General features: G+C 38.9%; 502 protein-coding genes, 10 tRNA genes and 1 other RNA gene (2 of these 513 only partly in view). 280 read left to right on the top strand and 233 right to left on the bottom strand.

Translation table 11 applies throughout. The features are described 5' to 3' along the window. From K1720_RS09875 to K1720_RS09810, 14 genes are all read left to right on the top strand, one after another. Positions 1–4: the final stretch of a 50S ribosomal protein L37Ae gene (locus K1720_RS09875; RefSeq protein WP_055283929.1), read on the top strand. 254 nt of this gene lie to the left of the window's left edge; only the last 4 of its 258 coding nucleotides appear in the window; the start codon falls outside the window, past its left edge; it ends in the stop codon at positions 2–4. Between the two features lie 26 nt (positions 5–30). After that, positions 31–180: a DNA-directed RNA polymerase subunit P gene (locus K1720_RS09870; protein WP_251949053.1), complete on the top strand. Its 150-nt coding sequence runs from the start codon at positions 31–33 to the stop codon at positions 178–180. A gap of 68 nt (positions 181–248) precedes the next feature. Then, on the top strand, positions 249–881 hold the full coding sequence (locus K1720_RS09865; RefSeq protein ID WP_055283933.1) for a ribosomal biogenesis protein: 633 nt from the start codon (positions 249–251) through the stop codon (positions 879–881). After that, on the top strand, positions 878–1,120 hold the full coding sequence (gene pcc1, locus K1720_RS09860; protein WP_251949052.1) for a KEOPS complex subunit Pcc1: 243 nt from the start codon (positions 878–880) through the stop codon (positions 1,118–1,120). Before K1720_RS09865 ends, pcc1 begins: the two co-directional genes overlap by 4 nt. A 61-nt stretch (positions 1,121–1,181) precedes the next feature. After that, on the top strand, positions 1,182–1,535 hold the full coding sequence (locus tag K1720_RS09855) for a prefoldin subunit beta (protein ID WP_251949051.1): 354 nt from the start codon (positions 1,182–1,184) through the stop codon (positions 1,533–1,535). A 32-nt stretch (positions 1,536–1,567) separates the two neighbouring features. Further along, positions 1,568–1,891 carry a DUF3194 domain-containing protein gene (locus K1720_RS09850; protein WP_251949049.1) on the top strand — a complete coding sequence of 108 codons (324 nt, stop codon included), beginning with the start codon at positions 1,568–1,570 and terminating at the stop codon, positions 1,889–1,891. Continuing rightward, positions 1,854–2,834, top strand: coding sequence for a DHH family phosphoesterase (locus K1720_RS09845; protein WP_251949047.1), 981 nt, complete (start codon positions 1,854–1,856; stop codon positions 2,832–2,834). The genes K1720_RS09850 and K1720_RS09845 overlap by 38 nt, the downstream gene beginning before the upstream one ends. Before the next feature lie 4 nt (positions 2,835–2,838). Further along, positions 2,839–3,171 carry a hypothetical protein gene (locus tag K1720_RS09840; RefSeq protein WP_251949045.1) on the top strand — a complete coding sequence of 111 codons (333 nt, stop codon included), beginning with the start codon at positions 2,839–2,841 and terminating at the stop codon, positions 3,169–3,171. 5 nt (positions 3,172–3,176) lie between these two features. Continuing rightward, on the top strand, positions 3,177–4,247 hold the full coding sequence (locus tag K1720_RS09835; protein WP_251949044.1) for a hypothetical protein: 1,071 nt from the start codon (positions 3,177–3,179) through the stop codon (positions 4,245–4,247). Further along, on the top strand, positions 4,231–4,956 hold the full coding sequence (locus K1720_RS09830; RefSeq protein ID WP_251949042.1) for a tRNA-binding protein: 726 nt from the start codon (positions 4,231–4,233) through the stop codon (positions 4,954–4,956). The genes K1720_RS09835 and K1720_RS09830 overlap by 17 nt, the downstream gene beginning before the upstream one ends. A gap of 117 nt (positions 4,957–5,073) precedes the next feature. Next, complete coding sequence (locus K1720_RS09825; protein WP_251949041.1) at positions 5,074–6,216, top strand: RNA ligase; 1,143 nt, start codon at positions 5,074–5,076, stop codon at positions 6,214–6,216. A gap of 53 nt (positions 6,217–6,269) precedes the next feature. After that, positions 6,270–6,869: a DUF4443 domain-containing protein gene (locus K1720_RS09820; protein WP_251949039.1), complete on the top strand. Its 600-nt coding sequence runs from the start codon at positions 6,270–6,272 to the stop codon at positions 6,867–6,869. A gap of 16 nt (positions 6,870–6,885) precedes the next feature. After that, positions 6,886–7,398 carry an RNA-binding protein gene (locus K1720_RS09815; RefSeq protein WP_251949037.1) on the top strand — a complete coding sequence of 171 codons (513 nt, stop codon included), beginning with the start codon at positions 6,886–6,888 and terminating at the stop codon, positions 7,396–7,398. After that, entirely contained in the window at positions 7,395–7,841 is a 447-nt protein-coding gene (locus K1720_RS09810; protein WP_251949035.1) for an FAD synthase family protein, read from the top strand. The genes K1720_RS09815 and K1720_RS09810 overlap by 4 nt, the downstream gene beginning before the upstream one ends. Before the next feature lie 52 nt (positions 7,842–7,893). On the opposite strand, the gene ftsZ is transcribed toward K1720_RS09810, so the two are convergent. Next, positions 7,894–9,141: a cell division protein FtsZ gene (gene ftsZ / locus K1720_RS09805; protein ID WP_251949033.1), complete on the bottom strand. Its 1,248-nt coding sequence runs from the start codon at positions 9,139–9,141 to the stop codon at positions 7,894–7,896. Between the two features lie 19 nt (positions 9,142–9,160). After that, positions 9,161–9,352 carry a ribbon-helix-helix domain-containing protein gene (locus K1720_RS09800; RefSeq protein ID WP_167888054.1) on the bottom strand — a complete coding sequence of 64 codons (192 nt, stop codon included), beginning with the start codon at positions 9,350–9,352 and terminating at the stop codon, positions 9,161–9,163. Positions 9,353–9,561: 209 nt separating this feature from the next. Between K1720_RS09800 and cgi121 the strand changes: the two genes are divergently transcribed. The 5 genes from cgi121 (at position 9,562) to rlmD (ending at position 13,199) form a co-directional block, all read left to right on the top strand. Next, entirely contained in the window at positions 9,562–9,984 is a 423-nt protein-coding gene (gene cgi121 / locus K1720_RS09795) for a KEOPS complex subunit Cgi121 (protein ID WP_251949031.1), read from the top strand. Between the two features lie 135 nt (positions 9,985–10,119). After that, positions 10,120–11,295 (top strand): aminotransferase class I/II-fold pyridoxal phosphate-dependent enzyme, encoded by a 1,176-nt coding sequence (locus K1720_RS09790; RefSeq protein ID WP_251949029.1) that lies wholly within the window; start codon positions 10,120–10,122, stop codon positions 11,293–11,295. A gap of 33 nt (positions 11,296–11,328) precedes the next feature. After that, positions 11,329–11,592 (top strand): TMEM165/GDT1 family protein, encoded by a 264-nt coding sequence (locus tag K1720_RS09785; protein WP_251949019.1) that lies wholly within the window; start codon positions 11,329–11,331, stop codon positions 11,590–11,592. A gap of 21 nt (positions 11,593–11,613) precedes the next feature. Continuing rightward, positions 11,614–11,943: a hypothetical protein gene (locus K1720_RS09780; protein ID WP_251949017.1), complete on the top strand. Its 330-nt coding sequence runs from the start codon at positions 11,614–11,616 to the stop codon at positions 11,941–11,943. Between the two features lie 11 nt (positions 11,944–11,954). Further along, positions 11,955–13,199, top strand: a complete 1,245-nt coding sequence (gene rlmD / locus K1720_RS09775; RefSeq protein WP_251949015.1) for a 23S rRNA (uracil(1939)-C(5))-methyltransferase RlmD — start codon at positions 11,955–11,957, stop codon at positions 13,197–13,199. Here rlmD and K1720_RS09770 read toward each other — a convergent pair. From K1720_RS09770 to K1720_RS09730, 9 genes are all read right to left on the bottom strand, one after another. Further along, complete coding sequence (locus tag K1720_RS09770; protein ID WP_251949013.1) at positions 13,186–14,229, bottom strand: pyridoxal phosphate-dependent aminotransferase; 1,044 nt, start codon at positions 14,227–14,229, stop codon at positions 13,186–13,188. The genes rlmD and K1720_RS09770 overlap by 14 nt on opposite strands. A gap of 127 nt (positions 14,230–14,356) precedes the next feature. Further along, positions 14,357–15,640 carry a sodium-dependent transporter gene (locus K1720_RS09765; RefSeq protein WP_251949011.1) on the bottom strand — a complete coding sequence of 428 codons (1,284 nt, stop codon included), beginning with the start codon at positions 15,638–15,640 and terminating at the stop codon, positions 14,357–14,359. 480 nt (positions 15,641–16,120) lie between these two features. Next, positions 16,121–17,440 (bottom strand): NAD(P)/FAD-dependent oxidoreductase, encoded by a 1,320-nt coding sequence (locus K1720_RS09760; RefSeq protein ID WP_251949009.1) that lies wholly within the window; start codon positions 17,438–17,440, stop codon positions 16,121–16,123. Between the two features lie 52 nt (positions 17,441–17,492). Then, a complete protein-coding gene (gene pyrH / locus K1720_RS09755) occupies positions 17,493–18,170 on the bottom strand; it encodes a UMP kinase (protein ID WP_251949007.1) in 678 nt (225 codons plus the stop codon). 62 nt (positions 18,171–18,232) lie between these two features. Further along, positions 18,233–20,728, bottom strand: coding sequence for a maltodextrin phosphorylase (gene malP, locus K1720_RS09750; protein WP_251949005.1), 2,496 nt, complete (start codon positions 20,726–20,728; stop codon positions 18,233–18,235). 84 nt (positions 20,729–20,812) lie between these two features. Continuing rightward, the gene (locus K1720_RS09745; protein WP_251949003.1) at positions 20,813–21,598 is read right to left on the bottom strand and encodes an energy-coupling factor ABC transporter ATP-binding protein; all 786 of its coding nucleotides are present in this window, start codon (positions 21,596–21,598) and stop codon (positions 20,813–20,815) included. Next, complete coding sequence (locus K1720_RS09740; RefSeq protein WP_341480967.1) at positions 21,595–22,260, bottom strand: energy-coupling factor transporter transmembrane component T; 666 nt, start codon at positions 22,258–22,260, stop codon at positions 21,595–21,597. Before K1720_RS09740 ends, K1720_RS09745 begins: the two co-directional genes overlap by 4 nt. Continuing rightward, positions 22,253–22,501: a PDGLE domain-containing protein gene (locus tag K1720_RS09735; protein ID WP_251948999.1), complete on the bottom strand. Its 249-nt coding sequence runs from the start codon at positions 22,499–22,501 to the stop codon at positions 22,253–22,255. Before K1720_RS09735 ends, K1720_RS09740 begins: the two co-directional genes overlap by 8 nt. Continuing rightward, entirely contained in the window at positions 22,498–23,112 is a 615-nt protein-coding gene (locus K1720_RS09730; protein WP_251948998.1) for an energy-coupling factor ABC transporter permease, read from the bottom strand. Before K1720_RS09730 ends, K1720_RS09735 begins: the two co-directional genes overlap by 4 nt. A gap of 174 nt (positions 23,113–23,286) precedes the next feature. On the opposite strand from K1720_RS09730, the gene K1720_RS09725 reads away from it, so the two are divergent. The 4 genes from K1720_RS09725 to K1720_RS09715 all read left to right on the top strand — a co-directional run bounded on the left by K1720_RS09725 (position 23,287) and on the right by K1720_RS09715 (position 26,525). After that, complete coding sequence (locus tag K1720_RS09725) at positions 23,287–24,543, top strand: S8 family peptidase (protein ID WP_251948996.1); 1,257 nt, start codon at positions 23,287–23,289, stop codon at positions 24,541–24,543. Positions 24,544–24,632: 89 nt separating this feature from the next. Beyond that, positions 24,633–24,974, top strand: a complete 342-nt coding sequence (locus K1720_RS10685) for a hypothetical protein (RefSeq protein ID WP_341480966.1) — start codon at positions 24,633–24,635, stop codon at positions 24,972–24,974. Positions 24,975–24,985: 11 nt separating this feature from the next. Then, entirely contained in the window at positions 24,986–25,246 is a 261-nt protein-coding gene (locus tag K1720_RS10680) for a hypothetical protein (protein ID WP_341480965.1), read from the top strand. A 106-nt stretch (positions 25,247–25,352) separates the two neighbouring features. Continuing rightward, on the top strand, positions 25,353–26,525 hold the full coding sequence (locus tag K1720_RS09715; RefSeq protein WP_251948994.1) for a CBS domain-containing protein: 1,173 nt from the start codon (positions 25,353–25,355) through the stop codon (positions 26,523–26,525). A 19-nt stretch (positions 26,526–26,544) separates the two neighbouring features. Here the strand turns inward: K1720_RS09715 and K1720_RS09710 are convergent, their stop codons facing one another. From K1720_RS09710 to K1720_RS09695, 4 genes are all read right to left on the bottom strand, one after another. Continuing rightward, positions 26,545–27,654 (bottom strand): DUF835 domain-containing protein, encoded by a 1,110-nt coding sequence (locus K1720_RS09710; protein ID WP_251948992.1) that lies wholly within the window; start codon positions 27,652–27,654, stop codon positions 26,545–26,547. 6 nt (positions 27,655–27,660) lie between these two features. Further along, positions 27,661–28,920, bottom strand: a complete 1,260-nt coding sequence (glmU, locus tag K1720_RS09705) for a bifunctional sugar-1-phosphate nucleotidylyltransferase/acetyltransferase (protein ID WP_251948990.1) — start codon at positions 28,918–28,920, stop codon at positions 27,661–27,663. Beyond that, on the bottom strand, positions 28,917–29,735 hold the full coding sequence (locus K1720_RS09700; protein ID WP_251950703.1) for an undecaprenyl-diphosphate phosphatase: 819 nt from the start codon (positions 29,733–29,735) through the stop codon (positions 28,917–28,919). Before K1720_RS09700 ends, glmU begins: the two co-directional genes overlap by 4 nt. Positions 29,736–29,903: 168 nt before the next feature. Then, positions 29,904–30,119, bottom strand: a complete 216-nt coding sequence (locus K1720_RS09695; protein ID WP_004066496.1) for a TRAM domain-containing RNA chaperone — start codon at positions 30,117–30,119, stop codon at positions 29,904–29,906. Between the two features lie 344 nt (positions 30,120–30,463). Here K1720_RS09695 and K1720_RS09690 point away from each other — a divergent pair, with 344 nt between their 5' ends. The 29 genes from K1720_RS09690 (at position 30,464) to K1720_RS09545 (ending at position 47,768) form a co-directional block, all read left to right on the top strand. Further along, positions 30,464–30,964 carry a monovalent cation/H+ antiporter subunit E gene (locus K1720_RS09690; RefSeq protein ID WP_251948987.1) on the top strand — a complete coding sequence of 167 codons (501 nt, stop codon included), beginning with the start codon at positions 30,464–30,466 and terminating at the stop codon, positions 30,962–30,964. Next, on the top strand, positions 30,961–31,224 hold the full coding sequence (locus K1720_RS09685; protein WP_251948985.1) for a cation:proton antiporter: 264 nt from the start codon (positions 30,961–30,963) through the stop codon (positions 31,222–31,224). The genes K1720_RS09690 and K1720_RS09685 overlap by 4 nt, the downstream gene beginning before the upstream one ends. Beyond that, positions 31,221–31,586 carry a monovalent cation/H(+) antiporter subunit G gene (gene mnhG / locus K1720_RS09680; RefSeq protein WP_423837313.1) on the top strand — a complete coding sequence of 122 codons (366 nt, stop codon included), beginning with the start codon at positions 31,221–31,223 and terminating at the stop codon, positions 31,584–31,586. The genes K1720_RS09685 and mnhG (K1720_RS09680) overlap by 4 nt, the downstream gene beginning before the upstream one ends. After that, positions 31,583–31,849, top strand: coding sequence for a DUF4040 domain-containing protein (locus K1720_RS09675; RefSeq protein ID WP_167888038.1), 267 nt, complete (start codon positions 31,583–31,585; stop codon positions 31,847–31,849). Before mnhG (K1720_RS09680) ends, K1720_RS09675 begins: the two co-directional genes overlap by 4 nt. Next, positions 31,846–32,139, top strand: coding sequence for a hydrogen gas-evolving membrane-bound hydrogenase subunit E (gene mbhE / locus K1720_RS09670; protein ID WP_251948983.1), 294 nt, complete (start codon positions 31,846–31,848; stop codon positions 32,137–32,139). The genes K1720_RS09675 and mbhE (K1720_RS09670) overlap by 4 nt, the downstream gene beginning before the upstream one ends. Then, positions 32,136–32,591 (top strand): Na(+)/H(+) antiporter subunit B, encoded by a 456-nt coding sequence (locus K1720_RS09665; protein ID WP_251948981.1) that lies wholly within the window; start codon positions 32,136–32,138, stop codon positions 32,589–32,591. Before mbhE (K1720_RS09670) ends, K1720_RS09665 begins: the two co-directional genes overlap by 4 nt. Then, complete coding sequence (locus K1720_RS09660) at positions 32,588–32,950, top strand: NADH-quinone oxidoreductase subunit K (protein WP_055281484.1); 363 nt, start codon at positions 32,588–32,590, stop codon at positions 32,948–32,950. Before K1720_RS09665 ends, K1720_RS09660 begins: the two co-directional genes overlap by 4 nt. Next, positions 32,947–34,533 carry a proton-conducting transporter transmembrane domain-containing protein gene (locus K1720_RS09655; RefSeq protein ID WP_251948979.1) on the top strand — a complete coding sequence of 529 codons (1,587 nt, stop codon included), beginning with the start codon at positions 32,947–32,949 and terminating at the stop codon, positions 34,531–34,533. Before K1720_RS09660 ends, K1720_RS09655 begins: the two co-directional genes overlap by 4 nt. A 1-nt stretch (position 34,534) precedes the next feature. After that, positions 34,535–34,882, top strand: coding sequence for a membrane-bound hydrogenase complex subunit MbhI (gene mbhI, locus K1720_RS09650; RefSeq protein WP_251948966.1), 348 nt, complete (start codon positions 34,535–34,537; stop codon positions 34,880–34,882). A 4-nt stretch (positions 34,883–34,886) separates the two neighbouring features. Further along, positions 34,887–35,357, top strand: a complete 471-nt coding sequence (locus K1720_RS09645) for an NADH-quinone oxidoreductase subunit B family protein (RefSeq protein WP_251948964.1) — start codon at positions 34,887–34,889, stop codon at positions 35,355–35,357. Continuing rightward, positions 35,354–35,878 (top strand): NADH-quinone oxidoreductase subunit C, encoded by a 525-nt coding sequence (locus K1720_RS09640; RefSeq protein WP_251948962.1) that lies wholly within the window; start codon positions 35,354–35,356, stop codon positions 35,876–35,878. Before K1720_RS09645 ends, K1720_RS09640 begins: the two co-directional genes overlap by 4 nt. After that, entirely contained in the window at positions 35,875–37,167 is a 1,293-nt protein-coding gene (locus tag K1720_RS09635; RefSeq protein ID WP_251948960.1) for a hydrogenase large subunit, read from the top strand. Before K1720_RS09640 ends, K1720_RS09635 begins: the two co-directional genes overlap by 4 nt. Next, positions 37,164–38,153: a respiratory chain complex I subunit 1 family protein gene (locus tag K1720_RS09630; protein WP_251948958.1), complete on the top strand. Its 990-nt coding sequence runs from the start codon at positions 37,164–37,166 to the stop codon at positions 38,151–38,153. The genes K1720_RS09635 and K1720_RS09630 overlap by 4 nt, the downstream gene beginning before the upstream one ends. After that, positions 38,150–38,719 (top strand): 4Fe-4S binding protein, encoded by a 570-nt coding sequence (locus tag K1720_RS09625; protein WP_256468515.1) that lies wholly within the window; start codon positions 38,150–38,152, stop codon positions 38,717–38,719. The genes K1720_RS09630 and K1720_RS09625 overlap by 4 nt, the downstream gene beginning before the upstream one ends. 283 nt (positions 38,720–39,002) lie before the next feature. Then, a complete protein-coding gene (locus tag K1720_RS09615; protein WP_251948956.1) occupies positions 39,003–39,506 on the top strand; it encodes a Na+/H+ antiporter subunit E in 504 nt (167 codons plus the stop codon). Next, positions 39,503–39,778 (top strand): monovalent cation/H+ antiporter complex subunit F, encoded by a 276-nt coding sequence (locus K1720_RS09610; protein WP_055281499.1) that lies wholly within the window; start codon positions 39,503–39,505, stop codon positions 39,776–39,778. Before K1720_RS09615 ends, K1720_RS09610 begins: the two co-directional genes overlap by 4 nt. Continuing rightward, positions 39,775–40,125, top strand: coding sequence for a monovalent cation/H(+) antiporter subunit G (mnhG, locus tag K1720_RS09605; RefSeq protein ID WP_251948954.1), 351 nt, complete (start codon positions 39,775–39,777; stop codon positions 40,123–40,125). The genes K1720_RS09610 and mnhG (K1720_RS09605) overlap by 4 nt, the downstream gene beginning before the upstream one ends. Continuing rightward, a complete protein-coding gene (locus K1720_RS09600; RefSeq protein WP_055281503.1) occupies positions 40,122–40,385 on the top strand; it encodes a Na(+)/H(+) antiporter subunit B in 264 nt (87 codons plus the stop codon). Before mnhG (K1720_RS09605) ends, K1720_RS09600 begins: the two co-directional genes overlap by 4 nt. Beyond that, the gene (gene mbhE, locus K1720_RS09595; protein ID WP_055281505.1) at positions 40,382–40,657 is read left to right on the top strand and encodes a hydrogen gas-evolving membrane-bound hydrogenase subunit E; all 276 of its coding nucleotides are present in this window, start codon (positions 40,382–40,384) and stop codon (positions 40,655–40,657) included. Before K1720_RS09600 ends, mbhE (K1720_RS09595) begins: the two co-directional genes overlap by 4 nt. Continuing rightward, a complete protein-coding gene (locus tag K1720_RS09590; protein ID WP_055281507.1) occupies positions 40,654–41,121 on the top strand; it encodes an MnhB domain-containing protein in 468 nt (155 codons plus the stop codon). Before mbhE (K1720_RS09595) ends, K1720_RS09590 begins: the two co-directional genes overlap by 4 nt. Beyond that, positions 41,111–41,476, top strand: a complete 366-nt coding sequence (locus K1720_RS09585; protein WP_251948952.1) for a sodium:proton antiporter — start codon at positions 41,111–41,113, stop codon at positions 41,474–41,476. The genes K1720_RS09590 and K1720_RS09585 overlap by 11 nt, the downstream gene beginning before the upstream one ends. Then, a complete protein-coding gene (locus K1720_RS09580) occupies positions 41,473–43,026 on the top strand; it encodes a proton-conducting transporter transmembrane domain-containing protein (protein ID WP_251948950.1) in 1,554 nt (517 codons plus the stop codon). Before K1720_RS09585 ends, K1720_RS09580 begins: the two co-directional genes overlap by 4 nt. Continuing rightward, a complete protein-coding gene (gene mbhI, locus K1720_RS09575; RefSeq protein WP_055281512.1) occupies positions 43,023–43,364 on the top strand; it encodes a membrane-bound hydrogenase complex subunit MbhI in 342 nt (113 codons plus the stop codon). The genes K1720_RS09580 and mbhI (K1720_RS09575) overlap by 4 nt, the downstream gene beginning before the upstream one ends. Position 43,365: 1 nt before the next feature. Next, a complete protein-coding gene (locus K1720_RS09570) occupies positions 43,366–43,812 on the top strand; it encodes an NADH-quinone oxidoreductase subunit B family protein (protein ID WP_251948948.1) in 447 nt (148 codons plus the stop codon). Beyond that, positions 43,809–44,369, top strand: coding sequence for an NADH-quinone oxidoreductase subunit C (locus K1720_RS09565; RefSeq protein ID WP_251948946.1), 561 nt, complete (start codon positions 43,809–43,811; stop codon positions 44,367–44,369). Before K1720_RS09570 ends, K1720_RS09565 begins: the two co-directional genes overlap by 4 nt. Continuing rightward, on the top strand, positions 44,362–45,600 hold the full coding sequence (locus tag K1720_RS09560) for a hydrogenase large subunit (protein WP_251948944.1): 1,239 nt from the start codon (positions 44,362–44,364) through the stop codon (positions 45,598–45,600). The genes K1720_RS09565 and K1720_RS09560 overlap by 8 nt, the downstream gene beginning before the upstream one ends. Further along, on the top strand, positions 45,597–46,565 hold the full coding sequence (locus K1720_RS09555; RefSeq protein ID WP_251948942.1) for a respiratory chain complex I subunit 1 family protein: 969 nt from the start codon (positions 45,597–45,599) through the stop codon (positions 46,563–46,565). The genes K1720_RS09560 and K1720_RS09555 overlap by 4 nt, the downstream gene beginning before the upstream one ends. A 1-nt stretch (position 46,566) precedes the next feature. Further along, a complete protein-coding gene (locus tag K1720_RS09550) occupies positions 46,567–47,025 on the top strand; it encodes a 4Fe-4S dicluster domain-containing protein (protein WP_055281521.1) in 459 nt (152 codons plus the stop codon). Positions 47,026–47,048: 23 nt separating this feature from the next. Then, on the top strand, positions 47,049–47,768 hold the full coding sequence (locus K1720_RS09545) for a DUF72 domain-containing protein (RefSeq protein ID WP_251948940.1): 720 nt from the start codon (positions 47,049–47,051) through the stop codon (positions 47,766–47,768). On the opposite strand, the gene gyaR is transcribed toward K1720_RS09545, so the two are convergent. After that, entirely contained in the window at positions 47,746–48,750 is a 1,005-nt protein-coding gene (gyaR, locus tag K1720_RS09540) for a glyoxylate reductase (protein WP_251948938.1), read from the bottom strand. The genes K1720_RS09545 and gyaR overlap by 23 nt on opposite strands. Before the next feature lie 73 nt (positions 48,751–48,823). Here gyaR and K1720_RS09535 point away from each other — a divergent pair, with 73 nt between their 5' ends. Further along, entirely contained in the window at positions 48,824–50,041 is a 1,218-nt protein-coding gene (locus tag K1720_RS09535) for an aminotransferase-like domain-containing protein (protein WP_251948936.1), read from the top strand. A 61-nt stretch (positions 50,042–50,102) separates the two neighbouring features. On the opposite strand, the gene K1720_RS09530 is transcribed toward K1720_RS09535, so the two are convergent. After that, positions 50,103–50,190: transfer RNA gene (locus tag K1720_RS09530), tRNA-Leu, on the bottom strand. Between the two features lie 102 nt (positions 50,191–50,292). Here K1720_RS09530 and K1720_RS09525 point away from each other — a divergent pair. The 4 genes from K1720_RS09525 (at position 50,293) to K1720_RS09510 (ending at position 52,220) form a co-directional block, all read left to right on the top strand. Then, positions 50,293–50,370, top strand: a tRNA-Lys gene (locus K1720_RS09525). 102 nt (positions 50,371–50,472) lie between these two features. Continuing rightward, positions 50,473–50,838: a BlaI/MecI/CopY family transcriptional regulator gene (locus K1720_RS09520; RefSeq protein WP_251950696.1), complete on the top strand. Its 366-nt coding sequence runs from the start codon at positions 50,473–50,475 to the stop codon at positions 50,836–50,838. Positions 50,839–50,844: 6 nt separating this feature from the next. Further along, entirely contained in the window at positions 50,845–51,627 is a 783-nt protein-coding gene (locus K1720_RS09515) for a M48 family metallopeptidase (RefSeq protein WP_251948934.1), read from the top strand. A 50-nt stretch (positions 51,628–51,677) separates the two neighbouring features. Further along, a complete protein-coding gene (locus K1720_RS09510) occupies positions 51,678–52,220 on the top strand; it encodes a deoxycytidylate deaminase (RefSeq protein ID WP_251948932.1) in 543 nt (180 codons plus the stop codon). Position 52,221: 1 nt separating this feature from the next. On the opposite strand, the gene K1720_RS09505 is transcribed toward K1720_RS09510, so the two are convergent. After that, positions 52,222–52,581 carry a DUF2304 domain-containing protein gene (locus tag K1720_RS09505; protein ID WP_251948930.1) on the bottom strand — a complete coding sequence of 120 codons (360 nt, stop codon included), beginning with the start codon at positions 52,579–52,581 and terminating at the stop codon, positions 52,222–52,224. 5 nt (positions 52,582–52,586) lie between these two features. After that, entirely contained in the window at positions 52,587–53,909 is a 1,323-nt protein-coding gene (locus tag K1720_RS09500) for a glycosyltransferase (protein ID WP_251948928.1), read from the bottom strand. A 75-nt stretch (positions 53,910–53,984) separates the two neighbouring features. Here K1720_RS09500 and K1720_RS09495 point away from each other — a divergent pair, with 75 nt between their 5' ends. Then, entirely contained in the window at positions 53,985–54,881 is an 897-nt protein-coding gene (locus K1720_RS09495; protein ID WP_251948926.1) for an MraY family glycosyltransferase, read from the top strand. On the opposite strand, the gene cas6 is transcribed toward K1720_RS09495, so the two are convergent. After that, positions 54,853–55,587, bottom strand: a complete 735-nt coding sequence (cas6, locus tag K1720_RS09490; RefSeq protein ID WP_251948924.1) for a CRISPR-associated endoribonuclease Cas6 — start codon at positions 55,585–55,587, stop codon at positions 54,853–54,855. The genes K1720_RS09495 and cas6 overlap by 29 nt on opposite strands. A gap of 438 nt (positions 55,588–56,025) precedes the next feature. On the opposite strand from cas6, the gene K1720_RS09485 reads away from it, so the two are divergent. The 7 genes from K1720_RS09485 to K1720_RS09455 all read left to right on the top strand — a co-directional run bounded on the left by K1720_RS09485 (position 56,026) and on the right by K1720_RS09455 (position 61,838). Beyond that, on the top strand, positions 56,026–56,481 hold the full coding sequence (locus K1720_RS09485; RefSeq protein ID WP_251948922.1) for a 30S ribosomal protein S15: 456 nt from the start codon (positions 56,026–56,028) through the stop codon (positions 56,479–56,481). 31 nt (positions 56,482–56,512) lie between these two features. Beyond that, positions 56,513–57,940 (top strand): GINS-associated RecJ family nuclease, encoded by a 1,428-nt coding sequence (gene gan / locus K1720_RS09480; protein ID WP_251948920.1) that lies wholly within the window; start codon positions 56,513–56,515, stop codon positions 57,938–57,940. Beyond that, positions 57,930–58,175 (top strand): KEOPS complex subunit Pcc1, encoded by a 246-nt coding sequence (locus tag K1720_RS09475; protein ID WP_055281544.1) that lies wholly within the window; start codon positions 57,930–57,932, stop codon positions 58,173–58,175. Before gan ends, K1720_RS09475 begins: the two co-directional genes overlap by 11 nt. A 15-nt stretch (positions 58,176–58,190) precedes the next feature. Further along, entirely contained in the window at positions 58,191–58,793 is a 603-nt protein-coding gene (locus K1720_RS09470; protein ID WP_167888006.1) for a 30S ribosomal protein S3ae, read from the top strand. 36 nt (positions 58,794–58,829) lie between these two features. Beyond that, positions 58,830–59,888: an SPOUT family RNA methylase gene (locus K1720_RS09465; protein ID WP_251948918.1), complete on the top strand. Its 1,059-nt coding sequence runs from the start codon at positions 58,830–58,832 to the stop codon at positions 59,886–59,888. A gap of 131 nt (positions 59,889–60,019) precedes the next feature. After that, a complete protein-coding gene (locus tag K1720_RS09460) occupies positions 60,020–60,628 on the top strand; it encodes an IS607 family transposase (RefSeq protein ID WP_251948916.1) in 609 nt (202 codons plus the stop codon). Next, positions 60,603–61,838 carry an RNA-guided endonuclease InsQ/TnpB family protein gene (locus K1720_RS09455; protein ID WP_251948914.1) on the top strand — a complete coding sequence of 412 codons (1,236 nt, stop codon included), beginning with the start codon at positions 60,603–60,605 and terminating at the stop codon, positions 61,836–61,838. Before K1720_RS09460 ends, K1720_RS09455 begins: the two co-directional genes overlap by 26 nt. A 16-nt stretch (positions 61,839–61,854) precedes the next feature. Here the strand turns inward: K1720_RS09455 and K1720_RS09450 are convergent, their stop codons facing one another. From K1720_RS09450 to K1720_RS09425, 6 genes are all read right to left on the bottom strand, one after another. Further along, positions 61,855–62,562 (bottom strand): DUF92 domain-containing protein, encoded by a 708-nt coding sequence (locus K1720_RS09450; protein ID WP_251948912.1) that lies wholly within the window; start codon positions 62,560–62,562, stop codon positions 61,855–61,857. Between the two features lie 92 nt (positions 62,563–62,654). Further along, positions 62,655–63,104, bottom strand: a complete 450-nt coding sequence (locus K1720_RS09445) for an Lrp/AsnC family transcriptional regulator (protein ID WP_055281551.1) — start codon at positions 63,102–63,104, stop codon at positions 62,655–62,657. Between the two features lie 118 nt (positions 63,105–63,222). After that, a complete protein-coding gene (locus tag K1720_RS09440; RefSeq protein WP_423837329.1) occupies positions 63,223–63,522 on the bottom strand; it encodes a MazG nucleotide pyrophosphohydrolase domain-containing protein in 300 nt (99 codons plus the stop codon). Between the two features lie 30 nt (positions 63,523–63,552). Then, complete coding sequence (locus K1720_RS09435) at positions 63,553–63,930, bottom strand: ArsR/SmtB family transcription factor (RefSeq protein ID WP_055281553.1); 378 nt, start codon at positions 63,928–63,930, stop codon at positions 63,553–63,555. Positions 63,931–63,991: 61 nt separating this feature from the next. Further along, positions 63,992–64,360, bottom strand: a complete 369-nt coding sequence (locus tag K1720_RS09430; protein WP_251948908.1) for a Mov34/MPN/PAD-1 family protein — start codon at positions 64,358–64,360, stop codon at positions 63,992–63,994. Next, entirely contained in the window at positions 64,344–64,958 is a 615-nt protein-coding gene (locus tag K1720_RS09425) for a hypothetical protein (protein ID WP_251948906.1), read from the bottom strand. Before K1720_RS09425 ends, K1720_RS09430 begins: the two co-directional genes overlap by 17 nt. An 87-nt stretch (positions 64,959–65,045) precedes the next feature. On the opposite strand from K1720_RS09425, the gene mobA reads away from it, so the two are divergent. Beyond that, positions 65,046–65,639, top strand: coding sequence for a molybdenum cofactor guanylyltransferase (mobA, locus tag K1720_RS09420; protein WP_251948904.1), 594 nt, complete (start codon positions 65,046–65,048; stop codon positions 65,637–65,639). On the opposite strand, the gene K1720_RS09415 is transcribed toward mobA, so the two are convergent. Then, positions 65,636–66,151, bottom strand: coding sequence for a biotin transporter BioY (locus K1720_RS09415; RefSeq protein ID WP_251948902.1), 516 nt, complete (start codon positions 66,149–66,151; stop codon positions 65,636–65,638). The genes mobA and K1720_RS09415 overlap by 4 nt on opposite strands. Before the next feature lie 101 nt (positions 66,152–66,252). Between K1720_RS09415 and K1720_RS09410 the strand changes: the two genes are divergently transcribed. The 11 genes from K1720_RS09410 (at position 66,253) to K1720_RS09360 (ending at position 74,641) form a co-directional block, all read left to right on the top strand. After that, the gene (locus K1720_RS09410; RefSeq protein WP_251948900.1) at positions 66,253–66,993 is read left to right on the top strand and encodes a biotin--[acetyl-CoA-carboxylase] ligase; all 741 of its coding nucleotides are present in this window, start codon (positions 66,253–66,255) and stop codon (positions 66,991–66,993) included. Between the two features lie 23 nt (positions 66,994–67,016). After that, a complete protein-coding gene (locus K1720_RS09405; RefSeq protein ID WP_251948898.1) occupies positions 67,017–67,805 on the top strand; it encodes an energy-coupling factor ABC transporter ATP-binding protein in 789 nt (262 codons plus the stop codon). Next, on the top strand, positions 67,802–68,560 hold the full coding sequence (locus K1720_RS09400; protein WP_251948897.1) for an energy-coupling factor transporter transmembrane component T family protein: 759 nt from the start codon (positions 67,802–67,804) through the stop codon (positions 68,558–68,560). The genes K1720_RS09405 and K1720_RS09400 overlap by 4 nt, the downstream gene beginning before the upstream one ends. A 421-nt stretch (positions 68,561–68,981) precedes the next feature. Next, a complete protein-coding gene (locus tag K1720_RS09395; protein ID WP_251948895.1) occupies positions 68,982–69,206 on the top strand; it encodes a helix-turn-helix domain-containing protein in 225 nt (74 codons plus the stop codon). After that, positions 69,203–69,706 (top strand): DUF7344 domain-containing protein, encoded by a 504-nt coding sequence (locus K1720_RS09390; RefSeq protein ID WP_251948893.1) that lies wholly within the window; start codon positions 69,203–69,205, stop codon positions 69,704–69,706. The genes K1720_RS09395 and K1720_RS09390 overlap by 4 nt, the downstream gene beginning before the upstream one ends. Positions 69,707–69,830: 124 nt before the next feature. Further along, positions 69,831–70,445, top strand: coding sequence for a DUF1102 domain-containing protein (locus tag K1720_RS09385; RefSeq protein ID WP_251948892.1), 615 nt, complete (start codon positions 69,831–69,833; stop codon positions 70,443–70,445). Further along, positions 70,442–70,996, top strand: a complete 555-nt coding sequence (locus K1720_RS09380) for a DUF1102 domain-containing protein (RefSeq protein ID WP_251948890.1) — start codon at positions 70,442–70,444, stop codon at positions 70,994–70,996. The genes K1720_RS09385 and K1720_RS09380 overlap by 4 nt, the downstream gene beginning before the upstream one ends. Before the next feature lie 64 nt (positions 70,997–71,060). After that, the gene (locus K1720_RS09375; RefSeq protein ID WP_251948888.1) at positions 71,061–71,567 is read left to right on the top strand and encodes a DUF1102 domain-containing protein; all 507 of its coding nucleotides are present in this window, start codon (positions 71,061–71,063) and stop codon (positions 71,565–71,567) included. Next, a complete protein-coding gene (locus tag K1720_RS09370; RefSeq protein WP_251948886.1) occupies positions 71,564–72,634 on the top strand; it encodes a signal peptidase I in 1,071 nt (356 codons plus the stop codon). The genes K1720_RS09375 and K1720_RS09370 overlap by 4 nt, the downstream gene beginning before the upstream one ends. Then, positions 72,631–73,590: a DUF4139 domain-containing protein gene (locus tag K1720_RS09365; RefSeq protein ID WP_251948885.1), complete on the top strand. Its 960-nt coding sequence runs from the start codon at positions 72,631–72,633 to the stop codon at positions 73,588–73,590. Before K1720_RS09370 ends, K1720_RS09365 begins: the two co-directional genes overlap by 4 nt. 61 nt (positions 73,591–73,651) lie before the next feature. Next, positions 73,652–74,641 carry a DUF5305 family protein gene (locus K1720_RS09360; RefSeq protein ID WP_251948883.1) on the top strand — a complete coding sequence of 330 codons (990 nt, stop codon included), beginning with the start codon at positions 73,652–73,654 and terminating at the stop codon, positions 74,639–74,641. A gap of 55 nt (positions 74,642–74,696) precedes the next feature. On the opposite strand, the gene K1720_RS09355 is transcribed toward K1720_RS09360, so the two are convergent. Further along, on the bottom strand, positions 74,697–75,065 hold the full coding sequence (locus K1720_RS09355) for a hypothetical protein (RefSeq protein WP_341480964.1): 369 nt from the start codon (positions 75,063–75,065) through the stop codon (positions 74,697–74,699). A 107-nt stretch (positions 75,066–75,172) separates the two neighbouring features. On the opposite strand from K1720_RS09355, the gene K1720_RS09350 reads away from it, so the two are divergent. Then, positions 75,173–75,964, top strand: a complete 792-nt coding sequence (locus tag K1720_RS09350; RefSeq protein ID WP_251948881.1) for a DUF63 family protein — start codon at positions 75,173–75,175, stop codon at positions 75,962–75,964. Here K1720_RS09350 and K1720_RS09345 read toward each other — a convergent pair. From K1720_RS09345 to K1720_RS09310, 8 genes are all read right to left on the bottom strand, one after another. Next, positions 75,961–78,471, bottom strand: coding sequence for a DEAD/DEAH box helicase (locus K1720_RS09345; RefSeq protein ID WP_251948879.1), 2,511 nt, complete (start codon positions 78,469–78,471; stop codon positions 75,961–75,963). The two genes, K1720_RS09350 and K1720_RS09345, sit on opposite strands and share 4 nt — an antisense overlap. Positions 78,472–78,477: 6 nt before the next feature. Further along, a complete protein-coding gene (locus K1720_RS09340; protein ID WP_251948877.1) occupies positions 78,478–78,969 on the bottom strand; it encodes an Lrp/AsnC family transcriptional regulator in 492 nt (163 codons plus the stop codon). A 43-nt stretch (positions 78,970–79,012) separates the two neighbouring features. After that, a complete protein-coding gene (upp, locus tag K1720_RS09335; RefSeq protein WP_251948876.1) occupies positions 79,013–79,711 on the bottom strand; it encodes a uracil phosphoribosyltransferase in 699 nt (232 codons plus the stop codon). A 6-nt stretch (positions 79,712–79,717) separates the two neighbouring features. Next, a complete protein-coding gene (locus tag K1720_RS09330; RefSeq protein WP_251950694.1) occupies positions 79,718–81,001 on the bottom strand; it encodes a uracil-xanthine permease family protein in 1,284 nt (427 codons plus the stop codon). 111 nt (positions 81,002–81,112) lie between these two features. After that, positions 81,113–81,484, bottom strand: a complete 372-nt coding sequence (locus K1720_RS09325; RefSeq protein WP_251948874.1) for a cupin domain-containing protein — start codon at positions 81,482–81,484, stop codon at positions 81,113–81,115. Positions 81,485–81,563: 79 nt separating this feature from the next. Next, on the bottom strand, positions 81,564–81,743 hold the full coding sequence (locus K1720_RS09320) for a hypothetical protein (RefSeq protein ID WP_167887983.1): 180 nt from the start codon (positions 81,741–81,743) through the stop codon (positions 81,564–81,566). 1 nt (position 81,744) lies between these two features. Beyond that, on the bottom strand, positions 81,745–82,443 hold the full coding sequence (locus K1720_RS09315; protein WP_251948872.1) for a SagB/ThcOx family dehydrogenase: 699 nt from the start codon (positions 82,441–82,443) through the stop codon (positions 81,745–81,747). 56 nt (positions 82,444–82,499) lie between these two features. Beyond that, positions 82,500–84,398 carry a S16 family serine protease gene (locus K1720_RS09310; RefSeq protein WP_251948870.1) on the bottom strand — a complete coding sequence of 633 codons (1,899 nt, stop codon included), beginning with the start codon at positions 84,396–84,398 and terminating at the stop codon, positions 82,500–82,502. Between the two features lie 126 nt (positions 84,399–84,524). Here K1720_RS09310 and K1720_RS09305 point away from each other — a divergent pair, with 126 nt between their 5' ends. From K1720_RS09305 to K1720_RS09280, 6 genes are all read left to right on the top strand, one after another. Next, a complete protein-coding gene (locus K1720_RS09305) occupies positions 84,525–85,067 on the top strand; it encodes a universal stress protein (protein WP_251948859.1) in 543 nt (180 codons plus the stop codon). Positions 85,068–85,087: 20 nt separating this feature from the next. Continuing rightward, positions 85,088–86,359, top strand: coding sequence for an ArsB/NhaD family transporter (locus K1720_RS09300; RefSeq protein WP_251950692.1), 1,272 nt, complete (start codon positions 85,088–85,090; stop codon positions 86,357–86,359). A gap of 3 nt (positions 86,360–86,362) precedes the next feature. Next, entirely contained in the window at positions 86,363–86,812 is a 450-nt protein-coding gene (locus K1720_RS09295) for a universal stress protein (RefSeq protein ID WP_055281601.1), read from the top strand. Between the two features lie 244 nt (positions 86,813–87,056). Continuing rightward, positions 87,057–87,133 (top strand) — tRNA-Thr (locus K1720_RS09290). Positions 87,134–87,206: 73 nt separating this feature from the next. Beyond that, positions 87,207–87,722, top strand: a complete 516-nt coding sequence (locus K1720_RS09285; RefSeq protein ID WP_251948857.1) for a winged helix-turn-helix transcriptional regulator — start codon at positions 87,207–87,209, stop codon at positions 87,720–87,722. After that, on the top strand, positions 87,715–87,987 hold the full coding sequence (locus tag K1720_RS09280; RefSeq protein WP_251948855.1) for a DUF7521 family protein: 273 nt from the start codon (positions 87,715–87,717) through the stop codon (positions 87,985–87,987). The genes K1720_RS09285 and K1720_RS09280 overlap by 8 nt, the downstream gene beginning before the upstream one ends. Before the next feature lie 118 nt (positions 87,988–88,105). Here K1720_RS09280 and K1720_RS09275 read toward each other — a convergent pair whose 3' ends face one another. The 7 genes from K1720_RS09275 to K1720_RS09245 all read right to left on the bottom strand — a co-directional run bounded on the left by K1720_RS09275 (position 88,106) and on the right by K1720_RS09245 (position 95,037). Next, the gene (locus K1720_RS09275; protein WP_251948853.1) at positions 88,106–89,131 is read right to left on the bottom strand and encodes a polyprenyl synthetase family protein; all 1,026 of its coding nucleotides are present in this window, start codon (positions 89,129–89,131) and stop codon (positions 88,106–88,108) included. Between the two features lie 4 nt (positions 89,132–89,135). Beyond that, complete coding sequence (locus K1720_RS09270) at positions 89,136–90,458, bottom strand: RNase J family beta-CASP ribonuclease (RefSeq protein WP_251948851.1); 1,323 nt, start codon at positions 90,456–90,458, stop codon at positions 89,136–89,138. A gap of 136 nt (positions 90,459–90,594) precedes the next feature. Next, positions 90,595–91,710 carry a type 2 isopentenyl-diphosphate Delta-isomerase gene (fni, locus tag K1720_RS09265; RefSeq protein ID WP_251948850.1) on the bottom strand — a complete coding sequence of 372 codons (1,116 nt, stop codon included), beginning with the start codon at positions 91,708–91,710 and terminating at the stop codon, positions 90,595–90,597. Position 91,711: 1 nt separating this feature from the next. Further along, positions 91,712–92,494 carry an isopentenyl phosphate kinase gene (locus K1720_RS09260; protein WP_251948848.1) on the bottom strand — a complete coding sequence of 261 codons (783 nt, stop codon included), beginning with the start codon at positions 92,492–92,494 and terminating at the stop codon, positions 91,712–91,714. Then, positions 92,491–93,492 (bottom strand): mevalonate kinase, encoded by a 1,002-nt coding sequence (locus K1720_RS09255; RefSeq protein WP_251948846.1) that lies wholly within the window; start codon positions 93,490–93,492, stop codon positions 92,491–92,493. Before K1720_RS09255 ends, K1720_RS09260 begins: the two co-directional genes overlap by 4 nt. Positions 93,493–93,578: 86 nt before the next feature. Beyond that, positions 93,579–94,001 carry a hypothetical protein gene (locus tag K1720_RS09250; protein WP_251948845.1) on the bottom strand — a complete coding sequence of 141 codons (423 nt, stop codon included), beginning with the start codon at positions 93,999–94,001 and terminating at the stop codon, positions 93,579–93,581. A 160-nt stretch (positions 94,002–94,161) separates the two neighbouring features. Continuing rightward, positions 94,162–95,037, bottom strand: coding sequence for an MEMO1 family protein (locus K1720_RS09245; RefSeq protein WP_251948843.1), 876 nt, complete (start codon positions 95,035–95,037; stop codon positions 94,162–94,164). A 113-nt stretch (positions 95,038–95,150) separates the two neighbouring features. Here K1720_RS09245 and K1720_RS09240 point away from each other — a divergent pair, with 113 nt between their 5' ends. The 6 genes from K1720_RS09240 (at position 95,151) to pfkC (ending at position 100,039) form a co-directional block, all read left to right on the top strand. Further along, positions 95,151–95,855 (top strand): RAD55 family ATPase, encoded by a 705-nt coding sequence (locus tag K1720_RS09240; protein WP_251948841.1) that lies wholly within the window; start codon positions 95,151–95,153, stop codon positions 95,853–95,855. Positions 95,856–95,857: 2 nt separating this feature from the next. Beyond that, positions 95,858–96,460: a hypothetical protein gene (locus tag K1720_RS09235; protein WP_251948831.1), complete on the top strand. Its 603-nt coding sequence runs from the start codon at positions 95,858–95,860 to the stop codon at positions 96,458–96,460. Then, positions 96,453–97,082: a hypothetical protein gene (locus K1720_RS09230; protein ID WP_251948829.1), complete on the top strand. Its 630-nt coding sequence runs from the start codon at positions 96,453–96,455 to the stop codon at positions 97,080–97,082. The genes K1720_RS09235 and K1720_RS09230 overlap by 8 nt, the downstream gene beginning before the upstream one ends. Next, on the top strand, positions 97,082–97,672 hold the full coding sequence (locus tag K1720_RS09225; protein ID WP_251948827.1) for a hypothetical protein: 591 nt from the start codon (positions 97,082–97,084) through the stop codon (positions 97,670–97,672). The genes K1720_RS09230 and K1720_RS09225 overlap by 1 nt, the downstream gene beginning before the upstream one ends. A 176-nt stretch (positions 97,673–97,848) precedes the next feature. Further along, positions 97,849–98,562: a maleate cis-trans isomerase family protein gene (locus K1720_RS09220; protein WP_251948825.1), complete on the top strand. Its 714-nt coding sequence runs from the start codon at positions 97,849–97,851 to the stop codon at positions 98,560–98,562. Positions 98,563–98,653: 91 nt separating this feature from the next. After that, complete coding sequence (gene pfkC, locus K1720_RS09215; protein ID WP_251948823.1) at positions 98,654–100,039, top strand: ADP-specific phosphofructokinase; 1,386 nt, start codon at positions 98,654–98,656, stop codon at positions 100,037–100,039. Positions 100,040–100,184: 145 nt separating this feature from the next. Here the strand turns inward: pfkC and xerA are convergent, their stop codons facing one another. The 3 genes from xerA to sfsA form a co-directional block, all read right to left on the bottom strand. Continuing rightward, complete coding sequence (gene xerA / locus K1720_RS09210) at positions 100,185–101,024, bottom strand: site-specific tyrosine recombinase/integron integrase (protein WP_251948821.1); 840 nt, start codon at positions 101,022–101,024, stop codon at positions 100,185–100,187. 29 nt (positions 101,025–101,053) lie between these two features. Beyond that, a complete protein-coding gene (locus K1720_RS09205) occupies positions 101,054–101,896 on the bottom strand; it encodes a toprim domain-containing protein (protein ID WP_251948820.1) in 843 nt (280 codons plus the stop codon). 66 nt (positions 101,897–101,962) lie between these two features. After that, positions 101,963–102,655 (bottom strand): DNA/RNA nuclease SfsA, encoded by a 693-nt coding sequence (gene sfsA, locus K1720_RS09200; RefSeq protein WP_251948819.1) that lies wholly within the window; start codon positions 102,653–102,655, stop codon positions 101,963–101,965. A 183-nt stretch (positions 102,656–102,838) separates the two neighbouring features. Between sfsA and K1720_RS09195 the strand changes: the two genes are divergently transcribed. After that, complete coding sequence (locus tag K1720_RS09195) at positions 102,839–103,885, top strand: M42 family metallopeptidase (RefSeq protein WP_251948817.1); 1,047 nt, start codon at positions 102,839–102,841, stop codon at positions 103,883–103,885. Position 103,886: 1 nt separating this feature from the next. Here the strand turns inward: K1720_RS09195 and K1720_RS09190 are convergent, their stop codons facing one another. Continuing rightward, positions 103,887–104,150: a hypothetical protein gene (locus K1720_RS09190; RefSeq protein WP_251948815.1), complete on the bottom strand. Its 264-nt coding sequence runs from the start codon at positions 104,148–104,150 to the stop codon at positions 103,887–103,889. Positions 104,151–104,218: 68 nt separating this feature from the next. Here K1720_RS09190 and K1720_RS09185 point away from each other — a divergent pair, with 68 nt between their 5' ends. Then, positions 104,219–106,159 (top strand): helicase C-terminal domain-containing protein, encoded by a 1,941-nt coding sequence (locus K1720_RS09185; RefSeq protein WP_251950689.1) that lies wholly within the window; start codon positions 104,219–104,221, stop codon positions 106,157–106,159. Between the two features lies 1 nt (position 106,160). Here K1720_RS09185 and K1720_RS09180 read toward each other — a convergent pair whose 3' ends face one another. Next, positions 106,161–106,349, bottom strand: a complete 189-nt coding sequence (locus K1720_RS09180) for a PLDc N-terminal domain-containing protein (protein ID WP_251948813.1) — start codon at positions 106,347–106,349, stop codon at positions 106,161–106,163. 176 nt (positions 106,350–106,525) lie between these two features. Between K1720_RS09180 and K1720_RS09175 the strand changes: the two genes are divergently transcribed. From K1720_RS09175 to K1720_RS09165, 3 genes are read left to right on the top strand one after another with little or no spacing between them, the layout of a single operon-like run. Continuing rightward, positions 106,526–107,344 carry a hypothetical protein gene (locus K1720_RS09175; RefSeq protein ID WP_251948812.1) on the top strand — a complete coding sequence of 273 codons (819 nt, stop codon included), beginning with the start codon at positions 106,526–106,528 and terminating at the stop codon, positions 107,342–107,344. Beyond that, positions 107,341–108,120 (top strand): GNAT family protein, encoded by a 780-nt coding sequence (locus K1720_RS09170; protein ID WP_251948810.1) that lies wholly within the window; start codon positions 107,341–107,343, stop codon positions 108,118–108,120. The genes K1720_RS09175 and K1720_RS09170 overlap by 4 nt, the downstream gene beginning before the upstream one ends. 40 nt (positions 108,121–108,160) lie before the next feature. Further along, entirely contained in the window at positions 108,161–108,694 is a 534-nt protein-coding gene (locus K1720_RS09165) for an NUDIX hydrolase (RefSeq protein ID WP_251948808.1), read from the top strand. On the opposite strand, the gene K1720_RS09160 is transcribed toward K1720_RS09165, so the two are convergent. Beyond that, entirely contained in the window at positions 108,680–109,849 is a 1,170-nt protein-coding gene (locus K1720_RS09160) for an aldo/keto reductase (protein ID WP_251948806.1), read from the bottom strand. The genes K1720_RS09165 and K1720_RS09160 overlap by 15 nt on opposite strands. Positions 109,850–109,870: 21 nt before the next feature. Then, entirely contained in the window at positions 109,871–110,467 is a 597-nt protein-coding gene (locus tag K1720_RS09155; protein WP_251948805.1) for a hypothetical protein, read from the bottom strand. A gap of 95 nt (positions 110,468–110,562) precedes the next feature. Here K1720_RS09155 and K1720_RS09150 point away from each other — a divergent pair, with 95 nt between their 5' ends. Continuing rightward, complete coding sequence (locus tag K1720_RS09150; protein ID WP_251948804.1) at positions 110,563–111,318, top strand: MBL fold metallo-hydrolase; 756 nt, start codon at positions 110,563–110,565, stop codon at positions 111,316–111,318. Between the two features lie 266 nt (positions 111,319–111,584). Here the strand turns inward: K1720_RS09150 and K1720_RS09145 are convergent, their stop codons facing one another. From K1720_RS09145 to K1720_RS09125, 5 genes are all read right to left on the bottom strand, one after another. Then, positions 111,585–112,307, bottom strand: a complete 723-nt coding sequence (locus K1720_RS09145) for a hypothetical protein (RefSeq protein ID WP_251948803.1) — start codon at positions 112,305–112,307, stop codon at positions 111,585–111,587. A gap of 55 nt (positions 112,308–112,362) precedes the next feature. Beyond that, on the bottom strand, positions 112,363–113,163 hold the full coding sequence (locus K1720_RS09140; protein WP_251948802.1) for a GNAT family N-acetyltransferase: 801 nt from the start codon (positions 113,161–113,163) through the stop codon (positions 112,363–112,365). A 179-nt stretch (positions 113,164–113,342) separates the two neighbouring features. After that, entirely contained in the window at positions 113,343–114,137 is a 795-nt protein-coding gene (locus tag K1720_RS09135) for a GrpB family protein (RefSeq protein WP_251948801.1), read from the bottom strand. A 92-nt stretch (positions 114,138–114,229) separates the two neighbouring features. Continuing rightward, on the bottom strand, positions 114,230–115,546 hold the full coding sequence (locus K1720_RS09130) for an SDR family NAD(P)-dependent oxidoreductase (RefSeq protein WP_251948799.1): 1,317 nt from the start codon (positions 115,544–115,546) through the stop codon (positions 114,230–114,232). A 211-nt stretch (positions 115,547–115,757) separates the two neighbouring features. Further along, the gene (locus K1720_RS09125) at positions 115,758–116,336 is read right to left on the bottom strand and encodes a GNAT family N-acetyltransferase (RefSeq protein WP_251948798.1); all 579 of its coding nucleotides are present in this window, start codon (positions 116,334–116,336) and stop codon (positions 115,758–115,760) included. 556 nt (positions 116,337–116,892) lie between these two features. On the opposite strand from K1720_RS09125, the gene K1720_RS09120 reads away from it, so the two are divergent. Next, a complete protein-coding gene (locus K1720_RS09120) occupies positions 116,893–117,753 on the top strand; it encodes a GH12 family glycosyl hydrolase domain-containing protein (protein WP_251948796.1) in 861 nt (286 codons plus the stop codon). Positions 117,754–117,761: 8 nt separating this feature from the next. Here K1720_RS09120 and K1720_RS09115 read toward each other — a convergent pair whose 3' ends face one another. From K1720_RS09115 to albA, 9 genes are all read right to left on the bottom strand, one after another. Continuing rightward, on the bottom strand, positions 117,762–118,610 hold the full coding sequence (locus K1720_RS09115) for a DUF6544 family protein (RefSeq protein WP_251948794.1): 849 nt from the start codon (positions 118,608–118,610) through the stop codon (positions 117,762–117,764). Between the two features lie 259 nt (positions 118,611–118,869). Continuing rightward, on the bottom strand, positions 118,870–120,099 hold the full coding sequence (locus tag K1720_RS09110) for an MFS transporter (protein WP_251948793.1): 1,230 nt from the start codon (positions 120,097–120,099) through the stop codon (positions 118,870–118,872). Positions 120,100–120,237: 138 nt separating this feature from the next. Further along, complete coding sequence (locus K1720_RS09105; protein ID WP_251948791.1) at positions 120,238–120,741, bottom strand: magnesium-dependent phosphatase-1; 504 nt, start codon at positions 120,739–120,741, stop codon at positions 120,238–120,240. 55 nt (positions 120,742–120,796) lie between these two features. Continuing rightward, on the bottom strand, positions 120,797–122,140 hold the full coding sequence (locus K1720_RS09100; protein ID WP_055281669.1) for a cyclic 2,3-diphosphoglycerate synthase: 1,344 nt from the start codon (positions 122,138–122,140) through the stop codon (positions 120,797–120,799). Between the two features lie 167 nt (positions 122,141–122,307). Continuing rightward, a complete protein-coding gene (locus tag K1720_RS09095) occupies positions 122,308–123,399 on the bottom strand; it encodes an eCIS core domain-containing protein (protein ID WP_251948789.1) in 1,092 nt (363 codons plus the stop codon). A 28-nt stretch (positions 123,400–123,427) separates the two neighbouring features. Further along, on the bottom strand, positions 123,428–124,027 hold the full coding sequence (gene psmB / locus K1720_RS09090) for an archaeal proteasome endopeptidase complex subunit beta (RefSeq protein ID WP_251948788.1): 600 nt from the start codon (positions 124,025–124,027) through the stop codon (positions 123,428–123,430). A gap of 97 nt (positions 124,028–124,124) precedes the next feature. Continuing rightward, on the bottom strand, positions 124,125–124,658 hold the full coding sequence (locus K1720_RS09085) for a CBS domain-containing protein (protein WP_055281675.1): 534 nt from the start codon (positions 124,656–124,658) through the stop codon (positions 124,125–124,127). A 57-nt stretch (positions 124,659–124,715) separates the two neighbouring features. Continuing rightward, entirely contained in the window at positions 124,716–125,315 is a 600-nt protein-coding gene (locus tag K1720_RS09080) for an ArsR/SmtB family transcription factor (RefSeq protein WP_251948786.1), read from the bottom strand. 113 nt (positions 125,316–125,428) lie between these two features. Beyond that, positions 125,429–125,704, bottom strand: a complete 276-nt coding sequence (albA, locus tag K1720_RS09075) for a DNA-binding protein Alba (protein ID WP_048160373.1) — start codon at positions 125,702–125,704, stop codon at positions 125,429–125,431. Between the two features lie 185 nt (positions 125,705–125,889). Here albA and purB point away from each other — a divergent pair, with 185 nt between their 5' ends. Next, entirely contained in the window at positions 125,890–127,245 is a 1,356-nt protein-coding gene (purB, locus tag K1720_RS09070) for an adenylosuccinate lyase (protein ID WP_251948784.1), read from the top strand. 1 nt (position 127,246) lies between these two features. Here the strand turns inward: purB and tiaS are convergent, their stop codons facing one another. Together tiaS and K1720_RS09060 are read right to left on the bottom strand one after the other, a co-directional pair. Beyond that, positions 127,247–128,533, bottom strand: a complete 1,287-nt coding sequence (tiaS, locus tag K1720_RS09065; protein ID WP_251950687.1) for a tRNA(Ile2) 2-agmatinylcytidine synthetase TiaS — start codon at positions 128,531–128,533, stop codon at positions 127,247–127,249. A 151-nt stretch (positions 128,534–128,684) separates the two neighbouring features. Next, positions 128,685–129,326: a DUF257 family protein gene (locus K1720_RS09060; protein WP_251948783.1), complete on the bottom strand. Its 642-nt coding sequence runs from the start codon at positions 129,324–129,326 to the stop codon at positions 128,685–128,687. A gap of 200 nt (positions 129,327–129,526) precedes the next feature. Here K1720_RS09060 and K1720_RS09055 point away from each other — a divergent pair, with 200 nt between their 5' ends. Next, a complete protein-coding gene (locus tag K1720_RS09055) occupies positions 129,527–130,483 on the top strand; it encodes a transcriptional regulator (protein ID WP_251950685.1) in 957 nt (318 codons plus the stop codon). On the opposite strand, the gene K1720_RS09050 is transcribed toward K1720_RS09055, so the two are convergent. Further along, on the bottom strand, positions 130,476–131,726 hold the full coding sequence (locus K1720_RS09050) for an HD domain-containing protein (protein ID WP_251948781.1): 1,251 nt from the start codon (positions 131,724–131,726) through the stop codon (positions 130,476–130,478). The genes K1720_RS09055 and K1720_RS09050 overlap by 8 nt on opposite strands. Before the next feature lie 133 nt (positions 131,727–131,859). Beyond that, positions 131,860–133,131 (bottom strand): AMP-binding protein, encoded by a 1,272-nt coding sequence (locus tag K1720_RS09045; protein ID WP_251948779.1) that lies wholly within the window; start codon positions 133,129–133,131, stop codon positions 131,860–131,862. Between the two features lie 129 nt (positions 133,132–133,260). Between K1720_RS09045 and K1720_RS09040 the strand changes: the two genes are divergently transcribed. Then, a complete protein-coding gene (locus K1720_RS09040) occupies positions 133,261–134,319 on the top strand; it encodes a hypothetical protein (RefSeq protein WP_251948778.1) in 1,059 nt (352 codons plus the stop codon). Then, a complete protein-coding gene (locus K1720_RS09035; protein WP_251948777.1) occupies positions 134,320–135,438 on the top strand; it encodes a DUF835 domain-containing protein in 1,119 nt (372 codons plus the stop codon). It begins immediately after the preceding gene. Between the two features lie 12 nt (positions 135,439–135,450). On the opposite strand, the gene K1720_RS09030 is transcribed toward K1720_RS09035, so the two are convergent. The 4 genes from K1720_RS09030 to K1720_RS09015 all read right to left on the bottom strand — a co-directional run bounded on the left by K1720_RS09030 (position 135,451) and on the right by K1720_RS09015 (position 138,059). Continuing rightward, positions 135,451–136,092 (bottom strand): Ribonuclease P protein component 3, encoded by a 642-nt coding sequence (locus K1720_RS09030; RefSeq protein WP_251948776.1) that lies wholly within the window; start codon positions 136,090–136,092, stop codon positions 135,451–135,453. After that, positions 136,089–136,544 (bottom strand): RNA-binding protein, encoded by a 456-nt coding sequence (locus tag K1720_RS09025; protein WP_251948775.1) that lies wholly within the window; start codon positions 136,542–136,544, stop codon positions 136,089–136,091. The genes K1720_RS09030 and K1720_RS09025 overlap by 4 nt, the downstream gene beginning before the upstream one ends. A 91-nt stretch (positions 136,545–136,635) precedes the next feature. After that, the gene (locus K1720_RS09020; protein WP_251948774.1) at positions 136,636–137,220 is read right to left on the bottom strand and encodes a 50S ribosomal protein L15e; all 585 of its coding nucleotides are present in this window, start codon (positions 137,218–137,220) and stop codon (positions 136,636–136,638) included. Positions 137,221–137,339: 119 nt separating this feature from the next. Further along, positions 137,340–138,059 (bottom strand): MBL fold metallo-hydrolase, encoded by a 720-nt coding sequence (locus tag K1720_RS09015; protein ID WP_251948773.1) that lies wholly within the window; start codon positions 138,057–138,059, stop codon positions 137,340–137,342. A 220-nt stretch (positions 138,060–138,279) separates the two neighbouring features. On the opposite strand from K1720_RS09015, the gene K1720_RS09010 reads away from it, so the two are divergent. Then, on the top strand, positions 138,280–139,350 hold the full coding sequence (locus K1720_RS09010) for an mRNA surveillance protein pelota (RefSeq protein ID WP_251950682.1): 1,071 nt from the start codon (positions 138,280–138,282) through the stop codon (positions 139,348–139,350). Here the strand turns inward: K1720_RS09010 and K1720_RS09005 are convergent, their stop codons facing one another. The 4 genes from K1720_RS09005 to K1720_RS08990 are packed head-to-tail and all read right to left on the bottom strand — an operon-like array spanning position 139,351 to position 143,306. After that, complete coding sequence (locus tag K1720_RS09005) at positions 139,351–140,337, bottom strand: AIR synthase family protein (RefSeq protein WP_251948772.1); 987 nt, start codon at positions 140,335–140,337, stop codon at positions 139,351–139,353. Between the two features lie 58 nt (positions 140,338–140,395). Then, positions 140,396–141,235 carry a class I SAM-dependent methyltransferase gene (locus tag K1720_RS09000; RefSeq protein ID WP_251950679.1) on the bottom strand — a complete coding sequence of 280 codons (840 nt, stop codon included), beginning with the start codon at positions 141,233–141,235 and terminating at the stop codon, positions 140,396–140,398. 46 nt (positions 141,236–141,281) lie between these two features. Continuing rightward, positions 141,282–142,217, bottom strand: coding sequence for a dipeptidase (locus K1720_RS08995; RefSeq protein WP_251948770.1), 936 nt, complete (start codon positions 142,215–142,217; stop codon positions 141,282–141,284). Positions 142,218–142,235: 18 nt separating this feature from the next. Beyond that, positions 142,236–143,306: a hypothetical protein gene (locus K1720_RS08990; RefSeq protein WP_251950677.1), complete on the bottom strand. Its 1,071-nt coding sequence runs from the start codon at positions 143,304–143,306 to the stop codon at positions 142,236–142,238. Positions 143,307–143,377: 71 nt separating this feature from the next. On the opposite strand from K1720_RS08990, the gene K1720_RS08985 reads away from it, so the two are divergent. From K1720_RS08985 to K1720_RS08965, 5 genes are all read left to right on the top strand, one after another. After that, positions 143,378–143,929, top strand: a complete 552-nt coding sequence (locus K1720_RS08985; protein ID WP_251948769.1) for a DUF531 domain-containing protein — start codon at positions 143,378–143,380, stop codon at positions 143,927–143,929. Continuing rightward, the gene (locus K1720_RS08980) at positions 143,908–144,420 is read left to right on the top strand and encodes a signal peptidase I (protein WP_055281709.1); all 513 of its coding nucleotides are present in this window, start codon (positions 143,908–143,910) and stop codon (positions 144,418–144,420) included. Before K1720_RS08985 ends, K1720_RS08980 begins: the two co-directional genes overlap by 22 nt. A gap of 46 nt (positions 144,421–144,466) precedes the next feature. Next, entirely contained in the window at positions 144,467–145,216 is a 750-nt protein-coding gene (gene lplA / locus K1720_RS08975) for a lipoate-protein ligase large subunit (RefSeq protein WP_251948767.1), read from the top strand. 139 nt (positions 145,217–145,355) lie between these two features. After that, the gene (locus K1720_RS08970; RefSeq protein ID WP_251950675.1) at positions 145,356–146,489 is read left to right on the top strand and encodes a site-2 protease family protein; all 1,134 of its coding nucleotides are present in this window, start codon (positions 145,356–145,358) and stop codon (positions 146,487–146,489) included. Positions 146,490–146,493: 4 nt separating this feature from the next. Further along, positions 146,494–147,006 (top strand): TIGR00725 family protein, encoded by a 513-nt coding sequence (locus tag K1720_RS08965; protein WP_251948766.1) that lies wholly within the window; start codon positions 146,494–146,496, stop codon positions 147,004–147,006. Here K1720_RS08965 and K1720_RS08960 read toward each other — a convergent pair. Then, on the bottom strand, positions 146,999–147,733 hold the full coding sequence (locus tag K1720_RS08960; protein WP_251948764.1) for an RAD55 family ATPase: 735 nt from the start codon (positions 147,731–147,733) through the stop codon (positions 146,999–147,001). The two genes, K1720_RS08965 and K1720_RS08960, sit on opposite strands and share 8 nt — an antisense overlap. Positions 147,734–147,847: 114 nt before the next feature. On the opposite strand from K1720_RS08960, the gene K1720_RS08955 reads away from it, so the two are divergent. Next, positions 147,848–148,810 (top strand): TIGR00269 family protein, encoded by a 963-nt coding sequence (locus K1720_RS08955; protein WP_251948762.1) that lies wholly within the window; start codon positions 147,848–147,850, stop codon positions 148,808–148,810. On the opposite strand, the gene K1720_RS08950 is transcribed toward K1720_RS08955, so the two are convergent. After that, positions 148,797–149,576, bottom strand: coding sequence for a radical SAM protein (locus tag K1720_RS08950; protein ID WP_251950673.1), 780 nt, complete (start codon positions 149,574–149,576; stop codon positions 148,797–148,799). The genes K1720_RS08955 and K1720_RS08950 overlap by 14 nt on opposite strands. An 84-nt stretch (positions 149,577–149,660) precedes the next feature. On the opposite strand from K1720_RS08950, the gene K1720_RS08945 reads away from it, so the two are divergent. Beyond that, the gene (locus K1720_RS08945; protein ID WP_251948761.1) at positions 149,661–150,962 is read left to right on the top strand and encodes an RNA-guided endonuclease InsQ/TnpB family protein; all 1,302 of its coding nucleotides are present in this window, start codon (positions 149,661–149,663) and stop codon (positions 150,960–150,962) included. Here K1720_RS08945 and K1720_RS08940 read toward each other — a convergent pair. Both K1720_RS08940 and K1720_RS08935 read right to left on the bottom strand, forming a co-directional pair. After that, positions 150,959–151,243: a hypothetical protein gene (locus tag K1720_RS08940; RefSeq protein ID WP_251948759.1), complete on the bottom strand. Its 285-nt coding sequence runs from the start codon at positions 151,241–151,243 to the stop codon at positions 150,959–150,961. The genes K1720_RS08945 and K1720_RS08940 overlap by 4 nt on opposite strands. Positions 151,244–151,325: 82 nt before the next feature. Then, positions 151,326–153,314 carry a DUF460 domain-containing protein gene (locus K1720_RS08935; protein WP_251950671.1) on the bottom strand — a complete coding sequence of 663 codons (1,989 nt, stop codon included), beginning with the start codon at positions 153,312–153,314 and terminating at the stop codon, positions 151,326–151,328. 126 nt (positions 153,315–153,440) lie between these two features. Between K1720_RS08935 and K1720_RS08930 the strand changes: the two genes are divergently transcribed. Then, positions 153,441–154,034, top strand: coding sequence for a regulator of amino acid metabolism, contains ACT domain protein (locus K1720_RS08930; RefSeq protein ID WP_251948757.1), 594 nt, complete (start codon positions 153,441–153,443; stop codon positions 154,032–154,034). Here the strand turns inward: K1720_RS08930 and K1720_RS08925 are convergent. Then, a complete protein-coding gene (locus K1720_RS08925) occupies positions 154,031–154,306 on the bottom strand; it encodes an acylphosphatase (RefSeq protein ID WP_251948756.1) in 276 nt (91 codons plus the stop codon). The genes K1720_RS08930 and K1720_RS08925 overlap by 4 nt on opposite strands. An 82-nt stretch (positions 154,307–154,388) precedes the next feature. Here K1720_RS08925 and cutA point away from each other — a divergent pair, with 82 nt between their 5' ends. The 5 genes from cutA (at position 154,389) to queC (ending at position 156,935) form a co-directional block, all read left to right on the top strand. Further along, positions 154,389–154,694, top strand: coding sequence for a divalent-cation tolerance protein CutA (gene cutA, locus K1720_RS08920; RefSeq protein ID WP_251950669.1), 306 nt, complete (start codon positions 154,389–154,391; stop codon positions 154,692–154,694). Then, positions 154,691–155,278 carry an endonuclease dU gene (locus K1720_RS08915; protein WP_251948754.1) on the top strand — a complete coding sequence of 196 codons (588 nt, stop codon included), beginning with the start codon at positions 154,691–154,693 and terminating at the stop codon, positions 155,276–155,278. Before cutA ends, K1720_RS08915 begins: the two co-directional genes overlap by 4 nt. 100 nt (positions 155,279–155,378) lie before the next feature. Further along, positions 155,379–155,691: signal recognition particle sRNA (gene ffs / locus K1720_RS08910), an RNA gene on the top strand. A gap of 72 nt (positions 155,692–155,763) precedes the next feature. Next, on the top strand, positions 155,764–156,180 hold the full coding sequence (locus K1720_RS08905) for a hypothetical protein (protein ID WP_251948753.1): 417 nt from the start codon (positions 155,764–155,766) through the stop codon (positions 156,178–156,180). A gap of 35 nt (positions 156,181–156,215) precedes the next feature. Beyond that, positions 156,216–156,935: a 7-cyano-7-deazaguanine synthase QueC gene (gene queC, locus K1720_RS08900; RefSeq protein WP_251948751.1), complete on the top strand. Its 720-nt coding sequence runs from the start codon at positions 156,216–156,218 to the stop codon at positions 156,933–156,935. A 170-nt stretch (positions 156,936–157,105) separates the two neighbouring features. On the opposite strand, the gene K1720_RS08895 is transcribed toward queC, so the two are convergent. Beyond that, positions 157,106–157,600: a THUMP domain-containing protein gene (locus K1720_RS08895; RefSeq protein WP_251948749.1), complete on the bottom strand. Its 495-nt coding sequence runs from the start codon at positions 157,598–157,600 to the stop codon at positions 157,106–157,108. Positions 157,601–157,664: 64 nt separating this feature from the next. Here K1720_RS08895 and K1720_RS08890 point away from each other — a divergent pair, with 64 nt between their 5' ends. From K1720_RS08890 to K1720_RS08870, 5 genes are all read left to right on the top strand, one after another. Next, on the top strand, positions 157,665–158,870 hold the full coding sequence (locus K1720_RS08890) for an ATP-binding protein (RefSeq protein WP_251948748.1): 1,206 nt from the start codon (positions 157,665–157,667) through the stop codon (positions 158,868–158,870). After that, positions 158,867–159,400 carry a metal-dependent hydrolase gene (locus tag K1720_RS08885; RefSeq protein ID WP_251948746.1) on the top strand — a complete coding sequence of 178 codons (534 nt, stop codon included), beginning with the start codon at positions 158,867–158,869 and terminating at the stop codon, positions 159,398–159,400. The genes K1720_RS08890 and K1720_RS08885 overlap by 4 nt, the downstream gene beginning before the upstream one ends. A gap of 66 nt (positions 159,401–159,466) precedes the next feature. Further along, positions 159,467–160,462, top strand: coding sequence for a thioredoxin-disulfide reductase (gene trxB / locus K1720_RS08880; protein WP_251948744.1), 996 nt, complete (start codon positions 159,467–159,469; stop codon positions 160,460–160,462). A gap of 158 nt (positions 160,463–160,620) precedes the next feature. Then, complete coding sequence (locus K1720_RS08875) at positions 160,621–161,964, top strand: acetyl ornithine aminotransferase family protein (protein WP_251948742.1); 1,344 nt, start codon at positions 160,621–160,623, stop codon at positions 161,962–161,964. A gap of 110 nt (positions 161,965–162,074) precedes the next feature. Continuing rightward, positions 162,075–162,677, top strand: a complete 603-nt coding sequence (locus K1720_RS08870) for an ECF transporter S component (RefSeq protein WP_251948740.1) — start codon at positions 162,075–162,077, stop codon at positions 162,675–162,677. Here K1720_RS08870 and K1720_RS08865 read toward each other — a convergent pair. Both K1720_RS08865 and deoC read right to left on the bottom strand, forming a co-directional pair. Then, a complete protein-coding gene (locus K1720_RS08865) occupies positions 162,674–162,961 on the bottom strand; it encodes a family 4B encapsulin nanocompartment shell protein (protein WP_251948738.1) in 288 nt (95 codons plus the stop codon). The genes K1720_RS08870 and K1720_RS08865 overlap by 4 nt on opposite strands. After that, positions 162,954–163,613: a deoxyribose-phosphate aldolase gene (gene deoC / locus K1720_RS08860; RefSeq protein ID WP_251948736.1), complete on the bottom strand. Its 660-nt coding sequence runs from the start codon at positions 163,611–163,613 to the stop codon at positions 162,954–162,956. The genes K1720_RS08865 and deoC overlap by 8 nt, the downstream gene beginning before the upstream one ends. A 97-nt stretch (positions 163,614–163,710) precedes the next feature. Between deoC and K1720_RS08855 the strand changes: the two genes are divergently transcribed. After that, positions 163,711–164,637 carry a calcium/sodium antiporter gene (locus K1720_RS08855; protein ID WP_251948734.1) on the top strand — a complete coding sequence of 309 codons (927 nt, stop codon included), beginning with the start codon at positions 163,711–163,713 and terminating at the stop codon, positions 164,635–164,637. A 1-nt stretch (position 164,638) separates the two neighbouring features. Here the strand turns inward: K1720_RS08855 and lipS1 are convergent, their stop codons facing one another. Beyond that, positions 164,639–165,466, bottom strand: coding sequence for a LipS1 family lipoyl synthase (gene lipS1, locus K1720_RS08850; RefSeq protein WP_251948732.1), 828 nt, complete (start codon positions 165,464–165,466; stop codon positions 164,639–164,641). 5 nt (positions 165,467–165,471) lie between these two features. Next, positions 165,472–165,837: a hypothetical protein gene (locus K1720_RS08845; RefSeq protein ID WP_251948730.1), complete on the bottom strand. Its 366-nt coding sequence runs from the start codon at positions 165,835–165,837 to the stop codon at positions 165,472–165,474. A gap of 149 nt (positions 165,838–165,986) precedes the next feature. On the opposite strand from K1720_RS08845, the gene K1720_RS08840 reads away from it, so the two are divergent. The 6 genes from K1720_RS08840 to cca all read left to right on the top strand — a co-directional run bounded on the left by K1720_RS08840 (position 165,987) and on the right by cca (position 172,914). Then, positions 165,987–166,847: a cation diffusion facilitator family transporter gene (locus tag K1720_RS08840; RefSeq protein ID WP_251948728.1), complete on the top strand. Its 861-nt coding sequence runs from the start codon at positions 165,987–165,989 to the stop codon at positions 166,845–166,847. A 7-nt stretch (positions 166,848–166,854) separates the two neighbouring features. Then, a complete protein-coding gene (locus K1720_RS08835; RefSeq protein ID WP_251948727.1) occupies positions 166,855–167,289 on the top strand; it encodes a ferritin family protein in 435 nt (144 codons plus the stop codon). Positions 167,290–167,724: 435 nt separating this feature from the next. Next, a complete protein-coding gene (locus tag K1720_RS08830; protein WP_251948726.1) occupies positions 167,725–170,418 on the top strand; it encodes an adenosylcobalamin-dependent ribonucleoside-diphosphate reductase in 2,694 nt (897 codons plus the stop codon). Positions 170,419–170,539: 121 nt separating this feature from the next. Beyond that, positions 170,540–171,001, top strand: coding sequence for a phosphoribosyltransferase (locus K1720_RS08825; RefSeq protein ID WP_251948725.1), 462 nt, complete (start codon positions 170,540–170,542; stop codon positions 170,999–171,001). Beyond that, entirely contained in the window at positions 170,998–171,555 is a 558-nt protein-coding gene (gene thpR / locus K1720_RS08820; protein ID WP_251948724.1) for an RNA 2',3'-cyclic phosphodiesterase, read from the top strand. The genes K1720_RS08825 and thpR overlap by 4 nt, the downstream gene beginning before the upstream one ends. Positions 171,556–171,564: 9 nt before the next feature. Continuing rightward, positions 171,565–172,914 (top strand): CCA tRNA nucleotidyltransferase, encoded by a 1,350-nt coding sequence (gene cca / locus K1720_RS08815; protein WP_251948723.1) that lies wholly within the window; start codon positions 171,565–171,567, stop codon positions 172,912–172,914. On the opposite strand, the gene K1720_RS08810 is transcribed toward cca, so the two are convergent. After that, positions 172,911–174,710, bottom strand: coding sequence for a polysaccharide deacetylase family protein (locus tag K1720_RS08810; RefSeq protein ID WP_251950667.1), 1,800 nt, complete (start codon positions 174,708–174,710; stop codon positions 172,911–172,913). The genes cca and K1720_RS08810 overlap by 4 nt on opposite strands. Before the next feature lie 58 nt (positions 174,711–174,768). Between K1720_RS08810 and K1720_RS08805 the strand changes: the two genes are divergently transcribed. Next, positions 174,769–175,053: a hypothetical protein gene (locus K1720_RS08805; RefSeq protein WP_251950665.1), complete on the top strand. Its 285-nt coding sequence runs from the start codon at positions 174,769–174,771 to the stop codon at positions 175,051–175,053. Here the strand turns inward: K1720_RS08805 and K1720_RS08800 are convergent. From K1720_RS08800 to K1720_RS08780, 5 genes are all read right to left on the bottom strand, one after another. Beyond that, a complete protein-coding gene (locus tag K1720_RS08800) occupies positions 175,050–175,271 on the bottom strand; it encodes a MoaD/ThiS family protein (protein WP_251948722.1) in 222 nt (73 codons plus the stop codon). The genes K1720_RS08805 and K1720_RS08800 overlap by 4 nt on opposite strands. Beyond that, positions 175,255–175,581, bottom strand: coding sequence for a hypothetical protein (locus K1720_RS08795; RefSeq protein ID WP_251950663.1), 327 nt, complete (start codon positions 175,579–175,581; stop codon positions 175,255–175,257). The genes K1720_RS08800 and K1720_RS08795 overlap by 17 nt, the downstream gene beginning before the upstream one ends. Positions 175,582–175,623: 42 nt before the next feature. After that, positions 175,624–176,055, bottom strand: a complete 432-nt coding sequence (locus K1720_RS08790) for an OsmC family protein (RefSeq protein ID WP_251948721.1) — start codon at positions 176,053–176,055, stop codon at positions 175,624–175,626. 72 nt (positions 176,056–176,127) lie between these two features. Further along, on the bottom strand, positions 176,128–178,002 hold the full coding sequence (locus K1720_RS08785) for an aliphatic sulfonate oxidoreductase WOR-like subunit (RefSeq protein ID WP_251948720.1): 1,875 nt from the start codon (positions 178,000–178,002) through the stop codon (positions 176,128–176,130). A gap of 5 nt (positions 178,003–178,007) precedes the next feature. After that, the gene (locus K1720_RS08780; RefSeq protein ID WP_251948719.1) at positions 178,008–178,577 is read right to left on the bottom strand and encodes a 4Fe-4S dicluster domain-containing protein; all 570 of its coding nucleotides are present in this window, start codon (positions 178,575–178,577) and stop codon (positions 178,008–178,010) included. A 99-nt stretch (positions 178,578–178,676) separates the two neighbouring features. Between K1720_RS08780 and K1720_RS08775 the strand changes: the two genes are divergently transcribed. Next, positions 178,677–179,510 (top strand): DMT family transporter, encoded by an 834-nt coding sequence (locus K1720_RS08775; protein ID WP_251948718.1) that lies wholly within the window; start codon positions 178,677–178,679, stop codon positions 179,508–179,510. Here the strand turns inward: K1720_RS08775 and K1720_RS08770 are convergent, their stop codons facing one another. The 3 genes from K1720_RS08770 to K1720_RS08760 form a co-directional block, all read right to left on the bottom strand. After that, a complete protein-coding gene (locus K1720_RS08770; protein ID WP_251948717.1) occupies positions 179,511–180,125 on the bottom strand; it encodes a DUF116 domain-containing protein in 615 nt (204 codons plus the stop codon). Positions 180,126–180,174: 49 nt separating this feature from the next. Further along, positions 180,175–181,230 (bottom strand): DUF835 domain-containing protein, encoded by a 1,056-nt coding sequence (locus tag K1720_RS08765; protein ID WP_251948715.1) that lies wholly within the window; start codon positions 181,228–181,230, stop codon positions 180,175–180,177. Positions 181,231–181,446: 216 nt separating this feature from the next. After that, entirely contained in the window at positions 181,447–182,637 is a 1,191-nt protein-coding gene (locus tag K1720_RS08760; RefSeq protein WP_251948712.1) for a TIGR00529 family membrane protein, read from the bottom strand. 284 nt (positions 182,638–182,921) lie between these two features. Here K1720_RS08760 and ileS point away from each other — a divergent pair, with 284 nt between their 5' ends. Further along, positions 182,922–186,134: an isoleucine--tRNA ligase gene (ileS, locus tag K1720_RS08755; RefSeq protein WP_251948710.1), complete on the top strand. Its 3,213-nt coding sequence runs from the start codon at positions 182,922–182,924 to the stop codon at positions 186,132–186,134. Between the two features lie 68 nt (positions 186,135–186,202). Here ileS and K1720_RS08750 read toward each other — a convergent pair whose 3' ends face one another. The 3 genes from K1720_RS08750 to rqcH are packed head-to-tail and all read right to left on the bottom strand — an operon-like array spanning position 186,203 to position 189,713. Next, complete coding sequence (locus tag K1720_RS08750) at positions 186,203–187,285, bottom strand: radical SAM protein (protein ID WP_251948708.1); 1,083 nt, start codon at positions 187,283–187,285, stop codon at positions 186,203–186,205. A gap of 38 nt (positions 187,286–187,323) precedes the next feature. Beyond that, positions 187,324–187,764: a hypothetical protein gene (locus K1720_RS08745; protein ID WP_055281791.1), complete on the bottom strand. Its 441-nt coding sequence runs from the start codon at positions 187,762–187,764 to the stop codon at positions 187,324–187,326. Then, positions 187,761–189,713 carry a ribosome rescue protein RqcH gene (gene rqcH, locus K1720_RS08740; RefSeq protein WP_251948705.1) on the bottom strand — a complete coding sequence of 651 codons (1,953 nt, stop codon included), beginning with the start codon at positions 189,711–189,713 and terminating at the stop codon, positions 187,761–187,763. The genes K1720_RS08745 and rqcH overlap by 4 nt, the downstream gene beginning before the upstream one ends. 208 nt (positions 189,714–189,921) lie before the next feature. On the opposite strand from rqcH, the gene K1720_RS08735 reads away from it, so the two are divergent. Together K1720_RS08735 and K1720_RS08730 are read left to right on the top strand one after the other, a co-directional pair. Next, positions 189,922–191,607 carry a 1,4-alpha-glucan branching protein gene (locus tag K1720_RS08735; RefSeq protein ID WP_251948702.1) on the top strand — a complete coding sequence of 562 codons (1,686 nt, stop codon included), beginning with the start codon at positions 189,922–189,924 and terminating at the stop codon, positions 191,605–191,607. 87 nt (positions 191,608–191,694) lie between these two features. Further along, a complete protein-coding gene (locus K1720_RS08730) occupies positions 191,695–192,012 on the top strand; it encodes a P-II family nitrogen regulator (protein ID WP_055281797.1) in 318 nt (105 codons plus the stop codon). Here K1720_RS08730 and K1720_RS08725 read toward each other — a convergent pair. Together K1720_RS08725 and K1720_RS08720 are read right to left on the bottom strand one after the other, a co-directional pair. After that, positions 192,009–192,737, bottom strand: a complete 729-nt coding sequence (locus K1720_RS08725) for an alpha-glucosidase (protein WP_251948700.1) — start codon at positions 192,735–192,737, stop codon at positions 192,009–192,011. The genes K1720_RS08730 and K1720_RS08725 overlap by 4 nt on opposite strands. A 157-nt stretch (positions 192,738–192,894) precedes the next feature. Next, on the bottom strand, positions 192,895–194,460 hold the full coding sequence (locus K1720_RS08720) for a sodium:neurotransmitter symporter family protein (RefSeq protein WP_251948698.1): 1,566 nt from the start codon (positions 194,458–194,460) through the stop codon (positions 192,895–192,897). Positions 194,461–195,066: 606 nt separating this feature from the next. Between K1720_RS08720 and gdhA the strand changes: the two genes are divergently transcribed. Beyond that, positions 195,067–196,329: a glutamate dehydrogenase gene (gene gdhA, locus K1720_RS08715; protein ID WP_251948694.1), complete on the top strand. Its 1,263-nt coding sequence runs from the start codon at positions 195,067–195,069 to the stop codon at positions 196,327–196,329. Between the two features lie 125 nt (positions 196,330–196,454). On the opposite strand, the gene K1720_RS08710 is transcribed toward gdhA, so the two are convergent. Further along, positions 196,455–197,618 carry a P-loop NTPase family protein gene (locus tag K1720_RS08710; RefSeq protein WP_251948692.1) on the bottom strand — a complete coding sequence of 388 codons (1,164 nt, stop codon included), beginning with the start codon at positions 197,616–197,618 and terminating at the stop codon, positions 196,455–196,457. Between the two features lie 179 nt (positions 197,619–197,797). Here K1720_RS08710 and eif1A point away from each other — a divergent pair, with 179 nt between their 5' ends. The 9 genes from eif1A to K1720_RS08665 are packed head-to-tail and all read left to right on the top strand — an operon-like array spanning position 197,798 to position 205,664. Continuing rightward, positions 197,798–198,139: a translation initiation factor eIF-1A gene (gene eif1A, locus K1720_RS08705; RefSeq protein WP_251948674.1), complete on the top strand. Its 342-nt coding sequence runs from the start codon at positions 197,798–197,800 to the stop codon at positions 198,137–198,139. Positions 198,140–198,145: 6 nt separating this feature from the next. Next, entirely contained in the window at positions 198,146–198,922 is a 777-nt protein-coding gene (locus K1720_RS08700; protein ID WP_251948671.1) for a serine protein kinase RIO, read from the top strand. A gap of 1 nt (position 198,923) precedes the next feature. Next, entirely contained in the window at positions 198,924–199,586 is a 663-nt protein-coding gene (locus K1720_RS08695) for a KH domain-containing protein (RefSeq protein ID WP_251948669.1), read from the top strand. Continuing rightward, on the top strand, positions 199,573–201,276 hold the full coding sequence (gene top6B, locus K1720_RS08690) for a DNA topoisomerase VI subunit B (protein WP_251948666.1): 1,704 nt from the start codon (positions 199,573–199,575) through the stop codon (positions 201,274–201,276). Before K1720_RS08695 ends, top6B begins: the two co-directional genes overlap by 14 nt. Next, on the top strand, positions 201,269–202,414 hold the full coding sequence (locus K1720_RS08685; RefSeq protein ID WP_251948663.1) for a DNA topoisomerase IV subunit A: 1,146 nt from the start codon (positions 201,269–201,271) through the stop codon (positions 202,412–202,414). Before top6B ends, K1720_RS08685 begins: the two co-directional genes overlap by 8 nt. Next, positions 202,411–203,661, top strand: a complete 1,251-nt coding sequence (locus tag K1720_RS08680) for a DUF530 family protein (RefSeq protein ID WP_251948660.1) — start codon at positions 202,411–202,413, stop codon at positions 203,659–203,661. Before K1720_RS08685 ends, K1720_RS08680 begins: the two co-directional genes overlap by 4 nt. A gap of 5 nt (positions 203,662–203,666) precedes the next feature. Then, positions 203,667–204,056, top strand: a complete 390-nt coding sequence (locus K1720_RS08675) for a DUF1699 family protein (protein WP_251948658.1) — start codon at positions 203,667–203,669, stop codon at positions 204,054–204,056. Positions 204,057–204,059: 3 nt separating this feature from the next. Next, positions 204,060–204,824 (top strand): DUF4129 domain-containing protein, encoded by a 765-nt coding sequence (locus tag K1720_RS08670; protein WP_251948655.1) that lies wholly within the window; start codon positions 204,060–204,062, stop codon positions 204,822–204,824. A 42-nt stretch (positions 204,825–204,866) separates the two neighbouring features. Continuing rightward, positions 204,867–205,664 carry a GTP cyclohydrolase IV gene (locus tag K1720_RS08665; protein WP_251948652.1) on the top strand — a complete coding sequence of 266 codons (798 nt, stop codon included), beginning with the start codon at positions 204,867–204,869 and terminating at the stop codon, positions 205,662–205,664. Between the two features lie 34 nt (positions 205,665–205,698). Here K1720_RS08665 and K1720_RS08660 read toward each other — a convergent pair whose 3' ends face one another. Further along, positions 205,699–206,397 (bottom strand): acetate--CoA ligase family protein, encoded by a 699-nt coding sequence (locus tag K1720_RS08660; RefSeq protein ID WP_055281819.1) that lies wholly within the window; start codon positions 206,395–206,397, stop codon positions 205,699–205,701. Between the two features lie 134 nt (positions 206,398–206,531). Here K1720_RS08660 and K1720_RS08655 point away from each other — a divergent pair, with 134 nt between their 5' ends. After that, the gene (locus K1720_RS08655; RefSeq protein WP_251948650.1) at positions 206,532–207,854 is read left to right on the top strand and encodes a DUF4139 domain-containing protein; all 1,323 of its coding nucleotides are present in this window, start codon (positions 206,532–206,534) and stop codon (positions 207,852–207,854) included. Here the strand turns inward: K1720_RS08655 and K1720_RS08650 are convergent. Together K1720_RS08650 and K1720_RS08645 are read right to left on the bottom strand one after the other, a co-directional pair. After that, entirely contained in the window at positions 207,851–208,087 is a 237-nt protein-coding gene (locus tag K1720_RS08650) for a hypothetical protein (protein ID WP_251948640.1), read from the bottom strand. The genes K1720_RS08655 and K1720_RS08650 overlap by 4 nt on opposite strands. Positions 208,088–208,155: 68 nt before the next feature. Next, positions 208,156–208,233: transfer RNA gene (locus K1720_RS08645), tRNA-Lys, on the bottom strand. 170 nt (positions 208,234–208,403) lie between these two features. Between K1720_RS08645 and K1720_RS08640 the strand changes: the two genes are divergently transcribed. From K1720_RS08640 to K1720_RS08620, 5 genes are read left to right on the top strand one after another with little or no spacing between them, the layout of a single operon-like run. Continuing rightward, positions 208,404–210,290 carry a phosphoadenosine phosphosulfate reductase domain-containing protein gene (locus K1720_RS08640; protein ID WP_251948638.1) on the top strand — a complete coding sequence of 629 codons (1,887 nt, stop codon included), beginning with the start codon at positions 208,404–208,406 and terminating at the stop codon, positions 210,288–210,290. Beyond that, positions 210,242–211,171: a helix-turn-helix transcriptional regulator gene (locus K1720_RS08635; protein ID WP_251948636.1), complete on the top strand. Its 930-nt coding sequence runs from the start codon at positions 210,242–210,244 to the stop codon at positions 211,169–211,171. Before K1720_RS08640 ends, K1720_RS08635 begins: the two co-directional genes overlap by 49 nt. Positions 211,172–211,215: 44 nt before the next feature. Then, a complete protein-coding gene (locus K1720_RS08630; RefSeq protein ID WP_251948634.1) occupies positions 211,216–211,821 on the top strand; it encodes an HVO_0476 family zinc finger protein in 606 nt (201 codons plus the stop codon). Positions 211,822–211,871: 50 nt separating this feature from the next. Then, on the top strand, positions 211,872–212,537 hold the full coding sequence (locus K1720_RS08625; RefSeq protein WP_251950661.1) for a protein-L-isoaspartate(D-aspartate) O-methyltransferase: 666 nt from the start codon (positions 211,872–211,874) through the stop codon (positions 212,535–212,537). Between the two features lies 1 nt (position 212,538). Continuing rightward, positions 212,539–213,168 (top strand): HAD-IB family phosphatase, encoded by a 630-nt coding sequence (locus K1720_RS08620; protein WP_251948632.1) that lies wholly within the window; start codon positions 212,539–212,541, stop codon positions 213,166–213,168. A gap of 114 nt (positions 213,169–213,282) precedes the next feature. On the opposite strand, the gene K1720_RS08615 is transcribed toward K1720_RS08620, so the two are convergent. Together K1720_RS08615 and K1720_RS08610 are read right to left on the bottom strand one after the other, a co-directional pair. After that, positions 213,283–214,410 (bottom strand): A24 family peptidase C-terminal domain-containing protein, encoded by a 1,128-nt coding sequence (locus tag K1720_RS08615; protein ID WP_251948629.1) that lies wholly within the window; start codon positions 214,408–214,410, stop codon positions 213,283–213,285. Positions 214,411–214,419: 9 nt separating this feature from the next. Continuing rightward, a complete protein-coding gene (locus K1720_RS08610) occupies positions 214,420–214,587 on the bottom strand; it encodes a class III signal peptide-containing protein (RefSeq protein WP_167889155.1) in 168 nt (55 codons plus the stop codon). A gap of 99 nt (positions 214,588–214,686) precedes the next feature. Between K1720_RS08610 and K1720_RS08605 the strand changes: the two genes are divergently transcribed. From K1720_RS08605 to K1720_RS08595, 3 genes are all read left to right on the top strand, one after another. Then, the gene (locus tag K1720_RS08605) at positions 214,687–215,028 is read left to right on the top strand and encodes an ASCH domain-containing protein (protein ID WP_251948625.1); all 342 of its coding nucleotides are present in this window, start codon (positions 214,687–214,689) and stop codon (positions 215,026–215,028) included. Position 215,029: 1 nt separating this feature from the next. Further along, complete coding sequence (locus K1720_RS08600) at positions 215,030–215,602, top strand: ASCH domain-containing protein (protein ID WP_251948621.1); 573 nt, start codon at positions 215,030–215,032, stop codon at positions 215,600–215,602. Positions 215,603–216,040: 438 nt separating this feature from the next. After that, positions 216,041–216,799, top strand: coding sequence for a TIGR02253 family HAD-type hydrolase (locus tag K1720_RS08595; protein ID WP_251948618.1), 759 nt, complete (start codon positions 216,041–216,043; stop codon positions 216,797–216,799). A gap of 54 nt (positions 216,800–216,853) precedes the next feature. Here K1720_RS08595 and pgsA read toward each other — a convergent pair whose 3' ends face one another. From pgsA to K1720_RS08580, 3 genes are read right to left on the bottom strand one after another with little or no spacing between them, the layout of a single operon-like run. Continuing rightward, positions 216,854–217,414 carry an archaetidylinositol phosphate synthase gene (gene pgsA / locus K1720_RS08590; protein WP_251948615.1) on the bottom strand — a complete coding sequence of 187 codons (561 nt, stop codon included), beginning with the start codon at positions 217,412–217,414 and terminating at the stop codon, positions 216,854–216,856. Then, positions 217,408–217,950, bottom strand: a complete 543-nt coding sequence (locus K1720_RS08585) for a tRNA (cytidine(56)-2'-O)-methyltransferase (protein WP_251948614.1) — start codon at positions 217,948–217,950, stop codon at positions 217,408–217,410. The genes pgsA and K1720_RS08585 overlap by 7 nt, the downstream gene beginning before the upstream one ends. Beyond that, positions 217,947–219,557, bottom strand: a complete 1,611-nt coding sequence (locus tag K1720_RS08580; protein WP_251948611.1) for a COG1470 family protein — start codon at positions 219,555–219,557, stop codon at positions 217,947–217,949. Before K1720_RS08580 ends, K1720_RS08585 begins: the two co-directional genes overlap by 4 nt. A 55-nt stretch (positions 219,558–219,612) precedes the next feature. Between K1720_RS08580 and K1720_RS08575 the strand changes: the two genes are divergently transcribed. The 3 genes from K1720_RS08575 (at position 219,613) to K1720_RS08565 (ending at position 221,512) form a co-directional block, all read left to right on the top strand. Beyond that, positions 219,613–220,389: a (R)-S-adenosyl-L-methionine hydrolase gene (locus K1720_RS08575; protein ID WP_251948609.1), complete on the top strand. Its 777-nt coding sequence runs from the start codon at positions 219,613–219,615 to the stop codon at positions 220,387–220,389. Next, on the top strand, positions 220,386–220,952 hold the full coding sequence (locus tag K1720_RS08570; RefSeq protein WP_251950659.1) for a nicotinamide-nucleotide adenylyltransferase: 567 nt from the start codon (positions 220,386–220,388) through the stop codon (positions 220,950–220,952). Before K1720_RS08575 ends, K1720_RS08570 begins: the two co-directional genes overlap by 4 nt. An 89-nt stretch (positions 220,953–221,041) precedes the next feature. Further along, on the top strand, positions 221,042–221,512 hold the full coding sequence (locus tag K1720_RS08565; RefSeq protein WP_251948606.1) for a hypothetical protein: 471 nt from the start codon (positions 221,042–221,044) through the stop codon (positions 221,510–221,512). Here the strand turns inward: K1720_RS08565 and K1720_RS08560 are convergent. Further along, on the bottom strand, positions 221,493–222,656 hold the full coding sequence (locus K1720_RS08560) for an MFS transporter (protein ID WP_251948604.1): 1,164 nt from the start codon (positions 222,654–222,656) through the stop codon (positions 221,493–221,495). The two genes, K1720_RS08565 and K1720_RS08560, sit on opposite strands and share 20 nt — an antisense overlap. 65 nt (positions 222,657–222,721) lie before the next feature. Here K1720_RS08560 and K1720_RS08555 point away from each other — a divergent pair, with 65 nt between their 5' ends. From K1720_RS08555 to K1720_RS08540, 4 genes are all read left to right on the top strand, one after another. Next, a complete protein-coding gene (locus K1720_RS08555) occupies positions 222,722–223,420 on the top strand; it encodes a DNA alkylation repair protein (protein ID WP_251948601.1) in 699 nt (232 codons plus the stop codon). Between the two features lie 351 nt (positions 223,421–223,771). Beyond that, complete coding sequence (locus K1720_RS08550) at positions 223,772–224,080, top strand: ArsR/SmtB family transcription factor (protein WP_251948598.1); 309 nt, start codon at positions 223,772–223,774, stop codon at positions 224,078–224,080. Next, positions 224,077–224,367 carry a hypothetical protein gene (locus K1720_RS08545; protein WP_251948595.1) on the top strand — a complete coding sequence of 97 codons (291 nt, stop codon included), beginning with the start codon at positions 224,077–224,079 and terminating at the stop codon, positions 224,365–224,367. Before K1720_RS08550 ends, K1720_RS08545 begins: the two co-directional genes overlap by 4 nt. 187 nt (positions 224,368–224,554) lie before the next feature. Further along, positions 224,555–224,788: a hypothetical protein gene (locus K1720_RS08540; protein WP_251948592.1), complete on the top strand. Its 234-nt coding sequence runs from the start codon at positions 224,555–224,557 to the stop codon at positions 224,786–224,788. A 108-nt stretch (positions 224,789–224,896) separates the two neighbouring features. On the opposite strand, the gene K1720_RS08535 is transcribed toward K1720_RS08540, so the two are convergent. Both K1720_RS08535 and K1720_RS08530 read right to left on the bottom strand, forming a co-directional pair. After that, complete coding sequence (locus tag K1720_RS08535) at positions 224,897–226,084, bottom strand: MFS transporter (protein ID WP_251948590.1); 1,188 nt, start codon at positions 226,082–226,084, stop codon at positions 224,897–224,899. A gap of 55 nt (positions 226,085–226,139) precedes the next feature. Next, the gene (locus K1720_RS08530; RefSeq protein ID WP_251948587.1) at positions 226,140–226,958 is read right to left on the bottom strand and encodes a GNAT family N-acetyltransferase; all 819 of its coding nucleotides are present in this window, start codon (positions 226,956–226,958) and stop codon (positions 226,140–226,142) included. Between the two features lie 56 nt (positions 226,959–227,014). Here K1720_RS08530 and K1720_RS08525 point away from each other — a divergent pair, with 56 nt between their 5' ends. Continuing rightward, positions 227,015–227,497: a nucleotidyltransferase domain-containing protein gene (locus tag K1720_RS08525; RefSeq protein WP_251948584.1), complete on the top strand. Its 483-nt coding sequence runs from the start codon at positions 227,015–227,017 to the stop codon at positions 227,495–227,497. Here the strand turns inward: K1720_RS08525 and K1720_RS08520 are convergent, their stop codons facing one another. Both K1720_RS08520 and K1720_RS08515 read right to left on the bottom strand, forming a co-directional pair. Then, complete coding sequence (locus K1720_RS08520) at positions 227,498–228,418, bottom strand: GNAT family N-acetyltransferase (protein WP_251948581.1); 921 nt, start codon at positions 228,416–228,418, stop codon at positions 227,498–227,500. Positions 228,419–228,488: 70 nt separating this feature from the next. Beyond that, complete coding sequence (locus K1720_RS08515) at positions 228,489–229,241, bottom strand: class I SAM-dependent methyltransferase (RefSeq protein WP_251948578.1); 753 nt, start codon at positions 229,239–229,241, stop codon at positions 228,489–228,491. A 63-nt stretch (positions 229,242–229,304) separates the two neighbouring features. Here K1720_RS08515 and K1720_RS08510 point away from each other — a divergent pair, with 63 nt between their 5' ends. Continuing rightward, on the top strand, positions 229,305–230,294 hold the full coding sequence (locus K1720_RS08510) for a hypothetical protein (RefSeq protein ID WP_251948575.1): 990 nt from the start codon (positions 229,305–229,307) through the stop codon (positions 230,292–230,294). On the opposite strand, the gene K1720_RS08505 is transcribed toward K1720_RS08510, so the two are convergent. The 7 genes from K1720_RS08505 to K1720_RS08475 are packed head-to-tail and all read right to left on the bottom strand — an operon-like array spanning position 230,284 to position 235,727. Then, entirely contained in the window at positions 230,284–230,838 is a 555-nt protein-coding gene (locus K1720_RS08505) for an NAD(P)H-dependent oxidoreductase (RefSeq protein WP_251948572.1), read from the bottom strand. The genes K1720_RS08510 and K1720_RS08505 overlap by 11 nt on opposite strands. A 6-nt stretch (positions 230,839–230,844) precedes the next feature. After that, positions 230,845–231,843, bottom strand: coding sequence for a hypothetical protein (locus tag K1720_RS08500; RefSeq protein ID WP_251948570.1), 999 nt, complete (start codon positions 231,841–231,843; stop codon positions 230,845–230,847). Between the two features lies 1 nt (position 231,844). Beyond that, on the bottom strand, positions 231,845–232,942 hold the full coding sequence (locus tag K1720_RS08495; protein WP_251948567.1) for an AAA family ATPase: 1,098 nt from the start codon (positions 232,940–232,942) through the stop codon (positions 231,845–231,847). A 37-nt stretch (positions 232,943–232,979) separates the two neighbouring features. Next, the gene (locus K1720_RS08490; RefSeq protein ID WP_251948564.1) at positions 232,980–233,711 is read right to left on the bottom strand and encodes a class I SAM-dependent methyltransferase; all 732 of its coding nucleotides are present in this window, start codon (positions 233,709–233,711) and stop codon (positions 232,980–232,982) included. 1 nt (position 233,712) lies between these two features. Next, positions 233,713–234,435 carry a class I SAM-dependent methyltransferase gene (locus K1720_RS08485; protein ID WP_251948561.1) on the bottom strand — a complete coding sequence of 241 codons (723 nt, stop codon included), beginning with the start codon at positions 234,433–234,435 and terminating at the stop codon, positions 233,713–233,715. A gap of 4 nt (positions 234,436–234,439) precedes the next feature. Continuing rightward, a complete protein-coding gene (locus tag K1720_RS08480) occupies positions 234,440–235,153 on the bottom strand; it encodes a class I SAM-dependent methyltransferase (RefSeq protein ID WP_251948559.1) in 714 nt (237 codons plus the stop codon). Next, a complete protein-coding gene (locus tag K1720_RS08475) occupies positions 235,137–235,727 on the bottom strand; it encodes a flavodoxin family protein (RefSeq protein ID WP_251948556.1) in 591 nt (196 codons plus the stop codon). Before K1720_RS08475 ends, K1720_RS08480 begins: the two co-directional genes overlap by 17 nt. Before the next feature lie 57 nt (positions 235,728–235,784). Here K1720_RS08475 and K1720_RS08470 point away from each other — a divergent pair, with 57 nt between their 5' ends. The 13 genes from K1720_RS08470 to thrC all read left to right on the top strand — a co-directional run bounded on the left by K1720_RS08470 (position 235,785) and on the right by thrC (position 245,555). Next, entirely contained in the window at positions 235,785–236,297 is a 513-nt protein-coding gene (locus K1720_RS08470) for a hypothetical protein (RefSeq protein ID WP_251948537.1), read from the top strand. Positions 236,298–236,312: 15 nt separating this feature from the next. Next, positions 236,313–236,867 carry a GNAT family N-acetyltransferase gene (locus K1720_RS08465; protein WP_251948534.1) on the top strand — a complete coding sequence of 185 codons (555 nt, stop codon included), beginning with the start codon at positions 236,313–236,315 and terminating at the stop codon, positions 236,865–236,867. Further along, on the top strand, positions 236,864–237,481 hold the full coding sequence (locus tag K1720_RS08460) for a class I SAM-dependent methyltransferase (RefSeq protein ID WP_251948532.1): 618 nt from the start codon (positions 236,864–236,866) through the stop codon (positions 237,479–237,481). The genes K1720_RS08465 and K1720_RS08460 overlap by 4 nt, the downstream gene beginning before the upstream one ends. 5 nt (positions 237,482–237,486) lie before the next feature. Further along, positions 237,487–237,858, top strand: a complete 372-nt coding sequence (locus tag K1720_RS08455) for a nucleoside 2-deoxyribosyltransferase (RefSeq protein ID WP_251948530.1) — start codon at positions 237,487–237,489, stop codon at positions 237,856–237,858. A gap of 66 nt (positions 237,859–237,924) precedes the next feature. Then, positions 237,925–238,605 (top strand): carotenoid biosynthesis protein, encoded by a 681-nt coding sequence (locus K1720_RS08450; protein WP_251948527.1) that lies wholly within the window; start codon positions 237,925–237,927, stop codon positions 238,603–238,605. Positions 238,606–238,610: 5 nt separating this feature from the next. Beyond that, positions 238,611–239,330, top strand: coding sequence for a carbon-nitrogen hydrolase family protein (locus K1720_RS08445; RefSeq protein ID WP_251948524.1), 720 nt, complete (start codon positions 238,611–238,613; stop codon positions 239,328–239,330). Positions 239,331–239,441: 111 nt separating this feature from the next. Next, positions 239,442–240,473 carry an ABC transporter permease subunit gene (locus K1720_RS08440; protein ID WP_251948521.1) on the top strand — a complete coding sequence of 344 codons (1,032 nt, stop codon included), beginning with the start codon at positions 239,442–239,444 and terminating at the stop codon, positions 240,471–240,473. After that, positions 240,474–241,775 carry an ABC transporter permease gene (locus K1720_RS08435; protein WP_251948518.1) on the top strand — a complete coding sequence of 434 codons (1,302 nt, stop codon included), beginning with the start codon at positions 240,474–240,476 and terminating at the stop codon, positions 241,773–241,775. Between the two features lie 100 nt (positions 241,776–241,875). Continuing rightward, positions 241,876–242,205: a methionine--tRNA ligase subunit beta gene (gene metG / locus K1720_RS08430; protein WP_251950657.1), complete on the top strand. Its 330-nt coding sequence runs from the start codon at positions 241,876–241,878 to the stop codon at positions 242,203–242,205. After that, positions 242,206–243,042 (top strand): agmatinase, encoded by an 837-nt coding sequence (speB, locus tag K1720_RS08425; protein ID WP_251948515.1) that lies wholly within the window; start codon positions 242,206–242,208, stop codon positions 243,040–243,042. 88 nt (positions 243,043–243,130) lie between these two features. Beyond that, positions 243,131–243,325, top strand: a complete 195-nt coding sequence (locus tag K1720_RS08420) for a hypothetical protein (protein WP_251948512.1) — start codon at positions 243,131–243,133, stop codon at positions 243,323–243,325. Beyond that, positions 243,313–244,380 (top strand): ATP-binding protein, encoded by a 1,068-nt coding sequence (locus K1720_RS08415; RefSeq protein ID WP_251948509.1) that lies wholly within the window; start codon positions 243,313–243,315, stop codon positions 244,378–244,380. Before K1720_RS08420 ends, K1720_RS08415 begins: the two co-directional genes overlap by 13 nt. A 5-nt stretch (positions 244,381–244,385) precedes the next feature. Continuing rightward, complete coding sequence (thrC, locus tag K1720_RS08410) at positions 244,386–245,555, top strand: threonine synthase (protein ID WP_251948507.1); 1,170 nt, start codon at positions 244,386–244,388, stop codon at positions 245,553–245,555. A gap of 79 nt (positions 245,556–245,634) precedes the next feature. On the opposite strand, the gene K1720_RS08405 is transcribed toward thrC, so the two are convergent. Continuing rightward, entirely contained in the window at positions 245,635–246,831 is a 1,197-nt protein-coding gene (locus tag K1720_RS08405) for a hypothetical protein (RefSeq protein ID WP_251948450.1), read from the bottom strand. Positions 246,832–246,977: 146 nt separating this feature from the next. Here K1720_RS08405 and K1720_RS08400 point away from each other — a divergent pair, with 146 nt between their 5' ends. Then, the gene (locus K1720_RS08400; RefSeq protein WP_251948448.1) at positions 246,978–247,766 is read left to right on the top strand and encodes a DODA-type extradiol aromatic ring-opening family dioxygenase; all 789 of its coding nucleotides are present in this window, start codon (positions 246,978–246,980) and stop codon (positions 247,764–247,766) included. An 11-nt stretch (positions 247,767–247,777) separates the two neighbouring features. Here the strand turns inward: K1720_RS08400 and K1720_RS08395 are convergent, their stop codons facing one another. Genes K1720_RS08395 through K1720_RS08385 form a run of 3 tightly spaced genes read right to left on the bottom strand, consistent with a single transcriptional unit; the run spans position 247,778 to position 250,373 of the window. Continuing rightward, entirely contained in the window at positions 247,778–248,185 is a 408-nt protein-coding gene (locus tag K1720_RS08395; RefSeq protein WP_251948446.1) for a hypothetical protein, read from the bottom strand. 23 nt (positions 248,186–248,208) lie between these two features. After that, positions 248,209–248,778: a hypothetical protein gene (locus K1720_RS08390; protein ID WP_251948445.1), complete on the bottom strand. Its 570-nt coding sequence runs from the start codon at positions 248,776–248,778 to the stop codon at positions 248,209–248,211. Positions 248,779–248,780: 2 nt separating this feature from the next. After that, complete coding sequence (locus tag K1720_RS08385; protein WP_251948442.1) at positions 248,781–250,373, bottom strand: hypothetical protein; 1,593 nt, start codon at positions 250,371–250,373, stop codon at positions 248,781–248,783. Positions 250,374–250,445: 72 nt separating this feature from the next. Between K1720_RS08385 and K1720_RS08380 the strand changes: the two genes are divergently transcribed. Then, positions 250,446–250,895 (top strand): protein-tyrosine phosphatase family protein, encoded by a 450-nt coding sequence (locus K1720_RS08380; RefSeq protein ID WP_251948440.1) that lies wholly within the window; start codon positions 250,446–250,448, stop codon positions 250,893–250,895. 178 nt (positions 250,896–251,073) lie between these two features. On the opposite strand, the gene K1720_RS08375 is transcribed toward K1720_RS08380, so the two are convergent. Both K1720_RS08375 and K1720_RS08370 read right to left on the bottom strand, forming a co-directional pair. After that, positions 251,074–251,637, bottom strand: a complete 564-nt coding sequence (locus K1720_RS08375; RefSeq protein ID WP_251948438.1) for a nitroreductase family protein — start codon at positions 251,635–251,637, stop codon at positions 251,074–251,076. 9 nt (positions 251,638–251,646) lie between these two features. Continuing rightward, positions 251,647–252,393 carry an MBL fold metallo-hydrolase gene (locus K1720_RS08370; protein ID WP_251948436.1) on the bottom strand — a complete coding sequence of 249 codons (747 nt, stop codon included), beginning with the start codon at positions 252,391–252,393 and terminating at the stop codon, positions 251,647–251,649. Between the two features lie 85 nt (positions 252,394–252,478). On the opposite strand from K1720_RS08370, the gene K1720_RS08365 reads away from it, so the two are divergent. The 3 genes from K1720_RS08365 to K1720_RS08355 all read left to right on the top strand — a co-directional run bounded on the left by K1720_RS08365 (position 252,479) and on the right by K1720_RS08355 (position 254,307). Continuing rightward, on the top strand, positions 252,479–252,964 hold the full coding sequence (locus K1720_RS08365) for a Mut7-C RNAse domain-containing protein (protein WP_251948434.1): 486 nt from the start codon (positions 252,479–252,481) through the stop codon (positions 252,962–252,964). After that, positions 252,951–253,640, top strand: a complete 690-nt coding sequence (locus K1720_RS08360; protein WP_251948432.1) for a 6-hydroxymethylpterin diphosphokinase MptE-like protein — start codon at positions 252,951–252,953, stop codon at positions 253,638–253,640. Before K1720_RS08365 ends, K1720_RS08360 begins: the two co-directional genes overlap by 14 nt. Before the next feature lie 70 nt (positions 253,641–253,710). Then, on the top strand, positions 253,711–254,307 hold the full coding sequence (locus tag K1720_RS08355; RefSeq protein WP_251948429.1) for a hypothetical protein: 597 nt from the start codon (positions 253,711–253,713) through the stop codon (positions 254,305–254,307). 6 nt (positions 254,308–254,313) lie between these two features. On the opposite strand, the gene K1720_RS08350 is transcribed toward K1720_RS08355, so the two are convergent. Continuing rightward, positions 254,314–256,206: a S9 family peptidase gene (locus K1720_RS08350; protein WP_251948427.1), complete on the bottom strand. Its 1,893-nt coding sequence runs from the start codon at positions 256,204–256,206 to the stop codon at positions 254,314–254,316. A 64-nt stretch (positions 256,207–256,270) separates the two neighbouring features. On the opposite strand from K1720_RS08350, the gene K1720_RS08345 reads away from it, so the two are divergent. Next, complete coding sequence (locus K1720_RS08345) at positions 256,271–256,579, top strand: hypothetical protein (protein WP_251948425.1); 309 nt, start codon at positions 256,271–256,273, stop codon at positions 256,577–256,579. Here the strand turns inward: K1720_RS08345 and K1720_RS08340 are convergent. After that, positions 256,565–257,215 carry a serine/threonine protein kinase gene (locus K1720_RS08340; protein WP_251948423.1) on the bottom strand — a complete coding sequence of 217 codons (651 nt, stop codon included), beginning with the start codon at positions 257,213–257,215 and terminating at the stop codon, positions 256,565–256,567. The genes K1720_RS08345 and K1720_RS08340 overlap by 15 nt on opposite strands. 636 nt (positions 257,216–257,851) lie before the next feature. Between K1720_RS08340 and K1720_RS08335 the strand changes: the two genes are divergently transcribed. Next, a complete protein-coding gene (locus K1720_RS08335; protein ID WP_048160338.1) occupies positions 257,852–258,079 on the top strand; it encodes an Lrp/AsnC family transcriptional regulator in 228 nt (75 codons plus the stop codon). A gap of 51 nt (positions 258,080–258,130) precedes the next feature. Here K1720_RS08335 and K1720_RS08330 read toward each other — a convergent pair whose 3' ends face one another. The 3 genes from K1720_RS08330 to K1720_RS08320 all read right to left on the bottom strand — a co-directional run bounded on the left by K1720_RS08330 (position 258,131) and on the right by K1720_RS08320 (position 261,883). Continuing rightward, positions 258,131–258,817: a TIGR00153 family protein gene (locus tag K1720_RS08330; RefSeq protein ID WP_251948421.1), complete on the bottom strand. Its 687-nt coding sequence runs from the start codon at positions 258,815–258,817 to the stop codon at positions 258,131–258,133. Between the two features lie 5 nt (positions 258,818–258,822). Beyond that, positions 258,823–260,049, bottom strand: a complete 1,227-nt coding sequence (locus tag K1720_RS08325) for an inorganic phosphate transporter (protein ID WP_251950655.1) — start codon at positions 260,047–260,049, stop codon at positions 258,823–258,825. A 109-nt stretch (positions 260,050–260,158) separates the two neighbouring features. Next, positions 260,159–261,883, bottom strand: coding sequence for a metallophosphoesterase family protein (locus tag K1720_RS08320; RefSeq protein ID WP_251948420.1), 1,725 nt, complete (start codon positions 261,881–261,883; stop codon positions 260,159–260,161). 290 nt (positions 261,884–262,173) lie between these two features. On the opposite strand from K1720_RS08320, the gene K1720_RS08315 reads away from it, so the two are divergent. Next, positions 262,174–263,349 (top strand): DEAD/DEAH box helicase, encoded by a 1,176-nt coding sequence (locus K1720_RS08315; protein WP_251948418.1) that lies wholly within the window; start codon positions 262,174–262,176, stop codon positions 263,347–263,349. Between the two features lie 112 nt (positions 263,350–263,461). On the opposite strand, the gene K1720_RS08310 is transcribed toward K1720_RS08315, so the two are convergent. Both K1720_RS08310 and K1720_RS08305 read right to left on the bottom strand, forming a co-directional pair. Further along, the gene (locus tag K1720_RS08310) at positions 263,462–263,611 is read right to left on the bottom strand and encodes a hypothetical protein (RefSeq protein WP_251948416.1); all 150 of its coding nucleotides are present in this window, start codon (positions 263,609–263,611) and stop codon (positions 263,462–263,464) included. Positions 263,612–263,854: 243 nt separating this feature from the next. After that, positions 263,855–263,932, bottom strand: a tRNA-Arg gene (locus K1720_RS08305). A 353-nt stretch (positions 263,933–264,285) separates the two neighbouring features. On the opposite strand from K1720_RS08305, the gene K1720_RS08300 reads away from it, so the two are divergent. The 4 genes from K1720_RS08300 (at position 264,286) to K1720_RS08285 (ending at position 266,943) form a co-directional block, all read left to right on the top strand. Beyond that, positions 264,286–264,390, top strand: coding sequence for a DUF835 domain-containing protein (locus K1720_RS08300; protein WP_251948414.1), 105 nt, complete (start codon positions 264,286–264,288; stop codon positions 264,388–264,390). A gap of 87 nt (positions 264,391–264,477) precedes the next feature. Further along, the gene (locus K1720_RS08295) at positions 264,478–265,380 is read left to right on the top strand and encodes an MBL fold metallo-hydrolase (RefSeq protein WP_251948412.1); all 903 of its coding nucleotides are present in this window, start codon (positions 264,478–264,480) and stop codon (positions 265,378–265,380) included. A gap of 10 nt (positions 265,381–265,390) precedes the next feature. Then, entirely contained in the window at positions 265,391–265,582 is a 192-nt protein-coding gene (locus tag K1720_RS08290) for a hypothetical protein (protein ID WP_251948410.1), read from the top strand. Positions 265,583–265,668: 86 nt separating this feature from the next. Next, positions 265,669–266,943: a tRNA (N(6)-L-threonylcarbamoyladenosine(37)-C(2))-methylthiotransferase gene (locus K1720_RS08285; RefSeq protein ID WP_251948408.1), complete on the top strand. Its 1,275-nt coding sequence runs from the start codon at positions 265,669–265,671 to the stop codon at positions 266,941–266,943. 374 nt (positions 266,944–267,317) lie between these two features. Here K1720_RS08285 and pepQ read toward each other — a convergent pair whose 3' ends face one another. Next, a complete protein-coding gene (gene pepQ / locus K1720_RS08280) occupies positions 267,318–268,361 on the bottom strand; it encodes a Xaa-Pro dipeptidase PepQ (RefSeq protein WP_251948406.1) in 1,044 nt (347 codons plus the stop codon). 121 nt (positions 268,362–268,482) lie between these two features. Here pepQ and K1720_RS08275 point away from each other — a divergent pair, with 121 nt between their 5' ends. Then, positions 268,483–268,890, top strand: a complete 408-nt coding sequence (locus K1720_RS08275) for an RNA-binding domain-containing protein (protein WP_251948404.1) — start codon at positions 268,483–268,485, stop codon at positions 268,888–268,890. On the opposite strand, the gene hflX is transcribed toward K1720_RS08275, so the two are convergent. The 5 genes from hflX to K1720_RS08250 form a co-directional block, all read right to left on the bottom strand. Then, on the bottom strand, positions 268,891–270,165 hold the full coding sequence (gene hflX, locus K1720_RS08270; protein WP_251948403.1) for a GTPase HflX: 1,275 nt from the start codon (positions 270,163–270,165) through the stop codon (positions 268,891–268,893). 99 nt (positions 270,166–270,264) lie between these two features. Then, complete coding sequence (locus K1720_RS08265) at positions 270,265–270,597, bottom strand: nascent polypeptide-associated complex protein (protein ID WP_251950652.1); 333 nt, start codon at positions 270,595–270,597, stop codon at positions 270,265–270,267. 70 nt (positions 270,598–270,667) lie between these two features. Continuing rightward, entirely contained in the window at positions 270,668–271,705 is a 1,038-nt protein-coding gene (locus tag K1720_RS08260; RefSeq protein ID WP_251948401.1) for a tetratricopeptide repeat protein, read from the bottom strand. Next, the gene (otg, locus tag K1720_RS08255) at positions 271,693–272,220 is read right to left on the bottom strand and encodes a methylated-DNA--protein-cysteine methyltransferase (RefSeq protein ID WP_251948399.1); all 528 of its coding nucleotides are present in this window, start codon (positions 272,218–272,220) and stop codon (positions 271,693–271,695) included. Before otg ends, K1720_RS08260 begins: the two co-directional genes overlap by 13 nt. Beyond that, a complete protein-coding gene (locus K1720_RS08250; RefSeq protein WP_251948389.1) occupies positions 272,207–272,947 on the bottom strand; it encodes an RNA methyltransferase in 741 nt (246 codons plus the stop codon). The genes otg and K1720_RS08250 overlap by 14 nt, the downstream gene beginning before the upstream one ends. Positions 272,948–273,087: 140 nt before the next feature. On the opposite strand from K1720_RS08250, the gene K1720_RS08245 reads away from it, so the two are divergent. Genes K1720_RS08245 through K1720_RS08235 form a run of 3 tightly spaced genes read left to right on the top strand, consistent with a single transcriptional unit; the run spans position 273,088 to position 275,592 of the window. Next, complete coding sequence (locus tag K1720_RS08245; RefSeq protein ID WP_251948387.1) at positions 273,088–273,990, top strand: 2-dehydropantoate 2-reductase; 903 nt, start codon at positions 273,088–273,090, stop codon at positions 273,988–273,990. Positions 273,991–274,024: 34 nt separating this feature from the next. Further along, on the top strand, positions 274,025–274,672 hold the full coding sequence (locus K1720_RS08240; RefSeq protein ID WP_251948385.1) for a TIGR00153 family protein: 648 nt from the start codon (positions 274,025–274,027) through the stop codon (positions 274,670–274,672). Between the two features lie 2 nt (positions 274,673–274,674). Beyond that, the gene (locus K1720_RS08235; RefSeq protein WP_251948383.1) at positions 274,675–275,592 is read left to right on the top strand and encodes a D-2-hydroxyacid dehydrogenase; all 918 of its coding nucleotides are present in this window, start codon (positions 274,675–274,677) and stop codon (positions 275,590–275,592) included. A gap of 56 nt (positions 275,593–275,648) precedes the next feature. Here K1720_RS08235 and K1720_RS08230 read toward each other — a convergent pair whose 3' ends face one another. After that, positions 275,649–276,650 carry a 2-hydroxyacid dehydrogenase gene (locus K1720_RS08230; RefSeq protein WP_251950650.1) on the bottom strand — a complete coding sequence of 334 codons (1,002 nt, stop codon included), beginning with the start codon at positions 276,648–276,650 and terminating at the stop codon, positions 275,649–275,651. Between the two features lie 108 nt (positions 276,651–276,758). Here K1720_RS08230 and proS point away from each other — a divergent pair, with 108 nt between their 5' ends. Further along, on the top strand, positions 276,759–278,225 hold the full coding sequence (gene proS, locus K1720_RS08225) for a proline--tRNA ligase (RefSeq protein ID WP_251948381.1): 1,467 nt from the start codon (positions 276,759–276,761) through the stop codon (positions 278,223–278,225). Here the strand turns inward: proS and pcp are convergent. Next, positions 278,219–278,824 (bottom strand): pyroglutamyl-peptidase I, encoded by a 606-nt coding sequence (pcp, locus tag K1720_RS08220; RefSeq protein WP_251948379.1) that lies wholly within the window; start codon positions 278,822–278,824, stop codon positions 278,219–278,221. The two genes, proS and pcp, sit on opposite strands and share 7 nt — an antisense overlap. Before the next feature lie 64 nt (positions 278,825–278,888). On the opposite strand from pcp, the gene K1720_RS08215 reads away from it, so the two are divergent. Beyond that, the gene (locus tag K1720_RS08215; RefSeq protein ID WP_251950648.1) at positions 278,889–280,004 is read left to right on the top strand and encodes an NAD(P)/FAD-dependent oxidoreductase; all 1,116 of its coding nucleotides are present in this window, start codon (positions 278,889–278,891) and stop codon (positions 280,002–280,004) included. Between the two features lie 8 nt (positions 280,005–280,012). Further along, the gene (locus tag K1720_RS08210) at positions 280,013–280,342 is read left to right on the top strand and encodes an ASCH domain-containing protein (RefSeq protein ID WP_251948377.1); all 330 of its coding nucleotides are present in this window, start codon (positions 280,013–280,015) and stop codon (positions 280,340–280,342) included. A 12-nt stretch (positions 280,343–280,354) separates the two neighbouring features. Here the strand turns inward: K1720_RS08210 and K1720_RS08205 are convergent, their stop codons facing one another. After that, entirely contained in the window at positions 280,355–281,827 is a 1,473-nt protein-coding gene (locus K1720_RS08205) for a carboxypeptidase M32 (protein WP_251950646.1), read from the bottom strand. Between the two features lie 159 nt (positions 281,828–281,986). Between K1720_RS08205 and K1720_RS08200 the strand changes: the two genes are divergently transcribed. From K1720_RS08200 to K1720_RS08175, 6 genes are all read left to right on the top strand, one after another. Next, positions 281,987–283,270 (top strand): bifunctional L-myo-inositol-1-phosphate cytidylyltransferase/CDP-L-myo-inositol myo-inositolphosphotransferase, encoded by a 1,284-nt coding sequence (locus tag K1720_RS08200; RefSeq protein WP_251950643.1) that lies wholly within the window; start codon positions 281,987–281,989, stop codon positions 283,268–283,270. Positions 283,271–283,448: 178 nt separating this feature from the next. Next, positions 283,449–284,996 carry an alanine/glycine:cation symporter family protein gene (locus tag K1720_RS08195; protein WP_251948375.1) on the top strand — a complete coding sequence of 516 codons (1,548 nt, stop codon included), beginning with the start codon at positions 283,449–283,451 and terminating at the stop codon, positions 284,994–284,996. A gap of 48 nt (positions 284,997–285,044) precedes the next feature. Continuing rightward, positions 285,045–286,421 (top strand): acetyl ornithine aminotransferase family protein, encoded by a 1,377-nt coding sequence (locus tag K1720_RS08190; RefSeq protein WP_251948373.1) that lies wholly within the window; start codon positions 285,045–285,047, stop codon positions 286,419–286,421. An 81-nt stretch (positions 286,422–286,502) separates the two neighbouring features. Continuing rightward, positions 286,503–286,919: a hydrogenase nickel incorporation protein HypA gene (gene hypA / locus K1720_RS08185; RefSeq protein ID WP_251948371.1), complete on the top strand. Its 417-nt coding sequence runs from the start codon at positions 286,503–286,505 to the stop codon at positions 286,917–286,919. After that, positions 286,916–287,641 (top strand): Mrp/NBP35 family ATP-binding protein, encoded by a 726-nt coding sequence (locus K1720_RS08180; RefSeq protein ID WP_251948369.1) that lies wholly within the window; start codon positions 286,916–286,918, stop codon positions 287,639–287,641. Before hypA ends, K1720_RS08180 begins: the two co-directional genes overlap by 4 nt. Before the next feature lie 26 nt (positions 287,642–287,667). Then, positions 287,668–288,141, top strand: coding sequence for a hydrogenase 3 maturation endopeptidase HyCI (locus tag K1720_RS08175; protein WP_251948368.1), 474 nt, complete (start codon positions 287,668–287,670; stop codon positions 288,139–288,141). Positions 288,142–288,156: 15 nt separating this feature from the next. On the opposite strand, the gene K1720_RS08170 is transcribed toward K1720_RS08175, so the two are convergent. Next, positions 288,157–288,233, bottom strand: a tRNA-Arg gene (locus tag K1720_RS08170). A 66-nt stretch (positions 288,234–288,299) separates the two neighbouring features. After that, positions 288,300–289,592, bottom strand: coding sequence for an asparagine--tRNA ligase (gene asnS, locus K1720_RS08165; protein WP_251948366.1), 1,293 nt, complete (start codon positions 289,590–289,592; stop codon positions 288,300–288,302). Between the two features lie 345 nt (positions 289,593–289,937). On the opposite strand from asnS, the gene K1720_RS08160 reads away from it, so the two are divergent. Further along, on the top strand, positions 289,938–291,188 hold the full coding sequence (locus K1720_RS08160) for an amidohydrolase family protein (protein WP_251948364.1): 1,251 nt from the start codon (positions 289,938–289,940) through the stop codon (positions 291,186–291,188). A gap of 67 nt (positions 291,189–291,255) precedes the next feature. Here the strand turns inward: K1720_RS08160 and pdo are convergent, their stop codons facing one another. Next, positions 291,256–291,930, bottom strand: a complete 675-nt coding sequence (gene pdo / locus K1720_RS08155; protein WP_251948362.1) for a protein disulfide oxidoreductase — start codon at positions 291,928–291,930, stop codon at positions 291,256–291,258. A 149-nt stretch (positions 291,931–292,079) separates the two neighbouring features. Between pdo and surR the strand changes: the two genes are divergently transcribed. Genes surR through K1720_RS08140 form a run of 3 tightly spaced genes read left to right on the top strand, consistent with a single transcriptional unit; the run spans position 292,080 to position 294,172 of the window. Further along, on the top strand, positions 292,080–292,754 hold the full coding sequence (gene surR, locus K1720_RS08150; RefSeq protein ID WP_251948360.1) for a sulfur metabolism transcriptional regulator SurR: 675 nt from the start codon (positions 292,080–292,082) through the stop codon (positions 292,752–292,754). A gap of 24 nt (positions 292,755–292,778) precedes the next feature. Further along, positions 292,779–292,976: a DUF362 domain-containing protein gene (locus K1720_RS08145; RefSeq protein ID WP_055281966.1), complete on the top strand. Its 198-nt coding sequence runs from the start codon at positions 292,779–292,781 to the stop codon at positions 292,974–292,976. Between the two features lie 2 nt (positions 292,977–292,978). After that, on the top strand, positions 292,979–294,172 hold the full coding sequence (locus tag K1720_RS08140) for a geranylgeranyl reductase family protein (RefSeq protein ID WP_251948358.1): 1,194 nt from the start codon (positions 292,979–292,981) through the stop codon (positions 294,170–294,172). Positions 294,173–294,201: 29 nt separating this feature from the next. Here the strand turns inward: K1720_RS08140 and topA are convergent, their stop codons facing one another. The 3 genes from topA to K1720_RS08125 form a co-directional block, all read right to left on the bottom strand. Beyond that, positions 294,202–296,364, bottom strand: coding sequence for a DNA topoisomerase I (gene topA / locus K1720_RS08135; protein ID WP_251948356.1), 2,163 nt, complete (start codon positions 296,362–296,364; stop codon positions 294,202–294,204). A 661-nt stretch (positions 296,365–297,025) separates the two neighbouring features. Further along, complete coding sequence (locus K1720_RS08130; RefSeq protein ID WP_251948355.1) at positions 297,026–297,892, bottom strand: DMT family transporter; 867 nt, start codon at positions 297,890–297,892, stop codon at positions 297,026–297,028. Positions 297,893–298,090: 198 nt separating this feature from the next. Further along, positions 298,091–299,797 carry a hypothetical protein gene (locus K1720_RS08125; protein WP_251948353.1) on the bottom strand — a complete coding sequence of 569 codons (1,707 nt, stop codon included), beginning with the start codon at positions 299,795–299,797 and terminating at the stop codon, positions 298,091–298,093. Between the two features lie 112 nt (positions 299,798–299,909). On the opposite strand from K1720_RS08125, the gene K1720_RS08120 reads away from it, so the two are divergent. Beyond that, entirely contained in the window at positions 299,910–301,373 is a 1,464-nt protein-coding gene (locus K1720_RS08120) for a DHH family phosphoesterase (protein ID WP_251948351.1), read from the top strand. Here the strand turns inward: K1720_RS08120 and K1720_RS08115 are convergent. The 5 genes from K1720_RS08115 to K1720_RS08095 are packed head-to-tail and all read right to left on the bottom strand — an operon-like array spanning position 301,370 to position 303,931. After that, on the bottom strand, positions 301,370–301,579 hold the full coding sequence (locus tag K1720_RS08115) for a PRC-barrel domain-containing protein (RefSeq protein ID WP_055281976.1): 210 nt from the start codon (positions 301,577–301,579) through the stop codon (positions 301,370–301,372). The genes K1720_RS08120 and K1720_RS08115 overlap by 4 nt on opposite strands. Before the next feature lie 34 nt (positions 301,580–301,613). Beyond that, entirely contained in the window at positions 301,614–302,138 is a 525-nt protein-coding gene (locus tag K1720_RS08110) for a hypothetical protein (protein WP_251948349.1), read from the bottom strand. After that, the gene (locus K1720_RS08105) at positions 302,135–302,770 is read right to left on the bottom strand and encodes a DUF120 domain-containing protein (RefSeq protein ID WP_251948347.1); all 636 of its coding nucleotides are present in this window, start codon (positions 302,768–302,770) and stop codon (positions 302,135–302,137) included. The genes K1720_RS08110 and K1720_RS08105 overlap by 4 nt, the downstream gene beginning before the upstream one ends. Then, positions 302,746–303,321: an endonuclease V gene (locus tag K1720_RS08100; RefSeq protein ID WP_251948345.1), complete on the bottom strand. Its 576-nt coding sequence runs from the start codon at positions 303,319–303,321 to the stop codon at positions 302,746–302,748. The genes K1720_RS08105 and K1720_RS08100 overlap by 25 nt, the downstream gene beginning before the upstream one ends. After that, positions 303,311–303,931, bottom strand: a complete 621-nt coding sequence (locus K1720_RS08095; protein WP_251948343.1) for a translin family protein — start codon at positions 303,929–303,931, stop codon at positions 303,311–303,313. Before K1720_RS08095 ends, K1720_RS08100 begins: the two co-directional genes overlap by 11 nt. Before the next feature lie 343 nt (positions 303,932–304,274). Here K1720_RS08095 and K1720_RS08090 point away from each other — a divergent pair, with 343 nt between their 5' ends. Continuing rightward, positions 304,275–305,492, top strand: a complete 1,218-nt coding sequence (locus tag K1720_RS08090; protein ID WP_251948341.1) for a methionine adenosyltransferase — start codon at positions 304,275–304,277, stop codon at positions 305,490–305,492. Between the two features lies 1 nt (position 305,493). Here K1720_RS08090 and K1720_RS08085 read toward each other — a convergent pair whose 3' ends face one another. Then, entirely contained in the window at positions 305,494–305,649 is a 156-nt protein-coding gene (locus tag K1720_RS08085) for a hypothetical protein (protein ID WP_251948339.1), read from the bottom strand. Between the two features lie 110 nt (positions 305,650–305,759). Between K1720_RS08085 and K1720_RS08080 the strand changes: the two genes are divergently transcribed. The 6 genes from K1720_RS08080 (at position 305,760) to K1720_RS08055 (ending at position 310,103) form a co-directional block, all read left to right on the top strand. Further along, positions 305,760–306,314: an adenylate kinase family protein gene (locus K1720_RS08080; RefSeq protein ID WP_251948337.1), complete on the top strand. Its 555-nt coding sequence runs from the start codon at positions 305,760–305,762 to the stop codon at positions 306,312–306,314. Next, positions 306,305–307,183, top strand: coding sequence for a zinc metalloprotease HtpX (gene htpX, locus K1720_RS08075; protein WP_251948335.1), 879 nt, complete (start codon positions 306,305–306,307; stop codon positions 307,181–307,183). The genes K1720_RS08080 and htpX overlap by 10 nt, the downstream gene beginning before the upstream one ends. Positions 307,184–307,247: 64 nt before the next feature. Then, a complete protein-coding gene (locus tag K1720_RS08070) occupies positions 307,248–307,781 on the top strand; it encodes a hypothetical protein (protein ID WP_251948333.1) in 534 nt (177 codons plus the stop codon). Beyond that, the gene (locus K1720_RS08065) at positions 307,751–308,218 is read left to right on the top strand and encodes a hypothetical protein (RefSeq protein WP_251948331.1); all 468 of its coding nucleotides are present in this window, start codon (positions 307,751–307,753) and stop codon (positions 308,216–308,218) included. Before K1720_RS08070 ends, K1720_RS08065 begins: the two co-directional genes overlap by 31 nt. 59 nt (positions 308,219–308,277) lie before the next feature. Beyond that, positions 308,278–309,408: a tRNA (guanine(9)-/adenine(9)-N1)-methyltransferase gene (gene trm10 / locus K1720_RS08060; protein WP_251948329.1), complete on the top strand. Its 1,131-nt coding sequence runs from the start codon at positions 308,278–308,280 to the stop codon at positions 309,406–309,408. Positions 309,409–309,752: 344 nt separating this feature from the next. Next, positions 309,753–310,103 carry a DUF3795 domain-containing protein gene (locus tag K1720_RS08055; RefSeq protein ID WP_251948327.1) on the top strand — a complete coding sequence of 117 codons (351 nt, stop codon included), beginning with the start codon at positions 309,753–309,755 and terminating at the stop codon, positions 310,101–310,103. A gap of 7 nt (positions 310,104–310,110) precedes the next feature. Here the strand turns inward: K1720_RS08055 and K1720_RS08050 are convergent, their stop codons facing one another. Continuing rightward, on the bottom strand, positions 310,111–312,771 hold the full coding sequence (locus K1720_RS08050; RefSeq protein WP_251948326.1) for a valine--tRNA ligase: 2,661 nt from the start codon (positions 312,769–312,771) through the stop codon (positions 310,111–310,113). Positions 312,772–312,970: 199 nt separating this feature from the next. After that, positions 312,971–313,723: a class I SAM-dependent methyltransferase gene (locus tag K1720_RS08045; protein ID WP_251948324.1), complete on the bottom strand. Its 753-nt coding sequence runs from the start codon at positions 313,721–313,723 to the stop codon at positions 312,971–312,973. 349 nt (positions 313,724–314,072) lie between these two features. On the opposite strand from K1720_RS08045, the gene K1720_RS08040 reads away from it, so the two are divergent. Together K1720_RS08040 and K1720_RS08035 are read left to right on the top strand one after the other, a co-directional pair. Next, complete coding sequence (locus tag K1720_RS08040; RefSeq protein ID WP_251948322.1) at positions 314,073–314,582, top strand: MogA/MoaB family molybdenum cofactor biosynthesis protein; 510 nt, start codon at positions 314,073–314,075, stop codon at positions 314,580–314,582. 44 nt (positions 314,583–314,626) lie between these two features. Beyond that, on the top strand, positions 314,627–315,817 hold the full coding sequence (locus K1720_RS08035; RefSeq protein WP_251948320.1) for a molybdopterin molybdotransferase MoeA: 1,191 nt from the start codon (positions 314,627–314,629) through the stop codon (positions 315,815–315,817). A 1-nt stretch (position 315,818) separates the two neighbouring features. On the opposite strand, the gene K1720_RS08030 is transcribed toward K1720_RS08035, so the two are convergent. Then, positions 315,819–316,832: a deoxyhypusine synthase gene (locus tag K1720_RS08030; RefSeq protein ID WP_251948318.1), complete on the bottom strand. Its 1,014-nt coding sequence runs from the start codon at positions 316,830–316,832 to the stop codon at positions 315,819–315,821. Between the two features lie 49 nt (positions 316,833–316,881). Then, positions 316,882–317,208, bottom strand: coding sequence for a hypothetical protein (locus K1720_RS08025; RefSeq protein ID WP_251948316.1), 327 nt, complete (start codon positions 317,206–317,208; stop codon positions 316,882–316,884). Positions 317,209–317,292: 84 nt separating this feature from the next. Here K1720_RS08025 and K1720_RS08020 point away from each other — a divergent pair, with 84 nt between their 5' ends. The 5 genes from K1720_RS08020 to K1720_RS08000 all read left to right on the top strand — a co-directional run bounded on the left by K1720_RS08020 (position 317,293) and on the right by K1720_RS08000 (position 322,237). Continuing rightward, positions 317,293–317,949, top strand: coding sequence for a metallophosphoesterase family protein (locus K1720_RS08020; protein ID WP_251948314.1), 657 nt, complete (start codon positions 317,293–317,295; stop codon positions 317,947–317,949). Positions 317,950–317,995: 46 nt separating this feature from the next. After that, a tRNA-Ala gene (locus K1720_RS08015) sits at positions 317,996–318,072 on the top strand. Between the two features lie 127 nt (positions 318,073–318,199). Then, positions 318,200–319,825 (top strand): acyl CoA:acetate/3-ketoacid CoA transferase, encoded by a 1,626-nt coding sequence (locus tag K1720_RS08010; RefSeq protein ID WP_251948312.1) that lies wholly within the window; start codon positions 318,200–318,202, stop codon positions 319,823–319,825. A 124-nt stretch (positions 319,826–319,949) separates the two neighbouring features. Then, entirely contained in the window at positions 319,950–321,653 is a 1,704-nt protein-coding gene (gene glyS / locus K1720_RS08005) for a glycine--tRNA ligase (RefSeq protein ID WP_251948310.1), read from the top strand. Positions 321,654–321,718: 65 nt separating this feature from the next. Further along, positions 321,719–322,237: a ribonuclease FAU-1 family protein gene (locus tag K1720_RS08000; protein WP_251948308.1), complete on the top strand. Its 519-nt coding sequence runs from the start codon at positions 321,719–321,721 to the stop codon at positions 322,235–322,237. Here K1720_RS08000 and K1720_RS07995 read toward each other — a convergent pair. Further along, positions 322,211–323,416 carry a right-handed parallel beta-helix repeat-containing protein gene (locus tag K1720_RS07995; RefSeq protein WP_251948306.1) on the bottom strand — a complete coding sequence of 402 codons (1,206 nt, stop codon included), beginning with the start codon at positions 323,414–323,416 and terminating at the stop codon, positions 322,211–322,213. The genes K1720_RS08000 and K1720_RS07995 overlap by 27 nt on opposite strands. A gap of 55 nt (positions 323,417–323,471) precedes the next feature. Between K1720_RS07995 and K1720_RS07990 the strand changes: the two genes are divergently transcribed. After that, the gene (locus tag K1720_RS07990; protein WP_251948305.1) at positions 323,472–323,756 is read left to right on the top strand and encodes a DUF167 domain-containing protein; all 285 of its coding nucleotides are present in this window, start codon (positions 323,472–323,474) and stop codon (positions 323,754–323,756) included. A 278-nt stretch (positions 323,757–324,034) separates the two neighbouring features. Continuing rightward, a complete protein-coding gene (locus K1720_RS07985) occupies positions 324,035–325,345 on the top strand; it encodes an RNA-guided endonuclease InsQ/TnpB family protein (RefSeq protein ID WP_251948303.1) in 1,311 nt (436 codons plus the stop codon). A 12-nt stretch (positions 325,346–325,357) separates the two neighbouring features. Here the strand turns inward: K1720_RS07985 and K1720_RS07980 are convergent, their stop codons facing one another. The 3 genes from K1720_RS07980 to K1720_RS07970 are packed head-to-tail and all read right to left on the bottom strand — an operon-like array spanning position 325,358 to position 327,464. After that, positions 325,358–325,561: a hypothetical protein gene (locus K1720_RS07980; RefSeq protein WP_251948301.1), complete on the bottom strand. Its 204-nt coding sequence runs from the start codon at positions 325,559–325,561 to the stop codon at positions 325,358–325,360. 33 nt (positions 325,562–325,594) lie between these two features. Next, positions 325,595–326,425, bottom strand: coding sequence for a PhzF family phenazine biosynthesis protein (locus K1720_RS07975; RefSeq protein WP_251948299.1), 831 nt, complete (start codon positions 326,423–326,425; stop codon positions 325,595–325,597). A 34-nt stretch (positions 326,426–326,459) separates the two neighbouring features. Further along, a complete protein-coding gene (locus K1720_RS07970; protein WP_251948297.1) occupies positions 326,460–327,464 on the bottom strand; it encodes a phosphorylating glyceraldehyde-3-phosphate dehydrogenase in 1,005 nt (334 codons plus the stop codon). A gap of 179 nt (positions 327,465–327,643) precedes the next feature. Here K1720_RS07970 and K1720_RS07965 point away from each other — a divergent pair, with 179 nt between their 5' ends. Next, positions 327,644–329,371, top strand: a complete 1,728-nt coding sequence (locus K1720_RS07965) for an endonuclease/exonuclease/phosphatase family protein (protein ID WP_251948295.1) — start codon at positions 327,644–327,646, stop codon at positions 329,369–329,371. A gap of 160 nt (positions 329,372–329,531) precedes the next feature. Here the strand turns inward: K1720_RS07965 and K1720_RS07960 are convergent, their stop codons facing one another. Next, positions 329,532–330,836 (bottom strand): SLC45 family MFS transporter, encoded by a 1,305-nt coding sequence (locus tag K1720_RS07960; RefSeq protein ID WP_251948293.1) that lies wholly within the window; start codon positions 330,834–330,836, stop codon positions 329,532–329,534. 140 nt (positions 330,837–330,976) lie between these two features. Between K1720_RS07960 and K1720_RS07955 the strand changes: the two genes are divergently transcribed. The 8 genes from K1720_RS07955 (at position 330,977) to K1720_RS07920 (ending at position 338,933) form a co-directional block, all read left to right on the top strand. After that, positions 330,977–331,726 carry a ParA family protein gene (locus tag K1720_RS07955; RefSeq protein ID WP_251948291.1) on the top strand — a complete coding sequence of 250 codons (750 nt, stop codon included), beginning with the start codon at positions 330,977–330,979 and terminating at the stop codon, positions 331,724–331,726. After that, positions 331,723–332,031: a hypothetical protein gene (locus K1720_RS07950; RefSeq protein WP_251948289.1), complete on the top strand. Its 309-nt coding sequence runs from the start codon at positions 331,723–331,725 to the stop codon at positions 332,029–332,031. The genes K1720_RS07955 and K1720_RS07950 overlap by 4 nt, the downstream gene beginning before the upstream one ends. Positions 332,032–332,173: 142 nt before the next feature. After that, a complete protein-coding gene (locus K1720_RS07945; protein WP_251950641.1) occupies positions 332,174–333,445 on the top strand; it encodes an RNA-guided endonuclease InsQ/TnpB family protein in 1,272 nt (423 codons plus the stop codon). A gap of 75 nt (positions 333,446–333,520) precedes the next feature. After that, complete coding sequence (locus K1720_RS07940) at positions 333,521–334,285, top strand: glycerophosphodiester phosphodiesterase family protein (protein WP_341480962.1); 765 nt, start codon at positions 333,521–333,523, stop codon at positions 334,283–334,285. 52 nt (positions 334,286–334,337) lie between these two features. After that, the gene (gene glpK, locus K1720_RS07935; protein WP_251948287.1) at positions 334,338–335,822 is read left to right on the top strand and encodes a glycerol kinase GlpK; all 1,485 of its coding nucleotides are present in this window, start codon (positions 334,338–334,340) and stop codon (positions 335,820–335,822) included. A 21-nt stretch (positions 335,823–335,843) separates the two neighbouring features. Beyond that, complete coding sequence (locus K1720_RS07930; protein WP_251948285.1) at positions 335,844–337,346, top strand: NAD(P)/FAD-dependent oxidoreductase; 1,503 nt, start codon at positions 335,844–335,846, stop codon at positions 337,344–337,346. Then, on the top strand, positions 337,330–338,574 hold the full coding sequence (locus tag K1720_RS07925) for an NAD(P)/FAD-dependent oxidoreductase (RefSeq protein WP_251948283.1): 1,245 nt from the start codon (positions 337,330–337,332) through the stop codon (positions 338,572–338,574). The genes K1720_RS07930 and K1720_RS07925 overlap by 17 nt, the downstream gene beginning before the upstream one ends. Next, the gene (locus K1720_RS07920) at positions 338,571–338,933 is read left to right on the top strand and encodes a DUF1667 domain-containing protein (protein WP_251948281.1); all 363 of its coding nucleotides are present in this window, start codon (positions 338,571–338,573) and stop codon (positions 338,931–338,933) included. The genes K1720_RS07925 and K1720_RS07920 overlap by 4 nt, the downstream gene beginning before the upstream one ends. On the opposite strand, the gene K1720_RS07915 is transcribed toward K1720_RS07920, so the two are convergent. From K1720_RS07915 to K1720_RS07875, 9 genes are all read right to left on the bottom strand, one after another. Beyond that, entirely contained in the window at positions 338,925–339,656 is a 732-nt protein-coding gene (locus tag K1720_RS07915; RefSeq protein ID WP_251948279.1) for a hypothetical protein, read from the bottom strand. The genes K1720_RS07920 and K1720_RS07915 overlap by 9 nt on opposite strands. Further along, the gene (locus K1720_RS07910) at positions 339,653–340,453 is read right to left on the bottom strand and encodes a hypothetical protein (RefSeq protein ID WP_251948277.1); all 801 of its coding nucleotides are present in this window, start codon (positions 340,451–340,453) and stop codon (positions 339,653–339,655) included. Before K1720_RS07910 ends, K1720_RS07915 begins: the two co-directional genes overlap by 4 nt. 72 nt (positions 340,454–340,525) lie before the next feature. Beyond that, on the bottom strand, positions 340,526–341,401 hold the full coding sequence (locus K1720_RS07905) for a hypothetical protein (RefSeq protein ID WP_251948275.1): 876 nt from the start codon (positions 341,399–341,401) through the stop codon (positions 340,526–340,528). 74 nt (positions 341,402–341,475) lie between these two features. Further along, positions 341,476–341,994, bottom strand: coding sequence for a cell division protein (locus K1720_RS07900; protein ID WP_251948273.1), 519 nt, complete (start codon positions 341,992–341,994; stop codon positions 341,476–341,478). A gap of 10 nt (positions 341,995–342,004) precedes the next feature. Continuing rightward, positions 342,005–343,744 carry an OPT family oligopeptide transporter gene (locus tag K1720_RS07895; protein ID WP_251948271.1) on the bottom strand — a complete coding sequence of 580 codons (1,740 nt, stop codon included), beginning with the start codon at positions 343,742–343,744 and terminating at the stop codon, positions 342,005–342,007. Between the two features lie 330 nt (positions 343,745–344,074). Beyond that, the gene (locus K1720_RS07890) at positions 344,075–344,281 is read right to left on the bottom strand and encodes a hypothetical protein (RefSeq protein WP_251948270.1); all 207 of its coding nucleotides are present in this window, start codon (positions 344,279–344,281) and stop codon (positions 344,075–344,077) included. Beyond that, positions 344,278–344,985, bottom strand: coding sequence for a PrsW family intramembrane metalloprotease (locus K1720_RS07885; protein ID WP_251948268.1), 708 nt, complete (start codon positions 344,983–344,985; stop codon positions 344,278–344,280). Before K1720_RS07885 ends, K1720_RS07890 begins: the two co-directional genes overlap by 4 nt. Before the next feature lie 52 nt (positions 344,986–345,037). Beyond that, on the bottom strand, positions 345,038–345,718 hold the full coding sequence (locus K1720_RS07880; protein WP_251948266.1) for a metallophosphoesterase: 681 nt from the start codon (positions 345,716–345,718) through the stop codon (positions 345,038–345,040). A 59-nt stretch (positions 345,719–345,777) separates the two neighbouring features. Then, the gene (locus K1720_RS07875; RefSeq protein WP_251948264.1) at positions 345,778–346,449 is read right to left on the bottom strand and encodes an HAD family hydrolase; all 672 of its coding nucleotides are present in this window, start codon (positions 346,447–346,449) and stop codon (positions 345,778–345,780) included. Between the two features lie 133 nt (positions 346,450–346,582). Between K1720_RS07875 and gcvPA the strand changes: the two genes are divergently transcribed. The 3 genes from gcvPA (at position 346,583) to K1720_RS07860 (ending at position 350,887) form a co-directional block, all read left to right on the top strand. After that, positions 346,583–347,938, top strand: a complete 1,356-nt coding sequence (gene gcvPA / locus K1720_RS07870; protein WP_251948262.1) for an aminomethyl-transferring glycine dehydrogenase subunit GcvPA — start codon at positions 346,583–346,585, stop codon at positions 347,936–347,938. Positions 347,939–347,948: 10 nt separating this feature from the next. Next, the gene (gcvPB, locus tag K1720_RS07865) at positions 347,949–349,448 is read left to right on the top strand and encodes an aminomethyl-transferring glycine dehydrogenase subunit GcvPB (RefSeq protein ID WP_251948260.1); all 1,500 of its coding nucleotides are present in this window, start codon (positions 347,949–347,951) and stop codon (positions 349,446–349,448) included. 71 nt (positions 349,449–349,519) lie between these two features. Next, positions 349,520–350,887, top strand: coding sequence for a TldD/PmbA family protein (locus K1720_RS07860; RefSeq protein WP_251948258.1), 1,368 nt, complete (start codon positions 349,520–349,522; stop codon positions 350,885–350,887). Here K1720_RS07860 and K1720_RS07855 read toward each other — a convergent pair. Beyond that, entirely contained in the window at positions 350,867–351,478 is a 612-nt protein-coding gene (locus K1720_RS07855) for a hypothetical protein (RefSeq protein ID WP_251948257.1), read from the bottom strand. The genes K1720_RS07860 and K1720_RS07855 overlap by 21 nt on opposite strands. Positions 351,479–351,571: 93 nt before the next feature. On the opposite strand from K1720_RS07855, the gene K1720_RS07850 reads away from it, so the two are divergent. Beyond that, positions 351,572–352,873: a TldD/PmbA family protein gene (locus K1720_RS07850; RefSeq protein WP_251948255.1), complete on the top strand. Its 1,302-nt coding sequence runs from the start codon at positions 351,572–351,574 to the stop codon at positions 352,871–352,873. 214 nt (positions 352,874–353,087) lie between these two features. On the opposite strand, the gene gltA is transcribed toward K1720_RS07850, so the two are convergent. From gltA to K1720_RS07830, 4 genes are all read right to left on the bottom strand, one after another. Then, complete coding sequence (gltA, locus tag K1720_RS07845; protein ID WP_251950636.1) at positions 353,088–354,518, bottom strand: NADPH-dependent glutamate synthase; 1,431 nt, start codon at positions 354,516–354,518, stop codon at positions 353,088–353,090. Beyond that, complete coding sequence (locus tag K1720_RS07840; RefSeq protein WP_251948253.1) at positions 354,515–355,384, bottom strand: sulfide/dihydroorotate dehydrogenase-like FAD/NAD-binding protein; 870 nt, start codon at positions 355,382–355,384, stop codon at positions 354,515–354,517. The genes gltA and K1720_RS07840 overlap by 4 nt, the downstream gene beginning before the upstream one ends. A gap of 209 nt (positions 355,385–355,593) precedes the next feature. Beyond that, on the bottom strand, positions 355,594–356,355 hold the full coding sequence (locus K1720_RS07835) for a tRNA (adenine-N1)-methyltransferase (protein ID WP_251948251.1): 762 nt from the start codon (positions 356,353–356,355) through the stop codon (positions 355,594–355,596). 13 nt (positions 356,356–356,368) lie between these two features. Further along, positions 356,369–356,986, bottom strand: coding sequence for a DUF257 family protein (locus K1720_RS07830; protein WP_251948249.1), 618 nt, complete (start codon positions 356,984–356,986; stop codon positions 356,369–356,371). 55 nt (positions 356,987–357,041) lie between these two features. On the opposite strand from K1720_RS07830, the gene K1720_RS07825 reads away from it, so the two are divergent. Further along, positions 357,042–357,350 (top strand): signal recognition particle protein Srp19, encoded by a 309-nt coding sequence (locus K1720_RS07825; protein WP_251948247.1) that lies wholly within the window; start codon positions 357,042–357,044, stop codon positions 357,348–357,350. A 6-nt stretch (positions 357,351–357,356) separates the two neighbouring features. Here K1720_RS07825 and K1720_RS07820 read toward each other — a convergent pair whose 3' ends face one another. Continuing rightward, the gene (locus K1720_RS07820; protein ID WP_055283452.1) at positions 357,357–357,593 is read right to left on the bottom strand and encodes an Lrp/AsnC family transcriptional regulator; all 237 of its coding nucleotides are present in this window, start codon (positions 357,591–357,593) and stop codon (positions 357,357–357,359) included. 245 nt (positions 357,594–357,838) lie between these two features. On the opposite strand from K1720_RS07820, the gene K1720_RS07815 reads away from it, so the two are divergent. Genes K1720_RS07815 through K1720_RS07795 form a run of 5 tightly spaced genes read left to right on the top strand, consistent with a single transcriptional unit; the run spans position 357,839 to position 364,103 of the window. Next, positions 357,839–359,926 (top strand): ABC transporter substrate-binding protein, encoded by a 2,088-nt coding sequence (locus K1720_RS07815; RefSeq protein WP_251948245.1) that lies wholly within the window; start codon positions 357,839–357,841, stop codon positions 359,924–359,926. Positions 359,927–359,979: 53 nt separating this feature from the next. Beyond that, positions 359,980–360,981, top strand: coding sequence for an ABC transporter permease (locus tag K1720_RS07810; RefSeq protein WP_251948243.1), 1,002 nt, complete (start codon positions 359,980–359,982; stop codon positions 360,979–360,981). Positions 360,982–360,994: 13 nt separating this feature from the next. Continuing rightward, the gene (locus K1720_RS07805; RefSeq protein WP_251948241.1) at positions 360,995–362,149 is read left to right on the top strand and encodes an ABC transporter permease; all 1,155 of its coding nucleotides are present in this window, start codon (positions 360,995–360,997) and stop codon (positions 362,147–362,149) included. Continuing rightward, entirely contained in the window at positions 362,142–363,119 is a 978-nt protein-coding gene (locus tag K1720_RS07800) for an ABC transporter ATP-binding protein (RefSeq protein WP_251948240.1), read from the top strand. Before K1720_RS07805 ends, K1720_RS07800 begins: the two co-directional genes overlap by 8 nt. Before the next feature lie 9 nt (positions 363,120–363,128). Further along, entirely contained in the window at positions 363,129–364,103 is a 975-nt protein-coding gene (locus K1720_RS07795) for an ABC transporter ATP-binding protein (RefSeq protein ID WP_279347031.1), read from the top strand. Here K1720_RS07795 and K1720_RS07790 read toward each other — a convergent pair. Continuing rightward, positions 364,070–364,657: a hypothetical protein gene (locus K1720_RS07790; protein ID WP_251948238.1), complete on the bottom strand. Its 588-nt coding sequence runs from the start codon at positions 364,655–364,657 to the stop codon at positions 364,070–364,072. The genes K1720_RS07795 and K1720_RS07790 overlap by 34 nt on opposite strands. A 58-nt stretch (positions 364,658–364,715) precedes the next feature. On the opposite strand from K1720_RS07790, the gene K1720_RS07785 reads away from it, so the two are divergent. Next, complete coding sequence (locus K1720_RS07785; RefSeq protein ID WP_251950631.1) at positions 364,716–366,890, top strand: ATP-dependent DNA helicase; 2,175 nt, start codon at positions 364,716–364,718, stop codon at positions 366,888–366,890. Positions 366,891–366,931: 41 nt separating this feature from the next. Continuing rightward, complete coding sequence (locus K1720_RS07780; RefSeq protein ID WP_251948236.1) at positions 366,932–367,516, top strand: dephospho-CoA kinase; 585 nt, start codon at positions 366,932–366,934, stop codon at positions 367,514–367,516. Here K1720_RS07780 and K1720_RS07775 read toward each other — a convergent pair. Then, positions 367,493–369,817 carry a DNA-directed DNA polymerase gene (locus K1720_RS07775; RefSeq protein WP_251948234.1) on the bottom strand — a complete coding sequence of 775 codons (2,325 nt, stop codon included), beginning with the start codon at positions 369,815–369,817 and terminating at the stop codon, positions 367,493–367,495. The two genes, K1720_RS07780 and K1720_RS07775, sit on opposite strands and share 24 nt — an antisense overlap. Before the next feature lie 79 nt (positions 369,818–369,896). Between K1720_RS07775 and K1720_RS07770 the strand changes: the two genes are divergently transcribed. Then, a complete protein-coding gene (locus tag K1720_RS07770; protein ID WP_251948233.1) occupies positions 369,897–371,252 on the top strand; it encodes an RsmB/NOP family class I SAM-dependent RNA methyltransferase in 1,356 nt (451 codons plus the stop codon). A 3-nt stretch (positions 371,253–371,255) separates the two neighbouring features. On the opposite strand, the gene K1720_RS07765 is transcribed toward K1720_RS07770, so the two are convergent. Continuing rightward, positions 371,256–372,266, bottom strand: coding sequence for a pyrolysin (locus K1720_RS07765; protein WP_251948231.1), 1,011 nt, complete (start codon positions 372,264–372,266; stop codon positions 371,256–371,258). A 115-nt stretch (positions 372,267–372,381) separates the two neighbouring features. Continuing rightward, positions 372,382–372,999, bottom strand: coding sequence for a TIGR00296 family protein (locus tag K1720_RS07760; RefSeq protein ID WP_251950630.1), 618 nt, complete (start codon positions 372,997–372,999; stop codon positions 372,382–372,384). 96 nt (positions 373,000–373,095) lie between these two features. Between K1720_RS07760 and K1720_RS07755 the strand changes: the two genes are divergently transcribed. Genes K1720_RS07755 through K1720_RS07740 form a run of 4 tightly spaced genes read left to right on the top strand, consistent with a single transcriptional unit; the run spans position 373,096 to position 376,472 of the window. Beyond that, positions 373,096–373,416, top strand: a complete 321-nt coding sequence (locus K1720_RS07755) for an MTH1187 family thiamine-binding protein (protein WP_251948229.1) — start codon at positions 373,096–373,098, stop codon at positions 373,414–373,416. Further along, positions 373,416–374,537, top strand: a complete 1,122-nt coding sequence (locus K1720_RS07750; RefSeq protein WP_251950628.1) for a DUF373 family protein — start codon at positions 373,416–373,418, stop codon at positions 374,535–374,537. Before K1720_RS07755 ends, K1720_RS07750 begins: the two co-directional genes overlap by 1 nt. Positions 374,538–374,547: 10 nt before the next feature. Further along, positions 374,548–375,579: a hypothetical protein gene (locus K1720_RS07745; protein ID WP_251948227.1), complete on the top strand. Its 1,032-nt coding sequence runs from the start codon at positions 374,548–374,550 to the stop codon at positions 375,577–375,579. Between the two features lie 47 nt (positions 375,580–375,626). Beyond that, positions 375,627–376,472 carry a deoxyribonuclease IV gene (locus K1720_RS07740; protein WP_251950625.1) on the top strand — a complete coding sequence of 282 codons (846 nt, stop codon included), beginning with the start codon at positions 375,627–375,629 and terminating at the stop codon, positions 376,470–376,472. Here K1720_RS07740 and K1720_RS07735 read toward each other — a convergent pair. Together K1720_RS07735 and K1720_RS07730 are read right to left on the bottom strand one after the other, a co-directional pair. Next, positions 376,462–377,670, bottom strand: coding sequence for an aminotransferase class V-fold PLP-dependent enzyme (locus K1720_RS07735; protein ID WP_341480961.1), 1,209 nt, complete (start codon positions 377,668–377,670; stop codon positions 376,462–376,464). The genes K1720_RS07740 and K1720_RS07735 overlap by 11 nt on opposite strands. Positions 377,671–377,701: 31 nt before the next feature. Further along, positions 377,702–378,790: a DmpA family aminopeptidase gene (locus K1720_RS07730; protein ID WP_251948224.1), complete on the bottom strand. Its 1,089-nt coding sequence runs from the start codon at positions 378,788–378,790 to the stop codon at positions 377,702–377,704. A 91-nt stretch (positions 378,791–378,881) separates the two neighbouring features. Between K1720_RS07730 and cobO the strand changes: the two genes are divergently transcribed. Then, positions 378,882–379,412 (top strand): cob(I)yrinic acid a,c-diamide adenosyltransferase, encoded by a 531-nt coding sequence (gene cobO, locus K1720_RS07725; protein WP_251950624.1) that lies wholly within the window; start codon positions 378,882–378,884, stop codon positions 379,410–379,412. A gap of 87 nt (positions 379,413–379,499) precedes the next feature. After that, positions 379,500–379,760: a stationary phase-response protein gene (locus K1720_RS07720; RefSeq protein ID WP_055283486.1), complete on the top strand. Its 261-nt coding sequence runs from the start codon at positions 379,500–379,502 to the stop codon at positions 379,758–379,760. Position 379,761: 1 nt separating this feature from the next. Here K1720_RS07720 and K1720_RS07715 read toward each other — a convergent pair whose 3' ends face one another. From K1720_RS07715 to K1720_RS07690, 6 genes are all read right to left on the bottom strand, one after another. Further along, positions 379,762–380,325, bottom strand: a complete 564-nt coding sequence (locus K1720_RS07715; RefSeq protein WP_251948222.1) for an aldolase — start codon at positions 380,323–380,325, stop codon at positions 379,762–379,764. Beyond that, entirely contained in the window at positions 380,318–380,905 is a 588-nt protein-coding gene (locus tag K1720_RS07710) for a hypothetical protein (RefSeq protein WP_251948220.1), read from the bottom strand. The genes K1720_RS07715 and K1720_RS07710 overlap by 8 nt, the downstream gene beginning before the upstream one ends. 108 nt (positions 380,906–381,013) lie before the next feature. Continuing rightward, positions 381,014–382,327 (bottom strand): TRAP transporter large permease, encoded by a 1,314-nt coding sequence (locus tag K1720_RS07705; protein WP_251948219.1) that lies wholly within the window; start codon positions 382,325–382,327, stop codon positions 381,014–381,016. A 6-nt stretch (positions 382,328–382,333) separates the two neighbouring features. Next, a complete protein-coding gene (locus K1720_RS07700) occupies positions 382,334–382,771 on the bottom strand; it encodes a TRAP transporter small permease subunit (RefSeq protein WP_251948217.1) in 438 nt (145 codons plus the stop codon). A 61-nt stretch (positions 382,772–382,832) separates the two neighbouring features. Beyond that, entirely contained in the window at positions 382,833–383,957 is a 1,125-nt protein-coding gene (locus K1720_RS07695; RefSeq protein ID WP_251948215.1) for a TRAP transporter substrate-binding protein, read from the bottom strand. A gap of 340 nt (positions 383,958–384,297) precedes the next feature. Then, a tRNA-Leu gene (locus K1720_RS07690) sits at positions 384,298–384,385 on the bottom strand. A 273-nt stretch (positions 384,386–384,658) separates the two neighbouring features. On the opposite strand from K1720_RS07690, the gene K1720_RS07685 reads away from it, so the two are divergent. Continuing rightward, complete coding sequence (locus K1720_RS07685) at positions 384,659–385,879, top strand: transglutaminase-like domain-containing protein (protein ID WP_251948213.1); 1,221 nt, start codon at positions 384,659–384,661, stop codon at positions 385,877–385,879. A gap of 30 nt (positions 385,880–385,909) precedes the next feature. Here K1720_RS07685 and rpiA read toward each other — a convergent pair whose 3' ends face one another. The 5 genes from rpiA to psmB (K1720_RS07660) form a co-directional block, all read right to left on the bottom strand. Further along, positions 385,910–386,593, bottom strand: a complete 684-nt coding sequence (gene rpiA / locus K1720_RS07680; RefSeq protein WP_055283497.1) for a ribose-5-phosphate isomerase RpiA — start codon at positions 386,591–386,593, stop codon at positions 385,910–385,912. 3 nt (positions 386,594–386,596) lie between these two features. Further along, positions 386,597–386,902 carry a hypothetical protein gene (locus K1720_RS07675; RefSeq protein ID WP_423837312.1) on the bottom strand — a complete coding sequence of 102 codons (306 nt, stop codon included), beginning with the start codon at positions 386,900–386,902 and terminating at the stop codon, positions 386,597–386,599. 67 nt (positions 386,903–386,969) lie between these two features. Continuing rightward, entirely contained in the window at positions 386,970–388,301 is a 1,332-nt protein-coding gene (locus K1720_RS07670; RefSeq protein ID WP_251948209.1) for a pyridoxal-phosphate dependent enzyme, read from the bottom strand. 28 nt (positions 388,302–388,329) lie between these two features. Next, positions 388,330–390,276, bottom strand: a complete 1,947-nt coding sequence (locus K1720_RS07665) for a beta-CASP ribonuclease aCPSF1 (RefSeq protein ID WP_251948207.1) — start codon at positions 390,274–390,276, stop codon at positions 388,330–388,332. Between the two features lie 18 nt (positions 390,277–390,294). Continuing rightward, positions 390,295–390,918, bottom strand: coding sequence for an archaeal proteasome endopeptidase complex subunit beta (psmB, locus tag K1720_RS07660; RefSeq protein ID WP_251948205.1), 624 nt, complete (start codon positions 390,916–390,918; stop codon positions 390,295–390,297). A 337-nt stretch (positions 390,919–391,255) separates the two neighbouring features. Between psmB (K1720_RS07660) and serK the strand changes: the two genes are divergently transcribed. From serK to K1720_RS07640, 4 genes are all read left to right on the top strand, one after another. Further along, the gene (gene serK / locus K1720_RS07655) at positions 391,256–391,987 is read left to right on the top strand and encodes an L-serine kinase SerK (protein ID WP_055283504.1); all 732 of its coding nucleotides are present in this window, start codon (positions 391,256–391,258) and stop codon (positions 391,985–391,987) included. A 128-nt stretch (positions 391,988–392,115) separates the two neighbouring features. Next, complete coding sequence (locus tag K1720_RS07650) at positions 392,116–393,249, top strand: aminotransferase class I/II-fold pyridoxal phosphate-dependent enzyme (RefSeq protein ID WP_251948204.1); 1,134 nt, start codon at positions 392,116–392,118, stop codon at positions 393,247–393,249. After that, positions 393,246–394,223 (top strand): threonine/serine dehydratase, encoded by a 978-nt coding sequence (locus K1720_RS07645; RefSeq protein ID WP_251948202.1) that lies wholly within the window; start codon positions 393,246–393,248, stop codon positions 394,221–394,223. Before K1720_RS07650 ends, K1720_RS07645 begins: the two co-directional genes overlap by 4 nt. 5 nt (positions 394,224–394,228) lie before the next feature. Further along, complete coding sequence (locus tag K1720_RS07640; RefSeq protein WP_251948200.1) at positions 394,229–394,885, top strand: HAD family hydrolase; 657 nt, start codon at positions 394,229–394,231, stop codon at positions 394,883–394,885. A 249-nt stretch (positions 394,886–395,134) separates the two neighbouring features. Here the strand turns inward: K1720_RS07640 and K1720_RS07635 are convergent, their stop codons facing one another. Beyond that, positions 395,135–395,476: a hypothetical protein gene (locus tag K1720_RS07635; protein WP_251948198.1), complete on the bottom strand. Its 342-nt coding sequence runs from the start codon at positions 395,474–395,476 to the stop codon at positions 395,135–395,137. A gap of 143 nt (positions 395,477–395,619) precedes the next feature. Between K1720_RS07635 and K1720_RS07630 the strand changes: the two genes are divergently transcribed. From K1720_RS07630 to K1720_RS07580, 11 genes are all read left to right on the top strand, one after another. Next, positions 395,620–396,408 carry a coiled-coil domain-containing protein gene (locus K1720_RS07630; protein WP_251948196.1) on the top strand — a complete coding sequence of 263 codons (789 nt, stop codon included), beginning with the start codon at positions 395,620–395,622 and terminating at the stop codon, positions 396,406–396,408. Beyond that, positions 396,399–397,427 carry a hypothetical protein gene (locus tag K1720_RS07625; RefSeq protein WP_251948194.1) on the top strand — a complete coding sequence of 343 codons (1,029 nt, stop codon included), beginning with the start codon at positions 396,399–396,401 and terminating at the stop codon, positions 397,425–397,427. The genes K1720_RS07630 and K1720_RS07625 overlap by 10 nt, the downstream gene beginning before the upstream one ends. Positions 397,428–397,451: 24 nt before the next feature. Continuing rightward, complete coding sequence (locus K1720_RS07620) at positions 397,452–398,006, top strand: Holliday junction resolvase-like protein (protein WP_251948192.1); 555 nt, start codon at positions 397,452–397,454, stop codon at positions 398,004–398,006. Between the two features lie 583 nt (positions 398,007–398,589). Further along, on the top strand, positions 398,590–398,958 hold the full coding sequence (locus K1720_RS07615; RefSeq protein WP_251948190.1) for a hypothetical protein: 369 nt from the start codon (positions 398,590–398,592) through the stop codon (positions 398,956–398,958). Between the two features lie 750 nt (positions 398,959–399,708). Next, complete coding sequence (locus tag K1720_RS07610; protein ID WP_251948188.1) at positions 399,709–401,397, top strand: ATP-binding protein; 1,689 nt, start codon at positions 399,709–399,711, stop codon at positions 401,395–401,397. A 17-nt stretch (positions 401,398–401,414) separates the two neighbouring features. Then, positions 401,415–406,100, top strand: coding sequence for a hypothetical protein (locus K1720_RS07605; protein ID WP_251948186.1), 4,686 nt, complete (start codon positions 401,415–401,417; stop codon positions 406,098–406,100). A gap of 25 nt (positions 406,101–406,125) precedes the next feature. Then, positions 406,126–407,223, top strand: a complete 1,098-nt coding sequence (locus tag K1720_RS07600; protein WP_251948184.1) for a DNA double-strand break repair nuclease NurA — start codon at positions 406,126–406,128, stop codon at positions 407,221–407,223. A gap of 11 nt (positions 407,224–407,234) precedes the next feature. After that, complete coding sequence (locus tag K1720_RS07595) at positions 407,235–408,032, top strand: DUF5591 domain-containing protein (protein ID WP_251948182.1); 798 nt, start codon at positions 407,235–407,237, stop codon at positions 408,030–408,032. Further along, complete coding sequence (locus tag K1720_RS07590) at positions 408,022–409,068, top strand: tRNA-guanine transglycosylase (RefSeq protein ID WP_251948180.1); 1,047 nt, start codon at positions 408,022–408,024, stop codon at positions 409,066–409,068. Before K1720_RS07595 ends, K1720_RS07590 begins: the two co-directional genes overlap by 11 nt. A gap of 6 nt (positions 409,069–409,074) precedes the next feature. Continuing rightward, a complete protein-coding gene (locus tag K1720_RS07585) occupies positions 409,075–409,551 on the top strand; it encodes a DUF6884 domain-containing protein (protein WP_251948178.1) in 477 nt (158 codons plus the stop codon). Beyond that, entirely contained in the window at positions 409,526–409,720 is a 195-nt protein-coding gene (locus K1720_RS07580) for a hypothetical protein (protein ID WP_251948176.1), read from the top strand. Before K1720_RS07585 ends, K1720_RS07580 begins: the two co-directional genes overlap by 26 nt. A 76-nt stretch (positions 409,721–409,796) precedes the next feature. Here the strand turns inward: K1720_RS07580 and K1720_RS07575 are convergent. The 5 genes from K1720_RS07575 to K1720_RS07555 all read right to left on the bottom strand — a co-directional run bounded on the left by K1720_RS07575 (position 409,797) and on the right by K1720_RS07555 (position 413,022). After that, positions 409,797–409,874 (bottom strand) — tRNA-Val (locus K1720_RS07575). 13 nt (positions 409,875–409,887) lie between these two features. Continuing rightward, positions 409,888–409,965 (bottom strand) — tRNA-Ala (locus K1720_RS07570). 183 nt (positions 409,966–410,148) lie between these two features. Continuing rightward, positions 410,149–411,831, bottom strand: a complete 1,683-nt coding sequence (locus tag K1720_RS07565) for an ATP-dependent DNA ligase (RefSeq protein WP_251948174.1) — start codon at positions 411,829–411,831, stop codon at positions 410,149–410,151. Positions 411,832–411,874: 43 nt separating this feature from the next. Then, the gene (locus K1720_RS07560) at positions 411,875–412,108 is read right to left on the bottom strand and encodes a hypothetical protein (RefSeq protein WP_251948173.1); all 234 of its coding nucleotides are present in this window, start codon (positions 412,106–412,108) and stop codon (positions 411,875–411,877) included. Beyond that, positions 412,105–413,022, bottom strand: coding sequence for a pantoate kinase (locus tag K1720_RS07555; protein WP_251948171.1), 918 nt, complete (start codon positions 413,020–413,022; stop codon positions 412,105–412,107). The genes K1720_RS07560 and K1720_RS07555 overlap by 4 nt, the downstream gene beginning before the upstream one ends. Positions 413,023–413,153: 131 nt before the next feature. On the opposite strand from K1720_RS07555, the gene K1720_RS07550 reads away from it, so the two are divergent. Next, a complete protein-coding gene (locus K1720_RS07550; protein WP_251948169.1) occupies positions 413,154–413,945 on the top strand; it encodes a dimethylarginine dimethylaminohydrolase family protein in 792 nt (263 codons plus the stop codon). Here the strand turns inward: K1720_RS07550 and K1720_RS07545 are convergent. The 4 genes from K1720_RS07545 to K1720_RS07530 all read right to left on the bottom strand — a co-directional run bounded on the left by K1720_RS07545 (position 413,930) and on the right by K1720_RS07530 (position 417,912). Then, entirely contained in the window at positions 413,930–414,994 is a 1,065-nt protein-coding gene (locus K1720_RS07545; RefSeq protein WP_251948167.1) for a saccharopine dehydrogenase family protein, read from the bottom strand. The two genes, K1720_RS07550 and K1720_RS07545, sit on opposite strands and share 16 nt — an antisense overlap. Positions 414,995–415,037: 43 nt before the next feature. Next, complete coding sequence (locus K1720_RS07540; RefSeq protein ID WP_251948165.1) at positions 415,038–416,636, bottom strand: Na+/H+ antiporter NhaC family protein; 1,599 nt, start codon at positions 416,634–416,636, stop codon at positions 415,038–415,040. 330 nt (positions 416,637–416,966) lie between these two features. Continuing rightward, positions 416,967–417,536, bottom strand: a complete 570-nt coding sequence (udg, locus tag K1720_RS07535) for a type-4 uracil-DNA glycosylase (RefSeq protein ID WP_251950622.1) — start codon at positions 417,534–417,536, stop codon at positions 416,967–416,969. Positions 417,537–417,540: 4 nt separating this feature from the next. Next, positions 417,541–417,912 carry a hypothetical protein gene (locus K1720_RS07530; protein ID WP_055283523.1) on the bottom strand — a complete coding sequence of 124 codons (372 nt, stop codon included), beginning with the start codon at positions 417,910–417,912 and terminating at the stop codon, positions 417,541–417,543. 199 nt (positions 417,913–418,111) lie between these two features. Between K1720_RS07530 and tes the strand changes: the two genes are divergently transcribed. Continuing rightward, positions 418,112–419,863, top strand: coding sequence for a tetraether lipid synthase Tes (gene tes, locus K1720_RS07525; RefSeq protein WP_251948163.1), 1,752 nt, complete (start codon positions 418,112–418,114; stop codon positions 419,861–419,863). Positions 419,864–419,868: 5 nt separating this feature from the next. Beyond that, complete coding sequence (locus K1720_RS07520; protein ID WP_251948161.1) at positions 419,869–420,141, top strand: DUF3213 domain-containing protein; 273 nt, start codon at positions 419,869–419,871, stop codon at positions 420,139–420,141. A gap of 22 nt (positions 420,142–420,163) precedes the next feature. On the opposite strand, the gene K1720_RS07515 is transcribed toward K1720_RS07520, so the two are convergent. Continuing rightward, on the bottom strand, positions 420,164–421,645 hold the full coding sequence (locus K1720_RS07515; protein ID WP_251948151.1) for a DUF2139 domain-containing protein: 1,482 nt from the start codon (positions 421,643–421,645) through the stop codon (positions 420,164–420,166). A 144-nt stretch (positions 421,646–421,789) separates the two neighbouring features. Between K1720_RS07515 and ppcA the strand changes: the two genes are divergently transcribed. Both ppcA and K1720_RS07505 read left to right on the top strand, forming a co-directional pair. Continuing rightward, a complete protein-coding gene (gene ppcA / locus K1720_RS07510) occupies positions 421,790–423,220 on the top strand; it encodes a phosphoenolpyruvate carboxylase (RefSeq protein ID WP_251950620.1) in 1,431 nt (476 codons plus the stop codon). A gap of 47 nt (positions 423,221–423,267) precedes the next feature. Further along, entirely contained in the window at positions 423,268–423,591 is a 324-nt protein-coding gene (locus K1720_RS07505) for a hypothetical protein (protein ID WP_251948149.1), read from the top strand. Between the two features lie 33 nt (positions 423,592–423,624). Here the strand turns inward: K1720_RS07505 and K1720_RS07500 are convergent, their stop codons facing one another. Beyond that, complete coding sequence (locus tag K1720_RS07500; RefSeq protein WP_251948147.1) at positions 423,625–425,535, bottom strand: dipeptidyl-peptidase 5; 1,911 nt, start codon at positions 425,533–425,535, stop codon at positions 423,625–423,627. Positions 425,536–425,650: 115 nt separating this feature from the next. On the opposite strand from K1720_RS07500, the gene K1720_RS07495 reads away from it, so the two are divergent. Then, positions 425,651–428,092 (top strand): tRNA(Met) cytidine acetyltransferase TmcA, encoded by a 2,442-nt coding sequence (locus K1720_RS07495; protein WP_251948145.1) that lies wholly within the window; start codon positions 425,651–425,653, stop codon positions 428,090–428,092. A gap of 254 nt (positions 428,093–428,346) precedes the next feature. Here K1720_RS07495 and K1720_RS07490 read toward each other — a convergent pair whose 3' ends face one another. The 3 genes from K1720_RS07490 to K1720_RS07480 are packed head-to-tail and all read right to left on the bottom strand — an operon-like array spanning position 428,347 to position 429,871. Further along, positions 428,347–429,102 carry a 7-carboxy-7-deazaguanine synthase QueE gene (locus K1720_RS07490; protein WP_251948143.1) on the bottom strand — a complete coding sequence of 252 codons (756 nt, stop codon included), beginning with the start codon at positions 429,100–429,102 and terminating at the stop codon, positions 428,347–428,349. A 9-nt stretch (positions 429,103–429,111) separates the two neighbouring features. Then, positions 429,112–429,360 (bottom strand): hypothetical protein, encoded by a 249-nt coding sequence (locus K1720_RS07485; protein WP_251948141.1) that lies wholly within the window; start codon positions 429,358–429,360, stop codon positions 429,112–429,114. A gap of 10 nt (positions 429,361–429,370) precedes the next feature. Then, entirely contained in the window at positions 429,371–429,871 is a 501-nt protein-coding gene (locus tag K1720_RS07480) for a hypothetical protein (RefSeq protein ID WP_251948139.1), read from the bottom strand. A gap of 144 nt (positions 429,872–430,015) precedes the next feature. On the opposite strand from K1720_RS07480, the gene K1720_RS07475 reads away from it, so the two are divergent. Beyond that, positions 430,016–430,576: a CBS domain-containing protein gene (locus K1720_RS07475; protein ID WP_251948137.1), complete on the top strand. Its 561-nt coding sequence runs from the start codon at positions 430,016–430,018 to the stop codon at positions 430,574–430,576. A gap of 4 nt (positions 430,577–430,580) precedes the next feature. Here K1720_RS07475 and K1720_RS07470 read toward each other — a convergent pair whose 3' ends face one another. Both K1720_RS07470 and K1720_RS07465 read right to left on the bottom strand, forming a co-directional pair. Continuing rightward, on the bottom strand, positions 430,581–431,135 hold the full coding sequence (locus K1720_RS07470) for a hypothetical protein (RefSeq protein ID WP_251948135.1): 555 nt from the start codon (positions 431,133–431,135) through the stop codon (positions 430,581–430,583). Positions 431,136–431,257: 122 nt separating this feature from the next. Beyond that, complete coding sequence (locus tag K1720_RS07465; RefSeq protein WP_251948134.1) at positions 431,258–432,460, bottom strand: proteasome-activating nucleotidase; 1,203 nt, start codon at positions 432,458–432,460, stop codon at positions 431,258–431,260. 265 nt (positions 432,461–432,725) lie between these two features. Between K1720_RS07465 and K1720_RS07460 the strand changes: the two genes are divergently transcribed. Continuing rightward, on the top strand, positions 432,726–433,403 hold the full coding sequence (locus K1720_RS07460; protein ID WP_251948132.1) for a metal-dependent hydrolase: 678 nt from the start codon (positions 432,726–432,728) through the stop codon (positions 433,401–433,403). A gap of 45 nt (positions 433,404–433,448) precedes the next feature. Further along, positions 433,449–434,465, top strand: a complete 1,017-nt coding sequence (locus K1720_RS07455; protein ID WP_251950617.1) for a cell wall-binding repeat-containing protein — start codon at positions 433,449–433,451, stop codon at positions 434,463–434,465. A gap of 101 nt (positions 434,466–434,566) precedes the next feature. Here K1720_RS07455 and K1720_RS07450 read toward each other — a convergent pair whose 3' ends face one another. The 11 genes from K1720_RS07450 to K1720_RS07400 all read right to left on the bottom strand — a co-directional run bounded on the left by K1720_RS07450 (position 434,567) and on the right by K1720_RS07400 (position 443,403). Continuing rightward, positions 434,567–434,713 (bottom strand): C2H2-type zinc finger protein, encoded by a 147-nt coding sequence (locus K1720_RS07450; RefSeq protein WP_251948130.1) that lies wholly within the window; start codon positions 434,711–434,713, stop codon positions 434,567–434,569. A 215-nt stretch (positions 434,714–434,928) separates the two neighbouring features. Beyond that, positions 434,929–435,741 (bottom strand): hypothetical protein, encoded by an 813-nt coding sequence (locus tag K1720_RS07445; RefSeq protein ID WP_251948128.1) that lies wholly within the window; start codon positions 435,739–435,741, stop codon positions 434,929–434,931. A gap of 90 nt (positions 435,742–435,831) precedes the next feature. Continuing rightward, positions 435,832–436,470 carry a hypothetical protein gene (locus tag K1720_RS07440; protein ID WP_251948126.1) on the bottom strand — a complete coding sequence of 213 codons (639 nt, stop codon included), beginning with the start codon at positions 436,468–436,470 and terminating at the stop codon, positions 435,832–435,834. Beyond that, a complete protein-coding gene (locus K1720_RS07435) occupies positions 436,467–437,192 on the bottom strand; it encodes a creatininase family protein (protein WP_341480959.1) in 726 nt (241 codons plus the stop codon). The genes K1720_RS07440 and K1720_RS07435 overlap by 4 nt, the downstream gene beginning before the upstream one ends. Then, positions 437,192–438,328: a glycosyltransferase family 4 protein gene (locus tag K1720_RS07430; RefSeq protein WP_251948124.1), complete on the bottom strand. Its 1,137-nt coding sequence runs from the start codon at positions 438,326–438,328 to the stop codon at positions 437,192–437,194. The genes K1720_RS07435 and K1720_RS07430 overlap by 1 nt, the downstream gene beginning before the upstream one ends. Next, positions 438,309–439,232, bottom strand: coding sequence for a lysylphosphatidylglycerol synthase transmembrane domain-containing protein (locus tag K1720_RS07425; RefSeq protein WP_055283566.1), 924 nt, complete (start codon positions 439,230–439,232; stop codon positions 438,309–438,311). Before K1720_RS07425 ends, K1720_RS07430 begins: the two co-directional genes overlap by 20 nt. A 1-nt stretch (position 439,233) precedes the next feature. Next, complete coding sequence (locus K1720_RS07420; RefSeq protein ID WP_251948122.1) at positions 439,234–440,037, bottom strand: UbiA family prenyltransferase; 804 nt, start codon at positions 440,035–440,037, stop codon at positions 439,234–439,236. A 133-nt stretch (positions 440,038–440,170) separates the two neighbouring features. Continuing rightward, positions 440,171–441,025, bottom strand: a complete 855-nt coding sequence (speE, locus tag K1720_RS07415; RefSeq protein ID WP_251948120.1) for a polyamine aminopropyltransferase — start codon at positions 441,023–441,025, stop codon at positions 440,171–440,173. A gap of 124 nt (positions 441,026–441,149) precedes the next feature. After that, positions 441,150–441,524: an adenosylmethionine decarboxylase gene (gene speD / locus K1720_RS07410; RefSeq protein ID WP_251948117.1), complete on the bottom strand. Its 375-nt coding sequence runs from the start codon at positions 441,522–441,524 to the stop codon at positions 441,150–441,152. Between the two features lie 61 nt (positions 441,525–441,585). Beyond that, the gene (locus tag K1720_RS07405) at positions 441,586–442,062 is read right to left on the bottom strand and encodes a pyruvoyl-dependent arginine decarboxylase (protein WP_167887816.1); all 477 of its coding nucleotides are present in this window, start codon (positions 442,060–442,062) and stop codon (positions 441,586–441,588) included. A 177-nt stretch (positions 442,063–442,239) separates the two neighbouring features. After that, positions 442,240–443,403 (bottom strand): cation:proton antiporter, encoded by a 1,164-nt coding sequence (locus K1720_RS07400; RefSeq protein ID WP_251948115.1) that lies wholly within the window; start codon positions 443,401–443,403, stop codon positions 442,240–442,242. A 61-nt stretch (positions 443,404–443,464) separates the two neighbouring features. Here K1720_RS07400 and K1720_RS07395 point away from each other — a divergent pair, with 61 nt between their 5' ends. After that, complete coding sequence (locus tag K1720_RS07395; protein WP_423837328.1) at positions 443,465–443,860, top strand: ACT domain-containing protein; 396 nt, start codon at positions 443,465–443,467, stop codon at positions 443,858–443,860. Here K1720_RS07395 and K1720_RS07390 read toward each other — a convergent pair. The 8 genes from K1720_RS07390 to K1720_RS07355 are packed head-to-tail and all read right to left on the bottom strand — an operon-like array spanning position 443,843 to position 447,691. Beyond that, a complete protein-coding gene (locus K1720_RS07390; protein ID WP_251948110.1) occupies positions 443,843–445,369 on the bottom strand; it encodes a proton-conducting transporter transmembrane domain-containing protein in 1,527 nt (508 codons plus the stop codon). The genes K1720_RS07395 and K1720_RS07390 overlap by 18 nt on opposite strands. Further along, entirely contained in the window at positions 445,366–445,659 is a 294-nt protein-coding gene (locus tag K1720_RS07385; protein ID WP_251948108.1) for a cation:proton antiporter subunit C, read from the bottom strand. Before K1720_RS07385 ends, K1720_RS07390 begins: the two co-directional genes overlap by 4 nt. Further along, a complete protein-coding gene (locus K1720_RS07380) occupies positions 445,652–446,074 on the bottom strand; it encodes a Na(+)/H(+) antiporter subunit B (protein ID WP_251948106.1) in 423 nt (140 codons plus the stop codon). Before K1720_RS07380 ends, K1720_RS07385 begins: the two co-directional genes overlap by 8 nt. Continuing rightward, positions 446,071–446,316, bottom strand: coding sequence for a Na(+)/H(+) antiporter subunit B (locus tag K1720_RS07375; protein ID WP_251948105.1), 246 nt, complete (start codon positions 446,314–446,316; stop codon positions 446,071–446,073). The genes K1720_RS07380 and K1720_RS07375 overlap by 4 nt, the downstream gene beginning before the upstream one ends. Then, positions 446,313–446,543, bottom strand: a complete 231-nt coding sequence (locus K1720_RS07370; RefSeq protein ID WP_055283587.1) for a hydrogenase subunit MbhD domain-containing protein — start codon at positions 446,541–446,543, stop codon at positions 446,313–446,315. Before K1720_RS07370 ends, K1720_RS07375 begins: the two co-directional genes overlap by 4 nt. Beyond that, the gene (mnhG, locus tag K1720_RS07365; protein ID WP_055283589.1) at positions 446,524–446,838 is read right to left on the bottom strand and encodes a monovalent cation/H(+) antiporter subunit G; all 315 of its coding nucleotides are present in this window, start codon (positions 446,836–446,838) and stop codon (positions 446,524–446,526) included. Before mnhG (K1720_RS07365) ends, K1720_RS07370 begins: the two co-directional genes overlap by 20 nt. Next, the gene (locus tag K1720_RS07360) at positions 446,835–447,110 is read right to left on the bottom strand and encodes a monovalent cation/H+ antiporter complex subunit F (RefSeq protein ID WP_055283590.1); all 276 of its coding nucleotides are present in this window, start codon (positions 447,108–447,110) and stop codon (positions 446,835–446,837) included. Before K1720_RS07360 ends, mnhG (K1720_RS07365) begins: the two co-directional genes overlap by 4 nt. Further along, complete coding sequence (locus K1720_RS07355) at positions 447,086–447,691, bottom strand: Na+/H+ antiporter subunit E (protein WP_251948103.1); 606 nt, start codon at positions 447,689–447,691, stop codon at positions 447,086–447,088. The genes K1720_RS07360 and K1720_RS07355 overlap by 25 nt, the downstream gene beginning before the upstream one ends. Positions 447,692–447,812: 121 nt before the next feature. Between K1720_RS07355 and K1720_RS07350 the strand changes: the two genes are divergently transcribed. Next, a complete protein-coding gene (locus tag K1720_RS07350; RefSeq protein WP_055283594.1) occupies positions 447,813–448,364 on the top strand; it encodes a TIGR00288 family NYN domain-containing protein in 552 nt (183 codons plus the stop codon). After that, on the top strand, positions 448,315–448,839 hold the full coding sequence (locus tag K1720_RS07345; protein WP_055283596.1) for a TIGR00288 family NYN domain-containing protein: 525 nt from the start codon (positions 448,315–448,317) through the stop codon (positions 448,837–448,839). Before K1720_RS07350 ends, K1720_RS07345 begins: the two co-directional genes overlap by 50 nt. Before the next feature lie 4 nt (positions 448,840–448,843). Here the strand turns inward: K1720_RS07345 and K1720_RS07340 are convergent, their stop codons facing one another. After that, positions 448,844–449,296 (bottom strand): single- stranded DNA-binding family protein, encoded by a 453-nt coding sequence (locus K1720_RS07340; RefSeq protein WP_251948101.1) that lies wholly within the window; start codon positions 449,294–449,296, stop codon positions 448,844–448,846. A 57-nt stretch (positions 449,297–449,353) separates the two neighbouring features. Here K1720_RS07340 and K1720_RS07335 point away from each other — a divergent pair, with 57 nt between their 5' ends. The 5 genes from K1720_RS07335 to K1720_RS07315 all read left to right on the top strand — a co-directional run. After that, positions 449,354–450,028 (top strand): adenylate kinase, encoded by a 675-nt coding sequence (locus tag K1720_RS07335; RefSeq protein ID WP_251948100.1) that lies wholly within the window; start codon positions 449,354–449,356, stop codon positions 450,026–450,028. Between the two features lie 110 nt (positions 450,029–450,138). Beyond that, positions 450,139–450,834: a class I SAM-dependent methyltransferase gene (locus K1720_RS07330; RefSeq protein WP_256468527.1), complete on the top strand. Its 696-nt coding sequence runs from the start codon at positions 450,139–450,141 to the stop codon at positions 450,832–450,834. Further along, positions 450,827–451,225 carry a ParB/RepB/Spo0J family partition protein gene (locus K1720_RS07325; RefSeq protein WP_251948096.1) on the top strand — a complete coding sequence of 133 codons (399 nt, stop codon included), beginning with the start codon at positions 450,827–450,829 and terminating at the stop codon, positions 451,223–451,225. The genes K1720_RS07330 and K1720_RS07325 overlap by 8 nt, the downstream gene beginning before the upstream one ends. Positions 451,226–451,241: 16 nt before the next feature. After that, positions 451,242–452,753 (top strand): potassium channel family protein, encoded by a 1,512-nt coding sequence (locus K1720_RS07320; protein WP_251948085.1) that lies wholly within the window; start codon positions 451,242–451,244, stop codon positions 452,751–452,753. 44 nt (positions 452,754–452,797) lie between these two features. Further along, a protein-coding gene (locus tag K1720_RS07315) for an ATP-NAD kinase family protein (RefSeq protein ID WP_251948083.1) crosses the window boundary here: on the top strand, positions 452,798–453,703 show its 5' portion. It continues 216 nt past the right edge of the window; only the first 906 of its 1,122 coding nucleotides appear in the window; it begins with the start codon at positions 452,798–452,800; its stop codon lies beyond the right edge, outside the window.

Genomic DNA, 453,703 nt, shown 5'->3' with positions numbered 1-453,703 from the left:
ATAACCCCTTAAACCTTTTTGGTGGTTGACATGGTGGAAGCATTATACAGATGTGCAAAATGTGGAAAAGAATTTAAAATGGATTTAGCGGTTGTTCGAGAAATTCGCTGTCCTTATTGTGGGGCCAAGATAATTTACAAGCCCAGACCTAAGGTGGGCAGACGGGTCAAAGCAATTTGAATTGCGCTTTTTTAAAACTATCAAAAACCTTTATAACCTGTTTTTGACAAACCAACAAGTGATCAGAGATGATGCTGATAACAACATCCCATAGGCCTACAAGAAGGACAAGAAGCTTTGGACATGACTTAGAGCGTATTTTTCCAAATTCTACCTATTTGACTAGAGGTAAGAAAACTATCCAAGATCTTCTTGTTGAGGCTTATGATAGAGGGTATGAGAGGCTATTAATTATAAATGTCTGGAAAGGGAATCCTCTTAAAATGACTTTTATTAAGGTTTCTCCCGATGATTGGGGGTATATGGGTTATCTCTACCTTCATGGCATTAAACTTCAAAGAGAAATTGGGTTTAGAAACATTCGTTTGATCAGAGAGGAAATGCCATTTATTGTAACAACGGCCAAACGGGTGGATCTTGATCATATTATTTTTGGTCAAGTATTTGCTGAGCTCACAAATGGCAAGTTTATACCCCGTAATGATAGAAATCTCCAGTACATAGCTGATAAATACAATACTGATGTTCTTGGTGTTATAGAACGTCATCCAAGGGGAATGGCGGTGAACTTTTATCGTTTTGATGTCTCAAAGGATAAACCAGTGGGGCCATTGATAAGTGTTAAAATATGGATAATGGAAGATGGTAGGAGATGGGACTACAAGGAAAAGCTTGGCATCAAGAGGAGCGAGGGCACATGAGCAAAATAAGAGGCTCAATTGAAATAGAATTTCCAAATGAAGAGGTTGCAAGAGTTGTTTATGAGAGTGTTCTTTTTGAACATAAAACTGTTCCTTACAGAAGGAGTAAACTGGACTTTTCTCTAAATGGATCCAAAATAATAATAAATTTTGTGGCAGATGATAATTCTGCTTTAAGGGGTACAATTAATTCCTATCTCCGGTGGATTAAAGTTGCCCTTGAAATCACCGAGCTTTAGTTAACTATTTAAATGTCCCTTGAGAGTATAGCTCGGATATTGCGATTATGGAGGTGTTGCTATGCAGAATATCCCACCACAAGTGCAGGCGTTGTTAGGGCAGTTGGAGAGTTATCAGCAACAGATTCAACTTGTTATTCAACAAAAGCAACGAATTCAAGTTGAACTTAATGATGCTAGAAAAGCTCTTGAGGAAATTGAGAAGAGTGAGGATGAGAGTCCAATATACAAAACAGTCGGTACCCTAATAGTCAGATCAACAAAATCCAAGGCTTTAGGAGAACTCAATGAGAAAATTGAGACTCTTGAAGTGCGTTTAAAGGCCCTAGAAAGACAGGAGCAAAAGCTCAATGAGAAAATTAAAGAACTCACCCAACAGATTCAAAGTGCTCTTAGAGGCGGTATTGCTGGTTGATCTCCTTTTTTAAACTTTTGCACGTGGTCATCATGAAGAGGGTTGTCCATATAGGTCTCCCTGAGCTGACAGAAGAGAAGTTAATAGAAGTCGGAGAACTGGCTCAAGAAGCCGTGATAGATTATATCTTTAAGTATTTGACTAGAAGTGAGGTAAAAGATATTGAAGTAACAGCAAGAATAAACCGTGAAGATACCCTTGATCTGGAGCTTGAAGTCTATTTAGAGGTTCCAATATTTGTGAAAGTAGATGTGGATACTCTAGTAGATGAAGCTATTGAAAATGCGTATAAAAAAGTTGAAAAAAGGTTGATGGAAATTGCAGGGGAAAATAAAGCTCAAAAGATTTCTAAATGAAGCAGAGGAAAGAAATTATACCTTTTTACTCCTGTGTCATCATAATGCCGATCCAGATTCTCTGGGTAGTGCTATTGCTTTCTCAAGATACTTGACCAGTAGAGGACTGAAAAATAAAATTGGGGTTGCTCAAAGTGTTTCATCTTATGCAAAGAGACTTCTCCAATTTGCCGAGGTGGAAAAGGATCCAGAGGTTGGGGAAGATGTTGTAGTGATTTTCGATACTTCCTCTATTGAACAGCTTGAGCCAATTAAAATTCCTGAAGGGAAATATGTAGTGGTTATTGACCATCATGCTGAAAAAGAAAGTCCTATAAATGCGGATATTTGGATTGTAGATTCTTCTAGGACATCTACTGCTGAGATAGTATGGGAGCTTCTTAATTACTTAGGATTTTATGATGAAATTTCGGCAAGAGTCATTTTAGCAGGAATAGTTACAGATACTGCCAACTTTAGATACGCAAATTCAAAGACCTTCAAAACGGTTTTTAGCATTCTTGAAAAGTTTAACATACATATGGGGGAGGTCTATAATCTTGTTCTTCCTGTTACCGATGAAAACATAGATCAGGCAAAGAGAATTGCCATCCTGAAGGCCTGTCAACGAATGGAAATTAGAAAAGTGAAGAATTATATAATTGCGATTTCAAAGATTTCTGCCTATGAATCACTTGCGTGTAAAATCTTCCTTCAGTTGGGGGCTGATGTTGCGATTGTAGGGAGTGAAAAGAAAGGGGTTAGAATCTCAGCTCGTGCTAAAGAACATTTAGTTAAGAAAGGACTTCATCTTGGTAAGCTTATGGAGAGAGTAGGCCCAATTATAGATGGTTCTGGAGGAGGACATTCTGGAGCTGCTGGAGCAAACGGAAAGAAAAATCTTGATGATGCCGTTAAGTTTTTAGTGAAAGAAATCGAAACTTTTCTAAAGAACTTGGGGTGATCCAATGAGTAGGTGCCCCCTTTGTGGTGAAGTGCTTAAGTGGGAAGATCTTATTGAGCAGATGCTCACTTTGAATAACTTTAAGGAATTGCTCAAAAATAGGGATTCTTTTTTATCTACGTTGGACACTTTCATATTTACGTGTCCGAAATGTGGTGAAGAATTCTATGGAAACAGTTTAAGTCAGAATGAAGCGAGCAAGGTCTTTGAGCTTCTTAATGAATTTAAGGGTAGTATAGACTATGAGAATAATAAAGTCAAATTGAAGCTCACTAATTTGTTAACTCTTGACTTAATGTTAGAGGAGTGGGACAGGAGGGTTAAGAATACTCGGTGATGATTATGATGGAAGATATATCTGATTTTGTAGAGAGGGGGGATTTTGGGAGTGCATTGGAGTTGGCCTTAAGGATTAAAGATCCCTTCTCGAAACTTGAAGCCCTTTCATACATTTATCTTTATGTAGAAGAGGTAAAGTACATGGAAGCGCTTCTAGGGAGAATGTTGGAGGTAGTAGACTCTTTAAAAGAAGTACTGGATAAGGCAAGAGCACTAGCATTAATTGGATACACTCTTCTAGCTTCTGGAGATAGCAAAGGTGAATACTTTTTTAAAAAAGCACATCAACTAGTTAGATCTATTGATTATTCTCTTTGGAGAGCTGATGGGTATGCATATCTAGCATATTACATGGCGTTAAGTGGGAAGCATAGTGATGCGTTTTACTATTACAATGTGGCATATGAAACAGCAACAAGATCTTCTGAACCATATTCTAAAGTTCTTTCTTTTCTTTATACTTTGGCGCAACGAATTGTAGAGAGTGCAGATAAGGTACGTTCTCCAGAAGCTAGAGACTTTTATGAACTAGCAGCAGGAATCTATGAAGATATTAGAAGGAATCTTAGTGCTCAAGAGCTAAAGAAAAAAGCTTCTCTTATAGAACTTGCAGTAGAACATGGGAGTAAAGTCGTTTCAGACTTTCTTGAAAAAAGAGATTTAGAAAGTGCAGTTTTCGTTATTAAATACTTGCCAGAAGAAGAAAAGATTTTAGCATTATTGGAGATAGCTTATTGGCTTGTTCTTCATGATAAAAAAGGTTTGGGTAATAGTTTAGTAGAAGAGGCTTTTAGAATGGCTGCTGAAAGAAAGCTTCAACCTGAGGATGAATCCCTTAGAGATATTGCGTTCAAATTTTTGAAAATAGGTCAGCTTAAGGAGGCTCTAACCATAGCAGCCATAATGGATGATAGGGAACTTGCTTCTCAAGTATTTGCTAAGATTGCTCTAGCGTATGCTAAGAGAGGTGATAAGCTTAAAGCTGTTACAGTTGCGGAGGCAATATCAAACGAAAGTGTTAAGAAAGAAGTTTTAAAAGCAATTGAAGGTGGGAATGATGTGGGACACGAGTAAGGATTATCGCTTACTTGTAGCAGAGAAAGCAGTGGAGCTTTTCTTAAAAACAGTTGAAGGAGCGAAATTTAAAGGTAAGTGGGACAAGAAGAAAGCAATACAGCTTGCTAAAGAAATGATTCCTGAACTTCAAGCTATGAGGTACTCCTACTTAGAGCCCTCTGAACTTACTGAGACTCCCCAAATGAAGGAACTTGTAAAAAAAGCACAAGGGATAATTGAAGCACTTGGGGGAGAGGAATGGTACATTAAATTTCTAGAACTGGCTGACAAGCATGAAAAGGAAAAATTGGAAGAATCTATTGCAAAGATAAGATTTTTCTTGAATACTATAATGGGCCTGAATAAAAGGTTGAAATTTGGAAAAATAAATGATCCTGTAATTGCTGTTGATATAAGAGTTGGAGAGGTCATGAGTGCTGGTAAACACCCAAATGCAGATAAGCTTCTTGTATGTAATGTAAATCTAGGTGATAGGGCCATTACAGTAGTAACAAATGATTTAAGCGTAAAAGAAGGTCACAAAGTCGCTGTAGCATTACTCCCTCCTGCAAACTTTAGGGGAATAACAAGTGAGGGAATGTTTTTAGGGGCTGGTGAAGGCGTTTTAAAGGATGTAAAAGGGGACGTTGGAGGACTTCCAAAAGGTGTTCCTTTGGAGGCTTTTAAAGAGACTAGGAATCTCGTTGAAGCATTTTTGAAAGGTTGATTCTATTTTCACACTTTTCTTTGGACATCTACTTTTTGAAAACTCTTTGTTATGAGATAGAAGTATCTTCACAAAAACTATAAACTATAAGAGTGGTATTATTTATTGGTGCTATCAATGGTGAGCTCATACTTTAAGAGGCTCCTTCTTGATCTTGGAATTAGTGAAGAAAGAATCGAGATGCTTGAAGGGAAAGGGGGAATAGTAGAAGATGAGTTTGAGGGCATAAAATATCTCAGATTTAAAGATTCAGCCGGTAATCTAAGAAGAGGTACCGTGGTTTTTGACCATCATAATATCATATTGGGCTTTCCTCACATAAAGAGAGTTGTCCAGCTGGAGAAAGGTATAAAAAGAGTATTTAAAATGAAGCCGTTTTACGTGGAGGAAAAAATAGATGGGTACAATATCAGAGTGGCTCAAATTGAGGGAAGAGTATTTGCTTTTACAAGAGGGGGTTTTATATGTCCCTTCACTACAGAGAGGATTGAAGATTTTGTGAACATGGAATTTTTCAAAGATTACCCTAATTTAGTACTTTGTGGGGAGATGGCAGGGCCTGAAAGCCCCTATCTTGTTGAAGGTCCACCCCATATAAAGGAAGATATTCAGTTCTTTCTCTTTGATATTCAAGAGAAAAAGACTGGCAAATCAATTTCTGTGAAAGATAGGATAAAAATGGCAGAAGAATATGGAATTCCAAGTGTTGAAGTTTTTGGGATGTATAATATTTCAAAGATAGATGAACTTCGACAACTTATAGAAGAGCTCAGCACGCAACGCCGAGAAGGGATAGTAATGAAGAGTCCCGACATGAAGAAGATAATTAAATACGTAACGCCATATGCAAATATAAATGACATACGAATTGGAGCACGGGTATTTTTCGAGCTACCACATGGATATTTTATGCAGAGGATTAAACGTTTGGCCTTTTACTTAGCAGAAGAAAAAATCAGAGATGCAGACTTTGAAAGATATGCAACTGCTCTCGGAAAAGCACTTTTGGAACCATTTGTGGAGAGTATATGGGATGTAGGTGGTGGTGAGGAAATAGCAGAGATGTTTACTGTGAGAGTAAAACATATTGAGACTGCATATAAGATGGTCTCACATTTTGAGCGTCTTGGATTGAAGATTCATATTGAAGATATAGAGGAAACATCTAATGAGTATTGGAAGATAACATTTAAGCGAGTTTATCCAGAAGCTACAAGGGAAATTAGAGAACTCTGGAATGGACACGCATTTGTAGATTGACCGCCTTAAACTTTTTATATCTCTTTAATGCATTCGAAAGTAGAGGTGAAAGAATGGACTGGAAGCGAGGTGCATATCCTGAGTTTAAAATGGAAGATGTTCTCATCACACTCTTTTTGGTGAAGACTCCAAAAGGTCGTAAACAGATTTCTGAGGAATTAAGTCTTGGAGAAGGTACTGTTAGAACCCTTTTAAAGAAACTTGCTGCTTCGGGCTTGATTGAGTCCCAACAAAAAGGTCATTTTCTGAGTGAGAAAGGAATTAAAGTTGTAAACGAGATTTCTACTCTTTTTTCAGAACCTGTTGAGATAGAACCTATAGAAGGCTTCCCTGCATGTGCTCTCATTGTGAAGAACCCTCCTGAGTTTAAGAGTATAGAGTTGAGAGATGAAGCTATTAGATTTTTTGCGAAAGGAGCCATGATTTTACTATGTTCTAAGGGAGAAGTGATATTCCCTGAGGACAGAAGGCCCTTAAAGGACACACTCCCTGAGATAGATAGAGAAGTGAAGAGATTACCTCTCAAAGATGGAGATTTAGTCGTAATAACATGGGCAGAAAGTCGAACAAGTGCTATTAAGAGTGCTATTCATGTAGCGGTGGTTTTAAAAGGAGATTTGTTGCCCAGTGAGATCAGAAAACTGGCGGAATAAATTTGAGGTGTTCAAGATGAAGATAAAGCATCCCTTAAGTAAAAAGGAAGTTAAGAGGATAATAGAAGATATGAGTAAAATTTTTGGAGATGAGGTGGCAAAAAAGCTTATATCTAAGAATGATCAGGTTCTAATAGGAGAATTCGATAAAAAAACTCAGATACTCTTTGTTAACAAAAAACCGCGGTTTATAAAGAGGGAAGACCTTATTTTTCCCTTGGTTATAGCCTTGTATGAAATCTCAAATGTGGAGGATCTGAGAAAATGGAAACGTAGAGTAGTTGTGGACCAGGGAGCAGTACCTTATATTCTAAATGGGGCTGATGTCATGGCTCCAGGTATAGTAGATGCAGATGAAGAAATAAAAGAGGGGGATTTCGTTTTTATTGTAGAGGAACAATATGGGAGACCTTTAGCTATTGGAATAGCTTTATTAGATGGAAAAACTATGAAGGAAAAGAAAAAAGGAAAAGCTGTGAAAGTGATACATCATGCAAAGGATAAAATTTGGGAGTTGACGGTGTTATGATGGAAAAGAAGAAGATTAGAGTGGTTACAGGTGGAGTTTTTGATATCCTACATGTGGGTCATATCCATTTTTTGCAGCACGCAAAAGAACTTGGTGATGAACTTATAGTGATAGTGGCACATGATAAAACTGTTGAGGAAAGAAAAGGTAGGATGCCTATAAATTCTATGTATGAGAGAGCAGAGGTCTTAAAGGCTCTTAAAATGGTAGATGATGTGGTTATTGGGGAACCTGATTGTATAAGTTTTGAGTTAGTTAAAAAGCTAAATCCCGATATTATTGCTTTGGGACCAGATCAGAATTTCGATATTAATGTTCTTAAAGAAGAGCTGAAAAAGAATGGTATTAACGCCGAGGTTATAAGAATTCCCTATTCCTACAAAAGCGACATTGCCAAAACTAGTAAAATAATTCAAAAAATAGTAGAGATATTTTGCGAGTGATTTTAGCACCTCTGATTTTACCAAATTTTGGTGATTATAAAAATGTGAGGATTTAACTTAAATCGTAATCTATAGCTCCGTCTAAGATTCTCTCAACTATTGGATTTGCTCCGACACTTCTTTTCTTTTCACCCGAAACCCTGTCAAAGAGGTTCTCGAGTTCTGAGTCCTTATTTATTCTCCTATCTATTGGATTTGATATTATTATGTTGTCTTCCTCGCTAAGTGCGTGTATATCACTACTGAGGATGTGTGGAGATCTAACTCCTGTCATTATAACCATTGCTCTAACGACCTTTCCAAGCTCTTTGTCGATTCTCGCGCCCCATTTTATTTCGGATTTTGCTCCAAGCTTTTCATAGACTATCTGCATCGCATCGTTTATCTCTCCAAGACTGACATCTGGTCCGACTGTAAAGTGAACTAGTGCAGATTCGCCGCTTCCGAACTCAACTTCAAGCATTTTGTTGTTTAGTGCATTGTTTATTGCGTCAACAGCCCTTCTATTAGAATCACTCTCACCAATTCCAATCAACGCTGCTCCACCATTTTTCATAACACTATAAACGTCGGCAAAATCAATATTAACCATAGAAGGGAGCATTATTGTCTCTGTAATACCTTTGACCATTCTTGCTATTATCTCATCTGCAAATCTGAATGCTGCGGAGATCGGTAATTTTGGTACAAGTTCAAGAAGTTTATCATTTTCTATTATCACTACAGTATCAGAGTATTTAAGCAGGGCTTGTATCCCAGCTTTTGCTTTTTCGATTCTTTTTGTTCCTTCATTCCTGAATGGATATGTCACAACACTTACAATGAGTGGCTCTTGAATTCTCCCACCATTTCTAGCTTCTTCTTTTATTATTTTTGCAACTACCGGCGCTGCTCCAGTTCCAGTACCATTACCCATTCCAGCAGTCAAAAATACGAGATCCACGTCTCTAACAACATCAGCAATTTCATCTCTACTGGCCTCTGCGGCCAAATACCCTATTCTTGGGTTTCCACCAGATCCTTTTCCATGAGTTATATTCTTTCCAAGAAGAATTTTCCTGTGTGCTTTTGTCCTTGCCAAGTGTTGAGCGTCAGTGTTCATTGCTATCAGTTCTGCTCCTTCTACGCCTAATTCGTAAAGTCTTGTGATAGTATTGTTCCCAGAGCCACCAATGCCTATTATTGCTATTTTAATGAAAGCTTTAGAGACATCTAGATCACTGAGGGTTTCTTGGATTTTGTCATCATTGTTATTTATATCTAAATTAATACCGGCTTGTTCTAATATCTTAAACACCATTTATATCACCCCGATAATTTTATTTGACCACGTATTCTGGTATTCTCCTTTCTTCTGACTCAGTGACGTAGAGTTCTTTTTTTACTAGTTCTCTGATAGCCTCTCGAATTGCTTCACTTCTGTTAGGGTAGACTCCTCTCCTAACTAAACTGTCAAGGGCATTTATGAGTCCTTGTGGTAGTTGTACACTGATGATTTTCATTTTGGCCATGGTAGTCTCACCTATACATGAGCGTAGCTAATGAATATGTTGTTTTAATTAGTTAAATACTTTTTGTCTGTGATTTAATACTGTCATATTATTAATTTCAAAAAATTTTTAAAAAATAGGCCATAAAATTAAATTTTTTAAATGACTACACACTTCTGTATAAACAAAAACTTTAATAAATAACGAATAAATCACTTTTGGGGGATGTAATGAAAGTGCTGAGATACGATAACAAGAGGATTGTAATTGCAAAAATTCTGATTGAAAATATTACCTCGATTTTTGAAATACTTCCCAATAATGTTCAAATATTGAATATTAAATGTTGGGAACAAGTAGCATTTGCTACAATATTAGCACTAAGATCCTTTGAAAGAGGCACAAACAAAGCCAAGACAGTTAAGGGGGAGATTCTCCTGAGAGCAAGTGGAACACTTCAGATAAAAGATGCCATATCACAAGTTGGAGCGAAAGAAGGAGAAAATTTCCTTGTGGCTATTGGGGAACATGCAGAAGAGGATTTGAGGGATATAGTTATAAAAACATCTGCAAAGGAACTCCCGATTGTAGATTGTGAGGAAGAAAAAGTAAAAGAGCTTTTCGAGCGCGCTGCTTTGGTGGATGTGCTCTAATATTGTCTAATTATGTGTATTCATAACCATAATTTTGAGAATTTTTGTATTTCTGTGCTCAAAACTGAAGCTTTCTTTTCGATAAATTTATAAGAACTCCTCCTCACTCATAAATGCCATCTGGAGGGATGAATTATGCGTTATAGGAAGCATAAGTATTTTGTAGCAAATCGTATAAATCTAATTCAAAGGTCAAAGATTAGGGAGCTCTTTGAAAGGGCTTCGAAAATGGAAAATGTAATCTCTTTGGGGATAGGTGAACCTGATTTTGATACTCCTCAAAACATAAAAGATGCTGCAAAAAGAGCACTTGATGAAGGATGGACTCATTATACTCCCAATGCAGGAGTCCCAGAATTAAGGAATGCAATCTCAGAGTATTATGCTGATCATCATGGTATCGAGATCCCAGTTCAAAATGTTCTCGTAACTGCTGGGGCTTATGAAGCCACTTATCTGGCATTTGAGAGTCTATTAGAAGACGGAGATGAAGTAATAATTCCTGATCCAGCATTTGTGTGTTATGCTGAAGATGCAAAAGTAGCCGAGGCAAAAGCTATTAGATTGCCATTGAGAGAAGAAAATGATTTCCAACCAGACCCAGATGAGCTCCTCGAGCTGATTACTAAGAAAACAAGAATGATAGTTCTCAACTACCCAAACAACCCTACTGGAGCAACTCTAGATGAAGATATAGCTAAAGCCATTGCAGATATTGCTCAGGACTATAACATTTATATTCTTAGTGATGAACCGTATGAGCATTTCCTTTATGATGGGGCAAAGCATATACCAATGATAAAATATGCTCCAGATAACACAATACTCGCAAACAGCTTTTCAAAAACATTCGCCATGACTGGGTGGCGTTTGGGCTTTACAATTGCTCCTGAAGAGATCATCAGAGACATGATAAAGCTCCATGCTTATATCATTGGAAATGTTGCTTCATTTGTCCAGATTGCTGGTGTTGCTGCACTTAGGGAAGAAGCAAGCTGGAAGGCTGTAGAAAATATGAGAAAAGAATACGCAAAGAGACGGAGGCTTGTTCTAGAGAAGTTGAAAGAGGTTCCATACATAAAGGCGTTTGAGCCAAAGGGAGCATTTTATGTCTTTGCTAACATAAGGGAGACTGGAATGAAAAGTGAGGAGTTTGCGGAGTGGCTTTTAGATAAAGCTGGAGTAGTAGTAATTCCAGGAACAGCATTTGGGCCCAATGGTGAGGGATACATAAGAATAAGCTATGCCACAAAACAAGAAAACCTATTAGAGGCAATATCACGAATGAAAAAAGTTCTTGAAGGTCTTTGATTTTTCAATTCCTTTTATTCGAGGTGATAACAAATGAAAGAAATTCTCTATGTTTTCATTGCGATATTTCTCGCTGAATTAGGTGATAAGACACAGCTTGCTACTATGGCATTTGCTTCCAAATATGGATGGATGAAAGCATTTCTTGGAGCCATATTGGGGCTAGCTTTTGTGAATCTTATAGGTGCCTTTGTTGGAGACAAAATTGGAGATGCCTTGCCATTAGAGGTTATTCATAAGGGAGCAGGATTGCTTTTTATCCTTTTTGGGATTTTAATGATCTTTGGAAAGTTGTGAGATGACTAGGGGGTCATGAAAATGAGAATTAAGTCTATTGTTTCTCTTTTCTTTTTTCTAATGGGAGCATATTTTGTGGGAATGGCCCTTCTAAGTGTGGAAGAAAAATCAGTTGCAATTGGGTTTATGGCCATAGCTTTAGTTCACTTTCTGGTTCTTTTTGGGGTTTTGGGGAGTGTAGAAATCGTTATACAAGTTGGCACGTATATAACCCTTCTTGACTTAATATTTGGTATAATTTGGATTTTGGTAAGTTTTGAACCCGCTTCAGTAAGTCTAACCTTTTTGGCAGCTATTGTTCTTGTTCTGATCACAAGCGAGGAGTTTAAAAATGAGATAGAGTTTGGTTAGTAGTGAGAGAGATGAAAGGGCGAGGATATATAACGCAAATAAGTTTTGATGGATACGGAGTATTGGATCTTCAAAAACCGGTCCATGTACCTTTTACTGTAATTGGTGATTTAGTGGAAGTTAGAAAAACATTCAGACGATTCGGGAGATACATAGCTAGAGAGTTTGAAATCATTGAAGAATCGCATCTAAGACAGAGACCGCGATGTTCTCATTTTGAAAGATGTGGAGGTTGTTTTTGGCAGCATATAAAATATCAAGAGCAACTTAATCTAAAAAATGAGCTTTTTAGGAAGGCCACTGGAATAGAAGCTCCAATAAAAGGATCACCGAAAATCTGGGGTTTTAGAAATATTAGCAACTTTATAGTTTCTACTAGAGGAATTGGATTTAAACAGAGGGAATCCCAGAATGTTGTAGAGGTGAAGGAATGTCCTATTTTCTCGAACAAAACGTCGAAATTCTTGCTTACATTGAAGAAGTTCATGAAAGAGGAAAGACTCATGCCATGGGATTCAAAGCAAAAATTTGGTGAGATACACTATCTTTCCGTTAGAGAAGGGAAATTCACAGGAGACATTATGGTAAATATGATTGCCCACATCAAAGAAGTGCCTTCAAGTTTTATCGATTACTTCGATTTTGCGGGCTCCATTTATTGGAGTTTTAAAGATGATAGTAAGGACGATCCTAGGGGCACCCCGGTCCTTGTAGGTGGCTCTCCCTACATAAGAGAAAAAATTGGGGATGTTATGTATCTAATCCACCCTAATAGCTTTTTCCAGACAAACTCCTATGCTACTCGTCTTCTTTTGAAAGCAGTATGGGATTTCATAGAAGGCGAAAGCGTATTTGATCTCTATGCTGGCGTGGGCACTTTTGGAATCTACCTAGCAAAAAGAGGCCTTAGAGTTGAAGGGATTGAAATAAATTCACTTGCAGTTGAGATAGCAAACAAAAATGCCGAAATTAATGGGGTAGATGCTAGGTTTTCAGTAGGAGATGTGAAGGATGTTGAAATAGGAGATTATGATACTGTCATTGTGGATCCTCCTCGAAAAGGGTTAAAAGAAGCAGTTAAGCTGATAGCAAAAAGCAAAGTAAATAATCTAATTTACATCTCTTGCAATCCACAGGCGTTTGTGAGAGATTATAAACATTTAAGAGAAACTTATGAAATTGAGGATGCGGTCTTGATTGATATGTTCCCTCATACTTCTCATATTGAAGCTGTTATAAAACTTAAGTTGAAGTAACTCTTTTTAAAAACTCTTCAACATCGCTTGGCACTCTTATTCGGATGTAAGAATTGTCTAAGTTGATGAACTCACCTCCAGGCACTGTTACAATGCCTCTTTCTAAAAAGTAGGAGTATGTATCACTTTCTCTCCCACAGAGAAAAATAGGGGTAGCTTTGTGGGTTTTTGCTATACAAAACTCTTTCTTTAGGAACTTTATTAGCCTTGCTTTATTACTTTTCACCCCCTCTATAACTGTTTTTAAGAAGTCCTTATCCTCCAAAGCAAGAACTGCTGCTTTTATTGAGAGCATAGTTGTGGAAAATGGGAGGTGAATTTTTGTTAAAGTTCTCCGTATCTCTCCTCTGGCTATGCAATACCCGATTCTTAGACCAGCAAGTCCAAACCCCTTTGAGAACGACCTTGTAACTATAATATTCTCATTTTCAAGGCTTATTGCAGAGTTCTTTTTTGGCATAAAGTCTCCAAAGGCCTCATCAACTATTACAAGTGCACCTTTTTTCTCTGCTTCTTCTACAATATCTTTGATATCTTTTAAAGATAAAACCTGTCCTGTGGGGTTATGGGGATTGTCAACATAAATGAAGGTTGTTTTCTTAGTTATGTTATTTATTATCTCATTAACATCGATACTAAATTCATCTTCTTCCTTAAGAGGGACGTATTCATAAACTGCACCATTTGCTATTGCATCGTTAATGTAGGGTAAGAATTGCGGAGCGTAGCCTAAAACCACGGACCCTTTGGTTAATAGCTTGTTGATCATTTGTAAGCATCCCATTGACCCGGCTCCAAGAAAGATTTCCTCTTTACTTAGGTTTCCCCAGTATTCTGCGATAGATTCCTTGAGCCTTTCTTCTCCGGAAGGATAAAGATAGATGTCTTGAGGGTTTACTCTTGTGATTCCTTCTAATACTCTAGGAGAACATCCGAATGGGTTATGGCCTAATGCACAATCCAAATAGTTGCCCTTTGGCAGGTCTTTTGCATAATCATCTTCTATTTTGGAAAGCCTTTTTAGTGTCATTTGTGTTCACCAAAAGAAAAATTAAGAGGCAGAGCCTGCCTTCGAGAGCTTATAGAGGGCCCATATGAGAGGTCCGTATATTATGAGGACCACGAAGAGTGCTATTATATAAACCGTGCTCATTCTCTCACCCCAGTATAAACTGTGAAATGTATATCACTACTATCACTATTGGGTACAGGTATTTCACCCAAGGTTTCCAAATTCCTGGAATTTCTATGAGTGCACTTTTTCTGACTTCCTCGTAAGCTTTTTCTACTCCGAGCCTTATCAATGCTAAAGCAGCTATAAGAGCTCCTAATGGCCCTATATAAACGGTTGAGATGTTAATCAGCCATTCAAAGTATGAAGGATTGAGTGCCGAAGGGGCTCCCACTATAAATGTTAAGAGACCTAGAAGAATTGAGGCGTTTCTTCTGTTCAAGTTGAGCTTTGTTATTGCTGAATCCACGTATACCTCAAGCATTGAGACTGTTGATGACAATCCAGCGAATATTAACAACAGGAAGAACAATGCGCCAAAAAGTATTCCTCCTGGCATTTTTTGGAAGACCATGGGAAGTGTGACAAAAATTAGTCCTGGTCCTGCTGTTGGTTCAAGCCCAAATGAAAACACTGCTGGGAATATTAAGAAACCAGCTGTGACAGCCACAGCTGTATCTCCAAAGGCTGTTGCTATTGCCGAGAGAGGTATGTCATCACTTTCCTTTAGGTAGCTTCCATAGACTACCATTGTAGTTCCAAGGACACTCAATGAGAAGAACATTTGTGATAGAGCTATCATCCATGTCTTTCCACTCATAACTTTGCTCCAGTCAGGTAATAGGTAAAATTTAAGCCCTTCATAAGCATTAGGTAGAGTAATACTTCTTATCGTCAGTATAATAAGGAGCACAAACAATGCAGGCATCATTATCTTGTTGGCCCGTTCAATACCTTTCTGAACTCCCATAGCAACTATGCCTACTGTTATCGCTATTACAATAAACTGCCATAATATTGCTTCTTTACTGAAGGCTAAAGTATCAAAGAACGCTCCTGGATTAACCCCCGCTAGCTCTCCAGTAAGTGAGGCTATAAAATACCGGAGTATCCAGCCAAGTACTAGGGAATAGAATGCAAATATCATTATCATTATCACGTTTACTAGCAATCCAAGGTATTTTCCGCCAGGTAATGCTTTTGCGAATGCTTCTATTGGTCCTCCTTTTGTTGCTCTTCCGAGAGTCCACTCTACTGTAAGTCCAACCACTCCAACAGCAAACAATAAAATAAGATACGGTATCAAGAAGGCCGCTCCACCGTAGAGGCCAGTTCGCATGGGAAACATCCAGATGTTTCCTAAGCCTACTGCACTTCCTACAGCTGCTGCAACAAACCCTACTCTACTTCCCCAAGTTTCTCTAACCACAAGGAACACCCCCAAAAGCTTTTGAGACGGTTAAATCAGTGCCAAAAACAATCCCTACCTTTGACTAATAGAAAAGCGTCACCAACTATACTCCCAAAAACACTCACTCCAGCTCATCATGGTGCATCAACGCATTAAAATGGAGTTTATCTATAAAAATTTTTTCCATCTTAATTTGTCATTGTGACAAAATATGAAGTAAGTGAATTTAAAGTCTATTCATAATAATTCTAACATTTTTTCCTACTTTGTATATTTTGTATTCTTTCCTTCATAGCGTCGAGCTCACTGAGGAGAAGGCAAGAGTTACCTTGAAGTACTTGGCTCCTCAATGTTTCTTGCATTTTCTCTTGAAAACATTTCCTCCAGAGCGGGGAAAATATTAGATAAAATATACCATAAGCTTGTTCAGCTTAATTAGTTCCTAGCTTTTGGGAGTTTTCCTTTTATAACTCATTAAGTTAAAAAAATAGGAAAAACTCACTTGAATTTTCTCAATGCTATCTCAGCTGCGATTGTTATGGGATCAATAGTGGGGCTTATTGGTGGGGCATAAGCAGTTTCGCTATATGCTACATCTTCAACACTTGCTCCTTTTTGAGCTACAAGGCTTAGCGCCATGATTCTGCCCCAAACTCTTTCTCCACCTACTATCTGGGCTCCTATTAGTTTTTTATCCTTCTTTCTAAACATGAGTTTCACTGTGATAGGCTTTCCTCCAGGATAGTACTCTGGTTTGGTGGATCCTTTAAATTTGCCAATAACTACATCAATTCCCTCTTTTTTTGCTCTTTCCTGCGTTATTCCAAATGTACCAATCTCTAAATCAAAAAGTTCGGTTATTGCAGTATTGAAGACTGGTTTAAACTTCACATTTCTGCCAAAGATATTTTCAGCAGCCACTTTTGCCATTCTAACTGCTGTTGTTCCGAGCTGACTTAGAATCCGATTTCCGGTTACTGCATCATAAACCTCCGCGCAATCTCCAATGGCGTATATATCTGGGTCACTGGTTCTGAGGTACTCGTCCACTATAATTCCTTTGTTAACCTCTAAATTCGCCTGCTTTGCTAATTCAGTATTTGCCCTGACTCCAGTGGCCACAAGGACTAAATCGGTCTCAATTTTTTCTTCCCCTATTCTTACTGCATTTACAGGGTTTCCTATAATCTCACTCACCGCAGCACCAAATCTAAATTGAATTCCTTTTTCTTCCATATGTGACTGGATAATGGAGGCCATATCCTTGTCGAGCATGGTGGGGAGTAAATGCTCAAGAAGCTCTACTACAATGACATCCATTCCGATTTCTCTAAAAGCAACAGCACCCTCGAGTCCAATTAGGCCTGCTCCTATAACTAAAGCTTTTTTAGGATTCCGTTCTTTTATATAATTTTGAATTTGCTTTACATCGTCCATTGTTTTTAAAGTGAAGACCCCCTCACTTTCAACTCCTTTTATTGGAGGTACAAACGCTTTTGATCCAGTGGCTAGAACCAACTTGTCATATGGTATTTCTCCTTTATCTGTAACTACGACTTTTCTTTCTCTGTCTATAGCTTTTGCTTCAGTCTCAAGCAGTAGCTTTATCTTTTGTTTTTCATAAAATTCGGTGGGAAACACAACAATGTCCTCAAGCTTTGGTATTTTACCACTTAATGTAAAAGGCAAAGCACAGGGAGAATATTGCATTGTCTTTTCTTTTCCAATAACGATTATCTCGGCTTTTCTGTCTATTTTTCTTGCAAAAAGCGCGAAATTGCTACCTGCCGTACCAGAACCGATTACAACAATTTTCATTATAACACCACCATATAGAAAGGAATGCGAGAAGTATAAAAAAATTGTGAAATTAAGGTTCAACTAATGTGCCTTTATGCTTTCCTTTTATTGCATCGAATAAAGTCCTTGCATCTTCTTTGCCAATGATAAGGGTTCTTATCTTTCCTCTCTGGATAAACTTTGCTGCAAGGGCATCAACAACCCCGCTCCCACCAGCTTTAGTCTCACTTTGCATGGCTATTTCTACTAGTTTTTCAGTTGATATCCTTTCTAATTTCTTTGCATTTGGATTTTTCTTGGGGTCGCTGTCGTAAACTCCATCCACATTTGTAATGACCACAAGTAGGTCGGCTTGGAGATACTCTGCCAAAAGTGCTGCTACAGCATCAGTGGTATGCCCAGGATGAGTTCCTCCCATTATCGGGATTTTTTTCAGTTGCATGACTTCCCAGGCTTTTCTGAAGTCACTTACTACGAAAGGATACGCCTTCTCTCTAAGTGCGGCTATTAGAAGCATTGCATTGGCTCTTGTTATATGGATTCCAATATAATCCTTGAAGGTTTCATTCGGAGTAAAAGTCTTTGCTGCCTGAATATATTCTCTTGCGACTTTTCCTCCTCCAACAACAACTGCAATTTCATGATCTTCACTGATTTTTGTTAACTGGTAGGCAATTTCGTCTATAAACTTGACATCTGGCTTATCTGGAACTAGAACAGATCCTCCTATATCAAATACTATTCTCATGGTAACCCTCCTTAAGTTGAGGAAGTTTGATTTATAACGTTTTCCAAAAATGAATTAAAGAATTAGAATTCAAAAAAGCCTTTCCATTTAACAAGACCAAGCAAAAACTTGTGGGGCAATTTGTCATGTGAGGGGTATATTCTCACTGCATAGTGCCAGCATGGATGGCCCAAATTTCTGAGGGCATTCCCTTCGTAGCGATAGAGCCATTTTGTACCTCCAAGATTTTGTGGATGTTTGAGTTCTATCACATATGCTTTCTCTATTGCATAACCTTCTGCTTTGACTCCATAATAGATCTCCACTTTTACGTCTTCTGGATTAAGACCATTTAGGTCGACTACAACTTCAACACCAGTAGCATCATGAGTTATAACCTTTTCTATACTAACGTTCTCCCATGAGCTGAAGATTTTTGCTTTCCAGCTTGCTATCTCTCTAGTTGCTTTAAAGTTGTCTCTATGGAGGAGAATGTAATTTGCTAGTGCCTTTGAGTAGAAGTTGTTCATGTATTCCTTTAACATTCTGTGTGTACTGAACTTGGGGGCAATGCTCTTTATGCTTTCCTTCATCATATATATCCAACGAGTTCTATTTCCATAATATGTGGGAATTACCTCATTTTCAAGGAGCTCATAAAGACTTTCTGCGTCTCTTATATCATCTGCTTCACTCTCTGCTTCAACACTTTCTTCTCCTATAACCCAACCGTTTTTGCCATTGTATCCTTCTACCCACCATCCATCATAAATGCTTAAATTCAATACTCCATTGAGACCAGCCTTCATACCACTTGTCCCACTGGCTTCTAGAGGTCTTCTTGGATTGTTTAACCATACATCAACTCCTGCTACCATTGCTCTAGCAGATCCCATATCATAGTTTTCGAAGATTATTATCTTGTTTTTGAATTCGGGCATTTGTGAGATCTCGTAAACTCTCTTTAGAAATTCTTTACCTGCTTTATCCATTGGATGAGCCTTTCCTCCAAAAATTATGTACACGGGTTTCTCTGGATCATTTAATATCTTTTTAAGTCGTTCTAAGTCACTCAAAATTAAAGTTGCTCGTTTATAAGTCGCAAAACGCCTTGCAAAACCGATTATAAGAGCATTTTCATCTATATCTGGGATGGGTTCATCGATTCCTAGACGTTTATTCCGTTCTTTTATTTTTCTCTTGATAAGCTCTATGAACTCTTTTTTGGCTCTTATATGGGCTTCCCATAGTTCTTCATCGGGAATACTTTCTATGGCATACCACAGGCCTTCAAGTTCTGCATAGTCTCTCCACACTCTACCAATGTAACGATCAATAAGCTTTTTTATTTCATTATGAAGCCATGTCTTTGTGTGGACACCATTTGTGATGCCTTTTACTGGTATCTCATCAAGGGGGACACCTTTCCAAAGATCTTTCCACATCTCTTTAGTAACTTTTGTGTGAAGTTTACTGACGGCGTTTACGTAACTTGACGTTCTTATTGATAAAAGAGTCATGTTGAACTGGTCTCCTTCACGGCCTAGATTAAGGAAATCTTCTTTAGGCAACTGTTCAAAGAACTTGGAAAGTCTCTTTTCTACTTCCTTTATTGGAAATCTATCGTGGCCTGCTGGGACGGGAGTATGAGTTGTGAATATTGTTGTGCTTCTGGTCAGAGTCAAGGCCTCCAAAAAGCTTAGGCCTTCTTCCATGTACCAGGCTATTCTTTGGAAGTTTGCGAATGATGGATGCCCCTCATTAAGGTGAATTACTGCAGGCTTAATCCCTAATGCTTGTAAAAGCCTCATTCCACCGATTCCAAGGAGGATTTCCTGTTTTATTCTCTTGTCAATTTCAGCGTTGTAAAGATAATCACATATTGCTCTATCATCATTCGAGTTCTCAGAAACATCAGTATCCAGAAGATAGAGTTTTACTCTTCCTACATTAACTTCGAATGCTCTTGCATAAACTATTCTGTCTTCAATTGGCACCTCTATAAGAAGAGGTTGTCCTTCTTCATTTGTTATTGGGATAATCGGCATCTCTTTGGGATCGTATTCAGGAAAAACTTCTATTTGATTCCCTTCTTTATCTATTTCTTGTTTAAAATAACCATGTTTGTAAAGAAGGCCAACAGCAATAAAAGGAAGTCCGAGGTCACTGGCCGTTTTCACGTGATCTCCAGCTAGTATTCCAAGTCCACCTGAATAAATGGGAAGACTTTTGCTTATACCGTATTCCATACAGAGATATATTATTGGCTCTTCCCATTTGGGGTAATTTGTTGAGCACCAAGTACTCTCCGGATTCATATAATGTCTGAATTGATCAATAACAAGCTCGTATAGGTTCATAAAGTCATCATCTTTGGAGAGCTCATTTAGTCTTTCTTCAGGGGTGTCAAGGAGAAGTTTGACAGGGTTTTTATGCTCTTTCCAGTGTTCTGGGTTTATTTTTTCCCACATTTTTGTAGCACGTCTGTTCCAGCTCCACCAATAGTTGTACGCAAGTTCTAAAAGCCCTTCAAGATTCTCTGGGAGTTTGGATTTAATTTGATTGATAACGCTCTCCATATTTTTCACCCTCTTCTTACCTACAAGGTTGCTATTACTCATTGAGGGTGATACATTATAAGGATTGTGGAAATATTAAAGTTTCTATAAGAGTTTTTTGAGAATGTTTTTAGCTTCTTCTACTCCTTTGGGTATTCCTAATCCTAACTCTAAGAAAAGCTCGATTAGAGGGGGAATATCTAAGTTGTGGGCCCTTAGGATGTCAATGTTGCTAAAAACTTCTTCTGGAGTCCCAACGGTTACTATCTTCCCTTTGTCTAAAAGGGCTATTCTGTCGCAGAGTGTAAGGTATTCTGCTTCATGAGAAGAGAGAATTATGGTTTTTTCTCCTCTGAACTTTAGAATGAGGTCTCTTAACATTTTCTTTCCTTTGAAATCTAAGTTTGCAAACGGTTCGTCGAAAACAATAATCTCAGGATCCATTGCTAATACAGTGGCTATTGCGACTCTTTTTTTCTCTCCAAAGCTTAATTCCTTGGTTTCTCGATTTATGTAATCCAACATTCCGACTGTCATTAGAGCTTCTATAGCTCTTTCTTCAAGTTCTTTTCCTCGTAGTCCTAGGTTATATGGCCCAAATAAGACATCATCAAACACTTTGGGGGAAAATAGTTGGTCATTGGGGTCTTGGAATATAATTCCTACGAACTTTCTTACCTCTTGGGGTCTTTTACTGGCATCTATGCCCTTTACGAGCACTTTACCTTTTTTAGGTTTTAAGATCCCATTCAGATGGAGTATTAAGGTAGATTTTCCAGCTCCATTGGGTCCTAAGATACCAAACACTTCACCCCTATTTATTTGCAATGAGATGCCATCTAACACTTTTCTACTGTCATATGAAAAGTGGAGATCTATGATCTCTATCAAAGCAACATCACCCCTAGAGCAATGACAGATAGTATTAAAGCTTCTGGTTTTATTCGTTTCTCGACTTTAGGGAACTCCCCAAATCCTCTTGAGAGCATTGCCCAGTAGATTTTTATACTTCTGATGTATGCCCTCACGAATATCTCCCCTATAAGAGCTCCTAGTTTTTTATAGTATTCCCTCTTTTTAATTCCTATTGCTCGTGAATCAAGTGCTCTCTTCATTCTAGTGGCTTCTTCCTTAAAGAGTTCTAAATAGCGATAGGTAAATGCAAGAGTTAACACCAGTATTCGGGGAAAACGAAGTGTTTCCATCTCTCCCAAGAGATATGAGAATCCAAGGGAGTTTGACACTATGATAACCGCAGACGCTGAAAGGAAAGCTTTTCCTACAAGAAAGAGAAATCTATGCATGCCTTCATATGTAATATTTCCCAAAGGGGTTGTGATAAATGCTTTTCCGGGAATAAACAGTGCTAAGAGGAACAAACAACCTTCAAATCCTAAAAGGAATCCTAAATGCTTAAAGATATGTCTTTTAGGTTTGAGGAGCGCTATAAGAAGGCCCAACAGTGGAAGGAAATATACTAACTCGGTCATGCTTTGTCTTGTAGCAATGAGCATGGCATACACAAAAAGAAAAATAAGATACAAGTTAAACACCTTTTACTACTTTTGCAATTCCATATGCCGCTCCAAACACGAGTATTATCCCAAATGTGCCCATTATTAACCCCTGTCCCCAAGTCTCACCATAGTCTAAAGGAGCACTGTAAATGGGAGATTCTTCTAGACCCAATTTTTCCATAGTAGCTTCAAGACCATCGGGATTATCAGAAGCAAGTGGAAGGATAAGTGCTAAGAGTATCAATACTATTAGTAACCCTTTTATTACAAGCCTCATGCTGGAACACCTCCTATTTCTGGAAGCTTAGCTCTTAAGGCTTGAACCACGGAAAGAGTGATGAGTGCTTCTCCAATTCCGATTATTGCGTGATATCCTATCATTAGAGTTAAGAGTTTTCCAAATGGTAGACTGTGACTTATTCCTATTTCTACTGAAGTTAATAATGCTCCTAAAACAACTGCTAACCAAGAGGCTAAGCCTATTGCAAGAGTTTTGTTGGTGCTTTTAAGTTTTGAATAAACCCAATAACCTACAAATGCTCCTAATATTCCCATATTTAGTATGTTAGCTCCAATTGCAGTAATCCCTCCATCTCCGAAAAGCAAAGTTTGAATTAACAACACAGCTGTCATTACAACAACTGCTGCATAAGGTCCTAAGAGTACCGCTACTAGTACTGCTCCAAGTAAATGCCCACTTACTCCGCCTATTATGGGAAAGTTTACCATTTGTGCAGCAAATATTCCAGCTGCGAATAAACCTAAGAGTGGAATTTTATCTTCAGGATAGTCCTTCAGTCTTCTTAAGGAGTAGCCCACACAGGCTATGGTTATGGCGTATGTAATTACTATCACAGGAAAGCTTAGCAGCCCATCTGGTATGTGCACAGATTCCACCTCCCTTCGATACTTCGTAACACTAAATTATCACAAGATGCCACCATATAAAAGTCTTTTTTAAACTTCTTCTTTGCAACCAAAAGTTCGAGATATTATACAAGTTATACTACCCAAACTGTTAAATAATTATAATGCAAAGCATTACAAAAGGGGTGAAAAGTCATGAAATTTTATAAGATTTTTGTTCTATTTTTGGTTTTTGTAATGTTTGGAGCTATGGGAGGTGTAGTATGGGGAGCTCCTGTTGAAAAGGTTCGTGTGATAGTAACAGTAGACAGAGAATTCAATGAGAGTTTTATATTTGCGTTGGGTGGAAATGTTGTTGCAAAAGGAAGAATTTTTCCAATTGTTGTAGTTGACATTCCTTCTAGGGCACTAGAGAGAGTAAAGAATGTTAAGGGTGTGATTAGGGTAGAGTATGATGCAGAAGTTCATATATTAAAGGGGAAACCTCCTGGAGTTGGTAAACCAAAGCCTCCCCAACCTCCTCAGGAAATTCCATGGGGCATTTCTCGTGTTAAAGCTCTAGACGCATGGAGTATAAGTGATGGCGCAAGTGGGGGAGTGATCGAAGTAGCAATACTTGATACGGGCATAGACTATGACCATCCAGATTTAGCTCCCAATTTAGCATGGGGGGTTAGCGTACTTAGGGGAAAAGTATCAACAAAACCTAAGGATTACAGGGATCAGAATGGACATGGTACACATGTAGCTGGCACAGTGGCGGCTTTAAACAATGAGATAGGTGTTGTTGGCGTCGCTCCAAGTGTAGAGATATACGCTATCAGAGTTCTTGGTCCAAGTGGGAGTGGTTCATACAGTGATATAATTCTTGGGATTGAACAGGCCTTATTAGGGCCCGATGGTGTACTTGATAGTGACGGGGATGGAATAATAGTTGGAGACCCAGATGATGATGATGCGGCTGAAGTAATAAGCATGAGTCTTAGGGGGTCAAGTGATGTCGAATCCTTCCATGATGCAATAAATTGGGCATACAGTTGGGGAGTGATTATAGTTGCGGCAAGTGGTAACGATGGTGCCTCAAGTCCGAGTTATCCAGCGGCATATCCTGAAGTTATAGCTGTTGGTGCGACTGACGTTAATGATCAGGTGCCTTGGTGGAGTAATAGAGGAGTAGAGGTCAGCGCTCCTGGTGTTGATATATTAAGCACATATCCAGATGATAGTTACACAACACTGAGTGGAACTTCAATGGCAACACCCCATGTGAGTGGAGTAGTTGCACTTGTTCAAGCAGCTCGCTATAACAAGTATGGAACAGTTCTTTCGGTTGAAGCACTTAGAGAAATTCTCCACACAACTGCAGAAGATCATGGACTGCTTGGTTGGGATCCTTACTATGGATATGGGATAGTGAGGGCAGATTTGGCTGTGCAAGCTGCCATCAATTGATTTTTTAATTTTATCTTCCGAAAAATCCGTCCTTTAGGGCGGCCTAGGTCACCAAAATCATTAAATTAGATAAACTCCTACTTTTTTAGGTGGTGTATATAGAGCCAAAAACAGTGCTAAATGTAAGTAGGTTCATAGTTTTTCTTGGGTTGGTAACTGCCCTTGTTTATTGGAGAATTGATCATATTTATCGCACTACTGTAGCACTAATCGGGCTTTATATTCCTGACCTTGTTGAAAAATATCTTAAGAATCCTCCCTCAAAAATTGCCCTGATATTAAGTCCTATCTATAATGTGGAAAGTATGGCGGTTTTAGGAATATTCATAGCTATTCATGTTTCTCTTGTGAATGTGCCTTTCACTACTATTGATCTTTTTCACAAAGAATGGAGAAATGCTGACATGATAAGCCACTTTTTTGGGGATTAGTGGTTTGGTTGTTGGTGACTGAGATTTTAGTTAATCTTACTAGGAACGGATATATAGGACTTAATAAGAAAAAATTGCTCGTATATTCTTTTGTTATCCTATTCATGCTCAGTATTGGATGGGAAGTAGCTGAAAAACTCAGTGAAAGTGAGATTTCTTTTATACATGAGAGCATTGGAAATAAAGTTAGGGATGTTCTAGTAAACACACTTGGTGCCTTATTTGGAGTTTATCTGGTTTTTAGGAAAAACTATCCATTTAAGCTAAATTGAGATTAACGGTCGGCTAAAAATTTTATTTCCCTCTTTTAAATAAACCTTCTCTTGGAAAGGTTTAAATGGAATAAAAACTAATATAACATTGAAGGAGGTGTCAAGAATGGTCGGGATTTCTGTGCAGGAAGTTATGACAGAAAAATTTGCAAAAATCGACATAAACTCCCCTCTTTCTGAGGCCATTGGAATTTTTGAAAAAGAAGACCCCGATTTAATTGTTGTTTTTGATGGAAAAATGTACAAAGGAGTATTGACTCAAGATTTGATAATTCGGTCCCATTTGAAGTGGGATCCAATAAAAGCCAAAGTTAAGGATGTATATAAGACTGCACCAGTTGTAAAGCTTGAAGAAGACTTAAGTGTTACAGCCAAACTCATGATTGAGGTTGACTTACGTTCACTTCCCGTTGGGAAGGATAAAAATTCAATTATTGGTGTAATAAGCGATATAACCCTTCTTGAAAGAATTGTTAAAGAAGAGTTTGGAAAAAGAAAAGTCGAGGAATTTATGACGAAGGACGTGGTTACTCTTGGTCCCGGAGACACGGTAGCAAAGGCTCTTGCAACTATGAGGGACTATGCAATTTCAAGAATACCCATTGTTACTGAAGAAGGAAAACTCGAAGGGCTCGTAACATTGCATGATCTAATAATTCGGTTCATAAAGCCGAGGTTCAAGGCCCAATTCGGAGAGGTGGCAGGGGAGAAAATACCTCCGTTTTCAATGCAGCTCAGAGACATCATGGTTAAGGGAGTGATTACAATAGACCCTGAAGCATCAGTCAAAGAGGCAGTTGAATTAATGAGAGAGTATGACATAGATGGTCTTGTAATTGTGGATAGGGAGAATGTTGTTAAGGGAGTGTTAACTGTAAAGGATCTATTACTTCCAATCTCAAGAATGGTGGAGAAAAAGACTAAGTTCTATTTACAACTTGGAGGAGATGCTCACTATCTGAGTGATTTCACTAGGGAAAGGATAGTAGCTGATATGAGAAGGTTTGTCGATAGGTACGAAGAAGTACTAGGCAATGAGGGAATAATCTATTTGAACATTAGACGGTTCCCAGAAAAGCTTCGTGGAGTGCATCTATACCAAGCTAGGATGAGAATAGTAACAGATAAAGGACAATATATTGCTACAGGAGAGACATGGGGTGCTATACAAGCTGTGCATGATGCTCTTAGGGCAATAGAAAGACAAATACTTCAAAAAATCGAACTCCAAAGAGATGTAAAACATACTAGGAGATTTATAGAGTATCTCGGATTCTGAACTTTTCTCTACCTTTTATCTATTGAAGTCGAAGTTCTCTTTCAAGAAGTGCCATTTGTCTATCATCTAGTGTTCTTGGGTCTAAAACAACAGCTAGAGCTTTGTCATTACTCATCACCCTGTCTCTAAGCCCGAATAAAAATTTTGCTGCACTTTCGAATCCATTTTCCACCACTAAATATTCGAATCCATCTACATAAATGGCATTGTAGCCGCTTTCAAGGTTTCTAGTTAAAAGGTCTATCAAGATATCTATTTTTGCAGGAGAGATGGGGTAAATCTTCCCATCTTGTTTGATAGTATCACTTTCTATCTTAGTGAGCCAATAAACTAGCACATTATCTAAGTCATCTATTTTTGGTGGATTCCTTGTTATCATTATTACATTCTCACTGAAGAAGGTTGGGAGGTTTCTCTTGAGTTCTTTTTTGCTATTAAATAGAAAAATCCCCTTAATCTCCGTTGGATGTTCTTTTTGTGGTCTTTCAAATACAGCCATTTTTGCAGGAAATATAGCAAATTTCAGAGCTCCAACAGCAGCTATAAATCTGAAAATGGCTGCAAGTAGGAATGCTATGGGGACAAGCCATTCAATATTTCGGGTGACTGGATAGGTTAGGTTTATTGCTCCTAAAAGGGCCAGTCCCCAAGGAAATAGCTCCTCAAGACTCTTTTTTGCCACTACGTAACTTCTTAGTATGTATCCAATGTAGATCAATGAAAACCCAAAGGCGAGGTATGGAAATGAGAGTTTTATTGTAAATGAGTGTGAAAACCTGTCAAAAAAGTCTGTAGCTGATAGAAAGATCCATATGTATGCAGCAACGGCAAAAAATCCTAAATATGCAACATCCTTAAATTCACTTCTTTCCTTTTTGAGTTGTATTCCTCCCCATACTAAAAACGTGGCCATTAGAAAACCTGGGAGCTGGGAAGTTATTTCATATGCCCCTGGTTTTATACCGACCCCTAAAGGCTCTAAGATATAGCTCTCTATATCGAGAGCGTTTATAAAAAGAGCCGTGGCTATTAACCCCCATCTTTTTTCTTTACTTTTCAATGCTTTATATGTTACGGCTAGGAACAACAACCATCTTGAAATAAAGTTAATATAGGGGATGAAATCCATCCCTTTTCACCAGGTAATTATTTCTTTCTCCTGTTTAGCTACAACCAGCACATTTGGAGGAATATTTTTATCAACTATTAATCCCGGGCCAACAAACGAGTTGCTTCCTATCTTTCTGCCAGGGTATATAGTGACATTAATTCCAGTTTTCACGTTATGGCCTATTATTGCCCCAAGCTTTCTTCTACCACTATCTTCAAGTTTACCTTTTATTTCGACCTTTATATTTTTATTGTCATGTCGTAAGTTGGCGGTAATTGTTCCAGCTCCAAGATTTGTGTTTTCTCCAATTATGGAGTCACCCACGTAATTCAGATGAGGAGCGTTGCTGTGATCCATTATTATTGAGTTTTTGATTTCGACTGCATTTCCAACATGACATTTGTTTCCTATACTGGTATAGGGACGGATAAAGCAATTGGGGCCTATTTTTGAGTTTTTCCCAATTTTCACTGGTCCTATAATGTAAGCTCCGCTTCGTACAACAGTTCCTTCTCCGATTTCTACAGGTGGGATGATAGTAGCTCCTTCCTCTACAATGCCTTTTATATTATGTTTAAGATGGTTTTTGAGGAGGTATTCGTTCAGCTCAAGAAGGTTCCATGGTCTACCAATATCATTCCAGTACCCCTCATAAACTGCATAAGTAACTTTCCTGTTTTCCTTAATCATGAGGTTTATTGTGTCTGTAATTTCATATTCTCCACGTTCACTTTCACCGGTTTTTTCGATGAATTCAAAAATTTCTGGCTTGAAGAAATAAATCCCTAAATTTGCATATCCACTTATAGCGCCGGGTTTTTCTTTTATTGCTTTTACAGATTCGTTTTCAATTTCTACCATTCCAAAATGGCTCAAGTCTTTAAATTCTTTTACCAATAAAGCAGCATCAGCATTGTGTTTTCTAAATGCTTGGAGAAGCGTTTTTATGCCTTCTCTCTCAAAGTATATGTCTCCATTAACAGTTAAAAACTCTTCATTTTCTGTATATTTAATTGCAGAGTATATTGCCTTCGCGGTTCCTTCTCCCTGTACTTGTTCAACGTAAGTTATAGGTTTCCCTCCGTATTCGTCTCCAAGATGCTCCATTAACTTCTCTTTATGGTATCTCACAACCACTATAAATTCATCTACAAATGGATAAATGTTTTCCAATACATGTTCTATTATTGGCTTATTAGCAACTTTGAGCATTACCTTGGGTCTGTCATCTGTAAGAGGTCTTAACCTTTCTCCTTTTCCAGCAGCAAGTATCACACCCTTCAAGTTAACACCCCCACTAAAGAAGCTATTAGAGCTATAAATCCAAAGAAGATGCAGAATCTTGAGAAATTAAGACGCTTGGCGAGTTTCATCATAAGCTCGAGCATGAGCAGACTTACAATGAATGCACTAAGTATGGAGGCTAAAGGTAAAGAAAGAGGTTCAGATGTTCTTGAGGCTTCGGGTAATTCTAGAAATAGGGCTCCAATTATAGCTGGGGCTGCCATTAAAAAGCTTAATCTAACAGCTTTTTCTTGCTTTATACCTAAAAGTAACAAACTTCCTATCGTCATCCCTGATCTTGATATACCAGGAATAACTGCTACTCCTTGGGCTATTCCTGCTATTATTGCGTCTACTATTGTGACTTCATCTTTTTCTTTCTTGAGACCTTTTTCAAGTCTCTCTAAAGGCGCTTCTTGGCTTTTCTTTAACATTATCCCCGTGAGAATCAATGCTATACCAATTATACCATTTACAGCTTCTGGGTTAAACGACGAGACAATGGATTTAAATCCTTTGTATAATGGAAGACCTATCAGTCCGGTGAATAATGTGGAATAGAATAGAAACTTTTCTTCCTCCTCCCACCTAAAAAGAAGGAGTTTGAACATAATTTTACCTAGATCATATCTAAATTTAAAAAGCAATGCCATTAGTGTTCCCAAATGCAGAATAAGTGAATATGAGTATGCGTCTTCTGGAGAAATCCTTATGAAATTAATAAGTGAGAGCATAACCTGGCCCGAGCTGCTTATTGGTAGCCATTCTGTAATCCCTTGAAGTATTCCAATAAAAACTGCTTGATAATACTCCATAGCTGCCACTAATAAAACTAACTGGATTTGTAATAAATAAACCTTTCGTAGTAGACACTGACCTTCTCCCTGCTGTGAAGGGCGAGGCTTTTAAAAGAAATAATGTAAAAAGTTAAGAAAAGAAATCAAACTTCGGATCTCTGAGTAATCAAAAAATCTTGAGCGTTATCAAATAACCTCAGCGAAGGCAAATTTTCTTTTTACACTGTTAATGACAATCTCAACTTCATCCCCAACTTTTGTGTTTGGGACGAATACTACAAATCCCTTAATCCTAGCTATGCCGTCTCCACCTTGACCTATACTCTCTATCTTCACTTTATATCTTTCCCCAACCTTCACTGGGGCTTCAAATCTCCTTCCACCAAATCTATCTCCATACATTTCCAACAATCTCCTTTCAAATTCTTAACGCCCCTTAAAAGAGCGCCAAACTTACTTCTTTCTGGAGTTTATAAACTTTTGCATTTTTATTTTAACTTCACATGGAGGTAAACATTAGTGCTAATAAAAGTTGTGCATCGCGTATTTTAGTACATTGTTCATTCTAATCTGCCATCAAAAAACGGGTTTTTACATAACTTTTGGTTGGAAACAAGATCTTATATACCTTTGTTGTTAATTTAGCCCTTTACAAAACCCTTTTAAAAGAAACAATTGAATTTAATATCGATAAATGGAAAAATAGGTGAGGACTGGGATGTAAACCAAAAGTTGAGGTGGGAAAAATGAGTTTCATTGTTGCATTCATATGGTCGTTTGTGCTCTGGCTTGTACTTACGGCAGGTAGCAAAGGCATGCTCTGGAGTACAGAAGAAATTATAGCGGGCATTATTTTTGCGTTCGTAATTGGATTTTCTACTAGGAATATCATAGGAGAAAGAGCAAAGAGGTTCTTAAACCCTATTAAGGTAGTAGGCTTCTTAGTATATGCAATAGGCCCTTTATTCTGGGGCATGGTGAAAGCCAATTTGGATGTAGCTTATAGAGTTATCACGGGTAAAATAAAACCAGGAATTGTTAAGGTCCCTGTTGATTTGGAAAATAAAGCTCAGTATACCATTTTGAGCAATTCTATTACATTGACTCCGGGTACTTTAACAATAGATGCTTGTCCTGAGGAAAATGCCCTTTATGTTCATTGGATACACGTAACAGAAGAGGAACCAGAGAGTTCAGAGCTCGTTGCAGGTTCATTTGAAAAATGGGCAAGGAGGTTAGGGAAATGATTTTCATCGGGTTTTTCTATGGGATACTAGGAGTGATTCTTGCAGGAGTCATAACTTTGGTTCGTGTGATGTTAGGTCCAAGTGTTCCTGATAGAGTTGTGGGGGTTGATACACTAAATACTCTAATAGTTGCAGGAATGATCCTGTTGGGGGCCGCTTATGATAGGGTAATTTACATTGATATCGCAATAGTGTATGCTCTTCTCAGCTATATTGGTACATTAGTGGTTGCCAAATATCTACAGGGGGGATTAGAGTGATCGATTTCATAGTTTATGCTCTCCTCGCTGTAAGTATTATATTTAACATATTAGGAAGTTTCTCTCTTCATAGGTTTCCAGACGTATATACTAGACTTCATGGAGCAACAAAGTGCACCACATTTGGAACAATATTTGCTGTTTTTGCAGTTGTTGTACATTCTATCTGGCAGATAAAGGAGACAAACAATCCAAAGTATCTTCAGATGGCTCTTCACAGCTTAGTGGCACTAATAGCACTGATGTTAACCAATCCTACAGGGGCTCACGCGATAGCAAAAGCAGCCCATCTTAGTGGTTACAAACCTGCAAAAGCTGTCATTGATGCATATGAGACAAAACTCCGAGGTGAGATCCAATGAATGTAGTTAATGTTGATATGGCGATACAAGTGATTCTGTTAATTAGCATATTGATTTCTTCATATTGGATGATAACTACTAGGGATCTGCTCTCAGCAGCTTTAGCATCAACTGCTATGAGTCTTCTTCTTAGTTTGGAATTTTACATGCTTCATGCTCCTGATGTGGCGATAGCGGAGGCTGCAGTGGGAGCAGGCATTGTTACTGCAATAGTTGTTTATGGAATATCAAAAACCGAGAGATGGGAGCGTGAGGCGCCATGAAAACGACTTTTGGGGCATTGTCATTACTTTTCATGTTGGGAGTTCTCTTAGTAGTTGCTAATCCGAACTATGGTTTACAGTTTGGTTTAGGGGGCGAAGAATGGCAAAAATACCGCTATACGGATCAATACTACATAGACCATGGTGTGGAAGAGGTAGGGGGTACAAATATCGTCACCGACATCGTGTTTGACTATAGAGGTTACGACACACTAGGGGAAGCGACAGTATTGTTTACTTCCATAGCAGGTGCAATTGCCTTACTTAGAAAATGGAGGGAAGAGGAATGAACAGCCAAAATAATGACATGGGTCTTATAGTTAAAACAATGGCGAGAGTTACTATACCTCTTATTGGAATATTTGGTGCTTATGTAATTGCTCATGGGCACCTCACACCTGGAGGTGGATTCCAAGGTGGTGCTACTGTAGCGGGTGCAGGGGTTCTTTTCTTAATAGCTTTTGGTCTTAGCGAGACAAAAAACAGGATTAACAAGACGTTATACTCTACTCTGGAAGGTATCGGTGGATTGGTATTTCTAGCAATGGGCATGCTTGGTTTTGGCGTCGTGTTCTTTTATAACACCCTGTGGCATGAAGGACCGATTTTCAATGGAGAACCTGGAAGCCTTCTTTCGGCAGGATATTTGCCCATAATGAACTTAGCTGTGGGTTTAAAAGTATACACAGGGTTAGTTAGTGCGTTATTCGCAATTGCATTGTTCAGGAGGTGGAAAAAGTGATACCCTTACAATTTGTAACTGCATTCCTGATGATATTTATGGGGATCTATGCATTTTTGTACAAGAGGAATCTCATTAAGCTAATTCTGGCGTTAAATTTAGTTGATGCAGGGATTCATTTATTGCTTATAAGTCTAGGTTATCGCTTAGAGAATGGTATTTTGCCGACAGCCCCAATATATACCGGATATGAAACATTAGAAGGGGTCCCAATGGTAGGACCGATTCCCCAAGCTTTGGTGCTTACCAGCATTGTTATTGGAGTTTGTGTTCTTTCTCTTGCAATGGCTTTGACAATTAATGCATATAAGCACTACAGAACTCTTGATGTGAGCAAACTAAGGAGGTTGAGAGGATGAATGCCCTTCCATGGCTTATAATAACTCCGTTATTTGGGGCATTCTCTATGCCAATACTTGGTTTGTTAGGAAGAAAAGTGAGAGAATACTGGGCAGTAATTATCAGTGGGTTTACATTTGCAATTGCTGCAAGGATATTTTACAGTATTTGGAGAAGCAACGAGATACTTCTCTATACGTTGGGCGATGTGAGTCCAATTGGGGAGGGAGTTAAGTTCCCAATTAGGATAATATGGGAAGTTGATCTGTTTGGAGCCTTACTTGCATTAACAGTGGCTTTTGTAAGTTTTCTAGCGATAGTATACTCTTTAGGATACATGAAAGAGGATAGTGGGTTAGATAAATACTACACTTTAGTACTCGTTTTAGAACTCGGAATGCTGGGTATAGTAATCACTGGGGACATTTTCAACTTCTATGTTTTCATCGAAATAATGAGTATAGCAAGCTATGTGTTGGTTGCATTCAGAAATGACACTTGGGAAGGAATCGAAGCGGGAATTAAATACATGTTTGTAGGATCTCTTGCAAGCTCCTTTATCTTGTTGGGAATTGCACTCCTATATGGGCAGTATGGTACACTTACAATGGCATATCTAGCAGTAAAAATAGCAGAAAATCCGACTCTCGTAAGTAGGGTTGCCCTTGCCTTTCTTATTGGTGGACTATTATTTAAGAGTGGTGCAGTTCCAGTCCATATGTGGCTTTCTGATGCTCATCCAGCAGCTCCAAGCTCTATTTCAGCAATGCTCTCTGGCCTTGTTATTAAAGTGGGCGGTGTTTATGCTATAGCTAGAATAATATTCGGAATCTTTAATCCGGGGTTGCATGAATATCTCAAGGTCTTTGGTGCACCTTCTATTGGCGTGAATACACTAGGGTGGGCAATAATATTTTTTGGTTGCTTAACGTTAATTGTTGGAAATGCAATGGCAGTTATTCAAACAGATATGAAAAGGCTTTTTGCTTTCTCAAGTGTCGGTCAAATTGGGTATATTCTTCTTGGAATTGGAATTGGAGTAGTTGCGTACGGAGAGAAGGCTGGGGAAATAGCTTTAACAGGCGCCGTTTATCATATAGTTAATCACGCAGTCATAAAGGCACTCCTCTTTTTTGTGGCTGGTGCAGTAATTCATCAAGTTGGAACAAAAAATCTGAACGAACTTAGTGGATTAGCAAGACGAATGCCATTTACTACTCTCTCCTTTTTAATAGGTGCTGCAGCAATAATAGGGCTCCCTCCACTAAATGGTTTTGCAAGCAAGTGGCTTATCTATGAAAGCTCTGCAATGTATAATCCAATTTTGGCCGTGATTGCAGTGATTGGCACTGTGTTTTCATTAGCAGCTTATACAAGGGTATTATTCACCTTTTTAGGAATTGAGAGTGAACGAGTGAAAACTGCTAGAGAGCCAGGAAAAACAATGCTTATTCCAATGCTACTCTTAATGCTGGTTATAATTTTAATGGGTCTCTTGCCTTGGCAAATAAATGAGAAAGTCATGTTACCAGTGGCAAAAATGCTTGAGCAGCTCAAAGGGGAATACATAATGGCACTTGTTAAGTTCGTGGGAGGGGTGTGAGATGTTTGGTTATTGGGATGCCCTTTACTTTATTTATGCCTTTGTTATTGGTCTGCTGATTAGTTATTTGCTCATGAAATGGGCTGAGAATGTAAGTGCTGGGACTAGAAAGGCAGGAGATGGTACTAAGATCTTTATAAGTGGAGAAGACCAGGATAAGGTTATCCCTCAATTTGAACATTTTAGAGGATATTTTACAGGGAGACATGTTATGTGGGGACTAGTTAGGGGAATAAACAGAATGTTTTTGACTTTTAGAAGGGAACACACTGGTTTGCTCACTGATTATGTTAGTTATTTACTAATTACTGTAGCGATACTGCTTGGTCTCATGGTTATTTGGGGGTGAAATGATGAGTGAGAGAGAAATGCTTGAAAAGAAGATCTCAAAACTTTGTAAATATCTTGGAAGATCACCTTGGGTCTTTCATGTTAATAGTGGTTCATGTAACGGATGTGATATTGAGATAATTGCTGCATTGACTCCTCGTTATGATGCGGAGAGGTTTGGTGTTAAACTAGTAGGGACACCGAGACATGCAGACATTTTACTTGTAACTGGGCCGATTACTGATCAGAGTCTTGAAAGAGTTAAGTTGATCTATGAACAAACTCCAGACCCAAAAGTTGTTATTGCTATTGGTGCTTGTCCGACGGGAGGGAGTGTATTTTTTGAGAGTCCTTTCACGAATGCGCCACTTGATAAGCATATTCCAGTAGATGTGTTTATTCCAGGATGCCCCCCAAGACCTGAGGCAGTTCTTTATGGTGTAGTTTTGGGCTTGGAAAAGCTTCTAAAAAAGATAGAAGGTGAGAAAGAATGACCCCGGAAGAATTAATCAAAAAAATTAAAGAGAGATTTGAGGTTGAAACTCATATCTCACAGACTAAAACACCCTACCCTCGGAAAAGAATTTGGATAGGGGTTGATAGGGAGAATTTCAAAAGCCTCATGAAGTGTCTTCAAGAAATTGACCCTCATGCCCAATTCTCAATAATAATTGGTGAGGATAGAGGAGACTACCTAAGTGCTACATATCACTTGGAGCTTTTCTGTGAAGAGGAACCAAGCCTATCAGTAGCTGTGACAACAACCTGTCCAAAGGAGAGCCCTAAGATACCCTCTCTTGGGGATGTATTTCCCAGCTCGGTACCATATGAAAGAGAGAATCAGGAGTTTCTTGGAATAGTCTTTGAAGGCATACCTGATCCAAGAAGATTATTCCTTCCTGATGACTTCCCAGAGGGGGTTTATCCATTGAGACTTGATGAAACAGGCATAACTCCAGAGATGGTGAAAAATGCTGGACACCCTTACAAAGTCAAAAAGGAGGGGTCACAATGAATGGCAGAATTGAATATTGGGTTAAAATTCCAATTGGTCCAATTCATCCAGCATTAGAGGAGCCAGAGAAGTTTATTATAACCCTTGATGGAGAGCGTATAATAAACGTTGACGTTAAGTTAGGTTATAATTTAAGGGGACTTGAATGGATTGCTATGAGAAGAAACTACATTCAATTGCTTTATTTGGTTGAAAGAATTTGTGGAATATGTTCATTTTCTCATAATCACACATATACTAGAGCCGTTGAGGAAATGGCAGGTATAGAAGTGCCTGAGAGGGCTGAATACATTAGGGCAATCATAGGAGAGCTGGAGAGGATCCATTCTCACCTGCTCAACCTTGGAGTAGTTGGACATGCAATTGGATATGATACTGTTCTTCACTTGAGTTGGCTTGCCAGGGAGAGAGTGATGGATATCTTGGAGGCAATTGGTGGTAACAGAGTGAACTATGCTATGAATACAATTGGTGGTGTTAGAAGGGACATAGAAGAGAAGCATAAAAGGGCGATTCTTGAGATGATAAAGTACTATAGGGAGGAGATAATGCCAAAGATAGAAGAAATCTTTCTTTATGATCCCACAGTAGAGGCACGTTTAAGGGATGCAGGAGTCATCCCAAAAAGAATTGCAATTGAATATAGTGCCCAAGGTCCAACTGCAAGAGGGAGTGGAATTAAGAAAGATATAAGATATAATGAACAACTTGGTGTTTACCCTGATCTAGGAGTTAAACCCATAACTCCAAAGGAGTTCACGGGGGTAATAAAGGGAGATGTTTTTGACAGAATGGTTGTTAGAGTTGGTGAACTTTGGCAAAGTATGGAGATTATAGAGCGAGCTTTTGACCAAATGCCTGAAGGAAAAATAAAAACATTTCCAAAGGACAACGTAGCACTGGTTAAGCTGAAAAAAGCAGATGGTATGGGAATTGGGAGATATGAGGCTCCTAGAGGAGAGACTATCCATTATGTGAGAGCAAATCCTGGGACAGACGGCCCAGCAAAGTGGAAGGCAAGGGAACCCACTTTTCCAAACTTATTTGCAGTTGCAAGGGCATTAGTTGGAGAGCAACTTGCAGACGTGCCGGTGGCGATAGCCTCAATTGATCCGTGTTTAAGCTGTACAGATAGAGTGGCTATAATAGATTCAAATACTGGTATCAAGAGAATATTGACCGAAAGAGACCTGCTTAAGGCTTCAATAGATAAAACAAGAGAGATCAACCCAAACATAAAAGCGAAACCTGAACTAATTGGAAGTACATGTGGGGGTGTAAGACTATGAATATTTTATATGCAACCCTTGGATTAGTGGGAGTTTATATTTATGTTTCATTTGTTTCTCTCCTATGGGAGGGCTTGGATAGGAAGTTAGTCGCTAGAATGCAGAGAAGAATGGGTCCCCCTCTACTCCAGCCCTTTTATGATTTCTTAAAGCTTGTTAGTAAAGAAGCTATAATTCCAAGGGATTCAAATAAGTTATTCGAAATAGCTCCAGTGTTGGCCTTAGCAGCATCAATCTCCCTCTTGGCATATACTCCTGTTGGATTTGGTCCACTCTTTGCCACAAAAGGAGATGTGCTTGTATTTCTTTACTTACTCGCATTAATAGCTTTCATAAGAGTGATAGGAGGGGTGAGTTCAGGCTCTCCTTATGCCCAGATAGGTGCTCAAAGGGAAATTATAATGTTGGCTTCAAGAGAGGTATCTATGATGCTTGGACTTTTTGCAATATTGTGGCGTCTAGCTAAACTTGGCGCAGAAAGACCTTTTAGTCTAGAGACTCTATATCAGTACAATATATGGGAAATTGGGACTCCATTAACAATCGTTGGTACCTTAATTCTTTTAATAGTATTTATCTTTTGGCTTGCAAGTGAGATTGAAGTGGGTTACTTCAATATCCCTGAGGCAGAAACAGAGGTTGCTGAAGGGCCTATGGCAGAATATAGTGGTAGACATCTCGCATTATTTAAATTAAGCAGTGCATTAAAAGAATTCGCAAGTGCTAGCTTAGTGGTGGCAATATTCTTCCCCTGGGGATTAAGCGGATATCTTGGAATGAGCGGTATTGGGGCAATATTCGTAGACTTGGTGTTCCATACAATAAAAGTTTTCATAGTTCTTTTTGTTAGCATGAGTGTGTTTAGAGCGGTTACAGGAAGGCTTAGGATTACACAGGCTGTCAACTTATTCTGGAGTAGAATATTGCCTGCGAGCATTATTGGAGCAATTTTGCTAGCGATGGATATTTTGGGGGTGATTGCATGAAAGTTCCTCCAACACTTTCAGTAGTTCTAAGAAACCTATTTAAAAAACCAGCCACAAATCCTTTCCCTAAAAGCGAGCCTTTACCAACCCCAGAAGGTTTCAGGGGGAAGTTAGTGTATCACGTGGACAAATGTATTGGATGTAAGTTGTGTATAAGTGTATGTCCGGCAGGGGTGTTCGAATATGTTCCAGAAATAAAGAAAGTGACACTTTGGTTGGGCAGATGTGTCTTCTGTCAGCAATGTGTGGATGTATGTCCTGTAAGTGCCTTAGAGATGAGTGATGAGTTTCTATTGGCTACCTACAATAAATATGATGATGCCTTAAGATGGCTTAAAGAGGAGGAAATTGAGGAGATGATTGCTCAACAGGGAGGAAAGACAAAGAAATATCGAATAATCCCTGAAAAATGTAAGGGTTGTACTCTATGTGCTAGAAATTGTCCACAAAATGCCATTGAAGGGGCACCTAGGGTAGTTCACAAAATCGATCCAAATAAGTGTGTTGGATGCGGTGTGTGTGCTACAGTATGTAAGTTTGGTGCCATAGAGGAATACGAAGAGTGACCTTTTTTCTATATTATTATGATTTATTTTTATATATTCTTCTAGAGTTTGTACATTTTTGAGGATCAAAATTATTATTTTTTGCATTATTGAACAATTTAGTATATTCTTGTATCTCAATGTTCTATTTTATGTAAAGCTTTATTACTTTTATGTTTGTCAAATTTCATGTTTTTAACCTTTCGTTTAAGAAACGTATTTAATGGAATTTAGCTAAGCGAGTAATGGAATTAGGTTGAAATATGCTCCCAAAAGGTTTAGAACCTAAAGATGAGGTGAGAAAATGTCCTTTGCAACATCTTTCCTTTGGTCGTTAATTGTATACCTTGTTTTGACTGCAGGTTCGGGCAGTATTTTACTATGGAGTCCAGAAGAACTAGTGGCGGGCATTATAATAGCGGCCATAATAGGCTATGTTACAAGAAATATAATGGATGAAAGACTGGATTACTTCTTTAATCCAAAAAGATGGGTGCTTTTTATTATATATGCACTAGGACCCTTTTTCTACGCCATGGCAAAAGCGAACCTTGATGTTGCTTATAGAGTCATTACAGGTAAGATAAGGCCAGGAATTGTCAAAATCTCTCCGAATTTGACTAGAGATGAAAGCAGAACGCTTCTAGCAAATTCAATAACCCTAACACCAGGAACATTTACACTTGAAATTGACGAAGAAGGTAATTTCTACGTTCACTGGATTAATGTGCCTCCCGGAAAAGAGAAACCAACTCCTGAGGAGCTTTGTGGATATTTACCAAAATGGGCAAGGGGGATTGCGGAATGACGCCTGAGAGTATATTTATGACTGCAATGATACTATTACTCGTTTCGGCTACATTAACCATGATAAGAATGTTAATCGGGCCAACAATACCTGATAGGGCTGTAGCTCTGGATGCCTTAACAACTACAACTGCTGGCGCAATGGTTCTGTATGGCATTATTACCAAACAGGCAGTGATGATTGATGTTGCTCTTGTTTATGCTGTGTTAAGCTATATTGCGACCCTTTACATAGCCAGATATCTAGTGAAGAAAAAGGTGGGAGTGGCATGATTGAGTGGCTATTATTACTCTTGCTTGCCATTGGAGTAGGTTTCAATCTGCTAGCGAGCGTAGGAATCCTTAGATTTCCTGATGTTTATACAAGGATTCACGCTTCTACAAAGTGTACCACGTTCGGGACCATTTTCATAGTACTCAGTGCGATCGTTTATTCAATCTACAACTGGAGACTTAGTCATGATACTGCATGGATTACAATGGGAATCCATTCAGCACTTGTGGTCATATTCTTGGTCTTAACAAATCCAGTAGGAGCTCATGCGTTGGGTAGGGCTGCTAGAAAATCAGGTATACGACCATATGGTGCGGTAATAGATGAATTGGAGGGGAGGCTATGAATCCTGAAACATTTTTCTGGGCAATTCAAGTTCTAATAGCCATAGCTTTAATTGGAAGTTCAATAGCAGCAATTAGGTTCAAGAACTTAATCTCAGCAGTAATTGCAATGGCTGTTTTTAGCTTGGCTCTTTCTGTGGAGTTCTATATTCTACAAGCACCAGATGTAGCAATAGCAGAGGCTGGTGTTGGAGCAGGACTCACAACGGCGATGTATCTTCTTGCTATACGAAACACCACCGATGAGGAGGTGGTAGAATGAGGAGAGCATTGGGACTTTTTGCATTCTTGGCATTTACGCTATTCCTATTTGCAGCGGCCATAAGTATAAGGCCTTTTGGAGAACCTCCTCATATGGAAATGGATGCATACTTTATAGATCATGCTCAAGAAGAAGCGTCAGCTAATAATGTCGTTACAAGCGTTGTGTTTGACTACAGAGGTTTCGATACTCTTGGCGAAGCCACAGTTCTATTTACTGCAGTAGCTGGAGTTTTAATGGCACTGAGGCAGTATGGGGGGAGAGGAAAATGACTACCACGATCATAAGGACAACTACTAGATTTCTGGCTTCATTGATACTTGTATTTGGGGCATATATAATCCTCCATGGACATTTAACTCCAGGAGGTGGTTTTCAGGGAGGAGCAGTTTTTGCAAGTGGTTTGGCGTTGTTGATCGTAGCTAACAGCAAAGACAAAGTCCAAGAACTCTTTGAAAAAACCCCCTTAACTCAACTGGAGAGCATTGGAGCACTTGGATTTTTGGGCATTGGCCTCTTGGGACTAATGGGCTATACCTTCCTGAAAAATGCAATAGCAAACAGTGGATTTCTCTTTGGCGCCCCCACACCAGAGGGGATAAATCCTGGATACTTGAATACTGGAGGAACCCTCTCATACCTTAACATCTTCGTTGGAACAAAAGTCTTGGCTGGTCTTACAAGCATCATACTAATCTTCTTCTTGATTCTAAGGAGGGAGAGAGATGAATGGTAACATCTTTGTGAACTTCCCATTTATTGTAGTTGCAATCCTACTTGCGTTAGGATTTTACACTATTGGCTTCAAGCGGAATCTCATAAAAGTAGTTATCGGAGTCGAAATCTTAGAAGGCGCTGTGAACATGTTCATTGTAGCCGTGGGATACATCAAAGGTGGATATGTCCCAATCTACACTCAAGCACCACAGGAAGCTGTGGGAAGAATGGTTCTTCCGACTCCCCAAGCACTGACTCTTACGAGCATTGTCATAGGTGTTGCAGTAACTGCGTTGATGCTTGCCTTTGCAGTTAACATCTACAAGCACTATGGAACCTTAGATATTACAAGAGTAAGGAGGTTGAGGGGATGATTGAGCACTTACCTGCTTTAATGGTGGCGGTTCCACTCTTCGGAGCGTTTATAGCACCACTCTTCAAGAAGCATTACAAAGGGGTCTCGATGTGGGCCGCCTTGATCACTGGTAGTACTGTGATTCTCTCCCTCTTGCTGGCAAAGGAAGTAGTTACTAATGGGATAATGGTATACGTCTTTGGAGCAGACAAGCCATCTATAGTATTGCCTTCTGGTTACGCGGTTCCGATAAGAATTATGTTTGAAGTAGATGCAATGGGAGCCTTCATGGCAATTTCTGCCACTTTGATGAGCTTTATTGGGGCCATATATTCATATACACATGTTGAAAAAGAGGCAGGATTAGAAAAATACTATGCGTTACTGATGCTCTTAGAAACTGGAATTTTGGGCATGGTGCTCACTGGAGATCTATTTAACCTGTTTGTGTTCTTAGAAATAGCAGGAATAGCGGGTTCGGCCTTAGTAGGCTTTAGAAACTACCGTGGGGAAGCAAGTGAGGCCGGAATAAAGTATCTCATCGTTAGTGCTGTAGCTTCTCTTATGGTACTATTTGCAGTAGCCATACTTTATGGTCAGTATGGAAACTTAAATTTGGCTTACATAGCAAAAAATGTATCCTTTAACATGGTAGACATGATAGCCCTTGGGTTGTTATTTACGTCATTTGCAATGAAGTGCGGTGCAGTTCCAATGCATTACTGGGTACCTGATGCTTATACTGAAGTGCCAGCTGGAATAAACCCACCCTTGTTGGTAGCAACATATGCAAGCCTTTACGCTCTCTTTAGAGTCAGTTTCACGCTCTTTGCAAACGTAGTAATAGATCTTGCTCGGGTAGGTTGGATAATGTCCATCCTTGGAGTGCTCACAATGTTCATTGGAGTTACAATGGCTCTCGTGCAAAAAGACGTTAAGAGATTGATGAGCTATCACGCTATCTCCCAGACAGGTTACATGCTTTTGGGTGTGGGCGTTGGATTAACAGTGTTACATGATCCATCTAAGCTCGCAGAATTTGGAAGGGACGCAATGGCGGGAGGAGTTTTCCATATAATTAACCACATTATTTACAAGAGCTTGCTTCTGATGACAGCAGGAGCACTCTTTTATGTCACTGGAACTAGGAACCTCAATGAAATGGGCGGTCTTGCAAGAAAAATGCCGATAACAACAATAAGCTTCATGGTCGGAGCTGCTGCAATATCTGGTTTACCACCATTTAACGGATTTGCAAGTAAGCTTCTAATTTATGAGACTTCCTATAGGTTAAACCCCCTCCTTACGGTATTCGCTATGGTGACTAGTGTCCTGACACTGGCTTCATTCGTTAAGGTTTTTGCATCAGCCTTCCTTGGACCACCGTTAGAGAAATTCCAAGAGAAACGAGAGGTTCCAAAGCCTATGGTTATAGCAATGGTCATTTTGGCAGTATTGTGTATACTATTCGGTCTCTTCCCGAACATAGTATTGGATAAACTTGTGTATCCAGCAGTTGATGCGTTAATTAACTTTGCACAATATCATAGCTGGGGTGGTTTAGCATGAGCTTTACACTAACAACTCCATCTGGATTTTGGAACCCTCTGCTTTGGCTGATATTCCTAGCACTTTTTGCAATAGTTGCCTACCTCATTTATTCCAGAGGTAACCCCTCATATAAGAAGGAAAGCGATCAGGTGAAACCTTACTTAAGTGGTAACATTGAACCAACAAAGGAAAAAGTCCAAGTAAAAGCAGGTGATATTTATTGGGGATTCATAGAGGCTCTAAAAGGGTATTACACAGTACTTCAAACTATGCATACAGGAGACATAAGGGATTATATCCTATGGTACCTGGGAGTTGGAGCTATAATAACATTCATCTTAATTGGAGGGGTGTGATATGGGAAAACTAACCAATTTTAAGCGCTCTCTTTGGGTCTTTCATGCCTCAGGAGGATCATGTAACGCATGTGATATCGAAATAATTGCAGCATTAACCCCTAGATATGACGCAGAAAGATTTGGAATAAAACTAGTTGGAAGCCCAAGGCACGCTGACGTGCTTTTGGTAACGGGGGCAATTCCTAGAGACTTTGCTGACAAGCTAAGACGTGTCTATGAGCAAATGCCAGATCCAAAAGCAGTGATAGTGATAGGGAATTGTGGGACCAGTGGAGGAGTTTTCTATGACTCATACAATATAGTTGGCCCAATAGACGAAATAATTCCAGTAGATGTCTATGTTCCAGGATGTCCTCCGAGGCCAGAGGCCATAATAGATGCAGTGGTGAAAGCTTGGCTTAAACTTGAGAAGCTTGAAAAGCAATTGGAGGGGAAGGAAGAATGACATTAACTGCTGAAGAGATCTTTGATAGATTAAAAGAGGAGCTTGGAGATGCTATACTAAACTATGAGCTCAAAGAATACAAGATGGGAGTCAAGAAGCCCAGAACCTATAAAGAAGTTTGGATGGAGATAGACAAGAGTGCCTTCAGGAGGGCTATTGAAGCAATATTCAAGATAGACTATCCACATTTACACTTCATAACTGGTGAGGACATTGGAGAAGCTATACGAATGATTTATTCATTTGGACTTTTCCACGAGCATCCTTGGGGTGAGGTGAGCATAGTTATAAAATTTGACCTTCCAAAGAACGAGCTCATCCTACCTACAATAACGGATCTTATGATGGGAGCTGAAACTAACGAGAGAGAAATCAGGGAAATGCTAGGGGTTGAATTTGATGGCCTTAAGAACAAGAGACATCTTTTCTTGCCGGACGACTGGCCTGAAGGAAAGTATCCGTGGAGAAAAGACGAATATGGTGTTGATGACATGATTAAACACACTCACAAAAGCGTTAAAGAAATAAGGAAAGAACGAGGTGAGCAAAGTGGCTAAAACAACTTATTATGTTCCCATTGGTCCAATTCACCCCGCTTTAAAGGAGCCAATTAGGGTTGAAGCAGAAGTTGAGGGAGAAAAGATAGTAAAAGTTGATGTAAAGAGAGGTTTTGCTCACAGGGGAATAGAGTACATGGGTATGAAGAGGAATGCAATACAAACCCTCTATTTATCAGAAAGAATATGTGGAATATGCTCAATTTCTCACCCATATGCATTTGTCATAGGCAGTGAAAAAGCTCTTGGAATTGAAGCTCCTCCTAGGGCCCAGTACATAAGATCTATAATTGCTGAGCTTGAAAGAATACACTCCCACATCCTCTGGCTTGGAGTTATAGCCCACGAAATAGGCTTTGACTCTCTACTCTTCTGGACGTGGAAAGGAAGAGAAAAAGTTCTAGATATCTTGGAAGCTATTACAGGGAACAGAATAAATTACTCCATGTACATGATAGGTGGAGTTAGGAGAGACTTAAAGGAGAGCCACATTAGAGCCCTCAAAGATATGATAACATACTACTGGGAATTCACTGAACACATGAAAGAAGTTTTCCTTTCTGACCCGGTATATGAAGCAAGAACTAGGGGAGTAGCACGGGTCCCAAAGGATGTAGCTCTTAAATTAAATCTTGTAGGCCCAGTAGCAAGAGCCGCTGGCCTGAGGATGGATATCAGACAAGATATTCCTTACGACGCTTATGCAGATATAGATGTGAAGGCAGTGGTGCCGCAGGACATTGTGGGTGAAGCTAGAGGGGATGCTTATGACGTTACTATGGTCAGAATTTATGAAATAGAGCAGAGTCTTGATATAATAGAGTACTGTATTGACAACCTTCCTGAAGGGAGGATACTGACCATACCTAACTATATTGCCCTCTTGAACAAAATCAAAAAAACAGAAGGAGAAGGAATAGGTGCCCATGAAGCCCCTAGAGGTGAGGTTATACATTACTTTAGATATGATGGAACAAGAGACGGTCCCGCAGTGTGGAAGGTGATAGCACCAAGCTACAACAATATCAACAGCTGGGCATATTGTCTCCTAGGCGCTGAAGTGGCAGATATTCCCGTTGTCGTAGGATACATTGACCCTTGTATGTGCTGTAATGATAGAATAGCAGTTGTGAAGGATTCAACAGGCAAAATGCTGGATTACTCTTATATTCACAAGAAGGCCATCGAAAAAACAAGGATGCTAGAAAAAGAACTGGGGGTGAGAAGATGACCCCTGAAACTATCTTTTATGCGGTAGGTATGCCACTTATTGGGGTATTTCTTGGACTAGTTTACAAAGGTATTGATAGGAGAGTCTCTGCGAGAATGACATCAAGGATAGGGCCTCCAATAAGACAGCCCTTCTGGGATGTTGGAAAGTTACTTCTTAAGGAAACTGTAGTTCCAGCAAATGCCGTAAAATGGATCTTCAATGCAATGCCGCTTTTAGCTCTCGCATCCTCAATGACACTCCTCCTCTACATTCCCTTTGGCATTATCAAGGCACCTTTGGAAGGTTATGGTGATTTAGTAGTAATCCTCTACCTTTTAACACTGCAGGCTCTTGCAATGGCAATTGGAGGATTTGCCTCAGGAAGTCCATTTTCCTCAGTTGGTGCGCAGAGAGAAATGGTCTTAATGATGAGTTACGAAATGCCATTTGCAATAGTGATAACGGGTTTTGCCCTGATCTACAAGAGCTTTTCACTAAGCACTATAGCTTCAACACCTGTGTGGACCATTGTAGGTCCACTGGGAGGATTAGGGGTTTTCTTACTTCTAATAGTATTCCTTTGGGTAACTCCTGCAGAGCTTGCAAAGCTTCCATTTGATATAGCTGAAGCAGAAACAGAAATAGCCGAAGGTATGCTTGCTGAGTACAGCGGAAGAAACCTTGCTTTATTCTATCTCTCAGACGCAGTAAGAGGCTTTGCAATGATAGCAATAGAAGTAGTTCTTTTCATACCATTTACGCTCAGTTACCTATTTGGTCTAAACCTCTCAGGGCCGATGCTCTATATCGCTGAGGGCTTGTGGTTCTTATTCAAAGTACTGCTATTCTACGTATCTGCAGTGACCTTAGTTAGGACATCTTTCGCAAGATTCAGAATTGAACAAGCTTCAAAGTTATTCTGGGTTTACGTGAACATAATAGCCTTGCTAGGTCTACTCTTAATATGGGTGGAGGTGATGTGAAATGCCTACCAAAGCAATGTTCCTAATGATAAAACAAGCACTTCAAAAGCCTTTCACCAATCCCTTTCCAGTGAAGCATGCTCCAGTTAATGTTACTGCACTTATTGAGAAAGTTCAAAAGGGAGAAGTAAAGATACATCCTCCAGTTCCAGTTCCAGAAGACTTTAGAGGAAAGATTCATTATGATCCAGAGAGATGCATTGGATGCAGATTCTGTATTACTGTTTGTCCAGCAGATGCCATGGAATGGATACCTGAACTTAGGAAAATAAGGCATTATGTTTCGAGATGTATGTTCTGTGCTTTGTGTGTGGATGTTTGCCCGGGCAAGAAGTTCCCAGGTGAAGAAAAGGCAGTAAAGGCTCTTGCAATAAGCGAAGATTTCTTACTAGCAGATTATGATAAGTATAGTGACAATCTTATAGAAGAACCACCAGAAGCTAAGGAAAAAGGTCTTTAATCTCTTTTACTTTATTTTTTATCATGATAGTTGTAGGAACATGTGGTTTTTGTGAAAGAAGAGAGAAGTATTTCCGAGATTTTGGTACCGTAGAGGTTCAACAAACTTTTTACAAGCTTATCCGAGATAAAACCCTTCAGAAATGGAGACAGGAAGCTCCAAAAGATTTTATATTCTCTATAAAGGCTTTTCAAGGTGTGACTCATCCTTCTACTAGCCCTACGTGGAGACGAAGCAACGTAAAACCCACTTCGGAAGTAGGCCTTTTAAAACCAACTCCAGATGTTTTTAGGTATTGGGAGTTGACTCTTAGAGAAGCTGAGATTTTAGGAGCAAAATTTGTTCTTATCCAGCTTCCCAAGAGTTTTAAGGAAACTGAGGAAAACTTCAATAATGCAGAAAAGTTCTTCTCTAAAATTGAAAAAAGAGAGTTTATTATTGCGATAGAGCTTAGAGGTTGGAGTGAGAAAGGGATAAAGGAGTTTGTAAAGGAGTTTGGGCTTATTGATGTTTCAGATCCTTTTGTTAGAAAACCTGTTCATCGAGGTGACATTAACTATTACCGACTTCATGGGGCTTATGAAAGGGGAAGGATAATTTATAAGCACAAATATGAGGAGGAGGAACTAAAGGAAATTGCAAGCAGGATTAGAAAATGGAATAAAAAAGAAAGCTATCTCTATTTCAATAACGCTTATATGTGTGAAGATGCGAGGAGATTCATTCAAATCCTGGCTTTTTGATATTTATCACATCTTTGTTCACTAGATTTGGAGGAATCTCTCCTTTTGCAAAGGCTATCAAGTTTTTTGCCACCAATTCTGCCATACCCTCCCTTGCTTCATGTGTTGCACTTCCTAAATGAGGGGCCAGAACAACGTTTTTCAGTTTAAAGAGCTCTTCATTGTAATAAGGTTCTTCTTCAAAAACGTCCAATCCTGCTCCAGCAATCCATCCCTCTTGGAGAGCTTTTATTAGTGCCTTTGTATCAACAACTGGCCCTCTTGCAGTGTTGATTAAAATTGCAGTGGGTTTCATTATCTTTAGTTCTTTTTCTCCAATCATGTGATGTGTTTCATCCGTGAAGGGAACATGAAGGCTTATAAAGTCACTTTCTTCTAAAAGCGTCTCAAAGTCAACATATTCTGCTCCGATTTCTTTTTCAGCTTTTAGTTTTCTCCTTCTTGAATAATAAATGATTTTCATTCCGAATCCTTTGGCCCTTCTTGCCACTGCTTGTCCAATTCTTCCGAATCCAATTATCCCGAGTGTCTTTCCCTTAAGACCATATCCTAAAAACATTAACGGATGCCATCCAACAGCGCTTCTCTTCCATTCTCCACTTCTCACAAATTGATCGGCTTCTACTACTCTTCTGGCACTGGTTAAGAGGAGAGCAAATGCCAAATCTGCAGTTGCATCAGTAAGAACCCCTGGAGTGTTGGTGACGTATATTCCTCTTTTGGTAGCTTCTTCTAGGTCTATATTGTCATAGCCGACCGCGTACTGGGTTATTATCCTAAGTTTTGATGCATTATCCAAGAGCTCCTTGTCCACCTTGTCTGTAACTAAAGTTACGATTGCGTCTACGTCCGTGATCTTCTCCAAAAGTACATCTTTTGGAGGCTCTCTTTGATCTTTCCATAAATCTATTTCGTAGTATCTTTCTATCATTTTAATGCCATTTTCTGGGATTTGTCTGGTAATAAAAACCCTTGGTTTCATTGATATCACCCTAGAAGACGTTTATCAAAACGTATAAATATTTTTATGAATATCTTTAATATTGGTGGGCCTCATGGAATACACTAAATACCTCGCTGGAAGGGCCAACTGGATTAAAGGTTCAGCTCTAGCGGAGGTTATGAAAAAGGCTGCTGAGCTTCAAAAAAAGGGGACGAAGTTGATATCGCTTGCTGCAGGAGATCCAGATCCAGATTTAATCCCAAGGAAGGTTCTTGGAGAAATAGCAAAGGAAATTCTTGAAAAAGAAGCGAAGTCAGTCATGTATACTCCAGCCAATGGAATCCCAGAATTGAGAGAAGAGATTGCCTCATTTCTGAAAAAACATGATCAGCTGGAAGTATCTCCTGAGAATATAGTCATTACAATAGGTGGGACAGGAGCTTTAGATTTATTGGGAAGAATTCTCATTGATCCTGGTGATGTAATCCTCACAGAAAATCCATCATACATAAACACTCTTCTGGCCTTTGAGCAATTAGGAGCAAAAATTGAAGGAGTTTCAGTTGATAACGATGGGATGAGAGTAGATCTTCTAGAGGAGAAGATTAAAGAGCTCAAAACTAAAGGACAGAAGATCAAGTTCATTTATACGATCCCAACGGGTCAAAATCCTATGGGGATTACCATGAGCATGGAGAGAAGGAAGGCATTGCTTGAGATAGCTTCGGAATATGATCTTTTGATAATTGAGGACACAGCTTATAATTTCATGAGGTATGAGGGAGAGAACATACTCCCCTTAAAAGCCTTAGATAAAGATGGGAGAGTAATCGTTGCTGGAACCTTAAGCAAAGTTCTTGGAACTGGTTTCAGGATTGGATGGGTAATAGCTGAAGGAGAGATCCTCAAGAAAGTCCTTATGCAAAAACAACCCATTGATTTTTGTGCCCCAGCTATTTCTCAATATATAGCCCTAGAATATTTAAGGAGGGGATATTTCGAAAAATATCACCTTAAAGGGGCTCTTTTGGGCTATAAGGAGAAGAGGGATATTATGCTAACGGCTCTTGAGGAGCATTTACCAAACGCTGAATTTACAAGGCCCATTGCAGGGATGTTTGTAATGCTCTTTTTACCAGAGGAGGCAAATGGAATTGCTTTTGCTAGTGAATTAATGGGGAAGGAAGGTGTTGTAGTGGTTCCAGGAGAACCTTTCTACACTGATGATACTGGAAAGAATGCGATTAGACTCAATTTCTCAAGACCGAGCAAGGAAGATATTTCGATTGGAATTGAGAGAATTGCCAAGCTATACAGAGAAAAATTTTGATAAATAGATCTCCTTTATTTTCTCTTAATTCTAATTTTTATCACCGCAGAAGGGCCATTTTTGGTGCGGGGGCGGGGATTTGAACCCCGGAACCCCTACGGGACGGGACCCTCAATCCCGCGCCTTTGACCAGGCTCGGCAACCCCCGCAAGAGCGCCGTTTATTTGTCTTCTTAGTTTGTTTATAAATTTTTCTGTCTTCTTTAACCGAAAGGTTTATAAGTGGGCTTCAATCCCTATTGGATTGGGTGTGGGCCGGTAGCTTAGCATGGTTAGAGCGGCGGACTCTTAATCCGCAGGTCGGGGGTTCGAATCCCCCCCGGCCCGCCAAAAGGGCTTTTCTAACGTATTATTTATAACCCAAAAATTTATGTATGGGTGCTGATAATAATAGAATGGTTAGCAGAAAATAGACCCGAGAGGAGATGTTCCATGGAACCTCATGAGTTCAAAATAAATGAAGATGGGTTGAAGGCGATTCTTCCTCCTATGGAAGCGGAGATTATGGAGTATATGTGGAAAGTCAAAGTAGCCACTGCTGGGGAGGTCTATGAGTATCTTAAAGAAACTCATAAAACCTTAAGACGTTCCACTGTGAGCATATTAATGAACAGGCTCTGTGAAAGGGGGCTATTAAAAAGAAGCGTGGATACTGGAAGGGGCGGAATGAAGTACGTATACAGCGTTGTAACAAGTAAAGAGGAATTTGAACGGAAAGTAGTTGAGAGTATACTCAATGCACTCATGAACAACTTTAAAGAAGCCACTGTAGCATATTTATCAAAAATAAAGAAGTGATAGTTAATGCTTAAGCTGATATTTTTGGCCCAACTATTGATAACCTTATTATATCTGGGTAGGATTGGCCTAGCTGTTACTCTACTCACAATATTTATTCTTGTGGGCCTTTACTTCTGGACAATTAGACGGTCTCTCCAAAGGGATCAGAGACTCCTTTCTTTTGAGGATATGCCGTGGCTTTATGATGGGATAATGAGAATGGCAAACAAAGCGGGTATAGCACCTCCAGAAATTTATATACTTGATGATTACATCCCGAATGCATACTCCTTTGGAAATTCAATTGTCCTTTCATTAGGCCTTTTTGAAGTGCTTGATGAGGAGGAAATTCTTGCCGTGGCTGCTCATGAGATAGGGCACATCAAGAATAGTGATACTCTTATGTTTCCATTAATTTCCTACCTAAGGTATCTCATGCTTAGTCTGGTTTTGTTGAATACAGTATTTTCCAAGAGTTTATTAGTGAGTGTAGTTTCGATATTGCTCTACATTGCTTATGAAGTTGAGAGGTCACGTCATCTAAGAAAAAGAGAGTTCAAGGCGGATGAGACTGCACTGAGACTAGTTTCAAAACCTTTGGCATTAAAAGAAGCCCTCGAAGAATTGAAATATTATGAAGATCTAAGAACTACTGTTAAGGATCCAGTGTTGCCTTCAATAGAGCCAAGTATTGAAAGAAAGTCACAAAAACCATTTTTCACTACCCATCCTAGTTATGATGAGAGGATTTGGAGAATAATGGCGGAAGTTGATGCAATGACTTTAAGAGAAAGAATCTTCAATTAATTTTGAAAAATTCTTTTAAAGTTTTTACCATTTTTGTATGGGGGGAGATTATGGAAGTAGAGATAATTCTCAACAAGAAAAAAGCAGAACACATAAAGAACGTACGTCCTACAAAGGATGAGTACTTTATGCTTATTGCGAAACTTGTGGGGCTTAGAGCAACCTGTCCAAGACTCAGGGTCGGGGCTGTGGCTGTTAAGGATGGATATATTTTAGCTACTGGATACAATGGAGCACCTAGAAATATGGAGCATTGTATTGATGTGGGGTGTTTATTAGTAGATGGGCATTGTCACAGAGCAGTTCATGCAGAACAAAATGTTATAGCAATGGCCGCTAGGAAGGGAATAAGTTTGGAAGGAGCTACGGTATATGTAACTCACTTTCCCTGTGATACTTGCTTTAAGTTGTTAATTAATGCAGGAGTTAAGGAGATAGTCTATGAAGAGATGTATCCAAATAAAGCTACTGAAATTCTCCTAAAAGAGGCCCAAAAAAAGGGTATTGTAAAAATAAGGCAATTCAAGGTTCCTAAAGAGAGAGTTAAAATATTTTTGGACGAACTCTTTAGGGAGGATCTTTTGACAGAGTAAACTATTTTTCAAGTTTTTTTAGATCTTCTTTGATTTCTTGAAGCTCAATAGCCATTTTTCTAGTGAGTTCCGTTATTTCCCTTTCGGTTTTATCTATTCTCATGTATATCCTGAACATGAGAATATAGTTAAGCCCAATCAATACTACAAACAGGGCATCTAATCCCCTTCCGAGTCCTAATAAGTTTTTTATGAAGATTGATGTCTCAATAGGCTTTAAAGAGATTATTAGCATGATTATCAAGAGGGATTCCCAGAAAATAAATCCTTGCCATGTCATTTCTTTTTTTCCATATTTTCCTAACACATATACCATAATTCCCAAAGATGCGAGGATAGCAATATATTGGATGACGTACATCTTAATCACCTCAACTTCTCTATAATCAAATCGAAGGCGATTTTAATTCCTTCTATGATGTTTGTCCCCTTCTTTTTAGTATATTCTGTGTAAACAGCTTTTATTGGAACTTCACTAATTTTGCACCCATTTTTAGCGGCTTCTATTATTATCTCACTTGAAACAGCGTATCTATCACACGTTATTCTCAATTTTGAGGCACATTTTCTATTTAAGCATCTTAGCCCACTTTGAGAATCAGTGACATACTTTCCTGCGAAAGCTGCAGTTATAAAATCCAATATGGAGTTTCCAAGGCGTTTTACAAAGGGCATTTGAGTGACATCTCCTTTTAGCCTAGATCCAACCGCAAAATCTACTTTCCCCTCAATCACAGGTTTCATGACTTTCAAGGCATCCTCTATCCGATGTTGTCCATCAGCATCGAAAGTTAAGACAACCTCTGCGCCCTTAAGGAGCGCATATTTTATCCCTGTACCGAGGGCACCGCCTAGTCCTCTGTTTACTAAATGACTCAGTACTACAACTCCTTTTCTCTCTGCGATTTCTTTTGTTCTATCTTTGCTTCCATCATTTATTACTATAATCTCACTTTTCTTGAAGTATTCTAGTAACCTTTCTAGGACCATTTCAATGGTCTTCTCTTCGTTATATGCCGGAACAACCACATAAGTGTTAAGCAATCGTTTAAATAAAGGTATTGCCTCTTTTATCGTGGGTATCTCAAAGTTGGCTTTTTCATCTATTTGAAAACTCATTCTGCCACTTTCATTAGATGTTACAAGAACACTTAAAGTTCCTAGGGCTTTTGCAGGAATCAAGTCGTATCCATGATCCCCTACCACCACAGTTTTTGTAGAGGGGATTTTAAAGTGATCTAAAATGGCCTGTAGGTGTCCATTATTTGGTTTTACTTCCTTCCAAGGAACGTCATCTCGTGTTACTATGAGGTCGAAGAGATTCATAATTTCATGTTTTTTCAGAGTGAATTCAGTGGCTTTGCGAGAACTTCTTGTCATTAGGGCTAGTTTTATTCCATTATCTCTTAAAAATTCGAGGAGTTTTCTTGTCCCCTCGAATAAGTAACTCTCTTTAGCCCTTTCGATTTCAAGTTCCACAAGAAATGAATGTAGATATTCAAAATCTATCCCAGTCTTTTGGGAGATACGAATTAGTGTCTCATACATGGGAGTTAAATTGCCTATCAGCTCTTTTGGAATCCCTTCTTCTAGCAATTTATTTCGTAGTCTCTCTTTTATTTCTTTGAAGTCCATTGGGGCACCTATGAGTGTTCCATCGAGATCAAAGACCACCAGTTGGATATCCATCTTCTCCACCGACCTTTATTAGATAGCATCGGAAAAGTTATTAATCTATTCCCCAATTTAGCGTGAGGGATTATAATGATAACGGCGGTTGTTGGAATTTTCCTTTCCTTGATCCTCACACCATATATTGCTTCACTAATGAGAGAAGCGGGCATTTTAGGTAGAGACATTCATAAATTGGATAAACCTGAAATACCAGAGATGGGGGGAATAGTCTTTTTGATTTCACTTCCCCTAAGTTTGCTCATAATTTTAAATGAAACAATAGGTAAGGCCATCTTAATTTTCGTGCTCTTTGGAATTATTGGTATACTTGATGACATAACCCGATTGAAACAATCACATAAAGTTGTGCTTTCGTTATTAGCATCTCTCCTAGTGTTCTCTTTACCCTTAAGCACCAACGTAGATTTGTTATTATTCTCGATCGAACTTGGCGTGCTTTATTACATTTTTTCTGTTCTTTTTATAACTGGAGCCGCAAACTTGGTGAATCTATTAGCAGGTTTTAATGGATTAGAAGTTGGAACTTCAACAATAGCCCTTTTCTTTTTAGGGTTAATGACATCTGGGAGTGCACAGGTTTTGGCTTTTACAGGGGCAGCGGTTGGGTTAGGATTTTTATGGTGGAACAAATATCCAGCAAAGATTTTCCCAGGTGACACAGGTACTTTGTCTCTGGGGGCACTAATAGGAATTGTAGGGATTTTGGGAAAAGTTGAGCTCTTTGTGGCAATTCTTCTCCTTCCACATTTTGTAGACTTTCTCCTTAAGACAAAGATACGATTTAAAGGTAGACCTCTAGGTAAAACAGAGGTTCAGAAAGATGGTACACTTAAAGCTCCTCCCTATCTAACTTTTTTAGGCCTTATAATGAGAATGAAAAAAGTGAAGGAATATCAACTTGTTGCAATAGTATGGACAATAGAAACTTTTCTAGGCATTATTGCTCTTCTTCTTCAATCACTTTGACCATACCAAAACCATAACTGGTTTTATCCCCGAACCCATTTTCGTATCCAAATTTTGCTATCTCCTTTGAACCGTAGTACCTAAAGACCATCAGTGATCCTCTATAGTATGTTTTGCCCACTTTTATTCGTACTGGCTTGAATTTTATGACATCTATGTGAAAATCGGTATCCTCTGGGAGTTTTCCATATATTTCTGAGAATTTTGTGAGCATAATCTTTCTAAGTTTATCCTGAAATCCGGGACTGTTAGGGTATAAATCCCAGATCTTTACTTTATTATCTTCAAATTTGGCAGTTCTAACAACAATGGGGCTTAGTGTCGAGAATAGCGTGCCTTCGGATATCTGTGGCTCTCTGAGTATTTCAATATTGACCATCGAAAAGGTAGCATTACCTACCTTGAGAATAGGATTTGAGACAAACCCTTCTGCAATTGCCTTTATGATTTCGGTAAGTGAGGAGGATATATAGAGAGACACGTCATCTGAGAGGACTTTAATGCCCTCTTCTGGGATAATTTCTCTTTCTCTAATCATTATCCTGGAGAAGGTAAAATAGTCCTTGTACTCTGTTTGCAATATTTCAGCTAAATCTGGCGCTGCAAGGAATATCTTTTCAAGCAATTGGTTATGAATTTCATCATTGTAGTTGAAGGGAACTATAAGATTCTTATTTTCTGGTTTAAGCTTGATTTCAATTCTCATTAATTTCCCCCTCCGCTTCAAATACTATCTTTGCTTTTAGTGTTAATAAGAATTTCGAATGGAAATAGTATCCTTGCTCGTTTTTAACAAATTGAAAAGGGCAGATGAAAAAGGGATTAAGGGCAAACTTTTTAAAGTCCTTTTATCATACTTGGGCGGGAAGACTCCTCCCAAAAGGGTGGGAATGAAAGCCCGAAAGATTTAAATACTTACACCAGCGGGATTATACTTGGAAAGGTAGCCGGCGATTCTCCCGTTGGGGGATAGCCGGTAATGGCCGCGTGAACCGGCCGGTGAGAGTGAGGCTACCGGCAAAGGGGATGTCGAATGAACTCTCACGAAGCCCCGGCTCTCAGGGTGGGGTAGTTCATCATCCACTATTGGCAATCTTATAAGGGACGGCTGGCTAGAGCTGGCCGTCACCGGGAGGTGTTGTAAATGGCACGGTTGCATGCAAGAAAGAGAGGAAAATCTGGATCAAAAAAACCACCGAGGACTGCTCCACCTACTTGGGTGGAATACACTGCTGAAGAGGTTGAGAATCTTGTTATCAAACTTAGAAAAGAAGGTTACAGTGCTGCTATGATTGGTACTATTTTGAGGGACCAGTATGGAATACCCAGTGTTAGGCTTATCACTGGAAAGAAGATAACTCAGATTCTCGATGAAAATGGTCTCGCACCGGAGTTACCAGAAGACTTGATGTTCCTTATCAGGAAAGCAGTTAAGTTAAGGAAGCACCTAGAACAGCACCCTAAGGATCTTCACTCAAGAAGAGGACTTCAACTCACAGAAAGCAAAATCAGGAGACTTGTTAAGTACTACAGAAGAACTGGAAAGTTACCAGCCAAGTGGAGATACGATCCAGAACAGGCAAAGTTGCTTGTCCGCTGATTTTTCACCTTTTTATTATTAAGGTGATATAATGGATAAAAATGCGTTCTTAGATAAGGTTAGAGAAGGGGCAGAATTAATAAAAATGCACATTGAGCTAGGGCATACTATACGTATAATTTCTCATAGAGATGCAGATGGTATTACTGCGGGAGCGATCCTAGCAAAAGCTATAGCAAGGGAAGGCACTAATTTTCACCTCAGCATTGTAAAACAACTCAGTGAAGACATAATTAAAGAGCTGGCTGAAGAGAATCAAAAGATATACGTTTTCAGCGACTTGGGAAGTGGGTCTATAAGTCTAATTGAGAAGTATCTAGCGGATGCCACAGTAGTGATAGCTGATCATCATCCCCCTGAAGATGGAGAGATTGAGCAGGAGAATCATGTTCTCGTGAATCCTACACAATTTGGGGCGGATAGTGTTAGGGATTTGAGTGGCTCGGGCGTTGCTTACTTCATTGCTAAGGCATTAAATGAAAAGAACGGGGACTTGAGCTACTTAGCCTTAGTTGGTGCAGTTGGAGATATGCAAGAAGTGGATGGTCAGTTTCATGGGATGAATATTGAGATAATAGAGGATGCAAAAGAACTCGATCTTATAGAAGTACAGAAGGAGATAAGGCTTTTTGGAAGAGAAACAAGAACATTATCTCAAATGCTCGCTTATGCGTCAAATCCAGAACTTCCGGGGATAACAGGGGATATAAGGAATGCTATAGAGTTCCTCCGAAGCAAGGGATTTGATCCAGATATGAATTACTGGCAACTTAAAGAGGAAGAGAAAAGGAGACTTCATGATGTACTAGTTATCCATCTAATTAAAAACAACGCTTCTAAAGAGGATATCGACAGGCTCATAGGGGATGTAATCCTTATTAAAAAATATCCCGAAGGGGATCCACGGCACGAAGCAAGAGAATTTGCCACACTACTAAATGCAACGGGGAGACTTAACATGGGCACGCTTGGTGTTGCTATATGCTTAGGAGACGAAAAAGCATTCAAAGACGCTTTAAAACTTGTAGATGAGTATAAAAGAGAACAAATAGAGATGAGACGATACCTTATTCAAAATTGGAACAGTGCAATTGAGAAAGATCATGCTTATGTTTTTTACGCTGGAAAGAACATTAAAGACACTATGGTTGGGATAGCAGCCACCATGGCAATAAATGCTCAGTTAGCTAGAGCGGAAAAACCGGTGATAGTTTTAGCAGATAGTGAAGAAGATGGGCTTATTAAGGGATCTGCTAGAACCACAAAGAAGGGCATTGAAAAGGGGTATGATCTTGGAGAAGCCCTAAGAAAAGCTGCAGAAGTGCTTGGAGGAGAAGGCGGAGGCCATGCTATAGCAGCAGGGATAAGGATACCAAAAGATAGACTTGATGAGTTTACGGAGCTTATAGATAAGCTTCTTGGAGAGCAGAATTCACGTGGTGAAAAGAATGAAAATTAGTGCTAGGGCTGAGATAGTATGGGAATACGAAAATGAGAATGTAGCCCGAGCTATAGCTGAGGCAGTTGATGTTGATAATTTGGATTTACCAGAAAACTTTAAATTTAAAACTTACTGGAAAGATGGTAGAGTCATAACAAAAGTTAAATACCTTGGTGAGATTGAAAGCTTGATAGTGGCGCTGGATGATTTGGTATTTTCAATCAAGATCGCTGAGGATGTCATAAAGAAGTGAATTGGAGGTGTTAAGATGCCAAGAATTAATCCAAGAAAGAGAGCTGCTGCCGCAAAGGATAAGTGGAAGCTTAAGGACTGGTATATAGTATACGCTCCAGAATTTTTTGGAAACGTTGAAATAGGACTCACTCCTGCAGCGGATCCTGAAAAGGTTAAAGGTAGGGTTATTGAAACTACATTGAAAGACGTGACAGGAGACTTCACAAAGGGTCATGTTAAGCTTTACTTCCAAATACATGATGTTAAGGGTCAGAATGCATACACCAAGTTCAAGGGACACAAACTTTCTAGAAGCTATATAAGGAGCCTTGTAAGAAGAAGAACTACAAGAATAGATGGAATCTTCAATGTCACCACTAAGGATGGGTACAAACTCAGAGTCATGGGGATGGTCATTGCCATAAGAAGAATTCAAACCAGTCAGGAAAGGGCAATTAGAGACATTATGGAGAGTATAATCCGCAAAAAGGCTGAGGAACTTAACTTTACTGAATTTATCTTAGAAGCAGTTACTGGTAGGATGGGTGCTGAATTGGCAAGAGAAGCAAAGAAAATCTATCCACTTAAAAGAGCTGAGATAAGAAAGATAAAGGTTCTTGCTGAACCAGAAGCATGACTATTTTTCTTTTCTCTTAGCTTTTTGGTGGGATCTATGAAATTTTTGATTAAAACTCAAAAAGACATGGAAGCAGTAGCTGCAAATTATATTAAAGATCTTCTTGATGAGACTGAAATATGGGTAACTCCTCAAGGTTATTCGGGTTTAGTTCTTGTTGATACTAAAGACCCAAAGGCCGAAGAAAAGTTTTTTGAAATTCCTGAGATTGAAAGGGTTATTCCAATTCTTTTTGAAGTTCCAGCAACTCTTGATGCGATAGTAAGTGTAGCTGAAGAAATCGCTAAGCATATACGTGAAGAAGAAACCTTTGCAGTAAAAACAAAAAGAAGAGGAAAACATGAGTTCTCAAGTATAGATGTGAATATTACTCTTGGTGGAAAAATTAGAGAACTTACGAACGCTACGGTTGATCTATCTTTTCCGGACAAGACAGTTCTTGTAGAGATTATAGGTGAGAGAGCTTACATTTCCATTGCTGGAAAAGAAGAGTGGAAGAAATTCACTCCTGAAAAGATTAATGCAAGAAAGCTGTTCAAGAAGGTTACTATAGTGCAAATGCCCTATTGGGGAGACTATAAGGCATGTAAAAACTTTGGTGAAAAAATTGGGAGGGCTGTTCAGGCTTTTGAAGTTAAAGAGCTAATAATTGCACCTAAAGAAAAAATGAATGCCTATGAATTGATGGAATTTATAAAAGGTATTAGAACAGGCCAAGAGTCGAGGTATCAAATTCAGAAGGAAGCTTATCCTTGGAAAGTTGAGAAAGTCCCAATTAGTGTTTGGGATCTTTATCAAGTTATAAGAGATAAAAGAAGGAGCAAACGGCTTCTTATAATAACAGACCCCAAAGGGAATACTATTCCTGAAGTGAAGGAAAATCTTGCGAAGGATTTGTATTATGCTAAGGAAGTTGTTATTTTCATAGGGTCAAGAGAAGGTATTCCAAGAGGCCTTTTTAAGTATGCTGACTATGTGCTTGACTTGGCTCCATACATGACGTTTGCAACAGAACATGGGATCCCTGCAGTTTTAATAGCTCTTTGGACTATTTACGAAGAGGAACTTAGGAAAAAAGGAACTAAAGGGGAGTAGGCTCAGGCCCTAAGGTCTTCATCACGAGTCAGTAATCCGCTGTTTCTAACTGTTCTTCTTTTTATATAATTTCATAGAAAATAATGGAAAAACGTATAAAGGATGGGCGTGTACTCTATATTGGGGATGATATGGAGAGGCATTATACTCTAAAAGAAGCCTCGAAAATCCTTGGAGTTACTGTAAAAACGCTTCAGAATTGGGACAAACAAGGAAAAATTAAAGTTGTCAGAACAGTTGGGGGGCGAAGAAGGATTCCAGAAAGCGAAATCAAGAGGATCCTTGGGATTCAAGAGGAAAGGAAGATAATCGGTTACGCAAGAGTCTCAAGCAGAACCCAAAAAGACGATTTGAACAGACAAGTCCAAACAATAAAAGAATTCGCAAAAGAGAAAGGTTGGGACATTGAAATCCTCAAAGATATCGACTCGGGGCTAAACGAAAAGAGGAAAAACTACCAGAAGCTCCTCAAAATGGTGACAAACAAGGAAGTCTCAAAAGTCATCATTACATATCCCGACAGGTTAACACGATTCGGTTTTAAAACTTTAAAAACGCTCTTTCAAGCCTTTGGAACGGAGATAATAGTAATCAATGGAGAACTTCAAAAAGAGCCGAGAGAAGAACTCATTGAAGACTTGATAACAATAATCTCGCACTTTGCTGGCAAGCTGTACGGCATGCGTTCTCACAAGTATAAAGAGGTTGTGAAGAATGCAAAACAACTCTTCCAAGAATGAAACCGTCGTGAGGGCGTACTCAATTCAACTTCAAGGCGATAGTGTTATTCTGGAGTTTATTGAAGAGTACTACAAAATGGCAAAAACTGCACTCCAAGAAATCCTCAATACCGAAAAATTCACGAAGTTTGAGAGGAAACAACTCCGAGACACGCTTTTAGAGAACTGGAACTATGCTGCCCACTACGTTGACTCTGCAATAAACCAAATGCTCGGTCTCGTGAAATCATACAAGCGAAAACTCAAGAAAGGAAAGAAAGCTCGGGAACCAAAGCTGAAGAAGAAATTCGTTTACGTGAAATCAACACTCTTCAGGCTAAAAGGCACAACCCTCGAAATCACAATAATTCCGAGAGAATACTACCTCGAGATTGACTTGACAGAGTATCACTACTTGCATCCTCTCCTTGAGGGAATCAAAGAGGGAAAAGCAAAGCTTGGTGGCTTGTTTTTATTTCCAGACAAACTCGTCCTAAACTTTGTGAAAACTGTAGAGTACTTCGAGCCGAAGGACTGGATGAGCATTGACATAAATCTGACCAACATCACTGCTCTTGCCGGTTTAACAGTCTACCGCTTCGACACTAGAGAGCTTTATCACGTTCACAGAGTTTACGAGGAGAAGAGGCAGAAAATTCAAAAAATTTCCACATGGAATAGAAGATTGAGCACAGAGCTACTGGAAAAGTACTCCGGAAGGGAGAAAAACCGAGCAAGAGATTTCTTGCACAAGTTATCTAATAAAATTGTTGAAATTGCTAGGGAAAAACAGATGGGTATAATCCTTGAGGACTTGAATGGCATAAAGGAGAGGGTTTTGAACGGTTCAAAGAGTTTGAACAGGAAGCTTTCAAAGTGGAATGCTCGTGAACTGCAAAGATTGATTGAGTATAAAGCGAAGTGGTTTGGGGTTCCAGTTGTTTACATTAATCCGAGAAATTCTTCTCGTGTTTGTCCCGTATGCGGGGGTCGGTTAATACCCCAAGAGGGGCGTTTAATGAAGTGCTCTTGCGGTCTTGTTGAGGATAGGGATTTTATTGCTGTGTTGAACCTTCGGATGTGGGGCTCAGGGGTTACCCCGAAAGGGTTAGAGGTTTCGAGGGCTTTCACCGATGACGGGCCAATGAAGACCAACCCCTACGGGATTATTGCAATAGAAAAACAAAGAATTGGAATAAAATTCCATAAAATCACACTAACTTCCCCGTAGGGAGAACCCCATCTCATCATAGCAAGAGAGAGAAGATCAAAGCTCCAGCAAGTCCTCCAAGGAAGGTTGCTAAAAAGTTTGTATGGTGATTGTTAACCAAGCCTCTTTTTTCTAGTGTGGCCCCAATAATGCTATCTATATTGCATCCCAAGAATCCACCCAAAGTTATCGCAGTAAGCATTTCAATCCACTTATTGCTTAAGGGAATGGCAAAAAGGCCTATGACAAATGCCCCTGCTATTGCAACTGCTTCACCCGGTAAGGATATAGCACCTTCCTCTCCTGGTAGTGCTGGTTTGAGAGTGGTTATAATTCTTGGAGCTTTTCCCCAGATTTTTCCTAGTTCGCTGGCTAGGGTATCTGCATTTGCGGTAGCTATTGCCGAAAATGTTGCAGTCCAAAAAAGGTCTTGCTTTGTGTAATATTCTATAAGCAGAAATATTAATGCAGCTAAACCGTTCCCAAAAACATTTTCCCAGCTTCTAATCCCCTTGCCTTCTTGTGCAATTCCATTTCTGATTTTTTCAGAAAAGTGATACCTGGTAGCTAGAATTCCAAGTATTACAAAGGCTAAGAGAGCAAGAAATGGATATACTCCCCCTAATCCTAAGGTTAGGATCCCCAAGAAAGTGGCAGCTAATGCGCCTTTATTGTCCAATGCTCCCAGTTTATATGCCATAATTCCAAGTGTTCCCACTAGTGTTACACTGAGTATGATGTTCATTGCTGTCACCATTGAAATTTACTGTTTGGGTTCTTGTCTCTTTTTTGTTTTATTAGTCTTTCCTTCACTTATTGCCGAAAAATAGAAAGGGTTTAGACGAGCTCAAATTTAACAATGTCTGTTACAAAACTCATGTCCATACCTTCTAATCCTTCAACTTTTTTAGAGAGTTCATGGATTTTTCTTTCGATTTCTTTCATATTCTTCGGAGCTACTAAATGAACTATCAACTGGTGATATCCAATAGCCCTCTGAATGACTTTTACTTCTTCATCCTCTTTTAAGGTCTCAATTATTTTCTCAATTGGAGCTCCAGGTTTTAAGGAAATACCGATAGCCACGTAAATATAACCTAGCCTGTCAAAATCTGGTATTATAGTGTATTTCTTTATTACTCCTTCCCTTTCGAGCCTCTCTAGTCGTCTAGAAACCCTCTGTCTTGTCGTGTTCAGAAGTTCTGCAAGCTGTCTATAATTAATTCTGGCATTTTTCGCTAATACACTCATAATTTGTAAATCAAATTTGTCAATTTTGTTTTTCATGTACAAGTCACCTTATACTTTTTAGATGGCGATTTATATAAATATTTCGAAAATTACTAACATGATGATCTGTAGTTTCATAACATTATCAGTAAAAGGTTATGTCTTTTGAATAATATTATGTAATTGGAGATTTCCATCTTTCTCTATCTCGAGATGAATACTTAGAAATTGTTTTGTGAAGAGCTTTTTCTGCATCAATATTATAGTAGTTTGCAATGCATAAAAGAGCAAATAAGACGTCTCCAATTTCTTCTACAATTTGTGCTGGTTCTTTTTGACCTTTTACCCCCTCCGCTTTTAATATCTCTCGAGATAGTTCTCCCAGTTCTTCAATAAGTGCAGTTAGCATTGCAAAAGGTTCCCAATACCCCCCAAATTTTTTTATGAGCTCGTCAACTTCCTTTTGGATACTCATCATATTTCATCACCAAAAAATAGAAATTGGCTAAAAGAGTTCTTTTTCCAATACAGAGAGATATTTTTTAAGTTCTTCCATGTTTGTTTTATAGAATCTTAGCTTGCCCTCTCGTCGTTCATGTAAAAGGTTCATGCTCTTTAGAGTTCTTAAATGGTGGCTTATGAGTGTTTGGTCTTGATTCAGCGCCTTTGCTATTAAACAGACACACATCCATCTGTTTTTGAGCATCTTTATTATCCCAGCTCTTATTGGGTTTGACAGAACCTTAATAAATTCCATAAGTTTAGGAGACAACTCTGTCTCTACTTCTTCTTCTAGGTCAAGTATTTCACATGAGGCCAGACACTTCTGAACTGTTTTTCTCTGTTTTTCGTTAAGTCCTTCAAGAAGTTCCCTCACCTTCATTTTAATCACCAGATATTTTAAAGAACTCCCATTTATAAAAATTTTCATATGAATGAAATCCCTAATCAATAATCTCTATTTCTATTTCTACACCCTCACTATTGTAAGCTTTCACACTCCACTCCTTGAAGGGATATGAGATTATCACATGAACTCCGCCAAATTTAGAAAAAAACTTCTTATCAGGTTGTGATGGTTGTGAGGAAGGGCCGGGATGAGAGTGAACGGTCCCTTTTATATTTTCATCATGAGGAAGGAGCCAGGTATCGAAGTAAATTGATTCTTTTCCAAAGTATCCTTTTGGGATTATCAAGACCTCTTCAAAAATGCCGTCTTTTTCTCTTAAAAACCCTCCAAATTCATTGGGATAAAAGTCTCTTGCCAGCTGGAGAAGATATTGGAGAAGATCCCTTCTAATCTTTATTCTCATTTTTCTTTTCCTCCAGCATGTCTAAGGGAGAGTATAAGATGTATCCTTGTTTTCCTCTGACCAACTGGCAAGCTTTATCCACTTCTTTTTTTATCCCTATCCATAACTCAGGATAGTCTCGCTTAAACTCCTCAAAAAGGGCTTTTAATTTTTCTTTATACTTTATTATCTCGCTGTTGTTTCGAAGTTCTTCAGGATCTTTATCTTTAAGCTCTTTTTCAGCAATGTATGTTCCCAAATATGCTGCTGGGAATCTTGAGACGGGAAATACTAAAAAGAGGGCTAAATTGAGAGGGGTTGGTTCATATTCGCTTATTGTATTAAATCCTTTTCCTAGAACTCCGTATCTTTTTGGGATGAGTCTTTTTCTTGAAAAAATGACACTCTTTTTTAGGAATCGTTTTTTCAGCTCTAAGCTTATGTACCCTTCATGCAGAAGTTCTGCTATCGTGGCTCCTACTATGGAGTATGCAACATCATATCCATCGTATCGTTTCTGCCATTTGAAGTACTTGGCCCCTTTTCTAATCGAGGGGTTTTCTTTGGCGAAGTCTTCTAGGAATAATAGCACAGCAATTGCTGGACTCACTTCATCCATTTTTCATCCCATACTTTATCTCTATTTTGCAATTATTAAATATATCTCTTGAGAATCTTTTTAAAGGCCCTTCTTTATAGGTAAAATATGCGTGCCTATGTATTAGCTTTTCCAGAGAGGAGATGGGAGAACTATTTACTTCCAATAAATGAGGAACCAGTAGTAAAAATAGTTGAGAGGAGATTATTAACAGCAAAACGAATTGATGAAGTTATTACAATAGTTAGGAAAGGTCAATTAAAGAAATTCTCCCTTCATATATTGAGGCCAGAAGGCGTAAATGCGAGAAATAAGCTTGAAGCTCTCTATAAGGTTTTGCCTTTCTCAGGAGAGATTTTTCTTATTGAGGGAAACATGCCTCTGGTGATGCCCTTTTTACTAAATTACCTCTCCACTCTCTTCTATGAGTTGGATATTGAGGCTTTAATACCCTCATGGGCCAGTGGGCAGCTCGAAATAACTCATGCTTTTTATGATGCAAGGGCCCTAAAAAAGGCAATTGAGGTTTGTTTGGCTGAGAATGAGAGGCGGTTGAGTTGTATTGCAAAATATCTCGATTATAAGAGAATTAGTATAGAAGAACTTAGCAAAAGGAATCCTAAAGTTACACTAAGCTTTTTCAAAATCAGAAACTCGTTTGACTTGGCATTTGTAGAAGAAAATTTAAAGAGAGGTTTCTAGATTGTGACGGCTTGTTTAACTCTCTTGGCAACTATGGTTGCAATTCCTCCCTTTATCAGGTCTATTATCACAAAGGGGGCTACGCCCACTATAAATGCCTTTCTGAAATCTCCTCCCATAAAAATCCCTAATCTGAACCATCCAAGAAGGTAAATCACTAAAATTCCCAAAAGCATTGCGAGAGTATAGTTCAAAAAGGTCTCTTGCCTTTCACTTAGGAAGCCTACTAGGAATGCTGCTAGGGGAAATGCTATCAAATAACCTCCTGTTGGACCGTAAATGTAAGCAAAGCCACCACTTAGATTTGCGAACACTGGAAGGCCAAGGCTGCCCATGAGGAGGTATATTAGCTGGCTCAAAAATCCTAGGCGGGAACCCAAAATAAAACCACTTAATAAAACAAAAAGAACTTGAAGTGTTATTGGAACAGTTCCTAGTGGAATTGCTATTTGAGCTCCAACTGCAGTTAAAGCAGCAAATAATGATGGGTATGCAATATCCTTCGCCCTCATTTTACCACCTCACTTTTCTCCCTTTGGTTAACTTTAAAATTTTTGCGGTTAACGAATCCCTTAGCAATAAACCTTTAACCTCTCATTTCCAAAGACACATCATGAGAGGAGGGATAAGAGATAGTCCAGTAAAGAGGGAACTATTGAAGCAGCTCCGGAGGAAAGATGTAGTGTCCGGTGATGAAATTGCTCAGAGGATGGGAATCTCTCGTGTAGCTGTTTGGAAACATATAAAAGAACTGAATATGTTAGGCTATGAAATTCTTTCTACTCCTAAAGGATATGCCCTGATCAGGGAAGCTCACAAGCCTTATCCATGGGAACTGGATTTTGAAGTGTATTATTTTAAAGAAGTTTGGTCCACAATGGATATTGCAAAAGAACTTGCAAAAGAAGGAAAAGAAAACGTCTTTATAATAGCAGAAAAACAGAAAGGAGGGAGAGGAAGACTAGGTAGGAATTGGGTTTCTCAGGAGGGGGGATTATACTTTTCTCTTGTTGTGAGGCCTAAAATACCACTGAAAGATGTAGATAAGCTTGTATTCCCTATTTCAAGTGCTATTGTAGAGGTATTGGATGAATATGGTATTTCTGCCAAGATGGCCCCTAATGGAGACATTTTTGTGGGGAATAAAAAACTTGCGGGAATATTAATTGAAGCTGAGGGAGAGATTGATTTAGTTAAATATGCCATAATCGGAGTGGGGGTGAATGTAAACAACCTTGTTCCTGAGGACGCAACCTCTCTAAAAAGAGAGCTTGGTAAAGAGATTAATCTTTTAGAGTTCGCGAGAGTATTATTCCTGAGGATTAATCACCATTTGTTAAAGGCAATCTTTTAAAGTATTGAGCTAAAGTTTGAACGATGATAGAAGTAAGGAATCTCTGGCATATCTACAATGGGAAGAGAGTGGCAGTTAAAGGAGTAGATCTAACTATTGGAAATGAGATAGTTGCATTAGTAGGGCCTAACGGCTCAGGGAAGACCACTTTGGCGAAGCATCTAAACGGTCTTTTAAAGCCAACGAGAGGGAAAGTCATAGTTGATGGAATGGATACAAGAAAACATAGTGTGGCAGAACTTGCTAAAACAGTAGGTTATGTCTTTCAAAATCCTGAGCACATGTTTTTTGAGGAGAGTGTGCTCAAAGAGGTAGCATTTGGGCCAAAAAATCTTGGACTATCAGATGAAGAAATTGAGAAAAGGACTAAATGGGCCCTGAAAGAAGTGAACCTTGAAGGATATGAAGACAGATCCCCCTATGCACTCAGTGGAGGAGAAAAGCAAAGACTAGCTATTGCATGTGTCTTAGCTATGCGACCAAAATATCTTATTCTCGATGAGCCTACTACAGGTCTTGATGAAGAAAATGCTAAAAGTATAAAGAGAATAATTAGAAATCTCTACTCTGAGGGACACGGAGTTCTCTTGATAACACATGAAATGGAGCTTGTTCTTGAGCTCGCTGATAGAGTGGTTCTTTTATATAATGGGGAAAAAATCTTTGATGGGGATGTTAGAGGATTTTTTGAGCTTGAGCTGAGAAAATATGATTTAGATAGGCCCAGATTACTAGATATCAGCCAAAGAGCGGGTATTGGATTTGTAAGGAATATTGAGGATTTTGTGAAGGCCTTGGAGATGAGAACATGATGTATACCCTTTATTTAGAACGAGACTCATTCCTCCATAGTATGGATCCTAGAGTTAAAATAATTGGATCGTTTCTTGGCGTAGTGGCCCTTATATTATTCAACTCTCCATACCTTCTTTTGGCAATATTTTTAGGGCTCATTTTAATCCTTAACTTCTTGGGTAAGATACAGTACAGGGAGATCTTTAAAGCATTGAAACCTCTTATGCCCATAGTACTAATTGCTATGGTGATATGGCCATTTATCCTAAAGCCTTGGTATTTTGGTCTTTTAATAGGAGTTGGTTATGGGATTAGATTGCTCTCAGTGGCCCTTCTTACTTTGGGCCTTATAATGACAACTTCGCAGAAGGATCTTGTACTTGGGTTTATCAAGATGGGAATGCCATATGAAATTGGACTTACACTCACAATAGCCCTTCGTTACATTCCGACCCTTTACATGCTTACCCAGACAATAATGGATGCTCAAAAGTCAAGAGCTTTGGAATTAGAAAAAGGAAACTTTCTTCAAAGAGCTAAGAATACTGTTCCTGTCCTGATTCCCTTAATAGTGGCTTCAATAAAGACTGCTCACGAGCTCAGCATTGCTTTGGAAAGTAGGGCTTTTGGTGCCAGCAAAAGAAGAACCTTTCTTCATAGTATTAAAATGGAAACCAAAGACTACATATCTCTTGGAGTACTTATTTCGCTGTTTTTTATGGCTGTTTATGCGAGGTATTATCTTAAGGTTGGGTATATTAAGTTGTTTTAGTGTTTTTGCTCTTTTATTATATATGAAATTCAAACTTTGAATATTTTCCAATCTTCATATTCCGTTGTCCTTTAGTAACTTGATGTTTCAAAAAATTGTGGGGTTACTCTCCATGTTAAACGACATTTTAATGGAACATTTATAGTTGATTGTAAAAATTCTAAAAAACTGTTCAATATCTGAGAAAGAAGCTCAGGTGTTAAAACCTTTCAAATGCTTTTTTAACATACTCAAAGAATAATATCTCGGTGATGGTTGTTCTGAACTAAAATATATCTTAAAAAGGGAAAATCGAACTTTTCCTAAAGGTTTAAATAATATGGATGTCAATAACTTCCAAAGGATAGTTGTAATTTGAAGGGTAATAACTATTCTTAAAATCAATGGTTATCTAATCTATTGGTATCAAGGAGATGATTATATGGAAAAGTCAGAAATTTCTGTTGAAAAAGAAATTTTGAAGATTCTTAGGGAAAAAGGGGAGTTAACAGTTGCTTTCATTACTCGTTTTTTAAACGAAAGTGGTATTGAGTGTACCCGTCAAAAAGTTGAAAAAACACTTGAAAAGTTGTCAAGAGCAGGAATTGTAGAGTTTTTCTATAGAAATGGGAACCATAGAAGGCACTATCGGTTGGTGGTGCAATGAGAGAAGTACGTGGAGGGGTTCAAATGAGGAGTGAGGCAAATACAATGAGCCCTTCCTCAATGATATTGGGTAATGATAGAAGGATGCTCCTGATTAAATATCTCCAAGAACGCGATGGAAAGGCTGATTTAAGAGATATAGTGGACTTCATAGCCGAAGAAGAAGGGCAAACTGATAGAAGACATAGGAAAAGTGTTTACGTTAGCTTGATCCAAACACATATCCCCAAAATGGAACGAGCAGGAATAATAAAATTTGACCATCACACTGTCACATTATTAGAGATTCCTGAAAATGTTGATGTATACATGGAGATGGTAGGAAAACACGATATAAGTTGGAGTGCTTTTTATGCAGGGGTTTCTATAATATTTGCCATTACTGGTTTATGGCTCAATAATCTTCCTCTTGTCATAGTATCCGGGATCTACCTAGGTCTTTCAATAATTCAGCACTTTAAGACTTATAGGGTTCTTAGCTCGGGAAGTCGTGAAGAGTAATGAGAGATTACCTACAAATAATTCGAGGTAAGTCGGAATTAACTATATACAAGAGAGAGCAAGAAGAAGGTGAGTGCTTCACCGTTGGGGTGAGGCACCCTTCGAAAAATTGGAGGCGAAAGATTTGAAAAAAGTTTTAGCACTTGGAATGTTGGGCCTTTTAGTGGCCTTTGCAATGGCCCTTGGCACTACTGCAACCTTCAGAGACTACAGAGCTCAAAGAAGTGTCCACGTTAGCGTAGTTGCAGATGACGTTGAGCTTATTGATCTGCATCCGGGCCAACCATATGCTTACATAAATGACAGAGGAAAACTCGTTATAGACTTCTCAGTCGACAATCCAAACTGGCCGGGGTATATGGACTCGCCATATTACATCCCCAACTGGACAGGAGGTCTTGGGATAAGCCCGCAATCAAGATACAACTTTGACCATGTTTTCTATGTAAGCAACCACCTTTGGGAACAAATGCCTATAGTGGTCCAGGTTATTTCATCTGACCCAGGTACATTCTCGTTCTATGACCCCACATACAACATGTGGATAACTAACGGCTTTGGACAACCTTACAACTCAGATACTGCAGCTGGAGACGTGTGTTTCATTCTGTTCCCTGGAGAAGAACTCGGTATTGGAATGGAAATAGCAGGCGGACAACTTGGTGACTTCTATGGAAACATAACAATTAAAGCATGGCCATTAGGAGAAGAGCCAATTCAGTGTGGGGTGATAATATGAAGAAGATACTAGGAATTTTCATGTTGATTGCAGGAATTGTCATTGCAGTAACAGCAAGCAGTGCCACTTTTGCATACTTTGAAGCAGATAGAGAAGTTCACATAGAAATGGTTCCAGACGATGATGAACTTGTTGACTTAGTACCCCTTCAGCCTTATGCATACATAAATGATAATGGGATGCTTGTAATAGATTTGAGTATGCAAAATGCGAACTATTGGGAGCTGTTCTTACAAAACTTGACAATAGGTAAAGGTGTTAGTCCAGACTCAATTTACGTCTTTGAGCACGTTTTTGGCGTGAGCAACCACCTTTGGGAAAACGTTACTATTTGTATGCACATTGAGTACAGTGGAAGTGGGGCAATTAGCTTCTTTGAAGGAGAATACACAAACGAGACTGTTGGTGTAGATGAGCTTGAAGTTACTATTCTTCCAGGAGAAACTGTAGAGATCGGAATGATCATTGACAGCGAAGGCTTGGACGATGGCGATGCATTAAGCGGGACTTTAAGTTTTGATGCAGTACTCGGTGAATGTGAAGAGGAGTGATTAATCTTTCTATCTTTTGGGGGCATTTGCTCCTTACATTTAAATTTATTAGGGGGAGAGAAAAGTGAGAAAGATACTCAAGTTTGCTGTTCTACCAGTTATACTAATCATAATGTTTTTTGCGTGGGGGGTTTTTGTTGTGAAGCCAATTCCTGTTGTTCTTGCTGTTGATAACAATGGTTCACCTTCAATCGAGACTCCCCTCCCACCATATGCTTATCTAAGTGAAGGATATTTAAAAATAGATATCAGCAATAAGAGTCCTCTTTATCCTGGTTTTGGGGAAGGTCTCTCGCTGAATTCAATTTACGTCTTCGATAGTGTCTTTGAGATATACAACAATGAAAGTGAGACAGGATTTAGTGAAATATGTATTACTATAAGCTCACCAACTTTAACAATTGGGCTCTTTGTAAGTCCTTACAATAATACTTGGAGTCAGAGCATAGAATTTACTGTTTTGGCGAATCAAACTGTGCAGGTAGGAATGCGCTTTAATACCATAGGTCTAACTTTAGGTAATTACGACCAAAACATTACAATACAGGCTTTTGGAGGTCCTTGTGAATGAAGAAACTCATTGAGTATCTTCTAATTCTCACGATTTCCGTGATTGTCTTGGGGTCTATTTTAGGAGCTCTTCTAGATAGGCCCGTTTTTATTTCTTATGTTTATTCAGATAGCATGACTCCTACTTTGAATAGGGGGGATTTGTTTTTCATAAATCCTCTTTCAAGGAGTGCAGATATTGGCGATATAATAATCTTTAATCTGAGAGGTAGTTGGACTGTCCATAGAGTTGTAGGAATCGTTGAAGGTGGGTATATAACAAAAGGTGACAATAACGTTGCCACGGACCAGCAAGGGAAGAAAACGAATCCAATTTTACCTAAAGACATTGCTGGGAAGGTTATTATGATTGGAGGTTCTCCTCTTAAGCTTCCTCAAGTAGGCACTTATCTTCAACGTGGAGTTTCAGGAAGAACCAAAATTATGCTTGCTGCATTGTTGGTAATTGTAGGGGCTCTTGCATTTACGGGTGAGAGCACGAAACACAGAAAAAAGAGGGCTAAGTTTATTAAAATTAAATTCAAGACATTATACATTCTTGCTTCGGTTTTACTACTTGTCATGCTCTCAATTTCAATGTTTGTTTCCTGGCAAGTTCTTCCAATAGAGTATGCAGTAACTTCTGCTGGTGGACAGAGAGAAGGGTGGTACTTACCAGGATCTACATTTGAGGAGGAAATCACGATCAAAAATGGGAACTTTTATTCTATGGTCTATTATCTTGAACCAGAAAGCCCAAGGATAGTAGAAATATCAGAAACTCACTTTGAATTAAGCCCTCAAGAGGAAAAGACAATCAAAGTTTTAATAAACACTCCGCGAGAAACATCGTTATTTGTGGACAAGATCAAGGTTAATGCTTACATGCCAGTGTTACCTCGGTCTGTAATTGACTGGCTTTATGATATAAGACCTTTTGCCCCGCTTTTTGCAATTCTTGCAGAGACGACAATCTTCTTGGGGTTGCTTTATGCTATCTCAGGAATTGGGAATGAGGACATCCTCAAAATCAGAAATAGAAGATCGAGCTTATTAAGGCAAATCAAAATGGAGGTGTTTGGAAAATGAAAAAAATAATCCCAGTCATACTTATGTTGCTACTATCTTCATTGATAGTCATTGGTTCGAGTGGCACTTTTGTCTACTTTAATACAGAGAGAGAGGTAAAAGTTGCAGTAGTTCCTCACGATGAGGAATATATAAGCTTCATGTGTTACGATGGATATGCAGCGACTGTGGTTGTTGATCAAAATAGTCAAGTTGAATTTGACGCACTAACAATTGGCAACTATCTAAATGAACTTGAAAGAGTATGGATCTGGCTTGATCCGGATTATTCGGACCTTCCCACGGGAGCAGAAATGTGGATCGAGAGTGAAAATGGTGTGGAGAAACCAATAGATTCTCAACAATACTACACGTTCTTGGGAAACATAACAGTAGGTACCGCTGATCCGGGTACTTACATAGTACCGGTTACCATCTATGCCAGATGGAACGGTGGGGATGCTGTTATAGAAGCCTGCTCAATAAGAGTGATAATTCTAAGCGGTCCAACGATTAGAAAGGTTCTTTTAAGTGGAAACACTACGGGAATCCCACTAAAAACGTATCAGGAATGGGTATTCCAGATAATTGTAAACAATTCTGGAATTCCAAGGAACTTGACTATAAAGGATGTTATCCCAGGGGAGTTCAATGTAGATCTAAACAGAACAAGTGCAAGTAAAGGTACTTATGCGTTTACTAGACATGGAAAGTCAGATCACTTGGAATGGAATGTCGAGCTGGGTCCAGGAGAGAGTGCCCATATGAATATAACCATCTCTACAAGATGGGTAGAAACTGGACATGGTGGAAAATGGGAATTTACAACTTGTGGAACTTACCCCTTAAACGAGGGTGCGAAAATTGTAGGATACGATATTACAAGCAACAATATTACTGTTGTAGCTGATGTGAATTGTGAAGACGACGGAAACTGTGAACATGATTGTGGAGGATCTAACAAAAAATGTTGTTGAAGTAGTGGAGGAAATTTAGATGGATATTAAAAGTGTGATTAATGTAGAAAACTTAAAAAAATTGGTAACTAGGAGAGAGGTTCTAGCCATATCACTAGTGCTCTTCCTATTTTTTGCATTTTACTCAGTGAAACTTTTGGGGGTTAGTTCGACAGTAACTACTCAGAGTGTGCTTGGAAAATACACTCAAGAGGGCGAGTTGATTCATGTGGCTATTTTGAAAAATAACACCTTATATGGAGAAAGCCTCAGAAGAGCAGAATATCCAATTCCGCTGGTTGAAAGATTTGTTTTAACTTACAGTTATCGATTTACTCCAATGACGGAAATAAAGGGTACGTATCGGACTTGGGGAATAGTGAAATACAGTGTGAAGCGAGGTAGTGAAGAAATTGTTCTTTGGGAGGACACGCTGTTCGAAGACTCCGGAGAACTAGAAGATGGTAAATTCATTGTCGAGTACAATTTGAACTTAACTAAACTTGATAGGAGAACGGCCGAAATAATGGACCAGCTTGGGTTAAAAAGATTGAATAGGAAGATAGTATTCACAACAAGTGTTCATGTTCAAGGTAAAGCCTTTGGAAAGGAGATAAATGAAAACTTTGAACATATATCTACATTAGTTAAGGATACTGGGATTGGGTTGTACTATTTTACAAATGAAAAAGAGAGTGTTCAAAAATCAATAATAGAGAGACAGACCCAAAGAACAAGAATTAGTAAATATGGTGTAACAATGTATGCTGATACTGCGAAGAAGGTCATGCCATTGTTGGCCCTTTTGTTCTTGACCCCCTTGATAGGAGGCGTGTATACTATTAAAAGCCAAAGGCCAAAGAATGAATTTAAGGATCTAGCTCCCTACATTACAGAAGGAGCTCCTGTTGAAGTAGAGAGGAGAGTTATCTTAGCTACAAAAGATGATCTGAAGAAAACTTTTGATCTTTTAGATAAACCAATTCTCCATTACACAGAAGGTGGAGAGGACATTTATGTCATAATCGACGGCGGCATAGCATACGAATACAGACATAAGAAAAACACCTGACTTTTCTTTTTTTATTTTACTTAGAGTAAAATTAAAGAATCAAAAAACTGCAACGCTAATGCCCAAGAGTATCATAAAAGCAAACATTACTATTATTTCTAACTACTATTGTCATGAGCCAAGCTATTGCTGCTTTTCCCCAATCTGTGTTAAACACTGTTTTTATGACCCAAATATACACTAGTATTCCTAGTATCCACCCTATGATAGGTACCCATACTATAAGCAGGGCTAAAATTCCCCCACCGACTACTGCTATCATGGATTTTCCAAGTGTTACATCCTCTATTCCAGCAAATTTGGCTCCAAGCATCAAGAAGAACCCTGCAATCACGAGAGCGATCAATATCACTATCACTGCCATGAATCCCATTGCAGCAAAAAGTCCCGACATAAAAGGAGCCCTCATGGGTACCCCCATCATTTCACATCACCTCAGAACAGATATTTGCAATACATACCTTATTAGCTTTTTCATTTTGGAGTAGAAAAAAATTTAAGGAATTAGAAAGAGGGCTTTTGGGGAGTAAGATGGAATCAGTTGAAAGATTCATATGGGAATATTTTGTAAGACCAATGTACACGAGAGAGGGATACAATCCATATAACACTCTTGTTTATGCCCTTGTTTTAGGATTCGCAATTATCTATACTTACAAATGGATAATAAGACCACTAAAGATAAGAGTGGATGAAAGACTCTTCTATGCTGTTACCCCGATGGTGATATTTGGTTCTACTGTTAGGGCCCTTGTAGATGGAGGGATTCTAAAACCACATCCTCTTATTTTGACTCCTGGAATATTTTTCACAGCATTTATTTTAATTGTGCCTGCGATCTTTGCTGATTCGAAACTAAAGACATATCCGAAAATAACAATAGGATGGGGTTCTTTGCTGGCCCTTTATGTTAACTATCTTCTTATAATCAATGCTAAAAGTTGGATGCCGTATGAGCTAACGGTATTTTATACAATAGTCTTTTTACTGCCGATTTTGGGGTATTACAGATTCAAACCCTTTGAAAAGATATATCTTTTCCCAGTGTTTGCTCACATCTTTGATATAGGCTCTACAATTGTCGCAATCCACTATTATGGTTATAGAGAAGTACACTGGCTGGAGAATATCTTGGTTCAAAAGTTTGGGGCATTTATTTATTATCCGTGGATAGTGTTCATTCTTGTGGTAGTTTATTATGGTCTGAGATATCTTGTCCCAGATGAAGAGGAGAGGAGGTTTTGGTATTTGGCTGTTTATGTCTTAGGACTTGGACCAGCAATTAGAGATCCGGCCCAGATGATCCTTCAGATCGTGAGTTAGTCTTTTCTTAGTTTTCTTCCTTCTTCAAGCTCTCTTCTCAAGAGAGTTGCCTCAAACTCTGCCTTCTTTGCCCTGAACACCTTTGCTATCCTCTCAATGGCTTCGAGCTTCCTTATTATGCCGTCGAGCCAAGTAAAAACATCTCCAGGGTAAAGTATCAGAGAATATTGCTTTCTGAAGTATTCGGCTATTTGAGTGGGGTGCATTCCCTGTCGGCGGAGTTCTATCACAAGGGAAGAAACTCTTTCCATAGCATACTCTGTACACTCTTCCGCTTCACACATGAAGAAGTCTTGATATATTAGGAATAGTTTATCCTGAACATTGGGACTAACCTCTGGTAAAACTTTTTCAAGTTCTTCCAGTATGGAAGCAAAACTGGGTGAGAAGATGTTGCTACTTAGTCTTCCTCTCACAGCACTTTCGAGCTCTCTCTGGAATGTTCCGCCTAGATAAACGTTCTCAAAGGGCAAGAGCTTGATTGCAATTTCTTTCGGATGCTTTTTAAAGAGATTTCTTCTGATAAACTGGGCTTCTTTTGGAAGGAGGAAGCTCATGCTAACGGCTCTTCCATAAGGAGTTACTTGAACAAGCTTACCTTTCAATCTAACAAATTCAAACTCCTCAAGTTTCTCTAAGACTTTTTCAGCATTTTGGTTTGCTCCCAAGCAAAGAGTTTGCACTTTTTCTATGTCATCTAAATAGGAGAATACGGATGAATGGGCTAAAACCTGATCTTGTTCAAGTTCATCACTCCATTCTACATAGACTGGCTCAATTGGGGCCGTTAAAAGCTTAAAAGCTATTTCATCTTCACTACTCTCCATTTGAGTAGAATACTTCCTTCCAGGTTCAACTATAAGGTAAACCTTGCCCTTTTCATGGTACAAAGGTCTTCCTGCCCTTCCGAGCATCTGGTGGAATTCTCTAACAGAAAGCCATTTGTTGCCCATTGCGAGGCTTTCAAAGATAACCTGCGATGCTGGAAAGTCAACTCCTGCCCCTAATGCTGCTGTAGTTACTACAACATCAAGCATTTGTCCCTGGAATTCCATTTCAGTTAGCTTTCTTTGGTAATAGGGTAGACCACTGTGGTATGGCTTGGCCTTGAGCCCCCTACTGGTTAAAAATGCTGCCAATTCCTGGCACCTCTTTCTTGAATAAGTAAAAACTATGCTCTGTCCTTTAAATCCTTGAGGAGATTTTCTCATACTCTCTGCCTTGCATAACTGGGCTATGTATCTCCATTTTTCGCTCTCGTTTCTTGTTATGATGACGTGTCTCTCTAATGCGACAGGTCTTGCGTCATAAAGCACTAATTTCAGCCCTAGTTCATTTGCGAGTTCATTTGCATTTCCAACAGTAGCACTAAGGCCAATAAATTGGGCATTTGGATATAGTTTCCTGAGCCTTGCAACAAGACCGTCAAGCCGTACTCCTCGTTCTTCATCATCGAGCATGTGGATTTCATCTATTACAATCGTTCCAACATTTCCAATTTTTCTTCCTGCCCTAAGAAGATAATCAACTCCTTCATAAGTTCCAACAATTATGTCTGCCTCTATGCCTGTGTCTACCACTACAAGTTCATCCTTTGTTTTTATTCTGCTCATTCCAACCCTTATAGCTACTTTGAGCCCGAGTTTAGAATATCTTCTTTTAAAGTCTTCATATTTCTGGTTGGCTAGGGCTACAAGTGGAACAAGAAAAAGAAGCTTTTTCCCACTCATTGCTTTTGGAACACCAGCGAGTTCTCCTATTAGAGTTTTTCCACTTGCAGTTGCGGAGACCACTAATAAACTTTCACCATCAAGAAGACCATGTTGCAAAGCTAGTGCTTGGACTGGAAGGAGTTTATCAACTCCTTCTTTCTTTAATATTTGTTTGAATTTGGCTGGAATTGGGAGTTCATCTATAGAGACTTCTCGCACTTTAATCCTCTTTGGTTTTAATTCATCCCACTTTGTAACTTCTGGGTTTTTTGTTGGATCAAACCGAGGGTCAAAAACAACGAGTACCTTATCGAGGTCTTTAAATCTTTCAAGAAGTTTCTTAGCTTGGTCAAACATTCCAATGCTTCTGAATCTATATCTAAGCTCGTTTTTTAATTCTTCTTCAGCACACTGCTGACAAATATATTCCTTATGATATTTTACTCTATTTCCCTCCGTTAGTGTAGTAATTTTCCCATTCAAAAGACAGAGTCTACAAAGGTCAGCTTTTTCTACTTTCTTATTCTGAAGTCTTACTTTGAAGTATTCGTTCCATTTGTCCCAGGCCTCTGAAGTGAGGACTATTCTCGCACTTTTTAGCATTTTTTCGATCTCTTTTGGGTTCTGATACTTACTTCCTTCTAGAACCTTAAAAAGCCGTTTATCTCTCATTATAAGTCTAAAAATACGTTCGGCCTTCAGATTTTGGATTTTGGAAAGTTTTTCAGGTTCATTTTCTATATAGTAGGCTTCAAGCTCGCTTTCTTTTCTACCTTTCTTGACCACGAGAAGCATATTTAATCACCGGTTGTTTTTTCTCTGATTTTCCTTGGAGAGAGATATGCCTCCATCCTTGAGAACTTCCAGTACAATTGTGACTCGCCAACGGCGTAGATTTTTGCGTAGGTATCTTCTAGAAAGGAGGTTCAAAAATTCTTTTAGCTCGTCCATATTCTTAAAATTGGCTCGTATTAGGATTTGAAACTCTCCAGTTTTTTTGTAAATTCCTAAAACATTATCTAACTTTCCAATTTCATGAAGAACTAAGTCTGTTCTAGGGTCTTCCACTAAAAGCTCTAACTCTATTAAAGCCTGCAGGTATTCATCAAGAAACGTAGGTTCAACAAGGGTGGAATATCCCTTTATAGCACCAAGTCTTTCAAGTTTATCTACTCTATTCTTCACACTGGCTACAGAGAGTCCTAATTTTTTGCTCAACTCGGTAAGCGTGGCCCTTCCGTTCTTTCTAAGTTCTATCAGGAGTTTCTTGTCTATCTCATCAATGCCTGCCATGGTGATCGAAAAATATTAAGAAAGGGAAGCTATTAAGTTTTCGCTACTCTATTGTGTGGACTTGAGGTAGGGTAGAAATTTTAATTGGTGCTCCGAATGCCCTATCACCTGCATCTCCAAGACCGGGGAGGATATAACCCTTACTGTTAAGCTCTCTGTCTATTTTTGTTACAAATATCTCGGCCTCTGGAAACTCTTCTTTTATTCTCTCTATTCCTTCAGGTGCAGCAAGAACACCGAGGACTATGAGGCGTTTTGGAGTGCCATACTTTTTGACTTCTTCAATAACTTTTACCAGTGTTGAACCTGTGGCTATCATGGGATCGGCTATTATTACAGTATCTTCTGGGGTTATTTGGGGTATCTTAATGTAATTCATTTCTATCTCAAACTTAGGAGCTTTTCCTCTTGATGCTGAAACAATTCCAATACGGGCATGCTCGAATACCTTTACAAGCCCTTCCATAAGAGGAACTGCGGCCCTTAACACAGTGACGATCACAATATTTCTTCTATCCTTGACGATTATCCCTTCAGTTTCCTCTAAAGGGGTTTCTATTTTTATTTTCTCGATGTCCATTGTTTTTATTATCTCGTATCCCATAAATCTTCCAAGTTTTACAAGGCCTTTTCTAAAGGCTATTGAATCCGTCTCTTTATTCCTTAACTCTGTTAAAATCTCCATCAAATATGGAGAGTCGTCAAATGAGTAAACTTTTTCCCATCTTTCATCCTTTATCATCTTTCCTCACCTCAATATCTGATCAAGGAGTATGGCAGTTAGAGCTCCAATAGCCATTCCCGATTCTAAAATACTACTAACAATTTGAGGGAAATGTTCAAGGAACTCGGGAGGTAGTTGAGGGGCGCCCAATCCGACTATTAGGGCACTTGCAATTATGAGCATGTTTCTATCATTTAACTCAACTTTATCCTTTATTAATCTAAGCCCTGTGACGCTTATCATACCGTAAAGTGCTATTGTAAGACCTCCAAGTACAGGATGAGGCATTGAAGCCAAAATTCCAGAGAATTTGGGAATCATAGCTAGGAGTATTAGTACTACCCCACCTACTTGCACCACTTGTCTGCTTGCAATTTTTGTTAGAGCTACGAGTCCAATATTTTCAGAATAACTTGTAGTACCACAGGCTCCAAGAATTCCAGCTATTGAACATGCCAATCCTTCACTCATAATTCCTCTGCTAATGTTTTTGTTTGTTATTGGGGCTTCTGCTATTGCTGAAATTGCATGATAATCTCCTACACTTTCTATGATGCTCACCATGAAAGCAAAGAGAAGGGTTATTATTGCAGTTGCATTAAATACTGGAGTTCCCCATGGAAGAGGTTTTGGAATATTTATAAGTGGGAGTTCCTTTACAAGTGTGAAATCAGTCATCCCCAAAACTATACTCGCTGTATATCCCACAAATGCCCCTGCAATTACGGGCATTGCTCTCAATGACCCTTTTCCTTTAAGTGCTACATGCATAGTGGTTGCAAAGGTTATTAGTGCTATAAAGAATGCTTTTGGAATGCTTGTTCCATTTGGATCAGCAAAGAAGTTAAATGTATACTTTACGGCTACATGAGCAAGCGAAAATCCTATCAGCATTATTGTGACTCCGGTGACAACAGGTGAAAAGAGCTTTTTGAGCTTTCCAATGATTCCAAAACCACCTATTGCAGCTTCTATTAATCCACCAATTATCAAAGCCCCTTCTACAGCAGGTAATCCTAAGTTATTTCCTATACTTATGAGTCCTGGTATGAAGGCAAAACTGGATCCCTGGACTATTGGATATCTCGACCCTATAGTAGTTTGCAAAAGGGTTGCTATTCCCATGGCTAGTAGAACTACTTGAATTAAAAGTGCAATGTCTTTTCCATTAAGTCCAATCGCTGTTCCAACAACAAGAGGCACTGTAACAGTTGCTCCAAACATTGCAAGAACATGTTGAAATCCTAAAAGAACAGCTTTCTTTGATTCCACTTTTTCTTCGATTCCGATTTTAATTCCATTTGCCATTAAAGCCCGCTCAACGTATGTCATATGTGGCTTAAAAAATTTTCGGAAATAATAGATAGCTATGTGTTAATAATAGAAGCAAAAATATAGAAAATAACCAAATTATTGTAATCACTGACCCTTTTCTTCGGGAGGTATGCTTTCTTCTTTTACAGGGATTATGCATAAAAATTCAAAGGTTTCTGAATCGGGATTCTCATATCCATGGGGTTCATTTGGTGGTACATAAAGGAAACTTCCTGGGATTGCTTTCACGGTTTTTCTGCCGTTTGTTATGTAGCCTTCCCCTTTCACAATAAATATCTCATGCTCCCAGTCATGTTGATGAATGGGGATTTTCCCGCCTTTTCTAATAACAAAGTATCTCATTGCAAAGTTTTTGGCCCCGATTTTTGGAGAAACGAGCCATCTAATTGTCGTATTCTCAACACCTTCAATTGTAACATCTTTTTCCTCGACATCTTTATAATGGCTAACAAACATTCTCTTATCACCATAAAATCTGAGGTGAGAGTGTTAATAAGCTTATTCCTTGAAAACCTTGTCTTTCAAGTTGGGTATGTCATCTCACGATCCATATAGTCCACACCATAAAAAGATATGCTAGGATGCTCAAAATGATGTGAATCTTTATCCATGTTTCTCTTCTTTTAGATAAGAAAATAAAGGCACCACTTAGCATTGAGAGGCTCATAAGACCAAATGTTATATAACCGAGGGTATAGTGATCTAGCACAACCATATCAAATCCTCCCTACTGGGAAAATATAGAGTGGAACTCCATCAGTACCAATGATCTTTGCCACTTCATTTTCATAAAATGCTCCTACGGCAACGGTTCCAAGACTTAGGGCAGTTGCTTGGAGATAAATGTTTTGACCTATATGTCCAGCTTCCATATGCACGTACATTCGTCCTCGTTCGCCATAGTAGGAAGTTGTCCTCTCATAAAATGCTACAAGAACTATATCTATTGCCGCATCTCCTACCCATTTCTGATTAAGGGCTGCTTTTTGAAGCTCTTTTCTGAAATCCCCTTCTTTTGTTAGGGTCATGCTATGTTCAAAGGGATTGTAGTGATATATGCCTGGGGTAAGGCCTTTAACATTTCCAATAACTACGAATATCTCAAATGGATAAGTAGCTCCGGCACTAGGAGCAGCTCTTTTTTTGTCGTGAGTTATTCCCTGAGCTGCCCATAAAAGTTGGGAAAGTTCTTTTAGTGTTAAAGGTTCATTTTTATAAGTTCTGATGCTCATTCTCTTTGCTATTGCTTCCTCAAGACTCATCTCACCTTCCAGCAGTGGCTTTGGTAATATTATTTTCTCTCCTGAATACACGACTTCACCTCCTTCTTTTTGAAGACGGGGCTTTAAGAATAGTAGAACTGATGAGGTGAATACAAGAACCACTATAAGGAGCGAGACTTCTCGATATACCATGGTTATAGATATGTCTTCATCTTATTTTAGCTTTGCTTTAAGAATTGAAAAAGGAGTTAGGATTTTCTTCCGGCGATAAATCCTAGAATTAAGCCTACGACTAAAGCGGAAACTATTAATGGAGTTGAGAGTTTCTTTGTTTCAGGTAGTGGTTCTGTAGTTGTGTTAGTGGATGTTGCAGTTTGGTTAGGGATTAATGATATCAAAGGTTCCTCAGTTATTTTCGGAGGAGATGTGGTTCCTAAGAAAACAGTTGATGTTTCTTTGGCGTATTGATAAAACATCATGGCAGTTTGGATGTTGTCCACTCCTCCTTGCTTTTCATAGCTCTGGGCAAATTCGTAGTATGAGAGGCTTAAAACGGGGTAAATGCCTTCTTTTTGGGCTTGAGCAATTGCGATTCTGGCATCTTCTTTCATTCTCTGTAATTTATCCATTAAAATAGTCTCGTTATCTATCCCAAGAGTGTCTAGGATTATCTCAGCTTGGATTCTTGCTTCCATTGCTGAGAATATTGCTGCTGAATATTTTCCATCTAGATAGTATTCTTCCCCCTCGTTCATTAGACTAATTAAGTCTTGAAGACTCACCTCGCCAAACATGGAAGTGATATAAGTAATTATTAGTCTTGAATTGTCCAAGTATTCTCTTGCAGTCTCTTTTACTGAATCTCTTTCAATGACTTCTCCTTTTGCATATCTCTCTCCTAAGGATGCCCAGAATTTTGCAGTTTGTATTCTCTCGTAAGCAAAGGCAGCACTACTTACTGCGTTCCAGTAATTTCCATCATAATAGTTTGACCAGGCATCTTTTAGGAGGGACTTTGCTTGTTCTATCCTCTCTTCACTCGCAGCAACTGCTTGAAGCATACTTATTCCCCGTATTGTAATGTTTGAAACATGGTTTTCTGTTTCCTTTATTTCATTGTCAATACTTTTTAGCAGGTTCTCTAAGTCACTGTCTGATTTTATATCTAAATACCAGTCCACGTGTCTTATTGTGATCCTGGCTTGGAAATCAAGGCTTAGAGCTGTGTAGTACATTCCCTCATCAAGATTCTTCTTAGCTTCGTCTAGTTTCTTTTTTGCTTCATCTAGAGCATTTTTAAGGTAGGAATAGGTAGTATAACTAATATCGCTGTCTTTAAGTTTATTTTCAATCTTTTCGTAGTATTTAATGGTTTCATCATAGTCTTTAACAGCATCCTCTTTTAAAAAAGATGTATCAACATTCAAATTAGCTGGTACCGGAGGTTTTTCTATCTTTTTTCCTGTAAAGTAATAAACAGCATCGTAAATGTCTTTGATCTCTTTAACATCCAAGCCCCATCTCTCTTTGGCATATTCAACTACATCCACTTTTTCCGACTTACTCGTTATCTCGACTATTGATCCTATTTGTTTCTTTTCTGTTGTTTCGACAATTTGAATTCTTTGTCCTTCTGGAATTAAGAAAAGTTTAGCCCCCACACTATATGCTGCAGAGGCTTTCTCGAGGATTCCGCCAACTGGACCAATACTCCCATCTGGATTTATCATCCCTGTCATCATAACGTCTTCTCTAATTTTCCATCCCTTAAGGGCTGCAATAATCCCTACTGTCATGGTTCCTCCTGCAGAAGGCCCACCTATGATTGGTGCGTCAGATTTTACGTGAATAAAAACGTCATACTTGCTCATATCCACACCTAAGACTTTTCCTGCTATTTGTGCTGCCAATCTTGCTGAAGCCTGCATATCTACTTCTGCAAGAGGCCAAGTCTCAACATAAACGTGTCCGGTTCCGGGAGCAACGGTTATTATAAAGTCTGTTGCAATACCAATTAATTCACCACCTGAGGTTCTTGAGACTGCTGGAGCCTTTAGGATGATTGTATTTCCACTCTCTGGACATTGTGCAATTGTAAATGGTAAAAGCAAGAAAATTAGCATTAATGTTGCTAACATCTTCTTCATTCTATTCACCCCCGCTAATTTAACTCTCTTTGCCATTTAATATCTCTTGTGGTTCATGAATCCAAAATTCAGTGAATGAACCAAAGCTCTTTTAAGGAATTTGCTAAAGATTCAAGGGGGAGAAATATGGGTATTTACTCTTCATTCATCGGGAGAAAGTTCAAGCATATAGCAGGTAAGAAATATGAAGATATAATAAAACACTATCGTGAGTTCTTGCTTACAGAAGAAGAAAAAATGCTACCTGAGATTCGGTCAATCCTTATGCCCCTTGATCGGTATGTAAAAAATATTCCCGATGAGGTATATGAAACTGTAAGTGCATATGATGCAAGTGTGTTGCTAGTGTATATCATGGACTCAGAGATCTTTCATTTATTGAGCCAGACATTGAGCAAAGAAGCTAGTGAGGAATTTAAGCGAAGAGAAGAGATAGTAGGTAGGGAGATGCTTGATAAGATTGCAAAAGAATTAGAGGATTTTGGGTTAAGAGTACAACGGAGGATCTTTTTTGGGAACAAAAGTGAAGATATAATAAGATTGGCTGAAAATAGTGATATGCTTGTTATTTCAAGGGCCTATGGATCTGAGATAACGAAAACCTCTCCTCTGAGCCCAATAGTCCTTAAGATAATTCAACACCTGAAAATTCCTGCTGTAGTCTATTAGGGGGTGAAACAGTGACAAACATGGAACTCTTTGCATTACTGGTTTTCATTTTTACTTACGCTCTTATAATAAGTGAACGAATTCACAGGACAGTTGCTGCAATGATGGGAGCTTCTATAGTTTTATTGGCAAATATAGTCCCTTGGGAGAGAGTCCCTATTTTTTTGGATTTAGACACAATTCTCCTTCTTGCTGGCATGATGATAATAGTTAATACAACTAGAATGAGCGGTCTTTTTGAATATATTGCAATAAAAACAAGCAAATTGGCTAAAGGTGAACCTATTCGTGTCCTTTTATTGTTTTCCATTGTTACGGCCCTTGTTAGTGCTTTTTTGGATAATGTAACAACGGTTTTACTTCTCACGCCAATGCTTCTTTATATTTCTAGATTAATGGAGATAAATCCTCTTCCCTTCCTTCTTTCAGAGATCTTTGCTTCTAATATTGGAGGAACAGCGACTCTCATTGGAGACCCTCCTAATATAATGATAGGCTCTGCTGCTGGACTGAGTTTTAATGAGTTCATTAGTAACATGGGGCCTATAGCCCTTTTGGATCTAGTGGTTATGATCATTATAGTCTATTTTGCTTATCGGGAGGTATTACGAGTCAGTGAAGAAAAAAAGGAAAGAATTCTAAGAACTCTAAATGGTTTAGATGAAAGAGCTGCTATCAGAGATTTAGCTCTTTTCAGAAAATCAATAACTACTATCTTGATTGTGATAACCCTATTTTTTGTTCATGATAAACTTGGTGTGGAACCAGCAGTGGTGGCATTATTTGGTGCTTCTTTGCTCTTATTCTGGAGTAGAGAAAACCCCGAAGGGATTTTAGAAAAAGTAGAATGGGCGACTCTTTTCTTCTTTGGAGGTTTGTTTATTCTAGTGGGGAGTCTTGTCGAAACTGGATTTATAGAGCAGATAGCCCGTTGGATGATGTCTTATATGCATGGTGAAGGAGAAGCAATGCTAATTATAGCATGGTTCTCAGCATTTGCTTCAGCTATTATAGATAACATACCTTTCACAGCTACTATGATACCTCTTATTAAGGCTATGGGAACGTCTCTTGATACGTATCCCCTTTGGTGGGCCTTAAGTTTAGGAGCATGCTTGGGAGGAAATGGAACTGCCATTGGAGCTTCAGCAAACGTTGTGGTCATTGGAATAGCCGCGAAGGAAGACATAAAAATCACGTTTGTGGATTTTCTTAAAATGGGAATTATAGTAATGGCACTCACAGTTGGGGTTGGTATTGGAGTTTTATGGTTTAGATATGTGTGGTGGTGAAAGATGAGAATACTTGTGTTAATAGATGGGTCAAAATGGAGTCAAAAAGCAGCCCTTCATGCACTTACTATTGCGAAAAAGAAAAATGCAAAGATAGTCCTTTTCTCAGTTTTGGACAGGAGGGAGGCTAAAGCAGTTGCTTTTAACCTTGGTGCAAGACAAGGAAGCTTTGAAAAAATTCGTAGCTTTGAAGAGGAAGTGTGGAACAATATGAAAAGGAGTATTCAAGAAGTAATGGGGGAAATGTTGAGATTTTGTCAGAGTGAAGGCGTGAATTGCTCTATAAAAATTGTAGAGGGTATAGCGAAAGATAAAATTCTAGAAGAAGCAAATAGTGGAAAGTATTCTCTAGTTGTGATGGGTGCTTATGGGAAGAGTGGAAAGACGAGAATAGGAAGCTTGTTAGAGGAGATAGCAGGGAATATAAGGCCCCCCCTTTTAATAGTTCGATGATTCATATACTCTTTTTAGTCTGAGATCTTACTTTTTTCTTCTGAAAGCCTCGCCCTTCAAGACAGAGGGAAGATCAGTACTTGAAATTTTAATCCTGAAGGGTCAATAGCATCCTCTAACACACAAAACGTTAACACATATAACTTATAACTTAAACAGTATACAGTATAACACGCAGATACACAGCTTTTAAAAAGCCTAAAGCGAAAAGTTTATATAGCGATTTTGGCTTCTTTCTTTCGGTGCCCCGGTGGCTCAGCCTGGTGGAGCGGCCGCTTGGTAAGCGGCAGGTCGCGGGTTCAAACCCCGCCCGGGGCTCCATATCAGATCTCTGTTTTGAGAATCGTACCATAAACCGTTAAAAAGTCTTAATACCATTCTTATTCTGATACTTATGACCAGCAGAGAAAGAGTCTTGGAGCATATTACAAAGAATCCAGGAATAACTTTTCGTAAATTAGCTCAAGAACTTGAGATGGGAATAGGAAATCTCCAGTACCACCTTCGACACCTTGAAAGAGAGAACAAAATTGTTGCAAAAAAACTTGGAGGTAGGAAATACATCTTCCCTGCAGATTTTAGTGAAAGTTACAAACCCCTTATGATAGCAATTTCAAATGAAAGTCAACGGAAAATCTTAATTTTACTTGCAGAAGATGAAAAAAACCAGCACGAACTGGCAGAGAAGCTCAATCTAACTCCATCCACGATAAACTACCATATGGAACGACTTGAAGCACTAGGGCTTGTGAGGAAAATTAAACATGGAAAGAATGTTATTTATCAACCAAATTATGATAAGGATGTTTTAATCCGTATAATCAGAGAATATAAACCCAAAATCTGGGATAGACTTGCTGATAAGCTAATTGATTTAACCTTAACCTTCAGGGGGGAGGAATATGATTGATCTTCTAGGATATATCCTAGATAGTATCGTAATTGTTTTGGGAGGTTTACTTTCGGTAGTTGCGTGGAAAGCATATAAGAAGAGCGGAATGAAGAGTATCTTACTATTACTCTTAGCATTCCTCATGTTTACTATCAAAAAGATTATTGAAAATTTCCATTTGCTCAACGGCACAGTCTCATTAGATATTATCGATATTACTTCAACGACTCTAGAACTCGGAATACTTCTCCTATTTTTTGTAGCTTTAGTGAAAAGAGACTGAGAATCTTCCTTATGATCCTAATCTCTCCCCTTCCATATTTACAGCAAGCTGACATCCTCCCCGCCCTGAAGGGCGAGGCTTTCAGAAGAAAATGTTTAAGAAATAGGAGAAACAGGCATTAGTATTCTCTTTCTACTATGAAATCTGCTAAAAGTTCGAGATACCTTCTAGCTTCACTCTCTGGCAGTATCTCTAGGGACTTTTTGGCCTCATCTGCAAGTTCTTTTGCAACTTCAGCAGCATAGTTTATGCTTCCATATTTCTTTAAGAGCTCGATTGCCTTTTTGACCTCTTCTTGAACGTCTTCCTCTATGATGCCTTCTCCTTGTACGTCTCCAGCATATTTTCCGAATATCTTAAAGAACTCTTTTTTGTCCTCTTCATTTGCATTTTCTAGGAAGTGGGCTACAATAAGGGTCTTCTTGCCCTTTCTTATATCGCTTCCTACGGGTTTTCCAAGTTTTTCTTCATCGGCTATAAGATCCAGAACATCATCCCACACTTGGAATGCTATACCGATGTTCCTCCCATATTTTGATAAAGCTTGAATATACTCCTCATTGTCTGTTCCTATAATTCCACCAATTGTGGCTGAAGCATCTATTAGCGCACCGGTTTTTCCACTTATCATTTTCATGTATTCATCGATGCTAACACTATCTTTGCTTTCAAATTCCAAGTCCATTGCTTGACCTTCACATAACTCGTTAGAGGTCTTTGAGATAACATCCAGAACTCTTACAACCTTTTTGGGGTCAGTAGGAATCTTTGCAATTGCCTCAAAAACTTTTGAGAAGAGCAAGTCTCCAGCGAGTATTGCCATGTTTATTCCCCAAATCTTATGAACCGTTGGTCTGCCTCTTCTTTTTTCGTCCATGTCCATTATATCATCATGAACTAGAGAATAGTTATGGAGTAATTCTACTGCTGCTGCGGCATAAATTGCTTTTTCTGGATCTCCACCCACTGCTTCTGTGGCCATTAATACTATAAATGGCCTAACTCTTTTTCCTCCAGCTAAGGGGTAGTGTCTTGCAGCATCATAAATAACCTTGGGTTCTTTTTCTGGCACAAGATCGAAGATAGCTTCATCAACTACTTTACTCTTTTCTTTCAATGCTTTGAATAAGGGATCAAACTTCATCCTATCACCTCACATCAACTTTGTAACCGTTTCTTGACACGAAAACGTCCCTTCCTATTAAATACCCTTCTTCTTCAGCAAGTTCGGCATAATATGTAAGCATCCTAAATTCACCATGAGCGGGAATTATATTTTCGGGATTTAAGAGTTTGATTAAATATCTATGGTCTTCTCTACTAGAGTGGCCAGAGACATGTAAATCTTTTACCATCCTAACCCCTCTCATTCTGAGTTTGGTCTCTAGGGCGTAGCGTTGGGCAATATTGAGAGGGTTTGGGATAACTCCTGCAGAGAACACAACAGTATCATTCTTTCCAATATCGTAGAGCTCTCCACTAGCCATCCTCGTTAAGATGGCTCCTGGTTCACCTTGATGACCGGTTACAATGAGGAGATAATTTTCTCTAGCCTGAGATACCTCTCTGAGGGTCTTTTGTACGGCAGCTGGGCTTCTAACGGCTTTAGCCCCTTTCATTTTTATTAATCCCAACTGTTTTGCTATGCCGGTATATTTGGCCAATGATCGCCCTATCAGAACGGCTTGTCTTCCCATGTTATTTGCTATTTCTATTAGCTCTTGAAGTCGAGCTATATGTGAAGCAAAAGTAGTTGTTATTAGCCCTTTTTCTTCCATCCCTTCGTAGTAGAAAAAGTCTTCAAGAAGTAATTTTGCAGAAGCTTCGCTTGGGGTCTTTGTTTGCTCGGCAACTCTTGTAGATTCAGGTATCAAAATTTTTACGCCCTCTTGGCCTATCTCCTTAAGCCTCTTATAATCGGGCTTTTCTCCTAGGGGATTGTGATTATCGAATTTATAATCACAGGCATAGACTACGGCTCCTTCTGGAGTATGTATTACAACCATAGATGAATGGGGAATTGAATGTGTTATTTGGACAAATTCTATAGCTAGATTTTCGCTCACTTGGACTATCTCACCATATTGAGTCTCATACATGGGGTTTGTAACTTCAAAGTATTGCTCGCTTCTAACTTCCCCTTTTGCAAGTTTTATTGTGTAAGGAGTTCCATAAATTGGGACGTTGGAATAGTGAGGTGCAAGTTTTGCTATGGCACCTATATGATCGAGATGGCCATGAGAGAGGGCTATAGCTACAACTTTTTTGTTTCTAATTGAGGTATCGTCTGGAATAGCCCCTAATTTTCTTAAATCTCGCGAACTCATTTGTTGAAAGTTAACATCTTCATGAATAAGAACTCGATCAAGTCTAATTCCCATATCAATTATTATAATCTCATTTTCATATTCTATGGCAGTCATATTTTTACCTACTTCTTCATAACCACCTATTGTGTAGACTTTTATCATTTCAGTTCCTCCACTATTTTATTGAGGCGGACTTTTTGTCGGCCTCGGCCCTTTGGCTGGTGGAGCGGAACTCCACCGGGTTAAGGTATACTAGCTTCGAGGGTTTAAAAATATGTGCATTAGAAAAGAAAAAGCTTCAAAGTCTTCTATCTTTCAAAAATTCCCACAAGTCAATTCTTTGCTCAAGCCATTCTCTTGCAAAACCTGTAACTACGAGAGGGACTTTCTTAAGCTCTTCCACGTTTCTTGCTCCTACAAGAAACATAGCATTTTTAAGTTCATCTATGTATCGTTGAAGAATCTTGATCACTCCCTCGACATCTCCATTGACTGCTGGCTTCAGCAGAGGTAAAGCAACTCCTGCAAGGTTTGCGCCAAGTGTTAAGGCCTTTGCAATTGCTATCCCATCTCTAATTCCACCTGTTGCTATTATTGGCAAGGTAGTTGCATATCTAACTTCAGCAACGCTTAAAGCAGTTGGAATTCCCCAGTCCCAGAACTTTAAGGCTAGATTCCTACTTCTCTCATCCTTTGCTCTGTAGTACTCAACGCCACTCCATGATGTTCCTCCAAGACCTCCAACGTCTATTGCGTCGATTCCAATGCTCTCCAACTTTATTGCAACTTCCATTGAGACTCCAGCTCCAGTTTCTTTGGCTATTATGGGATATGAGAGCTCACTCTTAAGTTCTGCCAAAGCGTTTATGACACCTTTATATTGTGTATCTCCCTCCGGTTGGACGCTCTCTTGAAGAGGATTCATGTGAATAGCAAGGGCGTCGGCTTGGATTGTTTCCACAGCTTTCAAGGCCTCCTCAACACCATATCGGTTTGGCATATTCTCAGCAAATTGGGGTGCTCCCAAATTGCCAACAAGGAAAATGTCTGGCGCAACGTCTCTAACGTAGTAACTTTCCCAGGTCTCGGGTTTTCTAATCATTGCTCGCTGGCTTCCGACACCCATGGGAATATTCAGCTCTTGGGCAGCTTTGGCGAGAGTTTTGTTGATTTTGCCGGCAATTTGAGATCCCTTAGTTCCTCCAGTCATGCCAGCGATCATTATTGGGTAATCAAATCTCCTTCCAAGGAATTCAATGCTTAAATCTATTTCCTCTTTGTCTATTTCAGGTAGGGATGTATGAACAAAATGTATGTTCTCGAATTGGGTACTTACATGAGCTTCAACTTGCTTCTTTAAGCAGTGCTCTATGTGTTCAAACTTTCTAATTACAGTAAGCTCTTCTTTATCCATTTTACCACCTCTTAATAATTGTCCCTGGATTTTCTCCTTTCAAGATTCTTATTAAATTTCCCTTGACCATTCCATTAGCAAAATACACATCTGTGTAGTGGGCTATTTCTAGAGCTTTCTTTAGTTTATTTCCGATACCTCCCGTTACATCTATTCCAGCCGATTCTGAGCTTTCCAGCAGGTGTTTAATTTCTTCTTTGGTAAGTTCTTTAATGAGTTTTGCCCCTTTTTCTTTTGGATTTTTATCATAGATCCCATCAACGTCCATCAAAAAAAGTACTTTGCTTGGTTTGAACATCCTTGCAAGATAGTTTATTATCTGATCCCCAGAGAGAATGTCTATTCCCTTATCCAGGGCTATTGCCGTGTCACCAAAGAGAACTGGGATGAAATCTTTCTCCAATAGCTTTCTTAAAACTTCGAGCTCACCATAGACAATTTCACCTTTTTCTATGAGGAATATTGATGAAGAAGATACAGAATAGGCAGGTAGGCCCTTTTCGAGGAAAGTTTCGACTATTAGACTGTTTAGTTTAAGCATTGCTTGGTGTGTCTTGGAGAATCCTATTCTTTTTCTTTTTACATCTCCTATTAGACCTTCTCGAATTTTGTACTCCCTAGCATTTGGATGTCCAAAACTTCCTCCACCGTGAACGAAAATGAACTGTTCATTTGGATAAAATTGAGCAATCTCCTCGGCTGTCTGTTCAATAATCTCCTGATTAAACGAGTAAGGTTTGTTCTTGTTACTTATAACACTTCCACCAAGTTTGATGATTATCATTTCTCAACCTCCTCAATTCTAAGTCCTTCTTTGCTAATCTTGGTTATCATTGGCATTCCACCAGCGATTTTTATGGCTGTTGCAACTTCACTTTGCTTTTCTGGAGCTAAGGCGTACATGCATCCACCTCCTCCTGCTCCAGTTATCTTGGCTCCCAAAGCTCCAGCTTCTCTTGAAGCATACACTAAATCGCTCAAACTCTTAGTTGAAACTCCTAACGCATCGAGCAAGCCGTGATTTATATTCATTAACCTTCCCAAGAGCTCGAATTTAATTTCTTTGTCATATTCTGCTAGTATTATCTCTTTGGCCTTTTCAACAACTTTCCCCATTGAGTTAAGGATGGGGTCAATTATCTCTGGCATCTCATCGAAGCTTTTCCTAACTTTAGCAACAAGTTCCTTAGTGCTTCCGCTTGAACCTGTGTATCCCACGACTATTGGAAGCTCCACCACTGGCAGACTTTCAAAGGAGCCATTTTGGTAGTAAAGAAAACCACCAACAGCAGAAACCGTTGGGTCAATTCCACTCGAAGCTCCTTGGACAAGGAGCTCCACTTTGTGTCCAAGTTTAGCTATCTCTGCATTGCTTAGTTCCAAGTTCAAAAGCTTTGAGACAGCGCCTATCGTAGCTACTGCTACAGCGGCTGAGCTTCCAAGGCCAGCACCCACGGGAATTTGAGAAGTTATAGAAACTGTTACTCCTTTCTGCTTATCAGCTTCTTCCATGACAAGGTTTATGGCTTCTCTTACGTAGCTCAAAACCTCTGCAGCTCTTCCATAGTCTGTTTCAAAATATATTTGATCTTCTGAGAAAGAAACTGTTAGGCCAGGAGTTCTTATATCCTTTGCCTCTATCCTTATCCTCCCATTTTTATTGAATTCGGCTCTCACATAGGTTCTCAAATCAATAGCTGCCGCTATAGCGGGTTTCCCATAAACAACACTGTGCTCTCCAAAGAGAATAATTTTAGCTGGGGCTGAAGCAAGAACCCTCATTTTTGTCCCTCCTTTTGATGATCTTAACTAATCTAATTTTTCATGCTTTAGAGTATGTTTGTTAAATTTATTTTCCTTTTGGTTGTTTACATTTTTCTTTTTAAAAATGGGAGCCACAAAAGGAAGAGGCCTCCAATCGAAAGCACAAAAATAAGTAGGCCAACAAGGTTTGAAAGCCAGTGCATCTCAAATGCGCTACATGGTGAGCATCCTATTATTAAAGGCTCTACACCAATAGTGTATCCGGGTAGCGCCGCCAAACCTAGAAGAACTGTTGCGGCCAGGGATTTGGCCATGGCACTGAGTTCAGAATAGAACAAAGAAAATGAAATCATGGCTATACCGAGTATTAAGAAATACATGGCAGATTTCACAGTGAGGTCTATAACATCCAGATCATTTAAGTGTGGATCGTTCAGATTGAGAGAAAGGTGGGTTAAATATAAGCCAGCCAAAATAAAAAGGAGGATTCCTATGAACTGAAACACCTTTTTAACAATCTTTTTCATTTTTCCACCTTCCTCTTCTTGTGAAAGTTCGTAATAATAATTGTGGTCTTATTCTTTATAAATTTTTTACTTCCCATAAATTGTAATCTGCCATACTTTTTTGTAAATCTTTACTTTTTTCTGAAACCTCAACCTTCATGGTGAGGAGAAGGTTAGGTCTTCATTTTTTCATAACAACACTCACATATCCTACCACGGCATCCGTACTTCTGCTCACCTCAAAGCTTGTGGTGTAATGTAAAACCTCTGCTTCAACGGCTCCAACAAGTTTTGAAAACACTATCGCAGTTGCTACTCCTCCAGGGCCGCACATTGTGTGATCCATCTTCCTAATTTCATCAAACATTCCTTTATGGTCAAACTCAAGGATCTTCTGAATAACCCTAAAGTCCCACTCCCTAATTCTTCCTAGCAGATCTTCTCCTCTTGCTCTAAAAGGCACATAACCATAAGCATACCCATAGTGCATCATATCCGTGCTTGCTATAATAACGATATCTCTTCCAAGCTCTTGACTTGCTTCAAAAATTGCCTTTCCCAAATCCTCGGCTACTTCGTCATCTTGGAGACCAAGAGTTATGGGAACAATCTTTACCTCTTCTTCAGCTTTTTGAGAGATATATTGAATAAAAGGTATCTGCACTTCTATAGAATGTTCATATTTGTGGGCAAACTCGTCTAAGTCTGCTATTCCCGAGTGTTTTGCTATGGCTTTAGCGAAGTCTCCATCAACTTTGATTTCCCCCATTGGAGTTACCCATTCTCCTTCTGGGTAAATAGCCACTGGTGAACCTAGGCCAGTGTGGTTGGGCCCTATCACAACAAAAGTTTCTGGTAAACCGTCTTCGTAAATAGCTTTATATGTTCTTGAAGCAGTAAATCCAGAGAACACGTATCCTGCATGAGGAGCAACTCCCGCAGTTATTTTTCTCCTCTTTCCGAGTTCCCCAAGGTCTTTAAAAAACTCTTTCAGCATCATGTTAAGCTCTTCTCCAGTAGGATAAAAACTACCAGCAACTGTGGGATATCTAAGCATATCGCTCACCAGAATTGATAGAGAATTTGAGGTTTATTAGGATTTGGTTAGAAAAGCTTTTATATTTTGAATATTTCTTTAATAACGATAGATGTACTTTAGGGTGTGCCGTTATGGCCCGTATCTCTACGGGAATAGAAGGTTTAGATAAGATGTTACATGGTGGTTTGATTTCTGGAAGGGCATATCTTGTAAAAGGGGGGCCGGGAACTGGCAAGACAACTTTGACCATTCATTTCTTAATGGAAGGTGTAAGGAATAATGAAAAGGTGCTGTATATAACCCTTGAAGAGCCCTTAGATCCTCTTAAACAAGATATGAAAAAACTGGGGTTGGACATTAGCACGCCTCTTTTTAAGGGAATTGATGCAACTCCGATTGGAGAAAGAAGCCATATATTTGAAGGAACTTATCATGAAGAATTCGCAAAAAGCTTTGGTAGGCTTGTAAAAGCTATAAAAGAGAGGTTAGATACTGAGGAGTTTACAAGAGTTGTTATAGATCCCATAACCATGGTGAAGCTGACAATAGAGAATGACCTTGAGTATAGACGAACATTTATAGGTTTTTTAAAGGATCTTGCAAAGTACAATGTTACGCTACTCATAACTTCTGAGCTTCATGAGACTGACCTTGAGGATTACTTAGTCAGTGGAGTGATAGAGCTCAGAACATACGAAATTTCTGGAAAGGTCGTTAGAGGAATAAAAATCTTAAAATTCAGAGGAAGTTCATTTGATGAACAGATAAGACCTTATAGGCTTACAGACAGAGGTTTTGAGATTTACAGTGAGGAAGGTATATTTGTCGGGGATTGAGAATGAAAATAGGCATTTCAGAGCTTGATGAGATGCTTGGAGAAATTGAAGAAGGCAATATTCTTTTACTGGAAACCATCGGCACTTTGGGCGAAGAAGTTATTCTTGAAATGCTGAAAGAGAATAAAGAAAATGCTGTTGCTTTTGTAACAAAAAAGATGCGGGATAGATTAAAGGAGATTCCAGAGCTGACTAAGTTGAAATTAATAGTACTTGGTGAGGAGGTATTCCCAGCAGAACTTTATGCTATATCCTTTAAACTTAGAAATCTGTTTGAAGGAGCTCATGTTGGATTTTTCCTTTTACATCCCCTTTTGGTTTTCCATTCTCCAACAACCGTTTATAAGTTCTTTTCAGAGATTGCATTAATAGTTCAGGAAAAGAAGGTAGTACTAACTGCGATCATTGATAAGCGTCTTGTGGATGAGAGAATCCTTGCAATGTTTGAGAACTTGGCAACGTATGTTATCGATATTGTTGAGGTCGTGGAAGGTTTTAGAATACGTAGAGGGATAAGAGTGAAGAAATCCCCAAAAGGAGGAACTGGATTTTATAAATTCGAGATTAGAAACGGGAAACTTGTTATAGGTGAGCCAATTGAATGAGTTTATACAAGTGATAATACTTTTACAAATTGTGTTTCTGATAGGTTTAATTTATACTCTTCGTATTGAGTTTATCTTGAATGAGTATGACAAAAAAGTAAAAAGATTTGCTATTCTGCAGATTAGCGGAGGTTTAATGCTCATTGTTGGGATTTCAGGTTATGTCTTAACCACATATTTGAATCTTTTCTCTATAAATAGCCTCATTTTTGTCTTTTTGACATATTTGGGGGCTGTGGCTACAGTAATGCCTTATAATTCTTCAAGCCTGTTAGCAATAGACAAAGAATTTGCTGTTCAGCTTATTGTAATGGTAATATTTATAATTTACTCATTCATTGCTCATATGCCATATGCTGATATTCTTCTTGGAGCAATTGGTATTGTTATAATCTCCTTAATAAGATCTCTCCTTTTAATACATATCCTCTCAATCTTCTTGAGGACTCTCCTTAGATTGGCCTCTTGGTTGGTGATCATCCAAACTTGGATAAATCCGTTTATTCCTGAGACCCCTATTACGTGTAAGCAGTTTCTTGCACTTTTTGTCTATTTTGTTAGTTTGCTCATCTGGCAGTATTCTACAGTGAGGATATACAACTGCATAAGGGGGTGGATGTAGTGGAGTGTTATTTTATTCATGACCTTGTAGATTTAATTTTTGGTGTTCTCCTTCTTATGTGGTATTATCACAATAAAGAAGTTGGAAAGAACATAAAAACAGCATTAGTCGCTGGATTAATTTTCATCTTGACTTCACTTTTTTATGGTTTTCTTCCAGAGTATATAATAGCTGTGCTGGAACTTTCTGCCTCAGTTCTTTTCTTTATTCTTTTTGCAAGATTCTTCAAAGAAACACTTGGGAATGGGAATACTATTAAGGGGGTAATTGGGGTATTAGTTATAGCACTTCTTGTTCTTATATTTGCCAACATAATGGAAGTGGACAGATCATATATTGTTGTACAGGTGATTTTTTTAACGTGGATAGGATTTAAACTCTTCATGAACTTTGATAGAATCAGAATAGGAGACACGGGTATACTATCTCTCATGATGGTATTTTCTGCGTTAAGTGGGGTCTCGAGGATCCTAAATCTGTTAGTGTTAAGTGATTTCTTGTATTTTAGTGCGGTGTTATTTTTACTGCTATCAATTAGTGAGATGATGTACATTTCATTACCTAGGTCTTCTAACTTTTTTAGAGATTGAATATATTCTGGTGAAAAAGTTTTAAGAATAGATAGTGAGTCTAACCTTTATTGTTTCTATCCCATTTTTGAGACTATCAGAGAATTAAGCCTATTATCCTTGCTTGTTTTAGCAGTTTCAAGATTTGCTTGGAAAAGCTTAATATACTTCTCATCATATCAATTTTAGGTGAAAGCATGTACGGGTGGAGAGGTAGAATAGGTTTAATAGTCCCATCATCAAACACTACAATGGAAATGGAATTACATTCTGCTTTGCCAGAAGGTGTTTCATTACACACTGCGAGAATGCCACTAAAAAACGTCACTGAAGAGGAGTTATTGGCAATGAGTGGCCTTGCATTAGAAAGTGCGAGACTTTTAAAAGATGCTGATGTGGATTTAATTCTTTACGGATGTACAAGCGGTTCTTTCATAGGTGGAGGGGAATTTGATAAAGAGCTCTCCATGAAAATAGAAGACGAAGTAAAGCTCCCTGTGGTAACAACAAGTACGGCAATTGTTGAGGCATTAAAAATTTTAGATGCTCAACAAATTCTTGTAGTGACCCCTTACACAGATGATATAAATCAAAGAGAACGAGAATTTTTAGAGGCAAATGAATTCGATGTTATTGATATTCGAGGGCTGGATATAGTTGACAATACAAAGATAGGCCGTTTGGAGCCATATGAAGCTTACCGCATGGTTAAAGCATTGTTTACTGATGAAGCAGATGCAGTATTCATAAGCTGTACTAACTTTAGGACGTTTGAAATCATTGAAGCGTTGGAAGAGGATTTGGGTGTCCCCATAGTTACGAGCAACCAAGCCTCTCTTTGGCTAGCACTAAGAGAACTTGATGTGAGGGAAAAATTGCCTTGGCTTGGAAGACTTTTTGTTGAATATTAAGTCTTTTCCTTGGTTTCTTTTTCATCTCAAGATGAGAAATATTTTTAAGTTATTTTGTACACTTCACCTAGTATTCACTGAGGGTGATAGTATGATGGAATTCCTCAGGGACTTCCAGAGAATGAGCATGTATTTGGCATATAATGTGAACGTTGATGCTATAGTATATTTAAATGAAAAGCACATTGAGAGTCTCATAAAGGAATTTGGGGTAGAGAACATTAAAAGACGAATAGAAGAGTATCCGAGAGAGATAAATGAGCCACTAGACTTCGTTGCGAGACTCATCCATGCCCTTAAAACTGGAAAACCACAAGCTGTTCCTTTAGTGGCTCATGAGGCAGACAAGTGGTTCAATTCCCGCTTTACCTATGATGTTGAAAGAATCGGTGGACAGGTAGGAGTGATAGCCAATCTCCTTGCTAACCTTAATTTTAATAGAGTGATAGCTTATTCTCCTTTACTTGGAAAGAAACAAGCAGACATGTTTGTAAATAGAGATAACCTTCTTTATCCCACAATTGAAAAGGAAAAGGTTGTTTTAAAAAAGCCATTGGAAGCATATCGGGAAGAGGATCCAGTAAAGATCAACAGGATCTTTGAGTTTAGGCAAGGAACTAAGTTCAAACTTGGAAATGAAGAGATAATTGTTCCATATTCTGGTAGGTTTATAGTTGCATGTCGGTTTGAAGAATTTGCTCGGATAGAAACGTCTCCAGAACTTAAGCCACATTTACCAGAAATTGGGGATATTGTGGATGGTGTTATTTTGTCAGGTTATCAAGGAATAAGAAAGCACTACAGTGATGGAAAAGATGCAAATTACTATTTGAGAAAAGCTAAGGAAGACATTAAGCTCCTTAAAAGAAAAAAAGACGTTAAAGTCCATGTGGAGTTTGCGTCAATCCAGGATAGAGAACTAAGGAAGAAAGTGATCTATAACATCTTTCCCCTTGTAGATAGTGTGGGAATGGATGAAGCTGAAATAGCCCACATATTAAGTGTTCTTGGGTATAGAGATCTAAGCGATAGGATTTTTACTTACAACAGAATTGAAGACGCTGTTTTAGGGGCAAAAATTTTATTGGATGAGCTTAACCTCGAGATCCTTCAAATCCACACAATTTACTATTTGATGTATATCACCCACCGAGATAATCCCCTTAGTGAAGAAGAGCTCTCAAAATCCTTAGAGGTTGGCACGACTTTAGCCGCTACAAGGGCATTTTTGGGAGATATAAAACGCCCAGAGGATGTTAAAGTTGGTTTAAATATACCATTCAACGAAAAAGGAGAATTCGTTAAACTTAGGTTTGAAGAAGCAAAAGCGAAAATGAGAACTAGAGAATATAAGATAGTCATGATTCCAACAAGGCTTGTCAAGAAGCCAGTTTCTACAGTAGGCCTTGGAGACACGATTTCAGCGGGAGCCTTTGCGAGCTACTTAAGTTTGTTGAGAAAAAATAAGGTGTATTAAAGTTCAGATAATTTGTTTCCATTTAAATGGGGGTAGTTATAAGTTCGAAGTTATGAGTTATACCTTATTTCTTGTACTTCCTTAAGTTCTTAAAATTATGGAGGCAATGGAAATACCCTTCTTTTGGATCTTTAAATAAGAGATATTATTCTCCAATGAGGTCATCAATGAGTTTAGCTTTCTCTTGGGCCTTCTTTAAGTGTTCAACAGTAACCTTGGTGTAAATTTGGGTTGTTGAGAGATTTGAATGTCCAAGAATCTCTTGGATAACTCTTATATCAATACCCTTTTCCAACATATGGGTTGCAAAACTATGGCGAAGCATATGAGGGGTCACCTTTATACCAGCTTTGTCTCCATACTTTTTGAGCAAATACCACACTGTCTTTGGCGATATCTTATCCTTTTTTTCTCTTCTAATCTCTACAAATAAGTATTCGCTCCCGTCCTTCCGTGTTCTTAAATAACCTCTAACCTCTTCAAGAAGTGGGTCTGCTAGCGGTACTATCCTATCTTTTGCGCCTTTTCCTCCTTTCACAATTAGGATTCCTCTATTGAAGTCTATATCCTCTATCTTAAGATTGCATATCTCACTCACTCTGAGCCCCGTGCCGTAAAGCAATAGTATTATAAGTCGGTCCCGTTTTTTTGTTGGAGGTACGGCATCTAGGAGTTTTCTAACTTCTTCTCTTGTTAAGCTCTTAGGTAGGTTTCTTGGGACTTTTGGTGACTTCAATTTCTCGGCATCTTCATCAAGGCCTTCAAATCTGAAATATGATTTTAAAGCCTGAACAACGAGATTGAGACTTTTATTGGAGTAGCCTTCTTTCTTTAGTTTGGCAAGAAAACGAAGTGCAGAACGATAATTGGGATTTTTAACATCTTTTAAAAATCTCTCTACGTAGTAGGTGTACATTCTAACTGTTTGAGGACTTTTCCCCTCGAGTTCGAGGTAGGTTTTAAACTCTTCTATTCCATCGTCCATAAGGATCACGAAAATAAATTATTAAAAGATTAAAAGTCTTCAAATCTTGTCTCCGGTTCCTCGATTTCTTCGGGGGTTTTTTCTTCTACTTGGGGTTCTTCCTTTTGTGCTTGAGCTATACTTAGGCTTAAATGAACAATTCTGAGAAGCTCAACTATGAGATCCTCGTCTTCTGAGTATATGTAGCCTTGACCAACGATTATCTTTCCTCCAAGGTTCAACTTTTCTACAGCTTCTGCAATAAATTTCTCTTCCGGGGGTGTTGTTTCACCGAAGAGTTCTTTCCAGATTTCGGCCAATTTGAAAATGTTAGCCCTTTTCTTTAGGGACTCTTTGAGTCTGTTGTTTTCTTCCAAAACTTGGCTATATTCTTCTAGGAGCTCTCCATATTTCTGCTCGAGTTCTTGATAATTCCGTTTAAGCTCCTCATTTTCTTGGCTTAACATTTCGTATTTTCCCTTTAAGTCAAACAGTTGATTTCTTAGGGCTACATACTCAGGCAGAACTTGAAGACTCTTTAATCCGGCCCGTACGAGAGTGTTTTTGAGTTCTTTTCTTACCAGCTCCACATCTATGTGTTCCAGGTCATGTCCCATTGGGATTTTCATTCTTTCTACTTGTCCAACTAGCTCACCCAACTCTCTAAACATTCTCTCCGCGAGCTCTCTACCGACTCTATCTGCATCTGTGGCGATTATCAGTAAATCTGCTCCAGCTGCAGCACTCTTGGCTATCTCTAAGTTTGTAGTAGGGATTATAGCAGAAATTGTTATATTGTACTCACTCCCAAGAGCTAGCCCTTGAAGAGCTTTACTCACTACCTCTACATCACTTGCTCCTTCTACCAAAATTCTAACATCAACAATAGTCATTCCCAGCACCTCCACGGGGTGTTACCCCCGAGTTTTTATTGGTCAGGCGTTATAAAAGCCTTTGGGCTAAACTTCTATTTCTAGGTTATTGTTCTCCAAGATAATTTCTCCATTAAGAAGGAGGCTTATAGAAATTCCCCTAATTTCAACACCTTTCTCTTTTGCTTCTTTTAAAAGTTCGGCAATTTTTGGGTCACCTTTTTCATATGGCTTAAATTTCTTAGCTCCGGGTAAGGCACCGATAAAAATTATCATGGCTCTTTTCCCGCTATCTTTGAGATTTATGAGCTCCTTTATGTGTTTCTGTCCTCTAATGCTCGGACAGTCGGGGTACATAGCGTATTCGCCATCTCTCAGAACTGCACTTTTCATCTCAACCCACACTTCTTCTCCATTGCATTCTAAAAGATAGTCTAGTCTTGAACTACCAATTTTAACCTCTTTTTGTTTTATTCTACATCCCCTAAGCCATGGGATTAATCCCAATTCCACGGCTTTTTCAAAGGCCTTTGCTTGAATCCTTGTGTCTATAACTGCTCCTCGTCCATTCTTTTCTAAAAATCCAATTAAAATGAAGTCTGTTTTTCCACCTTGCTTCGGAATACAAAATGCCTTCCTTCCTTTGATCATAAATTCCTCTAAACGCCCGGTGTTTGTTATTAAAGCTTTTTTGATCTCTCCATTTACTTCCACTAGCCCAACAAACCGATTAAGTCTTTTTATGAAAGTGCACTTAATTATTGGAAGCTTTAACAGCATGAAATATATTGTGTTATTGGGTTAATTTAAACTTATACATTTTCGAGTGCGTACTTTGAACTCCTCCTGCCTTAAAGGAGGAGGCTTGAGAAAAGAAAAAAAGTCTCATTTTTTATTCCGCACCTAAAACCTTAAATATACTTCATACTACATTACGATGAATATCTAAACGAGGTGGTAACAATGGTGGACTATGAACTTCTAAAGAAGATAGTTGAGGCTCCAGGGGTTACGGGTTATGAGTTTATGGGAGTCAGGGACATCATAATTGAGGCTTTCAAAGATTACGTAGATGAAGTTAAAGTAGATAAGCTTGGAAACGTTATTGCTCACAAGAAAGGTGATGGTCCGAAAGTTATGCTTGCTGGCCACATGGACCAGATTGGTCTCATGGTCACTCATATTGAGAAAAACGGATTCTTGAGGGTCGCACCTATTGGTGGGATTGACCCCAGGACTTTAATTGCCCAGCGTTTCAAGGTTTGGGTTGACAAAGGCAAGTTTATTTATGGTGTAGGTGGAAGTGTTCCGCCTCACATTCAAAAACCAGAAGAGAGAAAGAAAGCTCCAGATTGGGATCAAATTTTCATAGATGTGGGTGCAGAGAGCAAAGAAGAAGCTGAGGAAATGGGTGTTAAAATCGGCACAATAATTACTTGGGATGGTCGTTTGGAGAAGCTTGGTAACCACCGCTTTGTTAGTATTGCTTTTGATGATAGGATAGCCGTTTACACTCTTGTTGAAACTGCAAGACAGCTTAAAGAAACTAATGCAGATATCTACTTTGTTGCTACCGTACAAGAAGAAGTAGGCCTTAGGGGTGCAAAAACTAGTGCTTTTGGAATTGAGCCAGATTATGGATTTGCTATAGATGTTACAATTGCTGCTGATGTTCCTGGAACACCGGAACACAAGCAAGTGACCCAATTAGGAAAGGGAACTGCAATAAAAATCATGGATCGCTCTGTTATATGCCATCCAACAATAGTTAAGTGGATGGAAGAAATAGCCAAGAAATACGAGATCCCATACCAGTGGGATATACTTCTCGGTGGAGGAACTGATGCTGGAGCGATACACCTCAACAAAGCAGGAGTTCCAACGGGAGCAATAAGCGTTCCTTCAAGATATATCCACTCAAATGCAGAAGTTGTTGACGAGAGAGATGTTGATGCAAGTGTTAAGCTAATGGTAAAAATCCTTGAGCACATACATGAGCTGGAAATTTAATTTAAATCCCCTCTATTTTTTCTTCTCTTAGAACTTCGGCAATTTTATGTTTTTGGATCTCTGGATATATTTTATAAAGTTTGTAAAGGAGGTATGCGGCTCCAGTTAAAATGCCAGCTATTATGAATGGTAGCTTTGAAGGTAGTGGCAATCCGCGGTACCATGTATACAGGAGATAGTTTTGATAGTAGAAAAGGTATGCGAGAATCATGAGAATGCCTCCCTCAATTCCAGCTTCTAATAACTTTCTTTGATACTCTTCCATTTTAGACCCTCTCTGATGCTTTAGGAAAAGTTAAAAACCCTCATTAATAACCTTTTTGATGAGTGAAGATGAGCGAATATTTCCCTTATACCTCTCTAAGGCCAAATCAGAAAAAGTTTATTGAATTAGTGGATAATGCCATTAGAAATGGGGAGAACCTGGTTATTGAGGCCCCTACGGGGTTTGGAAAAACGATAAGTGTGTTAGCTGGAGCCCTTCCGTATGCCAAGGAGATGGGGTACAAAATTATTTACCTTGCAAGAACCCATAAACAAATGGACAGGGTAATTGAGGAACTTAAAGCGATAAGTAAGAAAACCCATGTTGGTGGAGTTGAATTTAGAAGTAGAAAAGAACTATGCCTCCATCAATATATTCAGAACTTTGCTCCAGATGCGTATAATGCAATGATTGTTTGTAAAAACTTAAAAAAACTTGGAAAATGTGAGTTTTTTGAAAATTTGAAAAAAAAGAAGGAGGAATTTGATGAACTTGTCCAATATTTCGTGGAAAGACCAGCGGAACCTATAACTGTGTTAACTCATTCAAAAATGCTTGATTTTTGCCCATATGAACTTACTCGAAAAATAGCCCTTAAAGCCGATGTGATAGTTGCTAGTTATCTCTACATGATTAATCCTGGGATTAGAGAGAACTTCATGGCGTATTTTGATTTCGATTATTCTGATCTGATTATAATATTCGATGAAGCTCATAACCTGCCCAATCAGGCTATAAATGCTTTAAGCGATAGGATAAGTATCTATAGTATTAATAGAGCGATAAAGGAGGCTGATGAATATAAAGAGCATGAGATTGCAAACTTCCTTAGCATATTCTTAAGAGGGCTAGAGAAGCTTTATCAGGAGAAATTAAAAGACATGAAAGTTGATGAGGTCCCAATAATACCTGAGAGTATATTTTACCATGTTTTCGATGTTTTGAGAATAAATGAAAAGCAACTTGTTAGAATCTTAGATCAGATGGTAAAAGCAGGAGATGCAATAAGAGAAGACAAAATTGAGAGGAACCTTCCCCCAAGGAGTTATGTGGGAAGAGTAGGAGAGTTTCTTTTGTTATGGTTTGCACTTATCGGTAAAGAGGATTATTTATTCTTGATGAGCCGTGATAAAGGTTTTTCACTTGAACTTGTTGCTTTAGATCCTTCAAAGGCCCTGAATTTTGTGAAAAATGTTCAGTCTGCAATTTTCATGTCTGGAACCCTAACTCCTCTTGAAGCATTTGCTGATGTCATGGGAATAAAAGGGAAACTCAAAAAGTTTCCTAGGATGGTAAAAAGAGAAAATGCGATAGTGCTTGTTGCTAAGGACGTATCTACAAGAGGGGACGAAAGAAGTCTTGAACTTTATAAAAAAATGGCCAAATATATCGTGGAAGCTGTGAAGCTTATTCCAAAGAATGTAGGGGTTTTCACAGCATCTTATGAAGTCCTTGAAGGTCTTCTATCTGCAAACGTTGATATTCAAATTCAAGAAGCAACTGGGAAGAAGGTTTTCATAGAGAAGAAAGGGGGTTCATCTAAAGAAAATGACCTTCTTGTAATGGCTTTTAAGGAAGAGTCTAAAAAAGAAGGGGCAGTTCTTCTTGGGGTTATGGGGGGACGAAATAGTGAGGGACAAGATTATAGTGGGGATGAAATGAATGGTGTGATTCTTGTGGGTATTCCTTATGCTAGACCAACTCCTCGTGTGCAAGCTCAGATAAGATATTTTGAAAGCAAGTTCCCAAAGAAGGGGCGATATTATGGCTATGTCTTACCTGCTCATAGAAAACTCGTTCAAGCTGCTGGAAGGGTACATAGAAGTGAAGAAGAGAGAGGTGCTGTAATAGTTTTAGATTACAGATTGCTTTGGAGCTCTGTGAAAAAAGATCTACCTGACTGGATGAAAGAAACTCTAAGGCCTATAACTTTAAGTTCAATGAAAAGACATCTTATAGATTTTTATCGTGGAGATAAAATTAAAATTACGGAAAAAAGCGTCAAATGAGTTAGCCCTTTCTTTTGACAATAAGGTAATATGCAATTGCCCCAACGACTCCAAAGAGAAATGCCACTAAAATCCATAGAACTTTTTTTGAAGTTCTCATGTCTTTTTGGTTCTTTACGATATCGTAGATGACCCAGACGGTTACTAAGAGCCCTATTATTATACTTATTAACCACCAACTGCCCAGCATGATTTCACCTCAGTTCACAATTACTATATTAATTTATAAGTTTTTTCGAAGTGTTTTAGTAAAATATGTGAGTTCACGCTTTAATTTTTGTGGTAAAAATATGACAAAGAACATTTATATAGTCTCAACTCTTATTTTTAATTACTTCACTATCGTATTTAAGGGGAGGCAAGCATATGGAATTAAAAAATATTACTATAAAAATACTATTCTTGACATTAATTTTAGCACTTCTGTTTTGGCTTCCCATTCCGGGGATAAGAGCATCGTCAGAGGCTGGGAACTTAGTATACTGGTTCTTAGTTTCATTCCTTGACATATTAGTGCTGAGCTACATGATAGTTAATTCCAAGTGGAGCGGGTGGAAGCTTGTTTTAGCAACTTTTGCTGTGTTTTATGGAGTAATGACATTCCTGAGCCAGATAGAGACCATTATATTCTTAACTTACTTTGAGGAGATAATTCCTCCTGAGATGATTCCAAAGCTCTTTGTAGAAGGATTTATTGTTACAGCGGTTTTCTCGCCGATAGCGGTGACAGTTCATGGTAAAATACAAGAAACTCCTCAAGAACGTGCCAAAGAGTTTTCTCTTCCTCTAGGGACGTGGGTTTGGAAATTGCTGTTAATTGGAATTGTTTACATGTTTATTTACATTGCATTTGGAGCTCTGGTCTTCAAACCATTGGCAGGGAAAGCTTTTGATGAATACTATGCTAACCTGCAGCTGCCAGCATGGATACTTCCCTTTCAAATCTTAAGGGGCATAGCGTGGGGCCTTTTGGCAATCCCAATAGTTAAAATGATTGATGACTGGAAGAAAGCCCGCTTAGCTGTGGCTTTGCTCTACTCAGTACTCATGGCTAGTCTCCTTTTAGTACCCAATCCATATATGCCCGATGTCATAAGAAGAGCGCACTTTGTAGAAGTCCTTTTATCAAACTTCTTATTCGGTTGGCTTGTTGTGACTATATTTCACTGGAGGTATGGAAGATGAAGATTGAGATTAGAGAAGTTGATGAAACTAATGTAGAGGACATGATTTCAGTGTGTAATCCTCCTACCATCACTGAGGCATACAAAAAAGGAGTTGAGATCAAAAGGGCATGGCTTCTTGAGATGCTGAGAACTTATGGAGATGTGGGCTTTGTCGGATATTTCAATAGAAAGCCCGCCGCTCAGCTATTAACCTACCCTGAAAAAGCAGACCCAACAAGTCTGAAGCGAGAAAACGTTTTAGTTGTCAACTGTATATACAATCCTTTTTTAGAAGCTCAAAGAAAGGGGATAGCAAGGAGTATGGTCGAGAAACTCATTGAAAAGGCAAGAGGTAAATATGAATTTTTAGTGACCCATGCATTTGAGACAGGAGAGTTTTTGTCACAAGCAGAGTTCTTTAAGAGATTAGGATTCAGAGAGATATCTAAAGAAGACCTTTATTACTCATTTAGCAGAAGGGAGCTTAAAGAACCTTACTCTGGTTTTTGGAAGGGCGGAGAGGAATATAAGAGGAATGAGAGGGACATTGGTAAAGTCTTCCTATTCTACGAGCCTACATGCCCCTTCACTTATCTTTGGGCACATAGGAGTAAAGAAATAGTGAAGGAAATCGCTCCAGAACTGGAGATAAGAATGTTGAATGGGTGGGAACATCCAGAAGAGTTTGTGTCCAGAGGGCGGAATTGGATGCTGGTGAATGGCATTCCAATAAAATCGCTCCCTATAGAAAGGGAGAAGTTCAGGGAGGAAGTCATGAGAGCAATAAAGACTTAAGTGCAGGGGCTAAGGGTTATACTCCAAATTCAAAGCGGAGATGGTAATTTTGAGGATAAGACAGATGGTAACGTTTGAAAAAGGGGATATGAGGTTTAATTATCGGGTGGTTGGGATTATATTCAATAAGAATTATGTTCTCCTCCACAGAGCAGAAAAGGATGACTTTTGGGCTTTGCCAGGAGGACGGGTTGAGCTATTGGAGCCTTCAAAAGATGCGTTAAAGAGAGAAATGCAAGAAGAGCTTAACGTTGAGGTTCGTGTGGACAGGCTAATCTGGGTTGTTGAGACTTTCTTTAAAGATGGCGAAACACTTTTTCATGAGATGGGGCTTTATTATTTGGTGGAGCTTCCCAAAGATTGTTCCCTCTGCAGGGAAAGACAGTTTTTGGGGAAGGAACATCTAGAGGAAGAAAAAGAAATTAGGCTGATTTTTAAGTGGTTCTCTCTTGATGAGCTTGAAGCTCTCCCACTCTATCCAGGGTTTTTGAGGAAAGCGTTAAAAGAGCTTCCGGAAACCACGCACCATATAGAAGTGTGGGAAAATTTGAAAAAGAGGTCAAAGAGCGTCTAGTGGGATTACTTTTCGCAGCTCGGCTTGGATGTCCCTCAGTTTTTCACTAACCTCTTCTTTATCCAACTTCTTCCTCAAACCGTAGAGCTCATAGAAAATTGATAGTATCTCTTTTTCCTCAATAATGCTAAGGGAAAGTGCAGTTTCAATAACATATATCAAATCAACGAAGGCTCTTTGAGGTTCTTGGAGAGGCTGGATGAGAATTTGTTTTATGGATTCTTTCTGCTTCTGTCTTAGCCACTCATCTTCTCTCTTAAAGAACTCATCCAGCTCTCTCAAATCCTCTTTGGGGATCTCCCATCCACTCGCTTCAACGTTCTCTTCTAAATGCTTTACCGTTGAAGGTCCAGTTAGAGCGCATATTATCCCCTCATGGGCAAGAACCCACGCGATGGCAACCTGCACTGGAGTTTTACCATATTTCTCTCCCAACTCGGCAAACTTTTTGGCTATTCTCAAGCCATATTGGAAGCGTTCTCTCTGGAAAAGTGGGTCTAAATAGCGTATATCAGCAGGTTCAAACTTTTGACCTTCTTTAAACCTTCCCGTGAGCAAGCCTCTTCCCGTTGTGCTGAAAGCGATAATTCCCAAATTGTATTTCTTGTAAAGTGGCAAAAGCTTTTCATAAGATTCTCTTGTAACTGCACTAAACTCCGTAAGAACTGAGAATGGCTTTCCAAGCTTGCAGTATTCCTCCGTAACATCTAAAGGTAAGTGACCAACGCCGTAATGCTTAATTTTTCCCTCTTCAACGAGGTCCTCCAGCGCTTCAACTGTTTCCTCTATTGGCGTGGTCGGATCATGGAAGTGAACTTGGTAAAGGTCGATATAATCAGTCTGGAGTCTCTTGAGGCTTTCCTCACAGGCTTTTTTGATGTAGTCTTTAGAGAGGTTTGGCTTTATGTCGCCCCTAATTCCTACTTTCGTGGCTATATAAATGTCTTCACGGAAGGGTTTTACAATATCTCCCAAAATTTGTTCAGCGTTTCCATAGGCTTCCGCAGTGTCAAAGAAGTTAACCCCAAGTTCATAGGCACGGTAAATCATTCTCTTAAACTCTTCGAGGTCTTTTGCTCCATAAACCCCACTCAGAGCATAGGTTCCAATCCCAATTTCAGAAATTTTCAAACTTTTATGCTTTCGGTATTCCACGAATATCACCTTTCAAATCTTTTACTCTTTCTTCCACAACCTTGTGTATGCAAAAACAAGTAACTCATCATTAACGTAAACATTAGCCGTCATTACAGCTTCATTCTCGCTTAAGAAGCAATAGTGGGTAGTGTTTCGTCTTCTTTCTATATCACCAGCAGGAAGAACTTCCTCGTAGGTCTCTAGGATGTATATCTGATTATCGGTTACAAAACCTTCAAATGAATGGTTTCTAATTCTTGCTCCTGTATTCGGATCTTCTTTCATCTCCCCATCCCAGAACAATTTATTTCCTTCTATTCGCATTTTTGCGATGCCAATATAGTCACTTCTCGTTCCATCAGGTTTCACAAAGATATTTCTCTGGATCACGATGCCATTTCGAAACTCAGTTTCGATTATTATCTTCCCTTGCTGTGTTATTCCTCCAGACCGATTAACGTAGTTAGTAAACTCTCCCTCCCAGATGCCAGTATTTTTTAAAAATGCATCGGTTTTGTTGGTATTTCCATTCATCACTAATATTCCTCCATTATTCATCTTAAAGCTCTTTGTTACCTGAGCTTCATCATCTGCACTATTAATTAATTCGTCAATTCTTGGAATATTTATGCACACTGACTTTCTGATTATTGTCCAATAAGTATATAATGTTTTGTAAGAACCATAATTAATTATTGTCCAATATTAACTAACTTGGAGGAAGTTCTGGAATGGAAGTTATAATTCTCGGCTCTGGAGTGTACAGTGGTATCCCTAAACCATTGTGTAACTGTGAGAACTGTTCAAGAGCTAGAAAATTTCACTTATATAGGAGAACGCGCTTTTCAATATACATTCCCAAGATTAGAGCATTAATAGATCCTTCACCAGATTTGCACTATCACTTAGAACATTTGAACGAAAAAATTGAGCATGTTTTTATCACACACGCTCACTTCGACCACATGGGGGGCCTGCCTGAGCTGCAGATTTTTAAGCAGATTAAGCTTTATGGACATGTTATAACTCTTGAAGTAGCAAGAGATATGCAAAAGCGTTTCGTAGGGGAGAGCAAATGGGATTGGGAATATTTCCCCTTGGAGTTCAATAAATGGCATGATTTTGGCTTTAAGGTTTACCATTTTAAAGTTGCTCACCAGCCAATAGAAGTAGCTGGAGGATTTATAATTCGAATTAGAAACAAAAAGATTGTGATTACTGGTGACACTGGACCAGAAATCCTTGATGACAAGAAAACACTAAAAGAGATGAAAAGTGCTAACTTACTCGTAGCGGACATGACACACAGGCATTCAATTCCAAATGTTCATCTAGGAATTGATGATGCAATAAAACTCGCTCAAAAAGTAAGAGCAAAGAAAACTGTATTTGCTCACATAAGCCATACAAACTACACGCACGAAGAGCTTGAAGAAAGGGTAAAGCCCTATTTGGTGGCGAGGGACTTTATGCATGTGAATATCTGATGGGTTTTGTTCGGAAATGCAGTTTTTATTGCCTTTATTTCTGAACCACGAAAAATACCCTGCTGCTGTTTGGTTTGGGTTCGTTCATATCTTTCAGGTTCCCCGCAGGCGATGTCTAGAATCCTGTGGGGCCTTAGGTTGAACCTTTCAAGTAGGGTGGGAAGTGCTTCAGCAACACTCTCGCTGAAACAGAAATAACGCCCTTTATATAGAGGTATGCAAACTTTTTGTAGACTATTATAGGCTTTTCTCCAAATATACATTGCTTAAATAATACCATAAGCCAACATTTTATAAAATATTGTCTTTATATCTGCAAGTAATTTTACATCTTGTCTGCACAGGAATTCGATGAACCTCGCCCCGCCCTCGTAGAACAGCACCCTATCCCAGGGCCTTTCGAGTCCGGAGTGGTTCTCCTCAAGACCAAGCCTGCGCCTTATTTTGTTCTCTATGAACCTCGCGAACCCCTCCTTCCACTCCTGCCAGACCATGTACTCGAACTCTTCTCTGCTGAGAATCTCCCTCAGTTTGTCCCTATGCCTGAACACCTCCTTCGGGTTTTTGGTTTTCAGCGAGTTTAGAAACCTAAGGTAAGCTTCCTGGAACTCCGTCTTGTCGTAGGGAAACGGATAGTTCAGCTCCCACATGTAGTTCCCTTTTGCAGTTTCACTTCTCGCCACTTCCAGTTTCTGCCTCAGTTTCGGCTCGCAGGTCTCCCACTGGTAGCAGTGCACGAACTCGTGGAATATCAGGGCATAGCCTTCAAGGGACTCAAAGGCATCCTCCGTTACCACACAGACGGCCTGATTTTTATAGCACTCCAGTGGAAAGGCCGCTCTCAGCTTTTCCGGGAGTGGTACCGGTGATGGCTCCCTTTTGATGAAGGTGTATCTTCTTCCCGATGAATCGACGTCAAAAATCAAAAATTCTCCATCTTTGGCGATTGCAATCGGAAACACCCTCTCTAAAAGAGGATGGATGTCCATTATCTTGTTTTGGATTTCAAATATCTTTTGCAGTTTTTGGATTTGGAAAATAGTTTCACACTCCTGTCTGTTTCCTGATTAAAAGCCACCAAACGTCATTTCCCCGGAATCCACATCGTCTGTAAAGGAGTTCTGGCTTGGTTTTATTGTTAACCTCTCCGGATACCGTAGTAAATGCCGCACGATCCTGGAAACGTCTGAGTAACTCCAGTACAAGGGTTTTGCCTATGCCTCTTCCTCTGTACTCTGGAAGAACCTGTATCCACTCAAGGGAACCTTCTCGAACTGTGGGATCAAGCTCCGCAATCCCTAATCCAGCCGGATTGCCTTTCTCGCTATCAATTATCCAGATCCACAGATTGGGGTCAAATACTGGGTGCTTAGTCCAGCTTTTTACTATTTCTGGAGTTACGTTTATGTTTTCGTAGCATCTCTTGATGACCTCTGCAACAAGGTTGCTCTCGTTTTTTGCGTCTACGTCAACTATGTGGAAGCCTTGTGGCAGCTCTACCTCTCTCACCTGCCGCTTTTTATGTATAAGCCTGAAGTACGGCACTTTTATGTCAAACCTCTCAATGGGGAAAGCTCTTAAAAAGTCTTGGTGCACAAGAGCAAATTTTAAGCCATTCAAGCGTTCCTTGGGAATTTTTGGTGGGTTTCTGCTCCGGTTCCAATATACGTATAATTCATTCTCCTTCCAAGCCTCAAGGTGCGTTACTAGGCCGTTTTCAGCCCTGAATGACGTATCAAATTTGCTAAGGTCTTTTAGAGTCTTCCATAACGCATTTGGCAAGACCTGACAGGGATTTTCGCAATAAGTTGATATAAGTGCATCGTAAAACGCTTCCAATTGCATCCCTAAACCTCCGTTTTTGTCTTTAAGCGCCAGCCGTCGATGTTAAATCCATTATTTTTTGGATTTCAAATATCTTTTGCAGTTTTTGGTTAGAATACATAATTCATGTCCTCCCTTTATTAAAACCATGCACTTGTTTTTGTAATGTTCATTGTTATTATGTTTTAGGTTTATCATGTCTATAACTCGTTTGCTTTAGATGACTGGAGAGACAGGATTCTATTTATGTATGGTGTTTTAAGCCGAGCATATTTAGAATCATCTAATCCTGCTTCTTTGCTCCATTGTTTTTTGAGCTCATAATACCTCTTAGCTTCTTCCGGATGTTTCCTAAGATAATCACGGAAGAACAACTTATCTCTGTGTTCTTTGCTTCCAAAAAATGTTATATGGATGTGTATGTGGAGTTCTTTCCCACAATGTCTGTATTGTCCTGAAACGAAAAGCCTTTCGGGAGGGGTTCCACCTTGAGGATTATATTTATATCCTTTGGATTCTAATATTTCAACCACTTTCCACATATGCTCCTTCTTGGTTATAATCAATACGTCAATGATGCCCTTTCCCCCTAGACCGGGGACTGCTGTGCTACCTATATGTTCAACCTCAATCTGATATGAAATTGTATTGCGAATGAACTGTCTTATCTCTTTAAAGATTGCGGGTGCTTCACTGTTATAGGGCAATACTCTCTTAAGCAAACCAACCCTCTCCTCCACGATTCTCCTGTGTTCTTCTTCCGTCAATGTGGGGGCTTTGTTCATCCAGAACCTGTCGCATGGGATTTCTTCGCACTGTCCGCAGTGCTCCAGCCCTTTATCGATCACACAGCACTCATAGAAATCACAAATCTTAAGCCCCACTTCATGCAGCCAGCATGGCCTGCCTTTTATGGCATGACACCCTCCACAGTTTTTTCTATACATTCCACAATCGCTACATATACATCCACATACTCCAATAACTTTTTCCATAATGATACCTCCTTAGGTTTTTAATGTCTGTTTAACTCACTTTAAACTTTCTCTTTTCTGCAAGAACTGTTATTTAAACTCTGCATCTGTCATCATGCTTCCATTTCCTCCCTAAGCATGACAATTAGCGAACGTGTAACGTTTTCTCTATAAGCCAGAGTCTCTAGAGCTTTGGCGAGGGCTTCGGGATCTTTGATGAAACCCTCTACGTCTTTCATATTCTGTTTGAAGTTGTCTGCCAGTTTTTCCAGGTAAGTTATCATCCACGGGAGCTTTGCACGTATCTGTTCAGCTTTTGTGTCGTTATTTGCTCTTATTGCCGTCTCCAACTCCTGAAGTCCGGAGATGAGCTCTTCAACAGCACCTAACCACTCTTTGATGCTCATTCCGGTTCTCTGTCTGAATATTCTTCTAACCCACATCCTCGCGAACCTGTTGAGTTCGTTAGTCTCTCTTTCAACGTCTTCCATGATCTTTTTTAGTTCTTCAACGAGTTCAAATGCCGTTTTTTCACTCACAGCCTCATCTCTATGGAGAATATTGTTGGTATGTTTGCCCTCAGCTTGTGTGGGGAAAATTAGGAGCCCTGCCTTAGCAAGCGGCCCGAATGGGTCCGCCATCTGCCCATGATAGTCCTTTGCATAAGCAATGCAGTAGGCAAGTCCTGCTGCACAGTCTTCAGCTGGCATGAGCCCATTATATCCTGGATTCACACTTTGATTTATGAACTCATCATATGCCATGCCATAGAGCGGAGCTAACTCTTGAGCAGCATTTCTTATTCCCGGAGTGTCAACCATTCCGGGCGCAAAGATGAAGACCGACACACCCGAGTCCTCACCCAGTTCTGTCGCTAAAGAGAGCCCAAATGAGTTTAATGCAGCTTTAGAAGCCGAATATGGTGCTACGTAAGGCATTCCCTCTTCTGATGTCATCATGACAATAACTCCATCCTTTCTTTTTACCATACTTGGCAGAAAGGCCTTTACTAAAAGAACAGCTGCTTGAACATTGACTTTCCAGGACTCGTCCCAATCTTCATGAGATGTGTCTAATATTGAACCAGTCTTCACTATAGTGGCGTTGTTGACCAGTATATCCACTTTGCCGAACTCTTTGAGGATTCTCTCTGCAAGTTTCCTAATGCTCTTCTTATCAGAGACATCAGTTTGGAAATAAAAAGCTGTGCCTCCCTTAGAGTGAATCTCTTCTTCAACTTCAGCGCCTGATTCGGAAATCTCGGCAATAATAACCTTTGCACCAAGCCATGCCAAAACTTTTGCAAGCTCTTTACCAATACCGCGTCCTGCACCCGTAATGAGTGCAACTTTTCCAGAGAATTCGTCTCTGGATAGGTCCATACTTTTCAATTTTTCATATCCCATCTTAAATCCTCCAAACGTCGACACTTATCCCAATCACCTTTCACAACCACGCTTCGATTATTACTTCTTCTTTAAGCTCTCAATATTGTATTTTGCCAAACCTTTTGTGTCCACTCTTTCGCTTTTTTAGCTCTCCCTCCTCAAGAGGCCCCTTCTCAATAACGAAGAAGATCTCCCAAGGTAAAAGAGAACCTCATTTATAGCCAATCCTCGCGTTCATTGAAACCTTCCAAACTCATAGCCAGTACCCGCTAAACGAGAATCCCATTCCTCCTTTATTGTCCTCCCTCAGCAGGTCATAATGTAGCTCATCCACATAACCAAACTCAGGCAAATAAACATGCTTCCTTAAGCGGCCGACAAACTTGAAGCCATTTTTCTCCAAAACCCTCTGGGAAGCTTTGTTTGGCTCATACACTCTTGTCCAAATCTTGTTGAGATTCATGTTTTCGAAAGCAAACTTGCATAATAGACTCAAAGCTTCACTTGCATACCCGTTCCCCCAATGCTCTTTAACTATAGCATACCAGACCATAGCATGCCTTGAAACCCAGTTAATTCCCTGTAGACCTATAAACCCAACAAGCTCACCACTAATGTTGCTTACTATTGCAAAATCCACCATTTTCTGTTTGTTCTTTTTAGACATCTCATAGATCTCATCAAATTTTTCTCTTGGGTATATTCTCGCTCCATCATTAAGGAAGATTTGTATATCTCTGTCATTTGCCAATAAAAACCATTTATCTTTGTCTTCTTTCAAAATAACAGCCAATGAAACCTTCTCCCCTTCCATAATTTTTGGTCGTTCCATTGTTCATAACCACCTAAGTAGTCCCTTTCATCTCTTTAAATTCAAGGCATGCCAGAGAAAGAGAGTCTCTGGCTTAATTTTTCCTCTTTTCACTTTTTTCTGTTTCATCATCTGCTGACACTTCCTTACATCATGTTCCTGAATCCCCATGCATCTTTAACTGCCCATTCTTTCACAACTTTGCTTTCCTCTTTGCTCACTCTCGTCCAAAATCTCAAACTCTCAAAGTCAAACACTTTACATCACCCCACTATTTCTTAAAGTGCTCAAATTACAATATTCTAATGGTCAAAACTGAGCAATTTTGAATCTTTTGACATCTCTTTAGTGTTATAGGGCCCCAAAGGCTTCCAAAATGCTTTCTTCAAAAAGGCGATGTTACATCAACCCTAGAAGAAAATCGGTGAAATGGTGAAGAACCACTGCCGGAAAAATGCTGCGGCTTTTCATATAGAGTATTCCCTAGAGCCAACCGAATGCACATCCAAGTTGCAAGAGTTAAATATAAAGAGTTAAATACTGGATTAAACAGAACCTAAAAATCAAGGAGAGTATTATGAAAACAAAACTTATCACCGTTGGTTTAGTTATTTTTGCATTTTTAATATTTGGTTGTTTGGGGAATAAAGGAGATGTTGCCCTAACCGAGCCCGGCTCAAATAGAAAGATAAACTACAATGGGATCGAACTCATCATGGAGTTCAATTTTTGGAACATAAAGGAGTTCAATGGAAGCGCTGAGCTAGCTTATTATAGAAGCAACAACACGATAATGTTTTATGCAAATCTGAGTGGCGTTGTGATGAAAGAACCTCACCGCTACGTTCAAGGCTATCCAGAAGTTATATATGGTTATAAACCTTGGACTGGCCACAAAACTCAGGGAGATCTCCCCATAAAGATAAAGGAGCTTGAAAGTTTTGAGGTAACATTGAACTATTCCCTCTGGCACGAGAGAGACCTACCCATAAACTTGGCTATGGAGACATGGATAACCGCGGAGGAAAAAGCCAAAGAGATTAAAGAGGGCGATGTAGAGTTAATGGTGTGGCTCTACTCGAATTCACTCATTAGACCAGCAGGGAGCAAGATTGACATCACAAAAACCAAAATAGTTGTAAACAGTACCCTGAGGGAAGTAGAATGGGAGGTATGGCTCTACTGTAATGCCCTGCCCTGGGACTTGATAACCTTCCGTTTAAAAGAGCCCATTAAAAGTGGGGAGATAAGGCTTGATGTTACACCTCTTTTATCCACTGCTAAAGAAGTTTTTGAAGAAAATCTTTGTAGAGTTGAGAAATTTGACGAACTCTATCTGGAAGATTGGGAAGTTGGAACAGAGTTTGGAGGTCCTCATAGCAGGAGCGCTAACTTTGGGTGGCAGATATCCAAATTTGAGATCAATGATGGAAGGTGAAATCAGCATTAATATATTGATAAACCGTTGTATTCGATGTCCACAATCTCAATTTGGTCATAGCAAAAGTCCCCTGTTTTCAGCTTCCATATTATGTTGACCTTGCTTGGGACAATAACGCCGTTGAACATTTTATATTCCACAATCTGTCCCTCCCAGTCCTCTAAAACGAACTCCCCATTAACCTCCATGTACCGCTTTGCAGTGATTCTCGTTACTTCACCCTTTTCGTTAAAATGGAAGACCGCAGAGGCTGAAACTCCGTTGTAGGTTATCGTAGCTTTTGCTGAGGTGTTATCTATAGATTCCCATGTGATGTAGTCGTTTAAAAATGCTGAAGGAAACCAGATGCACTCAGCAAGAAATCTCAAAAGCTCTCCGTGATCAACCGCATTTCCTTTTGCATCTACAACCGTAATCAATCCCAATAGTTTTACCACCAGATTGCCCCTACCCTCAACAAATTCGTCCTTCGCATGTATTGATAGCAGTGGAGCAGCTCTCACTTTTGCTATCCAGATGAACTCAGCGGAATCTACCCTAAAATACTGCTCTGCTGTTAGTGGCATCCACTTTTGATCTTCTTTCATACGGAAATACCCGTCTTGTTTTAACCTAACGGTGTTGATTTCTTCCGTGCCTATAATCTGGGTATATCTTAAATACCTTTGAACCGGCTCAGGCAGATCTTGTACATCTTCCTCGGTAATGACTTTGGGTTTTGTCATATCACTCTCTTTAAAAAGCTCTTTTGCGTCATTTCTTGTCCTTTTGGTGAATGCAACACCACCAAGAACAGCGGTTGAGACTAACAGAATAACGATTATTCCTAATACAATTAATACGCTTTTTATCATTTTGTTTTACCTCATTTCGGAACATTCGTCACCTTAATTTGTGGTGACAATCTTTGTTACCTACAAGCATTATATACTTTTGGGTACCCAAAGAAGAAGTAGGAGAGTTTTATTATTGTTAAATTTTCTAAGCTAGGAGTTTTGGGTTAATCACTACTATGAAGCTAACAAAAGAGGGTGAGATGCTATAGCTAAAGAATGCCAAAAAAGATTGAAGAGAATATAGAAGAATTTAAAAAGCAACAGCTATGCCTATGGATTATCCAATCATTCCCCTGGTTTCTACACCAATGTTCATGACACTTTCTCTAAAGTTAAGGTAGTAATATATTGACGCAAGGAGGCTGAGGGTAACTAGGGTAGCCACAAGGGCTGAAATATCAACGATATCTAAGAGAGGCCCAATAACTGCCATTCCAAGTGGAGTTGTAGCCATTATTGCAGTCTCAAAGGCAGAGAAGAATCTGGCGCGAACTTCATTAGGGACGCCCTTTTGAAGCTTAGTGAAGAGTGGGACATTAACCAGAATGTTGAAGAATCCACCTATCATAAAAATCCCGAGGAGTGCTGGATAAGCTACAAGTCTGACTAAAGGATGTACAACCACTGAAAGCAGAAGCAGACATATAAGTTGGGCAAAAAGGGCTTTGAATAGCAGATTCTCAGAGGATTCTTTGAGCTTCCCTGCTATGAGGAGGTTCCCGGCCAAGGCTCCAATTGTGGCGGCGGTTTGAATACTCCCGAATTGAACAGAGGAAAACCCTAAAATGACTCGTGACATGTACGGGAGGATAACCACAAAAATCGGATTTAACAGGGTGTTTAGGACTATCCCAAGGCTAACAAGAATGAGTAAACTTTTTGAATTTTTTATAAATTTAAAACCTTCGAGCATATCTTCCCATACTTCGCCGAGACTTGAAATCTTACGGCTTCCCCACTGATACTCTATTAACATCTCAAAGAGGCCGGAACCAAAGAAACTTATTGCGTTTATTAGGATTGCAAGCCTAAGCCCACCAAATGCGTAAATTATTCCTCCCAATATAGGCCCAGCGATTCTTATTATCTGACCACCGCTCTGAAGTGTGGAATTAGCCTGAGCAAGTTCTTCTCTTTTTACAAGGTCGGGGAACATTCCAGAGATCCCTGCTGAGAAAAATGCACCCATAATACTCATGATGACTTGAATTGCAAGCAAACTCTGGATATAGAGTAGGTTGAAGAGGATAACTCCGAAAAGGAGGACACCTCTAGCTATGTCAAGCCACACCATTAGCTTTTTTCGGTTATAACGATCACCAATTACACCAGCTACTGGATTCACTAAGAGTCTTGGAAGCAGTTCAGCTATTATAAAAATGCTCATTATAGCTCCGCTACCAGTTTTGTCTAGGACATAAAGGGGAACTGCAATGTCCTGAATTACCCATCCAACTTGGGATATCCACCTGCCGATAGCATAGAGCCAGAAGTTTTTATTGAGCATTATGTTATCACCAAATTACAGTAAGAATGCTCAATTGCAATTATGTTTGTGATCAGTAGTGACCATTTAATCAAAAAAGCTATGGTGCAAAAGCTTGTTTGCCTCTCGAAGACCTCGTTCTTTGGGGCGGGGAGGATGTCAGTTTTTCCCAAGGAATTTCTTCAGCTCTTCAAAGTTCTTAACATCGGACCACATATGGATGAATTCTATATTTGGAACCTTTTTCTTTACTTCTGCATAAGAACCATTATCATCAACATAAACGACCTCTCTAATCTCATAGCCCAGACTTTCAAGCTGTTCGACTGTTCTCCTAATCATATCCGCTTTATCAGGATGATTCTCTATTTTTGGGAAGAGAAAATACTCCCAAATTCCAAATGCTTCTAAAATTGGTCGTACTATTTCTTCTACGTTCCAGCTTGCTATGCTTAAGATAAATCTTTCCTTTGCCCATTCAAGAAACTCCCTAGCTCCCTCAAAAAGCCTAACCTCTCTTCCATAAACATCTATGAGCAGATTCCCTTCAACCTTAAATTGAGGATCTCTAAATCGCAGGATTTCAAATTTAAGAACCATTTGTTGTACATCTTTTTGTTCCCAAAGTGTTCCGTCTAAATCAAGAACCAAAAGCTTCTTCATGATACCACCAAAAACAAATTATTATCAAAAACAAGATATAAAAGAAAAGAAGAGTTCACTCCTTCTTAACGTGCTTTTCGACAAATTCTTTGAGGATGTCCCTGAGCTTTGGTTCTCCGATTTCTTCGAGCTCATACCTAACTCTGACAGCTGGTTTATTGAGTTTCATAACGCGTCTGAGATCAATTGGAGTTCCTATTACAACTACGTCAGCATCGGCTCTGTTAATGGTTTCTTCAAGTTCTTTGATTTGCTTGGCGCCATAACCCATGGCTGGAAGAATGACGTCTAGGTGGTTGTACTTCTTGTATGTGTCGACAATTGAACCGACTGCATATGGCCTTGGATCAATTATTTCTTTTGCTCCGAACTTCTTAGCTGCAATGTAACCAGCACCGTATCTCATTCCACCGTGGGTAAGTGTTGGTCCATCTTCAACAACAAGAACACGCTTACCCTTAATGAGCTCGGGTTTATCCACATAGAGGGGTGAAGCACCATCAATGACGATAGCATTGGGGTTGACTTTTTCGATGCTTTCGCGAACTTTTTGGATGTCATCTCTATTGGCAGTGTCAATCTTGTTGATTATTATAACATCGGCAGCTCTGAAGTTGGTTTCGCCTGGATGGTACTTGAGCTCATGTCCAGGCCTATGTGGATCAGTTACAACTATCCAGAGATCTGGAACATAGAATGGGAAGTCATTGTTTCCGCCATCCCAAAGGATTATGTCAGCTTCTTTTTCGGCTTCACGGAGGATCTTCTCGTAGTCTACACCAGCATAGACAACCATTCCTCTATCGATGTAGGGTTCATATTCTTCTCTCTCTTCGATGGTACATTCGTGTTTATCGAGGTCTTCATATGATGCAAATCTCTGAACGATCTGCTTTCTCAAGTCACCATAGGGCATTGGGTGTCTTATAGCAACTACTTTGTAGCCCATCTCTTGAAGTAATTGGGCAACTTTCCTTGAGGTTTGGCTCTTCCCACATCCAGTTCTTACGGCTGTTACGGCCACAACAGGTTTGGTGCTCTTTATCATGGTGCTCTTTGGACCCAAAAGCCAGAAATCGGCTCCTGCTGAGTGAGCCCTGCTCGCAAGGTGCATCACATGCTCATGTGAAACATCAGAATAAGCAAATACTACAATATCTATATCATGCTCCTTGATAATTTTTTCTAAGTCATCTTCACTCCATATTGGAATTCCATTGGGATAAAGTTCTCCAGCAAGTTCAGGGGGATAAACTCTTCCTTCAATATCGGGAATTTGGGTTGCAGTAAATGCAACTACCTCGTATTCGGGATTGTCCCTGAAAAACGTGTTGAAATTATGGAAATCTCTTCCAGCTGCTCCGAGAATAACTACTCTTTTTCTTTTCTTTTCGGCCATTTTTATCACCTCAAAATATTCAGCTTAGACAGGTGATGTTTAGATATTGGCATTTATAACTATTTTTGTTGCCTAATGAAACTCTTCGTCCAAAAATCTTCATTCTAGCTTTAGGGATCAAAAAGAAATTTCGGCACTACTAGTACTAAATTAGACATAAAACTTATTCACTGTTTTGGGAGTACACTTCTCAGTGTAAGTATATGCCCATCCAGCGTAATTTGAACCTTTAGAACTTCTGTTTTTCTAGCTTTCTCTAAGAGTAATTTGTATATCTCATTTGCGCTCTCTTCATTTTTCCAAGAACTCTTCCAGATAAGTACATAATGGGTGGAATTTTCTGCTAGGATAATAAGATCTCCATTCCAAGCACGTGTAATTGTCAAAGCGCTGTCTGGATTTACACCATTTGTTATCATAATGAGATAAAAGTAAAATTCCCCTAGCCTATCTGCATGGAATATTTTGTAACTTTCATCGATGTCGATATCTAGTTTTCTGGGGAGAGTTTTATTTAAATAGAGCTCGGGATGCATTATTTGCTGAGTTGTTTGAGGGGGATTTGAGTAAGCATTGTTAATAAGGTTCCATCCACCTACGGAATAAAGATACTCAACAAAATGATCTCCAAAAACATAGGGGAAGTAGCCAAAATTTAGTGGAGGATCTGCTAAATAAAAGGATGTTATTTTTTCTATTTTAATACCATGCATTTTGCAATATATGTCTGCGGTTAGATCTGCATCTCCTTCTACTAAAGCCTTGACAGCTAAACTCCCATCTAGTGTTTCGGGATACTCTGGATTAAAGTATTGTTTCTGAAGAACATGAGTAAATTCATGTGCCAAAACCCTTTGGGAAGTGTCTCCTGTTCTGAAGAAATTCTCTGAAATGATATAAACCTTGTCGCCCGAAGTTACGGCTATCCAAGAGGCCGTTTCTTTAGTTCGAGTTTTTGTTAAATTATATTCTGGAGGCACTAATAGAGTCATTTTATAAATAAGTTCCCATTTTTTTATATTCTCATAGTCTCTTTTGCTTGGACCCCATTTTTTAAGAGCCTCCTCTTGAGTGAGAACTTTTATTTCTGGATCTCCTTTAAAAGGAAGTTCTCTGATTTCCTCAACTTCCCTAGAGATGTTAAGGGCAATTTTAAGAACTTTTTGTGCTTCGTCACCTGGATAAGAATAGTTATGATATAAGAAAGCGGCAAGGAAAAGGAGTATTATAAAAATCCCAACAACTTGCTTGTTTTTCATTTAATTCACCAAAGAAAGAATGAAAAGATCACTCTTTAAATTCTACAAATTCTTCTTTCATGCCTTCTTTTGTTATTGTAACCACCTGTATTTTCCTTTCACCAGTATATACATCTCTTTTACCTGCTGTTCTAACAGCTCTTATTGCAAGTTCACGAGCCTTCTTAAGACTTATATTTTCCTTGTATCCATCTTCGAGGATTGCTATGGCAAATGGGCTTCCAGATCCTGTTGCGGTATAATTATCGAAGATTAGACCTCCTAAGGGGTCTAAGTTAGCCAAGGTTGGTTCTTCTACGTAACCGCCAATTATGATTTGAACCAGATATGGGAACCATTTGCTTTCGTTAAGTATGTTGCTGAGAAGATTCGCCATGGCTTTGGCTGTCATTGGTTTTCCCCATGTAAACTGGTAGTATCTTGCTTCAGCTTCAAGCATTCTGGCTAAGGCTTGTAAATCTCCTACACTCCCTGCGGTTGTTATGGCGATTTTGTCGGTTATAGGGAGGATTTTCTTTATATTAAGAGTTTCTACCATGTGATCAAGAGAAGCCTGAGTATCTGCAGCTAACACTACTCCATCCTTTAGTTTAATTCCAACCGTTGTTGTCCCGGTTTTCTTTTCCATATCTTCTCACCTCTAGATGTGTATTTCTTAGAAAAGTTTTAAACCTTTGGGAGTATACACTAAGTTAAAGTAGATTTAAAAATAAGCGAAGGAGTTTTCAACCCTCAAGCATGTCTTTGCAGCTCTCGCAGACCCAGCGTTCATAACCCTCGCGAACGACTCTGTGTAGCTGAGCGTATTGGCCACATACTTCACATATTCCATAGACTTCTCCAGCTTCTTCTTCGGACTCTTCTTCCTCTTGATTGTATGCATTTAAAGCTGCAAGTAGATCTGCTGCTGTTACAAATCCCATTGGCATTCCCAATTTTGTTACAAGAAGTCTTCTAACGCTTTTCTCCATCATTAGTTCAATTGCATCCTGGATGTCATAATCATACTCTATTGTTATGGGAGTTTTTGTCATAATGTCGCTTACTTTGACTTCTTTGGGGTCTTTTCCCTTGGCAACTACCTTATTAAGTATGTCTCTATCAGTAACGATGCCTATGATTTCGTCTTTTTCCATAACAACTGCACTACTGACTTTGTTTTTTGCGAGAATTTTTGCTACTCGTTCGACAGTTTCAACTGGTTTAACAACAATTGCTTTCCTTTTAACTATCTGCTCCACAGTAATTTTTGGCATCATTGTGATCCCTCCTGATTCATGTTGAACTACGCTAGGAGACTTAAAAATGTTTTGGGCTTAGATTCTTTTGCTCAATAAGTATCGAAAAACTAGGAAAAAGCTTACTACGAAAACCAAAACTGCTAAAATATAAGGCATTGGTGAGGTTTTGACCAATGTGGGCATGACAGTTTTGTTGATAGTTTCAAGGCCTGTGGGAGTAGGAGCTTTTTCAACTGCGTATGTCATGTTTTCAATACTTGGTTGGGGTTTTTCTGCAAGAAGTTTATTGGATATTATATAAACACTAGAAGCCAATAATCCAGCTATGCTTAAACTTATAATCTGCATCTTCTCAAAAACTCTTAAAAATCGTTTTTTAGTTGGTATCCTCCTTGGGAGAAGCAAAATGGGTTTTGATGAGGCCCTATACAGTTTTACCTCTTGTAATCTTTTTCCATACTTTTTCCCAGCTATTTCAACAAGACTAACTCTCACCATTTTATCTAAGTGATAAGAAACTGTAGAAATCGGAATATTGAGCTCTTTTGCTATTTCGGACATTGAAAGTGTTTTTTCTTGGAGTAAAGTGAGAATTGAAAGAGCAGTATCATTAGCTAGAATTTGGGCGAGTTCTCGTGCCTTTTCATCTCTGATGTCAATTGTCTCAAATTCCACTCACTACACCACAGAAAATTTGGTAATGTAGGTATTAAAATCTTTGTTTTCACTTCAAAAGTGATTGAAGTTAAAAATTTAGTAAAGTTATGAAAAGGAAAGAAAAGCTAAACTCATGGCTTTTCGAGGATGATCTCAATTGTTGATGTGTTTGCAGTTCTTCCATCAGCTGTTGGAAGTTCCTCTGTGCCTATCTTTATCTCCTTAACTCTAACCTCTGGAAGGAACCTGTTTCTGACGATCTCTGCAACGTCAACAGCTCTGCTGATAGCCCTACCTCTTGCTCTAACGCTAACTTCTTTAGCGCCCTCGTTGAACTGGGTTATTACAGCTAACACATAGTTCATAACAGGCTTCTTTCCTATGAAGACAACATGTTCCTCTGCCATTTTTGACACCCTCCGAAAGTTTTGTCAATAGCAAACTTTGGATATATAGTTAAATACTTTTCGGTTAAATAGCAAAGTTTCCAAATACTCTCTAAAAACCCAAAAAGTTGGCTTTTGGTTTTAACATTTTTGTGTCGATTAGAAAATTTTTTTAAGCTAGATTATAACAAGAAATTGGTGATAATATGGCTATTCATCCAATCGATTATAGGTATGGTAGTGAAGAAATGAAACGTATCTGGGAGGAAGAAAATAAACTACAAAAACTTCTCGATGTTGAGGCTGCTTTAGCTAGAGCTCATGCCCAACTAGGTAATATTCCTGAAGAAAGTGCAAAGATAATCGGCGAAAGGGCCAATACCAAGTGGGTGAAGGTTGAAAGGGTTCAGGAGATTGAGGAGGAGATACATCACGATATAATGGCTGTAGTTAAAGCTCTGAGCGAAGTCTGTGGAGAACATGGGAAATACGTGCATCTTGGGGCCACTTCCAATGACATAATAGATACTGCAAATGCTCTCCTAATTAAAGAGTCTTTGGAGATTGTCCTAAAGGATTTAAAGGAGTTGAGGGCAATTTTGAAGAGTCTTGCGAAAGAGCATAAGTATACTGTGTGCATAGGAAGAACTCACGGCCAGCATGCGGTTCCAACGACATATGGAATGAAATTTGCAATATGGCTTGATGAAATACAGAGACATATAGAGAGAATTGAAGAAGCAAAAAAGAGAATTTTGGTTGGACAAATAAGTGGTGCTGTTGGGACAATGGCTTCATTTGGTAAAATGGGCTTAAAAATCCAGGAATTAGTGATGAAGGATCTTGGTCTCAAATCTGCTCTAATAAGCAATCAAATAATCCAGAGAGATGTGTATGTAGAACTTATGAGTATCTTGGCTATTATAGCGTCTACTCTTGATAAAATTGCTCTTGAGATAAGAAATCTTCAGAGAACTGAGATTTTAGAGATTAGTGAGCCATTTGGAAAGAAACAAGTAGGTTCCTCCACAATGCCTCATAAGAGGAACCCAATAAGAAGTGAGAAAATTAGTGGGCTCGCGAGAGTTATCTATTCAAACATTATTCCAGCACTTTTGAATAATCCTCTGTGGCATGAGCGGGATCTTACAAATTCTTCTGTTGAACGGGTAATACTTCCAGAGACATTTGTGCTCTTAGACGAGATGCTTAAAAACACGAAGAAAGTGCTTTTGGGCTTGCAATTCTTCCCAGAAAACATAAAGAAGAACCTTTACCTCACAAAGAACTTAATAATGGCTGAACCATTAATGTTAAAGCTTACTGAGAAAGGTATGGGGAGACAGGAGGCTCATGAACTCGTAAGAAGGCTTGCAATGAAGGCTTTTAAGGAAAATAGGGATCTATTAGAAGTGTTGTCTGAAAGCAAAGAAGCAAGAGAATATTTAACAGATGATGACTTGGCATCATTAAAGCCTGAAAACTATATTGGAATGGCCCCTCAGATAGTTGACAATGTCATAGCTTACATAGAAGAAAAAGAGAAAACTGAAGAGTCTTAAACTACTTTTTTAATTTTAATACGTCTAAGATCTTGTCCTCTGCTGTTGGGAGGACCAATGGTCGAGAGAGGTGCTTTCGAGCATCTGGAGGTACTTCATAGATCTTTCTTTTAAGTTCTCGTGAAATTCTTTTGGGGATCAAGACTTTTTTCATTTTGTATCCGCACTTTTTGCACTTTAGATACTTTCCTTTACTCTTCATAGTGCCTTTACATTTTGGACATTTTGGTTTTTCATATGTTATTTTTTCAGCTAGCTTTATAGGGTAAAACTTTTCGAGGTTGAGGGTTAACACACCATTGAATTCTTTTACTCCACCAGCAGCGATTATTTCATCTCCCTCAATGAGCATTCTTACATATTTTCTAAACCCTTTTGTGGGTTCAAACGCTGCTACTCTCAGGGTTCCACTCTCATCGCATATCTCAAAAAAGACATGACGTCCTTTTTCCCAGTATTTTTTTATCACTTTTCCTCTCACTATAGCACTCTCTAAGGGTTTTAACTCCCCAATTTTTTTGAATCTCAGATGGTCATCTGTGTTTTGGTTAGTTTTGTAAATCTGGAAGAAATCAATGGGTTCTTCAAAAATAATATTTTCAAAGGCCCACATAACTTTGTTTTTATCTATTCCTCTAATTCCAACTAACACGGGATCTTTACCATGGGGGGTTATTAAGACACTGCCCTTGGATAAGTCAACATTGTCATAGGTAAACGGATACGTAAGATAATCTACTGCAAAGACACTTTCTTTACTGACTTTTCTGACAGTTCCCCAAAACTCTCTTGTCCGATAAGCAAGGAGTTCATAAGTAAAGACTTTGAGTGGATGGCCGATGGCTGCTAATGCTCCTATTATTCCTCGTCCTAACCTGAATTTATGAACTTCAGCATTTAGCTCTTCTGCAATATTTTCAGCTTCTGTTATATCTAGATGTTCCCAAATAGCCTGATATGCAAACCTTTCTAGCTTTTTAGGAACGTCGCCTTCAATAAAAACGACACCTGGATTAGTGTTCTGATGAGAAAAATCTGAAAGTTCTTTTACTATTTCCAACACGAGATTTTTTATTTTAGGTATATCTTCTTCCTTGGCATCAAAACTCATCGCAACAGCCCCGTTCCCACGGGTTTTATAGGGCACATTGGGATTTAGTCGGATCAATTTTGGTAGGTCTAAAGGCTCCGCTATCTTGGAAATTTCTCTATATAATAAAGCTCCTAAATATGTGGTGCACATGCCCTCTGGAGAGTCTGTATCGTCGATACCTATGTGGAGTTTCACCATCTTGACCTCCTTCTCACCTTGAAAGGTGAGACTTTCAGGTTTTAAAGCATAGGGCTAGTTAAAAGTTTATCTATCAAAGGAGTGTGTTAGTACCAAAGCACTCGAAATCTCATTATTACATTTTAAAGAAATGTGGAAAGAAAATAGATTAAATCCTGAGTTCTATACCATCAAGCTCATTGTCTATCGATTTGACAATTGAGAATAAAATATTTTTCCCTGCTTTATCCAGTTTAATAATCGTTGTGGAAACGCTTTCAATTAGAGGGAGTGCTTCAGGAAAAGCCCTCTCTAAGACATTTGTTGGTATGTAATAGAAGGCTATCCTCTTTTCAAACCCGATAAATGGCATAACTTGATTTATAAGGTTCTGTAGTACTTCTTCTTTGGAACCAGATGTTATTAATAGTTTTTCATAACCTAAAACACAATTGATAACTCTTTCTCTATTGAAATAATTTTCAAAAATCTCTTGATACCTTTTATTGAGCACCGGTATATCACTTCGGCTTATATATCCTATAACATTGCCTGTTTTTTGAATTCCTCTAATTTTAATGACTTTACTTTCATCTAGCATTTTAGTTTCTAATCCTGCAATTTTCATGTGTTGTTTGTAAACATTAAGAGTATCGAGAATATCGTCAATAAGGATTAGATATTCTCGCTCTTTGGCCCAGTTTAATATTAAATGAAAGAGTTTTGAAGTTGGAGTATATGTAGAGTGTTCTACTAAAACGGTTTCCCCCCATTTAAGATTATCTAGGATCCTCTCTAACATTTCAATCATAGTGTACACCTCTCATGATACATATGCAATATTTAATATTTAAATTTTTTATGAATGGAAGTGTAGGAAGTGTCACAATCCTCAAGTGGTGGTGCTTTTTCACGCTACATTCCTTAGGAGGGAGAGGGAAGTTAGACTTGCCAGCATATTTAGAACGATAAAAACTTTTAAAGTCCTTTATATTAGTTATAAATGAGATGATGGAAAAAGAAAGATTATTGCGGGTTGTTGAAGGTATCTTCAAAGGCACTGGATTTAAAGTTGCTAGAATGGAATTTAGGGGTTCGTGCTTTGATTTAGCTGCTAGTAGACTATTTTTACTCTTATTTGTGAAGGTTCTTCAGAATATTGATTCTCTCAGTGAAGCCCAAGCTGAGGATCTAAAACGATTAGCAAAGCTTTTTGAGGCCTCACCACTTATTATCGGTCTTAAATCAAAGAATGAAGAGCTTGAAGAAGGAGTAGTTTATGAAAGATACGGACTCTATGCTTTGAATCCTCAAACGCTCTATGACGTACTTGTACAGAATGAGCTTCCCGCAATTTTTGCTGAGAGGGGAGGTTTCTATGTCAGAGTTGATGGGAACTACCTGAAGGAACTGCGAGAGACTCATGGTTATAGTGTTGGAGAACTCGCTGAATTGCTCGGAGTTTCGAGAAAAAGTCTTCAAAACTATGAAAAAGGAGAGCAGGCCATGAGTCTTGAAATCGCCCTTAGATTAGAGGAGATCTTTGATGCTCCTGTTGCAAAGCCAATTGATATTCTTAACTCGAGAGTTGAGGCTAAAATGAGAGTAGAACCCGAGACGGAATTAGAGAGAGAAATATTTAAACGTTTAGAGACGTTTGGCATGGGTGTTGTTAAGATTAAAAAGGCACCCTTTGATGCAATCTCTAAGGAGGAGGGCCTAAAAATACTCACTGGTATAAGTGAAAGAAAAACAAGTTCAACAGTGAGAAGGGCCCAAATGGTGAATGAAGTGAGCAAGATCATTCATAGTGACGGTCTTTTTATTCTTGAAAAGACAAAAACTGAGGTTGTAGGGGAAGTTCCATTGATTCCCAAAGAAAAACTTGATGAAATTAAGGACGCAGATGAGTTAATGGAAATGATTGAAGAGCTTAAAAAAGAGATAAAGAGGAAGATATTCAGCTGAAGATAACTTTCCTCCAGAGTTCCCTTATTTTGTCAACATATTTGGTGGGTGATGCAATTAACACTGCCCATCTGGGCGTTTGTCTCCGTTTTAGGGCATTTGCAAGTGGAGTAACTTTGGTAAGAGGTCTTATTTCTCCATTGTGCATTAATACTCCAATTTCTGTGGATTTTAGTCGTGGTTCAGTTAGCATTAGATCTGCTGTAGAGAATTCTATGAGAATTTCTCCTTCTTTTGCCCCTACTGCATTTGCCAATGCCCTTTCAAGCTCTTGACGTTTTTTAATGTCTTTATATATATTCAATAGTTCTCTCTTTTCTTCTGTTGTTAATTCATCAGCATTTAGTAACAATGCAGCTTTGAATAAGTCACGGTATTTAATACGCTTTACAATTTCTGCTGGATAGCCTTCTAGGTCTTCAAGTTCAACAAGAACTCTACAGTCTGTCATTTTCCAGAATTCCCACAAATATCCGTCCTCAAGGGCAAACTCAAGGGCTCGTGTAAGCATACTTTCAGCTATTTTCACAGTGTGATGGAAGTAAACTCTGGAATACATTAATGCCCTGGCTACCATCATGCCCTCTACGGCTTCTACTCCTTTCTCGTCCACTACTATTTCATTGTTATGGATTCTAAGTATTTTAAGAAGTCTTTCGAGATCAATTATTCCATGTGCCACACCAGTATAATGAGCATCTCTGATGAGGTAATCTATCTGGTCTACATCTACATCCCCATGAAGGGCCTGTCCAAGGTATCTTTTTTTGTATTTACCTAAAACAATATCTGCAACTTCTTTTGGTTCGTACCCATAGAACTCTAAAACCTCTGGGATAAATTGTCTTTCCTCAGTCTCTCCATCTATGATATCTATTTTTCCAAGGATTATATTTTGTCCTAGATGCATGTGATCATATTCTCTTACATAATGCTCGTATATTTGTTCAAAAGTATGCGAAAAAGGCCCATGTCCAATATCGTGTAAAAGTGCTCCGGTTTCTAAGATTGTACTCTCTTCCTCAGTTAATCCAAGCTCTTGGGCAAGTCTTTTTGCGATACTGTAAGTTCCAAGTGAGTGTTCAAATCGTGAATGATTCGCACCGGGATAAACGAGATATGCTAATCCTAATTGTTTTATGTTTCTTAACCTTTGGAATTCTGGCGTTTTTATAAGATCCAAAATGAGTCCACTTATTTTCATACTTCCGTGTATGGGATCATGAATTATCTTTGGTTTCATTTTCCTCACCTGTATTGGAGATTAAGAATAAAGAAGTTAAATAATTTTGCATTTTTGTTCGAAAAACTTCTCCTTTTAATAGGGAACATATGACATTAAGAATTGTGATATTAGAAGGAATAAAATAGAAAAGTCAGATATCTTTTCCAACGATGAAAATTCTTTTAGTCTTCCCTGGTTTTTGAGGTAAGTTCTTTCTAACCTCTTTCGCTGGAACAGCCTCTATTCTAAGCTCTGATGATTTAGCTTCTTCTACTTCGTATCTCACTGGATTATTTGCCTCATATATCAACTCTCTTATCTCATCTTCTATACCAGCTGGCTTTTCTTCTGTGTATCCTACCCTTATTGTAGCTTTTGGTTTTGGATTTTCTGGAGAGAGTGGGTGATAGATTATCACGAAGTCTATTAGGAAGGGATATCTATGAACTATGTCCATAACCTGGTCTATGTGGAGTTTTGCCCCGGCGAGACTTATTGTGTCCTTTTCTCTTATGACATTTACAATTTTTCCATCAACGACTTTTGCCAAGTCGCCAATCTTGTAGTTAAACAGTGGTAATCCTGTAAGCTCTCCCTCTTTCATGACCTTTGTTATGTAAATTTCATGATATTCTTTGTACTCTTCGTCTTTGGTCTGTTTAAGGACTATTAGAGAGTCTGAAAAGGTGAATGGAGTTACTTTTTTCTTTGTGATTAATCTATATCCAGTTAGCCCATCTTCTGTGCTTGCAAATACATCAAAAATTACTGCATTTGGAAAGTTATCAAGAACTACTTTTGCTAACTCTTTTGTTAGTGTTTCTCCACCCATGATTATGAGCTGAATGTCATTTCTTATATCTTCTGGGAGAGTTAGGCTAAGATTGTACACTGCAGCAGTTAATCCAAATATTCCTGTAGCTTTTATCCCTCTTAGCTCCTTTATTAGTGCATCTCTCATTCGCAGATATTGGATGGGAATTTGATGATACCTAATGTTTGCATCTGAAAATCCTTCAATCGCAAAAACTCCGGATGAAGACGGTAATGGGGCAGTAAACGATGCCATGATAGATCCTTCTAGGTATTCTAGGGCCCAAGAACGAGCTTGACGGCGGTATCTCTTTTTGTCGTCATGTGTAAAAGGTACTCTTTTTGGATCCCCTGTAGTTCCACTTGTTCTCATTACTCCGTGGAAGATTTCCACGTTTTTTATATATGTGGGCCATAGTTTATCTATATTGTACAAATCGTGGGGTGTTATGAAAATTTTGTCAGTAGCTGAAAGTAGGCTTTTGGGGGTCAATTCGTCAATATTTGTCTCTATGAATTTTTCTTTCCAGAATTCTGTAGTTTCGTATGCTTTTTCGGCTGTATATCTCAAATCGTTGGTATTAATATCTCCAAGTACTATCCCTGCCATGGTATCACCCTCTTCAATAACGCAGTTCTAGTATTTAACCATTTAGTTTTTGGACTATAAAGAAAAATTAATAACCTCTGTGTGTAATTTTATACATCATGTTTTCGAAAGTTGCTAGGAGGATTATAAATGTTAAGATATAAGGATATAATCGAGGAGTATGAGAATCCATTAAATATCAGCGAAAAAGAGACAGTAGAGTATCTTCGAAGAGTTTTTGAACATCACTTTGACAGTACTCCCTATTGGAAAAAAATGAAGGGGAAAATAGAGTTAAATCAGATTTTTGAAGGAAGCTTGAATGAGGTTTTTGAGAACATATTTAACGCTAGGTTGGCTGTTGATGAAAATTATTTACGGAATAACTGGCTGGACTTCCTACCAGAAAACTATAGTGGTAGGATTCGTTTTTACCAATCATCAGGTACAACCAGAGAAAGAGCAATTGGGCACTGGGCATATGAGTATCTAAAGCTTCTTGTAAAATATCTAAGAGTTTCATTTGATGAGATTTATGGATTAAATAAAAAATATGATGAAAACCACAGGATGAGAGCAATAGCCCATGGTCCATATGGGTGGTATCAGGAAGAGATAAGTGAACTAGTATGGTCCTATGGTGGTTTGCTCTATTTTATTGGGGTGGAAACTGACGGAATAAAACGGGAACTTGAGGAAAAAAAATTAGAAGATGTATTAAAAGGAAGATTAGCTCCATTGGCAAGATATACTAAAAGGATTTTTGAAAGGGATAAAATCAATACAATTAGAACCGGCCCACAGATGCTTGCTCTTGTTCCAGAGCCAGAAAACATAGAGACCGTAATTTTGAGTGGACTTGGCATTACTGTTAACTCTCTCAAAGAGATTCAAAAAACTTTTAAAAATTCAACTATCATTCCCCTCTACGGGTATTATGCGTTTGGAGACATAATAGGAATGCTTAAAAATAATGAAGTTGTATATTATCCAAATTACCCATTTACTATAGTATTTCCATTAGTTCAAGAAGGGAAGGAATACAGAATAGCTAGATATGGAGAACGGGGAAGAATGGGATTAATAATCGCAAGACCTGAACTCCTTATAGTGAAGATAGAAGATGAGAGCATGAGCAGAGTTCCTCCTGTAGGTCCATTTGGGTGGGATGGATTTGGAAACCCCAAACGTGGCAAGAGGGTGATTTGAATGGTAGATTACTCAATGGTCTCCACTATTCAGGGGATGGTTGTGTTAATAGCAGATCTCTTAGCGTTTACTCTTATTCTGCGTGTTTATCGAAAGACCAAACGTAGATCTGCACTGTTTATTTCATTGGCTTGGTTTTTTGACTTTTTAACAGTAATCAATTACACTGTGTTAAACCCATATGCAATTGGATTTTTCTTGAGTATAGCTTCTGTTTTAATGTTTTGTGGTACCGTAGAACTCTGCAAAGAAGAGGATAGAGGAGTACCGCTTATAAAGATATTACCATTTTCGTTAATAGGCCCACTACTTGCTTTATACTTCATTGGCCTTGAAATTTTAGCAAAAATGGGGATAATTGACATAATAGAAGGTTTTCTTGTAATGGCAGGTTCTCATGCAACTGCTGGAATATTTTTCCTGTTGGCTGGATACTCTATTAGGGGTATAGAGGACATATATGGAAGGAAAGCAAGATACCTTTTTATTGGACTCGTACTTTTTGGAATCCACCTCTTCCCAATTCCAATAATTTACGGTCTTCCTGAACATCTTCAGAAGATATATCCAATAATTGGATACGCTATTTCGGCAGTATTGGTTGTCTCTTTAACAACTCTCACAATAAAACTAACGTATTCTGATGAATTCAGCGAATTGAGAGCATTAGAAGTTCCTCAAATCACAATAGAACCTGGGGTTCTGATAGTGAACAAGGAAAAATATACAATCCTAAAAGAAACGTTAAAAGATATTCCCGTATTGGCATTTGTTAGGGATTTAAAAGAGGTGTCCGATGTTTGGGAACGCTATTTCATAACCACAATCAGTAAAGAGGGCAAAGATAACTTTATCTCCCCAACCAATTTAGAGAGAATGACTGAACTTTCATATAGATATCTGAGAATGATGGAAGAGAAAGGAAGCAGAGGGATCGTGATTTTTGATTGCTTAGAGTATTTGCTGATGTATAATGATTTCAAGAGTGTGATGAAGTTCCTAAATAAAGTAAAAGATTTTGTCATGCACCACAATGGAACTCTTATAATCGTTGCAGAAAAAGATGCTTTTGAAGATCCACAATGGGGCATTTTAACGCGTTTGCTAGAGGAGGCATAATCAACTTGATCTTTATACTCTTTCTATTTTTCTAAAAATTTTTTCTGGGTAAAAGGTCAGAGATGCTTTTGCTTGGGGAATCTCCATTCCTAGAGCCATTCCAAAGCTCATAAGGTCTCTTGGGGATCGGATTTCCCATTTTGATTCAGCAGAAGATGTTAGAAACCTTGGCACTTTGTATTTATTTACGAGTTTCCAGTTCTGTATCATAAACTTTAACAAGGTAGATCTCTCATAGGAACTTTTCCTTAATAATTGGGAAAGAGAAAATCCTATGGCTACATCATTTCTTGATGCAAGTCTCGCAAGAACATGGTCAAGTCCATTATCTCTCCTACCGAATTCAGGGGAGATTATGGCATCAACTTTACTTTCCATAGCAAACCGAGTAACTCTCAAGTTCCCACCTTGGACATAAATTAAAGCTTTTGGGACCCTCCGTTTTACCTCTCGTATTATGGAAGGCTTATCTGTGATAATGAGAAGTGCAACCTTCCCATATTCTTTCTTGAGTTCATTGACTTCATTTTTGAGTTTATCAAAATTTGGGAGAGTTTTTAGAATAAGTTTTTTTGTAAAGACTACCTCATCATACCACTCCTTGGCAAGTTCGTAGGCATCTTTACTCCTTACGTCCATTTCAATAAATTTCATTCACTCAACCACTCCTGAACGGTTTTCATTACCGTTTCTTTTTTCATTGGAAATGCTTTTATCTTTATCTTGATCTGTATAACATCTTCGCCTTCATCAACTTCAGCTTCTCCTAGATATGCTTTTTGTTTGTTGAGGCGAATAAAGAGTGTTCCTGTTTCATCAACTTTCTCTTCAAGGTTTTCAAGGAGGTATTCTTTATCCTCATCATTTAAAAGCTCCGTGAGATGTTTAAGTATTTTTTTAACACTTTTGCTTTTTTTAACTTCGGCATTTATCACCTTGATTGGATTTCCAAAGTAACCTTCCGTTTCGAGTATTTCAAATTCGATGTCTTCTGAAGGAATGTCTTCTGGGAAAAATATTCCCATAGCTTCTAAGACTTTTTCGGGATCTTCAGTTGCGTGGGCAAATGTTGAGACTCTTATATGATGAGCTTGAAGTTTTGACATTGTTTTCACCTCTTGAAGTTTTGTAATAGAAGTTTAAAAGATATCGTAAATTAGGGGATTAAGAAAAGATGAATTAAGGAAGAATGGGGGATCACTTACCCCGTCCTTGGTGAGCCCTAATGCTTGGTCTAATTTTCTCAGCACCCTTACCTTTGTTTCTAAGCCCCCTGCTCTTTTTACCGGCTGAGGTTAGTCCTCTAAAGGCTCTACCCTTGTGGGCCTTTCCAGCAATCCAAGCTATTTTTGGATCGGACTTAATTACTGGGTGGTGTGGATCCACCATAATAATCTCAAACCATCTATACATTCCATCCTCGCCGACCCAATAAGAGTTGAGGACTTCAAGGTTGGGGAACTTTCTCGCAGCTTTCTCTTCAGCAATCCATTGTAAGGATTTCTTTGGTGAGTATCTAACCTGACCCATCTTTGAGGGTTTTCTTCCTCCTCTCCACCTTGGTCTCTTTCGTCCACCTTTTCTCACTCTAACTCTCACAAGAACATAACCTTGCTTTGCTTGATACCCTAAGTTCCTGGCTCTGTCAAGCCTGGTTGGTTTTTCGATTCTAATAATGCTTGGTTCCCTTCTCCACTTAATCATCCTTTGCTTTAAGAGATCTCCCACATAGGTCTTCTTTGGGCTTTTCCAAGCTTCCCTAATGTATTTGTACATTCCCATCCTTTTCACCTCGTTCTTTACTGTTTGTGGTTCTCCGCAGAGCGGAACATCCCGCGGTCTTCACCGCCTAGTCAAGGTGAATAAACAAGGTTGCTTTTTAAAAGTTGCGGAATTGATTGCTAAATCTCAACTTCAAGGATATCTCCCGGATGCTCATATACAAATACGTTTGCTTTTAATGAAACAAAGAAAGGCAGTGCTTCCTTAAATAACTCTATCCTACCAAAGAAATGCATTGGCACGAGCAATTTGGGCTTAAGCTTTTCATGCAGAAAAGACAAGCCACCAAAATCATGACACACTTTACAGAAATCAGCAAATGCAATATCCACTTCCCCCACTTTTGCAGCTATCTCCTCCACACTCGAGCGATATACTTGCAGGATAAGCCTTTGAACTTCCTCTTCCATGCCACTCCGTCTCCAGTCCGCGTTGTCTCCACCATAATATATGATAGCTCCCTTGTACTTTATGAGATAAGCACAGCCAGCATCGCTGCTTGGATATGCTTTTATCTCCAGCCCATCGAAGGCAACAGTTTGATGTGGTTTCAAAAGAACGCAAATATCTCTAGTTGATGGATAAGACTCCAAAATATCTGCCGAAGCTACACATTTGAAGCTCCTCGCATTATCTTTAAATTTCACCATGGAGGGGCTGAAATGATCCCGGTGAGCATGGCTAAATAACATGATGACGTCTCTATTCGAGAGATAATTTTTGATGCTCTCATCACCTTCCTCATTAACCACAAAGTCGCTGTAATCAAAAACTATCACAAACTCTCTCAAATCCAGCACAAAGCAGTTGTGTGATATGTACATGATTTTAATTTTCATAATTAATCACCAGGGAATCTATACAGCATACTTAAAAATAAATCCTATGTACTTTCTTCACCCGCGTTCTATAATAGTGAACAACTACTAAAGTTCTTTTTGTATCCTTCTGCATGTCGCCTCAAAGCATGCTTCGTCAAGGAGAATAATTAAGACAGTTTTTAAAAGTCGTAACTGTATATTTAAAAAGCAAGCTGCAAACTTTGATCTGGTGGTGAGAGTGAAGATAATTCATCAAGATCCTAAAGAGGGTAAAATCAAGGTGAAGGTGGAGACTCTTGATGATCTCTGGCACCTTTATCATATTATTGATGAGAATGATATTGTTTATGCCAAAACTCTCAGGAAGCAAAGCCAGAGAAGTGACTCTTTAAGGCCAGAAAAGGTTCAGGCGATTCCAGTATTTTTAGGAATAAAGGTCGAAAAAATAAACTTTCATAAGTTTGCCAATGCTCTAAGAATAACTGGCCCCATAATTTACAGTTCGAGAGAGGAAGTACCTCTTGGAAAGTACCATACAATAGCGGTTGAGGAGAACAATACGATCACAATTCAGAAAGAGAGATGGAAAAAACACCATATAGAACGCTTAGAGGAAGCAGTAAAAGCTTCTCAAAGGGCACGAGTCATGATTGCTGTGATTGATGAAGGAGAAGCGGATATAGCAGTTGTTAGGGAATACGGCGTTGAGACAATAGCAAATATAGTTCATAACCTTGGGGGAAAGAGGTATAATGCTGATAGAGAGAGTGAAGAAAAGAAGTTTTTCCATGATCTGGCAAAAACTATAATGGAGATAATGAAAAGAGAAAATGTGGAAAAGGCTATTGTGGCTGGGCCAGGCTTTACAAAAGAGAACTTTTACAAGTTTATAAGTGAGAATTATCCAGACTTGGCAAAAAAAGTTGTTATAGAAGACACAAGTGTCACTGGAAGAACCGGAATCTACGAAGTGATTAGAAGAGGAACAGTAGATAAAGTTTATCATGAGAATAGGGTTGCTAGAGAAATTCAGCTTGTAGAGAAAGTGATCGAGGAAATAGCAAAGAATGGTCTTGTTGCATATGGTCTAGGAGAAGTTGAAGAAGCAGCTAACTATGGGGCTATAGAGACACTTCTTGTTCTGGATGAACTCTTAAAAGACGAACTTAAGGAAAAGATAGAAGAAATAATGGAATTTGTGAGAGGGACAAGAGGGAATGTGGTAATAGTGAGCTCTGAACATGAGGGCGGAGAGAAGCTCAAGGCTTTGGGAGGGATTGCTGCGTTATTAAGGTATAAAATAAAGTGACTAATAAATCTCAGCGTATGCATCGCTCTTAAATTCTGGGAATTCTTCTTCTTTTCCTCTTCTAATGAGTATTCTTTCCTTGCTTTCTGTGAACTTTCCAATTCTAAAGGCCTTAATCCCGTGTCTATGAAGTTCTTCGATTAGAGTCTTTGTTTTCTCTTTTGGGGAAATTATTATCAATGTACCTGTAGAGGAGAGCGTTAATGGGTCAACTTTGTAATGATTCACTACTTTTTTAACGAGTGATGGAATATAAATCCTCTCATAATAAACCTTAAATCCCACCCCAGAATTATTGGCAATCTCATGTAATGCTGTCAATCCTCCTTCAGTTGCATCGTGCATACCACGGGCAAATTTTCTTGCTACTAAGGCATCAGGAATTACTGTCTCGAGTCTGTACATCTCCTTCAGAGTATTTATTTCTGATGGAGAAAGTATTTTTCTGAGCTCGTCTCTCTTGAACCATGCGACACCAACTGCAAATTCTATTGCAATACCTTTTGTGATGATGATATCGTCTCCAGCCTTTGCTAATGGAAGTCTTAGTTCATTTTTCTTTACTAATCCCATGGCTGTTGTTGTTGCGGTTATCTCTTTGACGGTATTGTAAACTCCAGTATGGCCACCAAGAATCGATGTGTTATATTTGTTACACTCGTTCTTTAGTGTTTTCATGATGAGTGTTAAATCCTCCTTTGTGGTTTTGGGGGGAAGTAAGAGGTCAACTATTATCCATCTTGGGTTTGCTCCAAAGACGGCCACATCGCTTGATGCAAAATGGTAAGTGAAAAAGCCGAATTTCTCTTTGGGGACTCCCAGAATGGGATCTGTGGCAATAACAAGGTAATTATCGTCGTCATATTCTAGAACAGCGGAATCAAATCCTTCTCTTGGTCCATAGATGATTTTTGTATCGTCTAAAGGTAGGTTTTTGAGGACTATTTCCTTAAGGACCTCACTCCTAATTTTGCCAAGTGGGAGCATTTTGAAAGCCTCCTTCTTGGTTTTAAAAGGAAAGAATTAATTTTTAGCAATCTTAGGCCTATGGCTTAAAAGCCACAACCCCTAGGGCTTCCTCAGCTCGTCTCACTTTTATGAATCCAACTTTCCTTAGTCTTTCCATGACACCTTTTTGCAAGTCTTTTCGCCTGTACTTACCGCCAGGCTTGCCCACATAGTGAAAAACCCTTCCTTTTGGTTTAAGGACTCTAAACAGTTCTTTATAGAACTCCTCACTGTAAAGATGTCCAGCTAGGGAAAATCTAGGAGGGTCATGAATGACTATGTCAAAGGTTTTATCGCTGAATCTCCGGATGATCTCAAATGCATCTCCTTGAATCACTTGAATATTTTGGGAGCTAAAAAGTTCTGAACTCCAGGGGTTTAAATGGGCCAGTTCAATGACATTGGGGTCTTTTTCAATAGTCATCACATAAGCACCACGTTTTGCACTTTCTATAGCTGTATATCCTAATCCCATACAAGTATCTAAAACAAAATCTCCTTCTTGAGGATTTACAGTATCTACTTTACTTCTTGTGTCTTTTAGTGGATTTGTGTCTTTGGTACGGTGCATTCTAATCCCATTTATTTCTATTGTGGGGGGAATTGTTGGAACTAGTTTGTAAAATCCATTGCGAGCTATTGCAGCCTTGTATACATGTCCATCTTTTATGAAATAAACAGTGTTTTCATCTTTTGCTATCTTTTTAAGAACACTCTTTTCAACTTCATCTCCGTTAGGAAATATTACTTTGTTTTCTTTAACCACAACCGTGTGAGTTCTGTTTGTTTTTCTTAAGTCTAAGTTTGCTCTCACTTCACCACTCAGGAGCAGTAGCCTCCTAGCTTCCCTAAAGGTAAGGAAGTATATTTCCTCCATGTTTCTCACAACTTAGAAAAGAAAAGAGAGGTTAAAAAGCTTTTAGTCATCCAACAACTCTCTCAAAAACCCGTTCAAAGTTCTTGAATACGATTGCTTCAATTTCTTTTTTGCTGAAAATATCTTCTAAGGCCCTCACTAATTTAGGGATATCACTTTCATTTTCGAATCCCTTAACTCGTTTTCCACTTTGGTTTCCGAGATAATAAACAAAATCGAATCCAAAGCCTACATATTTATACCCCACTAAATCAACTATGTATTTGAGGTGGTTTATCATTTTCTCGAGCGTTGGGGCTTCGTGGTCTATAAAACTTGGAATCGCATTAATTCCAATTACTCCACCTCTTTCAGCTATTGCTTTTATCTGTTCATCTTTTAAATTCCTTGAGTGTTTGCATAAGGAATATACATTTGAATGCGATGCTATAATGGGAAAAGCTGTTGTTTCAATCACATCCCAAAAGCCATTTTCATTAATGTGGCTGATATCGATGAGTATTCCAAGCTCTTCCGCTTTCCCTAGAACTTCAACTCCAAAGTTTGTGAGCCCTCCTTTAGTTCGTTCAAGAACACCATCACCAATGGCATTTCTAAGATTCCAGGTGAGTGTTAGGACTCTTACACCCAGATTATAAAAGACTTCAAGCAGGTCTAGGCTGTCTTCTATGGGTTCCCCACCTTCTAATCCTAGCCAAAGTGCTACTTTGTTATCTTTAATTGCTTCTTGCATTTCGGTGACATTTGTCACGAAAACAAAACTTGGACTTTCTATAATATCCTTGTGTAGATTATTTATAACCTCAAGTGCATATCTAAGTGCAGTGGCTCTCTTTTCGGGCCTACTCCAGACGGCCATTACTCTAGAGGTTATGTGTCCACTAAAAAATTTGGAGAATTCAGTTTCTAGAACAGCGCTTCTTCCCTTTTTTCGTTCTTCATAAATATAAGTAGGCAAATCTGAATGAACATCAAAAATCATTTTCACCACCATTGTTCCTCAATACTTTATCATTTTCTTGAGTTCAATCAAAGTGGAAAGGCGCGTGTCTTCATCCGGTATCATTTCAGCGAGTTTTAAGGCTCCTTCTATCTCACCACTTTTTAACATACCAATACTGATTTCTCTCATGATTTCTGAACGAACATATGTATCCTCTATTTTCACAGAAAGTTTTAATGCTTTTTCGAAACGTTCTAGGTTTATTAGGAGCCTAACAATGTACTTTAGTAAGTTTGGAGAAAATGTGATTTTGTTGAGATATTTAAGTGCAGAATCTACAATTTGGTTGTAACCGAGAGTTTCATTCTTTTTCATCCAGAGTGCAATTTCTAAAAGACCTATGATCATCTTCTCCTCATCAAATTTTCTGATAACCAGTTTTGTAGCATATACATATTTCCCTTCTCTAACGGCATTTCTGATTTCTGGAAGCCCTACAGTAGTAAGCGTCTTTGCTAGATCGAGTTTTTTCTCAACAGTGGCAGCTTTTGCAGGGACATGGAGCTTCTCAAATAAGTCGTGAGCTCGTTCGTAAAAGGTAATGGCTTCTTGGGAGGGTAGTCTATCTCCAACTCTCTCCATCATATCTCCGAGATCAAGTAGATACTCAGTTTTTTTCACATAGTTAATCTTTAGATTCACTATTATGTCAAAAATCCTTTCAAAGAGTTCAAATGAAAGCTCTACTAATCCAGAGATACCCATATAGTATGCTATCTCCTCTAAAGGCTTTATTCTTATTTCTGGGTTTTTAATTTTCTCTGTTTCTTTTATAGCGTCTTCAAAAAGGCTCATACTGTAATCAACATCTCCCGCCAAGAAATACACTGAGGCAATATCTGCAAGAGCAATTGCTTTTTCTCTTTTGTCCTTTATTTTTTCAGAAAAATATTCCGCATCTTCCAAGAAGCTATATGTTACTGTGGGATCTGTATAAAAAGCTTCCCTGGCCATACTACTTAGAGCTAAGACTTTCTCTAAATTATCTTTTAATTGGCGAACAAGCTCTAAGGCCTCTTCATATCTTTTGTTTTTTACTAGATACACAATGTCTTCAATTTTGACCATGGTTACCAAAAATTATATTTGATAAACAAGTTAATAAACATTGTTGATTTTTATTTGATGGGGAGGCAAAAATGCTCACTCTGTCATTATACAATTCATATGATCCAAAAAAGATTCATGAGGCCCATTTAAGGGCAATTGCTAGGGCAGCACCAATTTGTTATGCTTTTAATTTCCATCTTGCACTTGTGGGGTTCCCATTTGAGAAGAAAAAGCCAGCGGAGATTGCTATGGAGATATCGGAAAATACTACAATAGGGGAAAGTGGTAAGTATCTTCTAGAATTGGCAAAGAGTAATAAGTTCCACGTTCTAGAATTCCCTAAATCGGGCTTTCCTCCGCAGTTTGGTAATGTGGTTGCGACCACGAGAAAACCGGATGAGAACAAAGAAATCTCTTCCCATCAACTTGCCCAACGAGCACTTAGAGGAGAAAGCTTTATGTTAGTTGTAGGTCTCGGGAGACATGGTTTACCGAAGGAAATATTTAAGTTAGCTAGATATCATTTGGATATAACTGATGGAAAAAGAATCAGCCTAGAGACGTGTACGGCAATTGGCTCAATACCAACAAAAATTAGAACACTAATGGAGGCATTGAAATGGCGGAAAGGAATTTACTAGGTGGTTGGAAGGCCGATGCTGCGTTTTTGCTTATTAGTTTAGTGGTAGTCTTTATGGTGCATAGTGGGTTAAAGGTGGCACTCCACACAGATTCACCCTTAGTCATTGTAATAAGTGGTTCTATGGAACCAACTTTCTATAGGGGGGATGTGGTACTTCTTAAAGGAGTACCCTCTAGTGAAATAAAAGTAGGTGATGTAGTGGTCTATAGGCGTCCATATACAAAGTATCCAATAATTCACAGAGTTAGAAAGATTCTAGAGTACAATGGAAAAAGGTGTTTTGTTATACAAGGAGATAATAACTGGGTCCATGACTTTTATCCTCTTGATATTAATGAGTTCCCATATCTAAAAAGTTATCTTCCACTGGCTGAGGGTGATGTCCTTCCATGTATTCCGGAAGAGGCTATTGAATCAAAAGCTTTGTTAGTATTCCCGAAAATAGGATATCTTCCATTAATCGTAAGGGAAAAGCTTGGTTTAGGATAATGAAATTGAGCAATCAGTTATTAGTAAGTATAAGGGAGGTAGTGGTATGAGATTTATTCCTCTGATTGTTGCAAAGCCTGAGATTCAAATGGCTATGGATGAAGCTATATTAAAGGCAAGAATCGAGGGGAAAGTCGAAGATACTGTCAGGCTCTATATTTTCAAACCGAGTTCCATTACAATAGGTAGATTTCAAAGTGTTGAGTATGATGTAAACTTAGAAAAGTGCAAAGAGTTGGGGATTCCAGTTGTGAGGAGAATAACTGGTGGTGGGAGTGTTTTTCATGATCAATATGGAGAGATAACATATAGTGTTATTATTGGAGAAGACTTTCACGAGAGTTTGAAAAATGTTGATGAAAGTTATAGGTTCCTTGCAAGTCCACTTGTTGAGGCTGTAAAGGAACTTGGTCTTGATAGCAGGTTTTCAGGTTTAAACGATATAGTTGCTAACGGAAAAAAGATAAGCGGGTCTGCTCAAACTAGGAAAAAAGGAGTTATTTTACAACATGGTACATTAATGTATGCTACACGTCTCGATATTCTTGCCTCTGTCCTTAAGGTCTCTCAAAAGAAACTTCAAGATAAAGGCATCACGAGTATATGGGAACGAGTCACAACATTAGAACGAGAGGGACTCAAACTTTCTAGAGAGGAAGTGTATGCCCTTTTGAAAATGAAGTTCTTTGAAAAGTTTCCCCTTAAGGAGGATAAGCTAACTGACTACGAACTGGAACTTGTAGAAGAGCTGATAGAAGAAAAGTATGGCAATGAGGGCTGGAATTTTCAAAGGTAGTGCTCAGCGATCACCTAACCTTCCTCATCCCTCGGTTCGCCCATCAATCATCATTGCATTTTTATATTGGTATCTTTTCTTTTTAAGGGTATGCACTATCTTTTTAAACTCCCTTTAGAAGTGAAATCTGGTGGAGAGAATGGTGGATTTAATCACAGTGGTGGCAGTGATCATTGGTTTTTGGGGGATACTTTATATCATTGGGAAGAATTATCGGGAGGAAAAAGAAGAAGGTCTGCAAATTGATTTTTTTGTTGCTTTATGGAGAACCAAACGTTTTGTGGATTTTATAGATCAAGTGGGTACAAAATTTAGGGGGTTCTGGAAAACTTACTCTACCCTTGCTATAGGGATTGGTTTTATAGGAATGGCATATGTGTTCTATACTCTGTTTAACTTGGCTTTGCAAAGTCTTAAGACGAAAACGGCCACTCCTGGTGTTCAGCTCGTGATTCCAGGGATTACCATCCCCTTGTGGTATGGATTGGTCGGTCTAATTGTAGTTATGTTTGTCCATGAGCTTAGTCACGGATTTGTTGCAAGAGCAGAAGGGTTACCATTAAAATCTGTGGGTCTTGTGCTCTTTTTTGTAATTCCTGGGGCATTTGTTGAACCTGATGAAGAAGCACTCAATAAGGCATCGTTATTGAGTCGATTACGGGTATATGCTGCCGGTTCAATGGGGAATATCGTGGCGGCTTTTACTGCACTCTTGCTGTTGAGTTTTGTCTTGACCCCTATCATACAACCTGCAGGGGTTGAAATCTCGAATTTAGTTCCAGGGAGCCCTGCTCAGAACTATTTACAAAAAGGAGATGTTATAGTTAGTATAGATGGGCAAGAAATCAAGGCTGTAGAAGAGTTTTTTGACATAATGAATAAAACAACTGCTGGTCAAATGATAGAGGTTGGAGTACTTAGAAATGGTAATATGCTAAAATTCAATATTTCCCTCGGTTCACATCCAGATAATCCCAAGAAGGGATATTTAGGGGTTTATCCAGCCCAATACATAACTTCAAGGATAGGATTTGACACCATCATCCTTCCAATCTCTTTCTCTCTGTACTGGATATACATACTTAACTTAGGTATAGGCTTAATGAACCTCTTTCCTATCATACCTTTAGATGGAGGAAAAATGTTGGATGATATTCTCAAGAGTTTCTTACCCTCGAAGATAGCAAAGTCCATCACATATCTTTTTGTGGGTATAGGGCTGTTCCTATTGGCAATTAATCTATTCCCTGCTTTAAGAAACCTATTGGGGTGATTATATGATCCAAATAGCAATAGCTGGTTCAAGTGATTCTCAACCACTCCCAAAAGCTGTTGAAAAGGCAAAAGAGTTTGCTAGGGAATTGGCTAAGTATAAGGATCGTGTTGTTCTACTTACTGGGGGCAGAGGAGGAATAATGGAGATTGTGAGTGAAGAGTTTACAAAACTCGGAGGTATTGTAATAGGAATACTCCCTGAAAAGCAGGAAGGGAACAAGTTTAACACAATTAGGATAAAAACAGGGATGGATTTTGTTGAGAGAAGCGCTATCATACTTAACTCTGCAGATGTCTTGGTAGTTTTGGGAGGAGGAATTGGTACCATGGTAGAAGCATTAATGGCATATGACTACTCAAAGCCTATAGTTATCATAGTGGATACTGGATATGCAAGCGATAGATTAGAGCTTTTGGCCATTGATGGCTATTTTGATCATAAAAAACTTGTAAAGGTTAAGTTTACAAAAAGTGTAAAAGAGGCTGTCACGTTTGCTTTAGAACTCGCTAAATGATTTTTATCTTCCCATTTTCTAGTTTGAAAATACGGGTTGTTGGTTTGAATTTGGGCAATGGGGATTTTCTAATGAACATTTTCTCTTCCACTTGTCCTTCTTGTGAACTGAAGTCTATTTGATATTGACTATAAAGGGAGATCCATGAAAGGAATCTTTGAGAAACACGATCTCTATTAAGAAGAGTTATATTTATTGGTCTTTTCCTTTTTTCATAAATACGGGCGTTTTCCTTTGCTGCAAGATTCTTTTGGAGATTTCGGATTTCAGCTTCCTCTCCTATTAAAAATGCAAAACCATCTGCAGTTACTTGGATTCCAATGGGTCTCTTGTCTTTTATTTGTTTTTCTAACATTCTTCTATAAATTGCCATAAATTTAGGAAGATACGTTTCAGGATCCATTTTTTCATAGAAAACGTATGGTTGTTGATACTCTATTCCGTAGAATGAAGCAAAAATGTCTATAACTCCCAACCTGTTCTTCTCTCCTTCTTCAAAGAGGTCAAATTTTATTCGTTTTAATTCTAGATTGAGCATTGAAAGTGGGACTACTGAGTTTATTATAACTCCAAAGTCCCCTTCCTCTATTCTGTTCCTTAAGATTTCAAAAGCCAGAGTCCATCCTTGCGAATAAGTATCATATGTGATGAGAAGGATACTGTCTTCTATAAGCCCTCCTCCAAGGGTTTCGTCTAATGATGGGATATTTGTTTTTATCAATTCCATGGTAATCACCGCAAAAACTATTGATATAAGTTGGAGTGAAATTTATTTAAACTTTTTTGCTATGAGGAAAGTTTTTTAAGAGGTATTCTTTCTCTGCACTGAGGCGAGTGAAAGATGAAGTGCACAAAATGTGGAAGGGATGCTGTATATTATGCTAAGTATGAAGGTAAGTTTTACTGTCACAAACATTTTAATGAAATGGTCGAGAGCAAAGTAAAGCAAACTGTAAGGAAATATGCTTTGATTAAGAGAGGAGATAGAATAGCAGTTGGCGTGAGTGGTGGGAAAGATAGTGTTGTCTTGCTTCACATTCTCTACAAATTGAGCCAAAAGTTTCCGTTTGAAATAGTTGCGATCACCATAGATGAGGGGATAGAGGGTTATAGGCCCGAGAGTGTTGAGATTGCCAAGAGAAATGCTGAAAAACTTGGAATTGAGCATAGGATTTATTCGTTTAAAGAATATATTGGCTTCTCTCTGGATGAAACTGTCAGTATAATGGGGAGCTTTGAAAAGCGAGAACGTGTGGGGGCCTGTTCTTATTGTGGCGTATGGAGGAGGTGGCTTATAAACTATGCTGCTCAAGATGTAGAAGCCGATAAACTAGCTGTTGGGCACAATCTAGATGATGAAGTACAGATGTTTCTTATGAATATAATGAGAGGAGATGTTGCAAGACTTGGGAGGACTGGCCCATATTATGAGGTGATCCATGAGGGGCTTGTTCCAAGAATAAAACCCCTTAGAGAAGTTCCGGAGAAGGAGATAGTTCTCTATGCAATCTTAAACAATATTGAAGTTGATTTCAGCGAATGTCCGTATGCTATAGAGGCCTTTAGAGCCGAAATAAGGGATTGGGTAAATGAAATGGAGGAGAAACATCCTGGAACCAAGTATCAAATTTTGAGGAGTTATGATAAAATGTTCCCCCTCCTGGCAAAGACTTATGCTCATAGGGACCTTAATCGCTGTAAAATTTGTGGTCAACCTACAACGGGAGAAATTTGTAAAGCATGTAATTTCAGACTTCAAGTTCAACAAAGGCAAAGAAAAAAGAGTAATTTCAAAATGGATTGAATTCTCCATAGATCGGGATTTTAGTGCCACATTTTGGGCATTTATTATCTTTTGTCAGTCGCCATGTTAAAACCCTGTAAGCGGAGCGAATTATAAGTTTCTCTCCACATTTTGGACAGTAAGTAGTTTCGTGTTTAATTGAGCCGATATTTCCAATGTAGACATAGTTTAAGTTGTACTCCCTTTGGGCCACCTCTTTTAACATCAGCAATCTCTCTACAGGGGTTTCTTTCTCCTTCCAGTAATTCATGGGATAATAGCGGTTTATATGGAGAGGAGTGTCTTCTCCAAGCAATTCTGCATGCTTTTTAAAGATCCACCTATAGCACTCTTCAAAATCATTTGTATTCGTCACAGCCAAGTATATCATCTCGACATGAGCTCCTAGCTTTATGGCCTCTCTTGCGTTTCTAAATATCTTTTTATTGTCAATTGTTCCAAGAACCTTCATTTCCGGGCATCCTTTTATGTCAATGCTAAAACCAGAGGCTCCATTTTCAATTAATCTCCTCAGTGCTCTAGGGGTGAAATATCCATTTGTCACAAGGCAGTTATAAAGGCCTTTCTTCTTCCCAAGTGCGAAGAGGTCTAGGAGATAGGTATAGAGCGTGGTAGGTTCATTAAAACTTGCACACAGCCCATTGTCACCTTTTCTCAGGGCTAACTCCACAAGTTCTTCTGGGGAGGTCTCTCTAAGATTTTGCGGTAGGTCAGAAAAACTTAGGTGATAATTTTGACATTTTCTCTCCCAAGCATCTCTCTTCAGGGTGGGAGTAATGTTTGAGAATTTAACCCTTCGAGTGGGAAAACGATACTTTTTTAAAGCTTAAAAATGGTACTATAATTCATCATGCGGAGGACGGTAGCAATCAAACTACAACCCTCAAAGGAGCAAGAGAAAATCCTCTTCGAGTTAGCTCAAGCCACAGCATTAATCTGGAACAAACTCAACTACGAACGCTTGAGGCAATTCAAAGAGTTTGGAGTGATAGATTTTGCAATTACAGAAAAGGAAGTTTACCACCGCTTCAAAGGCTGGATTGGTGGTTCAACAATCCAACAACTGGCAAGAAAAAACGCCGAAGCTTGGAGGAGCTTCTTCCAACTCAACAAGAAGAAAAAGAGTGGAGAATTGCCCGAGTGGTTCAAACCGAAACCTCCAGAATTCATTAAAGAAGAGAATGGGCGGAAGCTCTTCATCATCCCTCTGAGGAACGACCAGTATCGGATTGATGGCAATGTAATCGAGTTAAGAAGACTTGGTAAATTTGGGAGATTGAGGATTCAATTCAAGGGCAGAATTCACTTGAAGGGTAAGCAAGGGAGGCTTGAAATTATCTATGACGATGTAAAGAGAAAATGGTACGCTCACGTTTCAATTTCAAAAGTTGAGAAAAAACTTGAGGGTAAAGAATGGATTAAACTTCCAAGACAACCCTTGGGAAGTTTAACTGCTGGCATTGATTTAGGCGTGAACAATTTAATGGCTGTTTATGTTGAAAATGGTGAATCCTTCTTGGTTAATGGTAGACCACTAAAATCCATAGCCTTCTATTGGCAGAAAAATATTGCCGAGTACCAGTCTAAAATCAACAAATCTGGAAGTAAAAGGAGTAAAAGATTGGAGAGAATGCACGAAAAGGCCAAACTTCAGGCTAAACACTACATTAACACTGCAGTCAGGCAAGCCGTCGAAAAACCCTACCACTTGGGCGTTTCGAGGATTATCGTCGGTTATCCTAAAGAAATCGCAAGGAACTCTGATAAGGGCAGTAAGCAGAATTTTATCCTCTCTCACGTGTGGCGGTTTAACTATGTTATCAAACGACTTAAGGAAGTCTCTGAAGAGTATGGTATTCAGGTTGTGCTTGTTGATGAGGCTTTCACTTCCCAAACCTGCCCTCTCTGTGGCCAGCGCCATCCTAACGGTAGGTTCGTTAGAGGTTTGTTTAAGTGCCACAGAGAGGGCGTTGTAATGAATGCTGATTTGGTTGGTGCTTTTAATATTTTAAAGAAGATTGTTGGAAGGATAACTCCGAGCCTGCTGGGTTTAACGGTGGGTAGGGGTAATTGGGGGAAGGCCCTCCCGGAGGGGTTGAAAACCCGCTTTTTAGTGGGTTTGAATGAAACCCCTCAAACCTCCCCACCTTAAAAAACGGGGAGGAGGTCAGACCATGGACAATAAAAGTTGCATCCAAATCCTGAGAAGGTTAAAGCCGTGCTATTTGGGTAGTAGTGAAAAAAGGGCTTTATTTCAATAGGCCTACTTTCAATGGCGCTTAACTTTCCATAACCAACATGCAGAAGTTTTCCATTTATATTTATGTAATTTTTACACAGTCCTGCTTTATTTGGACTAAGTACACATTTTCTTTCACAAACAAGACACTTGATTTTTTCATCTTCTCTCTCATGTAGAGGTTCGATTTTCATCGAGATATTATGGGTGTTAGTGGGCTTAAGGCTTTCTCTGACTCTTAAGGTGTCTTGAGCATATTAAGTACTCAATTAGGATTTAATGTCCTTCTTCAGACTTCTTTTTGAGTTCTTTAATACGCTCAATGCGGTATTCTTCAACGAGTCGGAGGAATTCTTGAATTTCCCTTTCTTTTTCCTCTTTTTCCCAAACCTTTATCTTATCCTTTATTGCTTTTTCAAGTTCTTTTCTGTCGACTATTGCAAAGTCATCTACTCTCTTTACTTCTATTTCACTTTCATAAAGAATTGGGATCCTATTTTCTTTTAACACTTCATAAACAAGGTTTGGAAGTGTTTTTGCACTGATGAGTGCTTTTATCCTTTTTTCAACTAGGTGCTCGGCGAGGCTTTTTCCTGCGCCAGCAGGGTTGACAACATAGAGGACATCATCCTTCTTAATCCCGGTAGAACGCTCCAATTCTTCGATTTCTTTCCATGTCAGGTTTTCAATAACTTTGATGGGCACTGCTGATCCTCTAAGTTCAAGAAGATGCATTCTCTTTGCTAAGACTAAATCACTGCTTAGCTTTTCAATAATTGCTTTTGCCTCTCTCAACTCCTTTTCGAGATGTATTATTCTCTTTTCTTTTATCTCAAATTCTTTACTTCTTAGAATCTTTTCTCTGATCTTTTCATCGTAAGTAGCAAGTTTGTTTTTCAGATTTTCTATGATCTTTCTTTGTTTTTCTATCATAACTCTCAGTTCTTGATTTTCTCGTTCTAAAAGCTCTACAGTAGTTTCCAACTCTTTTATCTTTTCCATGTAAGGAGTTAAGTCTACATAGACCTCTTTTTCCTCTACATGTTTGACTTCTTCTCTTGGCTTTTCTCTCTCTTTTACTTTTAAAATAGCCTCTCCAAGATTGTAGCCTTGGATCACTAGAGCCTTTATCTCCTCTCCTTTTTGTGTAATGCCAAGTTCCTTTAGTTTTGCCTCTATATGATCGAGCTTTGGTTTCAAGCGGAGGTATGCTTTATAAGCTGCTGCCAATGCGTCTCGTTGATGGTCATCTTCGACGCTTATCCCTAAGTTTCTTAAAAGCTCATTCTTCTCCTCCACTTTCAGACTCTCTCGTGGAACGAAGAGCATTGCTTTAAATGAACGAGAGATTTTTTCGACAAGACCCGGAGCGGGATTTACATCAGTAGCTATTATTATAGGATGTCCGATTTCACTTATGAATCTGACTATATCACTAACTGCCATATTTCTCTCGCTGTATGATGTCAGAACCTCTCCATTCAAATCCAATGCAGCAATACCCACAGTTATACCAGGATCAAGGCCAACAATGATGCTCTTTCTTTCTCTTATTGCACTTTCGCTTTTTAGCGGCACGAATTCAAATGTTTTCTTTTCTACAGGCCTTATTCTTACTTCTATATCCCCTCCCTTCATAGGTTTAATTAATCCTGCGAGCTCTTCCCGGGAGGCATATACCCTAAATTCTCCTCTTTCTAATCCTTGGTCTTTTTCTTTGATTTCTAAATCGAAAGGAATATTGGCTCTTTTAAGGGTTTCCTCGATTTCTCTTACTTTGTTTTGTATCAGGTTGTGAACTCTCCTTCTGTATCTGTCTTGGCTCCAACCGCCTTTTCCTTGACTTCTCCCTCTTGAGACTTTGATTACTACCTCATCTTCAAATGCTAGTACCTCATGACCAATTCCCTTGACTGCTAAAAGGGCACATACCTTTGCTTCTTCATAGGGATTGAACTTGTCCACTACTTTGATTCCATGTTCTTTAGCTAAACTCCAGAGTGATTTTTGCTCTCCGGGTCTTCCAGTTACTTGAACAATTTTTGTCCCTTGAGGTAGAGCTCTTATGAATTTTCTTAAGTACTCTCCAAGTTCATATATATTGTCTGTGGCAACTATATCTGGCTGTTTAGCCCGTATAAATCTGACTAATCGATAAAATGTAAATTCGCCATTTTTAATTAATCTTCCATTAAACCAACTAACCACAGCAAAGCGTTTTGTCTCTTCACTGATTATATCTATACCAATAACTAGAATAGGCATCACCTTTCTAAGGTTTTCTTCACTGTTTTGCATATTGGGAAAGATGTTTTAAAACTTGCCGCAATTTGAGTGTAGAAAAGCTTAAATATTCATTTATACACAATGTTGTATAAGAGGTGATCAAAGATGATGCTCATATTAGATGCTTATTTTAAGAACTTCCCAGCAAGAAGAAAAGTTGCGGAGTTTCTTTTTGAGAATGGACTGAGTGTAAGGAACAGTAAGATATATTTGAGAAATGTGGAAGTCCCAATAAGCGAACTATCCCGTATAATTGGAGTTAACAGAAAAATAATCTATCATACTATTGAGTACATAGAAAAGACCTATCCATTAAAGATGATATTTGAAAAATTAAATCCCCTCCCAAGTTTAATAACCATGGCACCAATTATGGGGTGGGAAGTATTAGAAATAGAGCTTGAAAAGGCAGATTACTCATTTGCTCTCTCCGAACTCTTGAGGTACCTTCACGAGAGTGATGTGCCGATTATGGAGATCTTTAGTAGAAATTTGAGACAAGAAGACGCCAAAGCATATATAGTCATAGATGGGACCTTACCTGTGGACGTATTTGTAAAAATAAAAGATATACCTGGGTTTAAGAAACTGGTCCTTCACACTCCCGAGAAAAGCAAGGAACGGGTAGTTTGTAGCTATTGTGAAGTAAAGTATTGTCCGAAGAAAGTTGCTGTTGAAGGGTTAAATGTGAAAAATTAACCCACAACTCTAAATCCCTTTTCTCCTTTTGGAGTTTCCCAGCTGATTTCAACTCTCGTAACTCTTGCCCATGAAGGGCCTTGATGGGCCCATCCAATGAGGGCTTCTACTCTTTCTCTTTCTCCTTCGATCACAGCCTCAACACTACCGTTAGGAAGGTTCCTTACCCAGCCACTGACTCCAAGTTTCCTGGCCTCTCTTTGCATGCTCCATCTAAATCCTACACCCTGAACCCTTCCATATATCTTTAGATGTGCTCTTACTATCTCCATTCGTTCCCCCCATTAAGAATAACCAGCACAAAATTTAAGTTTATCTTACTTATACCTCTAGGTGGGGATAAACATGAGTGAAATGATACTTGTTTATACAACTTTTCCTAATTGGGAGAGTGCTGAGAGAATCACAAAAGAGCTTTTGGAGAGGAGACTAATTGCATGTGCAAATCTCAGGGAGCATAAGGCTTTCTACTGGTGGCAAGGAAAAGTTGAGGAAGATACTGAAGTTGGAGCGGTCTTAAAAACGAAAGTTGATCTCTGGAGTGAACTTAAAAAGACTCTTAGGGAGCTTCATCCTTACACTATACCAGCAATAATAAGAATAGATGTTGATCATGTGAATAGGGAGTATTTAGATTGGTTGATAGAGGTTACAGAATGATAAGAAAAGTCAAATCTCAGATAAGGATCATTGGATTTGATGATGGTACTTTTTCTTTTAAATCTAAACTTAACCGAGATAGGACTATTCTGGTTGGTGTCATTATGAAAGGTTCTCAGGATGTCATGGGAGTTGTAACGCGATGGATTGAGGTTGATGGGAAAGATGCAACTGAAAAAATGATTGAGGCTATAGTCAATTCCCGTTTTAAGGATTTGAGAGTCATAATGCTAAAGGGAGTCACCTATGCAGGTTTTAATGTAGTGGATGTTGTAAGACTCAGCAAGGAGACTGGTCTGCCAGTTATAGTGGTGATAAGAAAAAAGCCTGACTTGCAGGCTATGGAAAAAGCTTTAAAGAAACATTTTTCCGATGCTGAGGAGAGAACAAGCCTCTTACACAAAGCAGGCAAAATAAAAGAGTTAATCCCTGGGAAGTTGTACTATCAGGCTGTTGGAATTTCTTATGAACAAGCCGAAGAAATAATAAGGTTAGCTCAAAAAAGTTCCTTAATTCCTGAACCTTTGAGATTAGCCCACATGATAGCGTCTGCGGTTATGAGCGGAGAATCCAAAAAGGAATAGGGCTCTTTTTTGACAAGACGGCATAAATCAAATGTATGTTCTTCTCTGATTATTGAAATACCAAACCTTTATATAACCTTCACATTATAATTCTAAATGGCGGCGGACTAGGCTGGGGGGCTCGGCGTCCCCTGGGACCCGAAACCGTCGATATGCGGGGGCCGAAGCCCGAGGGGCGGTTCCTGAATTCAGCGGCGGAAGCCGAGAGGAGCCATGAGCCCTTGTCCCACGGGGCCGGCGGTGGGAGAGGCGGAGCTGAAGGGCTCCGCTAACTCCCTTTGTCCGCTGAACCCCGCGAGGCCCGGAAGGGAGCAGCGGTAGGCGGGACGTTCGGCGCTCGTGGGGTAGCGGGGGCGAGCAAGTCTCGGTGGAAGCCGCTGGAGGAGGGTTCCCACCCTCGGGTGCGTCCGCCGCCGTAAAAATAATTTCAAATACCAATTCTTAGCAAAATTTTTTATATTACACGGAGTATTGTATTGAGGGGCATGATGTTTGGCCTCTCCAAAAATTCAAAAATTCAAAAGCAGGTTCTAGCTGTTGCACTACTCGAGATATTCATTGGACTATCTCACTTAACTTATGCCTGTTATGAGAAGCTTACTTGGCAGTACAATGAGTTTCTCTATGACTGGGATGATGTAGGAGGAGATGATGGAGTGTTCTGGACATTCTGGGGGCTTTTAACGTTGTTGTTATCATTTGCTGAAGTTAGCAAAATAAAAATTGTTGCCTCATTTGTGTTGTTGATTCCAGCTTTCTGGGGTGTTATTGTAACGTTGAGCTTATTTGATGCACTTTTTGGAAACTTTGACTTTGCCATTTTTACTCTTTTTGCTCTATTGTATGAAATCTTGTTTTTTGCAAGTCTCGTCGCCCTACTTTCTCTTTGGAAAAGTTCATAACCTACAAGCACTATCAAAGAGTCGGAGGGATGAAGATGAAAAGGGCTGTAGTATTATTTAGTGGAGGTCTTGATAGTACTGCTTGCCTCTATTGGGCAAAAAAGAATTATGATGAGGTTATTATGCTCACCATAAACTATGGTAGCAATGAGGAAAGAGTTACAAATAAAGTTGCAGAGTTTTTCTCTAAAGAACTTAATGTTCCGTTAAAAATCGTCAGGCTTGAGTTTCTCGAAGAGTTTTCAAAGCTTCGTGGAACCACATTAGTAGGCGGAGAAACACCAAAAGTGACTGCTCAGAAGCTTGAAAATTTAGACATAGCACAAGAAACGGCAAAAAGCGTTTGGGTGCCTGCTAGAAACGTTGTACTTATAGCAGTAGCAGCATCTCTCTTGGATGCTCTTGGTGGTGGGGATATAATTGTGGGTTTCAATGCTGAAGAAGGCATGACATTTCCTGATAATACTCCTGAATTCGTTGAAAAAATGAACAATATGTTAAAATATGGAGCAATGAGCGAGGTAAAAGTTGTTGCACCGCTAATAGAGTTGGACAAAAGAGGAATAGCAAAACTTCTGAAAGAATTTGGTGCGAAGTATGAATACTCTAACTCATGTTACATGCCCAAAGGCTTCACAGAGGAAGGAAAGCCGATTCACTGTGGTACATGTGAGAGCTGTGTGAGGAGACATCGCGGTCTTATTGATAGTATAGGGGAAGATAGGACAGTTTATAGAGTGCAACCAAGAATCTAAAAGTTTAGCAACATATTTGGATCTCCTTTAGCTTTTAAATTTTCTAAAAACTAAAAGTGCAATGAAAAGTTATAACTTATAACTCATAACTTATGCAGTTAACCGTTCTACTACTTGAAATTTTTTCCTCCTAGGGTAAGAGGGAGGTCAGTAGATCTTCAGAGGGCTTTTTAAAACTCCACCCTCTTCTTTATTATCTCCTCCGGTCTAATAATGCTTATACCAGTCCGCTTTCCGAGAACTTCTATCCAAACGTACCAATCAGGATTAGTGAGATTAACTTTGGCGTTTAGGGTCTCCTTTATTTTTGCCCCAAGTTCAATTTCTATTTCTTTCCCGGAGGATATCCAGTTGCCCCTTCTTTTACATCTAACCGCAAAACTCTCGGTTTCTTTAATACGTTCTTTAGCCATTTCGAAGGCCTCTTCCATTATTACTTCCTTTTTACTCATGACTAATTTCTCTAGAGGTAAAACTTTAAAAATGGCCGTAGTGTCAAACTCCTTTATCCTTTCCAATGCCTCATCTTTTTCGAGACGTGTTTTGACTATTAGCACTCCTCTCCACTTTGCACGTCTAACTCTTGCATCTCCAAGAGCCCATTCAAGCTCGAGAGCAGCATCACCCTCTCTTCCACCAGGTACTGTTACAAGCAGTGTGGTCATTTTCTTCACCTCTATGGACAAGTTTATATATCCTCTTACTTAAAATTTAAACTTGGTGGATAAAATGGAAAGGCCTAGCACACTTAAAGTTTATTCCCCTCCATCTTATGAAGTATATGGTCTAGCAAAAAATCCTTTTGAACAATTGGCAAGTGAAGGAATAGAAGACGTAGAGAGTATACACGTTTACCAAGAGGTGGATATGCGCTTATCCATGATAATCTCAGAGGTAATTGGGAATAAAAGTTCAATAGCATTTTCTTTAGTGGGTCCTTTAGGAATGGGAAAAACCCAGAGACTTAAAAGTATTCATAAGACTATATCAGAGCAAGGAGGAAAGGCAATTTATATTAAAGTCGATACAAATGATATCTTAAAACTCACGCGAGACATGTTTAATGGCTTAAAGCCACCAAAAACCAGGACCAATATCTTTCTTGAAAACCTTTCCCGAAAGTTAGGTTTTATAGATCGTCTTGAAAAGATGCTATCTTCAACTAAAGAGTATAAATCGAGAGATATTGCTGAAATGCTGACAAAAGAATTGAGTAAGTATCCTTATTCTACAGTGCTTCTTGATGAGTTGGAAAATATGCAAACGGCAAGTGAAGAAGAAAAGATTCTCTTTTTTGAAATGTTAAGGCACTTTATAAGCAACATGCCCCCTGGGTGTATCGTTGGTTTTGCCTGTATACCTAACGCCTATGAGGAGTACTCAAAAATTTTCCCCGCCTTTTTTATGAGATTGCATTATGAATTTAAGTTAAGACCAATGAGTCTTGATGAAACTTTTGAACTCGTTAAGAAGAGGCTTAATAAAGTTAGGATTAGAGATACCGATGATCCGGTGTATCCATTTACTGATGAGGCGATAAGACTTATTCACCAACTTGCAAAGGGCAATCCGAGACAAATCTTAAGGCTTCTCCATTATGTATTAAGTGAAGCCAGTAAGCATAAATTTGACCCAATAGATGACTATGTGGTTACAACCATACTGGAAGAGCCCAAAAACTTGGAAGAATATTTGATGAGAATACCAAAAGATTACAGGGATTTAGTAGAAACTATAGTATACCAGTTCAATGGAGGACCGGCGAGTTATATTCAGATAGCTAAAGAAGTGAAAAAGCCAGGAGTTCAGGTTTATGACCACTTAGAAGAACTAATAAGATTGGGCTTTTTAGTAGGAGATCCAAAGGGGAATTACAAAGTTCCAGACTATGTTAGAAAATTCCTTGAGGAGCAAGAGGTGGAGGAAAAGCAATGAATTATAATGGCCATGTTCTCAGTGGCCTTCTAACTTATCCCTTAGCAGTTTTTTTTGCATCTTTTCTAAAACAATATGCAAATATTCCGTTTGAATTGAGTTTGATGGCAATGATTTTTGGGTATGGCGTTTATGTTCTTGGAGCTGATTTACCTGATCTTGATCATCCAGAGGCACTAATACATAGAGGAATAAAACCTATAGTTTCAGTATTCGTAGGCAGTGCGGTATTCGTTAGGGTTAGAGGTTATCTTTCGTTCGGAAATGAGACCTGGATGGATGAAAGTGTTGCATGGGCAGTAGGAGCTTTTTTTGCAGTAGGGGCGTGGTATGCATTTTCTGCCATGCTCCCAAAACATAGAGGGATAGTACACTCTATTACCTTTGCCACAATTTACGGTTTATCCATCTTTGCCTTATGTAGACATGGGCTCGTTTTTAAATTTGGAGAGGCTTTATTTATGGGGTTTGTAGCCTTTCTAGGGTATGTTCTTCATTTAATAGTGGATAAAGAGGTGAAATTAATTTAGTTCCCAAAGTTGTTCCATAATGTTTTTAAGTATTCAACCAAAAGTTGCAAACTGGAGGTGGGGAAGATGTTCAGTTTGGGAGGTTTATCACAAGGCGGCATTGACGAGACAAAAACTTGGGACGTTCTAATAATTGGAGCAGGCCCTGCAGGATTTACAGCAGCTATATATTCAGCTCGTTATGGATTTGATACATTGATAATCTCAAAAGACATAGGGGGAAATGTTGCTCTCACAGACATCATTGAAAATTATCCTGGATTTCCAGATGGAGTGAAAGGCTCTGAACTAGCTAATAGGATGCATGAACAAGTAAAAAAGCTTGATGTGCCAATAATTTTTGATGAAGTAGAGAGGATAGATCCGGCAGAGTGTGCTTACTACGAGGGCCCATGTAAATTTGAAGTAAAAACAAAGAATGGGAAGGTCTACAAAGCTAGGAGTGTTATAATAACGGTGGGAGCCGAACCTAGAAAGCTTAGGGTTCCAGGGGAAGATAAATTCTATGGAAGAGGCGTTAGTTACTGTGCAACCTGTGATGGCCCCTTATTTAAGGGCAAGGATGTTATAGTTGTAGGTGGGGGAAATACTGCACTTCAGGAGGCCTTATATCTTAATGAAATCGGGGTTAATGTAACCCTAGTACACAGAAGAGAGCAGTTTAGAGCGGATAAAATACTTCAAGATAGATTCAAGCAGAAAGGAATTCCTACATTGTTGAACACTGTCGTTGTAGAAATCAAGGGAGACAAAAAAGTTGAAAGCGTTGTCTTGAAGAACGTTAAGACTGGTGAGATATCTGAGAAAAAAATTGATGGAGTATTCGTTTTCATAGGTTACGAGCCAAAAACTGATTTTGTTAAGCATTTGGGTATTACAGACGAGCAGGGGTATATACCTGTTGACATGTACATGAGAACAAAGATAAAAGGGCTTTTTGCTGCAGGTGATATAACAAATGTATTTAAGCAAATTGCAGTCGCAGTTGGTCAGGGAGCCGTTGCAGCAAACTCTGTAAAGGAGCTCTTGGAAAATTGGAAATCTCAGGTACAAGAAGAATAAATTCTTTTTGTGAATTTATTTTGCAACTTTTTCTTTTAGTTTTATTGCAAAACTACTTCTTCTTTTTCACGAATCCCGAAACTTTTTCGACTAAAAGTAGCTTTTAGTGAACATAAAATTATATAGGTGGAAAATATTCTATACAACGGTGAGCAAACATGGTGAAGGGACCTCAGGTTAAAGAAATTCCGGGACCAAAAGCTAGGGAAATAATAGAGAAGCACCACAAGTACATGGCTACAACTACAAACGATCCAAATGAGTATTTCCTTGTTATAGAGAGGACTGAGGGAAACTACTGGATTGATGTGGATGGGAACAGAATTCTTGATTTCTCTTCTGGAATAGGTGTTCTTAACGCTGGTCTTAGAAACCCAAAGGTTGTTGAGGCTCTAAAGGAACAACTCGATAAGTTGATTCATGGAGCTGGAACTGACTACTATAATCCTTATCAAGTTGCATTGGCCGAAAAACTTGATAGCATTGCCCCAGGAGATTTTGAAAAGAAGACATTTCTCTCAAATAGTGGAACCGAGGCTAATGAGGCAGCTATAAAAATCGCAAAGTGGTCTACCCAAAGAAAACTCTTTATAGCATTTATCGGTGCGTTTCATGGAAGAACACATGGTACAATGAGTCTAACTGCAAGCAAACCTGTTCACAGGTCAAGAATGTTCCCAACAATGCCTGGTGTTGAGCATGTACCATATCCAAACCCTTACAGAAACCCGTGGCATGTTGATGGTTATGAGGAGCCAGATGAGCTTGTTAATAGAGTTCTTGAATACATAGAAGATTATCTCTTTGCTCATTATGTACCTCCTGAAGAGGTCGCTGGAATAATATTTGAGCCAATTCAAGGAGAAGGGGGTTATGTAGTACCACCAAAGAATTTCTTCAAGGAACTCAAGAAGCTTGCTGGGAAGCATGGAATACTGCTCATGGATGACGAAGTTCAGATGGGAATGGGAAGAACAGGTAAAATGTTTGCAATAGAACACTTTGGAGTGGCTCCAGACACTATAAGCCTTGCAAAGGCTCTTGGTGGGGGAGTTCCAATTGGTGCAACCATCTTCAGAAAAGATCTAGATTTTGGAATTTCGGGAGTTCACAGCAACACTTATGGAGGAAACGCCCTTGCATGTGTGGCTGCTTTGACAGTTATTGACGAGCTTGAAAATGGGCTAATCGAGAATGCCCAAAAACTTGAACCACTATTTAAAGAGAGGCTTCAGGAAATGTACGATAAATACGAGATTATTGGTGATGTTAGGGGTCTTGGTCTTGCATGGGCCATTGAATTCGTAAAAGACAGAAAGAGCAAAGAGTATGCAAGTAACGAAAGAAACCAAGTTGTAGTTGAAGCTCTCAAGAGAGGTCTTGCAACACTTGGGTGTGGAAAGAGTGCCTTAAGGCTGATCCCACCGCTCACCATTGATGAGGAAGAGGCTAAGATTGGTTTGGACATTCTCGAAGAGGCCATTAAGGCTGTTGTTGGCTGATTTCTATTTGTTTTTCTTTTGCTTTTCTGTTCTTGCGTTTTTGAGAGAAAAATTTTTAAACCTTTATCTCAAGTTTTAACTTGAAAAATAAATAAAGTGAGGTGATGAGAATGGCGATTGAGGCAGTAGCCCCATACGCCAAATGGATTATAATTGCGGTGGCAGTGCTTTATTTTGCTTACTTGTTCATACTTAAAAAAAGAGTATTTGAGGTTGCAGTTGGAGTGGCACTTTCTGGAGTAATGGCGGCTCTTGTTGCAGTGGTTACAATGGCAATTCAAGTACCTACTCCTTTGACCAGTGGATACATTAACATTGGAGATACCATGGTAATGTTGGTAGCCGTTCTTTTTGGGCCCACCATAGGAGCCTTTGCCGGCGGTTTTGGATCAGCAATGGCAGACATTATAACTGGCTATGCTCACTGGGCACCATTTACTTTGATAATAAAAGGTGTAGAAGGATTCGTTATAGGATATATTACCTCCAAGAAAGATGATTTTACCGCAATACTCCTTGCAACGATCCTTGGTGGAGGTTTAATGGTTCTGGGCTACTTTTTTGTAGAAGTCTACGTTTATGGATGGGGCGGAGCCATAGCAGAGATTCCTGGAAATACTCTCCAAGCAGTCACTGGTATTGTGGTTGGCGGTGGCTTGGGACATGTTATAAAAAGAAGAATAAAGGACGTATTAGTATCTCTCCAAATTTAGAGCTTTTGTATTTCTTCCATTTCTTCCCAGAACTCTCTTTCTTCCATTAATGGTTCCAATGACACCCGTCTTGAGGCCTTTCGGAGATGTCCTATAAACCGTGGGTCTCCAATTATTGCATCACAGTTTAATTCTTCTACAATATATACTTTTAAGTTGAGATTTTTTAGCTCTTTCATACCCTTTTCTGCAAACTTAGGGCCAACTAATGCGATTTTTGGCTGAAAACCATCCTCTTCTATTTCTCTTATAACAGTTGTTAAAAGTCTTAAAAGTTCACTCATTTCTTGCCCCTTCGACAATTTTTACACCACTTGAAGTACCTATTCTATTTGCCCCTGCTCGTATCATTTCTATGGCCTGTTTGTAAGTTCTTATGCCCCCTGCTGCTTTGACACCTACTTTTTCTCCAACTATTTTGCGCATTAGTTTTACATCTTCAATAGTAGCTCCACCAGTTCCAAAACCGGTTGAAGTCTTAACAAAATCAGCTCCAGCTTCCACGGCAAGTTTGCATGCAATCTCCTTTTCTTCCTCAGTTAAATAGCATGTCTCAATAATTACTTTGACTATTGCTCCATTTTCATGTGCTACTTTAACAACGTCCTCTATATCCTTCTTGACATATTCGTAGTCTTTATCCTTTAATGCTCCAATGTTGATTACCATGTCAAGCTCATCTGCTCCATTTTCGAGAGCTTTTTTTGCTTCAAAAACCTTTACTTCTGTGGGTGTTGCTCCTAGAGGGAACCCTATTACACTTGCTACCTTAATATCTGTGCCCTTGAGGTGCTCTTTTGCTAGTTTTACTCTATATGGATTTACACAGACTGCATAAAATCCATACTTCTTCGCTTCTTCACATAGTTTTATTATATCTTCCTTAGTTGCATAAGATTTTAGGTTTGTATGGTCGATATATTTGGCAATGTTCATCTTCGTCACCTCTGCTGGATTTTGGTACTAATCTCTTTTAGGCTTTTCACCCAAAGGCTTTAAAATCCCTATCCTTTAATTCCCTCGGGAGGGCAAAATGGCGATAGAGTACATCGTAACTTTTGGTCTCTTCGTCCTAGGTTTGGCAATGTTGATCAAGGGAAGTGATTTATTTGTAGAAGCTGCAACAAGAGTGGCCAAAGGATTTGGGGTTAGCGAGTTTTTAATAGCCTTAGTGTTGGCTAGTATTGCCACAACGCTTCCAGAGGTTACAACCTCTGCAATAGCGGCTTATAAGGGACTTGGCGACATAGCACTTGGGAATGCTATTGGGAGTGCCTTAGCGAATATTGCCTTGATTTTAGGAGTTTCATCTCTTATAATGCCCCTTGATGTGGATGAAATAGCATGGAAAAACTCTCTTTTCATGATTGGCGTCACGATTTACGCGTGGTTTTTGATGAGGGATCTATTGATTTCAAGAGTTGAAGGGTTTTCTCTGATCTTGATCTATGTTGGATTTCTCTATTACCTCTATAAAAAGCATATAACCTTCGAAGAAGCCAAAGAAGGGAAAGGAAACCCCAAAAAAGAGATTGCAATCTTGTTTGCGAGTGGATTAATCGTAGTTATTGGAGCTAGACTTGTGGTAGACAGCGCTGTAAAGATTGCCACGGCTTTGGGGGTTCCAGAGGTAGTCATTGGATTAACACTAGTTTCTATAGGAACTTCCCTTCCGGAATTCGCAAATTCATTAACTGCTACGTTAAAGAAAATCCCCAATATAAGTGTTGGAAATGTCGTTGGAGCAAACATATTAGATATCTTAATGGTAATTGGTATTGCAGCATTAATCAGACCTATAAAGGTAGATCACACGATTTATACATTTATTGCACCATTAACTTTGTTCGTAATGGGGATACTCGCTATTTCTCTAAGGCTTAACAATAGGGTAGGACGAAAGACAAGTGTCGTGCTTTTAATTCTTTATGCATACTTTGTCTATGCTCTCTATTTCTAGCTTACATGACACAACATTCATAGATAATTTCAATATCCCTTATTTTCTTTGCCCATTCAATAATTTTTCTTGGTGGATTTGTTATTCGGTCAACCCCTATTAATATGGCTCCCCTGTCGAATTCTAAACGCCATTTCCCAAGGGGCCTCATGCATCCAATGCTTAGCTCTCCATTGAACGTGTCCCGTGCATATTTAACAACTTCTAAGGATTTATCTACAGAAGGGGGGATTGTGTTTTCCATTTCAGTACCTCTAGTAGGGATTAGAACATCAAGAACAAGAACATCAACAGGATAGTGGGCAAGTAATTCAATAGCTTTGTACTCCCACCAAATTTTCCCAAAATCAAGACCCACTGTTATATGGGGGGCAACTTTAATTCCATTTGATGTCAATAGCTCAATTATTCCAAGGTAATCTTCAACTCGTTTCTTGATTTTGTACACTCTTTTGATGACATCATCTTCCCCAACAAAATCTAGAGAAACCACATCAACGTATTTTAACCACTCTAAGTCACTTTCATCGATGAACCCCACATGAGCATTGAGCTTGAGCTTTGTTTCTTTTTTTATTTTCTTTATCTCATTGGCGTACATGTCTAAAGGTACTTTTAGTCTTGAATCCATTCCCCCGCTTAAGAGACACCCTTTGTATCCTTCTTTTTCTAGGTTCTTACAGTACTCTACAAGGTTTGATTTTTCAACTTTTTTCATACTCTCAAGATAGTGCTTTCCACAATGAGCACAGTTTAGTGTGCAGTAATTTCCCGTAAGTGAAAGAGAGGGAAAGGAGATTCCAGGAATATAAACTTTAAGCTTTTTCACATGAATCACTCCTCATTAACAGTTGCTTTTATTTCTTCCACATTTTCTAGAATTTCTTCCTCCTCATCTTCAAGAAGGAATTGTTCTTCAAATCTTTCTTCAATGCTAATTCTCCTCCTTTCTTTCATAGTTAATTTCTCGGCTTCGGCTACCATACTTAAAAGAACCGCAGCTAATCTGGCAGCGGTTTCAGTTCTCATGGAGGCTTTTGCTTCAATATCTCCATTATGAATAATCATGCTTATGTTGGCCGGTCTAAACTTCCCGTGTTCATCAGTGCGGGCTTCCCACAAGCTTAGAGCAATATACTTATCTTTTGCTCCCATGTAGACTCTTATAGTGTATCTTGGCTTGTTTGCCATCTTTTTCACCATCAGATACTGGAGACCTGATAATAAAAGTCTTTTGAAAAAACCTTTAAAAATATGTGAAGAATTCTATAACACCCAATGAAGAGTTCAGCCTTACCTGATTCGTGATGAAGGAGTGACGGACTGAGGGGTCCAATTGTGGTGATATTATGGAAACAATTTATAAGCCTCTAATAGTGAGCATTGTAGGAAACGTTGTTCTGGGTATTGTGAAGATTATTGTGGGTATCCTTCATTCAAGTTTGGCTTTAATATCAGATGGAATTCATTCTCTCTCAGATGTGGTGACTAGTGTTATAGGATATCTTGGAGTTAAAATTGCTTCAAAACCGGCAGATCAGAGCCATCCATTTGGGCATTCGAGATTTGAGTCTCTTTTTGCATTTTTCATGGGCGTGTTGCTATTCTTGGTGGCCTATGAGATAGGGAGAGACGCTTTGGGAAGAATTATTGAAAGATATACAATTGAGGTAAACGCTCTTATGATTGGGATTACAATAGTTTCCATAATTTCCAAAGAAATGATGACTCAGTATTCTCTGAGAATTGGAAAGAAACTTGGGAATCAGATAGTTATTGCTGATGCATATCACCACCGAAGCGATGCTCTAAGTAGCGTAGTTGTTTTAGTTGGTCTTTTCCTTCAAAAGTTTGGGATTTCTTATGGGGATTCTTTAGCAGGCATTATCGTAGCATTTTTTATTGCAAAAGTTGCTTTCGATATAGTTGTCAAAAATATAAATCACCTAACTGGAGTTTCTCCGCCAGAAGATATTTACAAGAGGATAGAAGAGAAAGTAATGAGTGTTAAGGGAGTTAAAGGAATGCACGATTTAAGGGCACATTATGTAGGTCCAAGATTGCACGTGGAGGTACATATAGAAGTACTGCCAGAACTCACCCTTAAAGAAGCTCATGATATAAGTGAAGAGGTTAAAAAAAGGATTGAAGAAGTAGAAGAAGTTGAGACTGCCTTTATTCATATAGATATTAAAGGTGTAACGGAGTAGGAGAAGGATGAAGATTAAGGATCTATTGAAAAATATAATTCATCAGGAAAATGAACTTTATAACTTGTACAAGCTTGGAGAAACTTTTGCAACCTATGAAAATCCCTCTTTAGTTGACCACTTCCAATGGCTTGCAAGTGAAGAATTAAGGCATAGACATACGATAGAGAGGTTTCTCGAAGGAAATGCTTTAGAGAGAACAGCAATCATAGATTATTTAGATGTATTAAGCCTAGAACCTTATTTTCAAGATACTCGAGCGGAACCAAAAACTCTTGAAAATCTGGTCTTAGAAGCATTAATAAGGGAAAAACATAGTTATGAACTTTACAAGAAGCTTAGTGAGATAGTGGAAGGGGGTTTGAGGGATATATTTCAAATGATGAGCCAAGAAGAACTGAGACATGGTTATAGATTGAAAATTATCTTTTTGAAGCTCTAGCCTTTCACGGTGGGGATGCAAGCACTTCAAGGTGGGTGTCGAAAAATTTAAATACTATTCCTAATAGTAATAAGTGGTTTGACAATTTGAAAAGTAGCTGGCGATTCCCTCGTTGGGGGGATAGCCGGTAGTGGCCGCGTGACCCGGCCGGTGAGGGTGAAGCTATCGGCAACGGGATGCTAGATGAACCCTCACAAAACCTGCCCACAAGGGGCAGGTAGGTCACATATGAAGGATTGAGCAGATAGGTTGGATAAAATATCCGACTTACTTGTTTCTTACTTTTTATTATTCCGACAGAGGTAATCAATAGTATTTGTCATGTTGGCAATCCCCACCAGAGTAAGATATATGTACCATAGATACTCATTATCCTATACTGATACTTTTACTAAGGTATCACAAATGGTAAAATAATATGACAGGGGTGTTTATATGGTAGTTGAAAAAGTGATGAAAAGGGATGGTAGAATAGTGCCTTTCGATGAGAGCCGTATAAGATGGGCTATACAAAGGGCAATGTGGGAAGTTGGAGTAAGAGATGACGAACTCCTTGATAGAATTGTTAAGGATGTTATTGATAGAATTAATGAACTTTATGATGGAGAAGTCCCACATATTGAGAATATTCAAGATATAGTAGAACTTGAGTTAATGCGCAATGGTCTTTTTGAGGTTGCTAAGGCTTATATACTCTACAGAAAGAAAAAAGCTGAAATAAGAGAAGAGAAGAGAAAAATTCTTAACAAGGAAAAACTAGATGAAATAGACAAACGTTTTTCAATAAATGCCCTTAGAGTTTTGACTAGTAGGTATCTGATAAGAAATGAGGAAGGTAAGGTAATAGAAAGTCCAAAAGAGCTTTTTGAGAGAGTTGCAACTTTAGCTGCAATTCCTGATCTTCTCTATGATGAGAGAGTTTTTTCAAAGGAGGGTGGTTATGCACAGGATCTAAAGAAAGTTGAGTATTACCTTCAAAACTTTGAGGAGTTTGCAGGAGTATACAGCATAGGCAGATTCAGGCTCAATAAGTATCACTTTGAAAGAATGATAAACTTATACAAGGAACTTGCAGAGAAAGGTAAAATGAAAGTAAGCATTGATGAATTTTTGGGAATGCTGGAGCATGGAGAGTTTGAAAAGTATGAAGAAGTTGTTGAAGAGTACTTTAACCTAATGGTCAACCAAGTGTTTATGCCCAATACTCCCGCTCTTATAAACTCTGGCAGACCTCTAGGAATGTTATCTGCTTGTTTTGTTGTACCGATAGAGGATGATATGGAGAGTATAATGAAAGCAGCCCATGATGTAGCAATAATACAAAAAATGGGTGGGGGAACCGGGATTAATTTTTCGAAACTAAGGCCAGAGGGAGATTTAGTTGGAACAACAACTGGTGCAGCGTCAGGTCCTGTATCCTTTATGCACCTTATAGATGCGGTTAGTGATGTTATAAAGCAGGGTGGTGTTAGAAGAGGCGCGAACATGGGTATTTTAGAAGTCTGGCATCCAGATATCGAGAAATTCATACATGCAAAAGAACAAAATGTGGGGACAAATGTATTGAGTAACTTTAACATTAGTGTTGGTTTGTGGAGAGACTTTTGGGAAGCCCTTAAGGAGGGTAAGAAATATCCTCTAATTAATCCCCGTACTGGAAAGAAAGTGAAAGAGATTGATCCTAAGAGTCTCTTTGAGGAATTGGCATATATGGCTTGGGCAAAGGCAGATCCGGGAGTTGTATTCTTTGATGTAATAAATAAAAGAAACGTTTTAGAGCCTGCAAAAGGAGAAAAAATCCGTGCAACTAACCCTTGCGGGGAAGAGCCCCTCTATGACTACGAATCATGTAATTTAGCCTCCATAAACCTTGCAAAATTTGTAAAATACGATGATGAAGGAAAACCATACTTTGACTGGAATGAATATGCTAATGTTATAATGAAAGTGGCCAAGTATCTTGACAATGCTATAGACGTAAATAAATTCCCGTTACCAGAGATAGACTATCACACCAAGCTCACAAGAAGAATAGGCGTTGGAATGATGGGTTTAGCTGATGCACTCTTTAAACTTGGCATTCCATACAACAGTAAGGAAGGGTATGACTTTATGCGTAAAGCTACAGAGTACCTAACTTTCTATGCTTATAGATACAGTGTGGAAGCAGCAAAACAAAGAGGGCCGTTTCCACTCTATAAACTGAGTAAATATCCAGAGGGTGAGTTACCAATTGAGGGATATTATCACAAAGAAATATGGAATCTCCCATGGGACGATCTCGTTAAAGAAATCAAAGAGTACGGCGTGAGAAATGCCATGGTGACTACATGTCCACCAACCGGCAGTGTTAGCATGATAGCTGATACATCTAGTGGAATTGAGCCAATATTCGCCTTGGTTTACAAGAAGAGTGTAACAGTTGGAGAGTTTTACTATGTAGATCCAGTTTTTGAGGCTGAACTCAAAAAGCGGGGACTTTATACTGATGAGCTATTACAGAGGATAAGTGATAATTACGGAAGCGTGCAGGGGCTTGAAGAAATCCCGGAGGATATGCAGAGGGTATTTGTAACAGCCATGGATATCCACTGGCTTGATCATCTTCTTGCTCAGGCCAGTATTCAGCTTTGGCTTACTGATAGTGCAAGTAAAACAATAAACATGCCAAATGACGCAACTGTTGAAGACGTCAAGGCTGCTTATCTCTTGGCTCACGCACTTGGGTGTAAAGGAGTTACAGTATATAGAGATGGAAGCTTAAGTGTTCAGGTTTATAGTGTGGAGGGAGAAAAGAAGAAAAGAGTCCCAGCAAAACCAAGTGAGTATGCAAAGAGGATACTCAAAGAAATTGTTGAAAGTGAGTCTTGGCTCAAAAAGTTCGTAAATGTTGAGGCGATAATCGATGGTACAAATGGAAAGGGTCTCCCCATTTTTTCCCTAAACAATCACAAAGGAACTTTGAACCCTACAAAAAGTGAGATAGATGAGAGAAAAATAAAAGAACTCCTTGGAATAGCTTATTGCCCTGTCTGCTATGAGCATGGAGGGGAAGTTGTAGAACTTAGGATGGAAAGTGGATGCTCTACTTGTCCTAAATGTGGTTGGAGTAAATGTGTTATCTCTTAGCTTTTCTTTTAACTATTTATAGAGGATGAAACATTGGCTTTCAGGATGGGTGGGTCACTGAACGCTGGGTTTTTAAACCATGACTCTTTTACTTTACCATATATCATAGGAGGGTGAGAAAATGGATAAAGTTTATCTCACATGGTGGCAAGTTGATAGAGCTATATTCTCACTGGCTGATGTTCTACGGGATTATAAACCAGATGTTATTATAGGAATAGCGAGAGGTGGATTGATCCCTGCAGTAAGACTTAGCCATATCCTAGGGGAAGTGGAGCTCAAAGTAATTGACGTGAAATTCTATAAGGGGATCGATGAAAGAGCTGAAAGACCTACAATAACAATCCCTATTCATGGGGATATAGAAGGGAAAAAAGTAATAATAGTGGATGATGTTAGCGATACAGGAAAAACGCTTCAAGTAGTCATTGAGGAAGTTAAAAAGAGAGGGGCAAAGGACATTAAGATAGCGTGTTTGGCCATGAAGCCATGGACTTCAGTTGTACCGGACTTTTATGTGTTTAGGACAGATAAATGGATTGTGTTTCCCTGGGAGGAATTCCCGGTGGTGGCTAGGGAATGAGGGCTTTTATAGCCATTGAGATAAATGATGAAGTCAGACAAAAGTTAGTTGAGGTTCAAGAAAGGATAGAAAAAACTAAGGCTGCAAAAATTAAGTTCGTTGAGCCAGAAAACCTCCATCTTACTTTAAAATTCTTAGGAGAAATAACAGAGGAACAAGCAGAAGATATTAAAAGGATTCTTGGATCCATTGCAAAGGAACATCCAAAACATGAGGTTAATGTAAAAGGGATAGGGGTCTTTCCTAGTTACAATTATGTACGAGTTATCTGGGCAGGGATTGAGGGAGATGAAATTATAAAAAAGATTGCTCAGAAAATAGACAATGCTCTTTTTAACCTTGGATTTAAAAGAGAGAAAAATTTTGTCTCTCACGTTACAATAGGAAGAGTAAAATTTGTAAAAGACAAAGTAGAGCTTATGCTAGTCTTAAAAGAGCTTGCTGCTCAGGAATTTGGTCGTTTTAATGTTGAGGCAATAGAACTTAAAAAGAGTACTTTAACCCCTAAAGGCCCAATATATGAAACTCTTGCAAGATTTGAGCTTCAAGATTAGGTGTCTTTGATGGAGTTACTGAAAGAAGTTTTGAGTATGATAAAACCCTCTGAGGAAGAGAAGAAGGTAGTTAGTGCTGTAACTGAGGCAGTTTTTCAAATCGCGAAAGAGGAAATTGATAACTACAACCTTGACATAGTCCCATATCTTGTGGGGTCAATCGCAAAAAATACTTACCTTTCAGGGGATCATGACATTGATCTTTTCTTGGCATTCCCCTCTAATACTCCCCTCGAAGAGTTGAAAAAAACAGGGCTGGAGCTTGCTAAGGCAATTGGAGGGAAACTTGATACTTATGAAATCGCCTACGCAGAACATCCCTATGTAAAGGCCACTTATAAAGGATTTGAAGTTGATTTGGTACCATGTTATAATGTTGAGAACTGGAAAGAAGTTAGAACAGCAGTTGACAGATCTATTCTACATACAAAGTGGATAATTGAGCATTTGAATGGAAAAAATGATGAGGTGAGACTCCTTAAGAGATTTCTTAAAGGAATAAATGTTTATGGGAGTGAAGTGTATGTTAGAGGGTTCTCAGGGTATCTAACAGAACTCCTGATTATTAAGTACGGTTCATTTATGAAGTTGATTGAAGATATTGAATTTCTAGGAAAAAGCAAAATAGTTGACCTCGGGGGGTGGATTAGAAAGGAGCCTGAAATAGCATACAAAACTATAGAAAGAGAGAGTGAGAGTCCCCTTATAGTTATAGATCCTGTGGATCCCAGAAGGAATGTGGCATCAGCCTTGAGTTGGGAAAAATTTGGGGTATTTTACTTTAAGGCTAGAGAATTTAGAGAGGATCCGAGGCTTGAATTCTTCTTCCCTCCAGAGAAAAAAACTGGTAATTATAGACGTCTGCTTAGAGAAAAAGGAACAAACTTGGTGACTATTCTTTTCCAAAAGCCAGATCTTGTTGATGATATTTTGTTGCCTCAACTAGAGAAAAGTGCAAGAGGACTTGAAAAGGTATTAAAAAAGAAAGGATTTGATGTTGTTGATATTAACTGGGGCTACATGGAGAAAGCATTTATAATGCTCGAGGTTGATAAAGTTCACAGACCTAAGATGTCTCTAAAGATAGGCCCGGAGTTTCTTACTGAAAGTGGAGCTGAATTCTATAAAAAGAATAAAAAAGTATGGATAAGAGGGAAAAGACTCTATTCTGAAAAAGAGGTCACTGAAAACATTGTGGATGTTATTAAAGAACTTTTTATAAAAAATCAGGTTGCTTTAGGAAGGACCATTAAAAAGGAGATAACTAACAGTGATATTCTTGTTAATTTTGTTCCCCCTAAGCTCGAAAAAGAGGCATATCTCTTTTTAAGTAAAGAAAAGTGGAATGTAAAAGGTTAAACTTTTGCTCTATGCTCACACCATTCCTTGTTTTCCCAATCTCCATGCATTTCTCCGGAAATATGGCCTGTATCAGCAACAGCCTTTTTCATATCATAGAGCGCCTCCAAAGCATTTCTTATGTCTTTGGGAAGGTCTTCCCTTCCAACATATAGAGCAGCTCGTGTAATCACATTGTAATTACAGTTTGGAACTTCGCTCTTAAGGCTGTCAAACCATGCTTTTTCACTAGTTTCCCAACCCTCTAGACCGGGCATTTTGAAAAGTTCATAATCATAATAAAGCTGTGCGAATGCCAGAAGTTTCATATACTCTAGAAGAATGTAATTTGCTCTTTCGTGCATGTTCTCATCGATGTAGACCTTCATGAGTTCTATGAGAGCTTTACTTATTGCAGCCACGTTTTCAAAAGTGACTCTTGTATCTAAGTTTTCCCAAAATCTTGGATCCGAGTGATTTGCAAGGAGCATTAGGTAATATATTCTTCCGAGCTTTAGGGCAAGAGTCGGATCAAGATCTTTTAGAGGTTCTATGACATACTCCACAGTAGTGTCCATTTCAAAGTATTCATAATGTTCTCTGAAGAATATCCTCGAATACCTTATCAAGAACTCTTTTATTTCCTCTATACTGGCCTCAGGAAGATATTTGTGAATCATGTCAATTACACCGAAGCGTATACTTCTATTGAGTTCTCTAAATAGCTTTGTGAATGCATATTTCCAGAGTTGGGATACTTTTTGTTTTTTGTAGAACCTATAAATAACCTTGCCGTCTTCTCTTCTCATACCTAGCCATCTTATATCTCCTGTTCTCCCATCTATACTTAAGTCGTAATAATCACTCCAGCTTGAATAATCTTTTACATTTATTCTAAAGTGCTCACTGCACTCTCCTTCTAAACACTTGAATTGCCCATTTTTCTTCTTCCTGACAAATTCTACTGTGTTTATTGTTTCGACATTCCTTTCTTCAAGCTTCGTAACCCAATTAAGAAATCTATCCAACTGTTGTGGATTGGCAAGAAGGGCCTCAAGATCGCTTGCCAGGTAAACCAAGTATGGAATTTTTGCATTCTCCTTGAAGACGTCTATCCTTCCTTCAACAACTCCTCTAACTAGACCGTTGATATCAAGTGTATTAAAAGCAAATGCATCACTTAATTGATGGTCTCTTCCAAAGACATATGCCACTTTCTCATTGCATTTATATGTGTTACAGGAAAACTTGGCCTGAGGAAAGTTTAATCCTACAAACTGCCTTTCGTCAAGCAAGAATACGATATCTTTGATAGTAGATTCAGCAACAATTTTGGCAGTTTCTCTTGTTATGACGTTTTCTGGAAGCCAATAACCTACGACATCTTTATTCTTAATAAATGGTTCATAAAAGTCAAAAGAAACTTTTGCCAGTATTTCCTGCTCAAAGATACTTAAGTGTGGCATTATTGGATGAAAAGGAGTTGTTGGTACTGCTTCTACCTTGTTTAGGAGCAGTTCAACTATCTCTCCGTAAATCCTTGGTTTATATCGTAGAATCATATAGAGTGTAAAGGGTTCAAAGTCGACACTTGCACATCCAGATTTTAAAGAACCCAGAGTGTCACTTGTGTATTCGTAGGCCTTAATAACTGTTCGTGTCCAGTTTCTGGACTTTACTTCTATTTCTCTTATTCTTAAAGAAACTGGGCTTAATCGCTCTGAATACTTTATTGGATCCCATCCAGAGCCATCATGGATATAGATAATATCTCCTGGTTGGTATGCATGAAAATGATAACCAAACTTTTGGTACATGTCGTTCACACCAAGACTTTTAAGTTGTTTGGAAGTATTAAGGGTTACGGTGAGTAGAATGAGTAAATTAAAAACCTACCTTGAGATTCTGAATCAAAAAGTAAGTTATGTAGAGGAGCTCTATGGGTTTAAAATAAATTACCTTCCGCTTATAATAGAAGGGACCACTGTAGTATTAGATAGAAAAAAGGGAAAGTTGAAAATTATTGAAGAAAACAGGTATCTCTCTGAGGAAGAAATTAAGAATCTTGAAAGAAAAATAATTGAGAACATCGAAAAAGGAGTCATTGAACTTTATTTAACAATGACTTTTGGGGAGGACGTCGGGTTGGGAGAGGGTTAACCTCCATATACCACAGGGAGAATCTTCAAAATGTCCCCCTCTTGTAAAGGATAATCTTTCGAAACTTTCTTTTCGTTTATGAGTAGATGATGTTCATTTTCACTAATTTTTAATACCGTAAGAACATCATTAACAAGAGCATTCTCTCTAACCTCTATTTCTATCTCGGGTTTATACTTTAAAGCAAGTTCTCCATAGAGTTTAACTTTTATCTTCATTTCTCAACTCCTCCAGAAATCTTGTTAATTTTTGGTAAACTTCTTGGGGGGCTTCTTTGAGGGGAGAAAGTTTAAGCACAGGTTTTTCAAGTCCAATTACAAGTTTCTCAAAAAACTCAATAGCATTTCGGAGACCTTCCTCCTGATCTGTTCCTGGGGGAATATCATTATCGAAATAGTACCAGCTATCATTCTTTTTGTCATATAAAGCTAGGCTAGGAAACCATTCTCCACATTCTCCCCCTATACTGAGTTCAATCATTATCTCCTCGTTCTCTAGAAACCCCTGTTTAAGTTTTTCACGCCACATTAACTTCACCGAAAGAAGGTAGAGAAAAGGGTTTAAAAATCTTCAGAACTTTTCAAATTCAACTTTTGTAGGAGTTGGGGTTGCAAGATTATCACTTATAGGGCAACGCTCTTCAACTTGTTTAAGCCACTCCTCAAGAGTTTCTTCATTAGCGTCACTTTTTACCTTGACTTTTACTTTAATTTCCTTATATCCTGCTCGTTGAGTACCTTTTCCATAAAGCTTTCCAGGATTAAATACTCCTTCAGCCTCAATTTCTATATCTTCTATGTTTATCCCCATGTCCTTAGCTACAAGGGTTCCAACTATATTAATGCATCCTGCAAGGGATGCTAGAGTATAATCTAGGGGACTTGGGGACTCTCCCCCCACCTTGTCTATCATTATTTCGAATTCTCCAGCTTTCACCATCATTTTGGTTGGAGAAATTCTCTTTCCAACAACTTTAATTGTCATGTCTTTATATTCGACCATGGACATCACCGTATATTTTTTAGCTATAAAGCCTTAAAAAGATCATCAAAACCTAAAGTTTAAAAGAGAAAGTTAGATATTTAAACGTCTTTTAATGCGCTTTATTTCTCTCTTTGCCTCGCTTAATCCTAGTTTCTCAAGAACATCTTCTTTAGGAATGCCATTTTCGTCATACCCTATCTCAGCATAGTATTGTTTTACTTTGTTCATGATCTCTTCCTTGTTCAGTGTTTTCCCTTTCGCTGGGCCATTTGGAAGAGGTTCATAGAACCTTGGAGGATTATCGTCATCTCTTCTTGGATCCCAATAAACATCTGGGCCTCCCAGGAGTAGTAGAATTCTTTGGAGATGAATTATCCTTAGACCGATTTCATTGAACCATTGTTCTGGGGTTATGTTAAAACCTGTTAGGACATTTCCAAATTCTAAAATTCTTTCAAATCCAGGTCTTGTGACGAACATACATACAACAGCCGAATCGTAGAAGGCATTCACCATCTCTCCTTCATAACTCTTTGCTGGAAGACCTGCAGTAGAAGTGTGATCGCCACCTTGGACAGAAACTGCGTAACTTATATCTCTTGTGTAATCCAGGTCACTTCTTACTCCATGAGCTCCAACTCCAACACCTTTTACATGAACTGCATATTGTAGTGCATCTACCTCTTTCATTTCGCTAATCTTTAAAGCGGCCCTATAAGTCCCTTCTGCCAATATATCTCCTATTCCTTTTCTGTTTACTATCAACTGTAAAAGCTTTGCAAAAGCCTTTTCGTCTCCCCAATTGAGTTCAAACCCAAGATCTTCCTTTGTAAGAATTCCTCTTTGGTAAAGTTCTGCTGCAAATCCAAGAGTATTTCCCGCATTTATCCCATCTAAACCCACTTCATCTACTAAGTAGGAAAGATAAACTATTTTTTCTGGCTCAAATATTCCAAGGTTTGTTCCCATATATGCCATAAGCTCGTAGTCTGGAGCATCGGTGATTGAACCTTTATAGGGCCCATAGCGGAGATAAGAAATTTTCATACAATTCACTGGGCAACCATAGTCGGCCCAGTATTTCTTAATCCAAGTCCTATTTTCAAAATTCACTACACTTATTTCCTCATTGTCATGGTATTCTTCCTGCCAGTTTTTCATGGGTTCACTTGAGCGGTCATGACCAACACTGTAACCTCCAGCTCCAGTTCCCCATTCTCTAAAAGTTGTCATCGTGAAGAGTTCTTTCCAGAATTCTTGGATCATAGATTTCATCTTCTCTTTATCGTGAACTTCAGGTAGGGCTTTACTGCCTTTTACAATTATTGCTTTTAACTTCTTACTTCCCATTACTGCTCCATAACCCCCATAACCTGCTGCATGCATGAGCTTGGTCATTATTGCTGCAAAGCGGATCTTATTTTCACCTCCCTTGCTGATATACATCATTGCAGGTTCTTTTGGTATGCCTCTTAGCGTTTCCTTCTTTCGGATTTCTTCATGAACTTCTTTAAGTAGACTCTTGTGAAGTTCCACTCCTCCCATTCCCCAGTATTTGGTTGCATCCCTTATCTCCACGTTGTCATTGTGAACAAAGAGATAAACTGGAGTTTTGGCTCTTCCTCTTATAATTATTCCATCATAGTCTGATGTTTTGAGTTCAAGTCCTACTTCACTACTTAATACACTTCCAATAACTCCATTACTTTCGGGAGATTTTGAAACAACTGAGGTTTTAATTCCGGGATAATATCCTGTTAGAGGTCCAGTAAGAATTAGTAGTAGGTTTTCTTCTCCAAGAGGGTCGATTTTTTCCCATTTATCTCCAAGCTCTTTCCATAAGAGGTAGACTCCAAGTCCTCTTCCACCATAGAACTTTCTTAAAATTTCTTCTTCGATCTCTACAGTCGTTATTTTTTCTCTCGTGAGGTCCACATCCAGAAGTTTTCCCGTATAAGCATACATACTCCTCACCTCAGAAACTCCTCTCCAAAAACTTTTCTTGCTATTTGGGATCCTTTCTCAATGGGGTTTTTGGCAAACGTCCTAAATATTGGTCTATAGTTTCCTTTAACAATCTTTAGAGCACCATGCCCCGCTTCATGACAAACCTCTACGCACTTGGGAGTTCCGTTACAAAGGTTACATATGACCACACTTCCTTTGTTTGTAGGAATTCTAGGTACATCTCCAGGGCAAGCTATGATACAGGCTCCACATTCTATACAGCTCTCTTCATTCACAAGGACTGCTCCAGTTTTTTCGTCTACACTTAGGGCTTTTGTTGGACATGCCTCGACACAAGGATAATCTGGACATTGAGTACAAAGGTGCGGCACATTTATTCCTGGCAAAAGTTCAAAAACTCTTATGCGAGAAGCTTCTGGCCAAATAATCCCTTCATGTTCAAGTGAGCATGCTATTTCACATAACCTACATCCGCTACATTTATCTGGAGTCACTAGGATCCATATTCTCTCAAAGTTCTCTTTTTGAGTGATTTCGTTACCTTCCTCGCCCATATAATCACCAAGAATCATTTAGATACCTCTAGCTTTATAATAATTATGGGAATTAGAACGTTTAAACTATTGTCTTAAGACAAATGTTTATAAATGTAAAAGGAATTAAAAGGATGCATGAAAAAAGCAGAATTGATTCTCTTGGGAATTACTGCTATATGGGGTTTTACATTTCCTGCAATGAAAGTTAGTCTTGACTATGTATCTCCAATTCTTTTTCTTGTATATCGATTTGGACTGGCTTCTTTTTTCATGCTTCTTATCTTTCATTCAAGGGTTCTTAAAACGAGTACAATGAAGGAAGGTTTTATTCTCGGGATGACATTGTTTATTGGTCATGGTTCCCAAATTATTGGGTTAAATTATACGTCTGCTTCTAACTCCGCGTTTATAACATCACTTTACGTTGTTTTTACACCATTCATAGCATATTTTGTTCTTAATGATAGATTGAGAAGAAGGGACTTTTTCTCTTTAGGGATAGCGGTAACTGGGCTTTACTTGATCTCTGGAGCTACATTACATTTCAACTACGGTGATTTACTAACAATTCTTTGTGCAGTTTCATTTGCATTTCAGATAGTTTTAGTACAAAAATTTGGGAAAAAAGACTTCTTAAGTTTAGCGTTTTGGCAAATATTCTGGAATTTTGTGTTTTCTACTGTGTATGCATTGAATATCGAAGGATTTGCGTTTCCAAGAGGGGTAACTCCCTGGTTGGGGATAATTTACACAGGAGTATTTGCTACTGTGGTGGGGTTTACTCTTCAGGTAAGATATCAGAAAGAGACAAAAGCACACAAAGCAGCGCTAATATATTCAGCAGAACCGATATTTGGGCATATCTCATCATTTTTAATAATTGGGGAACTTCTAAGTTTAAAGGGATATTTAGGAGCTTTTTTAATCCTTGGAGCAATATGGAATGAGATAAGAAACGAAAGAGGTTAACTACGGTACTGGAGCTGGATTTGGATCTGAAGATGGTAGTTTGGCCTTGTCCTTTTTCGTAAGTCCAATTTCCATGGCTTCTTTTACTCGCTCTACATCTACTAGTGTGTTTATACATCCTGCTCGCAGGAGGGGAACTGCTTGAAGTGGAATTTTTAATATGGATAACTTTTCATTAGCTTCAGCAAGTTCAGGCCAACATGCTATACCCAATGCAGCTTTTATTTCTCCTCTCGGTACTTTTTCTTTTAAGACCTTTTTAACTAAGCTACCACCTGGTACGATATATATGTGTTTGTACCCAATTTTTTCAGCATGTTCTATAATTTCTCCTATTGGGCATTTTCCGCATTTTGTACATTCCCACCCATATTCTCCAAATTCTGCAGGACATTCTTTCACATTCCTTAGGCACTGGGGAATAAAAATTGCCCTTTCTTCTACCGGAACTTTTATGAACTCTTCTTTATGAGCTTTATTTTTTATCTCGACATATATTTGATCTGTAAGTTCCTCATCTTCACTTATTAATGAGAGGGCTATTCTGATTGCATTTCTTGTGCTTAGATCAGCTCCAATTGAGGCTAATTTTGCTATGGTGTTTTCAATGCTCATTTTCTCACCTTTTCAGATAAAGAGCTAGTGAGGTTATAAACTTTTGCACTTAGGTCAAAAGTCTCTTCAACAGAGTTAATTCTCTCTCATCCCAAGCTTTTTCGTCTATTACCAAGATAAGGACGGCTTGGTACAAAAGGGTGTAATCTTTTAGGGATGCTAAGAACTTCACAATGGCATCAAACCCATTATATGTTCTCAAATATTCAGGACAATCAATAAGTGCAACTCCTTCAAAGTTCTTTTCTCGTGCTTCTCTGAAGTATCTTATTGTTATTTCAGTGATTTTTGGTAGGTCCGTTGGGAAGATGGATCCATGCTCTACTGCAGCAGACACAAAAAACTTTCTCCAGGTTTTGGGAGTATCGAGATCCCTTACAAAGGCAAGTACAGGTATGTCTTTTAATTCTTCTTTTATCTTTGGATATTCTGAAGGTGGAATAATCATTAATCTTGGCTTTAGGGGTATTTCTCTTGGGGGTTTTTCAATTTTTATGAATTCTTCTGTAAATGCAAAGTTTATCATTATATAGACGGACAATATAGCGAAAATAGCCCCCAAGGTGAATCCTATTGGAGCAAACCAGTCAACAAGTCTTAAAATTGGATAATCCATTTCATGAATTCCATTAATTACCAGTATACTCCCTAAGTAGAGGGCTCTATGATTGTAAGTTCTTCTTATAGAGAGCATTAAAAATCCTGATAATACCATAAACAGAGCAGAACTGGCGTATGGAAGACCTAAAATTACGAACCAGTCAGATGAATATTCTAAGAGTCCGAGAATGATACCATAGGTCGCAATCACGACTGGAGCTACTGAGAAAACTTTAATGTGCTTTGATGAGAATTTCTCTTCCTCCAAAAGCACGGCAACTCCATGAAATAGAAAAGCTGCCCAGAATGCCTCAGAAAGTGTTAAAATATATAAATTCTCAGTTATATCAGATATTATTGAAAAAGCAGCACTTAACCAAGATATAGACCAAAATAAGGCAGGTTTTCGTTGATACTTCCAGTATACATAAGCTAGAAAAACAAACCCAGTCAATTTTGCCGCTAGGCTAAAGGATTGACCGAGGAGTAGTAATGTGGGATTCATGTCTTTCCCTAGCTTTATATTAGGACATTCTCTTATATAACACTTTTGACTATATCATAGATCTTATTATTTGGGAATCTTACTCTTTTTTTGATTAGAGGATTACTCTTTGATTGATTGTCTAAAGAAGTAAAATTAAAGTCTACAAAAGAAAACCTAGCTTAGGAGATGTTTATATTGATTTCAATAGAGATCATCAGGAATAGTGGTTGATTCCTAGAGGAAAAAATAGATGTATATAATGCCGGTGACAAAAAGAAGTAGGCCAGGTATTAACATTCTTTTGTAGACTTTACCTAGTTCTGCTTGATAATACTCCGAAGAGAAAACCAGACAGAGATGTACAGGGCTAAAAAGCATTCCCATATAACCGCTTAAGTATGCAATAGCTATTTTGTCAAATCCGGTTAAAAAGGGGAGTAATAAGGGGAATGTCATTCCAACATAAGCAAAGCTTATTCCAGTCATCAGACCAACTAAAAATGGTGTTAATATTATGACAAGAGTAATTGGGAGATTTAATTCCAAAATTACCTTAGGAAGAGTTTCAACAGCTCCGGTAATCTCGAGGATTTTATTGAAATACATGACAGAAATTAGGAGAAAGAGTATTTTTGGTTGGAATGCATACCTTGCAATTTCTTTTTTGCTTACCTGCTTAAAATGTGGGATCAAAGCAGAAAGAAATCCAATAAAGGCACCATATACAATATCATAGCCTAAAACGATTGATACTATAATTATTACAAGGATAGGGTATGTGCTCTTGAGGAAAAGTCTTAGGCCTTCTTTTTTATTTCCTTTTTCATCTTTTCCTGCCGTTATGGGTTTTAAGAAAAATAAGTACCCGATTAATATCATTATCATACTCAGAGGGAACATTTTGACGCTGAATTCTCTGACAGTTATGCCTAAAATAGCTGAGGTAATGATTATTGCTTGATACATGGGCCAAGAATGTTCCCATACATGCCGGAACCAATAGTTCACGAGTGTCTTCTTCTCGGGAGGTAGATTAAGTTTGTTTGCAACTGTTTCTATCATAGGAGCAGAGACTAACGCACCGGCGGGCATTGGCATTAGTCCTATTAGGGCTGGAAGTGCAGCAAGGGAGTATTTTTCACTGGGAAATAGGCATTTTGCAGCTTTTTCCATCATTTTTAAATATCCAATTTGGGAGAAAACACTTGTTAAGGCCATTATTGAGATAATTATAAGGATTAATCTTAGGCTTGTCCACTCGGTTGAAGATGTGTATAGAGCATCTAGAAGATCCCCTGGGTTTAGACCAAAAAAAGTGCCTAACAATAAAGACCCTAGAAATATTGATAAACCTATATTTATTTTTAGCCTAATAAATCCTATAACAACTCCAAAGGAGAGCAATAGGTAAATAAGTTCAATCATCCTTTTCACCAAGGTATTAATGTGTAGATATGTATCTCAATAGAGCATAGATTGTTTATAAGGGTATCTCTACATGTTATCATTTGAAAAACTTCCCCTGTTGGAGAAGGATGAGCAGCATGAGTTGATATATTAGCAGCAAAAGATTTATAAAGAGAACTCAACAATTTTGACCGATGCCCATGAGGGGGGAGTGTTTTATCCTTCACTTTGCATTTTGCCCGTGATTCATTGGGCTATTCTGTTAACCTAGTCTGTTCTATAAATCTTAGGAGGTTTTTGACATGATAAAGGAGCCAGAGATGAAAGAGTATAATCCACAGCTCTTAGAAGGGAAAATAGAAAAGTTTTGGGAAGAGAATGACATCTATAACAAAGTGAAAAAGGCCAGAGAAAGCGGTTCAGAGTATTATTTCCTTGATGGTCCCCCATATGTAAGCGGGGCTATACACCTGGGTACTGCTTGGAACAAGATAATCAAAGATATGGTGATACGTTTTAGAACCATGCAGGGTTACAATGTGAGAAGACAACCAGGTTTTGATATGCATGGTCTTCCAATAGAGGTTAAAGTGGAACAAGCTCTTGGATTAAGCTACAAAAAAGATATAGAGGAAAAAGTTGGAGTTGAGAACTTCATAAATAAGTGTAGAGAATTTGCTCTCACTAATCTTAAAATCATGACCGAGCAGTTTAAAATGCTTGGCGTTTGGATGGATTGGGATAATCCATACATGACAATCAAAAATGAGTATATAGAATCCGCATGGTTTACTTTGAAGAGAGCATGGGAAAAAGGGCTTCTCGAAAAAGACCAGAGGGTTCTTCACTGGTGTCCTAGATGTGAAACGGCTTTAGCAGAGCATGAAGTAAGAGGGGAGTACAAAATAAGAGAAGATCCTAGTATCTATGTAAAGTTCCCAGTAGAGGGAAGAGAGAGTGAATATGTTTTGATATGGACAACTACGCCATGGACTCTTCCAGCCAACTTGGCCGTTACGGTTCATCCTGAGTATGACTATGTAAAAATAAGGGCAAATCTTGGGGATAGAGAGGAATACTGGATAATAGCAAAAGCCCTCGTGGATAAAGTTCTAGAAGAGGTTGGAATAAAAGGAGAAGTGGTTGAGGAGTACAAAGGCATAGATCTTGAGGGACTTCGTTATGTTCATCCCTTCCTAGAAGAATATCCAAGACAGAAGGAATTCAGAGAAAAATATGAATGGGCGCATTGTGTAATCTTAGGTGAACACGTGACTCTTGGAGAGGGTACTGGCTTGGTTCACACGGCCCCAGGGCATGGTGAAGAGGACTTTGAAATAGGAAAACAATATGGGCTACCAATATACTCCCCGCTTGATGATGAAGGAAGGTACTTCGAAGGCAAATGGAAAGGTAAATTCGTCAAAGATGCGGACCCTGAGATAATAGAGTACTTAAGAGAAAAGGGCCTCCTTCTCAAGGCAGGTACTGTAGAGCACAAATATCCACACTGTTGGCGCTGTAAGACACCTTTGATATTCAGGGCCACTGACCAATGGTTTCTCAAGATAAGCAAGGTTAAGGACAAAATAATAGAAGAGAACGACAAAAACGTCACTTGGTATCCCGATTGGGTGAAGATAAGGTACGACAATGGTGTCATGAACTCAGGTGATTGGTGTATCTCAAGGCAAAGATATTGGGGAATACCTCTCCCAATATGGAGTAGTGAAGATGGAGAGATCTACATAGTAGGTAGCTTTAAAGAACTTGTTGAGCTTTCAGTAGCCATTGAAGTTAATGGTGAGAGGATAGAACTTCCAGAGAGTTATGACGAAAAGCTTAGAGTCATAGAAGAAAAACTCGGGCCAGAGGATCTTCACAGACCATACGTTGATGCCTTTGTTATAAAAGTAAACGACAAAGAAATGAAACGTGTCAAAGATGTGCTCGATGTATGGTTTGATAGTGGAATAGCAAGTTGGGCGTCTTTAGACTACCCAAGGAAAAAAGATCTATTTGAGAGGCTCTGGCCAGCAGACTTCATTGTAGAAGGAGAAGATCAGGTTACAAAGTGGTTCTACTCCCAGCAAGCTGCTTCAGTTGTGGCTTTTGACACAGTTCCTTACAGAAAAGTAGCAATGCATGGCTATGTATTAGATGAAAAAGGAGACAAGATGAGCAAGAGCCTTGGGAATATAATAAGGCCAGAAGAAGTTATTCAAAAAGAAGGTAGAGACCCGTTTAGATTCTATATGCTTTGGGCAACTACTCCATGGGAGAATCTTAGATTCAGCTGGAAAGGTTTGGCTCAAGTTAAGAGAATGCTCAACATACTATGGAACGTCTACATACTGACCTCGACATATATGAGCCTGGATAACTTTGATCCTACCAAACTTAATCCCGAGGAGCTTCCATTTAGAGAGGAAGACAAGTGGATACTTTCGAGAGTTAATACCCTAATCAGCACTGTGGAAGATGGTCTAGAGAGTTTCTATCTAACAAGAGCGACTAGAGGCATAGAGAACTTCGTTATAGAGGATCTCAGTAGATGGTACGTTAGACTCATAAGAAAAAGACTGTGGGTTGAAAGAGACGATCCGGATAAATTAGCTGCTTACTGGACTCTTTGGAAGGTATTTGATGTCTTGCTCAGGTTAATGGCGCCATTTACACCATATATAGCTGAAGAAATTTATCAAAACCTAATAAGACCATTTAGCAATAAAGAAAGTGTGCATCTAGAGGATTGGCCGAAAAAAGATGAAAACTGGGTGGACAGAGAACTTGAAAAAGAGATGGAAATAGTTAGAAAGATAGTGGAATCTGGCTCAGCAGCAAGACAAAAAGCTAGAATAAAACTTCGTTACCCTGTGAAACAAGTAATAATAGAAACTGAAGATGAAATAACTAAGAAAGCTGTAGAAAGACTCAACCGGCTTCTAAGGGATCAATTGAATGCTAAGGAAGTCAAAGTGGCAAAAGTTGAGAGGGGAATAAAAGTAAAGCCTAACTTTGCTAAACTTGGACCTCATTTCAAGGGGGATGCAAAGATAGTTGCAAAGTGGATAAACGAGCAGAATGCCAAAGAACTTTATGAAAGACTTATGCAAGGAAAGCTTAAGGTGGAAATAGGAGAGAAAGAGTTTACGATCGAGCGGGAACACATAATCGTGGAAGAAGAGCTTCCAGAGTTCTTAATAGGAGAAGAATTTGATCACGGAAAAGTCTTTATTGACAAAGTCCTCACTAGGGAGTTAATGATGGAAGGCTTGGCAAGAGAGTTTGTAAGGAGAATTCAGGAGATGAGAAAGCAACTGGATCTAGACGTAAATGATAGGATAATGGTTTACATAGAGACAAGTGATGAAAACAAGGGACTCCTTATAGAAATGCTCGATTACATAAGGGGTGAAACAAGGGCTATTGAGGTTAAGTTTGAGAAGCCACAAGGTTACACTGTGGAGTGGCCTGAAGTTGAGGCAAAAATAGGTATAGAGAAGATCGAATGAAATCTTTCATTTTTCCATAATTTCTAATTTTTGCTCTTTTTATTTGAGCAAAGCAAAAGGAGAAAAGATTAGAGTAGTGGAATTCTCTCGACTTCAATTCTATCCCATGTGGGGTATTCTTCAACGACATAAAACTTTACATCACCCTCTATAGCATCAACAAGTTCTTCTGCAACTTCTATGGGCATTTCAATCCTTCTTTTTTTCAGATTTAGATAGAGCCATTCTTCTGGGACCTTTGCATCATTTACAAGAAGATCATAGAGCTCCATGAGATTCTCATACTCAGCCACTGCAAATTTAAGTGTCCCATCTTGAGTTATTTCCATATAGGGCCTGGCGACGTTTTTTGCCATTCTTTTAAGTCGGTTTTTGAGTTGTATTGCATCCTTAAGTTTGGCCGTACAGAGGTGATAATTTAAAGACGTATTCTTTTCGCCCCATTCCAGAATCGTCAGCCCAGATTTGAGACTTCCTTTTATTGCAGAACTCTCATCACTTACTGTTCTAAGTCCTCTCGAGAGCAGGGCGTCGAGGTTAGTTTCACTAAATTCAAGCTCATTTATGTTTAGGAATTTTGCTCCCTGCTTATCTAAAAATTCGGCATACCACTTTATTCTCTCCTCTTGTCCTGGAACCGCAGGAACTTCTCCTCCAATATCCCATTCAAAGTCAAAGGCACCTTTTATGTTTTCAATTTCTTTTTGAAAGATATTAGAGTTTGGATTAAAGATATCTGGATGAAACCGAATTTCGTCAAGACCAGCGTTGTAGAGTTTTTCTAAGTTCTCTTTTGTTGCAAGAAGACCGGTTGTATATAAGTGAATATGAAATCTCTTTCCAAAGTTTTCTTTCAGTGTTCTAATGTATTTGACAGTTCTATCTATTCTTGAAAGCGGATCTCCTCCAGTAACACCAGCTCCCAACGCTTCTTGGATTTTAGCTTCTTCTATAATGTCATTAACATTTTTTATTGGTCGTTCATTTGCATAGCTGACGTCTTCTCTTCTCCAGGGGCTAAGAGGACAATAAAAACATTCTCTAGGGCATATTCCGGTGGTAAATAATACTAGTTTTGCGCCGTTAACACAGAGTTTACACCCTTCTGGAAGCTCGCCAACAACGTATGAATGGTATTTTGTCTCTTTCATATCTATTCTCCTCACTCCTAGGGTTTAAAATCCTTTGCTCATGCCACATCGACTTGTTCGTGAATGGGTAAACCCCGTTGATGTTTGAGAAGTAACTCATAGAAGAACTCCTTCATTTCTGCACTCATATTGTCATCCAAAAGCAAGTCGGCCTTCCCTTGATATCTTTTTTCAGCTTCTCTAGCCAAGTTATGGAGGCTAGGCAAGAGATGATTTATTAAGGCTCTTACTAGTTCAGGATATGCATCTTCATCTATTATCTCGTCACTTTCAAGTCCTAAGTAAATCACATATCCTTTCATTTGAACTGCCAGAACAAACTCATTATCTGTAACTTCCACAAAAGAGAAGTTATATGTTTTTGAGGCACTTTTGGCTATCATAATACCCTTAACGGATAGGGTAACAACCTCATCATCTATTTCAAAGAGTAGATCTTTTGCAAGTTCCCTTTGGGCTATGGCATAGAGTGTTATCATTCAATCACCTCCACAATTTCGCCATTGCCTGGGGGGAGGATTTGCATGAGCTCATCAAGATCGACTTTGTATCCCCATCTCTCTAGAATTTTTGCTAATCTTTTTGCAAATTCGCTCTTTTTAATTCTCCCTGGGCGGATGATAATGTATTTGTTAGTATGGGCTTTTACAGCCTCCACTGGTCCACACATGGGCAGTTTCTCTTCCTCGTATTGCACCATTCCAACAGCGAGCTTTACAGGTAAGCCATGCATCCAGTTTCTTTTCCCATACACCATAAATGCTCCTTTTCCTAGATACTCTCCACTTGGGGCTTTTTTTGTGACTTGGTTTGGTTCTGTCCAGTAAGCATCTCCGGAGTATAGTCCCTCTTTCCAAGCCCTTGACATTGAAACAGCAAATTGACAGGCTTCGAATAAACTCTTTTCCCCAGCTTTTTTACCATCTTTTATCACCACATGGGGGGCTCCATAAATGTTAGCATGACAATAGAGGTCGTTTTCACTCATATATTTTTTAACTACGATTTCATTTGTTGTGGCATCTTTTCCCGCTATTATTAGGAATCCCTCACTGCTTAGGAACCACCTAAACTTCTCAAACCACTTTTTCTTTCTCTTCTTAATTTTTCTCACACTTAATTCTTTCTTTTCTTCCTCCTCTATTAGCTTCTCTATCTCTTTGATTTTTCTTAGTGTTTCTTCATGGGCTTTTTGAGCCCCTTCAAGTTTATGTTTTGCTTTTTTGGCTTTTTCATAGTAGATTTCTGCGTTTTCTCCCACACTTTTATTTAAATAGAGTTTTACTTTTTTTCCATCAAGTTCGATTGTAACTGTCTTCTCTTTAGCGTCGATGTTTTTTATCATCTGGGCGATTTTGTTCCCAGATTTTTTGCCACTTTCTATTCTCTCTTTGAATTCTTTCCATCCAAGTTTTTCTACGGCCTTTGAAAGTTCTTCCAGCAAATTTTCAATAAAGGTGAAGTTAGCATATATCAAGTCTCCAATCTCTTGATTTTCTTGTATTTGCCTCTTAAATCCCTCTATCATCTCTTCTTGTTTTCTAAGGGTAGCTTCTAGCTGTCCTTTCTTATTCTGAAGCTTCTTTGTTCTCTCTATCTTTGCACTCTCAAGAAGAATCTTTCCGAAATATTCGTCAAGAGCCTCACTAAAGGTAGTGAAGAATTTTTTCTTATAACTTCCATACCATTTAAGCTCGATAGGTAAGACATCTACAGGAGTGTCATTTTCATATATGATATTGGCCTTTTTAGGAGCATTGAAGACCTCTTTCATTTTTTCAAATATAACTTTAAGCTCACCTTCATCGAGAGTATTAGCTCTTTTTGTTTTCTCTATTCCAGCTCGTAGGAGAATTTCTTCTGCATATAGTCCTCCCATATTGAGTTTTCTTGCTAGTGCTCTTACTATCTCCACATCTTGAGAAGAAATAAGGTCTCTAAAACTTTCCCATGAAATGTCAACTGGATTCTCTCTTGCGGGCGGGAGCATATACACGTGTTTTGGTTTTATTGCTCTGTCTTTAAACTCTTCATACCTCATGGCAGATATTATCATGTTGTTTTCATCAACCAATATTATATTCCCTTTCCTGAAAAGTTCTGCAATTAAAGTGTAGTTGCCAATTTTTAGCTTTACAATTCTATCAAAATCATGTTGTTCTATCTTTTCCATTCGTGACCCGCTTAAATATTTTCTGAGCAGCATCGTGAATGAGGATGGGTGCTGAGGAGCCTCTTTTATGTAAGTAGTTAAATGAATCCTTTTACCTGCCTCTATGATTAAGTCTTTTCTCCCCTCTCCTGTCATATGCAGCTTAATTCTAACTTGATCTTTGTCTTGGTATATTTTATCGACTCTAGCACCTTCCAAAGTTTTTAACTCCTCTACTATGTACTTTATGTCGACACTGCTCATTTCTTGTTTCATTCTCTTTCACCGGGAGTAATTAGAGAGATACTTTTTAAACCCTTTTTCTATGAGATATCAATTGTCCAAAAAGTTAGGACTTTTCCGTTGGAATCTATTTTATTATTGTAAATCATTTTGTCAACTCAAAACTCCTTCAAAAAGGCCAAAAATGTTAAATATTCGGCTGTAATTAACGCTTACTAAGATTCAAAAAGAGGTGAGATTGATGAAAGGTTACTTTACTTTTGTACTTCATACTCATATTCCCTATGTAAGAAAACACGGTAAATGGCCATTTGGTGAGGAATGGATCTTTGAAGCAATTGCAGAAACGTATCTTCCCCTTCTTATGGAGTTTGAGAGACTTAAAAAGAAGGGAGTGAAGTTTAACCTGGTTATTGGGATTACTCCAGTTTTGGCTGAGCAGCTAGCAGATGAGTATATGAAAAAAAGTTTTGAGGAGTATATGGAAAAAAAGCTCAAAAGCATGGAAGAGGATTTGGAGAGATATTCCGATGAAGAACTCAAAAAGTCCATAACTTACACGTTGGATTACTTTATGAAGATTTATGAGTATTGGGAGCATATAAAAGGAGATATCCTAGGTGAACTCAAGAAACTGCAGAATGAAGGCTATATAGAAATAATAACCTCTGCCGCGACGCATGGATATCTCCCACTTCTTGAAAGAGATGAGGCTATTGAAGGTCAAATTGCAAATGGTATCCTTACTTATGAGAAATACTTCGGGAAAAGGCCAAAAGGCATTTGGCTCCCTGAATGTGCTTATCGGCCCCGAGGTCTATGGCGGAGTCCAAGTACAGGCCAAGTAATTTGGAGAGAGGGTCTTGAGAAGTTTTTGGAAAAATATCAGTTAGAATTTTTCTTTGTTGAAAGTCACCTCATAGATCAAGGTCCAGTAAGCTTTGGATATGGAACGATTCTACCTGCTAGGACTCCAAAGTCGACTTTAAGGCCTTACTTTCTAATAGGCACGAATATTGCAGTATTTGCTAGAAACAGAGAGACTGGATTACAAGTATGGAGTGCGGAGATAGGCTATCCTGGGGATTTTTGGTATAGGGAGTTTCACAAAAAAGCTCCAAGAAGTGGAGGACAATATTGGAGGATAACATCAAAGCAAGTAGGACTTGATGCCAAAGAACCTTATGTGCCTGAAAAAGCCTTGGAGAGAGTTGAGGAACATGCCAAACATTTTGTTAGTCTCGTTAGAACACTTTTAGAAGGTTACGAAAAAGAACACGGGGAAAAGGGAATCGTGGTTGCTCCCTATGATACAGAACTATTTGGTCACTGGTGGTTCGAGGGAGTTAAATGGCTGGGGAAAGTACTTGAGTTAATGTTCGGAGAAGGCATAGAGAGCATAACGATTTCAAAGTTTCTTGAGAGGTACAATGGGGAAAAGCATGAGATTGAGCTTCCTGAAGGTTCTTGGGGGATGTATGGAACTCATTACACATGGTGGAACCCTGAAGTAGAATGGATGTGGGCACATATACATTTAGCGGAGAGGCGGATGGTGTCTTTAGCGAGCAGATATTTACATGAGGATAAATTAGGCGATAGAATCCTAAGGCAGCTTGCAAGAGAATTGTTGCTCATTGAGAGTAGTGATTGGCCCTTCCTCGTAACTACTGGACAAGCTAGGGAATATGGAAAAAGAAGACTCCTTGAACATATCGAGTATTTCCACCGCTTGGCTAATGCTTTGGAAAAATACTTCAAGACAAAAGAATTTACAGAAGAAGATTTTCTTAAGAAAATAGAGGAGATTGACAATGTATTTTCTCAAATAAATATCGAGGTTTATGTAAGCGAAGATTTCCCTGAAGTTCCAGAATATGTTGAGGTCTCACAGCCTTCCGTACAATCACACAAGAACGGGAATTAAACTATGCTTAGAGGGGATTTGGAGTCTTTTTAATCTTTTTTGGAAAAGTTTATTTTCTTTTTGTTCTAATTATATTTGGTGGACGTTATGAGAAAAATAGAGGCTATTGTAAGGGAAGAGGATTTTGATAGAGTGCAAAAAGCTCTGAAACAGATGGGTATAATACCCATGACCACATATCCTGTCAAGGGGAGGGGAGTTCAGGGAGGAATTCCTCCCTACGAATTGATGCCCAAAATGAAGATTGAAATAGTTGTTAAGGATGAAGACGTAGAGAGAGTTGTGGATACAATAGTTCAAAATGCAAGAAGAGGAATCCCAGGAGATGGAAAAATATTCGTTTTGCCTGTTTATGAGGCAATAAGGGTAAGAACAGGAGAAAAAGGAAACGAAGCACTTTACTAGAGAAATGCGTGTCTGTGCTTGTAGAACATATAGAGCGCATAACTCAGGAGTACTAGTTCAGCTATCCCAAAGAGCACCATTGCTCCGGCTATAGCTTGGGCAGTGCTTGGAGAAACACCTAACCCTTGAGCAGCTTCTTGTAAACCCGTGGGGCTTATGAAGACATCCAAATAAGCTCTTACCGCGAGTGCTCCCGTTATCAATGGTATTGGAATAGCAGCAAATGCAAGCATAAGACCGCTATGACCCCTCTTTCTTAGGCTCAGCAAGGAAAGTATTATTGGGATGAGCAGTATAAGAGAGGTTATCTTGAATTCTACAGGCAGAAACGCCGTGACAACGAAGAAACTTATCATCCCCCAAACATACGCCTTATATGCCCTGTTAACATACTTCATATAACCTGCAAAATCGTAGGGTATTGCTCTAGAATACCTGAGTATTGCATCTATATCTTTCATATATTCTTTTTCTCCCAACTTTTCTATGCTTTTGTTGTTTGTAGCGTTCTTTAATCTCACAGCACGCTTTAAGAAAAACTCCGCAAGTTCTTCATTGTCGATAACAACCTCACTCGCCATTTTTCTAAAGTTTTCTTTTGCTTCACGTAGTTTATTCAATGCGTTCTGTTTTCTCCTAAGCGAGAGTGACGTTAACTTCTTTATCCTCTCTTCAGTTTCTTCCAAAACATCTGCAGTTTCTCTAAGAAGTTCTGGACTTTTCATAAAGGACACCTCCTCTAAATATTAAAAGAAAAGAGAAGGGATTTAAGCTTTTTTCTCAGCCTTGAGCAATTTGCCCACTGCCAAGTACATCCAGATTAATATTACGCCCCATGCAAAACCCATAAATGCTAAAGCACTAGCTTTCATCTTCCTCACCTCATAGCCTTATTATTACCTCGTTCTTTGCTAGCTCTTCGCCGTACTTCTTCTTAATGGCCATGTATGCTTCTATTGCACCAATAATGAGTATCAATAGCATCATTCCTCTGGCTCCCCAGACCCACTTGGCAAATTCTGGGTTAGCAACATAGCTTGGCACGGCCTTGAAGTATCCCTTTGCTATGTAGGTTTTAGTTGTGAAGACCAGCAATATGAGAGTGTATATTGGGGCTATGTACTTGATTAATACCATAACCCACTCTGGAACCTTAATGTATGCACCTTTGTGAAGCTCTTCCCAGAAGTTTTCTGGTTTGAAGAGCCATACGGCAACTATGATATCAAAGAGACCAAGTACCACCAATAGGTATGAGCCTACCCAATTGTCGAGTTCTGTTAAGTAGTATAAGTCTAAGCTTGCTGCTGTTGGATCTAATGCAACTGGAAGTCCGAGGATCAAATAGAGGATGAATACAAATACTGCACCGGTCTTTCTGTTTATCTTGAGGTCTTCTTCAAGTAATGCAACCAAATAGTTGTACATAGCTATGGCTGATGTGAATCCAGCAAACCAGAGTAATAGGAACCATACTGCACCGAAGAGTTGACCACCTGGCATGTTCATGAATACGTTTGGCAATGCAATGTATGCTAAACCTACTCCTCCTGCAACTCCCTCTTCACCAAGGTAAGCGAAGGCTATTGGTATAGCAATTGAACCACCGAGAATAACTTCAGCAAACTCGTTAAGTGAAACCGTCGCTAAACCTGAAAGTGCCACGTCATCTTCTGGACCGAGATATGATGCGTAGTTCTGTATGATACCCATACCTAAACTTAGGGTGAAGAATATCTGTCCTGCAGCAGCTAGGGCTGATTCCCATGTTACTTCAGAAAACCTTGGCTCCCAGAGGAATTCAAAACCTTTGATTGAACTCCACTCTGGCTTAACTGGAGATCCAAGAGTCAATGACCTGAGCACTAATAAGATAGCTGCGATGTATAAAACGGGCATCATAACTTTAACCCATCTTTCAATACCTTTACTGACACCTTGTCCAACTGCAATTCCAAGCAATATAACTGAAATGCCCCAGAATATCAATACTTGAGTAGTGTTGGTTAGGTATCCAATCAAGAACTGGATCGTGTCTTGCCCAAAGTACGCTCCAGTTGCGCTGAAGTAGGTATAAGCTGCTGACCAACCAATTATATGGAGATAATAACTGTTCAAGAGTGTTGTTACTGAGAAGGCCAACATACCACCAATTATACCAAAGATAACTGCAGTTCTTGGCTTCAAGCTTTCTCTTGACATTAGATAGAATGTTGGTCCAAGTGTACCGTGGCCATACTTACCTCCATATCTACCTTGAACCCATTCTACCCACATAATAGGAATTCCGAGGAGGAATAGTGCCACGAAGTATGGTACCATGAATGCACCGCCACCGTTCTTGGCAGCCTGGTATGGGAATCTCCAGAAGTTTCCAAGACCTATTGCGTTTCCTGCCATAGCTAAGATCAAACCAATCTTGCTTGCCCACCTATCCCTTTGCTCCATCTATTTCACCTCGTATAGCATTGTATGAAAAATTGTGCCGATGTACAAATACCGGCAATTTTGTCTATGTTTTTGCCTATTAAAAACTTTTCTCTCACCTGATTTCGACAAAAGACGATTTACAAGGACTTAAAACTAGGCTTTTTGTGTTTGTCAAAGTGATAATAGCAGAAATAAGTGTAAAATAATTTTCTGGATAATAGTCAAAAAATTTCAATATTCTGAAATATATCCATAAGTATTTAAATCGGCTTTAAATTTAAAAAGTCTAAAGTGGAAACATACAATAACCCGATGATTGGAACAAGAGTGAGCTGAGATGTGATGACCGACTTCTCGCTGAGGGTATTGCCACATTGAAAATATTTGACAAATTTAAAACTTTCCATACATCAATACCCTTTTTTAGGCATTGATGTATGTTAAAAAAGGCTTTTGAGGCCTTTTTTATTAAAAAACTTTTTTAGAGGTTTTTTATTTATAGGAAAATGTATGTACACAACCTTTTGTTTAAAAATATCGGTTCTCTAGGCACTTTCAGCGAAAAGTTTATATAGGCTATTGCTCAAATTTGTATCGCTAATCACCTAAGTTGGAGGGATGAACATGGTTGAGCAAGACCCATTTGAAATCGCTGTTAAGCAGCTCGAGAGAGCTGCCCAATATATGGACATAAGTGAAGAGGCCCTTGAGTTTTTAAAGAGGCCACAAAAAATTGTTGAGGTAACAATTCCAGTTGAGATGGACGACGGTTCTGTGAAGGTTTTCACAGGATTTAGAGTCCAATACAACTGGGCCCGTGGTCCAACAAAGGGTGGTATTAGATGGCACCCAGAAGAAACACTTAGCACCGTTAAAGCTTTGGCTGCTTGGATGACTTGGAAGACAGCTGTTATGGACCTCCCATACGGTGGAGGTAAAGGTGGTGTCATCTGTAATCCAAAAGAAATGAGTGACAGAGAAAAGGAGAGACTCGCTAGAGGATATATAAGAGCTATTTATGATGTTATAAGCCCATACACCGATGTTCCAGCTCCAGACGTTTACACTAACCCACAAATCATGGCTTGGATGATGGATGAGTATGAAACAATTTCAAGAAGAAAGGATCCTGCCTTTGGTATCATAACTGGTAAGCCACCAAGCGTTGGTGGTATTGTAGCAAGAATGGATGCTACAGCAAGAGGTGCTGCGTTCGCAGTTAGAGAGGCTGCAAAGGCCCTTGGATGGGATACCCTTGAAGGTAAAACAATAGCAATCCAAGGTTACGGTAACGCCGGATACTACATGGCCAAGATCATGAGCGAAGAGTACGGAATGAAGGTTGTAGCAGTAAGCGACAGCAGAGGTGGCATTTACAACCCAGATGGACTCAACGCTGATGAAGTCCTTGCTTGGAAGAAGAAGACCGGAAGTGTTAAAGACTTCCCAGGCGCAACCACAATAACCAACGAAGAGCTTCTTGAGCTTGATGTTGATGTTCTTGCCCCATCAGCTATCGAAGAAGTTATCACAAAGAAGAACGCCGACAACATAAAGGGTAAGATCGTTGCCGAGCTTGCAAACGGTCCAACCACACCAGAGGCCGATGAGATTCTCTACGAGAAGGGCATACTTGTTATCCCAGACTTCCTCTGTAACGCAGGTGGTGTTACAGTCAGCTACTTCGAGTGGGTACAAAACATAACCGGTGACTACTGGACAGTCGAAGAAACAAGAGCAAAGCTTGACAAGAAGATGACCAAGGCTTTCTGGGATGTTTACAACACCCACAAGGAGAAGAACATCAACATGAGAGATGCAGCATACGTTGTTGCAGTCCAAAGAGTTTATCAAGCTATGCTTGACAGAGGATGGATTAAGAAGTGATTTCTCTTCTCTTTTTCTATATTACTTCTACTTGCAGATTTCGTCGTCTTTTTCTCCGGAAGGAAAATAAGAGCAAAAGGAACTATTGAGGAGATTTCAGATGTTCTTAAAGGGCACAGTTTGCTCTAAGCCTTTGTCCAATATTCCTTCTCCTCCACCATAGCTCTTATCATCTCATCCTCATCTTTAAACATCGTTCTCCTTGATGGATTCTGCATGCCGTAGAACTCCATGAAGGGGCTTGGTCTCTTTTTAAATGGGTAGTACAAATAAATAGCACCTAAAGTTCTATAAGCCTCGGCCATTTCACTTATGACTCCAGCAGACATTCCTTTAGCATAATGATAAACTGCTATGGCCTTGCTTACATCAACCAAATTGAAATCTCTCTCAACGAGTTGTCTCCTCAAAATATCGGTTGCTTGTTCAATGTCGTCTCTATCGAGTTCTTCTATCTCCTCGCCATCAAAAATATTCTTTATTTTTATCCTTTGTATCTCTGGATTCTTCTCCACTTGGGCATCATACTCAGCAACAATCCACCAATCATCAAGTGCTCCCGGGTCCAAGACAGTGAAATGCTTGCTCAACTTTTTGTAGAATCCTCTAACTCTATGGTAGTATTCTTCCTCATGGCCAGTCATGGGGTAGCTAAGATAAATGAGGGGCTTTTCATTTTCATGGAAAATTAAATCGATGAAAGTTTGATAAGGATGCCTAATGCCAAAATGAAGGACATAACGAACTTGGATTCCTTCTTTATTCAACTCATGTACAAGAGTTTTTACATGATTTATGGCATCTTCACGCCACATTACGAGGGTTGCCAGCTTTATATTTTCCTTGTTTCTTCCAAAGCGCTCAAACCACTCTTTGTCATGTATTATTCTTCTCCTTACACTCAGAATATCGTCTAGAACAATTATCACTCTACTAGGCTTTAGAAGTTTCAAGTTGCTTAGAGTGAAGCCCAAAACACTTCCACTTCCCCATCTAAAAAGAGCAGGAGTAGATACTAGATGAAAGCTCTTATCACTTCTTTCAATTTCATCTCTTATTCTTTTAAAAGCTTCATCTCTTATGGTGTTCATTAGATCTGGATGGCTTATTGCAAAGTCCAGAACATTTTTTCTGGTTATTTTGACTCCTTTTTCTCGTCCTATCTCTCGAAGGTAGTCGAAAACATGGTAATATTGAAAGTTCTCACTTTTTGCTAATTTTAAAGCTTCTTCAGCGTATTCGTCTCGCCCATTTAACGGAGGTCCAGTAAGAAGTATTGTTTCTTTCATAACTCACTACCTCCAGATTTTGGTAATTAGAGTTTAGACTTCTTTCTTTTTCAACTTTTTGGATGTTTAGATGTGCTCATGCAAAAATTTTTAAAGTAGCACTAGTAACTGATAGTGGAAAATATTTGCAAAAGCGTAGGCTTATAAAGGTATTAAATAAACTACGTGAGGTGATGTTCATGCGAAGGAAGGATAAAAATAGGAGTGTTGAAGGTGAAGAGGTCATTAGAGTCCCTCTTCCAAAGGATAACCAGGTATTTGGGATAGTGGAACAGGCCCTAGGTTCAGGATGGATGGATGTTAGATGTTCTGATGGAAAGATAAGAAGATGCAGAATTCCTGGTAGGTTCAGAAGAAGGATGTGGATTAAGATCGGTGATGTAGTAGTTGTGGAGCCGTGGGAAGTTCAAAGTGATGAGAGAGGAGACATAGTCTATCGTTATACAAGAACCCAAGTGGATTGGCTCCTCAGAAAGAAAAAGATCACCCAGGAATTTCTTAGTGGTGGTCTGACATTGTGATGAAGTATGAGACATAAAGATATTGATAGAGAGATTTCCCAAATTTTAGGGCTAGATGAACGTAGAGAAAAAGATAGTGAGCTTTATAAAGTATTTAGTGAGGTATTTGACAAAACAACAATTGATACGCTTGCGTATTTCCATAGAAGGGGGAAAATAGAACATCTATTAGGCGTGATTTCCACAGGGAAGGAGGCAAATGTGTTTAAGGCCATTGACGGCGATGGTAATTATGTTGCAGTTAAGGTTTATCGGACGTATACCACAGAATTTAGAAGAATATGGGAATATCTAGCCGCAGATCCAAGAATAGGATATCTACCGAAAGACATAAGGAAATTAGTATTTGTATGGACAAGAAGAGAGTTTAAAAATTTACAAAGGGCCATGAAATATGCAGTAAGAGCTCCAGAGCCTATAGCATTTGGTAACAATGTCCTGATTATGGAATATATAGGAGATGAATATCCAGCTCCGAGATTAAAGGATATTGAACGAGAGCTCGATAAAAAGGACTTTGAAGAACTTTATGAATTTGCAATGGGGTCTATTGAAAAGCTTTGGAAGAGAGGAGACATGGTTCACGGAGATCTGAGTGAGTATAATATACTAATTTGGGAAAGACCGGTGATAATTGATTGGTCTCAGGCAACTGTAAAAAGAAATAGAATGGCCTTAACACTGCTTCGTAGAGATTTGAGAAACATAATCAATTATTTCGCTAAAAAAGGAATTAACGTTGAGGATCCTGATGAAAAATTTAGAGAGCTTTCGGGTGATTAGTATGGATGAATTTGAAGAAAAACTCAAGAAATATGAGTATGTAGATAAAGAGGGAAATAAAGAAAAATCTTTCGAGATCGAGGAGTTTGTTGCATTTGGTGAGCAAGAAGAGTTTGTGAGAATCCCCAAAGAGAGAATTGGAGTAGTTATTGGTAAAAAAGGTGAGACAAAGAAAAAGATTGAAGATGCTACAAAGACCAAAATAGAGATTGATAGTAACACAGGAGAGGTGTTTATTACATCTACAGAAAAGACGGATGACCCCTTGGCGGTATGGAAGGCTAGAGATATAGTTCTTGCTATTGGAAGAGGATTTTCTCCAAAACGAGCCTTTAGGCTTTTAAATGAGGGGGAAGTGCTTGAGGTAGTTGATCTAACCGATGTCATTGTAGGGAATGAGAAAAATGCCCTTCCAAGAGTTAGGGGAAGGATCATTGGAAGAAAGGGGAGAACTAGGGAGATCATAGAGGAAATGAGTGGCACAGATATAAGTGTTTATGGAAAGACAGTTGCAATTATTGGGAATCCAATCCAAGTTCAGATAGCAAAAACTGCGATTGAAAAACTTGTCAAAGGTTCTCCCCATGGGACCGTTTACAAGTACCTAGAAAGAAGAAAGAAAGACTTAGAGCTCGAAGGAGGTATGTATTATGGCGAATTCTGAGGCAAATAAGCTGTTTAAGGAATTTAAAATACAGAGTGTCAGTGAGTTCTTTAGAAGAAATGCTGCAATGTTGGGTTACACTGGAAAAGTGCGTTCTTTTACGACCTTAATCCACGAGGCTGTGACAAATTCTTTGGATGCGTGTGAGGAGGCTGGAATACTACCATACGTTAGAGTTGAGATAGAAGAACTTGCTTCAGAACACTACAAAATAATTGTAGAAGATAATGGACCTGGGATTCCAGAGAAATTTATTGCACACGTTTTTGGTAAAATGCTAGCTGGTACAAAGGCTCATAGAAATATTCAAAGCAGGGGACAGCAAGGTATTGGTATTAGTGGAGCAGTTATGTTTGCTCAAATTACAAGTGGAAAAGCTACTAGAGTTATCACTTCCACAGGTGGGGAAGATATCATTGAGGCTTGGGTAGGTATTGATGTAGAGAAGAATGAAGGGAAAATTTTCAAGAAAATAAAACACTCAAATCCAACTGGTTGGAGAGGTACAAGAATAGAGATGGAGGTTAAAGATGTTCGTTATATTCGATCTAAGCAGGGCCCCTACTGGTATTTAAAGCTCACTGCTATAGCTAATCCTCACGCGCATATTGAACTCATAGAACCTGATGGGAAGCTGATAGTTTTCCCAAGAAGTAGTGATAAGGTTCCAGAACCTCCGGAAGAAATGAAGCCACATCCCAAAGGTGTCATGACTGATGACATATACAGGATGGCTAAAAGGACTACGAGAACTACTGTGAGGACTCTCCTTATAGGAGGATTTTCAAGAATAAGTGACAAAAAAATCGATGAGTTAGTGAGGTATATAACTGCTTTGAGGCTTATAAAGAGCGAAGAAGAGCAGAGTGTCAGAGAACAACTTCTAAAAAGACTTACTGAAGGAGAGGTAGATAGGATAATAGCCAGTTTTGGAAAGAAAGGGAAGAAGGTTCTTAAAGATGTCAGGAAGATCATGGAAAAACCTCCAGAAAAACTCACTTGGCATGAAGCAGAGGAGATCGTTGAAGCATTTAAATATATGAACTTTTTGGCGCCTCCTACTCATGGACTTAGACCAATTGGAGAGGAAAATATAGAAAAAGGACTTACCGGAATTTTAAGGCCTGAATTTGTGACTGCTGTGAGTAGATCACCAAAGGTTTATCGTGGTGGTATCCCATTCCAAGTTGAAGTTGGACTTGCCTTTGGTGGGGAGTTAAGCAGTGGATTTGATCTCTTAAGGTATGCAAACAGAGTTCCCTTATTATTTGATGCAGGTTCGTGTGTAATAACTTCTGCAGCAAGGAGTATTGATTGGAAGCGTTATAGGGTAGATGATATAGATAGAACTCCATTAGTGCTTTTAGTGAACGTGATCAGTGTTCATGTCCCATATACATCAACTGGAAAACAAAGTGTTGCAAATGAAGAGGAAATCTACGAAGAGATAAGACTTGCAGTAATGGAAGCAGCGAGGAGACTTGCAAAGTACTTGGGTGGAAAACACCGTAAGCTCTACCAAGTTAAAAGAAGAAAGACCTTTGAAAAGTATGTGCCGGAGGTTTCAAAAGCCTTGAGTGTACTTACTGGCATGTCTGAAGAAGAGATTAAAGAGATGCTGATCACGATGATTGAGAAAAAATTTGAAACAATAGAAGAACAAGCCGTGGAGGCTGAGGGAAATGCTTAAACGCGAGAAACCAAAAGAGAGGTTTAGCTATGATCCTAAGAAAGTCCTCAAACAGCTTGAGAATTTTGGAAAAAGAGTACTCGAAGAAATAGTTGCAGGAAGGAATCCATTCATAGACGTTCCTACTAGAGGACTTAGTAATGTATACTTTGATGAAAGAGATCGTTTGATTAAAATGGGGAATAAAACGTCAAGAAGATATCTCTTTCACGTAGCACATGCAAGAAAGTTTATGCAGACTCTTTTAATAGCAGCTTACATAAAAAGACTCGTAAGTGAGGGTAAACACGCGAGCTTGAGAGAAGCCTATTATGCAAACAAGCACACCATTCCTGGAACTAAAGAAAATACATTTGAAGATCAGAGTGAAAGTGATCCTGTTATAGAAGATTTAGAGAGAATGTTTGGAGTTCTTAGAGAAGAAATGCACATAACAGCAGATAGAAGAGGCTACATTTATGGAGACATAGTTATTAGGGACGGAGAAGACGAGTTTAATGCCTCGAAGCTTGGTATGGGTGGATGGGCAGTCCCTGGGACTGTTGAGCACATAGAATTTCCGGAGATTAATGTTGATTATGTACTTGTAGTAGAGACAGCAGCTATGGCAGATAGGCTAATTGAAGAAAAATATCCAAAGAAGGAGAAGGCCCTAGTGGTTGCAACTCAAGGACAGGCTTCTCGTGGTGTCAGGCGTTTAATTCATAGACTTCACTACGAAGAAGGACTTCCAATAATTGTTTTCACCGATGGTGACCCTTACGGATGGTACATCTACTCCACAATAAAGCAAGGGTCAATAAATCTTGCTTATCTTAGCGAAAAGCTTGCCACTCCCGAAGCAAAATTTGTAGGAATGACTATGGATGACATAAAGCAGTATGGTCTTGAAAACGTCACAGAGAAGCTCAAAGGGATTCCACCTAATAAGAAAGGTGGACCAACTGGAGATTATAAACGTATCATAGAAGAAATGAATTATCCTTGGTTCCAGAACAAGGAATGGCAAAGGCAACTTAAATTGGCCCTTAATTGGGGAGTGAGAATTGAACAACAAGCTCTAGCCAATAAGAGTTTAGAATTTGTTGCTAGGGAATACCTCCCAGAGAAAATTGATAAAGAGGAGTTACTTCCATGACTACGACGGAGGAACTTATAGCTCAGATTAATAGGGCTTTGGATGACATAAAGATAAACATGAGTAGGTTATTTGAGAATTTCGATCCCCTCTATTTAGCTTTTAATTTAAATAGAAATCTAACAATCCTCAAAGATTTTGAGGACGAACTTTCCCGTAGAGTAGGTGATACCCACTCCTACACTGGAGCACCAAGCAAGCGAGAAAGAGATCCACACATTCGTAGGATCTTTCTAAGAAATCATTATCGGATGCTTACTCTTGAAAGACTCAGGACTGCCATAACCGGACATAAAATTGCCCTTGCTACAATAGCCTCTCATTATACCTTTTACAGGGGCAAAAAAGAGGTGGACGTCAGAAATATCACGAACAAAAAAGAATTGGAAGAATTAAAGGTGGTTGAGAAGCCTATAAAGCTTGGGAGACTTGAGATTCTACCGTATCTTGCTTATTCAGGAGACGTGCTTAAGATTCTTGGCCAACAGGATAACAAAGTGAGAGACACTTTTAAAGAAATAAAGGCAAAACTTAAAGAGAAGGGCCAAGTTAGGAAAAAAGGAATAAGAATAGAAGTAGAGTATTGGCAAGGAGGCAGGCTGAAGAAAGAGCGTTTAGAGTTGCCCATAGATGCAGACATAGACAGTGAACTGAGAAAGAGATTTGGAAAGAAATATAGGTGGAGAGTTTTAAGTTACGTCAAGACTAAAGGGGTTTTAATTAACAGTCATTATACTGTTGATAACATTGCATTAGCATATGCTTCTTGTTATCCAAGCAAAGGAGTTGAATTTCTTGCTCTTGACTTTTTCAGATACTATTATATTACATCCGAGAAAGAGAGAGAAGCTATTAGCATATATCCGCAGATGAAGCCATGTATTGACTGTCACTATTCAATTTTCGATGCTCCCTTCATGAACGAACCGGAATTTAGGACAGGATTTGGAAGCATGTTAATCATCAAAAAATGCGAGATTGAAAAGCTCTTAAGTGGGAAAAGAAGTGAAATATCAAACATCCCGAATTATCTTCTGGGGGGAGTTGTACTTTACGGTATTAGTTCATTTGATGAGAAAAAAATCAGTAACCTCCTTGGAATTGATGAAAACGACTTGAGAGAGGCTATAGAAAAGTTTGTACTTTCTGGACTTCATATGTCCCTTTTTGAGGATACAAGTAAATTTGAGAGATTCATGCCTAAGAGTGATAAGGCGAAACAGTTTTTGGAGTTGCTCCAAGGGTGAGTGGGATGAAGGTAGAGATAAAAGCGAGAAATAATGAAGAGTTATTGAGAAAGATAGATGAGATGCTAAGTAGAGATGCAACTGAAGTTTACATAAATCTCAGACCAACCAAGATAATCCTAGTGAAGATATTAGAAAAGGCCCCTAACGTGAAAGTAATTAAGTGCCCTCCAAGTCTTTATCCAAAAGTCTCTAAAAAGATTGTAAAGGCTCTCAGCCAAATGGGTATAGAGTTAGTTCCAGCAAATCATTCCCGAGGACGACCCAAAAAGTATGATGTTAGTACTTTGAAATTAATTGAAGAGTTGATAAAAAAAGGAAAGACTCCAAAAGAGATAAGTGAAGAGCTGGGTATTCCGTTAAGAACAGTTTACTACATAATTAATGGGCGATAAGAAATGAGACGGATACTGCCGTTTGTGTTAATATTACTTCTTTTTGCCGTGTTATTCAGGGCTACTGTGGAACATGGACAAAGCTCGTTTAATATTGAGATTTTGTACCTTGCATGGGCCGCCTTCTTTTTTGGGATTCTCGGATATGCAGTATGGTTTCTCTTTGAAAAAGGAGTTCCAATAATGCCAGTAAAAAAGCAGAGAAAGACTAAAGGAGACTACTTGAGAGAGCTCCTTATAATCCTTGCGATTGTTATTGCTCTTAGAGCACTTTTCAGCAAAAAGATAGAAGCTTATAGGGGAGTGAGGGCCCCCGTAATAAAGTACCCAAAATTCCACTTCTTTAATGATACATTTACAGTAACTTATGAACCTCTTCCAGATTATGCATATTTTGCTCCACTTTTCGTGTTTATCGTTATCATAATGTTTCTTTTTTTACAACAAAGAAAAAAACCGCAAAAAATGGAGATTGCTAAGTTTGATCCTGAAGTAACTTTTGAATCAATTGAAGGAAGTCCTGAGGAAAGAATAATTAAAATGTACAAAAATGTTGTTGCAGGCCTCATAAAAAGAGGGTACCCTTATCAGAAAAGTTGGACTCATTGGGAGCATGAGGATAAATTAAGGGACATTTTTGAAGATTTGGAGGATCTGGATAAGATCACAAGAGTATTTGAAAAAGCAAAGTATGGTTACAAACTTAGCAAAGAAGAAATCGAAATTGCTAAGGAGAGCTATGAAAACCTGATGCGATTCTTGAGATAAGTTTAAAAGAAATCTTTAGGTTCTCCTACTGGTGGTGAGAAAATGTTCGAAACTCAAGAAGAAATCCCTGAAATTAGGGAGAGACTTCATAGGGTGGGCATAACTAACTTGCGAACAATTGCGAGGATAAACTGGAAAGGAAAACTTTACACATTCATCCCAACGTTTGAAATAACTATAGATGTGCCTGAGGAGAAGAAGGGTATCCATATGAGCCGCCTTGTTGAAAGCATCACCGAAACAATGAGTGAGGCGGTAGAGGAAGAAGTAAAAGAAGCACACACTTCATTAGAGGAACTTGGACTTGCCATAATTCACCGTTTGGAACAAAAACATCCTCACAAAAGGGCTGAGATATGGGTTAAGACTCAATTAATCATGGAAAGACAAACTCCTGCGAGTAAGAAGGTGAGTCTTGAAGCTTATGATGTTGAAGTGGGGGTAATAAAGGAGCTCAAAAATGTGGAAAAAGTCTTAAAAGTGACAGTAATTGGTAATACTGCTTGTCCTCATGCCATGGCAAATAACCAAGGAAAAACACATATCCAAAGAGCAATTGCAACTTTAGAGATAAGAACTAATTATGGAGAGGAGATAGCGCTGGAAGATATGATAGACCTTGTAGAGAGCTCTTTCAGTTCCCCAACTTACACATTGTTAAAAACAATCGATGAGAATGCAGTGGTTCAGAACATGTACTCTAACCCAAAATTCGTGGAAGATGTGGCTAGAGAGATCATTTTCAAGGCAAAACAAAAGTTTAAAGGAAGGATCCACGTAAAGGTCGTAAGTCACGAGAGTATTCATCGACATGATGTAATTGCAGAAACTTGGTATTAAGTTCTCTCATTTAAATTATTAAAAGAAGAGAAAATCAAAGAAGCATTCTTGCGTCAACTGCAACTGCACTGTCCTCGTAGGCAAATATTGGGTTGATATCCAACTCTTTGATCTCGGGAAGCTCGAGAGCAAGTTCTCCAACCTTTGTAATAATTTCAGCAAGACCTTCAATGTTGACTGGTTTTTCACCTCTTGCTCCAGCAAGTATTGGGTATGCTTTGATTTCTTTTATCATTTCAAGGGCTTCATCCTTACTTATTGGTGCAACTCTAAAGCTGACATCTTTGAGGATCTCGACAAAGATTCCACCAAGACCAAACATTATTGCGGGGCCAAATTGTGGATCTCGTATCATACCAACAATGACTTCTTTTCCAAGTGGGAGCATCTTATAAACAATTACTCCCCAGAGGTCTGCATCTGGTTTGTAGTTCTTGGCATTTTCCATGATGGTTCTGAAAGCCTCTCTGGCTTCATCATCATTCTTTATGTTAACTTTAACACCACCAGCATCACTCTTGTGGATGATCTGAGGAGAGACAATTTTCATAACAACAGGATAGCCAATTTCCCTTGCAAATTGCACGGCCTCTTCTTCATTTGTAGCGACTTTAAAGTCGGGAACAGGAACACCATATAGTTGGAGAATCTCCTTTGCCTCTGGTTCCACTAGTGCTCTATTCTCAGCCTTTGCCTTTTCGATTATTTCTCTAGCTTTTGCAACTCTATCCATATCTACCACCTCGATTATAATGATGACAGTTTCAGTTATGTTGACAATATTAAAAGTCTTTCCATTTCAAATCAGGTTGAAGCTGTCGATTGGTATAAATAGAAGGGACTCTTATATATAACTGGTGAAAGAACATGAAACGAAAAGTTATTGGAGGAATTCTGTTGAGTTTTATCATTTTGGCCATGGTGATTTTCCACCAAACACGTGCAGAGGAAGATCAGACAAGCATTGCTCTTTATGATTCTGCAAGAATTGGGGTTGTAGAAAAAACACTTCAAGTAGAACTTAAGGAAGGGATAAACGAAGTCCCATTAGATGTTTTGGAAGGACTTAACGTTGAGGAGGTTACTTTAAAGCCTCTTGATGAGAAAGTGAAAGTTCTTGGGATTATAAGTAAGGAACTGAAAGGAAAAGACCTGATTGAGGCCAACATTGGAAAAGAGATAACAATAAAGCTTAAAAGTGGAGAAACAATAAGTGGAAAATTTTTGGGATATAAAGATGGTAAACTAGCGATTCAAGGAAATGCATACTATTTAGTAGAACCAGATGAAGTGGCATATATGAAAATGGCCTCCCTCGGAGAAGAGAGCAAATCAAACGTCTATGCAATAATAAACGCTGAAGAGGAAGGAAAATACTTCTTCAAGCTCATTTACAGAGTGGGGGAAATTGGTTGGAATTCAAGGTATAAGCTTTACCTAAGCGATAAGGCAGTTCTCTATGGGTATATTCTAATTGACAATCCTACAAACAAAAGTTTTGAAAACACCGAAGTGCTTTTGGTATCTGGAGAGGTCCAGTTTTATCAGCCTCCACAGGTGATTGTTGAGAGGTACTACGTAGCAGAGGCAGCAATAGGAAAGGAAGTACCTCAAGAGCCAATCCAGCAGACAAAAATAGAAGCTTTCTATCTTTACAAACTAGGTACAGTTGATATAGGGGCTTTTGAGAAAAAGATGATTCCTTATATTTACCAGGAAAGCGAGTATACCAAGGAATATCTTTATGAGAGCTATCCTTATGGTGGTAATCAAGACATCTACGAAATCGTATCTCTAAAAACTAAAGAAGTCCTTCCTAGAGGTATTGTAGAAATATATAAAGAACTGGAAGACAAAAACGTTCTGATTGGGGAGCAGATGATAGACCACACACCAAAAGGCGATATTTTGAGACTTAAACTCGGTAGAGACATCGACTTAAAAGGTAAAACAGAGGTTCTAGAAGAAAGACATGGAGAGCGTTATGGATATTATAAGATCAGAGTTACAGTGGAAAACTTTGGAGAAGAGAGTAAAGAGGTAATTGTGAGACATTACAAGTGGCGTGGAAAAATACTTGAAAGCTCTGTAAGTCCAGTAAGTGAAACAGCCAACTACGTAGAGTTCAAAATAACAGTTAATCCAGGAGAAAAGAAGGAGATAATCTTTGAATACGAGGTTAACTATTAAAGTTTCCTTAGAAGAATCTCGTAGTTTTTATTTTCTTTTACTATTTCTAGCACGAGGCTCTTTTCATAGTCTAAAAATCGGGTTCCTTTTAGTGTATACCCCTCTTCTCGCAAATGGTTCATTACACTGAGGCCTAGCTCTCCAAAAAGCTCAGCTGCCATCGTGGCAAAACTTGGTTCTTTTATTCCTAATTCACTATGATACTTTTTAGCTAATTCAAAAACATCTGTCATATCACCACCCCAAGAGTAATTAGTCTTCAAGACTTTAAGCTCTTTCGATTTCTAGAAAAGTTATGAAGTGGCGGGCCGGACGGGATTCGAACCCGCGACCGCCGGGTTAAAAGCCCGGCGCTCTAACCAGGCTGAGCTACCGGCCCTCGATAAGTTAGAGATTGTGATGCTCTTATAAAGTTTTTGGTCAATTTTTAGTAAATCAAGAGAAGGATTTTTGGGTAAAACATCTATACGCATGTTCTGGAATCCTGCATATATTAAAACCATAGAAGTTATAAACCATGCTCCTTCTTTTTCCAAGGGAGGGTTAAGAATGAGAAAAGGTCCAGTCTTCTTGGGTAAGGCTCACATTCATTGGTGTGAAGAGTGTAATGTCCCATTAATAAGTGAGAAGTGTGACATTCATGGTAGAGGGTTTAGGTTAGATCTTACACCACCGGCAGACGTTAGATTTGCTTTTAAAAAAGATATAGAGTTCATTAAACGAGAGTTTAAGCAACACTATGGTGTGGATATAAGTGACATAATTGATGGAAAAATACTTCTTCTTAACAAAACTCCGGGAGAAGATGATGTGTATGAGATAATTTTTGATGGATATATCTTTGGATGGCTTCGATTTGATCCATTGGAGCTTAAGTGGAAACCTGGACTTAAAGTTGAAGGAGCAATGGCTCTCTGGAAACATTTTGGAAAGAAAATGAAAAAATGGGTTATTGTGGATAAGGGTGCGAAGAATCCAATAAAAAAAGGTGCAAATGTTCTTCCAGTGGGGGTTATTGAAGCAGAGAGCAGTATTAAGATTGGAGATGATGTGATTGTAGTTAGTGAGGATGGAGAGGTAATCGCAACAGGAATTGCAAAGAAACCCTATGAAAAGCTGATCGATAAGGAAGAGAGGGGTACGGGAATAAAAACAAGGCATCAAAAGATCGTTAACTATAGAGAAGGCAAAACGGCAGAAATGGAAAATGTGATAGTGGCCAACAAATCTGCCTTGGAAAACAAGGTCAATGAGGCTAGGCGATTTATGCGAAGGACTGTTAGGAATATAAATAGGCCAATAGCAGTCGCTTTTAGTGGCGGTAAGGACAGCTTGGCAGTCCTGGGTCTCATGCTTGAAGAATTTGGTGAAGACTTCGCTATTTTCTTCAATAATACTGGGATAGAATTCCCCGAAACTATTGAGTATATAGAAAAGATAAAGAGAAAGTTAGAAGGAAAGAAAATAAAGTTTATCGTTGCAGATGCAAAGGATGCTTTTTGGTCTGCTATGAGTGTTTTTTCGCCCCCTGGAAGGGATTATCGGTGGTGTTGTAAGGTTACAAAACTAGGTCCAATAACCCTTACAATAAAGAGATATTACCCTAATGGAGTACTGATGTTTGTAGGGCAGAGGAAATATGAGAGTATGCAACGTTATAAACAACCTAGAGTCTGGAGAAATCCGTGGGTACCAAATGAAATTGGAGCATCCCCTATATTTCACTGGAATGCTCTTGAGGTCTGGCTTTACATATTCTCACGTAACTTAGAATACAATCCACTGTATGAAAACAGGCTGGATAGAATTGGTTGCTTCATGTGCCCAAGTTCATCTCTGGCCGAATTTCAGACTTTAAAAGAAGAAAAACGGGAACTCTGGGAAAAGTGGGAAAAAGAATTGAAAAAATGGAAAGAACGGTTTGGAATGCCAGAAGAGTGGATAACACATGGATTCTGGAGATGGAAAGAACTTACTAAGGGGCAAAAAGCTGTTGCAAGAGAACTTGGGGTTAAGATCCCGGAAAAAAGGAGCTGGGAACCAATAAGATATAGTATAGAACGAGAGAATGAGACAGTTATCCTTAAAATTAACACTAAGATTCTCCTTGGTAGGATAAGGGAAGTTGCGCCAATACTTGGAGAAGTGACTGAAGAAAAAGGCTGCATAAGAGTTGATGAAATGGTTTTTACAGAGAGGGAGGTTAAGGTAAAGAATGAAAATGAGGCTCTACAAGCGTACTACCTAATAAAGAGGGCTTATGAATGTGTTGGCTGTGGTGTATGTGTTGGAAAATGTCCAGAAAATGCTTTAAGCATAAATACATATACAAGAAAGATAGAAGTCGACTGGGAAAGATGTATTCACTGTCGGGAGTGTATGGAGGTATGCCCATTATTAAAAATAAAAAACCCACAAGAAGGAAGTCAGCTTTAATATTAATTTTGTTCATCTTCCTATTTTCGAAATTTGTGACTTCACAATCTGAGTATGAATACACAATAAATAGTTATCTTCTTTATTTTGATATAGTGGATGAATTAAAGGTTAAGGAGACAATAGAAGTCATCATCTCTCCAAACGCTCCTCTTTCTAGATATACATTTTATTCAGAGTATTCAATTGAAAATCCTGAGGCTATAATTGAGATAAATGGAAAAACTCAAATAGCAAATGTTAGTGTGTCCAAAATTGTAGGAGAGATAAATGCAATTTATATTGAGTTCCCAGAAGTTTCCCCTGGCGATCAGTTAAAAATACGAATAAGCTTTTATTCAGAAGGAATGCTTCAGACGATCAATGGTAAAAAACAGTTTTCATATTATGTGAAATTCAATCAACCCGTAGGATACTTTTATGCGAGGTTGTATATTCCTAAGGGGTATGCAATTCTTTCTCCTATTGTCCCATCTCCTGACAAAGTTGAAAGCAGTGGGAATGCATTAGTATTAGAGTGGAAAAAACAGGAAGTTCGACCAGGGGAGGAATTTTATTTTATCACTGGCTTTTCCGGGGAGGTAAGTAATGAATTTCCACTGCTCTACTTTGTGGTTCCTGTCTTAATAGCGTTTGTTGGAGGTTTTCTCGCAGGAATTCTCTACAAAGGAAAGGAAAAGAGTACAGTTGATCTAAGATCAGATGAAGAAAAGGTGATTGGGATTCTCAGAGAGGGCCCGATGTATCAGAGTGAGCTTGTTAAGAGACTGGGCTTCTCAAAGGCAAAAGTCAGTCTTTTGTTAAAAGATATGGAGAAAAAAGGACTGATAGAAAGAATTAAGGAAGGGAGAACTTATCTTGTTAAACTAAAAGAAATGTGAACCTTTATAAAGTGAGTTACACCCTTAAGGAACGAGGTGGAAAAATGGAAGAGTATTTTATTTGTCCTGAATGTGGAAGTGAGGAAGTTGAAGTAATTAAAGAGCGAGGGAGGGAATTAACCCTTAGATGTCTTGAGTGTTCTTATGTATGGCAAATAACGCTAAGTAAGACAATTAAAGTACCTGTAATAGTGAGCAAACATGAAAGAAGCTTTAAGAGAACTGCGGAACTGCCGGCTGATGAAGAAATAAGAATTGGGGATATAGTAGAGCTTGATGATGACGAGATTAGAATAACAGGTATTGAGCTTGAGGATAACAAGAGAGTTGAAAAAGCAGAAATAAAAGAAGTAAAGGTACTATGGGGGGAGAGTTTGACCTATCCTAAGGTTATTGGAGTCTCGATATACTTCCCTAAAGGCATTACACAGTCATTTAAAGTTAAGGTTAATAGGGAAGATGAATTTGCAGTAGGAGAAGTGCTTGAAGTTGGTGGACAGACTTTTAGGATAGAGAAGATAAAGATTGAAGGCAAAATGCTTAGATATGGGAAGGCAAAGGCAGATGAAATTGTTAGAATAATGGGACGGCCAATAAGGGGTAAAGCAAGCAGAAGCTTGAAGATCTATAAAGGGTATGGAAGAGAGTGATTTCCACAAACTTAAAATTCTTTTCTGCAAATTTTTCTTTAGTGAGTGTTATGCATGAGGATGACCTTTACAGAAGATGGATGAAACTTGTTGAAAATCTTGAAAGAGGGAGAATTATTAAAGATACAAGGGTTAAGAGAGCATTTCTTCGGGTTCCAAGGTATAAATTCGTATCTGACCGTTATAAGGAGTATGCCCATGTGGATGAACCCCTTCCAATACCTGCTGGCCAAACTATTAGTGCTCCCCATATGGTGGCTATAATGTTAGAGCTAGCAGAGCTTGATGAGGGGATGAATGCTCTTGAAGTTGGGGCTGGGAGTGGATGGAATGCTGCCTTGATTTATGAGCTTGTTAAAAAGGAAGTCTATACTATCGAAAGAATTCCTGAACTTGTGGAGTTTGCGAATAGGAACCTCGAGCAGGCAGGATATAGAAATAAAGTTCACGTGATACTGGGAGATGGCACTAAGGGATTTCCACCAAAAGCACCATATGATAGGATCATAGTAACTGCGGGGGCTCCTAAAGTCCCCGAACCACTGATAGAACAACTTAAAGTTGGAGGGAAGCTTTTGATTCCGGTTGGGGGGTATCATTTGTGGCAGGAGCTCCTTGAAGTCATAAAGATAAATGAAGATAATAAAGTAAAGGTAAAAAACCATGGTGGAGTTGCATTTGTTCCATTAGTGGGTGAGTATGGATGGAGGGGATAGGATGTATTTGATAGCATTCGATCTTGAAGGGACATTAGTGAAATCGAAATCCAGTTGGGTTGAGCTTCATAAGAGGTTTGGCACATGGGATAAGGGTGCAGAATATGCAGAGCGGTTTTTTAAGGGAGAATTTGACTATGCCACATGGGCAAAGTTAGATGCTTCCCTGTGGAAAGGTCGAACAAGGGAAGAAATTATGGAATGGGCCAATTCTGTGGAGTATTTTGATGGAGTTGAAGAGTTGTTTAAGTTTTTGAAGGAAAATGGGTTCAAAATAGCTATAATCAGTGGGGGCCTTAAATGTCTGGCAGAGAGAATTGGGAGAGAACTTAAAGCAGACTTTGTTTATGCTAATGAACTTGTCTTTGATGATGAGGGGAAAGTTACGGGAGATGTGCTTCCTTGGGTAGATTTTAGAAATAAAGGTGATATTCTGCTTGAACTCAGAGAAAAACTTAAACCTGATCTTACAATAGCTGTTGGAGACGGACACAACGACATAGCTATGTTTAAAGTTGCTGACGTCAGTATAGCTATAAATCCACATGAAGGTGTTGAAGGGGACTATTTGGCAAAAGATCTTTATGAAGTGAAAGATATTATTGAGAAGATCCTAAAAGACAGGAGATAGGTCAGAGAAGGGCGTGTTCATCATTGTCAGCAAAGCAAAAGCTCATCATCCCTTTGCAAATGGATTAATTATCTTGAATAACAGTACTTAGACATGACTTAAAAATTTTAATCCTCACAGACCATTGGTTTTCAGCAATAACAACCAAAACAGATCTCCATAGAATATTGAAATTAGGAATCCCAGAAAGAGAGCAGGTGCAAAGGGCATTGCTTTTCTGATTAAAAACTCGTTTTCAAGTTTTCCTTCTTCTACAAGTCTCCTTAGAGTTTCGATATTTTCCTTGGTGAGTCCCTCAGCAGTAGGAGAAGCAATTAATTTGTTATATTCTATTTTCAGTGCCTTCATGTTCATGGTTTTTAAAGCCCTGAAGATTTTATCAAGGGAACTTTCTCTATCCCTGTGAATTTCTCCGTTTTTTTCATATATCCACTCTCCAAGAATGTCCCATTCCTTGAGTTCATCTACAGTAACTTTCTTTGTTAATACTTCGATTCGAAGAGTACTTATAAGAGAGAAGAATATCTTAAATAAATAGAACATTAAGGCGATCCTTAAGTAGGTATAAATAACTTCTGGAGTATTAAACACTATCTCATAGATTAAAAGGCCAGCTCCGATAAGATCGCCAATTTTTTCAAGTTTTGCCAGTACTAATATCGTTGCTCCCCATATCAAAAGGCTAAAAATCGAGTCTTTGAGGATTGCGAAATTTTGAGTTAGTCTAAGTATAACAAATGCTCCCGAAACCCAAAGAGCGAACTCAAATGACCTAGACCATTTCTCAACAAAGATTTTTTTCAGTTGAGAAGTCTTTTTGTTCTTTACAAGCATTGCTAGCGAATACACAAGGATGAACGGGAATATGACTAAAATACTATTCAACAAGAGAGTCACTGCATGGAGAGGATAAGCCATAGAGTAAGGAGGGACAATTTTTGCATATCGTGATGCATACGGAAAAAGAGCGGAATATCCCATTAAGATCACAACATCTCCGCTTGCCCATCCACCCATAAGGTATAGGAGATAACCCAATAAAAAGCCACTTCCCAGGCCTATTATGCCAGAGAGTGCATAAAATGTATCATGTTCTACTAAAAACCCTTGATATAGATAGTAAAGGATTCCAAATCCTGCAATTGGAAAAACATGTTTGTCATCGATAAATCCAGTTTTGGCGTCTGTATAAGAAGTGAGAATTCCCATAATAACCCCCAGAGCTACTAAAAGAAGCTCCATTAAATCACCTCACAATGTTTCGAGAATTTTGTCTTTGATAGTGTCAACATATTCGCTAACTGAGGAATTTATGGCGCGGACGCTACTGAAGATAACTCTTATTGTGACCATAACAAGTATAAGAACTGCAGCCAGTATGAAGAGATACTCAAGCGCGCTCTGGGCTTTTCTTAACATTTCTTTTCCACCTAATATATTTAGGTATCAAATGATTTAAAGCTTTTCATTTTCTGTGCAACCTTTTTAAATGCTCTCTCCTATCAAATTCGAGGTGCCATGAAAGTTTACAAACTTTATGTAAGAGATGAATATCTAGAAGTGATAAAAAACGGAGCAAAGAAGATAGAGGTTAGGGTGGCCTATCCTCAACTTAAAAATATCAAGCCCAGAGATAAGATACTTTTTAATAATGAAGTTCCTGCGGAGGTAGTTTCTGTTAAGAAATATGAAACTTTTAGGCAAGTTTTGAGAGAAGAACCTTTGGAAAAAATTTTTCCTGATAAACCAAGCTTTGAACAAGCTCTAAAAAGACTCCACAATATGTACCCAAAATGGAAAGAAAATCGTTATGGAGTGATTGCGATAAAATTCCGTCTCCTTGCTCCGAGGAGGGAGTAAAGTGAGAAATTTAAAATTTGATGGTAAATATAAAGATCTTATTCTCAATAGGAAAAAGAGGAGCACAATAAGAATAGGGCGGAAAATTAACTTGGCTCCAGGAGATGAAGTCCTTATTCATTCTGGAGGATATGTCATTGGAAAGGCTAGAATAAAACGAGTTGAAAGAAAAAAAGTTTGTGAGTTGACGGATGAAGATGCTAAGATTGATGGATTTAAAACTCGGGAAGAGCTTATACGTGCCCTTGAGACCCATTATAAAAATATAACGCCTGAGACAGAAGTAACTGTTGTAGAATTTGAACTTGTTAAGGTCTTGGAGACACCTATTCTTTCTGCAGACTATCCTTATGAGGGGAACAACCCAATAGAGATAGCAGAAAACGCGCTAAGATACCTTGATAACCTAACATTTGAAGAAATTGCATTGTTAAAATTGTTTCTTCATTCGGGAAGTCTCAGAAAAGCAGCCTATAAGCTTGGTGGGCTTGATAAAAGATATAGAATCCGAGAGGTTCTACGAAAGGCTTATGAGGAGCTTAAAAAGAGAGGTTTTATGAGTTCAAAATTATGACCTGTCTTATTTTGATTGAATCTTGAAACATTTAACAACATATACCTTAAAATTTTTATTTCCAATTAATTCAGAAAGACTTTTCTTGAATTCCTCAAGCTCTGCTATGCTATGAAATTCTAGAGGTACTATGAAGTCATATTCTCCATAGGTTAAACTTCCCTCAAATGGTAATTTTTCCAAAACGGCAGCTTTTACATTCCAGATGAGAAGTATTGCCTTGATGTCTATCCCTCCACAATGAAGTCATATTTTCAGTGGTTTTTGATTCTATAAAAATATTTTTTAGTATTCTTTGTTTAGATGTCTGAATTTGATAATTAAGTTGATGATATTCTGTCATTTTTTCAACATCTATTGATAGATGGGACAGAGCCTTGGTATCTTCTGTACTAGAGAATTTTTAAACTAAAGAACTAACTTATACCGGTGATAAACATGATACGAGCAGTATTTTTTGATTTCGTTGGGACTTTGCTCAGCAAAGAATACGAAGACATAACTCACCAAAACATAATAAAGGAAGTCCTTAATAAAAGTAAAGCAGAAAATATAGATGTTCTAAAGTTTTGGGAGGAATATGAGGAACGCACAAGGGAGAAGTTCAAAGAATATGCTGGGATGCCATACAAACCTCTCAGAATGATAGAAGAAGAAATTTTGAGAGCGTTGCTAGAAAAACATGGGTTGGAATTTTCTCCTGATTTTTGGGAGATCCATTTAAGGATGCACCAAAAGTATGGAAAACTTTATGATGAAGTTGTTGAAACTCTTGAAACGCTAAAGAGAGAGGGATATTATATTGGTATTATCACAGATTCTGATAACGATTATCTAAAAGCACAGCTTGAATCCCTTGGGATCATTCATTTATTTGATGGCATAACTACAAGTGAGGAAGCTGGATTCTATAAGCCTCATCCCAGGATATTTGAAGTTGCATTGAAAAAGGCTGGGATTAGAGGTGAAGAAGCCATATATGTAGGGGACAATCCATTAAAGGATTGTGTTGGTGCTAGACAAGTTGAGATGCTGAGTATTCTCCTTGATAAAAAAGGAGAAAGAAAAGAGGCATGGAGGGAATGTGAGTTTGTAATCAGTGATTTAAGGGAGGTATTGGTAATAATTGAAGAGTTAAACGCTGACCTCTCCTGCCCTAAAGAACAAGGCTTGAAAAAAGAAAAAAAGGGTCAGTAACGGCAGGGATCTTCACAAATCCGCTAGCGAAATTTTCATCATCCCGTTTTCTCTTTAGCTTAACCTTTTCTTGGCCTCCCACAGCCGTTGAAAGACAGTTATCCAGGCTAAAATCGCCACTGTGTACACTCCTATATCTACTCTATTGAATAAGGCCGTGATGATTAGTATAAGCAGTCTCTCAGCCCGCTCTGCTATTCCAACAGCAAGGCTACCACTTCCAGCTAATTCTGCTCTACATCTCTCGTAGCTTACTAAGTAAGATCCAATTAATGCAATAACTATAACCTCCCATTCGACCAAGTTCCCATAACCAATTCCAAATAAAACTGCAGCATCGCTTAGCCTATCAAATGTTGAATCTAGAAATGCGCCAAAACGAGAGGTTTTTCCTGTCAATCTTGCTAATGTTCCATCTAAAGCGTCTATAAGAGATCCAAGTAGTAGTATAATAGCAGCGTTTCTTTGGAAACCTTGAGCAAAAAAGTAAGCACCTAAAAGGGAAATAGCGAGTCCAATAAATGTAAGTTGGTTTGGAGTGAGTCCGAGTTTTACCAATGGCTTTACGATAATTTCTAAGTAGTCTTTAATGCTAGACCGGTATTTATTTAACATTGTTCATCTCCTCCCAGAGAGATTACTCTTTTTCCTCTCTCTTGAGGGATTATCTTGACTTTAGCATCTTCGAAATTCTTTCTTAGACCTTTTCCTTCAAGTAATCTGTCTAAAAATACTGCTAATGCTGCAACTTCGCTGTGTGGTTGATTCCCAACGGCAACGTTATAATGGGCTATTTCATAAACCTCTCTAGGAACTTTCTCAGCTCCTACTACGATTAATACGTTTTCTCCTTTCTTCAAATCTTCCTTTATTCTTGGGAGTGCATCATCTATATGGATTCCATACATAGTCAGGTGGACTATTTTTCCTTTCCATTCTCGTAGAAGTCGTCTCCACTGTGGATCAAACTCAATTTCAAATGGGCCTCCCCATCTTTTTGTAACATCCACAACACTTTCGTAAACATGTTCATCTTTCTCCGCAGCTATTATTACCTTATCTGCTCCGAAAGCTCTTGCAGTTAGGGCTACGTGAGTTGTCATTCTTTTGTCTCGTTCTGGTCTGTGTCCAAGTCTAAGAATTGCTATCATTTGTACACCTCCTTTAGGATGTCCCAATATTCTTTAAAGTCTTCTGGCCATGGTTTATCTTTATAAAACTTATAAAGTGCGTCTATGTTTTTAGCAAGATTCTTAGGGGTGGTTTTTTGAAAGATAAGATTTAATTCTTTTTCAGGGGCTGAGGCAAAGAGGAAAAGTGTGAATATACGCTCGTTTTTGTTCATATCAACAAGTACCATTGGGAGTCTTGGTCTTAATAATGGCGAGAGTTTATTATTTACTATTTCCCTTAAATCATTCTCAATATTAGCAAGATATTCTGGAGTTAGGTCTATATGCTCATGACCTTTCATTTCTTCGGGGGCGTGAGCCACTAGGTTATAAGGTCCTTGAGTTAGCATCTGATAGATTTTTGGGAAGTAAGGAGTTGCTAGATACTCTTCTCTGCTTCCGAAGAATCCTCTTTTAAAGTCAATAACATGCCATTTTCCTCCTGAGTAAAACTCAGATATTGGATTCTCTGTACAATCACTTCCATTATACAGTGAAACAACCCTAGCGGGAATGTTAAGGGCTCTTAAGATTCCTGTAAATAGTACTGTGGCTTCTTCATGGCTTATTTCTTTCTTGGAAAGAATAACACTAGGGTTTAGTGAGGTAGTCTGGTTTCCTAAGGAATATTTGGCTGTTATTAAGTTGTATACTTTTTGAGCAGCCTCTATTTCTGACTTAGCTCCTTCTACAGTGGGTAAAGCGATGTTTCTTAAAATCTCCATCTCTACAACTGAGGAGGAATTAAACTTCTCTTTCCAATAGCCATCAACAAGATATTGGAGTTCAATCCAGTAATATTCTTCTCCGTATGCACGTTTAAGCGTCTCTTTATCATACTTCCAAGGTGTCCAAACTATTTTTAAGAATCTATTTTTGAATTCTCTTTTTTCCTGATTACCCTCATTATACGTTATAGAAATGGTTATATACCCTGTTTTAGGCATGTAGGGGGTTTTGAGCATGTATATTACTTTAAGTTGTTCTCCGGGTGGTATATTCTCAGGGATATCAGAACTTTTCACGATTTCCATCCCTTCTAAAAGGTCAAAGGTTATTTCTTTGATTGTCACTGGGGCATTTCCGAGGTTTTCAAATAGTATTTCAAGCTGAAACTCTTTACCTCCTTCAACTTCTGTGGGAGAAACTATCGCAGTATTTAAGATTCCTAATAGTGGTATCTCACTCTCTTTTTCAACTATGTTCATGATAAATTCTTTGTAAAATCCACCCCATGTTCTTTGCAGTTCGTCGATTACTTCAACGGATGCTTTAAGAATATATCTACTTGGATTTTCGGGAGCTTTTATTATCCAAATGAACTCTCTACTTTCTCCAACCTTTAAGGGAGTATTAAACTTTGGAGCTTGAAGGATTTTAAACCCAGGATTGCTCAGGTATAGGTTTACTCCAGTTATCGCAACCTTTCCTGTATTGTTAATCCTTACAATTAAATGAAAAACATCCCCCTCTTTCACAACACTTTTGTCTACTGTTATGTCAACTTTAGCTGGTTCTTTAACCAAACACCCGGAAAAGATTACCAAAAAGATGATGATAAGTGGGATAAGCTTTAGATAACTCATGTTTCTCCCCAAAGTTCTTTTAAGGATGAACCTTAATAATCTTTAGGTGGTCAGAATGATAACTCTAACCACAGACTTTGGCATTAAAGGTCCGTATGTTGGGGAAATGAAGGGGGCAATTTTAACGATAAATCCCGAAGCAAGGATAATTGATATCACTCATTCAATAACCAGACATAGTATTCTTGAGGGATCTTTTGTGATGGAACAGGTTGTAAAGTATTTCCCACCAAACACAATCCACATAGGAGTTATTGATCCGGGTGTTGGGACAGAAAGGAGGGCCATAATAGTGGAAGGGGATCAATTTTTAGTCCTTCCAGATAATGGGCTTGCTACTCTTCCTCTTAAGTGGATAAAACCAAAAGCAGCATATGAGATAAATCTCAAAAAGATAGAGGGAATTATTGGGAGGCCTATAAGCTCAACTTTTCATGGAAGGGATGTCTTTGGCCCAGCTGGAGCATTGCTTGATCTGGGATATGAGCCCTCGAGGCTTGGGAAGGAAATTGACCTTGAAAGAATAGTTAAACTTGACATAGAACCAAAGAAAAAGGATAATTTTTGGATCTTGAAAGTAATTTATATAGATGATTTTGGAAATATTATCCTCAACCTTGAGGATTATGGAAAGCCAGAATATATAAAAATCTTAGGAAAGGAAATCCTTTATCTTGAAACGTATGGAAAGGTCAAACCAGGAGAACTTTTGGCCCTTCCTGGAAGTCATGACTATCTGGAGATAGCTGTAAATCAAGGTTCGGCTGCTGAATTGCTGGAATTGAGGGTGGGGGATGAAGTGGAAGTAGAGCTGGTATATAAGGAGGGATAAAAATGAGGGGTCTTTTTGTTGGTAGATTTCAACCCGTCCATAATGGCCATCTCAAAGCGTTGGAATATGTCTTTGGACAAGTAGAAGAGGTTATAATTGGTATCGGAAGTGCCCAAGTAAGCCACACTTTGAAGAATCCATTTACAGCAAGTGAAAGAATGGAAATGCTCATAAGGGCTCTGGACGAAAAGAACATCCCAAGAGGAAAGTACTTTCTTGTTGCTTTACCGGATATAAACTTTAATTCAATCTGGGCTCCATATGTTGAGGCTATGGTGCCAAAATTTGATGTTGTCTTTACGGGGAATTCTCTCGTGGCACAGCTGTTTAGAGAAAGAGGATACAAAGTTGTGGTTCAACCAATATTTAGAAAAGACATTCTTTCAGCCACTGAAATAAGGAGAAGAATGATAGAAGGGGAGCCATGGGAGGAACTAGTACCAAAGAGTGTTGTGAAGTATATTAAAGAGATAAAGGGTGTTGAGAGAATAAGAATGCTGGCTACAGATTTAGAAAAGAATGAAAAAGAACTTCAAGCCCCTATTAGGATCCCTGAGTTTTGAGCTAACCTCCTCCCCGCCGTGAACGGCGAGACTTTCAAAAGAAAAATGTAATCCCATTAGAGGCAACATCTGGTGTTGAGGGGGTCATCTTGAATAAAAAGAAACTTCTCATGATACCCTATTCCCTTTTTATATTCATTGTAGAGGCTTACCTTGGTATTGGCAACTGGAAAATAGTAGATCTCTACATGACGACAAAGAAAATTGGTAAAGATCCCTGTGTTGAGTTTTATTGTATAACACCCACATGGATATTTGCGTTGGCAATTTTGATTCTTCCTCTCATGATCGGCTACTTTTTGGTCGAACGTTATGAGATTCCGAGAGAACATGCAAAGTCACATCTTCTCTTTGGGCTTATTGTTCTACCTCCAAGTATTTGCACCGAACTTTCAGGTGGTAGCGAACTTATGATCCTTTATACTCTTGCACTTTCCACAGGCCTTAGCTTTCTTCTCCAGCGGAGGCATTATGAAAAACAACTTTTTGACTTGGTTCCTGTTATTATCACCTGGTTTTTCATAGCGTATGTATTGATGATTAAGCCTTGGGCCTGCTGAGCCTGATGAATATCAAGCCAGTTACTATGAAAAGCACAAGACTTGCTGTGTAGGGTAAGGTCGCGTGTAAAGATGCTAGTGCTCCAGCAATAAAAGGTGTAAAAAGCCCAATCAGTCTGCGATAGCTCGTTATCGCCGCATGGAACTCACTGGCCCTTTCCTTGGGAATGAGTTTGAACATCCAGGAGCGATAAAAGGGGAACCAAAGAATATCTCCAAAGTCCCCAATGGCATAAACCAACAATGCTAACCAGAAGGGTGGCGAGAGCGTCATGACGAGGGCATAAACTGCACTAAGGAACATCCCAAAACCAATGACTTGAAATCCCTTCTCTTTTGGAATCCTCTCACTAACATAGGTGGCGATGATCGAGGCTAAACTTGTTGCGAGGGCTATTAGTGTTACCTCGAAGATGGTCTTATGTAGCACAAAGACAACGTAGTTAATTAAAACTATCTCTGGAGCAAGTGCCCATGCTAGGGTTAGTAGTGTTTCAAAGATTAACAGAAGCTTAAACTCACTTACTTTGAACGTGAACTCTTCGGGAGTTATTCTTTCCTCTTTTCTAACCGAAGGAAGAAAGAGCCAGATGTAGGCTATTGTGGGAATTGAGAGCAGGCCGAAGAAAAGAAAGGCAAGCCTATAATGATCAGCAGTATTCCAGACATAACCGAAGATGTATCCTAGGATTGGAAATGTTATAAGCCTGCTTATTTCAGGTAGGCGCAAGTGCCACGCGAATATCTCCTCGTACTTATCTTGAGGATAGATTATCTGCTCGTAGGCCCGATAAAGGGGGTAAAGAACCGTGGAGAGCTTTTCAAACGTTCTGCCAGCAAAGAGCATGAACGGTGCTATAACTCCTTTTGAGAAACCATACAGAAGGTAAGCTATGCCATCTAGAGCATCTATGACGATGAGTCCCTTCTTTATGTCCCAGTGGTTGAAGGCCCTGCCAAGGAGATAGGTGAGCGGAATAGCGATGATATTAACGATTGTAAAGAAGGCTCCAACCTCAAGAACCGAGTAACCGGAGTACATCATGTAGAGAGGTAAAAGTGTCCAAACTATGAGCTGTGGAGCTATGATTGTATGGTATAGCATGTAGGCTTTAGCATCGCGGGGGATTTCACTCCAGCGCATTGGAAGCACCTTCTTGAGATTTATCGTGAAATTTAAATACTTTTGGCAGGACTCTACGACGGGGTATGATAATGATAGAGGATATCCTGGATATTTTGGCATCTTTAGGAGATAAAAGAAATGTTGAAGGCATGAAGAGATTTGGCATAACCTCTTCCTCCAAAATTTTAGGGGTCCCTAAGCCAAAGCTGAGAGAGCTGGCAAGGAAAATTGGCACAGACCATGAGCTTGCCTTGAAGCTGTGGGAATCCAACATCCACGAAGCGCGAATTTTGGCGAGCATGATTGCTGAGCCCGAGAAAGTTGATGAAGACTTAATGGAGTACTGGGTCAAGGACTTTGACAACTGGGACTTGTGTGACCAATGTGTTATGAACCTTTTTTGGAGAACGAAATTTGCATATAAAAAGGCCATTGAGTGGAGTCAAAGAGAAGAGGAGTTTGTGCGGAGGGCAGGCTTTGCTTTAATGGCAAAATTAGCTATTAGCGACAAAAAGGCAAGTGATGAAAAGTTTGAGAAGTTCTTCCCCTACATCTTCGAGGGTGCTAAGGACGAGAGAAACTATGTCAAGAAAGCTGTAAGCTGGGTGTTGAGACAAATTGGAAAGAGGAACTTGTATTTGAACAAAAAAGCCATTGGACTGGCTGAGGAAATTAAAAAATTGGGAACAAAAAGTGCAAGATACATTGCCACGGAAACACTTAGAGAGCTGAGGAGTGAAAAGGTTCAGAGAAGGTTCTTATCTAGAGAAATAGGAGTATAAAAAATTAAAAAAGCCTTTAAATAATCCTAGTTCTAAAATCTATCGCGTCTTTAATTGCCCATGCTTTTACTATCCTCGGATCATCTCGACTCACTTTTTTCCAAAACTTCCAACACTCACAATCAAACATTGTCCTCACCAATTGATAGTAGCATGGTCAAAGTAGAACTAATTAGTGCTCAAAAATAATCAGAATTGACAATTTAGTGTTCTTTTAGTTTACATATTGCTAGAATAAATATGTCATGGGCCACTAAGTGATAGTTAGGGCCTTGGGATTTTAAGGGGTGGAGACTCCCACTTGTTCAGTCACCAAAAAATTTAAGTAATAATTTGATTACATGTTATTAAGTGATAACAGTGGCTCAAGATATTGAAAGACTTGCCAAGAAACTTGACGCACTAGGACACCCCTTGCGACTGAGGATAGTTAGCCTCCTTGCCAGAGAAAATAGGGCCATGTACTTAAATGAGATAGCTAATGCTCTTGAGATAAATAGAGCTCTTGCAAAAGTTCACCTCAAAAAGCTCAAAGCGGCAGGAATCGTCAAGAGCAAGGTTGTGCTTGATGAGGAAAGGGGAAAAGCTCTGAGATTTTATGAGCTTGTACCTTTCGACCTCCATCTCTCACCTGATATCTTGAAGGAGGTGGTGGAATGAGAACCAAAGATGTTGTTATTTTAGCAAGCTGGTTGGCTGCCACTGTGATATCTGCGGTGATAATCCTGAAGGGCGGAACCAGTTATCTAAACCTGGGAATTGCACTGTTACTGTACCTTATGGCTATTGGGGCATCATTTTCCGTGGGCTATTCCCTCTATGACCGGGAAGAGCTGAAGCTTTCAAGTGAAATCTCGTCGCTGAATTCAAGGCTTGAGGAGATTGAAAGGAAAATCAACAGCATAGAAGAGAAGGTTGAAAAGGTGCAGAAGTTTCTGGAGGAGTAATCTTAACATGCTTTATTTGCTTTTAATTCGTTTCTTCTTGCTAAAAATATTTTTAAGGTGTTGGATTTAAGCTTTTTTGATGATAAGGAGAGCAAGAATTGAAGATGAGAATAGTTTGAAAAAATACAGGCTGGAGAACCTCCATGGGAAAACTTTGAAGTTTACCTAAAAGCCATCAGGAACTCTGGTGAGGACATATTTCTTTACGAGGATAAAGGGGAGATTGAACTTTTGCCATTCAATGGGAAAGCTCACATTCATGTTCTTTGGGTGCGAGAAGGATGTAGAGGTGGATACAATACTTCTTGCTGATGAAGGAAGCTGTGTAAATACCGTTGTCTATGGGAAGAGCCTCAACAGAAGAATTGTGAAAGTTGCTGAGTGCCTTGCCAGAAAAATCGGAAAAAGATTATTTCTCTAGGTCTGGATGAACGATTGGAAGATTTTAGAGGAAAAAGGATTTAAGAAAATCGGTAAAGCTGAGTGGATGGAAAAGGTTTTCACTTGAACCACTATTTTAATGTTCTGCTCACGCTTTCTCTTTTGTGAAACCCATCTTTTTGGTGCTATATATCAAGATGAAAAAGCCCATTGTACTCAAAACACCAAGTCCAAACACCCCAGCAGCCAGCGCTAAAACACCAATCTCATGCTCAATCAGCCATGCAAAAGTCAGCTGTGATAGTGGGATTATAAGGGTAGCCAATGAATCAAAAATTCCTTTGTAAGTGCCGAGCTTTTCAAGTGGGATTATCCTCTGAAACAGACTGTCAAAGGAAATGTTTAGAATTTGTCTTCCAAGGTTCAAGAGCAACATTCCAACAAAGAGCAGAACCAACGAAGGCAAACCTAAAAGCAGAACCGCTAGGCTTTCAAGCAACATTCCAATGAGAAGGGGTTTTGAGATTCCAATTTTATGCTTGTAGGCAAAGATGGTTATTCCCGCAGCACCAGCCAGGCTTCCTAGAGTCCCAACTGAGTTGAGCAGACCGTAAACAAATTCCCCTTTGTTAAAGTTTTTGAGAGCATTAAAAACGAAAATCCTTGCTGGAGCCACTGCAAAGTTGAAAACCAGGACTAAAACAATCCCTACAAAAACGATTCTGTGGGAAATTTTAGGTTGAGTTGATTTACTTCCCTCTCCAATTGTCTCTTCTCGCCTCACTGGAACGTTGACATATGGAATGAGAAGCAGAGCCCCAATTAAGAGAAAAAGTGCATCCAAAAGCATAAGCTTAATCCCAAAGAGGTAAGCAAGATAACCCACAACGGGGAACATAAGAAGGGAAGTTACCTCTCCAACGGTTTGCACTTTTGCATTGAGCTTTTGAAGCTCAGACTCCTCAAGAGTCATGGAAGCTATAAGCATAAATCCGAAGTATCTATGAAGAACATCAAGAGCCGAGATCAGTGAAATTAAAATATAAAAGGCCCAAATATTTGAAGCGAACTTTATTATTGTTAGAGCAAAGAAAGACTGAATAAGCAATGCAAGAAAAGCGAGCCTAACTTTTTTCTCAGTCTTATCAAGAAAGCGGCCCATTAAGGGTGGTGCTATGACCCAGGGGAGCATGGAAGCTAAAGAGTAGCCCGCCACGCTAAGAAGCGAGCTGGTCTCGTTGAGGAGATGCCACGGCAAAGCCACTCCTTCTATAGCATCGCCTATGATTCTTATCACTGTTGTGAAAATGAAGAGGTAGTAAAGCCTTGATTTCATCCTCTCACCTGCTGTTTGTACTCATGCAAGAGCTATAAATATTTTCGTTCGTGGATTAAAGCTCCTTCCTGAACACCCAAACATCAGGTTCCTTAAAGTCAGTCCAGTTCTTAAAGCCGAGCTCCTTTAGGGGCTCGATCAAATCACTCCTATCTTCGGGGAGCATCATGTCAACGCTGTCATAACCGATTTTCTTGGCTTCAAAGCTCATCGCGGGTAAAAGCGTTTTTATGCTCTCAGTTGAAAGCTTAAAAGGTGTGAACGCGGGTTCATTCTCGTGCATTGGGACATAGAGAAACTTAAGCCCTTTATATTCTCTAATTTCTGCCTTTCTGTTCAGCCACTTCAGGCTTTCCTCACACCTGTGCAGGAGCTTCCATCCGTAAGGGATGTAGCCTTTATAATCAAGCTCTTCTAAAGAGTCAATTTTTGAAGGTTTTGGTTTTTCTCCATCTCCAAGCGCTCTCTGAACGTAGTAAAACCGCTCCACAATCTTAAACCCGTCCTTCTTCGCCATTGCAATGCTCTCTTTGTTGAGGAAGTACGTTGAAAACTCCAGTGCATTTATAACACCTTTCTCTGCCAGTTCTCTTCCTTTTGTGAGCATAAAGTTTTGGATTAACCTTCCAAAGCCACGCTTTTGGTAGTTGGGATGTACTCTAAGACCTTCAAGCCAGCCGACTTTGTCAGGCAAGATTGTAAGCTTTGCCGTTCCAATGACTTTTCCTTCTAGCTCAAGGACGTAGAAGTTCCCATCTTTTAACCATGTCTCAAAAACCCTTGCTAAGTAGTCTTCACCTTCCCATGTTAGTTTTGAAATTTCCTCGATGAAGGGCTTATCTTCGGGTTTGGCTTTCCTGATGAGAGGCTCCATTTGTATCCCCAACATTTTTAATGACATTCAGAATATAAACCCTTTGGGGTGCTGGGATGATTCCCCAAACTCATCTCAAAGTCCTGTGCAAATTATACGAGCGATTAAATGATAGTAGCGTTAACTGGGCCCTCACTGGGAGTACAAGCTTTGCTCTCCAGGGTGTTCCCGTTGAGCCCCATGACATTGACATCCAAACTGATAAGGAGGGGGCTTATGAAATTGAACGCATTTTTTCTGAGTTTGTGATTGAACCTGTAAGATTTAGGGAGAGTGAAAGAATCCGCTCGCACTTTGGAGCGCTGATAATTGATGGGATTAAAGTCGAGATAATGGGAGACATTCAAAAGAAAGTTAACGATGAGTGGGAGCCACCGGTAGACATAAACAAATACAAACGCTTTGTGAAAGTCGAAGGCATGAAAATCCCAGTTCTAGATTTAGAATATGAGTATCAGGCCTATCTCAAGCTGGGAAGAGTTGAAAAAGCGAAGATGCTGAAGAAGTTTTTGGAAGAGAGAGGAAAAGAGAATGTTTAACTATCCACAATCTTCCCCTATTGAAATCACAAAGTTTTCATTTATTTTGAACGAAGCAACGATTGTTCTGAATGAGAGATAGTCAAGGGGAGTATCAAAGTCTCCAGTTTTCTTAAAATCTATCTTCACTCTTTCGTTTTGATTCTTGGATAGTTTTAAAATCTGTTTCTCAACGAAAACTTCTAAACCTTTTGAACTTAAAGGCTCAATCTCAAAGCGTGAGTCTTCCCCATAATTAAAAACCCCAAGCTCAAATGGATTCTCATAGGCAACTAAATCAAAAGCCTTTTTTCCTTCCATAAAAGAGATTCCCGCAATTCTCGGCATTGTCTCTTCTTGTCCTGGCTGGCCTTTAAAGTAAATTTTCAAGTGTGCATTACTCATTATGTCAGCAAAAGAAATCTCATAGAATTTCTCACCGTGAAAGTTAACTGTCTTTCTGGAAACTTTGAACTCAAAGAGAGGATGAGCCTTGAGAAAGTCTTCGACAAAACTGCCTTTTCCAAACCTAAAAAGCCAGAGTTGCTTCCTTTTAGAGAGTATTGCTGGATAAAAGTTAAACTTTTTATAAAGGTTTAGGGCTGGAGTATTATCGTATTCTGTCATTAAAAATTGAATATTGTGTCCTTTGCTTTCAGATATTTTGATACACTCTTCTATGAGCTTTGTTCCAATTCCTTTTCCTTGGTATTCGGGATGCACTATTAAATTAACAATCTCTGCATAAGGTGGAAAGGCTACATCGAGAGTTACTTTTCCAACGACTCTCCCATTAGACAGTGCTATTAGGACTTTTGAATAGTTCCTTAGGCTCTTCCAAATATTGATAAGTTTTGGGCTGAATTTCCATCCTAATGTATTATAAAGTTCCTCAACACCTTCTGTAAACTTCTCTTCAAACTCAAGGACTTGGACTTTCATTTGGCACTACCTCAATTTTTAGTCCTTAAAGAGGTATTACCAGTTGAGTATATTACACATTTGGTAATGTTCAAACTTTCTGTGCAACCACTATCATCCTTGGGGCGTTTAGCGAAAGCTCTCTCCCATCCCAGTGCCCAAAAACTTTGTAAACTTCAAACTCAGCTCTTTTGAGGAGCTCTTTTACTTCCGTGAATGTGTAGAGTCTAATTGAATAGGAAACTTCTCTTCTCCTGCCGTTTCTTATGGTTATCCTCCTCACATTCATTCTCCCTGTAAAGACATCAAAGCTCGGCATGTCAATCATAAAATCTTCACCCTTCTCAAGCACTGAACAGGGAGAGAGTTGCTGAACTACAAAATCTCTGTTTGGAACATCAAGGCAGAAGAGCCCATTTGGCTTTAAGGCTTTGTAAACGTTTTGCAATACTTTAAAGTTCTCCTCGTCACTGAAATATCCAAATGATGTGTAGAGAAGTAAAACTATGTCAAATTCTTCTTTGAAGTTTGTTTCTCTCATATCTCCTTTCATGAACTTAATGCTCACTCCTTGCTCTTCTGCTTTCTTTCTTGCGATCTCTAGGAAACCCTCCATTATGTCAACGCCAACTACTTCATGCCCTAATTCTGCCAACTTTATTGCATGTCTTCCAAAGCCGCAGGCTAAATCAAGGATTCTCTTTGGCTCCTTCAATTCAAGGACTTTCACTAAAAATTCCACTTCTCTCTTGGTTCGCTCTTCAGTAAGTTTCTCCGAATAAAAATACATGTAATCGTCAACGTTAAAGACTTCCTCGATGTTGAAGTCTGACAGCTTCACCACCTTTCATCGATTTGATAAAAATTATTTTAAGTATTTTTGGTTGTAGTACCTTCTGGGATACTTATGAGCAAACTGATGGTTTACGTATGTGGGAATGGAGAAAGAGAGTACTGGGAGCATGCATACAAAGCTAAGGAGTTAATACTCAAGCTTTCTGAATCTCTCATAAGCATGGAAAACGCCTTACAGCTGGTAGATAAGAAATCCTTGGATTACCTCCTCCAAGAGGACATCTTAAAAGAAGAAAGTGGACAGATTAAGCTCAACTTCTGCTTTACACCGTGGGAAGACGTCCTGAAACTTAGAGAGATCGGAGTTAAATATGGAGAGGTTTTAGCAGAATATTTAATTAAAAACTTCAAATGGGTAGATAATAACTTGAAAAGATTAAACTGTTTGAGATACTCAAAGCTAGAGTACCTCCATTTTGCCGTTGTTGGTTGCTACGCCTTAGATTTGAAGTTCTTAACCATGCTGGAAAATGAATGGGGCGAAAATAGGAAGTTCATTCCTTATGCTCGCGAAATTAGGGATAAGTGGGAAGAAATTGCAAAGGACTTTTACTGGGGTTGCCATTCGGCAAAGTTTGGAAATTACATGTTCTACTCCTTTGGGAATCACACTGGCTCAAGAAACGCTTTTCCCGACTTAGTCTGGTCTGGAAAAGCAAGGAAAGATGAAGCAGAGGCTTTAGGGAAGGCACTCGAAGAATTTCACAAAAGTGGAAAAACAAGGGAAATTTTGGAAAGATACGAATATGTTGGAGTTCCATTCTTCGATAAACATGATATGAAGATACCATGGCAAGTTGCTGATAGGATTGCAAGTGACGTGGAAAAACTTGTAACTGAAGAAAAATGGGAAATGTTAAAAGAAGATTTAAACAAATTAAAAGCAAGCCAGTGGTGCGCTTTTGGAGAACTCTTCATTGAAGCTTGGCACTGGATTTTTGGATGGGCAAACAACGTTTTAATTAGGGAGGGCTATTTCGCAGAGCCAGAGGAAAGTGAAGATGGGGGGAGATGCATCAAGTGGGTGTCCTTTAGTGCATAAGACTTACAACCTCCACAATCCTCTTTGCTAAATAATCAACCAGCATCTGCGTTTTTGAGTCATTTATGGTTTTCCCTTCTTCTCGGTATCCCGGCACGATGACAGCACAAGCGATAATTGCTTGAGCATCTAAGATTAGCGAAGATGTTAGAGTGCAAAGTGCTTTTACACCACCTAAGTTTGAGACAATTAACAGAGCCACAACTTTATTCCTTAGGTAATTTTCGAGGTAATTTCGTTCTAAAAGTGCCCTCAGCTTGGAAGGAACGTCCATATTGTAAGTTGGTGTTCCGATGACTATTATATCAGCAGTTTTCAGCTTTTCTAAGAGCTTCACTCTTTCATCAAGGGCATCAACTTTGCAGACATCTTCACCTTTTAGGCAGTCTACACTGCAGAGCTCACCGCATGCCTTTATATCGAACTCGTAAAGGTTTATCATCTCTTTTTGCCAATCTTTTGGAAGCTTCTCAAAAAGTAAAGAGAGGGCTTTTGAGGTGTTTCCCTCTCTTCGAGGGGAGCAGCAGAGAGCGAGGAGTTTCATCTTCTATCACCGTTTAAGCTTTTTAACCTCCTTTAAGAACTCAATCCCCATATACTCTTTTCCTTCACTTTCGACCATACCAGTCACAAAAAGTCTATCTTTCCCCTGCTTAACAACCTGAACCCACCCATTCTCCCAGAGCTCTTTTTTCCAAAGGATCTCCCCTTCTTCACTTATTTTTACTAAAACAGCTTTTCGGTTGAGTTCCCCTCCCACTAAAATCGCATCTTTCACAGACTCTAATGCAATTGCGGCACCATTTCTAAAGCTCTTTTCCCACGTAATTTCATTCTCTTCGCTCAGCTTTGCAACGTAGAATCTCTCATTATGCTCGCCAGCTAAGAGGATTCCCTTTTCAGTACTGACGACATCAAAGACCACTCCATTGACAAGTGTTTTCTCTTCTAGGATGTCACCTTCTTTATCAACTCGTATGAGATGAATCTCCCAGCCATTTCTGTTTTTGGAGCTTCCGATCAGCATAATACTGTCGTTTATCATCGCAATGCCGCCAAAGACTGCATCTTCCCATTTGTCATAGGTTCTAAACCAAAGAGGTTCACCGTTCTCGTTCGTTTTCATTAGGAAAAAACCCTTTTTGCTGTCGTCCGAGGCTTCACCACCCAGAAGAATGCCGTCCTCAAGGGGGAGTATAGAATACACGCACTCGTTGCCCAGAATGTGGTACTTCCTCTCCCAGATTTTGTTTCCATTCCCATCTATCTTTGCAAGGTAAGCCCTCCAGCTCTTCCCACCGTTTGGAGTAGCTATTCCTTCAACAGCGCCGCCTATAAGGTAGCCATCGTTCACCTTGGCTATCGAATGCCCCTCCCAGTCATCTTTGCCGCCAAATAGCTTGAACCACTCCAGCTCTTCTTCATAATTCAATTTAAGGAGCATGATCTTGTAGTTCTCATTCCTTACGCTCCCTATGATTAAAATGCCGTCTTCTGCAGATATTCCAGCTGCTGGAACGGTTTCAATGCCGAAGGAGTAAACTTTCATCTCATATTCCCCCAATCTTCAAAATGGCTTTTCTCAGCGGAAGCTCGGGTATTATGTACCTACGTGTTTCTGTCTCTTCAATCAGTCCCGCCCCTTTAAGCCTCGATAGTGCCCGCTTGAAGCTTGAGTCGCTGATAATTATGTTATCGTTTGATGCAATAAACCGTGTGCTTTCTAAGAGTTCTGAATATCTCAGACCTATAGGGGGACCAAGTGCGAGAGCCTTCAGAACGTAGTAGTAAACCTTGGAGTTATAAACGGAGAAGAACTTAACGATGTCAGCTTTCCAGAGGCGAATTGCTTTTTCTCTGACTTTTTCAATGGCCTCTGCATGGGTAATACCCTTCCACCTCAAATTGCCGTACATAGCAATGAAGCCTGGAACGTTTGAGAGCTCCGTTGAGACTTCGAGAAGTTCATCCCGGGACATTTGGATGTGTCTTTTCAAAAATTTCTCCGTTGTCGAGAGATTCCAACGTGATAGGTTTATTTCATTAAAAAACCTTGAAAATCCAGCTTCTTCTTCCGATACGTTTAGGTAGCTGGCAAGAATTCCGGGCATCGAACCCGTTAGAACTATGCTTACGTTGTCATATGAGTTCATTATCATCTGAAAGATTCCCATAAAGTTTATTCCCCTTGGAAATCCCAAAACTTGAGCCTCATCAAAGACCACAACACCGTGTTCACACGTTTCATGAAGGGCTCTGAGAACGTTAAGAAGCTCCCGAGAATATTCTCCAGGAGTCACCCTCTCCTTCCATCCCTCTATAACCTTTAAACTGATTCTTAATCCCTTCTTTTCCTGTAACAGCTTTAAGTTTGACTTAGTCACTACGAGCTGGGAAACGCTTAGATTTCTTTGGCCGATAAAAGGGCTTAGATCATAGTAAAGGTAACAGAGTTCTGTGGAATGCTCACTTATGGCTATGTTGATGAGGCTTGTCTTTCCGACCCTGCGGGGCCCTAACAGCAACACAGGCTCCCCATCGAAGATGTAATCTTTCAGTTCCTCCAATGCTTTCTTATGCTCTTCTCCATGGAGATCTTTCCTTCTTGTAAGTGTTTTCAATTTAAACGGATTTTTGCCCCGAGCCATGGCTCACCCCTGAGCCTAAACTTACCACTTTAAGTATTTAAATCTTATGGATGGAGCCAGCCTTTATCCCTACTGTCACAACCATCCTCTCATTTATGTAATGGCTCTCTACTTCAAAACCTGCTTTTCTGAGAATAAACTCCACAATCCATGGAGACCAAAGGTAGAACTTGACGCTAAAAGTTGTTCCGCTGTTTAAATTTATGAAGAACCTTTCCTCTAAGCCTTCAATGAAGTTAAAGCCTTTGTGAATAGAAATCAGCGAGCCCTCTACAAAAGCATCTTTATGCCAGCTATAAAGCCCTTTTATTGTATCTGCGTATTCAATTACAAGCACTCCTTTTGGCTTTAAGACTCGATAAGATTCTCTAATTATCTCGTCAAAGTCATAAACGCTGAAGTGTGGCAAAGGAGAGCCGAGTAAAGCCACAAGATCAAAGCTTTCACTCTCAAACTCCAGTCTTTTGGCATCCATAAAGTAGAATTCTGCTTTTGAGCATCTTTCCTTTGCAATTTCCTTAGCTTTTTGGATCACTTCTTTTCTAATGTCTATTCCAATGACTCCAAAGCCGAGCTCTTCTAAGGCAAAAGTTGAGATTCCAGTGCCACAGCCAACATCTAGAGCTTTTCCTCCCTTTATGGGCAGATATTTCCTTAAGATCTCCTTTAACCCCATTATTCTCTTCTTCCCAATTTCACTTGTTGCATCCCAAGTAGTGGGAAGGGCTTTGTAATAAGCATCACTACCATCATCACAATCTCTGAACATTTTAAACACCCGAAGATTTTCTACCAACGCCCACAACACTAAAAGTCCCTAGATAGTGCGTCTCCACTTCAAACCCAGCTTTTCTCAGGATGAACTCTACAATCCACGGTGCCCAAACATTAATCTTTACTCTGAAGAAGTAGCCCTTCTCAAGATTAATGAAAAACCGCTCTACCTGTCCTTTCATGGTGTTGAGGGAAACGTGAAAAGAAATAAATGGATCTTCAACGAGCACGTGCTTATAGCCATCATGCAGAAGTCTAACCCAGTCTGCATAGTCAACGAATATAGCCCCATTGGGTTTAAGCACCCTGAAAACCTCTTGTACAATCTCGTCGAAATCATAAACGCTCAGGTGTGGGAGAGGATTTCCCAAAAGCGCAACCAAATCAAAGCTTTCATCCGGGAAATCGAGCTTCTTGGCGTCCATAACCCGGAATTCTGCTTTAAATCCAAGTTCTTTCGCAATTCCCCTTGCCTTCTCCACAAGCTCTCCCTGAACATCAATCCCAATAACTTCAAACCCCAGATTTTCGAGGGCGAAGGTTGAGATCCCCATGCCGCAGCCGATGTCCAGCGCTTTACCGCTTTTTATGGGGAGAAACCTTTCAAGCAGCTCTTTCTGCTTTTTCATTCTCTTTTTCCCAACTTCAGTTCTTGGATCATACATCCAGAGCTTTTCCTTGTATGTCGGCTCAAATGTGTAGCCGAGGTTTTTGAACATAGTATCACCTCATCCGAGCAAGAATCATATCTTTTTCTTTAAATCCCACCTCAAAGCCGTTCTTCTCAAGAACATAATGCAGAATCCACGGCGACCATATGTAGAATCTATCTCTTGAAAACACACCTTTCTCAAAATCAACGAGCAGTCTTTCGAGGTAGCCCTCGTACACGTTCACATCCACGTTTACCCTAACCAGCCCTTCAGCCTCAAGTCCCGGCTGGTTGAAACCCCTGATGAGCGTCCAGAGAAAGTCACTTTCTTGAATCACAATCCAGCCTTGAGGTTTCAGAACTCGTCTAACTCCCTGCAAAATCTTATCAAAATCCCAGATGCTAAAATGTGCCAGTGGATAGCCGAGCAACGCAACGAGGTCAAAAGTGTTTTCTTTGAAATCCAGATTTTTAGCATCCATAACGTAAAATTCTGCCTTTGAACCTCGCTTTTTGGCTAACTCTTTAGCCCGCTCTACGGCTTTTTCTTGAATGTCTATGCCCACAACTTCAAAACCAAGCTCTTCTAAAACAAAACTGCTTAGCCCCGCATTGCAGCCAATGTCCAAAGCTCTGCCATTTTTAATAGGTAAATATCTTGACAGAATATCCTTTAACTCCGCAAATCTTTCTCTACCTCTTTTGCTTTCTATATCATATTCATCTCGGATCTTTTCGTAGAATGGTTCATCAGTATAGCCGAGATTTTTAAACACTTCTCTCACTCACCTTTTGGATTATTCTCTCTACAAACCTATTTATCCGCTTTCTGATTTCATGCTCTTCAATCAGGTCCCTCCTAATTGAGCTTCTCCCATATTCGTTTGATGATATTAGTAGTATCTCGGGCCAGTATTCTGATGCTGTGGTTCCATAGAGCACCTCGTGGAGTGCCATATCTCCGCCGGAGGAGAGATTTCCTACGACGATGAAGTTTAGCTTTCTTGCAAAGTTGTTCCACTCCTCGTAGCTCTTAAACACTGCTTGGCCCCTTTCGCAGAAAGCCCTGTAAAGGCCCGATGCATGTCCTCCATAAGTTGGTACTGCAAAGATTAAGACATCGGCTTTCATGGCCTTTTCGTAGAGCAGAGGAACATCATCTTCAATAGGGCATTTCCCGGAGAAGCACTCATAGGAGCAGTGGTTGCATGGTGTGACCCGAAAGTCATAAGCTTCCAGCAACTCAGTATCAAAGCCTCGCTTTTTGAGATTATCAAGACAATGGCCTAAAAGTCTCGCACAGTTTCCATTTTTCCTTGCGCTGAACGCTATACTTAAAGCTTTCATTTTGTCCCTCAAAGTTACAACGCAAAAGAGTTTTAAATCTTTATCGGGGAATTGAAATTTGGTGATGAAATGAAAAGGCTTTTTGGAGTTGTTTTAATTCTGCTCGTCATTGCTTTATCCGCATCGACATACTCCCTTCATCAATATCGGAAAGAGAGAGAAAAGATCCTGAATAGGATTTATACCGACTTTGAAGTGAACCGCTGGGAACTTGAAGGAGTAGGTGGTACACTGGAGTACCTTTTGAACCAAAATGCGTCTGATGAGGTTATTTCCCTTTACCTCATAAAATACAGAGACAATGCCATGGTTACTGGAAAGGTATTTTCGATTCTCTACTTCCAAACTGACGAGGATAAATTCATTGAGATAAGCACCGCAATAGACAATCTTGCAAGGTTTCTCAACACGCTTGCCAATCGTCCTCCCAAAGATAGAAGGACTTTACTCATGGAGAATATTCAAACACTCAAAGAGTTTGATCGCCTTTTCAAGAAGCTAACGAAGTATCAGAACTTTGAGGATATTCCGGGGGAACTTGCAAAGGAGCTTCTAAACGCTTCAGAAAAGCTGAAGTATTGATGAGGGGTGAGTTTTGTGATTTTGGCCTGTGGTGAGAAGGTACTGCTGAGGGATGCAGTTGAAAAAGATGCAGATGCATACCTCCGCTGGATGAAAGAGGGCGAATGGAAAAAGTATGATGCTCCTTGGGAAGATGATTTTATCCCGGCAGATGAAGGCGAAATAAGGAAACACTTCTTTGAGAAGTTCATAAACGACAGAAAAACACCAAAAAGCTCTGCAATAATCGCCACGAAAGAAGACAGGCCAATTGGATGGGTGATTAGGTACACGGAGAACGAATTTTACAGCGTCTGGTGGGTAGGGATAGACATCTGTGAGGATGCATACCTCGGGAAAGGTTATGGGAGTGAAGCCCTAAAGCTGTGGGTTGATTACCTGTTTTCAAACTCAGACATACATAAAATTGCCCTTGGCACGTATTCGTTCAACAAACGGATGATCAAAGTTGCGGAAAAGCTTGGATTTAAGCTCGAAGGAGTTGAGCGAGAAGTTATTTGGTGGAACGGAGAATGGGCGGATAGGCTCATGTTTGGGATGCTTAGAGATGAGTGGAGGAGTAATTTATGAACTTTCTCAAACTCTACTATGATGAAGCTCTCAAAGTTTTTTATGAATCTGGTGGATGTGAAGAGGAGTTGTACTGGCTAATGAGTAGCATATTAGTTAAATATCCACAACATAGAGATGAACTCAAAGTTAGGAGAAAATTAATGGATCTAATAGTTCAGGATGTTAAAGGAAAAGTTCTCGATGTTGGCTGTGGGGTCGGGATTTTAACGTTCATGATGGCGCTCAAGGAGGAAGTTGAGAAAGCTGTTGGCATTGATAAGGGCTGTGAAGTGATTAGCTTCTGCAATTGTTTGAGAAACAAAATCACCGAGAAAGCTGAGTTTTTATGCAGTGATTTCCTGAGTGTGGAAATTAATGAGGGATTTAACTGTGTTGTCTTCCTCTATACACTCCATGACTATGAACCGGAGCCATTTTTAGAAAAAGCTCTTGAAGCTTTGGAGGAGGATGGACGAATAATTGTTGGTGATTTTGACATAAACGGGCTTAGGGAGAAAATTAAGGCATTTGTACAAGAAAATGGGCTAAAAATCGTTAAAGACACTACTATTGGAAGGGCAAAGACACATGAGGGTTTTTATGAAGCATTTTTAATTACCGCTAGGAGGTGAAAAGTATGAGGGTCTTCATATCCTCCTCTCTGAGGAATAAGGAGTTTAACAAAAGGATAGCTGAGGTTCTTGAAAAGCACGGATTTGAAGTTTATCTTCCTCAGAGAGATACGCCACAATCTAATGATATAGAGACTGTCTTCAGGGCAAACATTGAGGGTATTAAAAAAGCGGATGTTGTAGTTGCCGTCCTAATCAATTATGGACGTGACCTTGGATTTGAAGTCGGCTTTGCTTATGGACTTGGGAAACCAATAATTGGTCTGACAAATGATGAAAGCTATAAAGAGGACAAGATGATTGCAGGAGCACTTACAGATACGGCAAAAAGCCTAGAAGAGTTAGTCTATAAAATGGAAGAGATCAGTAAGGGTTAAATAGCTAATAGTAAGACCGTCACACTTATATCCCAATCCCGCTTAATTAAGGATATGACGCAAGGTATGAAGCGTGATCTCCACGTAATCTCAGCCCTAATCCTGCTCGCCAACATCTTCAAGCGCTCGCCTATTTACAACCTCTTTTATCTTCTTGCAATGGTTGTTGCTTCCCAGCGGCTCTGGAGGGACTTCCCAAGGTTTTTCGCAATCTCCGTTCTTGTGGGCTTCCTTGCCGAGGTGGCTGGTACTCACATGTGCACACCCTTTGGCTGCTATTACTACGAAAACCTTAAACCCCAGCTTTTCGGCGTGGCTGTATTTGTTCCCCTCGCATGGGCAATCTTTGGGTTTGTGTCCTATCTAACGGCACGCTATTTCTTCAATTCTAAAACTGGAAGAATACTTTTTGCATCACTCCTGATGGTCATCCTCGACCTCTCAATCGATCCCATCATGACCTCGTGGAGGGCTTGGGTCTGGAAGACAACAACAGCTGTAAACTGGTTTGGAATCCCATGGACGAACTATCTGGGCTGGTTTATCGTGTCTTTGACGTTTTTCTACCTCTACGAGCGTATTTCAAAGGGTGAAGTTGGGGAGGGGCTTTTGAAGCTCGCTCCGTCAATTTACCTTCTAGAAATGTTCACATTCATGATTTATGCTCCCCGGAGCGTAAAAGCTCCCACAGAGATTGCGTTTTTAATCTCTTTAGCTGTGATTCTCCCGCTGTATTTACAGAGGTGAATAAAATGAGGGTAGCCCTAATTCCAATGAAGGTTGAAGCCGGGAACTTTGAGGCGAACTGGAAGGAGTTTGAACGGAGGTTCGAGGAGGCACTGGAGCACAGCCCCGACATCATGGTTTTCCCAGAGTACTGCCTCACGGGCTTTGATGAGTGGGACTTCAGCGGAGCAAAGCTCTACGATGAGATCGTGGACAGGGTGAGCGCACTTGCGAAGGAGAACTCTGTCTATGTAATCCTCGGTCTCCTTGAGCCATACAAGCGCTGCGTTTACAACTCCGCGCTGCTCTTCAACCGGGAAGGTGAGGTTATCTTAAAGCACCGCAAGTTTCAGGAGCCGATGAAGTTCTGCACCGGCAACACCGTAAGAACCGCGAGGACGGAGTTTGGTAAGGTGGCAATAATCATCTGCGGCGACCTCTACAATAAGCGCATATTGAAGTGGATCAAACGCAAAAAACCCGACTACATCTTTATACCAATGGATCGCTCTCCATGGGGCGATTTTAATTTAGAGGAAGAGATTAAATGCATGGGCGGGAGGATCAAGCTCTTAGAAGTTAAGACTTTCATAGTGAACTCCTACGCCCACTGGGACAGCTTCGGCGGTGCATGGGTATTCGATGAGAATGGGAATCTCTTGGCTCAGAGTACTGGAGATAATATCCTGATTTTTGACTATTTCTTCAAGCCTTGTTGTTTAGAACGAAATGCAGCTCAAACATAGTATGCAAAAAAGTACATTGAGTTTCAAATACCTTTTATTCATGTGATGTTTTAGTTTGAGTTTGAAAAATTTTATATTGTTGTACTTGTTCATAGTATACGGAGAAATACTATGAAAGTTCCTTACAAAACTGCAGTTAGATTATTTGCAATTTATCTCTGTGTATTGCTTGTAATAACAACCACAGCTGGATTGGCCAATGAAAAATTGGCTCGAAAAGAAGCTGAAGAAACTGTAGTTATTCTTCAATATACAAATCCTATGTTTTATGAGTTACTAAAGGAAAACGCCACAAAAGAAAATAAAACTGTTGTTCAGTATTATTACGAAAAATTAATAGAAGTGAGAGGGTTAAATAAAAATGTAATTATTCAGGGAATTCAACTTTTAAGGCAAAGCTGGGAAGAAATAAAGCCCATAAAAACTGTTAAATTGGGAAGAGCTGTTTTAATAACCTTAGGTGTGTTACTCTCTTCAATGCTTTTAATAATTTTTACGAGCATTACAGTTGGAATGAAGATAGCAACAAAACCTTCTCTTTTAGATTTCGTAGAAAGTCTCGCTAGATTTTTCAATGGAATCCCCTCTTGGTGGATTGCTGTTCTTTTTGTGTTTATTTTCGCCATTAAATATAATATTCTTCCTGCAAGTGGGTTAATGAGTATTCCACCAGAAGAGGGGGTTGGGTTGGCGTTTGATATTTTGAAGCATCTGATTCTACCAGTTGCTACAATAGTTTTTGTTTTTGTTTGGGAATTTATAGTCATAGTAGCTAGAGAAACTCAAAGGGAATTTGGGGAGGTTTATATAATTACTGAAATCGCCAAAGGAATGCCTAATAAGGTTATCTATTGGAAACACATACTTAAAAATATTGGAATAACCTTGAGCTCATTTACTGGTCAAAAGTTTATGGAGATGTTTACGGATTACCTTGTATTGGATGCGTTCTTTTCCCTTCAGGGTTTGGGCTTACTATTGAAGAGTAGCTTCGTTAGGGAAGTTGTTCCAAATGTGGGAGTTGTAGTTAATTTCAGGCCTTATCTATTCTTTCCACTTACAATAATCATAGCCACGTTGTTCTTTTTGATATCTTTAGTTATTGAGCTGATTAAAGGGATGCTTGATCCGAGGGTGAGTTAAATGAAGTTAAAACTACGTCAAAAAGTAGGACTTGTAATCTTAATACTCTTCGCTGGTTTTGTTTTACTTAGTGAATTGAGTGTGCCCAAAGAAAAGCTCAATAACTGGGAAAATCCGTTATACTGGAGTAAATATCCCAAAAAAGCAAATCCGATATGGTTCTCCATGTTGGATAAGGAAACTCCTACTGTTGTTCTTTCTCTTTCGGAAGTTACAGAGATTGGGGACGATTACTGGCTTTTCACATATGTTTATACACACACTTATCCTCGCCCTCCAAATGATATAGTGTTTCGCAGAATTGAACCAGCATATTATATAATTGAAATTACACGGCCAGATGGTATTAAAATAAGAGTTTATGATGACGAACTCAAAGAGGACGTCAATTTGAATACTGACCCTAAAATGGCTATGCAAATATTTTCAGCTATGAGATCAAAGCTCAATCTTAATGAAGAAGATAAAGCTATGGTGTACCCAATAGAAATCCTCTTTGCAAAAGATCCTGATTTTACAGTACTAAATGGCCCCTATACAATAGAGGTGCTATGTAGTTGCAGAAGGCCCCCACAAATCATAGTTCAAGGGAATGCTTATGGAATCTTGGGAACTGACAATTACGGAAGGGACATATGGGTTGGTTTTGTTAAAAGCATGAGAAATACCCTTTATTTGGCTTTAATTACCTCTACTATTATAGTTCTTCTTGGTTTGTTGATAGGATCTCTCTCAGGATACTTTGATAATAGGCTTTCAAAAATAATCACATTCATGCTTGAGGTTCTCACATCGCTTCCTATTCTTCCAATTTTGGTTGTTATTACTTGGGTAATGTCAACCCAAGGATTTGGAGAAAGGATTAATGTCCCTCCACTAAAATTTATGTTGATCCTAGCGTTTCTCTTAATGGGAAAATTTGCTAAGACAATACGAATGATCACAATAAAAGAGAAAGCTAAAGAATACATAACAGCTGAAGTAGCTATAGGAGCTAGTGGATTTTACATCTTAAGACGACATATTGGTCCGATTATCCTAGAGCATGCACTAAGACATTTCACATTCCTAATGCCTAGAATTGTCGCCCTAATCTCCCTCTTTGGATTCTTTGGGATGATTCCTGGAACCAATTGGGGTTCTTTTATGATTGAAGCAATGGAGCAAGGGGCATTATACGGGAGCAAATGGTGGTGGATTCTTTCACCTGGAGTAGCGATGGCATTCTTGAGTTTGGGGTTTACTCTCCTATCTTTAGGACCTAGTTATGAAGAAGAGGGCATGGAGATATGGCTAACATGAACTACCCTGCTCCTCTGGACGGAGTTTCGTAAGAGGCCACTGGGATAAATTTAAGAGAAAACTCTAAATATTCCTCTACCTAATAATTTTGGTGTTGAATATGGAACTCTATGACGTTAATGAATTCTGGAAGTTTGATCTTAGGGTTGGATTGATAAAGAAAGCTGAGAGATTAAAAAGAACTAAAAAACTCATAAAACTTGAAGTTGACTTTGGAAGCGAACAAAGGACTATAATAACAGGGCTAGCTGATCAATACAGTCCTGAAGATCTTGAGGGGAAGAAACTCATTTTTGTCTTAAACTTAAAACCTAAAAAACTCTCTGGAATAGAGAGCCAGGGAATGCTTATTGTAGCTGAAAGTGAGGATGGGAAAGTTTACCTCCTGCCTGTCCCAGATGAAGTGCCCATTGGTACAAAGGTGTGGTAAATGTTTTTTGGGATTCCGCACTCAATAACCCCCAATTTGTATATTCTCGGGGTGCCATGGGACGAATCTTCTTCTTACAGGAAAGGATCTAAAGACGGCCCCAATGCAATAAGGGAGGCTACTTCAGGAGAACTCTATAACAGCTTTAGTGAGGGTCTTGTGGACCTTGCAAAGCACTGGCGATACAAGGATCTTGGAAATGTTATAGCTGAGAGTTTTGAAGAACTCGTGAATCGAATTGATGACATCGTCACAGCTCATTATAATGGAGAACTTTTTCTTTTCCTAGGCGGGGATCATTCAATAACCTATGCGACTATTAAGGCCATTAAAGAAGCCTCTGGAGAGAGTTTTGGATTAATTTACTTTGATGCCCATCCGGACCTATACTCTGAGTATGATGGAGACAACTATTCCCATGCATGCACTGTAAGGCGTCTTGTAGAGGAGGGTTTAGTAAGAGGGAGTGAAGTTATTCAGATTGGAGTTAGAGCTCCTACTAAAGAACAGATTGAATTTGCGAAAGAGCATGGAATAAGAATAATTTCTGCTTCAGAAATATATCGTTCTCCAAGAGTGCAAGTTCCATTTGAAAAAGCATATCTTTCCTTTGACATGGATGTTCTTGATCCAGCATTTGCTCCAGGGGTTGGAAATCCTGAACCAGGTGGTTTAACCACGAGAGAGCTTGTGGAAATAATAAAAGGGTTAGATGTGGATATAGTCGCCTTTGACATTGTAGAACTTAACCCGGAGTATGATTACAAGGGGATAACTGCTTTTGCAGCTGCGAAGATAATAAGGGAGGTGCTAGGAAAAGCTGTATTTGTGGAGTAAAGTTCTACAAAGATTGTCCAAGTTGTGGAGTATAAATCCACAAAATTTATATATTATGTGGAGTATAACTCTACAATGAGGGAAAAGCATGGTATCACTCAGAGAATTAACCTGGGAATATATTGAGGGATTACGTTATGTTAAGGAGATACCTAGAGAGGTAGTTCTTCCTATTGGAATGGATATAAAAGCTATTATTGGGCCCAGACGGGTCGGAAAAACTTTTTTAATGTTAAAAAAGCCAAAGATCTATTACAACATGGGGAAAATGTGCTGTATTTAAATTTTGACGATCCTGAGGTTAGAGAATATGATGTGAGAAAGCTCGCAGAACGTGTTAGAAGTGAATATCCCTCTGGAAGGGTACATCTTTTTATTGATGAAGTTCAAGAATGGAAAAATTGGGACTATAACCTTCGATGGCTCCATGATGTTAAGGACTTTGACATCTATGCATCTGGCTCTTCCTCATCCTTGTTGTCTTCCGAAATTCCCAGTCGTCTTAGAGGACGTTACATATCCCGGACGATATTTCCATTATCTTTTAAGGAGATTGTTCGTGGAGAGGGTATTGATTTCCAAAAACTTACATTTAGGGAGAGGGGAAAGATCCAGGGACTTCTTAGAGAATATATAAATTATGGAGGGTTCCCTGAGGTCTGGGAAGTGAAATCAAGGGAAAAAATCATCTTCATACTCGATACAATGTTTTATAGGGACATCTTGGAGCGCTTTGGATTCAGAGATATAGGTCTTTTTAGAGAGGTTTTCTACTATATTCTGGCTCTATACTCCAGTTATTTCACTTATCGATCTCTCAATAGAGTGATAACCTCTACCGGTGTAAAAGTCGATACAAAAACATTAATGAATTATGTTCATGCCATGGAGAGCGCTTTTCTTATTTTTGAACATCCGGTGTTTTCAGCGTCTCAAAGTGTTAAAACAAGATCTCCAAGAAAGTTATACCTCATTGATACAGGTATAGCAAGTCTCTTCTTCAAGGGTCATGATTTAGGTCGGAAAATTGAGAATGTCGTTTTTATTGAACTGATGAGGAGAAAGCACTATCGTGGAAACATGCTCGATCTCTCGTACTATCCCAACCCGGAAGTTGACTTTGTATTGAGAAGGGGGAATGAGATAACGGAGCTAATTCAAGTTACCTATGAGTTAACTCCAAATAACTATGAACGTGAGGTTGGGAATCTGATAAAAGCGGCAAAGAAATTATCGTGTTCAAAACTGACCGTTGTGACATGGAATCAGGAGGAAAAAATTAAAGAGAAGAATATAGAAGTCAACGTTGTCCCCCTCTGGAGATTTCTTTTGAGGTGAATTCCATGCTGAAGTGCACATCATGTGAGAGGGAATACTCCCTAAGGAATGCCTACCAAAGGTGTGAATGTGGAGAACCCCTTGAACTTGAGCTGTTTAAGAGCGTTCCCGGCATAGGAAGAAGGGTGTGGGAACGGTTTTCAGGATTCTTTCCCTTTGAACTTAGGCCTGAGCTCAGTCTTGGTGAAGGGGATACTCCACTAACCAAAGCAAAGAAGCTCTCAAGAGAACTTGGAGTTAAACTTTACCTTAAAAATGAAACTCTCAACCCAACATGGAGCTTTAAAGATAGAGGGACTTATTTAGGTATTCATAGGGCCCTTCAGTTGGGGTTTAAAAAAATTGGCACTGTTTCGACTGGTAATATGGCTGCGAGTGTTGCGGCTTATGGAGCAAGAGCTGGGCTTGAGACATACGTTCTGGTTTCCTCGGACATAGCAGAAGAAAAATTGAAAGCTCTTGCCCTTTATGGGGCTAGAATTATTAAAGTTCAGGGCGATTATGGGGAGATCTACTACAAAAGCCTCAAAATAGGGAGGGAAAAAGGAATATACTTCATAAATTCGGACGATCCTTTCCGAGTTGAAGGATACAAGAGCATGAGCTTTGAGATAATTGAGGAAGTAACCCCGGACTACGTTGTTGTGCCAACATCATCAGGAGGGCTTTTCAGAGGGATTGTGAAGGGGTTTCTGGAACTTAAGGAAAGTGGACTCATTGAGGAGCTTCCTTGCTTTGTGGTGGTTCAAGCTGAAGGTTGTTCTCCGATATGTAAGGCATTTAATGGGGGGAAAGAGAAGATAGAGCGGTTTGAAAATCCACATACAATAGCCCATGCCATAGAAAATCCCTATCCGCCAAGCGGAAATGGTGTTTTGAGACTTTTGAGGGGACTTAAAGGGTTATGTGTTACAGTTAGTGATGAAGAGATTTTGGAGGCCCAAAGGGAGCTTGGTAGAGAAGGCTTATTCGTCCAGCCAGCCTCTGCAACAGGGATCGCTGCGATAAGAAAGCTCAGGGAAAAAGGGATTATTGAGGATGGAAAGATTAAGGAGAACTCGAGGGTTGTCTCCATACTAACCGGCTCCGGGTTGAAGACACTCTCGCACGTTGAAAGGGGAAGGATAAAAGAGTGCTGGCTGGAGGAACTTGAAGAGTGTCTTGGGTATCGATAAGAAAAGGAAATGCCCTTACAAGGTTAGAATAGCTGTCAAAGTTTTGACAAAAATAAACTAAAAAGCGTGTAGAAGAATATTAACCCCATTGAAGGAATATCTCATGGTAGTTTCTACCATCTCTGTCTAAATACGCGTAATAGAGAACGTCATGGCTTCCCCACTCGTTAATCTTGACCTCATAGTGTGGTCTGTAGTGAGATTTGCTCTCTCTGTAAGTATCGACGCTCCCTGTGAAACATACCTGCACTCCTTCACCCCCACAGACTGAGATGGAAGTGCTGAAATAGACTCCTTCATTATCTGTTGGTGCGTCAAAGCTTATGGCGAACTCATTTGTCCCCTCTGATTTGTACCTTGCCTCACGCTCGAGGTTTGATGGTATTCCCCCACTGTATGATCCTGTAATTGTAGAATGGAAGTTCTTTATTCTCACTGGAACCAACGACCAGATGGCCCTGCACCATGTCCAGCTACATATCTCATCCTCACTTATCTGATAAAGAACATCAGAAGTTACCAGCCTGACGTTCCCGTTGGAGACACTATAGGTTATCCACACATCTTTGTCCTGAACCAAGGTCGGCCCACTGCTCTGCCATTCATCTGGATCCGGCGGCACCCCTGATATTGACTTTGACTGGGAAAAGCTTTCGTAGGATATTGCATCGTCTCTTTCAACCACCCAACTCACTTCTAACCCAGGAAGGCTTCTTATTTTAGCTGTTTTTATTCCGTTCATCCTAAGAGTGCCATAATCTATGGACGAAGTACCTTGAACGTAAACCCCTTTCTTAACGGGCTCATAGTGGAGGGGAACTTCCACGGAGACCTTTGTTAGGGGTTCCTTAGGCTCAAAATTTATCACCCGTGCACCCCAGTAGTTCTCATCTGCAATGATTACCAGAAGTGAAACCGGTCTGAATCTCGTCTTGAGAACCTGCTTGATTTCTCCATTCTCTTGGACATTTTCTATGTATGTGCCAATGGGAATTCTTTCTATCTTCACCGTGGGGCTCATAAAGTTTCCGGAATACAGGATCTTTGGAATTTCCGTGCTATAATCTTTGATTACTATGATGGGATTGTGAAGGGTCTTCTCTAAGTTCACATTAATGTTTACAAGCCCAATGGGCTTTCCTTGGAGCCAGTCTAGGTATGCACTGTAAAGAACATCGGAGTTCTCAAGAGGCACTCCATACGCTGTGGGAATGGCTACAAGTATTACTAAAACTAAGATGGGGATGGCCACCATAAGTTTGGCTCTCCTTTCCATTTGTCCCCCTCAAATACTTTTTCATGTTTATTACTACAAAGTTGTATATAATTTTTTCGGCATTTATGTACATAGTTATATAGTATCCACAAGTAACAAACGGCAAATGGTATAAACATAGAATTGCAATTACAGAGGGTGATGTCATGCTTGTTGGAATCGGTCTGATGCCCCACGGAAACCCTGTTCTTAACCCTGAAGATGAAGAAACGAGAAGGCTTGCAGAAGTCCTTGAAGAAATTGGTAGAGAGTTTTCAAAGGCAGATTCGTACGTTATCATAAGTCCTCACAACGTCCGCATGAGTGAAGCTTTTGGAGTTATAATGGCTGAAAACCTTGTCTCATGGATTGGTTTTGGAGGAATCGAACTTCCTGGTGATTACCAAACTGAAAGAGAACTCGCCAGAGAAATATATGGGAGGGCAAAGGCTAAGGGACTTCCTGTGGTTGATATAAACTTTGCTTCACTAGGTGGGGAATATTCACGTTTTCCCCTCACATGGGGAGAACTTATACCCCTTCACTTCCTCGAAAAGAGGCCCCTTGTTCTGTTAACTCCAGCACGAAAAGTTCCAAGGAGAATCCTTGTTGGATTTGGAGAAGTCATTGCCGAAGTTCTTGAAGAAGATGAAAAGAGAATTGCATTTATAGTAAGTGCTGATCATGGCCATGCACATGATCCAAACGGCCCTTATGGTTATGCTCCGGAGGCAAAAGAATACGATAAGCGCATTATGCAATTCATTAAAGAGAACAAACTTGAAAAACTCCTCAGTATTTCGGATGAACTGATAAACAAAGCCCTTCCTGATAGCTACTGGCAACTGCTTGTTCTCTATGGAGTGCTCAAAAAAGTACCTATGAAAGTAAAAGCAACAGCCTATGCTTGTCCAAGCTACTTTGGTATGGGTGCTGCTTTGTTTGTCCGATCCTGAGAGAGTTTAACTCAAGATCTCTCACCTATTATGTGTCGAATTCCATGGTAGATGACCATTCCTAGAAGGAAAGAAGCCACAGGAAAGAGGTAAAAGAGAAAGAAAATAAAAAACGCTAGGTCATCACTGTGATAAGAATTAGAGCGAAGGTCTGTAATCGTACTTAGGATGGAAAAGGTTACTGCGACTATGAGTGGGACAAAACCCACCATTATACTAAACTCAGGGAGGGAAACTCTCAGTTTCCATAGAAAAAGTGCGGTTATTAAGGCTACAATGAGAGTTGGATAAATAAAGAAAAGAATTTCAGGAGAAATTTTTCCATATATGCTTTCAAGTCTCTCTATCCCAAAAGCTATTAGTGCCCACAAGGGGGTTGCAGAAAGGAGAAAGAGGAAAACCCTGATGTTCTCTTTCATCCGAGATCCCAAAATCAGTATAGTTAGGAGTAATATTTATTTTTTGCCATAACTATCCACAAATCTTTTCCTCCTGTATGCATGAAGACGAAGATTATTTCTCCATCTGGGAGCTTTAAGCTCTTAGTATGAATTGTAACGCAATATGAATCTAATTGAAATGGTATGTACCAGTACACAAGCGAACCAATAAGTGAGCTTTCTCTGTAAATCTTAAAATCAATTCTCTGTCCTCCTGTAGTTGTGAGATTCTTCGGAGTGCTCCATGTTATTCTGTGTCCTTTAAACGACGTTTCTCCTGAGAAGCTGACGTTCTGGACACCCAAAACTACATATTCATATAATGCTCCATTTACTCTAAGTATTGTTTCGTTTAGGACGGTTATGTTAAGATATGCTGGATCACTCTGAGGGCTTAAAGGTAGTTTCAAGGTAGTATTGCATTTATTGAGGTTTTCTTTGGCTTCAGTTAGAAAAGAAACGACATCTGAAATTGAAATTGTTGGAGAAGCAAGTTTGGTTGAGGATTGATTTATGCATAGGGACACTGAGACAATCAAAGAGAGAAGAAAAACAAAAAGGGCCCTTTTCATGTTTATCCTCCCCAGCTTTTCTCGATCTCCACAACTCTTCCCTCACTCATTTTTATAGTTACATTCTCACCTTCTTTTAAGTTGAGCACTTTAAAGATGAGTTCGTTGTTCAGCTGATCTGCGCTTAAATAGAGGGTTCTATTATCCACAATTAGTATCCAATGAGTGTTTCCGTCTTTGATGTAGGAGTAGATTCCCCTAACTGTTCCACTAACTTCCTCAACTTTAGCTCCAATTTGACCATAAAGAAGGAATGCTCTTACGTCATCTTCATTTTCGAATATCTCGACTTCCTTAGTCTCTGCATTTACAAAGGCTATCTTAGCAACTCCTGAGCCGCTTTGGGGTATGATGGCTATCCTCCACCAGAGTTTACCATTCAAGAAGATAGGAATAGGTTCAACTGCCATGAACTGACTCCAGTCAAAGGTTGGTAGGGCCTTTTTAACGTAATCTATTGCCTTAACCGGCCCGGTTAGAGGAGTTTCAAACTTTACTTGGCTCATTTCTCCACTCTGGGCGTTGATTAGGTAAATAGCTGCTAGTCCATGGGCCCTTCCGTATGGTTCAACAGCAATCATCCAGTATTCTCTCCCATCGTTGGCAATAACCAAGAAGGGTTGTCTATTTCCTTGTCCGCTTACATCGATGAGTTCTATTTGGCTTTCGTGGTGTAACCAGAGATTTTTTATGTTTGAGAATACGTTTTCTTTCCAATAGTTTTGGGCATAGATAATTCTTCTCGTCAAAAGTTCTGGGAATATTGGGAAATCCTTGAGCCGTTCGTCTTTAAGAGCCTCTTCTGGGGTTAGATCCTCAACGTTACCATCTTCATCAACTATTAATACTCCTCCCCATTTTGGAACAGTATAAAAAACGCGAAAGCTGTACGATATGTATGGAACAACAATGTAGATCTTTCCATCGTAATAAAGTGCCCTTGGAACATCAAGGTCTATTAGGTAGTGCTTTTTGTAAAGATTCCATTCTAAATTATCAAAAATTTGCATTCCAGGGCCAACTTGAAGTTCGTTCTCCATTCTCGCCATTTTTGCCTGAGTAGTGTTCATCTCAACAAAAAGAACGCCCTTATCTTTGAGCCTTATTGCATTCCATGCTCCATCAGGTATTATAAAGAATCCCCAAACTGGTGTACCATCTCTAATAGTCAAATGGGAGGAACCGAGTGTATATCTAGCATACTCAATAGTATCAACAGCATAACGGTATGCGGTTAACTTTGGGAGTATCCTTATTTTACTACTCGAGAGTTCAAGCTCTTTTGAAACCTGGGTTGGGTGATGCTCTTTGTATAGGGCAGTGTTGGAGAGTGCACCAGTTAGTACTGAAACAAATATCAACAGAAGGAGCATCAACGCAAAAATTCCACTTATAGTGATGTTTTTTCTGTTGTATTCCTCCAACCTCTTTTTTGAGCTATATTTTGCTAATAGTAGTAAGGTAAGTATGAGATAGATTATTGATGGATTTCTGTATAAGCTCATTACAATTCCATGAAACCATGGTCTGGAGAACCACAAAATCAATATAAAAATCCCGATTGGGGGGAATAGCTTAAGAATCTCTTTTTTCATTTTTCTCACCATAATGTATATTTAACAAAGGATTTATAACTTATCCGGTAATTTTGTCTAGGGGGATTTTCAGTGGTCTATCCTAAGTTTGTTGACAGTAATGTGGCATTTTCACCGATGCCGTATCCTGAGGATATTCCTAATCTTGCAAAAGAATTTGATGCCGTTGTTGTTCTAGCCTACGAATACGAATTATATTATACACTAGAGGAATGGGCCAACCATAGTGTCGACGTGCTTTATTCTCCAATAGAAGACTTCACTGCACCAAGTTTAGAGGAACTGCTTGATATTTTGGGATGGATTGAGGAAAGAGTCAAAAAAGGTAAGAAAATCCTGATTCACTGTTTTGGAGGAAGTGGAAGAAGTGGGAGTGTGGCCGTTGCTTATTTGATGTATTTGTATGATCTGCCTTTAAGGGAAGCTTTACTAAGAGTGCGTTCCCTTAAGCCCTCTGCTGTTGAAACAGAGGACCAAATGGAAGTTTTAAAGAATCTTGAGAAATATTTAAAATCAAAATGATTCTTGTAAAATATCAAATGTCAGAGTCCAATATTGAAACGACTTTCGGTTAACTTTGATTTCATTATTGAGTAATAACTAAGATATTTATAAGGATAAACGAGACAGGAGATTTTATTATCTATGTAGATCTTAAGATGGAGGACATTAAGACAAAGGAAACCGAATGGATTCTCATTTATTCAAATTTTTCGAAGGTTATGATGTCTTCTAAACTTTTCCTTTTATATTTTGGTTTGTCATCATTTGGATAGCCTATGGGGAGAACTGTTTGAAGCCGATAATATTCTGGAGCATTCAAGAGTTTTTCAACCTTTTTTGGATTTGGAGGAGTATAGGTCACTGTTCCTAAACCTTCTTCTTCAAGAGCAAGGAGAAGATATCCTATAGCAAGCCATGTTGATTGGATTGCGAAGGGCGCTCTGATATCGGTAAATACTAGCACCAGATATGGAGCATCACTTAGAAATGGTTTTTCCCACGTAAAGCCTTTTTCGTGAAGCCATTCTCCAAGTTTTCCTTTCATCTTTTCATAGAACTTTATTTCATCTTTCTCACAAATTTCCCTGATTTTTCTCTTTTTCTCAGAACTTTCTATTAAAAGAAAGTGCCATGGTTGAGCATTCATTCCAGAAGGGGCCTCTTTTGCTACTTCAATAGCTTTTAAAACACTCTCAAGGGGTGGTTTTTTGGTTTTAAACTTTCTCACGGTTTTCCGTTTTTTGGCAAGTTCAACTATCATTTTCTCACCTCACACATAAAAGAGCATCCCATCATAGGCAACAAGAACTTTTCCATTGTATTTCTTTCTGACATACTCATCAAGCTTCAAAAATGAGAGATTTTTGTGGGATATATGACTTAACATGGTTCTTTCAGCTAATTGGAGTCCTGTTTCAGCACCCTCATCAACGTTATTGTGATACGGATCATCAACACCTGGAGCGTAAGTAGCATCCACTATGGCAAGGCGAAGTTTTTTCTTTTCTAATAATTTAAAAGTCTCTTCAGGAAGCCCTTTGGTATCATAAAGAACTGCCACACTTTTATTATCTTCTTCTATCAGGTATCCAAGAGTTTCTACTTGGTGATTAAGTTTTAGAGCTGTTATTTTAAGGGAGTCTATTTTAAGCATATTTCCAGCCTTGATGAATCCCACTTGGATGTTTTTTGGATCATGAATCATTAACCAATCTGCATCTCCTTTTGGACCATAAAGCCTAGTTTTCTTTGCAATCCACCTGAGCTTATATAGGCCATAAATATGATCGTGATGCCAGTGAGTAAGAAGGATCCCCTCAAGAGGTACATGTAACAGATCCCTGATATCTGTTCCTACATCTATGAGTATTGCCTTTTTGTTCTTGGTAATGATTGCTAAAGTAGAAGGCTTTCGCTGTGCGAAACCTAGTTTACGAGCTTCTTCACATGTTTCACATGTGCACAAATGAGCTGGGATACCCTCACTGCCTCCAGTGCCAATGAAATAGACTATCATTTGTTTCACCCCACTTAAAAAATGTTAGGATAGTTATAAGGTTTCTTCCAAAAGAGCTTTATTATCTTCTTCCAAGTTAGAGTTGATGAGGGGGAAAAATACAAAGTTTATCGCTGATATGATGCTTGGTCGTTTAGCTAGGTGGCTTCGACTTTATGGGTATGATACTATTTATGGGGTAGAGGAGGATAGTGAAATTTTGAGGATTTCACGGGAGGAGAATAGAATAATCTTAACTCGGGATGAGGATCTTGCAAAACGATCAAAAAATACTATCTTAATAAGATCAAACAAGTTTGAGGAACAAGTGAGACAACTTATGGAACTTGGTTTTAATTTTGATGATCTTTTTCCTGAAAATGCTAGGTGTCCAAAGTGCAATGGTCTGATAAGGAGGATTAGCAAGGAAGAAATCAAAGATCGAGTTCCAAAAGGGGTTTATGAAGACTACGATGAGTTTTATGTATGTGTTCAATGTGGTCAAGTTTATTGGCCTGGGAGGCAGTGGAGGGAAATGGTAAAAATTGATAGAAAGTTAAGAAATATGAGGGAGTCCAATGAAATGGAGTGAGTGGGAACCTTTTTATCAGTATATCCTCGAGGTCATGGGTTATGATAGAGAGGCAGACAAAAAAGCTGCCCTGCTCTTGAGAGAACTCTTGTTAAAGAGTAAGAACTATGTTTCACCCATAGAACTTAAAGAACGAATTAGAGAGCAAGTTTATGTTTTTGCCCCTGGTCCAAGCTTAGATGGTAAGCTAAACAGAAAATTTGTGGGGACGTTAATAGCCTCCGATGGTGCTACTTCCGCTTTGCTTGAAAATAACATTATCCCCCACATTATTGTAACGGATTTGGACGGTAGGTTTGAAGACATAAAAAGAGCCAATGAGTTGGGTTCTATTGTAGTTGTTCATGCTCATGGAGATAACATGGACAAGCTCAGAACGTATGTTCCAGGGCTTAAGAACGTTCTAGGAACGTGTCAAACAGAGCCTTTAGACATAGTTTATAACTTTGGTGGCTTCACTGATGGGGATAGGGCCGCTTTTCTCGCTGAAGAGCTCGGAGCAAAAAGAATATCTCTCGTTGGATTTGATTTTGGTGATATTGTGGGAAAATGGAGTAAACCTCATTTGAATACTCATGCCCTCATATGGGAAAACAAAAAGAAAAAGTTCCAAATTGCAGAGAGACTTTTGGATTGGCTTAGAAGGAATGGGAGAGCGGAGATAATTGAGATCTAGTCTCTCTTATCTTGTGTTCATCACAACATGGAGAATAAGATTTTTAACTCTTTAAGCCTAATAAACAAATATGCGAAAAACAATATCTGCAGCTTTGGGAATCTCAATGCTACTTGTGTTGATGTTCTTTTACCATGGTAACCAAAATGAGGGAACCTTTTGGCAGACGGTTGACATGGTGGAATTTTATCTTCGAGACAATGGTACAGATTCAACGTTTATAGGTACGGTTTTTGTTCAAACTAATGGGGATTTCAAGAGGGTTCTTTTAGTTGGGTGGATCAATATAACCGAATCGGATGTTTCAGGAGCAGTAGTCAGTGTGCCACAGGGATGGAAAATAACGAGTTGGTCAACAAGCTATAGAGACAGAACATTTACGAATATTTCCAAGTGGATAAGCGTCCTTGTAGCCTCAGATCCAACATGGCCAGCAAAATATCACGTGTATATAGGCCCTGCGGGATATGATCCCTTCTTTTGTAGAAATCATTCTTGTGGTGGCGGAGTTGGGAATATTTTTATCGAGCTAGTGCCTGAAAAGAATTCCAAGAACCTGACTTTGAATGTGGGTGTAGGAAGTACTTTTAAATACATGAAAGATGGAAGAAAAGTTTTAGTTGCCCCAGTGACCTACAAAAACATAACAATTTTGCTCAAAGAATAAAAAGAATTATTCATTGCTTTTACTTTTCTCTAGGATCTTTTCCACGTCAAATCCCTCTTCGTATTTCTTGAGTTTCCTTTCGAAGAACTCCATGAAGAGTTTGTACCTCTTTGCCCTATGTTTAGGACTGCCCCTTAAACTATGCCCATGTGCTCCTTTTTTGAATATTGCTATGTAAACTTCTTTTCCTAGATCTTTGAGCACGTGGTAAAACATAACGCTCTGGTCGAGTGGACAACGATAATCTTCTAAGCTGTGTATGAGTAGTAAAGGAGCTTTGACATTTTGGGCATAGAAAAGTGGGCTGAGCTTCTTGTAGTTTTCATTTTCAAGGGGGTTCTCGCCAATTACTTCTTTGTCAAACCATAAACCAATATCGGAAAATGCATAGCTTGTAAGCCAATAGCTTATGCCGTTTTCACTTACTCCTGCTTTAAATAAGTCACTTTGTGTTAATGCCCAGTTTGTCATAAATCCTCCGTAGCTTATCCCTGTTATTCCAACTCTCTCCCTATCTGCATTGGGTTCGATTTCAAAGAACTTTTCAACGCCATTGAGGATATCTTGGAAGTCTTCTAGGCCTGTTCGTTCAAGTACTTTCAAAGCGAACTCTTCATCGTAACCGTTACTTCCCCGTGGATTCACAAAGACAATGTAATATCCTTTATTGGCCATTAACTGCATTTCATATTTGAAATAATAGCCATACATTCCCTTTGGCCCACCATGAACAAAGACTATTACTGGGGCTTTTTCTTCAGTCTCGGGTTTGATATACCATCCATCTAGTTCTAAGCCAAGACTCTTAAAGCGGAAGTGCTGGAGAGGTAGTGTTTTCAATCGCTCAAATATTGGCCCGTTATAATCTGTGAGCTGTTGCAATTCTTTATCCCATATAAATAGCTCTCTCAAGCGGGTATCTGTTTCCTTTAACAAGATAACTTTTCCATTATTACTTACATCAAATCCTATTACCCACGAATTTCCATCGACTATTGGGATTAGTTCTCCTTCTTCAAGTTTGTATAAACTAACTCTTCCTTCTCTTGCCATAGTGAAGTATACGTTTCCCTTTCCATCGAGTTTTCCTTCCCAGTTATTGTAAACAAAACGTTCTGTTAATGGTTTAATTTCTGATCCATCCCAAGTGTATAGGTAGTCATGCTCGCTTATTTTTTCTTTCTTTGGTTTTCCATGGAGGAGGAGAATATCGCCATTGGAGTCTACGGCGACATATGAAACCCTCTCAAAAAGCTTTTCACTTTCTCCATCTTTCCAGAGATAAATGTCATAGAACTTGAAGAATTGTGGTTTTTCGTCTTCTCTATGTGGTACATTGTAAATTATGTTATCTCCATGCCAAATTCCAAAGGAGAACTTTTCTGTTGTGAATTCATCTAGGATTTCCTCACTTTCTGTGTCAACTATCCAAAAGGTTGTCCTTTCTCCATCAAAGAATCCCTTATTATCAAACCACACTGGCACATCATCTTCAAAAATAAACTCTTCATCATCTCTCCTCTTAAACCCAGTCACCAAAATTCTTCGGCTGTCTCTGTTCCAGCTGATATTAAGGATATTTTTTGCCTCGAGGACTTTCTTTCCGCTCATTGATGTTAGATCATAGAGCCAAACTTCAGCACTCTTCTTTTCTTCGTTTGGTTTAACAAGTGCGAGTTTTCTTCCACTTGGTGAGAACCTTGGCATTGAGGCGTTTTCAATAAATTTTCTTCCCGTGCTTTCAAGTTCTTCAATCACAACTGTATTTTCGTATTTGTTTTGCTTCAAATTGGTTTTTGTTAATACGTAAGCAATACTTTTTCCATCTTTTGCGATTCGTGGATCGCTTAGATAGGCAAATTTAGAAAAGGTGTTTTCGTTCCATTCGATTTTGTTCATAACGCTATCACCTAAATATATTCAGGCCCTAAATTATTTAAAGTTAATTGTCAAATCTTGGGATATGAAAGACGAATATGCTGTGTTTAGCATTTTATTGGCAGGTCTTTTGATATCCGTGGTTTTTAAAAGCTATATAGGAGTTGTTTTAGCGGCTTTGGGAATTCCCGTTTATCTAGCTTACGTATCAAAAGAGAGGAATATTCTTGCAAAATCACGAATATTTGACAAAGATCTCTTTATAATGATTGGAATAACGATTGTTGTGATTTTAGTTTTTGAATATTTTTTGGATCCTAGGATTGGTCTCATATTAGCGGCTTTTTTGATCCCTTTAGCTATATGGACATGGGATAGGTTAAAGGCTAGATAGTAGCTCTTTAAGTTCCGTAATATCGTGTGTTTCTTTATATTTTTGGAGCTTCTCTTGGAGAGTTGTTAGAAATTCTTCGCCTATCTCAAACTTTTCTCGAACTCTTCTTGAAATGGAGTTTTCATTAAGAAATATCATTGCCATCGCGGATGTGAGGTTTTTGGTTTTTCTCTTAAGGCTCGCTTTTTCAAAATCAATCACCCATACGTCAGTTCCAATTATGATGTGCTTTCCTCCCTGTATTTGACCATGATCAACCCCAAGGATATCAAGTTTGTACATCTTTTCGAGGATTTTTAGAAGATGCTTCTTCTCAGGTATTGCATAGAGTATGGGCTCTCCCTTTGCGAATTCTCTTATTAAGAACTCTCTATTTTCAAAGCTTCCATAATCGACCAAATGGGGGGTTATTCCTTTCCCCTCGAGAAATCTTAGAATCTTTACCTCTTTTTGAAAATTTCTTCTAGGTGCATCTCTTCTTTCTAATTTTATAATGACGTCTTTGTTTTCCAGCCTCCCAAGGAAAATTAAGCTTGTGGTTCCCTTTGAATAAACCTCTAAATTCTCAATACCTTTCATGTGCATAAAGTGCTTGAATCTTTCAAGCTCTTCTTTGCTTATTAGATGATCAATCATCCTTCTCCCCGAGGGGTTAATTAGCTTCGTAGAGTATTTAAATGGTGGCCTCCAAACTGGTTCTCATAAACAAAAGCGAAGATATATGTTCTAGGTGCTAATTTAGGATATAGACGTCTTTCGAACACTTAAAGATCGACCTGTGGCGGATTCAGGGATTAATACTCAGCAGAACGTGGTCAATTTGAAATAAGAGGAGAGATACGCTCGCAACTCTTATTTTAGAACTCGAAATTAAAGTGCTTGTTGATCCAGAAATCCAATTAAAGGCGGGCCTTGCTCTTTGGGATAGGACGTCATAAGGCGTCTTCTCAAAACCAGCTTTGGGCGGCTGAAAACTCTAGGAGTAACCTTTGAAACGATAACCCAAACCGCTTTGCGGAGGGTAATTGGGAAAAGGCCCTTCCGGAGGGGCTCGGAGAATCCTTCTCAAAGGCCTGTCTGATGAGAATTCCTCAAACCTTCCCGGCAGTGGTTAGGGGGTTAACTCACTAGAACCCTCACCGTTCACGGTAGGGGAGGAGACCAGAGGCACTAGTGGCAAAGTAAATTAGCTTCCCCTAATTCGTCATTTTTTCTTTATCGACGACGATAAGCTTAAATAGTCAAAAGACCAAATATTATTGGTGGTAAGCTATGGTGACGGCGTTTATTTTGATGGTGACAGCCGCTGGGAAGGAAAGAGAAGTTATGGAAAAACTTCTTACCTATCCAGAGGTAAAGGAAGCCTATGTAGTCTATGGGGAATATGACCTTATAGTCAAGGTTGAAACTGAAACCCTAAAAGATCTTGACCATTTCATAACTGAAAGAATAAGAAAAATGCCAGAAATACAGATGACTTCAACAATGATAGCCATTTGAAGTTTTTCTATCTTTTCTTCTGAAGGCTTTGCTCTTTAGGGTAAAAGTATGTCATTTGTTCATCATTAACCTTATTCTTTCTGCTGCGTCTTTTGCTTTATCTGAGATATTGCTTAGAGTTTTTGCTATATTAAGAAGGTACATTCCAAGGCCCCATTCTAGTTTTGAGGAGTTTTTGAATATTATCTCCATAAACTCGGTGTCAAGTTCATCTATTTTGTGTTCTACGCTTTCAATCTCTCTGATAAGTTCATATTCCTTCTCGATCTCTTTCTCTCCAAAACCACTCTCTATTACTGTGTCCATCTGAACAATAGCTTCATATACGAGTTTGGCAGCTTTAATACTTTCTTGACTCATTTTCATTATCAGACTTTTTATTTCCTCTTTGATGTCTTCTGGCATGTCATTGGGATCTCTAACAAGAAGCCACTTGGCTGTGTTTTCAGCAGCATCAGCTATTTTGTCTTGCATGTGTAAATATCTTAAAATGTCACCCCTGTTCACGGGCATAAATAACTTTGAACTTAAACTGTCCCTGATCTCTTCTTTAATCCTGTCGGCAAAATCTTCGAGATCATCAACTTTTCGAGCATAATTTCTCATTGTTTCATAGTCTCCTACTTCCCACGCTTCAAGAGCTTTTTCTAAAACCTCTACAGTTTCCAAAACAACCTCTGCATGTTTTATCAATGGTTTAAATGGACTTTTAGCAAATAATTTCGTCCAAACTTGCATTATAATCACCCCAATACCATTAATATCTTAAATATGATTCCTGCAATTATAGCTGCAACGGGTACGGTAACAAACCACGAGATTATTATATCTTTAACGATATCTTTGTTTATTGCTTTTACTCCTCTGGCTAATCCTACACCTATCACTGCGCCAACTACGGTGTGAGTAGTTGAAATTGGTAGTCCCATCCAAGATGCTACTAAAACAACTGTGGCCGCTGAAAAATCTATACTAAATCCTCTAGTATTTGTTAGTTCGGTAATTTTCTTCCCAACAGTTTCCATGACTCTGTATCCATATGTAGCTACACCTATTGCTATACCTAATCCCCCCATTGCTAAAATCCACTTTGGTACTGGAACTTTCATTCCTGCTAGTCCCATGGTTGCCACGGCATAAACTGCTGCCACAGGACCTATGGCATTTGCTACGTCGTTTGCCCCATGAGATAAGGCTACATAGGCAGAAGTTAATACTTGAACTTTTTTGAATATTGCTTCTACGCCCAAATACGGGTCTTTTGTTCTAAAGTTCCTTTTTAGTAGAACGAAGCTTATTACAAATGTGATTAGTCCTGCTGTAGCTCCATACCTTGTTATTGCTATAAAGAGGGACTTTCCATGCATAACCTTTATGTAAAACATCGATCCTATAACAATAAAGGCTAGGCCTATCCATACAGGGGCCCACCGTCTAGCACTTTCTATTGGTTTATCCTTTTGGAGAATCGTTTTAGATACTAATTTAATAACGGTAAAAGCAACAATTGCCCCGAAGATTGGGGATAATATCCAACTTGCAACAACTTGGGCCATCTTACTCCAGTTCACTATAGAGGTTCCAGCATATACAATTCCATACCCCACGATTCCTCCTATGATAGAGTGGGTAGTTGAGACAGGTAAACCAAACTTAGTGGCAAAAACCAACCATAGAGAGGCAGCAAGAAGAGCTGCAATAGATCCATAAATAATAACATGGGGGTCACTTATTTGAGATGCATCTATTATACCTTTTCTAACAGTTTCAGTGACGCTCTTTCCGAAGAGATATGCACCAGTAAATTCGAGTATACCTGCAATTATAACGGCCTGCTTGGGTGTTATTGCTCCAGCACCAACAGCAGTACTCATTGAATTTGCAGCATCATTTGCTCCTATTGCCCATGCCATAAATAGGCCTACAGCTATTGTGATAAAGAGCCATGGATCACTAAGCATCTCAATCATTTTTATCACCGAAACCAGCTACTTGGGAGTGTATAAATACTTTACCGCAGTAGAATATAGTTGGCTACATTGATCTATATAGAATATGTAGAAAAGAAAAAAGAAGATCTCACCCTACCTTCACGGGCTCTACAGTTAAGATATCCCCAGCAGTTATTTTTACGTAATGGTAGAAGCCTCCTTCTTCAGGTTTTGCATAGACTGGTGCTCCGCCTCCGCCGGTTATTATGAGCTCTACATCGTCTTTTTCTCCATACCAGTAAATGTGGATATGACCAAAGACTCCAAATGCATTGTATACTTTCATTAGCTCCAAGAGTTTTTTTGCGTGAGTAGGGTTCATAGTGTGGCTCCCCTCGGGTCTAGGATCTATTGGAGGAGCGTGCATTACGATAACTGGTCTCTTACCGAGGCTTTTTGCCTTTTCAAGCTCTTTTTCTAACCAATTCCATTGGGCAGAAGTAAGCTGATAATTTCTCTCAACGTTATTAGCGAAGATGAAATAATAGTTACCCAAGACAAATGAGTAGTCTGTAGGCCCAAAGAACTTGTGATATATATTTATTCCTTCCCCTTGATACTCATGATTGCCTGGAGCAACAAATACAGGTTTGTTGAAATTCCAGACTTTTAATAATTCGGCCCACTCCTCTACTTTTCCAGAGTACACTAAATCACCGCTATCAATTATGAAGACTCCCTCTTCTTGGTTCATGAGATCTCTTATTTTGAAGAAGACTTCTGGCTGTTTTGTGCCACTCCCTGGCCTGTGGTCTCCAAAGGCTAGAAAAGTAAAGTTATTCACGTTTTTTGGTATGAGCGAAAAGTCTTCGTTTGTAGTTAGTTTTATCCAAGTCTCCCCAGTTTCCGCATTTTCCGAGAATTCAACAAGCGCTGGATTGATATTCTCAATAATATATGTGATCTGTGCATGATTTGTCCCAATTACTTTAACACTTACGTTAAAGCCTAGTGCCCTTATATATACTGTAGATCCATTTACTAATCTTATAAAGCCACCACTAACGGTCACGTTTTCTCCATTGATTATTCTCCAAGTATAGACAAATGGTTCTTTTACGAAAATTTCCTTTACAATCCAGTATTCATCATCGTCTTTGATTCCGTCCCAGTCGTTATCTCCTATTACTTTTACAATTATTCCTTCAAACTCCCCTCTTCTAAGTACATAGCTAGGATTTAGTTTTCTTCCCTCACTTAACTCTTTGGCGAGTGCCAAAGCAGCACCAATACCTGAAACATCATTACCTGTGAAAATGAGTCTGTCTTTGCCATCTTCTTTATATGCTATTATCGTTCCCATTTCTCCCCCAACGAACTTAGTACCGACTTTGTAGAGAACATATCCGAAGTAATCTCTTGGTGTTGTAAGGATTGGTTTTCCTCTCAAAAGCTCTCTAGCATCGGATGGAGACAAAATCGCTATACCACTAGCAAATTCGTTTTTACTCTTTATCTCAGCATTGGGGAAATAATGTTTAGCCAATTCTTCGTATCCTTCGCTTACATAAATTATTTTTCGACTAAAAAGACTTGCCCAGTTTTGTAGAATCTCTCCAGTTTTGTAGGAGCTAAAATCAATGCCAGACTTTTCTGAGACTGTGGCTGTTGTTGTAGTGGTTGTAACTGTGGTTTGAGTTTCTGTTGTGGTTGTGGTAGTGGTATGAGTGGTGGTTTTTACTGGAGAGGAAGTTGTTTGACTCTCAGAACTTGTCGTTTCGCTGGGAGTAGTTTGGGTAGTAGTGGGTGATTGGGTACAGCCACTTGCGAAAATTATAACTCCTATCAGAATGAGGGCCCATACTTTTTTCATGTTTTCACCATTTATAGTTTACTCCGGTCTTTAAATCACTTTTGAATATGTTACCTTTTCTTAAGTTAGCAAGAGAAGTTTTGTTTTCTGTTTGAAAGCCTCGCTCTTCGTGTCGAGAAGATTCTCAAGTTTATGCTTAAAGTAGAGGGTTTGTCATTTGCAAATGTTTATAAACTCAAGAGATTTAAGCAGTCTGTAAGGAAATCCAATTAGAGCACGGAACGTTAAAAATCCAACACTAATCGGCAGTTCTGTTCTCTAATGAGTACAATGTTAAGGAGAATGCAAAAATGAGTTTTGAAAAATTAGGACTCTCAGAAAACAGCTTAAATGCTGTAAAAAGAAAGGGCTTTGTGAAGCCCACCGATATTCAAAGAGAAGTAATTCCGAGACTTTTGAGCGGAAATAAAGATATAATTGGGCAGTCTCAAACTGGAACTGGCAAAACGGCTGCATTTGCTCTTCCACTTATAGATCTTATAGATGAAGAGATGAGAAATGTCCAAGCGATAGTGATAACACCTACTAGAGAACTTGCAATCCAAGTTGCAAATGAAATAAATTCCTTAAAAGGGAGGAAAAAGATAAGAGTACTCTCCGTCTATGGAGGTCAACCAATCGGGCCCCAGATCCGAAACTTAAGGAAAGGCGTGCATATAGTTGTGGGCACTCCAGGGAGAGTGATTGATCATATAGAGAGGGGCACACTATCCTTAAGTGAGGTTGATTATTTTATCCTAGATGAAGCAGATAGAATGCTGGATATGGGTTTCATAGAAGAGATTGAAAACATTTTGAGGCACACAAGCAAGGAAAAGAGGGTTTTGATGTTCTCTGCTACAATTCCAAGAGAGATACTCCGTTTAGCGAGGAGGTATTTAAGGAACTATGAAGTTATCAAGATTCAGGGCAAGAGTCTGGCTCCAGAATTAGTTGAGCAGGGTTACTTTGAAGTACTCCCAAATAAGAGGTTTAGTCTTTTGTGTAGGATTTTGGATGATAAGGAATTCTATGGGATAGTATTCTGCCAAACGAAGAAAGAAACAAAAGAGTTGACATCAAGACTTGTAGCTAGGGGATACAATGCGGAGGCTTTGAATGGTGATATTCCACAAAGAGGAAGAGAAAGAATTTTGGAACGTTTTAAAAGAAGAAAAACAAGGATACTTGTCGCCACAGACGTTGCTGCAAGGGGAATAGACATTAATGAGTTAACCCATGTGGTAAACTACTCTCTGCCTCAGAATCCAGAGACCTACGTACACAGGATTGGGAGAACAGGTAGAGCTAAGAAGAAAGGTAAAGCAATAACTTTCATACTACCCGGTGAATATAGAAAATTACAATACATTAAAAGAGTTGCAAGGGTAGACATCAAAAGAGGCAAAACTCCAGATGCAATGACTAAGAGAAAATATTCGGAAAAGCAACAAAATTATCGTAAAAGGCCGTTTGAGGGGGCATGAGGACAACTCTGGCCGCTACGGGATAATGCATAATGGTAATGGGAGTAAGGACTAAGTCTTTTAGACTGTGAAACAAAAAGATGAAAATAGACGCTTGGGATTTATTTTTCCCTCAATGCATCATGGATCCAAAGCCACCCATCATACCGCCAACTAGCAGTAATGTAATCACTAGCATGATTATATAAAATACCAATCCTGCTGTGAAAAAGCCGAGTCCGAACCAAAACCCATCATTAAAATTAAGCTTCTTCTCCTCCATTCTCTCACCCCCATATACGTTAATTATTTATGTAAATATTACCTTCGAATATAATAAGTTTTTCGCTGTACTGTTGGAAGCGTAAAAGACAAAATTGTTTATACAAACAAAAATATTATATACATTCGTAATCAGAGAGGTCGAAAAATAGTGGGTGTTGATGAAATAAGGATAATCCTCCCTCATTCCAGATAAAAGATGAAATCTAATTCCGAGTCCTAACGTATTCAAAAAGAAATTTGTTGGCGGGCCCGGCGGGATTTGAACCCGCGACCTTCGCCTCCGGAGGGCGACGCTCTATCCAGACTAAGCCACGGGCCCTCATTAGTTATCCCAAAGTTTCAAATTAAAAACCTTTCTCCAAAGATAAACAAAAATATTTTTAAATCTGTATTTTAAGGGAGAGTAAGTTGCCAGTTTTGCGGTGCTTAAGGCGTTAAGGATGTATGGAAACGGAATACTCCAAGTTGCATATTTATGGGGTGTGGTAGCATTTTATTCATTTTTTCTGGGGACATTCTAGATGAGTATCAGGTTCTTAAAGAGGAACTCAAGGGGTTTCCCGTCCTTGCATTTGTTAGAAGCTCAAATGTTCCAGAATTTTGGAAGGCCTACTTTCTAAGTATAGAAGAGAGGAAAAAAATTCGATTTATCCAACAAATTTTTTGGCCTCTTTGAAAGATTTTGCCATAAGCTATGGGGGAGTGCTGCTTATAGTGGTTGATGAAAGTGCTTGGAATGCATATCAACTTGCAATATTAAAACGAGTGTTGGAGTGAAGAGGTAGAAGTTTTAACTTATAAGTTATATCTTTGATGGAAGATTAAACTTAAGAGAAGATAAGGCCATTATTTTTTGGTGAGTTAATGAAAGTTATTCCCCTAGCCTCGGAAAGCTTGGGAGTGAGAAGCTTAGCTACTTTCATAAAACTTGGGAGTATAGGAATTTTAATAGATCCAGGGGTGGCACTGGGACCAAAACGATACTCTTTGCCTCCTGCAAAGGCAGAATTGGAGGCTCTAATGGGGGCGAGAAGAAAAATACAAGAATATTCAAAAAAGGCTGATATAATAACAATTTCTCATTATCATTATGACCACCATACGCCTTTTTTTGAGGGAATTTACGAGAGTTCCTCACCCGATAAAGCAAAAGAACTCTATGAAGGCAAAACTCTTTTTATAAAACATCCAAGAGAGAACATAAATTTCAGCCAAAGAAAGAGGGCCTGGGTGTTTCTCAAGAAAGCGGAAAAAATAGCTAAAAATATTGAGCATGCTGATGGGAAGTTTTTTGATTTTGGTGATTTTATAATAGAATTCTCTCCTGCAGTTCCTCATGGAAATGAAGGTTCGAAGCTTGGTTTTGTGATAATGGTTATGGTAGACGATGGGAAGAAAAGAGTGATTCATGCTAGTGACATTCAGCTTTTGAATCAAATATCTAAAGAGTGGATAATAAAACAAATGCCCGACTTGCTAATTACTGGAGGCCCTCCGACGTATCTCGAGGGATATAGGGTTAAAGAAGCATGGACTACAGGCCTCAAAAATTTAGAAGAAATAATCAAAGAAACTAATACTGAGATAATCCTAGATCACCATCTAATTAGGGACAAACGTTACCCAGAGTTTTTTATACAGCTTGAAAGGGAACCTCTTACATTTGCTGGGTTTTTAAAAGAGAAAGATAGGCCACTTGAAGCTTATAGGAAAGAGCTCCACATGATTGAAAAGGGGGAAGATGTAGAGGTACCATTTAGGATTTGAGGTGAGGGGTATGAGGTTCCTAGAGGAGTTTGGCACTCTCATGTTAATTTTGGGATTTGCCGTGGCTATGGGATTTCTCATCATGCTAGCTAGAATTCTTGCAACCTATACAAATTTTCTGATAACAATTATTGGTATATTCGCTTATGTGAGTATCTTGGGGATTATTTTGTGGATTTTGGATAAAAGATCAAAGATTTAGTAAGTTGTTATTTTTCTTTATTCGATTTTTAAGTACCACATCTATAAACCATAGTCTTTTTAAATGCTTCAAAGGATTGGATTGCGATGAGGATTTATTTAGAAACTTACGGTTGCACAAGGAATAAAGCAGATGCTGAAATGATAGAGGCTCTACTCCTTAGAGCAAATCATGAAATAGTTGATTTAGATAGTGCAGAGTATGCTATTGTAAACACATGTGCTGTTAAAGATCCGACGGAAAAGCATATGGTTAAAAGAATCAAAGAGCTTCTTGACAGCGGAAAGAAAGTTATAGTGACAGGGTGCTTACCCCACATTAACCTGCAGGCTATAGATGAGAGGGTTTCTGGAATTCTTGGAGTTAAAAGTTTGGATAGGATCATTGAGGCAATAGAGATCGCTGAAAGGGGAGGAAAGCTCGTTAGTGTTGAGGGATGGAAAGATCGGAACATCGACAAACTTGAACTTCCAAGAGTGTGGAAAAGTGGGGTTGTTTTTGTAGTTCCTATAAGTGAGGGGTGTTTAAATGCCTGTACTTACTGTGCAACTCGTTTTGCACGAGGTGTTTTAAGAAGTTACAGGCCAGAGCTTATAGTGAAATGGGTAAAAGATGCAATAAATAGGGGATACAAAGAGATACAACTTTCCAGTGAAGACACGGGATGTTATGGGTTTGATATAGGTACAAACTTAGCTGAGCTTTTAGACGAAATCACAGCAATAGAGGGGGACTTTAGGGTTAGAGTGGGCATGATGAACCCAAACAATGCGATAAAAATACTTGATGAGATCATAGAAGTTTATAAAAATGAAAAAATCTACAAATTCCTTCATCTTCCGGTTCAAAGTGGAGATAATGAAATTTTAAGGAAAATGGGGAGAACATACACCGTAGAAGAGTTCGAGGAAATAGTTAGGGAATTCAGGAAGCACATAGATAATCTCAACTTAAACACTGATATAATTGTAGGGTTTCCAGGCGAGAACGAAGAGGCTTTTCAACACACAGTGGAGCTTATTGAGAGAATAAAGCCTGATAAAATAAATGTCTCGCGCTTCTCACCAAGACCGGGTACCTTGGCTGCTAAGATGCGAGATCAGATTGTGGGATGGAGAGTAAAGGAACGATCTAGATATCTCCATAGACTTAGATTGGCCATAAGCTACGAAATAAATAAAAAGTACGTTGGTAAGGAGATTCTAGTCTTAACACATAACGAAGGTAAGAAAGGTGGAATAGAAGGAAGAACCATGAACTATAAGGATATTATTCTTCCCGAAGCTCCAGTAGGAGAATTCATGAAAGTGAAAGTTACAAAAGCCACCTCTACGTATCTATTAGGGGAGATAATAAGCTGACCTCCTCCTCACCGCGAGAGAAATGTTTACGGGCCCATCACTTACTCGCGTTACCGCTTTCGGTTCAGCCCGAGGGCCGGGTCTCCGGCCCGTTACCCCTACCGCAGAGCGGTTCGAGGTTATCGCTTCAAAGATCATTCTAAGAGTTTCAACCATCTCAGCGGTGATATATTATAAAGGACGCCTTACGGCGTCTTCCTCGCAAAGACAGGAGGACACAATGAAACTCCCTTACAGGGGTTGTTCTTAAGTGGCCCCTTTGGGATCTTATTACGCTATCCTATAAGTTTAAAAAATTTCGGTGGTTTAAAAGTTTCCTTGGGTAGTTCACAACATCTCCACCCTAAAGAACGGGACTCTTAAAAGATAAAAAACTAAATAAGCTCTCTCTCAGTCTTTGTTAGTCTTTTTGCACCATTTTTTGTGATAACTACAGTATCTTCAATTCTAACTCCTCCAAACTTTGGAATATATATCCCAGGCTCTATGGTGATTACCATGCCCTCTTTTAGAACAGTTTCGTCATGTTGAGAAACCCTAGGCCATTCATGTACTTGAAGACCAAGTCCATGGCCAAGGGAATGTATAAATTTATCGCCATATCCGTATTCTGATATTATATCTCTTGCAATGCTGTCAAGTTCTTTGGTTGTTATCCCGGGCTTAGCAGACTCTACAGCCTTTTTCTGGGCTTCGAGGACTATTTCATAAATTTCTTTTTGCTTCCCATTTGGAGAACCAACTACAATAGTTCTCGTTATGTCAGAATTGTAATGCCGATAAAAGGCTCCAAGATCCATAACAACAAGATCTCCTTTTGTAATCCGTTTGTCACTTGCAGTTCCATGTGGAAGGGCGGAGCGATAACCACTTGCTATTATAGTATCAAAGGCAGCCTTTTCAGCACCTTCCATCTTCATAATGTACTCAACTTTGGCGGCTACTTCCTTTTCTCTTTTTCCTTCACTGACTTCTTCTATTGCAGTCATTACTCCAATGTCGGCTAATCTGCAAGCGTCTTCAATAACTCTTATCTCTTCTTCAGTTTTTATCATTCTGAGTTCTTTTATAATTTCATCCAAGAATTTAAACTCCTTAATTCCCGATTTTTCTTTCAGAGCTTTACTAAATGAGAGACTCATAGAACCTTCTACTGCAACTGTGTTAAATCGTTTTAAATATTCGTAAACCTCGTCTATTTTTTTGAACTTCTCAACAGGGATCTTTGACTCTTCTTTTGCCTGTTCATACTCAAGCTCTGGTACGAGGAGTACTTCTTCATCGGAGTCTATAACTAGGTATCCCCCAATGAGCGGTGCACTTCCAGTAAAGTAGAATAGATTTGGAGCGCTCGTGATTAAAGCTACATCTATTCCATTTTCTTTGAGATATCCCCTGATCTTTTCAATCCTTATCATGTTTTTCACCAATTGAGATGTATTTCGAAATAATAAAACCCTTTCGCTAAGGTCTTCCTCATTCTGAAAAAGTCAAAAACTTCAAAAACCCCGTACTTTAACTAGTAATGGTGATCAAAAAATGTTTGAAGAAATTGAGGTAGAAGCTTACGTTTACCCCACAGAAGATATAGAAAAAGTAAAAAAAGCAATGCTTAACTTAGTGTCTCCCTTAGAGTTTGATGCATTTGATAAGGGCGAATATATATTATTGGTGGGTAAAACGAAAGATAAAAGGGCCCTACAAAGGCTTTATGAACTCTTTAGAGGCCAACAGATATTGGATACAGCAAGGGCGATGCTTGAAGATGGATATTTTGGTGAAGAAATAATAATAAAAGTCCACAAGCAAGTTGCCTATGTTGGGAAAGTCAACTTTAATGAAGAATCCCCGTTAGGACCAATAACAATTATAATAAAAACAAGAGATCCACAACGACTCATGAAATGGCTTGCCCCTAGGACAAAAGATGGAGTTCCAATAGAATAGCTAGCTTGGGTGTTTCAATTCTACTCCCATTCTTGTTAAGCTTTTTATCATACCAACTTGAATATAAGCAAAAATCCGAGTGGTTTCTCCGTACTTTACGTCCAAGATTTCTCCAATGGAGTTTATTAGAGCCATGACTTTGGGGACTTTCTCTTTGTCCTTTATTAAAATTTCAAATAACCTATATTTTGGAAGAGTAAACATTATCTCATCTAAAGAAGCTTGAAGTTCGTTTAGGTCATTCTTCTTCGCTGATATTGAGACAATACTATGCACAACCACTCCTTTCCTCTTAACGAGCTCTTTCAAGGCTTTCTTTTTATCCTGAACATCTTCTTTACTAGTTAGATCATTTTTATTTAGGGCGATTATAAGGGGCTTATCTAAGGCTTTTAGCTCTTTTAGGACTTCAATTGAAGCTAAAAACTTCCGTTTTATTTCGCCCCATGGTTCGCTCACGTCAAGAACTAACAGAACGATATCTGCTCTAATAATCTCTTCTAGGGTGGAGTGAAAAGCTTCAACTATAAACGGCGGAAGGTCATCTATAAATCCAACGGTATCAGTTACCAATGCTCTCTTTCCATTTATTGTAAATCTTCTTGTAGTTGTATCTAGTGTTGTAAACATCTGCATTCTAGCCTCAATTTCTTCATCTGCTAAAGCATTAAGAAGAGTCGATTTGCCAGCATTCGTGTAACCGGCTAAGGCAACGAGTATAAATCCTACCTCTTCTCTCCTTTTTCTTTTGACCTCTCTATCTGCCTTTACTTTCTCAAGCTCTTTTCTTATCCTTCCCATACGATAACGTATGTGTTTGAGATATTGTTGTGTCTGGTATTCACCCATACCCTTGAAACCGGCTCTGTCTCCAAGTTTAATTCTTCTAATGGCTTCTTTAACAAGAGGAAGCTCGTATTGAAGGTTAGCGAGTTCTACTTGTAACTTTGCCTCTTTTGAGTGAGCCCGTTGTTCGAATATTTCCAGAACTAGTTGCCATTTATCAATAACATCTATTTTGAGTTCTTTTGTGATGTTGAATGATTGTGATGGTGTTAGGGGATTGGCAAATATTATCCTATCTGGATTTAGCTCTGTTATTAGTTTTTTAATCTCTTGAAGTTTTCCAGGCCCTACATTGTACTTAGGGTGTTCTTCCCTAACTTGCTCTACTATTGCTAGAATTTCATAGCCTGCACTTTTCAGAAGCTCCTCGAACTCTTCTCTATTCACGGCTTTTCTTGGTGAATGTCTTATTACTCCAATTGCCTTCATTGAAGAAAGCTAAACTAGAAGGGTTTATATAGTTTTATATTCTAAAATATCTGATATTTAGGATAAGGTAGATCTTTTTCAAGAGAAATGAAAGAATCATTAAGATTCTTGGAGTTTTAGAATAGCTTCGGCTAAATCTCCCTTTGTTTCTTCTAGCGCTTTTTTAGCTGTTTCGTAATCCGCTCCTGTTTGCTCCATTACCAGTTTGATGTCTTCTTCTGGAATATTGAGGACTTCTCTGACTTCTTCTTTACCAACGATCTGATAACTCTTCTCTCCCATTGCTACTATACTGGTGACAGTGGGATTTGTAATAACAATTTCCTTATTCTCAAATCTTATTATGACTTCTTTGACTCCTTTGAGCTCTTCCATTTTTATTCCAAGTTGCTTCATGAGTTTTTGCATTTGCTTAGGATTCATACCCTTCATTGGTATCATTTTTATCACCAAAAAAGAATTCAAAAAGGAATATATAACAGTTTCTCAAATCCTCTAGAAATCAGTTGTTGGATTCTTTTTCTTCTTCTGGAAAGTTTGAGGTCTCCTCATTAGTCGTCATAATCTTTTTTCTGTACTCTTCATATTTTTGCCTTGCCTCTTTGGCTTTTTCTTTTTCGTCAAGGTAGTCATAAGCCTCTGCTACATGTTTCCACCACATAGGATCTTCTTCAACTTCTTTGAGGCAGTATTCAAGGAATTTTTGATAAGCCTCTTTTGCAAGTTTTTCGTTGCCAAGCTTTCTTGCTATGTTTCCAACGTCCTCCCAGAAGACACCTTCTTCTTGAGCTTCGCCTTTGTAGTACTCTAATGCCTTTCCCCACGCTTCAATAGCTTTTTCTTCATTACCAAGTTCTTCATAGAGTTTTGCTACATCCTCCCAGAACCATGGTTCTTCTTCAGCGTACTTTTCTAAGGCCTTTGCGGCTCTTTCCATTTTTCCTGCTTTTTTCCAATATTCGTGAGCCTCTTTCAAGTAATAAGTATCTTTTTCTTTTTCATAAAGTTGCTCGTATATCTCAGCAGCTTTTTCGTAGTTCTCTGCCTTTTCATAGGCCCATGCAGCACTTTCCATCCATCCCAACTTTTCATACATCTGTGCGGCTTTTAGATAGTTCCCTTTTTTTTCGTACTTCCTTGCAGCAGCTTTATACTTGCCGGCTTTCTCAAGATTTTCAGCACTTCTAAAGCGATCCATTAAGCTCAAATCTGGTTCGCTTATATACCAAATCCCAAAGGCCAGTCCGAAGATAAAGAAGAGTATTACTCCTCCAACTATCTTAAGTTTTTGCCAAGTAATGGTTAGATATGTGGCATAGGCACTAAGACCAGTAGGGATAATTAGTAACCCTGCATATTTCCAGCTTTCAGCATATAGTGTTAATGCGAGGAAAAATCCAAGCATGAGAGTCAAACCCAAGAAACCTAATCCTAAGACTATCCTTACTAACATCCAAAAACCCCATTTATATATTATGCCCGCTACTATCGCAATAATGAGGAATAGGAATCCAATTAGGTAGGCTTTCAATTTGTCCACTTTTTCACCCCCTCAATCTCAAGTAAAAATCTTTTATACTCTCTTTTTGGTGTATAATTTCCAATGTTATTCGAAGCAATTACTCGGTGGCAAGGAACTATTATGGGGTAGGGGTTCCTTTTCATGGCTCCACCAATAGCTCTCGGTGAGCTCCTAAGCATCTTAGCTAGCTCACCATAAGTTATGACTTTCCCTCTTTTAACCTTTTTTGTAAGTGTATCGTAAACTTTCTTCTCAAATGTAGTAGTTCCTTCAAAGCTTAAATACTTGAGACCTTTTTTATTCTCGATATCTCCAATAAGGATTTTGTAGACAATCTCCGGAAATGGACTTTCTTTTTCCTTAAGTTCAGCATTTACTCCTCTTTTTTGAAGATACTGCGTTAAGGAAGTTATTCTTTCCTGAAGGAATTCTCTCCCATCAAAAGAAAATGTTATCCCTTGAATTTTCTTATCAAATATAACTGCTATTAAAATCTCCTTGTTTTTTATCTTGAAAGACTTAATCGTTATCATTTTTACACCTCTCAAGGATCTCAGTGGCTTTTCGTAGAGGACCATAAATTGAATGAACTTCCTTTGCATATATAAAGCCTCTTCCTAAAAACCGTTTAAACATCAACACATAAAATTTCCTTTTTTCTAAATCCTTAGGATATTGAAGGACATCCAAGAATCGTGCCCAGAGGTTTACTGCCCTTTCTCTTTCATCTCTTGTAGATTTTCTCAATTTATCTTTAATTTCAGGAGGTGAGAGTTTTAATCGCTGTTTGTATATCTCGTAAAGAATGATGCCAACTGCGTGACTTAAATTCATCACAGGATATTCTTGGCTTGTGGGTATTGTCACAGTGAAATCAAGCATTTTGAGTTCTTTGTTATCTAATCCTCTGCTTTCTCGTCCAAATACTATTCCAACACTCCCATCATAAAGGAAAAGTCGCTTTGCAAACTCCTCTGGATTTATAGGGGTTCTTTCGGGAATATAATCCTCTCCAGCCAGACCGCTTGTACCTATGGCTAAGTCAGTGCCGTTTAGGGCCTCTTCAAGTGTTTCTACTATTTGAGCATTTTCTAATATTTCTACTGCATGCACTGCAAACTTTCTTGCTATCTCATTATTTGGGCTAACCTTAGGATTTACAAGAATGAGATCTTTTACTCCAAAGTTTTTCATGACCCTTGCAATAGCCCCTAGGTTTATGGTGTATTCCGGTTCGACGAGTATTACTTTTATCTCCATGACTGCAAGATATTTAAAGACAAGCATTAAAATGCTTACGGTGGAACGATGAGTAATGTTGAAGATACTTATGTTTTTTATGTATTCAATTATGCGAGTAGTTTACACTGGCAAATTTCCTTTTGTGAGGTGAACGAGGCATGAGGATTTATGTTCTTGGAGCGGGTTCAATTGGTTCTCTTTTTGGAGCTCTCTTATCAGAGGCTGGTGAAGATGTAACCTTGATAGGAAGATCTGAACATATGAGAGAGATAAATGAGAGAGGCCTTAAGATAGTTGGAATTAAAGAATTTACAACTTATCCAAAGGCACTTACTGAAATGCCCCCTGAACCTCCAGACTTGTTAATTTTATCTACAAAATCTCACTCTACACCATATGCTCTTGAATGTGCTAAGAAGAGTATTGGACCCAACACTTGGATATTAAGCATCCAGAATGGCCTTGGTAACGAGGAAGAAGCGTTAAAATATAGTGAGAATGTTTTAGGAGGGATAACCACAAATGGTGCAGTACTGGAGAAGTGGGGAGTGGTAAGATGGGTTGGGGAGGGAATAACTATAGTTGGCCAATATCCAAAAGGAAGGGAGATATTTGCAGATGAGGTCGTAAAAATATTCAACAAAGCTGGCTTGAAAACAAAATTAAGTGAAAACATTGTCGGATGGAAGTGGGTAAAAGCAATAGTGAATTCTGCAATAAATCCAATAGGTGCAATTTTGGGTATTAAAAATGGAAAAATTCTTGAAGAGGAATACCTCCTAGAACTCGCTAAGAGAGTTGTAAAAGAAGGGTGTCATGTTGCAACCCAACTTGGAATAGAATTCGAAAAACATCCTATTGAATTTTTGATTGAAACTTTGGAAAATACACAAGAAAATTATAATTCCATGCTTCAGGATATCAAAAGAAGGAAAAAAACTGAGGTAGACTTTATAAACGGAAAAATAGTCGAATATGGAAGAGAAATTGGGATAGAAACACCATTAAATTTTGCCCTCTGGAGTTTAGTGAAAGCTAAGGAGAACCCACAAATTAAATAAGGAATTAACAGTCATTATATTGAGGGGAGAGAAAATGCCTATATTTGGGGGTAAAGAAAACAATGTCTTTAAGACAATAGATGAACATCTTAAAGCCGTTGAACTCACAATAGAAAAACTCCGTATATTAATGGAAACCTATCTTGCAGGGGATTTGGAAAAAGCTGAAACTTTAATGAAGGAAGTTGAAGATCAAGAAAGAGTAGCCGACGAGCTTAGAAGAAAAATTGAGGTAATGCTATATCAGGGTGCATTCTTACCTGTAAATAGGGGCGATTATGCTAGATTATCTGAACTTATAGATAGTGTCGCAGATGCAGCGGAGAGTGCAGCCCATGCATTGATCTTAGCCAAGCCCAAAACACCTGTGGATTTAAAGGAAGAAATCTTAGAGTTTGTAAATACCTCCTTGGAGACATATAAATTGTTTGAGCAGTCAGTAAAAATGCTTAATACCAACGTTGATGGAGCGATAGAGTATGCAAAGAAAACAGAGCTTGCAGAGGAAGATGCTGATAGGATAGAGTACGAACTAGTGAGAAAAGTTTTTGAGAGTGAGAAGATAACAACTTTTGCAAAACTTGTATGGAATCAAGTCTTGACTAAAATCGGGGACATAGCCGATAGGGCTGAAGATGCCTCCGATCAAGTATTGTTGATCGCATTAAAGAGGAGGGGTTGAAAATGAAAGTGTTAGTTGCTGCGCCATTGCATGAAAAAGCAATTGATGTTTTAAAAAATGCCGGATTGGAAGTGGTTTATGAAGAGTACCCCAACCAAGATAGACTTAAAGACCTCGTGAAGGATGTAAGTGGAATAATTGTTAGGAGCAAACCAAAAGTTACGAAAGAGATTATAGACGCTGCTCCAAATCTTAAGGTTATAGCAAGAGCAGGTGTTGGGTTGGATAATGTAGATGTAGAATATGCAAAGAGTAAAGGGATAGAGGTTGTTAACTCTCCTGGGGCTTCAAGCAGAAGTGTTGCTGAACTTGCTGTGGCCTTAATGTTTAATGTTGCTAGAAAAGTGGCTTTTGCTGATAGAAAGATGAGAGAAGGAATCTGGGCTAAAAAACAGAGCATGGGCTTCGAACTTGAGGGCAAGACACTTGGAATAATCGGTTTTGGAAGGATAGGATACAATGTTGGGAAAATAGCAAAGACCATTGGAATGAATATTCTTCTCTACGATGTATACAAAAATTATGAACGAGCAAAGGAGATAGGAGCAGAGTTTGTTGAACTTGAATATCTCTTGAAAAATAGCGATGTCATTACAATCCACGTTCCTCTCTTAGAGAGCACCTATCACCTGATTAATGAAGAGAAATTAAAGCTCATGAAACCCACCGCAGTGCTTATCAATACATCAAGAGGGCCAATTATTGATACTAATGCTTTAGTAAAGGCACTTGAAGAAGGGTGGATTGCAGGAGCGGGTTTAGATGTATTTGAAGAGGAACCCCTTCCAAAGGACCACCCACTAACAAGATTTGACAATGTAGTACTTACTCCCCATATAGGAGCATCTACAGTTGAAGCTCAAGCGAGAGCAGGCATAGAAGTTGCAGAGAAGGTCGTCAAGATTCTTAAAGGAGAATGAATCCATCTCTTTTATTCTTATTTCTAAGTTAGAACTTATAAGTTAAAAGTAAAAAGTTAGAGGAGCTTTACTTCTTCAATTGGTTTTATCTTTAACACATCCCTATTGACAAGATTCTCTGGTATCTCCCCTTTAAATATCGAAATTATGTTTTTAACTGCTTGGAATCCCATATCTTTCATAGCTTCTTCTGCTAGTCCAGCATGATGGGGTGTTAACACTGTCTCCCATTCCATCTCGAAAAGTTCACTTTCTTGAATGGGCTCTTTTTCAAAAACATCTGTAGCAAAGCCTTTTAATTTTCCTTCTTCTAGAGCTTTGACAAGTGCTTTTTCATCTATTAGTGTTCCCCTTCCAATATTGACTAGATATTTTCCTTCTAGCAGTTTAAGTCTCTCCTCGTCAATTATGTGATACGTCTCCGGAGTAGAGGGGAGTGCTAGAATTATGATGTTGCTTTCTTTTATTACTTCATCCAGAGGTAGCCACTTTGCATTAACTTCTCTTTCGATGTCCCCTTTTCTACTTCTGCTCCAATAATAAATTTCAGCACCGAGAGCCTTCATTCTTCTTGCTATACTCTTTCCAATTGGTCCCATTCCCAAAATCCCAACTTTTTTACCATAGACAGTTTCTATATCTTTATACCAAGCCCACACTGTTTTATGGGAATCCCAAAGGCCTTTTCTAATGAATTTATCGGAATAAACAATCTTTCTTAAAAGTGCTATTGTAAGTCCCACGGCGAATTCTGCAACTGCCTCACTTAGAACACCACTCACCTTTGTTACGTATATTCCTTTTTTGGTTGCTGCATCAATGTTTATATGATCATAGCCTGCTGAATGAGTACTTATCACTTTGAGATTCTTACCCCTTTCTATAATCTCCTCATCCACAAGATTTAGGGGAGAGACTATTAGTCCATCATATTCTTCAATAATTTCGAGTATTTGGCTTCTCTCCGGATATACTATGACATTTACATCGCAGAATTCTTTCAGAAGCTTTAGGGGCTCAGTTTTCATGTTAAACAGGACTAAAACCTTCGGTCGCATGAGTTCCACCATTAAAATCTTCATCGAAGCATGTTAATAAACTTTTCCTCTTTTATTTGCGAAAGATTAAAAAATATTGGATGATTTTAATGGATAGGTGGTGATTTTATGGAAAATGTTAGCAAAACAGCAAATGTAAAACGAGAGAGAGTGATGAATGAGTTTAGCGACTGGTACAATGAGATGATAGAACTTGCTGAGATACAAGATAAGAGATATCCAGTAAAAGGTATGAACGTATGGTTGCCATACGGCCTTAGAATTATGAGGAATATCGAGAATTTAATACATGAAGAGATGGTGAGGACAGGTCATAATGAAGTTCTCTTCCCAGCACTAATCCCCGAGAGTGAATTTGAAAAAGAGGCTGAGCATATAGCGGGTTTCCATGGTGAAGTTTTATGGGTTACTCATGCTGGTGAAAAACCCCTCGAAGTAAAACTAATTCTGAGACCAACAAGCGAGACTGCTATGTATCCCATGTTTAACTTATGGATTAGGTCTCATGCAGACCTGCCATTTAAAATCTATCAAATAGTTAATGTTTATCGTTATGAGACAAAGCATACCAGACCTTTAATTAGAGTTAGAGAGATAAGCAGGTTCTTTGAGTCCCATACAGCCCATGATAGTTTTGAGGATGCTGAAAGACAAATAAGAGAGGACTTGGAGATATTTGATAATCTTGCCAAGAATCTTGCCCTCCCATATATAGTCTCTAAACGACCTGATTGGGACAAATTCCCAGGAGCATTCTATTCCCTTGGAGCAGAAGTTATAATGCCAGATGGAAGGACATTGCAAATTGGAACTATGCACAACTACAAGCAGAACTTTGCCAAAGCATATGAAATAACGTATGAAACAGAGGAAGGAACTCATGAATATGTTCACCAAACAACATTCGGAATGAGTGAGAGACTCTTAGCCGCTGTCATGGGGATTCATGGAGATGATAGTGGTCTTGTATTGCCTCCAACCATAGCTCCAATACAAATAGTGATAGTGCCAATTCCAATGAAGGATTCCCCCTATGATGTAAATGCATATGCTAAAGAGATAGCCAAAGACCTTAGAACAGCAGGTATAAGAGTTTATGTTGATGATAGAGAGGATATAAGGCCAGGAAGGAAGTTCTACGATTGGGAAATTAAGGGTGTTCCCTTGAGAATTGAAGTTGGTCCAAGAGACGTTGAAGGAAACAAGGCAGTATTTGCTAGAAGGGATACCTTTGAAAAGTTCAGTGTTGATAGAGATAAGATTGTGGAAGAGGCCAGAAAGACCCTTGATGCAATCATGGAAAATCTATATGCACGAGCAAGGGAATTCTTAGAGACTCACATAAAGAGGGTAGATACGATAGAAGACGCTAAGAAGGTCTTCGAAGACAGAAGAGGGGTAGTAGAACTTCCATGGTGTGGCGAAGAAAGTTGTGGCGTGGAAATGGAAGAAATCCTTGATGCCAGCATGCTTGGAATTCCATATCCAGAAGAAACAGCCAAAATTGAAGGAAAGAAGTGCGCCAACTGTGGAAGGGATGCAAAATACGTAGCAAGATTTGCAAGAACCTATTGATCCTTTATACTTTCTTTTATTGTTATTTCTAGTGCTTTTCTTATCATTTCTAAGCTCATTGAGGGCTGGGGCTTTTCTAAAACTTGCTCTGGGATGTAAGGTACATGTATGAACCCTGCTTTTATATTCAAGTTGTTTATTGCTATGTGGTGAAGAGCAACATACATTGCTGTATTGCATACATAAGTTCCAGCACTATTTGAAATCGCGGCAGGGATTTTATTATTTCTTAAACTCTTCACGATTCTTTTGATTGGTAGCGTTGAAAAGTATGCTGCGGGTGCTTCTTTAAAAATTGGTTCATCCTCAGGTTTGTAGCCATCATTGTCCTCTTTTTTTGATTCCATAATGTTTATTGCCACTCTTTCAATAGTAATGTTTGCTCTTCCTGCTGCTTGTCCAGTCAAAATTACAATATCTGGCATTGTCTTGTTTAGAATCTGTGGAAGTTTCTCTTTGATGCCCTTGAAGCTAACAGGAAGTTCTTTTTTTAGGATTTTTACTCCATCTATCTTTTCGGGGAGGTCTTTAACTGCTTCCCAAGAGGGATTTATTTTTTCTCCTCCAAAGGGTTCAAAACCTGTGATCAAAACTCTCATTGTTTGCCACCAAAAACTAAAAGTTTAATTAGGATTTAAAGCTTACACCTTTTTGGTGAGGTTGATGAAATATGATGTTGCGATAATTGGTGGGGGTCCAGTAGGGAATTATTTGGCAAACCTTCTTGCAGGCGAGTTTAAAGTTGCTGTTGTGGAAGCGAAAAACTCTTTTGGAGGCAAAGCCTGTACTGGGATTCTGGGAGCAGAAAACTATGAAAAACTCAATCTTCCAAAAGAAGCCATTGTAAATAAGTTGAGAGGAGCAGTATTTTATTCAAGAATTCAGAGTTTTGAGATAGAACGCCCGGCCTCTCAAGCTTATGTAGTAGATAGAAAGATCCTAGAAAGGAAACTTGCAGAAAATGCTATTAAAAAAGGTGCCGAATATTATATGGGAACTAGGTTTTTAGAATTTAAGAATGGGAAAGCTATTGTCCAGAGGTTTAATGAGAGATTTGAAATTGAAGCAGATTTTTATGTAGGCGCTGATGGTGTCGGAAGTAAAGTAGCTCAAGAAATAGGGGCAAAGACTGACGCCGAGTTTTTGAGTGGATATGAAGTGGAAGTTGTTGGCGACTTTAAGAAGACAGACTTTGTAGAAATCTGGGTCAACAAAGAGATTAATAATGAATTCTTTATGTGGCTTGCTCCTATAGATGGATCCACTGCAAGGCTCGGAACTTTTGGCACATACGATGCTCTTCTTAGATTTGTGAGGCTTAGGCTTCTTAAGGAGACTAATATTGTGGAGATCAAAACAGGCAATGTGGGGTTAGGGGTTAGAAAGCCTTGGGTAAGAGGGAACGTTGCTCTAGTTGGTGATGCAGCATTACAGATAAAACCCCTAACTGCAGGAGGGATTGTCTATGGGATGCTCTGTGCTCATGCCCTTAGGTACTCGATTAGAAGAGGAAACTTAAATGTGTATGAAGATCTATGTAAAGATGTAAAGAAACAGATAACGTTTGGTTTGAGAATTAGACGCTTATTCAAAGCCCTCAATCAAGACCAAATAGAGAAATTCTTCGAAGTATTCTCTAGTAAAGAGGCTAAGGAAGTTATTGAAACTTATGCAGACTTTGACGATCATAAGAAAACCATAACTGCACTTGTAAAGAACCCTAAACTGCTTGCTAGAGGTTTGAGGGTTTTCCCAATGCTTTTGAGGTATCTTGTATAGGTGAGACTATGGAATGGGAAATGGGTCTGCAGGAAGAGTACCTAAGGTTAATCAAAGAAGGAAAAAAGAAAATTGAAGGCAGGCTTTATGATGAAAAACGGAGGCAAGTAAAGCCTGGGGACACGATAATATTTGAAGGGAAACTAAGGGTTAAAGTAAAAGCTCTTCGAGTATACCCTTCTTTTAGAGAAATGCTTAGTGAAGAAGGAGTTGAAAATGTTTTACCGGGGGTTAAAACTATTGAAGAAGGAGTCCAAATTTATAGGCAGTTTTACACTGAAGAAGAGGAGAAAAAATACGGGGTTGTTGCAATTGAAATAGAATCAATAAAAGAATGAAAAAGAAACAGTTCAGTCCAAATATTTCTCTTTTATATATTTGATGAAGTACTCTGGGTTTATTCCTTCTCCAAAGCTCTTCTCTAGCAGTTCTTTTGGTGAATATACGCTTCCGTATCTGTGGACTTTTTGCTTTAGCCACTCTCTTATTGGGGCAAATTCTCCTGTTGTTATTTTCTCATAGAAGTCAGGCATGTCCTTAAGGATGTAGTTCTTAATTTGTGCTGCTAATAATGTTCCAAGGCTATATGTGGGGAAATATCCAACAGTAGCATGGGCCCAGTGTATATCTTGGAGGATCCCTTCTTTATAGTTCTTGGGTCGTATGCCGAGGAGTCTTTCAAGCTCATCGTTCCATAGCTCTGGTAGTTCTCTTGCTTTTACTTCTTCATTTATCATGAGCTTCTCAAGCTTGTACCTAAGGAGAATGTGCATGTTATAAGTTACTTCATCAGCTTCTACCCTGATATAATCTGGTCTTACCATATTGAGGTAAGCATATAGATCCTCGGTAGTATAGTTTCTTATAAAGGGTAGCTTTTCTTTTAATAGTGGATAGATGAGTTCTGCAAATTCTTTACTTCTTCCAATTATATTTTCCCAAAATCTGCTTTGACTTTCGTGGATCCCAAGGGAAACTCCTCTAGCTATTGGTGAGAACATGAACCTTTCATCTACCTGCAGTTCGTATAATGCATGTCCAAATTCATGAACCACTGCAAGGAGAGTCCTCCTGAAGTCGAAGCCCTCATACCTTGTAGTAACTCTAACATCATTAATTCCAAATCCGGATGTGAAGGGGTGGGGAGAAACATCGAGCCTTCCTTTTACTCCGAGAGGATATCCTAATAATTCGAGAATTCTTAAGTTGACTTCTTCCATGGCTTGGATTTCATATTTTTCCCTTTCTAGAGGGTGTTCGTTTGAAATTTTTCCCGCTTCGAGAATCTGCTCTAATATTGGCTTTAGGTCTTTTTCAAGCTTTTCAAAAATAGGCTCGAGGTCCTTTGTTCTGAGTCCTTCTTCATAGAGGTCCAATAACGCATCATATGGATATTCGTCGTAGCCTAAATACTCTGCAGCTTTTTTTGAGAGTTCGATTATCCTGTCGAGCCAAGGTTCAAACTTTCTAAAGTTGTCTTTTTCTTTAGCTTCGCTCCAAGCCATTGTAGCCTTGCTCCTTACTTCGCTGAGCTCTCTAACGAATTCGGGGGGAAAAGCCTTGGCGATTTTTATTTCTCTTTGGAGAACTCTAATAACTCCTTTTTCGTAATCGTTCAATGTTTCTAAAGCGGAAGCTTTCTCAACTAGATCAAGAAACTTTGGGTCTAATGTTAAACTTTGAGCCAAGACAGAAAGTTCTCCTTTGGCAACGCTTCTCTCTGTGATTCCCATCTTGGGCATGTTGACTTCCATGTCCCATCCAAGAAGACTTTGAGCATGTTCTATTGCCCATATCTTTCTATAATGCTTTAAAATATTCATCACAACTTCATTTTGGAAGACTTCTTCTGTCACTTCTATTCACCACTGTATACTTCAGAGTTAAACTTTTAATTTTTTCGATAAATATCTGAACGGAAAAAGATGTTTAGAATATGCCCAAAGCTTTTAGGATTTGGGTAATAATATTATATGAGAAAAATGAAAGCAGTTATTCTTGCAGCGGGTTTAGGCATCAGAATGGGTGAATTGGCAAAGGGGATACCAAAATGTTTAATAAAAGTGGCTGGACGAGAAATACTTTACAGAACAATGAAGCTTCTTGAAGAACAAGGCATTGAAGAGTTTATTGTAGTCACCAACCCTCATTATATGGGAAAGCTAAAAGACTTCTTAGAAAAAAATAGGTTTAATTACAGAATTCTCGTAAACCCATATCCAGAAAAAGGTAATGGGTACAGCTTATATTTGAGTAAAAATTATGTCTCTGGAAAATTTGTGTTGGTAATGAGTGATCACATATACGAGGAGAATTTTATAAAAGCGGCTCTGAAAGGAGAGGGAATTATAGTTGACAAAGTTGGAAAATTCACAAACAACGAGGAAGCTACGAAAGTAAAAATCAAGGAAGGTAAAATAGTAGATATTGGAAAAAATATTGAAGAATATGATGCTTTTGATACAGGATTCTTTCTTTTAAGACCCAATATATTTGATATAGCTGAAAAATTGCTTGAGAAAAAGGAGGTTTTGGAGTTAACGGAAGTGGCCAAAGAGGCTAGATTGAAAGTAACTGAAGTAAATGGATTCTTTTGGATGGATATTGATACTCCAGAAGACGTAAAGAAAGCTAAAAGACTTTTAATAAAGAATGCTGTAAAAGATACGGGAGATGGGTTAGTTTCAAGATATGTAAATAGGAAAATTTCCACAAGAATTAGTGAACTCCTTGTTGATTATGTTGAACCATTCCACATGACTTTCTTTTCCTTTTTAGTAGGGATTAGTGCAGGCTTACTTGGACTTTTCAACCCACCATTTGCAGGGATTGTGTATCAGGTGAGTTCTATTCTCGATGGTGTGGATGGAGAGATCGCAAGGAGTGCAATGAAAAAAACCAGATTTGGCGGCTATCTTGACTCGATTCTAGATAGATATGTGGACTTTTTTGTTCTTTGGAGCCTTGCTATTTATATGAAACCAAGTCCTCAGATGTGGTTGATAATACTGCTTGCTATATTTGGTTCTTTCATGGTGAGTTATTCTACCGAACGCTACAAAGGAGAGTACTTTGTTAGCGCTTATACTTCGATACCTGTTCTGAAATATCTTATTGGAAAGAGGGACGAAAGAGTGTTTATGACAATGCTCTTATGTTTGGCAGGAAGACTGGATATTTTATTCTTTCTCCTAGCATTGATAACTCATTTGAGGGTTTTAGTTACGGTATATCTTATTTGGAGAAAGAAAGAGACTAATTCATAAGGTAAAAATATTATCCTTTGGAAAGTATCTGAATAAAAGAGTGTGCTTTTTTGTTAGAAATCTTTTTGACTTTAGTCCATTCTACACCATAGATGTACTGGAAAGTTTTAAATAATTCCTTGACGTTAATTCTAATGCTATGGTGCACTTTATAGTGCCAACTACAGGAGGTGCCTAAATGAGTGCCATTATGGACTTTATAAACTGGCTTGATGGTATGGTATGGGGCCCCCCAATAATGATTTTACTGGTGGGCACTGGACTGTTGCTAACAATATACCTTGGGGGTATACAGTTCCGCAGACTTGGATGGTCTATAAAGTTTACTCTTTTTGAGGGAAGGAAGAAACAGGGAGAAGGAGACATTACTCCGTTCCAAGCATTAATGGCTACTATTGCTGGAACGGTAGGTATAGGAAACATTGCTGGTGTTGCGACTGCAATAGCGGCTGGAGGTCCTGGTGCATTATTCTGGATGTGGGTCACAGCTTTAGTTGGAATGGCCACTAGATATTCAGAAGGTCTTTTGGGAGTTGCATTTAGAGGCAAATTACCCGATGGGACAATGATTGGAGGTACATTTAACTTCCTTGAGAGGGGGCTCAGCGAAGAAGAGATTTCCCCAACGTTCAGAACAATAGCAGGCATATTTATTATCCTGTTTGCACTCTTCATAGGCTATGAGGCCACAAAGCTAAGTGGTGGACTTATGATACTTGCAGTAATAATTGCAATTCTGTTCTTGATACTAGCGTTATACCTTATCTCCGGACGCTCTCTTCCAAGCCTTGGAAAGACCCTTGCAATACTGTTCGCGTTGTTTGCAGCAATCTCTGCATTTGGAATTGGAAACATGACTCAAGCGAACTCTCTGGCCTTGGGAATGAAGCAAGCTTTCAATGTCCCAACATGGATAACAGGAGCATTCTTCGCGTTCATAACATTCATAGTTATCGTCGGTGGAATTAAGAGAATAGGTGAAGTTGCAGAAGCGTTAGTTCCATTAATGGCAATAGTCTACTTTATCTTTGCAATTGGAGTCTGGATTAAGTATGCCGGTCAATTACCAAGTGCAATTAGTCTCGTCTTCAGAGATGCATTTACTGGCCAAGCTGTGGCTGGAGGTGCTGTAGGTACAGTGATCAGGTGGGGTGTGGCAAGAGGTCTCTTCTCTAACGAGGCTGGTCTTGGAACTGCTACACTTGCTCACGCTGCAGCAAGAACAGACCACCCATCAAGACAAGCACACGTGGCTATGCTGGGTCCATTTATTGATACAATTCTCATCTGTTCATTAACCGGTATCTCAATTGTAGCTACCGGTGCATGGGAGACTGGAAAGACCAGCACTCCATTGACACAGGAGGCCTTCGCTAGAGCATTTGGCCACATAGGTGAAGTAATGGTTGTTATAGGCGTTATCCTCTTTGCTTACTCTACAGTTCTTGCATGGTCATTCTATGGTAGACAGAACATCATGTATTTAGCAAAGTGGATTGAAGGAGATCCAGAGAAGTTTGCAAAGCTTTATCCAAAGCTTCACTTGATCTACAACCTACTGTTCGTAGTGTTCATATTCATTGGTGCAACAACAGCCCTTGAAAACGTATGGACATTCTCAGATATGATGAACGGTCTTATGGCAATACCAAACCTTGTTGGACTACTCTTGTTGGCCACTGTAGTCAAGAGGTACACAAGTGAATTCGTTTCAGCTAATCCGTGATTTCTTTTCTATTTTTGCTCTTTTTCAGCTTTTGTGAGGTGATTTAAGATGGAATATCCAAAATTAGTTGTCAGTCCTCCTGGACCTAAAGCTAAAGAACTCGTGGAGAGGGAGAAGAAAGTTATTTCTCAAGGTTTAGGGGTTAAGCTTTTTCCAGTTGTTCCCGAGAGAGGATATGGAGCACTTGTTGAAGATGTTGATGGGAATATCTTTATTGACTTCCTTGCCGGTGCTGCCGCTGCGTCAACGGGTTACGCTCATCCAAAACTCGTTAAGGAAGTACAGGAACAGGTAGCTAAGATTCAACATTCAATGATAGGGTACACCTACAGCAAAAGAGCTATAGAAGTGGCTGAGATCTTAGCTGAGAAAGCTCCGATAGACAATCCCAAAATTCTTTTTGGTCTTAGTGGCAGCGACTCAATAGACTTGCTTATGAAGGTTGTTCGCTTTACGACAAGAAAACCCTGGATTGTAGCATTTATTGGGGCTTATCATGGACAAACATATGGAGCAACTTCTGTAGCTGCTTTCCAAAGTTCCCAAAAGAGAGGTTTTTCTCCTTTGGTGCCGAATGTGGTGTGGGTTCCTTACCCTAATCCTTACAGAAACATCTGGAACATTGACGGATATGAAGAGCCTAATGAGCTCATAAACGCTTTTATTGACTATCTTGAAAAGTACGTCTTTGCCCACGTAGTTCCTCCCGAGGAAGTTAGTATGCTATTAGCAGAGCCAATTCAAGGGGATGCCGGGATAGTTGTACCTCCGGAGGACTTTTTCAAGGAACTCAAGAAAGTACTTAATGAACATGGAATTTTCTTGGCAATGGATGAAGTGCAGACGGGTATTGGAAGAACTGGAAAGTGGTTTGCAAGTGAATGGTTTGATATAAAGCCAGAGTTTATTTCATTTGGAAAAGGTGTTGCAAGTGGAATGGGATTGAGTGGTGTCATAGGAAGAGATGAGCTCATGGAAATGACAAGTGGGTCAGCTTTGTTAACTCCCGCAGCCAATCCTGTGATTTCAGCAGCAGCATATGCAACGTTGAGAATAATAGAGGAGGAAAACCTTATTAAAAATGCTCTAGAAGTTGGCGAGTTTATAAAAAAGCATTTGCTTGAATTAAAAGAACAGTATGAAGTAATCGGGGACGTTAGAGGAAAAGGCCTCATGATAGGAGCAGAGATTGTAAAACCAGGTACGAAAACACCAGATCCAGAACTCACAGGGAAGATATGCTGGAGAGCCTTTGAACTTGGCTTAATTTTGCCGAGCTATGGAATGTTTGGAAACGTTATAAGGATAACCCCACCACTTGTGATAACCAAGGAGATAGCAGAGAAAGGATTGGAGATAGTTGAACAGGCTTTGAAGGATGCGTTAGCGGGCAAAGTGACACATAAAACAGTTACCTGGCATTAATCCTTTTCTTTTTAAACACCTTTTGTTAAAAACACCACAATTTATAAACTCTCTTATTTAGACTTTTCTGGAGGGGATAGAATGCACGAATGGGCACTTGCCGATGGGATAGTTAGGACTGCTATTGAGTTTGCAAGACAACATGGAAAGGAAAAGGTTCTTGCTTTAAGGATAGTTCTTGGAGAACTTCAGGACGTTAATCAAGAGATTTTGGAATTTGCTATCAACGAGATAAAGAGGGGAACTATTGCAGAAGGAGCAGAACTGGAATTTGTCATTGAAGAGGCAGAGTTTAAATGTAGGAACTGTGAAACCGAGTGGAAACTCAAAGACGTAAAGAGCGGATTTGATGAGAGAATAAAGGAAGATATTCATTTCATACCAGAAGTTGTTCATGCGTTCTTGGCCTGTCCGAAATGCGGGAGCAGAGACTTTGAGGTTACAAAGGGAAGGGGAGTTTATCTAGCAGCAATAAAAGTTGAGGGTGATGAGGAGTGATTGACCCTAGAATAAAGGCCGTTGAAGCCAGACTTGAGAAAGTGAAGAAAATTATTCCAGTAGTAAGTGGCAAAGGTGGAGTGGGCAAGTCAATGGTATCCACGACATTAGCACTAAGCTTAGCCCAAAAAGGTTATAAAGTGGGTCTTCTGGATTTGGACTTTCACGGAGCAAGTGATCATGTTATCCTTGGTTTTGAGCCCAAAGAATTCCCTGAAGAGGACAGGGGAGTCATTCCGCCAGAGGTTCATGGAATTAGGTTCATGAGTATTGTATATTACTCCGAGGATAGACCAACACCACTTAGAGGGATGGAGATAAGCGACGCTTTAATAGAACTCTTAGCTATAACCAGATGGGAAGACTTGGACTTTTTGATCATTGACATGCCTCCTGGAATGGGAGATCAGTTCCTCGATGTTTTGAGATTTCTCAGGAAAGGAGAATTTCTTGTTGTTGCAACTCCTTCAAAGCTTGCTATTAACGTTGTCAAAAAGCTACTTGAACTTTTAAAGGAACAGAACCTCAAGATAGTAGGCATCGTGGAAAATATGACATTTAATGGAGGAGAGGAAATCAGAAATCTTGCCAAAGAATTCAACATCCCTTACTTAGTAGAGGTTCCACTTTACAGAGATTTGGATGCTAAAGTTGGTAACATTGAGGAGTTATTAAAGAGTGAATTTGCGAAGAAGATTGAAGAAGTCATCAAAGCTCTTTAATTCTCCCTATATTTTTGGTGATGGAGATGGAACTTAGGGAATTCTTTTCGGATGTTGAAAAAGTAGTGATATGCGGCATTGGAAACGATACTAGAGGAGACGATGCCTTTGGAGTGTATGTTGTAGAAAGGTTGAAAGAAAGAGTCTTCAATCCTAAAGTGGTTTTTCTTAACTGTGCTGAAATGCCAGAGAGTTATGCAGGGAAAATCATTAGAGAAAGACCTTCTCACGTGGTTTTTATTGATGCAGTGCATTTTGAAGGAAAACCAGGCGAAATAGTTTTAGCAGACCCTGAGGGAACACTAGGGGAAGCATTTTCAACTCATAGAATGCCATTAAAGCTTTTGGTAGGTTATTTGAAGCAAAATATAGATGCTAAATTTCTCCTTATAGGAGCACAGCCAAAGCAGATTGGATTTTTTGTAGAGATGAGTAAAGAATTAAAAGAAAGTGCAAAAAAACTTGTAGATGTATTAGAACAGATTTTGAATGAAATTTAGATTTCTCAGAAGTTTTGGCGGGCCCGCCGGGATTCGAACCCGGGACCTCCGGCTTAGAAGGCCGGCGCCCTATCCTGCTAGGCTACGGGCCCTCGAACTTCTATGGGCCTTAATGCATTTATAAATCTTACGGTTTTTGAAAATTTAAAGAAAAAAAGCTAGGGATATAACCTTGAAGGAGTTCTTGGGAATAGTGTGGCCCATCTTATGTGGTCAAGATTGAGTACCCAAGCCACAAGTCTTTCTAAGCCAAGCCCGAAGCCACTGTGTGGAACTGATCCATACTTCCTCAAATCAAGGTACCATTCATAGTTCTTTGGATCCATACCCTCGTCGAGTATTCTTTGAACAAGCTTGTTGTAGTCATCTTCTCTTTGGCTTCCTCCAATGATTTCACCATATCCTTCTGGAGCCAGCATATCGGCCGCTAAAACTTTTCTTGGATCTTCTGGATCCTCTTTCATGTAAAAGGCCTTAATATGCTTTGGATAACCATAGACGAAAAATGGGCTGTCAAATTCTCCTGTTAAAACTCTCTCTTCATCAGCGCCCATGTCTTCGCCCCATTCTATATTTATTCCTTTGCTTTGGAGGATATCAATGGCCTCATCATAACTTATTCTTGGGAATGGTGGTTCAGTGTTTTTGAGAGTTGTGAAGTCTTTTCTAAAAGTCTCAATCTCTTTTTTCCTGAGTTCTAGAGTTCTTTGCACCATATAGCTAACAAGCTCTTCCTCCACCTTGAGGATGTCCCATAAATCCATCCACGCCCCTTCAAGTTCTAAGTGCCAGTATTCAGTAAGATGTCTCCTTGTTCTGCTCTTTTCGGCCCTAAAACTTGGTGTAAGTGACCATACTTTCTCCAGTCCAAATATCGCTGCCTCAAGATAAAGCTGTGCTGATTGGCTTAGATAAGCTTCTCTCTCAAAATACTTCAATTTAAAAAGTGTTGAGCCGCCTTCGACCGCTCCAGTAACAAGGATTGGTGGGAATACTTCATACCATCCATCTTGGAGGAGCCACTCTCTCGCAGCTTGCATTAAAGTGGCTTTAACCTTCATCACACTAGCTACTTTTGGAGAATGGAGATGGAGATGCCTCACATCTAGTAGGAATTCATCGCTTGCATCCTTTGTGATGGGGAAAAACTCCACATCTTGGATTATTTCAATTTTATCTGCTTGAACCTCAACGCCTGTGGGGGCCCTTGGATCAGCCTTAACTCTGCCTTCTATTACCACACTTGATTCTATTCCCACTTGTTTTGCTCTCCTATATGCCTCTTCACTTAATTCTTTTGTAAATATGGTTTGAATTATCCCACTTGAGTCTCTAAGGACAATAAATACTTTTTTACCAACTTCTCTCTTTCTATATACCCATCCAGCAAGTCTTACCCTTTCTCCTTCCATCTTAGGTTTTACATCTGCACAGTAAATTTTTTCAATCATAATAAAACACCTCCAATCTTGCTTGTGTTTCCATTTTAGCTTTATTAATCTATCCCAGAAGAGTCAATTATTCCATAGGACTTTTGGGAGGAATCTCTTGTCTTTAACTTCGAATATCACAGACATGGTAATCACATTTTTAAACCTAGTTATTGATATTTAAATCATTCGCTTTATTTGTTGTCATTTTTTATGGATTTAAATGAGGTTGATGAATAAATGCCAGCATAACATCACAGGATCATTAATGTGGCAATGGGTGCTTGGAAGTTGTTAAACTCTCTTCTTGGCATATAGTTTAAATATCATGAGGCATGAAAAATTAATCCCGTGTGAGGTGAGAACATGAAGGCAATTGTAGCCGATCATATTATTGATGCTAATACTCATAGGAAGAATTCGGTAGTTTTGATAGAAGATGGAAAGATAGTTAGTATAATTCCCAGCGAGAAGTTAAAAGAATTTGATGTGGAGGTGACTTATGGAGGAAGGGATTATCTTCTCATTCCAGGTCTTATTAATGCTCATACTCATGTGGCCATGGTTAAATTTAGGGGCTTTGGAGATGATATGCCCCTTGATACATGGCTCAATGAGGTAATCTGGCCCAATGAAAAGGAATGGAACGAGGAAGAAATTTATAAATGGGCCTTAATAGGTATTGCCGAGGCTATTGCAAGTGGCTCTACAACTATAAATGATCACTACTTTTTTGCATGGCAGATATCAAAAGCTGCTGAAACACTTGGTGTTAGGGCATTTATTGGTCAAACAATGATGGATCTTGTTGATATGCCAATAGCAGAGCCAAAACTCGGATTTAAATTCTTCAAAAAATGGAAAAGTAGAAATGGTTTAGTAAATGTGATACTTGCTCCACATGCAACTGACACGGTTTCAAGGGATCTGTTGGAAGAAGTGAGAGAGTTCGCAGAGAAGGAGAACGCTTTAGTCCATATGCATGTTTCCCAGAGTAGAGAGGAGGTTCTTAGAGTCAAGGATAGAGAAGGAATGCTTCCCGTTGAATACCTTAAAAGCACGAACATTTTAGAGTCCAATTTTATCGGAGTTCATGGAGTATACCTATCAGAAAAGGAAGTTGGAATCTATGCAAAGAGTAATGCAACTTTGGTCCATTGTCCCATAAGCCTAGCAAAATTAGAAGGTTATGTTGCTCCGATATTGGACCTCTGGAAACTTGGTGGGAATATAGCCCTTGGAAACGACTGTGCAGTTTCTAATAATTCTATGGACATGATTCTCGAAATGAAGTTCGCTGCCATCTTAAATAAAGTAAAGAACAGAGATCCTACAAGCCCTACGGCAAAGGATGTCTTCTACTGGGCAACAGTAGGAGGAGCAAAGGCCTTAAAGCTAAATGCGGGCCTAATAGAACGTGGTTATCTTGCAGATCTCGTCCTCATAAACACCAAAAAGCTTCACTTTTTGCCGAGGGAGAATATGCTCTCTCATCTTGTATACTCAGCTAGGGGTAGTGATGTTGAAAAGGTATTTGTCAATGGGGAACTCATATACGATAATGGAATGTTCATGAAAACTGGTGAGATTGAGAAGATACTCAATGAACAAAAATGAATCTCTAGAAGACTTGTCTCAGATTCTTTATTATTTTCAAAACGGTAGAAATAAAAAGGGAAGATTATCACTCGAGGGCTTCAAGCAGTTTCTCGAGGAACATTTTCTCGGGATAGGCTCCTTCAAATGAAACCTTGTCTTCACCGTTTACTCTGATGACAACCTTGGGAACTGCCATGACGTTGTATTGTTCAGCAAGTCCTGGAAATTCAATAGCTTCTATCATATCACCAAGGATCTTGTCATTGCCTCCAAGGGCATTTTCAATTGCAAATTTGTGGGCCATTCTAACTGCCATTGGACAGTATGGGCATGTAGGGGTAACAAAAACATAGATCTGCACGTCCTTGTTGATCCCTCTAAGTACTTCTTTGGTTTCTTCTAAGAGGTCTGTTTCACCCTTTGAGACATCTACTATATCCTCGAGGAATGATCCAAATTCATGGCCAGCTGGAAGGCCAAAGTATCTAACGCCTAGGTCTTTCCCGTCTTGGGTTATTACAACCGCAGGAGCAACATCTATCCTGTACTTTTCTGCTAGGTCTTTTTCATTATCGAAGTCGTGAATTTCGTAAGTCACAAGATCACTTAACTCGCTTATTTCGTGGACTAGTTGCTTTAACTGGTCACAGTATTGGCAGTTCTCTTTTCCGATGAACACGATTATTTTGACCGGGTTGACAAGTTTTGAAAAGAACTCCTCTTTAATTATCTTCTTATCTCCATCACTAATAAGTGCCATTTCACACACCTCCAATCAGTTTCAAACTAAAGCTTTTTAACCTTCGGGTGCAACCTACATACGAGGTCTTTACAAATTTAGGGTTTTCAACCAGAGGTTAAGATGACGGTATATAAACTTTACGATACAGATTTGGGTAGGTGGGCAACATGTCTGAACCAGATATATTTTACATCTTGGGCAACAAGGTGAGGAGAGACTTACTTAGTCACTTAACATGCACGGAGTGTTACTTTAGTCTGCTTAGCAGTAAAGTTAATGTATCCTCCACAGCGGTTTCTAAGCACTTGAAGATCATGGAACGAGAAGGAGTGTTAAAGTCTTATGAGAAAGAAGAAGGTTTTATTGGGCCCACAAGAAAGTATTATTCTATAGCAGTCTCTAAAACCTTTCTCGTAACTGTTACCCCAAACATATTTTGGTATAAAGGGCTTGATTTGAAAACTCCAGAGAGGTTTGAAAGATTTGAAATTAAACTTGATGAACTTGAAAAATCTCCAAAGGACTTGCATGCTATGGTAAGAGCATTTGTGGATGCAAATAAAAAACTTGAACAGGTAGTTGAAGCATTAAGGACTATTGAAAGCTACAGGAACACTCTCATGAGAGACCTTAAAGATAAATATTTAAGGGAAGTAGGAGACATGACTCAGCTTGCAATTCTCCATTATCTCTTACTTTATGATACTACCACCGTAGAAGAGCTGAGTGACGTATTAAACCTCAAAGAGAGGGAAGTGAGGGAGAAGGTCGAGGAACTTTCCAGAGTGATACCGTTAATCATAAAAGAGGATACAATTAAAATTGACAAAGAAGCGTTATAAGATAGATAGAATGGAGGGTCCTTCATGGTGGAGAAGATTAAAATCATTGTCAATGAGGATAAGTGCTATCTTTGCGGTGGATGTGCCGGGGTCTGTCCATCACTTGCAATAAAAGTGAGCTCGTCTAAATGGGAATTCTTTCAGGACAAATGTATATCATGTAAGATATGCATAAATGCATGTCCGGTTGGCGCTTTGGACTTTGAACCGTTGGAGGGATAAACATGACTGAAATAATGAAATACGATGTGGTAGTAGTTGGGGCTGGAATAGCAGGCCCTATTGTTGCCAGAAACGTTGCTAGGGAAGGATATTCTGTTCTCCTCGTGGACAAAAAACCTGCCATAGGAGCGCCAAAACAATGTGCAGAGGGTATTAACATTAGCATATTTGAGAGATATGGTATCCCATATGACAAACGCTTCATTAACAGGGAAATTTATGGGGCAAGAATATATTCTCCAAGTGGATATGAACTTGAAATAAGGTACAAAAAGGTTAGTGGGGTTATCTTGGAGAGGAAGGTATTTGATAAAATGCTCGCATTTTACGCTGCGAGAAGTGGAGCCGATGTTCTGTCTAGAACTGAAGTGGAGGATGTAATAAGAGAAAATGGCAAAATTATTGGAGTAAAAGCAAAGCATGAAGGGGAACCAGTAGAAATATACGGAGATATAATAGTAGCAGCGGATGGTGTTGAAAGCACTATAGCAAGAAAAGCAGGCATTAATACTTATGCTCCTCCACATGAATTTGATTCTGCTTATGAATATGAGATGCTCATAGATGGCTTCGATCCTGAGTTGATTCATCTCTGGTTTGGAAATGATGTAGCACCTAGGGGATATGTGTGGGTCTTTCCAAAAGATGAAGATCGGGCAAATGTGGGGATAGGGATAAATTCCGATAACCCAAAAACTGCAAAATATTACCTTGATAAATGGCTTAAAGAGAACAACATCCCATCTAAAAAGCTCCTTGAAATTAATGTGGGGGTTGTACCAGTTGGTGGCTTCTTGAAAGAGCTTGCTAAAGAAAATGTGGTTGTGGTTGGAGATGCAGCAAGACAGGTAAATCCAATGCATGGGGGAGGCATGGCTGAGGCTATGAAAGCAGGGACTATAGCAAGTAAGTGGATAGTCAAGGCACTTGAGGAGGAAAACCTTGAGCTCCTGAAAAACTATACTACTGAGTGGTGGGAAAAAGATGGAAAAAGACTTGAAAGAGTATTAAAAATCAGAAAGGCTGTAGAAAGGCTAACTGATGAGGATCTAGATGTATTTATTGAAGTACTAAGTGGAACAGACGCTGAGAAAATTGCAGAGGGCAACTATACAGAAGTGATAAAAGTCTTGCTCAAGCATCCAAAAGTGCTTATGAGTGCTCGTAGAATAAGCCTTCTTAAAGAGCTTCTTTAATTTGCTTTGACTTTTATTTTTAAATAAATTTATGATTTCTTTTTTCGGTTTTTATTGCAGTTCATGTCAAGGCAGACTTCATATTCTCGGTATCGTTCCTTAATTTTTACAATGGGTGCATTTCCACATTCTGGACAAGTTTTTCCAGTTGGTATTATTTTTCCTCTTTGAAGAAGAGGATAAGTTACGTTACACTCTGGCCAATTGGAACAACCCACAAACCTCTTTCCAGTTTTTCTGTTATACCTAACAACTAAGTTCCCGCCACATTTAGGACATTTACCCACTATAATGTTGGGGTTTTTATTATCCTTTTCAACTTCCTGCTTTATTCGGGTTTCTTCCTCTGTCGTTAGCTCTTTTGTATTTTTTGATTTTTGTTTGCTTTTCTTGCTATTTTTCTGAGTGTCAAGAAACGTTTCAAGTAGTTTGGCTCCTATTTCACTTTCTTTGTTTTTAAACTCTTTTAAAATTTTAATCAATGTCTTTTTCGAATCTTCTATGACTTTTTCTTTGGTTAATTTTCTTTGTATTATTTCTTCCATTTTTTGTTCAAATTCTCTGGTAAGTTCGACACTTATTATGTCTGGAACATTGCTTTCAAGGGCTTCGACAACTTTAATACCTAGAGGGGTGACTTTTATAGTTCTTTTTCCTTCTATATATCCTCGCGAGTATAATGTTTCTAAAATTTGAGCTCTGGTTGCTTTTGTACCAATTCCTAGATCTTCCATCTTCTTGATAATGCTAGCTGGTGAGTATCTCGCAGGAGGTTTGGTTTTCTTTTTTTCTCGTTTTATCTGGAGCACGTTTATAGTTTCCCCTTTTACAAATTTAGGAAGGACAATTTCATCAAATTTCACATATTTTCCGTATATTTTGAGCCAACCTTCTTTTATGGTTCTTGAACCACTGAGGATAAAGTGGTGATTATTGGAGTTTATGATGACCTTTACGCTCTCTCTAATGGCCGGATCAGCAAATGCCGCCAGGAATCTCCTAACAATTAAGTCATAAAGGTTTTGTTCTTCCTTGGTCAATTCTCCAGGTTTTGGGATTTCTCCCGTGGGGTATATAGCTGGATGAGCAGGATCATCTTTTTTGCCTTCTACGGGCTTTAGAATTCCTTTCCCCAAAAGCTCATGAGCATGCGGTTTATACTCTTGGATCTTTGCAAGATTTTGGATGATGTTCTTATAGTTTAAGTTCTTTGGGAGCTTTTGAGAGGATGTTCTAGGATATGAGACTAATGCCCGCTCATACAAGCGCTGAGCGATGTCTAATGTTTTTTTAGGGCTATATTTAAAGGCCGAATATGCCTCTCTTTGAAGAGTACCAAGGTCAAATGGATGAGGGGGATAACGCTGTCTTTGTTCAACTTCTACATTTTCTACAAAGGCTGGCCCCTTTTTTGCTTCCTCAACTATTCGTTTGGCTTCCTCTTCATCAAAAATACGATCCTTTTCATAGGTGGCTGTATATTGCTCTCCGTTTTTCTCGAGGATCATTTTTATGACCCAATATGGAATTGGGACAAAGTCTCTTATCTCCCTCTCTCTATCAACCAAGAATTTTAAGGTAGGGCCTTGAACACGCCCTGTAGAGAGGATTACCCACTTCCCACTAGTTTTTCTTAGGGATGAACTCAAGGCCCTTGAGAGATTTACTCCCCAGTACCAATCAAGAATGTGACGTGCTATTCCAGCATCGGCCATTCCAAAGTTTATTGTAGGCTCCAAATTGTACCATGCTCTAATTAAATCTTTTTTTGTAAGGGCAGAAAATCTCATTCTCTTTGCTTTTGATGGGTCAACTCCACAGGCATATTTTAAGGCAGTATATCCAATAACCTCACCTTCTGTGTCGTAATCACACGCTACTACGAACTCATCTGCCCGTTTGGCGAGTTCTTTGAGGGCTTTTATGTAATCTTTTGTGTAACTTTTCCCTTTTTCTGCCACATAGACCGGAACCCAATGAATATCAAAAACAGGATATCCGTAGGTTTTTTCCTTTGGGGCTAAAGAAAAAAGATGTCCAACAGCAGGAGCAACTATTATCTTTTTGCCATCTCTAGTTAGTTCATAGTAAGGGACTTTACCGATACTCTTTCTTATAGGTTTCCCCTCAGCAAGTGCATATGCGATTTTTCTGGCTACATTGGGTTTTTCTGCAATTATCAGTGTAGTCATGGTATCCCTCTCTAAAGTGCTTTAGAAGAGCGGGTATAAGAATTTTTTGGAGAATTGTGGGCCGGCAACAGAGGCCCGCGTTCATTTTTCGCGCGGGTGGATGCACCGGCCCTGTGAGCCTGGTGTGAGCACCCCCACTCATAGAGCCCGATACCTTGTGGAGGCGGGTATACCAGGCCCAACGAGGGTACAATTGTACCCTCGCTGTCGGCATTAGAATATGATCACAGGGGGTTAAATCCTTTACTCTCATAAAAGCCTCGTTCTTTAGGGTGGGGATGTGGGTGAACTGTCCAAGGAAACCTTTAAACTACTGAAACTTTTTTAAACTTATCAACGTAATAAGGCCCGGAGAAACCATTCAAAAACAACTCGTTTAAAGGGGTTTCACTCGTGTTCCCCTGCATGGGAGATGACGCCGTTAGGCGTCCTTTTAGGGATCTCCTTCAAGTGGTTTAGAACTTTAAGGAGTGTCCTCTGGGACGATAACCCCGAACCGCTTTGCGGTAGGGGTAACGAGCCGAAGACCCGGCCCTCGGGCCGAACCGAAACTCGCAAGGAGAGTATGTGATGGGTCCGCAAACCGATGAAAGCCTTGAAGGGTGAGGGTTATGACCCCGAGAGGAGTCCTCGCCCTTCAAGACAGAGAGGAGATCAGCCTTCATGCTGTCGTTATTAGTATAACGCCTGTGACAGCTAAGATCAATCCCAAGATGATCTTCCTATTTGGTGGCTCTTTTAGAAGTGCCATTGCAAGAGCAGAGGAGATAATTGGATTAATAGCACTTACTGGAGCAGATATTTGTGAACCCACTGAACTCACTGACTTTACAAATGCATATTGCCCTATTATAAGCCCCAGAAGTGCTGCCGCTGATAAAAGCGCTATTTCCTTCTTTGTGACTTTTTTTAGTTCCATGGAGTATTTGGGGAGAAAGAGACTAACCCCCATAGCTGCGAAGGCAAGTCTAATTCCAGCAAGGGAAATAGGAGAGATTTGAGAGGAAAGAAAATCTAACAACACTATAGCAATACTCCAGGATATGGGGGCTAAAAGTGCAAAGATAAACCCTTTTGGGTTTAAATGTTCTTCAATTTCTCCCTTTCTCACGATGATAATAGCTAGGAATACAAGAAAGGCTCCAAGAACGATTTGAATATTTATTTGTCTTCCAAGGAATAACCATGTCCATAGTATTGTCCAAAGGGGATACGAAGAGGTTATAGGGACTGTCCGTGAAACCCCCATAATTCTGAGGGCGCTAAAATAGAAGTAATCTCCCACAACAAACCCAAATTGACCTGAAATGAATGCTATTACGATGAGTTTCCATGAAAGATTGACTATCTCTCTATAACTCCCTGTAAATATGAATAGAACTAAATAAGAAAGCACTGTTATATATAATCTTATAATATTCACAGTAATGGCGCTCTTCTTTCTCATTCCAACTTTAATTAGAACTGATGAAGTTCCCCAGCCAAATGCAGCGACCAGTGCTAACAATGCTCCAAAGAGAGTCTCCATGTGTTTGGAGAGGGCAAATCAGTTTAAAAACTTAACGTTTCGAAAAAGATTTGATAGAGCTCTACAACCTAAAGGTATCTTATTTAGGAGAGGGATAATGTCAAAACAGAGAGCTTAAAAACCCAAAAAGTAAAATTTAAGTAGTGATGAGCTCGGCAAACCTGAGCATTGCTATGATGAAGATCTTGAGTACTGAGTTTACCTGACGTTTATATTTACATTTTTGATTTTGATTGGTACATTGTGTTCTTTAGATATTTCCTGAACAGCAGTGTTTAATACTTGAGTAGCATCCTCTATTATTCTGTCATCTGAGACCACACCTATTAGGCTTCCCCTTTTGTCAAAGCTTGCTTCTAAAGTTATTAAGACCTCATTTCTATGAAGTTCCCAATCCAGTCGCATCCATCTGAATACGGAATTTGGAAGATCCTTAAACATGTTTTGCAACCGTCTTCTTAGGGCCTCTATTGCGGGTTCGACTTTAGGTTTTATTAAATTCTCTTCGATTTCTCTCCTTTTTTCCTCAGTTAATGAGGAAAGTTCATCAACACCTACTTCCTTAAGCAGTTTTTCTATTTCCTTTTCTAACTCTTCTTTCTTTGAGAGTATTTGTTTTACACTTTCTGAAACTTCTCCCTCAGTTTCCTCTAGATTGATTTGCACTCGGTGAACTGTAATGTATTTGTTTAGAGCTCTAGAAATCTCTTTTGCATGAGTTTTCAGAATACTTTCCACTATGCTCCTTGCTTGTGAATGAGTCTTACCTGGAGCTTTACCCCAAAGTGTTAGATTGATCTCATGTTCACTTCTTCCTTTTATATCGAGGTGCATTTTCTCTACGTCAATTCCTGCATTCTGTATATCTTGGAGAATTGCCCTGGCATATGTGGAGAAATAAGGCTTAATGCTCTCATGAGCTTCAACTGAGATATTGCTCTCAATTTTACGAGGAGCGATTTTCTTTTTACTTTCTAAAGTTTCCTTCTCTTCTTCAAAAGACTCACCTGGTCCAGTTATTTTTGCTCGTGCGCCGCTTAGAATTGGTTTAAGTCCCGCCTTTCTCCAGATTATTGGGAGATGTTTGTTTATGAAGTATAATACCCTTCTTTCGGACATCTGTCTAGTATTTGGCTCTCCTTCACTGATTCCATAAAACTCTACGTGGAGATATATAACTCCTGAGCCGACTTCCCCCGTTATTTTAATCTTTTGTGGAGATACTCCATTGAGTGTTTGAACTTCTTTCAAAACTTCTTCTGTATACTCTTTGAGAATGGGTTTAAAGATCTCACCACCAATTATTTCTACTGTGATTTCAGGTTTGAGAGTTTTCGTTCTCTTTTTTGGTTTGGATTCTTTTTTAGAGGGCTTTTCTTTTTTAGGTGCTACTTTTTGTTCAACTGTGGAGGGGAGGTTTGATTCTGGTTCTATTTCTTTCTTTTTTACTTCTTTTTTTTTGAGAGCTTCTTCCAAAATTCTTTCTTTCTCAGCAAGCTCTTTGTTTTCAACAATAGTTTCTTCAAAAATCTTGTCAATTTCAATTTTTGGAGTGGCATTGTATATGTCTAGGTTGTCCGTTATTGAAATTTTCAGCTCTATTTCATCTAATCCATACACATCGATGACTAATGGATAGTTTATAATCCTCTTTAATATTTTTAAACTCTCATCTCCAATTACTTCAGTCTTTGAAGAGAGAAGTGACACTTTAGAGGCCAAAAGCTTTCGTTTGTCCATCAATAATGTGACATAGTATTTCTCAGTGTCATCCTTTGCAAATATTTTTAGAAATACTCCGCTAAATTCTTGATTAGACAATGTATTACGGACTAATTCCGAGATTTCGTCTTTTTTCGTACATACAATGTTTTCTTCTATTGGTGTGATTCTTGGAAGTTGCATTTTCACCACCATTAGATATATATATCAAAAACCGAATAAAGGTTAAAGAGACCTCTACTATTAAGTTCCATTCAAGCATATATTTAAGCATTGTTGTCCTTAGGTGAGCGCCATGAGGGTGTTAATACTGGGTGGGGGAACCATCGGAAGGAATGTTGCTCAGGCCCTAAAGGGCGAATTCGAGGTTATTATAATTGAACAAGATGAAATTCGGGCAAAATCTCTCAGTGAAAGTGGCTTTCATGTAATTCATGGTGATTTCTCTTACACTGCCTCACTCTTGAAAGCTGGAATTGAAAAAGTAGACCTTGTGATAATTACTACTATGGACATCACTAAGGTAAAAAGGACAATTCAAGCTATAAGAAATAACAATTCTGAAGTTCCAATACTTGTTCTGCTGCCAGATGAGATCACTGTAGATGATGTTATTTCCCAGATAAAGGACGAGTTCGAAACTGATGTAAAAATTGATTATGCGATTTCTCCAAGGGTAGCTACTATCAAAGTATTAGTCGATACGGTCAAAGGACTTGGAAAAAAGAAAAATGCTACCTTGTTATCTAGAAAGCTCTCCGAAATAAGGCAAAAAACTGATTCTCTTTTAATAGTAATGCATGATAACCCAGATCCTGATGCAATGGCAAGTGCTGCTGCTCTCCAGTATATTGCTCAAAATATGGGGCTTAGAAGCACAATAGTTTATGGTGGAGAAATAACCCATCATGAGAATAGAGCGTTTGTAAACCTGCTTGGTTTGGACATGAGAAAGGTTTCCTTAGGTTCTTACGAAGTTAAACGACATTCTGCAATAGCTCTAGTTGATTGTCAGCCTAATGGGAATCTTAGTATCCTAGATGACGAAGACCTGAAGAGAATAGAGATATTGATAGATCATCATCAACTCCTTCAGAACCTAGATGAAAAGCTTCCTAAAACCACTTTTATTGATATACGATCTGATGTTAACTCTACATCTTCTATAATGGCAGAATACCTCCAAAACCTTAACATGGAGGTCAGTAACATCTTGGGAACTAGTTTGTTTTATGGAATCTATATAGATACAAAGAAATTCTCGAAACTTAGTACCACAGACCTTGAGGCGCTTGAGTTTTTGACTGGTAAAGTGGATTATGAGATTTTGGAAAAGATAGAATATCCTGATATCTCGATAGAAACTGCAGAGATATTAGCAAAAGCCATTTTAAACAGAAAAGCCTTTAAGAATGTTGTTATCTCAAATGTGGGATTCATAACGAATAGAGATGCTATTCCCGAATCTGCTGATTTTTTGCTTAGACTTGAAGGAGTTAATACAGTAGTTGTATTTGGCATAGTGGACGATAGGATTGAAATTTCAGCAAGAACAAGAGACGTTAGGGTAAATGTAGGAAGAGTTTTAAAAGATGCCTTTGGAGACATAGGAAGCGGCGGAGGACATCCCCAATCTGGAGGAGCTAGAATTCCACTGGGGATCTTTAAACTTGCTAAAGACAAAAGTTCTCTCTTAAAATTAGTAGAAGAAGCAATAACAGAGAAGTTTTTGGAGGCTCTAAATGTAAAGGAGGCCTAACCTTTCTTTGCTTCTATCAATATTATATCACCAATGGCAGATACTCTTTCATATGGAATCCCAACTTTTTCTCCAGGGAGACCTAAAGCAAGGATTTTGCCTCCGCCTGCTTCTATCTCAATAAGCACCTCATCAACGTAACCTATATAATATCCGGCGGTATTGTATATCTGCTTCCCATAAATCTTTGATAATCTCATTACCATGTTGCTCACCATTTAGAATTGGAGCTTTATCCTTTTAAATTTTCTTACTAAGCCTTGCAGTGTTTTCAAGAAATGACTTCAAGAGAATAACTACAGTGGCAATCACTGCACCGCTGATTCCAGTGAGAATTATGCTTTGGATTGCCCCACTGATCTCGTACATATTAAAGTCCATAAATATCAAACTGGCTAAAACAAAGCCACCAAAGTATGCAAACGGGACTATAGAGACATCTAAAGTGTCTTCTGCTGATACAAGCCCCATGACAAAGACTACAATTACTAAGAGTGAAAAAGAATATAACATCGAGAACTCTATTTTAATCCACAGCAAATGGAGAATTAAGGTTAAGAGAAAGCCAACTATAAAGGCATATCCACTTGCATTTAGTTTTCCTTTATAGCTTCCTAAAACTCCACCTAGGAATAATCCCAACCCATAGATTGGAAGTAGTGTTCTTGTTGGTGTATATGGTGGATAAACAAGGACTATCAATAAAAAACTCAATGTTACACCTGCTCCGCCGTATCCCAAGGAAGAGAGGAGTTTTTTCTTCACTTTATAACCTCCACTTTAACTCTAGACCCATCTTTCAAATTAAGTTTTTCTCTAAGACATATGGGGGCAATAATCTCAGCAACTCTTGGAGGATGAATTGTTCTAGATGGAACCACTATTGCTCCACTAATCCCATTTATCATTACCTTATAGGCTTTCACATCTCCAAATGTTCTTCCTCCTTTTGAGAAGCCAGGTATTATTATGGGCTCAACATTATAAAGGGCATCGTAGATAGTCTTAGGAAAGACCACAAGGATATTTAAAGTGCCAGGGTAGGGTTCAAATCCAAGATATTCCTTTATCCTGTCTTTGTACTGTTCTACGTAGTATCTCCCTTCTCCAACTCCAGAGACAACTTCCCCGAGAATATAATTTCCATAGAGGATCTTGCCTATGTCTTCGAAAATAGATTCCAGAAATTGTAGCCCATTAGGAGATATCTCAACGAATGTTCTTTTTCCAAGTGTTTCTTTGATTATATAACCCTCTTTCTCGAGAGAGTTAAGTCTTCGCATAACTGATTGGGGCGAGCTACCAACTTCTCTAGAAAGATCTCTCAAGGTTACTTTGATCCTTTCTCCAACAGCTCCTCTTTTTGCAAGTGTTATAATAAGTCTAAGTTCTTCCATTTTTCAGCACCTTTGGAAACTTTATCTGCTATTTTCAATGGTCTTGGATAACCACCTTCATTTATGAGTTCTATTATCTCTCTTGCAGAGTCTAGGTTGATTAAGTTGCCAACACTTACATAAGCTTTTCCAATTTTGATGAAGTTCTTATTGGTACCATGTAGGGGTTTCTTTGCAACTCCAATAGTGGGTTTTCCAAGTAGAAGTCCAATATGAGATGCTAGTCCGTACTCTCTTGGATGGGCCTTTCCATGGCCTTCTACAAGCAACACATCAAAGGTTTCACCTTTCAATAATATCAAGATTGGTCGGGTTTCTCTTAAGAAAAAATATGTAGGAATATAAGGAAAACTAACTTCAATTTCAATGGTTTTTGTCTTTAAAACTTCACATGAAGGAAATGAGCAGAGAACAAAAGCACCTCTCGCTTTATTCTTACGGTATGAAACGTCCACTGCAGCAATGGTTCTGAGTTTTGAAATATCTATGGGCCTTTCCACTATTCGTTTTGCCAGTCTTTTTTGGATTTTGGCAATTTTTTCAAGATTCATTTCTCCACTCCTCGAGCTTCTTCTCGAGACCTCTATTTATTTTGGCTCGGACAAGATCCTCAAGAGTCTTTTCAAGAATATATCGTGCCTGATCTTGTTTCTGTCTTATATTCACTAGACCCTTTGGGTATTCTAGTGTAACAAGCTCGTTGTAGATTTTTTCCATGAAATAATAGACCTCTTGAGCCTTCTCTAGATCTCCTTTCAGCAATAATGTAAGAAAATATCTCCTTAACTCTCCTATAAAATCTCCAATCCCTAGGGCATAATCAGCCTCTGGAACTTTAATTTCTTGAGGGGTTGGAAAATCTTTTCCTAAGAGATAATTATAGAAGAGTGTTGCCTCTACATATTCTTGATGAGCACCTTGCACATATCCGGTAAAATAAAGGTCTCTATGTTCTTTAAGCATCTCTCTCAGTTCATTAACTAGTTTTTCCACTCTTTTCAATCTCTCCTCAGCAGTTTTAAATTCTCCCCTATGAAGTGCTTTTATGGAATCTCCACTTAGGCGAACAATCTCTCTGGTGAGTTTTAGCGTCCTCTCTCGCACTTCATCTTTTCTATCCAGAACGTCTCGTATTTCTCTTATTATCTCAGAAATGTTCATTAGCACCACCCAAAAGTTTTTGATGTAACGAGATAAAAACCTTCGGTTGTGGGCTTGGCATATCCTCTCACCTTCATTGTGGGCCATTTTCGGCCATCTCAGGTGATCCCGGAGACCAAGCCCTGTCCACCCGGCATCGTCCCCAGAATTCATAGCTGCCCTAGAGCTCCTTCGGTCGGGCTACCGGGTGGGTCGGATGCGTATTTAATTTCTATTGCTTGGAATTTTAACTTTTTGTCTTTGATATAACTAGCAGTTATATATTTGAGTTGATATCATGCCGAAAGATATATAAAGGGACCTTCAAAGCTATGCACGTAAGAGTTCATTTGAGGTGATGATCATGGTTGAGAAGAATAGGAACATTGTTGTTGAGGATCTTGTGAGGACTCCAGTTGAGATGCAAAAGGTAGAACTTGTAGAAAGAAAAGGAATTGGTCACCCAGACAGTATAGCTGATGGAATTGCTGAGGCAGTTAGTAGAGCACTTTCAAGGGAGTACATAAAGCGCTATGGAATAATCCTTCACCACAACACAGATCAAGTTGAAGTGGTTGGTGGAAGAGCATACCCAAGATTTGGGGGTGGAGAGGTTATAAAGCCAATATATATTCTCCTCTCTGGTAGGGCCGTTGAATTTGTAGACAGGGAAATGTTCCCAGTCCATGAAGTGGCGATTAAAGCGGCCAAGGAATATCTTAGGAAAACTGTTAGACACTTGGATGTTGACAATCATGTAGTGATTGATTCAAGAATTGGCCAGGGAAGTGTTGATTTAGTTGGAGTTTTTAATAAGGTGAAGGAGAATCCGATTCCATTTTCTAATGATACTTCATTTGGTGTGGGTTATGCTCCTTTGAGTGAGACTGAGAAAATTGTACTTGAAACTGAAAGGTTGTTAAACAGCGCGAAATTCAAGAACGAATGGCCTGCTGTTGGAGAAGATATCAAAGTCATGGGCCTTAGAAAAGGAGATGAAATTGATCTTACAATAGCAGCTGCAATAGTTGATAGTGAAGTCCAAAGCCCACAGGAATACTTAGAGGTTAAGGAAGGCATATACAGAGCTGTTAAGGAGCTTGTTGCTCAATATACCCAAAGAAAAGTCAATGTGTATGTCAACACAGCTGATGACCCTGAGAAGGACATTTATTACATAACTGTAACCGGAACAAGTGCTGAAGCAGGTGATGATGGTAGTGTCGGAAGAGGAAACAGGGTAAATGGGTTGATTTCTCCCAACAGACATATGAGCATGGAGGCTGCAGCCGGCAAAAACCCAGTTAGTCACGTAGGTAAAATCTATAATATCCTTGCTAACTTGATTGCAAAAGACATTGCGGAGCAAATTGATGGAGTTCAAGAGGTTTATGTAAGGCTTCTTAGCCAAATAGGAAAGCCTATTGATGAACCCTTGGTCGCAAGTATTCAAATAATTCCAAAGAACGGCCATAGAGTAGAACAATTTGAGAAGCAAGCATATGAGATAGCTGATGAGTGGTTAGCGAACATAACAAAAATCCAAAAAATGATATTGGAAGACAAAATCAATGTTTTCTGATTTAACTTGTGCTTTTTTTCATCTTTTCTTGCATGAGGATTCTTAAGATTCTGGCCTCTTCGAGCATCAATTTTTCTTTTTGTTTTTTAATAATTTCAAGCTTTTTTTGCAACAATTTGTCATCTCTCATGAACAAATCACCAAGATATATATGCATTTATCATTTAAAAATCTTCCGTTTAATGCCTAGTACTATATCGACAATTAGCGTAAAAAACCATATCTTTAAAAACCTTAAGTTAATAAATTATGTAAGGGGATGAAGAAATGATTATAGCCATAAGTGGAACACCTGGCGTTGGGAAAACTACTGTAGCAAAACTCTTAGCGAAAAAATTGGGGTATGATTACGTTGATTTGAGAGAATTTGCCCTAAGGCATGGAATAGGTGAGATGAAAGGAGAGGAACTTGAGGTTGAGATTGATGAACTCGCATATTATGTCGAAAGGGAGTTAAAGGGGAGAGATTTGGTACTTGATGGTCATTTAAGTCACTTAATGCCAGTGGATCAGATCATAGTGCTTCGAGCTCATCCAAAGATAATTGGAGAGCGTTTAAAAGAGAGGGGTTATAGCAAAGAGAAAATAAGTGAGAATGTAGAGGCTGAGCTGGTAGATGTTTGCCTGCTTGAAGCCCTTGAGGAAAACGAGAGCATTATAGAAATAGACACCACTAATAAGACACCTGAAGAGGTAATTGATGAAATCTTAAATCTCTTTGAAAAAGGAGTGAAAAGAAGATTAGGTGTTGTAGATTGGACTAAGGTTTATGATGAAGTTATCCCCTATCTTGATCTTGGAGGTGGTGACGAATGGGTCTAGGCCTATGGTTAAGAACAGGATTGCTTATGGCTTTCCTCACAGGTCTTTTAATGGCGATAGGGTATGTCTTAGGCAGTGAAACTGGATTGCTCTTTGCCTTCATGTTTGCGTTGTTTATGAATTTTTTCAGCTACTGGTATAGTGATAGGATTGTCTTGGCTTGGTATAGAGCTAGAATCATAGAGGAAGAAGAAGCTCCAGAACTGTACGAAATCGTTAGGGGGCTCGCTCAGGAAGCCGGGATACCAACTCCGAAAATAGCCATAGTACCAACAGACATTCCAAATGCCTTTGCCACTGGAAGGAATCCAGAACATGCTGTTGTTGCAGTAACCCAAGGTTTGCTGAGGATTCTCAATAGAGATGAGCTTGAAGGAGTAATAGCTCATGAACTGAGCCACATAAAGAATCGTGATGTTTTAATCCAAACATTAGCTGCCGTAATGGCTGGAGCAATAATAATGGTGGCAAGATGGGCTGGTTGGATGCTCTGGCTTGGTGGATTTGGAGGAAGAGATCGAGATGAAAGCGCTGGAGGTGCATTAGGGGCAATACTTCTTATAGTATTAGCACCAATAGCTGCAATGTTGATTCAAATGGCAATAAGCAGGGCTAGGGAATATCTAGCCGATGAAACTGGGGCAAAAATAAGTGGGAAACCATGGGCTCTTGCAAGGGCACTTGAGAAGATTGAATATTATGTTTCGAGGAAACCCCTAAAAGGCGGAAACCCTGCAACAGCTCACATGTTTATAGTAAACCCATTCAAGGGAGTTAGCTTTGCTGAACTCTTCTCAACTCATCCACCAACATACAAGAGAATCGAGAGGCTCAGGAGGATAGCAGAGAACATGGGTATTGCATTTTGATTTTACTTTTAATTTTCTTGAAGTTGTCGAAATGAATTTATATTTTCATGAATAACTTTCTCTGATGGAAATCATGAAGCGGATAGTTGGACTAATTGCTATTGTGATCGTACTCTCTTCTGCTTATTATCTCAGTGCGCTTAGGGAAAAACCTCAAAATTGGAGCGAGGAAGATCTCTACCTTTGGAGAGCAAAAATCGAACGTTTAGCTTTAAATCCGGATTATGGAATAGGAGCAGTATGGCTTGGAAAGGACAGCCTAACGAGAGATAATTACATTCACATTGCTATAAGTCCTTATGGGGATAAGGAAGCACTCATAGAGGCCATAAAGGAAGAAGGAATACCCCCAGAGGCAGTTAAAATTGAAGTTTGGGGTGAATATGACGAAGATTTTACGAAGCCTGAGCCGACATGTCCTATTGAATACACCAACACTAGAGGTAGGGAATTGGAGAGGGATGTGACAATATACACGAGTTTTGGAACAAGCGGCATGTACTACCTGAAGCTCCTGGCCTGTGAGGAAGATGTAATCCAGCATCGGTCATGTGTACTGATGATCTCGTGTTTCCGGCATTTGGGATCAGATTTTTGAAGGATTATCAGAATGTCAAAGTGATAATTCTCGCAGATAGCTGGAAAGGGAAGGAGATGGGCATTTATACTTTTAACCTCACATACAAACCCCTCTGGATTCTTTATGAAGATCGGGGAAAAAGAGAGGAGATGTACATTTATAGAGATGGATGGATTAAGGTTCTCTACTCCTCTCCCTCAAAAGAAGCCCTTGAAGCTTTTGGGAGTCCCTATATCCAACTCTATCCCTGGGAACTTGTCGATAAGTATGGTCACAACCTAACAAAACTCAACCAGAAAGTTTTGACAATTGCGAAGAAAAATGGGTACAGAACAGGAGAGGAGAACAAGTTAATATTTGTGTATGTACCGAACTTCAGTAGAGAAGTGCTGGAAAAAGTAAAGAGTGACTTTGGAGAATACGTTCAAGCAATAGTCTTGAAGAAAAGTGAATAGTTGTTCAATATGTAAAGAGAAAGACTTAAATACCCTCTTCCCACCTCAGAACGGTAACCATGAAGAAACTTGCCGATATACTCAAAGAAATACTCAGAGAAAAGGACATTGGAAAGATAGGAAGCTTATCAAGAAGAGTACCGGATAGATCTTCTGATAACCCTCTTCAGGAGATTGCAATAGCCATCCTAGAAAACAAGGGGGTTATTGTAAGGGTTAATGAGCCTACCACAATAGCATGGGACCTTGAAGGAAGGCAAACCAATAAAGCACTCTTTGCTTATGTTCCTTCAAACTCCTCTCATCTTCACAAATTTAAAGTCATAATAAGGGGAAATGATCTCAGAGAAAAAATTTCTCAATCAAAATGCCCTTATTTTATCATTGATCTTATGCACTGGGATAAGCATACAGAAAAGGAAAAGAAAAAAGTTGCCCTTCAGGCTTCCCAAAGTTATGGAGTTATCAGAGACTATCTATGGGGAGATCGCTTAGCTTTGACGTGGGTTAATGAAGAATTCAAAAAGCTTGCAAACTTTCCCCTTGATAAAATTACCTCATATGAAGGTCCAACTGCAGAATTCCTTAAAAAAGAAGGCATAGATGAGGTTGTTCTTCTTGATCCTTGGGCTGAAAAAGATTTGAGTAAAGAGGATTTTTCTACAGGGGCATTTATCATAGGTGGAATCGTTGACACTGGAGGAACGAAGAAAAAAACCACTCCAAAAATTGGTGAAGAATTGGAGAGAGTGGGGATTAAGGTTAAGAGGCGAAAGATATCCTTGAGGGGAGATGTAATCGGAGTTCCAGATAGAATAAATCTGATACTTGAACTGCTGCTTAAGATGGTTGTGGAGGGCAAAGGTATGGATAAAGCAATTTTAGAAGTTCAATCACCGCTACATGCAAAGTGGAGGCTTAGAAAAGAGCTGCCTAAGCATAAAATCAGGTTTCTGATCGATGGAAGAAAGTTTCTAATCGTTGAAAAGGAACTTTTTGATGAATACTCTAAATGGCTCAACATAAGGTGGGAAGATTTTGTTCAAGTTTTGAGGGAGCTTGAGTTTGTAGCTCTGGAAAGAAAGAGAATTCAGCATCTTAACAAAATCTCAATCCCACGAATAATAAACGGCAAGCTTTATCGCGTTATTTTGTTGAAAAGAGCCGAGATGCTTTGCTATAATTGTTAACTCTCCACTTTTTGTTCCTTGAGCCGGTTCTGACATCTTCCCTTTCATTAAAGGAGGTTTGTATATGACTAACTTTTTTGAAGAAATGTCGTTTCAATAACTTCCTATTTTTGCTATAGTGCTTACAAAACTCTTTTATAATTTCAACTCAAATTACCCACCATAGAGTTCATGATAGCAACTGTATAAAAGGAGTCCTATTTTTGGGTTTTAGGGAAGTTATCTTCCTTCGCAATGTATTCAAAGAAAACCAAAGATTGTCAAAGGGAAAATAAGTACCAAAACTTGGTAAAAACAAAATGCCTGCAGAAAGGGGTAAAAAAGCAAAAAAGGGGGTGAGAATAATGGAGAAGAACCAGATGATTGCAGTTTGTGGTCTAAACTGCAGTGAATGCGATATTTTCCGGGCATCAAATAATCCAGAGATAGCCCAACGAATTGTAAATTGGTTTAAAGAAGAGAGACATATAGATGTAAAAATCGAAGATATTCATTGTTTAGGTTGTAGAGAGGATAGAACAAAACATTGGTCACCGGACTGTTGGATACTTAGATGTTGTGTTGATGAAAAGGGATTAGAATTCTGTTATCAATGTGAGGATTTTCCGTGTGAGAAACTTAGTGAATGGGCTAAGAAAAACAAAAAATATGAAGAAGCTTTAAACCGGCTTAAAGAGATGGGGAAGAGACAATAAAAACATTTTAGAAGAAGAGAATAACAGCATCTTTAATTACTGCAGTCTCTACTTCTTCCCCTTCACTGAACACGGCTTTTCTGATAACTATGTCATCCTTACCAAGCTCTACTTTCTGTCCTTCTATCTCAAATTCAACTTTTCCAATCTCTTTGAGAGTCTTAGCTATGTCCTCTGCATTTTCTTTAAGATGTCTGGTAATCTTTGGAACGAGCTTTCCGTATTTTGGCCCCACGTTCTTAAAGTTGGGTTTGATTTCAATGATTTTTTCCTCGAGTTCTGGCTCCCCTTTGATGATTTCGAGTTTTTCAATATTCATTGTACCGGCAATGTCTTTTTCTAGGATTTTGAGTATGTCATAATTGTCTAATGTATAAATTGCGACGTGTTTGAGCTTTGCATTTAACGCTAATCCATGTGAGTTCTTGTATCTTCTCATGGCGCCGATTATCTCACTTGCTAGTTTTCCAAAGTTTTCGGCCTCTTCACTGATCCTATCTTCTCTATATGTAGGCCACTCTAACAAGTGTACACTCTTTGCACCACTTCTTTCTTTGAACATCTCTTGGTAAAGCTCTTCGGTTATGTGAGGTGCTAGTGGGGCAAGTAGTAAGGTTATATTGTAAAGGAGCTCATATAGTGCAGTTTTTGCTTTAATTTTGCTCTCTTCATTTTGTCCATAGAGTCTGTGCTTTATCATTTCGATATATTCATCTGCAACCTCGTGCCATACAAAGGTCATTAATTCTCTAGTGAGAAGGTTGAAGCGGTACTTTTCGAGTTCTTCGGTGGCAAATTTTATTAACCGGTGAAGTCTCGAGAGTATCCACTTGTCAAGGGGTTCAAGTTCTATATCTTTGTACTCCTCGTAATCAAAGTCTTTTATATGCCTTTCTGCAAAACGGAAGATATTCCATAACTTTTGGAGGAAGCGGTAGTTATAGTCCACAGTTTCCCACTTGAAAGGATGATCTTCTCCCGGGGGAGCTAAAGCTGTCCAGAGCCTCAATGCATCGGCACCATATTTTGGAATAACTTCTTCTGGTGAGACTACGTTTCCATAACTCTTGCTCATTTTCCTTCCATCTGGGCCAGCTACCATACCATTGATAAGTATGTCGTCCCAAGGCTTCTCTCCAGTTAGAATGTAAGTTCTGAAGATTGTGTAGAATGCCCATGTCCTTATGATATCAGTTCCTTGAGGCCTTAAGGATGTGGGAAAGTTGTGGTTGAACCATTTCTCATCCTTTTGCCACTTGCTTATTACCAATGGAGTTATAGAAGAGTCTATCCAGCAGTCAAGGACGTCTTTTACGCCTTCTAAATTAGTACTTCCGCACTTGGGACATTTATCTACAGGTGCTCCATTAAATCTTGGATCTACTGGAAGGTCCTCTTCTCTAGCAGGGATTATCTCTCCACAGTCTTTGCATACCCAGAATGGGAGTGGAGTCCCAAATACTCTTTGTCTACTTATTACCCAATCCCAATCCATGCTTTCAGCCCAATCCTTTAGCCTTAGAAACATGTCTGGTGGATGCCACTTTATCTGCTCGGATACTTTTACTATGTCCTTTGTAAACTCTTTAACTTTTATGAACCACTGTTTCTTTGGTAATAGTTCGATGGGAGCCCTACATGAACTTCTCTCAGTGTGTCTAAGGACACGGTGGTGTACTTGTTTCTTCTTATAAAGAAGCCCTATTTCCTCTAGATCTTTTACTATCGCTTCTTTTGCTTGTTCTGCTGTTAGTCCCTTATACTTGCCAGCATTTTCATTCATGGTGCCATCTTCATTTATGGCTATAATTACAGGCAGGTTGTAACGTTTTTGCCACACTACGTCCTGCTCATCACCATAAGTACAATTATAAACTGCTCCAGTACCAAATTCGGGATCTACATCTTCATCAGCTATTATTGGTACCTCTCTCTCAAATATTGGGAGTTTTACCTTTTTCCCTACCTTATCCTTATAGCGCTCGTCCTCAGGATGGACAAACACTGCTACACAGGCAGGCATAAGTTCTGGCCTTGTTGTGGCTATTGGAATGTAATCATCTTCACCAGAGATGGGAAGTTTAATATAGTAGAGGTATCCGTCTTCTTCTACGTAACCTACCTCTGCCTTTGCTAAGCTTGTTCTACATTTCGGACACCAGTAAACAGGATGCTTGTCTTGGTAAAGGAGACCTTTTTTATAGAACTCTAGGAGAGACTTTTGTACCAAAGCCTTATACTCATTGTCCATTGTGTGATATTCTAAGTCCCAGTCTGCTGAGTAGCCTATCCTTATGAACTGATTTCTCATGGCTTCAATGGCTTGCCAGGTCCACTCTATACATTTCTTAAGGAATTCCTCTGGCTGATCCTTGCTTATCCCAAATTCTTTCTCTACTTTAAGCTCTGTTGGAAGTCCATGATTGTCAAAACCTTGTGGAAAGAGCACATTATAACCGCGCATCCTCTTGTATCTTGCTACTATGTCAATCCAGGTATGACTGAGCACGTGTCCTAAGTGAAGGGTTCCACTGGTAAACGGAGGTGGTGTATCTATAGAATAAGCTGGTTTCTTTTCATCTAGTTCATATTTGTATATTTTCTCATCAAGCCAGAATTTCTGCCATTTTGGTTCTATTTCATTTGGATCGTATGTTTTTGGGAGCATTTATATCACCTCTTTTTTGGAGATATCTAACCTATCAAAAGCGGAATTTAAAAAGGTTAATCTTCTTCTCGGTGGTGCATTTGAAAAAGAGTTCACTAACCAGAAAAACAGGGATTTTTTAAGGAGATTAATAAGTGTTTTTCTTCCGATTGACGATATGCACCACCAAAAAATAAAACAAGCTTTGGGTTTAAAAAGTTTAAGGTGTTATTGCAACAAGCCAGTACCTTCTGTCATTTGGATCAAGTTTCCTTTTAAGGTGGCCGTAGATTTTGACTTCATCAAAGTGTTCCTTGGCAAGTAGTCTCATTTCCCTTGGAGTGTAGATGTTAAGTGTGTCATCAACAAAAAATGATTTAGTTTCCCCGTTTGGCTTGAGTATCTGGACAAGTCGCTTGAAGTGTAATTTTTGGAGCCCTGGCTCGACTATTCGCCAATCTGTGATCACTAATTTCTCTCCATCTGTACTTTCGTCCCATACTATGGGCCCATTACTCCCTCCATAGAACCAGCAGGGAAAATCTGCAACAAAAACTCCCCCAGGTTTAAGGGCTTTGACTACTGAGTTGAACAGTTTTTTGAGATCCTTTTCATCAAAGTACATAATGCTGGAAAAGAACATTGTCACCGCATCAAATTCTTGATTAAAGCCTATTTCAAGGGCATCTCCCTGAATGAACTCGATAGTTAATCCTTCTCTTTTGGCTTTCCTCCTTGCAACTTCAAGCATTTCTTCATGTAAGTCTACACCTGTGACTTCATAACCTCTTTTGGCAAGTTCTAGTGTTGGAATTCCTGTTCCACAGGCTATATCTAAAATTTTTCTCACTTCTCTCCTACTATCTGCTTCGAATATTTTCTCAACAAAGTCAATCTCATCTTTAACTCTCTCAGCTCGTCTTCGGTAAATGGCGTCATAGTACTCAGCTAAAACAGTGTAAAGCTCATGCATAGGACCACCTTTAATTTGTGAAGTTTTAATTGCTTAAAAGACTTACTTTCTTCTTTTTGAATTTGCTCTTCAGGAGAAGGAGAACCGAGATCCCTCACGCTTTGGCCAACTTAGGAAATAAAACTTCTTACTGAGAGAATAAAAAAGCAACAAAGCAGAAATTGTAGGGTTTTATGAAGATTGTAACTGATCTGGGAATATAATGGATTTACCCTCTTGGCTAGATCTGAAAAAGTAGCAAACCACTTTAATGACTTGGAGGGATTATGAACGAAACTGAGCTTAGTAGGCTCATTCATATGACAAAGATTATTAACCTCTTTGCCAAATGTTAAACGGTGGTGTAAAAATGTCTCATGAGGAACACAAAGCCAAGGCCCCTAAAAAGTTTAAGTTCGCTGTCATAACAGTAAGCGACACTGCAAGTCTTGGGAAGAGGGAAGATCTAAGTGGATATTACATAATTGAGGAATTGAGGAAAGAGGGGAATGATAACGTTTATTATGCGGTAGTCCCAGATGAGAAGCTTAAGATAATAAAAGCTGTAATTGAAGCCCTCGAAAAGGCCGATGTTGTGATAACCACCGGTGGAACTGGAATAACAAGAAGAGATATCACAATTGAAGCTTTGAGGCCTCTTTTTGATAAAGAACTCGTGGGTTTTGGTGAGATTTTTAGATTGAAAAGCTATGAAGAGGTAGGAACTGCAGCAGTGCTAAGTAGAGCAACAGCTGGGATAATAAGAGACAAAGAGAGTAAAGTCGTTTTTTGCCTTCCAGGGAGCTTAAATGCCGTGAAAACTGCTCTTGAGATAATAAAACGAGAGGCGTATCATATTCTAAAGCATGCACGGGAGTAGTTAGAAGTTATAAGTTAAAACTTAAAAGTTAAAAGGTGAAAAAGATGAGAGAATTTAAGCGCTTAACTCCTTACAAAGAAGCTCTTGAAATGATGTTAAACGATATTGAGGAAGTAAAAGAAGTTGAGGAACTTCCCCTAGATAAGGCCCTTGGAAGAGTTCTTGGAGAGGATGTTACGTCTCCCATAGATTTGCCACCATTTAACCGTTCTGCCGTGGATGGGTATGCCCTTAGAGCGGAGGATACTTTTCAAGCAAGGGAATACGCTCCAATTGAGCTTGAGGTAATTGATGAAATTACTGCGGGGATGGAAAGTGAGAAGGAAGTTACAAATGGTAGAGCAATAAGACTCATGACTGGCAATAAAATGCCCAATGGAGCAAACGCTGTTATTATGCAAGAATATGTAAAAAGAGAGGAAAATAAGATTTATGTACTCAGGCCTGTTGCTCCAGGAGAAAATGTCGCATTTAAGGGAGAAGATGTTAAGAAAGGCGAGGTTATTCTCAAGAAAGGTCAAATACTTAGGCCCCAAGATCTCTCAATGCTTAAGGCTTTAGGATTTAAAACTGTCAAAGTTAAAAGAAAACCAAAAGTCGGAATAATCGTCACTGGGGACGAGCTAATAGAAGAGCTCAACGAAAAGGCTTTGGAGAGTGGGAAGATTTTAGATAGTAATTCAGCGATGCTTAAGGGGCTTGTTAGAGATTACTTTAGTGAGCCAGTTTTTTATGGAGTAATTCCGGATGATGAAGAATTAATCAGAGCAACCTTGGAAAGGGCAAAATGTGAATGTGATCTTGTTTTGATAACTGGCGGGAGTGCCTTTGGAGAAAAGGACTATGCACACAAATTCGTTAAACTTCTTTTCCATGGGTGCACAAACAAGCCTGGAAGGCCAATAGGATATGGAGAGAAGGTTTTTGTTATGAGTGGCTATCCCTCTGCAGTGTTTGCTCAGTTTCACCTCTATGTTAAGTATGCACTAGCTAAGCTCGCCGGAGCTAATTACAAGCCAATAAAAATTAAAGCGACCTTGATGGGCAAAGTACCCTCGTCCCTTGGAAGACATGAATTTGTGAAGGTTTATTACGAAGATGGCAAAGCTTATCCAATACGAAAGAAAGGAAGTGGAATAATAAGTGCTCTGGTAGAAAGTAATGGTTACATAGAGGTTCCAGAGAACAGTGAGGGATATAAAGAGGGAGTAGAGGTATGGGTGACACTTTATTGATTCAGCCTTTCATCACCATCCACACTAAAATCGGGAACACTAATGTAGCATCGCTCCAAATTTCAACATAATCTGCTTTTGCTTTTATTTTACCCCAGCTCACTCCCTCGCTTGGTGCTGCTCCGCTAAGGGAACCGTCCCAAGGTATTGCCGTTGTGATGTAGATAGCATAGTCCGTTCCGCCTCTAAAAAGATTGGCATTAATTATAGCATGCTTTGGAAGTGATCCTCCCAAAATGATTGAGGCTGTTTCTTTTGCCGTTATTGCTAGATTGTTGAGCTTTACTATGTCATTGGCAATATCTATAATGAGCTCCTTGTCTCCTCTCTCTTCTTTGAAGAAGTAAAGCATATCCCCAAATGAGCCATCAGTGAGAGCTGGACAGAAGATCGGAATGTTGTTTTTATATGCCCAGTAAATAATGCTTTTTTCTTTTTCTTTCCCAAGCTTTTCGTCCATATATCTTCCAAGTTCGTAAATAACTTCACTAGCTGTTAAGGGTCTTCCTTCTCTTCTCTCAATCTCCAAGAGTCTCTCAAAAAAGGGGATCATATATTTCTCAAACTCTATATACCGATCATTGGGCACAAAAATATTTCCAATTCTGTTTATGCCTTTTTCTCTCATTTCAGCATCATTTACATGCCAATCTCCCAGGATGAAAGGTTTTAGTGCTTTGATGAAATCCTCTTCAACGCCTCCAGCAGTGGTTACAATAACATCGACCTTTCTATGTTTAACAAGATATGCAATAAGTTCTCTAAGGCCGGATGAGATTATATTAGAAGTATACCCCAAGAATACTCTAACTTCATCACCATTTGCTCTCTTCTTCTCAATCTTTTTCCATATCTCAATAGCCTTCCCTAAGTGAGTGGCCTGAAACCCCAAGTTAGTATATCCTTCAATAACTTCTTCCAGGCTTTCAACGTCTTCAAGCCATGGACCTACAATTGGAATTTCTTCTAGGCCTTCTGTAGATGATTCTTTAAGAACTGACTTTTTAGGATCCAAACTGCTCACCTCTGATGAACATTGGGTGGGAGTCTTAAAGGTTTTATGATTATTCAAGTGAGTTAATGGCTTTTAAAAACCTCTTAATGACGTCTTCTGGAGCGCTTTTCTTAGGGCTTCTCTTCATTAGGGGTTTCTCACCGTTTTTATATCTCTCAAACCACTCGAAAATCTGATCCAAAGCCTCTCTAAAATTGCTCACTGGTTCAAATGGTTCATCGAGGTAGTATACTTCCTCATTTTTCAAGTCATACACTAAGACTGCTGGATAAATTTGATCATCTTTGCATAGACATTCAGAATCTATGCTAACCTCGATTACAAAGTCCTCCACTTCCAGGAGACCTTCCTCTTTAAGTGTTTCTTTCCACCCCATACATTTATGGATTTGAAACCCAAGTTTTAAACCTAACCGCCAAACATTTAAGCTTCTTTGTGTATTCTGTAAGCGGTGAGGAAAATGAGAATAGTTGCAGTAACTGACATTCATGGGAGGGGAACCAAAGCCCGAGAATTTTTAGAGAATATTAAGGAAGAAACTTTTGATCTTCTTTTGATAGCTGGTGATTTAACTCATTTTAGGGGAAGAGAGGCAGCCTATAACATTATAAAGGAATTCATCAACTTGGAAAAACCCTTTTATGCTGTCATGGGTAACTGCGACGGTAGAGATGTTCTTGAAATGCTGGAAGAGTTGAATATAAGCCTTCACAATAGAAGAGTGGAATTTAAAAACGTTGGCATTATTGGAATAGGAGGTTCAAACATCACGCCATTCTCAACCATATGGGAGTTTAGTGAAGAAGAAATCTGGGAGATTTTGATTAACAACTATCAGGAGGGCGATATAATACTCTCTCACGTCCCACCAAAGAACACAAAAGTCGACAAAACCTTTGTTGGGACTCATGCAGGGAGCAAGGCCTTACGGCGATTCATAGAAGAAAATCAACCTCCACTTGTAATATGTGGCCACATACATGAGGCGATTGGGATAGATGAGATCGGAAGAACCCTTATTGTAAATCCTGGACCCCTATCAAGAGGACATTATGCTATAATAGACTTTAATGAGAACGAGAAAAAAGTGAAGGATATAACTCTTGAGAGGTTTTAATAGATGGAAAACTTTTTAAGTTGGCTTTAAAGATAAAGATCGGGATGGGCCGGTAGCTCAGTTTGGGAGAGCGCTGGCTTCGCAAGCCAGAGGCCGCGGGTTCAAATCCCGCCCGGTCCACCATACTCCTTTGGCAAAGTTTCTCGGCTCTTAGGAGAACAGTTTAAAGGATGAAGATACAAACTCTTTTTGGTATATGTTATATCATTCCTCAACATGTGTTTACTAGTGTCTTGTGGAGGAATTATGAATGATGAAAAAAATATTAAAAAGTGAAGAAGCCGTTGAGAAAATTTCGGACAATTCAGTGATTGCGATTTCCGGTTTTAACCTTTTAGTGGCCCCAGAATACCTTATTTTAAAACTTTATGAGAGGTATAAACAAACAGGCCATCCAAAAGGCCTTTTTCTTGAGGTGAATCCAATTCCAACAGCCCCAGGGAGAGTTCTTGATAAAATTGCAACAGAACTATACAATGATCCTGACCAGGAGTTTTTGTCTGGAATTTTGGTTACTTATCCCGGTTGGTCACCCACATTGCAAAAGATGATTCAAGAAAATAGAATCGAAGGGTACACGTGGTCAATTGGAACAGCTTCTTGGTTCTTCAGGGAAGTTGCAAGGGGTTTACCTGGTGTATTAACTAGGGTTGGACTTGGCACATTTCTTGATCCAAGAGAAGATGGAGGATATTTGAATGAGTTGGCTAAAGAGAGAAAGAGGTGTAAAATTGAGGTCATTAACATTCAGGGGAAAGAATATCTGCTATATCAGGCCCCTAAGCCAACTGTGGCTCTTATTAGAGGTACAACAGCTGATGAACTTGGAAATATTACAACGGAAAAGGAAGGAAGTTTCACGGAGATACTTAATTTAGCTCAAGCTTCAAAAGCTGAACCAAATAAAGGCATTGTAATTGCCCAAGTAGAAAGAATTGCTCGATACCCATCGTTACATCCTCAAGATATTAAAGTGCCTGGTCCTCTTGTAGATTATGTTGTTGTGGCTCCTCCTGAGTTCCACATGCAAAGTGCAAATATTTATTACGATCCTAGGGTCTCAGGAGAAATCATTCCTCCAATTATGTCGAATTCGACTTCAAAACCTCTGTTAGATACCCGGAAGATTATTGCACGGCGAGTTCTACTAGAAATGACAAACCTTGTAAAAAAGCTTGGAAGACCAATTTTGGTCAACTTAGGCATAGGAATACCTACTGAAGTTGCTGAAATTGCAATAGAAGAAGGACTTCAAGAGTATGTATTAACAACAGTTGAATCTGGCCCGTTTGGAGGCATTGCACTAAGAGGGCCAGATTTTGGAGCTTCTATTGGGCCTTTTGCCATAATTTCTCAGCCGGATCAATTTGCCAATTACGAAGGGGGAGTAATTGATGCAGCGAGTTTAGGGTTTATGGAAGTAGATGAGAAGGGGAATGTAAATCCCTCTCTGCTCCCCGGTAGGTTGCCGGGTCCAGGAGGATTCCCTGTAATTTCATATGGTTCACCAAGAATGTTTTTTGCTGGCCACTTTACAGCAGGTAAAAAGAAGTTAGAGATAAGAAATGGAAAGCTCAACATAGTGAAAGATGGAGAGATTGAGAAGTTTGTTAAAAATGTGTACAAAATAGTATATAATGCAGCACTTGGATTGGAGAAAGGGCAAGAGGTCATTTACATTACAGAAAGAGCAGTTTTTAGACTTACAGAGAAAGGCCTTGTTCTTGAGGAGTATGCCCCGGGAATTGATATAGACAAGGACATCCTAGACAAGATGCAGTTCCGACCTAAAATTAGTAGAAAGCTAGACGAAATGGACGAAAGACTATTTGAGAGGGGCTCTATGGCACTAAAAGAGGAGATAGAATCAATTTAAGCCAATATTTGAAGTAGTAAGTTTAGTTTTATCTAGGGGAAACTCAACTCTTTTATCAATTTTTCATAAGATTGGGGCAAAACTTTTTTTAGGTGCTTTCCCTTCATGCACTAAGGTGGTGGTAATGGTGAATAAGTATGAGGCTCTTCAAGACTTGCTGAGAAGGAGAGGTTTTGCGTGGGGTAGTTTTGAAATCTACGGTGGAGCGAGAGGTTTTTATGATTACGGTCCTCTTGGAGCTACAATAAAGAGGAAGATTGAGAAGAAGATTAGAGAAGCTTTCATAAGGGAGGGATTCTTTGAAATTGAGACTCCTGATATTACTCCAGAGGAGGTTTTTATAGCTTCAGGACACGTGGAAAAATTTGTTGATCCATTAACCGAATGTAAGAAATGTGGCTCAAGATTCAGAGCAGATCACATTGTGGAAGATGTTCTTGAGATAGACACAGAGGGCTTAAGTGCAGAGCATTTAACTCAATTGATAAGAGAGCATGATATAAAATGTCCCGAATGTGGGGGAGAGCTTTCTGATGTGTGGTACTTTAATCTGATGTTCGAGACTTATATTGGTCCTTACAAAGACAAAAAAGGATACCTCAGGCCTGAAACTGCCCAAGGCATATTTGTAAACTTTAAGCGTTTAAACAATTTTGCGAGAAACCAGCTTCCATTTGGAGTGTTTCAAATTGGCAAAGCTTATAGAAATGAAATCTCTCCAAGACAAGGAATGCTCAGACTTAGAGAGTTCACTCAAGCAGAGGTGGAGATCTTCTTCAATCCAAACGAAACTGAGCATCCACATTTTGATGAGGTGAAAGATGAAGTTCTTCGTCTTTATCCAATCGAACATCAGCTCAAAGAGTTAGGAATGATTGAACTTACCTTAGAAGAGGCTGTTAAGAAAGGTTATCTTCTGAATACTTTCTTCGCTTACTATATGGCGATGGTTAAGAGGATTCTTCTTGATATCGGGATTCCTGAGGACAAGATAAGATTTAGGCAACAATTACCCGAGGAGAGAGCTCACTACTCAACTGACACGTGGGACGTAGAAATTCATAGTGAAAGGTTTGGCTGGATAGAGTGTGTGGGTATAGCATACAGAGGAGATTATGACTTGAGCAAGCATATAAAGGAAAGCGGTGCAGATTTAACCGTAATGATCCATTATAAAGAGCCTAAGAGCATTAGAAAGCTCAAAGTTTCTCTTAACATGAAGCGCGTAGGACCTAAACTAAAAAGCGATGCAAAGAGAATTAATCAAAAACTGCAAGAGATGAGTCAAGAAGAGCTTAAAAAGATAGTTGAGGGTCTGGAACAGATAGGGAAGGTTATCATTGACGAGTATGAGCTTGAAAAAGATGATTTTATTATTAAAGAAGTTGAGGAAAAGATAACTGGTGAAAAAATAGTGCCCCATGTTCTAGAGCCGAGCTTTGGTATAGACAGGCCATTCTATCTCCTTCTCGAGAATTCATTGACTGTGGATGAAGATGGTAGGGTTTATCTGAAAATTAAGAAGGACATGGCCCCAATAGAAGTTGCAGTTCTACCGTTGGTGGCAAAGGAACCTCTCACAACCATTGCCTATGATATCTTCAGGACTCTACAGAAGGAAGGATTTATCGTGGTTTACGATGAGAAGGATACAGTAGGAAGGAGATATGCAAGGTATGATGAGATAGGAACTCCCTATTGTGTGACAGTAGATAATCAAACCCCTGAAGATAATACTGTAACAATCAGGGACAGAGATACGAGAGAGCAGATTAGGGTTAAGATTGACGAGCTTCCAGAGAAGTTAAGAGAGCTTATTTTTGGATGATCTCTTCTTTTCTTTATTGTCTTATACCGAAGGATTAATATATCTCGAAATGCAGTGAATTATCAATGGTCAGAAAAATTCACCTCATTTACAAGCGTGTTCCAAATCGAATTCTTGAGAGAGAAGATGAGCTCATAGCAGATCTAGGTGATATAATTGTAGCAAAGTCAAAATTTGAGGGAATGCTCGTCCCACTTTTTGTAAACGGTGTCAAGGTTATTGATAACGGTTACACAATGATCTATTTTGCCTTTATTGGAGGGAATTATGATGTATTGAAGGTCTATGATAGAGAGGGCAACTTTAAGGGTCTCTATATTGACATTTTGGCTTACACCAAAAGAGAGGGAAATAAGTTAGAGATGCTCGACCTCTTCTTAGACATCTTTATCTTTCCAAATGGAGAGACTTTTCTCTTGGATGAAGAAGAGCTGGAAATGGCCCTCAATTATGGCCTTATTAATAAAGAAACATTTGATTTTGCATATTCAAAGGCAACAGAAATTATGAAAAGGTTTAAGAAAGGAGAATTTCCACCAGACATAGTTTGGAAGTACTCACTTTCTTCTCCAGAGAATGATTAGAATTGTTGCCAAAACTAAAAGGGTCCCCATGTATTTGAGATTCTCTTCTTCTTGAGAGAATGCAGGAGGACTCGTCGAACTCGTTGATAAGATCGATGAAGGAGTTGATGAAGTATTCGAGATGAGTGTTGAAGAATTTGTGATTGTTTTGATCTTCTCTGCTGGTTTTATGATCTTATAATTTTCTGAAGGGAGGGCTAGAGGATAGTGATCTACAATAAAGGGAGTATCAATGATTCCATCACCCTCGGCATCAACTTCTTTATAGGAATCCCAATAATTGCCTAAAAATCCTTCAAAAGTTTCATTTGCAAACTCATAGACAACTTTTGGAGAGTGGAATGTGTTTTTGCCCTTACTTCTTGGGAAGACGTAGTAAAACCCTATGCCCATGTCTATTTGATATGACACTTCTTCCCCATAGAAATCGTTCAAATAAATGCTGTTGTTAACTCCAGAAAGGTATATTCCGTAGACTTCTGAAGCATATTCCATCCCTCCACTCATGGGGAGATAGATAAGATTTCCTACAATTTCATTCTCGTTTGAACGGGTTAGATATATAGCAGCTCCTTTGCAGTATCCACCAAATGCAGCGGAAGGGTAACACTTTATAGAACCTACAAACCGATTATTGTAAATTTTTGAGTTTCTAACACTGACCAGATAGACTCCATATATATTTGAGAAAAGAGACGAGTACGGGACAAAAGAATTATTTATAATATACAAGTTTCTCGAGTAATCAGCAAAAATTGCTCCCCCTTTGCATTCAGCATCTCCCGCGAACTTACTTTTCCAGTAGCAGTATAGATTTCCTTTGAAAATGCTATTGATAATAGTAATGTTCTCAGAGTTGATGAGCTTTATCCCATAACTGCATTTAATCACTCGTACATTCTCAATTCTAACGTTTTTTACATTCTCGAGAATTATTCCTGGGCGCTTATTATCTCCGATTATGCTCAAGTTTCTTATGAGAAGATATGTGGTAGTGTTCTTAACTAAAATACCTGTGATATTGCTTGCATTTATGATCAAATTTTCGAGAACATATGGATCTTCAGGAATACCGGAACCAGGAAGTTCTTTTAGACTCTCGTCACCAATAAATGCTAGCTGTGTTGCATTTGCAAAGGGCACAAAAAGGAGTATAGCAAAAACCACCAGGACCCTCATTAGGCTCCCTCACGTTTAAATAGGCACCATACCTAAAATACCTTATGGTGGTTGAATGATAAAAGAGAGCAAAGAAGGAGTAATACTCCAAATCTATGTACAACCAAAGGCAAAAAGAACTGAGATAGATGGGGTAGATGAGTGGCGCAAGAGGTTGAAAGTTAAAGTAAAAGCTCCTCCTGTTGAAGGGAAAGCGAACAAAGAAATTGTAAAGTTTTTTTCCAAGCTCCTTGGAGCTGAGATAAGTCTCATCAAAGGAGAAACATCACGAGAAAAAGATCTTCTGATAAGGGGGGTAAGCATAGAGGAAGTTAAAAAGAAGCTCGAAATTTATCGATAACGCAGAAACGCTATATAGTAAAACGCAATCCCAATTAAAATTACGCCTCCAATAAAGAGATACAGCGCTTTTTCAGGTTTTTCTCTTATCATGATCGTATAACACCCCTTAGAATATGAGTATTTTATGTTTGCTTTTTTAACGAAGATTTGTTCCTCTTTTACATTTTTCTTCCAAAAGCCTCGGCCTTTGGAGCGGGGATGCAGGAATTCTAAAGCAAGTCTTCGAGCAGAAAAGCGTTACTTTTTTAAAACCTAAGAATCATACTATAACTTGACATGAAGAGGACAGTAACACTAAAACTTCAACCTTCAAAAGAGCAAGAAAAAGCACTCTTCGAGTTAGCCGAGGCTAGTGCAAAAGTTTGGAATGAAGTGAATTATCTTCGCAGGCAACAATTCTTTAACCACGAAATTGTGGACTTTAACAAGGCTGAAAAAATCGTTTATGAAAAATACAAGCGTGAAATCGGTTCTGCAACAGTTCAGCAAGTTTGCAGGAAGAATGCTGAAGCCTGGCGGGATTTCTTCTCGCAAATCAGAATGAAGAAGAGTAAGGAATTGCCAAAGTGGCTCAAGCCAAACCCACCAGGCTATAAAAGGGAGGGAAAACCACTCATAATCCTCAGGAACACCCAATATAAAATTGAAGGGAATAAATTAATCCTCCAAGGCCTTGGAAGATTTAAAAGGCTTGAAGTTCAATTCAAGGGTAGGATTCACTTGAAGGGTAAACAGGGAAGGCTAGAATTAATTTACAATCCTGTTAAGCGGAAGTGGTACGCTCACGTCACCATTTCAAAAGTTGAGGAGAAGTTAACTGAGAATGGCTGGATTAAACTCCCAAGACAATCTTTAGGGAACCTTTCAGCCGGAATTGATTTAGGAGTGAATAACTTAATGGCCGTTTACCTTGAGAATGGTGAATCGTTCTTAGTTAACGGAGGACCGCTCAAGAGCATAGCTTTCTACTGGCAAAAGCGGATTGCAGAGTATCAGTCAAAACTCAACAAGAGTGGAAGTAAAAAGAGCAGAAAACTCAGAAAAATGCATGAGAATGCCAAATTACAGGCAAAGCACTACATTAACACTGCAGTCAGGCAAACTGTCGAGAAACTTTATTCCCTTGGAGTTTCACGGATTGTGGTTGGCTATCCAAAGGGAATTGCGAGGAATTCTGAAAAGGGCAAAAAGCAGAATTTCATTCTTTCCCACGTGTGGCGTTTCAACACTGTTATTAAACGCTTGACTGAAGTCGCTGAAGAGTTTGGTATTAGTGTTGTGGTTGTAGATGAAGCTTTTACTTCAAAGTTTTGTCCCTTCTGCGGGAAGCTCCATGACGGGGCCCGTTTTGTTCGCGGATTATTTAAGTGTCCCGCGGAGGGGCTTGTAATGAATGCTGATTTGGTTGGGGCTTTCAATATTTTAAAGAAGGTTGTTGAAAAGATAACCCCGAGCCTGCTGGGTTTAACGGTGGGTAGGGGTAATTGGGGGAAGACCCTCCCAGAGGGGTTGAAAACCCGCTTTATGTTGGGTCTGAATGAAACCCCTCAAACCTTCCCACCCATGGCGAGGGGGTTAACTCGCTAGAACCCTCGCCCTTTAGGACGGGGAGGAGGTCAGAGTGAATACCTCTTCGCCTTTATGATAAACTTTTAGAAACCCTTCTCGAATGCTTATTTCATAATTTCCAATGTTTCCAAAGCTTCCTTCACAGAAAGTCTTAGATATGGTTTCACTCGGGTAAATAAAGAAGCCAAGTATCAAAAGCAGTCCAACGACAATGAGGTATTCCTCAATTTCCATGATAAAAGATTAGGTAAGAAGGTTAAAAAGCTTTTAGAATTCAAGCTCTCCTTCCAAGACTATCCTAGCTTCCCCTCCGACCCAGGGGTGATTTCCTTCAAACTCTACATACGCTTTTCCCTCTCTCTTTAGGGCATGTCCCTGCTCAAAGATGTAGCTATTTTTCGTTAGCTTGTCCGTGAGTCTAAGGTAACCTGCAAGAATTCCACTAGCGGTTCCCGTTACGGGATCTTCAGGAACACCAACCGCAGGGGCAAAAAACCTTCCAGCTGCATCGAATTTCGAGTCGAGTGTGTAAACATAAACTCCAATTATCCCGTTTTCTTTGGAAAACTCTGCTAATGCCTCCATGTTTGGTTTGATGTTCATAAGTTCTTTAAACGTTCGAATGCCAACAACACCTTCTGGTGTTCCTGTTGTCATAGCTAAGGCGGGCCCTACAAGCTCTTTAACACCGAGAATGCCCTTTAGCTCTTCTATATTGAGCTCGCCAATAATTTTTGGTGGTAGCTGCTTGAGCCATACTTTTCTATCTTTAATAAGGACATCAAGCTCTCCAACCTTAGAAATCATTTTGTTCATACCTTCCTTAGCCATGCCTAAACGCCAGAGCAGATAAAACGTTGCAACAGTCGCATGCCCACAGAGAGGAATTTCATCTCCAGGTGTGAAGAACCGTACTCGGAATCCCTCTTTCTCGGACCAGACAAAAGCAGTCTCTGAAAGATTGAGTTCACCGGCAATGGCCAACATAGTTTCTGCATCCAGTTCAGGACAATCCAGAACAACTGCCGCAGGATTTCCTTTAAATGCTTGAGTGGTAAAAGCATCTACTTTAAATGCCCTACACTTCACAACATCCACCAAAAAGGATCAAAAAGGAAATATAAAAGGGTTTCTACTTCAAAATACCAAGGCTCTTGTTAGTCTTTTTGATACTCTCCCACTTATCAGCCATCTCAAACATTGCTCTTATTGCATCCACATTTTCTGGAACTACGTCACTCTCTTGATGAACCGCCTGAATGTAGAATAGCCTATTACCCTTGATGTTGATGCTTTCCTTCCATACTGCAATCTCATAGAGGTTGTTCCATTCTCTGTGAAGGTCTCTTGCAAATTCTATTAATTGAGCCGTGCTATCAAAGCCTTTTTTCTTCTCAAAGAGCAGAACTCTTGTGGTGTTTTCAAAAATGTCAATTACATCTTCTTTTGTAAGGGGCTTTTTGAGTTCTACCATCACACTGTGTACATGCATTATTGTTGTTGGGACAACAAATGCCGTGGTTTCAATGTTTATTGGAATTACTGTTTGCACGTCTGGGCCATGATGTGAAGGCACTTCAACACTTGGCTTTATCGCATTAATAGGCCCTCTCTTAATATCATTTGGGTCCGCAGCTCTCCTAATCATCACTGCATAAACATACTCAATGTATTCTTTTATTGCATTCAGGGTTCTTGTTAGTCCAGTGGTATTGCATGAGACAACTCTAACGTAATTCTTCCTAATAGCATTTTCATAATTTGCTTGTGCCACAAAAGAGGTCTCAGCAACATTTGCTTTTTCTCCACCTTGGAATATTGCCTTAACACCAACGTTTTCATAAAGGGTTTTGTTTTTTTCGCCCATTCCTCCTGGAGTTGTGTCAATTATTATATCTATCTCATTTAGAAGATCTTCGAGGGTTCCAGCTACTTCAAAATTAGCTTTCTCAAATCTTGGTAAGAAATCATTTGATGCTGCATAGACGGGGATACCAAGCTCTTTGGCCCTATATGCTTCAAAATCTGGTTTTGTCTTCGTCACTCCAATGAGCTCCATATCATCCTGTTTTGTGACTGCATAAGCAACTCTCTTCCCTATAGTGCCATACCCGTTAATCCCAACTTTAACTTTCATTTTCTTCACCGAGATATTTTATCAAAATGAAATACTTAAAGGTTATTTTTCACTGGGAGTGAGAACATCTACAGTACCCTAAACAGCATAATTAGGAAAGAAAAAGCCAAAAATCTCGAGTAAATATTTGAGAAAAGCTTAAATCTTTCGAGACATATCTTATATTCTGGTGATATTATATGAAACTATCTGAGTGGGAAAAAAGAGTCTTGGGAATTAGCGTGGGAATTTTACTAACCTCCTCCATGAGGATCTTTGTCTCAGGAGCTTATGCAAGTCTGGAGAAAACGTTCTTCTACGGAGTCATGTTTCCTTCAGGCCTTGGAATAATACTGTTTTTACTTTCCTCATTCATTGTTGGAAAAATACAAAGGAAAATAGGAGCAATTGTAGTCGGCATTTATGCACTAGCTTCTCTTATAACTGATGCAACGGAATACACACATCTAATTGCAGCTCTTGTTCTCCCTGTAGCACTGGCTGTATTAAAAGAAGCAGAAATTAGGTATGTGCTCATTGGTCTTGTAGGAGATTTAGCACTTAGAATCTTAGCAGTGGGAGGAGAACCTATCGATTTTATTCATACCCGAGTTTTGCTTGTGATATCTATTCTGGCTTTGGCATATGTACTCTGGAAAGAAGAGGGGCAATTAAAAAGCCCTGGATTTGAACTTTATGGGTTCGCCGTGTTGATTAATCTTGGTCTTATATATCCAAATGCAATAATGCGTTATTCTGGGATTGAAACCTATTACTTAACTCAATTTGCAGCTTATTCTTTTGTAGTGGCTCTTGCCATACTTGTTTCTCCCTATCTAACAGGGAAAAAATTTACACCATTTTTGTTGATAAGTGGTGCTCTTACACTCTTTGTACAACCTTTTGGTATTATTGGGATGCCAGTAGCACTTGCTTCTGCGCTGGCTCTGCTAGAAGGGGCAAAGAAAAGTCGTTTTGGGGTTTTGGGGGCTTTATATTTTGTAGTGGTCTCTGTGCTTGCTATAGGAGCATATGTTGGCAGAGATATTGGAATTCCATTTATGGAAGATCATCTTGAAGCATTAATAACATTCAGCGCAATTGTTTATGCTTTTTCTTCAAAATCAGTGTCTATCAAAAGGCCAAATGTAAAAGAAGTAGCAGTTCCCATAGTAGGACTTGTGGTTGTCTCTCTCCTTGTACTTACTACATTTTATCCATCGCCGATAACTGCAGAGAAAAAAACCGAGATCATAGTATGGAGTTATAATCTCCATCAAGGATTCGCTCCATATAAAGGATCTTTTAATGGAAATGAACTGGTAAAACTTCTAAAAACCTATAACTCTGATATAATAGCGAGTCAAGAAGTTGTCGGAGGTATGATAGGAGATGGATACCAAGATGTTCCACTCCTTTTATCGGCGTATTTCGGCTATTACTACGAGTATACACCTGCTGTCGAAGGAACATATGGCGTGGCAACATTTTCCAGATGGCCACTGGAAATTATAGAAGAAAGAAACCTTAAGAGCATTGGTCAGGCTAGACCAGTGCAAAAAGTTAGAATAAAGAGTGTTAATTTAACTTTGGTAAATGTTCATATGGGCCTCTCTCCGGAGGAACGGGCCTTACAAGCAGAAGAACTTTTGGAAGTTGCACTGAACGATCCGATGGCTGATATGATCTTAGGTGATACAAATGCAGAACCTGAAGAGGAAGCAATAAAAATACTTCTCAGGGAGTATTACGACTCCTTCGCTGAAAGACCACCCTACACTTTCAATTGGGGCAATGTGGATATAGAAAACATTGATTATATCCTCATAAGGAGAGGAAGTACTCTGAAGGTTAAAGACTATGGATGGCTCCTAGATGTTGAAGTCTCAGACCACCGTCCAATTTATGTCCTAATTTCAAAATGGTGAACTACCCTGCCCTTGTGAACGGGTTCCATGAGAGTTCACTGGAATTACCCTCACTCCCACGGGCCGGTTCATGTGGCCACTCCAGTTATATATTTAAACACTTCAAACCCTCATCCCCTCCCCTTTCGGAAGAGGCCTTCCCTAAAAATAAAGAGAAACATCAGTCCACGGGGAGGAGGTCAGTTTTTATGTCCCCTCTTTTGACAAATTGTACCGTTACTGCAGCTAATACGAAGAACACAGCGGCAAATGGGAGTAAAGTGTTATATCCGATCACATCTAGGAACGCACCAGCCAACGGGGGAGCCACGAGATTTGCGGCCTGGCTGAAGAAATAATAAAGTCCAGTGTATCCTCCAAGTTTCTCTTCCGTTGTCATGTCCACAACCATTGGTAAGGAATTGACGTTTATTAAAGCCCAGCCAATGCCTCCAAAGAAGAAGAGGACCATAAATCGGAGAACTATTGGATCGGTAAGGGCACTGCTAGATGGTTTTGAGGTTTCTCCAAGATAGTACGCTGTTAACATAACAAGTGTTACAAGTATGAGACCGCTAGTGATTGTTTTCTTCCGTCCAATACGTCCACCGACAAATCCCGCTGGAATTGCAAAGATCATAAAACTTAGAGAGACAACACCCATTAGGAATGCTCCAGTACTTTCCGCAATGTCGAGGTGGTATTTGGCATAGCTTGTGAAAAATGTCTCCACTGAATTAAATGCAATGAACCAGAGGAATATTGAAGTAAGCATGAAAAGCAGGCTCCTTTCTTCACTAATAAAAACATCCTTTAGGTTTTCTTTTAATTCTCCAAAGCTCTTTTTTGAGGTTTCTTTAATTAATTTCCTGATAATAATCTTCTCGCCGGGTACTCGGAATTCCTCTGGTTCTGGTACAAAAAGAATCACAAGGAGATTTGCAAGAAGCATTATGGCTGCTCCTACTATGAAGGGATATGCATAATTCATGTCATAGAGTACCTTTCCTCCAAAATATGCCAGTAATGCTCCAACTCCACCCATAAAATTAATTATGCCATTTGCTTGGCTTCTTTTTTCGCTTGGGGTTATATCGGGCATAAATGCTACAACAGGAGATCGGAAAAGAGCCATAAAGAAATTCATAAGAACTATAACTCCCATAAAAAGAGCAATATTCTCATATCTTCTTGCGAGTGGTATCAATGCGAACATTAGAGCTGCTGAAGGAGCTCCAATGAGAATATACGGCTTTCGTCGTCCAATTTTAGTTCTTGTCTTGTCACTTAATGCTCCTAGAAATGGAAGTAATAAAACTGCAAATAGATTATCGATAGTCATAATAAAGCCTGTAATAGTTTTGCTCATCTGAAATGTGTCTTGTAAGAAAATCGGGATATATGCATTATACAGGGACCATATAATGCTTATTCCAAAAAATCCGAAGCCCAGGAGGAAAATACGTCTATAGCTGAACCATTTCATGCACTCACCCCCTTAGTGCATTAATGCATTAAATACGTACGACGATGAAGGTTATTATACTTTCGCCTATTAAGGTATAAGATCCAAGTTATAACTTATAATTCTCAAGATTTATAACTTCTAACCGCCTTAGGTCTACTATGCCCGTAATAAGTATTGCAAATCAGAAGGGTGGAGTGGGAAAAAGTACCACTGCAATAAACCTATCAGCAGCGTTAGCACTAAAAGGGAAAAAAGTTCTCCTCGTGGACATGGATCCACAGGGGGCTACTACTATTGGCTTGGGACTTAGGGAAGCTACACCAACAATCTATAATGTGATAATAGACGAAGCAGAAATGGAAGAAGCCATTGTAGAGACATCTATAGAAGGTCTCCATTTAATTCCAAGCAACATAGCATTAAGTGGTGCTGAAATCGAGCTTAGTAGTCAAATAGGAAGAGAATATATCCTCAGAAATAAACTTGCGCAAATCAGGGATCTTTATGACTATGTAATTATTGATACACCCCCTTCATTAGGGGTACTTACGATGAATTCTTTAGTTGCAAGTGATGAGGTTATAATCCCCATACAAGCAGAATATTATGCTCTTGAAGGAATTGCACTGTTGCTAAAGGCAATAAGGTTAGTTAGAGATAGACTAGGGATCCCTCTTGAAATCAGAGGTTTTCTAATAACAATGTTTGACAGAAGAACTAACCTCTCTAAGGAAGTTAGAGAGGAAGTAAAAAGAACTTTTGGAGAAAAGGTCTTCAAGACTATGATTCCCAGAAACGTCAGGCTTGCAGAAGCTCCATCGTATGGAAAACCCATATTCCTTTATGCTCCTGATAGCAGAGGTGCTAAGGCATATATAAAACTAGCTGAGGAGGTTGATGGTAGATGAAGAAAAAGGCTCTTGGACGAGGGTTAGAAGCACTTATTTCTGAACCTCTTCCAATTGAGGAAAAACCTAAAGAGAAAACAAAAACAGAGATTCAAGAAGGTGCATTAATGTTAAGCGTTCAAGAGGCCCTAAAAAACCCAAGAATAACATTATGGTCACCAGAGGCTACTGCAGTTCTTCGATATCTCAGAAAGACCGTCCCAGAATTCAGCATATCCAATGAGGCAAGTAAACTGCTTGAAAAAGCCATAAAAGAGAAATATCCAGAAATATGGGAGTCCGTTGAGAAGCACATGAAAAAGTAATGATAACTTTTATCTTTTAACTTTTAAATTTATCTTTTGGGGAAGACCCCTTCCGAAAGGGAAGGGAATGTAAACACTCTAAAGGTGGGCACCGAAAGGTTTAAATACTTTTTACTCTGCTGCATAGTAATGAGTGAGTCCAATGTACTTGACCCAAAAGAATCACTTGCGAGTGGACAAGAAAACCTACAAGACCCTTCGCATACTCTCTCACCTATCTAAGGACCTCTACAACCTCACGTTGTACGTGACAAGACAGCACTATGAGTTAAACAGTTCATTCCTTCCCTTTGTTAAAGCCTACCACCTTGTGAAGGACAGCACCCCGTACAAACTATTGCCAAGTCAAGTGGCTCAACAAACCATGAAAATTGTGGAAAGAAACTACCGCTCATTCTTCAAGCTATTAGGAGAGAGAAGAAAAGGCAACTATCATAGACCAATCCACCCGCCAAAGTTTTTGCCGAAAAACGGGCACTTCGTCCTCATCTTCCCCTACCAGTCCTTCAAGGTGGAAGAGGATAGAGTGATCCTCACTCTCGGGCGAAACTTTGCGAAAAAGTTTGGCATGATGTATTTAGAAATTCCTCTCCCAAAGAATGTTAAGGGCCATAGAATAAAGGAAGTCCGTATAATTCCACGATACAATGCTCTCTGGTTTGAGGTGGAGTACGTTTATGAAGTCCAACCGGAAAAGAGGGATTTGGATTACTCAAAGTACTTGGCCATTGATTTGGGCGTGGATAATTTCGCCACTTGTGTTTCCTCCACCGGGACGGCCTTCATTGTTGAAGGCCGGGGGTTAAAAAGCTTTAACCGGTGGTGGAACAAGAAAAAGGCCAAACTCCAAAGCCAGTATGACAAACAAGGGGTAAAATTCGGCAAAAGGATGGCCCGGCTTTTGAGGAAGAGGAAGAGCGTGATGAATAATTTTATGAATCAAGCCGTGAATTACATAATCAAATATTGCCTGGAGAATAAAATTGGAAGCATTGTTATTGGCGAATTGGAGGAGGCTAAGCAGAGGGCTTCCTTGGGCAAAGTGAATAATCAGAACTTCCAATTCATTCCTTATGGTCTCTTCAAGCGAAAGTTAAAAGCCAAGTGTGAGCGTTATGGGATTAACTTCATTGAAGTTGATGAAGCCTACACTAGCAAGGCGGACGCTTTGGCTTTAGAGCCTTTGGAAAAGAAGGAGGAGTATTGGGGTAAAAGGATCAAAAGAGGGCTTTACCAGTCTTCCACTGGAGTTTTAATTAATGCTGACGTGAATGGTGCTTTGAACATTTTGCGGAAAGTAGCCGGCGATTCGCCCGTCAGGGCGATAGTCGGTAGTGGCCGCGTGAACCGGCCGGTGAGAGTGAGGCTACCGGCAACGGGACGCCAAATGAACTCTCACGAAGCCCCCTCATAAGGGGGTAGTTCACAAGCACATAGAAATTTTTGCTCTCATAAAAAAGGTTTTAATTGTGAGAGAGTTACTTTCAATTTGGCGATAAATATGTCCAGATGGGACGTGAAAAGAATATTGGTTCTTGGCCATAGGGGTTCAATCGGAAAATACCCAGAAAATAGCCTCTTGGCTTTTGTTGAAGCTGTTAAAGCAGGGGCAGATGGAGTAGAACTTGATGTGTGGTTAACTAAGGACAGAAAAGTCATAGTAATGCATGATGAGACCATAAACCGAACGAGTAACATGAGGGGGAAACAAAAAGAGATGACCCTAGAGGAATTACAAAAAGCAGATTTGGGAATGAAACAAAGGATACCAACTCTAGAAGATGTTCTTGAAATCCTTCCTAAAACCGCTCTTGTGAATATTGAGATCAAGGATATTGAAGCCGTAAGCGAAGTTTTAAGAATTATCAATGAGTTCAATGCTGAGGAAAGAGTAATGATCTCTTCTTTCAATGTAAATGCATTGAAATTGACCAGAGAGATGAATGAGAGGCTAACTCTTGGGCTACTGGTGGGAGACGAAAAGGTTATACCTTTAATCCCAAGACTCAAAGAGGAACTTAATTTGTATTCTGTAAACGTGCCGATAGATGGAATATCTGTACTGGGTTTTGAAAGGTTTAAGACAGCTTTAATGTGGCTCAGAGGTTTAGGGGTTAAGATTGCACTATGGCCTGTGGAAGAGGAGATATATTACAGAAAAGACAATCTCAAGAGACTTAAAGGCCTCTTTGATATTGTAATAACTGATGATCCAGAGAGAATGTTGAACTACTTAAAAGAGATTGAAAGTTAAAGAGCGTGAAGCTTAAATATTTTTAACCTCTATTTTCTTTCTTGGTGGTATTATGGAAAAGTTCATCTTGGCTCTTGACGAAGGTACAACCTCTGCCAGAGCAATGATTTTTGACAAGGATAGTAATGTTCTTGGAAGCGGTCAATATGAGTTCCCCCAGTATTTTCCAAAGCCCGGGTGGGTCGAACATAATCCGGAAGAAATATGGAATGCCCAAGTTGTTGCTATAAAAACTGCTCTAGAGAAAGCCAAAATAGGACCTGAAAAAATAGCCAGTATAGGTATCACAAATCAGAGGGAGACTACAATAGTTTGGGATAAAAATGGAAAACCCCTGTATAATGCTATCGTTTGGCAGTGTAGAAGGACCTCTGAGATGGTCGAAAAAATAAAGCATGAATATGGGGACATAATAAAAGAAAAAACAGGGCTTGTTCCAGATGCTTATTTCTCAGCGAGCAAACTTAAATGGCTTCTCGATAATGTACCTGGTCTTAGAGAAAAGGCTGAGAAAGGAGAGATCAAATTTGGGACAGTAGATAGTTTTCTGATTTACAAGTTAACTGGTGAACATGTGACGGATTATTCCAACGCTTCTCGTACAATGCTTTTTAACATAAAAAAGCTTGAATGGGACGATGAACTCTTAGAGCTCTTTGATATCCCGCAGTCTCTTTTACCTGAAGTTAAAGAGTCAAGTGAAATCTATGGGTATACAAAAAAGGAGATACTTGGTCGCGAGATTCCTGTAAGTGGAGATGCTGGTGACCAGCAGGCAGCGTTGTTTGGTCAGGCTTGCTTTGAGGAAGGAATGGTAAAAGCCACTTATGGAACAGGGAACTTTATTTTAGCCAACACTGGAAAGATGATTCTTTATTCCGATAATTTGCTTACTACAATAGCATGGGGGCTGAATGGGGAGGTTAACTATGCCCTTGAGGGAAGCATCTTCATTACCGGTGCTGCAATACAGTGGTTAAGAGATGGGCTAAAGATAATCAGAGATGCAACAGAAACTGAAGAGCTTGCAATCAGAGTGTTATCAAATGAAGGTGTCTATTTTGTCCCTGCGTTTGTTGGACTGGGGGCCCCTTATTGGGACCAGTATGCAAGAGGTCTAATAATTGGAATTACCCGTGGTACTACAAGAGAGCATATCGCCAGGGCAACTCTTGAAGCAATAGCATATCTCACAAGAGATGTAATAGAGGAGATGGAAAAGTTAATCCAAGTAAAAGAGCTTCGTGTTGATGGAGGCGCAACAAAAAATGACTTTTTAATGCAGTTCCAGGCGGATATTATAAACAAGAACGTGATAAGACCAGTTGTGCAAGAAACTACTTCACTAGGAGCTGCATATCTTGCGGGTCTTGCTGTAGAGTACTGGGAGAGCCTTGAAGAGATAAGAAACCTATGGAAAATTGAGAGAACTTTTGAACCTGTAATGGACGAAGAAAAACGAAAACGCTTATATGCTGGATGGAAGGAGGCCGTAAAAAGAGCACTAGCATGGGCAAAGGTTGTTGAAGGCCTTTAACCAGGCAATCGGTGATGAGTGATGAAACGAGTCAAAGTGGCCATAATCGGTGCAGGGATAATTGGAGCTAGTATTGCACGTGTCCTCAGTAGATATGATAATCTTGAAGTGCACTTGATAGAAAAAAACTCTGATGTTGGTTGGGGTGTAACTAAAGCAAACACTGCCTTAATTCATGGAGGATACGATGATGATCCAAAGAAATTCCCACTACGAGCAAAATTATGTATACAAGGAAATCGCATTTGGCACCAATGGGTAAAAGAGTTAGAGATTCCTCATATATGGAACGGAGCCTTGATAGTGGCACTAACAGAGGATGACTTTGATGAACTTGAGACTCTTTTAGAGAGGGGTATTAAAAATGGTGTTCCAGAAATGCGGATTGTAGATAAGGAGGAAGCACTTTCTTTAGAACCGGGTCTTAATCCAAAAGCTCTTGGAGGTCTTTGGATTCCAATAGTAGGCCAGATAGGCCCAATTCCAGCTGTTGTTGCAATGGTGGAGAATGCAGTTAGCAATGGTGTGAAATTACATTTGGAAACAGAAGTTAAAGGGATAAAACTTGAAAATGGAGAAGTTAAAGGGATAGAGACTAACAATGGTCTTATAAATGCTGATATAGTTATAAACGCTGCTGGTCTTTACGCTGATGAAATTTCTAAGATGGTTGGTATAGATTATTTCGAGATTCACCCAAGAAAAGGAGAATACTGGATCTTTGACGACGATGTGCCGGGACCTAGGAGAGTACTCTTTCCCACACCCACTCCAATAAGCAAAGGAGTCGTAGTAACAACAGAGATAAGTGGACACCTTATGATAGGCCCCAATGCTCAAGACTTGCCAAAAGAAGAAAAAGAGAACCTTGCAACTACAAGGGAAGGTCTAAACGAGGTTTGGGAAAAAGCAAAAAAGATATGGCCAAATTTACCTCCAAAAAGTAAAGTTATTAGAACCTTTGCAGGTCTGAGACCCGAACCTACTGGTGGAGACTTCATAATCAAAGCGGAAGAAGAGGTTTATGGATTTATTAATGTAGCAGGAATTCGCTCACCAGGTCTTACAAGTGCACCAGCAATAGCTTATGAAGTTAAAGAGATAATAGAGCGTGACCTCGGGATAGCACTTACTGAAAAATATCATTGGAATCCATATAGGAGAGATATAACTCATTTTTTCATGCTTCCCAGAGAAGAAGCAAACCGACTTATAGCTACTAATCATTCTTACGGAAAGATAGTGTGCAAATGTAACAAAGTTAGTGAGGGGGACATCTTAGAGGCAATTGAAAGAATGAAGTTCATAGGAGTTAAAACTCCAAGCATAGATTCAGTCAAGGTTAGAACAAAGGCAACAAGTGGTACCTGCCAAGGAACCTTTTGTAAGGTTAGAATCGTCCAGATACTGGCAAGAGAATACAAAGTGGAACCATGGAAAGTTACGTTGAAGGGAAAGGGAAGTGAGATTGGAGTTGGAGACGTTAAAGTTCTTCTTAGGAGGACCCATGATGGAGAGTTATGATGTCATTGTCATTGGTGGTGGACCCGCAGGTTTAGCTGCAGCAGTCAAAGCAAAAGAGCTTGGTTTAGAAACTCTCCTCCTTGATGAAAACGAGTTTCTTGGAGGTATTTTACCTCAATGTATTCATCCTGGATTTGGTATCCATTACTTTAAGGAAGAGCTCACTGGCCCAGAATTTGCCCATCTATTTATAGAGAAGATAAAAGATGTTGGAGTAAAATATCAAACAAGTGCATATGTCCTGAATATTGAGAACTACTCAGATTTGGAGAAAAAAATCGTCTTCTCTTCCCCTAGGGGAATTAAAGAAGTATGGACAAAAACGGTAATCTATGCGGCGGGAGCAAGAGAGAAGCATGCTTTTGAAATAGGTATCGTGGGAGACAGAGTTGCTGGTATTTATACTGCTGGGGAAGCTCAGACACTTATGGATATTTATGGGATAATGCCAGGAAAGGAAATCGTTATAGTGGGCTCTGGGGATGTTGGTCTAATAATGGCGCGTCGATTTGCTCTTGAAGGGGCAAAAGTTAAAGCGGTTATTGAGCTAATGCCCTATCCTGGAGGATTAGCAAGAAATGTAATGATACTTCGAGACTTTAACATTCCATTATACCTAAGCCATAAAGTAGTTGAAGTCAGGGGGAAGGCACGAGTTGAAAAGATTAAAGTTGTTAAAGTTGATGAAAACTTTAAAGAGATTCCAAAAAGTGAATTCTGGATTAATGCAGATACTCTTCTAATTTCAGCAGGTTTGATGCCAAATGTAAGGCTTCTTCAAAGAATAGGAGTAAAAATAGATCCCTCAACCGGCGGACCGATAGTAAACGAACTCTTAGAAACTACAGTGCCAGGGATATTTGTTGCAGGTAATGCTCTCTTAATAAATGACCTTGTGGATTACGTTGCAGAACAAGGAGAAATAGCTGCTTTTGGAGCAAAAGAATTCATTGAAAATGAAGGAATACCATCAAAGAAGTGGATAAAACTAGAAAACGGCCAGAACATAAGACTTCTCGCTCCTCACTATCTGAGTGGTGAAAGAGACGTCTATGTATATGCTAGGGTTTCAGCTCCAATGGAAAACGTCAAAATAGTTTTTCCTGAGATAAAGAAGAAACTTAGGTCTCCTATGGTCAGACCAGCAGAAATGCTCAGAATTAGACTTAAAGCTGAAGAAATTAGAAGTGCAGAGAAGAAGATAACTATGGAGGTGATTCCTCAATGAGACACCGCCTTACTTGCATTGTATGTCCTTTGGGTTGTCTCATAGAAGTGAAAGTGAAGAATGAGAGAGTAACGGAAGTTATAGGTTACAAGTGTCCGAGGGGTAGGGAGTGGGCAATTAATGAGATAATCAACCCAAAGAGAATCGTGATGAGTGTAGTAAAAGTGAAAAACGGTAAATTGCCAACAGTTAGTGTAAAGACTACTAAACCAATTCCCAAAGAAAAGATACCTGAACTTATGAAGGTTTTAGCACAGATTGAGGTTAAGGCACCGGTAAGAGTTGGTCAAGTAATCCTAGAAAGCCCTTTAAACTTAGAAACAAAAATAGTTGCGACCAGAGATGTTGAGTCAGCTTGATCTCTTTCTTATTCTTAGAAGCCACTCTGGGATCAAATAGGAGTATGTTATATTTCCTCTAACGACTGAAGTCGCTCTTTTTGTTATATTTGAGTGCAGGTTTATTGTGATTGTTGTTATGTTCAAGGAAAATCTAACTGGAAGGGCGTCATTTACCCATATTATCCCAGTTAAATTTCCAATATACTCATAGTATTTACCCTGTCTTTCCTTACTATATTCAACTCTGAAAACATAGAGGTTGCCATCTTTTTCAATTAACTCTACGCTCCCGTTCTTTAGAAAAAGCGACAAAGTGTGAAGTGGCCATGCAAAGTGATCCTCAATAAAAGTAGTAATATTTTCCGAAGAAACAATAGCTTCAAGTGGATTCTCTTCAGTTATATTCTCGAGTATTTCTCCTTTGTTTTTTCTAAGTTGGTAGTGGTAGTATCTTCCATCAAAAACAGCTGCTCTGTAGATCTCTATTAATTCTCCATCAAAATTATAGGTCATTATTTCTTCAAACCCTTCACGTCTCTTTAAGTTCATACCTCCCTTCATAATTTGAGTGAATGTTTCCGATTCGGTTATCCCGATATTTGCAGAATGGAATTCATATTGATATTCATTTACTTCTTCCATTGCTCTGAGGACTTCTTCTATTGAAGGGACCCTCTCAAACGTAAGACATCCAGAAAAAAGAATTAAGGTAATTAAAGCTACAAAGAGTGACTGCTTCATTCAATCACCTTCTTAATCCATTCTGGTCGTTTATAGTCATATGTAATCTCAAACTTGGCTGAAATTTCTATGGTGGATGTCATGTTTAATCCTGGGCGCTCTATAAATTTCGTTGCATGTATCTCCCCCTTTATTGGAAGGTTATCCTTGACCCACAGTCGAGCAAAGCCCCTTGTTGTTTCTATCCATCTTATAGTTTCGAAGTAGTCTTTTAGATTTTCTGATACGTTCTCTGGCATTGGGGACTCATATTGTCTGGTAAAGTTGAATCCAATTAAATAGAGGCCGTCACCTCTTGCAACTTCAAAGTTTGTGGTGTTTTTTAGGATATCTTTAAGGTAATAAAGAGGATTCCTACTTAAATCGGCTCCCTTTAACATTTGATATTTTAGATCTTCGGGTGTCTCAATTCCTGGCATGAGGTTGTCTTTAAGTTTTTCAAAATATTCTTGTATAGTCGTATTTCCACTGCCTTTTTGGATTACATTTCCATTCTTCTCTATGGCATATGAGAAGTACATGAAATCCCCGAGGATTGTCTCATTAATATAAGTTATCTCCTTTCTAATGACTTTACTCTCCCAAAATGCTTCTTCTCTGTCATAGTTAAAACCTCCCCTGGAGTATATTGTGACATTACTAAATTGAGTCTCCTGATGATACTCAATTGAATAGCTGTACTTATCCACATCTTCAATTTCCTCAATGAGAGCTTGAGGTGTTGGTTCCTTTTGAACACAAGCAGAAAAGCTAATTATCACAAGGAGAATGAAGGTTATTACAAAAGCTTTCTTCATAGTCCCCCACCGAAATATATTACGATATTGATATACTTATTCTTTTCGGTTTAAAAATGATAAAAAGAAAATCTATTCAACAATTTTCTTGACCCACACGGGTCTTTCATATCTATAACTTATTTCAAACTTTACAAGGGCTTCTGTTGTAGTAGTACTATCCAATCCAGTATAGCTTGTTGTTCGTTTTATCTCTATTTCCCCTTTTATTGGCAGGTTATCCTCGAGCCATAGTTTTCCTGTACCTTCAGTTTTTATGTGTTTCTCTACAGAGTCTAGATTAACCTTTTCTTCTTTTGTGAAAGTGAAAGTCACTATATAATTGCTACCCTCTTTGCTCACTTCAAAGGAATCCGCATTACTAAGAAGATCACGGACATAGTACAGAGGGTTCCTAGTAGGATCAGCACCTTTGAAAAGCCATTGTTTAAATTCTTCAACCGTTTTTATTTCCGTACGGCCTTGAAGAATCCGTTCAAAGTATGTTTCTATAGTCATGCTTGTAGTTTCTTGTTGTACTATTTTGTTGTCTTGTTCTACAGTGACGGAATAATAAATGGAATTACCCCAGACAACCTCATTAGAATAAGCTACTAGATCCCCACTTAAAGAGGTAATCTCCCAAAATGCCTCTTCCTTAGTGAAGTCAAATCCTCCTTTAGAATTTATTCGGGTGTCACTTTTGGGTATCGTAGAATACTCAGCAGTAAATTGATATTTCTCAACACTTTCAATAGCATTAATTAAATCCTCCTTATTTAAAGCTTGCATCATGGCTTCAGTTGTGGTTGTTTCTGGTGATGTAGTCGTGGAGCTTTCACTTATGGTTGGCTTAGTTGTTGACGTTGCCGTTTCACTTTTAGAGGGGGAAATGGTTTCTTTTGAAATACACCCAGAAAGGCTGGTTATTATAAGAAAAACCAATATTAAGCTAAAAAATTTTCTCACATCATCCACCAAAATTATTTTGAGCTTCTGGGTATTTATTCCTTTTGTTGTAAGAGAAAGGAAAAGAAAAAGAATCAGATTCTGGAGTTTAAGAGTCTTGAAGTCTCTTTAAGCTGGGAATATCCAGACTCGAGATAAGTGTCTCCTTCCTTTACGTATCCGTCAGCATAAGCACTCCATGCTCTGTTTAAGTGTCTCTCTGCCTTGCTGAAGCTTGTCATGACTTCCCCATAAAACCTGATGCCTTCAATTCTAAGTGGTTGGGCCTTCTCTGCAAAGGTCTCCAAAGTTTCAAGGATTTTTCCTAAGTGTTCTCTTGCCTTTTCTAAGTCCTTCTCTCTTTCTTCCATTATTTTTTCAATTTCTGCAATAGCGGTCTCCAGTGTTCTCTTGAGTTCTTCTTTTCCACCTTTGCCTTGAGCAGCACTCTTGTGGAGCTCTTCTTTTTCTCCTTGTCTTCTGAGCAATATTCCAACTCCCATGATAGCTAAACTACCTCCAAGCGCTGTCCAAAGTGGTGGATTTCTAGCTGAGGCTATAGCTCCTCCAACCAGTCCAACTGTGAGCATTATATTTCCGATAAATTTTTTCATTGTTATCACCTCATGGGTGTAGTACTCCAGCTACAGTGAGCACTGCAAATAGTAATGTCATAGCAGCTTCTCCAACCATTAAACCTGCTGCAAATGGGAGGACTTTCTCAACGATGAATTCGTAACCCTTCTTTCTCTTTGCAACCTCGTTCACAACACAACCAATTCCGTACGGAATGATATAGAGCATTGGAAGGTACATTGAGAGTCCTACTAGTACTCCAAGTCCGGGAACTCCACTAAGGGATAGGAGGAACCCGAGTAGTCCACCTGCTATGAACTTGTCTATTGGTACACTTCCACCAAGTACTGCTTCTACCATTGACTTAAGGGCCATGGCCTGAGGAGCTGGGACTTTGTCGTTTCCAATACCATAAGCATTCCAAATAAGACCGACAACTGTTAGTGCGATTATTGGGCCTAACCAGCCAGTTAGGAGCTCGACCTTTTGTTGTCTTGATGGAACTGCACCTACCATGTGTCCAGTCTTAAGGTCTTGCATCATGTCTGCGGCTCCTGAAATGGCCACACCAACTGTTGCACCCATCAGGATTGTAAGTGGAACGTTCTTGTTGGTTAAGTAGAGAAGTATCATAACTGAGACGAGAGACAAACCTGAAACGGGGCTCCAGTCAGTCATTCCAGTGGACATTGCTACGAGGAGTGATGCAATGAAGATCCATGCGACACCAATGAGTGCTGTGATGAGGCTTCTTCCTAGACCCAGGTTTCCAAGCTTGTAAGCTGTTACTAGAAGCAAGACAAAGGCAAAAATAGCGCCTCCGATTAAGTAATGAATTGGAAGTTCTTCGTTGTGCCCGTTCTTGTCTTTAAACTTGCTTGCTTGTGCAAGACTTTTCATAGCCACTGCAATGACAGGTAGAGAAAGTATCAAACCGGCTATTGAACCTCCAAGGAGCATACCAATACCTAGTGGTCTTGTCATTGTACCATATACATAACTACTTATCGCACTTCCTTGAACCTCTGCTGGAATCCACCCAAGGCTCTTGACGACTGGAGTTATAATGTAGTAAGAGAGCACACCACCAGCAAGAACTATTAGACCATTTCTTCCTGTAATTAGACCCATACCAAATACCATGAGTGAGAGGGCGATTGTTAAGTTGACCCATTCTGGGAGATGAAGTGCTGCTCCTAAGTCCACAACTTCAGGTATAACATGGGGCAACCCAAATATTGGGAACTGCTGAATGAGATAAATTACTGCGCTAAGAACCATACCAAAGAACAAAAGCCTTGCCTTTTCTATTCCACTTCCAGGAGTCTTAAGGATAGTAGCAACTGCAGTCCCTGTTGGGAACCTAAGTCTGTCTATTTCGATCATCTGCTTTCTAAGTGGAATTATGAATGTTATACCCAAGATGGCTCCAGCTGCAGTTGCTAGGAAGAAGTACAGGGTATTTATCTCTTGATGGAGTGACATTATGTAAAGTGCTGGGATTGTGAAGATGACACCGGATACTGAAATATTAACTGCTGAGGCAACTGTCTGGACAATATTATTCTCTACTACTGTACCTTTCTTTAGGAGACCTCTAAGAATTCCCCAACCTACTATTGCGGCTATGGCAGAGCCTCCTGAGGTAAAACCCATAATCATACCAGCATAAGTAAAGCTTGCAGCCATAAATGCTCCCCAAAGAACTCCTAAGACTATCGCAGCAGGTGTTACTTCTCTATAACTTTCTTCCCTCTTTGAGAGAGTTTGTCCAGCATATCTCTCCATTTTTCAACCCCCTGTACATTTTTGTACATGTTGCTCATCCTCTATACTCAAGATACAAAAGCAAGACATCTTGTCTTTTTTGAACATATAAAGTTTTTCAGACCGTTTAAATCCATTGAGGAGAAATAAAACTCAGCGGAACTACCAAAAAAGCAGTTATGTAGGACTTTTATCATGGAACCCATGAAATGCACAGGAGGCCAGAGAAGGTTACGTGAATGTAACTTCACTAATAATAATGTTCATTAGTATACAACATCTAGAAAAAATATTCTATAGATTACCAGGTCTAATCGAAAAATTTTCAAAAAAGTGAAAACAAGTTTAGTTTCAAATACTCGTAAATTTCTGCAGAAAAATCTTGAGGTCTGTCTTAAAAGGTTCCTCTGTGCTTTGGATCTCCCTCTCCAGAAGATTAACAAAGCTTTCTTCGTCCTGAGTTATCGAGCTTAGTTCTCTAATTTTTTTCTCTAACTTTTCATAATATTCAATATAAGGTCTCGTCTCAAAAAGTGCCTTTTCAATCTTTTCTATCATGTTTCCTTACCTCCCACAAACCAATACCACCATACTTTTTCAAGATCTTCTTGTTGGCCCAATATTATGAAATATCGTACTAAGGCTATATTTATGAAAATCAGCAAGATCGTGAAGATATAGTATGAGGGGATGGTAATACTAAGAAATGCAAAATAGTCCCAAAGGAAGTGAAGTAGTATTGCTAATGCAAAGTAACTAGAAAGTGTTTGAAGTTTACCTTCGGCCTTTAATCCATAGCCCACTCCTATTATTGCGCTCCATGTAGCATGGGCAAATGGTGTCAAAAAGCCCCTCACTATAGTAGCTCCAACCCCAAAGCCAATACCATATAAAAAGTTTTCAGTTGCTGCAAAGCCCAAGCCGGCTGCTACACCATAGACTACTCCATCCATAATCCCATCCATTTGTCCAGCTTTAAAAGGTAATCTAATGGCCAGAGCTTTCGCCGGTTCTTCTACAATACCTGCTATTAATGCCATTGAGAAAGCAGTTGCCGGTAAGAGGGCATATCCAAACTCACCTTCCACTAGGAAGGCCTCTAAAACCATTGCAACGCCAACTGAAAGTGTTGCTCCCAGGAGGAATGTGGCAATTACGAATCTTTTGGGCTCTGGCTCGTATTTATCCTCATGATAGAAATACCACAATAATCCAAGAGCAGGAGCATAAGCAAAGAAGACTATTGTGCTAAAAATATCCATGTTATCACCAAAAGAATTAACTTCATTAAGAATTTTAAACTTTTGTGATTATTCACATTCTTCGGAGGGCCTCTACTAGTTCACTCAGCTTTCCAAAGCTTAATAGTTCTGTCTCTAAGGGAACAAGAACTTCAAAGATTGCGGAATTTAGGTCTCTTAGAAAGGGGGAGACTATTTCCCTGAGAATGTCGTTTCCATAAGCCCAAGGTGAGAATGCCGGGAGGACTAATAGGTCCTCACCCTTCAAAAAAATAGGTACCTTTATCAAGGCTCCCACTTCATCTCGCAACCTTATTGACGGATGCTCATGTCCTATAATGAATCGGTCGCCTTCTACAAGTTTATGACCATGAACAACTTTCCATTCACCAATCTCAACCTCGTCCAGAACCTCAATTCCCAAGCTTTTTATCCAAAATATACCTACATCATGATTTCCCCTTATTACAATTACCTCTCTTACTAAAGGCAAAATTTCATTAAAGAACGCCTCAACCTCGATTTTCTCTCGTCTAAATGGGACAAAAGAGTGCTTGAGATCGCCATTTATGATAAGCTTTTTGGGTCGTTCCCTTAATACTAAACCTTTAAGCAAAGTGAGCATTTGATTAAAAGCCTTTGGAAGATAGATGCCTTCTTGAGCCAAACTCTCTTCGTAACCTAAGTGAAGATCTGCTATTATCAGGTTGTCTTTAATTTTGATAGCTTTCTGGGGAAGAAGTTCTATTTTCATGGTAACAGATTATACAAATGTGTTTTTAAATTTTCAATGTAAAAAAGTTGAAGAAAAAACTAAACACCTCTTTTTTGCTTTACTCGTCTTACTACATCAAAAATATTCCAGAGATCCTGGATTACATGGAGATGGGGAATTTGATTTAAAACCTCTTCACTTGCATATTTTGCTGTAGGAGGGAAATAATACCATACATACTCAGTATTCTCATCCCCACGGCCTATGAATCTCCATGGTTTATCATCTACCCATATAAATATCTCATCTCCATACCTCTCCCTAATAAGCTGAAACGCTTCACAAAGAGTTATATTCCTTCCAAAGACTATTATATCGTCAAAAAGCTCATAAAAACCACCAATTTTCAGTCTATATTCTTTCATTCCATCTAAAAAGTCTTCAGCAGAGAAGGAAATAACTATATGTCCTTCTTCTCTAAGTTTCTTTAAAACTTCTTTTGAGTCATCTATAGGTTTTGAAAGCTTAGCCCTCTCCTCAAACCACGTACGCGCAAATTTAGTTTTAAAAAACATCGGTTGTTTTATTCTACCAGAATGTTTTCCGAACTTAGGTCTTTCAAAGTAAAGTTCTAATTTGGTAAGTATAGTAGCCCAAAAGCCTTTGAATGGAAGCCAAGGAAAATGTTTCTCTAGGGCCCTTCGGAAGGCTTCATTTATAACTGAATAACTGTCAACAATTGTACCATCAAAGTCAAAGCCAATTATCATTAGTCTTTCCCCCTCTCCTTGTTTGACTCCTCACATTAACCAACCATTACCTACCTTTAAGTTTTGCTCTCCATAAAGCATATATTTTAGTGCGACGAAATGTTTAGATGATGATTTCAAAAAGGTGATAAAAATGGGGAGACACTATATCCCAAACTCGGCCCATAAGGAAGAGATGCTCAAAGAAATCGGGTTCAAGAGTATCGAGGATCTCTTTTCAGATGTGCCTAAGGGATTCGTAAAGGAATTCAACCTTCCAGAAGGCAAAAGCGAATACGAAATCTTTCTTGAGATGAATGAGATACTCAATAAGAACAAGACTATTTTAGAGATGCCCACTTTCCTAGGTGCTGGTGCGTATTTCCACTACGTACCTGCTCACGTAAAGTACCTCATTGAGAGGAGTGAATTCATAACTTCATACACTCCGTATCAAGCCGAAATAAGCCAAGGGATGCTACAGGCCCTTTTTGAATACCAGAGTTTAGTTGGAGAACTTGTTGGTCTAGAAATAGTTAATGCTTCTATGTATGACTGGGGAACAGCCATGGCTGAGGCAGCGTTGATGAGCGCTCGCGTTACAAAAAAGGAGAAATTTATAGTTCCAACACATCTCCATCCCGAAAGGAAAAAAGTTCTTCACACCTACACTGCAGGGCCAGGTCTTGAGATTGAATATGTTAAGTGGAATGAAAGAGGACAATTAGATGTAGAGGATCTTAAGGAAAAAGTTGAAAGCGCAGCAGGAGTTTACATTGAGATTCCAAACTTCTTTGGATTGATTGAAGAACAAGTAAAGGAAATTGGAGAAATTGCTCATGATGCTGGGGCTTTATTTGTAGTTGGTGTTGATCCAACTATTCTTGGAGTAATTAAAGCACCAGGAGACCTTGGAGCAGATATTGTTGTAGGAGAGACCTCATTTTTAGGCAGTGCCTTGAACTTTGGAGGTCCAAGGGCAGGTATTCTGGCAGTTAAAAATGAGAGGAAATTGATTAGACAAATGCCTGGAAGAGTAATAGGAATGACAAAGGACGCAGAAGGAAAGAGGGCATTTGTCATGACCCTACAAACCAGGGAACAACACATTAGAAGGGCCAAAGCGACCTCAAATATCTGTTCAAATGAAGCTTTGGTGGCTGTTGCAGCAGCAATACACATGGCGACACTTGGACCAAAAGGCCTACAACAACTTGGCGAGATAATTTTGAAGAATACTGCTTACTTTAAAGAGCGTATAAGTGAAGTGGCTGAGATTCCTTTTGATGGCATCAATTTCAAAGATGTACTCGTTAGATTCGAGGTGCCTTATGATATAATTCATGAAGAGCTTTTGAAGAGAAACATTCACGGGGGCTTCTACTTAAGACCTCACTTCCAGGAGTTGGGAGAAAGTGCATTGTTTGCAGTAACTGAGACTACAAGAAAAGAATGGGTCGAAATTCTAATCGAAAACCTAAAAGAAATAATAAACATGGCGAGGTTATGAGGTGATAAAAATGTTTAGACAAGCAAAATGGAAAGAGCCCCTTATTTTTGAGCTCTCTAAACCCGGAAGGGTAGGTTTCACACTTCCAGCTCCCATTGAGAATATCAAAATCCAAATTCCAGAGCATTTGAAAAGGGATCAACTGGAATTACCCGAATTAAGTGAACCAGAGATAGTTAGACACTATACCCGACTTAGTGAAATGAACTATGGTGTGGACAGTGGCATGTACCCACTTGGCTCATGTACTATGAAATATAACCCCAAGATTAATGAAGAGTTTGCAAATCACCCAAAAGCAACCCTTATACACCCATATCAAGATGAAAGAACAGTTCAAGGTGCTTTACAAATAATGTGGGAACTTGAACAGTGGTTAAAGGAAATTACTGGAATGGATCGTTTTACTTTGCAGCCAGCTGCTGGAGCAAACGGTGAATTTGCTGGAGTCATGATAATAAGAGCTTACCATCTAGACAAAGGAGAAACGCAAAGAAACGAAATAATCGTGCCGGACTCTGCTCATGGTACAAACCCTGCAAGTGCTGCTATGGCTGGATTTAAAGTTATAGAGATTCCTTCCAATGAGCAAGGTATGGTGGATTTAGAGGCCCTAGAGAATGCGGTTAGTGAAAGAACTGCAGGGATAATGCTTACAAATCCGAATACTCTTGGGATATTCGAAGAGGATATCCTCGAAATAGCAAAGATAGTTCACAAAGCTGGCGGTTTACTTTATTATGATGGCGCAAACTTAAATGGAATATTAGGAAAAATAAGACCTGGAGACATGGGATTTGACGTTGTCCATATAAACCTTCACAAGACATTTTCAACACCTCACGGAGGAGGAGGTCCTGGAGCTGGTCCTGTTGGAGTAAAAGAGCATCTTGTAGAGTACCTTCCAGTACCACTCGTTGAATTTGATGGAGAAAAATACTACCTTAATTACGACCTTCCAAAAAGTATTGGGAAAGTTAAGGAATTCTATGGAAATTTCACTGTCCTAGTTAGGGCCCTAACCTATCTCAAAATGATGGGAAGAGAGGGGCTAAAAGAAGTCTCCGAAATTGCTGTTCTCAATGCCAACTATCTTACTCAAAAGCTAAAGGGAACCAAAGGATACGAACTACCCCACAAAGAGCTGAGAAAACACGAAGTAGTGTTTTCCGCTGAACCAATGAAAAAAGATACTGGCGTAAAGACTTTGGATGTAGCAAAGCGCTTACTTGACTTTGGGCTACATGCACCAACGATTTACTTCCCACTAATAGTCCACGAAGCTTTGATGATTGAACCAACAGAAACAGTAAGCAAAGAAGATCTTGATGCTTATGTTGAAGCCCTTAAGCAGATAAGCAAGGAGGCTTACACTAATCCTGAAATTGTAAAAACTGCACCCCACAACACTGCTGTTAGACGCGTTGACGATGTTTTAGCAGCTAAGAAGCCTATAATTACGTGGCGCATGTACAAACAACTAAAAGAGAAAGGAGAAGTAGATTACTAACTTCTCTTTTTTCTTTAGATATCTCCAAAAAGGATATAAACAAATCTTAGTCTCTTCTTTCGGGAAGGTGTATGGAGATTGAGACACTTGTGCGAAAAGCTGAAAAGCTTGCTACTAAGTATAAAGTCAAATATTATGAAGTAAGGATAGCTAGGGTAAATGCCACTCACATTGAAATTCAAAACTCTCACTTTGAGGATATCTCTTCTAATATGGAGATTGGTATTGGAGTAAGAGTTTTTGATGGTTCTTGGGGCTTTTCTTCAGCAAATGATCTAAGGAGAGCAGAAAAAGCCCTCGAAGCTGCAATGAAAATTGCAAAAACAAGTAAAGGGAACTCAAAGATTTATCTCGGTGACCCTCTCACAGATGAAGCTGAGATTAAAGTGAAAAAATCATTTCTTGATGTAGACTTAGAGGAAAAAATAGAACTTTTGAAGACTCTTGATTCTCTCCTAAAAGGAGATCATATTCCTAATAGGAAAATAACTTATGGAGATGGTATAAAGGAACAGTTTTATTTCAACTCTCTTGGAAGTGAAATCAAAACTATAGTTCCCAAGATTCGATTGAGTTTCTCTGTTACTGCGAAAGAAAATGATGATATGCAGACTTACTGGAAAGTCTTTGGAGGAACAACAGGCTGGGAAAGTATAGAGGATATAGATCTTGAGTATTGGGCCTCTTTTGTAAAGAACAAGGCAACATCACTTTTACAGGCCAAGTTACCGCCCTCTGGGGAGTTTGATATAATTATGGATCCCGAACTTACAGGTGTTTTTATCCATGAGGCTTTAGGCCATGCGGCAGAAGGCGATGCGATCAAAAATGGAGAGAGCATTTTAGAAGGAAAACTTGGTCAAAATATAGCAGTAGATGAACTAACCGTTGTTGATGACCCAACGCTTAAGAAAAAGTTTGGATCTTATATCTATGATGATGAAGGAATAAAAGCAAGAAAAGTTGAGATTATAAAAGATGGAGTTCTAAATGAGTACCTCCTAGATAGAGAAACTGCAGCATTCTTTGGAACCGAATCAAATGGGCATGGAAGGGCCCAGAGCTACAATTACCAGCCATTAGTGAGAATGAGTAACACATATATAGAGCCGAGAGACTGGAACTTTGAAGAAATGATTGAAGAAGTCAAAAATGGTCTGTATCTAATTGGAGATAAAGGAGGACAAGTAGATATCGCTAATGGAACATTTATGTTTGGAGCTAAAGAAGGATACCTAATTGAAAATGGCAAGATTAAGTACCATATAAGAGATGTCGCTCTTTCAGGAAAGATTCTGGACATTCTCAAGAACATAAGAGGTATAGGAAAAGACCTCAAAGTGAACTTCCCAGGTTATTGCGGGAAAGGACAATGGGTTTCAGTCGATGATGGAGGCCCTCATATATTGACTAGAGCTTTAGTGGGAGGTCTTCTCTAATCCCCAGATTTTCACCTCTATTCTTGCCCAGCTCTTCCATCCGTTTTCTCCAAGGGCTACTATGTAGATGTAATACGTCTCACCAATTCTCACGTTTTCTGTCTTTATTTTTATTTCAAAAGTTGCATTTTTGTTTTTGGAGATAGTGGTCTCTTTTGGGGATATCTCAACACTTATATTTTCGACTTTTCTAAGTCTGCTTTGAACAAAGCTCCAGCTGTTTGAAAAGTTTGACTCTCCTAAGAATGCTTTAAGTTCGACGTTCCCTTCGTAATAACACACTTTTTGATTCACAGTGTACTTCTTGGCAACTAGGAGACCCTTGACAGTGATAGTGTTATTAGGTGGCATGAGAAACGCCAGGCTTTCTTTTAAACGCTCATGATCATCGACTAAATTGAAAAAGAGGTTCTTCGCATTAAATTCTCCGTACCCTGGCCTGATACACGATGCTCCTGATGTCTCTTGGGAGGAGGATATAATCTCTGAAGATTCCGGAGCAGATGACGTAGATTCCGAAAGAGATGAACTTGCTTGTAAACATCCGCTTGAAAGGATTATGAAAATTAAAACAAAAGGTATAACCCTCATTTCTTTCACCTAAGATAATTTCATTAAAGATATATATACCTTTCTTACCAAAAAACTTTAATTCTACGTCGGTTAGCGAAGAACGGTGGGAAGATGGTAGATGAACTTATTAAAATTTTAAATCGTGAGAACATTGAATGGGAGGTTTATTGGGAAGTTGGGAGAGGGAGTTCTTTTAAAATCGAAAAATGTAAACTTAAAAGAGCTCAAAGAAAATATCACTCTGGAATTGGGCTTAGGATAGGGTACCATGGAAAACAAGGCTTTTCATATATAACCGGTATAAATCACGACAAAAAAACCTTTGAAAATTTTGTGAAGAGGACAATAAAGCTTGCAAAAGTGGGCGAGGTTAAATTTCATGGTTTCCCAGACAAAAAGCCCATTAAAAAAGTTCGCGGAATTTATGATAAATGGATCAGCAATTTGACTTTTGAAGAGGCCTTTGAGTTGGGAAAAGAGATCTCCCAAAAGGAGCAAGAGCTGAGAAATAAATTTGGTCCTGAATATACTTTTTCTGGAAGACTTGCATTCGGTTTTGCTAAGGATGGAATAGTCAATTCTAATGGTATTAACGAAGAGGAAGAGGGTACTGCAATGAGCTTTAGCATTTACATAGTTAGGAAGGGCCACCGAACTGGAACAGGAGACTATTACAAAGGCTCTAGACAGATGATAGACTTCGAAAAAGAGCTTGAAACTGGTCTTGAAAAGGCTTTGGAAGAAGTTAAGCTCAGTTATGAGGCCCAGAAACTTGAACCTTATGAGGGAGAGCTTGTATTAGAGCCTCACTCAGTGGCATCACTAGTAGGATTATTCCTTTCAAATTTAAGGGGAGATAGTATCTATTATAAACGAAGTAGGTTTAAGGAAGTAGGGGAGGAAGTCGCGAGTGAGGCATTTACCTTGATCGATGATGGTACTCTTGAGGGGAAATTAGGAAGTTACTCATTTGATGGAGAGGGCAATCCTAGTCAAAGAACTATTTTAGTGAAGAATGGAGTGTTATCGTCATTCATTCTAGACGAAACTTATGCACGCCTCTTTGGAATGGAAAGCACGGGGAACGGTGTAAGGGACTTTCGAACACCTCCTCATATTGGTACAAGCAACATAGTAATAGAAGGTAAAGAGGAAGATTTAGAGGATTTTGAAGGTATAGTTGTAAAAAAAGTCTTTGGAGAACACACTGCAAATCCAATAAGTGGGGATTTTTCACTAACGGTAGAGCTTGGATATCTTGTAAAAAATGGAGAAAAAATTCCATTCAAAGACAATATGTTTGTAGGAAACATCTTTGAATTTGTGAAGTCTATACGGGCCGTTGGAAAGAAAAAAGAAGAACTTGGTGCATTTATCTCTCCCAGGATCTTAGGTTTCGGAAAAATAGTGTGAATGACCTTCTCGCCCTTCAGGGAGAGGTTTTTAGGTGATAATATGAAGAATTTACTCCATTAGCGGCTCAGGAGGTTGACCCTCATCATTTCTCAGATACCCTAGAGTTCCTCATTGCCTAAAATGGTTTTAGAAATAGAAGTTATAAAATTTTGTATCAAAGATCCTAGCTTAAAGAGTAAGGCTTTCCAAAGGGCAAAAATAAAAGGGAAAACTATGTGTTGTTTGCCTTTTTCTCTAAATACTCTTTGATGCTCTTTGCAGCCTTTCTTCCATCTCCCATTGCTAAAATTACCGTAGCTTCGCCTCTAATGGCATCCCCACCAGCAAAAACTCCGGGAATATTTGTCATCAATTTTTCATCTACTTTTATTACTCCATATTCATCAGCTTCTATTTTTGCCATCGTCATTCTAAGGAGTTTGCTTGTTGTTTTTCCAATTGCTATGACAACTGTATCTGCCTCCAAAACAGTAGTATCTCCAGTAGGCACTATTTTTCTTTTTCCTTTGGAGTCCCTCTCTTCGAGAGCTTTCATTTTCATGAACTTCACTGCCTTGACTCTTCCATTTTCATCTCCTATAAACTCCATGGGACTTAAGAAGAATTCAAACGTTACCCCTTCTTCTTTAGCATGTTCGACCTCTTCAATTCTTGCTGTAATGTCTTCCTTGCCTCTTCTGTAGGCTATAACCACCTCTGCACCTAGTCTTCTTGCAGTTCTTGCTGCATCCATTGCAGTGTTTCCAGCTCCAATCACTATGACTTTCTTTCCGATCTTTATTGGAGTGTCATACTCTGGAAAAGCATAAGCCTTCATGAGGTTAACTCTTGTAAGGAACTCGTTTGCAGAATAAATACCATTTAAGTTAATCCCGGGAAGACTTGGAAGTTTTGGTGTTCCAGCACCGGTTCCTATAAACACCGCATCATAGTTCTCGAGAAGTTCATCAAGAGTAACAGTTCTCCCTACTATGTAATCAGTTTTCATCTCAACACCAAGTTTCTTAAGCTTCTCAAGTTCTTTTTCAATGGTGTCATTGGGAAGCCTGAACTCAGGGATTCCATAAACAAGAACTCCCCCAGGTTTATGAAGGGCTTCAAATATCGTAACTTGGTATCCATCCTTGGCTAGTTCAGCAGCGCAGGTCAAGCCAGCTGGACCTGCTCCGATAATAGCAACTTTTTCTTTTTTCTTTTCAATTTTTGGAATAATCTCTTGAAGGAGTTCTTCATCTATCCCCTGTTCTCGTGCATAATCAGCAACAAATCTCTCAAGTTTTCCAATGTTTATTGGTTCTCCGACTTTGCCCATCACACAAGGAGCTTCACATTGATCCTCTTGTGGACAGACTCTACCTGTAATGGCCGGTAGGGTATTGCAGGCCCAGATGACTTCCAAGGCCTCTTTAACAGCTTTTTTTGGATCTTCTTTATTCTCACGAAGCTTTTTTATGAACCCAGGGATATCAATATGAACTGGACATCCTTGAATACATGGGGCGGGATTACATTGAAGACATCTTTGTGCCTCTTGAAGTGCCAGTTCAAACGTATAACCAAGATTTACTTCCATGAAACCTTGAAGTCTTTCTTCAATTAGTCTCTCAGGAGTTGGAATACGTTCTTTAATAATTGCCATTATTGAACACCTCCTTGTGCAAGCTTAGCCAAATAATCTTCCATGGCTCTCTTTTCTAAATCCGTGTAAAAGCCAGATCTTGCAATAAGCTCTTCCCAATTAACCTCGTATGCATCAAAGCTAGGTCCATCGACACAAGCAAATTTAACCTCTCCTCCGATGGTAACTCTACACGCGCCACACATTCCAGTGCCATCCACCATTATTGGATGAAGATCAACCTCCATAGGAACGCCATATTCTTTAACAACATCAAATATTGCTTTTTGACCACCTGCAGGTCCTACCATGAAAATTAAATCGGGTTTTTCTACTTCAATAAGTTCTTTCACTTTTGCTTGGCCCCTAGTTACTAATTCCTTAAAAATTTCAGGCATTCCCATTCCTTCTTTTAGAGGGAAGCTTTCAACTATATGTCTTGAAACAGCATTCTCAAGCTCTTCTCTGAGTAAGATCATGGGTTCTGGTACTATATGTAGGGTTATTACTTCATTTCCAAGCTCTTGCCACGCCTTTGCTATGGGGTACACTTCAACGATTCCGGTTATCATGCCTATTGCCAGTATTTTCCCAAATCTCTTCATAGGGGCAGGGTTTCCAAGAGGGCCAGCGATGTTAAGAATTTTGTCTCCTTCTTTGAGTTCCATGTTCATTCTAAGTGTTGTTTTTCCCCTACTAAATACTACCAATGTTATCCAACCTTCCTTTCGGTTCCATGTCACTGGAGTGAGGGGAACCCTCTCTCCATTTTCAAAAGCCCTAACAACTACAAATTGTCCAGGTTGAACTTTTTTTGCTATGTGAGGAGCGTGTATCTTGTACATAACATTTTTTGCAGCAATCTCTTTTTTCTCGAGTATCTCATACATAATGCACACCTCCGTACGTAGGTCCAAATTTGAGCATCTATCCTTGTTGAGAACAAATAGTGTTTATAAAATTATTGTAAACCAATGGTTATAGATATACACGAGGCTCTCACAAATCTTGTCCTTTAAAAAAGACGAGGGGAAATTGGGAAAATAGAGTTCAGATCATGAGAAAAATTTCGAAATAAGCAATAAAACATCCAAAAAAGCTAAGCTTTCCTAACAAAGGTTATATAACCAGTGTGTGCTAACATTGTGGTTCGTGGTCTTATACAGTCTGGTTTAACTTCTTGGTCTCTCACCAAGCATTCAATAGTACGGGGTTTTGTAAAATGCTTTTTATATTCTCTCAGTTTTTTATAGAGTCTATCTACTTGGTTTATGCATGGAGTATATGCAACGAGGAAGCCTCCTGGTTTCAGAGCTTTTACGGCATGTTCAACAACATTTTCAGGTTGAGGAAGATCCAGGATTATATGGTCAATTTCTTCTTCATCTATCCCTTCATATATGTTTTTTAGCTTTATTTCCACTCTGTCAGAAAAGCCTGCCCATTCTACGTTTCTCCACGCAAGGTTTGCAAAGTCTTCTCGTATTTCATAGCCTATTATTCTCCCTTGAGGCCCAATAATGTTGGCCAAGAAAAGGGTTAATGCTCCACTCCCAACTCCTGCTTCAATTATTACATCCCCAGGAGATATTCCAGCAAATGCCACAATCTGAGCAGCATCTTTTGGATGAATTATCTGTGGGCCCCTTTTCATCTTATCAATGTAATCTACTATCCGTGGTTTCAGTACTCTAAATTGATACCCCTTGTGAGACTCTACAAGTATCCCGAACTCTTTATCCACAAGTTTCTCCAAGTTTATTATACCAAGATCCGTATGAAACTCCCCTTCTTTTACGGTTATTAGATATCGTTTTCCCCTAGGATCAAGTAATACAACCTTATCACCGAGTTTGATCATTTCTACCACCAAGTTAGTCTTCGACTTTTATTCTGTATGTTCCTTTCTCTTTTTCAATTTTTAACTGCCAGCTGGCAAGTTCTCTCAAAACTGCTAGTTGTTTCTCATCTAAAATGTCACTATTCACGAAATAAATTGAACTCCAATCTTCAAACGGTAGAGTGCTTCTCGTAAACAAAATTGCCCTTAATCCCTTTTCACCTCCAAAGTAAAGATACTGAGAGATACCCACGGTTATGGAGTATTCCACTTTAGCAGAAACTGAAAAGAGATTCATTAATGCATTGTAATAGCTCCTCATAAATTCTGAGACGTCATAAGTGATGGGGATTTCTTCTACTATGGAGGCATAACTAGTCCTTCCAGGCCCTATTCGTATTGCTCGAATCTTTTTTGTGGCCTCTATCGCTTTTTTATATTCTTCTGGGGAAGCCTTTCGCAAGTAATCTCTAAAGAGGAGATCACCAATTCCAAAAAAGTCATCTATTAATACTTCTTCCTGTGGGATCTCCGGTATAAGTCCCCCCCAGAGCAATTTTGCAAGTGAATATGAAGATGGATACTCTACAATAACAAAGTCCCCTAAACTCACATTTTTTTTCAAGAACTCAAGGATTGGGCTTACCTCCATGTTCTCACCAAAGAATTTTTAATCTAATGGCTTTTAAACTTTTTAGGTGTTCAAGATGAAGAGATTTGTAATATGGACAAATGAGATAGATGCAAGGATACCACGGAAATATGGAAGAGAAGTCCCAAAGAACCTTGCGATAGATAAGCCTACTCTACTCGAGATTGTCGATGCAGCTAAAACCATCGGGCTCAATGTGATAGAAATCGATGATAAAGCTTTAAATCCACGGCTTTCAGCATTAGATGATACTCTCAAAGTAAGAGGAAGAATTATAGTAGAAAGCAAGCATGGTAAGTCAAAGACACTAAAACTAATAACTCAAAAGGTTAGAGAATTTAGAAAACAGCACAGAAAAAAATAAGGGTAATCACTCTGTTTCTACTACTATGGCAGTTGTAGTGTCAATTACTCCATCTATATTGTGGATATCATGGAGTATTTTTCTGGTAAGTTCTCCCAAATCTGAGGCCTCAAGTTCAACTATTGCATCATATGGGCCAGTTACAGCGTCGGCCTTTACGACTCCTGATATGGCTTTGATTTCTTCTATTACCCTCTCTACTTTTCCAATTTCAATTGTTAACAAAACGTATGCCCTAACCATTCACATCACCAAATTTTGTTGTCAAGTTTTCTTAAAGATGTTCTATAATTTAAGGTTTTCGCATTTATTCTTCTACATGCCTTAATCTAAAATTATTCGTTATCTAATGTAAAAATGTTGCTCAATATAAAGAACAAACACGCCAATACTCGTTACTTTTGGAATCAGCATGTTTTCTAACGTCGAAAAGTTTATTAAACTCCTTTGATTAAGACATTAATGCTCTACTCTGTGGAGGTGTGCCAATGAAGAAGCAATTGGCGACACTATTAGTGATAAGCGTTTTAGTTTTTGCAGTAGTTGCAAGCGGTTGTATTGGTGGTGAAACCACTACACAAACAACTTCAACCCCCACTGAGACTTCTACCGAGACCCAACCAACTGGCCCCACTTACGAAGTAATTGAAACGGATAAGAGCGTTATATTAGTTGGTCCTGAAGGAGCTCAAGTCCCTACTTCTCTTCCCAGCGGAAAGAAAATTATAAAAGTCACATATGTTGTTGATGAAGCCAACACTCCAGCAGTCCAACAATTAATGGAAGAAGGCCAAGGATTTGGTGCTATTAACCCAGCATTCTTTAGAGACACTACTGTAGATGCACTTGTAATCGCTGCAAGGAGAGAAACCAACCCAGAGATAAGAACTGAGCTCTTTAAAGCTCTTTACATCCTTGGAAACAAGTATGTACCTGAAATCATTCTCGGACAAAACAGGCAACTTCGTGTTTATTGGGAATGGGTTAAGGGCAGATATTACCACCCGACATTCCCAGAGAGGTATGATTTAATCTCGGAAGATGCTAATGCACCAAGTGTCCCCATTGGAATTGGAGACTACAAGAACGACGCTCAAACTTACGTTATAGGCACAATCGGATGGCCAGAGAGCTTTGATCCAGCTTGGACATATGAGACTTTTGGATGGGAAATTTGGCATGAAGTTGGTGACACTTTGGTTACCTACTGGAAAGAAGAAACTGAAAAAGTAACTCCAGATTTAGCTGTCGCATGGGCACACAATGAAGATGGCACTGAATGGTACTTTGTTATTAGAGGAGGAGTTGTTGCCTACGATCCATGGAATGATAAGACATACCCCATTGACGCTGTTGATGTTGCCTTCACATTCTGGCGTGTCCAGAGATTAGGACACAGCGTTTCATGGATGGTCTCCAGCTTTATGGACGTTAGCAAATCCCAAGCTCTAACCGAAAAAGAGTTTGAGGACGTTCTAAAGGGCAAGAAACTTATTGCTGAGTACAATGGAAAGACTGTAGAAGTTAAGTCTCTCCAAGACTTGTTGAACGTTTTTGGATACAATGGAGAGACTGCTGGTGTCTTTAAGCTTGTCTTGCCAGCTCCATACGCCGCAGTTCTTGGTATACTAGCAGATCCATTCCTTTCAGTAGTCCCAATGGAGTACCTTCTTGGTGACAAATACGAAGAGGCACTAAGCGCTTCAAACAATGGAAAGAGCCCAGACGCTTGGGAGGCTTACATAGAAGAAGGTGAACAAGACCCAACCCACCAACTCATGCATAAGCAACCTGTTGGAACTGGGCCATTCTATGTAAAAGAATACAAAGAAAATGCTTACATAGTTCTCGAGCGCAACCCATATTACTGGGACAAGAGCATAAAACCAGGACATGAGAGAGTAATTTACGTTATAAACAATGATGCTGTTTCAAGAATCCAACTCTTCCAAACCGGAACAGTTGATGCTGTTGCAACACCACCAGAGAGAGTTAATGACGTTAAAGGTCTTGAATTCCAAGGATTCAAGTCAGTAGTCCAAACAGATATTCTACAACCAATATTAACATTCATAGTCTTCAACACCCAAAAAGAGCCATTTAACAATCCAAAAGTTAGAGAAGCTCTAGCCTATGCAATACCATATGATCAGATATCCGAAGTAGTTTACTCCGGATTGCTTGAAAGAAACTGGGGACCAATTCCAAAACCATGGCCTGGATTTACTGAGTATGGAATCACCAAATACACTTATGATATAAACAAGGCCCAACAACTCCTCCAAGAAGCCGGAATTAACCCAAGTGACTACAAGATTGAACTCATTTACAACGCTGGAAACAGTGCTCGTGAGAAGATCATGACATTACTACAAAACATTTGGAGCCAACTTGGATTCCAAGTCACAGTAGGAAGCTATGAGTGGCCAGTATACTTAAGCAAGACATCCAAAGGAGATTACGATGTCTATGTTGTCGGATGGGTACCAGATTACCTTGACTCAGATAACTGGGCTGGACCATTCCTATATGGTGCAACCGAATTCAGTAAGATTGAAATTTCAGTTGAATCGTGACTTTCTCCTTTTTTTAATTTATTCCACAGATAAAAACAAAAGGAGGGAGAAAAATGGCTGAACTCAAGAAATTCTTGATAAGAAGAGTTCTCACATTTATTCCTACAATAATTGGTGTCACTTTAATAGTCTTTTTAATAGCCTATGTAATTCCTGCCGACCCTGCTAAAGCATGGGCCGGTGGCGAAAAGGCCTCTCCGGAAGCTGTTGAAAGAATTAAAGAAAGATACCACCTAAACGATCCTTGGTACGAGCAGTACATATTCTTAGTAAAGGGTATAGCTACAAATACCTTGATAGATCCAAGAACTTCAAATCCCGTACTTGATGATATAAGGGATAGATTTCCGGTAACTTTTCAGTTGGCTATAATAGCCTTTATATTTACGCTCATTATTGGAATTCCGTTAGGATTAATCTCTGCCCTTAAGAGAAATAGTATTGTAGATACAATAGTTAGAATCTTTGCCCTAATTGGTGTTTCGACTCCTGTTTTCTGGCTGGGATATCTTCTGATTTTTGTGTTCTTTGTGAAATTTAGAATAACAAACTTGGCTGGAGTCCCTCCAACCCCGGCCACCCAGATAACACATGTTCCTATAATAGATGCCCTCTTAACGGGAAATTTTGTGTTGTTTAAACAACACTTAGCTAGATTCTGGCTCCCGGGATTTGTTCTTGGATTTATGGGAACTGGAGTATTAGCAAGATTTGTTAGAAACTCTTTCCTAGAGGCGATAAGTGGGGATTACATTGGGTTCCTAAAAGCAAAAGGTGTTCCAAAACTTAGAATCTACAGACATGCTTTGAAAAACGCTTTAGTTCCCATAGTCACAGTCCTTGGTCTGCAGTTTGGAGGTCTACTTGGAGGAACACCAATAACAGAAACTGTTTTTGCTCTTCCGGGTATGGGAAGCTATGCAATACAATCAATCCAGAACTTAGATTTTCCTGTCATTGTTGCAATAACCTTCATTTATGCCTTGATATACGTCACCGCTAATTTAGTTGTAGACATTCTCTATGCAGTAATAGATCCAAGAGTTAGGTATTAAAGAGGTGAGAAAAATGCAGGACGAGTATAAAAAGAACATATTTGACAAAATTGCTGATAAACTAGTTTATGGCCTTGGTTCATTCATAAGCATATTCAAAAAAGACTGGAAAAAGAAAAACAAATCAAAAATGGAAGAATGGAGGTTAATGCTTTATGCTCTTAACAGATCCCCACCTGCTTTAATAGGGGTTTTCCTGGTTGTAATATTCATTCTTTTAGGTATTTTTGGACCGAGACTTGCAACATGGAGGTATAATTACTTTCCCTCATTATATACCATGAATTTCACTCAAGTAATCCTTGCTCCACCAGGAAGTGAGGCTCATTTAGAATTTGCAGATACAACAATAACCTATCCACTAGGCGCTGACCACTTTGGAAGAGACTTACTAAGCCTAATTTTAAGTGGAGCAAGAACATCTTTCGTTGTCTCGATAATAGTTATCTCTCTTGGAGTGCCTATCGGAGTAATCTTGGGCCTCTTGGCAGGATACAAAGGGGGCAAAGTTGACGAGCTCTTAATGCGTATAACTGACATGTTTTTAGCATTTCCAGCTCTAATCCTGGCAATTGCACTATCTGCAGTACTCCCTGATAGAATTCAAGGCTTTATCGAAAGTCATGCATTCCTTCAAAAGTTTGTCTTATGGTTATTTGCATTGGATGTAAGGGAAGCCGGTAATTTGGGGAGATTACTTTCAGTAATTCTAGCAATGATAATAGTCTGGTGGCCAGTTTATGCTAGAATTACAAGAGGATCAACGCTAACAGAAAAAGAAAAACTGTACATAGAAGCTGCTAGAGCTATTGGTCTCAGTTCATGGACTATAATGTTTAAGCACATCTTACCAAACATAGTGGGTCCAATATTAGTGTACATAACCTTAGATTTTGGTAGCGTGGTTCTAATGGAAGCAGGATTAAGCTTCTTAGGGCTAGGAGCAACACCCCCAATTGCAGATTGGGGAAGAATAGTATATGATGGTGCTCAGTACTTCCCAAAGGCCTGGTGGTTAGTCTTCTACCCCGGTCTAATAGTCATGTTTGTAGCACTCGGATGGAATTTGCTTGGAGATGGACTTAGAGACATCTTAGATCCAAAAACAAGAAGGAGCATAGAGTTCAAGGTTAAAAAGAGCAAAAAGGAGGGAGAGGAAAATGCCTGAGCCCATACTCCAAGTTAGAGACCTAACCGTTCACTTTTATACATATGCAGGAATAGTAAAAGCCATTGAAAAAGTCTCCTTCGATGTTTACAAAGGTGAAACTTTTGCCTTAGTAGGAGAAACAGGATGTGGAAAAAGCGTAACTTCAAGAGCTTTAACTCAACTTATAGAAAGTCCTGGAAGAATAGTAGGTGGTAAGGTAATCTATTATTCGGAGAAAGGCCCTGTTGATTTGTTGCAATTAAGCGAAGAAGAAATTAGGGAGATCAGAGGAAACGAGATAGCGTACATATTTCAGGACCCCCACGCCTCTCTTGATCCATTATACAATGTGGGTTATCAAATAGCAGAGGGTATGGAGGTCCATGGAAGAATAAAAAATATAAAAGAAGGTGTCAAAAAGGCTGTTGATATATTAAGATCTGTTCTAATCCCCGATCCAGAGAAGAGAGTTCACAACTACCCCCATGAACTCAGTGGTGGTATGAAACAGAGAGTTGTTATCGGAACCGGAATTGCAAATAATCCAAAGGTACTCATAGCTGACGAACCTACAACTGCACTCGATGTAACGGTTCAGGCCCAAATTTTGGATTTGATAAATGAGCTCAAAGCAAAATACCATGCAACTGTTATCTTAATTACCCATAATTTAGGTGTCGTTGCAGAAACTGCTGATAGAGTGGCAGTCATGTATGCAGGAAAAATTGTGGAAATAGGAAGTGTGAAACAGATATTTAAGAATCCGCTGCATCCATATACAAAAGGTCTTCTAAATGCTGTTCCAAATCCAATGACAAAAATTGAGCGCTTAGAAGCTATTCCTGGAACAGTACCAAACTTAATAACTCCTCCTGGTGGATGTAGATTCCATCCAAGATGCCCATATGCCATGGAAGTTTGTAAACAGAAAATACCTGAATTAGTGGAAATAGAAGATGGGCACTTTGTTGCATGTCATCTTTACTGAGGTGATATCATGGAGAAAGTACTCGAAGTTAAACATTTGAAGAAATACTTCCCAGTTAAGGGATTATTCTTCACAAAGGGCTATGTGAAAGCAGTGGATGATATAAGTTTCGAAATTTACAAGGGTGAAACCTTTGGGCTAGTGGGAGAAAGTGGGTGTGGAAAAACAACAACCGGAAGGACAATATTGAGGCTCATAGAGCCTACTAGTGGAGAAATAATATTCAAAGGAAAAAACATTACAGAACTTAAAGGCGAAGAGCTCAAACAGTTCCGTAAGGACGCCCAGATAATGTTTCAAGACCCATACTCCTCCCTTAATCCAAGACAAACTGTTTTTGAAATTATAATGGAACCTGTAAGATTTCATGGAATTCATGTAGATGATCCAGAGGAATTTGTAGTTAAGCTTTTAGAAAGTGTTGGATTGAACGAAATGCACTTGTATCGTTATCCTCATGAATTTAGTGGAGGTCAGAGACAGAGAATAGCACTAGCCCGACTATTAGCATTAAAGCCAGAATTTATCGTGTTAGACGAACCCACCTCAGCACTTGATGTTTCAGTACAAGCAAACATCCTAAACATGCTGAAGGACCTTCAATCCGACTTTGGATTTACATATCTCTTTATTTCTCATGATCTTGGAGTTGTTAAGTACATGAGTCACAGAATGGGCGTGATGTATCTAGGAAAACTTGTAGAAGTTGGCCCTGCAGAGAGAATCTTCGAGAATCCATTACATCCATATACCCAATTCTTGCTCTCAGCAATACCAGTTCCTGATCCAGAGCTTGCTGAAGAGTTAAAGGCCAAAAGACAGAAGGTTAGTGGAGAACCCCCAAGTCCAATAAACCCGCCGAGTGGATGTAGATTCCATCCAAGATGTCCCTACGCAAAAAGTATATGTAAAACAGACGAGCCTCCATTAGTAGAAGTAGAGAAAGACCACTACGTAGCCTGTTGGTTGTATTCAAAAGCATGAATAGACCCTGCAAACCCACTGTCTCTCTCCACAAGTTCCGTATAAATTGGGTCTTTTTTTCCTTTTTCATTGTATATACCATCTTCTCTGATTTCAATTGTGTAGTATCTCCATTCCACAGCTTTTATTTTCACACTCTCAAGTTCCTGTGGGTTTTTAATTCCAAGAACTTTTTGAAGAAGTGCCAGTGCCAAAAGACTTTCCCGATTTTCCCTTGCCAATTCTTCGTCTTTCTCTTTATGTCTCTTAAACCCGCTTGGAATCCCAAATAGTCGGAAAAGATTCCACTTGCGAATATGGCGAAGTCTTTTGTCTAGTTTCTTGCCTGAGCGGTGATATACCTCTTTAAAGACATCCTTAATAAAATACTCCACATTTTCTTCATCAATTAAGTTTGGAAGCGGAGTACGTGGGTCTTTACGTAGGCTTCTGTCAAATTTCTTAATAAGGACACTGACATGTTCGATCTTTTCGACTTTCTTTGAGAAATAGGCATCTATCATAAAGAGCTTCCCATTAATATCAATCACTAGGTATGGTATCTCGATTTTCATGGAAGTCACTACATCAAAAAGCTATATAAACGCTTTTCTCATAGGCATGATGATGGTTATGGAGGTTAGTGAACTTAAATCACTTGGAGTAGACGAAAGGATAATAAGGCTAATTCAGGAGAGAGGCATAGAAAGACTTTATCCTCCCCAAGCAGAGGCCTTAAGAACTGGAGTACTTAAGGGGAAGAATTTGGTCCTAGCTATCCCAACTGCCTCTGGAAAAACCCTTGTTGCAGAAATTGTCATGATCAACAAAATCCTTCACGAAAAGAGTAAAGCTATCTATCTTGTTCCTTTAAAGGCCCTAGCTGAAGAAAAATACAAAGAATTTAGATTCTGGGAAAAATTGGGGATCAAAATTACTATGACTACTGGAGACTACGACAGTACCGAGAGTTGGCTTGGAAAATATGATATTATTATAGCTACTTCTGAGAAATTTGACTCACTCTTAAGACATAAATCCCCATGGATAAAGGATATTAGACTCGTAGTAGCCGATGAGATTCATCTTCTTGGTTCCTACGACAGGGGAGCAACTCTTGAAATGATTCTCTCTCATCTAATGGATAAAGCCCAAATCCTTGGTTTAAGCGCCACAGCGGGGAATGCAGAAGAACTCGCTGAGTGGTTAAATGCAGAATTAGTTGTGAGTGAGTGGAGACCAGTTACTCTAAAAAGAGGTGTTTTTTATCATGGTCAACTTTTCTGGGAGGACGGAAGCATAGAGAAGTTTCCAAGTCAATGGGATTCTCTCGTTCTTGATGCCGTAAAGAAAGGCAAGCAAGCATTAATTTTTGTTAACACCAGAAGAAGTGCTGAAAGAGAGGCCCTCCTTTTGAGTGGAAAAATATCAAGATTTTTGACAAAACCAGAGGAAAGAAGGTTAAAGCAATTGACAAATGAACTTGAAAATACTCCAACGAATGAAAAACTTAAAGAATCCTTGGCAAAGGGTGTTGCATTCCACCATGCAGGTTTGGGAAGGGCAGAACGTTCAATTATAGAGGATATGTTTAGAGAAGGACTTATTAAAGTAATAACAGCAACTCCGACATTAAGTGCTGGACTTAACCTTCCTGCTTTTCGTGTTATTATCCGGGATACCAAACGTTATTCAAATTTTGGATGGACTGATATTCCCGTTCTTGAAATCCAGCAGATGATGGGAAGAGCGGGGAGACCAAAATATGACAGGGAAGGCCAGGCAATTATAGTGGCAAAAACAGAAAAACCAGAGAACATCATGAAAAGATACATTATGGGCAAACCAGAAAAACTCTTCTCAATGCTCTCAAATGAGGCATCTTTTAGAAGCCAAATTCTAGCGCTGATAACCAATTTTGGAGTTGGAAACTTTAAAGAACTAATTAACTTTCTCGAAAGAACTTTCTATTACCATCAACGAAAGAACCTAGAAGCACTTGAGGGTAAGGCAAAAAGTATAGTATACTTCCTTCTTGAAAATGAGTTCATAGATATTGACTTAAATGACCACTTCATGCCACTCCCATTTGGCATTAGGACTTCTCAGCTGTATCTTGATCCATTGACGGCCAAGAAATTCAAAGATGCGTTTGAAATGCTTGAGAAAAAGCCAAACCCATTGGGAGTTTTTCAACTTTTGGCTTCAACTCCTGACATGACGTCTTTGAGGGTAAGGCGAAAAGAACAAGAAGACATCCTGGATTATGCCTACGAAATGGAAGAGTACCTATACCAAAGTATCCCTTACTGGGAGGATTACAAATTTGAAAAGTTTTTGGGAGAGGTAAAAACTGCAAAACTCCTCCTCGACTGGATTAATGAAGTAAACGAAGCGAAAATCCTTGAAACCTACGAAATAGACACAGGTGATCTTTATAGACTCTTGGAACTTGTAGACTGGTTAATGTATTCTTTAGTAGAACTGTATAAGCTTTTCAATCCCAAGTCCGACGTTATTGACTTTTTGAAAAAGCTTCACATACGAGTTAAGCATGGAGTTAGGGAAGAGCTTCTTGAGCTTATTACCCTACCAATGGTGGGAAGAAAGAGAGCTAGGGCTCTCTACAATGCTGGCTTCAAAGGAATCGAAGATATTGTAAAAGCAAAACCAAGTGAACTTCTCAGAGTAGAGGGCATTGGCCTCGGAGTTTTAGAGAAGATTTATCAACACTTTGGGGTTGAATTACCAAAGGTTCGAGAGAAGAAAAAGGCCAAGAAGGGGACTCTAGATGCGTTTTTCAAATGAGCAACTTTTTTAAGGCTTTCCACTTTAGATGGGTGTGGGCAATGATAATCTGTGTAGTAGGAATGCCAGGATCCGGAAAAGGCCAAATAGTAAGAATTTTTGGAAAATATGGTGTGCCTCACGTTTCTATGGGAGATATTGTAAGAGAGGAAGCTGATAAAAGAGGGATGCCAAGAACACCAGAAGGCATGAATAGTGTGAGCATACAGTTAAGGCAAGAACTTGGAGACAATGCAGTAGCAAAACTCACAGTACCTCGAGTAAAAGAACTTTTGAAAAATAATAAGGCTGTTATAATTGATGGAGTACGCTCTTTGGATGAAATCCAAACGTTTAAAGATGCATTTCCTGAAGAGAAAATCGTCATAATAGCGGTCCACTCTTCTCCAAAACGGAGATTTGAACGACTTAACAGAAGAGGACGAAGCGACGATCCGAGAACATGGAATGAATTTGAGGCAAGGGATTGGAAAGAACTCAAATTTGGCATTGGAAGTGTTATCGCTCTAGCGGATTATCTAATTGTCAATGAAAACCACATAACAGATTTTCGTAGGGAAATAGAAAGGCTTGCAGAGAATCTTGGGATAAAAAAGAGGCCTTCATCTTCTAAGCCACGCTTCTAGGCCGGTTTGCTTTGATCTTTGATATCTTAGATCCTCTTTTTTATAGCCAAACGCTTCAAGTATCCTTAAAACTGCTGGAAGGACTTGGTTATCTATATAATAGTCAGGGTCATATTTGTGCTTTCTCGGGTCGTATTCCGTAAGCAAGACTACTCTATCACTTATCTTTCCTCCTCCCTTAAGAACAATGTAACTTATTATTGTACCGGGTTTCACTTTTATACCCTTCGCTGCGAGCCTTTTTGCTATTGCCACGTGTGGACCAATTGCCTTATAGTCTTTTAACTCTCTTGTAATCTGTTCGTGAATGACAAGCTTCTCAAGAGGCACTTTATATTTAGCTATTCTCTCTACAACACTTTTTACTATTTCCACAGCTTTTTCTACACTTCCTTCCCTGAGTATTGCTTCTAATACTTTGGCTTGAGTTTCCTTGGCTATTTCACTCCAATCTCTTCTCACAACTTCGAGACCTCTTGTAGTTATTCTACCATCTTCGTCAATAACTGCATAGCGTTTCTTTGTCACAAAGAATCCCCTCAAATAGAAACCCTCGTATTCAAGTTCAAGTAAACCAGGAAGCTTTGAATTTATATAATCCAAAAATTCCTTGGCCTTCTTTTTAATGTTGTCAGGTTTTTCACCTGGTATTGTGGCATAAAATCCATCTGTGTCAGCATATAAGACTTTAAAGCCAAATTTTTCCTCTATTTCTCTTATGCTCATCTCTATATAGTGTCTTCCCCATGCTGTAACACTCTCTGCACACTCTTTTGAGTACCATCTTGCTTTTGGATATCCTTGGTAACCATAATAACTGTTTGCCAGGATTTTCAAAGCTCTCTGCCGATAATCAAGCATTTTTCTCTCAACTGGATCAGTTGTGGATTTCATCCTCTTTTTAACCTCTTGTCTTGTTTCTATTAGGTTCTCCAATATTGATGGAATAAATCCAGAGAAATCTTTGCAGAATCTATACCCTACTATTGGGGCAACTTCATAATCTTGGCATCCTTCTCTTTCTAATGTATCAGGAGAGACGTTGTGAGTCACTATTATTGAGGGGTATAAGCTTCTAAAGTCTAAATAAACGATATTTCCCCATAAACCCCTCTCAGGTTCCTTAACGTATCCCCCAATATATGTGGTTCTTAAACGTCTTTTGTATTCTTCGTCACTTGGTTTATTTGGAGCTAATTCATTTCTTTCATAGGCTACTCTTAGCATATACCATTCTACAAGATTTCCAGTGCTCGATCTTGAGACATCCCAGACACTTTGACCAATAACCTTTGCCAACTCTGCTTCCATGGGGAAAAATTCCCGTCCCAGCTCATAAGTTGCTTTTGCATCTTCCATTGAGTATTGGGCAAGCTTTTTCATGCCTTCTTCTGTTTCCCATATAGCGGCTATTTCTTCTGCTCCAAGTTTAGTTTTCTGTTTTCCTAATACCGTTTCATATACTGCTTCCAAGGTATAAGTGGGAAGATTTACTGTCCTTCGTACAACTGGGAAAAGGTCAAAATGTATCCTACCTTTAATTTCTACTGCAAAACTATCTCCCATTCGCTGGATTTTAGGTTCAGGATGCTCTTTGTCTCTACCCAAAAGCAGACGAACTCCAAGTTTTTCCGCTCTCTTTATGAGATATGGCAGATCAAAATTATCCCCATTATAAGTTATAATTACATCTGGATCTTTTTCTTTAATTATTTGTACAAAACGCTTTATCATTTCTCTTTCATTAGAAACTACGTGAACATATGGTAGATTAATTCTTTTCCAAGTAATGACTCCTGCTTCCTCGTCGTCTGCATAGCTGATCATGATTATTTCTCCTTTACCAAATTCATCCCCCTCATGGTAAAAGGTTTCTATGTCAAAGGCTAGGAGTTTGAGATCTTCCTCTCCTTCCATTGGGACTAAACCTTTGTCTATCAGATATCGCTTTGCAAATGGTATATCATACTCATAAATATCCACAACAGCCGGGTGACTGCGTATCTTGCCTCTCATGGCTGGAACATCTTGTGGGTGTTCAAATATAAGTTTCCAGACTTCTACAGGCCTTCTTAAAAACTTTTTCTTAACTTTTATTGCATCCACTATTCTCACGGTTTTCCCATGTCTCTCTCCTTTTATCTGCATAATCTCTTCAATTGCAGAATCATCACGGAGAAGAGCATAAATATAAGGCCGAAAGTGAGGATCTAGTTCTATCTTAAACTCTCCATTTTCTTTTTTAAAAATTCTAACTATTGGCTTACCATCCTTTGTTATGTAATCAGCAGCGAGTATCATAAAACCACCAATATAAACTTGAACTCAAATTAAATAAAAGTTCCGCCAAATTTTTAAACCTGTTATCAAATCCAAGACCATGGAATTGTTTTACAAAATAGCCCTTCATGAGCTAATTGCTGACATACTTACCATTGTAGATGAACGGGAGTACTCCTCTAAAAACGCATTAGAGAGAGTATTTAAGAGGGTTAGTGGGAAAGATAAAGAAAGAGTGAGAGGATTAGCACATGCATATGTTTTTGAAATTGAGAAATGGAAAAAGAAAATTGATTTTATTGGAAATTCTGTTCTCAAAGGCACCAAAATCGAAGAGCTTGAGCCATATCTTGCCAATCTCCTCCGAATTGGAATATTTGAAATGAAGTTCAAGAAAATAAACCCTGCCATAGCAACAGACTCTGTAGTGAGAGTTGTAAAGGAAAGATATGACCTAAATAGGGCAAAATTCATTAATGCGATTTTAAGGGAGATTGAGGGATTTAATGTTGAGAATGCACTTAAGAGTCTTAAAGAGAGAGATAAGACAGAATATCTTAGTGTTAAGTTCTCCCACCCCCGCTGGTACGTCGAATATGTAATAGATCTTCTTGGATATGAAAATGCCATAAGGCTCTTATTAAGCAATAATAAATCCCAAAGGTATTATATCCGAGTGAATCCGCTGAAGAGTGATGTAGACTCTCTTAGTGAATACTTAGAGGAACATGACGTCCGAGCAGCACGAACTCCAGTTAGTGATGTATTAAAAGTTCTGGATTACGAGACTCCAATAACACGCCTTGAATGGTATAAAAAGGGTTATTTTGTAATACAAGACTTAGCAAGTGCATATGTAGCTCATGTCCTTGCTCCAGAAAAAGGGGAAAAAATTCTCGATCTAGCAGCAGCTCCTGGGAGTAAAACATTCCATGTTGCACACTTAATGGAGAATACAGGAGAAATAATCGCTGTAGATTATTCTCTTGAGAGACTTAGAAAAATGGAAACAAAAATGAAAATTCTGGGTGTAAAAAATGTCAAACTCGTGCATGCTGATGGCATGACGTTCAAAGATATGAGAAAATTCGATAAAATAATTCTTGATGCACCATGCTCCTCTTCTGGAACCTACCGGCAGTTTCCAGAAGTAAAATGGCGTTTTAATGAGGAAAAGATAAAGAAAGTGATCCAAGTGCAAAAGGCTATGATTAGAAATGCATTTAAAAATCTGAAAAAAGAAGGAGAAATGACATATTCTACCTGTTCAATAAGAATAGATGAAAATGAAGAGAACATAAAGTATGCAATAGAAAAAGTAGGGTTTAACCTAGTTGCTTATCCATTTAACTGGGGGGAAAGGGGATTTACTGAAATCGGAGAGATGGTTTTCAGAAGCTTTACCCATTTACACGATTGCAACAGCTTTTTCATCGCAAAATTAAAAAAAGAGTAGATGTCACTCCAAAGCATCTTCGAGGGTATCTACAGCATCGCTAATGGCAAAATATGCTTGTCTCAATGATATAAAGACTCTAAAACTATTTAGATTGGTCGCTATTGGCCCATATTCGCCTGCTTTTTCGTAAAACTCTTCAGCTAGAGTTTTATAGTGTAGTGCCCCCTCCAACGTTTCGTTGCTCAGTTCACCCGCTTCTGGGCTGTTATAGAGTTCGTTAAATCTTGCAAGCTCTCTATGATACCTCGTATTGTAGATGTAGTTCAAAAGGAAGTACTGTGATGGTCCTATTCTGCCTGGTGAAACTGGAACTGGTGTGGGTTTGTAGCCTAAATTAGTCTTTATCATCCACTTTAAAAAGTCTACCCAGACCGCTCCACTGTACTTCACACTGTATTCTATTGTGAGGCCAGTGACCATAACCTGGCCGTTGCCCAATGGATACGATATTGTGCTGGGTCTGTTGTAGTTGGGTGTGGCTCCATTTCCTTGGACGGTTATTACATTTGCACCTGTTGGTACATTAGTTAGGTATCCGTGACTTGCATATGTGCTATAAAGCCAGGTTCCATTTTTCACTAAATAGTCATAATACGAATAGCTTTGAAGTATTTCAACGCCTCCAGGCAAGGGAGTAGTCCAAACACCACCATGCCATCCCCAATTGGCAGCATGAATTTCGAGCGCTCCACCAGCCCTTGCAAAGTCTTCCAGTTTTGACATTTGTGGGCCTAGATCGTTATAAAACGTCTGATCCTGGTCACTTACTATTAGGATCATGTCATAAGTATTTATTAAGTCAGAAAGACTTAGAGAGTTCAACTGTGAAGCCGTCATAACGTCATAGGAAATCCCCATTTGGGTTAGTACCATTTCGTTTGCATTGGAATTCCATGCATTTACATTTTTCAATATCAAAACCTTTTTTCCACTAAAACTCTGGGCTGCAGAAAAACTAAAACTACTCAGAATGAATATGAAAACAACCAAGAGTCCCAATATTTTCTTCATATAAAAGCCTCCTCACGTCTATTTATATGTTAATTTGGACAAAATAGTATATATGTAATTGGCCATTACCATTATGTTTTAAGTAAGAAAACGAATGAAAAGAAGAATGGAAGGTTTAACAGAGTGGTTTTCTCCTGACTGGACCGTTTGGAGATTCTTCTTCAAAAATTTCAGCTGTGAAGCGGTAAACCTCAGTGCTTTCTTCCATCCAACAATCCGGCGGAAGACCCGCTTTCCAACATGTCTCACTTAAAAACTCTTCTTCATCCCAGTTCCACTCGATGGGAACTTGTGGTAGGAGGAGCCCACTATAAATTCCCTTTTTAACTATTAGTCCATCTCTTCCAACTTTTATCTTATTGGGCCTCTCGTGGGGAGGGCCTTCCACAGGTTCGGGAGGGGTTAGAACACTGACCTCAATCGTAATTTTGTCCAGTTCTTCAATACTAACTGGAGGAAAACGTGGATCATCTACAGCAGCATAGATTGCCGCTTTTATTGTGGCTATAACTAATGGATAAATCGGATAAGGAAATCCTATACATCCCCTTAGTGCTTGTTGAGGGGGCACGTTATATCGGTTTAATGTAACGAATACTCCCATTTTCTCCCAAAGATCCGATGGAGTGTCTTGAGGAGGTTCAAGCTCTTTACCGCTCTTTAAATATTCTTCTATTGCCTTTCTAGCTAGTTTTATTAAGAATAATCCCCACTCGTCTTTTATCTTATACATAAATCTCACCAAGAATAGTTTCATCTAACAACAAATAAGGTTTTTCCACCGTTAAGCTTAAAAAATTGTCGAGCATAATTTAGCCAGGTGTCGAATATGAGTATTATAATCGAGTTTGTAATTATTCCACTTGGTGAGAAAAGTCTGAGTAAGTATGTAGCTCAAGTAGTAAAGCTTTTAGAGGAGAAAAAAGTAAAATATCAATTGACCCCTATGGGGACAATCATTGAAGTATCCTCCCTGAGAGACGGATTGAAGGTAATAGAAGAGGCTCATGAAATGATGTTTAAACTCGGGACTGACCGAGTCGCTACTACAATCAGAATTGACGATAGGAGGGACAAAGAAAGAGTGATGGAGGATAAAGTTAAATCAGTTTTTGAAAAACTCCGGGGGGAACAAAAATTAGAGTATTGATACTTGCCATTGATAGAGATAATGACTTTGGTGAAAAAGCTGGGGTTAAAGGGCCTGTTATCGGGAAAGAGGCATGTATAGATGCTGCTTTAAAACTAAGTCTTGCAGATCCTGAAGACAGCGATGCCAATGTTCTTTACGCAGCGATCAAATTGTATGAAGAACTTAAAGAACGTGGCGAATTTGATGAGGTTGAAATTGCTCTTATAACTGGACATTCAGAAGTTGGTATTAAGAGTGATATTGAACTAAATAGGCAACTGGCAGAGGTTCTGGAGGTATTTCCTGCACATGGAGTAATTCCTGTCACAGATGGGGCTGAGGATGAGCAGATTTTTCCATTGATAACTTCTAGGCTCCCTATCATAAGTACTCGAAGAGTTGTTGTTAAACAGAGTGAGAGTATTGAAACTACTTATTACATCCTTTATCGTTACTTGAAAGAAATTTTTAGCGATCCCGAGGCCGCAAAAATATTTTTCGGATTGCCAGGAATGATACTTCTTATTTATGGCATCGCACGGTTATTATCTATTAAATATCAAGAAAGTGTTACTATAATCTCCTCAACCGTTACAGGTATTATTCTATTCCTTATAGGCGGTTATTTCTTTGCAAGAGCCTTTAGATTAAAAGAGACCGTGGGGCACTTGCTCACTAGAGGGTTCATACAATTCGTCTCTGCAATAGCTGCAGTATTTGTACTATTTGCAGGTGCCGTAAGTGCTTATTTAAACCTAGAAAGCATAGCTCTTCAACTTACAGGTAGATATCCTGGAACAGAGCTGTTAGGGATAGTTATATTTCTAAATGCAATAAACACATCATTTGTTGTCGCTTTAGCTGTTTTGATGATTGGCAAAGTAGTCCACGCATATCTAAGAAGAGATCATCACATCTGGTACTACATAAGTGGACTTCTCCTCCTTCCAGCTCTTTGGGTCACGATAGATGTCACCACTCTTTATGCACTTTCAATTCTCTCTTTCTACTCAATGGAGTTCCTTAAGAGAGGTATAATAGCCTTAGGTGATATAGCACTTGCAACATTGGTGGGAATGTATTTGAGAGACAAATTAAGAGGATGGGAAAGAGTTGAAACTGAAAGAAGCACTGCATAAATACGAAACAATGAAAGAAAAATCTGAGAACGAAATAATTAGGATAGCAGAAAAACATACAAAAAATGCAAAAGTTATTATCTCAAAGATCTTAAAGTACTTGGAAGAACTCAACAAAAAGGAGATCTCCAAGAACGTGGATCCTAGACTTGCAAAGATCGTGAAAATGGAAAGAGAGACATATATTAGGGCTCTTCAAAACATGCTTGAGAAAATACAAGACATTAAAGACATAGAAAAAATACTGCCTGAAATATCGAGACTCCATATTGCTCATGGGAGGCACTTGCTACTTGTCTTTGAAAAAGATGTGTATAGAATAAATGCCCTTCTGAAGGATCTCTCCAACGAATACACTGCATATCTATCTGCCCTTAAAACACTACAATTCCCAGAGATTGAAACAAAAAGACTGTTAAAAGAGATTGAAAACCTCAGGAAGCATATAGATGAGCAGGAATTGCTCTTAAAACAGTTTATTGAAAGTTTACATAACCTCGAAGTCGAGAAAGAACAACTAGAAAAATTGCCCGAGTTTAGTATTCTAAAAGAAAATGAAGAGAAACTTAAGAGGGAGATCCTAAGCAGAGAGCTTAGTGCACGCTCCAAGCTGTCTAAATTACAGAAACCAATAAAAAGAATGAGATTGCCAGATAAACATGCTAACGAGTTCTTAAAAAACAGTGGCTATGCATTGGAACATCCTCAAGCGTTTCTGGAAGTCTTAGAAAAAGTCGAAGGGAAATTGGACAAAAAATACAAAAAGACTTCCGAATGGGCCAAGAGAAATATTGTTAAAGAAGCCCAAACTATCAAAGAGCTTAAGGAAGAGTTAACAAATGTAGAGAGAAAGCTAGCACATTTTAAAAGCAAAGAAGAGTCTATACAGAAGGCGTTAGAAGAACTAAAGCAGAAGATAAAACAAAGAGAGGAGAAAATAAAAGTCCTCAAAGAAGAACTCCAAAACTTAGAGAAGAAACTAAAAGAGAGTATTTCAGAGCTTGAACGTATTGTTGGAGATAAAATAGACGTTGATCCTTAGCCTAAAGTTTTTATATTTTTAGGGCTACCTAATTTTAGGTGATAAGAATGATAAAGCTCAGGCGATTGAGATTTGGAACTGCGGGAATACCCATTTCAACCCCTAAACCATCTACAATTACTGGAATAGAACAAGTTAGAAAGCTGGGTCTAGATGCTATGGAACTTGAATTTGTTAGAGGAGTCAATTTAAAACCTGAAATGGCAAAAAAGATCGGAAAAGTTGCTCAAAAAAATGACGTGCTTCTGACAGCTCACGCACCTTATTACATAAACTTAAATGCAACTGAGAGAGCAAAAGTAGAAGCGAGTAAAAGAAGAATAATTCAAAGTGCTGAAAGACTCTACGAAGCTGGAGGATGGAGTGTAGTTTTCCATGCAGGTTACTATCTCAAACAAGATCCTGCTAAAGTATATGAAAAAATAAAAACTGAAATAAGAGATATCGTAAAGACTTTACAGGATAAAGGAGTGGAGGTATGGGTTCGACCAGAACTCACCGGAAAACCCACTCAATTTGGAGACCTAAAAGAGCTCATACGCTTAAGTCAAGAATTGGAACATGTTTTACCCGCAATAGATTTTGCACATTGCCATGCTAGAAATAGAGGAAGGTATAATAGCACAGAAGAATGGAATGAAATGCTCTCCCTAATTGAGCAAGAGCTAGGACGAGAAGCCTTAGATAACATGCATATTCATATAAGTGGGATAAACTACTCTGAAAAAGGTGAAAAAAATCACCTAAATCTACAGGAAAGCGACATGAAATGGGAGGATCTCCTAGCTATACTCAAAGAATTCAGAGTGAAAGGAGTTGTAATAAGCGAGAGCCCAAATATAGAAGGCGATGCCATACTAATGAAAAAGAAATACAAGGAAATTAAAGCTTAACTAAGTTCTTAAAGAGATGTTCAAGGAATATCTCTACTTCGTCCATGTCATTGTATAAATGAGGGGATATCCGCAAGCCATAATGTCCAAGAACTCCTCTATGGCTTATTTTTATGCCTTCATCTAAGAGTTTTTGATAGATCTTTTTTTCTTTTTCATAACCCAGTCCAGTTTTTACTGTTATTATAGAAGACCACTCATGTTCATTATGATCTCCAATAACCTCAAGTCCAGCGCTTAATATTTCATCTCTAATTCTTGCTATAAGCTTCTTATTATGGTTCTCAATTTTTTCAATTTGGAGTCTATTTATCAGCTCCAATGATGCCCCTAAGGTAACCGCTAGAAGATATGGGGGTCCGCCTCCAAAATCCATCTTTTTTGCATCTTTCCTTAATACGAAATCTCCCCATGGATTTTTCTCTGGGATACCCCACCAGAGCCCCCACTCACCTGTTGGAGCCTCCATATTCAGTAGACCTGGAAGTGGGGAGAGCTCCTCTAGGATTTCATCAGAAAGATACATGAGGCCTGAACCCACAGCAGGATTTAAAAGCCATTTTTCACCACCAGCAACAAGGGCATCTACCCTTTCTCTCTTAGGGAAGAGAGTTAAGCTTCCAAGGTGTTGGACAGCATCTACAATAAGCCATGCTCCATGTTCATGAACTATTTTCGAGAGTTCTTTAAGATCAATCCTTTGTCCTGAAATCCATTGGATTGAGCTTATAACTACAGCAAAAGTTTTGTCATCTATTGATTTTTCAATCTCTTCAATGGAGTACCAACCGTTTTTGTTTTTAACAACCCTAAGTTCAAGTTTATGTTTCTCCGAATAGCTCTTCAAAAGACATGAAAGGGAAGGAAATTCCATATCGAGAGAGACTATATTCATCTCTTCTTTTGGCGTTAGAGCCATTAAAATCCTTCTCAAGCCTTCAGTGGTCTGAATTGTCAGCCCAATGTTTTCCTTCTTAACCTTCATCAGTTTTGCTCCCTCTTCAAGTGTCTTATTAAGAAACTTCACGTCCAAAACATCAACAGAATCTGAACCTTCTCTAAAGTCTATAATATAGTTTAGGAAATCTAAGACACGTTTTAAAGAAGTCAAAGGAAGCATTCCTGCACTTGCAGTGTTTAAGTATGCTCTAAATTGCTCTAAGCCGGGGAACAAGTGTTTGACTCTCAAAATACCCACCTAAAAATAATTTCAGAAAGAACATAAAAACTTAGCTCCTCTCAAGTCGTCCATATTTCTCCATGATCTCTAGAACTTTGTCTTTGGGGAGAGCATGCCTTATATGGCCATCCCTACCTATCATCGTTTCTGCCTGAAGTAGAGAGTTTATTATGGCTTCTTCTACTGCTTCAGCGGTAGCTTTGAATAACATGGAAAGGGAACTATCAGAAAGAACATCTAGTTTTAAAGGTTTTTCCATGTGATGGGGAATTTTTTGGGCTGTTGAAAATGCAAGGGTGATATCCCCGCTTCCATTGTAAGCGTAACCTCCAGTTCTCGCAAGTCCAACAATAGCCCTCTTTGCAACTCTACCTAGTTGTCGGGAATTTAATGGAGCATCAGTAGCAATTACCATTATAATACTGCCTTTTTCGTTTCCACCTCTTCCAGGCCAGTCTTTTAATTCCATACCAACGGGGACTCCAGCTATGGTTAAATCCTCCCTTTTCCCAAAGTTACTCAGAACCAATGCCCCAACATTATATTCCTCTCCTGCTATCTCAACAATCCTAGAAGATGAGCCAATTCCCCCCTTAAACTCAAAAGCACTCATCCCAGTCCCAGCTCCAACTGACCCTTCTTTAAAATACTTATTAGCGCTTTCAATCGCATCAAACGCGTGTTCTTTTTTCACGTGTCTTCCTCGGATATCATTTAAGTATGAGTCATTACATTCCATGACAATAGGGTTAACTGATCCTGTGGTTACTCCAATATCTTCATTTTCTTTTAGCATATATTCAATAAGAGCATCTGTAACCACCCCAACACTTAACGTATTTGTTAGAAGTATTGGAGTTTCAATGGTTCCTAGTTCCATCACTTGGATGAGTCCTACTGGCTTCGCATACCCATTCATAACAAAAACTCCTGCTAAAACCTTTTCCTTGTAAATATTGCCATCATGCGGAAGTATAGCAGTTACTCCTGTTCTAACAGGACCTTTTCCAGGTATAAGCTTGCCCTCTCCCCAAATTAATGTAACATGCCCCACTTTGACCCCCTTAACATCAGTAATAGAATTCATTTTCCCATGTTCAAGAGTCCCTATTCGGATTCCAAGTTCTATGGCCTTCATAACCTCCCACCAAAGAAAGTGTAACAACAAAAGATAAAAGCTATTCCATAATGGATAAATACTCCAATACTAAGTTAAACTGGTGAAAACCGTGGGAGAATGGAAAGAAAAACTGGGTCTAGTCCACATCTATACAGGGGACGGAAAAGGAAAAACCACAGCTGCATTGGGCTTAGCCCTTAGAATGCTTGGGAATGGGGGAAAAGTCATTATAATACAATTTTTAAAATCTCCTAGTGTTTATGGCGAACAGAAAAAAGCCCTAGAGTGTGGAATTGTATTGGAAGCTTACGGACTCCCCAAATTCGTCCATGGAAAGCCCGAACCTGAAGAAATTGAAGCTGCAAGAAGGGCATTAAGAAGAGCAAAAGAGGTTGTGAGAAGTGGAGAGTGGGATCTCGTAATTCTAGACGAAATATGTGTGGCCTTAGGTTTCAGGATGATTAAAGTTGATGAGGTTATAGAACTCATAAAAGAAAAAGCCTCAAACACCGAAGTAGTACTCACAGGGAGATACTGTCCAAAAGAGCTTTTTGAGACTGCAGACTACGTGACCGAAATGAAAGAAATAAAACACCCATACCAAAAAGGAATATCGGCCAGAAAAGGTGTTGAATACTAAAAACACCGAAAAGGTTTTAATAACCAAGGTTCAATATATGGTGGAGAAGTTTTAGTTACCGATTCTTATTAAATCGGGGGTGAAAAAATGAGTGACGTAGAAGTAAGAATTCAACAAATTGTCCAGGTTCTGAGGGAACAAGTTGTCCAAGACACAATAGTACCTAGAAATATTAGAAGAGCCGCTGAGAAGGCTATAGAAAGCTTGATGGACACTAATAAAGAGCCAACTGTAAGAGCTGCAGATGCAATTGCAATTCTTGAAGAAATTAGTGAAGATCCCAATATGCCGATGCACACAAGAACGATAATATGGGAAGTTTTAGGAGCTTTGGAGCAAATCAAATGATTTACATGCCTTTCTCTTTTAAATACCATAACTTTGCGCTTTCTTCCACTAATTCTACCTTATAATACGCCTCTCTTAAACTCTTTCCCACAGTCACTACTCCGTGATTCTCCATAATAACTGCATCATACGTCTCCAGATATTTTGCCGTTTCTCTAGCTAATTCCCAACTCCCTGCAGGTTTAAACGGAACTATTGGTATCTTCTTCAGATATACCTCAGCTTCGGGTGTTATTATCAGAAGCTCTTCCTTGACTTTGGTTGAGGAGATTATAGAATAAGGGGGATGAAGATGTGCTATTGCTTTAACGTCTTTTCTTCGTTTATACACTTCTACATGAAGCTTCCACTCAGAAGATGGACGAATGGGATTCAAAGGATTACCTTCTAGGTCTATTATTGCTACCTGTTCTGGGGTAAGATCATCCATCACAGATCCCGTAGCCTTTATGAATATTTTTCCATTGAATAGGATGCTCAAATTTCCCCCAAAAGCTGCAGTTAGACCTCTTTCATGTGCTAAATGGGAATATTTCTCTATAATGCTTTTGACAAGCCTACTCATATCTCATCACCTTTATCCCAAATCCACAAGACGTACAGTAAGCTTGTTTTCCTTTCCACACTAGGTTTTTAGCTCCACATATCGGACAAATGTCTAGTTTTCCACTCTCCTTCCAAATTCTATAAACATCCTCCTCCACTATTAAAAAGACTTCATCTCCCTCTTCTTTAAAATATCCTAATACCGGAGTGCTCTTTAATTCGAATGTATCGGCATCTACAATAACGGGTTCTAGACCAATATTTCCTTCAAACCCTAGTTCATTGGCTGGAATAATCTCAATTATATATGCCTTAAGGTGTTTGTCGTGATATACAGCGACTTCTATACCATCGCTTAAAACGCCTGAAAGAGGAAGAATATCAACTGTGATATACTCTTTTAGAAGGAAAACAATTACCAAAATATGTTTTCCTTTATAGATATGCAATTTTTTATCTGAACAGAATGGTTTGAGACCTAACTTCTCTAGAATTTTCTTGAGTTCCCCTTCAGTGGGGACCCTTTTAGTTTTTATAAGATGGGTCTTCACTTCTTCTGCAAGCGGAATTGCGAGCATTATAGGTTCATAGATTATCATTCTCCTCACCACAGAAAAATTACACTTAGAGCTTTTAGAGTTTATTCTTCACAAAAAATTCTGGTTCTACTTAAGGAACAAAAAATAGAATAAGGGGATTGGTGAAATTTATCCTCCTCTCGATAGGGTCTTTATGAACCATAGGACTATTTCCGGTTTTAGAATTATAATGACTATTGCTATCACTTGCAATACGATAAATGGAAGCACTGCTTGATATATCTCGTCCATTGAAACTTCATCAATAGCCCCTTTAAAGTAGTATAGTCCAAGCCCTACTGGAGGAGTAAGATACGAGACCAGGAGCATTGAGGTAAATGCCACACCCCACCATAGAGGGTCATAGCCCAAGTTAGTAACTGCTGGTGTTAGTATTGGAGTCATTATCATTATGATTGAGACTGGATCTACGAACATTCCAAGGAAGAATATTAAGGCTAGTGAAAATATTAGAACTGTAACTTTTGCTGCTGGAAGTGACATAAGCAGATCAACCACTAACCTCTTGCCTCCAATTCCACTGAAAACTGAACTAAATGCTGAGCCCCCAGCCATTATCCAACATGCCATAGAAGTCACTTTTAATGTAACCAGCAACGAGTCCTCCATGACTTTCCTATTTAGTTTTCTTCTCACAGTAACATAGATTAGACTCAAGAATGCTCCTACACCAGAAGCTTCTGTTGGCGTTGCTATTCCTGTGAATATTGACCCAAGTACACCAAGTATTATAGCAAGCGGCCCAATTAGGTATTTAAGTGAGATTATCTTTTCTTTGAGAGTGATCTCCTCCTCAGCAAATACTGGTACTTTGTCTTTGTTTAAGTGACTCCATACAAGCACATAAATACTGAAGACCAAGGCCATGACTGTACCGACTCCAAGTCCACCAGCAAAGAGTTTTCCAACAGAAACTCCAGCAACAGAACCATAAACGATCATATTAAAACTTGGAGGAACCACTTGGGGAAGTGTACCAGCTGCTAGTATTGAACCTATGGCGAGCTTCTTATCGTATCCATGTCTAACCATAAGAGGATATATAATTAGTGCCAAACTGGCTATGGCAGCTGCTATAACTCCGGACATTGCCCCAATAGTATAACCCAAAATTATCGCTATCACTGCCAAAGAACCCCTAATTCTACCCAAAAGCTTATAGAAGGTAGTAAATAACTCATCAGCTACACCACTCTTCTCAAGAAGCGCGGACATGAACACAAACAGGGGTAAAGCTACAAGAGCCCAATTATTCATTAAGCTCCATACTCCTTGAAAAGTGACATACAAACCATTCCATCCCCAGAAAATCAACCCAAATACCATCGAAGTGAAGAACAGTGCAAAAGCTACCGGTACATTTAACAATATAAGTCCAAAGAGGAACAGGAACATTACAAATGGCATAAGCATGTTAGCCATGATGAGTCACCTCCATTGCTTAATCTTCTCTAACATCATTGGAATGGTTTGGAGCGTTATAAGGACCACTGATATTACAGCAACCCACTTGTACCACCATATCGGGGGGGCAAAAACTATTCCCAAACTAGAGTCTACTTCTCTAATCATGAATGATCTCCATGCAATTGGGGCTCCTACTAGAACCAATATAACTCCAGAAATGAACACTATACCAATATCCACGATATCTAATATTTTTCTAAGTGTTTCTGGCACTTTTCTATATATTATATCCACTGATACATGCCCGCCTTCTCGTAGGGTGTATGCCCCTCCTAGAGCAAATAACATTCCATAAAGCCATACAGAGACAAAGATAGCTCTAGAATCTGCTCTGTGCAAGAAGTATCTCGTGCCCACTTCGTATACTACAACCAGGGTTATAATCAACGTAGAATACATAATAAAAAAAGAAAGTTTGGAATTAATCCTGCTTATTAGATCCAAGGTTAATCACCTCTTTTTAGCCTTGCTTTAAAGCGGCATCTAATGCATTAGCCCAGTCCTCGTGACCCAGTTCTCTCCAGATTTCAACAAGTCTGGTGACGTATTCACGGGCCTCTGGGCTCTTTTTGGCATATTCAACATATAAGCCCATTGCAGTTTCAATTACCTTTGCATTGTCTTCAGGTGGTAGTCTGGTGATTGTAGCACCTGCTTCAACCCACTTGGTTCTGTACTCTCTGTTTAATGAGTTAACATAGTGGCTACCCCAGAGGTAAGTCTCCATGTTGGCAGCTCTAATGATCTCCTTCAAGTCTTCTGGGAGTTTCTCCCATACTGCTGGGTTAATTATCAAGTAAGCGTGGATGGTTGCTTCGCTGTGCAAGTTTACACCCGGAGTTGGCTCAAGAACATACTTAGCAACCTCATGGAAACCCATCTTATAATCGGCAGTATAGTCTGTCCACTCAAGACCGTCTATTGTTCCAAGCTGTAGAGCTTGGTAAAGTTCTCCAGAAGCCATCATCATGGCCTGAGCACCGAGGGTATTATAAAATACCGCTGCCATACCAGAAGACCTTAAGATTTTACCATTTAGGTCATCGAGTTTGTTTATAGGAGTTGTTGTAACGAGAATTTCTGGCTCTCCATATATCATTGGTCCTATATAAACCACTCCAAACTTTTCAAATGTGGCTTTAATGAGGTCTTCAACACCTTTTACTTGGAAGAAAACCTCATATGGGTTTGAGAGTGGTCCTGGTTTACCTCCAGAAAGAGCCATAATTGGGTCTTGAGAGGCTAAATAGCTACTATAGAATATAGCCATATCAACCACGCCATTGGCTGTGGAGTCCACGATTTCAGTTACGGGGAAACCAAGCTCTCCTGCCTGATATACCTCAATTTTTATCCTGCCATTGGACATTTTTTCAACTGTGTCAGCAAAATGTTGAGCAATTTCAAATCCTGGGTCACCGGCTAGATAGAACGTAGCCATTTTGAACTCATACGTTTCTGTCGGAGCAGTTTGGGTTTCTGAAGGTTGTGTTTGTCCCCCAATACATCCTGCCACGAAGGACAGGACCACCAAGGCAATCAATCCAAATACCAAATTTTTTCCAAAAGAGATTTTTCGCAACATATTTAAACCCTCCAGTAGATTTTCGTCATATTGTTGCTATTACTAAGTATTTAATTCTTTTTGCATATTTAATTGTCATAGTGTCAGTACTCAACTTTGGTTATTTTTAAATATTGGCACTATTTTTGAAAATATTTAATACTCAATAAATATTTGATAAATATCAAAATAATATAACCTTGAATTTAGAATTCGATGACATATTGAAAGAGTTATCGAATTTTTGAAAAAAACTTCTTTAAAGCTGTCAATAAATTGAAGATATTTCATGAATATTTGAAAATTGTAAATGTGACAAGAGATTTTGAAAACCTAGGAGAAAAGCATTCGAGCATATTAATGGTGCGGGGGAGGGGATTTGAACCCCTGAACCCCTACGGGAGTGGATCTTGAGTCCACCGCCTTTGACCAGGCTCGGCAACCCCCGCGCATTTCGCAGGGTTCATTTTTCTATACATCCCCTTAGTTTTAAAAAGATTATGGTCTTTAAATTTGAATATGAAAAAAACTTCTAAGTTTCTATCCCATAGCTATGTGTTTTACGTAAAAACTTCTAATTTGTAACTTATTCTTCCTTTAATGTGGCGATTTCAATAGAGACAAGAAGACAGGATATTTTTCTTTTTCATACAGTATACAAAAATTGTTAAATAAAAGGAATACTTAACCCTATAAGATGAACAATAAAGGAGGCAACCACTTTGTCTAAGGATACTTCAAAAATAAAACTCATAGCAGGATTACTTATACTATTGATTCTTCTCTCTTTTAGTGCATGGTACTTTACAACCAGAACAAAAGGTGAGACAAAAGAGCCGCTGCCGACTTTAACAACCTCAACCCCCTCCCCCACTACCACCACTACACCCTCACAAACCACTATAGAAACCACAAGCACAAGCATCACTACGACTATAACTACTATAGAAACTACTACTCCTTTACCTGAGAGCACCTGTCCCAGTATTTGGAGATACATATTCAAAGAAGCCCTAAAATGTGGCTTAAGTTCAAATGAACTAACAAAAATCTCCTATCTTGCAATAGAGTTAAAGGGGCAAACTGTACAAGAAAGTGCGTGGAGCATTCTAGAATGGCTTCAGAATAACATCGAATATGACCACTACAAAGCCTCCCTCCCAGCTCCAATAATACAAATTTCTGAAAACGGGACTATTATTGGGGTTACAGGGGGAGAAGGAACAGAAATCCAAACTCCATATGAGACTATCAAAAAAGGGAAAGGAATATGTACAGATTACACAATCTTAACGCTAGCTCTACTCCTAGAAATGGACTATTCCCCAGTATATGCATTTGAAATTAACTTTGAAAACTCAAGTACAAAACATACAGCAGGAGCAATTAAAATCGATGGCGAATACTTCCTTTTGGATCAAAATTTGCCCCCCATGGATCTGGGCACATATTACAATAAGTGGGCCCTTTATAGAGAAGAAAAACTGCTTATTTCAAACGCTACAGTGTACGAAATACAGAAAAGTGGCGAAAACCTCACAATAAAGATAATTGGAATAATGCTTGCTGAAGACTTCAAGAATAGAAATTATGACTTCACATCAGCAAACCTGGCAGTAATGGCGAACGATCTAATGGAATTATTTCTCGAAAATTACCCAAACCTAAGCAGGGATTTCTATATCTCTGATATTGATAAAAAAGTTCATCTTCCATATGGCTATGCAAATAGAAGTACTTGGAAGCTTGAACTGCCTAATTTCATAGATTATTACACCCCCACATTTCACACAGAATTTGTGAAGTACTTTTACAGAAGATTCACAGAAAACCCAGAAGTCGTCAAAGATTTATCAAAATTTAACCGCTTATGGATCCGGGTAGAGAGGGACCAAAATACACTTAGAATTGTGCTAAACTTGGCAGAAAGAATAGAAAGTTAAGTTCTTTTATTTTTTAGTTATTTAAAGAATTCATCTCTCTAACTTTTTGACACCCTCTTTTGTGCCAACCAGAACAATATCAGCAATATCTGCAAAGATACCGTTTTCCACAACCCCAGGAATATTGTTGAGTTCAATTTCCATGTCCAGAGGATCCTCAATCTTTTCAAACTTTGCATCGAGGATAAAGTTCCCATTATCCGTAATTATAGGGCCATCCTTCTTAGTTCCCATTCTGAGTTCTGCTGTTGCATTAAATACTTCTAACTCTTCTTTAATAGCCCTCCAAGCAGCAGGAATAACTTCAATTGGCACCGGTACCCTCTGCCCGAGATACTCTACTAGTTTGCTCTCATCAACAAGTACTATGAAAGTTCCAGCTCTATACTCAATGATCTTCTCCATTGTTAATGCTGCTCCTCTTCCTTTAATCAGATTAAGGTGTGGATCAACTTCATCAGCTCCATCAACAGCGATATCTATTGCATCAACCTCATCAAGACTTACCACAGGAACACCGCTTTCTAGGGCCAAAAGGCGAGATTGGTGAGAGGTTGGAATACCATAAATGTCCTCAAGTTCTCCTGTCATTAGCTTTTTCCCAAGCATTTGAATGAAATAAGCAGTGGTCGATCCCGTACCTAGACCAATGATCATGTCGTCATCAATAAACTTCAATGCCTCTTTTGCAACCAGTCTTTTTAGCTCTTCCATGTATCATCCCTTCGTTATGTTGTAAAGAAGTGATTGATTTGAATAAAACTTCGGTTCTGGCTGGATGATTAGATTGTAGCTAAACAACGTGAAGTAGAGCCAGAATAACAAGAATCCCCACATTCCCTTTCTAAGAAGGATTCTATCATCTTTAAATTCCTCAGGAAGATCCTTAACAACAGCCATAACTATTTTCGGTGATACTAAGTATACTAGTAGCCCCGCAAGATACCCCATTTGAGCCTGAGTTGAGAGTACTCCGCTAATAATCCCTGCCACTGCGCCAATTGTATAAAATATGAGTGACATCTTGTTTTCAACATTCACCCTTTATCACCTAAAACTTAGTTTAAAGATTCATTTAAAATACTTTCCATTATTCCTCAAAGTTCTCAAGGAGTCTTTGTCCCTTTTCAGTAAGTCGGTAATATGTCCTTCTTCCACGTTTATAAGCTTCTTCTATTAATCCCAGACTCTCGAGTTCTTTTACATGCTGATAAACAGCTTGGTACTTTATAGGTTTCTCTAGATTCTCCCAGACTTCGTATCCATACATCGGCTTTTCTCTTAGCAGCTTTAGTATATTCAATTTTGTGCCACCTATTGAAAACCGTTCCTTTTCCTCCACATAGTAACTCTTAAGCCCAGAACCGGTTATAACTAATGCTATCTTGTCATCCTTCTCGAAATAACCCCCCTCATGAAGTTTAAGCAAAGCAGGAATTACCACTGCTGAAGAATACTCTGCAAAAACGCCCTCTTTGGCAAGTACTCTTTCCCCAAGATCGAGCTCGTCTTCTCTTATTACTACTGCAGTCCCTTTACTTTCTTTTATAGCATTTATTGCAAGTTCTTTGTTGATAGGATCCTTTACATAGAGACCAAGGGCTTTTGTAAAATCCCTCTTTGCTGGTATGTCTATTATTTCCGCTGCTATTGGGGAACAGTTCTCAGTTTGTACTGCAATTAACTTTGGAAACTCCTCGATAACACCTATCTCTAAAAGTTCTTTGAAACCTTTGTATATACTGTAAATATTACTCCCACTTCCTGTAGGAACTATGACATGAGTAGGATTAACTTCCTCCCAGAGTTCGAACGCAAGAGTCTTCTGACCTTCCACTCCAATTATATTATTTTCAGGAGTTATATCATAAAGGCCATTTAATCGGGAGAGTTCTGATGCATATTCAATGCACTCGTCCACGCTGTCACCATACCTTATAATCTTTGCTCCAAATGCTATCATCTGGATAAGCTTCCCACGATCTACCTTTTTAGGGACAACGACAAATGCTTCTTTATTTGCCCTAGCAGCATACGCTGCCAATGATGCCGCTGCATTTCCATCACTCGCCACAATAAACCCATTGTTACTCCAAGGAAGGCCATAAGAAACGCCTACTGTTGCTAACCTATCTCTAAAAGATCCCGTAGGGTTTCGGGTCTCATCCTTAATAAAAACCTCAAGTCCCACTTTCTCCCCAAGCTTAGCCCTTACTAAAGGTGTCCCCCCCTCCTTAAGAGAGATTACTTTTTCAACAGGAGGAAGAAGCTCTTTATATTTCCAAACTCCTTTTTCCCGGGATTTCCATTTATTTATTTTTACTTTGGAATAGTCATATCTAATCTCAAGTGGAGTTCCACATGAACATTTTGGAGGGAGGAGAGAGGTATATTCCCTTCCACACTTGGGACACTTTATCATATTTACTCACCAAAAAATTAAGGAAAGATCACTTGAGTCTAATTGCATCCAAATTGTTAGGAGCCCTTGTTGAGATACCAAATTTCTTGTGAATGCTTGAAGCCAAATCTAAACACTTTTGAGGTTCTCCGTGTACAGTAATTACCCTCTCTGGTCTTGGTTTTACCCTTGCAACATAGCTCATTAACTCTCTTCTATCTGCGTGACCGGAGAATCCATCTATTGTGTGGATCTCCATGTTTATCTGGATGGCTTCTGTTCTTCCACCCTCTCCAATCATTGGTATCTCTCTAAGACCCCTCTGAACTTGTCTACCTAGAGTGCCTTCTGCCTGATAGCTCACAAAGATGAGAGAATTCCTTGGATCTGGAGCTAAATTCTTGAAATATTCAACGCTCGGACCACCCACTAACATACCTGAAGATGCTATGATTATAGCAGGCTCCTCACTCTCTATTATATCTTTTCTTTCACTAGCATTGGCAACAGGTTTAAAGATCTCGTTTAGGAAGGGATTGTAACCTTCATGGAATATCTGATTCCTCAGATTCTTGCTCAAGTATTCTGGATACGCTGTATGTATTGCCGTGGCCTCCCAAATCATTCCATCAAGATAAATTGGAGCATCTAAACCCCCAACTCTGGCGTATTCCTCCAATGCTATCATGATCTCCTGAGACCTTCCAACGGCCATGGCGGGGATTAAAACTTTTCCTTTGCGTTTTATTGTTTGCAAAATTACCTCAATAAGGCGCTTTTCTGCCTCTTCTCTTGGCATTTGGTAATCTCTACTTCCACCATATGTGGACTCCATGATAAGAGTCTCTAGCCTGGGAAACTTTGCATTCGCTGGTTCAAAGAGCTTTGTTGGAACAAATTTGAAATCTCCAGTTACGGCAATGTTGTGAAGTCCATTTCCAACATGAAGATGAGCTATTGAGGAACCGAGAATATGACCAGCATTATGTAAGGTAAGTCTAAGGTCCGGTGAGATGTCTCTAACTTCTCCATAATCGAGGGTTATAGTGTGCTTGACGACTTCCTTAATATCCTTCATTCTGTAAAGTGGCTCAACTCCATTACTTTGCTGAATTTCAATGAAGTCTTTCTGAAGGAGAACCATCAAGTCCCTTGTTGGGGGTGTTGCATAAATGGGACCATCAAAGAGGTTATATCTAAATAGATACGGCAATAAACCAGAGTGGTCTAAGTGAGCATGAGTAATTATTATAGCATCAAGCAGGCCCTCTTTAAGGACATATGTAAATTCTGGGGCCTCAAAATGAGGAAGTCCTTTTTTGGGGTCATTAAGCTCAGCGACATTAACTCCAAAATCTACTAATACAAAGCTTTCATTTGTTTGAAGTAACAAAGCGCTTCTTCCAACTTCCCTAAAACCACCAAGACCCGTTATTCTTATCCAATCGCTTTTAAGTTCTGGCTTTCTGTATATGTTTTTCCCTACTTGTCTCAAAAATTTCCTTCTATCTTTGCTCTCTGATTGAAGTATTCCTCTAATTGAGTATATTGTCTGAGACTGTAAAGGAGGTGTTCTAATAACTTTGGGTGCCCAATAAACTTTTTGTGTAATCTCTCTAAGGGTTTCTCCATTTTTTCCGATAACTAATCCCGGCTTTTTAGCCTCAATTATGACTTCCCCAACAGAAGGATCAAAACTGATATTGGTTATCTCCGCCTCAGAAGGCACTATCTCCTTGATCAGTTCTTCAGCTCTCTCCGGAGCCAAAAGAACATCTGGGTCAGGCCTAACACTAATCCTCTTTTTTAAAACTTTAGCAAGGTTTTTTATGAGCTCACCATCTTGCATTACAACCTCAGGGTTTTTAACATAGATAACAAGTTCTGGTCCTTCAAATTCAACTTCAGTTATTCTAGCTTCTCGTGGAATCATCTGATTTATAATCTCTCTAATCTCCTTTAAGATCTCATCAACACTTGTTTCTCTTTTTATCACCGTAATCACCTCTTAGAATTAAAGTTTCTTGAGGATTTTCTCCACTTCTTCCTTAGAAAGCTCTTTGTATCCCTCTTTACTTATAATAACTACCATTATCCCATCTCCAGTAAAAACATCTCTTTTTATTGCTGTATTTATAGCTTTTATTGCAAGCTTAACACCCTTTTTTAGAGTAATTTTTTCATTATATTCATTATCTAAAACAGAATACGCAAACTCCATACCAGAGCCTGCAGAAACATACTTATCTTCGGTAATCCCCCCAGCCATATCAATCGAATAAAGTTTTGGGTTTTCATCATATCCACCAATTAAGAACCAGCCAAAATAGGGGAAGTACCTTCTGCCACTCAAAACGTTGGATGTTAGTGTCGCTAAGGCCTTTGTGCTCATCTCTTTGCCAACTTTTGCCTTGTATAACCTTGCTTGTGCTCTGAGAACTCTAACAAGGCTTAAAATGTCACCTACACTGCCTGCTCCTGCTAGGACTAAATGGTCATCTACTTGGAAAATTTTTGTAACCTCCCTTGAAATAACCATGTTGCCTAATGAAGCCCTCCTGTCCGCAGCTAGGACTACTCCATCACTACAAACAATGCCTACTGTTGTTGTGCCTTTAATTTTGTCCAAAGCCCACACCCCTTAGGAATATTTTCTTAGCTTGAGAATAGAAACAACTGCTACAGTTGGGCTTTGATTACGGTAGTATTTAAAGTTTTCGCAAAAATGTTGGCTTTTTTATTTCAAAATTTAAACATGGAAAACAAAGAAAAATATTTACTTTTTTCTTTTGAAAGCCTTGCTCTTCATGGCAGAGAGGAGGTCAGTTTCCTTGGGAGGTCTGTACCTTAGGGAAAGACAAGGCTACTTATGCATATTCACTAGTGTGCTAGAGAGAACGCTCTTCATATGAGAAGAAAAGCTTTTATTCCATGAAATGTTTTACAGTAGTGTAACTTCAGGGGAGGTATGAAGGATGGGTGTCGAAAAAGTTCCAAAATACAACATTCCAACAAAAAAAGTTGAATACGTTTTTATTGAACTTGACAAAATGAAGCCTCACGAGCAACTTGTCCAAAAAGAGCTTGAGGCGTTTATTGAAAGTGTAACTGGCTCTGGAGTTTTCTGGAAGCCTATGCTTTTGGCCAAAGTTCCAGGAGAAGATATGTATCTAATAGTAGATGGCCACCACAGATGGGCAGGTTTACAAAAACTTGGTGCCAAAAAAGCACCCTCAGTAATCCTAGATTACTTCAGTGATGATGTTAAAGTCTACACATGGTATCCTGCTTTTAAGGGAGACCTTGAGAAGGTTCTAGAAAGACTAAAGAAAGAGGGATTAGAAATCATTGAAGACTCCGAAGCTGAAGAAAAAGCAGAAAGAGGAGAAATAGCATTTGCTCTAATTGGTAAAGAAAAGAAGTTCTCCATCCCTGGAGCCATTAATGAACAGAAAAAAGTCAGTAAAGTGCTTGATGAGATGAGTGTTGAAGGAGAAATAGAACTCATATACTATGGACTTAAGGAAGATGCAGGAGAGGACATGGAGAAAGGTGAAATCGATTATGTCTTCATAAGAAAGGCTCCAAGTAAAGAAGAAGTCATGGAACTCGTAAAGAGAGGAGAAGTTTATTCTCCAAAAACTACAAGGCACGTCCTACCATTTAACCCAGATAAAATTGATGTGAAGCTTGAAGAACTCTTTTGAAGAACCCGTTTAACTCTGTTTTATCTATTTCCCTATATTTTACTCCCTTTTTGCTACCGACTTTGAAATGTACTTCAAGCAACATTTATATACATTCTAGATTAGGTTGTTAACTAGGTGGTCTTGTCATGAAGGTAAAGCCCTTTCTTGTTGAACGATTTATGGGAGAGCATGAACATAATGTAGAGGTAAACATAGCTGAAACCTGTGTGAAACCCTTTACTCTTGGAGAATTCCTAGAGTTCATAGGAGAAGAAGATTTTTTAGAAGAAATTAAAAACCTAAGGCTCACTTATGGGTATGTTGAGGGACTTCCAGAATTAAAGGAAGGATTAGCAAGTTTTTATAAGCATGTAAGTGCAGAAAATGTTTTCCCAACTCATGGAGCCATAGATGCTAACTTTCAGATCTTTTACAGCTTGGTTGAACCAGGAGATACTGTCATCTCAATCTTCCCTACATATCAGCAGCTCTACAGTGTGCCCGAATCTTTTGGTGCCAATGTAAAACTCTGGCACCTTTATGAAGAGGATGGATGGAGGCCCAACCTTGACGAGCTAAATGAGTTGGTGGACAAAAAGACAAAGCTCATAGTAATAAATAGCCCTAACAATCCAACTGGAGCCCTGTTGGATGAAAAAATGCTAAGAGAAATCAGCGAAATTGCTGAGGATGCAAATGCATATGTCTTGAACGACGAATCATATAGAGGCCTTTATATAAATCCTCATGACTACGTTCCATCGATAGTTGACATTTCAGATAGGGGAATAGCAACGAGCTCTTTCTCAAAGTCTCTGTCCCTAACAGGCCTGCGCCTTGGGTGGATAGCCACTTCTAACGAAGATGTTGCTAGAGAATTAGTCCTTCATAGAGATTACACTACCATAAGCATAAGCATACTCATAGAGAAGCTCGCTACACTTGCAGTTAAAAACGCAAAGAAAATATATGAGCGCAACTTGAAAATACTTCACACAAACTTCAGGATTCTTGAGAATTGGATTCGAGAAGAGCCATTAATTGACTGGGTTCCGCCAAAAGCTGGCACCGTTGCATTTCTAAAATATAACCTCGATATTCCATCAGAAGAACTTGCCATAAAACTCATGAAAGAAAAGAGTACATTTCTCGTTCCAGGCTCATGCTTCGGCATAGAAAACCATCTTCGCATAGGATATGGAAACCCCACTGAGGTTATGAAAGAAGGATTGAAACGCTTAAGGGAATTTTTAACCTCACTCGAGGGAGAGGTTCAATGATCGATGTGGTTAAAGAGGTTACCGAAGCAGAGAAACGAATTAGAAAATACATAAGAGAGACGCCTCTAGAATATTCACCTTTTTTAAGTCAGAAAGGAGATGCTAATGTCTATTTAAAGCTAGAGAACTTTCAAGTGACTGGTTCGTTCAAAATTCGCGGTGTACTCAACAAACTGCTTTCTTTAAGTGAAGAAGAAAAGAGGAAAAAAATAATTACTGCATCCAGCGGCAATCATGGAGTTGCATTTGCTTATGCCACTAGCGAGCTTGGTCTCAATGGAATTGTTTTCCTACCCGAAAATGCCTCTCCTGCAAAAATCAAGGATATAGAGCACTACAACGTGGAACTCAAATTTTATGGAAAGGATATTGTTGAAACTGAGAAGTTTGCACGAGAATTTGCCGAGAATAATGGGATGATATACATACCTCCATATAACGATCCCAAAATTATCGGAGGACAAGGAACTATAGGAATTGAACTTGAAAGGGAGTTAAAAGAGATTGATGCAGTTCTCATACCCGTTGGGGGCGGAGGACTTATATCGGGGATAGCAGGTTACTTAAAGAGTTTAAACCCCAATATAAAGATAATCGGAGTTCAACCAGAAAATTCTGCCGTTATGTACCATTCGATAAAAGCAGGAAAGATTCTCCAAATGGTATCAAAACCAACACTGGCAGATGGGACTGCTGGAGGAATCGAGAAAAACTCAATAACCTTTGATCTTTGTAAAAAATATGTGGATGATTTCATTTTAGTAAGTGAAAAAGAAATCACAACCGCTATACTACTAATGTTAGAAAGGCATCATATGGTGGTGGAGGGCGCAGCCGCTCTCTCCATTGCAGGATACTTAAAAGATCTCAAGAGGTTCAAACACAAGAACGTCGTTCTCATTATCAGTGGATGTCGGATAAGTTTGAATATCCTTATTTCACTTTTAAAATCTAAATTTCCCATGGAAGAGTGATGAAGATGATAAAAGGACTAATATTTGATGTGGACGAAACCTTGGTTTACTATGAAGGATACAATGGAAGGGATTGGTTCAAAAACTGGGGAGAGAAGGAAATAAAAAAACTTGGGATTGAGATTAATTTTGAAACTTACAGGAAGATGGTAAAAGGAGAACTTCCAAGAAGTTGGGTAGAGAAGCTTGGAGTAAATCACGTTGAATTCTGGAAAGCTATAGATAAAGCCAAGCTTAAATATAGAAAATGGGCAGCAGAAAGAGGATTAATAAAGGCCTTTCCTGATATCGGAACATTAAAAGAATTCAAACAACTTGGTTTAAAGCTTGCAGCTGTTAGCAATGCTTCTCAAGAGTGTACAGAATTTGTATTGGAGCTTTTTAATATAAAAGATCAATTCAACGTTATCTTTGGTAAAGATTACAGGTATCTTGATGGTGCTAAACCAAACCCATATCTCATAAACAAAGCTCTTAAAGCATTAAACACTCTTCCCACAGAAGCCCTTGTGGTTGGAGATTCCCTATCGGATATTCTAGCGGCACAAAAAGCAGGAGTGCAAGTTGTCCAAGTTATGAGGTTTGGCAGAATAGAAGGTGCAGATTACTATGTAGAAGACCTAAATGAACTTCTCCAATTGGTACTCCGAATTAATAGATAATGATTTATAAAGGAAATACCTAATTTATAATGCCCCTGCGCGAGGACCCACCCAATTAATGAAGGTGGGGGCGATGCAGGGGCAACAGCTCGGCCATAGCGAGGTCCCCACGGAAGGGCCTTCCGCGTTACGGAGCACAATGACCGTGGGAAACCCTGGCCGAGTACACTATTCTGGCCCGCCTGGGTTAAGCCGCTTGAGAGTGCCTTATGGCTTCAATGAGAGCGGTCGTTACGGGCGGGCCACACTTTAAACTATCTTCAATGGTTTGGAGATTGAAACTAGTTCTTCCACTGCTAGGAGGAGTTCCTCAGGAGTATTTGGATAGTATGTACCGATTTCATAGTTTCTTTTCAAACTTGTTATAAGCAAATTTGCTGAAGATTCTATAGAAGGACCCTTATAGTTTATTGTTATTTTAGAATGGAGATTACGAGATGAACGCACTTCAATATCGAATGAATTATTTTTTAGCTCTCTTATTACCCTTCTGTTTTGTGAGGTATCTCTTATAACTAGAGTTATTTTAGTTAATCTCTGATTTAGTTCTCCAACAACTTCGACTAACCTTTGATAAGTAAGTTTTATCAATAAATTAAAAGTATTAAGATATAACAATTTGATTTAATAAGATTGTATTTTGAACTTGAGAAAGAGTTTTATATTTGAATTTCGAATATTGTTTAATTATTATTGTAAATTAAAGCCAAGATATAATGAAATGAGGGAGGAAGATGAAGGAAATAAAAAAGATTCTTGGGATTATTTCTATTTTGTTTTTTGTAAGTGCAATAGTTATTATAAGTGGATGTACGAACACTACATCTCCAACAGCAGTGACAAAGACCTTTACAGAGACCAAGACTGAAACAAAAACCGAGACAAATACAGAACTGCAATCTCAAGTGGAGTCTCTTCTAGAACAAGTGCAAAAACTTGAAGAAGAGAAGAAAAACTTAACGTTCCAAATAAGTGAGCTCGAAACGGAAATTAATGAGTTGAAGAAAGTTATAGATGAGAAAAACACAGTGATAAGTGCAATGAATAAAACATTGTTAGAAAAAGAAGAAGAGTTACGGAGTTTAAAGAATATTAGAGAAATGCATAATGCTACTATTAATGGATATACATACTTTAAATCCGGAATGTCCTTAATGATGGCTGGAACATTGTATCTTAATGATGCATTACATTTAACAGAAAATGGAGAATTCGAAAAAGCGAAAAACTTTGTCAGAAATGCGACGGAATATTTCCAAAAAGCAAGGGAAAATTTCATACAAGCTAAGGAATACTTTGAAAGGGGGAAACAATATGCCAATCTCTCAGAGGATATAAGGAGAATAGGCACAATGAGTATATTATCAAGCGAATTAGCAAATGATATGGAAAGTTATCTTACAGCCTGCAGTAATTTAGAAACTGCATTGGATAAGTTTATTGAAGGAGATTACTATAATGGCCAGTCATATTTTGAGAAAGCTGTTGAATTTATTCTTGAATTAAAGGAGGGATGGAATTGAAAAAAGCATATTTGTTTTCTATGATCTTTCTAATTATTTCTAGTCAGTTAGTAATTGCAGAGGAACAAGTCTTTGATATACTTGATTACTTTCCAAGTAAACCCGGGTACTATATTAAATACAAAACTAGTGATTATTATAGTAGATTAGATGGAATTATTGAACTAGTCGCTCAACACAAAGTAGCTGAAAGTCCGACTTTTACATTGTATCAAAGTTCTGGAAAGGGATATTTTCGTAATAGTTTCCTTATGTACAAGATAGAGGGAAATATTGTGCGATTTAGAGGGGGGACTATCGGAAATCAGGCTCATTTTTGGGGATCATTTTTTTACGTTCCAAGGTATATAACTGATGGAAGTACATGGAGTCGTAGGAGTGGAGATTTTGGTAATATGGTTTACAAAGTTGAAGCATTAGGTACAATAAAGATTGGAGATGTGACCTGTGTAGAATGTATTAAAATAAGTATCACAACATCCAATACGCTACCCGAAATTGCAGATTATTTTGAAGGTGTGGAGACAATGTATCTATCAAAGGGTGTTGGAATAGTGAAAGTAACATTTAAACGGAAAAATGGAAGAGTGTTTACAGCGGAAATGATTGAAAATGGGTACTACAGCCCAAGTAAAATTACTGGAAAAATTACATTAGATGGAAAAGTTCCAGCATGGGGATATGGGGTTGCTCCTACTCCTATTGACATATGGGCATTTGTAGACTATAAAGGAGAATTTTCAATGGAAATTTACGGAGATTGGATCGTTTTATTTTTCGGACAAGCTAAGAATGGTAATATAGAATTGAAAATAGCCAACAACGATATAGCAAACATGATAGAAGTCAGCAAACCGTTTACTAATCTTTACCTGAGTATGTTTATGAACCCCAACGATAGAAATGTAAAGGCAGTTGGTAGGATAGTAGAGAAAATTGATAACTGGAGAAATTTGGGATATAATGAGGGATATGGGGTAATCTTTGTGAAAATTTCAGAGATAATAATGACAACTTAATGATACTATCAGGAGGAACATAGAATGCCTGAAATTATGTGGATTATAATTGGAATCTTGATGGTTTTAGTATTTATATTGTGGTACAAGTACTCTGAACTAAAAGGACAAATAGAGAGTAGAGCACGAGAGCTTTTTGAATACTGGAAGAGCAAAGAATTAGAAACTCAAAAACAAGTTCTGGAAGATGGGATTAGGAAAAAATACGAGGCAGAATTGCAAAGATGGAAACAAGAGGAGGAGAAGAGGATTAGAGAAGACGCAATCAAAAAGAGCAAGGCGGTTATAATGGGACAAGTTACGGAACACTTAATTCCCTACTTTCCAGATTTTAAGTATAACCCCAAAGATGCAAGATTTATTGGAACGCCTGTTGATTTTGTAGTCTTTGATGGACTAAGCGATGGAGAGATGAAGAGGATTGTTTTTGTTGAAGTAAAAACAGGGAAATCTGGAAGTCTAACAAGTAGAGAGAAACAAGTTAGAGAAGTAGTTGAAAAAAGAGAAGTCTATTGGGAAAAAATCCATTATAAACCAAATACGATAGAAATAAATAACGATATGAATGGAAGGGAATAGTTCAGTAACAAATGAATTTTTGTGAGGTCAATGTTAGACAGAAATTAGGACGAAAAGGCAGGTGAAATGTAAAAGCTCAGCGAAAATTATTTTAGGAGGAATTCCCTAGAAATTATGAGGGGAGGTATATGTTTTGGGGTTTTGGAGCCTCCAGCTTATCTCGAACCTCTAAGGAAGATGAGAAATACAGGCAAAAAGAGTTTGAGATAAAAAAGAAGATTTTGTCTAGATTTTCAATGGAGCAATTATATGAGATTCGCCAAAGATATCCTTTCCGTTTTGTTGTTGGGCCTGAGATGCTGAACCCACTAAGAACACTAACCAAATATGAGTAGGTGAAATACTATGCCAATAATCTTAGGTTTAAACGAGATCATAGATGAAGCCGAAAGATGTGGAATTAGATATAAGGATCTATTGATGAATTAGAAAAATTCAAGAAAGATTTAAAGAGTGAGAATAGAAATATAAAAACTACGAGAAAAAAGAAGATGTAGTCAAAAAAATTTTAGAAGCAAGGAATAGAAGTACTAAAATACCAGTCAAGGAGAGAAGCCCTGAATACGATTTTAGAGAACAACTAGTGAGGTATTTGGAAGGATATTTTAAAAATAGGGCAAGAATTGAGAAGGAACAACAGTTTAAACGAAATAGAATCGATATACTAATCGAACTTGATGGCCACGAAGTGGGACTGGAGTTAAAAGTTCCAACAAAGAGAGGAAGTTTGACGAGGTTAGAAGAACAAATTAAAAGATATAGGGGAGAGCTGGGTAGATTCATTGATGATCTTATTTTTGTGATCTTAGAGGTTGCGGAAGTCGAGGATCTCCCCAAATGGGTAGACCAAGCAAAGGAAAAATATGGAGTCCATATCGTGATCCTTGGTGGAAAACTAAAGCGTCGGAAAAGACAAAGAAGAAACCACAAAAGAGGATATAGGGAGTTTTAGATTATGGTAGCCAAGAATTATGAACGAGAACTTAAGGAAAAATTAAGACTTTAGGTAGAGCCTTAGGCTTTGAAATGGCCGAGGAATGGATGCTGGAACCGTTAAGAATACGAAGATAGGTGAGATGTTTATATCCAAAGAATTGATGTTGTTTGGTATAAACGGCTCGATCTAAGGTTTGTTGAGTTTTTAAAGACCATTAATAGTAAGATAAAGGAATTGTACACAAATTTGAGCATAACAAATACTTAGGATGTCCAAAATGTGTTAAGAAAGTTCATAAAAAGGACAAATCTAGGAACATATTTGTCCAGAACAAGAAAAAAGTTAAGCCTCTTGAAATAGTGTTGGGTAAAGCTTCATTGTACAATAGAAACGACGAAATTGATCTAGTAATTGACACTCTGCTCTCTGATCAAAGAGAACCTGTGAAGAACCTTAAGGCATATAATAATTGCTAAGCCGATTAAAGAGAATGCAGAAGAATAATAAGCAATAGAGTCAAACGGACTGAATACTTAGAGTTGCGGTATCAAGATTTCTCCAATTTTTCTTTTTTCGTAGCTTAGATATGTAATTCTACGGAATTAATAAAGCAGATGGCATAATACAAAATTATAATGTAATGATGTGTCATTTATTGCACCATGACATAATGTAACGACTATTAAAACTCATTAACGATAGATTTTTATACAACAATATCCACAATTAATACTCGATAAGAGAAAACAGGAGTGTGTAAATAAAATGAGTGAAAACAATGTTTCTCACCTTCGTATTGGATTTGTTCTGAGTGGTTCTACAACATCAACTGCAAAAATCCAACTTACCCAAGAAGGTGAAGAAAGGGTTTTTGAAGGTATGTTAGTGGTTATAAGTTCTAAAAGACGAAAAATAGAATATTTAGGTAGAATAGACTCGATAAAACCAGTAAATGAATTTTACAGAGAAGGAGATCCTTGGAGTGAAGCTCGAAAAAAAGGCATTCCTTTGGATGCCATTGGAGATGTTGGCAGGTCTTACGTATTATCTGAAGTGTCTTTACTAGGGACATTAGGCAACTCAGGGTTAAGAGATGTCAGGTACCCTCCTGAACCAGGTGATAAAGTTTACATGATCAACGATGGGGAAGGATATGAGAAAAAGATATTTGGAATTGAAAGAGGAGAAAGTGGCTATATCTGGTATGGTAATATAATTGGATATAAACAAATTGCGTTACCGCTAAACATTGAGAATATAACTATGCATTTGGGCATCTTTGGAGTAACAGGTTCTGGCAAATCATATGGATTAGGATATCTTCTAGAGCTCTTATCTAAAATTCCGTATGTTCTCCCAGATTCGTCAACTACATATTTAGCATTACCCACCATTGTTATTGATGCTAATGGGGATTATTTAGATTATCATGAGCACTTTTTAGATTCTGGTCTCATAGGGATAGGAAAATTTAGAAATATTTACCGAATGGTATTCCGAAAATCAAAGGCCCTTGGAAGGCCGTTTACAAAAGGGATAACTATTGATCTAGATGTTTTTAATACAAGAGAATTAGCTGAGTTTATAATTTCTTATAAAACCGCAGGAAAAGAAATAAATGAATTACAAGTGGCAGGATTAGAATTGGCATTAAAGGAACTCGAATATGATTCATTTACAAATTTGTTCACTGAGAACTTTGAAAATCTCAAATATAAGTTAGACGAACTTTCTACTGGAAGAGATGCACCGATTCATTCGTCTACTAGAAGAGCAATCGCTTCCGCATTAGAGAAATTTAAATCAGATGTAATTGAAAGGGACAAGCTCGTAACTAAATCTCCGCAGATTAATGTGGAATTTATAGAACAAATAACTAAAGAACCTTCCTTGGTAATTTTTGATTTTTCGGCAGAAGGAGCACCAGGAGTTTCACCTTTGGAAAAACAACTAGTCATAGCTTATCTCTCGAGGCTATTGTACAACAAGTTCACTGAGTACAAAAATAGGGGTGAAGATAGATATTTACTGTTTATTATTGAAGAATGCCAGAATTATATTCCTAATACAAGCAACTATCCTGTTCATGCGACTTTAACTAGGGATTATTTATCCTTAATAGCTACCCAAGGAAGAAAATTTGGGATATGTTTAGGATTAGTATCACAAAGACCTGCTTTCGTCGATCCAGTTGTTGTCTCAATGTTGAACACTTATATCATTCATAGAGTGTCTCCGGATGATGCCACATACATCCGAAAAATAAGTGGAGGGCTTCCTAAAAGTTTGGAGAATCGATTAACAACACTAGAACGCGGGAAGGCCATAGTGGTCGGACAAATGAATCCTCTTGGTTATCCTGTCTTAGTTGAAGTTGGAAGAAGGAGTATTGAACATAAGATGGGCAAAACTAACGTAATGGATGGGTTATACACATTGTTTAAGTCTAAATGAATCTGGGGGAGGTAAATATGAAAGAAATGTTGTTACCTATTTACACGAGGCTTCCTAGTGAAACTGGGAAAGGAATTGAATTTGGGAGTATTAAAAGTCGTAGAAAGGTTGCAACTAAAGTTGAAAGCTTATTAGAAATCGCAAAAAAAAGGCAATATCAACCATTGGTTTTATTCTTAATAGGAGAATGGGGTGAAGGCAAGACTACTTTGTACAATAGATATCTAAAGGATCGAGAAGATGTTTATGTATTTGATGTACAGACTGATGTGTTTATTAACTTTGCAAGGAGAATAGATAAAAAGGAAATACTCCCTCAAGATCAACATGATGCAGGGTATAATCTATTGGCCGCCCTATTATTAGCTCTAAGAGACAAACACGGCAATAAAATCAGAGAACTAATCGGAGAGCCTTTACCCGGAGAAAGGAGCTATTCTTCGGTGAAACATTTTGTTTCAAAAAGTTTAGAAATTTTAAAAAAAGTATCTCGTATTAAATCAAAGAATAGGCCAATCATATTATTTTTGGATGAATTTGAGACATTTGTTCTCACTGCGGATGATAAAATTCTCAGGGATTATGTTTTACAAGGTCTAACAAATATCCTGAATGGTAATGTCACTGAGATGTTCAAAGAAGAATTTTCTCATACAAGTCTACTACATTTAATTTTATCATTGACACCCCCAGCATATGCAAAAATAAAAGCATATGCCGGAGACATACTTGGAAGGGTATTGGCAAGAATTGAAACAATCAAACTAATGCCATTGACAATAGAAGAAAGATATGAATTCATTAGAGAACTTCTAAAATATATGTGGGTTACAGAAGATGATTTGCACACTAAATTGTTTACTCCCCCTAGCTTATTGAACCCTCTTGTTTATAGCACAATTGGGAATACTAGAGCTCTTCAGCAGGCCATTGAAAAGGTAATCACTTTAAACACAGTAGAGTCCGAAAATAAAAAGTACATCAAATCCTTAGGATATTGTGACTTTGTTGAAATATTGAGGAGGCTTTCGGTTGTTATTGCTGGTGCAGAGGTTGATTTAATTAATACTACAACGTTAAGTTCCATCTATCAAGAAATTGACAGCTTAAGAAATGAGAATATAATTGGGGTCAAACAAACTTTCGAGTTTTTTATAACAACATTTGGAGCAGTAAACATAGATGAAGTATCTCAGCAACTAAGCTATCAAAAAGAGGCAGTAAAGTATTACCTCACTATATTAAACGACATGTTTAGTCTTAATCACCCTCTAGGAACGCTATTATCAACCAAAAAATTTGTTCATGAGGTAGTTAAAATATCAGCGAACTACGAGGATTTAAAAAGAGTATTATTATCGGTACTTAATGATTTATTGACCGGATCTCACATGTTAAGTAGATTAAAAACATCATTATCACTAAATAATGAAGAATTTGTTGAGTATCTAATTGAAAAACTAGTTCTAATAGATGAACATGGAAAACTTGCTTTTTTCTGGCCGAAAGATGAGAATTTATTGTATTTAGCTGAAGTTTTCAAAATAAATGATTCTGGAGAATTAGATGAGATCTACACTGTTATCTCAAAAGCTATTCGTGAGAAGTTAATAGAAAAAGGCAGAGGGGAAAAACACGAGGGCTACTATTTGGTTTCTCCAACACTAATAAGTGCTTTGTATTTCTCTCCAGATCTCATGTATCTCGAATTTGTGAAGGATAGAGATCTTAGATTTAAAATCTGGAGGAAATCCCTACAGGAGTCAAATCCTGAATTTTTGTTTAGAGGGATATTTAGTTTGTTTATAAGAGATGACTTTAGACTTGAAGAAGCAATTCCGATATATGGCTCATCGTCTTTTAATAATATTAGTATAAAAGCTACAAAGTTTAGCGTTAAATATGCAAATAGGAAAATACCAATAAAAGTCGTTTTTAGCACAGTTACTGCAAATGTCACAGAGGATCACATTGAAAGCTTAGAACTTTATCTACGCAAACTACGGAGAGAAAAAGGTTTTATTCCTCATATCGTTGTTATCGCCTATTATGGCAATATCCAACAATCTGCTCAGAAGAAACTTGATAAGCTATATGATGAATATTTTGCAATTCCTTTCTATATCCCTCTCCCAAATCAACTTGTTCGCCTTCAGTTAGCAAGTGTTGGCCTTTTACTAGAGTACGGAGGATTTGGAAGTCTTTGGAATATTCAAGAAAAATTCTTGGACGTATTCAATAAGGGAATGGGTTATGATGAAGAGATTAGAATAGACATACTAAAGTTCCTTAACATACTAGATACATTGCGAAAAGAGTTCAGAATTGACAAAGAGCGTATTTTCAAGATGCTGGAAGAAAAAATGATTGTTATACGTCCCCTACAAAGACAACTGAAAATTGAGCATGAGAAAAAATCTAAGATCTACTCCGAAAAAGAACTTATAAGTGGTCTAAGATACTTCTTAGTGTTCCCTGATGCCATAAAGAAATGTGTTACCTCAGAGGAAGTTTTAGAATTTGCAAATAACTACATTAAGGAATGGTATTTCTATGGTCAAAAAGGCATCTTATTAGGAGATGACATAGAAAGTGAAAAGGAATTGAAGAAAAGAGCAGAAATATTAGCAGAGAACGGATATTTACTAAAGGAAAGGAATAATTTATATAAAGTTATCCTCAAGACTCCTGTAGAGAAAATTATCGAATCATTTATAGAAAGATACAATAGAGGATCAGAAACAAACAAAATTAGTATTGAATTATTGAAGGAGTACTTTATTTCTCCAGAGCCATCGACATTAGATTTTGTCATTGAAATAATGAAAGAAAAAGGATTACTTACAGATTGTGAAGATCATGGTTTTGTACGATTATTATCCGTAGGGGAGTTAGAAAAAAAATATGCTGAATTACAGGAGTATCTTAAAAAACTTAAAGAAAAAGATGATGAGCTTATTCGTAAATTGGGTTATTTTGTTGATGGCAAAGAAAGAGGGTACAGAGCTAAACACTTGCCCTCATTTTTCGAGACATTAACCTCAATATTTTTGAAGAGTGCCAGTGAAAAGCTCTCTAGGATTAGTAGAGAAGATGAACATATGATAGCAATGGTGTATTTAAAAGTTATAAATGAGCTTCTCAAGTTATATGAGGACGATAGTCACAAAAGAAGAGGAATTTATAAAGAATATTTGATCAAGACCAGAGAGAAGTTCAAAAAACTATCAAGTCAGCTAGAAAGAATTCTAGAAGAAGGCAAGACCCTTCAAGAGAAACTCCAAAGTAATGTAAATGAATATGTATTTGAAAAGCCTGTTGCTGTGAATTTAAAGGAAATAACCGCTTTACAATACCTCTGTATTAATACCAAAACGTTGTATGATTTTGAATATGATAAAGAAACATATGAAAATCAAATCGAAGATCTATGGAATTCATTAGTCATAAAAAAGCATGATGCCAAAAGTAAATTCCCATTCTACTATAAGTGGAGCGGAGCTAGTGATAGGTTGTTCTATAATTATAAACTCTATAAACTTTATGAATTAATTGGGCAATTTATGTATGGCATAAAATCACCATTAGATGCTCAAGCATTGTATAAGCTGCTTTATAATAATCCAGCCAGTTATGAGATAAACCGACCAGTAGCATTTGAGAAGATAGAAAATATAAACACGACAATAAACAAGGTATTAGAGCAAGCCCTAGATTTAAATAGGTTATCCAATCAAACTAAAAAACGGATTTCAAACACATATTTCGAGTTCTTAAGCGAATATCTGCCTACAGTATCATCCTTAAAGATTAAGCCTTCCAGAGAAGAATATATCTCACTCGATGACTTGGAAGTTGATATCAATCAGTGGAAATATCAATTAAATATCCATGAACTCATAGAACTAACGAAATTAATCGATAATGCCCTTAAGGGCATATTCACGCTAGAACAAAAAATAGAAGAGTTAAAGAGTTCTACTATTGCAAGAAAAAATACTATAGTTGAAAAGCTCAAGACTTGTCAAGAAATTGAAAAATTTGTTAGTGACTTCGTGGCCCGTATTGAAATAAAAACACGTGAATTAGAGAAGAGCGATACCTCAAATATTCGAGAGGATATAATTAGGGATTTGAAATACAAGATTGAGAATGTCCCAACGAGAAAGGAAATTCTTACTATAATTTTGCAGAAGCTTAATGACTATGTTAAAGCTTTAGAGTCGGAGAAAAAGAATATAATTGAAATTAACTCTAAAATGAACGATTTATATCAGAACATTCACAAACAAATTTTTGACAAATACATACTGCCAAGACAAAGTCTAATTTTGGATTTGATTGAGACTATCAAAAAATTGAACGAAAGCTCTATAGAATTAGAAACAGAATTTGAATATATTAAAAATGAATTCGATAAAGCATTCGAAACAGAGGATTACAAAAGACTTTGTATGCTATTCAAGAAGGAGGATAGTTTAGTAACTAAAGCGAGAGAGATTATAAAAAGACACTTATCCGATGAAGAGCTGGAAATATTTATCACATATATAGAAGCTAAAAAACAAAATCCTGCACCAGTAGAGCTAACGAGGTTTCTTGGATTGCTTAAAGAAAAACTAGGTAAATATGATGAAAAGGAAATAGAAAAAATCTTGATGAGGTTGATACTAGAAAAGAAAGTTATTGTACCATATATCTAAAATCAAAGCCGTTTGAGTGATGAAAATGGAAGAGCTTTATAAACAAATATTAGAAAAAAAGAAGCAATTAGAATTTAGATTAACTGAGGGCGAGATACTAGTTCAATTAATCCAAAGAGCCAAAGAGTTAAGTTCCGAAAGTAAAAGGTTATTTGACAAGTTAGATGAAAACTCCAAGAAACTTCTTGCTCAGCAAGACTTGGTCTTCTCAATAGAAAAAGAATTTTCGCCTCCAAGGTTATCTATGGCTACAGGGATAGATGGTAGTTTTCAAGTTGTCGGAGGATTAGGAGGTAAATGGTATGTTCCTCTGAGTTCAGTCACAATATACTTTGAAGATTATCTATCGAAAAAACCCACGATCAAATATTTCGCAACAATTGAAACAATAGAAGCTATTGATGAATCTCAAGCAAAGAAATACGCTTCGTATCTTATGTTGGGGTTAGAAACCGATGAAATTGACAAATTTGTCTCTAAAACCCCCGAGAGTTCGTACATATTTTTAGATGGGCCTATAGTGGATCCTCCGGTAATGAGTGAAAATCCATATTTAGATCCAAGTCATTACACAGAAGTCAGAGTAGATGCTATAAAAAACGGGATAATACATGGACATATTTTAGTAGGATGCATGAAAAGAATACGAGACAGACAGTTTGTTTATTACTTAGAAAAGATATTTGACACAAATTTAAGCATTTTTCATAATGACTTATATCTCGTAGGGAGTCTTTTCAAACAATATAGAACACAGAATAATTTTTATGGTCCTTTATATACTGAGCCGTTTGTACAAGATAAAATCAATACAGATGATATGTATAGAAAATACTATCAGAAAGGAATCCATATATACTCCTTCTTTTATCAAAAGGACGCATTTTCTTCGATTCTTAGAGTGGATATAGCCCAATTAGACAATAAAATCAACAAGAGAGAATTTACTGATTTGTTAAATGCTTTGACATTTTGGATATTGCCTGGACATGGGTTACCATTACCGGCCTTGCTAGCACATGAAAAATGCACAATAAAGGAGGGATGTGCTCAAGTTTTGTATGATGAGATATTAACCAAGGAGTCAACGGAAAATCCATTATTCAAATTATGGATAAGATAGGAGGGATTTTAATGAAATCACGACAAAGTACAAAGAAAGAAGAGCTTTATCTTACACTTTCTAAAAAGAAGGGAAAGAACGTACAGATACTTCCAGAATTATGTGCATATACACCTAGAGAAGTTTATAATCTTTTATTAACGAGTGAAAGGATTAAAAATTGGTTTAAGATTGTAGGAAACCACTACTATCCAAATTCATCCAAAAAGATCTTATTACTTTATCCTTGCTCTACAATAAAGCCATTTTGGGAATCCCGATCATATAAGGCATTATTTGAAACATTGAAAGAATTCTCAGAATATAGGAATTATATTCACTTAGTCACAATATCTGAGCCATTTGGTCTTATCCCTGAAGATTTCTATGGAAAAAAAGGAGACGGATACAACTGGGATGATGAATGGTACGACGTGCCAGGATTATTTGAGTGGTGGGTTAAACGTCACGGATTATCTTATGAAAAAGAATACTTGGATAAAAGCATTGAAATTATTGCTAAAAATGTAGCACAGTATTTAAAAAAGACCAAAGATATCTACAAAGTAAGAATAGCATTTGTTAGGACGTATTCTTCAAGTCTAACGAAAAAGGATGATCATACTCATTGCAGAATGATAGAATTAGCATCTAAAATCTCAGGAGTTAAAGTAAAAATTCTTCCTCCAAAGAACCTTGTGAAAAAGATTGTCAGCACTCATGGAAGATTTGCTTGGGACATGTATGGAGTTGCACATCCAGAAGCTCAGGAGTATTTGAGGCAATATCTTAAGAGGGCAATAAAGAGGGTGATACTCAATGAAACTTAATCTTCCATTTCTTTGGTTGACACAAACAGCCAATGGTGTTCCAGAACCTTGGAAGTATTTCGATGTTGAGGGAATAATGTTAAATGCTTATGAAATCTTAAAAAAGCCTAAAATTAGAGAAAAAATGGAAAAATATAAAATCCATAGATACCTAGAGTTTAAGGGTTACATAACTATAGATTCTGGCGGGTTTCTGTTTATGAAGCATAACGAAGTTCCTCTCTCCCCAATAGAGCTTGTAGAATTTTATGAACGCCTTAAACCAAATTTTGCAGTAACTTTAGACCATCCAATTTTTCCAACTCTACCAAAAACAATAGTTAGAAAAAGACAAGAAAAAAGTCTAGAAAATGTAAAAATAATGGTAGAAACAAAGGGTACGAGGAATCCAGTTTTGGTACCTGTGATTCACGGATATGATAAGTCGTCATTAAAATGGTATATTAGTCAACTTGAAAAAATAGGAGAGTTTGATATTTACGGTGTGGGTAGTTTAGTCCCGCTAGCTAGAAACACAAAGGGTGTAAAAGGAGGTCTTTACAAGATTATTGATGTAATTATGGCAATAAAGGGAATTATCCCAGAAAGAAAAATTCATGTTTTTGGAGTTGGAAGCTCTTTAACAATGCATTTAATGTTTCTAGCTGGAGCAGATTCAGTTGATAGTTCTTCATGGAGATCAAAAGCAGCATTTGGAGCAATCCAATTACCCGGCATTGGAGATCGATACATCACAGGAAAACAAAAAAGTAAGAGATATCGGAATCTCTCTCCCGAAGAAATAGAAATATTTAACAAATACACTTGTCCTATTTGTAAAGAATATGGCATCAAAGGATTAAAAGAAAAATTCACCCTACGAGCAATTCACAATGCTTGGATATATCAAAGAGAAATTCAAAAAATAAGAGAAAAAATGGAAGAGGGATCCTATGAGGAATATGTTAAGAGTATTCTTAAAAATAAACCCCCTTATAAACTAGTTCTGCGATATATCTACGAAAAGAAAAAACAAAAAACGTTGCCAGTATTATAAGTTTGAATGGAAGTGAATACCATGAACCCTCAAAAAATCGTAGTTATTACAGCATGTGGTTCAAAAAAAGAGAACATTCCAAGTCCTGCATGGAAACTGTATAAATCTTCTAGGATTAGATACCTATATAAAAAATCCAAGCAGTTAACCTATCCTTTTTACATATTAAGTGCAAAATATGGATTAGTACATTCTGAAAAAATTTTGAAACCTTACGATGAACTACTAACTGAAGAAAAAGCTAATCAACTAATGTCACAAGTTATTGAGGTCCTAAATGGTTTTGATATTGTTATTTATTACAAAGGTGGTGCTAGAAAAACGTACCTTAACCTAATTGAAAAAGCAAGTAGAGCCTTAAACAAAACTTTAATAACTTTTGGGTATGCCAATATGGGAGATATAAATAACATAGACGATATTATTATGACAATTAGATCTTCTAATGGTGATTACCATGAAAAGAAGAAAGATTGGCAGTAGTAAAAGTAAAGATGGATTTAGATACCCTGTTTTAAGATTACCTAGGGAGTTCGAGTGGCTAATTGGTAAGGAAGTTGAAATTGAGTTCAGGACTAGGATGGGGACACCCGAGTTGTACAAGAAGTTGTACAACTTAATAATAATTCGAGAAATATTGAAGACAGAATAAGAGAGTTAGAAGACAGAGTAAGGATGTTAGAATTGACATTACTGAAAGAAGCTGTTTTTGATGGTTATCATAGAATTGGTGGGCCCGCGGGGATTCGAACCCCGGACCTCCACCTCGTCAGGGTGGCGTCATAACCAGTCTAGACCACGGGCCCGCCCGAAAAGTTGTGGTGGACCGGCCGGGATTTGAACCCGGGGCCTCCGCCTTGCCAAGGCGGCGCTCATCCCAGGCTGAGCTACCGGCCCACTCCGTCTGTCCAGATACGTATCCCCAAAATGAGTTTAAAAACTTTACGCTTGTATTCCAATGCAGTGAAACACTCCTTTATTAAACTCCCTTTTAGTGAGCACCACTATATTCAATTCTTCCATAGCATTGCTTGACGATGAGAAAGGTCAACCACTTTAAAAAGGAAAGTGGGGAATTTATCATTTACCTCCTTTCATCCTCTCTTGGAACTGATATAACTCAGCTACTCTCTGGATAGTATCTGCATCTTCTGGCCCTTTATCTTCTCTCAGAGAAATATATCGTGGGAACCTAAGCGCAAAACCGCTTTCGTATTTAGGACTCTTCTGTATCTCTTGATAGGCTACTTCTATAACTACCTTAGGTTCCAATTCCACTTCCTTGCCATGTTCTTTCTTTATAAGGGGCTTAAGCATTTTCGTAAATTCTATTAAATCTTCATCAGTGAACCCACTTCCTACCTTACCCACTGGTACAAAGTCGCCCCTTACGGGATCATAAGCTCCAAGAAGGAACGAACTGAGTACTCCACTCCTCCTACCCTCTCCCCATTCTGCTCCAAGTATAACCAGATCCAAGTTTTCCATCGTAGGCTTGAGCTTAAGCCATTTCTTGCCCCTGTTACCAGGTTCATAAACCGAGTCTAGTCTCTTGGCCATAAGGCCTTCATGGCCCAACTCTAAGGCTTTGTGATAAAACTCTTCTGCCTCTTCTGGATTCTTTGTTATGAGATTCTCTGCGGGTTTTATCCATTCATTTGAATTTACAATCTTCTCAAGAACCTTTCTACGTTCCATAAATTGGACATCTATCATGTTTTTGCCATCTACATAGAGGACGTCAAAGAGGTTAAGTTCAAGTGGGATTTTCTCTATCATTTCTTCTATATTGTACTTTCTCCTGAATCTTCTAAGCACATACTGGAAGGGTTTGGGCCGCCCTCCTTCTCCAACGGCAACAAGTTCTCCTTCTACTATAGCCTTCCTAGCTTTCAGAGTCTTTTTTACTCTTTCAACAACTTCCGGAATCGATTTGGTAACGTTTTCAAGACGTCTTGAATAGATGACTACATTATCTCCGTCTTTGTGAACCTGCACTCTAGCCCCATCATATTTGATTTCAAACTCAGCCTCACCACCCATCTCAATTAAGGCCTCTCTAACATTTGCAGCCATTTGGGCCAGCATGGGCCTTATGGGCTTACCTACTTGTATTTCTACTTTAGCTAACCCTTCGTTGCCCTCAAGCTTTGCAACTTTTGCCACAAATCCAAAATCACTCGTAAGCATGTACGCCCTTTCCACAAGTTCAACTTTTACTTTAAACGCATCAGCCAGAGCATCTCTCAAAAGACCTTCCGCAACTCCAGTTCTCATTGTCCCAAGAATGGTTCTCGCAAGATATTTTCCTTCCTCTGGAGAGGCATCCATAAAGAGATTAGCAAGATACTTGAGCTTTCGGTCTTGACTTCCTGCTCCTGAGGCTTCTGCAACTTTGACAAGTGTATTGTAGACTCTCTCCAAAGTAAGGGGCTGAGAAAAGAAGCTTTTTTGTTTTCTTTTACTTAAGGCCAAGGCAATACTCTCCCCAAGATCTCCGGTGTCTTTTATGGAATTCTCCATCTCCTCACTCTTAATCCCTGTTGCCATAGACACGGCTTTTATTAAAAGCTTCTCACCAACGCCTAGCTCTCTCTCATCCCAATCCGGAAAGACTTTTCCAAGGATCATATAAGGGACTATCTCAAGAAGCTCAGGCTTTGTAACAGATTTTAGAAAATCAGACACAAACTTTGTTTTGAGAGTTTTAAGTGTAGTTTTTTCAAGTCTTTTATATAACTCAGCCAACTCTTTGTAAAGCATTCGCACCACCAATAGTGCATTATTACATTAAAAAATAAAAAGGTTAATCTTCTCCAAACCTCGGTCTAAATCGTATGTACTCAAAAAACACTGTCGCTATGAAACCGCTAATAAATACTAATGAAAGTGGGTATCTGCTACCCTCAAAAACTACCAAAAAAGCAAATCCTCCCGCAAATCCAGAGGCCATAAGTCCAATTCCTCTTTGTCCGCTTTTATTTAAGAATATTGCAAGAAATAGAGACACAATAGCGAGAGTAAAATAAAGAATGTTCATAAGCTTCCCTCCATCCATCTTTCTACTTTAGGCTTTTGATTATAAATATCACTGATATAATAATTTTCAATGGAAAGCTCTTCAAGCATGGTCTTTGTTTTTTCAATCTCATTCTCTTTTAGGAAGGCAAAAAGGCTTTTGCCCAACATCACCATTGAAGAAGGCAAAGTCAAACACTTATCCAGCTCTTTAGCAATATCTAGCATGTCTCCTGTCAATAGACCTGTTCTTTCTGCGAATCTTCTGGCAACGTTCATTAAAATTTCAACCCTCGGCTGTTTTAAAACTTCTTCTAATGCTACTGCTCCCTCTTTTTTTATTAGCTCGACGACTTCACTATCGAGAATCTCTCTGGTAGATAATTTCCCTAATGGAACAGCGAGTACTTTATATCCCTCAAAAAGGATGTTGTCCACTACACCTATCCCAGGAGCACCAGCTTTCACTCTTATCTCTACCCCACCATGGATCTGAGCTATAACATCTCCCAATCCACCCTTATATTGTACTTCATATTTATGGGCTATTTGAGCAGCTTGAAGGAAGGTCTTCTCTTTAAATGCATATGCTAGTGATAATGCCGTTCCCAAGGCTCCACCTGCGCTGTTTCCAAAGCCATGACCATTTGGAAAGTCAAAATATTGCCAGATCTCAACTTCTCCAACGAATTCACTGGGGATCATTTCATTTGCGACGGAATAACTTATTATTGCGTCATCTTTTTTAACAGGCTCTCCATCAAAAGCTATTTGCACTCGTCTCTCAAGGCCTTTTTCATCTATATTTACAAAGACATTTGTGCCTTTATTCAAATTAATCCCCGCACCTAAAGAGCCCGCTAACAATGGATCCTCATGAAACTTTGGAATGAAGAATGCCGTGATATGTGCTGGAACAAAGACTTTTATCAGCATTTTAGACCCTCCACTGAAAAATTACATAAAAGACTTTTAAATGTGAGCCCAAGTGGTGTAGTTGTGTTCTTTTCATAACCCATAAGCAAACTATTTTAGTATAAGGCTTGTATTGAAATATGGTGCTTTAAATGGACAGATTATTTGATAAGGTTATAGTTAGGCCTCCAGGAGAGAGTTATAAGAATTGTGTCTCAACAAATCCCCAGCATGATACAATAGATGTCAAACTAGCCCAGAAGCAACACAGGGAATATGTAAAAGTTCTCAGAGAAAACGGGGTTGATGTAGTTGAGCTTGAGCCATTAAACCCCCACCCCGATAGTGTCTTTGTCCAGGATACCTCAATAATAGGGGCTTCTTCAAAGAGGGCCATTATAGTTAGATTTGGAGAGCCCAGCAGAAGAGGAGAAGAGAGAACGGTTAAAGAACTTTTATTGAAGGAGGGGTTTAAGATTAAGGAGATCCAACCGCCAGGAACTCTTGAAGGAGGTGATATTCTAGTAACAGACCAGGGGGTAGTCTTCATTGGAGAGTCCCAAAGGACAAATAAAGAGGGAATAGAGCAGTTTGCCAGATATTTCTCTCATGTGAAAGTTATAAAAGTCCCAATAAATAAAATCTTTCATTTGTTGTCAGGAGTGGCCTATTTGGGAAACAAAATCGTTGCAATCTCACCTCAGGTTGTTGACGTGAGCTACTTTAAGGGATTCAAACTCATACAAATTCCAGAAGATGAGCTCTATGCTAATAACATGCTATACTTAGGAGAGAAAAAAGTACTGATGCCAGCAGGATATCCAAAAACTGAAGAAAAATTGAAAAGAGAAGGGTTCAAACCAATCCTTATTGGTGTTTCAGAGTTTTGGAAAGGGGATGGGGGAGTTACTTGTCTCAATTCGCCATTCTACAAGCCTTTATGATACTCCTCCAGTGTTATATTTCTCTTTCTGACTTCTTTTACTATATACTTAAATAGTTCCTCTTCCATCCCAAAGAGCTCAGGTGGGATAATTCCAGCCTCAAATTCGTATTTTAGCATTATTCGTGCTGTTATCGCTGTTATGTATCCAGTGCTCCTTGCCATTGAACTAAAGCCTTCTCGAGCCTCATCATACATGAAGTACTTGATTTCTTGGTCTCCACTTCTTCCGTAGACTTCCATTATTGAGAAATCCTCACTTTCAAACTTCATTAATGGCAAAATTACTTTCATTGTAAAGTCTAGGTTCTCTTTTCTGAAGAAACCTAATTCTTTCAGCACTTTTATCTTTTCCAAGTGCCCCTTCCACCTTAAAGTATTCTCATAGAGGTTGTCTGCTTCAATTGTTGTTAAAAGGGTTCTCAATCCATCATTAATAAAACTTTCAAACTCAAAATTCCCGATCTTAACTTCTTTAATTTCTTCTAAAGGGTCTACTGTCACAAGACGTCCGCCTTTTATAATCCTAGCAGGTCGTGTGTACTCCTCTATTAAGTCATATGGTGAGAAAACCACCTTGTAATAAAGAGGCGGCTTGGGATTTTTTGGCAATCCACCAACATTTATTACTCCTTTATCCAGTTTTCCAAGTTGGGAGGCTATGCGTCCCATTAAAATATTGCTCAATCCAGGGGCAAATCCTGCATCCACAGCTATGCTTACCCCTACTTTTTTAGCATCTTCATCCAGCCTCAGTGGATCTTCTGGCATAAACGAGACGTCAACCATATCTTTTTTGGCTTTTATAGCTGCTTTTAGCGTAGTGAACCCAAGTCTTCCTGGTAAGGCTCCTATAACAAAATCAAATCTTCTCATTGTTTCTACCAGTTGGTCAAGCTTTGATGCATCAAGCTGGAGAGTAGTCCCAAACTCTTCAGCTAATTTTAATCGTTTTTCGTTTATGTCTCCTATAAAAACCTCATAATCCTTACTAAGATCAAAAGCAATTAACCTACCAACATCTCCAGCACCTAATATGAGAATCTCCATGCTTTCACCTCATAAAGTTTAAAAAGGGAAAAGAATAGACAGTTCAGTCTTCAACAGTATATACTGGCACTTTTCCATGTGGTATGCCATACTTTTTGCCATACCATTCACTGAGTACATACCAAGCAGCAACCAAGAGTACAAAGCCTATTGGTAGCAAGATTGGCCAGCTGTGGACACCTATTGCAAAGAGGAGGTAGAGGATTACTCCACTTCCCGCAGCTGTTACGGCGTATGGGATCTGGGTATTTACGTGATCTATGTGGTCACTTCCTGAGAACATTGAACTCATAATTGTGGTATCACTTATTGGTGAACAGTGGTCACCAAAGATACCACCAGCAAAAACTGCACCTATTGAGGCATAGAGAACTGGACCAATTTGTCCGCCTGTAATTTGATATGCCAAAGGAATTGCAATTGGCATGAGAATACCGAAAGTTCCCCAAGAAGTTCCTGTTGTAAATGATATAAACATTGCTACTAGGAATACTATAAGTGGGACTATTCCTGCTGGGATGTTTGCGCTTGTAGCTAGGTTTACTACATAATCAGCGGTTCCAACAGCGGTTGTAGCACTTTTGATACTCCATGCAAGCACTAAAATTGCAGTTGCCAACATCATTTGTTTCATACCTTGGACAATTGCGGTTTCAACTTCTTCAACTGTCATTTGTTTTCTTGCAAGAATTATTGTCATTCCAACCAAGACCATACTAAATGAACCCCATAGCAAGGCAGTGGCAGCATCAGAGTTCGAAAGTACTCCCATTAGACCTTCCTCTGCGTAAGTTGCTCCTCCACCACCAGTGTACCACATTCCATAGAGAGTTATAAACACGAGGCTAAGGATCGGTAGGATAAAGTTCCAAACATCTCCAGTTTCTTTTGGCATTCCAAGATCCACTTCAGTTGTCATTAATGGTTTAGCTCCATCACGCATGACTTTTCCAGTTGTCCTTGCCCTATACTCAGCATGGAGCATTGGGCCGTAGTGTCTGTGAGTATAAGCAACTAGGAACACTAGTATTATAGCCAAGATTGAATAGAACCTATAAGGAACACTTGAAAGCCAAGCAGCATAGGAACCAAGGGTGATTCCAAGGCTGTCAAATGATTCACCAATCAGTCCAATCTCATATCCGATCCACGTAGAAACTAATGCTAATCCGGCCACTGGCGCTGCAGTTGAATCATCGATATAAGCAAGCATTTCTCTTGAGACTCTTGCCCTGTCTGTTATTGGTCTCATAGTGTTACCAACTATGATAGTGTTGGTATAGTCATCGAAGAAAACAAGAATTCCCAAAAGCCATCCAAGCACCGAGGCACCTTTACTGTTTTTCACCCTCTTTGTTAAACTTCTTGCAACTGCATGGGCTCCTCCTGATTTATAAATTAGTCCAACTCCGGCACCAATCAGAAAGTCAAAGACTAAAATCGTTGCATTCCAACTGTCTGTCACATTCTCAATTATCCAAGTCCATGTTTGAATTGTGCCGGTTACTGGGTTCCATCCAGATGCCATGACTCCACCAATCCAAACACCTGCAAACAAAGCGAATAATACTCTTTTTGACCAGATAGCCAATATAATAGCTACCAAAGGTGGCAGCAAAGACAAGATTCCGAAGTCCGCCATCCCATAAACACCTCCATCAACAACATTTTGCGACTCCGAGTTCTTCGAGTATCTTATAAATTTTTTGGAGATTTTGTTGTATATTTGATAATTACCGAAATTTTTAGGGAGTGCACTGCTATCTTTCGAAATTCCTTCTATGAACAATATTGTAGGTTCCTGTTCTTTGTAGTTTATATGTGATAAGCTGTGTTTAACATTATACAATACAGCTCTCTTTCCATAAAAACATTTTCCCAAGATTTTTGTATGATTTTAGAACAACCTCTAAATATTATTTGGAGAGACTAAAAGAACTATAAAAGAAGCTTCAGAAAGGGTTTAACAAAGTTAAAGCAAATCATCCAGAAGAGTTCGAAGCTTTTTAAAATCCCTTTCTAATTCCTCTCTAAGTTGGGGTCTATAAAGAGCAACAGCAGGATGATAAATTGGCATTATGACAATTTTGCCAAAAAGTGTCCTTGCTTCAAAGGTCTTCCCGTGAATCTTACTTATCGGCTCTGGCTCAAACCCAAATTTCTTGAGAATATATGACATCGAATGCCTACCCAATGGCACTATGATTTTTGGTCGAAGTAGATCGATCTGCATATCCAGATATGGAGAGCATGTTTTTATCTCTTCTTCTGTTGGATCCCGATTATTTGGAGGCCTACATTTTATGATGTTTGTGATATACACCTCATCTCTCGTTAGGCCAATACTTTCTAAAAGTTCATCTAATACCTTCCCTGCCCTTCCCACAAAGGGTAAGCCTTTCTGGTCTTCCCAGTATCCCGGTCCTTCTCCAATAAACATTATCTTCGACTCATAGCTTCCAGAACCTGGGACAGCGTTTGTTCTAAGTTCTCCTAAAGGGCACTTTCTGCAAGTTTTTACTCGTTCTTCCAACTTCTTCATTGCTTCATGCTTTTTTGCCACTTTTAACACCCAACCTTTCTTGAGAAAGATAAGCTGTCAAAAGCTCTTTCCAAGCAGTATAGTATCCTTTCTCGTAATCATCTCTAAATTCATGCTGGAGAATACTTTCAAAATGTTCGAGAAGCTCTTGGGCCTTTTCATTATTGGGCTCTCGAATAAGCTGGACTATCAATGCATCTGAATCGGTGTCTTTTAAAGCTGAAAGAAACCCATTTATAGCCCTACTATACCCTCTTCCCCATTCATCGTCACCTACTATTTTCTCGAGCTTATCAATATGAGACTTAGCCTTAGCATAGTCTCTCCGCATCAAGGCCTTGAGGAACATTTCCATTCTCATTTCTCTTGCAGGCATTTTCACCACCAGCTTATGTGACACGACTGTATTTTTAATACTTTTCAATGAATCATCACATCAAAGCCATGAGTGAACATTTTACCAATGAGATTCACATTCCTTTCAACTCTTTTGGTACACCTATGAAAGTAAATCTTCATATTTACGCAAAAGTTTTTATACTCCATGTTTGTAAAAACTCTTAGAGGTGAAGAATATGGAAGAAGCATCTGGGGTGGTGCCAAGCGGAGAAAAAGAATTTGAAGAATCAAGCAAGCACCCCCAAGACATTATCGAATATCCTGAAATCAGTGATGAAGAGTTCTACAAACTCCTTAGCAAAGCCAGTAAGCATTATGGTGGGTCTCTGCCCCATAAAACATGGTCTATTTGTCCAGAAACACGTGACATTGTCCCTGCTGTTGTCTGGGAAAAAGATGGAAAAATTTGGATAACAAAGAAGTGTTCTGAGGGTATGATTACTGATGTTTATTATGAAGATGCTGAGATGTACAAACGCTTTGAAGAGTGGAAATTTGAGTTTAAAATAAAGACGTATAATGTTGAGAACACAGGTGTTAATTGTCCTTTTGATTGTGGTTTATGTCCAAGACATTACTCCCATACAAACCTTCTTAACATTGTTTTGACCAATCGGTGCAATTTATCCTGTTGGTATTGCTTTTTCTACGCCAAAGAAGGACAACCAATTTACGAGCCTACTCTAGAGCAGATTAGAATAATGCTCCGTAATGCAAAGATGGAAGAGCCTGTTGGGGCTAATGCAGTTCAGTTCACGGGAGGAGAGCCAACGCTTAGGGATGATATTATCGAGATTGTCAAAATAGCAAAAGAAGAAGGTTATGACCACATTCAATTGAACACGGATGGAATAAAACTTGCCTTTGACCCTGGACTTGTGAAAAATCTCCGAGAAGCAGGTGTAAATACCCTCTATCTAAGCTATGATGGAATGAGTCCTCAAACCAATTGGAAGAACCACTGGGAAATTCCATTGATTTTCGAGAATGTAAGAAAAGCTGAAGGGCCTGGAATAGTTCTGGTACCCACTACGATAAGGAACGTAAATGACCACGAGCTTGGAGCTATTATAAACTTTGGTCTTAACCATCTTGACATAGTCAGGGGTGTAAACTTCCAACCAATTTCCCTTGTTGGAAGAGTCCCAAGAAGGGAGAGACAGCGCTTTAGAATCACAATTCCTGGGGCAATACAAAAAATAGATGAGCAAACAAATGGAGCTATAGCAAAAGAGGATTGGTATCCGATTCCTATAGCTGGCCACATTGCAAGATTCTTTGAGGCTTTTGCAGGTAGAAAATACTACATGACCTCCCACTTTGGATGTGGGGCTGCTACTTACATTTTCCTTGACGAGAACAGAGTAATCCCCATCTCCAGGTTCCTTGATGTTGAGGGGTTCGTAGAATTCTTAGAAGAGAGAGTAGAAGAAATTAAAGAATGGAACTCACTAGGAAGACTTCAAAAGCTAAAGCTTGGAGCAGAAATCTTTCTAAAGTTTAAGAGTTTCTATGATGAGGACTATGCTCCAAAAAGCTTTGATGTACTTAAAATTATGAGACATGCCTTCACCCATGGAACCTATGAAGCCCTGGGAGAATTCCACAACAGAACTCTGTTCCTTGGCATGATGCACTTCATGGACGAGTACAATTATGATATTGAAAGAGTGGAGAGATGCGTGATTCATTATGCACTACCAGATGGAAGAATAGTGCCATTCTGCACATTTAATGTGATTCCTGAACTATATAGGGACAAAATCCAAGCCCAATTCAGCTATACGTGGGAAGAATGGAAGGCTCTACATCCGGAATGGGAATATAAAAAAGATAAATACGTAAGAACCAAGGAATTTATAGAACAAATGAAAAGAAGCGAACTATACAAAAAGACCTACATAGACATAAAGAATTATTTTGGGTGATAGAGATGAAAAGGATAGATTTTAAACTCAATAACATCACGCCCACCGAGGCTAGGAAAACTCAATACCAACTCCTACTAAACCCAGCAGTATACAGAGTATTTCTAAACGGGTATACGAAAAGGGGTTACATAATCTTCGAGGAAAACAAACTTCCTCAAGAAGAACTTCTAGAAATGCTCAGAATCTTTGAACCAATAATCATCAGCGAGAGGAAAACTACTAAAGAAGAGCTGATTGAGAATAGTCTAAGCTGGAAGAACACAATAGGAACCTGATCCATTTAAAAAATTAAATGAATCAAAGAAGTTCTATTTTTATTTTTCCTGCAAAGTCCGGTTTTTTGAGTTTAAATGAAACAATGCCACTAAAAGCAGATAGATCAATGACGTTCCTCCCTTCTTCAATACCAATGACTTCCTCATAAGCCCTTCCCACTGGAAGGGAAAGATCATACTCATATACTGTCAATCTATTGTCTTTACTCGCATTTATTATCATCCTCGGGTTTTTATATCCATCAAGAGGTATTCCTCCAAATGCACTTGCCCCAAAAAGTTGCTCTGCTTTTGCAAGAGAAGCCATTTCAATGGAAATACTTAATGCCGGAGGAGCACTCTGTATTATCGCTTCGTCTAGAATCACAATATCTTTGTTTCCAGTATCAAATGGAGTAGCCTCTAATGCACCAGTATTTGGAGTTGTATTTGTCCCAAGTAATATCTCTCCAAAGGCCTTTTCAATGCTTGTTATTCTTGCTCCAAAGATACCAACGATTTTGACCATTGGTGGAGTTATATAGAGAAGTAGAGAGGGAGCGTTTATACTATTGGTGAACTCTGCCATGATTCTTCCTTCTTCATTCATAGGTTTATACACCGCATCATGATGTGCATTATAGGCTACTAGAATGCCCCCACCTATTGTTAGTGCATTAGTTCTCATAGGAGCATAGAAATTTGGAAAATCAAAGAGCCTCACAAAAACCATTTCTTCTTCATTAACTGGATTTCCAACGAACATTCCGCCTCTAACAAAGGCAAATACTCTGTTATATGCGCTTTCCATATCTCCAAGGTTAGGTCGTACAAATGAGTTTCCATCCACTGAGGTCTGACCTACTGGGAACCGCTCCCACTTTCTTGTAATAAGGTCAAAGACATGAACCTCCATCATGCCCCAATTGAAATTTTTGCCTACCCCAAAGAAGACAGTATCATGAACAAGCGCTCCCTTGAGGCTTGGGTTTTCATTCAAAAGTTCCATTTTTCCGCTTTTCCTATCGAGTTCATATATGCCGAGATTTGCATGGCCATCCTCTCTTGCTATGAGGAGTTTGTCTTCATACGGGTCATAAATTATGTCACTGACCTCTCCAGCCCAGTCAGTATTATGGTGAATTGACTCTTTCCATAGGAGTCTTATTTCATCATTTTCAGTATCATATTCATGAACATGAGAGTATTTGTTTACAAAACTTATAGTGGACTTCTCATTTTTCCCTTCATAGATTGCTGGAGCATGAACCCAGCCTCCAAAATAAATAAATTCATCCACTGTCTCAACTGCATTGTACGTATCTCCACCGGATGTTGGTTTTTCTCCAACAAGTTCGAACTCATAGATTCTTTTTGAGTCTTCCCTTATGAAGTGGGCCTGGGCCTCAAATGCCACTGTAAAATAGAGAACATCGTTGTAATATCTCAGCCCAAATATCCCTCCACTTCCCCATTCTGGACCATATCTTTGAGGAAACCTATTAATATGTTCCAGTATTTTCATAATAACCACCAGCAAAGATTGTTTTTAAAGAATTAAAATGTTATGCAAAGTGAACAAGAATATTTTGAAATTTTCTGTCATATATACAACAAATCAATCAAAAAACTTAAAATTTTTACATTCTCTCTCGATTTGGTGGGCAAAATGATACCAAGGACGATGAGTACTCAACATCCTGACAACGTATTCATACCATTTTTTGCACATGAAAGTTCTCTTGGAGGAGAGGACGAAGTTTTGGAAGCGTTTTACGCTTTTAGTGTACTTGAAGTGCAAGAACAAATGTGGGACTTTGAAGGAAAAGAGGTAGACGAGTTTGTAGTAAAAAAACTACTAGAAAAATATGGAGAATTCTTTAAAAAGAAGAAACTAGGCAAAGATTTTAGAATAACTCCCCGTGTCCCAAATCCCAGCGTAGAAAAGGCCGAAGCTAAACTTTTATTTGAAACTCTCGAAAGTATACCTCGCTCTGCAGACTATGCCAAGATCTTCTATAATGAGGAGGTTGCTCCAATATTCGAAGTTATACTCCCAATGACAACTTCATCAGAGGAAATAGAAAGAGTTTATGAGCTCTACAAAAAATACATAATAGGGAAACAGTACAAACGAGTCTATGATGTAAAAATCTATGAATGGATTGGAAAATTCTACCCGGAAGAAATAAGTGTTATACCCCTTTTTGAGACAAAAGAAGCCATATTAAATGCACATGAAATCTTAGAAGAATACTTAACGGGAAAACAGTTTGAATATCAGCGAGTCTTTCTTGCAAGAAGTGACCCTGCAATGAACTACGGCTTGATAAGTGCCGTTGTCTATGATAAGTATGCACTGTTCAAACTTCAGGAACTTGAAGAAGAAATTGGTATTACCATATATCCAATAATAGGTGTAGGCGGAGTACCATTTAGGGGCCATTTTACCCCCAATAATGTTGAAGAAGTCTTGGAAGAGTATTCAAGTGTCCAAACTTTTACTATTCAGAGTTCATTTAAATACGATCACCAGCCAAAAGAAGTTATTAAGGCCATTGAACGTGTTAACGAGTCTAAGCGAAAGAGTGCAGAACCAATAGATGAGGAAATCTTTACAATTTTAGAGAAGTACGAGGAAAAATACTCCAAAGAACTCAGACCCCTAGCTCCACTTATAAGAGGAGTAGCAAAATATGTACCCTCAAGGAGAAGAAGGAAGCTCCACATAGGGCTCTTTGGATACTCAAGGGAAGTTAATGGCATGGCCCTACCGAGAGCTATAAAATTCACTGCATCCCTTTATTCCCTCGGTGTTCCACCAGAGCTCTTAGGACTAAGTGCTTTAAGTGAAAGTGAGTTAGACAAAATCAGCGCCCACTATAAAGGCCTTTACAGAGATCTTAGCTTTGCTCTGATGTATTTCAACCCAGGGGCAGCCGAGAAGTTCAAGTTCTTAAAACCTATTGCTGATCTTCAAAAGGAGTTTGGAGTAGAGCCTATGGAAGAACACGAGGCAATAACCACAAGGATATTAAGTGGAGAGTTCGATGAGGGATTAATCGTCGAAGCCGCTGGGTTGAGGGGGTTTTTGGGTTGAGTTAATTTTTTAATCATTCCAAACCAGAAAACCTAGGGTGCACAGCCATGCTCATGGAGTTCATACTGGGCTTTTTATTTATCCTCGCGTGGGCCGGATTTTTCATTTTGATCGGGCGACAGAAAAGTATAGTGAAGGCATCGCTGGGCGTTTTTCTCCTGTTCACCGCAATGGGGGTGATGAACTACCTCAAGTGGCACCTTGGTGAGCCTCGTGGCTGGTTTCTTGGCTTCATCACGGGCTTTCCCATTGGTTTGTGGCTCGTCCAGAGAATCGGACCAGAAAAACCCAGCGAGGAGAGCGCGATAGCCCTCTTCCTCCTCGGTCCGCTCATTTTCGCGATCACCCTCATGATTATCCTATTCATTTGAGGGTAAAAAATATTCAAAAAGCAGGATAAAAACTTATCTCTTAAGCCATCTCTCCATCCACCCTACAATCAACTCGAGCCTCTTTACTCTATGCTTCGGCTTTCCTTTTCTTGACAAATCATGATTCTCTCCTGGAAATACTGCCAATTGAACTTCTTTTCCAAGATATTTTAGGGCTATGAATAACTGCAATGCTTCTGGCAACCAGCAGCGATAGTCCTCCATAGAGTGAATTATAAGGAGCGGTGTTTCAACGTTTGGCGCGTATTTTAAGGGGCTCTTTTCCCAGTAGCCTTCAAAATTGCTCCATGGATCCCCACCTATCTGATCAGGAGTAAAGTAATATCCTATGTCAGTCGTCCCAAAGAAGCTTGTCCAGTTTGATATCGACCTTTGAGTTACCGCAGCTTTAAATCTCTTCGTGTGGCCCACTATCCAGTTTGTCATAAAGCCTCCGTAAGAACCTCCGGTAACACCTATTCTTTCTTCATCAATGAAATCAAATCTTTTCAAGGCCTCATCCATAACTTCCATGAGATCCTGGTAGTCTCTTTCTCCATAATGCTCTCTTATATCGGCAAATTCTTCCCCATAACCATCGCTTCCTCTGGGGTTAGAAAAAATTACTACAAATCCCTTAGAGGACAGGACATGAAACTCATGCATGAAAGAGTAACCATAGGCCGTTTTTGGTCCTCCGTGAATCTCAAGGACAGCAGGATACTTCTTCCCTTCCTTAAACTCCACAGGTTTCATTATCCATGCATCAATTTCCATGCCATCAGAAACTTTAACCTTAAAATATTCTGGTTTTGAGAGCTTGTACTCTGTGATCCAATCATTAAAAGCTGTAATCCTCTTCTCTTTCCCATCTTTGACAATATATAGCTCAGTTGGGGTAATTGCATCTTGAGCATTGAAGACAATGTAATCTCCAACACCAAAGGTTTCTACGCTTCTGTTTCCACCAACAACACGTTCTATCTCTCCTCCAAGATTAACGCGGAATAGGTTTGCCCTTGGACCATCAGTGGCTATATAATAAATCCATCCTTCTTTATAAACGATAGTATCTCTTGAAGGCCCTCTAACATCACAGTTTAGTGAATTGTATGCAGATCGATCTAGTTTAGCTGTGAGCTTTGTAATTTCTTTAGTTTCTGGATTAAAGTGATAAATATGTGTGTTAGTTGCTATTCCCCTTTCAAGAGTGCTCATCCTGAGAATAAAGGTTCCATCTTCAAGTGGGATGACATCACCAATACGCCACTTTGAGTCAGTGAGTTTTTCTATTCTCTTTGTTTTAAGGTCAATTACAAAAAGATCAGTTATCATTGGTTTCTTCTCCCTATCTTCTTGGGCTACAAAGTAAATTTTATTGCCATCCTCACTCCATTTTAAAGTGTGGATGTTTAGAGTTCCCTTTGTTAACTTTCTTTTTCTACCACTTTCTGTATTCACAAGGTAAATATGATTCCGTTTACCGTATACCCATCCCACCCCATTAAACCAAAAGGGAATTTCTTTTAAGATATGCACATCCTCAGATTTTTTCTTTCTCTCAAGTTCGACTGGAGTAATTACAGCAAGCGTTTTTCCATCAGGTGAAAATTCATATTCCCTTATCCCTAGTTTGAATTTAGTGAGAAGTTTAGCTTCCCCTCCATCTGTTGGAATGATATAGAGTTCGGCCTCTTTGTTCTCTTTGTCCCGCTTTGAAGTGAAAGCTATGAGACTTCCATCAGGTGAAAAACAAGGATTTAAGTCCTTGGGACCGGAAGTAAACTGCTTTACTTTTCTCCCATCGTAGAGGTATATTTTGGAGAAATAGTCATCTTTTTCTAGATTTATCTCGCTCACTGTAAATACAACCTTCTTTTTATATACATCCAATCCACCAACGAGTTTAAAATTGCTCAAGTCTCTTGCGTTCAGTTTTTTCATAGAATCACCGTAATAGATATATGCTTTTCATATAAAAGTTTAGCGTTTAAATTAATATCATAATGAAGTATAGATTTTTAAACATCATTCCCTTTTTCATTCTGGGGATGAGAAAATGACCGTGAGAGTGAGATTTGACAAAGAAATAAGAGAATATGCAAAAAGCGAGGGAATTAAAGACTCCATATTAAAACTCACTGAAAGTGCCCTTGGAGAAGCTTTAGAGAACTTTCACAGAAGAATGATAATTCTTACTGGAGAAACTATGAAAAAGGCCACTTTGGCTGGAATTCTTGGTGGGGCTTCTGCCAAGATAATATCCTCTATTCTCGATGAACTCGTGGAAAGAAAACTCAGAGACGAAGGTGAAAGCCGAGTTGAAGTTTTATATGCCACTGATGCTCTTGGACAAGAAACCTTCGGGAGAATGAGGTATGAAGAATTTAGAAAGCATTTTGACATTTTGGCTGGAGATAACATAAATGTGACATCTGTAACTTTCAAACACACTCGAGATATTTTGGGAAGAACTTACGATCTCCTTGTTCTTGATCTGAGTTATGACTTTTCACCCAACGATCTGGGTAGGATTATTGAAACTATTCGAGGGGGCGGATTAATATTCGTTCTTGCCAATCCCTTTGAAAAGTGGAAAAACATGTGGACAGGATTTCACAAAAGCCTTGTAACGCCACCTTATACCATCGACGATGTGAAGAAAAGGTTTAACAGAAGACTGATCAGGAAATTTGAAGAACATGAGGGAATTTATATAATTAACGCGGAAACTCAAAAAATTCTAAAAGGGCCAAAAAATGAAAAAAAGCAAGCAAAACTTCCTGAACGAGAAAAAGTAGAAGTTCCCGAGGATATAAAATTCCCAAAGGAACTTTACAACCTCTGTCTTACAAACGGACAAGTTGAGGTTCTCAAGACCCTTGAAGAGCTTATAGAAAAAGATGGGATGGTAGTGCTAACCGCTGATAGAGGGAGAGGAAAAAGTGTCAGTGTGGGAATAGGATCCATCGGATTGGCTGCTATGGCAAAAAAGAGAAGAGTTAGAATAGTCATCACTGCACCAGAACTTGAAAACGTTCAAAGCCTCTTCCGCTTTGCCAAAAAAAGCCTTCAAAAGTTAGGCTACAAACCCAAAGTAATAGAAGAAAACGGCCTTATAAGAGAAATATACGCTAAAGGCATTGGGCTAAGGTATTATCCACCCACACAAGGATACAAGATGAATGCCGATGTTTATGTGATCGACGAAGCCGCTGGAATCCACGTTCCAATCTTGCATAAATACCTCAACAAACCAAAGGTTATTTATTCCTCAACAATTCATGGATATGAAGGAGCTGGGAGAGGTTTCTCAGTCAAGTTTTTAAAAAAGGCTAAAGAAAAGAGAGAGTTCAAAGAGATACATCTTTCCGTACCTATTAGATATGAGAATAATGACCCTCTTGAGAAATGGCTCTTTGACGTCCTCCTTCTAGATGCAGAACCCGTAGAGCTTACTGATGAAGACTACGAGCTCATAAGAAAGAAAGAGGTCTACTTTGAAAAACCAGATCTAGATGATTGGTTTGAGAATGATAGAGAAGATCTAAGACATTTTGTGGGAATCTACGTACTAGCCCATTACAGGAATAGGCCAAGTGATGTCGCTTTATTGGCCGATGCTCCACACCACGAGGCAAGAATCTTGAGGCTTAAGAATGGAAAAATAGTTTGTGCAGTGCAAGTTGCAAAAGAAGGTGGAATTCCAAAAAAAGAAATAGAAAAAATGGTTAAAGGGTACAAGCCCAGAGGAAACATAATACCAGATATGATGGTTAAACACCATTACGCAAAGGAATTCGCACGGCTAAAGGGGTATAGAGTTGTAAGGATAGCCACTCATCCAGATGCAATGGATATGGGCCTTGGAAGTAGGGCTCTTGAGCTTCTAATTCAGGAAGCAAGTAAAGAAGGGCTAGACTGGGTCGGAAGTGGATTTGGAGCGAGTGAAGAGCTCATTAGATTCTGGATAAGGAATGGATTTGCAGTGGTGCATTTGAGTCCCTCAAGAAATCCAGTAAGCGGAGAATATACTGCAATAGTCGTGAAACCAATAAGCAAAAAGGCCCAAAGTATAGTGAAAACTGCCCACAATGAATTTAGAATACGGTTAACTGAATGGTTGGGAGACACCCATAGAGATCTAGAACCAGAAATAGCAAGGTGGTTGTTTGAGACTCCCTTTGGAGAAGCAGTTGAGTATCCACTAAACTTAACTCCAGTACAAAGAAAACGTCTTGAAATGTTCGTTGGCAAAGTCTTGACTTACGACACAGTTCTTGATGCTGTGAAACCCATAGTAAAGCTTTATTTCCTCGATGGATGGATGAAGCCATATCTTGACGAGAGGCAGATACGCCTCCTTATCTACCGCGTTTTGCAGGCACATACTTGGGAAGAAACCGCAAATCTCATAAACAGAAGTCCTATGTTCACAATGATAGAAGTCAGGGATATAATAAGAGGATTATGGTATTATTACAAACACATAATCAAATGAGAAGAAAGATTCATTCCCTGTCTATTCATTCTTTTCCTGACTCTTGAAAATGAGAAAAATGTTCAAAGGCTCAGCTTCGTCGATCCCGGGCATCACATACCCCAAAGGCCAATCTACATCATCGCCTGAACTAAATTAGCAGAGAGCTTTAAAAATTCACCCTATATTTTTAGAACTTATAAAAGACACTTCTTCAAAATGTACAAATAGAGTACCCATAAGCGATGCCGGGTATAAAACTATCATTCCCCTCTCTATAAAACATTCAAATACTTATGAACCTGAAAGCTTAGCCCGACATTTTCTCTTCCCATGATTTTAGTTGCAACATTATAAATATCCATCAATTGGACCTGGGATATGTCAATTGGCTCCTTGGGCTGGATTGCCAATGGAGCTAAGCCTTTTAACAGTTCAGCATACCATTTAACGTGCTCTATTTTTGTATCTTTTGTAACAACAAGCTTAGCGTAGGTTTTTACCCCCGCCTTTTTTAGTATCCTGATACTTTCAATCTCTTTGAGAACCAGATCCACCCAATTTTCAGTTGCTTTGGAAGTTTCATCCTTTATGTCCACACTTGCGTAATCTGTAAGCGGAGCTATCTTTTCTATCCTCTCCGGCCTGCTTCCATTAGTTTCTAGGAAATTTCTAAAACCATGGTCATGCATTACTTCCATAAGCATGAGCAAATTCTGAGTCTGAAGGGCTGGTTCTCCTCCCGTGTAGCTTATAGAGTGTATATCCCCTGTATCTAACTTTAGAACTATATCAACAACGTCATCAAATTTTGCCGGATTTGGTTTATAGGCAAATCTCCCTGAGAAAGGCTTTACTTCATACCTATATTTTGGAACACTAGATGCAAGGAGATAGGCTCTTGAGTCACACCAATAGCATCTAAGGTCACAACCAGCAAATCTAACAAAAATTTGCCTCCTGCCAAAGGCACTGCCTTCTACACTTCCCCCTTCTCCCTGCCAGCTGTTAAAGATCTCCACTAAGAACATAAACGCCACCTATAATTCTACGCCCTTTACTTTGTCACTTACATAACCCTCAAGTATCTCAATTTTGACACTTCTGTTCTCTCCAGTCAGATCAGCCATAAGATCTACTCCCCTCGCATAGTCCCAAAGTCTCCTCTTTGCGTCCTCATCTATTGCCTCACACATGATAATAATCTCTCTTGGATCTTCTCTGCTGGCTATTTCAATGACTTTCATGGCATCCTTCACGGTAAAAAGGCCTTTTTTCTTAAATAACATTCCTCATCACCTACATATACTTCATTAAAAGCGAAACTGCCTCATCCAAAATGCTCCTATCCTCCATGTCTATGACATTCTCAAGATAGTAAAGACCTTTAATGTTAAGGATTATATATGCCTCGTTCCGCTCCAATCCCAAGCCATAGGCCTCATAATAAACTAATTCCTCACCTAAAGCATCATTTAGCATCTCTACAAAGTAATTTATTTCGCTTGTAGTTAAATCTTCCCATCTACTTTCAATCTCATCAAAATACCTTTCGAGGATTTTTAATGTATCAAGATCAATTCTTAGAGTTCCCTCAACATAAGGAAATTCTCCAATTCTGAAGATTTTGATACCTTCCTCATCCCTAATCCCAACATAGTCCCATAAGAGAATTCCTTCTATGACATTCACTCCATATCTACTAGCAAGATATGTAAATCTCTCCATGGCCTCTTCTATGTCTTCTAAAAATTCTTCTTCATTATTAAAGCGGACAATTTTGCTAACTGTGCCACTCATAAGTTACACCTTGAAAGGCATTATGCTTAAGGGTTATAAGTCTTTATCTTTTTTGGGCGGGAAGGCCTCTAAGGAGCAACACCCCAAACGCCCTCTCACTAAACTTTTTAAACTATTTTTTGCAATAATAACTGGTGGTTATGTATGGTAATTATTCCCCAACCAATAGATCCTCGAGAAATCAAAAAACTTCGAAAAGAGCTGGGAATAACTCAGGAAGAACTTGCTGAACGAGCAGGGGTCACACAGGCTTACATAGCAAAATTAGAAAGTGGAAAAGTAGATCCAAGATTGTCAACCTTCAATCGAATTCTCCAGGCATTGAAAGAATGCAAGAAAAGTCGTTTTACTGCAAGAGAGATAATGTCTTCTCCAATAATTGCCGTTAAACCTTATGAGACCGTTGAAAATGTGGTTAGACTTATGAACGAATATAACATCTCCCAAGTGCCTATAATGGCAGGAAATAAGGTGGTTGGTTCCATAACTGAAAAAACACTCGTGCGAAAAAGCTTTGAACATGAAGATTTACTCTCCAAGAAAGCCATGGAAGTTATGGATGAGCCATTTCCGATAGTGAATGAAGACGAAAGTATTGAAGTAGTAAAATATCTACTAGAGGAACACCCGGCTATAATTGTACAGGACAAAGAAGGAAAACCTGTGGGGATTATAACACGATCTGACCTTTTCAAATTAAAATAGAGAATTAAGAAGCCCGGAAGGGCACAAACGTAATCTCAAAAAGGATTTCTCCAGTTGTCGCATTATAAACTTCTACAGTTTGGTGGATAACATAGGCATTGTTTGGGAACGGATAACCCAAAGAGGCTGCGGGATATGCTCCTTTCTCTATATATTTGCTATTTTCTCCAATTATCATTATTTTAACATATTCCTCAACTTTGTAACTTGCATCTGGAATTTCATCGACGTTATTCCATGCAACTCTTGTTTCATACCCAAAGAATCCACTCAAGTCATTGGTATACCAGGTAAAATGAACGGCAAACCATGATTTTTCTGGATCATTTTCACTCCCAAAGGGGAAGCTCCAGCTTTTTGACCACTTTACAACCATCCAACTATCCAACGTATTAGATGGGTCAACCACTTGTCCATATAGGAGATTTTGGTAGAAATAGCCTTCCCACCCTACATAGATTCTTGCCTTTTCACTGAGCTCACAAGGCCTTGCACTCATAGGAACTGCCAAAAAACTTAACACCACAAACACGAGCCCTACAGTAAGCAACTTTCTCATTTTACCACCCCTCTAATTAATCCTTGTGTTCATTTAATCATCTCTAAAGTATTTAAGAATTTGTGGAAACAACTACCAAAAATAAACCCTTAAAATTTATTGAGAAAATAAAGAAAAGGAGTTCATCCATACATAACTTCGTGCGCAGCCATTTGTTGAGCCAACCTTTCTTCAGAGCCAAGGACTTTCTCAACTGCTTTTAGGAAGTCTTCTTGGGTTACGTATTCTCTCCTTGCTCTAATTGCAAACATCCCTGCCTCTGTTACAATAGCCTTTAGGTCAGCTCCACTGGCTCCTTCTGTCATCTCCGCTATTACCTTAAGGTCAACTTTCTTGAGGTTCATCTTTCTAGTGTGGACTTTAAGTATCTCAAACCTACCGCGGAACTCTGGTAATGGAACTTCTATTAATCTATCAAACCTTCCAGGTCTTAACAGAGCAGGGTCAAGAATGTCTGGTCTGTTAGTTGCTGCAATAACCTTGACGTTTCCTCTTGGATCAAACCCATCCAACTCAGCGAGAAGTTGCATTAAAGTTCTATTAACCTCCCTTTCTCCTCCAGTTGTCTCTTCAAGCCTCTTTGCACCGATTGCATCTATTTCGTCTATGAAGACTATTGAAGGTGCCTTTTCCCGCGCAAGTTCAAATAACTCACTCACTAGTCTTGCTCCTTCACCTATATATTTCCTCACAAGTTCACTTCCTACAACCCTTATGAACGTGGCATTAACCTCATGGGCAAGTGCCTTGGCCATCAAAGTCTTTCCACATCCAGGAGGACCATAAAGTAGAACTCCCTTTGGAGGTTCAATTCCAACTTTTTCAAAGAGCTCTGGATGTTTTAGAGGCAACTCAACAGCCTCTCTAAGCTCCATTATCTCTTTTTTCAACCCACCAATGTCGTTATATGTCACTTTTGGTCTCTCAATTACCTCAAACCCAAGGACAGATGGATCCTTTTGTGATGGTAAAAGCTCTATCACGGCCATTGTTCTTTGGTCAAGAGCTACTCTTGAACCAGGTTTTAGGTTTTCTCGTTCTATCCATGGCGCAATTCTAACAACAAACCTAGGTCCATTATAGTTCTGCACAATGGCTCTATCTTCATCCAACAATTCAATTAAAGTCCCTGCAAAAGCAGGGGGTTGTCTAAGTCGAGACATTTCCATCCTTAAGCGAGAAAGCTCTCTCTCAAGTCTTTCCTTATCGGCCTCAAGTGTTCTCACCTGAAGTTCAAGTTGCCTTATTCTACGTTTGAGATAATAAACGTAATCATCATATTCCTCCTCAGGATGTTTGATATTAACATCTTTAACATCGTTCATAATTTCTCCCTCCTGTATCTAATTATGTAGAAGAACCTTATTAACCTACTCATTCACTCTCCCCAAGAGTAACTGGGTAAGGACTTTATAAATCTTTGGTTTATAAAGGTAAAGATTAACTCTTTTTTAACCCAATACATTGCTTGCCAGCTTAGTTTTAAGTGAATCTAAAGTGGAATGCAAAATAATCCATAACACTCCTTCGAAAGACTTAAGTAATCTTTTGTTAGTATTAGATTTTGAGCATTCGTGGAGGTGACGATAAATGGTAAGAATAAGATTCTTGGGACATGCTGCCTTTGAGATAGAGGGAGGCGGAAAGAAAATACTCATCGATCCCTTTTTAACAGGAAATCCAACTGCAGCTGCAAAACCTGAAGAATTTGAGAAAGTTGACTTAATCCTCGTAACTCATGCCCATGGAGACCATATAGGAGATAGTGTTAAAATTGCCCAAAGAACCGGGGCGAAAATAGTAGCGATGTATGATATAGCCAATTATCTGGTGGAAGGAAACGCAGGAATAACCACAATAGGAATGAACTATGGCCCAACCGAGGTGGACGGAGTTAAACTAGTTCAAGTGCCCGCCTGGCATTCAAGTAGTGATGGAAAGTACAGCATAGGCAATGCATGTGGCTATATTATAGAGTTCGAAGGGATAAAGATATACCACGCTGGAGATACTTACGTCTTTAAAGACATGGAACTTTTTGCAGAACTTTATGGAATTGACGTCGCCTTGCTTCCGATAGGAGGTCACTTCACAATGGGACCAAAAGAAGCAGCGAAAGCTGTCGAGTTCCTTAGACCCAAGTACGTCATTCCCATGCATTATGGGACATTTCCACCAATAGCCAAAACTCCTGAGGAGTTCAAAGAACTTGTTGGAGACAAAGCTCAGGTTATCATACTAAAACCGGGAGAGGTTTTTGAGCTTTGAAAAAGCTTTTAAACTTTCTTTTTTAGCTTTTATGTGGTGAGTGGATTGAGGAGAAGATACACAGCAACAATACTAATTGCAAGTTTACTCATAGCTTCCCTCATGGGGGTTTTGGTACATGCCCAAGAAGAGACTCCTAATATTCCCGAGTATGATATTATAATTGTTAGAAATGATGACTTGATTGACTATATCGCAGTCCAACCCTATGCAAAACTTCTTAATGTCCCTGTTCTTCCTGTTAATCCTCAGGGGTTAGATGAAAAAACTTGGGCTCAATTATATTCTTACGTGCAACTGGGGTGGAAAAAAGTATTGATAGTTGGAAACTCAAATGCTGTGAGTAAGGAAGTTGAAGATGAACTCCTTAAAATGGGATATAGCGTTACGCGGATAGGTGGCGATGTTAGAACCGAAACGGCGGAAAAACTAGCCGTTCATTTTTATCCTAGTGGATCAAAAGCCGTTGTATTGGCAAGTGCTCTGGATTATGGATCTGCATTAGCAGCATCAAAATTTGCTATGGAATATGAACTTCCAATGCTATTAACTCTCGAAAATGATCTCTCCGAACATGCCATTGCCGGATTATCAAACCTGAAACCAAATCTTGTTATAATTGTAGGTACTGGAATAAACCAAACGATAGAAACAAAACTAAAAAACATGGGATATCAGACATATTGGCTTGGCAGGACTGTTGAGAAGCCTCCTGTTTCGCCCCCTGAAGAACCTTCACCTTATACTTACTCATTCATTGGTGCCATACTAGCTTTAGTAATTGCCGTACCCGTTGTGCTTTATTGGGCGAAGAAGAAGTGGTATTCCCATAAAATCCCAGTGGAAGTACTCACAGAGAAAGAGAGAATAGTAGTAAAGGCATTGATAGAACAAGGAGGAAAAGTAAAACAAGAAGACCTTCCTGATCTCACTGGTTATTCCAGACCCACCGTGAGTAGAATAATCCAGGAACTTGAAAAGAAGCAACTTGTCGAAAGGGAAAAAGTGGGCAAAACCTTCATTGTTAAGCTTGTAAAAGAAATAGACTTAAGAGAATATTGAGCTCTCAAGATTGAAAAAGAAGTCTAAAAGAGTCAGAAAGCCCTGCCGCTCATCATCTCTCAGTTTTTAACTTTTCTTCATCCCCAAATTGGGGGAAAAGGTCAAGTACTTCTAAAGAGATGTCCATGGGCCTTGTTTACGTGTTTAATATAATCCTTACTCTTCCTAAACACCATACCACATCTGGGACATTTGAAGAATACTTCCCCGTCCCTATCTTTAATTTTTATCGCCTTCATCACCATCATCACCCTCCACCTCCATGGAGTAATCTCAGAATCAATTTTTAAGCTTTATCTTTTAGGGAAGACTCCTTACCGAGAGGAAAGATATGAGAGCCCGAAAAATTTAAATACTATTCATAATAGTAATGAATGGTTCAACGATTTAAGAGGTAGCCGGCGATTCTCCCGTTGGGAGGACTCACAAAATCCCGTCCACAAAGGCGGGGCAGTTCACCTTCCTAAATCCATATCCTATTTCCCTTCACTTTGAGATATCCCATCCGTTGAAGCTCTTTTAAAAGATCTTCTAAAGCTTCTTCATCAAAGTAAATGCTTATTTTCTCACGTTTTCCTTCAATACTTATTGGTTCACGCTCTAAAAGGACATCTATAAGCTCAAGTTTTGTATTCTTCTCTTCAGCCAATGAGAGTAGCATTTGAGCTAACACAGACTTTCCAATTCCCACAAACATGGCGTCAATGAGAGATTCCTCAGTGACGTATTCCTCCGCAATCTCGAGAGCCCTTTTTATGAGTTCCTCCTCTATTTCAAGAACCTCTACAAAGTATCTCCTCATAAAAGAAACCTCTGTGGTAAGAGTTGCATCCAGCTTTTCTTCAACTTCTTCAAGAACATCTTCAAGATCATCTATGCTAAATTTGAGTTCAATTTCCAGTTCCTCAAGTTGAGGCACCTCTATCAATCTGAGTTTTTCATCTCCAGTAATATAACCTCCCTCAATAAGAGCTGCTAATAATGTAATTCTAGCTACGTCAACTTCATCAAAGAGTTCTTTAAACTCTTTTTCCTCACCTACTTCCCAAGCAGACATCAATGCATTAAATGCAACTTGCATTTCCTCTAGAGTTTCTTCAATAACAGGACTTATTCCCTTTGATTTTCTAAGTAAATCACCAAACTTGTCCCTAACGATAATAAAGTGATGAAGCTCCCAACCAAATTTCTCTTGAGTTTTATTCATTATGCCTTCTCTACTAAGCTCTTTTGAGAGAGTTATCATATCTTCTTTGCTCAATACTTCAAATCTCATAATTCTCCACCATTAAAAGAGGGGCTTTCTCCAGTTATAAACGTTGAGTATTCTCATACCCATAGAATCCAAGTTGAGAGAGATAATTCTTCACTCTTCGAAAGTCTTGAAAAGAAGTTTCTTTAGGGGCTTATTTTTCATTATCTCAGCTATATTTTTTATCTCGTCCAACCCGACTTGATCTTTGTTTATATATATGTAAAGAGCGTATGCCATGACTTTTGAATCTCCCTCATTAAGTTCTTCTATAGCCTTAGCCACTTCTCCTTCCAATAGCCTATCTGCTATAGCTTTTAATTTTTCTTTGTCATTTTTTTCTAGTGCCTCTTTTAAGGGTATGTAAAACCTGTTTATCGCTAGACGGGCCATTCTCTCCCTTCTTTCCAAATATTCCATAGGGGTTTCCGATTCAGTTTTTTTAGAAAAAAACATGTAATAGGCAAATGGAAACAAAATAAAACCAATCATGGCCCAAATGTATGGAGTTAAAGAAAATGGAAGAATCTCTGAGTATTTGTATTTCAAATAGAGAAGAAGTACCAACCCTATAAACCCCCAAAGTACAAAAAACAGGATATACATTTCATCCATGCTTTTTCGCTTTCGAAGAATTTGATATTTTGAACTCGCACCTACTCTTTCAAGAAACTGTAACCTACCTTCTACAAGTTCTATCTCTGCTTCAAGACGCCTGATTCTATTTTCAATTTCCTCCAAAACTTCTTTCATAATCTCCCAACCAAAATTTCTGCTATCTTATCACTAACAATTTCTAAAATCTGTTCTCCCTTCTCTCTTGTGGCCCCGCGAGGATTATCATTTACACCATCTGGAAAGACTTCAAGCCCAATATCCTTTTTTATCACCCTAACCGGCAAAGCCTTTTTCTCTCCTTTTGCCTTGTCCATTTTGACAAGCCCTGGAGCTATTACTAACATCACTGAAGTTTCATCTTCTCCAGCATGTCCTTGAGAGGAACATATTTTTGATATTTCCTCTCTAAAGTCGATCCACCAGTTTATAAGCAGAATTTCAACATCATGTTTTCCAGCAATTTCCTCAGCTGCCTCAACAAGAGGATATATATTCCCACCGTGTCCGTTTAGTATGATAAGCTCTTTAAAGCCTTCCAATGCAAACTCATCCAGAATATCCCGAATATATCTCCGCAAAGTATCTGCCTTTACATTTATGGTACCAGGATATAAGTTCAAAACAAAACTGTGGCCATACCAAACAGGTGGGGCTATAAAGATGTCAATTCCTTTTCTCTTCAACTTTTTTTCGAGCCTTCTAGAGATTTCAAGAGGTGCAAATACATCCGTGCCTAAAGGTAAGTGTTTCCCATGAGCTTCTACACTTCCAACAGGAATTAAAACTGCTCTTATGCTCTTTTTCATCTTTGCAAATTCTTCCCAACTGAGTTCTTCCATTTTCATGTAAAATCCCACTATATATTTGAAAGAACTTCTTCATAAGTTTTTTCTATCTTAACCACGACCCTGTCCCAAGAATACTTTTCTTCAACGGCTCTCCTTCCATTACTCCCATACCATCTCCTGAGTTTCTCCTCCTGTAACAATCTCTGAATTGCATTCCTAAGCTCAAGCTCATTTCCAGGAGGAACAAGCAATCCCGCTTCATTTTCTTTCACTATTTCAGGAATTCCTCCAACATTTGTAGCTATAACCGGTACCCCAGATGCCATGGCCTCAAGAACAACTATTCCAAAGGCCTCTGACGTTACTGAAGGTAAGACGAAGATATCTGCCATCCTGAAGACTTCAGGAAGTTTGTTGTCCTCTATGTACCCTAAGAAGATAACTCTATCTTCAATCCCTAAGAACTTAGCTTGCATTTTCAGAAAAGGCAGCATCTCACCACTTCCCACCATTACAAGTGTGGCCTCTTCTATCCCAGAAAATGCATTCAAGAGTACATGCGGGCCTTTTCTATAACTCATACGACTCACATATAGGATCACATCCCCCTCAATCCCAAAATCAGCTTTTATATCATCTTTATTTGTAGCAGGTATAAATCGATTGTCATCCACACCATTTGGAACAATGGAGATTGGGATATCCGTAAAATGTTCAATAAAAGCTTTAGCCGCTTTGCTCACGGCAATTATTTTGTGTGGATATTTAAGATACATAGTAAATAAGGGGATTGTTAATCCTAAGGCCTCCCAAAGACGCGAGTCATGAGCAAAAGATATACTATGGGTTGTAAGGAGAGTGGCCTTTTCCATAGCTTTTCCAGCTTTTGCAGCTTTTAATGCAAGTGGAGTAAATGCGTGGTGTGAATGAATGACATCAAAATCTCTCAAAAATCCATTAAGTTCTTCAGAAGACTTTAAACCATAACTTACATTTATCTCTAACAAAGGAGTAATGACTCCCGGGATTTTTATTAACTCAATTCCCTTTTCAGCCAATTCTCTCTCCTTTCCAGTCTCTCGGTTATTTGTTACTATGGCTACTTCATGTCCTCTCTCCTTTAGTTTTATAGCCAAGTTATGCATGTGAGATGCTACTCCCCCTATTTTTGGGTAATACCAATCACTAACTAGTGCTACTTTCATATCCCTCACCTAAAAGTCTGTAAAAAACAAAAGCTCCTGCAATCGAGTATATATATTGGAAAAGGAACTTATATAAAAATGCAGTGAGAAAGGCTTTTGTGGATGAACCTATCCCAACAAGAATTCCGAATTCATTCGCTCCTATTCCAGATGGGATTCCACTTAACGATGCAAATAGCACACTCATCAAGAAAGCATAGAGTGCCTGCTTAAAAGATATCTCGAGTGAAAAAGCCTTTCCTACAAGCATTAAACCAAACGTCTGAACAAGTATCACTACAATAGAGATCAAAAATACCATTAAAAAGCTAGACTTGTTCTTTCGAGCCTTAATCCAACCTGTATATCCTCTGTTCCACCATTCTTTCAAAGTTCGGGAAAATTTCTTTGCCCCAACATCCTCCCAGAATTTAAAGAAGGCCAAAGCAGTTTTGTGGAAGGCTTTGTCGTAGATAAATGCTAAAAGTATCATGGCTATGCCAATGAGTCCAAGCTTTGTAAACCCTAAAAAGATCAGGGCAAAAGACAATATGATCACAATCTCTGCTGCCATTCCAAAAGCAAGGGATGATAATGCTGCAAAATAATCCCCTCCCACCAACTTAACTTTTGCCATATGCCCAACTGTAGGAGGAAGAATTGCCATTAGGTAATATCCACTAACAAAGGCTTGAACTGTTCGCTTAAAGCTCGTCTTTTGAACTCTTCTCAAAACAAGATACCACCTAGTTGCCGCAAGAACGAGAGTAAAGAAAGACAATATGATTGCAAGAAGGAGATATTTGTACTCAGCTTCTTTTAAAGCAATGAACAGCTCATTAACATCTACACTCCTATATAAATAGGCCAGAGATATCACAAATGCTAAGATGCTAAATAGCTTCCTTAAAGTAGTTTTTTCCATCTTAGACACCAAACATTGCCTTTAGTGCATGCACTCCCAGGAGTAAGACCATACCTCCATCTAACATCCTATAACTCAACTTTTTGTTCCAAAAAACAACTCCCAAAACTCCTACTACAGCAAAGGGAGAGTATAATGGAGTTAGCAGAAGAAGCAATGAAGCTATTGAGAAACTAATCACTAGTTTCTCTGAAACGCTTTTTCCTATTACCATTGGAGTAGTTTTCAGATTGGCCCTTTGATCACTATCATAGTCTTCTAAATGGTTTCTAAGTTCCATAGCAATGGAGTACATAAAGAGAGAACCTGCAATGAGCAGTTCTCCTTCGCTAATAACCCCATCAAAATATGCACCATAAATAAAAGGCAATACTCCAAAAAATAAGCCATGTGAGAAAATATCTGCTATTGGAATGCTCTTGAACCTAGGAGGTACTGAATAAAAAGTGGCTAATATACTCATTAGAGAATAAACAACAAACGGTTCTTTCCCTACAAAATATGAAAATATCAAACCAGTCATTATCATGAACAAAGCCGTTATAATGCCCATCCTGAAGCTGAGCTCTCCATTTGCAATTGGGTTTTTATACCTCTTTCTGGGATTAACCAAGTCCGTATCCACGTCAAAACAGTTATTGATAGCAAATGCATAACCAACATACAATATAATCGAAGTAATCAATAAGGATCCATTGAAAATATCAAGATTATCCCTGAAACTCATGAGCATCCCAAGAATGCCCATCCCAATAAATGACTTCCCATCAAATATTCTTGAGTTCTTGATTACAGCTCTTATCATCGATACCACCACCATTAGAGACCTTTTGGAAAGTGTTTATATGCTTTTCCAGTGAAAATCTGGTCTCTTTTTTCTTGAAGAATCTTAAACCTGAAACTCTAAAAAGTTTGGAGAAAGAAGATAGGGAGGGGTTCTAACTCTTAGGCTCCTTTTCAAGAAGTTCTCTGACATATTTTGGAATTTGGAACAAAGTCTCGTGCCTCTCTGGGTCGTAATACTCTAACTCAAGCTCTTTTGCTCTTTCTATATCTATCTTGGTAAAGTCGATGTCTCCCTTTACTCCAACTAAGAAACTCCAAGGAGATGCATAACCTATTACAGGAAAGCTAAAGTAATACACTTTGTCAAAAACCCGCTTCATGTTATTATATGCTTCCAAAAGCTCGTCTGTAAAAAGATAGACACTACCAGACTGAGTTATATATATTCCCTTTTTGTTTAATGCTTCATACGCATTTCTGTAAAATTCTTCACTAAACAAGAGCTTCGCCGGCCCAACGGGGTCTGTAGAGTCCACAATTATGACATCAAAATGCTCCTTATGAGCTTTCATATATTCGACACCATCCCCAATTATAAGTTCTGCTCTGGGTTCCTCTTTTCTAAATAGCCTCTCTAGGAGACCTTCATCTATTTTCAAGTGCTCCATTGAGACTTCGACAACTTTTTTGTCTATCTCTACCATTGTAGCGTGTTCCACGCTTTTATGCCTCAAAACCTCTCTTAAAGTTCCTCCATCTCCTCCTCCAATGACCAAAACCCTGCGAGGACCTGGATGAGCCAACATTACTGGATGGACTAAAGGTTCATGGTAGCTTTTCTCACCATCCTCGACAAGTTGCACAGTACCATCAAGAACGAGTAATTTTCCAAAGCCTTCAGTCTCATAAAGTTCGATTTTTTGATACTCACTTTGAACCTCGAGGATTTTTGAAGTGATCTTGAATCCCACACCATAACCTCTCGGATACCACTCAATAAATTCCATTATACTCACCTCGATGAAACCTTCAGAGATAGTTTTTAAAGTTTTGCCATGAAGCATGTATCACTTTTCAAAACCATATTCAAAGATCTTCCCATTCCAAAAAGAAGATATAAAGGGAATAGACTCACTCTTTAAACAGAAGCCCCCTATCAAGCTTTACAATGCTTGGTCGTTTACATTTTAATTCCTTAATTATATATTCGCTTGCTTTAAGAGGCATGGTGTGATCCCCACACGTATAAACATCAACAGCCGCATAACCATGTTCAGGCCAAGTGTGAATCGCTATATGACTCTCAGAAACGACAACAACACCAGAAACACCCTGCGGTGAAAATTTATGGAAACGTTTATCTATAATCGTGGCATTTGCAACTTCAGCTGCCTTAGTAAGAACCTCTTCTACTTTTTCCATGTCGTCTAATATCTGAGGATCGCATTCGTAAAGGTCCAAAACCACATGCATTCCTATTGGATCGTTTACTACTACTTGAACCATCCACGTCACCCCCTTCCATGCACCACACCTCCTTTTATTTTGTTTTGAAAAATGAAAGAGATCAGTATGGCAACATGACAACGGCTGCAACAGCTGCAGCAGGCCTATCCTTAACGGTTACTTCAGCGACAGCAGCTTTAAATTCCTTAAGCTTCCAGCCTCTAACTTTAAAGCCTTCTTCGACCATTTTCTTTACCATTCTTTCTGCTTCTTCCTTAGTGCAGTAGCCACTGTATTCATATATGAGTCCACCTTCATTACCCTCGCTTATTCCCACTCCTAGAGCAGCGCTGATTGTGGACCCCGCTTCATCACTTTCTATGTGAGCGTAAACTGTGGGTAAAAGCATTCCTATTGGGATATTCTTAGGGAGTTCCTCCACCCACTCGATATATGATGGGATAACACTGCTAAGTTTCACTAGATTGACATTACCAATCCCCATCTTGAGTAAGGCATTATCAAAGGCGTTTAATTTTGTTCCTCCCTCAGCACTTGCAGCAAGTAAAATGGCTTTTTTTGGTGTTGTCCAACTCATATTTGTTTACCTCCTTTCTCTCCACAAATTATCATGTTATTTTTGATTTTAAGGTTATTTGATTAAGAATTCCGTTATCAATTTGAGGTTACCAGTATATTTGCTTATAAACCTTTCGCTTTTGCTCAGAAAAAATAGAAAAGAATGGAGGATAGAGTAAATCCCATATGGCCTGCTTTAAACCCGACCAACACTAAAATCGTCCTGAGATTTAATCTCTGATGTTGCTTTTCCAATAGTTGTAGAAAGGAACATTCCCAATATACTAGCCAATGAAGCCAGGGCATACAGATGTTCACTCAAAACTCCATATTCATAGCCCAGCTCCCCTACAAGGAGACCAAGAACACCAAAGCTTGCAATACCACTAGCTCGGGCAATGGTTTTCCGGATATCAGCATTCCACGTGAAGCCCATGGTAAGAAGAACCCTAATAACATACACAAGGACAAAGAAGTAAATAACCTCCACTGAAAATTCAGTTTCAAAATTTATCCCCCTCCATGCAAAGAATATAGGGGCAAAGATACCATAGGTTACTCCTGAAATTATTGTATGCACCCTTTTGTATTGCTTAGTTCCCATTAAATCACTGTGAAGTAAGAGACCTACTACAAACGCTCCAATGCTAAAGTGAAGGCCTATCATCTCACTCAAAAGGGCTATCGAAGTTGATAAAATCATTACTAACCCAAAAACAGCTTCATCGCTCTTCAAGTTTCTGAGACCTTTAATAATCAAGACCTTATGCTTAACATTAAGGAAGTAGTTTATTCCAAAAAGAGCACCTAAAAACAGCCCATCTTTTATAAGTTCCATTATTAATCCCAAATAACTCAAATGATAGACTTCAAAGTTGATGAGGATGTAGAGACTCACAAGTGCACCAACCTCGCTTATTACCGCGTATGAAAGGGCAATATGAGAGAAATCATCTCCGAAGAATCTGGAAAGTCTCAAAACGATAGGAGCTGATGCAACGGAGAGTATTGCCCCCACAATAAGATTTTCATGAGAGAGAGTGTAGTTTGTGAAAGGGAGAGTAACAAACGTCATTAGAGCGTATGTAAGAATGTAAATTGGAAGGCTCTTTTTTCCTCCAATGTGGACCTCTTCTGGGGTGAGCTCAAGACCTGCATACATCATGAGGAAAAATATTCCAAACTCAGCAAGAAGGTTTAACTCATTTCTAGGCATGGAAGTGAGGAATACTCCTAAGAATAACCCTGCTGAAATCTCCCCAAGAAACCCAGGATAACCAAACCGTTCAAATATTTCAGCAAAAATTCTTGCAATTGCAATTATGATAAAGACATACCCAATTACCCCATAAGGTTCCACATCTGCACCTCCACGTTTCTTGGTATCTATCCAATTAAAAAATTTTCTAAAACTGCAGAAGATTTTTTTGAAGATCGAAGAAAATGGGAAGGTTGAGATTCCTCTAGAATGGGCTTATGAAGTAGGACTTGTAAAAGATGCCTATTTCCTAGTGGAAATTGATACTGAGCTGAATGAAGTCCATATGGAAAGGATAGCCTTGCCGGGGAAACAGTTAGTTGAGATTGAACTTGTGGTCAAAGATCAGCCTGGAGTTTTGGCCAAGATTACAGGGTTACTAGGCAGACATCGTATAAACATTCTCTTTAGTGAAGCCGAGGAAATGGAGCAAATTGGACTAGGAGCAATAGTTGCCGTTGTGGACGTGAGTCAGGCAGATATAACTTTAGACCGACTTTTAAAGGAGCTACAAGTAATAGAGGAAGTCATGGAAGTATCTCTAAAGGAGATTAAATAAAAGAAAGAGTAATACTACACCAAAAATCATCATGTATGCATTTATCTCCTTGCCGAATTCAGAAGTATCAAAGGGAAAACCCGAAGGCAAATGAACTCTAAAGACTCCTGCTTTTTTAAGGGCATAGAACAATATCAGGGCAATAGTAATATTTAGGAAATCTTTTACTACCTGCAAATGGGGATATAAATATATTCCAAAGATCAGAGTAATTAACCCCAACAATAGGGAAAGCATCTCTTTTTTCATTGGGATGTGGATCCTTTTACCTCTTTTTGAAAGGTAGTAATTGAGCTTTATAAAGGAAGCAAGTGTGCCAATTGTTCCACCATAGAATAAATATCTCTGAATATCCTTAAGCCCTTCAAGCAGCATGATCTTTCCAAAAGCACCAATAAATGGGCTGATTCCCCCAATTGCAAGACTTAATAAAATTACTGAAACCATCAGGAATTTGCTATCTCTGTAGGACAACTTCTCTAAATCACGGGTGTTATAATGCTCTGCTATTGTTCCAACACTTAAGAAAAGTCCTCCTTTAAAGAGTGAATGAGCCATAGCATAATACGCAGCAGCCAAAGGATTTAACATAGCTATGCCAAGAAGCACGTAAGCCATCTGAGATACTGTGTGATATGCTAAAAGCCTTTCAGAATTTTTCTGAAGTAGGGCCATGATTATACCAAAGAACATTGAAGCAAATGCTGTTACAAATAAAACGTCCTGCATGAACGTATTCAGAGGGAACGTTAATATTAGAAGTATCATTCCATAAGCAGGCATTTTAACAACCAAACCTGAAAGTAGAGCACTTACAGGGGCATCTGCCTTGGAATGGGCGTCTGGAAGCCAGAAGTGGAGAGGAAAAATACCGCTCTTTAATAGAAGAGAGATAAATGCCAAACCTAATGCAACGTTTATCTCCTTTGAGAATGTGAGTCTCTCCTTTACCAATGCCAAGTTTAAATATCCTGTCTTTAAGTAGATTATACCGATAGCTAAGATAAAAATGTATGAGGCCAGCAAGGAGAAAAGCGCATATTTAAACGCGGCTCTTCTTGCACCTTTTTCTTTAGAGATTGCGACTAAAGCAAAGCTTGAAACCGATGCTATCTCCATATAAACATAGTAATTAAAAATGTCCCTGCTTATAAAGGCCCCAAGAAGACCTGCGTGAAGGAGGAGCAATATTACATATACCTTATTCTCAATTTTTTTCGGATAGTATCCACTGTAGATATAGAGGGCAACAATAGTAAAGAGAATCAGCTCCCCCACTAGGAATGGAAAGTTGTAGGAATCAATCATTATTTCAATGCCAGCAGGCCTTTCCCACCCACCGACTATCTCAGCATAAGGTAATTCTAAAAGTATAAAAGGCACAAAAGCCCAAGAAGAAATAGCCCCAATTAAAAATAAGTATTTAGAACGCTTTTCCATTCCTAATGCAGGTACCACTGAGAGCATGAAAGCAAATAACAGTGGGGCCGCTACAAGTAAGGGAATCATTCTTCCTCACTCTCCATTTTTAAAATTAGTGCTAAAGCAAGAGATGTAATTGCAACGTCAACTACGAGAGTCGTGAGCATCAGAGTAGCAGGTAAGGGGTCCACTATAATCCTTCTGGGGAGTATTGGAACATCTCCTCCCTCAATATAACCTGTGCCAATGAAAAAGAGGACGAGACCTACAGAAACCACGTTTATTGAGAGTACTAACTTAATCAGGTTCTCCTTTGTCATAAGACCATAAAACCCGATTAACATTATTATAATCCCTGCTATCTCCGGACTAATCACGTTCCACCCACCTCAGTAAAATATAAAACATGAAAGTAAAAGCCGCACCAACTTTTAAGGCCACTCCTATATTGAAGAGAGGCACTATACCTCCACTCAGCAAAGCTCCAACATCACCTCCCCTCAAGAAATTATAGAAAAAGTTTCCAAAGAATACTCCTAAAATTCCCAAGAAAACCAAAAATGCCCCTGAGATACCTTCTATAAGCTGCACTTCCCAGAATTTAAATGTTTTTCTAACCCTTTTATACCCATGGGAGGTTATCAAAAGAACAATGCTAACCGCAAGAATAACTCCTGCTTGAAAGCCCCCTCCAGGGCTTAAATGGCCATATGTCATCAAGTAAACAGAATATGTAACTAAAAACGGGCTTACAAGCTTTGTAGTCGTTCTTACGATAGGAGTCATTTTCATCTTTTCTTCCCTCCAAGGAGGAGATAAAACCCTGCAATTGCAGTGAATAAAAGAGTGGCCTCCCCCAAACTATCATAAACTCTCCAATCTGCTAAAATTGCAGTAACCAAATTTGGGACCCCTACCTCTCTCCAATGAGTAGTATAATATTCATAACTCCCCCCTTCTGCCCGCGAATAATCAAGAGATATAAAAACAGCTACTAGAGCGACTACTATGAAGAAGGCTATTATTCTTTTCATTTTTCCACCTCCCTAATAGTAAAGAGAAATACTCCTATAACAACAGCCCCAACTACTATTGCAGAAAGAGCTACATCTGGAGCCTTCAAAAGCACGAGCACAAGAACAAAAGCCAAGCTCAGGAAAGCATATTTAACTACTGCATTAACCAGATTCTTTTCCTCAATCACTGCCACTGAAAGGATTATCATTGCCACAAGGAGAAGTTCAAGGATTATCCCAGGCATACATATCCACCACAACTTTTGGTCTTATACCATACTTATAAGCTCCCCTCGCAATTGCATGAGAGATCATGGGATTTACCAAAGCTATCAAAAATGCTAATACAAGGAATTTGAGTTTAACTAGTGGAGAGGCCTGAGAAGCAATAGCTAGAGCTATTAAAATACTCATTGCTCCACCTGTATCACATTTAGTAGCGGCATGAAGTCTTGTATAAACATCTGGAAAACGAAGGATTCCCAGTGTACCAAACAGCATTATCGATTCTCCAAGTAGAAGGAAGAAATATTCTATCACCTAGCTCCCTCCATATATTTTGCTAGAATAAGACCTCCCACTGCATTGACCATTAAAAGCACTATTGCGAGGTCTAAGAAGAAATATTCATTCATTATGAAACCAAAAATAGCCAAAACCACCACTACTTTTGTGGTCACTGTATTTATTCCCACAATTCTATCAGCTAACGTTGGTCCAAAAAGAACTCTATACGATAATATCAAAGATGTAGCCACCAATATTAAAGCTCCCCAGCCAAATGGATTCACCAGAAGATCTTCTTCAACCATCCCTCGATATCCCCCTTAATCTTCTCCCCAGCTTTTTCTCTATTGAGAGTTTCCACCTTTATCCAGTGAACATATAGATAGGTCTCTCCAAGTTTTTTATTCACATCTACAGTTAATGTCCCCGGAGTTAAAGTTATAGAATTAGCCAGAATTGTTATACCTGTGTTTGAGTGTAGATCAGTCTTTATTTTCACGATACCTGGATTTATATCCATAAGAATCGCATGTCTTGCTACTTTAAAGTTACTCTCAATTAGCCTGAACACCATGATGAAGAGGTACTGTGGAATAACAAAAAAGGCGATATAAAGAATTTTCTCTACTATATGGCCACTCTTTCTTATATCACTAGTGAGCATTTCATACATAAAAAGAGATATTATAAAAGTCGCTATTCCGCCAATGAAAAGATTCTCTGATCTTATATTTGCACTTATAATTACCCAAAATGAAAAAAGCGCAATCCAAGTTAAAACTATCTGTTCCCATTTTGGAAGTTTTTGTGCCTCATAAGTTTCAAACAATACCCTCTGCTTTATTTCATCAAGTCGTTCTCTGAGATAAAAAGGGACTCTACTCATGTATTATATTAGGTTTCTACCAATTATAACCCTTTTGTTAAGCCTTACCCAACTTTTTTATACTCTAAAAACATAATTCTTACATAAAGTTTTGAAAATATCAACGATTATGGTGATAACGATGCCCAGCAATTGGGAAAAGATAGTCTCGATAACAAAAGGGGGAGTAAGAAGTATTGCAATGATGAAACAAAAAATTCAACGAGGCAAAAAGATTGCTTTACTCATAGATGGTCCCAATATACTAAGAAAAGAGTTCCACGTCCATCTTGAGGATATAGTTAAGGCCCTAGAAGAGTTTGGAAATATTAGAGTGGCGAAGGTTATATTAAACCAGTACGCTCCCCAAGGACTTATTGAAGCTATTGCAAATCAGGGTTTTGAACCAATAATTGTTGCTGGAGAAACAGGAGTAAAACTTGCTGTTGAAGCCATGAGAGAGATATATAATCCAAATGTAGATATAATCGCTTTAGCAACCCGAAATGCTGAATTTTTGCCCATAATATTAAAAGCAAAAGAGAAGGGAAAAGAAACTGCTATAATTGGGATTGAACCTGGGTTTAGTGCAGCTTTAAAACATGCCGCAGATTATGTGGTAATTCTTGAAAGAGGTGAAGCTAATGAGAGCATCTCTATTCAAGATACTGAGAAGAGAAGAAGGAAAGCCTAGAGAAAAAGAAAAGAAAGAAGTTCCCAAGACCCCTCCAAAGAGTGTAGGGCTTATAATTGATGGACCCAATATATTAAGAAAGGAATTTGGGATAAAACTTGAAAACATAAAAGAAGCTCTAGAAAAGATCGGAAAGATTAGGGTGGCTAAAGTTGTTTTAAACCAGTACGCTCCCCAAGGACTTATTGAGGCCATTGTAAACCAAGGATTTGAACCAATAATAGTTGCCGGAGATACAGATGTAAGAATTGCCATTGAAGCAATGGAGCTTATATACAATAGTGACATCGAGGTAATAGCCCTCGCTACAAGAGATGCAGATTTTCTGCCAATAATAAATGAGGGGAAAGGAAAGGGTAAGGAGACCGTCATTATAGGGGTAGAACCAGGCTTCAGCATTGCTCTCCAGAATGCCGCCGATTATGTCATTAAGATGGAAGGAAAAGGCGAACAAACTGAAGGGTATGAAGAGTAATACACTATTCCTCTTCAAACTCTAACTTTAGAGATGTGTATTCCCTTTTAAGCTGCTCTACTATTTGAGAGACTTCTGCACTAAGGCCCATTAGTTTTTCAGAAAGTTTACTAAGTTCTTCTATGGCAATTTCCAAGGCCTTTTCACTTTCTTCTACCTCTTTCATGGCCTCAGCAAGCTTTTCTTCTTCCTCCCGTTTGTATACTTCGATTTTTAAGGTATCATAATTCCACATTATTTCGCTACTTCTGATAGAAAACTCTATTGAAATTCGCACAACATCTTCTTTTCTAACTCCCATTTCTTGAAGTTTCTCGAATAAATATTGATTCAGCTGCGCAGCTGCTCTTACAACCTTTTCGGGGTTAAGTTTTCCCCGCGTTAATGCAAAAAGAACTTTTCTAACCTTATTTGCATACCCGCTTGCCCTAACAAATCCTGTTGAGAGCCTGGGCATAGCTCCCCACCATAATACTTTAATGCACTGAAAATATATATCGATATTGGTGATCAAATGAATATTTTAATTTTTGGTCCTCCAGGTTCTGGAAAATCTACTCATTCAAGAAGAATTATAGAAAAATATCATATCGAATACATCGCTTCAGGAGATATAATACGAGCTGAGATAAACAAAGAAAACGCTTTAGGCCGAGAAATGAGAAAATATATAGAAAAAGGAGAGTTACTCCCAGACACGGTGATAAATACTCTCGTTCTTTCAAAACTACGAAGGAGAAGAGAAAACTTCATCATAGATGGATACCCTCGAACAGCCGAACAGGTTTTAGCACTAGAAAACTTCTTGTATGACCATGGAATAAAAATAGATCTAGCAATCGACATTTTTATTTCAAAAGAGGAAAGTATAACCCGCATATCGGGGAGAAGAATTTGCAAACGCTGTGGGGCTGTCTACCATATAAAATACAACCCACCCAAAATTTCTGGAAAATGCGATGTTTGTGGTGGAGAAGTGATTCAAAGAGAAGACGACAAGCCAGAAATAGTGTCAAAAAGATATGACATCTATATCAACAACATGAATCCCATAATTAAGTTCTACAAAGGGCAGGGAGTGTATGTACAGATAAACGGGCATGGAGGGATAGAAGAAGTTTGGGAAAGAATTAGGCCCCTATTAGATTATATATGGAATAGAGAAAGAAAAAGAGAAGAATTTGAATAACTAGAACCCTTCACTATTATACTGGGAATTTCAGATTAGCCATCTCACCAAAAATAACTTAAAACCATGCATGGAAGAATATCTAAAACAGTAATCTGCAAAGGAACTCACTGGAAGGAGAGAGAATGGCGGAGTATTTTGATAAAATTGCCTATAGATACGACGATTGGTACAAAACCAAGGTAGGGCAGTATGTAGACAGGACAGAGAAAAAGCTAGTCTTCTCCATGATAAAAAGCAGGAATGGAAAAGCCCTCGATCTAGGATGTGGTACTGGGAATTACACACTAGAACTCTATATGAGAGGCTTTGACGTTGTTGGGGTTGATTTAAGCGAAGAAATGTTAAAAATTGCCAGAACAAAGCTTCCCCGCGTTAAATTTATCAGAGCAAATGCATACTCTTTACCCTTCAAGGAGAACACTTTTGATCTAGTGCTGAGCATTACAATGTTTGAATTCATCCACAAACCAGAACTTGCCTTAAATGAGATTTACAGAGTGTTAAGACCAGGAGGAGAAGTCGTGATAGGTACTATGAACGGCAAAAGCCTCTGGTTTATTTTTAAGCGCATAAAGAGCCTTTTTGAAGAAACTGCATATAGATATGCAAGATTTTACACTCCAAATGAACTGGAAAGACTAATGAAAGGAGCTGGTTTTGAAGATGTCGAGAGTAAAGGAATTATCTTCTTCCCCTCATTCTTTCCCTTTGTAAAGTTAGCTGAGAGGCTCGATGAAAAGTTTAGCGATAAGCTAAAGAACCTTGGAGCATTTATATTAGTTAGGGGAGTTAAGGGTGATTAGACTAATAACAAGGGAAGAAGCTTTTAAACGAGCTGAAAGGATAAAAAAAGAGAATGAAGCAATTTATGGGATCCAGTTCAAAATTTATCAAAAATATCTTCCATTTGATATTCTTACACCCACCCAATGGGAATTGAGTGAGAAAAAGCTGCTAGTGGTCCTTCAGGAAATAGTTCATGGATACGATGCACCAGTTATTGTTCTTGAACATAGGGGGAAGTATTACATTTTAGACGGCCATCATAGAGCATATGCTAGAAAAAAATTAGGATTCTCACAAGTTGAGGCAATAATCCTTAAGCCTACTCATGACATCCCCACGAAAATAGAAGAATCCGTGAAAAAAGCAAAGCTGAAGAGTCTGGATGATGTAGTGATTGTTAAAGAGTAGTATCTAGGGGATGTCTATGTGTGAATATACATTTGAAAACGGGGAGAAATGTAGAATAAAAGCCATATCCGGTTCAAAGTATTGTTCACTTCACATCCCCTTTGAAGAGGGTGAACTTCTCTATGGTGAGAAAATCAAAGAAATAAAAGAAAGAGCGTTTAAAAGAAAGTTAGAAAGAGGGGTAAGATATTTTGAGGGTATTCAGCTTTATGAGGCAAAGATCTCAAACTTAACGAGCAAAAAACCCCTTGTTTTCAAGAACTCAAAGATAAAAACACTCATTGTAGAAAGTTCTCATCTAAAAGGAATAACCCTGTACAAATGTGAAATTGAACGGGTAATTATCCTCTCGTCGACTATAGGTACTCTGTGGGTTAAAGGCTCAACATTCTTCGGATTTAACCTGCTAGATGTGAAGTTTGGAAACTCAATTTACATCCGTGAAAGTATAGTGAGATACATTATGATGAACTCTGTACAACATGTAGAAGGTATGAAACCCCATGAGGAAGAGTATGGAGAAAAAGAGGCAGTATATGGAAGAATAGAACTTTCTGAGCTTAAGAAGGTTAGAAGGATAGGCATAAATTCACGTTATCCCTTGCTTAAAGATGTATTAGAAGAGCACGGAATTAACTTCTCAGGCATTTCAAGAAAGCACGTTAAGGCGAAAATCTTTATCATCAAGAACGTTGAATTTGATCCGAGCCCAAGGTTCAAGAGACAAGTTAGAGTTTTTATAAGAAACCTCGATAGTATTCTACAACTGGAGAATTTGGAGATCTCTGGGCATGTTGAAATAAGGGGTGGGCGGTTAAGAATCCCCGAGTTTATTCACACCACAGTTCAAAATAACCTAGTATTTAGGAATGTCACTTTTTACGGGGACATAACATGGAATCTCACTGTACTCCCAAACTTGCCAGCTGAATTGACTGTTAAAGGGTTTGTAATTTTGGAAAAGTGTCGTTTTAATAATCCTACGATGGAGGAGTTCTTTTACAGATTAGCTAGAATTAGCTGGGAGAAAAGTGGAGACAAAGAAAAAGCAGATATGTACTACTACTTAGAGATGCTTGCAAGAAGAAAGCAGAAGATGGGAAGATATATGACATATCTACCTAAACTTGGAATTGGAGTAAAGCTACCATCTCTACATTTCAGAAAAGTCCAAGTAAAAGCAAAGCACTATATCCACCTCCTTGAGGGAGTTTTTGAGTGGTTTTTTGCAGACTTAACATGTAAATACGGGACAGACTGGAAAAGACCAATTCTAATTTGGATTTTCATGGTTAACATTATATTCCCATCAGTTTTCTATTTCACAAAAAGTGTCACAAGTTTCGGCGTCCCCCTTGAAAGTTTTTGGGATTACGAATATTTTAGCATAGTAACAGCTACAACGCTCGGTTATGGAGATCTCCATCCTATTGGAATAGGGAGAATCTTCGCTTCACTTGAAGCCCTATTCGGAATGTTCATGTGGGCAGTCTTCTTGACGGTCTTTGCAAGAAAATACATGCGGTAAGTTTAAACTTTCACTGAAAGGAATAATACCAGTGAGGGATGAAAATGAAAGTTGGTCTAATAGTAAATCCAATAGCAGGAATGGGTGGAAAAGTGGCCCTTAAGGGAACTGATGGGGTTGTAGAAGAGGCCATAAAAAGAGGAGCAAAACCAGTTGCAATTGAAATCACAAAATTGTTCCTAAAAGAGCTCTCCCATTACGATATAAATGTGGAATTCGTAACTGGACCAGATGGATTGGGTGAAGATGCTCTTAAAGAATTCAATTTTCCTTATGAAGTTATCAGATACAGAAAAATAGGGGAAAAGAAGATCCTTACTATCAAAATACCAGATACTACTAAAGAAGATACAAAAAAACTTGCAACCATTATGAACGAGAAAGTTGATATAATCCTCTTTGCTGGTGGTGATGGAACTGCAAGGGATATCTACGAGGCAATAGATAAGAAAAAACCCATCTTAGGTATTCCAACTGGTGTTAAAATGTTTTCAGGAACTTTTGCAACTTCCCCGGAGGATGCTGCAAGACTTTTGGTAGAACTTGCAAAAGGCAATGCAAAACTTGTCGAAAGGGAGATTCTTGACCTAGACGAAAATGCATACAGACATGATGAAGTAAAAGCGAGAACTTATGGAACTGCCCTTACTCCTTATATTGAAACCTTTATTCAAGGAGCTAAAGAGTCTACCCCCCTTGATGAAGGGGAAGAGTTAGATGCAATAGCAGAGGCTCTTGTAGGAGAACTTGAAGATGGGATTTACTTCCTCGGAGCCGGTTCAACAGTAAAGAAAATAAAAGACTTGCTCAGTATAAATGGGACCCTCTTAGGGATTGATATTGTAGAGATAAAAAATGGAAAAGCAAAACTTCTTGTAAAAGATGCTCAGGAAAGAGACCTGCTAAAATTTGTGAAAAATAAACCTAAAATAATTGTCACTGTAGTCGGG

The sequence above is a fragment of the Thermococcus argininiproducens genome, assembly GCF_023746595.1.
Classification (GTDB): Archaea; Methanobacteriota_B; Thermococci; order Thermococcales; family Thermococcaceae; genus Thermococcus_A; species Thermococcus_A argininiproducens.
The sequence above is the reverse complement of the archived record's forward strand: the minus strand, read 5'-3'. Positions and strand labels throughout refer to the sequence as shown.

Coding starts and splice junctions, on each gene's coding strand:
- K1720_RS09870 (WP_251949053.1), top strand. CDS start 31: ATGGTGGAAGCATTATACAGATGTGCAAAATGTGGAAAAGAATTTAAA.
- K1720_RS09865 (WP_055283933.1), top strand. CDS start 249: ATGATGCTGATAACAACATCCCATAGGCCTACAAGAAGGACAAGAAGC.
- pcc1 (WP_251949052.1), top strand. CDS start 878: ATGAGCAAAATAAGAGGCTCAATTGAAATAGAATTTCCAAATGAAGAG.
- K1720_RS09855 (WP_251949051.1), top strand. CDS start 1,182: ATGCAGAATATCCCACCACAAGTGCAGGCGTTGTTAGGGCAGTTGGAG.
- K1720_RS09850 (WP_251949049.1), top strand. CDS start 1,568: ATGAAGAGGGTTGTCCATATAGGTCTCCCTGAGCTGACAGAAGAGAAG.
- K1720_RS09840 (WP_251949045.1), top strand. CDS start 2,839: ATGAGTAGGTGCCCCCTTTGTGGTGAAGTGCTTAAGTGGGAAGATCTT.
- K1720_RS09835 (WP_251949044.1), top strand. CDS start 3,177: ATGATGGAAGATATATCTGATTTTGTAGAGAGGGGGGATTTTGGGAGT.
- K1720_RS09830 (WP_251949042.1), top strand. CDS start 4,231: ATGTGGGACACGAGTAAGGATTATCGCTTACTTGTAGCAGAGAAAGCA.
- K1720_RS09825 (WP_251949041.1), top strand. CDS start 5,074: ATGGTGAGCTCATACTTTAAGAGGCTCCTTCTTGATCTTGGAATTAGT.
- K1720_RS09820 (WP_251949039.1), top strand. CDS start 6,270: ATGGACTGGAAGCGAGGTGCATATCCTGAGTTTAAAATGGAAGATGTT.
- K1720_RS09815 (WP_251949037.1), top strand. CDS start 6,886: ATGAAGATAAAGCATCCCTTAAGTAAAAAGGAAGTTAAGAGGATAATA.
- K1720_RS09810 (WP_251949035.1), top strand. CDS start 7,395: ATGATGGAAAAGAAGAAGATTAGAGTGGTTACAGGTGGAGTTTTTGAT.
- ftsZ (WP_251949033.1), bottom strand. CDS start 9,141: ATGGTGTTTAAGATATTAGAACAAGCCGGTATTAATTTAGATATAAAT.
- K1720_RS09800 (WP_167888054.1), bottom strand. CDS start 9,352: ATGGCCAAAATGAAAATCATCAGTGTACAACTACCACAAGGACTCATA.
- cgi121 (WP_251949031.1), top strand. CDS start 9,562: ATGAAAGTGCTGAGATACGATAACAAGAGGATTGTAATTGCAAAAATT.
- K1720_RS09790 (WP_251949029.1), top strand. CDS start 10,120: ATGCGTTATAGGAAGCATAAGTATTTTGTAGCAAATCGTATAAATCTA.
- K1720_RS09785 (WP_251949019.1), top strand. CDS start 11,329: ATGAAAGAAATTCTCTATGTTTTCATTGCGATATTTCTCGCTGAATTA.
- K1720_RS09780 (WP_251949017.1), top strand. CDS start 11,614: ATGAGAATTAAGTCTATTGTTTCTCTTTTCTTTTTTCTAATGGGAGCA.
- rlmD (WP_251949015.1), top strand. CDS start 11,955: ATGAAAGGGCGAGGATATATAACGCAAATAAGTTTTGATGGATACGGA.
- K1720_RS09770 (WP_251949013.1), bottom strand. CDS start 14,229: ATGACACTAAAAAGGCTTTCCAAAATAGAAGATGATTATGCAAAAGAC.
- K1720_RS09760 (WP_251949009.1), bottom strand. CDS start 17,440: ATGAAAATTGTTGTAATCGGTTCTGGTACGGCAGGTAGCAATTTCGCG.
- pyrH (WP_251949007.1), bottom strand. CDS start 18,170: ATGAGAATAGTATTTGATATAGGAGGATCTGTTCTAGTTCCAGATAAG.
- malP (WP_251949005.1), bottom strand. CDS start 20,728: ATGGAGAGCGTTATCAATCAAATTAAATCCAAACTCCCAGAGAATCTT.
- K1720_RS09735 (WP_251948999.1), bottom strand. CDS start 22,501: ATGAGGCTTGTAATAAAAGGGTTACTAATAGTATTGATACTCTTAGCA.
- K1720_RS09725 (WP_251948996.1), top strand. CDS start 23,287: ATGAAATTTTATAAGATTTTTGTTCTATTTTTGGTTTTTGTAATGTTT.
- K1720_RS09715 (WP_251948994.1), top strand. CDS start 25,353: ATGGTCGGGATTTCTGTGCAGGAAGTTATGACAGAAAAATTTGCAAAA.
- K1720_RS09710 (WP_251948992.1), bottom strand. CDS start 27,654: ATGGATTTCATCCCCTATATTAACTTTATTTCAAGATGGTTGTTGTTC.
- K1720_RS09700 (WP_251950703.1), bottom strand. CDS start 29,735: ATGGAGTATTATCAAGCAGTTTTTATTGGAATACTTCAAGGGATTACA.
- K1720_RS09695 (WP_004066496.1), bottom strand. CDS start 30,119: ATGTATGGAGATAGATTTGGTGGAAGGAGATTTGAAGCCCCAGTGAAG.
- K1720_RS09690 (WP_251948987.1), top strand. CDS start 30,464: ATGAGTTTCATTGTTGCATTCATATGGTCGTTTGTGCTCTGGCTTGTA.
- K1720_RS09685 (WP_251948985.1), top strand. CDS start 30,961: ATGATTTTCATCGGGTTTTTCTATGGGATACTAGGAGTGATTCTTGCA.
- K1720_RS09675 (WP_167888038.1), top strand. CDS start 31,583: ATGAATGTAGTTAATGTTGATATGGCGATACAAGTGATTCTGTTAATT.
- mbhE (WP_251948983.1), top strand. CDS start 31,846: ATGAAAACGACTTTTGGGGCATTGTCATTACTTTTCATGTTGGGAGTT.
- K1720_RS09665 (WP_251948981.1), top strand. CDS start 32,136: ATGAACAGCCAAAATAATGACATGGGTCTTATAGTTAAAACAATGGCG.
- K1720_RS09655 (WP_251948979.1), top strand. CDS start 32,947: ATGAATGCCCTTCCATGGCTTATAATAACTCCGTTATTTGGGGCATTC.
- mbhI (WP_251948966.1), top strand. CDS start 34,535: ATGTTTGGTTATTGGGATGCCCTTTACTTTATTTATGCCTTTGTTATT.
- K1720_RS09645 (WP_251948964.1), top strand. CDS start 34,887: ATGAGTGAGAGAGAAATGCTTGAAAAGAAGATCTCAAAACTTTGTAAA.
- K1720_RS09640 (WP_251948962.1), top strand. CDS start 35,354: ATGACCCCGGAAGAATTAATCAAAAAAATTAAAGAGAGATTTGAGGTT.
- K1720_RS09635 (WP_251948960.1), top strand. CDS start 35,875: ATGAATGGCAGAATTGAATATTGGGTTAAAATTCCAATTGGTCCAATT.
- K1720_RS09630 (WP_251948958.1), top strand. CDS start 37,164: ATGAATATTTTATATGCAACCCTTGGATTAGTGGGAGTTTATATTTAT.
- K1720_RS09625 (WP_256468515.1), top strand. CDS start 38,150: ATGAAAGTTCCTCCAACACTTTCAGTAGTTCTAAGAAACCTATTTAAA.
- K1720_RS09615 (WP_251948956.1), top strand. CDS start 39,003: ATGTCCTTTGCAACATCTTTCCTTTGGTCGTTAATTGTATACCTTGTT.
- K1720_RS09610 (WP_055281499.1), top strand. CDS start 39,503: ATGACGCCTGAGAGTATATTTATGACTGCAATGATACTATTACTCGTT.
- mnhG (WP_251948954.1), top strand. CDS start 39,775: ATGATTGAGTGGCTATTATTACTCTTGCTTGCCATTGGAGTAGGTTTC.
- K1720_RS09600 (WP_055281503.1), top strand. CDS start 40,122: ATGAATCCTGAAACATTTTTCTGGGCAATTCAAGTTCTAATAGCCATA.
- mbhE (WP_055281505.1), top strand. CDS start 40,382: ATGAGGAGAGCATTGGGACTTTTTGCATTCTTGGCATTTACGCTATTC.
- K1720_RS09590 (WP_055281507.1), top strand. CDS start 40,654: ATGACTACCACGATCATAAGGACAACTACTAGATTTCTGGCTTCATTG.
- K1720_RS09585 (WP_251948952.1), top strand. CDS start 41,111: ATGAATGGTAACATCTTTGTGAACTTCCCATTTATTGTAGTTGCAATC.
- K1720_RS09580 (WP_251948950.1), top strand. CDS start 41,473: ATGATTGAGCACTTACCTGCTTTAATGGTGGCGGTTCCACTCTTCGGA.
- mbhI (WP_055281512.1), top strand. CDS start 43,023: ATGAGCTTTACACTAACAACTCCATCTGGATTTTGGAACCCTCTGCTT.
- K1720_RS09570 (WP_251948948.1), top strand. CDS start 43,366: ATGGGAAAACTAACCAATTTTAAGCGCTCTCTTTGGGTCTTTCATGCC.
- K1720_RS09565 (WP_251948946.1), top strand. CDS start 43,809: ATGACATTAACTGCTGAAGAGATCTTTGATAGATTAAAAGAGGAGCTT.
- K1720_RS09555 (WP_251948942.1), top strand. CDS start 45,597: ATGACCCCTGAAACTATCTTTTATGCGGTAGGTATGCCACTTATTGGG.
- K1720_RS09550 (WP_055281521.1), top strand. CDS start 46,567: ATGCCTACCAAAGCAATGTTCCTAATGATAAAACAAGCACTTCAAAAG.
- K1720_RS09545 (WP_251948940.1), top strand. CDS start 47,049: ATGATAGTTGTAGGAACATGTGGTTTTTGTGAAAGAAGAGAGAAGTAT.
- gyaR (WP_251948938.1), bottom strand. CDS start 48,750: ATGAAACCAAGGGTTTTTATTACCAGACAAATCCCAGAAAATGGCATT.
- K1720_RS09535 (WP_251948936.1), top strand. CDS start 48,824: ATGGAATACACTAAATACCTCGCTGGAAGGGCCAACTGGATTAAAGGT.
- K1720_RS09520 (WP_251950696.1), top strand. CDS start 50,473: ATGGAACCTCATGAGTTCAAAATAAATGAAGATGGGTTGAAGGCGATT.
- K1720_RS09515 (WP_251948934.1), top strand. CDS start 50,845: ATGCTTAAGCTGATATTTTTGGCCCAACTATTGATAACCTTATTATAT.
- K1720_RS09510 (WP_251948932.1), top strand. CDS start 51,678: ATGGAAGTAGAGATAATTCTCAACAAGAAAAAAGCAGAACACATAAAG.
- K1720_RS09505 (WP_251948930.1), bottom strand. CDS start 52,581: ATGTACGTCATCCAATATATTGCTATCCTCGCATCTTTGGGAATTATG.
- K1720_RS09500 (WP_251948928.1), bottom strand. CDS start 53,909: ATGGATATCCAACTGGTGGTCTTTGATCTCGATGGAACACTCATAGGT.
- K1720_RS09495 (WP_251948926.1), top strand. CDS start 53,985: ATGATAACGGCGGTTGTTGGAATTTTCCTTTCCTTGATCCTCACACCA.
- cas6 (WP_251948924.1), bottom strand. CDS start 55,587: ATGAGAATTGAAATCAAGCTTAAACCAGAAAATAAGAATCTTATAGTT.
- K1720_RS09485 (WP_251948922.1), top strand. CDS start 56,026: ATGGCACGGTTGCATGCAAGAAAGAGAGGAAAATCTGGATCAAAAAAA.
- gan (WP_251948920.1), top strand. CDS start 56,513: ATGGATAAAAATGCGTTCTTAGATAAGGTTAGAGAAGGGGCAGAATTA.
- K1720_RS09475 (WP_055281544.1), top strand. CDS start 57,930: ATGAAAATTAGTGCTAGGGCTGAGATAGTATGGGAATACGAAAATGAG.
- K1720_RS09470 (WP_167888006.1), top strand. CDS start 58,191: ATGCCAAGAATTAATCCAAGAAAGAGAGCTGCTGCCGCAAAGGATAAG.
- K1720_RS09465 (WP_251948918.1), top strand. CDS start 58,830: ATGAAATTTTTGATTAAAACTCAAAAAGACATGGAAGCAGTAGCTGCA.
- K1720_RS09460 (WP_251948916.1), top strand. CDS start 60,020: ATGGAGAGGCATTATACTCTAAAAGAAGCCTCGAAAATCCTTGGAGTT.
- K1720_RS09455 (WP_251948914.1), top strand. CDS start 60,603: ATGCAAAACAACTCTTCCAAGAATGAAACCGTCGTGAGGGCGTACTCA.
- K1720_RS09450 (WP_251948912.1), bottom strand. CDS start 62,562: ATGAACATCATACTCAGTGTAACACTAGTGGGAACACTTGGAATTATG.
- K1720_RS09445 (WP_055281551.1), bottom strand. CDS start 63,104: ATGAAAAACAAAATTGACAAATTTGATTTACAAATTATGAGTGTATTA.
- K1720_RS09440 (WP_423837329.1), bottom strand. CDS start 63,522: ATGAGTATCCAAAAGGAAGTTGACGAGCTCATAAAAAAATTTGGGGGG.
- K1720_RS09435 (WP_055281553.1), bottom strand. CDS start 63,930: ATGAAGGTGAGGGAACTTCTTGAAGGACTTAACGAAAAACAGAGAAAA.
- K1720_RS09430 (WP_251948908.1), bottom strand. CDS start 64,360: ATGAGAATAAAGATTAGAAGGGATCTTCTCCAATATCTTCTCCAGCTG.
- K1720_RS09425 (WP_251948906.1), bottom strand. CDS start 64,958: ATGGATGAAGTGAGTCCAGCAATTGCTGTGCTATTATTCCTAGAAGAC.
- mobA (WP_251948904.1), top strand. CDS start 65,046: ATGCGTGCCTATGTATTAGCTTTTCCAGAGAGGAGATGGGAGAACTAT.
- K1720_RS09415 (WP_251948902.1), bottom strand. CDS start 66,151: ATGAGGGCGAAGGATATTGCATACCCATCATTATTTGCTGCTTTAACT.
- K1720_RS09410 (WP_251948900.1), top strand. CDS start 66,253: ATGAGAGGAGGGATAAGAGATAGTCCAGTAAAGAGGGAACTATTGAAG.
- K1720_RS09405 (WP_251948898.1), top strand. CDS start 67,017: ATGATAGAAGTAAGGAATCTCTGGCATATCTACAATGGGAAGAGAGTG.
- K1720_RS09400 (WP_251948897.1), top strand. CDS start 67,802: ATGATGTATACCCTTTATTTAGAACGAGACTCATTCCTCCATAGTATG.
- K1720_RS09395 (WP_251948895.1), top strand. CDS start 68,982: ATGGAAAAGTCAGAAATTTCTGTTGAAAAAGAAATTTTGAAGATTCTT.
- K1720_RS09390 (WP_251948893.1), top strand. CDS start 69,203: ATGAGAGAAGTACGTGGAGGGGTTCAAATGAGGAGTGAGGCAAATACA.
- K1720_RS09380 (WP_251948890.1), top strand. CDS start 70,442: ATGAAGAAGATACTAGGAATTTTCATGTTGATTGCAGGAATTGTCATT.
- K1720_RS09370 (WP_251948886.1), top strand. CDS start 71,564: ATGAAGAAACTCATTGAGTATCTTCTAATTCTCACGATTTCCGTGATT.
- K1720_RS09365 (WP_251948885.1), top strand. CDS start 72,631: ATGAAAAAAATAATCCCAGTCATACTTATGTTGCTACTATCTTCATTG.
- K1720_RS09355 (WP_341480964.1), bottom strand. CDS start 75,065: ATGATGGGGGTACCCATGAGGGCTCCTTTTATGTCGGGACTTTTTGCT.
- K1720_RS09350 (WP_251948881.1), top strand. CDS start 75,173: ATGGAATCAGTTGAAAGATTCATATGGGAATATTTTGTAAGACCAATG.
- K1720_RS09345 (WP_251948879.1), bottom strand. CDS start 78,471: ATGCTTCTCGTGGTCAAGAAAGGTAGAAAAGAAAGCGAGCTTGAAGCC.
- K1720_RS09340 (WP_251948877.1), bottom strand. CDS start 78,969: ATGGCAGGCATTGATGAGATAGACAAGAAACTCCTGATAGAACTTAGA.
- upp (WP_251948876.1), bottom strand. CDS start 79,711: ATGATAAAGGATGAAAGATGGGAAAAAGTTTACTCATTTGACGACTCT.
- K1720_RS09330 (WP_251950694.1), bottom strand. CDS start 81,001: ATGGCAAATGGAATTAAAATCGGAATCGAAGAAAAAGTGGAATCAAAG.
- K1720_RS09325 (WP_251948874.1), bottom strand. CDS start 81,484: ATGTTTGTTAGCCATTATAAAGATGTCGAGGAAAAAGATGTTACAATT.
- K1720_RS09320 (WP_167887983.1), bottom strand. CDS start 81,743: ATGGTTGTGCTAGATCACTATACCCTCGGTTATATAACATTTGGTCTT.
- K1720_RS09315 (WP_251948872.1), bottom strand. CDS start 82,443: ATGGTATATCGAGAAGTCTCGCTCCTTATAGTGGTTCTTGTATTCACC.
- K1720_RS09310 (WP_251948870.1), bottom strand. CDS start 84,398: ATGAAGAAGATGTTAGCAACATTAATGCTAATTTTCTTGCTTTTACCA.
- K1720_RS09305 (WP_251948859.1), top strand. CDS start 84,525: ATGGGTATTTACTCTTCATTCATCGGGAGAAAGTTCAAGCATATAGCA.
- K1720_RS09300 (WP_251950692.1), top strand. CDS start 85,088: ATGGAACTCTTTGCATTACTGGTTTTCATTTTTACTTACGCTCTTATA.
- K1720_RS09295 (WP_055281601.1), top strand. CDS start 86,363: ATGAGAATACTTGTGTTAATAGATGGGTCAAAATGGAGTCAAAAAGCA.
- K1720_RS09285 (WP_251948857.1), top strand. CDS start 87,207: ATGACCAGCAGAGAAAGAGTCTTGGAGCATATTACAAAGAATCCAGGA.
- K1720_RS09280 (WP_251948855.1), top strand. CDS start 87,715: ATGATTGATCTTCTAGGATATATCCTAGATAGTATCGTAATTGTTTTG.
- K1720_RS09275 (WP_251948853.1), bottom strand. CDS start 89,131: ATGAAGTTTGATCCCTTATTCAAAGCATTGAAAGAAAAGAGTAAAGTA.
- K1720_RS09270 (WP_251948851.1), bottom strand. CDS start 90,458: ATGATAAAAGTCTACACAATAGGTGGTTATGAAGAAGTAGGTAAAAAT.
- fni (WP_251948850.1), bottom strand. CDS start 91,710: ATGGATAAAGAAGAGCTTACTGTAATTAGAAAGTTTGAACACATAGAG.
- K1720_RS09260 (WP_251948848.1), bottom strand. CDS start 92,494: ATGATAATCATCAAACTTGGTGGAAGTGTTATAAGTAACAAGAACAAA.
- K1720_RS09255 (WP_251948846.1), bottom strand. CDS start 93,492: ATGAGGGTTCTTGCTTCAGCCCCAGCTAAAATTATTCTCTTTGGAGAG.
- K1720_RS09250 (WP_251948845.1), bottom strand. CDS start 94,001: ATGAAAAAGATTGTTAAAAAGGTGTTTCAGTTCATAGGAATCCTCCTT.
- K1720_RS09245 (WP_251948843.1), bottom strand. CDS start 95,037: ATGCTTAGATATCCCACAGTTGCTGGTAGTTTTTATCCTACTGGAGAA.
- K1720_RS09240 (WP_251948841.1), top strand. CDS start 95,151: ATGGCCCGTATCTCTACGGGAATAGAAGGTTTAGATAAGATGTTACAT.
- K1720_RS09235 (WP_251948831.1), top strand. CDS start 95,858: ATGAAAATAGGCATTTCAGAGCTTGATGAGATGCTTGGAGAAATTGAA.
- K1720_RS09220 (WP_251948825.1), top strand. CDS start 97,849: ATGTACGGGTGGAGAGGTAGAATAGGTTTAATAGTCCCATCATCAAAC.
- pfkC (WP_251948823.1), top strand. CDS start 98,654: ATGATGGAATTCCTCAGGGACTTCCAGAGAATGAGCATGTATTTGGCA.
- xerA (WP_251948821.1), bottom strand. CDS start 101,024: ATGGACGATGGAATAGAAGAGTTTAAAACCTACCTCGAACTCGAGGGG.
- K1720_RS09205 (WP_251948820.1), bottom strand. CDS start 101,896: ATGACTATTGTTGATGTTAGAATTTTGGTAGAAGGAGCAAGTGATGTA.
- sfsA (WP_251948819.1), bottom strand. CDS start 102,655: ATGCTGTTAAAGCTTCCAATAATTAAGTGCACTTTCATAAAAAGACTT.
- K1720_RS09195 (WP_251948817.1), top strand. CDS start 102,839: ATGGTGGACTATGAACTTCTAAAGAAGATAGTTGAGGCTCCAGGGGTT.
- K1720_RS09190 (WP_251948815.1), bottom strand. CDS start 104,150: ATGGAAGAGTATCAAAGAAAGTTATTAGAAGCTGGAATTGAGGGAGGC.
- K1720_RS09185 (WP_251950689.1), top strand. CDS start 104,219: ATGAGCGAATATTTCCCTTATACCTCTCTAAGGCCAAATCAGAAAAAG.
- K1720_RS09180 (WP_251948813.1), bottom strand. CDS start 106,349: ATGCTGGGCAGTTGGTGGTTAATAAGTATAATAATAGGGCTCTTAGTA.
- K1720_RS09175 (WP_251948812.1), top strand. CDS start 106,526: ATGGAATTAAAAAATATTACTATAAAAATACTATTCTTGACATTAATT.
- K1720_RS09170 (WP_251948810.1), top strand. CDS start 107,341: ATGAAGATTGAGATTAGAGAAGTTGATGAAACTAATGTAGAGGACATG.
- K1720_RS09165 (WP_251948808.1), top strand. CDS start 108,161: ATGGTAATTTTGAGGATAAGACAGATGGTAACGTTTGAAAAAGGGGAT.
- K1720_RS09150 (WP_251948804.1), top strand. CDS start 110,563: ATGGAAGTTATAATTCTCGGCTCTGGAGTGTACAGTGGTATCCCTAAA.
- K1720_RS09145 (WP_251948803.1), bottom strand. CDS start 112,307: ATGGACATCCATCCTCTTTTAGAGAGGGTGTTTCCGATTGCAATCGCC.
- K1720_RS09140 (WP_251948802.1), bottom strand. CDS start 113,163: ATGCAATTGGAAGCGTTTTACGATGCACTTATATCAACTTATTGCGAA.
- K1720_RS09135 (WP_251948801.1), bottom strand. CDS start 114,137: ATGGAAAAAGTTATTGGAGTATGTGGATGTATATGTAGCGATTGTGGA.
- K1720_RS09125 (WP_251948798.1), bottom strand. CDS start 116,336: ATGGAACGACCAAAAATTATGGAAGGGGAGAAGGTTTCATTGGCTGTT.
- K1720_RS09120 (WP_251948796.1), top strand. CDS start 116,893: ATGAAAACAAAACTTATCACCGTTGGTTTAGTTATTTTTGCATTTTTA.
- K1720_RS09115 (WP_251948794.1), bottom strand. CDS start 118,610: ATGATAAAAAGCGTATTAATTGTATTAGGAATAATCGTTATTCTGTTA.
- K1720_RS09110 (WP_251948793.1), bottom strand. CDS start 120,099: ATGCTCAATAAAAACTTCTGGCTCTATGCTATCGGCAGGTGGATATCC.
- K1720_RS09105 (WP_251948791.1), bottom strand. CDS start 120,741: ATGAAGAAGCTTTTGGTTCTTGATTTAGACGGAACACTTTGGGAACAA.
- K1720_RS09100 (WP_055281669.1), bottom strand. CDS start 122,140: ATGGCCGAAAAGAAAAGAAAAAGAGTAGTTATTCTCGGAGCAGCTGGA.
- K1720_RS09095 (WP_251948789.1), bottom strand. CDS start 123,399: ATGAAAAACAAGCAAGTTGTTGGGATTTTTATAATACTCCTTTTCCTT.
- psmB (WP_251948788.1), bottom strand. CDS start 124,027: ATGGAAAAGAAAACCGGGACAACAACGGTTGGAATTAAACTAAAGGAT.
- K1720_RS09085 (WP_055281675.1), bottom strand. CDS start 124,658: ATGATGCCAAAAATTACTGTGGAGCAGATAGTTAAAAGGAAAGCAATT.
- albA (WP_048160373.1), bottom strand. CDS start 125,704: ATGGCAGAGGAACATGTTGTCTTCATAGGAAAGAAGCCTGTTATGAAC.
- purB (WP_251948784.1), top strand. CDS start 125,890: ATGGCTATTCATCCAATCGATTATAGGTATGGTAGTGAAGAAATGAAA.
- K1720_RS09060 (WP_251948783.1), bottom strand. CDS start 129,326: ATGATTGAAATGTTAGAGAGGATCCTAGATAATCTTAAATGGGGGGAA.
- K1720_RS09055 (WP_251950685.1), top strand. CDS start 129,527: ATGGAAAAAGAAAGATTATTGCGGGTTGTTGAAGGTATCTTCAAAGGC.
- K1720_RS09050 (WP_251948781.1), bottom strand. CDS start 131,726: ATGAAACCAAAGATAATTCATGATCCCATACACGGAAGTATGAAAATA.
- K1720_RS09045 (WP_251948779.1), bottom strand. CDS start 133,131: ATGGCAGGGATAGTACTTGGAGATATTAATACCAACGATTTGAGATAT.
- K1720_RS09040 (WP_251948778.1), top strand. CDS start 133,261: ATGTTAAGATATAAGGATATAATCGAGGAGTATGAGAATCCATTAAAT.
- K1720_RS09035 (WP_251948777.1), top strand. CDS start 134,320: ATGGTAGATTACTCAATGGTCTCCACTATTCAGGGGATGGTTGTGTTA.
- K1720_RS09030 (WP_251948776.1), bottom strand. CDS start 136,092: ATGAAATTTATTGAAATGGACGTAAGGAGTAAAGATGCCTACGAACTT.
- K1720_RS09025 (WP_251948775.1), bottom strand. CDS start 136,544: ATGTCAAAACTTCAAGCTCATCATATAAGAGTCTCAACATTTGCCCAC.
- K1720_RS09020 (WP_251948774.1), bottom strand. CDS start 137,220: ATGGGAATGTACAAATACATTAGGGAAGCTTGGAAAAGCCCAAAGAAG.
- K1720_RS09015 (WP_251948773.1), bottom strand. CDS start 138,059: ATGAAAATTAAAATCATGTACATATCACACAACTGCTTTGTGCTGGAT.
- K1720_RS09005 (WP_251948772.1), bottom strand. CDS start 140,337: ATGCTCCCACTTGGCAAAATTAGGAGTGAGGTCCTTAAGGAAATAGTC.
- K1720_RS09000 (WP_251950679.1), bottom strand. CDS start 141,235: ATGGAGGAAATATACTTCCTTACCTTTAGGGAAGCTAGGAGGCTACTG.
- K1720_RS08995 (WP_251948770.1), bottom strand. CDS start 142,217: ATGATTTTTGATGTTCATTCAGATTTGCCTACTTATATTTATGAAGAA.
- K1720_RS08990 (WP_251950677.1), bottom strand. CDS start 143,306: ATGGTCAAAATTGAAGACATTGTGTATCTAGTAAAAAACAAAAGATAT.
- K1720_RS08985 (WP_251948769.1), top strand. CDS start 143,378: ATGCTCACTCTGTCATTATACAATTCATATGATCCAAAAAAGATTCAT.
- K1720_RS08980 (WP_055281709.1), top strand. CDS start 143,908: ATGGCGGAAAGGAATTTACTAGGTGGTTGGAAGGCCGATGCTGCGTTT.
- lplA (WP_251948767.1), top strand. CDS start 144,467: ATGAGATTTATTCCTCTGATTGTTGCAAAGCCTGAGATTCAAATGGCT.
- K1720_RS08970 (WP_251950675.1), top strand. CDS start 145,356: ATGGTGGATTTAATCACAGTGGTGGCAGTGATCATTGGTTTTTGGGGG.
- K1720_RS08965 (WP_251948766.1), top strand. CDS start 146,494: ATGATCCAAATAGCAATAGCTGGTTCAAGTGATTCTCAACCACTCCCA.
- K1720_RS08960 (WP_251948764.1), bottom strand. CDS start 147,733: ATGGAATTGATAAAAACAAATATCCCATCATTAGACGAAACCCTTGGA.
- K1720_RS08955 (WP_251948762.1), top strand. CDS start 147,848: ATGAAGTGCACAAAATGTGGAAGGGATGCTGTATATTATGCTAAGTAT.
- K1720_RS08945 (WP_251948761.1), top strand. CDS start 149,661: ATGCGGAGGACGGTAGCAATCAAACTACAACCCTCAAAGGAGCAAGAG.
- K1720_RS08940 (WP_251948759.1), bottom strand. CDS start 151,243: ATGAAAATCGAACCTCTACATGAGAGAGAAGATGAAAAAATCAAGTGT.
- K1720_RS08935 (WP_251950671.1), bottom strand. CDS start 153,314: ATGCCTATTCTAGTTATTGGTATAGATATAATCAGTGAAGAGACAAAA.
- K1720_RS08930 (WP_251948757.1), top strand. CDS start 153,441: ATGATGCTCATATTAGATGCTTATTTTAAGAACTTCCCAGCAAGAAGA.
- K1720_RS08925 (WP_251948756.1), bottom strand. CDS start 154,306: ATGGAGATAGTAAGAGCACATCTAAAGATATATGGAAGGGTTCAGGGT.
- cutA (WP_251950669.1), top strand. CDS start 154,389: ATGATACTTGTTTATACAACTTTTCCTAATTGGGAGAGTGCTGAGAGA.
- K1720_RS08915 (WP_251948754.1), top strand. CDS start 154,691: ATGATAAGAAAAGTCAAATCTCAGATAAGGATCATTGGATTTGATGAT.
- K1720_RS08905 (WP_251948753.1), top strand. CDS start 155,764: ATGATGTTTGGCCTCTCCAAAAATTCAAAAATTCAAAAGCAGGTTCTA.
- queC (WP_251948751.1), top strand. CDS start 156,216: ATGAAAAGGGCTGTAGTATTATTTAGTGGAGGTCTTGATAGTACTGCT.
- K1720_RS08895 (WP_251948749.1), bottom strand. CDS start 157,600: ATGACCACACTGCTTGTAACAGTACCTGGTGGAAGAGAGGGTGATGCT.
- K1720_RS08890 (WP_251948748.1), top strand. CDS start 157,665: ATGGAAAGGCCTAGCACACTTAAAGTTTATTCCCCTCCATCTTATGAA.
- K1720_RS08885 (WP_251948746.1), top strand. CDS start 158,867: ATGAATTATAATGGCCATGTTCTCAGTGGCCTTCTAACTTATCCCTTA.
- trxB (WP_251948744.1), top strand. CDS start 159,467: ATGTTCAGTTTGGGAGGTTTATCACAAGGCGGCATTGACGAGACAAAA.
- K1720_RS08875 (WP_251948742.1), top strand. CDS start 160,621: ATGGTGAAGGGACCTCAGGTTAAAGAAATTCCGGGACCAAAAGCTAGG.
- K1720_RS08870 (WP_251948740.1), top strand. CDS start 162,075: ATGGCGATTGAGGCAGTAGCCCCATACGCCAAATGGATTATAATTGCG.
- K1720_RS08865 (WP_251948738.1), bottom strand. CDS start 162,961: ATGAGTGAACTTTTAAGACTTTTAACAACTGTTATAAGAGAAATAGAA.
- deoC (WP_251948736.1), bottom strand. CDS start 163,613: ATGAACATTGCCAAATATATCGACCATACAAACCTAAAATCTTATGCA.
- K1720_RS08855 (WP_251948734.1), top strand. CDS start 163,711: ATGGCGATAGAGTACATCGTAACTTTTGGTCTCTTCGTCCTAGGTTTG.
- K1720_RS08840 (WP_251948728.1), top strand. CDS start 165,987: ATGGAAACAATTTATAAGCCTCTAATAGTGAGCATTGTAGGAAACGTT.
- K1720_RS08835 (WP_251948727.1), top strand. CDS start 166,855: ATGAAGATTAAGGATCTATTGAAAAATATAATTCATCAGGAAAATGAA.
- K1720_RS08830 (WP_251948726.1), top strand. CDS start 167,725: ATGGTAGTTGAAAAAGTGATGAAAAGGGATGGTAGAATAGTGCCTTTC.
- K1720_RS08825 (WP_251948725.1), top strand. CDS start 170,540: ATGGATAAAGTTTATCTCACATGGTGGCAAGTTGATAGAGCTATATTC.
- thpR (WP_251948724.1), top strand. CDS start 170,998: ATGAGGGCTTTTATAGCCATTGAGATAAATGATGAAGTCAGACAAAAG.
- cca (WP_251948723.1), top strand. CDS start 171,565: ATGGAGTTACTGAAAGAAGTTTTGAGTATGATAAAACCCTCTGAGGAA.
- K1720_RS08810 (WP_251950667.1), bottom strand. CDS start 174,710: ATGTACCAAAAGTTTGGTTATCATTTTCATGCATACCAACCAGGAGAT.
- K1720_RS08805 (WP_251950665.1), top strand. CDS start 174,769: ATGAGTAAATTAAAAACCTACCTTGAGATTCTGAATCAAAAAGTAAGT.
- K1720_RS08800 (WP_251948722.1), bottom strand. CDS start 175,271: ATGAAGATAAAAGTTAAACTCTATGGAGAACTTGCTTTAAAGTATAAA.
- K1720_RS08795 (WP_251950663.1), bottom strand. CDS start 175,581: ATGTGGCGTGAAAAACTTAAACAGGGGTTTCTAGAGAACGAGGAGATA.
- K1720_RS08790 (WP_251948721.1), bottom strand. CDS start 176,055: ATGGTCGAATATAAAGACATGACAATTAAAGTTGTTGGAAAGAGAATT.
- K1720_RS08785 (WP_251948720.1), bottom strand. CDS start 178,002: ATGTATGCTTATACGGGAAAACTTCTGGATGTGGACCTCACGAGAGAA.
- K1720_RS08780 (WP_251948719.1), bottom strand. CDS start 178,577: ATGATTCTTGGTGATTATATGGGCGAGGAAGGTAACGAAATCACTCAA.
- K1720_RS08775 (WP_251948718.1), top strand. CDS start 178,677: ATGAAAAAAGCAGAATTGATTCTCTTGGGAATTACTGCTATATGGGGT.
- K1720_RS08770 (WP_251948717.1), bottom strand. CDS start 180,125: ATGAGCATTGAAAACACCATAGCAAAATTAGCCTCAATTGGAGCTGAT.
- K1720_RS08765 (WP_251948715.1), bottom strand. CDS start 181,230: ATGAATCCCACATTACTACTCCTCGGTCAATCCTTTAGCCTAGCGGCA.
- K1720_RS08760 (WP_251948712.1), bottom strand. CDS start 182,637: ATGATTGAACTTATTTACCTATTGCTCTCCTTTGGAGTTGTTATAGGA.
- ileS (WP_251948710.1), top strand. CDS start 182,922: ATGATAAAGGAGCCAGAGATGAAAGAGTATAATCCACAGCTCTTAGAA.
- K1720_RS08750 (WP_251948708.1), bottom strand. CDS start 187,285: ATGAAAGAGACAAAATACCATTCATACGTTGTTGGCGAGCTTCCAGAA.
- K1720_RS08745 (WP_055281791.1), bottom strand. CDS start 187,764: ATGATAACACTCTATGCCATAGCCCAAAGGGAACTTGCAAAAGATCTA.
- rqcH (WP_251948705.1), bottom strand. CDS start 189,713: ATGAAACAAGAAATGAGCAGTGTCGACATAAAGTACATAGTAGAGGAG.
- K1720_RS08735 (WP_251948702.1), top strand. CDS start 189,922: ATGAAAGGTTACTTTACTTTTGTACTTCATACTCATATTCCCTATGTA.
- K1720_RS08730 (WP_055281797.1), top strand. CDS start 191,695: ATGAGAAAAATAGAGGCTATTGTAAGGGAAGAGGATTTTGATAGAGTG.
- K1720_RS08725 (WP_251948700.1), bottom strand. CDS start 192,737: ATGAAAAGTCCAGAACTTCTTAGAGAAACTGCAGATGTTTTGGAAGAA.
- K1720_RS08720 (WP_251948698.1), bottom strand. CDS start 194,460: ATGGAGCAAAGGGATAGGTGGGCAAGCAAGATTGGTTTGATCTTAGCT.
- gdhA (WP_251948694.1), top strand. CDS start 195,067: ATGGTTGAGCAAGACCCATTTGAAATCGCTGTTAAGCAGCTCGAGAGA.
- K1720_RS08710 (WP_251948692.1), bottom strand. CDS start 197,618: ATGAAAGAAACAATACTTCTTACTGGACCTCCGTTAAATGGGCGAGAC.
- eif1A (WP_251948674.1), top strand. CDS start 197,798: ATGCGAAGGAAGGATAAAAATAGGAGTGTTGAAGGTGAAGAGGTCATT.
- K1720_RS08700 (WP_251948671.1), top strand. CDS start 198,146: ATGAGACATAAAGATATTGATAGAGAGATTTCCCAAATTTTAGGGCTA.
- K1720_RS08695 (WP_251948669.1), top strand. CDS start 198,924: ATGGATGAATTTGAAGAAAAACTCAAGAAATATGAGTATGTAGATAAA.
- top6B (WP_251948666.1), top strand. CDS start 199,573: ATGGCGAATTCTGAGGCAAATAAGCTGTTTAAGGAATTTAAAATACAG.
- K1720_RS08685 (WP_251948663.1), top strand. CDS start 201,269: ATGCTTAAACGCGAGAAACCAAAAGAGAGGTTTAGCTATGATCCTAAG.
- K1720_RS08680 (WP_251948660.1), top strand. CDS start 202,411: ATGACTACGACGGAGGAACTTATAGCTCAGATTAATAGGGCTTTGGAT.
- K1720_RS08675 (WP_251948658.1), top strand. CDS start 203,667: ATGAAGGTAGAGATAAAAGCGAGAAATAATGAAGAGTTATTGAGAAAG.
- K1720_RS08670 (WP_251948655.1), top strand. CDS start 204,060: ATGAGACGGATACTGCCGTTTGTGTTAATATTACTTCTTTTTGCCGTG.
- K1720_RS08665 (WP_251948652.1), top strand. CDS start 204,867: ATGTTCGAAACTCAAGAAGAAATCCCTGAAATTAGGGAGAGACTTCAT.
- K1720_RS08660 (WP_055281819.1), bottom strand. CDS start 206,397: ATGGATAGAGTTGCAAAAGCTAGAGAAATAATCGAAAAGGCAAAGGCT.
- K1720_RS08655 (WP_251948650.1), top strand. CDS start 206,532: ATGAAACGAAAAGTTATTGGAGGAATTCTGTTGAGTTTTATCATTTTG.
- K1720_RS08650 (WP_251948640.1), bottom strand. CDS start 208,087: ATGACAGATGTTTTTGAATTAGCTAAAAAGTATCATAGTGAATTAGGA.
- K1720_RS08640 (WP_251948638.1), top strand. CDS start 208,404: ATGAGAAAAGGTCCAGTCTTCTTGGGTAAGGCTCACATTCATTGGTGT.
- K1720_RS08635 (WP_251948636.1), top strand. CDS start 210,242: ATGCCCATTATTAAAAATAAAAAACCCACAAGAAGGAAGTCAGCTTTA.
- K1720_RS08630 (WP_251948634.1), top strand. CDS start 211,216: ATGGAAGAGTATTTTATTTGTCCTGAATGTGGAAGTGAGGAAGTTGAA.
- K1720_RS08625 (WP_251950661.1), top strand. CDS start 211,872: ATGCATGAGGATGACCTTTACAGAAGATGGATGAAACTTGTTGAAAAT.
- K1720_RS08620 (WP_251948632.1), top strand. CDS start 212,539: ATGTATTTGATAGCATTCGATCTTGAAGGGACATTAGTGAAATCGAAA.
- K1720_RS08615 (WP_251948629.1), bottom strand. CDS start 214,410: ATGGAGCTTCTTTTAGTAGCTCTGGGGGTTATTATGGGAATTCTCACT.
- K1720_RS08610 (WP_167889155.1), bottom strand. CDS start 214,587: ATGTTAAGAAAAGCCCAGAGCGCGCTTGAGTATCTCTTCATACTGGCT.
- K1720_RS08605 (WP_251948625.1), top strand. CDS start 214,687: ATGAAAGTTTACAAACTTTATGTAAGAGATGAATATCTAGAAGTGATA.
- K1720_RS08595 (WP_251948618.1), top strand. CDS start 216,041: ATGATACGAGCAGTATTTTTTGATTTCGTTGGGACTTTGCTCAGCAAA.
- pgsA (WP_251948615.1), bottom strand. CDS start 217,414: ATGTTAAATAAATACCGGTCTAGCATTAAAGACTACTTAGAAATTATC.
- K1720_RS08585 (WP_251948614.1), bottom strand. CDS start 217,950: ATGATAGCAATTCTTAGACTTGGACACAGACCAGAACGAGACAAAAGA.
- K1720_RS08580 (WP_251948611.1), bottom strand. CDS start 219,557: ATGAGTTATCTAAAGCTTATCCCACTTATCATCATCTTTTTGGTAATC.
- K1720_RS08575 (WP_251948609.1), top strand. CDS start 219,613: ATGATAACTCTAACCACAGACTTTGGCATTAAAGGTCCGTATGTTGGG.
- K1720_RS08560 (WP_251948604.1), bottom strand. CDS start 222,656: ATGCGCTGGAGTGAAATCCCCCGCGATGCTAAAGCCTACATGCTATAC.
- K1720_RS08555 (WP_251948601.1), top strand. CDS start 222,722: ATGATAATGATAGAGGATATCCTGGATATTTTGGCATCTTTAGGAGAT.
- K1720_RS08545 (WP_251948595.1), top strand. CDS start 224,077: ATGAGAACCAAAGATGTTGTTATTTTAGCAAGCTGGTTGGCTGCCACT.
- K1720_RS08535 (WP_251948590.1), bottom strand. CDS start 226,084: ATGAAATCAAGGCTTTACTACCTCTTCATTTTCACAACAGTGATAAGA.
- K1720_RS08530 (WP_251948587.1), bottom strand. CDS start 226,958: ATGGAGCCTCTCATCAGGAAAGCCAAACCCGAAGATAAGCCCTTCATC.
- K1720_RS08525 (WP_251948584.1), top strand. CDS start 227,015: ATGATTCCCCAAACTCATCTCAAAGTCCTGTGCAAATTATACGAGCGA.
- K1720_RS08520 (WP_251948581.1), bottom strand. CDS start 228,418: ATGAAAGTCCAAGTCCTTGAGTTTGAAGAGAAGTTTACAGAAGGTGTT.
- K1720_RS08510 (WP_251948575.1), top strand. CDS start 229,305: ATGAGCAAACTGATGGTTTACGTATGTGGGAATGGAGAAAGAGAGTAC.
- K1720_RS08505 (WP_251948572.1), bottom strand. CDS start 230,838: ATGAAACTCCTCGCTCTCTGCTGCTCCCCTCGAAGAGAGGGAAACACC.
- K1720_RS08500 (WP_251948570.1), bottom strand. CDS start 231,843: ATGAAAGTTTACTCCTTCGGCATTGAAACCGTTCCAGCAGCTGGAATA.
- K1720_RS08495 (WP_251948567.1), bottom strand. CDS start 232,942: ATGGCTCGGGGCAAAAATCCGTTTAAATTGAAAACACTTACAAGAAGG.
- K1720_RS08490 (WP_251948564.1), bottom strand. CDS start 233,711: ATGTTCAGAGATTGTGATGATGGTAGTGATGCTTATTACAAAGCCCTT.
- K1720_RS08485 (WP_251948561.1), bottom strand. CDS start 234,435: ATGTTCAAAAACCTCGGCTACACATTTGAGCCGACATACAAGGAAAAG.
- K1720_RS08470 (WP_251948537.1), top strand. CDS start 235,785: ATGAAAAGGCTTTTTGGAGTTGTTTTAATTCTGCTCGTCATTGCTTTA.
- K1720_RS08460 (WP_251948532.1), top strand. CDS start 236,864: ATGAACTTTCTCAAACTCTACTATGATGAAGCTCTCAAAGTTTTTTAT.
- K1720_RS08455 (WP_251948530.1), top strand. CDS start 237,487: ATGAGGGTCTTCATATCCTCCTCTCTGAGGAATAAGGAGTTTAACAAA.
- K1720_RS08450 (WP_251948527.1), top strand. CDS start 237,925: ATGAAGCGTGATCTCCACGTAATCTCAGCCCTAATCCTGCTCGCCAAC.
- K1720_RS08445 (WP_251948524.1), top strand. CDS start 238,611: ATGAGGGTAGCCCTAATTCCAATGAAGGTTGAAGCCGGGAACTTTGAG.
- K1720_RS08440 (WP_251948521.1), top strand. CDS start 239,442: ATGAAAGTTCCTTACAAAACTGCAGTTAGATTATTTGCAATTTATCTC.
- K1720_RS08435 (WP_251948518.1), top strand. CDS start 240,474: ATGAAGTTAAAACTACGTCAAAAAGTAGGACTTGTAATCTTAATACTC.
- metG (WP_251950657.1), top strand. CDS start 241,876: ATGGAACTCTATGACGTTAATGAATTCTGGAAGTTTGATCTTAGGGTT.
- speB (WP_251948515.1), top strand. CDS start 242,206: ATGTTTTTTGGGATTCCGCACTCAATAACCCCCAATTTGTATATTCTC.
- K1720_RS08420 (WP_251948512.1), top strand. CDS start 243,131: ATGGTATCACTCAGAGAATTAACCTGGGAATATATTGAGGGATTACGT.
- thrC (WP_251948507.1), top strand. CDS start 244,386: ATGCTGAAGTGCACATCATGTGAGAGGGAATACTCCCTAAGGAATGCC.
- K1720_RS08405 (WP_251948450.1), bottom strand. CDS start 246,831: ATGGAAAGGAGAGCCAAACTTATGGTGGCCATCCCCATCTTAGTTTTA.
- K1720_RS08400 (WP_251948448.1), top strand. CDS start 246,978: ATGCTTGTTGGAATCGGTCTGATGCCCCACGGAAACCCTGTTCTTAAC.
- K1720_RS08395 (WP_251948446.1), bottom strand. CDS start 248,185: ATGAAAGAGAACATCAGGGTTTTCCTCTTTCTCCTTTCTGCAACCCCC.
- K1720_RS08390 (WP_251948445.1), bottom strand. CDS start 248,778: ATGAAAAGGGCCCTTTTTGTTTTTCTTCTCTCTTTGATTGTCTCAGTG.
- K1720_RS08385 (WP_251948442.1), bottom strand. CDS start 250,373: ATGAAAAAAGAGATTCTTAAGCTATTCCCCCCAATCGGGATTTTTATA.
- K1720_RS08375 (WP_251948438.1), bottom strand. CDS start 251,637: ATGATAGTTGAACTTGCCAAAAAACGGAAAACCGTGAGAAAGTTTAAA.
- K1720_RS08370 (WP_251948436.1), bottom strand. CDS start 252,393: ATGATAGTCTATTTCATTGGCACTGGAGGCAGTGAGGGTATCCCAGCT.
- K1720_RS08365 (WP_251948434.1), top strand. CDS start 252,479: ATGAGGGGGAAAAATACAAAGTTTATCGCTGATATGATGCTTGGTCGT.
- K1720_RS08360 (WP_251948432.1), top strand. CDS start 252,951: ATGAAATGGAGTGAGTGGGAACCTTTTTATCAGTATATCCTCGAGGTC.
- K1720_RS08355 (WP_251948429.1), top strand. CDS start 253,711: ATGCGAAAAACAATATCTGCAGCTTTGGGAATCTCAATGCTACTTGTG.
- K1720_RS08350 (WP_251948427.1), bottom strand. CDS start 256,206: ATGAACAAAATCGAATGGAACGAAAACACCTTTTCTAAATTTGCCTAT.
- K1720_RS08345 (WP_251948425.1), top strand. CDS start 256,271: ATGAAAGACGAATATGCTGTGTTTAGCATTTTATTGGCAGGTCTTTTG.
- K1720_RS08340 (WP_251948423.1), bottom strand. CDS start 257,215: ATGATTGATCATCTAATAAGCAAAGAAGAGCTTGAAAGATTCAAGCAC.
- K1720_RS08335 (WP_048160338.1), top strand. CDS start 257,852: ATGGTGACGGCGTTTATTTTGATGGTGACAGCCGCTGGGAAGGAAAGA.
- K1720_RS08330 (WP_251948421.1), bottom strand. CDS start 258,817: ATGCAAGTTTGGACGAAATTATTTGCTAAAAGTCCATTTAAACCATTG.
- K1720_RS08325 (WP_251950655.1), bottom strand. CDS start 260,049: ATGATTGAGATGCTTAGTGATCCATGGCTCTTTATCACAATAGCTGTA.
- K1720_RS08320 (WP_251948420.1), bottom strand. CDS start 261,883: ATGAAAAAAGTATGGGCCCTCATTCTGATAGGAGTTATAATTTTCGCA.
- K1720_RS08315 (WP_251948418.1), top strand. CDS start 262,174: ATGAGTTTTGAAAAATTAGGACTCTCAGAAAACAGCTTAAATGCTGTA.
- K1720_RS08310 (WP_251948416.1), bottom strand. CDS start 263,611: ATGGAGGAGAAGAAGCTTAATTTTAATGATGGGTTTTGGTTCGGACTC.
- K1720_RS08295 (WP_251948412.1), top strand. CDS start 264,478: ATGAAAGTTATTCCCCTAGCCTCGGAAAGCTTGGGAGTGAGAAGCTTA.
- K1720_RS08290 (WP_251948410.1), top strand. CDS start 265,391: ATGAGGTTCCTAGAGGAGTTTGGCACTCTCATGTTAATTTTGGGATTT.
- K1720_RS08285 (WP_251948408.1), top strand. CDS start 265,669: ATGAGGATTTATTTAGAAACTTACGGTTGCACAAGGAATAAAGCAGAT.
- pepQ (WP_251948406.1), bottom strand. CDS start 268,361: ATGATAAGGATTGAAAAGATCAGGGGATATCTCAAAGAAAATGGAATA.
- K1720_RS08275 (WP_251948404.1), top strand. CDS start 268,483: ATGTTTGAAGAAATTGAGGTAGAAGCTTACGTTTACCCCACAGAAGAT.
- hflX (WP_251948403.1), bottom strand. CDS start 270,165: ATGAAGGCAATTGGAGTAATAAGACATTCACCAAGAAAAGCCGTGAAT.
- K1720_RS08265 (WP_251950652.1), bottom strand. CDS start 270,597: ATGAAGGGTATGAATCCTAAGCAAATGCAAAAACTCATGAAGCAACTT.
- otg (WP_251948399.1), bottom strand. CDS start 272,220: ATGATAACGATTAAGTCTTTCAAGATAAAAAACAAGGAGATTTTAATA.
- K1720_RS08250 (WP_251948389.1), bottom strand. CDS start 272,947: ATGGAGATAAAAGTAATACTCGTCGAACCGGAATACACCATAAACCTA.
- K1720_RS08245 (WP_251948387.1), top strand. CDS start 273,088: ATGAGGATTTATGTTCTTGGAGCGGGTTCAATTGGTTCTCTTTTTGGA.
- K1720_RS08240 (WP_251948385.1), top strand. CDS start 274,025: ATGCCTATATTTGGGGGTAAAGAAAACAATGTCTTTAAGACAATAGAT.
- K1720_RS08235 (WP_251948383.1), top strand. CDS start 274,675: ATGAAAGTGTTAGTTGCTGCGCCATTGCATGAAAAAGCAATTGATGTT.
- K1720_RS08230 (WP_251950650.1), bottom strand. CDS start 276,650: ATGCGACCGAAGGTTTTAGTCCTGTTTAACATGAAAACTGAGCCCCTA.
- proS (WP_251948381.1), top strand. CDS start 276,759: ATGGAAAATGTTAGCAAAACAGCAAATGTAAAACGAGAGAGAGTGATG.
- pcp (WP_251948379.1), bottom strand. CDS start 278,824: ATGAGAGTTTTGATCACAGGTTTTGAACCCTTTGGAGGAGAAAAAATA.
- K1720_RS08215 (WP_251950648.1), top strand. CDS start 278,889: ATGAAATATGATGTTGCGATAATTGGTGGGGGTCCAGTAGGGAATTAT.
- K1720_RS08210 (WP_251948377.1), top strand. CDS start 280,013: ATGGAATGGGAAATGGGTCTGCAGGAAGAGTACCTAAGGTTAATCAAA.
- K1720_RS08205 (WP_251950646.1), bottom strand. CDS start 281,827: ATGAATATTTTAAAGCATTATAGAAAGATATGGGCAATAGAACATGCT.
- K1720_RS08200 (WP_251950643.1), top strand. CDS start 281,987: ATGAAAGCAGTTATTCTTGCAGCGGGTTTAGGCATCAGAATGGGTGAA.
- K1720_RS08195 (WP_251948375.1), top strand. CDS start 283,449: ATGAGTGCCATTATGGACTTTATAAACTGGCTTGATGGTATGGTATGG.
- K1720_RS08190 (WP_251948373.1), top strand. CDS start 285,045: ATGGAATATCCAAAATTAGTTGTCAGTCCTCCTGGACCTAAAGCTAAA.
- hypA (WP_251948371.1), top strand. CDS start 286,503: ATGCACGAATGGGCACTTGCCGATGGGATAGTTAGGACTGCTATTGAG.
- K1720_RS08175 (WP_251948368.1), top strand. CDS start 287,668: ATGGAACTTAGGGAATTCTTTTCGGATGTTGAAAAAGTAGTGATATGC.
- asnS (WP_251948366.1), bottom strand. CDS start 289,592: ATGATTGAAAAAATTTACTGTGCAGATGTAAAACCTAAGATGGAAGGA.
- K1720_RS08160 (WP_251948364.1), top strand. CDS start 289,938: ATGAAGGCAATTGTAGCCGATCATATTATTGATGCTAATACTCATAGG.
- pdo (WP_251948362.1), bottom strand. CDS start 291,930: ATGGCACTTATTAGTGATGGAGATAAGAAGATAATTAAAGAGGAGTTC.
- surR (WP_251948360.1), top strand. CDS start 292,080: ATGTCTGAACCAGATATATTTTACATCTTGGGCAACAAGGTGAGGAGA.
- K1720_RS08145 (WP_055281966.1), top strand. CDS start 292,779: ATGGTGGAGAAGATTAAAATCATTGTCAATGAGGATAAGTGCTATCTT.
- K1720_RS08140 (WP_251948358.1), top strand. CDS start 292,979: ATGACTGAAATAATGAAATACGATGTGGTAGTAGTTGGGGCTGGAATA.
- topA (WP_251948356.1), bottom strand. CDS start 296,364: ATGACTACACTGATAATTGCAGAAAAACCCAATGTAGCCAGAAAAATC.
- K1720_RS08130 (WP_251948355.1), bottom strand. CDS start 297,892: ATGGAGACTCTCTTTGGAGCATTGTTAGCACTGGTCGCTGCATTTGGC.
- K1720_RS08125 (WP_251948353.1), bottom strand. CDS start 299,797: ATGCAACTTCCAAGAATCACACCAATAGAAGAAAACATTGTATGTACG.
- K1720_RS08120 (WP_251948351.1), top strand. CDS start 299,910: ATGAGGGTGTTAATACTGGGTGGGGGAACCATCGGAAGGAATGTTGCT.
- K1720_RS08115 (WP_055281976.1), bottom strand. CDS start 301,579: ATGGTAATGAGATTATCAAAGATTTATGGGAAGCAGATATACAATACC.
- K1720_RS08105 (WP_251948347.1), bottom strand. CDS start 302,770: ATGGAAGAACTTAGACTTATTATAACACTTGCAAAAAGAGGAGCTGTT.
- K1720_RS08100 (WP_251948345.1), bottom strand. CDS start 303,321: ATGAATCTTGAAAAAATTGCCAAAATCCAAAAAAGACTGGCAAAACGA.
- K1720_RS08095 (WP_251948343.1), bottom strand. CDS start 303,931: ATGAACATTTCTGAGATAATAAGAGAAATACGAGACGTTCTGGATAGA.
- K1720_RS08090 (WP_251948341.1), top strand. CDS start 304,275: ATGGTTGAGAAGAATAGGAACATTGTTGTTGAGGATCTTGTGAGGACT.
- K1720_RS08085 (WP_251948339.1), bottom strand. CDS start 305,649: ATGCATATATATCTTGGTGATTTGTTCATGAGAGATGACAAATTGTTG.
- K1720_RS08080 (WP_251948337.1), top strand. CDS start 305,760: ATGATTATAGCCATAAGTGGAACACCTGGCGTTGGGAAAACTACTGTA.
- htpX (WP_251948335.1), top strand. CDS start 306,305: ATGGGTCTAGGCCTATGGTTAAGAACAGGATTGCTTATGGCTTTCCTC.
- K1720_RS08070 (WP_251948333.1), top strand. CDS start 307,248: ATGGAAATCATGAAGCGGATAGTTGGACTAATTGCTATTGTGATCGTA.
- trm10 (WP_251948329.1), top strand. CDS start 308,278: ATGAAGAAACTTGCCGATATACTCAAAGAAATACTCAGAGAAAAGGAC.
- K1720_RS08055 (WP_251948327.1), top strand. CDS start 309,753: ATGGAGAAGAACCAGATGATTGCAGTTTGTGGTCTAAACTGCAGTGAA.
- K1720_RS08050 (WP_251948326.1), bottom strand. CDS start 312,771: ATGCTCCCAAAAACATACGATCCAAATGAAATAGAACCAAAATGGCAG.
- K1720_RS08045 (WP_251948324.1), bottom strand. CDS start 313,723: ATGCATGAGCTTTACACTGTTTTAGCTGAGTACTATGACGCCATTTAC.
- K1720_RS08040 (WP_251948322.1), top strand. CDS start 314,073: ATGTCTCATGAGGAACACAAAGCCAAGGCCCCTAAAAAGTTTAAGTTC.
- K1720_RS08035 (WP_251948320.1), top strand. CDS start 314,627: ATGAGAGAATTTAAGCGCTTAACTCCTTACAAAGAAGCTCTTGAAATG.
- K1720_RS08025 (WP_251948316.1), bottom strand. CDS start 317,208: ATGGGGTGGAAAGAAACACTTAAAGAGGAAGGTCTCCTGGAAGTGGAG.
- K1720_RS08020 (WP_251948314.1), top strand. CDS start 317,293: ATGAGAATAGTTGCAGTAACTGACATTCATGGGAGGGGAACCAAAGCC.
- K1720_RS08010 (WP_251948312.1), top strand. CDS start 318,200: ATGATGAAAAAAATATTAAAAAGTGAAGAAGCCGTTGAGAAAATTTCG.
- glyS (WP_251948310.1), top strand. CDS start 319,950: ATGGTGAATAAGTATGAGGCTCTTCAAGACTTGCTGAGAAGGAGAGGT.
- K1720_RS08000 (WP_251948308.1), top strand. CDS start 321,719: ATGGTCAGAAAAATTCACCTCATTTACAAGCGTGTTCCAAATCGAATT.
- K1720_RS07995 (WP_251948306.1), bottom strand. CDS start 323,416: ATGAGGGTCCTGGTGGTTTTTGCTATACTCCTTTTTGTGCCCTTTGCA.
- K1720_RS07990 (WP_251948305.1), top strand. CDS start 323,472: ATGATAAAAGAGAGCAAAGAAGGAGTAATACTCCAAATCTATGTACAA.
- K1720_RS07985 (WP_251948303.1), top strand. CDS start 324,035: ATGAAGAGGACAGTAACACTAAAACTTCAACCTTCAAAAGAGCAAGAA.
- K1720_RS07980 (WP_251948301.1), bottom strand. CDS start 325,561: ATGGAAATTGAGGAATACCTCATTGTCGTTGGACTGCTTTTGATACTT.
- K1720_RS07970 (WP_251948297.1), bottom strand. CDS start 327,464: ATGAAAGTTAAAGTTGGGATTAACGGGTATGGCACTATAGGGAAGAGA.
- K1720_RS07965 (WP_251948295.1), top strand. CDS start 327,644: ATGAAACTATCTGAGTGGGAAAAAAGAGTCTTGGGAATTAGCGTGGGA.
- K1720_RS07960 (WP_251948293.1), bottom strand. CDS start 330,836: ATGAAATGGTTCAGCTATAGACGTATTTTCCTCCTGGGCTTCGGATTT.
- K1720_RS07955 (WP_251948291.1), top strand. CDS start 330,977: ATGCCCGTAATAAGTATTGCAAATCAGAAGGGTGGAGTGGGAAAAAGT.
- K1720_RS07950 (WP_251948289.1), top strand. CDS start 331,723: ATGAAGAAAAAGGCTCTTGGACGAGGGTTAGAAGCACTTATTTCTGAA.
- K1720_RS07945 (WP_251950641.1), top strand. CDS start 332,174: ATGTACTTGACCCAAAAGAATCACTTGCGAGTGGACAAGAAAACCTAC.
- glpK (WP_251948287.1), top strand. CDS start 334,338: ATGGAAAAGTTCATCTTGGCTCTTGACGAAGGTACAACCTCTGCCAGA.
- K1720_RS07930 (WP_251948285.1), top strand. CDS start 335,844: ATGAAACGAGTCAAAGTGGCCATAATCGGTGCAGGGATAATTGGAGCT.
- K1720_RS07925 (WP_251948283.1), top strand. CDS start 337,330: ATGATGGAGAGTTATGATGTCATTGTCATTGGTGGTGGACCCGCAGGT.
- K1720_RS07920 (WP_251948281.1), top strand. CDS start 338,571: ATGAGACACCGCCTTACTTGCATTGTATGTCCTTTGGGTTGTCTCATA.
- K1720_RS07915 (WP_251948279.1), bottom strand. CDS start 339,656: ATGAAGCAGTCACTCTTTGTAGCTTTAATTACCTTAATTCTTTTTTCT.
- K1720_RS07910 (WP_251948277.1), bottom strand. CDS start 340,453: ATGAAGAAAGCTTTTGTAATAACCTTCATTCTCCTTGTGATAATTAGC.
- K1720_RS07900 (WP_251948273.1), bottom strand. CDS start 341,994: ATGAAAAAATTTATCGGAAATATAATGCTCACAGTTGGACTGGTTGGA.
- K1720_RS07895 (WP_251948271.1), bottom strand. CDS start 343,744: ATGGAGAGATATGCTGGACAAACTCTCTCAAAGAGGGAAGAAAGTTAT.
- K1720_RS07890 (WP_251948270.1), bottom strand. CDS start 344,281: ATGATAGAAAAGATTGAAAAGGCACTTTTTGAGACGAGACCTTATATT.
- K1720_RS07885 (WP_251948268.1), bottom strand. CDS start 344,985: ATGGATATTTTTAGCACAATAGTCTTCTTTGCTTATGCTCCTGCTCTT.
- K1720_RS07880 (WP_251948266.1), bottom strand. CDS start 345,718: ATGAAAATAGAACTTCTTCCCCAGAAAGCTATCAAAATTAAAGACAAC.
- K1720_RS07875 (WP_251948264.1), bottom strand. CDS start 346,449: ATGATAATTGGCTTTGACTTTGATGGTACAATTGTTGACAGTTATTCA.
- gcvPA (WP_251948262.1), top strand. CDS start 346,583: ATGGGGAGACACTATATCCCAAACTCGGCCCATAAGGAAGAGATGCTC.
- gcvPB (WP_251948260.1), top strand. CDS start 347,949: ATGTTTAGACAAGCAAAATGGAAAGAGCCCCTTATTTTTGAGCTCTCT.
- K1720_RS07860 (WP_251948258.1), top strand. CDS start 349,520: ATGGAGATTGAGACACTTGTGCGAAAAGCTGAAAAGCTTGCTACTAAG.
- K1720_RS07855 (WP_251948257.1), bottom strand. CDS start 351,478: ATGAGGGTTATACCTTTTGTTTTAATTTTCATAATCCTTTCAAGCGGA.
- K1720_RS07850 (WP_251948255.1), top strand. CDS start 351,572: ATGGTAGATGAACTTATTAAAATTTTAAATCGTGAGAACATTGAATGG.
- K1720_RS07840 (WP_251948253.1), bottom strand. CDS start 355,384: ATGTATGAGATACTCGAGAAAAAAGAGATTGCTGCAAAAAATGTTATG.
- K1720_RS07835 (WP_251948251.1), bottom strand. CDS start 356,355: ATGATCAAACTCGGTGATAAGGTTGTATTACTTGATCCTAGGGGAAAA.
- K1720_RS07830 (WP_251948249.1), bottom strand. CDS start 356,986: ATGGAGGTAAGCCCAATCCTTGAGTTCTTGAAAAAAAATGTGAGTTTA.
- K1720_RS07825 (WP_251948247.1), top strand. CDS start 357,042: ATGAAGAGATTTGTAATATGGACAAATGAGATAGATGCAAGGATACCA.
- K1720_RS07820 (WP_055283452.1), bottom strand. CDS start 357,593: ATGGTTAGGGCATACGTTTTGTTAACAATTGAAATTGGAAAAGTAGAG.
- K1720_RS07815 (WP_251948245.1), top strand. CDS start 357,839: ATGAAGAAGCAATTGGCGACACTATTAGTGATAAGCGTTTTAGTTTTT.
- K1720_RS07810 (WP_251948243.1), top strand. CDS start 359,980: ATGGCTGAACTCAAGAAATTCTTGATAAGAAGAGTTCTCACATTTATT.
- K1720_RS07805 (WP_251948241.1), top strand. CDS start 360,995: ATGCAGGACGAGTATAAAAAGAACATATTTGACAAAATTGCTGATAAA.
- K1720_RS07800 (WP_251948240.1), top strand. CDS start 362,142: ATGCCTGAGCCCATACTCCAAGTTAGAGACCTAACCGTTCACTTTTAT.
- K1720_RS07795 (WP_279347031.1), top strand. CDS start 363,129: ATGGAGAAAGTACTCGAAGTTAAACATTTGAAGAAATACTTCCCAGTT.
- K1720_RS07790 (WP_251948238.1), bottom strand. CDS start 364,657: ATGAAAATCGAGATACCATACCTAGTGATTGATATTAATGGGAAGCTC.
- K1720_RS07785 (WP_251950631.1), top strand. CDS start 364,716: ATGGAGGTTAGTGAACTTAAATCACTTGGAGTAGACGAAAGGATAATA.
- K1720_RS07780 (WP_251948236.1), top strand. CDS start 366,932: ATGATAATCTGTGTAGTAGGAATGCCAGGATCCGGAAAAGGCCAAATA.
- K1720_RS07775 (WP_251948234.1), bottom strand. CDS start 369,817: ATGATACTCGCTGCTGATTACATAACAAAGGATGGTAAGCCAATAGTT.
- K1720_RS07770 (WP_251948233.1), top strand. CDS start 369,897: ATGGAATTGTTTTACAAAATAGCCCTTCATGAGCTAATTGCTGACATA.
- K1720_RS07765 (WP_251948231.1), bottom strand. CDS start 372,266: ATGAAGAAAATATTGGGACTCTTGGTTGTTTTCATATTCATTCTGAGT.
- K1720_RS07760 (WP_251950630.1), bottom strand. CDS start 372,999: ATGTATAAGATAAAAGACGAGTGGGGATTATTCTTAATAAAACTAGCT.
- K1720_RS07755 (WP_251948229.1), top strand. CDS start 373,096: ATGAGTATTATAATCGAGTTTGTAATTATTCCACTTGGTGAGAAAAGT.
- K1720_RS07745 (WP_251948227.1), top strand. CDS start 374,548: ATGAAAGAAAAATCTGAGAACGAAATAATTAGGATAGCAGAAAAACAT.
- K1720_RS07740 (WP_251950625.1), top strand. CDS start 375,627: ATGATAAAGCTCAGGCGATTGAGATTTGGAACTGCGGGAATACCCATT.
- K1720_RS07730 (WP_251948224.1), bottom strand. CDS start 378,790: ATGAAGGCCATAGAACTTGGAATCCGAATAGGGACTCTTGAACATGGG.
- K1720_RS07720 (WP_055283486.1), top strand. CDS start 379,500: ATGAGTGACGTAGAAGTAAGAATTCAACAAATTGTCCAGGTTCTGAGG.
- K1720_RS07715 (WP_251948222.1), bottom strand. CDS start 380,325: ATGAGTAGGCTTGTCAAAAGCATTATAGAGAAATATTCCCATTTAGCA.
- K1720_RS07710 (WP_251948220.1), bottom strand. CDS start 380,905: ATGATAATCTATGAACCTATAATGCTCGCAATTCCGCTTGCAGAAGAA.
- K1720_RS07705 (WP_251948219.1), bottom strand. CDS start 382,327: ATGGCTAACATGCTTATGCCATTTGTAATGTTCCTGTTCCTCTTTGGA.
- K1720_RS07700 (WP_251948217.1), bottom strand. CDS start 382,771: ATGTATTCTACGTTGATTATAACCCTGGTTGTAGTATACGAAGTGGGC.
- K1720_RS07695 (WP_251948215.1), bottom strand. CDS start 383,957: ATGTTGCGAAAAATCTCTTTTGGAAAAAATTTGGTATTTGGATTGATT.
- rpiA (WP_055283497.1), bottom strand. CDS start 386,593: ATGGAAGAGCTAAAAAGACTGGTTGCAAAAGAGGCATTGAAGTTTATT.
- K1720_RS07675 (WP_423837312.1), bottom strand. CDS start 386,902: ATGTCACTCATATTTTATACAATTGGCGCAGTGGCAGGGATTATTAGC.
- K1720_RS07670 (WP_251948209.1), bottom strand. CDS start 388,301: ATGATAAAGTGTCCCAAGTGTGGAAGGGAATATACCTCTCTCCTCCCT.
- serK (WP_055283504.1), top strand. CDS start 391,256: ATGGGTGTCGAAAAAGTTCCAAAATACAACATTCCAACAAAAAAAGTT.
- K1720_RS07650 (WP_251948204.1), top strand. CDS start 392,116: ATGAAGGTAAAGCCCTTTCTTGTTGAACGATTTATGGGAGAGCATGAA.
- K1720_RS07645 (WP_251948202.1), top strand. CDS start 393,246: ATGATCGATGTGGTTAAAGAGGTTACCGAAGCAGAGAAACGAATTAGA.
- K1720_RS07640 (WP_251948200.1), top strand. CDS start 394,229: ATGATAAAAGGACTAATATTTGATGTGGACGAAACCTTGGTTTACTAT.
- K1720_RS07630 (WP_251948196.1), top strand. CDS start 395,620: ATGAAGGAAATAAAAAAGATTCTTGGGATTATTTCTATTTTGTTTTTT.
- K1720_RS07625 (WP_251948194.1), top strand. CDS start 396,399: ATGGAATTGAAAAAAGCATATTTGTTTTCTATGATCTTTCTAATTATT.
- K1720_RS07620 (WP_251948192.1), top strand. CDS start 397,452: ATGCCTGAAATTATGTGGATTATAATTGGAATCTTGATGGTTTTAGTA.
- K1720_RS07610 (WP_251948188.1), top strand. CDS start 399,709: ATGAGTGAAAACAATGTTTCTCACCTTCGTATTGGATTTGTTCTGAGT.
- K1720_RS07605 (WP_251948186.1), top strand. CDS start 401,415: ATGAAAGAAATGTTGTTACCTATTTACACGAGGCTTCCTAGTGAAACT.
- K1720_RS07600 (WP_251948184.1), top strand. CDS start 406,126: ATGGAAGAGCTTTATAAACAAATATTAGAAAAAAAGAAGCAATTAGAA.
- K1720_RS07595 (WP_251948182.1), top strand. CDS start 407,235: ATGAAATCACGACAAAGTACAAAGAAAGAAGAGCTTTATCTTACACTT.
- K1720_RS07590 (WP_251948180.1), top strand. CDS start 408,022: ATGAAACTTAATCTTCCATTTCTTTGGTTGACACAAACAGCCAATGGT.
- K1720_RS07585 (WP_251948178.1), top strand. CDS start 409,075: ATGGAAGTGAATACCATGAACCCTCAAAAAATCGTAGTTATTACAGCA.
- K1720_RS07580 (WP_251948176.1), top strand. CDS start 409,526: ATGAAAAGAAGAAAGATTGGCAGTAGTAAAAGTAAAGATGGATTTAGA.
- K1720_RS07565 (WP_251948174.1), bottom strand. CDS start 411,831: ATGCTTTACAAAGAGTTGGCTGAGTTATATAAAAGACTTGAAAAAACT.
- K1720_RS07560 (WP_251948173.1), bottom strand. CDS start 412,108: ATGAACATTCTTTATTTTACTCTCGCTATTGTGTCTCTATTTCTTGCA.
- K1720_RS07555 (WP_251948171.1), bottom strand. CDS start 413,022: ATGCTGATAAAAGTCTTTGTTCCAGCACATATCACGGCATTCTTCATT.
- K1720_RS07550 (WP_251948169.1), top strand. CDS start 413,154: ATGGACAGATTATTTGATAAGGTTATAGTTAGGCCTCCAGGAGAGAGT.
- K1720_RS07545 (WP_251948167.1), bottom strand. CDS start 414,994: ATGGAGATTCTCATATTAGGTGCTGGAGATGTTGGTAGGTTAATTGCT.
- K1720_RS07540 (WP_251948165.1), bottom strand. CDS start 416,636: ATGGCGGACTTCGGAATCTTGTCTTTGCTGCCACCTTTGGTAGCTATT.
- udg (WP_251950622.1), bottom strand. CDS start 417,536: ATGAAGAAGTTGGAAGAACGAGTAAAAACTTGCAGAAAGTGCCCTTTA.
- K1720_RS07530 (WP_055283523.1), bottom strand. CDS start 417,912: ATGCCTGCAAGAGAAATGAGAATGGAAATGTTCCTCAAGGCCTTGATG.
- tes (WP_251948163.1), top strand. CDS start 418,112: ATGGAAGAAGCATCTGGGGTGGTGCCAAGCGGAGAAAAAGAATTTGAA.
- K1720_RS07520 (WP_251948161.1), top strand. CDS start 419,869: ATGAAAAGGATAGATTTTAAACTCAATAACATCACGCCCACCGAGGCT.
- K1720_RS07515 (WP_251948151.1), bottom strand. CDS start 421,645: ATGAAAATACTGGAACATATTAATAGGTTTCCTCAAAGATATGGTCCA.
- ppcA (WP_251950620.1), top strand. CDS start 421,790: ATGATACCAAGGACGATGAGTACTCAACATCCTGACAACGTATTCATA.
- K1720_RS07505 (WP_251948149.1), top strand. CDS start 423,268: ATGCTCATGGAGTTCATACTGGGCTTTTTATTTATCCTCGCGTGGGCC.
- K1720_RS07500 (WP_251948147.1), bottom strand. CDS start 425,535: ATGAAAAAACTGAACGCAAGAGACTTGAGCAATTTTAAACTCGTTGGT.
- K1720_RS07495 (WP_251948145.1), top strand. CDS start 425,651: ATGACCGTGAGAGTGAGATTTGACAAAGAAATAAGAGAATATGCAAAA.
- K1720_RS07490 (WP_251948143.1), bottom strand. CDS start 429,102: ATGTTCTTAGTGGAGATCTTTAACAGCTGGCAGGGAGAAGGGGGAAGT.
- K1720_RS07485 (WP_251948141.1), bottom strand. CDS start 429,360: ATGTTATTTAAGAAAAAAGGCCTTTTTACCGTGAAGGATGCCATGAAA.
- K1720_RS07480 (WP_251948139.1), bottom strand. CDS start 429,871: ATGAGTGGCACAGTTAGCAAAATTGTCCGCTTTAATAATGAAGAAGAA.
- K1720_RS07475 (WP_251948137.1), top strand. CDS start 430,016: ATGGTAATTATTCCCCAACCAATAGATCCTCGAGAAATCAAAAAACTT.
- K1720_RS07470 (WP_251948135.1), bottom strand. CDS start 431,135: ATGAGAAAGTTGCTTACTGTAGGGCTCGTGTTTGTGGTGTTAAGTTTT.
- K1720_RS07465 (WP_251948134.1), bottom strand. CDS start 432,460: ATGAACGATGTTAAAGATGTTAATATCAAACATCCTGAGGAGGAATAT.
- K1720_RS07460 (WP_251948132.1), top strand. CDS start 432,726: ATGGTAAGAATAAGATTCTTGGGACATGCTGCCTTTGAGATAGAGGGA.
- K1720_RS07450 (WP_251948130.1), bottom strand. CDS start 434,713: ATGATGGTGATGAAGGCGATAAAAATTAAAGATAGGGACGGGGAAGTA.
- K1720_RS07445 (WP_251948128.1), bottom strand. CDS start 435,741: ATGAGATTTGAAGTATTGAGCAAAGAAGATATGATAACTCTCTCAAAA.
- K1720_RS07440 (WP_251948126.1), bottom strand. CDS start 436,470: ATGAAAGAAGTTTTGGAGGAAATTGAAAATAGAATCAGGCGTCTTGAA.
- K1720_RS07430 (WP_251948124.1), bottom strand. CDS start 438,328: ATGAAAGTAGCACTAGTTAGTGATTGGTATTACCCAAAAATAGGGGGA.
- K1720_RS07425 (WP_055283566.1), bottom strand. CDS start 439,232: ATGGAAAAAACTACTTTAAGGAAGCTATTTAGCATCTTAGCATTTGTG.
- K1720_RS07420 (WP_251948122.1), bottom strand. CDS start 440,037: ATGATAAGAGCTGTAATCAAGAACTCAAGAATATTTGATGGGAAGTCA.
- speE (WP_251948120.1), bottom strand. CDS start 441,025: ATGGAATTTATTGAGTGGTATCCGAGAGGTTATGGTGTGGGATTCAAG.
- speD (WP_251948117.1), bottom strand. CDS start 441,524: ATGGTTCAAGTAGTAGTAAACGATCCAATAGGAATGCATGTGGTTTTG.
- K1720_RS07405 (WP_167887816.1), bottom strand. CDS start 442,062: ATGAGTTGGACAACACCAAAAAAAGCCATTTTACTTGCTGCAAGTGCT.
- K1720_RS07390 (WP_251948110.1), bottom strand. CDS start 445,369: ATGATTCCCTTACTTGTAGCGGCCCCACTGTTATTTGCTTTCATGCTC.
- K1720_RS07380 (WP_251948106.1), bottom strand. CDS start 446,074: ATGAAAATGACTCCTATCGTAAGAACGACTACAAAGCTTGTAAGCCCG.
- K1720_RS07375 (WP_251948105.1), bottom strand. CDS start 446,316: ATGAAAAGAATAATAGCCTTCTTCATAGTAGTCGCTCTAGTAGCTGTT.
- K1720_RS07370 (WP_055283587.1), bottom strand. CDS start 446,543: ATGCCTGGGATAATCCTTGAACTTCTCCTTGTGGCAATGATAATCCTT.
- K1720_RS07360 (WP_055283590.1), bottom strand. CDS start 447,110: ATGGTTGAAGAAGATCTTCTGGTGAATCCATTTGGCTGGGGAGCTTTA.
- K1720_RS07355 (WP_251948103.1), bottom strand. CDS start 447,691: ATGAGTAGAGTCCCTTTTTATCTCAGAGAACGACTTGATGAAATAAAG.
- K1720_RS07350 (WP_055283594.1), top strand. CDS start 447,813: ATGCCCAGCAATTGGGAAAAGATAGTCTCGATAACAAAAGGGGGAGTA.
- K1720_RS07345 (WP_055283596.1), top strand. CDS start 448,315: ATGAGAGCATCTCTATTCAAGATACTGAGAAGAGAAGAAGGAAAGCCT.
- K1720_RS07340 (WP_251948101.1), bottom strand. CDS start 449,296: ATGCCCAGGCTCTCAACAGGATTTGTTAGGGCAAGCGGGTATGCAAAT.
- K1720_RS07335 (WP_251948100.1), top strand. CDS start 449,354: ATGAATATTTTAATTTTTGGTCCTCCAGGTTCTGGAAAATCTACTCAT.
- K1720_RS07320 (WP_251948085.1), top strand. CDS start 451,242: ATGTGTGAATATACATTTGAAAACGGGGAGAAATGTAGAATAAAAGCC.